The sequence below is a fragment of the Hyphomicrobium sp. DMF-1 genome, from assembly GCF_027886585.1.
GTDB lineage: Bacteria > Pseudomonadota > Alphaproteobacteria > Rhizobiales > Hyphomicrobiaceae > Hyphomicrobium_C > Hyphomicrobium_C zavarzinii.
The window spans coordinates 1,773,405-2,220,989 of the sequence record NZ_CP115706.1; the positions used below are offsets into that span (position 1 = coordinate 1,773,405).

The window sequence follows — 447,585 nt, forward strand, 5'->3', positions numbered from 1 at the left end:
TCGCCGGATGACAAGAACCTGAAGTGGGGACCGTGTCCCGATATCTTCCCGTCCGGCTGCGAGGTGACGGTGTTGAGCGGAGATCCGGCAAAGGGAGCGGCTGACGTCTATCTCAGGGCGGCGCCTGGAACCGAGCTGAAGGGGCACTGGCATCATTCGCCGGAGCATGTGGTTCTGGTGAAGGGGAAATTCAGTGTGACCTTTGACGGCGGCCGTCAGGCTTCGCTCGATCAGGGCGCCTATACGCTCATTCCGGCGGGTATGCCCCACTCCGCAAAGTGCGAGGGACCCGATGCGTGCGTCATCTTCATCGGCTTCGAGAAGCCCGTCGACGCCATTGCCACCAAGGCTGCAGAGGCCAAGTAAGCGGTAAGAGTGAGAGAAGCACATGCTTCAAGCCGCAACACAGCGACGGCGAGCAGCGCTTGACGGGGTTGTCATTGCGCTGGTTATCAGTTGGGCTCTCGTGCCTTTTCTGACTTAGCGCCAGCGGTCAGCAGGTCGCTTCGATCCTGTCGTCGATATTTGCTTTAGGATGCCCTGCGGGGGCGCTGATGCCTTGTGCCAGCGCCCCCGCATTTTTTTCGAACCCTCGAAGGAGGGCGGAGAGGCAGGCTTTGTCCGCGGGGATAAACGCCCTCTGCGCCTGAGTTCTCGGCGAGTGAAATCGCGGAGTTTTTCGACGTGAGGACAATTGCGTACCTACCCCGAAATTCCCACGTGTTGACGGTGCGCCTGACCCCATGCCTACCTCTTCACTATTCTCAATCAAAAAAGGGAGGGAATATGGGAAGGTTCTTTCGTGAGTTCGGCGAAGCACACGAGACGGCTCCGTCGATGACGATCCTGCTGTTGGGGATCGTGATGTTTGGCGGAATGGCATGGCTGGTGGCCTCCGTGTTGAACGGATCGCCGACGGATTCGATCCTGCAATTCATCGCATCTGTCCAACAGATGCTCCAGCGCTGAGCGAGCCGAGGGCCGGGAGCCCGCAACGGGGAATGGGGAGCACACTCCTTTGAAGAGTTCGTGCAATCTCCGTTCCCCTTGCTGCGCCGTTCGCGGCGAGATGCAGGGACAGGTACTCCGGTGCGCCTAGGCGCGTTTTTGGGCGATCGGAGGAGGAAGGCGGAGAATGGACAAGAACAGCGGCGTAATGAGAGAAGCCGTCCAGCGTATCAAGGAGGCAATCTACGATGCGCAGATCGGCGAGGCGGAGATCACTCCGTCCCGCAAACAGTCTGAGGCCTATGTCGTGAAATTCGATACGCGCGCCGGACGAGCGGGGGAAGTCTCGATATCTTCGTCTCTAGGCTACCGCGAGATCGTCGCTCTGTTGAAGAGCGTGCACGAAGAGAAATCCTGAGGTTGGTACTCCTTGTTTCTGCAAGCTTCGATGAGCGTCGATGCCGTTGTGATTATTCCGGTGCGCTCGTCGCGATCCATTTGTTCCCGTGACACGAGGCGAGAATTGGGCTCCCACCTTGGACGGATCCTGCTATGAGCGAGTATGCAGGATGCCGGACGACGGCAATTGGAGTCATTCTCTATGGAAGCGCGCCTATCCGGCAGATCCGTGGTTCTAATGGCGGCGGGGATCGCAACCGCTCTTCTGGTAGGCTTTTTTGCTGTGTATTCGTCCGGTGAGCCTTCCGCGCCTCCGTCAAAGGCTGCGGAGACGCGTCAGAAGCCATCTGAAGACATCCTGTCGCCGTCGCTCGATTGTTCGTTCACGGCCTTTATGCATAACAGCACGGCTATCATCTTCTATTTCGATGCTGCGATTTCGAAGGGCGAGCCGCCCCGCTTTCTCCAACGCGCCTTTGTGTCGGCGGAAGGCACGCGGACTGCGTTCGAAGGCAATGATCGCCCGATCTGGACCTACGGCCTCAACGAAGACGGAGAGGCGACGATCACGTCGCCGGATGGCGCCACACGCATCGTGCTTTATGGCTTGAAGCTCGACTCGCGGGGTGTCCTGCCGGTGGAGGCCGGGATCCGGAGCAACGAGTTCCGAAATCTCGGCGGCCAATGTCGCCAGACCAATCTGGGCGTAACAGCCGCCCCTTGAAAAGGGCCCGCGTTACGCTTCGCTCGCAGGATTTCCTTCTTTCGAGAGATACCAGGCGACTGCGCAGAGCACCATGGTGCCGCCGATCACGGCTTCGACGGCCGGCTGCTCGCTGAAGAAGAGCCAGACCCAGACTGGACCAAGCACGACGTCGAGCATGGCTATGAATCCGGCCTCGCCCGATTTGACGAGGCGGCCGCCGGCCAGGGCGAGCGCGGTTCCGAGCCCATAGGGGATCAGCCCGTACAACGCGCTGCCGGTGAGCTGCATCGGCGTGAGCACCACGTCAGTGTTCATGAACGGAGCGGCGATAATGGCTGTCACACCTGCCGAAATCGCGCTCACCAGAAGGATGTCCATCTTGGGGTAGCGCTTTGCGAAGACGAGCTGGGCGGCAAAGCTCGCGGTCATTACGAAGCCTGCAACGAGCCCGATGATGTCGTCCGTGGTGGCGGCCGCGCCCGCGGTGATGGCGACGCCGGCCATCGCGAACGCACCGGCGATCACGAAGGGCCGGCTCACCCGCTCGCGTAGCCAGAAAAACGCTATGGCCGTGGCGAGAAAGGGAAGGGCCGCGTAGATTGTCATCACGTTGGCAACAGTCGTGTAGCGCAGCGAGATGATGTAGCTGATGCTGCATACAGCGGCGACGGTGACGTAGAGTACGCCGGATATGCCGATCCCGACGATCTCACGCAGAAAGTTGCGCCCCAGGCGGACCGCGCAGACAAGTCCGAGGCCGAGGCACGCGGCGATGGCGGACCAGACGATGAGCGTTGCGGAGTCGAGATCGGCAACGCGCACGAACAGACCGGCGGTGCTCCAACAAACCGCCGACGCCGCAACGAGAGCGACGCCGAGCCGCCGCATGCGCAGATCCTGCTTCGTATTCGCAGGTCTTTCAATCGTGCTGGTGGCCATGTGAGTGGAGCCCCGTACCCCGTCATCGTTCTATCAATATCGTGTCGGCGAAAAACCGACCGCAATAGTGCCGTTTGGCACTATGTGGATGTCGCACGGCACTTGCGGTGCCGCCGGCGCTTTCCCTCCCGCGCTGGCGAACGGCTGTGCCCTGTGAGGTCCATAGGAGCAGAGTTCAGTGAGGGATGCTCTGATTGATGTCAGCGGCGGAGTGTTTTCGATGTGCGTATTGGGTTGCGCGAGATCAGCCAACTAGGCGCGGTTCGCTATTGGGAGCAGCACGGTGAGGTTGAGGTATTTCTGGGCGTGCGCCGTTCCGTGGATGCCGCGGTCATCGTCCCGGAGAGCGTGGAGGCGCGCATCGCGCCGGACCCGGCCGTTGCCCAGTCCTCGCCGATGCTGGTCCGTCTGCTCTCCATCCTGCAGAGCTATTCCGCTTCCGTTCTTGGCTGAAAGGACGGCTCGTTCCTCTGGGACTCGGTGTCGATCATTGAGGGCCGGAAGTCCGCTTCTGCCGGGGCGGCGGGTGCGTCTCGGCGGTGAATACATCGTAAAGGTCGTCGGCCTCTTCGATACGCCGAGCCAGATCAATCGAACAGCGGTCGTTCTGCTGATGCCGGAGTTCTCGGTGGTGAACACGGACGGTGCCGGTGTGAATGGTCGCGCGGATGGACCCGGCAGCCGTGTTGCGGAGCTCATAGGCGCTTAGACGTACAAGTCGGCATCGGGATCCTTTCGTCCTTCGACCCAGGCGGAGACGACATCGGCTGCGATCACGCTGAAGGTGATGCCATTGCCGCCGCAGCCGAGAACGGCGAAGCAATGCGGCAGGTTCGCGAGTGGGGCGATGTGGGGCAAGCCCGTCGGGCTGTCGGCGAAGGCGCCCGCCCATGCGTAGTCTACTTTCAGCCTGCGGCCAGGCAGCAGCTTCTCGATCTTAGCGAGGAGGCGTGCGGCCTTGTTCGGAATGGCGGCATCGCGGCGGTCAGCATCGATCAGTTTCGAATCTTCGCCGCCCGCGAGGATGCGATTGTCGTGCGTCATGCGCATGTAGAGATAGGGGTCGGACGCCTCCCAGATCAGGCAGCGATCCGGCCAGACCTCGTCGGCGTTGAGCGGATTGGTGGCGAGTGCCCATGTCGAGATGATGTCGAAGCGGTCGCGCGGAAGCCCGTGTATGACCTCGTATCCCGTTGCGAACACCACGCGGCGGGCCGAGATACTGGCGCCATCCGCCGTATCGAGGTCGACGCCATCCTTTCGCGTTCTTACGCTTTTGACTTCGCAAGGTGAGTAGAGCCGCGCACCGGACCGTTGAGCGATCCGCAGGCATCCGGCGGCAAGCTGCACCGGGTTCACTTCTGCGGCACCGGACGAGAGGATCGCACCTGTCCGCTCGATTCCGTAGGACGCGAGAAGGGTGTCGTGATCGAGAAACGTCGAAGGCAGCCCTGCCTTGGCGCGGCGCTTCGCCTCCGTTTCGAGGGCGCGCCACCCGTGTTCGTCGCCTGCAAGATAGAGGGCGTCGCGTTCCTTCCATGCACAACTCAGGCCATGCCGCTCGATGAGTGTTCCCAGTTTCTTCACCGCTGCGTAGGAACGCCGGTAGGCTCGCCGCGCTGGGGTCGCCCCAATTTTTTCGGCAAGATCCACGAGTGTCGTGTCCAGCTCGAACTGGATCATGGCGGTGCTGGCCAAGGTGCTGCCGTGGCATGGCGGGCGGCGGTCCAGCACGACCACGTCATGCCCCTTCTCGGCGAGGCTGAGCGCGATGAGGGCGCCGCTGATGCCAGCGCCGACGACAGCGACGTCACAGCTCTCGTTGTCGAGCCGCGACCGGTGGCGAACGGTGATGCGGGGGCTCTCCGCCCAAAGCGGGTCGCCGCCGCGCAGGTCTTTTGGGGAAGTTGGCACGTCGGTGTGTATCTGGGCTGCTGGGCAGCCGGGATAACGTCCGAGATCCAGACGGGTTCCGGACACGCGCTGGGAAGGATCATTCGCGCGGGCACGCCGACCGGCGCATGCGTCGCGTCCAAAAGACGCGAGCCTTCGTCAACGGGCGCGCGTGGCGCGCCTCACGGTCTTGGCCGTCAACATGGCCACGAGCGGCAGGCCGATGGAGGCTGCGAGTGCAGCGAGAAGTCCGCTGCCGGTTTCCGCACTCGATCCGAGCGAAGCATAGGTCGCCGCGACACCGATGTTCGCGAGAGTCGTGATAGCCAGAACGTGTCCGGCAGGCAAACCCGCTACGCCCGCTGCGATGACGGAGGCCTCAGCCAGAACCGGCACGGGACGGCAAAGAACGAGCATGAGCAAGCCATAGCGTTCGAACTGATGTGTCAGGTACTGAAAGTCCTCGCGTCCGATCATGCGCTCGGTGACGTCGTGGCCCAGGCGGTGTCCGAGCCAGTAGCCCAAGGCGCACCCGAGCGTGAGCGCGGCGGTGGCTACGAGTGTTCCGCCCGCGATACCCAAGACAGCGCCAAGAATGGAGATCACGACGGTCGACGGTATGGGCAGGACGACGTCGGCGGCGAGCAGAAGAAATCCCGCGACGGCGGCGAGTGGCCGGGAAAGCGGGCTCATCATCATGTCGCGAGCCAGCCGATCCAGCGTCTCGCCGAACAGCAGGAACGGAACTACGACGATCGCAATCATCACGAGCAGAAGGAGCGCAAGCTTCCGCGCTCGACGGGGCCATGAAGACACTGGAGACTTCTGCGCGTTTTGTTCACGCGCGGCGGCCTCACGGTCCATGTCGAGGCCATCGCCGGGCATCGGCCTGCTCAATCGGCGCCTGATAAGCGGGGCCGCGCAGCCGCGAGCTTCCGGCCCTCGTCGACAAGGCCTGCGATCTCGTTCTCGGAGAACGTGCGCTCGGAGCGATTGGCGACGCCAAGGGCGCCAATGACCGTATCGCCATCGAAGATAGGAACGACGATCGAGCCGGCGAGTCCTGTCGCCTTAGCGCCAGGACGCACGTCGCCGCTCGTGTCCGTCTGAATGTTGCAGGCATCGACCGGCTTGGCGCGTTCGACGGCGAGGCCCGCCATTCCCTTGCCGACGGGGATCGTCTTTATGATCGCGAGGACGTGGTCGGGCATGCCCTGAGAGGCGGCCGCGAGATGCAGCAAGCCGTCATTGCCCAGAAAATGGATCGTGCCGCTGTCAGCCGCATAGTCTCGCACGATGCGGGCCAGTGCGGAGGATGCGTGCTGCGCAGCGCTTCGTTCGGTTTCGATCGTCATGTTTCGCATTCCTCTTGAGAAGCAAGGAAGCCGAGGCTAGCGAGGCGGCATCAGGGCCATGGGCCATTCCTCGGCGATGTAGCGCAGGTACCAGACGCTGAAGCGATCGGGTTCGGCAGCGATGTCGCTGCGGATTTCTTCGATCGAGGACCACCGATAATCCTCGGCCTCGGCAGGATCGGGCTGCAAGGGGCCGTCATATCGGCCGCGAAACACATGCACGATTTCGTGCTCGCTCAAACCGTTGTCGAAGGCGGCATGGTATTGGACGGTGCCGAGCCATTCGAGAGGGCAGGAGAAGCCCATTTCCTCGCCGAGGCGGCGTTGCGCGGCATCGGCGACCGGCTCGTCCGGCCGGGGGTGTCCGCAACAGGCGTTCGTCCAGAGCCCGCCGGAATGATACTTGCTCGCGGCGCGCTTCTGCAGGAGCTGGCGTCCCTCCGAATCCCAAACGATGACCGAGAACGCGCGGTGGAGCAACGCGCGACGATGGGCATCGATCTTCTCGGCCGTTCCGATCTCACGGTCGTCCGCGTCGACGAGGATGAGATGTTCGCTCGTTGGCTGCAGAGAGTGCTCGTTATGGATCGAAGACATGGGAGAGCATCAGCCCTTTCACTTGACGCGCATCGATGGTGCCCTCCGGCACGAGATGCGGCGCCGACGACAGGAAGACCGGTCCGTGAGCCGCCGGGCCGTCCGCTCGTCCATGAGAGCCTTTCACGAGGGACGCATCAAGGGGGATGACGTCCATCAGTGTCCGAAATCCGAACGCCTTCTTGAGGAGACGCCATGCGATAGCGAGCTTCGGCCAGCGAATTCCTGGATCCAGGAACAGCTCTGCGGGGTCATAGCCCGGCTTCTTGTGAATGTCGACCGTCCGGGCGAAGTCCGGCGCGCGGGCGTCGTCGAGCCAATAGTAGTAGGTGAACCAGGAATCGGCGGCGGAAATGGCGACGAGCTCGCCGGAGCGTTCGTGGTCGAGGTTCCACTTCGCCTGCTGCTGGCTGTCGAGAACATGGGCCACGCCGGGCAGCCGTTCGATCGCCTCGCGCGCCTTGGGAATATCGTCCGGATCGCGCACGTAGACATGCGCGACCTGATGATCGGCGAGGGCAAACGCGCGGCAGCGGGGAATATCGAGGATCTCGCCGCCTTCCTCCTCGCGTACGGCCAGGAGACCGGCCTCGCGAAGGGCGCGGTTGATGTGCACGGGACGGTTGACGGGTACGATGCCGTACTCGGACAGCACGATGACGCGCCGGCCTTGGGCTTTCGCGGTATCGATGAGGTCTCCCACGACCGTGTCGATCTCCTCGACATCCTTTGCGATTTCGGGGTGGTCGGGTCCGAGACGCTGCAGGCCGTAATCGAGATGCGGGAGGTAGACGAGGGTGAGGGTCGGATCGTTGGCCGCGAGCACGTGCTTTGCCGAGTCCGCAATCCATCGGCTCGACGCGATCGATGTTGCCGGTCCCCAGAAGTGAAAAAGGGGGAAAGCGCCGAGCTTCCGCGTAAGCTCGTCGCGCAGCTCGGGCGGATCGGAATAGCAATCGGGGAGCTTGCGGCCATCGGCCTTATAGATCGGCCGAGGGGTGACGGCGATATCGGTCGAAGCCGCCATCGCGTACCACCAGAAGAGATTGGCGCAGGTGAAGCTGGGGTCTCGCGCCTTTGCGGCGTCCCACACGCGCTCTCCCGCGACGAGCCGGTTGGACTGGCGCCAAAGCCAGACCTCCATCAGGTCGCGGAACAGCCAGCCGTTGCCGACGATGCCATGCTCGCTCGGCGGAAGGCCGGTCACGAACGTCGCTTGCGCCGAGCAGGTGACGGCCGGCGTGACGGTCCGCAAAGGACGCTGGCAGCCGTTTGCGGCGAGACGCGACAGATTTGGCGTGCGAGGGCCAAGAAGGGCCGGCGTCAATCCAACGACGTTAATGACAACGGTAGGATGCATCGTCTCCCGGCTTAGGCCTACTTCTTGAGAGAATGGATATAGGCGATGACCTTCAGGATCTGGTCCTGCGTCACCCCGCGCTGGGAGAACGATCGCATGGCGCCCGAGGCGCCGGAGTGGATGATCTCGAACATGCCGACGTCCGTGTTCGCGCGCGCGTTCACAAAGACGTTGTCGATCAGGCTCGGTCCCATGCCGCCGCGGCCGTCGTCGAGGTGACAGGCCTGACAGTTGTCCTCGTAGATTGTCTTGCCGGCAGCCAGCGCCTCGGCGTTGCCGTTGTAGGGATTGACGCCATCCTTGCGGAACGACTTCACGGCGTCGGTGATCTCCTCGCCTTTGATCGGGGAGAGATCGAGCGCGGAGTCGTCGAGTGCGTGGCGGAACTCGACGTCGGCGAGAGCCGGCGCAGCCGCCGCGGCAGCAGCGAGTGTCAGGGCAGTCAGGAGTGCTTTCGTCCGAATTTTAGGCAGCATGGCGCTCATCGCATGTTTGATCGAAACTTCGGCTCTTCTCAGGCGGAAGGCCCTCCCACCCATGGGGGGTGCAAGGGCCTTCCTTTTTTGCGTGGCTAAACGTGTTGACTACTTCTTCGTCTTCGCGACTTCCGCTCCAGCCGGAACCTTGTCGGCCGGCAGGATCTTCCAGAGAGCGCCCGGCGGGTTGGCCGCAGCGCCCTTGTCGTCCAGGTAGAAGCAGTTGCAGTTCACTGCGAGCACGGTGCCGTCCTCGTCGGTGTTGCCGGCCGTGAACTGCAGCGCGGTCTGGGCGAGCTCCTGGAGCTGCCACTTGCTGCCATCCCAGCCGGTGCCGAAGATGCGGCCCGAGCACCAGTCGCCGGTCAGGAACACGCCGTTCATGCCGCCGTAGTTCGCGACGCCGAGACCCTGAACCGAGCAGCCCCAGCCGTCCTTCAGCTTCTCGGCGCCAGGATAGGGCTCCTGGTGCGGATACTGTGCAGCCGGGAGCACGCCAACGATCGGGCACTTGTCATCCGGTCCAGTCATCGGATGGCAGTTGGTGCCCATGTTGTGCTTCCAGCCATAGTTCTCGCCGCCCTTGCTCGATGCGGGCTGCCAGTTGATCTCCTCGAGATGGTTCTGGCCGACGTCGGCGATGAAGAGGTCGCCGGTCTTGGCGTTGAAGTGGAACGCGTAGGGATTGCGCAGGCCGTAGGCCCACGATTCACCCCGAGCGCCCATATGGATCTGGGAGAAGCCCTTCTCGGTGATGCCGAAGAGCGTCATCATGCGATCCTGATAGGCGCCGGCCCAGGGGTTGTCCTTGGGGATCGTGTACGCCACGTCATCGGGCGTATCGACGTTGATGCGAAGCATCTTGCCCCAGAGCACGTCCTTGCGCTGGCCAGCGTCGAGCGGATCGCCTTCCCAGCCTGCGTCACCCTTGCCGATGTAGAGGTTGCCGTCGGGTCCGAACTGGATGCCGCCGCCGTAGTGATTGTAGTAAGGCTGCGGGATGTTCATGATGACCTTTACGGTCTTGTTGGCATGCTCGACCGACACGACATCCGGGCTCGCCGGATCAACCGTGTAACGGGCGATGATGTGCGCGCCGTTGAAGGGCAGAGACGCATAGCTCACGAAGAAGTGGCCGTTCTCCTTGAACTTCGGATGGAAGGCAACGGCCCAGAGGCCCTGCTCCACGAAGCCGGTCTGCACTTCGCTGCCGAGCGGGCTGTTCTTCGTCAGGTCGAGGAACGGCTTCTCGTTGATCTTGCCGTCCTTGTTGACGATTTTGATCTTGCCCTGGCGTTCGACCACGAAGATGCGTCCGGTGCCGTCTCGCGCAGAGGCAACACCGACAGGATCAAGGAAGCCTTCGGCGACCTTGACGACGGCAATCTTCGGATCTCCAGGCAGCTTCCCTCCCGGCCGAGCCACTTGGTCCGGCGTCTTGGGAACCTCCTGCGCGACCGCGGTCACAGACCCGGTCCCGAGGAGGCCGGCCGCCAATATCGACGCGGACATTAAGAACCGCATTCGCATTTGGACGTTCTCCCATTTACAGTTTTGTTTCTATACGAAGCGTTTTGCGCGACGGCGGACTATTTTGCGTTGCGCAAAGAAATGCACCTGCAGTGCCGAAACTGCATTTGCATTGTGCGGCATGAATGCGCGCGCCGCCTATAGAACAACTAGTTCTTGATTTAGCGCAATCAAGAAAATTTGAATATCAGGAAATTATATCAAATCGGGAAGTAGTCAAAATAATCAATGGATAGTTATCCGGCGGTGTTGTGGGATTAATTCCCGATTGGCGTCAGGGAGGCTCAATTTTAAGCAAGGGGTGGCTCCTGGATCTCGTCTGGGGTCTGTATTTGGGGAGCGTCTGTGTGTTGCCAGCGCCCGGTAATTGGAGCAGAACTTAGCCGTCCGCTCTGGTCGCAAAGGACACAGCTGTCGCATGGCCGGGAAAAATTCTGGCCTCCGATGTGGCTTTGATCCCGTGGCGCTTCAGGGCTTCTGACTAAGAATAAACGCGCTTTGTGGGGAAACGTCGTGTCGCGAGATTTAGCTTTGGCCATTCCACCATTGCGGGCCGAAAATAATGCAAGGACTTTCTTGCAGCGTTTCTCTGTCTCTTATGAATTTCCCGTTTTTTTTACACGGGACGTTTTTTCAGCCGAGAATAGAACGCTGGCGGATCTGATCGGCCCTAAAAGCGCGGGCGCGGCCAATCTGTTGACGTTCGTCGTCGACGAAGGCGTCGAGCGCGAGATGCCGGACCTCAAGCGGCGGATAGCGGCCTACGTCGATGCCACCCCGAACCTCTCGCTCGCCGGACCTGTCGTGAGCCTCGCCGGGGGCGAAGCTGTGAAGAACGATCCGCGGCGCGTCTCCGAGCTTCAGCAGCGGTTCGTAAGCGACGGGCTCGACCGCCATTCCTATGTCGTCTGTGTCGGTGGCGGCGCGGTGCTCGATCTCGTGGGATATGCGGCCGCGACGACGCACCGGGGCATACGGCACGTTCGCATTCCGACGACGGTGCTCGCCCAGAACGACTCGGGTGTCGGCGTGAAAAACGGCATCAACGCTTTCGGCATGAAGAACATGCTCGGCACATTCGTTCCGCCGAACGCCGTGATCAACGACTCGGCTTTCATCGACGTGCTTCCAGGACGCGACAAGCGCGCGGGAATGGCGGAGGCGGTGAAGGTGGCGCTCATTCGCGACAGGTCTTTCTTCGAGTGGCTCGAGGAGAAGGCGGAAGCGCTTGCGATTTTCGCTTCCGAGCCTCTCGATAAGCTCATCCGTCATTGTGCGCTTCTTCATATGCGCCAGATCGCGCACGGAGGTGACCCTTTCGAGCGCGGCAGCGTCCGTCCGCTCGATTTCGGTCACTGGGCCGCGCACAAGCTCGAAGTGCTGTCCGCTTACGAGCTTCGCCATGGCGAGGCCGTCGCGATCGGAATTGCGCTCGATACGCGCTACTCCGTGCTCGCAGGTCACCTTCCCGCAGGTGAGGAGAAGCGCGTGACCCGCCTTCTCGAGCGTCTCGGGTTTGCGCTCTGGCATGAGGCTGCCGACCGGCGGGACGCCAGTGGCCGCCGGCTTCTGCTCAAGGGCCTCGAGGAGTTTCGCGAGCACCTGGGCGGGGAGCTCACCATTACGCTTCTCAGCGAGCTCGGCACCGGCGTCGAAGTTCACACCATGGATCCCGAGCTGGTTGAAAATGCGCTGGATTGGCTGCGGGCGGAGGCTGGGGCCTGATGCAGCTTGCGCTTCCCGGACGGCCGCATCTTACCTACTGCACGAACATTCATGCCGGAGAGAGCTGGCCGGAGGTGGAGGCAGCGCTCGCGCGCTATCTTCCCGAGGTGAAGCGGCAGGTCTCTCCAGATGCGCCTATGGGTGTCGGTCTGCGGCTCTCGGCGTTGGCTGCCGCAGGTCTATCCCAGTCGTCGGTGCGCTCGCGCTTCAAGCAGTTCCTTTCGGACGGCGACTTCTATGTGTTCACGATCAACGCGTTTCCGTACGGAAGTTTTCATGGCACGCGCGTAAAGGAGATGGTCTACGCGCCCGACTGGCGCACGCACGAGAGGCTGGCCTTCACCAATCTGGTGGCCGATATCCTCTCAGACATCGCTCCGGGCGGGATGACAGCGAGCATCAGTACCGTGCCGGGCGCTTTCAAAGCGGGCGTCACCACCAAGGCCGACGTCGATCGCATTGCCGAGGGGTTCGCACGCGCGGCTTTTCATCTCTACGGCATTTCTCGCGAGATGGGGCGGTTGATCACGCTTGCCATAGAGCCCGAGCCTGCCTGCTTCCTCGAAACCACGTCGGAGGCGCTGAGCTTTCTTCAAGACCATATCTTTTCGGGAACCGGGCGCGCGCTCTTTTCACGGTTGGCCGAGGTGCCGGCAGCCGAAGCGGAAGCCAGCCTGAGACGCCATATCGGCCTCTGCTTCGATGTGTGTCATTCGGCGGTGGCGTTTGAGGAAACCGCGCCGACGCTCGCAGCGGTGCGGGCGGCCGGTATCGCGGTTGCGAAGCTACAACTCAGCGCCGCGCTCAGCGCGACGGGCGATGCCTCGCATTTCGAACGGCTGCTCGGCCGCTTCGACGATGGCATCTACCTCCATCAAACCGTGCAGCGGCGTAACGGAGAGATTACGCGCCACACGGATTTGCCCGAGGCCTTTCTTACGGCGCGGCGGGGTTCGGCCGGGGGAGAGTGGCGTGTTCACTGCCACGTGCCTGTGTTCGTCGACCGTTTCGAGACGCTCGGCTCCACGCAGCAGAACCTCCGCGAGGCTCTGGCTCTGTGCCGGACACAGGAGATCTCGCCGCATCTCGAAGTCGAGACTTATACCTGGAACGTTCTTCCCGAGGCGCTCAAATCGTCCGAGATCGTCGGCGATATCGTGCGGGAGCTTCAGTGGGTGCGGGCGGAGCTCGGCGCGTGAGCACGACCTTGTCGCTACTTCGGCTGGCGCGCATCTCCAACCTGCCGACGGTTTGGAGCAACGTTCTGGCGGCCTCCGTGCTGGCGGGTGGTCTCGGCATGAGCGAGCTCGTGCTTGTCGCGATCGCGATGTCCGCGCTCTATACGGGCGGCATGTTCCTCAACGATGCATTCGATCGTGAGATCGATGCGCGCGTCCGGCCTGAGCGCCCGTTGCCGTCTGGCGAGATTTCCCCTGGCGCGGTGTGGGGCATCGGCGGCGGGCTTCTCGCGTGCGGCGTGGCGGGGCTCTCAATGTTCGGCCTCGGCGCGGCTGCCGCAGGTGGCGCGCTCGCGGCCGCTATTCTCGTTTACGATGCTTGGCACAAAGGTAACCCCATCTCGCCGCTAATCATGGGGCTCTGCCGCGCGCTTGTTTATATCGGCACCGTGCTTGCGGCCGGGGCTGCGCTGTCTGCGCCGATCATCGGCGCAGCGCTGGCGCTGCTGCTCTATGTGGCCGGTTTGACGCTCGTCGCGAAAGGCGTGGCCTTCCGGTCTCTGCCGACCTTCTGGCCTGCCGCCCTTCTCGCAGCCCCGATCGTGCTTGGACTGGCCGATGGGGAGATCACGATGGCTTCGTCGTTGCTGGCTGCGGTTGCGACTGGAGCAATCGGATGGGCGGTGTTTCGATCAAAGTCGGGTTTGGCGAGCGATCGGGAACGTGCTGTCGGTCTTCTGATCGCATCCATCGCGCTCGTGGATGCCGTCGTCGCGAGTGCGCATGGGAACGTGATGCTGGCACTCGTCTGTCTCGCCTTCTTCTGTTTGACGCTGGCGTTGCAGCGCGTTGTTCCAGGCACCTGAGATGGGAAGCACGGGCATGGATATGACACAGGTCGAGAGAGCCAAAGCGCTGCTTCATGGATGGCTCGCCTCGCGTCTCTCCCCGGAGGCGCTCGGCTGGCTCGATCAGCAGATCGCGCTCATCGAAGGGGGAGAGCGGCCCCTTCAACTCGGGATCGCGATCGGGCTTGCGCCGCGCAAGGTGGGCAAGGACGATCTCGCGCTCTCGTTTGCCGAGCAGGAGGCTGGACGGGAAATCCGTCCTGACCTCGATGCGACGGGCTGGAGCGTGGATCAGGCGGCGCGCATTCTCTTTGTTCTCGCGAGCTTCCGGGGCGACGAGGCCGCCTTTGCCGGGGCCTTCGACCGAATACTCGCCGCGGCGGAGATCGGCGAGCAGATCGCGCTTTTGCGGGGCCTGCCGCTCTTTCCCGCGCCCGCTCGCTTGGTTTCTCATGCGGCGGAGGGCGTCCGGTCGGCCATGCAGCCGATTTTCGAGGCTGTCGCTCATCGCAATCCCTATCCGCGCGAGCAGTTCAGCGATGCGCAGTGGAACCAGATGGTGGTGAAGACGCTGTTCATCGGCAGCCGCCTCTGGCCCATCCAGGGGCTGGATGCGCGCCGCAACGCTGATCTTGCGCGCATGTTGATCGATTACGCCGCCGAGCGGCGAGCGGCCGGCCGCACCATCTCGCCGGAGCTGTGGCGCTGCGTTGCGCCCTTCCTGGAGGGGGCGGAGATCGCGATGCTCGCCTCCATCCTGTGCGATGGCTCCGAGGCCGAGCGGGGCGGGGCGGCGCTCGCCCTTTCCGAGTCGCCGCATCCGTCCGCGAAGGCCGCGCTCGAAGCTGCCCCCGATCTCGCCGCCGCTGCCCGCGACGGGCGCCTCACCTGGACCATGATAGCCTGACCTCTCACGACACTCGTTTGGAGACCTCCGATGTACATCGATCCCCACGCTCACATGATCTCGCGCACGACGAACGACTATGAAGCCATGGCGAGCGCGGGGGTTGTCGCCGTCATCGAGCCCGCGTTCTGGATCGGGCAGGCCCGCACCAACGTCGGCAGCTACAAGGATTACCTCTCGCACATTCTGGGCTTCGAGCGCTTTCGCGCCGGGCAGTTCGGGGTGCGCCACTATTGCTGCATCGGTCTCAATTCGAAGGAGGCGAACAACGAGGCGCTCGCAGAAGGCGTGATGGAGATCCTGCCCTCATTCGCGACCAAGGAGGGTGTCGTCGCCATCGGCGAGATCGGCTACGACGAGCAGACCGCGCTCGAGGACAAATATTTCCGCCTGCAGCTGGACCTGGCGCGCGATCTCGATCTTCCCGTGATGATCCACACGCCGCATCGCGACAAGAAGCGTGGCGCGTCGCGCTCGATGGATGTCATCCTGGAGCACAAAGTCGATCCTTCGCGGGTCGTCATCGACCACGTCAACGAGGAGACGATCGGGGAAGTGAAGGATCGCGGCTTCTGGGCCGCCTTCTCCATCTATCCGCATTCGAAGATGACCGCGGAGCGGATGGTCTCGCTGGTCAAGACCTATGGGCCGGAGCGGCTCATCGTGGATTCGGCTTGCGATTGGGGGGTGTCGGATCCGCTTTCGGTGCCGAAGACGGCGCAGCTCATGGCGGATCAAGGTCTCACCGCGGAGGCTATCCGCCTCGTCACCTATGCGAACGCCCTGGCGGTCTATGGCAAGAGCGGCCAGATGAGCGAGGACGACTGGCTCTCGCCGCCGCCGATCGACCAGCGCACCCTCTATCAGGGGAATACGGTGCTGCGCGGAGGACAGGCGCCGCGTGTGGTCACTAAAGACGCCGGGTGAGGCGGCCCCATCGCGCTCGGCTCGCGCCGCCTCTTTACCAAGTTCAGCGCGCTGCTCGCTGTTTACCATCGCGGGTAGTCGAGCGATGGAGCAAAAAATAAATTCTATCCGCAGCCGAGCCCTTGCGTGCGGGAGCCTGTGGCGCAAAGCTTCGCTGTCTTTAGATCTCTGGGGGGCTGTGTGTCGGCGAAGCGGGTGGACTTCGCGCGTCTCGGGCTTGTTGGAGGTCCATCATGTGGTGCCACCGGTCGTCTGCAGTCTGCTTCTGCCTGTTCGCGGCGTTCTCTCTGTCAGCTCCCTTCGCCGTGACGCCTGCGCTATCCGCGCTCTCGAGGACCTACGACTCCGCTACGGACGAGCGCGCCGTCGTGCCTGTCGCGGGGAGGAAAGGTACGCGCAACTACGAGCCGGATGACATGAGCGAGCCGTTACTGCGTGAGCCGCCGCCATCGTCGAACGCCGTTTCGAACGACGAGCTCGAGCACTGCATCAGCACGTGGGATAAAGACACGCATATGACGAAGGAGGCGTGGCGGGAAACCTGCAAGCGCGTCTTGCGCGAGCGCGCCTCGCAGCCCGACATCTAGGCGGCAGGTTCGCCCTCCGCTCACTCTTCGGCCGTGCCCTTTGTGATCGGCACGGCATCGCCGTTGGTGCAGGCGGTCTTTCCGTCGCTCTCGATGATCAGCAGTGCATCATTGGCCCGATAAGGCTGCCTGTAGACAGTGCGATAGGCCGGCACATCGGCGTCAACCTGCGTGCGCATGATTGCCAGGCTGCGGGGTGTTTTTGCAAGCCAACAGGCGATATTCTCTTCCGGTACGATGATGAGGGGCGATTGGAGCCGCGCGAGGAAGCCGAACTCGCCGCGTGTTTTTTGCGCCGCCGCGATCGGTGAACCGGCGTGAGTGGCGAGCACGTCGGCCATCGGCTGGAGGTCGTAGAGCTTTGCGATCGTGCTGCGGCCGATGGCGAGCGCGCTCATCATGGCGATCACGTTTGCAATAGCGATGCCGATCAGAGCGCCACGTATGGACCGGGCGAGAAGATAGATGGCTGCAAATATATCTACGGCGATCAAGATCGCCCATGGGAGACTCAAGTGTTGAACCGCTTCGAGGATGCCTTCTTGCGGCAGGAGGCTGGTCCCAACGATCGACAGCACGACAACCATCGTGGCGGAGACGCCGGCGACGGCGATTAGCTCCGTCCGGTCGCGCGGGCGGAATTCGGTTTTCCGCATCCCGAGCGCGACCAGGATCGCGATGCCCGGAATGAGCGGCAGGAGATAGTGGGGCTGCTTGCCGCTGATGAGGCTCAGCCCGATGACCGGCGGGATGATCCAAGCGAGCAGGAAATTGCGAGCAGGTGAGCTCGCGGCGGCGACTTTGCGCACGCCATCGCGCAGGGGCCGCCAGAGGATCACCGGAAGCAGGAAGATGGTGAGAACGGGTATGTAGAACCAGAAGGGCCGGGCATGGGCGAAAGACGAAGAGATGCGGCCTGCGGACTGCTTCCAGAAGATCATTTCGGCATACTCGGGTCCACCGAGGTATGCCGCGCGCAAGGCCCATCCGAGGACCATGGTGCCTCCGATGGCGACGGCCGTTGCCACCTTGAGGTACCAGCGTGGGCGTTGCTCCGGTGCGATCCAGAGCGGTCCGAGAAGTGCAACGGGGAGCAGCGTCAGCAACGCGACCGGCCCCTTGGCGAGGAGGCCCGCACCCATGCTTATGGCGAACGCGGCCCACGCGCGCCGGTCTCCGTATCGTCCGGCGTGCCAGAGCGCGAGCAGGGCTGCCACGACGCAGGCCGTCAGCAGCATGTCGAACATGATCGAGAAGCCGAAGGCGATGAACACCGGAAATCCCGCCAGCAGGAGAACGCTGGTGGCGGGGCGTTCATCCTCTGCCGTCTCCGTCGCGGCGAGGTCCCCCTCGAGCCGGTGCGCAAGGATCAGAACGGCGATGAAGCTCAACACGCCGACGAGGCGTGCGACCCACACCTGCTCGCCGAGGAGGGACCAGAGGAGATTGATGAGCCAGAAGAGGAGAGGCGGCTTGTGAGAGTAGGGCTCGAAGTTGAGCGTGGGGAGGGCCCAGTTGCCGCTCGCGCGCATTTCCCACGCGACGGTGAGGTAGCGCGTTTCATCCACCGGAAACGCAGGCAGCGTCGTGACGACGACGAGCAGCGCGATCAGCAGGCCGAGCAGGATCGCGAGCGCGGTCCGCTCGATGGACGGCTTGTACTGCAAGGGATGCCTATCTCGCCGTCTGCATGGCGGGCGCGGCGCGGCTCGACGCGCCCGTGACGAAATAGAGGTTGCGGCAGTAGATGAAGAGGCCGGTGGCCTGGCCGATGATGAAGATAGGATCCTGCCGCCAGATCGCGTAAGCCAGAAGTACGGCGCCACCCGACAGGCTGAAATACCAGAATGCGGTCGGGATCACGGATTCGCGCCGCCGCTCGGACGCAATCCATTGAACGAAAAATCGCATGAAGAAAAGTGATTGGCCGACGAGGCCGATGCAGAGCCAGACGTGCTCCGGATTGGAGAAATAACCGATCATAGCATCTCCTCCATCTCGACCTTTGCGATCTGCCTTTTCACGAGCCAGCGCACGCCGATCAGGTCGTGAATGCCGACCCAGAGGCGATCCCACAGGCCATACTTCGACTTGCCTCCGGAACGTGGGCGATGATCGACGTCGACAAGCACGATCTTGACGCCCGACGCTTTCATCATCGCGGGGATGAAGCGGTGGATGTGGTCGAAGAAGGGAAGCTCGAGGAAGTCGTCGCGCCGGAACAGTTTCAGGCTGCATCCGGTGTCGCGCACCTCGTCATGGAGCATCGCGGAACGCACGCCGTTGGCGATGCGAGACGAGATGCGGCGCACGAACGTGTCGCGGCGCTTGCGTCTCTGCCCTGCGATCATCAGGCGCGGCGTTCGCGATTGTGCTTCGATGTAGCGCTGAAAAACGGTGTGAAGGTCCGCGGGGTTGTTCTGGCCGTCGGCGTCGAGCGTGACGATCAGCTCGTTGCTTGCCGCTCGGATGCCGGTAAGCAGGGCGCGGCTCTGGCCTTGCCGGCGGCCGTGTCTCAGCACGCGAAGATTTTCGATGCCGCTCGCTTCCGCGATGGCGCGCTCGGCGGTGGCGTCGTCACTTCCGTCGTCGACGACAACGATCTCGCGGATCGGCAGGTGGTCCATCTCGTCGCGGATCTCGCGAAGCAGACGGCCGATGCACTCCGCCTCATTGTAGGCGGGCAAGACGACGGTCACGAACATGGCTTGACCCCCAAGGTCTCCGCACGTGTGCGGGCTGGGCGTGTTTGTGGCTCGCGAAGCTGACTACAAGCTTACAAACCCGGCGATTATTTGGGCGTCAAAGGGCGGCCGGAAATTTCAGAACGATCTCAAAGCCATCGCTGCGGCCCTGCGCCGGAGACAGCAGCGTTACCGATCCATCCGCCTGTCGCATGATGGTATCGACGATGGCGAGCCCCAATCCGCTGCCGGTATTGACAGGCGCACGTCCGCGCCGAAACCGGTTCTTGAGCTCGGCGAGCGTTTCAGGTGCGACCGGCGGGCATGCGTTGACGATGCGAATGGCATGATCGGTGCCCACGTGAACATCGATCGGCTGGTCTCTATCCCCATGCACGACGGCATTTTCCAGCGCATTCCGCAGCACGATCGCAAGCGCGTCCTGATCCATGGCTACTCTGCACCCGGCGTCGTTGGCGAGGTGAAGGTGGATCCGGCCGTCGACGTCCGGGCGGTGTTTGTACTCGTCCACCAGCAGATGGGCGATCACGTTGAGGTCGCTGCGCTCGCGCGAATGACCAAGTCCGGCCGCCGCCCGAGACATCTCGAGAAGCTTCTCGATCCTGCGGCCGAGCTGTCCCAATTGGGACGCGATGTTCTCGGCGCGCGCTTGCTCGCTCGATCCCACGAGCCTGCTCGCTAGAACCTGAACTTGCGCGCGCGCGGACGCGATGGGATTGCGAAGCTCGTGAGCTGCGTTCGCGGCGAATTCCCGCTCGGATTCGATTGCCCTCTTCAGGCGGGCCATCAGGGTATTGATCGCGTCGACCACGGGCGCGATCTCGCTCGGGAGCCCGGCGTTCTGGATCGGCTCGAGATAGTCGCCGCCTCGGGCTTCGAGCTCGCTCGACACGAGGGATATGGGCGCCGTCGCGCGTCCGATGGTGCGATAGACGGCAAGAGCCGCGAACGGCAACAGGGCAAGCAGAGGGGAGGACAGGCTGATCCAGATGCCTATCGCCGTCTCCCGGCGCTCGAACAGATCCTGGACGACTTCGATCCAGAGGTCCCTGTCCTTGATGTATCGCGTGTAGTAGCGGAATCCTCCGCTGCTCCGGAAGCCTTTTTTGACGGGGAGCACCGGGGAGATGGCCGGTGCGCTCGATTCCGCGAGGATGGTGCCGTCCGCAGCGCGCAGCCGGTAGTGCACATGACCTTTTCCGACGCGCGTGGAAATGGGCCTTCCGGCGGATGATTTCCCGGTGCTCCCAGCCTGCTCCAGCCGGTAGTCCTCGAGCGCCACCGGAATGATCTGCTCGGCGGTTTCGCGGAGTGCACTATCGAACACCTCGTCGATCTCGTGATGCACCACCAGGCCGGCGATCAGAACTCCCGAAATCCAGAACAGACCGACCAGAACGATCAGCGACTTGATCAGACGGCCTTTGATGGACCATTGGGCCATGGCTATCGATCCATCCGATAGCCGAGGCCGCGCAAGGTGCGGATGGAGTTGCTGCCGAGCTTCTTGCGAAGGCGGCTGACGTAGACTTCCACGGCGTTGCTCTCGATCTCGGATCCGAAGCCGTAGAGGACCTCTTCCAGTTTGCTCTTGGAGACGATGGTGCCCAGGCGGTGCATGAACGAGTCGAGGAGCGCCCACTCGCGCGCGGTGAGCTGCAATTCCTCGCCATCACGCCAGACTTTTCGCGCAGCCTGGTCGACCTCGATGGCGCCGATACGCTGGCGCGGGTTCGGCAGCGCGGAGGCGCGCCGCTGAACCGCGAAGATGCGTGCGCTCAGCTCGTCGAGGTCGAACGGCTTCACGACATAGTCGTCGGCGCCGGCGTTGAGACCGTCGATACGGTCGCGGATCTGATCGCGGGCCGTGATGACGATGACGGGAAGCGGGCGCCCCGATTTGCGGATGCTGCGCAGAAAGTTGAGGCCGTGACCGTCCGGAAGGTTCAGATCGAGCAGCATGAGGTCATAGCTCACCGTCTCGATGGCTTGGGCGCCATCGTCGAGCGTCTGCATCCAGTCGACGGCGTGAGTTTTCTTCAAGTGGGTCGCCACGGCTTCGCCCAGCAGCGGCTCGTCTTCGATCAGGAGAATTCGCATGGTCGCCCCCGTTGTCCGGAGATCCTTCCTTGCCCAAACTGACACGAAGCTGAATGGAGCGGCCATATGTTAAAAAGGGGGCGCGGGAGCGCGTCTTCGACGCACTCCCGTTTTATCGTGTTCAGTCAGGGGTATGTGAGCGCGGCGGCGGTGCCTTCAGCCGCATTGGGCGCGGTGGCGCAGCAGGTGATCGGCCAGAACCAGCGCCATCATGGCCTCTCCAACCGGGACCGCGCGGATGCCGACACAGGGATCGTGGCGGCCTTTGGTGACGATTTCCGTCTCGTGACCCTGCGTGTCGATGGTCTGACGCGGGGTCAGGATGGAGGAGGTCGGTTTCACGGCGAACCGGCACACGATCGGCTGGCCGGTGGAGATGCCGCCCAGGATGCCGCCGGCGTGGTTGGACAAGAAGCGCGGCTTGCCGTCGTTGCCGATACGGATCTCGTCGGCGTTGGCCTCGCCTGTCAGCTCCGCGGCCGCCATGCCCGCACCGATCTCGACGCCCTTCACCGCGTTGATGCTCATCATCGCGGAGGCGAGGTCCTGGTCGAGCTTGGCGTAAAGGGGTGCGCCGAGACCGGCGGGTACGCCCTCTGCCACTACCTCCACCACGGCGCCGACGGACGAGCCGTTCTTGCGCACGCTGTCGAGATAGTGTGTCCATTCCGGCACCATGCCGGGGTCGGGGCTGAAGAACGGATTGGTGTCCACCGTTTCCCAGTCCCAGCGGGAGCGGTCGACCTTGTGCTCACCGATCTGGATGAGGGCGCCACGGATCACGACGCCCGCGCCCAGCACCTTGCGCGCGATCGCGCCTGCTGCGACGCGCATGGCCGTCTCGCGCGCCGAGGAGCGCCCGCCGCCACGGAAATCCCGGATGCCGTACTTGGACCAGTAGGTGATGTCGGCATGGCCGGGGCGAAACGCATCCTTGATCTCGCCGTAGTCCTTGCTGCGCTGGTCGGTGTTATGGATCAGCAGGGAGATCGGCGTTCCGGTCGTCACCTGCTCGCCGCTGGCATCGGGGAAGACGCCGGAGAGTATCTCCACCGCGTCGGCTTCACGGCGCTGGGTGGTGAAGCGCGACTGTCCGGGTTTGCGCCGGTTCAGTTGGACTTGGATTTCCTCGGCTGTGATCGGAATGCCCGGCGGGCAGCCATCGACGACGCAGCCGATGGCGGGCCCATGGCTTTCGCCCCAGGTGGTCATGCGGAAAAGATGGCCGAAGGTGTTGTGTGACATGGAAGCCGCTGCTGGAAGGTGGCGGACGGGCGGGATGCACCGATGCTGATGACAGCAGATCGCATCCACAACTCGCGCACCAGTCAATGACATCCTGTCATAAGTGCCGAGCGCGCCTACAGCAAGCGCGCCGCGCCGCGCTCAGTCAGGCTTTGCTAAGAGGCCTCTTCTCAAGCGGGCGAGAATTTCGGCGCGATGGGCCGTGCACGGCCTGACGCGGCTGCCGCGAAGCCGCTCGATGGCTCATAGTTACTTGAAAATATAGTTCTTTTTCCGGTTATGGCATCTACAAGCGGGATCGTGCGCTGTGCCGGCTCGATCCCTGATGGATTCGAAACAATCCCTTTCACTCGTATTTATTTTGCGCTCGGCCGCGACGCAGGTAATCAGGCTGAGTGCCTGAGTGTTGTGCGCCGGTCGAAAGGAGGCTGCATGAGGCGTGTTCAGGCGCGCCCGGCCTAGCCGGGGTATTGTTTTGTGCGTTTGCTTGTGTGCGTTTCTGCGTTCAGCGGACGGTTCCTTCCGGTCTGAGCAACCGGGTCGAGATGTCCGCACCTATGTCTATTGCATAGAAGGGAGCTGGAGCGCCGCTGCTCTGGCTCCCTTTTTCTTTGGGTGGCTCAGAGCCAGCGCATGGTTCCGCCCGTGAGCACGAGGATGCGGTCCTGGGGGCTTTCAAGGCCGGGGATCAGCTCCGGATCCAGTCCCAGGAGATGGGCACGCAGGCAGCGCGAGATGCCGCCATGGGAGACGACCACGCAATCGCGCGTGAGAGTTTCGCTCCAGAGCCTCACGCGGTCGAGCAGATCGGCATAGCTCTCTCCCTGCTCGGGCCGCCATCGGAAGGGGTCCTGGGTACGCTCGGCGAAGCCTGCGGGATCGCGGGCCCGGAGATCGTCCTGCAGGGTGCCTTCCCAGGCGCCGTAAGACAATTCCATGAGGCGCGGGTCGGTTTCGTATCCCTCGGGCGGCAGATCCAGCGCGCTGCGCACGATCTCCATGGTCTCTCGCGCGCGGCTGAGCGGGCTTGCGAGGAAGCCCGCCTCTCTGATCGCAGGCAGGAACGCGCGCAGCGTCTCGCCGTTGCGGCGGGCCTGGGCGCGTCCGGTCTCGTTCAAGGGAATGTCGCGCTGGCCCTGGTAACGCCGGTCACGGTTCCAGTCGGTCTCGCCGTGGCGAATGAAGTAGATCGTCGGGTGATCCGGCATGACGTGATCTGGCGTCCGGTGCTTCGGCGAGATCGGCCTCTGCCGGTCGGCATCAGCCGTCGTTCTTCACAACCGATATGTCGGGCGCATCCTCGTTCTTCATGCCCTGGACGTGGTAGCCGGCGTCCACGTGATGAACCTCGCCGGTGACGCCCTTCGAGAGATCGGACAGAAGATAGACGCCGGCGCCGCCGACATCCTCGATCGTGACTGTGCGGCGGAGCGGGGAATTGTACTCGTTCCAGCGCAGAATGTAGCGGAAGTCCGAGATGCCGGAGGCCGCGAGCGTCTTGATTGGGCCAGCGGAGATGGCGTTCACGCGGATGGCGTTCTTGCCGAGATCGGCCGCGAGGTAGCGCACGGAAGCTTCGAGCGCGGCCTTGGCGACGCCCATGACGTTATAGTGCGGCATCACCTTCTCGGCGCCGTAGTAGGTGAGGGTGATGATGGAGCCGCCGTTGGTCATCAGCTTCTCGGCGCGCTGGGCGAGCGCGGTCAGCGAGAAGCAGGAGACGAGCATGGTCTGGGTAAAGTTTGCTTCGCTCGTGTCGACATAACGGCCGTCGAGCTCGTTCTTGTCGGAGAAGGCGATGGCATGGACGAGGAAGTCCAGGCGGCCCCACACGCGGCTCAGCTCCGCAAACAGCGCGTCGACGGAGGCGGTATCGGAGACATCGCAGGGAAGCACGACCTTCGAGCCGAGCTCGGCGGCCAAAGGCTCGACGCGCTTCTTCAGGGCGTCGCCCTGATAGGTGAGGGCAACCTCGGCGCCTTGCGCGACGGCCGCTTTAGCTATGCCCCAGGCGATCGAGCGGTTGTTTGCAACCCCCATGATGAGGCCGCGCTTACCGGCCATTAGCGTGCCGGCAAGTTGTTCCACATCAGCCGCCTTCTCGGTCATGTGCCCGCGTTCCCTTGGTCTCTGAAATTTGCGCGCATCCTACACAAAAGGAATTGCTGGTCCAGATGGCCGCTTGGCGAAGCCCCCTGCGAACTTTACGGCGTTACCATTTGGACGCGCGCGAGCGGGGCCGTACTGAGAGTTCAGCGCTGGATGTCGTTAAATTTCAGAGTCTTAGGGTTTTAATTCTTTACGAGCCGATGCGACATTGGCGCTCAGCCCTCGAGCACCCAGCGGCGGTTCGGCATGCGGCAGGCGATGCCTTCGGCGGTCCGGGTCTTGTATCCGGTGGTGAGAAGCACCACCACGTGACGGCAGACCGAGCCGTTTGCGTTGCGGAAGGAAACGGTCGGGCGAACGATGCCGGAGAGGCGTCCGTTGGGGCGGCGCCAGACGAAGGGTGTGCCGTCATCCATGCGGGAAAGCCCGACCTGGATGCTCTCCAGCGCCGCGATCTCGTCGGCCTCGTCCAGGGCGCGGTTGAAGTCTGCGAATTTTGGGCGTGTGGCTTTTTGCTGGGCGTCCGGACAGGTGCATCTAGCCTCGTCGGACGGGCGCTCGCCGGCGTGGGCGAAATCGTCCGCGAGAAGGACCGAGGCCGCCAGCATCAAGGCGGTCGCAGCGGTCAGGGCACAAGTCTCCAGCACGGGGGCGTGACGCATGACAGGCCAACTCCACAACACAACAAACACGGCAGGCCACTACGGGGCCAGCCGGTCCATTGTGTGCCGTCATGGTTAAAAGGTGCTAAAGCTGCGTCCCAAAATTTGGGGTGGAGCCGGCATCCGTCAGCGGGTATCGGAAAAAGGCCGGCAACGGCGGGCAACGGACAGGAAGGGAACGGCGTGGCTGAGAATTCGATCGAGGCGGGGGCAGAGGGCGCGAAGGGAGAGGCCGACTTCACCGCCGAGGACGATCCTTTTTCGCTGTTCGAGGCGTGGCTTCAGGATGCGACGCGGACCGAGCCCAACGATCCGAACGCCATGGCACTTGCCACAGTCGATGCGTCCGGCTTGCCGGACGTGCGCATGGTGCTGCTCAAAGGGCTAGATGGTCCGGAGCGGCCGGATCGCGGGTTCGTCTTCTTTACGAACCTCGGCAGCGCGAAGGGCGAGGAGCTCGCGCAAGTTCCGCGCGCCGCCCTGCTGTTTCACTGGAAGACGCTAAGGCGGCAGGTGCGGGTGCGGGGCAGTGTAACGCCCGTTACCGCCGAGGAGGCGGACGAATATTTCGCGTCGCGGCCACGGCTCTCTCGCATTGGCGCATGGGCCTCCGATCAATCGCGCCCGCTCGAAAGCCGGTTCGCGCTGGAGAAAAAGGTGGCACTCTACACGACGCAATTCGGTATCGGAGAAATCCCGCGCCCTCCTCACTGGTCGGGCTTCCGGGTCACGCCGGTGCAAATCGAGCTTTGGCACGACCGCCCGTTCCGCCTGCACGACAGGGTCGTGTTCCGCCGCGCGGGCGCGTCCGAACCGTGGAGCAAGACGCTTCTCTATCCTTGACGCGGCCGCCGGGTCTTCTTTGCAGACTGTTGCAGTTTTGTGTGGCGCAGCGCCGAAATACAGCCGTTCAATTGTCGTGTTTGCGTGCGGTGCATCAATAATGGGCCGCAGACCGCGCTGGGCTATGTCATTTTCTAGACGGCTACAGTGGAATATGCCGCGCCCCACTTGCGGAAGCCGTGGCGTCCTGCAAGTGTGCCCCGACAACTAGTGGGGAGTCGCCTCGGCGGGCGCGCTCGACCGCGAATTCCACGGGGGGATACTTGGCACATACTCTCGCGTCCGGCGCATCTGCGTCCGGTACGTCGGCGCAGCCGCAGAAGGCGCGCGACTGGATCGAGATCCTGCAGCGCTATCGTCATCCGGATCCGGCGCGCAGCACGTTCGAGGTTTTCATCACCCTCGTTCCGTTCATCGCACTTTGGGCAGCGGCCTGGGCCGCGCTCGATATCGGTTATTGGCTCACGCTTCTCATCGCCGTTCCGGCGGCGTTCTTTCTCGTGCGCCTGTTCCTCATTCAGCATGACTGCGGCCACGGCGCGCTCTTCCGCAAGAAGCTGACCAACGACTGGGTCGGCCGGGCGATGGGCGTGCTGACGCTGACGCCCTACGACGCGTGGAAGCGCAGCCACGCCATCCACCATGCGACGCACGGCAGCCTCGACGATCGCGGCACGGGCGACATCGATACGCTCACGGTGCGCGAGTATGCGGCGCTCTCGCCGTTCCGCCGGTTCCTCTATCGCACGTACCGCCACCCGATCGTCCTGTTCGGCATCGGGCCGCCGCTTCTGTTCATGATCCAGCATCGCTTGCCGTTCAGCATGTTGCGCGGCGCGGACTGGCGGAGCTGGGCCAGCGTGATCGGCACCAACGCCGGCCTTCTGGTGCTGGGCGGGCTCGTGATCTGGCTGGTGGGCTGGAAGGCGTTTCTTGCCGTGCAGCTTCCCATCGTGGCGATCGGCTCGTCGATCGGCGTTTGGCTGTTCTACATCCAGCACCAGTTCGAGGACACGATCTGGGCGGAGAAGCCCGAGTGGAACGTGCACGAGGCCGCTCTCCATGGCAGCTCGCACTACGATCTTCCCGGCTTCCTGCCTTGGCTGACGGCGAACATTGGCGTGCATCACGTGCACCACCTCTATAGCCGCATTCCCTATTACAACCTGCCGAAGGTGCTGAAGGACTTTCCGGAGCTCGCGGAAGTGCACCGCATTACGCTGTGGGAGAGCTTCAAGTGCGTGAAGCTGAGGCTCTGGGACGAGAAGGAGCGGCGCCTGGTGCCGCTGTCCGAAGCGGTCCTGGCTTAGATCGCCGGCGTAATTGCCTCAACGCAAAACGGCCGCTCGGAAGAGCGGCCGTTTTCATTTGTTGGTGTGGTCTCTCGATCAGGCGCGCTCGATCGACTTGATCGGACCGCGCGGGCGACCGGAGCGCTCGGCGATCTCGCGGTCCTGCTCCTCGATGGCGGCACGCGCAGGCTCGTCGCCGTCGAGGCCGCCCAGGATATCGCTCGGAACCTTGCGGTTCGAGGTCTGGGATCCGTCCTGATAAAGCACGTTGAAAAGGACGAACTCTGCTTTCGGGTTGGGTTTCTTGCGTGCCATCGGTGGTCCTTTCAGATCAGCAGCCGGCCGAGAACGGAGGAGGGGCTCCTCCGTTTCGGCCGGTTCGGTGTCAAACGTGCGAAGGTGAGCCGCCGCGCCTCGGCGGCGGCTCTCTCACTCAGCCCGCGTCGCGGTTGCGCGGCGCACCCTGGCGCGCCGGCCGGTTGAAGCCGCTCTGACCGCGGCGATCACCGCCTCCGTGCGAGCGGTGCTGGCCGTCGCGATGGCCGTGGGAGGAGGGACGAGCGAGGAAGCCCACATTGTGCAGCGAGCCCGAGCCGGACGCGTCCGATGCGCGGGGCCGGTCCTGGCCGTGGCGCTGGGGACGTTGCCCCTCGTTGCTGCGCACGGGCTCATCCGCGTGGCGTGCATGGTCGCGGCGGCCGCCGCCGTGGCCGTGCCCGCCGTGCGCGTGTTCGGAGCGGCCGTGACCGCGGCCCCGTTCGCCCGCGCCATGATTGCGTCCGCCGCCCTGATGGCGATGTCCGCGATGTCCCCCGCTCGTGCGCTCGCCGTCGTCCCGGCGCGCCGGGGTGCGGTCGGCGACGATGGAGGCGTCGTTGCGGCGGTCCTCGTGGGGGATCTGCTGTCGGGTGAGGCGCTCGATGGCGCGGAGCTGCTCGCGCTCATCGACGTCGCAGAGCGAGATGGCGATGCCCGAAGCACCCGCGCGCGCCGTGCGGCCGATGCGATGAACGTACGCCTCCGGCACTTCCGGAAGCTCGTAGTTGATGACGTGCGTCACGAGGTCGATGTCGATGCCGCGCGCGGCGATGTCGGTCGCCACCAGCACCTTGATGCGGGACGTGCGGAAATCCTCGAGCGCGTTCTCACGCTGGCGCTGGCTTTTGTTGCCGTGGATGGCCGCAACCTTGGTGCCGCCGCCTTCGAGGTGGCGGGCGACGCGGTCCGCCCCGCGCTTGGTGCGGGTGAAGACGAGCGTGCGCTCCATGGCAGGGTCTGCGAGAAGCTCGGCAAGCAGGGCGCGCTTCTTTCCGGCCTCGATATGGATCACGCGCTGGCGGACACGCTCTGCGGTGGTCGCGACCGGTGCCACCGAAACCTTGACCGGGTCCTGCAGCAGCTCGTCGGCGAGACCGGCGATCTCCTTCGGCATGGTGGCCGAGAAGAACAGGTTCTGGCGGCGGTGCGAGAGGTGCGACACGATCCGGCGGATGGGCTTCACGAAGCCGAGGTCCAGCATCTGGTCGGCTTCATCGAGCACGAAGATCTCGGTGCCGGAGATGTCGGCGCAGCGCTGCTCCATCAGATCGAGCAGGCGGCCGGGTGCCGCGACGAGCACGTCGACGCCGCGCGAAAGAGCCTGGATCTGCGGACGATGCGCGACGCCGCCAAACACGACGGCGACGGTGATGCCGAGGTGGCGGCCGTAGGCGCGGAAGCTTTCGCCGATCTGGGTTGCGAGCTCACGCGTGGGCGAGAGCACCAGCACCCGGCAGCCCTTGCGGGGTGCTGCGCGGCGGTCTGCGGCGAGGCGGTTGAGGATGGGCAGCGCGAACGCCGCGGTCTTGCCGGTTCCCGTCTGCGCGATGCCGAGCAGGTTGCGGCCCTCCATCACCGGAGGAATGGCCTTCGCCTGGATCGGCGTCGGCGTGGTGTAGCCTTCTTCGTTCAGAGCCTTGAGGATCGGCTCGGCGAGGCGAAGATCTGAAAACGATGTCAAAGGGTGGTCTTTCTTTTGAAGCCGCGCATGTGCGGCGGAGCAGCCGCGCCGATTCCCGGCGAAGCAGTGCTCGTTTCTCGATGACGCCCCGCGTGGCCTGGGCTGTCGGATGGGGAGTTTTTCAGGGCGCTCAACAGGGGGACGAATTGGGCCTCTTTGGCCCGACACATGTCCCTTCACGCGGCTGGAGCGCCGGAATACGCTCGACTTTTTCAAGCGTTGGAACGGCTTGTCTCATGTTGCGGGTGCGAAGTCAAGGTAATCTCGGGTTCCGCGGAGTCGCAGTGCCGCCGCGGCTGGCCGGCTGCTAACCGTCTGCGTCAGTGCCCTGCGCCCAATTGGAAGGTCGAGCTATGCATCCCGCCGCATCACGGATTGTCGATCTTTACGAGCGTCACGCCGAGGCGTGGGATCGCGATCGGGGGCGCTCCCTGTTCGAGCGGGCCTGGCTCGACAAGTTCCGGGCCGTCTTGCCCGCGGACCGCTCGATTCTCGACATCGGGTGCGGGGCGGGGGAGCCGATCGCCCGCTATTTCGTGGAAGCGGATCATCCGGTGACGGGTGTCGACTCGTCCGCTTCTCTCATTGAGATTTGTCAGGCGCGCTTTCCCGATCACGCCTGGCTCGTCGCAGATATGCGCAGCCTGGATCTCGGCCGCCGCTTCGGCGGGCTTATCGCGTGGGACAGCTTTTTCCATCTGTCCTACGCCGACCAGCGGGCGATGTTTCCGATCTTCGATCGGCATGCGGCGCCGGGTGCAGCCCTCCTGTTCACGAGCGGGCCATACCATGGTGAAGCCATCGGCTCGTTCGAAGGCGAGGCGCTCTATCACGCCAGCCTTGCGCCCGAGGAGTACGAGGCGCTGCTCTCGGCCAACGGCTTCCACGTCGTAGATCACGTGGCCGAGGATGCGTCGTGCGGTGGCCATACCGTTTGGCTCGCGCGCCACGTGTAGAGCGCGATCGGTCCTGATTGAATGAGGATCGCGCTGCAGCGCTTCAGCGAGAGCGATGATCCACGCTTCGGACGGATGGGATCCGAAGCGCTGATGGTCCGGCGCGCAAAAGAAAAGCCGCCGGTTGCTCACCGGCGGCTTCGATCCGATCGGATCTGGAATTCTGGCGCAGCGCCGAATTAGACGAGCTGAACCTGGCCGGCCTGCTTGCCGCGGCCCTTGCGATCGTCCTCGAGGACGAACGAGAGCTTGTCGCCCTCATAGACGCCGTTGATGCCTGCCCGCTCGAGAGCGGAGATGTGGATGAAGACGTCCTTCGAGCCGTCTTCCGGCTGGATGAAGCCGAAGCCCTTGGCGGTGTTGAAAAACTTCACCGTGCCCGTGATGCGATCCATAGTGGTGTTCCTTCACTTTGCGCGCAAAAGATCAGCCAGTCCCGAACGGCGCGCCGTCATTCGGGATCTCAGTCAATGCAGGAATAAGGCAAACGGCCGGTGGCACGCTCTCTCATTCGACCTTGTGAGGGTACGTCCACCTCGGAGCGCACCGGCCCCGGCGTTATGCGGGCTGTCTGTGGCGAAAGCAAGGATCAATTGCGATATCAGATTGCTATCCGAAAACACGCTAAGATACGGAAACTGTGCTCCTTTTGGGCACAAGTTAACCAGTGGTGAAGGCTGCCGGCGTGACGCCGTTTCGTCACACGCTCTCGCCAAAGCGATGAAGTGGCTGTGCGATTGGTGATAGCTCGCCGCCTCGCATTGTCGGTGCGCGGACTGGCTGATACTGATCGTGCCGGTGGGGAGCGGAGCAGGGGCACAGGCAAATGCTGGCGGCTATTCGCATTGCAGGACGCGCGGGACTTTGCGCGCTTGCGTTCGTCGTATCGGGCTGCGCGGAGACCATTCCCGGCGTCGATACCGCTTCCATCAAACCCGCCGCCGATACCGTGACACAGGGGTTCGTCCCGGGGGTGCCCAAGGGCTATCAATGTCCGCTGGTGCCGAACGGGTTCGACCCGGCTGGCTCGATCTACCGCCTCGACAAGGACGGCACCTATTTCCGGGTGAAGGATTTCACCGCAGATCCCGCGATCACGGCGCTCGGTACCTTCAAGCGCGACGTGCCGATCTCGAACTACGTGCTCTCCGACACGCAGCAGGCGAATGCCGGGCTCTCGTTCGATCTCCTGCAAAAGGTGGTTCCCGGCCTCAGGGCCTCGGGTTCGGCCGACTACAAGAAGGCGATGACGGTGGACATCATCGTCGAGGACATGGTGGGCGAGGTCATCGACGATCACGTGGCCGACAAGATCGTCGATCTCTTCAAGGCTTCGATGACGCCGAAACGCGGCAGCAAGTATTTCCTGGTGCGCGAGACGGTTCGCGCCGGAGCTGTCAGCTACAAGCTGAAGCAGACGGATCTGGCGCGGCTCGGCGGCAAGGCCGAGGTGGAGAAGCTTGCGCAGGGGGCAGCCAACGTGACCGTGCGCGACAACGACGGCGTGTTCGAGATCAAGCAGACGTTCAAGCCGGATCGGATGCCGATCTGCATCAAGTCCGCCGAAATCGTCATCGACAACGGTGCGGCGCCGACCGTGGCGCTCAAGAGTGCGGACGACACGCCCGTTCCGCAGATCAAGCGCGTGGGCGGCGAGTAGGTCCCGCGGTTCCTGCGCACATTTTGATTTCGGTCATATTCTTCTTGCTGCGATGCGGCGAGCCTCGGCGCATCAACATCTCGTTCCATGATGCATCGCGAGATGCTCTTCCGATTCCTTGTCGGCGGGACGTGTCCGGATTATCTTCAAACAAGCGAGGAAAATCAGGGTGGGTGTGATGGCCGATACTCTAACCCGCGATATCACCAAGGCCGACGTGGATCGTTTCCTGTTCGGCAAGCACCTCACGAGCTGTGCGGTGTGCGGGCGTTTCCGCTCCCAATGCGATCTCGATGTTCACACGCTGAGCTGCCAGCGCGGCACAACGGCCGACTGCTCCTCCAGCTCGACGCTGAATGTGCTGATGATCGTCTGTCAGAATTGCGGTGCGATCGAGTTTCACGACCGCACCATCATAGCCAAATGGCTGGAAAGCCAGCGCCCCGTTCCGGTGCGCTAAGCGCGCGCAGAACGTGCGGAAGACGAGGAGGCGGCTAGGTGCCGGCCTCCTCGGTGGCCGGGTTGGGAGACAACTCGCCGGCCTTGCCCTTTCGCCCATTCTCGGCATCCGCATCCGGAAGCGGCGGTTTTCTAGCGGTGATGTTCGGCCACATATCGGCGTATCTGTGGTTGATCTCCAGCCAGTAGCGGGTTGCCTGTGGCTCCGTATCGGAGAAAATCGCCTGGGCCGGGCATTCCGGAACGCACACGCCGCAATCGATGCACTCGTCGGGATGGATGACGAGCATGTTCTCGCCCTCGTAGAAGCAGTCCACGGGGCACACCTCTACGCAGTCGGTATATTTACATTTGATGCAGTTTTCGGTGACGACGTAGGTCATTGCATTGTCCCAATTGCATTGAGGTGTGCCGCGCGGCGCTCCTCATTTCGACAGGTGTTCGAGCGAAAACAGGTGCTGCGTGGAGGCCAGTGGCGCGTGGCATTGCCGGCACGTGTTCAGGTCCTTGTTGAGGCGTTTGCCGTCTGGGCTGAAGATGGCGAAATCCCAGTCTCCGTTGCGCAGGTTCTCCGGAATAGTGCTGCCCCAGCCTTCCTCTTTCTGCATGACCGCGACGGCGGCCAGCTTGTCGCGGATGCGTTGACCGAGCGCGCTTTTCATGACCTTGCCGTCCTTGTCCTTCTTGGCGGCATAGATCTCGCCCACCAGCACGGAGCCGTTGGGCAGCTCTTTTCCGGCGGCTGCGGCTTCCAGTGCAACGGGGTTCGCGAAGAGGCGAATGATCTGGTCCTCGTTCTGAACCCGATCGAGGCTCAGGTAGTTAGTGAAACTCGTCTTGTAGTCCGCGGGGAACGAGATGCGCTCGTCGGCTGCGTAGGCCGTGCCGGCCACGAGGCCGAGTATGAGCAGCGTAGCTAGTCGAGACATTTAGTTTCCTCCCAGGTCTTTTGTTCTCTCGGTTCGCGCCGCGACGCGTTGCTTGCGAGACGTGGCGTTGCACGATCACAGGTCTGTGATTAAGATGCATTACTTATACATCTTATGGCTCGCACCCTGCAAAGACAACCGTTGCATACATCTTATCGGAGATTTGATATGCGCGTGACCGCTTCCCCGGATGCTGCCTCAAAGGTCCAAACCAGCCGTGTTCGCCTCAAGCGCGCCTATGCCGAGCCACAGGAGAGCGACGGGGTCAGGGTGCTGGTGGACAGGCTCTGGCCGCGGGGCCTGCAAAAGGAGCGCGCCAAGGTCGACATCTGGCTGAAAGACATTGCCCCGAGCGCCGAACTGAGGCGCTGGTTCGGGCATGATCCGAGGCGCTGGGAGGAGTTCGAGCGCCGGTATCGCGAGGAGCTTCGCGGTAATGCCGAGTTGTTGAACGTGCTCAAGGTCTGGCGCGATCTCGGGGTGGTGACGCTGCTGTTCGCCGCCCGCGACGAGGACCACAACAATGCCGTGGTTCTCAAGGCGGTGCTCGAAAACATGGGCCGCTAGGCTCATTTTTATCCGGCCGCTAGACGGCTTCGGGAACCGAATCCGGATCGTGGCATCCAAGGACGCAGGCGGCTCGTTGCCCCGGAGGTTTCGCCATGGTCCATCTGCAAGTCGAGGACGCTCCCAACTCTCCGGAGTGGGACCTTGTGCAGCGTGCCCTGAGGAAGGACGCGCGTGCGGTGCGTGAGATCATCCAGACGCACAATCGCCGGCTCTATCGAACGGCGCGCAGCATCGTGCGGGACGACGGGGAGGCGGAGGACGTGCTGCAGGAGGCGTACCTGCGCGCGTTCTCGGCGCTCGACCGTTTTCGCGGCGAGTCTACGCTTGCCACCTGGCTCACGCGCATCGTGCTCAACGAGGCGCTTCAGCGCCTTCGCCGGCGCACCGATACGCCGTTGCCGGACGGGAACCTTCCGGAGCTTCGCGAAGCTCAGGTCATTCCTTTTCCGTTATCCGGCGGGCAACCTTCCGATCCGGAGCGCACCATGGCTCAACGTGAACTCTGCCACCTTCTTGAAAAGGCGATCGATGCGTTGCCCGATGATTTCCGGATGGTGCTCGTTGCGCGCGCTATCGAGGATATGAGCGTGGACGAGACGGCGGAGCTGCTGGGCTTGCGGCCTGAGACCGTGAAGACGCGCCTGCATCGGGCGCGGCGTCTTCTCAAGGATATGCTGGCCGATCACTTGGGCGCCATGCTGAGCGACGTGTTTCCGTTCGATGGGGCGCGCTGCGAGAGAATTACCGACGCGGTGATGGCGCGTCTCGAACTCTCGTCGTGAGGGCAGCGGGAACCTCCATCGTCGAGGTGCATCCAAATCTCCGTGTGAACAGGAGCCAGAGGGCTCACAACATGGAGGTCATCAGATGCGTCATCCCAAAGCACTTTATGCAATCGCGGCTGTTTTGCTGACGGTTCCCGGCGGTCTCGCGTTTGCCGCGGGTGCCGGTCCATCGGACGCCCAGATCGCGCATATCGCCTATACGGCGGGCGATCTCGACATCAAGGCGGCCGAACTCGCGCTCGAAAAAAGTCAGAGCAAGACGGTGCGTGCGTTCGCGGACGACATGGTGCGCGACCACAAGGCCGTCAACGACAAGGCGCTGGCGCTCGTGAAGAAGCTCAACGTCTCGCCCGAGGACAACGACACCAGCAAGAGCCTGGTGAAGGACGCGGACGAGAAGCGCGCTCATCTCGCGACGCTTTCCGGCGCGGCGTTCGACAAGGCGTATGTCGAAAACGAGGTTGCCTACCACAAGGCGGTGAACGGGGCGCTCGAGACGACGCTGATCCCGTCTTCCGACAACGGCGAGCTGAAGAGCCTGCTGGAGACGGGCCTGAAGATCTTTCAGGGCCACCTGAAGCACGCCGAGCATCTTGCCGGCTCGTTGAAGTGAGGCCGAGACCATGCGCGCATCCGGTTTCTCCGTTCTTTCATTCGTTCTCGTCGCGCTGGCCCATGTGGCCAGCGCGAAAGCTGGCGAGACTATCGTGGTGAAGATCACGGATCTTGCGTTCGTTCCCGCCGAGGTCAGCGCGCGTGTGGGCGACACGATCGAGTGGGTGAACGCTGATTTCATCGATCACACGGCGACCGCGAGCAACGGCGCCTGGGACTTGGCGCTTCCCGCCGGAGGCCGTGGGCGGCTGGTGGTGAAGCAGGCGGGCGTATTGGGCTACTTCTGCCGAGTTCATCCGAACATGACGGGCACGCTGAACGTTAACGAGAAGTAGCGCAACGCGAGCATTCGAGCGCTCGTTGTCAGTAGGCTGAGGCAGGCCGCCGCAGCCCGTCTTGGTTCCTGCGAAAATGACGCATCGTTGCGCGATCGCTGTTTGCGCCATCGCAAAGAGAATGACGCGAATGCTCCTACAAAAAAAGGAGATCGGGCGCAGTGCGCTCAATCCTTTTGAAAAGGGAGAAAACGATGTCTGAGCAATACAACATGACGCGCCGCACAATGCTGGCGAGCTCGGCGTTTGTCGGCGCTTTGGCGCCTATGCTCACCGCAACGCCCACGTTGGCTGAGAATGCGGCTGCGAATGCGAAAGCGTCTCCCGTCGATATTTCCAAGCTGCCGCGCGAGAAGATCGAGCTGGTGAAGCCGCCGTTCGTTCACAAGCATACGCAGAAGGCCCAGGGCGGCCCGAAGATCATCGAGGTGACGCTCACCATTCAGGAGAAGAAGATCGTCGTCGACGACAATGGCGCTGAGGTCCACGCCATGACATTCGACGGTTCCGTTCCTGGCCCCATGATTGTCGTTCACCAGGACGACTACGTGGAACTCACGCTCGTCAATCCTCCGACCAACACGCTCCAGCACAACATCGACTTCCACTCCGCAACGGGCGCGTTGGGCGGCGGCGGTTTGACCATCGTCAACCCCGGCGAGAAGACGGTGCTCCGCTTCAAGGCCACGAAGGCAGGCGTGTTCGTCTACCATTGCGCTCCTCCGGGCATGGTGCCTTGGCATGTCACGTCCGGCATGAACGGCGCCATCATGGTTCTTCCGCGCGAGGGCCTGACGGACGGCCACGGCAAGGAGCTCACCTACGACCGCGTCTATTATGTCGGCGAGCAGGATTTCTACGTGCCGAAGGACGAGAACGGCGAGTACAAGAAGTACAAGACTGCGGGCGATGCCTATCCGGATGTGCTCGAGGTCATGCGTACCCTCACGCCGAGCCACATCGTGTTCAACGGCGCGGTCGGTGCTCTCACGGGCGAGAATGCACTCAAGGCGGCGGTCGGCGAGCGGGTGTTGATCGTGCACTCGCAGGCCAACCGCGACACGCGTCCGCATCTCATCGGCGGACATGGTGACTATGTCTGGGCAACCGGCAAGTTCCGCAATCCGCCGGATGTCGATCAGGAGACCTGGTTCATTCCCGGCGGAACGGCGGGTGCAGCTTTGTATACCTTCGAGCAGCCTGGCATCTACGCCTACGTGAACCACAACCTGATCGAAGCGTTCGAACTCGGGGCGGCGGCACACTTCACCGTCACCGGAGATTGGAACAGCGATCTCATGACGTCCGTGGTCGCTCCTACCGGCACCTGACGTCAGTTCGGAAGGCGCGCGCCCGATGGGGAACTCGGCTGCGCGCGCCTTCCGCCTCACTACCAAGGCTCCACGGCTTCAATGAGCGCGCTCCGTCGCTAGGTGGCGGCGGTGCGGAGGAGGCTTTATGGCTTCGCTTTCCACCAGGCATGACATCTCGTGGGCTCTCGTCGTAACTTCGTCGCTGATGGTGGCGGTGATGGGGGCGGTTGGCTTCATTGGAGCGAAGAAGGTCTTTACCGGAAGCCCGTCCTACGTCGGGCTGCCTGCCGCGCCCGAGACTGTGGTCATCGAGCCGCGCACCTTCAGCTACCGGGCAGCTGGCGACTACTACAAGAACGGCTTTGCGGTCGATGGACCGATGCGCACCGTTACCATGACGGGTGCGCTCACCATCATGAAGCATCAGGTGTCGAGCGCGGACTATGCGCTCTGCGTGGAGGATGGCGCGTGTGCGCCCGCAGAGCCGGAGTACCCGGCCGCGGCCAGCGTCGATCGTCCGGTAACGGGCGTGAGTCTCGATGACGCAAAGGGCTATGCGGCGTGGCTCAGCGAGCGCACGGGTGATGTGTGGCAGTTGCCGACGGACGAGGAGCTTGCCTTCGCGGCCGGCTCGCGTTTCCCGGATGACGCCCTCGGGGTGGATCCCAACAGCGCAAACCCAGCCGATCGCTGGCTCGCAGATTACTACCGCGAGGCGAAACGCAAGGCTTCACGCGAGCCGATCCCGCAGCCGTTCGGCCGCTTCGGCGAGAACGAGTTCGGCCTTTCCGATTTCGGGGGCAACATCTGGGAGTGGACCACTACCTGCAGCCGCCGCGTGGACGTGGACCGGCTCGGCGTTCCGGATGCGGTCGATGCCAATGCGTGCGGCATCTACCATGCCATTGGAAAGCATCGCGCGCCGATGGTGTTCTTCGTTCGCAATCCCAAGGGTGGCGGTTGCGCGGTGGGCACGCCTCCGGACAATCTCGGGTTCCGGCTTGTGAAGGATACGCGCTGGTATGCTCCGCTTATCGCGCATTTGCGTGCACGAGGGCTGACTTTCTGATCAGGATCAAGCTCGGCCGGAGGAAATCGATGCAGAGCGGTGAGTGTGGGCTCCTTTGAGCGCGCCGGAGCCTTTCTTGACCGCCTGCGTCTTGATAGTCTCTGTCACCTTCTGCGGTGAGGCCGCCCGGCAGTGAAAATCGATCGAACCGCCGTCAGATCGCTCCCCGTTTTCCATAGGATGAGCGATGCCGACCTGGACAATCTCCTCGGATGCGCAGCCGTGCGGCGCGTGCCGCAGGGGGAAGCGGTTTTCGAGCAGGGGCAGGCGGCGACGAGCTTCTATCTGCTGCTGAGCGGACGCTTGAAGGTTACGCAGGTGACCGACGACGGCCAGCAGATCATCGTGCGCATGGTGCATCCCGGGGACCTGTTCGGCTTTGCGAGGGCGCTTCAGCGGGTCGACTATCCCGCGAGGGCGACGGCCGTTGCCGAAAGTCAGGTTCTGTCCTGGCCGAACGAGCTCTGGCCGCAGTTCGTCGAGCAGAACGCGCAGCTAGCCGCCAACGCCATCCAGACCATCGGCAAGCAACTCGAGGAAGCGCATACGCGCATTCGGGAAATGTCGACGGAAGAGGTGGAGCGGCGGATCGCGCACGTCGTGCTGCGCCTTTCCGAGCGCGCGGGGCGAAAGGAGGAGGGGGGAATCCAGATCAATTTTCCCATCTCCCGCCAGGATATCGCCCAGATGACCGGCACGACGCTGCATACGGTATCCCGCATCCTGAGCGCCTGGGAAACGCGCGGGCTCGTAGAAGGCGGCCGTCAGAAGCTCCTCATTCGTGACCTCAAGAAGCTCGCTTTGCTCGCCGAGGGCGAGCGCGATTGAGCGCTTTTCATAAGACCCACGGGCCGATATTGCGCTTGTTTGCGCCATTAGGGGCTTAGTTCGCCGGGCCGGAAGGTTGGTCTTGTCGGCGGGCTCACTTTCTCCCTCAGATTCCGCTGGGAGGAGGGAAGCTAGAGGTGGGTTTCCTTAAGCACGATTATTTATCGCTGTTCCTAACGTGTCGCGCCTATTGAATAGGTAAGTGGCCTTCCGCATCTCCACTCAATAGCGCCTCGGCCTCTTCGCTTCTGTCCAGGCGCTCGAGGGCGCATCGTCTAGTGCGTGCGCCCCAATCTGTTCCTTGGCCATTTGCCGGTCGCATTGTCCGACGCCCGGTCCCCTCGTCGGAATTGCCTCGGCGCAAGCTCGGGAGTTACGGCCATGACCCATTCACGCGAACTGCCTCATTCCGGTGGCGCTCTGCGACAGCTTGGCGTCGATGTCCGCTGGCCGTCATCGGCCATTTGGAGACCGGGTGAGCCCGCGATCCGCAAGATCGGCCTTGCCGATGTCGAGGACGCGCTTGCCAAGGGTATCGAGGATTTCAAGGCGGCGCCCAGTCACGCGCTGTTCCTCTGTCTCATCTATCCCATCGTCGGCGTGATCCTGTTCCGGGTCGCGTTCGGCTATCATCTGCTGCCGATGATCTATCCGTTGATGGCAGGCTTTGCGCTTCTCGGGCCGGTGGCAGCGGTGGGGCTCTACGAGCTCAGCCGGCGGCGCGAGCAGGGGCTCGACGTGTCCGTCTGGCATATCGCCGAGGTCTACCGGTCGCCTTCGCTCGGGGCGATCATCCGGCTCGGCGTGGTGCTGCTGGCGATTTTCGTTCTTTGGATGATGACGGCGCGCGCGCTCTACGTGCAATCCTTCGAAGGAGTTCTGCCCACCTCCCTCTCACATTTCATGCAGCAGCTTTCCACCGCCGAAGGCCGCCAGCTCATCATCTCGGGTAACGTCGTCGGGTTCTTTTTTGCGCTTCTGGTTCTCGTGATCAGCGCGGTCTCGTTTCCGATGCTTGTCGATCGGGACGTGGGCGTGGGAACAGCGGTGCGCACCTCCATCCGCGCGTTTATCGAAAACCCGTTGCCGATGGCGGCGTGGGGCCTCGTCGTGGCGGCATCGCTGGTTGCGGGCGCGATTCCGTTCTTCTTCGGGCTCGCGGTCGTGTTCCCGATTCTCGGCCATGCCACGTGGCATCTCTATCGCCGTGTGGTGAGCCGCACTGAAGTCATTTGATGCCGCCGAAAGATGCGCGAGCCTCAAGCTGTCTCCGGGACGCGGCACCGCGTCCCGGACTGAGCGGCTAGGGCATCTGCTGCAATCCAAAGCCGCCACCCAGGTTCTCCAGCGTTTCGAAGCCCGGCGGCCGGTCCGACGCCGTGGTGGGGGCTGGCTTTACGTTCTTGTCATGCGCGACTGTATCCGGTGGTGCGCTTTTCTCTGGCGGTGCCGCAGGCTCGGTTGCGGATTTCAGAAATCCTTCGAGAAGGGTAGCCGGCGGCTTGGGCGGGGCCTCCATGCTCGCCTGTACGGGAGGCGGCATCGTCTTCATCCTTGGGGTCCGGTATCGGGCCTTCATGACCTTCGCGGGTTTCGTGCGGACGGGTGATGTCGTCTTGACGGGCTTTTCGCGAGGCTCCGGCTGTCTGTTCTCCGATGCGCTGTCATTCGCCTCGGGTAAGGAGATGGCCGGAGCGGCTTCGGCGAGTGGTGGCACGAGCGCGGCAGGATCGGCGGCAGGCGGTGTGGCCTCTTCTTCGGGCGTTTCGCGCTGGATCGTCAGCCCCAGCACGGCAAGCGGCTCGCCGTCACGCTTCTTGATCTCGATGGTGGTGTTGAAGGTTTCTATTTCGCTCGGCACGACCATGCCGATGTCGGTGAGATCGCCGGCCGCAAGTGTCCATTCGGTGTCGGAGGTCTTGTGCCCCACCGAGAGGCGAACCTCGGGAGGCAGACCTTTGATGGTGACAACGTCGAGTGAATCCAGGTTTTTCGGGTCGTCGCCCAGGGTCGCTGAGCTGGTCGCGTAGACGAGCCCGGGACTTGCGGCCTCGGCGGGCTCAATCGGCATGGTGGCGATGGTGCGCACGATGGACGTGGAGAGCGCATCGCACGGCGGCCTCTCGCACGCCTGCTCCCTCACGAAGCTCAGGCGCGTCTCGGGTGACGGAGGCTCGACGGCCGGTGGAAGCTCGGCAGCCGCTTCTTTCGGCTGTGGCGAGGCTGCGTGAAACGATTGGAACGCCAGGAACAACGCCGCGACGCCGAAGATGGATGCGAGGAAAATCCAGGGCGCGTCCTCGTTCTGCCGCAAAGCCGCAAGGCGAGAGGCACCGTAGCGGGGAGGCAACGGAGACAGAGGAGGCAGGGGAGGCAGGGGAGGCAGAGGTGGCGGCAGGGGCGTGCGTGAGGCGGGACGCGGCCGCCGTGCGCCTTCCGGTTCCGGCGCGTCGTCACGCAGAAACTTCGGCATCTCCGCTTCCGGCTCACGACTGTGCTCTGCGCTGTCCAGCGCGGCGGGCAGCGCAGGTATCTGCGGCGCGCGCGGCGGATCGGCGGCATCGGTTCCGGCTATCGGTGCGGCCGCGGCCGTCTCCATGGCGGAGGCCAGCATCTCGTGAAGTGCTGCGAGCTTGGCGGCGATATCCGGATCGTGAGGCGTCTCCGGCGCCGGGTCCATCGCGGGCGTTGGAATGAGAGGAGTGGATGGGGTCGCCATACGCGCGGACACCCAATGCATGGGTTTTCCGCTTGCAGCCGTAGGCATCTGATCACAGGTGAGGGGCGCCCCAACATCGTCCTGGGACGGGGCGCCCTGGCAGTCGTCCGACATAAAATGTGCTCCGCTCGAGTGCGCGATCCGAGTGGTTGGAATTTTCGCATCGCCCCGCGCGATGAAATTTTTGAATGTCCCGCTCGGCGGATATGAGCGTCCGTTGAAAACTTGCACAAGCGTTCGAGCGGCTTTGCGCGTCTCAAACGCGTGTCATAGTTACGGCGTGCAACAAGCCGTGTTTCATTTTGCGCCGTCGCAACGTGAAATCGGCTTTTGCTCTTCGCGGCATAAAGGCAGTAGTGTGGCGCGCATGAAATGCTCAGGCGCGTTCTTTCAAGGAAGCGGCGCCGTCAGGAATAACATCACGCGCAGTCCGCCGTGCGAGACGGGGGCCGTGGGGGGCGCAAACGGCAGCCCGCACGCGGCGGCGAGTGCGGTGTCGGTGGTGATCAAGCCGACACGCCAGCCGGAGAAGCGTGTCGCCAGCGTTTGTCCCAATGCTCGATAGAGCGCGTGCAGGCGCTTCTTGTCGCCAAGTCTGTCGCCGTATGGCGGATTGACAATGACGAGACCGGGAGGTCCGCCGGGTGCGACGAGATCGATAATCTGCTGCTGGTGGAATTCCGTTATGTCAGCGACGCCCGCGCGTTGCGCATTGGCGCGGCTGATGCTTATGGCGCCCGCGTCGCGATCGCTTCCGTAAAAGCGCAGCGCAGGTTTCGCCGGGTTCTCCGTGTCACGGAGTTTGTGCCAGGCTGCTTCGTCGAAGGTTGCGAGTTGCTCGAAGGCGAAACGGCGTGAGCGGCCGGGCTTCAGGCGGGCCGCGATCTCAGCCGCCTCGATGACGAACGTTCCAGATCCGCACATGGGGTCAAGCACGGGCTCGGCGCCGTCATAACCGCATTGGCGCAGGAAGAGGGAGGCCATCGTTTCCCGCATGGGCGCTTTGTTGACGGCTTCCTTGTGTCCGCGCTTGTGCAGCAGCTCGCCCGAGGTGTCGATGCCGATGTTGCAGAAGTCGTCCTCGATGCGCGCGCGGATGCAGACCTCCGCTTCGGGCGAGACCGGTGCACCGAGCTCCTCGTGGATGGCCCGCTCGATGCGCTGGGCGGCGGCTCCGGAATGATAGATGCGAGAGCTTTTGCACGAGGCTTCGACGCGGATGGGTACGTCGGGGCGCAGCACGTGGCTCCAGGCGAGCTTGCGCGCACGCTTGTCGAGTTGCGCGAGGTGCATGGCCCGGAAGCCGCCGATACGGGCGATGACGCGGCCCGCCCCACGGATTTCGAGGTTGGCCCGCCAAACCGCGGACCAGTCTCCCCTGAATGTCACGCCGCCTTTTGCCGCCCGCGCGCCCTTGAAGCCCCTGGCGCGCGCTTCGGCGCAGAGCGTGGGTTCGAGGCCTGGGGCTGCCACGAGGAATATTTCGAAGTCGGTCTCGGTCGTCATGGCGCCTCAATATCGGGAAGCGGCGCGAGTATCGACCTTTTTATGGGAGCCCCGGGGACGGGTGGGCGCAGAGGGCCTTGCCGTGGAGCCCTCCCGTTTTGGGGGGACCGGCCATGTTTTGGGGCCGGGGCATTCGTCAACTCTCCGATGACGGATGTCGTTGACAGCGGGCCGTCGGCGCGATGTGGTGATCTGCAGAGTGGTCCCCTTTTATAACCTGATCCGGTTCGGAGAGGCGCCGCGTGAATCCCGATCTCTCAGACGTTCGCAAGCCGCTCGCTTTCGGGTTCGAGGGCTATCTGTTGAAGCAGGTTCCCTTTGCGGCGGGGATCGCCGCGCTGGGGCTTGTTCTTTTTCTTTGGGTCGACCGTGACCGCGAGAGCATCCTTGCGTCGTGCGTTCTCCTGGCCGCCGGGCTCGGCTTCATAGCCTATGCCTACTATCGGCGTTCGCATCCTGGGAGGCCCGTGATCGAGCTCTCCCCCAGCGGCGTGCGCTATCGAATGGCGAGCCTGAAGGACGTGCTCATCCCGTGGCGTGAAGTTCAGGACGTTGGCGCGGTCGAGATCTCAGGCATCGACTGGCTCAGGTCTGGAGCGGGGCGGTTTCGCGACGCGACGGCTCTGGTGGTTTCGAAGCGGTTCTACACTGCGAACATCGACGTCGGCTCGTGGGTTCGGCGCGGGCGCAGTTGGAACTCCCTGTTCGTGACGAAGGGGGATGCAATCCAGATCGTACTGCATCCCGAGCTGTTGAGTGTTTCACCCGGTGATTTGCGCTTGGCCGTCGAGAGCCGTTGGCGCGCCTTCAGCAATCATCCGAACGCCCAGCGGCCATCGGTGCCGTGGTCTCCGCGAGCGCCGGGTTTGTTTGGCTGGATGCCGTCGCGCGCGCTCAAGATCGCGGGATTGGCGGGCCTCGCCGTGCTGGCGTTGCCGGCGCTCTATTTCTGGCAGTGGCCGCTGGCTTGGAAGTCTCTTTCGTTGTCGCCCGGATCGCGGTCGGCGTATCTCGATGGTCTGCTCGATGGCCGAGGCATCCCGGCCCGGCTCATGGATGGGCGCATGGCCATTCTCGGCCGCGACGATGTTCTGGGCGCCGCTGTGCCCGATTGCGAGCGGGAGATCGTGCGCGATGCCGAGAGCGCGTCTTTTACCCCTGCCTACATCCCGAGCGCCACGTGCACGGCCTTTCTCACTTATAAATCCGGCGCTCCCGCCATTGGCATCTTCAAGCTCGTGGTCGTCGACACGTCGTTCGAGGATTATTCCGGACAACGCCATCCGAGCCGCGCCCTGGTGACGGAGCCGCTCGTTCTTCGCGAGGCGGAGGCCCTGCTCTGCGCTCGCGGCTACTGCGCCCCCGGTGGGCGGGCAGAGACCGCAGATCGGTGATGGCGGAGCCTCGCGGACGCGGATCGCGCAACGCTGGCGCAAGTCTCTGGTGCGCTACTCCCTGGGTCATAGAAATTTCGAGCGCGGGCAGGCCTATGAAAGTCGGTTTTATTACCCCTCCTCTGATGCAGGCGAGTTCGAGCCGCGCCGCTGCGGCCGGCGGCGACGACCGTCCCGGCGCTTTTGCCGACGTCCTAGCCGGGGCTGGCGATTATGATTTCTCCGACATGACCAGGGGAGAGATCGCGGAGGCGGGCAAGGAACTTTTCCGCCAGGGCAAAATCTCGCTGGACGAGCTGTTCCGGTTCGACCATCCCGATGGCCGGCTGCGGATCGGCCTCGATGGATCGACTGCCGCGCTCAACGCCGACGACCGCATCGACTTCATCGGCGAGACGCGGAAAGCCATGTCCAGCATGGAAGAGACGGGTGAGGCCAATCGCGCAGGCTCGGGCTACGAAACTCTGGCCGGTCTGCTCGACAAGCTAACACGTCTCTGAGCGGCGTGATCACCTCCGCATTGCCTAGCGGCGTGTCACGGCAGGCGGCGCACCATCGGTAAAGTTCCGTCGGTATTAAGCTCGCGCCTCTGTTGTGGGATTGTGCTGGGTGCGGGTGAGCGCCGCGTGCCAGCATCTTGCCTTTTCGATCTTCCGCGTCGAGAAATAGGGGGTAAGCGCGGCGGATGCCAGCGGGCGCAATCCGGGTGATGGCCCCCGCCAGGAACCTCCCGGATGGCTTGCGCGTTGGCGTCCCTCGAAGCGCTTTCCTAGCGAGAGGATCTTCCCGATGATGTTGAGACTGACCCTGACGAGTATGCTGGTTGCGCTGGGCTCCGGCGTTGCGCTGGCGGATGCCGATTGCCCTGCGGCTCCGAAAGACAAGTGGCTTTCGGAAGCGGATATGAAAAAGAAGGTCGCCGAGCTCGGTTACACGCATGACGTCTTTAAGGTCTCCGGCAACTGCTACGAGATCTACGGGAAGAACAAGGACGGCAAGGACGTCGAGGTCTACTTCAATCCGGTCGACGGCTCGATCGTGAAGGAAGAGGTGGAGAAGCACTGAGGCATTTGCGAAACGCCTTCGGTCTCGGAAGCCCCGGCGCGCTGCGTCCGGGGCTTTCTTCTGCGCGGCCTCTTGCTCGTGCGGTGCTTTGATCCGGCAAACGTGAATTGACCCTGCTCTTCGAGTTTGCCCAATAGGCGTGGCCGGTTGTGCGCGGAATAGACTAGCCAGCATAAGTGCGGCCGGGAGGAGGGGACAATGAAGCTGCGTTTTTTGCTCGCTGCGCTGAGCGCGATGCTTTGCGGAGCCGCCGCTGCAAGTGATCCCTATCCGTTCGAGGGGTATTTTGCCCTGGAGACGCCGGGCAAGACGCTCGAAGGCTGCGGCTTCGATATCCTGCATCAGTCGCGGGATGGCGCTTTCAGCGGCTACCTGCTCGACAAGCGCCATTGGGACGCTCACAGGCAAGCGCGCTTCGTGCGCTACAAATCCGGCAGGTGCACGTTCGATGCCGCATCGGCCATCGACAATTGCGTGACGCACACTCATCACATCGCGGAAGTCGCGGACGCGAAGCCGGACCGCGCGAAGGTGACGGTGCTTGGCGACGACGCGGTGTCGATGCTCACGCTCGGCGAAGGCGATGATGCGGAGCGCCTGCCGGATCTTCCCGCGTTCGTGTTCCGAAGGTGCCCGTTCGGCGCGGAGCAGATTGCGCCGCGCCTGATGGAGGACGCGGGCGGATACGCGAAGGCGGACCTCGCGGAAATGGCGCGGGCGCGCAACGCCGCGCTTGCCGCGCAGGTTCTCCAGTCGATCAGCGAGACGCCGGCCGCGGTGGATTAGACGTGCGGGTCTCGCGCTTGCCGTTCGCCGGGCGCACGCACACCTCGGTGTCGTGCTCGGAGTGCGGCGTGGGCGCGACGGGGCCGGACTGCTGCCTCATCTCGCCGCCCGGGCATTGCTCGCCGCTGCTCTCGCCCGGCGTGTTACGGTCCTCCTTGGCGTGGGCTTTCGGGATTTGGTTCGGGTTCAATCTGCGCTCGGCCATGCGATCCTCCACTTTGCCTCTTTGAACGGCTGCGGGGCGGACAAGTTCCCTCCGACGCGGGGCGTTGACGGCGCGCACGGCGGGATAGCCGCAATGTGCCGGGATCGCGGACGGGTGTTCGAAGCGGGTCAAAGAGCGGCGCTGAGTCCCCGTTTCCATGCATTCGGCACGGCTCGGGGAGCGGAGCGGCAGGCCGTGGGTAGGGGCCGCGGGTAGAACTCGGGGATGCGGCCTTGTTGTTTGCCCGCCTTCGGCAGGACGCCGCCCGCGCTGCCATCGTTGCGACGATCCAAGCGAGACATGACTCCCGCTCCATAGCAGCGAACCTCCACCGACGCGGAGCCGCGCATGCTGAAAGCATGTCTTCGACATGACCCCGAACATCCACCGTGCATTCGTTCGGCAGCCCAACCCATCCGTCGTGCAGCGCAGCTCCGCACCTTTCCAGCTCCTGCTTGGTGGTCGCATTTTCGAGTGGCGAACCGGTTTCCACTTCGCCGGAAAATGCTCCGGGCTGATGGTACCAGCGTTGAGGGGAGGCGCAGCTCCCGCTCACCATGCTGGAAGCACGCCTCCGGCATGACACGTCCAGCTCACGTCGTGCCGAAGGCACGCACAAACAGAGTGCCCCCGAATGAGTGGGATGCGGTGAGGTGAGAGGCGAGAAGAGGGAGCGGGGATAAGATTTGTGGCGGGGGTGCCACGCAACATTGTGGATTCGCGTGCGGGTAGGTGCACGGATGTCTGTACACGCGCAATGCGCGGGCGCATTGTACTCGCCATTGCCATTTGTATGTCGTGCGGGGTGGGCAATGGAGTGCGGGTCACAGGATCTGGTGTGCCAAGTAATGGCACTCTTCGAAGAAAGTGAAGCGCTGGGCGGTGGTCTAGCTGAGATTATTGGTCGGCTCGGCCAGAACGCCTCTGGCTTCGCAGGCGGAGTGGCGCTTTTTTTTCAGCACTACGGTCAGGCGTTTTTCGGATTGCTCGGTTTCAGTTTCGGCTTCTGGCGGTGGTGGCGATATCGCGAGCGTATTCTTCACGACCGGCTCGCGAAGTACATCAAAGAAAGCGACGGCCGTCTCGACACGGCCCACGCCGATTTGCTTGATGCAATACAACGGCCTGGGCCGTCCTTCGCATTCAATCCTCCCTTGTTTGCTGAAGGCGAACTGCAGAGCGTGTTGCGCGAACGCCGGTGGGATCAGACACCATTCGCACTCACCGTTGCGCGCAGCGCCGACGCGCAGCTTGCGTCCGCTATTGAGCGGATCAGCGGTCGGCTGGAGGCAGCGATGAATGCTGGCGCGTCGCTGCAAAAGCAGCTCGTTGCCGCCCATACACTCCGCGGCGCAATCGCAGCGGCGGAGCAGAAGACGCCAACTCAAGGCGAATTCGCGCTTGGGTGTTTCCGGAACGCTCTGCGGATTCCTCAGCAGAAGCCGTCCGTGTTTGCGAAGGAACTTGAGGCGCACCAGCTGCGCAAGCTCGGTCATTTTGATCGAGCCGCCGAGGCGTACTCCGAGCTACTCGAGCTCACCGGTCACCTCGATGCGCGCCAGCAGGCGATCCTCGACGCTCGGGCAAAACGCTACCTAGCGGAAATCACACAGGCCCAGAAGGTTCTCGGCTATTTCGCAGGGACGGAAAACAGTCCCGCATCGCTCGATGCGATAAAGCTTCTGAACGGCCGTGGTCTAGTCGGATATGCGCCTGGCGCCTTGCTGCTTCGTGAGAACTTCGAGCCGTACCGTGAGTGGGATCTGCTCGAAAGCGGAGATCTCTACTTTTTCGCGTCGTTCGTATACGCATTGCTTGGCGGAAAGGTCAAAGCTGCGGCCTATTTGGAAGACGCAGTCGGTGCATACAAGGGCGTTCTTGACGACCTCGCTCACCACGGATGGTCGTACAGGGGTGCGAGAAAGAAGCTGAGGGCGAGGGCGGAACAGGGCCGCAAGCGCGCCATCGCGGCCCGTGATGGCGACTACGACATCACCGTTTGGCTTCTACCATCCCTAAGGGTTGAGCAAGCGCAGCAGATAACCGCACGCATACGCGCCGCCAGAAGCAAGCAAGCCGTTGCCAAGGCTCCGCAAGACGGTGGCCCGGGTTAGCTCGGTGAGGCCAAGCTCCTGGCCGCGCCGGTAGAGGGCGTGATGCTCGGCGTAGGATGTGGATGCGAGCGCGATCGCGCACGCGGCGATGGCCCAGATGCCGACGCCAGCGAAGCCCGCGACGCTCGCCGCGAAGATGGAGATGAACCCGAGCACGTCTCATGCCCTCTTGGCCGCGACGCGCACGAAGGAGCGACCGTTACTAGATGGCAGATTCGGTTGTCTAGCGTTGCGTCCCCGATGCGGTGGCTGGGGATAAAGTACCTAAATGTTGAAGGAACCCCTTAGAAGGGGCCATGGTGGGCGATCTGGAGGGGCAATGGCTGGTAGAGTGACGCTAGATGCAATGATCAAGAGAGCGGATTTTGCTCACCAGGCAGAGGCGCGAACGATCGAGCTTGGCGAAAAGCTAATAATTGACCAAATATCAAATAAGAGCCCATTTCTGCGACTTCTTCGCAAGCCTGATTTTCAGCGTGAGACTAATCATTGGTCTCCGGAACAAGTTTCTTTGCTTGTAAAGAGTTTTGCGCACGGCGAGCTCATTCCATCGTTAATCCTCTGGAAATCTGATTCATTCGTATTCGTGATTGACGGCGCTCATCGACTAAGTGCCCTCAAAGCGTGGGTTGAGAACGATTATGGTGATGGGGCGGAGTCTTTGAAATTTTTTGGCGGAACAATATCCCCTGAACAAAAGCGACTTGCTGACGCCACTAGGCGGGCGGTTGAGAGGTCGGTTGGTCGTTTTTCTGACTTTAAGGCAGCGATTGGCGAGGACACTGAGCCGGATAACGAAAAAGCTCGCGTTGCCGCAAACATTTTTACTAGATCCCTGCATATTCAGTGGATACAGGGTTCTCAAGAAGTGGCGGAAACTTCGTTTTTCAAGATTAATTCGCAAGGAACCGTTCTGGATCCGATTGAGGAGCTGCTGCTAAAAAATAGGCGAACGTCTTATGCTATCGCCGCTAGGTCGGTCGTCCGCGCAGGCGCCGGACATAAATATTGGTCGAGTTTTAATTCGGAAACTCAGAGAAACATTGAAGAGGAGGCGTCCAAGCTGCACTCTCTGCTTTTTCAGCCCGATATAACGGAGCCAATTAAAACTCTGGATCTTCCGTTGGGCGGGACTTCCTCTTCGCTGGATGCGCTCAAGATGCTCATAGACATCTTCGCAATTGTTGATGGAGAGGCAGATTCCAAAAAAGCTATTGAGGCGTTGGGGGTAGATGACGAAGGTTCTGAAAGTAAGTTGGTGCTGAGGCGGGTTCGAAAGGTTGTGACGCGAATGACGGGAAATGATCCGTCGAGCCTTGGTTTGCATCCAGCTGTTTATTTTTATAACGAGCGAGGGAAACACAGTCGGTTTCTTTTTCTTGGCGTCTTGAAGGCCCTTGCTGATGCCGTTCGTAACAATAACAAAGCGTGGTTTAGTCAATTCACGGATGCGAGGAAGCGGATAGAAAAGGTGCTCGTGGAGAAAAAATCGATCATCAATCAAGGGTTGGCCAATATAAATAGTCGACAAAGGGTCGAGCGAGTGGCTAACCTTATTTCTGAGTTGGTTCGGAAGGGTGCCAATGGGAAGGTAAGTGACCAGGACGTTTTGACGTTCCTTGGCTTGCAGGGTAGGGCAGGAAGTCTCCGTATAATAGATGCCCCGCAAGGGTTTTCGGATGACACAAAGTCAGCAATTTTTCTTCAAGAAGCTCTGAAAAAGGCGATGCAGTGCAATATTTGTGAAGGCTATTTGGATCCCGCGAAAGCGGTTTCCTACGACCACATCACCCCTCGGCGCGAAGGCGGCACCGGTAGGACTGACAATGGGCAGTTGTCTCACCCATACTGCAACACCGCGGTAAAATGCTGAAGAACGCTTCTGGTTTTATTTCTGAAGAAATTTGATCATTACGCTACGTCAATCTGCTCTGCTCCACGGCAGTCGCGACGAAGGTATTAAAGGGCGGATGCGGCTCGTTCCTGCGGTTCCTCGCTCGCAAAGGCGGATGGGTTAGAGCCGCGCGGGTGCGTCAGCTTCCGAGGTGAGACTGATGCAGTTCATCGTCTATGATGGCGCGGGGCAGCCAAAGGACGCGGGGGTCGGGTCGAGGTGCGGGGCCGGATGATCGTGGGCCGTGTATCGAGCCTGCGCGTAATGGCACTGATCTCAAGCTTGCCGCTGTCGCGTTCCCGAATGGTTTGGATGCGTCGCGGGATTGGCGCCCCGCGTGTCCACCGGAGTTCGCTGAGCGTGCCGAGTTTGCTCCCGCTTAAACCAACCGGCTCTGCTCCACGGCTGCCGCGATGAAGCTCTTGAAGAGCGGGTGCGGTTCGAAGGGGCGGCTCTTCAGCTCCGGGTGGAACTGGACGCCGATGAACCAGGGGTGGTCCGGGTATTCCACGGTTTCGGGCAGCAGTCCGTCGGGTGAGAGGCCCGCGAAGCGCAGGCCCGCGCCTTCGAGGCGCTGGCGGTAGTCCGTGTTCACTTCATAGCGGTGGCGGTGGCGCTCCGAGATCTCGTTCGATCCGTAGATGCGCGCGATGTGGCTGTCCTTGCCGAGGGAGGCGGGGAACGCGCCAAGGCGCATGGTGCCGCCGAGGTCGCCGCCCTGGCGCCGCTGCTCCAGCTCGTTGCCCTTCATCCATTCGGTCATGAGGCCGACGACGGGCTCGTCCGTCGCGCCGAACTCGGTCGAGCCCGCGCCCGTGATGCCGCAGAGATTGCGGGCCGCTTCGAGGGTCGCCATCTGCATGCCGAAGCAGATGCCGAAATAGGGAACGCGCCGCTCGCGCGCGAATTTCGCGGCGAGGATCTTGCCCTCCGAGCCGCGCTCGCCGAAGCCGCCGGGCACGAGGATGCCGTGCACGCCGTCGAGATAGGGCGCCGGGTCCTCGCGCTCGAAGATCTCGCTCTCGATCCACTCGAGCTTCACCTTCACGCGGTTGGCGATGCCGCCGTGCACCAGCGCCTCGATCAGCGATTTGTAGGCGTCCTTGAGGCCGGTGTACTTGCCGACGATGGCGATGGTGACCTCGCCCTCGGGCGAGGCGATGCCGCGCGAGATGGTCTCCCAACGCGTGAGGTCGGGCTTCGGCGCGCCGGTGATGCCGAAGGCTTCGAGCACCTGCTCGTCGAGGCCCTCGCGGTGATAGGCGAGCGGCACGTCGTAGATGGAGGCGGCGTCGAGGGCCTGGATGACGGCTTCCTCGCGCACGTTGCAGAAGAGCGCGATCTTCTTGCGCTCGCCCTTCGGCACCTCGCGGTCGGAGCGGCAGAGCAGGATATCGGGCTGGATGCCGATGGAGCGCAGCTCCTTCACCGAGTGCTGCGTGGGCTTGGTCTTGAGCTCGCCCGCGGAGGGGATGAAGGGGAGAAGCGTCAGGTGGATGAAGATGGACGAATGGCGCGGCAGCTCGTTGCCGAGCTGGCGGATGGCCTCGAAGAACGGCAGTCCCTCGATGTCGCCCACCGTGCCGCCGATCTCGACCAGCACGAAGTCTACGTCCTCGTTGCCGGTGGTGACGAACTGCTTGATCGCATCCGTGACGTGGGGAATGACCTGCACCGTGCCGCCCAGGTAGTCGCCGCGGCGCTCGCGGGCGAGGATGTCCTGGTAGATGCGGCCGGTGGTGATGTTGTCGGACTTCTTGGCCGGGACGCCGGTGAAGCGCTCGTAGTGGCCGAGGTCGAGGTCGGTCTCCGCGCCATCGTCGGTGACGAACACCTCGCCGTGCTGGTAGGGGCTCATCGTTCCGGGGTCGACGTTCAAATACGGGTCGAGCTTGCGGAGACGGACGGAATATCCGCGCGCCTGTAGGAGCGCGCCGAGGGCGGCGGAAGCAAGGCCTTTTCCGAGGGAGGAGACCACGCCGCCGGTAATGAAGATGTACCGTTGCATGGGCTTTAACATTACAGCTCTACCTTCGTGATTCGAAGCGGTTTTCTTGTCTCATCCACGATTGCGCGTGGAGCGGGCGGGCCGTTCCATCCGGCGGGACGGCTGGCGTCGCCGCGAGGCGGGCGGGGGTTAGGTCGTGGCGTCTCGGCCGCGTCTTGTTAACTGCACGTCTAGCTGCACGTCTAGCTGCACTGGGCCGAGAGCGCGGGATCGGCGGGCAGAGGCGCCGACAGGTCCTGGTCCAGCTCGGCGCGATACTGCGGGAAGGCCGTCTTGGCTTCCACGTAGCTCGGGTCCGCCGGCTGCTTGGTGTAGGTGACGTTCGCGGTCAAGACGGTGTGCTGCTGCCTGCGCTTTTCCGTGCCGCTACCGCCGCGCTGGCCGCCAACGGTGTATTGCTCGCAGCGGGTGGCGAGCTCCACGCCGTCGATGCGGAAATAGCCGAGGCGGTTTTCAGTGCCGATCTCGGCTGCGCGCGTGGCTGCGATTTTCTCGAGCCGTTCGCGCGGCGTGTTGGCGTTGCCGACGACCTCGATGCGGTACTGGTTGGGCGCGACCTCGGTTTCCTTGAAGCCGGTGGTGACGATGGCGTTCGAGCGTTGATAGGGGAGCGCGCCGGGTGCGAGGCCGGGCATGCCCGCCGAGCAGGCCGACAGCGCAATGGCTGCTCCCATGCTCGCGATCGCTGCTCCGGAGGCGCTGCTCAGTCCGCGACGCCTGGTGCCCCGATGCTCGTGTCCCCGATGCATGGCCGTTCTCCGCTCCCCAACCCGGAAGCACGCTAGCAACACGCCGGGGCTGTGGCCAGTTGCGCACCGGCCACATCCTCAGATCTCGCAAGCGGCTGCTGGCTCTTACTGCAGCTTGTCGAGAATGCCGCCGCGCGGGGCGTTGTCGGCAGGGGCAGGCGTCGGCGTACCAGCCGGCGCGGCCGGTGCGGACGAGGAAGCGGGTGCCGCGTTGTCGAAGGCCGATCCCTTGGGTGCCGAATGCTGGGAGACGAGCGTGAGGAGAATGCTCGTCAGGAAGAAGCAGGCGGCGAGAATGGCCGTGGTGCGCGTGAGCAGGTTGGCGGTTCCGCGGCCGGTGAGGAAGCCGCCGCCACCGCCGCCGATGCCGAGCGCGCCGCCTTCGGAGCGCTGCCAGAGCACGACGGCAACCAGTGCGGCTGCAACCATAAGATGGATGACGAGAAGAACCGTGATCATGTGGTGATGGGCTCCATGCCCTCTCCCGCGAGGGCCATTTGGGGGGATTTTTCTGGGCTTCTACACCAGCCGGGCCGCGAGGGCTAGATGGCGGCGCGTCTTTGGCTCCTCAGGATGCTCGGGTTGTCGCGGCGGCGGGCGCGCGGCGTGGTCCAGGTCAGTTCCTGCTCGAGGTCTTGCCCGCGGCAGAGGCGGCGTCCTTGTTCTTCCGCTTGGGCGGAGGAATGTTGGAAGGCGTTGCGCCATCTAGGGAATCGGCTGCTGCCTTGGCGGTAGCCTTTTTGCCGTCCTTCCCGTCCTTGCCTTCCGCGCCGGCCTCCTGCGGCGGCTTGGGCGGTTCCTTGAGGAGCGGGCGGGCGGTCAGGAACTCGCCGCAGCGGAAGCTCAGCTGCTCCTGAAGGGCGATCAGGCGCTCGATCTTCTGCAGTTTGTCGGGGCTGAGGTTCGTCTTCGCCCATGCCGGGCCGCGGTCCATATCGGCTTTGGCGCCGCCCGAGACGAGGCCGTCGTACTCGGTCTTGAGCGCGGTGCAGGCTGGCGCATCGAGCGGCGCGGCGCTGGCGGCGGCGGGTGCGGCCACAAGAAGGATGGCAGCGAGCAGACGTGAACGGCCGATCCGCATGGTTCCACCTCGCTCGTTTGGGTGTCCCTTCATGGCCGTTGCTCCGCGTGCCTGCAATTCAGGGCTGCTACTTATGCCGTTCGTTTTCGGCCGGCGAGATGAATTTTCAGCCCCGCCGGGTGCCGAGGGGTCTTACGCGTAGGCCCGGATAATGGCGAGGAAATCGGCGGCCTTGAGGCTCGCCCCGCCGACGAGGGCGCCATTCACGTTCGGGAGTGAGAGCAACTCCTTGGCGTTGGAGGGTTTTACGGAGCCGCCGTAAAGAATGCGGATGCGCCGGCCAGCTTCGCCGAAGCGCGCCTCGAGGCTCTTGCGGATGGCGGCATGGACCTCGGCCACATCCCGGGGCTCGGGCGTCAAACCGGTGCCGATGGCCCAGATAGGCTCATAGGCAACCACGGTATTGGTGCCGGATACGGAGTCGGGCAGGGACGCTTTGAGCTGGCGGTCGACCACATCGAGAGTTAGCCCGGTGAGACGCTGACCCTTGGTCTCGCCGATGCAGACGATGGCCGTGAGCCCGGCCCGGTGGGCGGCGGTGGCCTTGGCGCGGACGACCCGGTCCAGCTCGCCGTGGTCGGCGCGGCGCTCGGAATGGCCGACGATGACGGCGGCGGCGCCCGCATCTTTCAGCATTTCGGCTGCAATATCACCAGTGTGGGCCCCCGAAGCCGCTGCGTGGCAGTCCTGTCCGCCGACCTTGAGGTTCGAGCCCTTGGCGGCCGCTGCGAGGGCGGCCAGGAGGGTTGCGGGCGGGCAGATCATGACACTTGGAGCGCCCGTGCCTAGACCCGGGAGGGCGTCGCGCACGGCGGCGGCCTCTCCGAGGGCGGCCGCGAGTCCGTTCATCTTCCAGTTTCCGGCGACCAAGGGGCGGATTGCGCTCTCAGCTTCGCTCATCGGCTCGGATGCTCCGTCATCTTTGTTCGTTTCGCCGGCCTGCCCCGCGGGCCGCGCCTCCCGGCCCCGCTTTTGCCCCTTAAGGGGTTGGCCGGGAAGCCGGAACTTTGTTTAATGTCCGTTGCGCAGCTCGGTCTTGCATTCAGAAGCGGGCTGGGCTTCATATCAGTCCCGTGCGTCCCGTCATGGACGGGATAAACTTTTTCTGCAAGCGGTGCGGCCGAGCCCAAAAGAAGAATGTGCGCTCGTCGGCCCGCATTTAACAGGAAGATCATTTTCTATGCTCGACGCCCTCCGACGCGGCGCCCAAGGCTGGCTGGCCAAGCTCCTGTTCGCGGTCCTGATCGTGAGCTTCGGTATCTTCTGGAACGTTGCCGACGTGTTCCGAGGATTCGGGCGCGGATCGGTGGCGAAGGTGGGTGACACCGACATCACGGTGACCGACTTCCAGCGCGCATTCCAGAGCAAGCTGCGCTCGGTGCAGCTCCAGGACGGCGGACGCCTTACCACCGAGCAGGGCCTGATGCTGCGTCTCGACCGTCAGGCGCTCAACGAGCTGATCGCGCAGGCGGCCGTCAAGAGCCATGCCGAGAAGCTCGGCCTCTCGCTCTCTGACGAGACGCTGGCGGAAGGCGTGCGCAACGATCCGAACTTCCACGGGCCGGACGGCAAGTTCTCGCGACTGGGCTTCGACGGTCTGCTTCGCCAGATGGGCCTCAGCGAGCAGGGCTTCCTCGCAATCCGCCGTGACGACGAGGTGCGCGGGCAGATCTCTGACGCGCTCTCGTCCGCCATCGTGGTGCCGAAGCCGATGATCGAGGACCTCCACAAGTGGCGGGAAGAGACGCGCACCATCGAGCTCGTGAACATCGATGCGTCCAAGATCACCGTGCCCGACCCGGACGAGGCGAAGCTGAACGAGACCTACGAGGCGCAGAAGACGGAGTTCATGACGCCCGAGTATCGCAAGGTGGCGATGCTGGTGCTGTCGTCGGATGCGCTCAAGTCCGAGATCACGCTGACCGACGATGAGCTCAAGACTTATTACACCGATCACAAGGCGACCTACGACAAGCCGGAGCGCCGCCGCATCCAGCAGATCTCCTTCAAGGACAAGGCTGCCGCGGAAGCGGCCCGCAAGGACCTGGCCGAGGGCAAGAAGAACTTCTTCGATGTCGCGAAGGAAGCCGGTGCCACCGAGGCCGATGTCAGTCTTGGCATGGTGACGAAGAGCGCGCTCATCGATCCCAAGATCGCGGATGCGGCTTTCAGCCTGGAGCGCGACAAGATCTCCGACGTGATCGAGGGCCGTTTTGCGACCGTGCTGGTGCGAGCCGTGGAGATCGATCCGGGCAAGGAAAGCACGTTCGAGGAGGTGAAGGACAAGGTGCGCGACAAGCTCGCGGGTGAGCGTGCGCAGGGCCTGATCCAGGAGCGTTTCGATCTCATCGAGGAAGGCCGCAACGCCGGCAAGACTCTCAAGGAGATCGCCGAGGAGCAGAAGCTCAAGTTCTTCGACGTCGACGCCGTGGACCGGGACAACAAGACGCCCGACGGCAAGACCGCGATCGACATTCCGGATGCCGCCATCGTGCTCAAGGACGTGTTTGCGACGGGCGTCGGCACGCAGCCCGACGCCGTTGAGCTTCCCGGCCCTGCATTTGCCTGGTTCGACGTGCTCGGCGTGACGGAGCGCAAGCAGAAGCCGTTCGACGAGGTGAAGGCCGAGGTGAAGACGCTTTACATCGACAAGGAGAAGTCGCGTCTTCTGAACGATCTGGCGCAGAAGCTCGTGGATCGTCTCAAGGCTGGCGAGCCTTTCGAGAAGATCGCCGGGGAAGCGGGCGGCAAGGCCGAGGTGCTTGACATGATCAAGCGCAATCTCTCGCCCCCGGGCCTCACGACGGAGGCGGTGAAGCAGGCGTTCGCCCTGCCCAAGGGCGGCGCGGGCTATGCGGAGACCAGCGACCGGGCGAGCCGCATCATTTTCCAGATCAAGGACATCGTTCCCGCGGGGGCTCCCACGAAGGAACAGAGCGACGCGCTCAACAAGGAGCTCGCCGACCAGCTCGCCAACGATGACCTGATCGCCTACGTCAACGCGCTCAAGGCCGACCTCAAGGTGCACATCAACGAGGCCGAGCTTGCGCGGGCCACGGGTGCGGGGACAGGCACCGAGCAGTAAGAGGAGTCCGTTCTCTTGAGCACGCTCTCGCAGAGAACCTCGGGCATCGAAGCGTTGCCATCGCTCGATGCCTTCACGAAACGCTATCGGGCCGGTGAGCCGCAGGTGGTGTGGACGCGGCTGGTCGCCGATCTCGAGACGCCGGTTTCGGTGTACCTCAAGCTCGCGCGCAGCCGGCCGTTCTCGTTCCTGCTCGAGTCGGTCGAGGGCGGCGCCTCGCGCGGGCGCTACTCGGTGGTCGGGTTCGATCCGGATATCGTCTGGCGGGCGAACGGCGAGGTCGCGGAGATCAATCGCGATCCGGTTCGCAAGCCGGACGCCTTCAAGACGGACGGTAAGCCTGCGCTCGTCTCGCTGCGCGAATTTCTGGGCCAGTCGCGCTTGTCTCTGCCTGCCGAGCTGCCGCCGATGTCGGCTGGCGTGTTCGGCTACATGGGCTACGACACGGTTCGGCTCATCGAGAAGCTGCCGGAGGTGAAGGAGAACGAGCTCGGCGTGCCCGATGCCGTTCTCATGCGCCCGACGGTGATCGTGATCTTCGATTCCGTGAAAGACGAGATCAGCCTGGTGACGCCGGTGCGCCCGGGCGACAAATCCGACGCGGAGAAGGCCTACAAGGCCGCGTTGAAGCGGTTGAAGAGCGCCGTGCAGGCTCTCGACGAGCCGTTGCCTCACAGCGGAGCGCTCACGCCCAAGAAGCTCGCTCAGCCCGAGCCGCGCTCCAACACCACACCGCGCGAATACATGTCCATGGTCGAGAAGGCCAAGGAGTTCATCCGCGCCGGAGACATTTTCCAGGTGGTGCTTTCGCAGCGCTTCTCGGCGCCGTTCGCGCTGCCGCCATTCGCGCTCTATCGCGCTTTACGGCGCACCAATCCGTCGCCCTTCCTGTTCCACCTGGATCTCGGCTCGTTCGCCCTCGTCGGGTCGAGCCCGGAAATCCTGGTGCGGCTGCGCGATGGCGAGGTGACCATCCGTCCGATCGCAGGCACGGCGCCGCGCGGGGCGACGGATGCCGAGGACAAGGCGCTGGGTGAGGCTCTGCTGCGCGATCCCAAGGAGCGCAGCGAGCACCTGATGCTGCTCGATCTCGGCCGCAACGACGTCGGCCGCGTCGCCGAGGTCGGCACCGTCGAGGTGACGGCGAAATTCGTGATCGAGCGCTACAGCCACGTGATGCACATCGTGTCGAACGTGGTGGGCAAGCTGGCCGGAAAGCACGATGCGATCGATGCGCTGATGGCCGGTTTCCCGGCGGGCACAGTGTCGGGTGCGCCGAAAGTGCGTTCGATGGAGATCATCGACGAGTTGGAGAAAGCCAAGCGCGGTCCTTATGCGGGCTGCGTCGGCTACTTCACGGCGGACGGCGAGATGGACACGTGCATCGTGTTGCGCACGGCGCTCGTCAAGGACGGCCGTCTCTACGTGCAGGCTGGGGCGGGTATCGTGTTCGACAGCGTTCCCGAGAAGGAACAGCAGGAGTGCATCAACAAGGCCAAGGCGATCGTTCGCGCGGCCGAGGAAGCGGTGCGCTTCGCGTCGCGCGGCAAGGGGCGCGACAAGGCGGGGCGCTAGGCGCAGGGTGAGCCTGACGTCACCTCGTCGAAGGGCTGGACCGGTTATTTTCGCGACTCATTGCAGCGTGTCTGGATCCCGACCTACGTCGGGATGACGTTTGTTTTGTGAGACGCGATTGCCCAAACACAACGTTATTGCTGCGAGGCGGGAGCCCAGACATGCCTCACGCATGTCGGTCTTGCCCGGGCGCGTTCCAGGTCGCGGTCTCGTCATGCCCTTCAGCAACTCCACGGCCGGGCTTGACCCGGCTATGGAGGGGCGTGGTGTTCGTTCACTCGGACAAGCGGTCTGCACGAGGATGACGTTTGTTTTTTGTCTAAATCGCTTGCTCGCGTCGAGCCATCGTAGGTTGGCGGGGAGACGCGCTGCTGCAAACTCTCGCAGCGCAAGCCTTGCCGCGCTGGGCAGCTAAAAAGCATGTCAGCGAGCCAGGTGGTCCGCGCTCAGCGCGCGAGGAGGGGTGAGAGCGCCTTGGTGATCGCGTTGTTGCCGGCGAGGATGTCGCCGGTTTCGAGGGCCGTGTCGCCGCCGCCGATGCCGGTTGCAATGCCGCCCGCCTCACGCACGAGCACGATGCCTGCCGCGAGATCCCAGGGCTTCAGGTTCCGCTCCCAGTAGCCGTCGTAGCGGCCGGCCGCGATGTATGCGAGATCGAGGGCGGCGGAGCCCGAGCGGCGAATGCCTGCGACCTCCATCATCACCGTCTGCATCTCCGACATGAAGCGGGGATGTCCGGGACGGCCGCGATGGGGAATGCCGGTGACGACGACGGCGTCGGCCAGGGTCTTGCGGGCGGCGACGCGCAGGCGGCGCTTGTCGTTCAGGAACGCGCCCTTGCCCTTCTCGGCGGCGAACAGTTCGTCGGTCGCGGGATTGTAGACGACGCCCGCAACCAGAACGCCGTCGCGCTCAAGGCCGATCGAGATCGCGAAGTGGGGAATGCCGTGCAGGAAATTCGTGGTGCCGTCGAGCGGATCGACGATCCAGCGATGGGTCTTGTCGACGCCTTCGACCTCACCGCGCTCCTCCATCAGGAAGCCGTAGCCCGGACGGGCCTTCGACAGCTCCTTGAAGATGATCTCCTCCGCTTTGTGATCGGCGGCGGAGACGAAGTTCGCGGGCCCCTTCACCGACACCTGCAGGTGCTCAACCTCGCCGAAGTCGCGGGCGAGCGAGCGGCCCGCCTTGCGCGCGGCGGCGACCATCACATTCATCAGGGCTGAAGCGGGCATGATCGGCCAAAGTTGGAGATTGAAGCGGGCTGGAAAGCAGCCTCGCTGGGAAACGGATTGGCGAGGCTCTGACGGGTTCGGGACGGAACGTCAACCTTTTTCGGGGTTGAGCGGGACCACGTCGTTAATGGGCGCGGGTGAGCCCCTCCGTCAAGGCCGTCAGCCCGCTCAGGGCATGATCCGCTTCCTTTCGCGCCATTCGGTCGCGGCGGCTTCGGCTTTCGTTCTATCGGCATCCGGCAAGGCGGCGACGTAGAGGTCGAGCTTGTCGTCGGTCACGCCGGCGGCTTTGGCGATGAAGCGCCACTTGGCGGCTTCAACCGGGTTGGCCTCGACGCCAACGCCTTCGGCGTAGAGGTGACCAAGCCGGTTCTGGGCGCCTGCCACGCCTTTGTCGGCTGCGGCCTGGAGATACGTGACGGCCTTGCCTTCATCCACCTTCAGGCCGCGGCCCTGCAGCAGCATGACGGCATAATCGTATTGGGCGGCGGGGAGACCCTGCTCGGCGGCCTTCGCGCTCCAGCGCGCGGCTTCGAGCGCATCGTTGGGCACGCCGTTGCCTTCGAGGTAGAGGGCGGCGAGGTCGTACTGTGCGGCGGCGATGCCTTTCTCGGCCGCGTAGCGGATGTGCTGGGCGGCGCGGTAGGGGTTCTCGGGCTTGCCGGTTCCGCGCAGGAAGAGGAGGCCGAGATTGTAGTTCGCGAGCGGGTCGCCGGTCGCGGCGGCCTTCTCGAACATCTCGGCGGCGAGGTTCATGTCCTTGGCGACGCCGCGGCCTTCGGCGAGGAAGGTGCCGAGCGCCAGCATGGCCGGGATGTCGCCCAGCTCGGCGGCGCGCGCGTACCAGCGGGCGGCGGTGGTCTCGTCCTTGGCGACGCCGAGGCCGTCGGCATAGATGCGCCCGATGAGAGTATGCGCCTGCGGGTCGTCGCGGCGGGCGGCTTCCTCGGCGAGCTTCAAGGCGGTGAGGTACTGTCCTTGGTCGAAGGCGGCGTAGGCGGAGTCGTCCTGCGGGAGGTTGGCGGGCTCGCTGTTCAGCTCCGGCGTGGCGGTGTGGTGCGTGCTCTGCGGAAGGTACGGGGCGAGCATGCCCGTTGCGGCGAGGCCGCCCAGCACGCCGACGGAAAGGCCGAGAATGCCCAGAACGACAAGGTGGCTCGTTTTCAAGATCGCTGCTCCTTGGGGCTTCTTCGAGGCTTCTAGGCCGCGCTCGCCGGGGCTTTGAGCGCCGCGACGATGCCGGCTGCCCAGGCCTTGCCCGCCTCGCCCGCGATATCGCGGGGAACGGACACGGCGATGAAGTCGGCGCGTGCGTGGACGAGATCGGGGATCTCTCCCGCGGTTTCGATGCCGTAGGCGACGACGGGCACGACGAAGATGTCCGCCCACCAGGCAACGAGATCGAGCTGCGTCTCCTCGGGGTCGGCGTCGCCCCGAGCTGTGCCGAAGGCGACGTAGTCGGCGCCCGCCTCGCCCAATGTCATGGCGTCGTGGCGTGAGGCGCCGGCATCGGCGCCGACGATGAAGTCGGGCCCGAGCTTGGAGCGCGCGTTGTCGTAGGCCTCCTCGATATCGGGGCGTGCGGACAGGTGTACGCCGTCGGCGCCGATGTTCTGGGCCAAGCCGATGTCGTCCGCGACGAGGGCGGCGACTTTCTTTTTCTGGGCCATTTCAACCAGCGCGCGCGCGGCCGACGGATCGATCGCGCCCGCGTCCTTGGGCGTCAGCACCAGCGTGACGGCTCCCGTGGCGTCGATGGCGGCCGCGAGATGGGCGGGCCAGTCCTTGTCGCCCAGAACCTCGGCCACGAGGCAAATCTCCGGTGCTGCTGATTTTTGGGTCATGTCCTTCAGTCTCTTTCCGTCCGGAGCGGAGGCAGGGCTTTGCTTCCGCGAGCGTATCTGGCCCAAATCCGGCGGAAAAGCGACACCCTGTTGAGATGCGGGAGAACTCGCGGAAAGAAGCGCAGGCTGGCCGTTCTGCCCTATCGCCCTCTGGCCCTTTCCGTTATCGTCGCCAGATGCGAATCCAAGCGTAAAGTGCCGACATCTTAACGAGTTGGCTCTGTTTTGAGCAGGTTGGGTCCGGGTTGGACGGCAAACGGCCGCTCACCCGGCGGCGGCGCCGGAAGGCGGTGAAGGGGCCCGGGGCTCTCTTCGATGATCCGTTTCCTGGCGTTCTTGGGCATGAAATCGCCACGCTGATACCTGCTTTTGTCTGGAATTGTTCTGAGGGTGTTTTCACGAGTTTTGGGGTGCCGCGTCTCGCTTGACGGAGCCTGATTGATGTTCACGACTGCTTTTTTGCGCACTGCTGCCGTTACGACCGCGCTCGTGGCGATAACCGTTTCCGTTTCGAGCGCCGAGGCGCAGACAGCGGCCGTGGGCACGACGCCGAGCACGCCAGCGCCGCAGTCGTCATCGTCCTCGTCGCCCCCTGAGACTTCTGCCTTGCCAGCCGCATCGACCGTGGCGCCCGAGAAGCCAGCGTCGGAAACCCCAGCCGCTTCCGGCGCGGTCGCCAACGCGGTGACACCGGCGCCCGCTGCAACGCCTGCGCCTGCGGCCACCACGCCGCCCGCCGCGGATGCAACGCCTTCGGCCACGCCACCGGCTACGGCTGCGCAGGAGACCCCGGCTCCAGCTGCGCCGCCCGCGGCTCCTGCTGCCGCTCCTTCTTCGAGCGCGAGCACTGCCGCGCCCGCGGCTCCCGCAGCGTCCACGCCGCCTGCTGCGGCTTCCGCTCCGGCGGCCGCCACGCCACCCGCCGCAACCGTGCAAGAGGCGGCTCCCACTGCTTCACAGCCCGCCGCCGCCACTGCCACGCCGCCGGCTGCAACTCCGCCCGCGGCCGCAGCAACCGCGACACCTGCAGCCGCTCCCGCGGCTGCGCCTGCTCCCGCAACGGCGGCCGCAACGCCTCCGCCTCAGCCCGTCGTCGATCCGGTGATCGCAGCGGCGCGCACCTGGCTCGGCAGCTCGTCGAACGTTTCCAAGTCCAACAAGGATGACACGGCCGCTGCGGTCGCCTTCTACGGCGCGCGCACGGGCGGGCCGCTGTGGGTCGACAGCGCCGGCTTCAACGCCAAGGCCAAGGCCGCGATGGATGAGGTGCGCAAGGCCGACGACTGGGGCCTTTCGGCTGCTGCCTTCGATCTTCCGGATTTGAGCGGCTCTCACACGCCTGAGACGCTCGCGGCGGCCGAGGGCAAACTCACGCTCGAGCTTCTCAAGTATGCGCGCTTCGCCAAGGGCGGACGCGTCAATCCCACGTCGCTGAGCCGCATTCTGGATCAGACGCCGCCCGTCAAGGATCCCAACGTGGTGCTGACGGAGCTTTCGGCGGCGGCATCTCCGGATGCCTATCTGCGCGATCAGCATCCGCAGCATCCGCAGTTCAAGCTGCTGCACAAGGCGCTTCTGGAAGCGCGCGGAGGCCCCACCAAGACCGAGACCGATGTCGATCCCGCGCTCAAGGTGCGGATCCCGGAAGGCAAACTTCTGAAGGCCGGTGCCGACGACGCGGCGATCGCGCTCTTGCGCCAGCGCCTCAAGGTTCCGGCGGACGCCGGGGCCAAGGACACGCTGTTCGACGAGAAGGTGGAGACGGCGCTCAAGGCCTTCCAGCTCGAGAAGGGTCTCAAGGCGTCGGGTCAGCTCAACAACGCGACGCGCTCTGCGCTCAACCGCGAGTTCGAAGCCAACAGGGCGCCTGATCCCGAGCGCAAGACGCAGATCCTGGTGCTCAACATGGAGCGTTGGCGCTGGATGCCCGAGAACCTGGGCAAGATCTACGTGCAGAACAACATCCCCGAGTACATCACCCGCGTCTACAAGGGCAACGAGGTGATCTTCAAGGAACGGATCATCGTCGGGCTTCCGGCTTGGGCCACTCCGGTGTTCTCAGCGGAGATGGAGTTCGTCGGCTTCAACCCGTCATGGGGCATGCCGGATGGCATCAAGATGCGCGAGCTCGCGCCGCGTCTCAAGGCCATCGGCGGCGGTGATTTCTTCTCGAACCTGTTCGGCGGCGGCAGCAACGGCGCCGCGTCGATCCGTGCCTACGGTCTCAAGGTCTATTACGGCGGACGTGAAGTGTCGCCCGAGAGCGTGAACTGGAGCACCGCGGATCTTCGCAACTACAGCTTCATCCAGCCGCCGGGCGGCAAGAACCCGCTCGGTATCGTGAAGTTCCGCTTCCCGAACAAGCATGACGTCTACATGCACGACACGATCGAGCGGGAGCTCTTCGCGCAATCGAGCCGGGCGCTCTCGCACGGATGCATCCGCGTACAGAACCCGAAGCAGTTCGCGGCGATCATGCTGTCGGAGGGTAATGGCCTCGACGAAGCGGGCGTGCAGCGTGCGATGGCGGGCGGCGGCGAGGTTCATCTCGATCACAGAATTCCCGTGCACATGACCTATTTCACGGCGGTTGCCGACGAGCACGGTAAGGTCTCCACCTTTGCCGACATCTACGGCCACGACAGCAAGCTTTCGGCTGCGCTCACGGGCCGTGCACTCAGGCTCGATCCGGTGATCGAGACGTCGTCCTCGGAGCCGCCATACGCGTCCGAGACCACGGCGACCAGCAACACCAAGGAGCGGAAGGGTAAGAAGAAGAACACCTACGCGCCGCCCGATACGCTGGCTGACGCCATCTCGGGCTTCTGGCTGAACTGAGCCGAACTCGAACGACAAAAAAGGCGCCGGACCTCGTGGTTCGGCGCTTTTTTTGCTCATTCGGGGGAGGCGCAGCGCGCCTCAAATGCAATCAAGGCGCAACGAGGGGGGCTCGTTGCGCCTTGATGCTTTGCCTTCGCTCCAATGGCCCGAAGACCTCGTTGAAACGTGTTCAGCGTGCCTGGGTTCCGTGGCCCGGCAGAAAAATCACGCGGCCTTTTCGAGCTTCGCTTCCCACTTGCCGAGAGCAGCGAGGCTGTTCATGCGGGCGCGGTGGGTGAAGGCGCGCTGGCCGGCCGCGACGTTCTCCGCCTTGCCGCCCCAGGCGGACAGGGCTGCGGCCTGCAAGGCGCGGCCGTAGGAGAAGGTGAGGGCCCAAGGCAGGCCGCCTGCGGCGTTCATGAGGGAGAGGTGCTGCGTTGCCGCCTCGTCGGACTGGCCGCCCGAGAGGAAGGCGATGCCGGGCACGGCGGCCGGAACCGTCGACTTCAGGCAGCGCAGCGTCTTCTCGGCGACTTCCTCGGGCGAGGACTGGCGCGCGGACTTCTGTCCGGCGATCACCATGTTGGGCTTCAGGATCATGCCCTCGAGCGAAACGCGGGCGTCGTAGAGCTCGCGGAATACGGTGCGGAGCGTCCACTCCGTCACGCGGTAGCATTCGTCGATGTCATGGCTCGAGTGCTCGCCGTCCATGAGCACTTCCGGCTCGACGATCGGAACGATGCCGGCTTCCTGGCAAAGGGCGGCGTAGCGGGCTAGTGCGTGCGCGTTGGCCTTGACGCAGTTCCAGGTGGGCAGACCGTCGGCAATGGTGATGACGGCGCGCCATTTGGCGAAGCGGGCGCCGAGCTTGTAGTACTCCGCAAGGCGCTCACGCAGGCCGTCGAGACCTTCGGTGATGGTCTCGACTTTGGCCGTGGGGCCGGCGAGGGGCTTGGCGCCCATGTCGACCTTGATGCCGGGGATCGAGCCAGCGGCCCGCATGACCTCGACCAGCGGGGTGCCGTCCTTGGCCTTCTGGCGGATGGTCTCGTCGTACAGGATGACGCCCGAGACATAGTTCTTCATCGCGTCGTTGGCGCGGAACAGCATCTCGCGATAATCGCGGCGGCTGTCCTCGGTCGAGACGACGGAGATCTTGTCGAAACGCTTCTTGATGGTTCCCGAGCTTTCATCGGCGGCCAGGATGCCTTTTCCGGGGGCCACCATGGCTTGGGCGATGTCTTCCAGCTTCTCGGTCATGTGCCTCTCGTCCAGTTCATTCTCTTAAAGGTTCAATTCCGATGCGGTCCGCTGCTTCTAGGCGGCGGTCAGCTTCTTCAGGATTTCTTCTGAAACTTCGAAGTTGGCGAAAACGTTCTGCACATCGTCGTCGTCCTCGAGGGCCGCGATGAGCTTCATGATGGATTGGGCGTTCTCCTCGTCGACCTCGGTCGAGAGGTTGGGTTTCCAAACGGCTTTCACGCTCTCCGGCTCGCCGAGCTTTTCCTCGAGTGCCGCAGCGACCGTGCCGAGGTTGTCGAACGAGCAGGTGACGAGGTGGCCCGATGCATCGGACACGGCGTCGTCGGCACCGGCTTCGATCGCGGCTTCGAGGACGGAGTCGGGTGAGCCTGCCGCTGGCTTGAAGCGGATTTCGCCGACATGCTGGAACATGTGCGCGACGGCGCCGGTGGCAGCCAGGTTTCCGCCGTACTTGCTGAACACCGCGCGCACTGCGCCGCCGGTGCGGTTGCGGTTGTCGGTTAGGGCTTCGGCGATGACGGCGACGCCGCCGGGCGCGTAGCCTTCGTAACGGATGGTCTCGTAAGCCTCGCTGTCACCGCCCTGGGCCTTCTTGATGGCGCGCTCGATGTTGTCTTTCGGCATGTTCTCGGCGCGGGCGGTCTGGATGGCGAGGCGCAGGCGCGGGTTCATGGTGGGGTCGGGCATGCCGGACTTTGCGGCGACCGTGATTTCACGCGCGAACTTGGCGAACATCTTGGCCTTGGCCGCATCCTTGCGGCCCTTCTTGTGCATAATGTTCTTAAATGCTGAATGGCCGGCCATGTCCGCTTCCGAGGCTGTTTTGGGGGATGGTTCCCGAGGGCGTGTTTTGCGTCCGATTTAATGAGCGGCCGTCTGCCGCCGGTCAACCCCCTCAAGGCCCAAAAAGCCCGGAAATAGCGGAGGGAAGCGTCCTGATGGTTGATCCGGAGCAACGGCTCTGAAACAGGGGTTTTGGGGCGGATTGAGGGCCGGCCGCTTTGGCCGGGCCTCGCGGGGGCGAGTAGAATCAACTAGACTTTCGGATATCCCGCTATTGCCCAATTGCGGACCAGGGTGAGCATGTCTCACCATTGCGCCGAGGGCGGGTTAACCCATCCTCAGCGGTTGCCATAGACGATCTCTCACTCGACCCAAAAGAGCGGCTCGGTAGGCTCCAGAACGCCACCGAGCCGCAAGCTTTTCACGCGGGTCGCGAGGCCGGTCTTGTCGTCGATCTCGACCGCGAGACCCGAGACGGTTGCGGGGCCGAGGGCCGGCTCGAAGCGCTCGCGCGGGAGGCGTGTCAGGAAGCGGTTAAGCGGCTCGTCGATCTCCATGCCGAGCACGGAATTGTAGTCGCCGCACATGCCCGCGTCCGACATGTAGGCCGTGCCGCCGGGCAGCACGCGCTCGTCGCTCGTGGGGGTGTGGGTGTGAGTACCGACCACGACGCTGGCCCTGCCGTCCACGAAATGGCCAAGCGCCTGCTTCTCGCTCGTCGCCTCCGCGTGAAAGTCGATCAGGATGACATCGGCCCCGGTTTTCAAGCCGCAGGCAGTGATCTCGCGGTCGATGGCGCGGAAGGGGCAGTCGGTTTCGGTCATGAACACGCGGCCCATGGCGTTGATGACGAGCACGTCCGCGCCGTTCCTGGACTTGAGCAGGGCAGCGCCGCGTCCCGGCGTGCCGGGCGGAAAGTTGAGAGGGCGGATCAGCCGCTCCTGGCGGCCGATGAAGACGAGGGTGTCTTTCTGGTCGAACGCGTGATTGCCGAGGGTCACGGCATCGGCGCCGGCGTCGATCAGCTCCAGATGGATGGCCTCGGTGATGCCGAAGCCGCCTGCCGCGTTCTCGCCGTTGATCACGACGAAATCGAGCTTGTAGCGCTGGCGCAGGCGCGGAATCGCCTCGACGGCTGCTTTACGGCCCGCACGGCCGACGATGTCTCCGAGAAACAGCAGGCGCATCAGGCGTGCCCTCGCAGTAATGGAGGCGGCCGGTCGTGCGTCGATGCGTGTCTGGATCCCGACCTGCGTAGGGATGACGTTGGAAAATGGGAAAGCTGCAGTCCTCCCCGCTCCATCACCCCGGCGGAGGCCCAGGTCCAGGCACGTGTGGGTTTTCCGCCGCCGTTTGCCTCCGCTATGCGGGACACGGGGAGAGATCGCGCGCGACGCTTGGAATGGGCGATCATCGGCTTGTTCGTCATGCGGACTGGCACTTCAGAGGTCCGGAAGGGGTCAGGATCCAATCGAGGCGTTCGTCATAGTCGACGCGGGGCACGGCGTCGACCCGCTGCTCGTCGAAAGCGAGGCCAATCGAAACGACCGGCTTCAGCGCCCTGAGGCGCGCCAGGGTGCGGTCGTAAAAGCCTCCGCCATAGCCGAGGCGGTATCCGAGGGTATCGAAGGCGAGCAGCGGACCCAGCACGATATCGGGGTCGAGCACGGGCGCCTCGGGCAGGGGCTCGCGGATGCCCCATGTCACTTCGCCCAGCGGATCGCCCGGTGACCAGGCGCGGAACAGAAGAGGTTTGCCCTTCGCCTCCATAACAGGCAGGCAGAGGCGATAGCCTTCGGCCATGAGGCGCAGCATGAGAGGCGTTGGGTCGATCTCCTCGCCGATGGCCAGGAAGCCCGAGACGACGGCAGGGGCCGCGCGTCCCGCGAAGGCGATGCCATGGCGGGCGATGTCCGCGGCGGCGGTTGCGCCGTGGCGGGCGAACGCGTCCTTGCGCGCGGCCTTCGCCTGGCGGCGCATCTCTTTCTTTTGGTCGTCTACCGAGGCTGGCGAAGCGGAATCTTTCACGAGGCGTCCGGCGGAGGTTTTGGGCACGTCCGCAAGACGGGCGCGGTCAACGAGGAAGGGAAAGTGCCGCGGTGGCCGTTGGAACGGTTGATCTCGCCGGGTCCCTACAAATGTAAGGTGGGCGCCATATGTCCGGGGCCACGGCCCCGGCCAGGGACAGCTCCCAGGCAGATCTTATAGGCCCTGGAGATTCATGTGTTCCTGACGAACCCCGCAGCCTTTTCAACATAGGATGCGGCCGGGAAAAAAGCGAGGGCTCAGTCCGTTCTGTCGACAACGCCGCTGAGCGACTCGATGACCCAGTCGATGCGGCTGGCGACGGCGCTGCGGCTTTCTTCGAGCGCGGCGATCCGTGAGCGGGCGATCTCGAGCTCTGCCTTGAGCTTGTCGCGCTCCTGCTCGAGCGCCTTCACGCGTGCCTCGGTGCGATCGGCAGGGGCAGCGGCGGAAGCCGGCTCCTTGGCGCGGCTGGCCGGACGTTTCGCTTTCTCTCTGACCCGCTGCACCATGAGTTAACCCGTGTTTTCCCTCGTAAGCCCCGGTACGCAACAGATCTGCCTACCACCCCGTAACAGCATAAGGAATCTCATCTTGCGGCGCAAGAAATGAGGTTTCCGGAATGATGGTCAACGCGATCAATTTTGCCAGAGGCTCGCGGTGTGGCGGGAGATGGCATTGACAGGGCGGGGGGTCCCAAACTTAATGGCGCCCGCCCGGCGGGATTTTCAGGTGCTTCGCTTCTGTCCGCGCCGTCCCGCCCAACAATTTTTACCACCGGTTTGGAGGACTTTTCATGGCACTCAAGGTCGCGATCAACGGATTTGGCCGCATCGGCCGCAACGTGCTGCGCGCGATCTACGAGTCGGGCCGCACGGATATCGACGTGGTGGCAATCAACGACCTCGGCCCGGTGGAGACGAACGCGCATCTTCTGCGCTTCGACAGCGTGCATGGCCGCTTCCCCGGCGAGGTGGTTGTCAAGGGCGACAGCATCGACCTCGGCCGCGGGCCGATCAAGGTGACGGCGGTCAAGAACCCGGCGGAGCTTCCGCACAAGGACCTCGGCGTCGATATCGCGCTCGAGTGCACCGGTATCTTCACCAGCAAGGAGAAGGCCGCCGCCCATCTCACGGCGGGCGCGAAGCGCGTGCTGGTCTCGGCTCCGGCGGACGGCGCCGACCTCACGGTGGTCTACGGCGTCAACCACGAGAAGCTGACCAAGGATCATCTCGTCGTCTCGAATGCCTCGTGCACGACCAACTGCCTCGCGCCGGTGGCGAAGGTGCTCAACGATCTCGTGGGCATCGAGAAGGGCTTCATGACGACGATCCACAGCTATACGGGTGATCAGCCGACCCTCGACACGCTGCACAAGGATCTCTATCGCGGCCGCGCGGCGGCGCTGTCGATGATCCCGACCTCGACGGGCGCTGCGAAGGCCGTCGGCCTCGTGCTGCCGGAGCTCAACGGCCGTCTCGACGGCACGGCGATCCGCGTTCCGACGCCCAACGTGTCCGTGGTTGATTTCAAGTTCGTCGCCAAGAACGAGACGACCAAGGACGAGATCAACGCTGCGATCAAGGTGGCCGCATCCCAGCACCTCAAGGGCATTCTGGGCGTCACCGATCAGCCGAACGTGTCGATCGACTTCAATCACGACAGCCGTTCGTCGATCTTCCATCTCGACCAGACCAAGGTTCTGGACGGCACGCTCGTACGCGTTCTCTCCTGGTACGACAACGAGTGGGGCTTCTCGAACCGCATGGCCGACACGGCCGTTGCCATGGGCAAGCTGCTTTAAGGCGGGCTTACGCCGATCGCTTCGCGCCCGCTGTCCGGCTGCCGGACAGCGGGCGTTTTTGCGTTCAGCGCATCTCGAACAGCTCCTGGTGGAAGCTCGCGGCGTCGAGACCGTGGGCGATGAAGTCGTTGCGAAGCGCTTCGCCGAATCGCGGCGGGCCGCAGAACCAGAAGCTCGCCGTTCGCCAACCTGGAACGGCCTCGCGGATGCGGTCTGCGTTCAAGAGGCCATCCCTGGCATCGACGAGCACGTGCAGGCGCACATTGGCGGCCTTGGCGTCGGCGGTGAGCTTGTCGATGGCTGCCTGATCGAAATCGGTGGTCGGGTGGAAGAGCACGATCTCCTGGGGTGAGCCGGATCGCGCCAGCTGCTTCATGCGCGCGATGAACGGCGTGATGCCGATCCCGGCGCCGATCCAGATCTGGCACGGCTGCTTATCGCCGAATGTGAAGCAGCCATAGGGGCCTTCGACGCTGACGGGCAATCCGGCTTTCAACGTCTCATGAAGGCGCCCTGTGTGGTCGCCGAGCGCCTTGGTGATGAAGACGATGCGCTGGGTGGCTGGGTCCCAGGCGGATGCGATGGTGTAGGGATGGGCTCCTTCCACCGCATTCGACGTCACGAACGCGAACTGGCCTGCCTCGTGCCCTTTCCAATGGCCATCCTCGATCCTGATGGAGGTTTCGAGAACGCGGAGCTCCGGATAGTAGGTGAGGGTTTCGATGGTGCCTTGCGCCGTGCGCCCCGCGCCGATCCGCTGGAAGAGCGCCATCCCAGCAGCCACCGACCCGGCCAGCATCAAGATTGCGGTGACCCAGCCGACGGGCTCGTTCCAGTACGAGGTCTTCGTGAGCACGACCGCGTGATAGACGAGGATCAGGTAGGCGACCGCGATCCACTTATGCGTTCTCGCGAACCAGTGGTAGGGGAACCGCTTCCACAGCGCGAGGGCGATCAGCACGACGGCGGCATAGAAGGCCCATTCGCCCACGAACTCGGCAAGGCCACGCTGGCTTCTGAGCCAGCCCTCAATGGGACCGAAGACCTGATCGCCTCCGTGCCGGCGCTCCGGCCGCGTCAGCCAGCCCCATCCTACCATCCACTTGGTGCCCTTGGCCCACCACCAATGGAGCAGGCCGGCGACGAGCGCCGTAATGCCGAGCCATTTATGAAGGCGGTACATTTTGTCGAGGCCGCCGAGCAGCGGCTCGGGCCATAGCGGACGGACGGCGAGCAGCGTCGCCGCGCTCATGGCGCCGATGGCGAGGATGCCCGTGTATTGGACGAACACCGACCGAAACGAAAAATAGGTCAGCGGGTCGGGCAGGATCGTATCGGCCAGGAGCCAGAGGGCCGTAAGCATCGCGATGAACGCGATGAGGGCTGTCTTGATGTTTCTCATAGTTCGGGCCCGCGTTTTTTCTTTGTGGATCGAACACTAACGGGCGAAGCGCGGAGCGGTTTGATCGATCACAAATGGGTCCGGGTGCGGATGCCTCAGCGCCAGAAGTAGCCCGCAGCGATGAGCCCACCGCCGGCCAGCAGCATGAGAATGGCGATGAAGTTCGCCACCTTGGCGGCGAAGTGGCCGATGACGGTGCCGGCTGCGCGCTTGGCCTTTCCACCGACGGAGGCTCCCGCATTGATGTCGCGCAGCTTCTGCTCGAGCGCGGTCGGATTCTCCGATGTGCGCTGGCCGGTAGCGACCTGCCAGGCGCTGTCGACGGCGGCGCCCGCAAGGTCGTAGCGGGAAACCCGCCACATGATGAAGAGCGCGAAGAGGGCGATGCCCGCGCCCCAGATCATCATCCATTCGTTGGTGCCGAGCGTCAGCGACTGAAGCATAGGGGTCCCCCGTGTGGCGGCGTTGATTGGAAACTCGGCGGTGGTGAGTGGAGACGTGCGCGCCGTCAATCCAGCTTGCGGCAGGAATATCCGAAGCCCTTGATCTTTTTCATGATCGGCTCGGACGCGGTGACGATGCCCTCGATCTTCTCACGCCCCAAGGCATAGGCCACGCTTTCTTGGTCGTAATCGGGCAGGGGCTCGGCCTTCTGCGCCTCGACGTAGGCACAACCCGACTCGCTGTAGCAGGCAATGGACAGGCCTTCGAGCGAGGCTTTCAAATCCTTGAGGCAGAGGAATTCGGGGGAAGCGCCGCCGGCGCTGGCGGGGCTTGCCGCTGTCATGAGTGCGGCCGCGACGGCAAGTGCTGCGGGGGCGGAAAAGCGCATGGTGTCCTCTGGGGTTCCGTATGCTGAGCCTATCCCCGGGCATAACTTCTGAAAAGCGTTCGTAAGTCTCCGTCGCGCGAATCGCGGTATCGGGAGGGATGCAAAAGGACAGGCTGGTTCGCATCATCGGTATCGATCCCGGGCTTCGGCGCACGGGCTGGGGTGTTATCGAAAGCGATGGCGTGCGGCTCAGCTATGTCTCTTCGGGCCTCATCACGTCGACCTCCGACGAGGACCTGTCCTACCGGCTGCGAGAGCTTTTCGAGGGGCTTCTCGGTGTGCTTTCGTCGTCGAAAGCGGACGAGGCGGCCGTCGAAGAGACGTTCGTCAACGAGAACCCACGCTCGACGCTGAAGCTCGGGCAGGCGCGCGGCATGGCGCTGCTGGCGCCTGCGATGCGGGGCCTCAGGGTCGCCGAGTATCCGCCGAACCTGATCAAGAAGGCCGTCGTCGGCTCGGGTCACGCGGACAAGCGGCAGATCCAGGCGATGGTCGGGTTTTTGCTGCCCAAGGCCAAATTCGAGAGCGCGGACGAGGCGGACGCCTTGGCAATCGCTATTTGTCACGCCAATCATCGCGGGGCGGCGGCGCTCGCGCGGCGCGTGCTGAAGGAGGAGATGCGCGGATGATCGGGCAGCTCAAAGGCAAAGTGGACGCCATCGGGGAAGCCCATGCGATCATCGATGTGCATGGCGTGGGCTACGAGGTGCAGCTTTCGGCGCGCACGCTGCGCAATCTCAAACTCGGCGAGGACGTGACGCTCACCATCGATACGCATGTGCGCGAGGATGCCATTCGCCTCTTCGGGTTCCAGAGCGAGGTGGAGCGGAGCTGGTTCCGCACGCTGCAGAACGTGCAGGGCGTCGGCTCCAAGGTGGCGCTGGGCGTGCTCGGGGTGCTGTCCACGCACGATCTCGCCAATGCCATCGCGCTCGGCAATTGGGCGGCGGTGGAGCAGGCGCCGGGGGTCGGCAAGAAGCTCGCGCAGCGGATCGTGGCGGAGCTCAAGGACAAGGCGCCCGCGCTCTCGGTTGCGGGGCTGCACATTCCGGTGGCGGGGCCGGGGGGGCCTGTTGCCGCCGAGCTGCCGCCGGACGGCCTTGCCACTGCAGAGGCCATTTCCGCGCTGACCAACCTCGGCTACAACCCCGCGCAGGCCTCCGCGGCCGTTGCGGCTGCCGTGAAGGAGCTCGGAATGGACGCGGATACCGCGAAGCTGATCCGGCGCGGGCTCAAGGAGCTGGCGCGGTGAGGGGTAGGCAGTAGGCAGTAGGCAGTAGGCAGTAGGAACTGGCTCGATGTGCAGGCTTTTCTCGTTTCCGGTGTGGCTCGTGCTGTCGCTGATCTGGACTGGGCTCGTCGCCTACTTTGGCTACACGACCGCGCCGCATCTGCCGCTCGACGTTTCGGCCAATGATCCGGGGACCCTCGAGGCGTTCAGGGCGGCGACGAGCAAGCATGCGATCATGTTCGGCCTGCTGGCAGCTGGACCGCCTGCGATTGCGCTGCTTGTCGGCAAGCTGGTGTGCCGGAGGGCCTAGCATCGCTGCTTTTCTGGTGTGAGATCGCCCGTGTGGCCGCCGTGCGCTTGACGGCGTGTGCGAACACGGTCAGGAACAAATCATGACCGACCGCCTTATCAGCGGAGCGAAGCGCGAGGCGGATGCCTACGAGGCGTCGATCCGGCCGCGCTCGCTCGACGACTTCGTGGGCCAGGAGCAGGCGCGCGCAAACCTTCGCGTCTTCATCGCGGCGGCGAGGACGCGCGGCGATGCGCTGGATCACGTGCTGTTTGCCGGCCCGCCCGGCCTTGGCAAGACGACGCTCGCGCAGATCATGGCCAAGGAGATGGGGGTCGGCTTCCGCGCCACCTCGGGGCCGGTGATCTCCAAGGCTGGCGATCTCGCCGCGCTTCTGACCAATCTCGAAGAGCGGGATGTGCTCTTCATCGACGAGATCCATCGCCTCAATCCGGCGATCGAGGAAATCCTCTATCCGGCGATGGAGGACTTCCAGCTCGACCTCATCATCGGCGAGGGGCCGGCGGCGCGCTCGGTGCGCATCGATCTCGCGAAGTTCACGCTCGTCGGCGCGACGACGCGGGCGGGGCTGCTGACGACGCCGCTGCGCGACCGGTTCGGCATTCCGATCCGGCTCAATTTCTACACGGTCGAGGAGTTGGAGAGCGTGGTGACGCGTGGCGCGCGCGTGCTCGGCGCGCCGATCGGTCCGGATGGGGCAACCGAGATCGCGCGGCGCGCGCGGGGTACGCCGCGCATCGCAGGGCGCCTCTTGCGACGTGTCCGTGATTTCGCGGCGGTGGCGGGGGCCGACATCATCGACGCTGCCATTGCCGACAAGGCGCTGCGCGCGCTCGAGGTGGACCACGCCGGTCTCGACGCGCTCGATCACCGCTATCTCACCTGCATCGCGACGACCTACGAGGGCGGTCCCGTCGGCATCGAGACCATCGCGGCGGCGCTTTCCGAGCCGCGGGATGCGCTGGAGGAGATCGTGGAGCCCTATCTGTTGCAGCAGGGGTTTATCGGGCGCACGCCGCGCGGGCGGGTGCTGACGCTCAAGGCCTTCCGCCATCTCGGAGTTTCCGGACCGGCGCGGGCATCGAGCCCGGAGCTGCCGATCTTCGAGGACGACGAAGGAAGCTCGGCTTGACGGGCGTCCTCTGTGTGCGGTCTATGCGTCCTCGGTGCGCTGCCTCAGCAACATTCTGGTCATCATTTGGTGCTGAGCTTGGCGCCGGTCCGGCGCGCTCATTTCGTCGCGATCAATTTCGGCACAATTCAGAGGCCCCGTGTTGATCTCCCGCAGAACGCTGCTCAAGGGGCTCGCGCTTTCCGGCGTGGCGTCCATGAGCTTCGGTGGCTATGCGCTGGCCGAGCCGTTCCGTCTCGGCATCACGCGCTACCGGATCTCGCCTCCGGGCTGGACGCCTGGTCTCTCGCTGCGGATCGCCATCATCACCGATCTTCATATCTGCGAGCCGTGGCTCGGCATCGACCGGCTGCGCCGTATCGTGGCGCGCGCCAACTCGCTGTCCGCCGACATGGTGCTGCTGCTCGGCGACTACGTGGCAGGCTGGCGCATGGGCGTGTTCAGCCGCGCGGTGAAGCACGAGGATTGGGCAGGCGTGCTCGCGGAGCTCAAGGCGCCGCTCGGCGTTCATGCGGTGCTCGGCAATCACGACTGGTGGGAGGACCCCGAGGTGCAGGAGCGGCGCTCGGGTCCCATCAAGTCGCGGGAGGCGCTGGAGGCGGCGGGCATCCCCGTCTACGAGAACGATGCGGTGCGCATCGAAAAGGAGGGGCTGCCGTTCTGGCTCGCCGGTCTCGGAGACCAATGGGCTTATTGGCCGAAAGAGGATACGCGCGGGCTCGCCCACAAGAGCGATGGCTATGTGGGGGTCGACGACCTCGCGGGCACGCTCGCCAAGATCGGCGACGATGCGCCGGTGATCCTGATGGTGCACGAGCCCGATATCTTCCCCGAGGTTCCCGCGCGCGTGTCGCTCACGGTGGCGGGCCATACCCACGGCGGGCAGGTGACGATCGCAGGGTTCGCGCCCATCGTTCCCTCGCGCTACGGCCGGCGCTATGTTTACGGCCATATCGTCGAGGAGGAGCGCAACCTCATCGTGTCGGCGGGGCTCGGCTGCTCCACGCTGCCCATCCGCTTCGGGGCGCCGCCGGAAATCGTGGTCATCGATGCCGTGTCGGGCCACGACTTCGCCTGACGCAGTGCCGTTTCTATTGGATCTCAGACACCCTCATGAGCGAGACGACAAACGCCTGGCCGGACATTGCGGGCCGCATCATCGACGACGAGACGGGGCGGCGGCATATCCTGCCGGTGCGCGTCTATTTCGAGGATACGGACGCGGGCGGCATCGCCTATCACGCCTCCTACATCCGCTGGTGCGAGCGCGGGCGGACGGATTTCCTGCGGCTTCTCGGCACCGATTCCCGCCGTCTGATCGACGGCTCGGCGAGCCATGAGCCCGCCGCGTTCGTGGTCAGGCGGATGACGTGCGATTTCCTGCGGCCCGCGCGCATGGACGATCTTCTGATCGTGGAGACGCGGGTGAAGGAACTGGGCGGCGCGAGCGTCACGCTTCTGCAGGCAGTGGTGAACCAGGGACGGCGCGTGTTCGAAGCCGAGGTGACGGTGGTGCTGGTGGCGGTCTCCGGCAAGCCGGTGCGGCTCTCGACGGCCGTCCGGAGTGCTTTCGAGGGCGCAGATACTGGGAAAGTTGCTCCCCCCGGCGCGTGAGGCGCATAGACAAGTCATGCGCATGCGGGAATGATGCCCGGCGTACAGGGGTTTATGGGGGAGCAGCATGACCACCGCGAAGGATTCACGCGGCGTCGATCTCGACATCAAGGATGCCGTGGAAGGCTATGAGCGCTTCCGGCTCGAGTTCGAGCGCGACAGGGCCTTCTTCAAAGGTCTCGCAAACCGCAAGCAGAAGCCGAAGCTGCTCTGGATTGGCTGCTGCGACAGCCGCGTGGTGCCCTCGCAGATCACCTCGGCGGATCCCGGCGAGCTGTTCGAGGTGCGCAACATTGCCAACTGCGTGCCGCCGTCGTGGGCGGAAGACGACACGGTGGGGGCCGCGATCGAGTATGCTCTGGGGCACCTCGGCGTGGACGACATCGTGGTGTGCGGACATTCGGGATGCGGCGGCATCCAGGCGCTGGCGGAGCCTATTCCGCCCGGCCAGGAGGCGCACCTGGGGCGCTGGGTGGAGTACACGCGGCGGGCCCATCAGCTCGTGGCGGCCGCGCGCGTGCCCGAGGCCGAACGTATGGCGGCGACCATCCGGGCGCACATCCAGTTCCAGCTCGACAACCTGATGACCTACGAGATCGTCGCTCAGGGCGTCGCCGAAGGGCGGATCGGCATTCACGGCTGGCTCTACGACATGGAGCTGGGCGAGATCCTGGCCTACGATCCCAAAACCGGCGCGTGGCGCGGGCTTCAGGACGCCGCGGCGGGGACGGCATGACCTCGATCGCCCTCTTCGTGCTCATCGCGCTGTGCGAAATCGCGGGATGCTTTGCCTTCTGGGCCTGGGCGCGGCAGGGCGCGCCAGCGTTCTGGCTCGTTCCGGGCGTGATGTCGCTCGTCGCTTTCGCCTGGCTCCTGACGCGGGTGGATGCGGAATTCGCCGGGCGGGCCTATGCGGCCTACGGCGGGGTCTACATCGCGGCGTCGCTCGGATGGCTGTGGGCTTACGAAGGCTTCCGTCCGGACCGCTGGGACCTCCTCGGCGGGGCGATCTGCCTCGCCGGAACGGCGCTCATCCTCTATGGACCGCGTTCAGCCTGAGCGTGTCGTTTTTCGCTCGTCCGGAGGCTGTCCGTACCGGTCGCTGGCCCTTGTTTTGTCATATTGCGCGGCAACATGGGTCTTGATGGTCCGTGCGCGCCAGTGCACGTTGCACACGCCAGGGGGCGGAGTGCTGATTCTGCACCAACATGTCGACGGGGCACTCGGCCGCCCGCTCCAGAGCACGTTCGCTCTTCTTCGAAACGGGCCGTGAGGGGGAGCGTGCGCTAAGTTTTGGTTTCGAGTCCGGTTTCGCTCCCGGTGCGCGCTCCGCTCGCATCTCGGCGGCCGGGCTCTCGGTCTCTGACGATGCCGGCGAGTTGCGCTTCGGATGGATAGGATCCGCGGCGATCACGGTCCAAGTCTCGAAAGACGGTTGACGCAATGAATCCCGCAGACGTGACGCAAACCACCCTTGCGCCCCAGGCGCATGGCGTATCCTTCATCGAACTCTTCATGCAGGCCTCGCCGACCGTCCAGTTCGTGATGGGCGGCTTGCTGCTGGCCTCCGTGTGGTCGTGGGCGATCATCATCGAGAAGCTGATCGCGTTCCGGCGCGCGCGGATCGAGGCGGACCGCTTCGAGCAGACCTTCTGGTCGGGCCAGTCGCTGGACGAGCTCTACAATGGGCTCTCGCGCGGGCGCACGATCACCATGGCCGCGCTGTTCGTCGCCGCGATGCGCGAGTGGAAGCGCTCCGTCGAGGGCAACATCCGTGCGCTCGGCGGCATCCAGCTTCGCGTCGAGAAGGTGATGGACGTCACCATCAGCCGCGAGATGGAGCGGCTGGACCGCAGGCTTCTGTTTCTCGCGACGGTCGGCTCCACGGCGCCGTTCGTCGGTCTGTTCGGCACGGTGTGGGGCATCATGACGAGCTTCCAGGCCATCGCCGTCTCGAAGAATACCAACCTCGCCGTCGTCGCGCCGGGCATCGCGGAGGCGCTGTTCGCCACTGCGCTCGGCCTCATGGCGGCCATTCCGGCGGTGGTTTTCTACAACAAGTTCTCAGCCGACTCGGCGCAGATCAGCCAGCGCCTCGAAGCCTTCGCGGACGAGTTCGCCGCGATCGTCTCTCGCCAGATCGACGTGAGGAGCTGACGACCTCGTGGGATGATCGGGAAATTCGCCATATCGAGCGATCAGGTTCAGAGCGCATTTCTCGATCTGAACCACACGAGTAAATCTTTGATTCTAGTGTCCCCTGTGATTCCGAAGTTCGCTCTGGGACCTAGCCGCAAACTCAAGCGAACTTCGGAATCGGGACACTAGATGGGGATGAGCATCAAAGCGGGGGGTGGCGGCAGGCGCCGGGGCCGGCGCGGTCGCGGCCATGCGCCGATGAGCGAGATCAACGTCACGCCGATGGTGGACGTGATGCTCGTGCTGCTCATCATCTTCATGGTGGCGGCGCCGCTTCTCACGGTGGGCGTGCCGATCGAGCTTCCCCAATCGCAGGGCAAGCAGCTCGAAAGCAACAAGGAGCCGCTCACCATCTCGGTTTCGGCCAACGGGGATGTTTTCATCGGTGAGACGAAGGTCGCGCTCGACGAGGTGGCGGAGAAGCTCAAGGCCATCGCGAAGAACGGCGTGGACGAGCAGATCTTCGTGCGCGGCGACAAGGGTATCACCTACGGCACGGTCATGCTCGTGATGGGGCGCATCAGTGCCGGCGGTTTCAAGAAGGTGTCGCTCGTAACAGAGGTGGAGGATGGGGCCAAGGCCCCTTGAGAATCGAGACGGGCTCGCGGATCGGAGACGACGCCCGGCGCCGGGCCCGCACGAGGACAATGGCATGATGCAGCACAGGCGAGCACATGAGGCGCAAGGCGCCGGCCGCCCGACATCATTCCGGGCGAAGCTTCGCGCGCAGTTGAGCGTGCGTGCTTGCGCGCACTCCGGCGGCCTCCTCACGCCACGTAGCGGGGGCTAGCCGTGCAGTTCGGACTGGCCGTTTCCATTCTTCTACACGGCGGCGCCCTGTTATGGGCGTATCTCGCCATGGCCGCGACGCCGCCTTTGGCGCCGCCCGAGCCCGAACCTATTGCGGTTGCGCTCATCACGCCGTCCGAGCTGCTCGCGCTCAAGAAGGGCAGCGAGACGGCGAAGGAGCTCGAAGCGAAAGCCAAGGACGAACCCAAGCCCGAAGTGTCGAAGCTCGAAGCTGAGAAGCCCAAGCCGGTGACGGCGCCCGAGCTTCCGGTCGAGCCTGCGCCGCCGCCTCCGGAGGAGAAGAAAGCGGCCGAGGCCCCCCCGCCTGAGCCTCCCAAGCAAGAGCCTCCTAAGCAGGAACCCCCGAAATCCGATCCGATCGCGGAGAAGCTGGCTGCCATGCCGCCCGATCCGCCGCCGGGGCCGACGCCCGACGAGCTGAAGAAGGCTGAGGAAGAGAAGAAGGCGGAGGAGCAGCGGCAGGCCGAAGAGAAGCGCAAGGCGGAAGAGCAGAAGAAGGCGGAAGAGGAAAAGAAGAAGGCCGAGGAGAAGCGCAAAGCCGAGGAGAAGAAGAAGGCGGAGCAGAAGAAAAAGCTCGCCGAGCAGAAGCGCAAAGAGGAAGAGAAGAAGAAAAAGCAGCAGCAGGCCGACCGCCTCGCGGCGTTGTTGGACAAGGATCCGACACGCAAGGGCGCGCCCAATTCCGCGACACCGCCGACCAATCCGACGGACTATACGGGGCCGACGGCGGGTGCGAGCGAGGGCGACGCACCGCGGCTATCGGCGCGCGAGCAGGACATTCTCAAGAGCCAGATCAGCGCTCAGCTGCGGGGTTGCTGGAAGCTTCCGGGCGGTGGCGGCGGTATCGAGACGACGGTGGTGACGATCCGCTGGCGGCTTCATCCCGACGGCTCGCTCGACGGCGAGCCCACTATCGAGGCGCCGCAGACGGGGCCCGTGTTCCAGATCGCGGCGGAAGCGGCGATCCGCGCCGTGAAGATGTGCTCGCCGTTCAACCTTCCGCCCGATAGCTACTGGGCCTGGAAATCGATCATCTGGGATTTTGATCCGCGCGAAATGCTGTAAGCGTTACGGCTGAAACCTTTCCGGAAGCACTCTGGTGCCACGATTTGTATTGAAGATGAGGACCATGACTGATCCCCGTTCCCCTTCTCACATCGCTCTCCTGGCCCGGACCCTGATGCTCAAGCTCCCTTTGCTCGCCGCGACGCTCGTTCTGTTGGCCATGACGACGTTCGCGCCCGCCTCGTTTGCGCAAGTGGATGACGCCTATCGCCCGCCGGCCGGCGGGGGAGGCGGCGGCGGTGGTTTCGAGGATCAGCTTCGCCAGCAGGGCTATCAGACGCCGCCTCCGGGTGGCGGCGGTGGTGGCGCCGGCGGCGGCGGCGGCGGAGGCGGAGGGGGCGGCTTCTCGGGAGGTGAAGGCGGAGGCCTTCGCGGCACCCAGAGACAGGGCACGGTTGCGCCGATTCCGATCGCGATTCCGGTGTTCGTGGGGGATGATCCGAAGCTCGCCGCAGACGTTGCGCAAGTGCTGATGGCGGACCTCGAGCGGTCGGGCCTGTTTCAGCCTCTGGATCCGGCGTCGTTCCTTGAAAACATTCGTGATGTCAACGCGTTGCCGCGCTTTCCCGATTGGCGCCAGATCGGCGCGGAAGCGCTCGCCGTGGGCCGCGTCACGCGTGGTCCGGACGGACGTCTCACCTCGGAGTTCCGGCTTTGGGACGTGACCAGCGGCAAGCAGCTTGCGGGCCAGCGTTTCACGACCGGCGCGCAGAACTGGCGCCGCGTCGGCCACCTCGTCGCCGACCAGGTCTACGAGCGTCTGACGGGCGAGAAGGGCTACTTCGACACGCGCGTCGTGTTCGTGGACGAGACCGGTCCCAAGGCGAAGCGGGTTAAGCGCCTCGCGATCATGGACCAGGACGGTGCCAACGTGCGGCTGCTCTCGCAGGGACAGGAGCTGGTGCTGACGCCGCGGTTCAATCCGGTCGCGAGCGAGATCGCCTACATGGCCTACACCCGCGATCAACCGCATGTGTTCCTGATGAATCTCGAGACCGGCAAGCGTGAGGCCGTCGGCGAGTTTCCTGGCATGACGTTCGCGCCTCGCTTCTCGCCGGACGGGCAGCGCGTGATCATGAGCCTTCAGAACGGAAGCGATTCCAACATCTTCGAAATGGATCTCAGGACCCGGCAGTCGCGCCAGCTCACCAACTCCGGCGCGCTCGATACGAGTCCCTGCTACTCGCCGGATGGGCGCTCGATCGTGTTCGAGTCGGACCGCGAGGGGACCCAGCAGCTCTACGTGATGGGGGCTGACGGCTCGGGAGCCCGGCGGATCAGCGTGGGCGAGGGGCGCTACTCCACGCCCGTGTGGTCGCCCCGCGGCGATTATATCGCGTTTACCAAGCAGTTAGCTGGCCGCTTCCTGATCGGTGTGATGCGTCCGGATGGGTCCGGAGAGCGAATCCTGACGGAGGGTTACCACAACGAGGGGCCGACCTGGGCTCCGAACGGGCGTGTTTTGATGTTCTTCCGGGAGAGCCAGGGCGAGACCGGCGGAGCGCGAATCTACTCGGTCGATCTCACCGGCTACAACGAGCGAGTCGTGAACACCCCTTCGTTCGGGTCGGACCCTGCTTGGTCCCCCCTCTTAAACTGATACAGTGTTTAACCGGAGCTTAACCGGGCGCGCGTATTCTTGCATCTGCGCCTCTGCGTCAGGGTGAGGCATTAATCTTTGTAAATCAGGGGCTTCCATGCGGCGTGCGGCGGCCGTCCAGAGGCTCGAGGAGCACCAACAACGGCGTGGCATTTTCGCATCAACGAGGGGGGAAAACAGTGTCGCACGACCCTCAGTTCTTGATCAAATCATGCCGGGCCAGTACCCAAATATTCGGCTCGTTGCCGAACAAGCATCAGGAGATAAGACCATGCAGGGTGTAAAGGGGCTGATCGTTCTTTCGGCTGCCGTTGTCGCTGTTGCGCTCGGCGCTTGCCGTCGTGAAGAAGCGGCGCCGTTGAAGCTCGGCGTCGAGGTTCCGACTGCCACGGAAGTGGCTCGCTAACGTCCGAAATTTATTTTGGGACACAACAGGAGATACTACCATGAAGGGCGCTATCGTTCTCGCTGCCGCTATCGTTGCTGTCGCTCTCGGCGCTTGCCGTCGTGAAGAGGCTGCTCCGCTCAAGCTCGGCGTCGACGCTCCGGCTGTTGCCGACGTTCGCTAAAGCGAATTCAAAGTTGGCTTGGGCGTAAGCTCTGGCTGACTTGGAGAAAAAAGAGCTGTCGTAGCGAATGCTGCGACAGCTCTTTTTCTTTTTGGGCACGCTCATACGAGTGCGGGAGAGCTCCGCTCGCGCATGGTGGTTTTCACCTGCGCCGTTTGCTGCAAGGCCATGCGTGGCATTGGTGATCCTTTCCCCAGGGGAATTGATTGGGATCGCATTCGTTGCTTGTCGCCGCGAACCAGATCGCTCATTTTCGCGGCTGAAGCGTGCCCGGGGGCAAATGCCGTGGCGGCTCATGCCGTTCGCGTCCGACTGTCCCTCGACGGTCCAGAGAGACACGGGCGACGCATTCGGGAAACGCTCGGGAGCAGAGGGCGGCAGGCAAGTCTTGCGGATTTCGCATGCGCCGCGGGCCAACGGAGACGGCCACTCCGATGGTCATTTGCCGCACTGGGTAGAGTGGGTGGCCACATTTTCGTACGATCGCTCGGTTATTTCCGTCGGTCGTGGGGATTATTTGGTTCCGGTGTGCATCGCGCTGCGCCGTCGAGCCGATGAAAGGATGATGTTTATGGCGCCTGTTTCTCGGGCCTCGAAGTTCGCTAGCGCTCTGCTGCTTCTCGTTGCGGCCGCGGCCATGGCAGGCTGCGCGAACACTCAGAACGATCCTTCGTCTCAGCTCGGCCCGGACGGCAAGGGTCCGGTCACGCCCGGCACGCAGCGCGATTTCAGCGTGAACGTGGGCGACCTCGTCTATTTCTCGTCCGACAGCAGCGACCTGACGCCGGAAGCTCAGTCGATCCTGCAGAAGCAGTCGCAGTGGCTGCGCCAGTATCCGCAGTTCACGATCACCGTCGAAGGCCACGCCGACGAGCGCGGCACGCGCGAGTACAACATCGCGCTCGGCGCCCGGCGCGCGACGACGGTTCGCAACTATCTCGCTCAGAATGGTGTCGCAGCGAATCGCATTCGCACGATCTCCTACGGCAAGGAACGACCGGTGGCGGTGTGCAACGACATCTCGTGCTGGTCGCAGAATCGCCGCGCGCAAACGGTGCTCAACAACCGCGTCGCGTCGTAAGGGCGTCTCTGCGCGATCCGCTCAAGTCCTCCATAGGATATGATTTAGAGGCCGTGACGGTGCATGGCCTCTGCTCGCACTGTGTTGCAAGCCGGCGGTGTGAGCGATGTGCGTCACACGCCTCCGTCTCTTAACGAGACGCGTTATTTTTCCGCTCAAACCGGCTGTTAGGTGGCAAAGTTTAGCCGCATTGCGAGCGCACAGGTTTTCCCGACTATCTGGGCGTTTGGCTCTATCCGGGCGCTCGCGGAAGGTGAGGATGCCATCCATGCGCAAGCGGGGCGCGGCGGACGTCAGCAAACTTCGGATCACGATCGCCGCAAGCGTCTTGGCGGCCGCGAGTGTGCTCGGCGGCGTGGCGCAGGTCGCGCAAGCTCAAGACAATCAAGAATTTCGCGAGGTTCCGATCGGCACGTTCACGATTGGCAAGCCGCATGACGGCTTCTCGGTCGTCGAGCCGCCGGCGGGCGTGCCGGAAGCCAAGGACGACGAATCCGACAACGGCAGCGGACGCTGGTTTTTCCAGCGATGGGAGAAGACCTCGCCGCCGCAGGATGCGCCCGCAGACCTCTACAGTGACGCGATGAAGGCGCTCGACGCCGGCCATACGGACGAGGCACAGCGCCTGTTCGAACGCCTCGTCGCGGAAGCGCCGGCCAGCACCGAGGCCACCGAGGCGCGCCAGCATCTCGGCCGAATCTATCGCGGCGTCGCCGCCAAGCCCTCGCAGCCCGCCGAGGCCGCTCCTGTTGCCGGCTCTCCGCTCACGAGCCCGGACACAGCAACCGGCGCGCTGCCGTGGTCGACGCAGGGTGCGCCAGCCACGACGGCTTCGGTGAACACCGCTCCGGTGCTCCCGCGCTCCGTGCTCTACCGGGCGCGCGTATCGTCGGCGATCGACGGGCAATTCCTTTCGGATGCGGGTGACCGGGTGTTCTTCAGCGCCGGGAGCGCGAACCTCGGCGTGCGGGCGCGGGCTGTGATCCAGGCGCAGGCGCGATTCCTCATTCGCCATCCCGAGCTTTCGGCGGCCGTGGAAGGCCACGCGGATGACGGCGCGCTGCCGGATGCCGAGACGCAGAGGCTTTCTGACGAGCGGGCGGCCGTCGTGCGCGACCGGCTGATCGCCGAGGGGGTCGAGGCCGACCGGCTCACGGCCTATGGCCGGGGGCGGGAGGATCGTGTTTCCGACTGTCCGGCGCCCGAATGTCTGGCTCAGAACCGGCGTGCGATCACCGTTCTTCTGGATGGGCGGCTGTTGCTGGGCGACGGCGCCATACGCCGCGTCCAGGGAGAAAGCTCGGATTTGGGGTTTTCGCCCACACAGTGAGCCCGCGGCGGGATCGTTCAAGTTGACAAGCGCGTGTGAAGGACTGACAGCAGGGCCGATTGCGAGCACCATGGCGGAGAGGTCCGCGCACGGTGCGGCATCGGGCTCTGCGCCATGGTCTTCGCCGAAGGCGCGACCTAAGGTGGGCCCGAAATTCGCGATTTGAGTTTCGCCGGTGATCCGGCCGTTTCAGGGAAGGAGGGCGTTTCGCCCATGTATTCGGTCAAGTCCTTTTCCATGCGGCGCTCGTTTGGAGCTGCGGCCGGCGTTCTGCTCACGGCGCTGTGGTGCGCTGGCGCAGCCACGGCCCAGACGGTTCAGAGCGAGCAGCTTCCGGATGTGAAGGGCGCGCAAGGAAAGGCGCAGAAGGCGCCTGCCGCGACGGCCCCGGCGGGGGGCGGCGAGTCTGCCGGTTTGCGTCAGCGTGTGGAGCAGCTCGAGGAGCAACTCGTCGATCTGCAGGTGGTGATCGGAACCCTCGAATCCCTCGCGCGCACGGGCGGAGCTGCGCCGGCTCCGGTGCGTTCGGAGGCCAGTGGCGGTGTGGCGGCCGGCGATCGCGCCCGGCTCGATAGCATTGAGACACAGATCCGTGCTCTCACCGCGCAGGTCGAGCAGCTTGCGGGCGAGGTGCGGGCCCAGCAGGCTGCTGGCGGGCAACGCCGCTCGGATGCGGGCGGGGCAGCTCAACCGGGCTTCGACCAGCCGCAAACGAGCCGCTTCGGCTCGACCACTGTGACCTCGGACAACGCCGATCCAATCGGGGCGCTCGCCGACCCGAATTACGCGCCCGGTACACAAGCCGGTGCGCCGCCCGTGCCTCCTTCGACCTACGGCGCCGAAACTCTCCCGCCGCCGGGTGGGGCTGCCACTGGCGGCAATCAACTCGCGGCCGTGGATCCGGCTGCTGCGGGCAATCCGAAGCAGCTCTATGAAACGGCTTACGGGCATCTGCTTCAGCAGGACTATGGTGCGGCCCAAGCCGGGTTTCGCGATTTCCTGAAGTCCTATCCGCAGGATCCGCTGGCGCCGAACGCGCTCTATTGGCTCGGCGAATCTCACTACGTGCAGCGGAACTACGCGGACGCGGCGGAAGCATTCGACCTCGTGATCTCGGCCTATGGCACCAGCGGCAAGGCGGCCGATGCCCAGTTGAAGCGCGGCATGGCGCTGGCGCAGCTCGGCAAGCGTCAGGATGCCTGCACGAGCCTGCGTGCGGTCACCTCGAAGTATCCGAACGCGCCGGCGCATCTCAAGGCGAAGGCGGACAGCGAGCGGCAGAGGATCGGCTGTCCGTGACGGCGCCGGCGGCCCGGTGGGGAGCATGACGGCCGCTCCGGGCGACATCCTCCTGCGTGGACTGCGTCCGGGGAGCAGGAGCGGGCTTTGAACGAGCGCCCCCTTCACGATCATTCATTGGAAACTCTGTTCGCGCCGCTGCTGGCGCCGTTCAAGCGCGTGGTGCTCGCCGTGTCCGGCGGCTCCGACAGCATGGCGCTCATGGTGCTCGCGGCGCGGTGGATTGCGTCCGGCCAGGCGCCGCACGATCTCGTCATCGATGTCGCGACGGTCGATCATCGGCTGCGTGCCGGGTCGTCACGCGAGGCGGACTGGGTCGCGGACCGCGCGAAGGCGCTGGGCTTTCAGCATACGACGCTGGTGTGGAGCGGCGACAAGCCGGACGCGAGCATCCAGGAACGGGCGCGCGAGGCGCGCTATGCCTTGCTGGCCGCGCACGCACGCGGCGGGGCACCTTCGGCCGTCGTGACGGCGCACACGGCCGACGATCAGGCCGAGACCTTGTTGATGCGCCTCGGCAGGGGCAGCGGCCTCGACGGCCTTTCGGGCATGGCGCCGTCCCGCCTGCTGCTGCCGGACGGCTCCGTTCATCTCGTCAGGCCGCTGCTCGGCCTTTCGAAAGAGCAGTTGGCCGGAACTCTCAAGAAGACGGACGGAGCGTGGCTCGACGATCCCTCCAACGAGCGGCTCGATTTCGAGCGGGTCCGGCTGCGGATGGCCCGTGAGCATCTCAGCGCGCTCGGCCTTTCCAACGAGAAGCTTGCGCTCAGCGCGGCGCGTCTGCTGCGAGTGCGCGATGCGCTCGAGCAGATCACGGAAGCGCGGCTCGCGGCCCTCGTCGACCAGCACAACGGCGTCTTCGCATCGGTGGCGCAAGAGGTCTGGCGGGGCGAGCCGGGCGAGGTGAGGGTGCGTATGCTCGCCCGTCTCCTGGCGGCCTTTGGCGGCGATGCCAAGCCCGCCCAGCTCTCCCAGGTGGAGGCGCTCGAGGCTGTGCTCGCGCAGGGCATGCCTTTCGCCCAGACGCTCGGCGGCTGCATCGTCTCGCAAGGGCGCACGACGCTGCGGCTTTATCGGGAGCCCGGGCATCATGCGCTTCCCGAGATGATGCTGTCTCGCGGCGGGGAGGCGCTCTGGGATTGGCGGTTCCGGGTGCGCTACGAGCCGCATCAGCCTCTCGAAGGCGAGGGTGACGGCGAAGGGGAGGCTGGCGGCGCGCCGGCCCCCATCCCGCAGGCGGTGAGTGTGCGACCGCTCGGGCTGGCCGCTTATGCAACCCTAAAGGATGGTCTTTCCCCCTATTCCCGGCCGCCGGCACGGGCCGCGGCGGGCTTGCCGGCTTTTTGGGACGGGGACCGGCTGCTTGCGGTACCCTCGCTGCAAAGCGACAGCCGGTTTACGGCACAATTCCTGGGGCTCAAGCGTGGCACGCGCTGAAAGGGGCCGCAAAGGCAGCTTCGGCGGGCCATTGTTGAACGCGGTGTCGATATCCTTCACCAATCCGCAGCGTTACCTCGTCATAGAGGCAGATGCGACCGGCAATAAACTTGGCAAACAGGATCGCGGCACCTATCTTACCATCCAGTTAGACGCGGATCGTTCCGGCCCCTCGGTATTGGGCCGGTTTTTTGGGAACACAGATGAATCCGAACTTTCAGAAGCTTGCGATCTGGGTAGCCGTGTTCGTGCTGCTCGCCGCGCTCTTCAATCTGTTCAACAATCCGTCACAGAGCCGTCGCGGGAGCGAGATCAGCTACTCTGATTTCCTGAGCGCGGTCGATGCGGGCACCGTTTCCGAGGTGACGCTGGCCGGAAACCGCATCTACGGTACGATGCGGGAGAACGCGACGCCCTTCACCAGCTATGCGCCCGCGGACCCGGGCCTCGTGGAGCGGCTGAAAGCCAAGGACGTCAAGTTCAAGGCTCGCCCGTCGGACGAGGACGTGCCGTCGATCCTGTCCGTCATCCTCAACTGGTTCCCCATGCTGCTGCTGATCGCGGTGTGGGTGTTCTTCATGCGCCAGATGCAGTCCGGCTCCGGCCGGGCCATGGGCTTCGGGAAGAGCCGTGCAAAGCTCCTGACCGAGCGGCAGGGCCGCGTGACGTTCGAGGACGTGGCTGGCGTGGACGAGGCGAAGTCCGATCTCGAGGAGATCGTCGAGTTCCTGCGCGATCCGCAGAAGTTCCAGCGGCTCGGCGGACGCATTCCGCGCGGCGCGCTTCTGGTCGGTCCTCCGGGCACCGGCAAGACGCTGATCGCGCGTGCGGTCGCGGGCGAGGCTAACGTGCCGTTCTTCACGATCTCGGGCTCCGACTTCGTGGAAATGTTCGTGGGCGTCGGCGCAAGCCGCGTGCGCGACATGTTCGAGCAGGCGAAGAAGAACGCGCCCTGTATCATCTTCATCGACGAGATCGACGCGGTGGGCCGCCATCGCGGCGCGGGTCTCGGCGGCGGCAACGACGAGCGTGAGCAGACGCTCAACCAGCTCCTCGTGGAGATGGACGGCTTCGAGGCCAACGAAGGCATCATCATCATCGCGGCCACCAACCGGCCCGACGTGCTCGATCCCGCGTTGCTGCGTCCCGGCCGTTTCGACCGCCAGATCGTAGTTCCGAACCCCGACATCATCGGCCGCGAGAAGATCCTGCGCGTGCATATGCGCAAGAGCCCGATTGCTCCGGATGTCGATGCCAAGACCATCGCACGCGGCACGCCCGGTTTCTCGGGCGCGGACCTCGCGAACCTCGTCAACGAGGCTGCGCTGCTCGCCGCGCGCCGCAACAAGCGGCTCGTGACGCAGGCGGAGTTCGAGGACGCCAAGGACAAGGTCATGATGGGCGCGGAACGGCGCTCCATGGTGATGAGCGAGGAAGAGAAGCGCAACACGGCCTATCACGAGGCGGGACACGCCATCGTGGGTCTGTCGGTGCCTTATGACCCGCTGCACAAGGTGACCATCATTCCGCGTGGCCGCGCTCTCGGCGTGACCATGAACCTGCCGGAAGGCGATCGCTACAGCCGCACGCGCCAGTGGTGCGAGGCGCGGCTTGCGGTGCTGTTCGGCGGCCGCGAGGCGGAGATCCTGCTCGGCGGCTCGGACAACGTCACCAACGGCGCGACCGGCGACATCCAGATGGCGACGCAGCTTGCGCGCGCCATGGTCATGGAGTGGGGCATGTCCGACAGGCTCGGACGCGTGCGCTACAACGGCAACGAGCAGGAGGTCTTCCTCGGTCACTCGGTCACCCAGACCAAGAACATCTCCGACGAGACGGCGAAGCTGATCGACGAGGAGATCCGCAACCTCATCCACGCGGGTGAGGAGAAGGCGAAGAAGATCCTGACCGACAACATCGACAAGCTGCATGCCGTCGCCAAGGCGCTGCTCGATTTCGAGACGATCTCGGGCGAAGAGGTGTCGGCGATCATGCGCGGCGATAAGATCATCCGCCGTGACGACGACTCTTCCAAGGGCTCGGCTGGCCCGGCTGTTCCGACCGCAGGCCGCACGCGCCCGCGCGAGGAGCCCGGCACCGGCGGCATGGAGCCTCAGCCGCAGGCTTGATGCCTCACTGGGTGCTCGCTTAAGAGTTCGAACGGCCGCGAAGGGTTTCGCGGCCGTTCTCTTTTCGGGGTCTCATTATGCAACGCTCCCTCTATATCCGTCCGCTCGGGATCTATGCCGCGAGGCAGGGAGACCAGACGCTCGAGGCCCAGCAGGAGATCTGGGGCGGTCTGCCGCTCGCGGGCGGGCCACTTGCCTTCTCCGCGCTCGAAGTGCTGGAGCGTGGTCCGCGCGGAACGTCGCGCCGGACCATCGGCCTCGGAGACCTGTTCGAGCGCGACTGGGGGCGGAACACGCTGGCCGCGTCCGATCTCCTTGAGCAAATCCGCGCGCCCAGGCCCCGGCTCGCGGGGCTCTCGCTCGATCGTCCGCGCATCATGGGCATCGTGAACGTGACGCCCGACAGTTTCTCCGACGGCGGGCAGCACGATACGGGGGGAGCGGCGGTGGCGCACGGTCTCGCGCTTGCGGAGGCGGGAGCCGACATTCTGGACATCGGCGGCGAGTCGACGCGTCCCGGCTCGGATGCGGTGCCGGTGGAGGAGGAGCTGAGGCGTGTCATACCCGTGATCGAGGGGCTGCGCGCAAAGACCGACGCGTTGATCTCCATCGATACGCGCAAGGCGGAGGTGATGCAGCGGGCGGCGGCGGCGGGAGCCGACATTCTCAATGACGTCTCCGCGCTCACGCACGATCCGGCGGCTCTCGACGTGGCGGCGGAAAGCGGGCTGCCGGTCATGCTGATGCACGCTCAGGGTGATCCCAAGACTATGAACGACAATCCGCAATACAGCGACGTGGTGCTCGACGTGTTCGACTTCCTGGAGCAGCGCATCCGCGCCTGCGTGGAGGCGGGCATTCCCAAGTCGCGGCTCATCGCGGATCCCGGCATCGGCTTCGGCAAGCACCTCCATCACAACGTTGCCGTGCTGAATGCGATGAGCCTCTATCATGGGCTCGGCGTGCCGGTGCTGCTGGGCGCGAGCCGTAAAAAGCTGATCGGGCAGCTTTGCAATGTCGAAGCACCTCGCGACCGCGTGCCGGGGTCGATCGCGGCGGCTCTGCACTCTGTTTCGCAAGGTGTTCAGATCGTGCGCGTGCACGATGTCGCGGAAACGCGCCAGGCGCTCGCGGTTTGGGAAGCGGCGCAGGCGGGCTCGGAGGCGAATCTGGTCTGATGGGACGAGGCGGCGCGTGCATTTTTTTTGCGCCGGACGTGCCGCCCATGCGTGGTCTTCGAATCCGTCAATAATTTCAGTTCAAAACGGCATCGCAAACCGGCTGGGGTTTGTGCGCCAAGGTGTCTTGGCGCTGGGGCGCGGGCGGCTTAAAATCGCAGCCGTAAGATCAGTTGAGCGCACAGCGGCCCGATAGCATCCGGGGCTTGTGACAGGCAAAATTTGGAATCGTTTTTCAGGGCACAAACGTGCTCTAAAGTTCCTTTCCAGAGTCGGGTGTAGCGGGCGGCGGTCGAAACGATCCTCCGGTCAGGCTCTGGTTCAAAGCGTAGACACCGCTTCGCGGCAAGAGGCTGGGGAGCCTTTGCGGGGCGCGGTCACGGGGTTGATCTTCCGTGTGAGGGAACAGATGACACGCCGCTATTTCGGGACCGATGGCATTCGGGGCTTGGCGAACAAGCATCCGATGACGTCCGAGGTCGCTCTCAAGGTCGGCATGGCTGCCGGCAAGCTTTTCCAGAGCGGCACGCACCGCCACAGGGTCGTCATCGGCAAGGATACGCGCCTCTCGGGCTATATGCTGGAGGCGGCATTGATGAGCGGCTTCACGTCCGTCGGCATGGACGTGTTCCTGCTGGGGCCGATGCCGACGCCTGCCGTCGCCATGCTGACGCGCAGCTTGCGCGCCGATCTCGGCGTCATGATCTCCGCGTCCCACAACCGCTACGACGACAACGGTATCAAGCTGTTCGATCCGGACGGCTACAAGCTCTCCGACGAGACGGAGCTCGAGATCGAGCGTCTGATAGATGGGCCGAGCGAGCAATTGCTGGCGCCGGCGGACCGCATCGGCCGGGCCACGCGCGTGGACAGCGCGCAGGAACGCTATATCGAGTTCGCCAAGCGGACGTTGCCGAAGAACCTCAAGCTCAACGGCCTGCGCATCGTGATCGATTGCGCGCACGGAGCCGCCTACAAGGTGGCGCCGGAAGCGCTCTGGGAGCTCGGCGCCGAGGTGATCAAGATCGGCGTCGATCCGAACGGGCGCAACATCAACTACAAGTGCGGCTCCACTTCGCCCGAAGCGCTGATCGACAAGGTGCGCGAGATCCGGGCGGACATCGGCATCGCGCTCGACGGCGACGCGGATCGTGTGGTGATCGTCGACGAGAAGGGCAACATCGTGGATGGCGACCAGCTCATGGCGGTGATCGCCGAAAGCTGGCACCGGCGCGGAAAGCTCAGCGCGGGTGGCATCGTCGCGACGGTGATGAGCAACCTCGGCCTCGAGCGCTATCTCAAGTCGCACGGCCTGTCGCTCGTGCGCACGCCGGTGGGCGATCGTTACGTTGTCGAGCACATGCGCCGTCACGGCTACAACGTGGGCGGCGAGCAGTCCGGCCATATCGTGCTGTCGGACTTCACGACGACGGGCGACGGTCTCGTGTCGTCGCTGCAGGTCCTCGCGTGCGTGGTGGCAACGGGCAAGCCGGTTTCGGAAGTGTGCGCGCGCTTTACGCCGCTGCCGCAGGTTTTGCAGAACGTGCGCTATGCCAACGGCAAGCCGCTCGACGACAATCGTGTCCGCCGCGCCATCGAGGGCGCGAAGGAGCGGCTGGGCGATGCCGGACGTCTCGTCATTCGTCCTTCGGGTACGGAGCCTGTGATCCGCGTGATGGCGGAAGGTGACGACGAGAAGCTCGTCAACACTGTGGTGGGCGACATCGTGGAAGCAGTGAAGGCCGCCGCGCAGGCTGCGTAGGGCTTCAAGTCTTAACGAAATCTTTCATCGACGACTGTGTGACACCCGTGCCGCAAGGTGCGGGTGTCGCCATGTTGTGCGCACTGAAACGGCACACCGCTTAAGTGTATATTAAACGTTCTCCGACAGAGTCCTTCGAAGGAAGTGCTGCGTCTGTTTAAGGCCCGCGTGCCCATGCGCGGCCGCATTCGAAAGGGACAGTCATGAGATTCTCACGCGTTTGCGTCCTCGCGGGCGCAGCGGTCAGCGCAGCTATTCTTTCGTTCTCCGTCGCGCCTGCACAGGCTGCCGATCTTGGATACGGAAGCGTGAAGGACATTCCGCCTCCGCCGCCGTCGGGCCGCGCCTGGTATCTCAAGGGCACCATCGGTATGAAGAACGCCGAGCCGGGTTCGATCTGGACGAGCGGCGGCGGTACGGAAGGCCCTGGCTACCAGAGCGGCAACTTCACCGTCGATCACGCAGACATCAAGAGCACCGCGCTCTACGGCTTCGGTATCGGTGTCGAGCACAGCCGCTGGCTGCGCTTCGATGTGACCGGCGAATATCGCGGCAAGCAGCTCTTCGTCGCGCAAGACCGGTACCATGGACCTGGCGCGCCTTACGTCAACGAATATACGGCTGACATCGAGAGCTGGCTGGGCCTCGCCAACGCTTACATCGATCTCGGCACCTGGCGCGGCATCACGCCCTACATCGGCGGCGGCATCGGTATCGCCTCGCTCGACGTCCAGGGCTTCAAGGACGTCAACGTCGTGAACAGCACCATCTATCTGGGTGACAAGGACAAGACCACGACGAACTTCGCGTGGGCTCTCTATGCCGGCATCAGCTACGACGTGACCCCGCAGTTCACGCTCGACCTCGGCTATCGCTACACCGATCTCGGCAGCGTCGATACTGGGCGTGCAACCGACTACACGGGTACCCGCTGGTACAACGGCCTCGAGATCCGCGACATCGTCTCTCACGATCTCCTGTTCAGCGCGCGCTATCGCCTCGATCAGCCGCAGCCGGTCTACCCGGTGTCGTTCAAATAGGAATAGAAGGCGCGGCCCGACGTATCGTGTCCCGGGCTGCGTCTTCGTTGGTTTTCACCGCTCGAACGGGGCTGGCTGTTGCCGGCCCCGTTTCGTTTTTCGGTACGGTTAACGGATGTGCGCCGGTGCGGACACTGACGTGTCGCACGCTCGTGAGAAAAGGACGCCCCGGCCATAATTTGGTCTCGAAACGGCCGCACACGAGCCATCGGATGGCTGCCGCGCTTCGGAGCATAAACGCCTGAGCAACCGTGGCGACGTATGCCATATGCCTTCATCTCAATCTCACTTCCAGCGGAAAGGTCGCGCCCCGTGAAGCAAGTCCTTGTTGTCACGCTTCTGTCTCTCATGGCGAGCACAGGGCTCGTGCGCGCCGCCGAGGTCGATGCCCAGTCGCGCGTCGATGCGGTGACCGTGTTCCCGATGGGGGCCGAGGTTCTGCGTGTCGCCAAGGTGCAGCTCGAGAAGGGTGAGCACACGCTTCTGTTCAAGGATCTGCCGGCGAGCGCGGTCGAAGGCTCAATCCGCGTCGAAGGCAACGCCACGGGCAAGCTCGAAATCGGCTCCGTCGATACGCGCAAGCTGCTCGTGCCGCGCGCGGATGCGGAAGTCTCCGCCACGGAGCGGCGCAAGATCGAAACGGAGATCGAAGCGCTGCGCGACGATCGCGCCAGGCTCGATGCGCTGGTGCAGAGCGCGGAGACGCAGAAGACGCTCATCTCCAATCTCACACAGCTTCCGACGCGGCCGGCGCCCACGGCGGGTGCGGAGCGCGGCGAGGATTGGTCTGCGATCCTGGCCTTGATCTCGGCAGGCTCGGCGGACGCGCAGCGTACCATCCAGGATGCGCAGGTTCGTATTCGCGAGACCGACCGCAAGATCGAGGATCTCGAGAAGTCGCTCGCGTCGATTGCCCCGGAGAAGACCGAGCGTACAGAAGCAAAGGTGTTCGTGGTGGCGCAGGCCCCGCTCGAAGCGGACATCACGATCCGCTATCAGGTTTCGCATGCGTCCTGGACGCCTCTCTATGATGTGCGTCTCGCCACGGGCGCCAAGACGGTTGCCCCCAAGATCGATCTCGCGCGGCGCGCTTCGATCAATCAGAAGACGGGCGAGAGCTGGGACAACGTCGCGCTCACGCTTTCCACGACGCGCCCCACCGCCGGGGCTGCCGCGCCGGATCTCAAGCCGTTGATCGTCGATTTCGAGCCGGAGGTGCGTCCGGCGCCTCCGCCGCCTGTCGCGATGCCGACGACCGCTCCCGCAGCGGGACGCGCCATGGCGCCGGAGGAGGCCGCCCCGCAGCTCGAGGCGGAAGCCCGCTTCAAGGACAACGACGGCCTTGCTGCTCCGGCCCCCCGCAAGAGGGCGGCCTTGGCGGAGCGTCCGGCGGAGGTCGTGCAGGCGCCGTTCCACGCGCTCTATGCGGTGCCGGGGCGGCTCACCATTCCGGAGACGGGGGAAGCCAAGCGCGTTCAGCTCGGCGCCGAGACCATCGAGCCGCAGCTCGCGATCCGCGCGGTGCCGAAGGTCGATGCCAAGGCCTATCTCTATGCCAAGTTCACGCTGCCGAAGGGGTCGCCGCTACTGCCGGGCTCCGTCGCGCTCTTCCGTGACGGCACGTTCGTCGGCACGGGGCGCTTGCCGCTGCTTTCGCCGGGCGAGGAGCACGAGCTCGGCTTCGGCACGGACGACCTCGTCCGCGTGCGTCATGCCGTTGCGCAGGAGACGCGCGGGGAGACGGGCCTGATCTCGACCTCGCGCACGGACAGCCGCAACTACGTGCTGTCGGTGAAGAGCATGCACGAGCGTGCGATCGCGCTCGCGGTGTTCGATCAGATCCCGGTTTCGGCCAACCAGGACATCAAGGTGGAGCTGACGGGCCGGACGACGCCGAGCAAGCAGAACGTCGACGACAAGCGCGGCGTTCTCGTGTGGGAGGGCAAACTCGAACCGGACCAGGAGCAGACCATCGAGTTTGGTTACCGGGTCTCCTGGCCCTCCGCTAAGTCCATAATTTACCGGCAATAATCGCGCAGGCGCGGTTGCGGCTGCACGACTTTGGTCGGAGTATTTCTGTCCCGGGAAATCCTTCCTGCGGAGCCGTGCGGGCGGTGGCGGATAGTTGTTGGCCAGGGCCGCGACCGACGCTAAATGTAAATCAGATGGTTCCGGCCCCGGCTCGATCAGCCGGGGCCATTTCATGAGAATTGGTGGAAGACATGGCTAACGTCGTGGTCGTCGGCGCGCAGTGGGGCGACGAGGGGAAGGGCAAGATCGTCGATTGGCTCTCCGAGCGGGCCGATGTGGTGGTGCGCTTCCAAGGCGGACACAACGCGGGCCATACGCTGGTGATCGGCGACAAAACCTACAAGCTCTCGCTGCTGCCTTCGGGGGTGGTGCGCGAGGGCAAGCTCGGCATCATCGGCAACGGCGTGGTGGTCGATCCCTGGGCGCTCTCCGCCGAGATCGAGAAGCTCAAGGCGCAGGGCGTTTCCATCACCCGGGACAACCTGCGTATCGCGGAGAACGCGACGCTCATCCTGCCGTTCCACAGCGAGCTCGACGTGATGCGCGAGGACGCGGCCGGAGACGGGAAGATCGGCACCACGGGGCGCGGCATCGGGCCGGCCTACGAGGACAAGGTGGGGCGGCGCGCGATCCGCGTGCAGGATCTCGCCAACGTCGACACGCTCGGCCCCAAGGTCGACCGTCTTCTGCTGCATCACAACGCGCTTCGCCGCGGCCTCGGCAAGCCCGAGATCAGCAAGGACGCGGTGATGGCGGATCTGCAGGAGATCGCGCCCAAGGTGCTCGCTTACGTGGATGTCACGTGGGATCTGCTGGACCAAGAGCGGAAGGCGGGTAAGCGCATCCTGTTCGAAGGCGCACAGGGTGCGCTGCTCGATGTGGATCACGGCACGTATCCGTTCGTCACCTCGTCCAATACGGTAGCGGCGCAGGCCGCGACCGGGTCCGGCATGGGGCCGGGCTCGCTCGGCTTCGTGCTCGGCATCGCCAAGGCTTACACGACGCGCGTGGGCGCGGGGCCGTTCCCCTCAGAGCTCACCGACGAGATCGGCGAGACCATCGGTGTGCGCGGCCACGAGTTTGGCACGGTGACCGGACGCAAGCGGCGTTGCGGCTGGTTCGACGCGGTGCTGGTGCGGCAGGTGGCGAAGGTTTCCGGCATCAACGGCATCGCCTTGACGAAGCTCGACGTGCTCGACGGTTTCTCCGAGATCAAGGTGTGCGTCGGCTACAAGCTCGACGGCAAGAAGCTGCAGCGTCTTCCGGCGTGCGCGCACGCGCAGGGGCGTGTCGAGCCGGTCTACGAGACGTTCGAGGGCTGGTCGCAGTCGACGCGGGGCGCGCGGCGCTGGGCGGACCTTCCGGCGCAGGCGGTCAAGTATGTCCGCCACATTGAGGAGCTGATCGAGTGCCCGGTCACGCTGCTCTCGACGAGCCCCGAGCGCGACGACACCATCCTGATGCGCGATCCGTTTGCGGATTGAGGGCAGTAGGCCTGCGCTGACTGGGTGCCGTCAGCGGCCGGAGATCTGGCCGCTGAAGCTTGCGAGCGCCCCGCTTTCCAGCTCGAGCGCGAGAATGCGCTGCGGGTTCACGGGGCCCGGGAAGGTGATGGTGCCGGGAGCCACGGGCTTGAAGCCGAAGCGACCGTAGTAGGGCTCGTCTCCGACCAACACCATGAGCTTGAGGCCCGCGGCTTTCGCGGCCTCGATCACTTCCGTGACCAAGGCACGGCCGTAGCCCTGGCCTGCATACTCCGGCGCGACGACGAGCGGCCCGAGAAGGATTGCGCCTTTCTTTCCGCCGATGGAGATCTCGGACATGCGGAGAGCCGCGATCAGCCGGTTGTCGTCGGATGCGGCGAGCCGGCAGAAGCGGGAGATTTCGGCGCCGGTGCCCTTCTGCTCGCGCACGCGATAGGCCGTACGCGCGAAACGGCCTGGGCCGAACACGCGGTCGTGCAGGGCGGAGATCAGAGGGATGTCTTCCGGCGTCGCGGGCCGGCTCAAGACTTTCGAGAGCATCGGGGGCAGATCCTGGGCTGAGTGCGGACGGCTATCTTTCAATGCGCATGGCGCGACGAGCGCGCTCGTCGCGGCGGCATCGGTCTCAGGCTCGCGGATAGACTGCTCATGGGCGGGGCTTTAGCACGGGGTCCGGGATGGGTCCAGACCCTTGGTCCGACGTCGTAAATCGTCGCATAACCGTCACGGAGACCAGTTGTGGGAGCGTGGCCGGAGGCCCCTGATTTCGAGCATGCGCTCGCGGGTCGGGCCGTTCACGGCCTCGGGGAGCGCGTCCCAGGGAAACAGCTTCTGCTCGGCGATCTCGGCATTCGGGCGGGGGATCGCGGGCTGGTGCCAGGCCCGCACGAGGAACAGGATGATGTGATCGTTCGGGAACAGGCGGTGATTGGCGTAGATGCCGAACAGCTCCGGCGGGCCTTTGAGATCGACGCCCGCTTCCTCCCTGAGCTCGCGGGTAAGCGCATCCTCCACCGTCTCGTTCTTCTCGACGCCGCCGCCGGGAAAATGCCAGCCGGGGCGGTAAGTGTGGCGGATGAGGAGCACCCGGTTCGCGTCATCGAGCACGACGCCTTGCGCACCCAGCGTCAAGCCGCGAGAGTGGCGCCAGTAGCGTTGCAACACCTTGCTGATCATCTTGTCAGGCGACACGCGCGTTCTCCCGCATCATGATCGCCGTGCGGCGGCGGTCGAAGGACGACGCAAGCCGCCACGGCTCGAGGGCATATGACTGACACTTTTACGCTTGTCCATCTCTCGGACGTCCATCTCTCGCCGATCACGGGCTTTCATGCGCGGCATTGGAATGCCAAGCGTGCGCTTGGATTCCTGAATTGGCAACGCGGACGGCGGCGCGTGCATCTGAGATCAGTCGCGGAGAGGCTTGCGGCGGATGCGCTGGCGCAGGCGCCGGATCATATCGCGGTGACGGGCGATCTCGCGAACCTCGGCCTGCCGGGGGAATACGCCGCCGCGCTCGAGTGGCTTAAGGCCCTGGGCGAGCCGGAGCGTGTCTCGGTGGTGCCGGGCAATCACGACATCTACACGGGCCGCCTCGGCGGCGCCTCGTGTCTCGATAGCTGGGCGCCCTACATGCGCAACAGCGAAAGCTGGAAGCGGGACGAGGCGGTGCGATTTCCTTACGTGCGCACGCAAGGCCCGGTGGCGCTGATCGGTCTCAACTCCGCGGTGCCCACGCCGCCGTTCGTTGCGGCGGGAGAGCTCGGGCGGGCGCAGCTCGAACAGTTTGCGCTTTGTCTCGAACGGCTCGCCGAGGCGAAATTCATTCGTGTCGTGCTGATCCACCATCCGCCACTTCCGGGCCTCGCTCCGCCGCGCCGCGCGCTTCAGGATGCGGCCGCGTTCTCCGACGTGCTCGACAGATACGGCGCGGAGCTGGTTCTGCACGGGCACAACCATCGGGAGATGCTCTCGTGGCGCGCCCATTCCGGCCGTGGCGTACCGGTTCTCGGTGTTTCCTCCGCCTCGAGCGCGCATGCGCATAAGGACGAACCGCTGGCGCGCTATTATCTGTTGCGTATCAAGCGCGACGATGGCGCCGTTCACATTCACTGCGAGACGCGCGGACTTACCTCACCGGATGGCGAGGTGATCAGTCTCGGCCGGCGCGATCTCGTTGCTCCGCCTCGATGAAACGCAGTTTGTGACAGCAATTGTGGCAGGCACGCACCGCTCGTGCGGCTGATTGCGGGGGCAGACACGCGCCGCGATCGTGCTAGGGTTCGCGCTTCTCTGAACGCACTCGAGGAGCCTCGTTTTTTGCCGCGCTTCAGACGTCATCTCAAGATCAACCTCGCTCTCCAGGGTGGCGGCGCACACGGCGCCTTCACGTGGGGCGTGCTCGATCGCCTGCTCGAGGAGGAGAGCCTTTCGTTCGAGTGGGTCTCGGGGACGAGCGCGGGTGCGGTGAACGCGGTTGCGCTGGCTGCGGGTCTTGCCGAGGGTGGACGCGAAGGCGCGCGCGCGAAGCTTCGGCAAGTGTGGGAAGCGGTGCACAAGGCCGGTGTGCCGGATCTCCTGCGTCTCAACCCGTTCCTGTTCGGTCTCAGCAATGCGACCACGCTCGCGCAGGTGGCGAGCATCCTCTCGCCTTATGACTTCAATCCGCTGGGCTTCGATCCTCTGCGCAACCTGCTCGCGGAGACAATCGACTTCAAAGCCATTCGCGAAAAGGCGCCGGTCGGTCTCCTGATCGCGGCGACGGAGGTTGCGACGGGGCGTCCGCGCTTGTTCCGGCGTGAGGAGATCACCGTGGAATCGGTGCTGGCATCGGCGTGCCTGCCGACACTGCACCGGACAGTCGAGATCGACGGCGTCGGCTATTGGGATGGCGGGTTCTCTAAGAACCCTGACATCGTGACGCTCGCGCTCGAAAGTCCGGTCAGGGACACGCTGATCATCGAGATCAATCCGCTGGTGCGCCGCGAGTTGCCGAAGGGGGCGCGGGAGATCGCTGGGACGGCGAACCGGCTGACCTTCAACGCACCGCTGTTGAGGGACGTGGAATTGATCCTGGCCGTGCGTGAAGCGATGCGCGGGCGGTTCGGATCGATCCGGCGCGGGCGGCAGAATCCGCTCGCCGCGCATCGTTTTCACATGATCGAGGCGGGGCGCTACACCTCGTCCCTTTCGGACGACAGCAAGCTCAAGCCCGATCTTGGGCTGCTCACCTATCTGCATTCCGCCGGGCGCACGCAGACCCACAAATGGCTCGCTCAGAACATCAAGTTCATCGGCAAGCAGGAGACGGTGGATCTCGCGCAGCGCTTTCAGGCAGCCGGCAGCCTCACGGCGGCGGAGGATGAGCCGATCGCGAGCAGCGACACCGAGGCCGTCTCGTCGCGCGCTTGAGCGGACGTTTTGCGGCTCGCGTGTCTGGATGCCGGCCGTCCCTGCGAAGCATGGCTCCGCCATGATCGCCGGCATGATGTTTTGGCGGGCGTGCGCGCAAGTGCAAACTGCACGTCACACCGGCGAAGGCCGGTGTCTAGACCGATGAATTATGGGCCTGAACCGGATTTGCGGGCAATGGAGCGGGCGACGGCCGTTCGGTTATGAATGTGCTCTTGCGGACGCTGCGTCCGTGGCTCCCGCATGTGAATGTCGGCGTTGCCCCTCGGTCCGACGAACGCGCGTCCGGCAAACCGGGTGATCAGGGGCCGACGAGGCGGGCGTAGCCTTCTTCCATCGAGGTTTCGAGCAGGCCCTTGTAGATCTTGTAGTCGGGGTTCTTGGGCATGATCTCGCCCAGCGACAGCGATTTGAACTCCTGCCGCTTCAGATAGACGATCGGTGCCGAGACGGGCACGAACATTGCGCGCTGCTTGTTGAGGGTTGTGATGAGGCCGCGCATCTCTCCGCTCTGGTCGATCTGTGAGATCAGCACCATGCGCATGGCGCCTTTGGTCAACGAGACCAGATGAATGTACATGGAGGATGCGGGCACGTAGAGGCGGCCGCGGTGGGAGAATGGCGCGTCCGGGCGCTCGCGCTCCTCGAACAGCAGGCTCGGCCACTCCGGATCCCACACGATGTCGGTGCGATAGGCGACGATGGCATCGGGCTTGGCGAAGGCCGGGCGGATGGTGAGGTAGCTGCCGATATAGTGGTCGACTGCGGCACGGGTGTAGGCGCCCATATAGACGGGAGCGACGACGCCGCCTTCGCCCTTGAGCTCCATGGGCTGGGCTGTCGACATGGAGCCGAACCAGGATTCCTTGAGCCGCTGATAGTCGAGCCCAAGCACCATCGCCACGTCGAACAGGGTCTGCTCGCGCACGGGCTTTCCGTGCAGAAGGTTCTGGATGGTCTTCTCGTGGCAGTCGGCTGCGTCGGCCAGCTCGGCTTGCGTCAGCTTCTTCTCGACCATGGCGGTGCGGATGATCTGAACCGCCGCTGCCCGCTCCTTCGTGTTGGGTGTCGATTTCATCGCGGCGGAGGCCCAAGTCGCAGATAACAACTTTCCGCAATATACCGAATTTTGCCGACACCCCAAGCGCTAAGCGACATGGTGGTGAAGAGCGCGGTACGGCCCGCCTTTTTTGCCCGCTCAGACTGTCAGTTTAAAGAAGAAAGGCGGGCCGTTTTGCGGCCCGCCCTCTGCAACTCGTGCGTTGCTGATCCGGATCAGCCGCGGCCGAGGACCGAGATCGAAACGCGAGCCAGGCCCGCGCCCTGCATGCCGATGGCGCCAGCGGCGGCCTTCGACAGGTCGATGATGCGGCCCTTGATGAAGGGGCCACGGTCGTTGATGGTCACGGTGACCGAGCGGCCGTTCGACTGGTTGGTGACGAGCACGCGGGTGCCGAAGGGCAGCGTGCGGTGGGCGGCCGTCATGGCGCTGGGGTTGAAGCGGGCGCCGGAAGCCGTCATCTGGCCCTGCCAGTAGTAGGAGGCGATGCCGGTCGAGCCGCCGCCGTAAGACGCGCTCGCAGCCTTACGCGCCGCTGCGCGATGGGCAGCCGCACGCTTGGTCGGCGTGGTCTGGACATTGGAGTAGTTCTTCTTGCCGTACTTATAGCTCGTCTTGGCCGCGCGCTCCTTGTGAGCGCGGTGGGCCGACTTCTTGTAGTGAGCCTTCTTGACTGCGTGCTTGCTGCAGACCTGAGCGTTTTCGCAACGGTGTGCCGCGCTCGCAGGGCGAGCGTCCATGAGGCCAACCGCAAATACGGCGAGTGCTGCGAGAGCAATAAATCGCATGATCAATTCTCCATTCTTCCCAGCGACAGTGCCGTGGTTCAAGCAGAGCTCCAGTCCCGACAAATGGTTCCCCAGGGGACCACTCGGGCTGTCCGCCTGTGGCGGATATCGTTCTTCAATAAGAAGATGAGCTTCCGATACGAGATAGAACCTAAGCGCAACGCCAGAACGCGTTCTGCCACTCAAATATTCCGGAGTGTCGTCAGAGCACCCCGTTCTGGTGCGCGCACCTGACCAGCCGAATTGGGCGGAATCAACGCCTATTCTTGAACGCTGTAAGGCACGCGAGAGGGACGTGTTGATTCCATTTCGATTTTCATTTTAACGATGTGCGAAGTGCGACGGCACGTCGCAGAGAAAGCGTCTTACGAGAGTTTCGCAACGCTCTGGAAATGCGGCGAGAATGTGTCGCGCGCTTCGCGGTCTCGCGTGGCGCTCTTCTCACAGCCAGCCGCGATGGCGGAAATAGATGAAGGGGATCACGGCCGAGATGACCATGAGGCCCAACGCGAGCGGATAGCCTTCGATCCACTCCAGCTCGGGCATGTGACGGAAGTTCATACCGTAGATCGAGGCGACGAGCGTGGGCGGCATCATCATCACCGCCATGACCGAGAACAGTTTGATGATCTGGTTCTGCTCGTTCGAGATGAGACCGAGCGTTGCGTTGAGCAGGAAGCCGATGCGATCGGAGAGAAAGCGCATGTGCTCGGCAAGAGAGGTGAGGTCGCGGTCGGCCGTCTCGATGCGCTGAAAGATCTTGCCGTCGCAGTTGCGTTCCTGGGCCGTGTTCTTCAGCACATGCAGCACACGCTCGAGGGAGGTCGCGCTTTCCGTTACGCGGGCGACGATGTCGCCCTGGGCTCCGATGCCCTTGAGCAGCGCGTCGAGCTTGGTGTCGCGCGTGCGCCGCTTCTGAAGCTCGAAAACGCCCTTGGCAAGCTTGTCGACGCGATCCTGGATCTGCTCGATGAGATCGGCCTGCCGCTCGATCAACGTCTCTATGAGGCCGATCATGATGCCGGCGCCTGTGCGGCAGGTGGCATCGCCGCGCTCGACGCGCGAGAGGAAGGCGGGAAAAGCCTTGCTGTCCGAATAGCGCACGGTGACGAGCGCGTTGCCAGTCAGGATGAAGGTGAGGGTGGACGAGCCGAGGGTGTGCTCATCGATGTTGTGGACGATGAAGCCCGTCATGTAGCTCGCGCCGTTCTCCTGATAGAAGCGGCTCGAGGCTTCGATCTCGCGCATCTCGGCGCGCGTCGGCACCGAGATCTTGAGCAGGTCTTCGACGCGGTTGTCCTCTTCCTTGGTCGGGTTGAGAAGGTCGAACCAAACCGTGTCGGCGGTGATGGCGGCGGTATCGTCGTGCTTCAGCAGGCTCGTGCCCGTGGTGTCGTAGATCGTCAGCATGCATGTCCTCAGCCGCCTTGAACTCATCCGGCGGGTTCATACCTTACAGCAAGACAGGTTTGCCGAGGTGTCGCGCGGCGGTCACCTTCGACAGATCTTATGCGTGTTTCTTTAGGAACTGCGTCTCGGTGTCGGGCAAGGCTAGCTCAGTGCCCCATCGAGCCTGACCGTCCGCTGCGGGCGCATCCCGCCGGCCGGACGTCTATTCAAGGAGATATTTCATGCGTTTCACTTCCCGTGGTGGCCGTGCCGGTGCTCTGTTTGCCGCGCTGGCCCTTCCGATGGCCTTCCTCGCCGCCGCGCAGCCGGCCGAGGCTCGCATCAAGTGCGTGAACGGAAACCAGATGGTGAACGGCGTGCCGCTCGCCACCCCGTACTGCCAGGACGAGCTCGTGGCCAAGGTCGCGCGCGAGTACGGCATAAAGGTTTCGGCGAATTCGATCCGTCAGAACCCCAATCTCAAGCGCAACGTGTGCCAGCACGTGGGCCGGGACAATCGCATCTATCTCGCCTGCATCGACGCCAACAGCGTGGGGCGTCGTCCGTTCTAGAGCGCGATCGAGTTTGATTGATCAGGAGAGCGCTTCAGGGCTTTATTGAGATCGATGATTCACGCTTCGGACTGACAAGTGTCCGAGCGATCATGGTCTAGCGCAGCAAAAGAAAAAGCCCTCTTCCGGCAGCCGGAGGAGGGCTTTTAACTCGTAGTTGTCAGCGCCGGTCAGCCGGTCTGCTGTTGGCCAACCGGGTAGCTGTTCACATCCAGGTTCGGCGAGATCTCCGCGAGATCCTTCGCGCGGCGCACGCGGCCGTCGAACTGGGCGCCTTCGGAGATCGACAGCGTCTGATGGAAGATGTCGCCCTCGACCTCAGCGGTCGGATGCAGCATCACGTTCTGTGCCTTGATCGCACCACGCACGCCGCCGCGCACCTCGATCTGCTCGGCGCAGACGGTGCCGATGACAGAGCCGTCCTCACCGATCACGATCTGCTTGCCGGTGACGTCGCCGCGGACGTCGCCGTCGATCTGGAGCTTGTTCTGAGAGATGATGGTGATCTTGTCGCCGAGAATGGTGAGGTCCGTGCCGATCACCGATTGCCCCATGGTGGAGGCGGCGCCGAAGGGAGAGGACCGGCCATTGGCGACAGGGGCTGGAGCGGCCGAGGGCGCGGCGCCCGTCGGAATTGCACTCGGAATGACCGGCGGCTTCGGCAGACCGGAATCGGAATTGGAACCTCGGCTGAACACGCTTACCTCCCCTAAAACCCACGCTACGGTGATCCACTATGGACAGAAACACCGCCTGATGGAGAAAATTTGTCGTTAAAGAGTGAACGGGACGATTTTGTCGCGAGCGCCGGCCGGCTGATGCACGGCGGCCATTCTGCTCCCGGTCTTGATAATGAGGGGAGGCGTCAGCCTTTGGTGCCGAGCTCGCCCGTGAGGAACTGGGCGCGGCCATGGCCGAACGACCAGTCCTCGTCCGTGTTCTCGACGATGGACACGACCACGTCGCTCGGGGCGATGCCGCAGCTTCGTTCCAGCTCCTCGACAAGAAGACGGTAAAAGGCCTCCTTGGGTGCCCGCCCGCGCGGACGGCTCGTCACCTGCAGGAACACGACCTTGTCGGTGCGCGGAATGCCGAGTCCGGTGTCCTCAACGATGAGGCGCGAGGGCTTGTGCTCGTGGACGATCTGATAGCGGTCGCGCTCCGGCACCTTGAAGGCGGCCAGCATGGCGCGATGAGCGGCGTCGAGGAGAGTTTTCAGCTCCTCGTCGGAGCGGCCCTCGATGAGATCGAAGCGGAGCAGGGGCATGGGGTGAGACCGGTTGAGGTAGGGCAGTAGGCAGTAGGCAGTAGGGAGGGGAGATTGGCAATGGATAAATGGTTGTGGGGCAACGGGCGAGGCTCGGCCTGCCGGGGCCATATGGACGGGTGCTTGCCCTGCGTGCGAAGCTCGATGGCTTAGGCGTTATCGAGAGGGATGTCGGATGTCGATCGGTCCATGCCGCCGTGCGGTCTTAACCTTGCTGCTTGCAGGTCTCGCGGGGCTTCCGGGTTTTTCGGAGCGCGTGCGGGCGCAGGAAACGCGGGTGCAGGTCACGGTGGGAGACACCACGACGCTTGAACTCGACGGCAATCCGTCCACCGGGTACGCCTGGGCGATCGACAAGGTTCCCAAGTCCGTCACGGTGGATCTCCTGGGTTATGCCAAGCGGGAGCTGGCGCCGGGCGAGAGACCCGTGCTCGGAGCCCCTCAGAAATTCCAGGTTCTCGTGACGGGCGTGGCGCCGGGCACGGCAACGCTCGTCTTCAAGTATGTGAGGGCCAACGATCCCAAGGTGGCCAAGACGCAAGAGGTTTCCGTCGAGGTCGTCGGCGAGGCGCCCGATGCGTTGCCTGAAGAAGAGGGTAGCGATCCGCCCCAGGATTCCATGGAGAACCCGGGCGAGCAGATGTTCGACGATGGCGCCGACAAGTAGCGCTCGCGCAGCGGCTTACCGCAAAAGCAAAGGGGCTGTCCGATGGACAGCCCCCGTGAGATTCAGGCGGCTTATTCGAGCGATTGTTGCGCCCGGCCGCTTGTCGCTTGGCTTAAGCCGCTACCAGAGGCAGATCCGGCTTGAAACCCAGCGACCGCGACATCGCCGTCCTCAAGATCCCACTCGACATCGGATCACCTCCTTCCAGTTGTTGAACGATGGGGTAAGCGTGCCATGCTTCGCGCGATCTGAAAAGTTACGATTTGGATAGTTGCTGCAACGCGTGGAAATCCGGCGCCAAGGTTCCCACGTAAAGGTGTGCGAGGCCGGCGCGCGTGGTCTACAACTCGTCCAGGTGGCGCGTTTCGCTCGTTTTTCCGGTGTTTTTTCGACGTCTCGTCCCATTCCCTTTCCTGCCGTGGAGGCCATTGATGCCCTCGAAGCTCGCAACGTTTGCCGCCGTACTCGGTCTCACCTCGTCCGTGCTTGCCGCCGATGGGCTCGCGGGCGATGGGGGCGGCGCGGCGCGGACGGCTTGGGATTTCTCCTTCACGTCCATCGACGGCAAGCCGATGCCGCTTTCGGACTTCCGCGGCCAGGTACTTCTGGTCGTGAACACCGCCTCGTTCTGCGGGTTCACGAAGCAGTACAAGGCGCTTCAGGAGCTGCATCAGAAGTATGCTCCGCAAGGCTTTGCGGTGATCGGCGTGCCGTCGAACGATTTCGGCGCGCAGGAGCCGAAGGCGGCGGGCGAGATCAAGGAATTCTGCGAGGGGATGTTCGGCGTCGAGTTTCCGCTGACCGACAAGAATGTGGTTTCAGGCGACGGCGCGCATCCCTTCTACAAGTGGGCGCGCGATGAGCTGGGATGGATGAATGCGCCGAAGTGGAACTTTCACAAGTATCTGGTGGGGCGCGACGGCAAGCTCGTGACGAGCTTCTTTTCCATGACGACGCCGGATGCGGACCGCCTGGTTTCTGCGGTGGAAGCGGAGCTGAAGAAGCCGAAGGTGGCGGCGGCCGCTCAATGAGCCCTGCCGGAATGGAGCAAGGCTAGACGTCTTCAGATCGTGAACAAGATCGAGGACCTTTTTCATGTGCCGCAATATCAAGACGCTCTACAATTTTTCGCCGCCCGCGAGCGAGGAGGAGATCCGCGCTTCGGCCTTACAGTTCGTGCGGAAGATCTCCGGTTTCAACAGGCCGTCGCAGACCAACGAAGAGGCCTTCAACAAAGCCGTCGATCAAGTCGCGGCGGCGGCTCATGAGTTGCTCGGTTCGCTGGTGACGCTCGCACCGCCGCGCGATCGCGAGGCAGAGGCTGCCAAGGCGAAGGCACGCAACGCGCTGAGGTTCGGCGCCTAGCGACGGAGGCGGGCGTCAGGGCTTGTCAGGCGGCGGCTGCTTTTCGGAGAGGCGTTCCACCTTCGCGGCCATGTTGGGGACGAGCTGCACCCGGTAGCTCATGCCCTCGCATCTCAGGATCCAGACCTCGCTATCGGGCTGCGAGGCTTTCTCATCGCGTTCCGCGCTTTCGGGGTTCTCGCATTCGAAACCCTGCTTGCGGATCTGCACGGCGATGATGTCTTTGGACACTTCGAGTTTTTCTGCGCGAGCCGGGGAGGGCTGTGCGAACGCGCCGAGTGTGATGGTTGCCATCACGGAGAGAGCGAGCGCGGGAAGCGGGATTTGCTGCGTCATGGGTCTGCCTCGCGTTGGGGTCGGAGGGAGAGCCAAATCTTACGCCTGTTCCGGCGCGGCCGCGCCTCAGAGGCGGCAATAACCTTTAAATTTTCTGCCGGGAGCAGGCGGGCGGGCGCCTCCGGGGATGGGCGCCCCGGAAGAGGGCTCAGTCCGGCCTGGCCTGCATCTCGATCATGCGGCCGATGCCGGCGAGCAGGCTTCCGAAGGCAAAGAGCGCGATGACGATCACCTCGATATAGCTTTCCACCCGCTCCTTCTCGATCATGAAATCGGAGATGTTGGCGTCGGCGGTCTTGAACTGGCCCAGGATCTCGTCGCGCCGGGCCTCGGCCTTTTTCACCTGCTCGGGCGGCGCGTTCATCAAGGCGAGCACGGAGAGGTGGTTCTCGAACATCGCGCTGGTCTGGACCTGGGCCGACTGCTGTGTGGAGAACGTGGCGAGGCGCCATTCGATCTCGCGCTTCAGGGGCTCGAGGTAGAAAAGCTGCGCGGCGGCCGAAGCCAGCAGGATTGCAATTCCAATCAGCTCGCAGAGCTGCGACGACTTGAGCTTCACGGCCGTTCCCCCAAATTCCCCCAGTGTGCGGGCTACCCTAAAGCACGACGGCTCGGATGAAAACGGATGCGGAGGGCGGCTTCCGCTTGACCTTCCGTGCGTGCCGTCTCATATACCGGCCGCGGGCTCGTTGCGCCCGCAATCCAAAGGAAACGACGTGATGCCAAGCGACAGTAGTCGATTGTGTTTGCCGTCGCGGCTGCTCGTGGATCGACGTTAACTCTACGTCGGGCTCCCACGGTCCTCCGCGAACGGCGGATCGTGAGGTGAGCCATGGAAGAACTCCGCGTTGCGGAAGGGGCACGGCTGGGCGGCGGTTTGCGCCAAGAGCACGTTGCCGACAGCGTTGCCCAAATCAACGAACTTGGGATAGAGACCGCCGCGGCTCAGCTCGCGGATCTGCCTCTCGATCATGTCATCGAGATTTTCGACCGGCCGGAGCTCGCGCGTGCGGGCGAGCTGATGCTCGCGCTGCCGGTGGACATGTCCGGGGCGGTTCTCAAGGGAATGTCGGCCGATCGCGCTACCGACACGCTTCGGGAGCTCGATGGGCACGACAGGATGAAGCTGCTCACGCGGGTCGATTTCGAGACCGCGATGTCGCTCAAGCTGCTGCTGGCGTATCCTGAAGGAACGGCCGGCAGCTTGATGACGACGGAGTTCGTCAGCGTGCCCGACACCTACACGGTCGCGCAGACGCTGGCGCATATCCGGGCCGTGGAATCCTCCCGCGAGACGGTCTACGCCATCCTCGTGCTCGATCCGTCGAGCCGCCAGCTCGTGCGTGTCGTGTCGCTTCGCCAGCTCATCACCAGCGAGCCGGAGCAGCGCATCACGGAGATTGGCGCCGGCCGGGCGCCGATCTGGGTCTCGCCCGATACGGACCGGGAGGAGGTCGCGCGCCTCATCTCGATCCATGACCTGCTGGCCGTGCCGGTGCTCAATGGACGCCATCAGGTGCTCGGCATCGTGACGGTGGACGATATCATCGACGCCATCGTTTCGATCAGCACCGAGGACGTACAGAAATTCGGTGGCGTGGAAGGGCTTCCGAAGCCGTACCTCGAAATCGGCTTCCTCGGCATGATCCACAAGCGGGCCGGCTGGCTGTGCGCGCTCTTCCTTGGCGAGATGCTGACGGCAAGCGCGATGCAGCACTTCGAGGACGAGCTTGCCAAGGCCGTGGTGCTCACCCTCTTCATTCCGCTGATCATGAGCTCGGGAGGAAACTCGGGCTCGCAGTCCACGTCGCTTCTGATCCGAGCGCTCGCGCTCGGTCAATTGCGGCTGCGCGACTGGTGGCGTGTGGCGTTGCGCGAGATTCCGGTGGGCTTGACGCTGGGCGCCATTCTTGGCGTCGTCGGCATGGTTCGGATCGCCGTCTGGCAAAAGGCCGGGATCTACGACTACGGTCCCCATTGGGAGCTGGTGGCGCTCACGGTCGGCCTGGGGCTCGTCGGTATCGTGACCTTCGGGGCGCTGGCGGGGTCAATGTTGCCATTCGTGCTCAAGCGGCTCGGGTTCGATCCGGCGAGCGCGTCGGCGCCGTTCGTGGCGACGCTCGTCGACGTGACGGGGCTCGTCATCTACTTCAGCGTGGCGCTGGTGGTTCTGAGCGGCACGCTGCTTTGAAGGGTTTCAGGCTCGCCTCTCCCGGCCGCGCGGTCTTGCCAAGCGGCCGAGGGGCGGGTTGCGCCGATCGCTGATGCGCAGATAAGCTCGGCGCAGGCTGGCGCGAGCGGGGGAGCCCATGCGCATCGTTGCGAAAGTTCTTGGTGTGGCCGGCACCCTGCTGATGGGGCTGTTCATCGCCGACTACCAGCGTCTCTGCACGCATACCGAGTTCCTGAAGGTGTGGGAGTGCAGAACGAGCGGGACCCGCGCGACGCAAGAGACGGCGGCAGTTCCGGCCGTGCCGGTTCCAGCCACGCCAACACCGCAAGCCGTCGCCTTCGTTGGGCACGGATGGGTCGGTGCGGGGCGCTACGCGGACGGCCGCTGGGCGAGCCGCATGCTCAGCGTTCCTCTCGACGCCGCGCCCGAAGCGCTCGTCGGACAGATCGTGACGCCGATGTACGATCAGGGATCGGCGTTGCGGAAGGAGCCCTCCAAGGAAGAGGGCTCCTTTGGCCTCGATCTCGGGAGCGTATTTCCGGGCGACCGGCTCGAGATCGGCAACGTGTTCACGCGGCCGAGCACGGCCGGTGGCCGGTCGGTCTGGGTGGAGGTGCGGAAGCTCGCCTCGCAGTGAGCCTCTTCTTCCTCAGGTCTTGTCCCGCTCGACGTAGACGTTGTTGCCCAGCTCGCGGAATTTCTGGCTCATCTCGTTCATGCCGCTTTCGATCTCCCGCTCCAGGGCAAGCCCCGACGCTTCCTCTTGCCGCTCCGGGGCAAGCCCCGACGCTTCCTCCTGCCGCTCCAGGGCAAGCCATGACGCGGCTTCAGGATCGATCTGTGTCGTCTCCTCGGCGATCTCGACGGCGGCTTCGTTCAAACGCGAGGCGTAGTCGCGGACCTCGCGTGTGATCTCCATGGAGCAGAACTTGGGTCCGCACATGGAGCAGAAGTGGGCGACCTTGTGCGCCTCCTTCGGCAGCGTCTCGTCGTGGAAGCTCTGGGCCGTATCGGGATCGAGAGACAGGTTGAACTGGTCCTGCCAGCGGAACTCGAAACGGGCGCGCGAGAGCGCGTCGTCGCGGAGCTGGGCTGCGGGGTGGCCCTTGGCGAGATCGGCGGCGTGGGCCGCGATCTTGTAGGTGATGACGCCGGTCTTCACGTCGTCGCGGTTGGGGAGCCCCAGGTGCTCCTTCGGCGTCACGTAGCAGAGCATTGACGTGCCGTACCAGCCGATCATGGCGGCGCCGATGCCGCTCGTGATGTGGTCGTAGCCCGGCGCAATGTCGGTGGTGAGCGGCCCTAGCGTGTAGAAGGGGGCTTCCCCGCATTCGCGGAGCTGCTTTTCCATGTTGACCTTGATCTTGTGCATGGGCACGTGCCCCGGGCCTTCGATCATCGCCTGGCAACCCTTGGCCCAGGCGATCTGCGTCAGCTCGCCGAGCGTCTCGAGCTCGGCGAACTGCGCGCGGTCGTTGGCGTCCGCGATGGAGCCGGGGCGCAGGCCGTCGCCGAGGGAGAACGAGACGTCATAGCGGCGCATCAGGTCGCAGATCTCGTCGAAGCGCTCGTAGAGGAAGCTTTCGCGGTGATGAGCGAGGCACCACTTGGCCATGATGGAGCCGCCGCGCGAGACGATGCCCGTGACGCGGTTGGCGGTCAGCGGCACGTAGCGCAGGCGCACGCCCGCGTGGATGGTGAAATAATCGACGCCCTGCTCGCATTGCTCGATCAGCGTGTCGCGGTAAAGCTCCCAGGTGAGCTTCACGGGATCGCCGCCGCATTTTTCGAGGGCCTGGTAGATCGGTACCGTGCCGATGGGCACGGGCGCATTGCGGATGATCCATTCGCGCGTGGTGTGGATGTTGCGGCCCGTCGAGAGGTCCATGACGGTGTCGGCGCCCCAGCGGATGGCCCACACCATTTTCTCGATCTCCTCCTCGACCGAGGAGGTGACGGCGGAGTTGCCGATGTTGGCGTTGATCTTCACGAGGAAATTGCGGCCGATGATCATCGGCTCCAACTCGGGATGGTTGATGTTGGAGGGTATGATGGCGCGCCCGCGGGCGATCTCCTCGCGCACGAATTCCGGCGTGATGTGGGGCGGGATGGCCGCACCGAAGCTTTCGCCGTCGCGGAGCGCTGCGCTCGCGCGTTCGAGGGCGGCCACGCGTCCGAGGTTCTCACGGTGCGCGACGTAAATCATCTCCTTGGTGACGATGCCGGCGCGGGCGTATTCGAGCTGGGTCACGGGCTCGCGGCCGGGCGAGGTGCCCCGCAGCGGCTGATGGGCGACTGGGAAGGCGCGGGCGGCGTGGCGTCCCGTGACGGAGCCGTTGTCCTCCGGCCGTATGGTGCGTCCTTCGTAGCGCTCGACGCCGCCGCGCTCCGTGACCCACGCTTCGCGGTGGCGGGGCAATCCCTTGTCGACGTCGATCGCTGCCGCCGTGTCTGTGTAGGGGCCCGAAGGATCATAGACGCGAACGGGCGGCTCTCCGCTTTCGGGCGACAGCGTGATCTCGCGAAACGGCACCTTGAGGCCGGGCATTCCTTCGGGTTCCGAATGGATCTTGCGCGATCCAGAGAGCGCGCCGGTCGTGACTTTGAAGACGGTCATTTCGGAGGGGCGTGCGGGCTTGTTCATGATGAGGGGCACTCCGTTTCGGATATCGGATCTGGATGTTTGAGAGAGGTGCGCGGTGTTGTGGCCGCACATGCGAGTTCGGGTCTGGCTCTAGACGAGCGCGTAGCCCTTGGCGGTCAGAAAGGCGCCGAGCAGCAGGGCGACAAGGGCCCATGCGGTGATCGTGTTCTCGCCTTTGATCACGCTGTTGCGCAGGGCTGAGACATGCTCGGGCCAGATGATGCGCAGGATGCCGCCCACAACGCAGAGCCAGCCGAGGACGGTGATGAGCACCGTCCATTCCGCCGACCAGATGTTGTGGACGCGCACGATCGCCAAGCCGGCGAGCAGCGTGAAAATGCCGGAAAAGAAAATGAACTCGGGACTGTTCAGTGTGCCGGTAAGAAGCCCGGCGACGGTGCGCCGGTTGATCAAAAGCGCAGCCGCGACCGCAATCAACAGCGGTCCGGCAAAGCCGGCTATCAGCTCTGCGTTCGTCATATCGTCCATCCCTTCGCCGGTATGAGCCGGATCAGGTTCGAAGGGTTCTCATGGGATCCACCATGATCTCAGCCGGTCTTTCCGGCGCCCCTTGGAACTGGCGAGACCTTCGGCCTTTCCGCAATGCGATGCAAGGGCAAAGAACGCAAAAAAAAAGAGCCCGGCGAGGGACCGGGCTCAGGGGGAGGATATGAGAATCTTGTCGGGTTAGCGCCAAGCGTAGGGGTTGCGATAGTAGCGGTCGTAACCCCAGCCCCACCGCTTGTGCGAAGGCTTGTGCCAGCCGAAGCGGTTGTGATGCTTCTTGTACTTCCAGGCATACGGAGGAGGATTGTCGTAGCGGTTTCCGTAGCTCGGATAGTGCTTGTAGCCGCGATTGGAATGAGCGAGCTCGACCTTCGCGTGGTCGCTCTTGGTCATGACGGCGGGAGCCGCGTGACGGTAGGTGTCGCTGCCGCCAGCGAGCGCCGGAGTTACAGTGACGAGCGCGGCCGCAACGGCGATCGCTCCGCTGATGAGCTTGGTGTTGATCATATGTCGTCTCCCTATTCAGCCGGACGAACCAACCCCACGTCGGCCGTTCAGCATTGAGGCCATGATGCGAGAGGTGCCTTGAACCGGCTCTGAATGCTTCAGTCAGGTGCCGTTCATGTTTGGGAGCGTGCGTCTTTGCGCTCGGCGCGCGCAAAAAAGAAAGAACGGAGCAGTGCGGGGGACTGCTCCGTTCCTCGGGACATCGCGTGGCGAGGGTGCGCCGCGCGTGCGTAGAGCTCTCAGTTAGCGGGCGGCTTAGCGACCGACGCGGGGCAGCAGCCACCAGCGGCGCCAGCTGTCGTTCTTCTCGGCGCGGATGTTGTGGGCCGCCTTGTTCTGCATCTGCGTGAGCTGGCGGCGCTCGGTCTTGGTCAGGTAGCCCTTCTCCTTGAACGTGCTCTCGGTGCGGGCGATGTCGCGCTGCTCCTTGCGCAGCTTGATGCCTTCGCGCCAGGTGATGGAGCCGTCCTTGCGGCCCTGCTCGATCTTCTCGGCCTGCCAGTCACGGCGCTGGTCGATGGTGTGGGCCGATGCGACGGCCGGGATGGCGATCAGGGCGGCGAGGGCGAGGGTGGCGGTGCGGATCATTGGCGTTCTCCAGTTGGTCATCAGGTCCGGTGTGTGCCGGTGTCTCGATGACGCCAGTGATAGGGGAATGCCTTTGAACCGGGTCTGAATGGGGCCTTCAGAATGCGTTCATCTCGCAGCGTCCCTTGCGCATGGGACCGGAGAGGGGCGCATAGGGGTGGAGAGAGCGTGGATGGAAGGGGGGCTGGCTTCCGTTGGCGAAGGTGGCCCGTTCGCGGGCAAGGGATTGGCCGCAGGTCCCTAACGAGAAACGCCCAACCCCGGGGGGCGGGGCTGGGCGTATTAGCGCTCTCGCGCGCAACGCCGGGAGGGAAGCCGGCGTTCCAGACGATTGCCTCGGTTAGACGGGGGGAGCTACCGATGTATATGGCATCGCCTGACTGACAATGACATAAGCGCAACACGCCAGCTTTCAATAGGGGGGACACGTAATTATCACGAAAACGTGATTGACTTATGCCCGTTATCCCCAATTTGCCGCGATTCGGCCGCCGGGGGGCGCCAAAAATGCCTTGGTATTAGACGCTTCCGTCCACTGCATATTTGGTTGGCAGACCTCCGGATGCAAGGGAGGCCGGCCCCAAAACCATAAACTCAGCTATTGCGGATGGAATTTATTGAGGCTGACCGCCTCGATCTTGAACAGCTTGGCGTCCAACTGCTCTTGCTTGGTGAGCTGGGACAACTCGACGCGGGTATCGAGGCCCTGGGCGTCGGTGGTCACCCATTCCTTGAGCTCCATTTCCGGCTTCGTGGAGAGGAACAGCTTGATCTTGCCGGGGGCATCCGGGCTCTTGTCGCGGAGGGCCAGCACAATCAGGTCATCGGATTCCTGAACTTCGACGATTTTGGCGTCGCGGATCAGATCCACGTCCTTGCGGAGCAGGAGACGAAACGGCGTCTGGTCGAGCGAGACGCGGTCCTCGTTATTGAGATCGAGGTCCTGGATGGCGAGGTATTCGCCGTCGGAAATGATGATCTGCTTCGAGGGCAACGAATAGTCGAAGCGGAAGCGGCCGGGCCGCTTGACCATGAACTTGCCCTTCATGCGCTTGTTGTCGGCGGCAGTCTGGACGAAGTTGCCCTTCAAGTCGCCGAGTGCGTTGAAGTAGTCGTTGACCTTTTTGACGAGTGCAGTCTGGGCGTCGTTGAGAACGATGCCGCCGCCCGGTGTGGCGACCTCGGCATTCCAGCCCGAGCCTTGGCCCACGGCAGCGGCGCCGTCGGTTGCGGGGGCGGCTGCATCGGCGGGAGCTTGCGCTGCGGGTGCTGCACCTTCGGGGCGCGCGGCAGGGACGGGAGCGGGAACCGCGGGCGTGGCCGCCTGCCCGCCTGCGGGTGCGGCCGGTGCCGTGCCGCCTGCATGGGCTGCGGCTGTCATCAGCGCGAGGGCAAAGCCGGCGGCGACGACCAGTTCAGATCTCTTCATGTTCCGTCTCATTGAGCCCTGCCTCACCGAATCGCTCGGGGGCACCCGTCGAAGTCCCAAGGTCGCTGTCTGACCGGACATTGCGACCACAAGTTGGCGATTTCCCCGAGCTTGCCCCGTCGTGACCCTGTGTCTGTAGCGACTGAGCACGGCGGGCGCCAGCATCTATCTCATACCGCAAGATGTTTTTCTGCGGCGGAGCAGAAGGGCCGTTTCACGCAATCGAACGGGCGGGGCCATCGCCCGCGAGAATCTCGCGGCGGCCCGTGTGGTTCGGCGCGCTGATCAGCCCTTCCCGCTCCATGCGCTCGATCAGGTCGGCGGCGCGGTTGTAGCCGATGGAGAGGCGGCGCTGGACATAGCTGGTCGAGGCCTTGCGGTCGCGCAGCACCACGGCCACCGCGCGATCGTAGAGGCTTTCGCCTTCATCGGCTCCGCCGCCGGCCGAGCCGGACCCGGCGCTGGAGGATTCCTCCTGCGCGTCGGCGATGCTTTCGATATAGCGGGGCGCGCCCTGGGTGCGCAGGTAGGCGGCGACGGCTTCAACCTCTTCGTCGGACACGAACGGTCCGTGCACGCGCAGCATCTGGCCTGCGCCGGAGGTGTAGAGCATGTCGCCCTGGCCGAGGAGTTGCTCGGCGCCCTGCTCGTTGAGAATGGTGCGGCTGTCGATCTTGGACGCGACCTTGAAGCTGATGCGCGTGGGGAAGTTGGCCTTGATGGTGCCGGTGATGATGTCCACCGACGGGCGCTGGGTCGCCATGATGAGATGGATACCGGCCGCGCGCGCCTTCTGGGCGAGGCGCTGAACGGCGGTCTCGATGTCCTTGCCCGCGGTGATCATGAGATCGGCGAATTCGTCCACCACGACCACGATGTAGGCCATGGGGGCGAGGTCCATTTCCTCGCGTTCGTAGATAGGCTGGCCGGTGGCGGAATCGAAGCCGGTCTGGACCGTGCGGGCAAGCTGCTCGCCGCGCTCGGCCGCGCTTTTCAGGCGGCCGTTGAAGGCCTCGATGTTGCGCACGGAGAGCTTGGCCATGCGCTTGTAGCGCTCCTCCATCTCCGCCACGACCCAGTTCAGCGCGCCGACCGCCTTCTGCGGATCGGTGACGACAGGGGTGAGAAGATGGGGAATGCCGTTGTAGACGCTGAGCTCCAGCATCTTCGGATCGATCATGAGGAAGCGGCACTGGTCCGGCGTGTGGCGGAACAGGATCGACAGGATCATGGCGTTGACGCCGACCGACTTGCCGGAGCCGGTGGTGCCGGCGACGAGCAGGTGGGGCATGCGCGCGAGATCGGCGATGATCGGCTCGCCGCCGATGGAGCGGCCGAGCGCGAGAGGCAGCACGCCGTCGGCGGAGCCGAAGATGGGGCTTTCCAGCAGCTCGCGCAGGCCCACCATCTCGCGGCGGGCATTCGGCAGCTCGATGCCGATGACGTTGCGGCCGGGGATGACGGCGACGCGGGCACTGGTGGCGCTCATGGAGCGGGCGATGTCGTCGGCAAGCGCCATGATGCGCGTGGCCTTGGTGCCGCGTGCGGGCTCGAGCTCATAAAGTGTGACGACGGGGCCGGGCTTGATGTCGCGCACCTCGCCTTTCACGCCGAAATCGGCCAGCACGTCCTCGAGCAGGCGCGCGGTGCCGCGCAGCACGGTTTGCGAGAACTCGCTTCCGGCCTTCGAGGGCGGGCTGCGCTTCAGCATCGAGGGAGCGGGCCGCTTGAACACAGGCTCGGCGCGGCGCGGGGTTACCGCGCGCAGGAGAGAGGATTTCTGCGGGCGGCGCGGTTGCTCGGCGGGCTTTATGACGGACGCGGGAACGGGCGCGCGTGCGGCGGCCGCGTTGCGGACGATGCGCGGCAGGTCGTCGACGCTCAGCGCGGGATCGCGCGGAAGCGGGCGGGCGTTGGCGGGCGCGAAGCGTTCCGCGATGGCGCGGCTCGACATTTCGAGGGCCGGATCGAGCGGATCGGCCTCCATGTGATCGGTTTGCGCATCGTCGTGCTCGAACGCGTCCGGAGCATCGTCTGCGAACTCGGGATGGCTGCCTGGCTGCCGATGCGGGGGTGCATAGTCCCGGTCGTCGTAGGACTGGGGCTGCGGCGTGGCCTCGCCGTAGCGCGGGGCGGCGGCGAAGGCGCCCGGCAGAACCGGTTCTGCGGCAGTGCGGTGGCGCTGGCGCAGCGTTCCTGCGCTTAGAGTGGGGGCGCGATCGGCCCATGCCTTGAGCGTGCCGAGCGCGGCCATGAGGCTGCGGCCCGGACGCGCGCGGACAGGAGCGTGGCGCGGCGCGGAAGGCGGCTCGTTGTTCCAGGCTGCGTGCTGAACGGTCGGGTCGATGGCGCGGACGGCGTGCTGCCGCGCGAGATACGGGGTCTCGTTCGAGAGGCCGAGCGTGCGCATCAAGGCGGAGAGGCCGAGCCCCGCCAGGAGGAGGCCGGCGGCAATGGCGGCGGTATCCGAGCTGATGATGCGCAGCACGGAGGCTACGAAATCGAAGATCACATCGCCCAGGATGCCGCCGTAACCGTGCTCGAGCGGCCAGGATGACGTGCTCGGCAGCGAGGCGACGGCCCCGGACAGTCCCATGAGGGCGAAGGGGTAATAGATGGCCTTGGTGCGGAGTGCTGCGACATGCTCCGAGAGCATCAGCTCGATACCCCACAGCATGAGCGGGAGCAGAGCGACGGCTGCGGCAAGGCCGAGGGTTTGAAGGAGAAGATCGGCGACGACAGCGCCCGGGGCGCCGAGTGCGTTGCGAACCGGGCCACCGGTCGCGTGCATGAGGCTCGGGTCTGCGATGGACCAGGTGACGACGCTGGCCCAGATGGCCGCGAGCACGGCAAGAATCAGCAGCCCGCATCCCCTTCCGAGGGTGCCGATCAGGCGGGCCTCGAGAGCAGGCGGCAATAGGCGCTGACGATCAAGTCCGGAAGCGGACGACGTGGTAACCGAGGGCATGGGGGCGAACGTCTCTTACGCAGAAACATGAACGAACCGTTCGAGCGCCTCCCTGATCGTTCCGGCATCATGGACCAATGCGACGCGAATGTAGGTTTCGCCCGGATTGGTCCCGTCAGCCCCGGTCTGAGCCAGGTAGGCACCGGGTATGACCTTGACTCCGAAACGTTTCCATAAGGTTAGTGCGGCGTGAGCGCCGTTGCCGATTTGGCTCATGTCGAGCCAAAGGAAGAAACCGCCCTCCGGCCGGTGGTAGCCGAAGCGGCTGCCTAGCACCTCGCCGGCGACGTCGTACTTCCGCGAATAGGACAGGCGATTGGCGGTGACGTGCTGCTCCTCGGCCCAGACGGCGGCGGAAGCGTGCTGGATTGGCCCCGGCATCTGGGGGCCGATCAGATTGCGCACCTCGAACAGGGTGGCGAGGAAATCGCCGTCCCCGGCCGAGAAGCCGGAGCGTAGCCCCGGCAGGTTCGAGCGTTTCGAGAGGGAGTTGAACACCACGAGATTCTTGAAGCGCTCCTGCGTTTTGGCTGCAACTTCGAGCGCGCCGGTGGGCGGGGTGCCGCTGTAGATCTCCGAATAGCATTCATCGAAAAAGAGCAGGAAATCGTGGGCGCGGGCGAGTGCGAGCGCGCGGGCGATGTAGGCCGGGCTCGCGACGGCGCCCTGGGGGTTGGCAGGCGAGCACAGGTAGAGCGCTGCCGTGCGGGCGAGAAGCGCGGGGTTAGCTTCGAGGGTGTCGAGATCGGGCAGGTGGCCGGTGGCGGCGGTCGCGTCGAGAAACACCGGCTCGGCGCCTGCCGCGAGCGCGCCGCCGAGATAGGCCTGATAGAACGGATTGCACATCAGGATGGCCGGGCGCTGGCCCGGGAGCCGCTTGCGGCCCACGGCGGGGAAGGCGGCATAGAAGAGCCCTTCGCGCGAGCCGTTGCAGGGAAGAACCTCGCGCGCCGGATCTATGACGCCAGCGAGATTGAAGCGGCGGCCGATCCAGTCGGCGATGGCGCCGCGCAGCTCGTCCGATCCGCGAATTGGGGGATACTTGGCGAAGAGCGCTTCAGCCTCGGCGATCTTGGCGGCGACGAATGGAGGCATGGTCTCGCGCGGCTCGCCGAGCGTGAGGTCGATCGGTTTCTCGTGCCCGGGCTCGACGCCATCGAGAAGCTGACGGAGCCGCGAGAAGGGCGAGAGGATGGTGCCGTCGGCCAATGCCGCGAGGCTCAAGGGATCGGACATCGGGCGGTCTCGGTGTGAGAGAGGGGCAGTGGGCAGTGGGCAGTGGGCAGTGGGCAGTGGGCAGTGGAGTGTCAGGGTGTCGGGTCGCGCTGGGCGCTGTCGAGGTTGGTGGCGGAGGTGAGGCCGATCACCTGATCGAGGCCCTTGGCGTGCCGCAGGTCGGCTTCGTCCAGGTTTGCCCCGGTGACGTCGGCGCCGGTGAGATCGGCTCCCGTGAAGTCGGCGCGCGTGAGGTTGGCCCCGCGCAGATTGGCGCCCGTGAGGTCCGCGTCGATGAAGCGGGCATACTTCAGCGCGGCGCCGGGGAATTTGGTTTCCTTGAGGATCGCCTTGGTGAAGTTGGCGCTGACGAGGGTTGCGGGTGAGAACAGCGACTCCTCCCGGGAGGCGCCGCCGCCGAACACCGCGCCCGTCAAGTCCGCGCCGGAAAAGTCGGCGCGATCGAGCCATCCGTCGGAGCGAATGCGAACCAGCTTGGCGCCGGTGAACTTGGGCGCCTCGGCGGTGACGACCTCGAGGGTGGTGAAAATCGTCGGGCGGAGGATGCGCGCGTCGGTGAGGTCAGCGCCCGAGAAATCGGCGGATGTGATGGTCGCCCGGTCGAGGCGCGCGCCGACCAGCGAGACGCCTGTGAGCTTGGCGCGCGAGAGATCGGCGCCGTACAGATCCGCTCCGTCGAGGCGGGCGTGCTTGAAGTCGAGATCTGCAAGGTCGAGGCGGGTGAGGTTGGTTTCGCGCAGATCCGGGCGCGAGCCGGGGGCGGCCTTGAACAGGCGGGCGGTAACGTCGCGCGCGGAAAGCTTCACGTCGGCCGCGTCGGCTCCGTCCGCAGGAGCCGGCGCGGGATCGGCGGCTGCGACGGGATTTGCGACCGCGAAGGCCAGAATGAGCGCGGCGAGGCCGCTTGCGAGACGCATGTCTGTCCTCTCCTGTCGAGGGGCGTGGCGGGCGAGGGGATGCTCTCCGCCGCCGGCCTTCCTCATCAAGCCGCCGTGGCGCCGTCCTTCAACAGCTTGTAGTTGATGGAATCGAGCAGCGCCTCGAAGCTGGCATCAATGATATTGGGGGAAACGCCAACGGTGAGCCAGCGTTCGCCGGTTGCTGCATCGAGAGTTTCGACGAGAACGCGAGTGACGGCCTCGGTGCCGCCCGTGAGGATGCGCACCTTGTAGTCCACCAGCTCGATCGTATCGATGTGCTTCTGGTAGCGGCCGAGGTCCTTACGGAGCGCGCGATCGAGCGCGTTGACGGGGCCGTTTCCTTCGCCGGCCGACCACAGGGGCTCGTTCTCGCCGTTGACGAACACCTTCACCGTCGCCTCGGAGACGGTGACCAGTTCGCCCAACGCGTTGTGGCGGCGCTCCACCATCACGCGGAAGCTGTCGACGGAGAAATAGCGCGGCACCTCCGCCAGATGGCGGCGGGCCAGAAGCTCGAACGAGGCGTCGGCGGATTCGTAGGCGTAGCCTGCGGATTCGCGGGACTTCACCTCGTCGAGCAGGGCCTGGATGCGCGGATCATCCTTGTCGGCGGCGAGTCCCAGGCGCTCCAGCGAGGCCAGAACGTTGGAGCGGCCGGCCTGTTTCGACACAAGCAGGCGGCGCTCGTTGCCGACAGCTTCGGGGCGCACGTGTTCGTAGGTCTCGGGTTCCTTCAGGATCGCGGAGGCGTGAATGCCCGCCTTGGTGGCGAAAGCGCTCTCGCCCACGTAGGGCGCGTGACGATTGGGGGCCTCGTTCAGAAGCTCATCCAGCACGCGGCTCGCGTGGGTGAGGGTGCGCAGGCGCTCGGGTGTGACGCCGGTTTTGAACCGCTCGGCGAAATCCTTCTTCAGCAGCAGCGTCGGGATGATGGATGTCATGTTGGCGTTGCCGCAGCGCTCGCCGAGTCCGTTCAGCGTGCCCTGGATCTGGCGGCAGCCCTGACGCACGGCGGCCAGCGTGTTGGCGACCGCGTTGTCGGTGTCATTGTGGGTGTGGATGCCAAGGTTGCTGCCGGGAACGTGGGTTGCCACGTCGGCCACGATGCGCTCGACCTCGTGGGGAAGCGTGCCCCCGTTGGTGTCGCACAGCACGACCCAGCGGGCGCCGGCCTCGAGTGCGGTCTTGGCGACGGCCAGGGCGTACTCGCGATTGCCCTTGTAGCCGTCGAAGAAGTGCTCGCAGTCGAGCATCGCCTCGCGGCCGGACGCGACGACGGCCCGGATGCTCTCGGCGATGCCCTGGAGGTTCTCCTCGTTGGAGATGCCGAGGGCGACGCGCACGTGATAGTCCCACGACTTGGCGACGAGGCAGATGCTGTCGGCGGCAGAGTTGAGGAGCGCCTGGAGGCCCGGATCGTTTGAGACGGAGCGGCCCGCGCGCTTGATCATGCCGAAGGCGGTGAAGCGGGCGTGGCTGAACGCGGGCTTCGAGGTGAAGAACTCGGTGTCGGTGTCGTTGGCGCCGGGATAGCCGCCTTCGACATAGTCGAGGCCCAGGTCGTCGAGCAGGGCCGCGATGCGCCGCTTGTCCTCGAGCGAGAAGTCGACGCCGGTCGTCTGCGCGCCGTCTCGCAGCGTGGTGTCAAAGAGGTAGAGGCGTTCTTTGGTCATCGTCCGGGTCTCTCGGCGGCTCAGCCCGCCTTCGCGGGGGCGAGCTGCTTTTTCATGGTGGTGTTGGTGAGCCAGAGGTCGTCGCGCGGCACCATGTTGCGCTGGGTGGCCTGGTAGCCGCGGCCTTCGAAGAACGGCTCTGCCGTGTCGGATGCCTCGACCGTGATCTCGGTTGCGCCGCGGCTGCGGGCCAGCGTTTCGATGGCGTCGGCGAGTGCCTTGCCTACGCCTTCGCCCGCGAAGTAGGGGTGAACGTAGAGCATGTCGAAGGTGTTGTTGTCCTTGAGGGAGGCGAAGCCCGCATATTCGCCGTCTACCTGCACGACGAGGGTGGTCATGGCGCCGAGACGCGCGGCAAATGCTTCCGCGTCGGCCGCCGTGCTCGCCCAGGCGACGCGCTGATCCTCGTCATAGTCGTCCGCCGTCAGCTCCTCGATGCTCTGGGCGAACAGCTCGCGCAGGGCCATCGTGTCGGCCGGCAGGAAGGGACGGAGCGGGTATGCGGTACTCATCGCTGGCTCGTCTAGATGTAGCCGTGGGTGCGGGCGAGGTAGAAGGCGAGCGCAAGGATCGCAATCTTGATCGCCACGTAGACCAGCCAGTGCTTGGGAAACGGTGTGTCTTTCCGCCAGTCGTCGCTCATGCTCATCTCCCGCGGCTCGTGATTAGCGCGCGACCTCCCAGGTGGTGATGATCTCGCCGGACTTGGGGTCCTTGGCGTCCTTCAACGACACGCCGAGGGCCGCCAGCTCGTCACGAATACGATCGCTCTCTTTAAAATCCTTTGCCTTGCGCGCGGCCAAGCGTGCGGCAACGAGGGCTTCGATCTGGGCTGCGTCCACGTTGAGGCTTTCCACGCCGACATTGAGATCGCCGCGCGTCTCGCCGCCGTAGAGCCCCATGAATTCGAGGGTGGCGCGCAGCTCGCCGGCTGCTTCGGGATTGCGGCGGGCGGATTTGGCGAGGCCGTGCACGATCGAGAGCGCGCTCGGCGTGTTGAGATCGTCCGAGAGGGCCGCAATCACGTCGGCATTCGGAGCGGCGGCGGGTTCGGCGCTGGCGATCAGGTCGGCGAAATCCAGAAGCGTCGCGCGGGCCTGGAGCAGGCGCTCCGCGGTCCAATCGATGGGCTGGCGGTAGTGGGTGCCCAGCATGGCAAGGCGCACGACGCGGCCGTGCCAGGGGCTCGCGCCGAATTTCCGGGTCTCCAGGAGCTCGTGGATGGTGATGAAGTTGCCGAGGGACTTCGACATCTTCTCGCCTTCGACCTGAAGGAAGCCGTTGTGCATCCAGACCCTCGCCATAACGGGTGTGCCGTGGGCGCAGCGGGACTGGGCGATCTCGTTCTCATGGTGCGGGAAGACGAGGTCGATGCCGCCGCCGTGGATGTCGAAGATCGGGCCGAGGTGCTTCTCCGACATGGCGGAGCACTCGATGTGCCAACCCGGGCGGCCGGGCTCGGCGATGCCGCAGGGCGAGGGCCAGGCGGGCTCGCCGGGCTTCGACGGCTTCCACAGCACGAAGTCCATGGGGCCTTTCTTGTAAGGGGCGACCTCGACGCGGGCGCCCGCCTCCATCTCCTCGAGCGAGCGGTTGGAGAGGCGGCCGTAGTCGGGCATCGAGGACACGTCGAACAGCACGTGGCCTTGTGCGACGTAGGCATGGCCGCGCGTGACGAGCGCCTCGCACAGCCGCTTCATCTCCTCGATGTGCTCGGTGGCGCGGGGCTCGACCGTGGGCGGCAGGACGCCGAGGGCCGCGATGTCGTCGTGGAACTGCTTCTCGGTGGCGGAGGTGACGCGGCGGATGGCCTCGTTCAGCGGCAGGTCTGGATAGTCCGCCGCGGCGCGCGCGTTGATCTTGTCGTCCACGTCGGTGATGTTGCGGGCATAGGTGACGTGGGCGGCGCCGTAGTGGTGGCGAAGCAGGCGGAACAGAAGATCGAAGACGATGACGGGGCGCGCATTGCCGATGTGGGCATAGTCGTAGACCGTCGGGCCGCAGACGTACATGCGGACGCGGGCCGGGTCGATCGGCTCGAACGTCTCCTTGCGCCGTGTCAGCGTATTATAGAGCGTGAGCGACACGCGTCCTCTCCTCATGCTTCGCCGGGGGCGGCCCCCGGTGGGTCTGGTCCGGTTTCAACGGGCGTGCACAGGCGAACCCCTCCGTCTGGGCGGGGCGTTTCTCTGTCTTGTCATGAGGCAAAGAACGTGGCCGCGCGCCAGCCGGTGGGACTAGCCGGAAATAATAATAGCGCCGCAGCAGATCGTGACGGCGGGTTTGCGCAGCGGTGTTCTCATGGCGGGTGTTATGCTTGCCGGAGCCCATGGCGTCAAGGGCGGAGCCCGTGGCGTCAAGCGCCGCGCCGGTATCGTGGATGAACGGCGCTCGCGGGAGAGGTTTTGCGGGATAACCCCGGTTCGAGGCGAGACGCCGCATTTCTCCCGCATTGACCCCCTATCCGGAGGTTCGCATAAGTAAAGTGAACGACATGACCAGCTTAGGGGCGTTTGGACCCCCGGTGATCGAAGGGGTCGATGGCAGGTTCCACTAACAACGGCTTCGGGCGCCGGATGCTCGGCTTGGCGGCGAGGGCCGACAAGCTGGTGGCGAAGGCCGGCAGGCGTAGAGGCTTTGCCGTGCTGGGCGGCGTGCTGCTTGCCGTGAGCGTCGCCGTGCCCGCGCTGGCGCAAAGCTGGTGGCCGTTCGGTGGAAACCAGCAGCAGCCGCAGCAGCGCCAGGCTCCCGTTCCACGCGAGCCCATTTACCAGGATCCCGCCGGGCAGCCGCCTCCGCCTCCTCCGCAAGGCCAGCAGGGCTGGGCCGGTGGCGGGCGCAGCCCAATCTGCCTTCAGCTGGAGCAGCGCCTCGTGCAGGAGGGGCAGCGTGGAAGCGACTCGCGCAATCTCATTCCGATGGTCGAGAATGAGCTGCGTCAGACGGAACAGGCCTATCGTGGCCACAAACAGCAGCTCGATCGCAGCGATTGCTACGAGTATTTCCTGTTCTCGAAGACGCTGAAGCGGACGCGCAAGTGCGTGGATCTCGCCAGTCAGGCAGATGCAACGCGCCAGCGGATCGAGGATCTGGAGGTTCAGCTCCAGCAGCTCCAGGGCTCATCGGGCCGTTCGTACCAGGACGAGATCGTGCGCGAGCTCGCCCGCAACAACTGCGGCGCCAGCTATCAGCAGCAGGCGCGGCGTCAGAGCGGTGGCGGTCTTTCCGGTTTCTGGGAAGACGAGGAGAGCAACTCGGGCGGCAGCGGATCGAGCTTCGGCGCTCTGCCCTACGCCACCTATCGCACCGTCTGCGTCCGTCTTTGCGACGGCTACTATTTTCCGGTGAGCTTCTCGACGCTGCCGAACCACTTCCAGCGCGACGAGGAAGTGTGCCAGTCGAAGTGCGCGGCGCCCGCCGAGCTCTACTATCACCAGAACCCGGGCGCGGGCATGGAGCAGGCGGTGGCGGCGCGGAGCAACGCGCAGTACACGCAGCTCAAGACGGCGTTCCGCTATCGCAAGGAATATGTGGCGGGGTGCTCGTGCAAGATGGCCGAGTACACGCCGGAGCCCGGCGCCATTCCCCCGGGCGGCGCCCAGCAGGGCGATGCGGGCGGGTGGGTCGCGGAAAGCCCGACGGGTGCCAATCCGCAGGTGCCGCCGCAGCAGCCGACCGGACAACCACCGTCTGGACAGGCGCCGGCTGGACAGGCGCAGAGCGGCGGTGCGCGTGGCGGCGAGACGCTGCCCTGGGCGACCACGCCCTAGAGCACGGCAATTTCCTCACCTCTGAAAGTATAGCGTTCGGGGTCTAGCCCCGGGTGCCGCGCAGGCGTGCTTCGGCGCGCGTGCGGCCGATGAGGGGCAGAAGCGCCTTGAGCTCCGGCCCCGCTTCGCGGCCGGTGAGGGCAAGGCGGAGCGGGTGGAACAGCGCGCGGCCCTTGAGGCCGGCCTCGGAGGAGACCTTGCCCGTCAGTGCGCTCCATGTTCCTGCATCCCACGGCTCGGGCGGGAGCAGCTCCGCAGCCTTGCTGGTGAGCGCGGCGTTCTCGATCACCGGGGCGATCTCGCCCGCGACCACGCTCCACCACTCCTTCGCATCGGACAGCACCGTAATGTTGCCGCGCACCGCTTCCCAGAACGCCGCGCCGCCGGTGATGCCCCACGCGGCGAGCCGGTCCGCGACCTTCTCGTAAGGCGTCTTGTGGAGCAGCTTGGCGTTGAGGGCCTTCAGCTCTTCGAGATCGAAGCGGCCCGGCGCCGTCGAGATCTTGGAGAAGTCGAACAGGGCGGCCAGCTCGGCCAGCTCCGCGTGCGGCTCGATGGCGTCCGAGGTTCCGACGAGGGCGGCATGGCTCAGGATGGCCATGGGCTCGAGCCCGTCGTTGCGGAAGGTCTCGATGGAAAGCGTGCCGAGGCGCTTCGAGAGGGCGTGGCCGTCCGATCCGATGAGCAGGCTGTGATGGGCGAAAGCAGGCGGCTCGGCGCCGAGGGCCTCGAAGATGGAGATCTGCACGCCGGAATTGGTGACGTGATCCTCGCCCCGGACGATGTGGGTGATGGCGAAGTCGATGTCGTCGATGACACTCGTGAAGGTATAGAGCGGCGTGCCGTCCTCGCGGATCAGCACGGGATCGGACAGCGAGCCGATGTCGACCGTCTGATCGCCGCGGATGAGGTCGTTCCAGGAGACTATCGTGGGAAGGGGCTCGAGGCTGCGTCCGTCGGTGTTGTCGAGACGGAACCGCCAATGGGGCTTGCGGCCCTCGGCTTCGAGCTTGGCGCGGTCCTCCTCGGTGAGCTTGAGGCCCGCCCGGTCGTAGAGGGGCGGCATGCCGCGGGCGAGCTGGCGCTTGCGCTTGCGGTCGAGCTCGTCCTCGGTCTCGTAGCAGGGATAGAGGCGGCCTTTCGCCTTCAGCGCTTCGGCGACCTCGGCATAGCGGGCCATCCGGTCCGACTGTCGCTCCTCGCGCTGCCAGGAGAAGCCGAGCCAGGCGAGATCCTTGCGGATGCCCTCGGCGAATTCCTCAGTCGAGCGCTCGCGGTCGGTGTCGTCGAGGCGCAGGATGAATGTGCCCTGCGTCTTGAGGACGAGAAGATAGTTCAGGACCGCTGTCCGGATGTTGCCGATGTGAAGCCGGCCGGTGGGACTCGGTGCGAAGCGGAGTTTGGGTGCCATGCTGGCGGCCTAGCTAATCCCTGTGGATACGTCGGCGACACCTTATAGACGCGCGGGGAGGGAACTCAACGGGCTCCGCGGCAAGGGGCCAATCCACCGCGCGTGCTCGCGCGTGGCGAGCGGCCGCTTCGAAGGGTGCTTCCGCTCATCTGTCAAACCCGGTAATCTTACGTTTCGACTGACGATACAAGGCAAATAAACAAAGCTGGCCGTGGGTTTGGGCCGGAACGCAGGGTTCAGCATGGTTGGCAATCCCGATCTCATCGAGCAGTACCGGCAGATTCACGCGACGAGCGCCTATGGCACGACGTCGGTGAAGAACCTGCGGTTCATCCGGCCAGAGATCCAGCTTCTCGCCCCGCGCTCCATCATCGATTACGGATGCGGGCAGTCGCGCCTCATCCACGCGCTCGATCTTGGCTATCCCGCGAAGCTCGTGCGCTACGATCCGGCCATTCCGGAGGTCTCCGAGAAGCCCACCGAGGTGTTCGACCTCCTCATCAACGTGGATGTGCTGGAGCACATCGAGGAGACGGATCTCGACTCCGTCATCGAGGACATGCGCAGCCTGTGCCGCAACGCCCTCATCATCATCGACACCAAGCTCGCGGTGAAGCTGTTGGCGGATGGGCGGAATGCCCATGTGACCGTGCGGCCCGCCGAGTGGTGGAAGGAACGCCTCGGCCGGCATTTTCCGCACCTCGAGCGCGTCGCCACCGTGCGCCGCTCGCGGGCCGGGTTCCGCACCTGGCCGCGCAAGCCGGGCGAGCTCAAGCGCTACCTCGGCAAGCGCGCGATCGAGAATGCGCGCTATCTCGGAAGCAAATTCAGCGGCCGCGCCAAGTAGGCTTGGCTCCGCTCATTTTACGCGCCATTTGTCGAGGGCAGCCGCGAGCGCCGGATAGATGAACTGTCCGCCCTCGGTGTTGAGGTGGTCGTCGTCGAAGTAGAGCAGCTTGCCGCCGGCTTCGAAGGAGCAGAGCTCGTTCGCGCAGAATACCGTCGCGGGGTCGAAGCGGCCGAAGCGGTGGCTCTGCTCGAGGCTCGTGAACGCTTCCGTGCTGGTGCGGTTCTTCTTGCGATGATCCTTGAGGGTGGCGGCCACGGTGCTCGGGGGCAGGCCGATCCGCTGCATCAGAAGATAGGCGGCCGGTAGCTCCCCGTGCAGCTCCGGCATCTGCTCGATGATCATGACGTTCTTGCCCGCGAGCGCATCGAGGGTGCGCGCGACGCCGTCGCGGAAGACGGTTCTGACCTGACTTTTGACGGCCGTCTTGTGGGCGTCGTCGAGCAGGATCTGCGGCCCTGTGGTGTAGACCTGCCAGCGCGCGGTGATGGCAACGTTCTTCACCTCGTGCTCGTTGATGAAGGCGAGGGCCTCGTCGTTGAACTTGCGGCAGACCTTGTTGGTGTCGTCCTTTGTGCGCCAGACGCCCACGAGGGGCAGGCAGTCGGCACGGGCGGTTGCCGCGAAGGACAGGCCGTTCGCCTCCGCATACTGGCGGAAGGCCGGGATCAGCGAGCCCGCATGGCTGTCGCCCCAGAGCAGGAGATCGACGGGCTCGCCGGGCTTCACGTTGATCTTGCAGAAGTCGTTCGTCTCCTCGGGTGTCTTGAAACAGTTGTCGGGATCGGCCGGGCGCTTTGCGGCGAGCGCTGCGGTGCTCTCGACCTCGGGGCTGAAGCGGCCGGGCCAGCCGCCCGTGCTCCAGCCGTAGGCGCCCACGGCGATGGAGGCAGCGAGGCTTGCTGCCACCAGGCCCGCCATGTCGATCTTGCGCGGCAAGAGCCGGCGCTTGCGGATGGGGTGCTCCAGGTAGTGGTAGGAGAGGGAGGCCGCGCCGATGGACGCGGCGATGCCGAGCACGGCGTGAAGATCGTTGCGATCGAGGAACAAGGTGTTGACCGCGCCGAAGATCGGCCAGTGCCACAGGTAGAGCGAATAGGAGATGCGTCCGAGGTAGGTGACGGGGGACGCTTCCAGAACCTTGACGAAGGGATCGCGGACGGTGGGCGAGGCGGCGAGCAGGAGAAGCGCGCCCGAGACCGGGATCAGGGTTGCGAAGCCCGGCACGCTGGTCGTGGGGCCGAACGTGAATATGGGGGTGATGACCAGGGCGAGGCCCACCGCCCGCATGGGGGTGGAAAAGCGGGCGAGTTTCTCGACATCCTGGGCCTTGAGGGCCAACAGCGCTCCGGCCATCAGCTCCCAGAAACGGGAGAAGAGGCTGTAGAACGCGCGGTCGTGGTTTCCGAGTGCGATTTCGGCCTGGGCGTAGCTTACGCTCAGGACCGCGATCAGGGCGAGCGCGGGCACCACGAGGGCCTTGCGCCTGCTGAGCAGCATCAAGAGAACGGGAAAGACGAAATAGAACTGTTCCTCGACCGCCAGCGACCAAGTGTGGAGCAGCGGGGTGACGTTCGCATCGGTGCCGAAGTAGCCCGTGGTCGCGAGAAAGTACCAGTTGGAGACGTAGGCGGCGAAGGCGACGAGGCTCTTTGCGTAGGCCAGGAAGTTACTCGTCGTGTAGAAGGCCCAAGCGAACAGCGTGGTGAAGATCACCATCGGAATGGTGGCTGCGAGCAGCCTGCGGGCGCGTCGCTCGTAAAAGCTCAGGAACGAGAAGCGCCCCTCCGCCATGTCGCGGGCGATCATCGAGGTGATGAGGTAGCCCGAGATCACGAAGAAGACGTCGACGCCGATATATCCGCCCTTCCAGTCGTCGAAGCCGGCATGAAACATGACCACGGCCCCGATGCAGATTGCCCGCAGGCCGTCGATGTCGTTTCGGTAGCTTTGCATGCCCAATCCGGGTTCCAGGTTGTGTGGCGCTCGCGCTGGCACGTGAAGACGTGGCCCCGGCGTCGGGCGGGGGCGGCCGTCAATCCGTAGGAGCTAATCGGCGCTCACGAAATCCTCCGGCGAGCATCGCAGGCGAGGAGGCGCGGCGCTGCTGCATTTGTGCCACATCCCCTTTCCTGTCCACGGAAACGGGCCGCGGGGGCGTCCCATTCCGAGGCACCGTTAGCCGCTTGGTAAGGTTGGTCACCTAGCTTCGGGGCATCGAGTACTCGGGCGGGGAAGTTTGCATGCGCGTTGTCAAGTCTGTTCCAGTTGAGGATTTCGAGTTCCGCGGCAGTATCAAGGATAGCGACGTCGCCCGGATGATGCGGGCCTTCGCCGAAGATCCCCACATTCACGAGAACGAGGCGGAGACGCTGCTCCGGCTGAACCGGTCGTGCCCCATCCAGGCCCCGTCCTGGAGCGGATTCCTGGTCGATGTGATCGCCGATTACATTCTCAATCAAAGCGGCCCCGAGGGCTATATCACCGCGGAGAAGAGCCGCTGGCTGATCGCCAAGCTTGCGAGCGACGGCTGGATCGCCAACCGGGCGGAGTTCGATCTGCTGGTCGCCATTCTCGGAAAGGCACGCTGGTTCCCGCTCAGCCTCGCGACGTTCGCGCTCGATCAGGTGGCGGGCGCCGTGATCCATGGCTTCGGTCCCTTGCGCGCCGGGCACGGGCAGCAGGGCGCCGTGCCGGGCACCATCGGCGAGGGCGAGATCGCGCTCATCCGCGTCATCGTCAATGCGTTCGGCGGCGACAGCGCGCTGCCGCTGACGCAGCAGGAAACCGAGATCCTGATCGGGGTCAACAAGGCAGTCTCCGGTGCTGGGCGCACGGTTCCGGCTGCGTGGACGGATCTGTTCGCCAAGGCGATGACCAACGTGATCCTGTCGGAGCACGGATACGCCGTGCCTCCGCGTGCGGTGGCGTTGCGTCCCTGGGTGTCCGAAGCGGCCTATACGACATTCGACGAGCAGGTGGCGGCCTCGCTCGGCCTGTTGCGGCAAGACTATCACCGGCAGTCGGTCGAGGAGCGCGCGCTCGCCCGGCTCGAGCGTCAGCGGATCGAGATCGTCACGGGCGAATCGATCCTTCCCGAGGAGGAGGGCTGGCTCACGCAGCGCCTCCTGGAGAGCCGGCGGCGCTCGGCGGTGGAGGCGGCGGTGCTGGACCATCTCGGCCGCGAATGCCTCATCGGGGAAGGCTTCGAGCGTCAGCGGATGGCGCGCGACGGCAAGGCCGCCTGAGTTTACCAATTTCGAGAGGCCGGTATGGCGGGGATTTCGGCCCTGGCCACCCGGAATTGCATGCAAGCCCCCAATGGCGGGGCTTGCCGCTTTCGCGGATTAGAGTTCGGCAGCAGCGGCATTTTTCGTCGCGGTTTACGGCTGCGGCGGGTTTGTTCTAGTGTTTTTTCTGCTTTTCGTTGAAAAGCGCCTGTCCGTTAGCTCTCTGGTTGATCATGCTTCCGGTTGGAAAACCGGTTTCCAGTTTTGCGGAAGCACACTAGAAGTGCCGGATCGAACTACCTCTCCCGACATTCCAGACAGGGCGCCAAGGGATAATGTTCAAGAAAATCCTCATTGCCAATCGCGGTGAAATTGCGTGCCGCGTGATCAAGACCGCACGCAAGATGGGCATCAAGACCGTTGCCGTCTATTCGGACGCGGACCGTGACGCGCTTCACGTCGAAATGGCTGACGAGGCGGTGCATCTCGGGCCTCCCCCCGCCGCACAGTCGTATCTGATCATCGACAAGATCGTCGAAGCCTGCAAACAGACGGGCGCCGAGGCGGTCCATCCGGGCTATGGCTTCCTTTCGGAGCGCGAGGCATTCCCCATCGCGCTCGCCAAGGCCGGCGTGGTGTTCATCGGCCCGAACCCCAAGGCCATCGCGGCCATGGGCGACAAGATCGAGAGCAAGAAGGCGGCCGCCAAGGCCAAGGTGTCCACCGTCCCCGGCTACATGGGCGAGATCGACGACGCCAAGCATGCGGTCAAGATCGCCGAGGAGATCGGCTATCCGGTGATGATGAAGGCCTCGGCGGGCGGCGGCGGCAAGGGCATGCGCATCGCCTTCAACCGCAAAGAGGTCGAGGAAGGCTTCCCGCTGGCGCGCTCTGAGGCCAAGGCCTCGTTCGGCGACGATCGCATGTTCATCGAGAAGTTCATCGTCGATCCGCGCCACATCGAGATCCAGCTCATCGGCGACAAGCACGGCAACGTCGTGTACCTCGGCGAGCGCGAATGCTCGATCCAGCGCCGCAACCAGAAGGTCATCGAGGAAGCGCCCTCGCCGCTGCTCGACGAGAAGACGCGCCGCGCCATGGGCGAGCAGGCGGTCGCGCTTGCCAAGGCCGTGGGCTACGACTCGGCCGGCACGGTGGAGTTCGTCGCGGGACAGGACCGCAGCTTCTACTTCCTCGAGATGAACACGCGCCTCCAGGTGGAGCATCCGGTGACGGAGCTCGTGACGGGCGTCGATCTCGTGGAGCTGATGATCCGCAGCGCGGCCGGGGAAAAGCTCCCGTTCACGCAGTCCGACGTGAAGCTCAACGGCTGGGCCATCGAGAGCCGCGTCTACGCCGAGGATCCTTTCCGCAACTTCCTGCCTTCGATCGGGCGCCTCGTAAAGTACCGCCCGCCGGCCGAGGAGGTCCAGAACGGCATCACGGTGCGTAACGATACCGGCGTCGAGGAGGGCGGCGAGATCTCGATGTACTACGATCCGATGATCGCCAAGCTCGTCACGCACGGGCCGACGCGCATCGCGGCCATCGACGCGCAGGCTGACGCTCTCGACGCGTTCTACATCGACGGCATCCAGCACAACGTGCCCTTCGTTTCGGCGCTGATGCATCATCCGCGCTGGCGCGAGGGCAAGCTCTCGACCGGCTTCATCGCCGAGGAGTATCCCGAGGGCTTCAAGCCGCGGAAGGCGGAGGGCGAAGAGCTCAACGTGCTCGTCGCGGTGGCGGCTTCGATCGATCATATCCACAACTCGCGCCGCCGTCTGATCAGCGATCAGATGGCTAACGGGGCCGTGCAGTTCGCAAAGCGCCGCGTGGTCGACGTCGGCGGCGAGCGCGTCGCCGTCGAGGTGGGGGGCGCCGAGGGCGGTCCCCTCCAGATCAGCTTCCTCGGCGAGAACGGCGTCGTGAAGCAGACGCTCTCCGTGAACTCTCCGTGGGCGGCCGGCGAGCCGGTTTGGCGCGGCGAGGTGAGCGGCAAGACCGTCTCGGTGCAGGTGCGGCCCATTCTGAACGGCGCAACCCTGTCCTACCGGGGCATCCAGAGCCCGGTCTACGTCTACACCGAGCGCGAGGCAGAGCTTGTCAGCCTCATGCCGGTGAAGGCTGCCGCGGACATGTCGAAGTTCCTGCTCTGCCCGATGCCGGGCCTCGTGAAGGCCATCCACACGGCCGAGGGGCAGGAGGTCAAGGCGGGCGACGCGCTGGCCGTGGTCGAGGCCATGAAGATGGAGAACATCCTCCGGGCCGAGCGCGACGGCGTCGTAAAGAAGGTGAACGCCAAGCCGGGCGACAGCTTGGCCGTGGACGCGGTGATCCTCGAGTTCGCGTGAGGCCCGCGCGCCTTTGTCGTCCTCATCTCCGGACGAAATCGTGCCATTTTTTCCCCCTTCCCGCATTCGCGGGGAGGGGAATTCTTTTTAGGGACCACGATGACGACGGACGCCGTACGAACCGCTCATGTTCTGATCGAAGGCCGTGTGCAGGGTGTTGGCTATCGCCTCTGGACACAGCGGACGGCCGCGGAACTCAAGCTCGCCGGGTGGGTGCGTAACCGGCGCGACGGCTCGGTGGAGGCGGTGTTCGAGGGGCCTGATCCGGACATTCGCTCGATGATCGCGGCGTGCCGGCAGGGGCCGCTCAGCGCCCGCGTGAAGTCTGTGACCGTCGGGCCTGCGGACGCCGAGGCGTTCGTGGGCTTCGAGGTGCGCGAGACCGTCTGAGGGCGCTCAAGCGAGCCGGGCGGCTGCGCTGCGCAGGCCGTGGATGATGAGCTCGTAGGTCTCCTCATCGCGGGCTTCCGGATAAACCATATAGACCGGATAGACGAAGCGGCGTGCGCGTTTGGGCTGGCGCAGGCGCCCCCGTGTCACGTGATGCTTGACGATGCGGGACGGGAAGTAGCCCGACGCCTCGTTGGCGAGCAGGTATTCGATGCTGGTCGATCCGAGGTCGAGGTGGAGGCCGGGGTTGGTGAGCTCGGGATAGGCGGCGGCGTGGTCCTGCTGGAAATCCGGCCCCCAGTCCACGAACACATAGTCGCTCGGGCCACGCCTGCTCGTCTGCTTGGCGCTTGTCACCAGCACGAACTCTTCATCAAAGAGATGCTCGACCACGTGGCCCGGGGGCTGGATGGGCCGGTACATGACGGCGAGATCGAGCGTGCCCTCGATCAGGCGCTGGGTGAGGATGGTCGACGGGCTCGATATGGCCGAGACGGCGATGTCGGGGTTGGTCGCGCGCAGGCGTGCCACCCATTTGAGCAGGAAACCCTGCCACAATCCGAGCGTCGCGCCGACGGCGAGGTGGTCTCTGTGCTGGTCAGAGAGGCTCACTTCGAGCTGAGCCCGCTGCCAGACGCGTACGAGAGCCAGTGCATGCTTGCGGAACTGCTCGCCTGCCGCCGTGAGGTCGGCACCGGACTTCGAGCGCTCGAAGAGCGGGCGTCCGAGAAGGTCCTCGAGCACCTTAATGCGCGCAGAAACGGTGGATTGGGTGATGTTGAGCTTCATCGCAGCTTCGATGAAGCTGCCGGTCTCGGTGACCATCAGGAAGGTTCGCGCGAGGTTGATGTCCATGTGCGGCTCGCATCGCGTCCAAGCGCGTAAACGCTATCTATCGAAATCTTCGATAGTAGTCACCGGAAAATTCCGTTTGAAGCGAGGATTGATTCTGACCACATTGAGGATCGGCCCGTCGTGAGTCGGGTCAGATTCGGCTCAGCTCATGCTGGGCGTTCAATGGAAGGACTAACGAAGATGGCTAAAGCTGCTAAGAAGCCCGCCGCGAAGAAAGCTCCTGCGAAGAAGCCCGCTGCGAAGAAGAAGAAGTAACGAGTTTCTGCCACGAGTCTCGGAGTTGACCGTGATAGCCGGTCGCGTAATCCCGGGGTTCCTGATCGCACTGCTTCTCCTCTCCTCGGCCGGTCACTCGGCTTCGATCACAAATCGGGATGACAAGGACCATCTGGTCACGATCATCGAGGGAAGCACCCAGAAAGACCATATTCTTAAACCGAATGCGGTGCTCGATGGGGTCTGTGAGAAGGGGTGCTTGATCCGGCTCGGCGACAGTCGAGAAGACCCGTTCGAGCTTGAGGGCTCGGAGATTACGTCGATCGAGGAAGGTCAGCTCTACGACGACGAGGCAGGGGTGTCGTCAGAAACTGGTTCGGGTACGCTCGATCCAAGGCCTGGCGCCCAGCCTTCTCAGCCTGGCTCTCGTCCGTAGAGAGGCTCGTTGTAGTGAATAGAGACCCGGTTCCGCTCCTCGCGGGACCGGGTTTTCCTTTGGGCGCAGGCGCGCTCAGTCCCGTTTTGGGCCATTTTGATGGGCGGCGAGCGGTGTCTCGACAGGCTCGTGGCTATCGGCCGTGACGCCGAAAGTGCGCTCGAACGTCCTCCTCAACGACATATCCACATCTTTCATCGATGCGGGGTGGCCCAGGTCGTGCAGGCTCGTGACGCCGTGCTCGGCGATCCCGCAGGGGACAATGCCGTCGTAGTGGGTGAGGTCCGGGGCGACGTTCAGGCTGATCCCGTGGAAGCTCACGCCACGCCGGATACGGATGCCGATGGCGGCGATCTTCTTCTCCACGCCGCCCTCGTTCGGAAGGACGACCCACACGCCGACGCGGCCGGGGCGGATCTCGCCCCTGATCCCGAACTCGGCGAGACTATCGATGACCCAGTGCTCGAGAGCGCAGACGAAGGCGCGGACGTCCGATCCGAAGCGGCGCTGCACGTCGAGCATCACGTAGGCAATGCGCTGGCCGGGGCCGTGGTAGGTGTACTGCCCGCCCCGTCCGGCCGTGTAGATCGGGAAGCGATCGGGGTCCTTGAGGTCCGCGATCTGGGCGCTGGTCCCCGCGGTGTAGAGGGCGGGATGCTCCAGCAGCCAGATCAACTCGGGGGCGTCGCCGGCTCTGATCTGGCGCGCCCGCTCTTCCATCGCAGCGAGGGCGAGCGGGTATGCGACGGGCTCTTTACTCGTCGTCCAGGCGACCGCGCTTCTATCGAAATCCATCATGGATGGACACCTATCACCTTCTCTAACCCTTGTGGAATGCGGCTTCTTCCGAAGCGGCATGCAGCGCTTCGCGCGCCTCCAGCCCGAACGCATTCGAATTTTCGATGGTCACGTTTCGAGGCCGGGGCTTAGGCTTTCGTCCACGCGTTTGCCGCCCGGGTGCGAGGTTCTCCCCTGCGGCTCGTTTCCCGCTTGCCTTCCTCACCTGCCTCTGATAGTTCGGCGGGCTCTCAGGTGTCCCTTGTTCAACCGATCCGGTTTGGCTATATGGGGCGCTTCGAGCCATGATGCGGTCGTGGCGGAATTGGTAGACGCACTACCTTGAGGTGGTAGCGGGGCAACCCGTGGAAGTTCGAGTCTTCTCGACCGCACCATTTTTGGCTGATCTTTTTCTCTTACTCATTTGATTCCTATTCTATTTTCCGCGGCGGCCCATGGGGCACGCCGGGGGCTCCGGGGGTTGTCCGGAGCTATGGCCCCGTCGCCACGGGATCCTCTGAACGTCGCGCATATATAGAGTGTAACGGCTACGCCCTTGCCGGGGGCATCGGCGCCCGAAGTAATGCGCTCTTTACCTTCGCAGCGGGCTTAGTCCGCGCGTCAACCTTTCATAGATCGGGACGGCCCTAAATTCGTCCGATGCCCGTATTCCGCGCGTCCGGACCCGTCATGCGTAACAGCAACTCAAGTTCTCCGAGATTTCGAGCCAGGCTCGTGCGTTTCGCGCGGCGCTTCTCCGCGGATACGCGGGGCGTGACGATGGTCGAGTTCGCGCTCGTCTCGATTCCATTCCTGGTGATGATGCTCGGCATCATGACCATCGGGCTCTATTACCTGACCAACCATTCGCTCCAGCGCGGTGTTCTGGATGCCTCGCGCCTCCTCAGAACCGGTGAGGCGCAGAAGGCGGGCATGACGCTCAACGATTTCCGCAATCTCGTTTGCGAGAAGTCGGGTGATCTTATCGCCTGCGACACGCACCTGGTCATTCACGTCGAGAGCAATGCGCTCTTTGCCAATCTCAATCCGCCGACTCCATGCCTGACGGACGGAAAGCTGACGCCGCGACAGGGTAGTGGCTCCGACGGCATCCGCAGCCGGTCGGGAGACGCGAGCATGGCCGTGGTCGTGACCGCTTGCTACGACTGGCAGGGCGGCATGCCGCTCTTTCAGTTCATCTGGAATCTGCTTGCGGAGAGGGGTGAGACCCCACGCGAGCAGAAGATGGTCGTGCTGTCGGCGGCAACGGCCTTTCGATCCGAACCGTTCGAATGAGCCTGGGGGCGAGTGACATGAGCCGAGATCGAGGTGTGCATGGCGCGGGAGAAGTGAGGATGAGCGAGCCCGGCAAGCGGGGAACGATCGCCACGCGTCTCGGCCGGCTGCTCCGGAAATTCCGGCATGACGTCCGCGGACTGGCAGCGGTCGAGTTCGGAATGATCGCGCCGGTGATGATGGTGCTTCTGATCGGCACCGTCGAAATCACGCGCGCGGTTGCGATCCATCAGCGTTTCGGTCTGGTCACCAGCATGGTCGCCGACCTCGTCGCGCGCGAGGAGAAGCTGACGAACGACGACGTCAAGGCCATCTACGCCATCGCCGATCTCGTGATGAGCCCCTACGATACCGAGCAGCTGCAGATCTCGGTCATCCCAGTGATGTCGAGCCCGACCAATGCGAGCAACACGCTCGTCTATCCGGAGATCACGAACCGCTACAATCGCAAACCGGGCGGCGAGTTGGCCAAATGCCAGTCGTATCCCTTGGGAGCGGGCATCGTTGGGAAGAACGAGGCCGTGGTGGTGGTCGAGGCGACCTACACGTTCGTTCCGCTCTTCCTCAACTTCATCATGGGGGAGACGCCGTGGAAGGAGACCGCGATGGCCAAGCCGCGCAAAGGGCTTTGCGTGATCTTCGATACCAAATGTCAGACTTCGTGCTTCTCGTGACGCGGCGAAATTGAACGCTGACCGCCAAAATAAGGCGCCGACAGACCAATACTGCGTTCAGAATATTGCAGTCGCTTTCGATCTTCAGTATGCTGTCACGATGGCTTGCGGGCAGGCACGATTTCGTGGGCTTTTGCGGCGATACCGGAACTGATTGAGCACGTCACCGGTTCGGTGAATCTCGGGGTCCGGTTTCGCCTTGCTTCGTTCCGTCCGTCTTTGACGGCGAATGCGATTCAGAAATTTTGGCGCAGCTTAAGTCGGTGAGTTCGTGAAAGGTTTTCCGGGCGCGTCTGACACATTCGAGCACCCTCAATAGACGCAAATGCAAGTTAGATGCATCTGGCTTTCGCCGCCTCGCTAACGTTGCCTGCGCTTTTTTCAGGATCCACGCTCTTGGGCTGTGACAGCTCTTCGGGTGCTGCGCACGGCTCGGTTGGTAAATGGCCTTACTGACTTGCGGGGTGCTTTGGTTTTCGATGGCACCCTATCGTTCTGGTCTTCATGCGCGAGAGAACCTCCATGGGCCGTCGATCGCTTCACACCGCAGAAGAGCTGAGGGAATTGATCATCGGGGCATCAACCGAGCTGATCCAGCAGTCTGGACTCGGCGGGCTTTCAGCCCGAGAAATTGCCCGGCGCATCAATTACTCGCCGGGCACGCTCTACAATTCCTTCGAGAACCTGGACGATCTCGTTCTCACCATCGAGGGACGCCTGCTCGACGGCTTGCTGCACGCTCTGGCATCGGTGCCGCAGGGCGGTGATCCGCGCGAGCGGGTTCACCAGATCGCCAATTGCTATCTGGCGTTCGCGGCGCGAGATCCCAATCTCTGGAACCTTCTGTTCGAGCACCACATCCCGTCCTCCCGGACCGTGCCGGACTGGTATCGCCAGAAGCTCGAAGCGCTGATGGGGAAGGTGGAGGACGCCTTGCTTCCTCTCTCCGAAGGGCTCAGCCCCGAAGAGGTGCGCCGTGCGGCGCGCGTGCTATGGGCGGGCATGCACGGGATCTCGTCTCTGTCGGCCGCGGACAAGCTCTCGATCATTGCGGCAGACGACGCGAGCGTGCTGATGGACGATCTCGTGCGGAACTATCTCGTAGGGTTCGAGGCGCAGCAGCGTAGTCACCGTGAAGGCGGCGAAGCCCGGCACGCCTAGCGCTTCGCTCGCTCAACTCGCGCGCGTCGATGATCCCGCGTCTCGCTTCTTGGCTGCTACCCAGCGTCACCTCTAGGGCGTCGTCTTGGGGGCTTCCTTCTGCGTGGGCGCGGCCGGAATCGCGCCCGTCGTGATGTCGGACGCTGGCGGCGTGGCGGCGATATAGCTCGGCACCTTCACCAAGCCGAACCAGCTCTCCTTGGGCAGCATGCGCTCGTTGAGCCCCGCCCACATATCGCGCGAGGAGAGGCCCGAGACGAATGCGCTGGGGGAAGGGGCGAGCCAGACGGCGAGCGCCAAGGCCGTGGCCATGCCGGCCGTCGCGTAGGGGTAGCGGCGGTCCACGAACTTGAGAGCCGTTCCGAAGGAGGACTTGATGCGCGTGTCCATCACGTCGACGGAATAGATCTCGTCGAGGGTGAGGTGCACGAGGTAGCCCACGAACATGAAGCCGCCCGCGAGCCAGGCGACGCCGGCATGTCTGTCGAGGACGTGGCCGAAGACGACGGCGGTGGCCGCCGAGCAGAACAGGGCGGCTATGATGGAATGCCAAATGCCGCGATGGACGGCGAGATTATGGAAGGCGGTGTGCAGCCCGTAGCGTATCAGCACCAGGGTGCCGAGCCACAGGATCCAGAGTTCCGCGATCGAGAAGCGGCCCGCAGCCGAAAACAGCACCGCGAACGAGAAGAAGATGCCGAGGCCGGAGAACATCGCACGGCTGGGCCGGCTGTCCTTGAGATCGATGTCGGGCAGCACCGAGCCCAGCACGCCCGCCATCGTGACCGCGATCAGGTTGTCGGGCGCGATGACGTCTGCGGCCAGTGTCAGCGTAGCCAGCGCGCCAGCGACGATGGTTCCTGCCGCGATGTGTGTCGTGAAATTAGCCATGGCGAAGCGCTCCTCGATCCGAAGCCATGCGCCGGCTTGCACCCCGCGGCGCTCATCCCATGCCTTCGGACCAGATTCGCGCACCAGGAGGGAGCTTGGGCGGTGCAATCGGTGTGGATAACACGCGTTCGCGCCGTTCCCCCGGAGAAGGGCGCTGAGACGCCGCAGGACGTGAGGGGTGGCGCTCGGCTTCCAACTCTGGCAGGAGAAGCCTCAGCTGCGCGCAATCGCGCAATCCTATCATAAGCTTGGACGACGGGACTTGCGGTGGCGGACCTGCGCACGACGAAAACAGTTCACCTGATCGGCTTCGCCAGCATTTTCGTGGCTCTGGCCGTCATGGGGCTCAAGTACGCCGCCTACCGGGTGACGGGCAGTGTCGCGCTCTACTCGGATGCGCTCGAGAGCATCGTCAACCTCGTCACTGCGGTCGCGGCGCTGCTCGCGATCAACATAAGCTCGCGTCCCGCCGACAAGAACCACCCGTTCGGCCATCACAAGGCCGAGTATCTCTCGGCGGTGCTCGAAGGGGTTCTCATCGTCGTTGCGGCCATCCTCATCATGCGCGAGGCCTACGACGCGTTCCTGAGGCCGCGCGAGATCTCCGAGTTTGGCTACGGTGCGCTGCTCAGTGTCCTCGCGACGGCCGGGAACGGCGGGTGGTCCGCCTTTCTGATCCGGCGCGGAAGGGCCTTGCGCTCGCCGGCGCTGGTTGCGGACGGGTGGCATCTCCTTACGGACGTGATGACCTCGGCAGGCGTGGTCGCCGGGCTGCTGCTGGCCTGGGCCACGGGTCTCAAGGTGCTCGATCCGCTGCTTGCGGTGGCTGTGGCCGCCTACATTCTCTGGAGCGGATCCAAGATCGCCGTGACCTCCATGAGCGGACTACTGGACGAGGCGGCGGATGGCGATATCGAGGCGCGCATTCGCGCCGCGATCAAGCGGAGCGGGAACGGCGCGCTGGAAGCCCACGACGTGCGTACCCGGCAGGCGGGGCGTGCCATCTTCATCGAGTTCCATCTTGTCGTGCCCGGCAGCATGACGGTGCACGCGGCACACGAGATCTGCGACAGGCTCGAAGCCGAGATCGAGGCGGAGATCGAAGGCTCGGAGGTGGTCATTCACGTCGAGCCTGAGCATAAGGCCAAGGATCATTCCAAGGGTACGATTCCGCTCTGACGCGCGGGATTTTGGCCATCTGCCCTAATTGATCACCCATCGCGGTGCAGTGTAGGGCCCTTTCGAGCGGAGCGCGCCATCTGATATGATGGGATATGCGTCACGCCGCTTCATTCGGGCCGCGCCGATCGGGTCTGCCGCACACCAGACCCATGGAGGCATGAGCCAAAAAGAAAGATGGCCGTCATGACACTCCGCCCATTTGCCGCAAGCCTGTTGCTGCTGTTCTGCTCCGTCTCCATCGTCAACGCCGCGCCTCAGGAACCGATCGGCTCCACCTTGTCGGTAGTCAATCTGGTGACAGCGGCCTTCAATCGCGATACGCGCACGCTGAGCACCGGAGACCGCGTCAACCAGGACGAGACCATCGAGGTGGGCCTCGATGCCTCGAGCGAGCTCAAGCTCGACGACGAGACCAAGCTGGCGCTGGGGCCCGGCTCGCACCTCACGCTCGACAAGTTCGTCTACGATCCCGCGAAGTCGAAAGGCTCCATCGTGCTCGACCTGGTGAAGGGCACGTTCCGCTTCATGACGGGCGTGGCCGAGAAGCCGACCTACGTTATCAAGACGCCCGCGGCCGCGATCACCGTGCGCGGCACCGTGTTCGACGTCTATGTGCAGGACGATGGGCTTTCGTGGCTGCTGCTGCACGAGGGCGCGATCCAGGTTTGCAATCAGCGCGGGCAATGCCGCGAGCTGAACGAGCCCGGCAAGCTTATCCGCATCACCGGAGACGGGGACGTGGGCTCGCCCGTCAAATGGGCGTCGCTCCCGGGGAAGGATACGGTTCCATTCGACACGGCGTTTCCGTTCGTCGCTAAGACGCCAAGCATCGATCCCAATCCCGTCTTCACGCGCGACGTGATCATTCTCGGCAACCTTCCCACGCCCGAGAAGCCCAAGAAGAAGACGGAGACCACGAAACCCACCAAGCGCGTGGAGCGCACGCGGACCACGCCGACCGAGACAAAGACGAAGCCGAAGAAGACCCGCACGGCGAAGAAGAACAGCTCCGATGACGACAGCAACATCGTCAAGGGCATGGACATCGTGATCGGGATTGGCGGCGGGATCGGGCGCGGCGGCTACAAGGGCGGCGGCGGCGGACGCGGCATGGACAGCCCGATGCGGGGCGGCCGGACCGGCGGCAAGTACTAGAGCGTACCGCGATCCGATAGACTCGGATCGCACGCTCCAGCTTTTTTGATTTGTCGTATTTTCTAGCGGCCCACCGCTCCTTGCCGGCAGATGCGCCTTCAAAGGCGTATCTGGATTCCGGCCTTCGCCGGAATGACGTCATCGGGCGGACGCCCACGCGTCGACATCCTCACGGAACCGTCAGCCCGACGCAGGTCGGGCTCCAGCCACGTCTCAGTAAAAACCGACCGCCAGTTTCTGGGACGCTCTGTGCTCGAAGGCTCGGATCGCATGCTTTTGGATTGGCCGGAGTGTCTTGCGACGAACCGGCTGGATTGGCGTCCTCTCAGGACCTAAGCGCGGCCTCGTAGGTGTCGAGCAGAGCGTCGATCGAGACCGGGGATGCGGTTCTCGCGAGCGTCCGGCAGGCCGCGATCTCGCTCGCGGCCGTTGCGGTGTCTCGTCTCTCGAGGGCTGCGCGCAAAGCCGCGTAGCGGGCGGAGAGCGCCTTGAAGTCCGGTGTGGCCGCCAGCGTGTCGTCGCCCACGAGCGCGAACAACCGCTCCGGGCGATCCTTCCCGCGCAGGCGTGCCGCGGTCTCGATCTCGAGGAAGGCAAAGCCCACCGCCTCGCGTGCGGTGCGCTCGCCGGCGATGATGGGAGCGCCGTAGATCTTGGTCGCGTCCTCGATGCGGGAGGCGACATTCACGGCGTCGCCGAGCACGGAATAGTCGAAGCGCTGGGGCGAGCCGACGTTGCCTACGCAGCAGGGGCCGGTGTTGAGGCCGATGCCGATGCGGACCGGATGATGGGGGATGGCGGCTGCGGCGCAACGCGCGGCCTCCTCCCGGTTGAGGCGATCCATGGCTTTCTGCATGGCGAGCGCGGCACGGCAGGCGTTGGCGGCGTGATCGCGATCCGGCACCGGGGCGTTCCAGAAAGCCATCACCGCATCTCCCATGAATTTGTCGATGGTGCCGCGGTGATCGAGGATGATCTCCGAAAGCGGGGTGAAGAGGCGGTTGACGAAGCGGATGAGCGTTTCCGCGTCCATGCCTTCGGAGAGGCGGGAGAAGCCGCGAACGTCGGCGAACAGCAGCGTGACCTCCCGCGTCTCCCCGCCGAGCTTGAGCCGAGTGGGATCGGCGGCCAGTTCCTCGACCAGGGGCGCGGCGACGTAATGCCCGAACGCGCGTTTCACGCGGGCGCGGTCGGTCTCGGTGCGAATGAAGGAGAGGAGAGAACCCGAGAGATAGACGGCGAGCAGGGAGAGGGAGGGATAGACGGGGTCGAACAGGTAGCCGCTTTCGGCGAAGGCCAGCCATGAGCCCAGTGCGACGGCGGCGATGGCGGCGACGCCCGCGAGGGCGGCGGCGAGCGGGCCCAAGCGGCGGATGAGACCCGCGACGAGAGCGCCTGCCGCGAGGAGAAACAGAATCTCGGCGCCCGTGGCGAGCGCAGGGCGCGTGAGGTGTGCGCCGGAGAGCATCTGCTCGATGGCCTGGGCGTGGATTTCCACACCGGGCACCGATGAGGCGAGGGGCGTAGCTCTCAGATCGAGAAGGCCGGTGGCGCTCGCGCCGATCAGGACGTGGCGTCCGGCGAAGTCGTTCGGATCGAAGCTGCCGTCGAGGATTTTATGGGCGGACACGTAGCGGCGCGGATCGGGGCGTGCGTAGTTGAGCCAGAGCTGGCCGTCGCTGGCGGTGGGGAGCACGGTCGCGCCGACACGGACCGTTTCGACGCCGGTCTGCTGGCCGAACGCGAGCACGCCGCTACCGCCGGAGGATCGGACGAACGCCGTGGTCTCGCCCATGCCGGTCCGGAGCGCCTCCAGCGAGAGGGTGGGATAGAGTGTGCCGGAGAGCGTGGCCAGGAGAGGAACCTGGCGAACGATCTGGTCTGCTGCGGGCAGCCAGTTGACGGCACCGATGCCCGCGGCTGGCGCGGCGAGTGCTGCGAGCGGCTCGATGGCGCCCGCGAACGACGGGACGAAGAGTGCGGGGTCGTCGCCGGCAGTCGCGAAGCGTGCCTTGGGCGGCCGGGGTGCGGGTCTGGCCGTCGCGTCTCCCGCGACGCCAAGCACCACGGGGAGGCGGGCCGCCGCGGTGGCCAGAAGCGTGTCGTTGGACGGCAGCGCGGCCAGCTCCGCCACGATGGGGGCGAGCTCGGCGCGGTGCTCGGCCTGGCGGGCGAGGGCTTCGGGCGAGAGGCGATCGGGCTCGGCGAGGATAAGGTCTATCGCGACGGTCTTGGCGCCGGCGTCCGCGAGGCGCTCGACGATGCGGGCAAGCTCGGAGCGTGGCCAGGGCCATTGGCCGATGGCGGCGAGCGACACCTCGTCGATGTCGACGATGCGGACGGGGAAAGCGGGATCGGCTTCGCGCGGCTTGAGGTTGAGGTAGCTGTCGAAGATGGAGAGGCGCAGGCGTGCGACAGGGCTCGGGTCGAGGATCCGCAGTGCAACGGCGAGCCCCAGAACGGCCGCCGTGACGAGGACGTGCAGAGAGGGACGGCGCAGGGTCATCGCCAACTCAACCTTTGCATCAGAGGATGCATGTCCGGACCACGGCTCTCGCGGGGCGACGTCTCATCGTTCGGCAGCGAGCGTATCGTCTCTCTGTTCGGCCGGTCAGATGACGACCGTCGCCTTCGGACCCATGGCTGCCTGCACAGCCTTCAGGGGCCGCGCTGCGCGCCAGACGTTCTCGATGCGGAACTGCTCGTGGCCGCCGCCGAAGATCGAGAGCTTGGCGTCGATGTCGCTGGTGCCGAGCCCCAGGATGCCGAGGCCCAGCAGCTTGTGGGCGATGATGTCGTCGCTGTAGCGGGTCAAGCGGATGTGCATGACGGACCAGCTTTCCGGCGCGCGGCCCAGCACGCTTCCGAACATCTGGACACGCTCCACCTGCGTGCCGCGGACGCGCCAATAGCTCAGCCGGTCGACGATGAAGACGATGACGAACCAGACGATGAACAGCACCGAGGAGACCAGCAGGTAAAATGCGAGGTTCATGTGCACGAGAAGCGCGGGCGGCTCCGACCAGAGGCCGGGCGTGTTCATGACGACGTAGGTCGCGGCCCCGGCGCCGCCCATGAGGAGGAGCAACAGCAGCGCGTTGACGCCGCGTGCGCGCACCGAGGTGGCGACGATCACGAGCAGCAGGAGCAGTGTGAAGGAGAGGCCGACCCACGCGCTCGTATGAATGAAGAGGGGTTTTGCGTTCTGGCCTAAGGTGAGGCGCTCGCCCTGAAAATAGGTGAGGGCTGCGCAGAAGAAGCCATAGGCCCAGACGACCCACCAGTAGATGATGGGAGAGTGGGCGTAGATGCGGATTTCCGGGGCGCCTTGCGGCGCGGGCGCGGGTGCAGTTGCCTGGTCCGGCATTGCCATTGCGAGACGTCCTCCCCGTTTTATCGGGCGAACTGTCGCACCGGCTCCCGCAGCCTGTCAACGCAGGCTGACGGATATGACGATGTGGCAACAGTAGAGTTAACGGAGGCCGTATCAGCCGTTTCGGACGACCGTGCCCCAGAGGTCGTAGTCGTCGGCCTCGTCGATGTGAGCCTGCACGATGTCGCCGGGCTTCAGTTTCTGCTCGCCGTTGAGAAAAACACTGCCGTCGATCTCGGGCGCGTCCCACTTCGAGCGGCCGGTCGCGCCCTCCTCGTCGATCTCGTCGATGATGACGTCGATGGTGGTGCCGACGCGCGTTGCCAGGATTTCTTCCGAGACTTCCCGCTGCGCCGCCATGAAGCGATGCCAGCGCTCCTCCTTCACCTCTTCGGGCACGGCGCCCTGCAGCTCGTTGGCCTTGGCGCCCGAGACCGCCTCGTACTTGAAGCAGCCGACGCGGTTCAGCTTCGCCTCTCGCAGCCAGTCGAGAAGGAATGAGAAGTCCTCCTCCGTCTCGCCGGGGAAGCCGACGATGAAGGTGGAGCGGACGGCGAGATCCGGGCAGACCTTGCGCCAGTTGGCGATGCGTTCGGCCGTCTTCTCCTGATGCGCGGGGCGGCGCATGGCCTTCAGCACGGCCGGAGAGGCGTGCTGGAAGGGGATGTCGAGATAGGGGAGGATCTTGCCCTCCGCCATCAGGGGGATCACCTCGTCCACGTGCGGATAGGGGTAGACGTAGTGCATCCGCGTCCACACGCCGAGCTCGCCGAGCGCGCGGGACAGATCGAGGAACTTCGCCTTGAGCGGCGCGCCCTTCCATTGGCTCTCGGCATACTTGATGTCGAGGCCGTAGGCGCTCGTGTCCTGGCTGATGACGAGCAGCTCCTTCACGCCTGCCTTCACGAGGCGCTCGGCTTCCGCCATCACGTGGCTGGCGGGGCGGCTCGCGAGATCGCCGCGGATGCTCGGGATGATGCAGAAGGAGCAGCGATTGTTGCAGCCCTCGGAAATTTTCAGATAGGCGTAGTGGCGGGGTGTGAGACGAAGGCCCTCGGGCGGCACGAGGTCCACGTAGGGATCGTGCAGCGGCGGTACGGCATCGTGCACGGCCGTGACTACCTGCTCGTACTGGTGTGGGCCGGTGACGGCGAGGACGCCGGGGTGCACCTCGCGGATGCGACCCTCCTCCACGCCCATGCAACCCGTGACGATCACGCGCCCGTTCTCGGCAATAGCCTCGCCGATGGCGTCGAGGCTCTCCTGCTTGGCGCTGTCCAGGAAGCCGCAGGTGTTGACGACGACCACGTCGGCGCCCGCGTAGTCGGGGGCAACCTGATAGCCTTCGGCGCGCAGCTTGGTGATGATGCGTTCGCTGTCCACCAGCGCCTTGGGGCAGCCGAGCGAGACGAAGCCCACCTTCGGGGCCGGTTTCGGCTCGCGCTGGGCAGGTGCAGGGGATGGATTTGCCGGGGCTCGGACGGTCATTCTAGGCCTTGAAGCGCGTGAAAGCGGCCTTCTACCACAGGTTCGGTTTCTGTGGAGCCCTCTGGTGAAGAGGCCGCAGGCGCGGGCGGGTCACCGATCAGCTAAACCCCTGTAACCTTGATTAAAAGTGCCAGCGCCGACGTTGCGAGCAGGACGCCCGGGATATCCCAGCGGCGCTTAAAGATCAGGACTGCCGCGACGGCCGAGAGGGCCACCACGCGCCAGTCGAGCGACGTCCACGCGGGGGTCCAAAGCTTCAAGTAGCCCCATTCCACGAGATCGACCTCGGCGAAGAAGACGTGGAGCGCGAACCAGACCGCGAGATTGAGGATCACCCCCACGACCGCCGCCGTGATGGCGGTGAGCGCGCCCGCGAGGCGTGGCTGGTGTGTGATCCAGTCGATGTAAGGCGCGCCGGCGAAGATCCAGAGGAAGCAGGGGGCGAAGGTGGCCCACACGGCGACGAAGGCGCCGAGCAGCCCCATGACGAGTTGCGGCTCGCCGCCGTTCCGGTAGGCGGCGAGATACCCGACGAACTCGGTCACGAGGATGAGCGGTCCCGGCGTCGTTTCCGCGAGACCCAGCCCGTCGAGCATCGCGCCCGCATCGAGCCAGCCGAAGCGGGTCACGACATCTTGCCCCATGTAGGCGAGCACGGCGTAGGCGCCGCCGAAGGTGACGACGGCGAGCTTGGAAAAGAAGAGGCCGAGCTGTGACAGCACGTGCTCGCGGCCGAAGACGGCGGAGATGATTGCGAGGGGTGCGACCCAGATTGCGCTCCAGAGGGCGATCGTGCGCAACGTCTTCGCCGTGGAGATGAGAGGAGACGCGTATGCGGTTTTGGCTGCCGCGATTGCGCTCGGGACATGGAAGAAGCCGAACAGCGCGGCGGCGAGCACGATGAGCGGGAAGGGGGCGGCGAGGAAGAAGATCGCGAGGAAGGAGAGACCTGCGATGAGCCAATGCACGCTGAGCTTGAGCGCGCGCCGCGCGATGCGCAGGAGAGCTTCGATCACGATGACGAGGACCGCGGCCTTGATGCCGAAGAAGAGGGCTTCCACAAGCGGCACGTTGCCGAACGCGGCGTAGATCATCGAGAGGGCGAGAACGATGAGCGCGCCGGGCAGCACAAACAAAAGGCCGGCCGCGAGCCCGCCCGCAAAGCCGTGGAGCCGCCAGCCGACGTAAGTGGCCAACTGCATCGCCTCGGGGCCGGGCAGCAACATGCAGAAGCTCAAGGCGCTGAGATAGCGGCGCTCGTCGAGCCACTGTTTCTCATCCACGAAAACGCGATGCATCAGGGCGATCTGGGCCGATGGACCGCCGAAGGACAGAATGCCGATGCGCGCGAACGTGGCCAGCGCCTCTCGGAACGACGGCGCAGAGACGGGTTCATGCTGCATCGAATGGGTTCGAGAAGGGATCTCGCTCGACATACGTACTCCTTCAGCCGGACGGCCGATGGAGCGACGCTTGGGCGAATGCCTGACGGGGCGGTCGCAGTGGGAGCCCCATGGTCTGCGGTGCAAGATTATCGCGGCCCGCGGCCGCTCTTCAAGCCGCAAGGAGAGCGGCGCGAGACTTCCGTTCGAGCAGAAATATTGTCGTAGTTCTTTTACACGGATGTGACGGACACCAGCGGAGGCGGCTATTTCCGCAGCCCGTCGAGAAATGGCTTCATGGCGGCGAACCACTTGTCCGCCATCTTCTGCTGGCCTTGCGGATTGGGATGCGCCCAATCGAAGGTGTCGGAGCCGGGCTCGCCCGGTCTTTCATGCCAGTCGATGAAGTGGGGCACGGTGACGACAGGGGAGTCCGCGGTGCTGATCCGCTGGGCCAGTTCATCCAGCAACGGGCGTGAGGCGCGCGCGTTGCGGCCGTTGGCGATCATGTGTCCGATCAGAATGACCACGTGCGGGTTCTTCTCGCGCAGCATGGCGATGATGTCCTCAAGCGGGCGAATGATGGCGCGCCGGTAGCTCCAGGCGTGCTCGTCATTGCTGCCGAGGTGAATGAGGGCGATGTCGGGCGCGGCCGGATAGGTGGTCATCCAGCCTTTGAGGTTGTCGCGCACCTCCGACGTGGTCCAGCCGTAATGGCCTTCATGGTCGAGGTCGAACGGCACGCCGTTCTTGTCGGGCCAGACGGCGTCCGCGTTGAGACCGGCGTGAAGCGAGCCGATGAAGTCTACCGGGTATCCGGCGTCCTTCAGCATGTAATAGAGGGGATAGCGGTAGGTGTATTCGGGCCGGTCGTTTCGGCCGCCCTGAGTGATCGAGTCGCCCAACGGCAGGACGTAGATCGGTCGCGTGCCGGATTGAGGAGCGGTGGCGGACGCGGCGGTATCGGCGAGCGCGTGCGAGGCGAACACGAGGAGGCAGGCGACGGCCCACGCGGCCCCGTGCAGGCAAAACCGCGCAGCGGATGGGGGGATGCGTGCTTGTGTGCGGGTGCGGATGATCATGGCGTGGCCCGGACTCGCCCGCGCCGCGAACCCTGGCAGTGAGACGCGGTCGACAGTCTCCACACGGAGACAAGCACGCGGACACGGTTTTGGCACCTTAAGGCGCGGGCTGGGGTTAATCCCGGCGCCTCACCGGCTCACGATTTGGTTCTGGCAAAGGTGCCGGGCGCGTCCTCGATGACGCCGAGGTTTTCGCCGGGCTCGCGGGGAGCCGTCCAGTCGCCGGAGTACTTGGTCAGCCACTCGACCCAGTACGGCCACCAGGAGCCGGGATGCTCCTTGGCCATGCGGACCCACTCGTCGAGCGTATCGGCCGCCGCCTTGTTGGCGGTCCAGTACTGGTACTTCATCTTGTCGGGCGGATTGACAACACCGGCGATGTGGCCCGAGCCCGCCAGCACGAACTCGACCGGGCCGCCGAGCAGTTTCGAGCCGATGAACACGGACTTGGCGGGTGCGATGTGGTCTTCCTTGGTCGCCAGCTCGAAGACAGGCAGCTTCACCTTCTTGAGGTCGAGCTTTACGCCGGCGAGTGTCATCTCACCCTTGGCAAGCTTGTTCTCGTTGTAAAACTCGCGCAGGTAGAAGGCGTGGTTGGCGGCGGCCATGCGCGTCGAGTCCTGGTTCCAGTAGAGCAGGTCGAACGGGAACGGCTTCTTGCCGAGCAGATAGTTGTTGACGATGTACGGCCAGATGAGGTCGCGCGGCCGCATCATGTTGAAGACGTTGGCCATGCGCGAGCCATCGAGGAAGCCGCGCTCGGCCATCATCTCCTGCAGGCTGGTGAGCTGGCTGTCGTTGGTGAAGAGCAGCAAGTCTCCCGCCTTCGAAAAGTCGAGCTGCGTGGTGAGGAACGTCACCGAGCGGAACGGCTCCTCGCCGCGGGCGGCGAGATAGGCGAGCGTTGAGCCGAGCAGAGTGCCGCCCACGCAGTAGCCCACCACATTGATTTTCTCGACGGCGGTTTCGCGCTTCACGGCATCGGCGGCAGCAAGAATGCCTTCGAGCATGTAGTCCTCGAAGGTCTTGTGCGCGAGGCGCTCGTCCGGATTCACCCAGGACACGACGAAGACCGTGAAGCCCTGATCGACCGCGTACTTCAGAAGGCTCTTCGGCGGCGTGAGATCGAGGATGTAGTATTTGTTGATCCAGGGCGGCACCACGAGCAGCGGAACCTCGCGCACCTTGTCGGTGCTCGGCGCGTACTGGATGAGCTGGAATACGTCGTTCTGGAACACCACCTTGCCGGGCGTGGTGGCCAGGTTCTTGCCGACCTCGAACGCGGTGGTGTCCGTCTGGCTGATCTTGAGCAGATCGCCGGACTTCTCCATGTCGTGCACCAGGTGGGCCATGCCCTGCACGAGGTTCTGCGCGTTGGTGGCAAAAGTCTCGCGGACGACTTCCGGATTGGTCATCGGGAAGTTGGAGGGAGAGAGCGCGCTCGAGAGCTGGCGCAGATAGAACTCGGCCTTGTGGCGCTCCTGCTCGTCCAGCCCCTCGGTCTGCTGAAGCACATCCTCGGCCCAATGGGTCGTGAGCAGATAGGCCTGCTTCCAGAAATCGAAGTAGGGGTTCGAGGACCACTCGGGGTCCTTGAAGCGATTGTCGGATGGCTCCGGCTCGGCCACCGGATCGACCTTCTCGCCCAGGAGGCGGCGGATCGAGTTGTTCCAGAGATCGAGATAAGAGGTGACGAGCGCGGTCTGGGCTTCGGCCAGCTTGCTCGGGTCCGTGAGCCAGAGGCGGGCGATGTCGGCCAGAGTCTTGGTCGCCTCGTTGACCTCGCTCGCCGCCGAGAAAGGGCTGATCTTGGCGTCAGGCCGCTCGAGGAACTCGGCCATTGCGCGCCCGCCCTCCTCGAAAAGGCGCAACATGTTGCGCGCGAACTCCTCGGGGTTTTCGATCCGGTAGGGAGTAGTGGGCGAGGTAGTGTCTTGGGTCATGGCCACCAAGATAAGAGGTCCATGTGACAACGCCTAGTAGGATGAAAGGAGTACGCGCAAAACGGGCGAGATGTGCACAGCTCCAGGGCCTCCCGGCCCCTGCCTCTGGACGTTTATGCCCGGCTCAGCGTAAATACAGGGAGCTGGAGCCCCGCGGTTTCCTGGCCGGATGGCGGGTGACCGTCGTGCGCCCGGATGACCATGTGCTCGGACGACCGCCGCGTGCGATACGCTGCCCCAGGACCGGCTGTCGTGCGCGTGCCGCAACAAGCCAAGAGATGATCTCGTGATCGACGACTTCCACCGCATCAAGCGCTTGCCGCCTTATGTTTTTGCCGAAGTGAACCGCCTCAAGGCGTCGGCGCGAGCGCGCGGGGCGGACATCATCGACCTCGGCATGGGCAACCCCGATCTGCCGACGCCGCAGCACATCGTCGAGAAGCTCGTCGAGACCGTGGCGAAGCCCCGGACCCACCGCTACTCGGCGTCGAAGGGTATTCCTGGTCTGCGCCGCGCTCAGGCCGCCTACTACGAGCGCCGGTTCGGGGTGAAGCTCGATCCGGAGACGCAGGTGGTCGCGACGCTCGGCTCCAAGGAAGGCTTCGCCAACATGGCGCAGGCGATCTCTGCGCCGGGTGACGTGATCATCGTCCCCAATCCCACCTATCCCATTCACGAGTTCGGTTTTCTGATCTCGGGCGCGGTGCTACGGCACGTGCCGGCCGGGAACGGCGACGATTTCCTGCGCGCGGTCGATCATGCCGTGCGCCATTCGATTCCGAAGCCGCTCGCCGTGGTGCTGTCCTATCCGTCTAACCCGACGGCGATGACGGCCGATCTCGCTTTCTACAAGGAGGCGGTTGCGCTCGCGAAGAAGCTCGACCTGATCATCCTCTCCGACCTCGCCTATTCGGAGATCTACTTCGACGACAATCCGCCCCCTTCGGTGCTGGAGGTGCCGGGCGCGATGGACATCACCGTCGAGTTTACGTCGCTCTCCAAGACCTACAACATGCCCGGCTGGCGCATGGGCTTCGCCGTCGGCAACGAGCGGCTGATCGGTGCGCTCGCCCGCGTCAAATCCTATCTCGACTACGGTGCGTTCACGCCCATCCAGGTGGCGGCGGCCGCAGCCCTCAATGGGCCGCAGGACTGCGTCGAGGAGATCCGCAAGACCTACAAGAGCCGCCGGGACTGCCTGGTGGAGAGCTTCGGCCGTGCAGGCTTCCCGGTTCCTCCTCCGCCGGCCACCATGTTCGCCTGGTGCCCCATCCCCGAGCCGTTCCGCGCGCTCGGCTCGGTGGAGTTCGCTAAGCTCTTGATTGAAAAGGCGGATGTTGCCGTTTCGCCCGGCCTCGGCTTCGGCGAGTACGGCGAGGGGTATGTGCGCATCGCCCTGGTCGAGAACGAGCACCGTATCCGGCAGGCGGCCCGCTCCATCAAGAAGTTCCTGGCTCAAACACCTGAAACACTGCATAACGTCATCCCAATTCAGCAAAAAGCCAGCCGCTAGTCGTTTCAGATTAACCAGCCATGTCAGAGCCTTTGACCCTCGGCGTTGCCGGACTCGGCACCGTCGGAATGGGCCTCATTCAACTGCTTTCGGCCCATGCGCCGCGCCTCGAGAAGATGCTGGGCCGCCGGATCACGGTGGCCGGCGTTTCGGCGCGCTCGCGCAGCAAGGAGCGGGGCGAGGGACTGGGGGATGCCCGCTGGTTCGACGATCCGGTGGCGCTGGCGAAGGACCCGTCGATCGCGGTGTTCGTCGAGCTGATCGGCGGCGAGGACGGTGTGGCAAAGGCGGCTGTCGAGGCCGCGCTCAAAGCCAAGAAGCACGTGGTGACGGCCAACAAGGCGCTGCTCGCCAAGCATGGCGTCGCGCTGGCCCGCCTTGCCGAAGAGAACGGCGTCGCCCTCAATTTCGAGGCGGCTGTCGCTGGCGGCATTCCGATCATCAAGATGCTGCGCGAGGCGCTTGCGGCCAACGAGGTGCGGCGCGTCTACGGCATCCTGAACGGCACCTGCAATTTCATTCTCTCGAAGATGACGGACGAGAAGCGGGCCTTCGCCGATGCGCTCAAGGAAGCGCAGGAGCGCGGCTACGCGGAGGCCGATCCGTCGTTCGACATCGGCGGTTTCGATGCCGCGCACAAGCTCTCGCTTCTCACCTGCCTCGCCTTCGGCACGACACTCGCTTTCGACCAGATCCACGTGGAAGGCATCCAGCACATCACCTCCGCCGACATCGAGGCGGCGACGGAGCTCGGCTACTGCATCAAGCTACTCGGCGTCGCAGTCGAGACTGCGCATGGGATCGAGGCGCGCGTGACGCCGGTGCTGGTGGCGGAAGAATCCGCGCTCGCGGAAGTCTCGGGCGTTACCAACTGCGTCGGCATCGACGGCGACTTCGCGGGTAACCTTCTGCTCGTCGGTCCCGGGGCGGGCGCGAAGCCCACGGCCTCCGCGGTCGCGAGCGACATCGTGGACATCGCGCGCGGTCTCGTGATGCCGCCGTTCATCCGGCCCACGGCCGCGCTGGAATCCGCCAGGAAGCTCAATCTCAAAGCGCACCAGGGCAACTATTACGTGCGCCTTTCGGTTTATGACCGGCCGGGTGCCATGGCGGCCATCACCAAGCGCATGAGCGACGAGAACGTGTCGCTTGAGAGCATCGTTCAGAGGCGGCCCGGCGCGGTGCATCCGGGCCAGGCCTGGGAGCCGCCGCCCGGCGCGGCGGAGCCGGCCGTCAATGTTATACTCATCACGCACGACACAACCGAGGATGCAATGCGCAAGGCGCTCCGAGCCATCGAGAAGGATGGTAAGGTGACGGAGCGTCCGCAGATGATCCGCATCGAAGATCTTTGAGAGCTGACTTGGGTCAAGGGAACTCCATGGCGAAGGACAATGGCGACGTCGGGCTGGACCGCATGCTGGTGCTTGAGGTCGCCCGTGTGACGGAGGCGGCGGCCATCGCGGCGGCGCGTCTCTCCGGCAGGGGCAACGAGAAGGCGGCGGACAAGGCCGCGGTGGACGCCATGCGCCACGAGCTGGGGCGCGTCTCTCTGCGCGGCACCGTCGTCATCGGCGAAGGCGAGATGGACGAAGCGCCGATGCTCTATATCGGCGAGGAGGTCGGCAACGGTACGGGGCCGGAGGTCGACATCGCGGTCGATCCGCTCGAGGGTACCACGATCTGCGCCAAGCTGATGCCGAACGCGCTTGCCGTGCTTGCCATCTCGGAGCGGGGCGGCCTGCTGCACGCCCCGGACATGTACATGAACAAGATCGCCGTCGGGCCGGGCTATCCCGAGGGCGTCGTCGATCTCGATGCGCCGGTGCCGCAAAACCTCGCGGCGCTCGCCAAGGCGAAGGGCGTGCCGGTGAGCGGTATCACCGCCTGCATTCTCGACCGCCCCCGTCACGCGGAGCTGATCAAGGCCGTGCGTGAGGCCGGGGCTGCGGTGCAGCTCATCCCCGACGGAGACATCGCGGGCGTGATCTGGACCACCGATCCGGAAGAGACCGGCATCGACATCTACATGGGCTCGGGCGGCGCCCCCGAAGGCGTGCTGGCCGCCGCGGCGCTGCGCTGCATCGGTGGGCAGATACAGGGCCGGCTGATGCCCTCGAACGATGGCGAGCGCGAGCGCGCGCACAAGATGGGCATCACCGACATCCGCAAGAAGTTCACGCTCGCGGACATGGCCTCGTCGGACGTGATTTTCGCGGCGACGGGGGTGACCAGCGGCTCGCTGCTCGATGGCGTGAAATTCCGCGGCCAGACCGCCGAGACCGAGACGCTGATCATGCGCTCGAAGACCGGCACGGTGCGCCGCATCCGCAGCAAGTTCCGCGACTACGGGCAGCGCCTGCCCGCAAGCCGCGACTAGGGGCGTCCGCCTACTTTGCTTCGAGTTTGAAGCCCGGTACGTCGATGCGGACGGCCGTGCGCTGGCTGTCGTAATAGAGATAGCCGAGCACGCCGATGCCGACGAGCAGCAGCGCGATGATCAGGTTTTTCGGGTCGCTCATGGCGGGGCCTTTTCGCTGTGACGGTTCTGCACCTCTGCCATAAGCCCGGCGAGGGAACAAGCGCGGCCGCTGTGGACGATACATCCTTAGGGAATCGCCTTCCTGGGCCGGGCGTGGGAGCCTTGCCTATTGCGAATCGGGCGGGGGCATCTCGGATATGACGGCACTTCGGAAAGCGCGCGTCTCTCAGCAGGTAGAGCCTGCGGAGGCGGCATTCCTGGGGGTGGTTCAATCGGCGCGGGGCTACCGGTGGAGCGAGACGCTGGAGCCCGCCCGCGCCAAGGATGCCATCGCCATCAGCCAGCAGCACAACCTGCCCGAGCTGCTGGGGCGGGTGCTGGCCGCGCGCGGGGTCGGTCTCGACGACGTGCCGGTGTTTCTCGACCCCACGATCCGGGTGCTGATGCCCGATCCATCCTCGCTTACCGACATGGATAAGGCGGCGCGCCGTCTGGCGGACGCGATCACCAAGCGGGAGCCGGTTGCCATTTTTGGCGACTACGACGTGGACGGGGCCTGCTCCTCCGCGCTCATGGCGCGCTTCCTCGCCCACCATGACACGCCGAGCCGCATCTATATTCCGGACCGCCTCACGGAAGGCTACGGCCCCAACGCGTCGGCGTTCGAGCAATTGATCGGCGAAGGCGCGAAGCTGATCGTCACGGTCGACTGCGGCACGACCAGCGTCGACGTGCTCGCTGGCGCGGGCAAGCGGGGCGTGGACGTGGTGGTGATCGACCACCATCAGGCGGACGAGGTGCTGCCCGCGGTGCACGCGCTCGTCAATCCGAACCGGCTCGACGACATCTCCGGGCAGGGACATCTCTGCGCGGCGGGCGTTGTGTTCCTGGTGCTGGTGGCAACGGTGCGCGAGCTTCGCAAGCGCGGCTACTATGCGAACGTTCGCGAGCCGCAGCTCATCGGCGATCTCGACCTCGTGGCGCTGGCGACGGTGGCGGACGTGGTGCCGCTCAAGGGGCTGAACCGTGCCTACGTCACCAAAGGGCTCGCGGTGATGGCGGGCCGCGACAACGTGGGGCTGCGGGCCTTGTCGGATGCGGCGGGGCTCGGCGAGGCGCCGAACGCCTATCATCTCGGGTTCATCCTGGGGCCGCGCATCAACGCGGGCGGGCGCATCGGCGACGCGGCGCTGGGGGCGAAGCTGCTTTCGACCGAGAACGAGGGAGAGGCCGTGCGCATCGCCGCGGTGCTCGACCGCCTCAACAAGGAGCGCAAGGAGATCGAGCAGGCCGCACTCGAGGAAGCCACCGCGGCGGCCGACCGTATGCTCGAGGAGACGCCCGATCTCGGTGTTCTCCTGGTCGGATCGCCCGACTGGCATCGGGGCGTCGTCGGCCTGATCGCGAGCCGCCTCACGGAACGCTTCAAGCGGCCATCCTGCGTGATCTCGTGGGACAAGGACGGCGCAACAGGCGCGATGACGGGGACGGGCTCGCTTCGCTCCGTCTCCGGCATCGACATCGGCGCCGCGGTCCGTCACGCGGTTGCGGCAGGGCATCTGCTCAAGGGCGGCGGGCACGCCATGGCGGCGGGCCTGACTGTGGACCACGCCAAGCTCGACGCTCTCAAGGCTTTCTTCGCGGCGGAGCTCGCGGGGTCGGCGGCGCGTCTCGCCGAGCGCGCGTCCCTTGCCATCGACGGCGCGCTGACGCCTTCGGCGGCAACGGACGCGCTCGTGGATCTCCTCGGCAGGGCCGGTCCCTACGGCCAGGGCAATCCGCAGCCGCGCTTTGCGTTTCCGGCGCATCGGGTGAAGTTCGCGAAGCCGGTCGGGACAGCCCACATCCGCTGTGTGCTGGAAGCGGGCGACGGTTCGCGTCTCGATGCTGTGGCCTTCCGGGCCGCGGGACAGCCGCTCGGTGACCTTCTCATGGAGGCGGCGGGCGGGCTCCCCGTTCATGTGGCAGGACAACTCAGGCGCGATACCTGGGGCGGGCGGAACCGCATCGAGCTGCAGATCGAGGATGCGGCCGATCCGCGGAAGCAAAAGCCTTAATTTCCAGGCGGCTGTGCGCGAAAATGGCGCGCCGGAGCGGAGCGACAGGGCAGCGCTTGCGTCTTGCGGCAAACCTCCCTATACCACCGGCTGCCGTTGGCTGACGCTGTCCGCCGCGAGAACGGTCCCTTCGTCTATCGGTTAGGACGTCAGATTTTCAATCTGAAAAGACGGGTTCGACTCCCGTAGGGACCGCCAGTCTCAACCTAACGTGTTGAGATCGCAGTAATCCGGCAAAATCAGTGGCTTGCAGTCGCCCAGGTGGTATCAATGGGTGGTATCAATCATGCGAGCAATCATGGGTGTGGTGAAGAACCGCAACGGCACCTACGTCGTGCGGAAGAAGGTGCCAGCTGGGCATGAAGAAGCGGTAGCGAGGGTGCTCGCGGATGGTCGCGAGCGCGTGTCATGGCTGCAGCGTTCTCTAGGCACGAAAGACCTGCGCATAGCCAACACGGCAGCTAAGCCGATCATGATGGAGTTCGACGCTTTGCTTGGGAGGGCGTCGGCGCTTGTGAGCCCCATCCCGAAGCGCGAAAGCCTCAGCGCCAGTGAAATCGCGGTGATGGCGGACTACCACTACGCGTCCTTGTTGGCCGAGGATGACGAACTCCGCCGCAGCGGGACCGGCTCGGAGCAGGTCTATCAGGATGTTGCCACACAGCTCGCTGACCTCGGCATTCAGGCGACGACGATGTTTAAGCCCGAGCCACTGCCCGCCTTCGGAATGAGCGAGCGTGAGCTTAAGAAGCATCAGGATACCGTGGATTACGTGGTCCCCGAGGCAAGAGCCGCCTTGGCGCGAGGAGACATCACGTTCGTCGAGGAAGACCTAAACGAACTCATGGAGATCTTCCGGTGTGCCCTAGATCCGAGATCGGAGGCATACAAGGCGCTGGGGATGGCCGTGCTCAAGCGCTACGTTCAGCACCTTGAGGCAATAGGCAAGCGCAATGCTGGCGAGGTCGTAGAAACCCCAAGGATCGTAGAGCCTCCCCAAGATATCGAGGCCGCGGTGCGCCCTTCGGGCACGGACACGTTGGGCGCGGCGTACGAAGGATGGAAGAAGGCGAAGAACCCAACGCAAAGTACCGACCGTGAATTTCGGAATGCCGTTCGACGATTCATCGAGCAGCATGGTGATCTTCGGATCGAAGACATCCGGCGTAGCCACGTCCGCGCGTACCGCGAAGCGCTGCAAATGATTCCGGTAAGGCGATCTGGCCCGCTGAGGACTGCTGATCTTCCAGCCCTAGTGGATTGGTCATCGAAGCACCCAGACGCACCTCGTCTTCAACCCACGTCCATCAACAAGATGCTGGGTGGGGTACAAGCTATCGCTGTATGGTCGCATGACAACGGCTTCACGTCGGATGACCGACCGTGGGCGGACCCGTTCGCGAGGATGCGCTTAGAAGAGCCGGAACCCGACCGCGAGCCTTGGAAGGTCGGCGAACTCAAACTTCTATTCGGGTCGCCTGTGTTTACTGAGAGCTATCGACCTGAGGCAGGGTGCGGCGAGGCGGCGTACTGGCTGCCCTTGCTTGCGCTTTTTACAGGTGCTCGGCAGGGCGAGCTTGCACCGTTGACGGCCGACGATGTGCAAAAGGATGAGCGCACCGGTATCGACTATATCGAGATCAAAGAAGACCGAGAGCGGGGCGCTCGTCTCAAGACCAAATCGTCACGACGCATTGTGCCCGTTCACCCTGAGTTGGTTAGCCTCGGGTTTCTTGATGTAGTCGCCAGCCGACGTAAGGACGGTCTGCGGGCTCCGATCTTCCCGCTGCTAGAGAAGGGAGCGCGGGATGGGTTTGCAGACAATTGGTCGAAGTGGTTCGGCCGCTACCTGACTAGGATCGGCATATCTGACTCCGGTCCCGTGTTTCATTCCTTCCGGCACAACTTCAAAGACGCTCTTCGGTCTAACGGGGAGAGCGAAGACATCAATGACGTTCTGACGGGACATGCGGGAGGTGGCGTTGGGCGGGGATATGGCACCAAGGACAAGGCGTCGCGCTTTGGTATGGTGCGGCTTGCCGATGCCGTGGCGAAGGTGGAGTACCCAGGGTTCTCTCTAATCCACCTTTATTCATCCGAGCACTTGCAATGATGTTGCGTCACTTCGGCTGGCTGCGGAGAGCGAGTTTGGATGGCTCGGCGCGGGCCTTGGAGGGGCAATGCACGGCGGTTTGAGATTGCCAACCCACACAGCCGCTCAGGCGCGACGGGCCTGTACGACTCAATATGGGGCCTGTGACCGGCTGCGACAGGCTGACTCAGTCAGGGCTCGATCGGAGAGGTGTCTGCTAGCAGACCGAGCTGCCCGATCATGCCGCATCTGCCATACGGGACCGATAAGGAGGGGCGTCGACCACGCTCTTACCGGTCCTGTTAGTGGAGGGAAGGAGTGGAAGTATGATTAGTGAAGGAGCTAAGATAGGTGCCACCCCACGACCATGGCTCCTAAGAAGGACCGCCAGCTAGGTTGCCTTTTAGGGTGCCTGAGGAGCCCCCTACCGGGTTCTATTGTGCTCCTCAGGCTGTTTAAGGTGTGTCGATTGTACCTGGGGCTACGTCTTGTCGGCGACGGGGAACACAGCACCGGTCAACTCAAGGGCGCATTTGGACATGATGTGTGTTGCTAGCTCGCAGCCAGAGATCGGCACAATCAGGCCGTCGTGTAGGCAAAGCGCAGGGACATTCTGAGCCGCCAGTTCAGCAAGGACTCTCATCATAATCTCGCTTTCCCTGAACATCAGTCGGTAGCCGAGGCGGCGGTCCCACGCCCTTCCCAAAATCGGATGGACGCTGAGTATTGCCTCCTTGGTCGATCCCACGGTCGCTCCTGCAGGTAGTCGGGCTTCGTACTTGGTTTCCTCGCCGTCACTGTTCCTTGCGGCGGTTAGGTCGTCTTCCAAGCCAATGGCCAACTCGTCTGGCCATGCTCTTCGCGGGCCTCCGTCGAAGAGGAAGCAGTTCATCGCGAACTTAATCCCGCTTCGATAGCTCTCAAAGCCAGGTATGACGTAGAGATCGCCGGGAGGAGGGACGCTACCTAGCTCGGCATAGGCAAGTCGAGTGAACATCGAGCTGTAGTCGAGAATGGCAATGGGCTCGCCGCATATCCTGATGTTCCGCCTCCGCTCTGATTTCAGGTTCTGCCAGAAGCCGCCGAACATTCTGCCGCCCTGATCGAAGCGTTCCTTCTGATTGGAGAAGATCACGAAGCGCCGCCGCAGTGTCCGGTCGAAAGGGTCAATGCGCGGCTCTAGGCCGTCATCAAGGAAGGCAATTTCCGCGGTATTCAGGAAGGCGTTCAGGCCCTTCAAGTCGTCGCGATGCTTTTTGGTCTCCGACGTGTCGGTATAGTCAATCGGGGCTCGATAAACGACGTGGTCGCGACCCGTCGAACGACGTGTGTGGCGGCTGAGGATAATGACCTCCTCATCCTCTCGCCGGCCGAAGTCAGCAAGGCTGACCCCAGCCTCCTTCACCTTGCCGGTGAACCAGTCAGACACTCCAATCGAGGAGGCTTCACCGCGCACGACGCTCGGGTTCCGTACGTCGAGGAAATCCAGATCCCACAGGAGCGAGAGCGTCGGAGACAATAGCTTGCCCGCAACGGGACTATCGTACCTTGAGCGTCCCTTGCCGCCATGTCCCAAGGGGGCCGCGATGCGCCCTCCAGGCGGAGGTAGCAAGACAGCGTGGGCGAGATTGCAGACGATGGTCTCGATGCGTTGCAAGTGTTGTTGGTGGTCTTGCTCGCGCCTTGCCCGCTTACGTGCACCTATGTGGCGCTCGTGGTGATCGAGGAAACGGATGGTGTTCTCCACCAGCACCTTCAGCGGGCCTGGCTTTGCGATTAGATGTTGGTCGAACCATTGGTAGCGCAGGGGCTCCCGTGGCTTTCGACGGCCTGCAGCGCGGCTCGTGTGGTCGGGGGTGATCGCTTGGATGCTGTTCATTCGTCTCCTTAGGAAAGGCTGGAAAGCGCGTTGTGGAGGTCGCGGCGTTCGGCGACTTGTCGTTCGTGGTCGGCTTGCTCAAGGCGAGCGAGGTGCAGACCTCCCACCCCGAGGGTCTCAGCAAGCCAGCGTCCGAGAACGATCCCCGCCTGAGGAGATAGTTCTCGATAGCAGCGTTTCACCTTCCCGGTTGCGTGGACGTATCGCTCGCCGAAATTAAGGTCGGTAAGTCCCCTTACGCGGCGACCGAGCTGGACCCAGAAAGCGCGGTCCGAACGGAAGAGGTGCGGGGTCATCTCGCGCATCATCACCATTGCCATCGTCATCTCGACGACTGCGCGAGGTTCGGCTGTCTTGCCCACCTTGATGACTTCGTAAGCCGCAAGTCTCTGGGGACGCGGTCCAGGTCGGCCGCGCTCGCAATCGGCCACGATGCCTTCAGCAACGTCCACCAATGCTCGCCAGCGGGCCTCAAGGGTGATCCAAGCGGGGCTGTGAGGGTTCTTGTCGATCCTCGCTCTTACGAGGGTCAGGTAGGGTTTCACGTGTGTCTTGTTGATGGCCTTCTGATCCGTTGCGCCATGGCGTCGGAAATTGGCGCGGTGTGCTGAGCAGTGGGGAGAGAAGCCCGAGGCCGCAGGGGAACTGCAGCCGGGAACTTGGCAAGTTCCGTTCATTGATCCTCGAAAAATTGCAGCCGTAGAGAGAAAGGCAGAGGCGGAAAGGTTTTCGCTCAGTCTTCGTCTTCCCCGCCGTCCTTCGCCATGTGAGCGAGATATGCCTCGACGGGGACCTCGATTGCCGCGACGGCAGTGAGGTTCATGCAGTGGTAGTTGCCGTCCTCTGCCGATACCGTGAGGAAGGAGTTGGGCTTGATTTCGCGCCGGCCTTCAAGAATGAAGACGCTCGTTGCAAGGTCGTCAGACAGGAATTGCCTGACAGACTTGCCGTCGCCGCGAATGACCTCCAGCGAATTGAGCTGCTCCTGGACTTCGTCCAAATCGGTTTCACCCGGTGGGCTCCTCATGTTCAGGTGCGTCAGTAAGCTTGTGCACTCCTCCTGGAGCAGCGGACCGGCGTCTGTCAGGGGGCTGTCCTTGCTCAGCGCCTGATACGCCTCTGGCGATGCGAAGAAAGGCATTGCCTCCTGGTCATCGGTCACTGCCTCGATTTCAAGGACGAAAGCCGGATTGAGGAAGACGAGACGATTGTCGAGCGCCGTGAACTGCACCCAGCCGCTTGGTCTCGCGATCTCAACAGCCGAATGAAATTCATCGATAAGGTCGGCGTACTCGTGATCGTCGATTGGGTACTCGCGCTCGCCAAAGGCGAACGTGACCTTCAGAGTGCCCCAAGGGGTTTCGTGTCGAGCGCGGGCAAACCCCTCCGTGCGCCGCTTAGCTTTGGCATCCACACCGAGGAGTTCGTCAATGCTGCACCCAAACAGCACTGACAGGTCCTTGAGGTGGCTGGCGGGGATCTCGGTCTGTCCGCTTTCCCATCTTTGAACGGTCTGCTGGGTCGTCTGGAGGTGCTCTGCCACCTGCTTTTGCGTGAAACCAAATCGGGTCCGAAGGTCTTTGAGCTTGTTCATGGTCACCTATTTGATGTGTTTTGGTACACACAAACTAGGTGACCCATCTAAACACGTCAAGTGTGTGCTCTACACATTTCTCGGGTTTTCGAGTAGGCGGTAGACGGAAGCCCGCCCGATGCCCAGCCGCCTTGCGATGTCCGTCGCTCCCAAGCCCTCACCAGCCAGCCGGCGCACTTCCTGCGGATCAATGCAGGGCTTTCGCCCCTCGTAGACCCCGCGAGCCTTGGCCTTGGCTATCCCCTCCATCTGCCGCTCACGGCGCAGATTGGTCTCGAACTCTGCGAACACGCCGAGCATGTCCAAGAAGCATTTCCCGGCCGCTGTACCTGTGTCGATGGGCTGGTCCGTTGCCTTCAGCGCGGCGCCCTTAGCTTTGATTATTTTGACGATTTCCTGCAGGTCGCCGACCGACCGAGCCAGACGATCCACCTTGGTGACCATTAGGACATCGCCGGATCGGAGGAACTGCAGCAGGGTTTCTAGCTCTGCTCTGCCCTCGCGGGTCGTACCGCTCATTTTCTCTTCGCGAACGATGGTGCAGCCGGCGCCGGTCAGCTTTTCCACCTGGGTTTCCAGGTCCTGATCCGTCGTGCTGACCCTCGCATAGCCGTAGGTCGCCATGTGGTTGTCTCCAGAGTGTCTTGTATGGGTCTAGACCATAACTGGGTTCCGTCTCATAAGTCAACCCTATACCCTAATAAGACGCTCTGGGTGTCTCGTGGCGATGTCTCGGCGGGGTATACCGAAAAGGGACGTATTCCGTCCGATGGTGTCCGAAGGATGTCGACAGACCGACTTGAGGACGTTTGCTGATGACGGGCAAAGATGACGTTCACAGACAACGATTGGTTTTCTTTCACGCTTCCGAACAGCGGTACGCGGTCGACGACTTCATTCGGTATCCTCGGCGAGAGATGGTGCGAAGTGAGCCGCGACGGATCGTCGATAGACTTTTTGAGCGTGGACGTCGCTTTAGCGAAGTGTGCCGCAACAGTGCGGTCTTTCTAATCGGCTTGCCAGAGGACGTCGCCGTGTCACACGCGCACTTCCGACTTTCGGGAGCCCGTGCCCCTAAGGGCCATGTCTTTAGGGTTCAACCTCAACTGCAACCGACGCGCCACGATCGCAAGTGGGTCGACGAACTCCAGGCAAGACATCGGCCGTCTGTGAGAGGAGCGGTTCAACCAAGTATCGGGGCAAATCCGGAGCACAAAGGCCTTACGGATGCAGAGGTGGTAGAGAGTTACTGGCTGGGTCTGCCAACCCCGACCCCTGAGTGGGAGTTCATGACCGATCAAGTTCGGGTGCTAGAGCATGTAATTGAGCGCGTGTTAACGATCTTCGATCCAGAAGCCTTTCAGCTTGGACCAACGCCTAAACAAGGGTGAGGCCTGGAAATGGAAGGGGGCCAAGGGGGGATTTGTGCTTGTAGCGTAGTTTGAATGCCCGTTCGGACTGCTGGGCCAAAACATCGGCGCTCGGTGGCGAGCGGCACGTTTTTGTCTAGAGTGAAGCAAATCGATTATCCAGTAGGGGAAATAGTGACAGCCGATCTTCGGGACTTCTCGCGGACACTCTTCGCCGCTGCCGATCAGCTCTGGACCAATAGCAACCTGAGGCCGGACCAGTACGCCCAACCGGTGCTGGCGCTCATCGGGCTCAGGCAGATGGAAGCCAAGTTCGAGGCCGTCCATACGCAACTAGCTCCGAAGTATAAGGGGCGGCTCAAGCCGGCTCCGGCCGACTATCAGGCTCAGGGTGCGATCTTCCTGCCAGACCACGCCCGCTTCTCCCGGCTCTTGTCGCTGCCCGGAAATGCCGATCTCGGGGGCGAGTTGAACGCTGCCATGAAAGGCATAGCGGACGCGAACCCCGACCTCGCCGGCGTCCTGCCACAAGGCTATCAGGGCCTGCCCAACGATGTTCTGCAGGAGCTACTGCGCTTGCTGGCGCCCCTCAAGATCGAGGGCGATGCTTACGGCCTCATTTTCGAGTACTTCATGGGCCAGTTCGCCTCAAGCTACATGACGAAAGGTGGCGAGTTTTTTACGCCGGCTTCCATCGTCAAGCTCATAGTCGAAGTGATTGAACCGTACCACGGCACGATCCTCGACCCTGCTTGCGGGTCCGGCGGGATGTTCGTTCATTCGGCCGAGTTCGTGCGTCGGCATCATAAGACACCGTCCAAAGAGATCAGCCTCTATGGCGTCGAGAAGATGTCCGACACGTTGAAGCTCTGCCGCATGAGCCTCGCGGTTCACGGGCTGTCAGGCGACATCCGCGAGGCCAACAGCTACTACGACGACCCGCACAAGCTCATCGGCCGCTTCGACTTCGTCATGGCCAATCCACCCTTCAACCAGTCTGAGGTGGATCGGTCCAAGCTAGTCAGTGCGACGGGCAAAGTAGACGCGCGACTTCCACTCGGGCTGCCGACCGTAAACAACGCGAACTATATCTGGATCAACCTCTTCTATGCCGCCCTGAAAGACACGGGACGTGCCGGCTTCGTAATGGCCAACAGTGCCTCCGATGCCGGCGGAAGCGAGCGCGAGCTGCGGAAAACGCTGATCGAGACGGGAGCCGTGGATTGCATCGTGGCGGTTGGGCCAAACATGTTCATCACAGTGACTTTGCCGGTGACACTCTGGTTTTTCGACAAAGGCAAGGCGAAGGGCCCGCGCAAGGACAAGGTGTTGTTCGTGGATGTGCGGCATCTCTATCGGCAGGTGACGCGGGCCAACCGCACTTTTGACCCAGACCACATCGAGTTCATCGCGAACATTGTGCGATTGTGGCGTGGGGAAGAAATCGAGACAGAGGCGGGTAGTGCGGCGCGGATCAGGCAGGCGTTTCCAAAGAGGCGCTATAGCGATGTGCCGGGCCTCTGCAAGGTCGCGAGCTGGAAGGACATCGAGGATCAGGACTGGAGCCTTAATCCGGGGCGCTACGTCGGCGTGGCCCCTGGTGAGAAAAAGGACGACGGAGAGTTCCGCGAGTGCCTAGAAGCGCTACAGGAGAAACTGGAGGCACTCAGCGTGGAAGCGCGGACGCTCGAAGAGGCGATTGGAAGAAACACTGCCGAGCTATTGGGGTGACGCTAATGGTATCGCGAAGGCATCCCTTATTCGGAACACCGCTGCCTGCTGACTGGCAACTCCTGACGGTCGATGATATCAAGTCTACCGAAAAATGGTCGTGTGTTGCTGGTCCGTTCGGATCGAGCATTAGTTCAAAGTTCTTCACGGAGACTGGCGTACCGGTGATCCGCGGGGCTAACTTGAGAGACGATCTTACGCGGTTCGTTCCTAAAGGTTTCGTCTTTGTAAGTGAGGAGCAGGCCGAAAAGTATCGGCCGCAGCACGTACGTGGTGGGGATCTCGTATTTACGTGCTGGGGTACCCTGGGGCAGGTCGGCTTGATCCCGCGTGACGGGCCTTTCCCTGTTTACATCATCTCGAATAAGCAGCTCAAGCTTCGCCTGAACCTTGTGATCGCTGACCCTCTGTACGCGTTCTATTATTTTGCCAGCCCCCCGATGGTCCAACACATCTTAGGCAAGGCGGTCGGAGCTGCTGTTCCTGGCATCAACCTCGGCATCCTGAAGGGTTTGCCCGTTGTGGTACCTCCACTTCCCATCCAGCGGCGCATAGCCTCCATTCTCGGGGCCTACGACGATCTGATCGAGGTGAACCGGCGCCGGGTTGCCCTGATGGAGGAGATGGCGCGGCGTCTGTTTAACGAAAAGATTGCCCGGGCTGTTGGTGGGCTTCCAGAGCCGAGCGGCGCCTGCGTTCAATCCCGCGAGCTACCTTCCGGCTGGACCGTCAAGCCGCTCGCGGCCGTTGCCCAGATAACGATGGGTCAGGCTCCGCCATCTGCGGAGCTTAATGTCGAAGGAGCAGGCTTGGTTTTTCACCAAGGCGTTTCTGACTTCGGCGAGCTGTTTCCCGGACGACGGGTGTTCAGTGAACACCTCACGGGCAAGCGCATCGCTGACGAAGGCGACATCCTTTTCAGCGTTCGCGCTCCTGTAGGGCGCATCAACTGCGCGTTGGAGCGGACAGTATTGGGCAGAGGGTTGGCCGCTGTTCAGTGTCGCGGAGGTGAGCGTGCCTACCTACTCGCTCACCTTAGAGCAACGTTCCATACCACTGACCTGATCGGAAACGGAGCGATTTACCGCGCTGTCAATCGTTCCGACTTGGAGCGAGTACCGATCGTATGCGCACCGCCAGAGATTAGAGCGGTGATCAACAAACAGTTGGAGGATATATTAGCAGCGGTTCGGACCGCTTACTCAACGAACCGCGCCCTCGCCGCTTCGCGCGATCTACTCCTCCCACGCTTGATCTCTGGCGAGCTTTCCCTCATCTCCGCAGAACGCGAGCTTGAGGCGGTCGTATAATGTCTCCTTCGGCTCCTCAGAAGTCGCTTCCGGCGGTCATAACCAGCGAATACGGGCTGGTGGAAACACCGGGGATCGAGTTGCTGGAGGAGTTGGGGTGGGCTCATGCCGACCTGATGGAGGAACAGCCAGGCGAGGCGACCCCCACTGGTCGTGTTTCGTTCCGCGAGCTGGTGCTTCCCGCTCGCCTTCGCGTCGCGCTTCGCAAGCTCAACCCATCACTGGCGGACGAGGCGCTACAACAGGCCGAGATTGTCCTTACCAAAGACCGCTCGGCGATGCTTCCGGTGGCGGCGAACCGCGAGGTATACAGTCTTTTGCGCGACGGCATCGCCGTGCAGGTGCGCCGACCAGACGGTTCGCTGCAAGACGAGCGCGTTGCAGTAATTGACTGGACGGCGCCCGCGGCGAACGACTTCTTCCTCGGATCGCAGGTCTGGGTTGAGAGCAATCTCTACTCGCGCCGGCCGGACGCTATCGGGTTTGTCAACGGTATCCCTCTCCTTCTCATCGAGTGGAAAGACATCACGAAGCCCGTCCAAGAAGCCTACGACGCAAACCTGAGGGACTATCGCGATACCATCCCGCGTTTGTTCGACTTCAATGCCGTTACCATTCTGTCGAACGGGCTGGACGCCTTGATAGGTGCGAGCCACTCCCCGTTCGACACGTTCGCGCCATGGAAGCGTCTTGAGGAGGACGGCCCTGAGAGTGTGGCGCTGGAGACGATGCTGCGGGCGACCTGCGAGCCATCACGGTTCCTCGACCTTGTTGAGAGCTTCCTGCTGTTCGACGATGCGCGGGGCGGCCTGCGTAAGGTCCTCGGCAAGTACCACCAAGTGCTCGGCGTCAACCGCGCCATCGCGGCCGTGGAGCAGATAGGGGAGAACCGGGGTAAGCTCGGCGTGTTCTGGCACACGCAGGGCAGCGGCAAGAGCTTCTCCATGGTGATGTTTGCCGAGAAGGTGCTGCGCCGACTGGGAGGCAACTGGACCTTCGTCATCATCACCGACCGTCAGGAGCTGGACGTGCAGATTGCCACGACTTTTGCCTCTGTTGGCGCACTCACCAAGCTGGTGAAGGACTGTCAGGCCCAGAGCCGCGCGCATCTTCGCGAGCTGCTAGCGGGTCAGGAACGCTACATCTTCACGCTCATCCACAAGTTCTCGACGGGACGCGGCGAGCCGATGCCTGTCCTGTCGAAGCGCAGCGACATCATCGTCATCACCGACGAGGCCCACCGCAGCCAATACGACCAACTCGCGGCCAACATGCGCCGGGCGCTTCCGAACGCAGCCTTCATCGGTTTCACTGGGACGCCGCTGATCGCCGGACAGGAAGAGCGGACACGCGAGGTCTTCGGCGATTACGTATCCGTCTACAACTTTGCGCAGTCTATCGCGGACGGGGCGACGGTGCCGCTCTACTACGAGGCACGGAAGCCTGAGCTACAGCTTGCTGTTGACGAGCTGAAAGACGAGCTGGATGCGCTGCTGGACGAAGCGGCATTGGACGAGGAGCAGGAGAGCAAGCTCCAGCAGACCTTTGGCAAGCAGTATCATTTGATCACGCGCAACGACCGGCTGGACGAGATCGCGGCAGATCTTGTGCGACACTTCTCGGCGCGGGGCTATCTCGGCAAGGCAATGTTCGTCGCCATCGACAAGGCAACCGCCGTTCGGATGTACGACAAGGTGCAGGCGGCGTGGGGCGCAGAGCTGGCAGCGCGGGAGGAGCAATACGCCACCGCTTCGGAGGAAGCACGGCTTGGCCTCACAGAGCGCCTGATGTGGATGCGTTCAGTGGACATGGCCGTCGTGGTGAGCCAGTCGCAGAACGAGATTGACGACCTCAAGCAGAAGGATCTCGACATCCTGTCGCATCGCGCTCGGATGCAGAAGGAGGACCTTGAGGCCAAATTCAAGGACGATGCTGACCCTCTGCGGCTCGTCTTCGTCTGCGCGATGTGGATTACTGGCTTCGACGTGCCGACATGCAGCACGGTCTACCTCGACAAACCGATGAAGAACCACACACTAATGCAGACGATTGCGCGAGCCAATCGCCGGGCGCCGGGCAAGAGTGCGGGTGTCATCGTGGACTACGTTGGCGTGTTTCAGAACCTGCAGAAGGCACTCTCTGTCTACGCCGCCAAAGGAAGCGACGACAAGCCGATCAAGGATAAGGATGAGCTAGTTAGGGCACTAGAGAAAGCGCTCGGTGAGGCTCAAACTTTCTGCAACGGCGTCGGCGTGAACGTGGAGGCGATCTTTACTGCCCAGAAGCTTGCGCGTCTCTCGCTCATCAGCCAAGGGGTGGAAGCTCTGGTGGCGCCGGATGACCGCCGACGCGGCTTTTTCCGTGTCGCTGGAGTGGCGGCGCGAGCCTACAAGGCGCTACTGCCAGACGAACGAGCTGCGCCTTATCTAAAACCCGTCGCGACGCTTCATGTGCTTGCGGAGGCTATTCGCGGCAAGCTGGGTCCAGTGGACATCTCTGCCGTCTCGGCGAAGATCGAGGCGTTGCTGGACGAGAAGATTGAGGGTGTGGCGATCACGGCGCCGATCATCGAGGGAGACGATGCGGGAGGTCGCGTTGACCTCTCGGCAATTGACTTCGAGAAGCTCGCCAAGCTGTTCGCGACCCGACCGCGGACTGCTGCGGAGAAGTTGCGAACCGACGCCGAGGCCAAAGCTCAAGATATGGCCGCTCGCAACCCCACGCGCGTACATCTAGTCGAGAAGTTGGAGAAGCTCGTTGAAGCCTACAACCTTGGCACCGTGGATGTGGACGCTTTCTTCGCCGCGCTGAAAGCGCTCATCGCAGAAATGGAGGAGGAGGAGCGTCGCGCAGCTCGGGAGAACCTAACAGAGGACGAGCTGGCCATCTTCGACCTCCTTACCCGCCCGGAGCCAAAACTTACTAAGGCGGAGGAGGTAGCAGTTAAGAAGGTGGCGCGAGATCTGCTGGAGAAGCTGCAGGAGCAGCTCGCAGTATTCGACTGGAAGGCGAGGCAGCAGACGCGGGCCGCTGTGGAGACCACTATCCGTTTTACCCTCGACGAACTACCGCAAGACCCGTACCCCGAGCCTCTCTGGAAGGAGAAGGTGAATGCGGTGTGGTCCTTCATCTTCGCGCGGCAATATTCCCGAGCGGGCGGAGACGCGTCGAGAGGTTCTTAGACTTGACGAGGGGGGCAACACGCACATGACCGAATGTACCGTTTGGATCGCTTACAACACAGCTGATGAGTGTTACGCGAGCCATGAAGGCGTTCAAGATGCTGTCGATGGCCTGTTTGAGACCTTTGGCCACGGCGAAGGGATGCGTGTTTCGAACTGAAACTATCGCTGCCCAGCGTGAAGCCACTGACGGCGCAAGCAACCGTGCCTGATCGCAACGGACCGGTGTTCGTCAGCTGGCCTCACCTCAAGCCCATGCGCACAAAACGGTCAATAAGCGAGCGTCAAAGGCTTCTCCTCTTCATGGCAGACGGCTTTCGATGCCGGTACACCGGCGACCTGCTGTTCTTCTCGGGTTACCTCACCGCCCTCTCTGCGCTCTGGCCAGAGACCTTTCCTGCTCATCCCCATGGGAAGTCAGATGAGGCACATGAGGCTTACTGGACCCACTTTGCGAGCGTCGAGCATCTGGACCCGGTCTCGACAGGCGGGACAGAGACGGAAGATAACTGATCACGACAAGCATGGCGAGAAATCAGGTGCGTAGCCGGTACAGCCTCGAAGCCCTTGGATGGCAAGTTCAGCCGCGCGATCCACTCCCCGAGTGGGATGGCGGGGTCCAGGGATTTCTTGCGCTTTTAGAGGCATACCCTTCATTGCTTGACGGCCGACACGGGCACTATCTCCGGCGCTGGGGTAATCTCGTAAGGAGTTCCTCTGGGCACGGTGCCTGACCGCCTGGTCTCAATTCGCGCGGTCGATCAATGGGCTCGACGAACCTTGTGGGTGGTATCACCAGGTGGTATCAATCGAACCGAAGCGGCGCTGTAAGTGATTGAATTTGCACGTTATCGCGACGGAACTCGGCCTTCCCGTAGGGACCGCCATGAATTTCTCCATTTAATTCAGTCTATTGAAGTGCTCCGCGCAGGAGGCGGCCGAAGTTGCGCGCCCACATCGCGCACACGTCGTGGATTCAATCCACGCCTCCGCGTGGGAGGCGACCACGCTCCGCTCTCTGCGCCGCCTGCTGTTCCTGGTTTCAATCCACGCCTCCGCGTGGGAGGCGACGACAAGCTCAAACCCAGGGGGCAACGGTGGCGGAGTTTCAATCCACGCCTCCGCGTGGGAGGCGACGTTCCTCCGCGAAGCTGCGCCGCGCGATCCTCATTGTTTCAATCCACGCCTCCGCGTGGGAGGCGACACGAACAGGATCGGATACGCGTTCGAGGACGACGTTTCAATCCACGCCTCCGCGTGGGAGGCGACTCGCCGTCGATCTTGTAGGGGACGGCTTTGCTCAGTTTCAATCCACGCCTCCGCGTGGGAGGCGACCTGATGGACACGGACGGCGCCGAGGAGAGCACCGTGTTTCAATCCACGCCTCCGCGTGGGAGGCGACGGCTGTATGCGACAGCATCGCAAGCGGCGGAACGTTTCAATCCACGCCTCCGCGTGGGAGGCGACATCGTGGAACGCGCCGGATCGGCTGCAACGCCTAGTTTCAATCCACGCCTCCGCGTGGGAGGCGACGAGGCCCGCCTTAATGGCAGACGACACTCTTATTGTTTCAATCCACGCCTCCGCGTGGGAGGCGACGACCGTGACCGGCACCACGCGAGTAGGCGTCACCGGGTTTCAATCCACGCCTCCGCGTGGGAGGCGACTGGGGGTGCGTAACCTATTTGGCGGGCGCGTGAAACAGCGAGTATCGCGCGAACCCGACCAGGGTCGTCACGCCGCTTGAGCCCTTTGAGGGTAGGTGGCGAATTTCTCTTGTTTGTCCAGTGCCTTGGGCGGGCGCGAACCTCCCAGGAGACGCGGGCCTGCTTCACGTTCGCGAGCGCGTGCATGGCTTGAACGACGCCGTCATTCCTCTTGGATGGGGCCGCACCAGCCGGGGAGATAGTTGGTGTCGTGCGTCTTGGATGCGTCCAGCGCCAGTGCGAGCGCGTGCTCGAAGTTCTTCTCCACGGTGGACCGCTTGATGTGGCGGCGCAGATAGTCAGCCCAAAGGAACTCGCTGAACGGCGTCGAATCCTTGGAGAAGCCGCCAGCGCGCCGCAGGGCGCCGGCAAGCGAGCGGAATGGGTCGTCCGTCAAGTGGACTACGGATTTCGGGATCTCCGAATAGCCGCACCGCGAGCCGGTATCGTCGAACGGGTGCATCCAGCTCCGGTTGTCGAGAACGACCCAGAACGCATCCTTTTCTAGATGGCTGAGATCGCTCACGACGGTGGTGAGCACCAGCTCCACCCCCTCCTCGTGGAGCGCGCGCGCGAGATGATGGTGATCGATGAGGTAGGGCCGCGCTTTCGGGCCCATCACCACCGGGATCATGTGCCGGGCCAGGAAATCGCGACCCTCGTGGGCGCTCTTCTCGCGCCATTGCTGACGTTTCTCTGCCACCTCGCGCATGCCGATGGTGATCTGCGTGGGCCTCAAGTCGCGGATCGCGGTGGGCTTCAGCAGGGGCTCGCGAATGGGTGTCATGGGCTGGTCCTGTTACGCTGACATCATGCTCGGTCGCGGGCTTGCGATCTTTGCTCCGGCGCAAGCGCCTGCACGGCATCCTCGACGCGGTGAAAGAGGCGATCCGGCCCGAGGGCGTCGAGTGTTCCGAAGCGGTCGAGGGCGTCCTGGGCCCGGATCGATTCCAGGCGGGCGATGGCGAAGGCGATGCCGGTGCGGCGGCAGTGGCGGATTACCTCGCTCAGCGCTTCGGCCGCGGTGTAATCGATGTCGGCAATGCTGCTCGCCTCCAGGACGACTACGGCGGGGCGCGTGTCGTAGCCGTCGATCCGTTCGATCATGGCGCGCTTGAAGGTCTCGGCGTTGGCAAAGAGCAAGGGGGCCTGGAAGGCGATGACGGCCACGCCGCCCACGCATTCGCCGCGATCTGTCTTGCTGGGTGGCCACCATACCGTGGTGCCGGGAAGCCTTCTCATCTCGACCGGCCGGGTCTGCGTCGTCATCCAGACGCCGTGAAGGAGGGAAAGCCCGATGCCGAATGTCACGCCGATCTGGATGGGAAGCACGACGATCGCGGCTGTCGTGGCGAGCCCGAGCAAGCCTTCGATTGGTGCCTCGCGGGCTATCCTGGCAATGGTGTCCGTGTGGATCAGCCGCTGGGCCACGAACATCAGGATCCCGGCAAGGGCGGCTTGAGGGATGTGGGCGAGCAGCGTGCCGCCGAACACGACGAGCAGGAGCACCGCGCCTGCGGCAAGGAGCGCGCTCATCTGCGAGCTGCCGCCCGCCGCGGCGACGACTGCGGTGCGCGGCGGGCTGGCATCCACCGGCAAGGCGCCGAGGACGCCGGCGGCCAGATTTCCGGCTCCCACGCCGATGTAATCCTGATCGATTGCCGGGGAGCGTCCGTCCGGGTCCGGGAAGGACTGGCTGACGGCCGCCGTCTGGATCATGACCACGAGCGAGACGATCAGCGCCAGGGGCAGGAGCTGCCACATGTCATCGAGCGAGGGGAGCGCGAAATGTGGCAGGCCGCCCGGCAGCGGGCCGAGCACGGCGACGCCACGGCTTTCGAGATCGAAGACCTGCACGATGATGGTTGCGAGCATCACACCGATCAAGGCGCCGGGGATCCGTCCGTTGATGCGCTCGGATGCGATCATGATGGCAAGAACGCCAAGCCCGATGGCAGCCGAGAACGGATTGAGCGAGGGCAGGTTGCGGGCGATGGCCTCGATGCGCCGGTAGAAATCGCTTCCGTCGCCGTCGATGCCAAGCAGCGCCGGGAGCTGCGACACCGCGATGTGGACGGCGATGCCGACCAGAAATCCGGTGACGACCGGTATCGAGAGAAGATTGGCGATCCAGCCGAGCCGCAGGAGGCCTGCCACGATCAGCATGGCGCCCACCAGGAAGGCCAAGGCCACGGCGGCGGCACCGAGCGATCCCGATCCGCTCGCCGCCATGGCAGCGAGCGCGCCCGCGAAAATCGGCGTGATGGTGGAGTCCGCGCCCGCCGTCAGCAGGCGGCTTGCGCCCAGGGCCGCAAATCCCAGGGTGGCGCCGATGAAGGCATAGAAGCCGATCTGCGGTTCGAGACCCGCCAGGCGGGCGGTGGCCATCTGCTCCGGGATGGTGATGGCGGCCAGCGTCACGCCCGCGGCAAGGTCGCGCCAGGCGTTGGCCGTCGTCCATCCTCGCAACGAGCCGAAGAGCGCAGGAACTCGGAACTGCATCGCTCCGCATCCACCTGGTTGGGGCAGTACGCCGCCAGAACCTACAATGAGACGCAGCGAAGAGGAATGGTGTCGATCAGCCGGGTTGCCCCGCGCCGTCAGGCGGGGGCATCGGGCGTCGAGGAGCCCAGCATTCGCTCGAGGGCGGCGAAGGAGCCATCAAGGTCCGCGAGCGCAAGAAGAATGCCGCGGGCGGTCTGGTAGTCGCCATGGCGGGGGCTCGCAGCCGTGGACCTCGCGGCCAGCATGCGCAGGAGCGCGGTCAGGTCCGAGACGAGCGTCTTGACGAGGCGTTGCGCCGCCGCGCCGTTCGCGGGCCAATGGAGCGGCGCGGTCAATGCGCGGGCCGTGGTGATGGGAATGCTGTCGCCGAGAATGACGCCGGGGCTCAGCAGCTCGGCGAACCCGGCGTAGGCCTGCAGAAGCTCTTCGATTGCCGAGGGGACGGTTCTGGTTCCGGCGGTGAGCTGCTCCACGATGAGGCCGGAGCGGCTTTCCCAGTCTGTCAGCAAGGTCGCGATTTCAGGGCGCAGGCGCGCGCTCGAGAGATGGTGGAAGGTGAGGCGGCCGAGCCTGCGGACGATCTTCTCCGCTTTGTGGGTTCGCCGGTCGGCGATCTCGCCTGCAAGCGATGCGACGGCGTTGCGAAGGGTTGCCGCGCCGGTGTCCGTTGCGCCCGCGTGTCCGGCTGCGCCGTCGTCGCGTCCGCCTTCTGCCGCGACCAGCACGATATCGCGGAAGAGGCCGGTGGTCATGGCGCGCAGGCGTTCGGTTACGCTCGTCACTTCCTCCGCGAGGTGGAGGCTGTCCTTATGCGTTGCGACCAGGAGCGCGTTGCGGCAGCAGCGCGGAGGGAGCGAGGCCCAGAGCGCGCGCTCGCTTTCGGTCCAGGCGCGTGTCGCGACGGTGCACCAGATGACGATGTCGGCATCCTCGATGAACGCGGCCGGACTGGCGGCGGAGGGGGTATCGAGGATCTGGAGCCTGCGCAGGTGCTCCAGAGGCAACGCCACCTGAATAGCGCGGAAGGCGATGTCGGTCAGCGGGTCGTTCTCGTCGCCATCGACGCGGATGCGGGTGCCTGCTTCCGTGACGCCGAACATGGACGCGGTTTCGGCGTAAGTCATGAGCACGGGCACCTGCGTGTTCGCCACGACGCTGGTGGGCAGCAGGCCCGCGCCGATCAAAAGGTCGGCGACGGAGGTCTTGCCGGAATTGTACTCGCCGAGAATGACCACGCGCACCGGCCGGCGAAGCGCCTCCTCGATGCGCGAGAGACCGGCGATGCAATAGGTCAGCGCCGTATCGGTGAGGCGGGTCTCGATCAGGCGTTCGCGGGCGTCGCGGATCTCCGCGAGGAACTGCTCGGATGCTCTACTCATGGGCGCGGAGCCTCTTCATGCAGGACTTTGTCCATGTACTGGATGAGGTGCTCGAGATGGCGGGTGAGGGTTTGATTGTCCTTCACGCGCTGGTCCTGAGCGCGAAGCCGCTCGGCTGTTTCGGTTGCGCGCTGGGCGCTCTCGGGCGAGACCGCGGCGCGCCGGGTCTCCTCGTACTCGGCCCGTAGAAATTCCAGGCGGCGGCGGAGGGCGTGCTGGATGTTGCGGCATGCGCCGAACGACCATGTGATGGTGGTGGCGCTGAACTCGTGAAAGGCGTTTTCCGCAAGTTGCACCAATTCGTCGGCGACAGGCGAGAACTCGGCGCGGATGAGGGCCTCGATCCTGGCGCCGGACGCCTCCGGCGACGGCTGCCGGCTCCAGAACAGGCGCCAGCGGGACGTGTCGAGATCAAGGGCGACAAGGCGGCTCAAGGGCGCGATGGTGGGCTCCGCGATGGAGAGCGTGGGCCCATGGGGATCGGAGAGGGCGGAGTCCGGCATCAGGGACGCTGTGAGTTTGTGCAACTCGGGTGCAACGCGGGCGTGGAACGACGTGAGGCGCTCGGCGGCGTTGCGGAACCCTTCATGGAAGGCGCCTGCCAGTGCGCGCCTCAGCTCCACGCCTTCATGCGTCCAGACCTGTGGTGCGCGCCCGCGCGAGAGGGTGTCTATGAGGACGTCGCGCTCGCGGGCGGCGTGGAGATCGATCGTCGCCATGAGGTGACGGCGCAATGCCTCCCGCTCCTCGTGAATGATGCGGGCAAGCTGCGTCTCGATGCCTGTCGCAGAGGCGTCGATGTTGGCGGTGACGCGGGCAAGCTGCTCGCTTTCGGCTGAAATGCGGGCAAATCGCTCTTCGGCGTCCTGCGGGAGATCGCTGGATCTCTTGGCTGCGTCGGACAGGGCCTCGAGCTCGCTTCTCGCGCTTCCTTCGCACACGCGGGCCATTTCCGCGAAGGCGTGGGTGATCTGGCGCAGCGCGAATGCGGGGCGGGCAGCGCCCATCGCCATGTCGATCGCTTTGTAAACCGACGGGAGGCCGGACATCGCCCAAAGAGAGTGGCGGATGCGTTCGCGGCAATCGGGGTTCGAGAGGGCGGCTGGTGTCAGCTCGCTCGGGTGGAGGAGACCGGCGCGCAAAAGGTGGCTCGCCGAGCGTCGCGCCAGGATGCGGGCGACGGCCTCGGCCTCGAATGCGATGGCCTGATTGCCCCACCAGGCGCTGCCATGGACGACGGGGATGCCGGTTCCGGGAAACTCGGCGTCCAGCCTCTGGCGCACGTAGGCGATGACCTTCGGCAGCTCCGTCTCGACGTCGGCGAGATCGTCGATGCGGTTGATGAGGACGACGATGCGGTCGTTGTTGAGGCCGCGCATGATGCGAAGCAGGCTGACGTCCGTATCGGAAAGCGGCTGGCGGGCAGTGAGCACCACGAGGTGCACATCGGCCGAGCCCAGGCTGCGCCGCGTTATCTCGTCGCGAATGAGGAACGGATCGTTGGTGCCCGGCGTGTCGATGACGGTGACCGGGAACGCGAAGGGCCCGTGATCGCAATAGAGGTCGGCGCTCTTGGTGAGATCGGAGTACTTGCCGATAGCGGCAGCTCCCGCATGGCCGGCGAAATCTCCGGAGCAGAGATATTGCAGCAGGATGCTGGCATCGAAGCTCTCGAAGGCGTGTGCCTGGCCGAGCAGAAGCTCGAACTCGACGCCGAGGCGTTGCTGGGCGCGCTCTCTCAGTTGATCCGCCTGGCGCTGGAGAAGCTGGGGCTCGAAGCCGGGTACGAGGCGTTCCGTCAACTCCCGCACGCGTCCGCCGCTTTCGGCGAGGCTGCTCCATTCATTCTGCTGGAGGAATGTGAAGATCGCCGCGTGTGCGCCCGGCGGCGTTTGGCGGAAGTGCAAATTCGTGACGGCCGTCGTCCAGGGCGTGACGCTGGTCGGCAGGAAGCCAGGGTCCTGCACGAAGGCGTTGATGAAGGAACTCTTGCCTGACTTGATCTGGCCGACGATTGCGACGCGGCAGGTGAGCTGCTTCAGCTTGCGCAGCGCATCGGTGACAAGCGGACGCTCGGCGGGCTCGACGAGATTGGACAGCACATCGCCGCAGCCGAGAAGCTGCGCGCGCAGGCCTTCCAGCCTGCTGCCGATGAGTCCCGAGCGGGTCTCCTCACCCGACATGCTCGCGTTCAAGCGCCCTACGCCTCCAAAAACTCCAACGCTCAAGCGATCATGCCGGAAGGTCGAGAGTATGACCCTTTGGGACGCCGCGTCAGCTTGTTGCGGACGCGGGATAGGGCTATTTGCCGCTCGCGCTCGGCAAATAGCTGGCCGCTTCCTGTGTTCCGAGGGCGAGTGCGCGCTCGTACCAGGCTTTTGCGAGTGCCGGATTTGTCCGGCTATCGGCGAAACTTACCGGTGTTTTTTGAGAGGGATCGTAGCTGAAGCCGAGTTTGAGTGCAGCCGGACCGGAACCAAGCTCGGCCGCTCGCTGCAGCAATGCGCGGGCCGCTTCGATCTCGCCGCTTGCGAGCAACGCATCCGCGCGGCGAACAAGTCCGCTCGCCGTATCTATCTGTTGCGGATCGATGCTGCGTGCGCCTGCGGCGGGCTGGTTCAGCTCGAACGTTCCGGGACTCGTCTTCAGATTTCCCATGCCGCCCAATCTTCCTTGCCACGACATGAGGAGGAAGACGGTGAGGGCGGAGACAGCTGCCGCCATGACGGCGGCGACGTAGACGTTCGTGCCGGATTTCTTCGCTGAGGCGGCAGCGGGACTTCGGCCTTCCTCCGAGCCGGGGGCAGGCGCGCCGCGCAATGCGCCGATGTAGCCGCGCTGCTCGGTCTCCTGCGGGGTCTTGCCCAGGCTCTTGTCGCCGTCGAGCCCGTCGAGGCGGCGAAGCAGTTTCTTGAGCTCGTCCAGCTTGGGTTCATCGTGGCGTGCCATCAGCGTCTATCCTACCCATGCGCCCACTCGCTATTGCGTCGTAGATCCCCGCAGAGGTTTGGCCGCGCCGCACGCAGCAGCCGTCTTATTATGTCGTAGTTCAGCGCTTCGATCGCGACAAGAGCGTTGCGTGACAGACATTTGAGCAGATCGCTCATTCGGCTGGCAGCGATGCGCCGGGCGATGTGCAAGCGAGCTTGCGTTCGCGCGCGTAAGCGCTGTTCGCGCAGAGGGAAGATGCGCGCGCCTCGTTCGGCACATGGATTGCTGTGTGAGATTTCACGTCATGCCGAAGGTGGCGAGATGCCATCCGGCGCGACGTGGCTCAGATGTGCGCGAGGGGGATTGCGAGATGCGCGTTCAATCGAGAAGTCCGCTACGGCCCATCGGGCTCGCGTTTCTCATGACGGCCCTGTCGTGTCCGGCGGCCATCGCCGCACCCGATAAGGGCGATACGGCATTTCTGATGGTCTCGACGGTGCTCGTTCTTCTCATGACGGTGCCGGGGCTCGCGCTCTTCTACTGCGGTCTTGTCAGAACCAAGAACGTGCTTGCCACGCTGATGCACGTGTTTGCGACGGTCGCGCTCGTGTGTCTCGTGTGGATGCTCTACGGCTACAGTCTGGCATTCACGGCGGATAGCCACACTGCGCCATTCGTCGGCGGGCTCTCCAAGGCATTTCTTGCCGGCATCACGCCGGACTCTGTCGTGTCGACGTTCTCTCCGGGCGTCTACGTTCCGGAATACGCCTATGTCTGGTTTCAGATGACGTTTGCGGCGATCACGCCTGCCTTGATCGTGGGCGCCTTTGCGGAGCGCATGCGGTTCGCGGCGTTGCTGGTGTTCATGGTGCTCTGGGTCACGATCGTCTACTGCCCGATCGCCCACATGGTCTGGTATTGGGCTGGCCCGGATGCGCTGATCGATGCAGCCCGCGCCGTTTCGGTCGCCAGTGGCGAGACGCGCACGGCAGCGGAAGCGCACCTTCAGGGCCTATTGTCGAGCGCGGGGCTTGCCGCGCAATGGGGCGCCATCGATTTCGCCGGCGGAACAGTGGTGCACATCAACGCGGGCATCGCGGGCCTCGTCGGCGCGTGGATGCTGGGACCGCGCTCCGGCTATGGGCGCGAGCCGATGCCGCCGCATTCGCTCACGCTCAGCATGGTGGGGGCGGCGCTGCTGTGGGTCGGCTGGTTCGGCTTCAATTGCGGCTCGAACCTCGAAGCGAACGGCACGGCGGCGCTGGCGATGGGCAATACGTTCGGGGCGACGGCGGCAGCGGCCCTCGCCTGGATCTTCGTGGAGTGGGCGGTCAAGGGGAAGCCGACGACGCTGGGCCTCGTCTCAGGCATGGTGGTCGGTCTGGTGGCGGTCACGCCCGCCTCGGGCTTCGCGGGGCCGATGGGCAGTATCGTGCTTGGCCTCGTAAGCGGCGTTTGCGGCTTCCTGGCCTGCACGTCGCTCAAGAGCGCGCTCGGCTACGACGACAGTCTGGATGTGTTCGGCGTGCATTGCGTCGGCGGCATTGTCGGCGCGATCGGAACGGGACTGCTGGTCGATCCGCAGCTCGGCGGAACCGGCATTGCCGACTACATCGCGAAGCCGGGGCAGATCACGGTCGTCTACGACATGGCGAGCCAGATGAAGGCGCAGCTCAAGGCCGTGGCGCTCACTCTGCTCTGGTCCGGGCTGGTCTCGATGGCGCTCTACAAGATCGTCGATCTCGTCATCGGCCTCAGGCCGCCGCGCGAGAAAGAGCGTGCCGGGCTCGATCTCTCGGAGCACGGGGAGCGGGGATACAATTTCTGAGAGGGCGGGGAGTGCAGGCTGTTGCCTGGGGGTATCCCGCCCGAAGGCCGATAACTCGGGGAGTGTCGCCTTCGGGCGGGCTATCGCGGCGCCGACGATCGGATCAGCGCCGCGATGAAGCGATGTGGCGTAGTTAGGCCGCCTTGGCGACGGCGCCGGCCGGCACGCCCGAGATCGTCTTCAGAACCTGCGAAGCGATCTGGTAGGGGTCGCCCTGGGAGTTCGGACGGCGATCCTCGAGGTAACCCTTGTAGCCGTTATTGACGAAGCTGTGCGGCACGCGGATGGAGGCGCCGCGGTCAGCCACGCCGTAGCTGAACTTGTTCCACGGAGCGGTCTCGTGCTTGCCGGTGAGGCGCATGTGGTTGTCGGGGCCGTAGACCGAGATGTGATCGTCGAGGTTCTTCTCGAACTCCTTCATGAGGGCCTCGAAGTACTCCTTGCCGCCGACCTCGCGCATGTAGGCGGTCGAGAAGTTGCAATGCATGCCCGAGCCGTTCCAGTCGGTGTCGCCGAGCGGCTTGCAGTGGAACTCGATGTCGATGCCGTATTTCTCCGTGAGGCGGAGCAGCAGGTAGCGGGCGAGCCACATCTCGTCAGCGGCCTTGCGCGAGCCCTTGCCGAAGATCTGGAATTCCCACTGGCCCTTCGCCACCTCGGCGTTGATGCCCTCGTGGTTGATGCCGGCCGCGAGGCAGAGATCGAGATGCTCCTCGACGATCTGGCGCGCGATGTCGCCGACGTTCTTGTAGCCGATGCCGGTGTAGTAGGGGCCCTGCGGGGCGGGATAGCCGTGCTCCGGGAAGCCGAGCGGGCGGCCGTCCTTGTAGAAGAAGTACTCCTGCTCGAAGCCGAACCAGGCACCGTCGTCGTCGAGAATGGTCGCGCGCTTGTTGGAGGGATGGGGGGTCTTGCCGTCGGGCATCATGACTTCGCACATCACGAGCGCGCCGTTGACGCGAGCGGGATCGGGATAGACTGCGACCGGCTTCAGCACGCAATCGGAGCTGTGACCCTCGGCCTGGAGCGTGGAGCTTCCGTCGAAGCCCCAAAGCGGAAGCTCGGCAAGGCTCGGGAAGGCGCTGTATTCCTTGATCTGCGTCTTGCCGCGCAGATTGGGGACCGGTGTATAGCCGTCGAGCCAGATGTACTCGAGCTTGTACTTCGTCATGGTGAGCTCCTAGTTTGATGCCTTGACGCGTGAGAGGTCGTGACGCGCTCGCTGTTCATTGTGATGCGATGCGCTCAGTGTGCGGTGCCAGGGTGCCGTGACCGGCGGAACGTTCGGATCGCGCCGTGCGTTGGCGTGATGTCTGTGGGAAATGCCGAGACGCCGGTGCGCGTGAGCGCTCCAACTCTTTGCGCGGATGTCACGCCGCTCAGCATTCGTCCCCCAACGTTCGGAAGAAAGGTGCCTGGTTCGGTAGCAAGTCCGTCGTGTGCCTCGTGAGTGGGCGAAAAACGCGCGCTAAAGCCGCCTCGCCGTCACCAAAATGCTAGCCAAACAAGCAAAAACATTCATGCCTATAATATGAGCAATTCCCGATATTTAACGAGCATTCTGTGCGAACATCAGGCAAAATACGTCTTATTGACGCGGTGTTTTGCGCACTTTGGCGAAACACGAATGGAGAGACGAACGATGACTGCGAAGACTCATCGGGAGAGCGCGGAGATTTTCATGTTCCCGGCTGGCGGCCGTCGCGCCGCCGCGAGCGCGCCATTCAAGTCCGTGAAGAACGTCGAGGAGCTGGCTGCTCAGCGGCTGCCCAAGGTCGTTTTCGGAAGCGGCTGGTATCACGATGCTGCCATCGAGGCCGAGGACAGCCACAAGCGGTGAGCCTTTCGCCGCGCGTGAGAACTGTCGCGCGGCCAAGAGAAGTACGACCGGCTCAAGCGCCGAAGATCGACCAGCCTAGCCTTCTCGTGAGCGCTTCGAGCGCGATGCGGCCGAGGTGAGAGTTTCCGGCCGCATCGAGGCCAGGCGCCCAGACCGCGATGGAGGCCTTGCCCGGCGCGATGGCCATGATGCCGCCTCCCACGCCGCTCTTTCCGGGCAGACCCACCCGGTACGCGAACTCGCCAGAACCGTCATAGTGGCCGCACGTAAGCATGATCGCGTTGATGCGGCGTGCACGCTCGGGATGGACGACGGTGAGGCCAGTCGAGGGGTTGCGTCCGGAATGGGCGAGAAAGCGGCCTGCCATGGCAAGCTGCCTGCACGACATGGCGATGGCGCAGTGGTGGAAGTAGACGCCGAGCGTGTAGTCAACCGGGTTGTCCAGCACGCCGAAGGATTTCATGTAGTTTGCGAGTGCGCTGTTACGGAATCCGGTTCGCTGCTCGGAGGCCGCAACTTTGTCGTCGATCGCTATCGAGGGATCGTCGGCGAGGTAGCGCATGAAGCGCAGGATCTCGCCCAGTGCCTCGCGCGGCTGGTGGCCTGAGAGAATGAGGTCGGTGACGGCGATCGCCCCTGCGTTGATGAACGGATTGCGCGGGATGCCGCACTCGCGCTCGAGCTGGACGATTGAGTTGAACGGGCTGCCGGATGGCTCGCGGCCGACGCGCCGCCAAAGCCGATCGCCAACCTTTCCGAGGGCGAGCGTCAGCGTGAACACCTTCGAGATGCTCTGGATGGAAAAGGGCGTGTCGGCGTCGCCGCCGGCCGCGGTGTTTCCATCGGCATCGATGACCACGAGGCCGAAGGCGTTGGCGTCGACGCGAGCGAGCTCGGGGATGTAGGTCGCGACCTCGCCCCGATCGGTTCGCTGCCGCATCTCGTCCGAGATCTCTCGCACGACGCTTTCAATTTGGGAGATGGTGGTGCTCATGGCCGCAAAATAGCGGCCTTGCGGCGCCACTCAATGGCTCGTATTCGCGATCTCGCGCGGTTGCTCAAAAAGCGATCAAGGTGCCGTGCGTCTGGGCGGACGCGCCTTCATTGCCAGCCGGGCACGGACGCCATGTCCGGGAGCTTGTGGGCGATGCCCTTATGGCAGTCGATGCACGTCTTCTGGCCGGTGAACAGGTAGCGTTCGTGGGCGGAGGCGGCACGCGGGCTTTGCCGCGCCACGTCCATGGATTGGGCGGAATGGCAATTGCGGCATTCGAGCGAGTCGTTCGATTTGAGCCGCAACCATTCGTGCGCGGCGAGCTCCAGGCGTTTGTCGAGAAACTTCTCGCGGGTGTCGATGGTGCCGAAGATCTTGCCCCACACTTCCTTGGAGGCCTGCATCTTGCGGGCGATCTTGTCGGTCCAGTTGTGGGGGACGTGGCAATCGGGGCAGGTGGCGCGCACGCCGGAGCGGTTTGAATAGTGGATGGTCGATTTCAGCTCCGCGAACACGTTGTCGCGCATCTCGTGGCAGCTCGTGCAGAACTTCTCGGTGTTGGTGGCTTCGAGCGCGGTGTTGAATCCGCCCCAGAACAGAATGCCTGCGAGGAATCCCGCGATGATGAGGAAGCCCAGGCTGTAAGCCGTGCTGGGCGTGGTCAGCACGTTCCAATATTCGAGCGCACGCTCGCGCCAGGGGAATGCCGCGAGGCGAACGCGTGCTCGCGCGATCCGGCCCTTGATGGCCGCAGGGGAGAAGCGTGTGCCAGAGTTCATCATTCCGGCGCCTTCCCCGTCGCGTTACGCAGGACCGTATCCACGTCGACGAAGGTGTTCCCTACGGGAGCTTTGACGGCGTGCTGCGGCACGTGGCACTGCGTGCAGAAGTAGCGGCGCGGCGATACGGTCGCCAGGAACTGGCCGTCACGGTCCATGAAGTGGGTGATGGACAGCATCGGCGCCTGGCTCTCGCCGGTGCGCGAGCGCGCATGGCATGAGAGGCACTTGTTGACGTTGCGGTCGAGCTGATAGCCGTCCACGCGATGGGGAACGAGCGGCGGCTGCTCGGGGTAGTTCCTGATCTCACGATCGGCGGTGTTGACCTCGGGCGTCATGCGATGCGCGGGGCCTTCCTCGTTCAAGGGAACCGGGCCGCGCAGGTTCGAGTGCAGGGGCTCCGGGCTTTCCGACAGCGAAGGCGACTGTGGGATCGCGAGCGCGACGATGAGGAGAGCGAGCGCGGCAGCGCATCCGCCGAGACCGAGCTTGGCGCGCGATGTCATATGCTGCCCTCCTCGGATCTTTCGATGCGGACGGCGCACTTCTTGTAGTCCGTCTGCAGCGAGATGGGATCGGTCGCGTCGAGCGTCACCTTGTTGATGAGCTTGCTCTCGTCGAACCACGGCACGAAGATCACGCCGCGCGGCGGCTTGTTGCGGCCTGAGACCTCGATGCGCGCGCGTATGTAGCCGCGGCGCGAGGTGACGCGGATCTCCTGGCCGCGCCGCAGGTTCATCTCCGCCGCGTCGTCAGGGTTCATGTAGCAGAGGGCTTCGGGAACGGCGCGATACAACTCGGGCACGCGGCGCGTCATTGAGCCGGAATGCCAGTGCTCGAGCACGCGGCCGGTGGTGAGCCAGAACGGGAAATCCGTATCCGGGCTTTCCGCGGCGGGCTCGTAAGGCAGGGCGTAGATCCACGCCTTGCCATCGGCGTGTCCGTAGAAGTCGACGCCGGTGCCGGGCTTCGCGTAGGGGTCGAGGCCCTCGCGGAAGCGCCAGCGCGTTTCCTTGCCGTCGACCACCGGCCAGCGCAGGCCGCGAACCTGATGATAGGTGTCGAAGGGCGCGAGGTCATGGCCATGGCCGCGGCCGAACTCGGCATACTCCTCGAACAGGCCCTTCTGCAGATAGAAGCCGAAGTGGGCGGCCTCGTCGTTGTCGTAGCCGGCCTCGACCTCGGTAGGCGCGAACTTGTCGACCTTGCCGTTGCGGAAGAGAACCTCGTACAGCGTCTTGCCGGCGGTGTCGGGCTTCTTCTCGATGAGGTCCGCGGGCCACACGTCCTCGATCTTGAAGCGTTTGGAGAACTCCACGAGCTGCCAGACGTCGGAGCGGGCTTCGCCGGGCGGCTTCACGAGCTGGTGCCAGAAGTGCGTGCGCCGCTCGGCGTTGCCGTAAGCGCCTTCTTTCTCGACCCACATGGCCGTCGGCAGGATGAGATCGGCGGCGAGCGCCGTCACGGTGGGATAGACGTCCGATACGACGACGAAGTTGTCGGGGTTGCGATAGCCGGGCAGCGTCTCCTCGTTGCAGTTCGCGGCCGCCTGCATGTTGTTGTTCACCTGCACCCAATAGGCGTTGAGCTTGCCGTCCTTGAGCATCCGGTTCTGCAGAACGGCGTGATAGCCCGGCTTGTCGGGGATGGTGCCTTCGGGAAGGTTCCAGATCTTCTCCGTCTTGGCGCGATGCTCCTTGTTGGTCACGACCATGTCCGCGGGCAGGCGGTGGGAGAAGGTGCCGACCTCGCGAGCCGTTCCGCATGCGGAGGGCTGGCCGGTGAGCGAGAACGGGCTGTTGCCGGGCTCGGAGATCTTTCCGGTCAGGAGATGGATGTTGTAGACGAGGTTATTGGCCCACACGCCGCGCGTGTGCTGGTTGAAGCCCATGGTCCAGAAGCTCACGACCTTGGTCTTGGGGTCGGCGTAGAGCTCGGCAAGCTGCTCGATGTGGCGCGCTTCGACACCCGAGATTTCGGCCGCCTTCTCGAAGGTGTACTCGGAGACGAACTGTGCGAAGTCGTCGAAGGACATGTCGGTCGCATCGTTCGGCTTGTCCTTGCCGCTGGCGCGTTGCTGCAAGGGATGTTCCGGGCGCAGGCCATAGCCGATATCGGCCTGTCCGCGCTTGAACAGCGTGTGCCTGTCGACGAAATCCTTGTTCACGCGCCCGGTCTGGATGATGTGGTTTGCGATCGCGTTGAGGAGCGCCAAGTCCGACTGGGGCTTGAAGACGATGGGAAGATCGGCCAAGTCGAACGAGCGATGCTCGAAGGTGGAGAGCACAGCGACCTTGACGTGAGGTGCCGAGAGACGGCGGTCTGCCACCCGGGTCCAGAGGATCGGGTGCATCTCGGCCATGTTCGAGCCCCACAGGACGAATGCGTCGGTGGCCTCGATGTCGTCGTAGCATCCCATCGGCTCGTCGATGCCGAAGGTGCGCATGAAGCCCGCGGCCGCAGAAGCCATGCAATGGCGCGCATTGGGGTCGATGTTGTTCGAACGGAAACCGCCCTTGAAGAGCTTGGAGGCCGCGTAGCCTTCCCAGATGGTCCATTGGCCGGACCCGAAGATGCCGACGCCGGACGGCCCGTGCTTCTGGAGGGCGGCCTTGAACTTCTCCTCCATGATGTCGAAAGCCTCGTCCCACGAGACGGGCGTGAAGTCGCCGTTCTTGTCGAACTTTCCGTTCTTCTTTCTCAACAGCGGCTGCGTGAGGCGATCCTCGCCGTACATGATCTTGGAGAGGAAATAGCCCTTCACGCAATTGAGGCCGCGGTTCACCTCGGCCTTGGCATCGCCATGGGTGGCGACGACGCGCCCGGATTTCGTGGCGACCATCACGCCACAGCCCGTGCCGCAGAAACGGCAGGGCGCCTTGCTCCAGGTGAGCTGGGTGGCGTCGACCCCGGTCGGAAGGTTGGTGGCGCTTGCTGGGAGCTGAAGCCCCGCTGCTGCGGCGGCGGTGGCCGCTGCCTGAAGCTTCAGAATGGTCCGCCGGTCGAGTGTCGCCTCGGTCATGATCACACCTTCAGGTCGTCTGGGTCGGGCTTATGTTGCGTTCAGGCCAACGCATCGGAGTGCGTGGCCTGGAACACCATCGCTACGGAAACGACGTTCGGGAGCCTGTCGATTTCGATCATGCGATCGCCGGCGAGGCGCTGGGTCTCGGCTTCCACCACGACGACGATCTTTCCGGCCGGGTCGTGGCCGTGGACCTCCACGCCTTCGAGAGCGGAAATGGCTCTGATCAGATCGGGCAGATGCTCGGGTCTGGCCTGAACGATCAGGCTCATGATCTCCGTTTCCGGAGGGCGCTCGGAGGCCGCTTCCGGATAGCTGGCGTTCCACTGTCCGTGAATGAAAGCGCGGCGTGAGGCATCCATGGGCGCTCCTTACGGTTTTTCGATGTGAGATGTCGGGTTGACGATGGGCTCCGTCGGCGAGACGGGCGTGGCGCGTGGGGCTTTCGGGGGGCCTGCCACCATCTGATAGAGCCAGACCGAGAGGCCGTAGCTTCCCACTGTCGCGATGGCGAGCGCGGGGGCGAGCACAAGGGTGAGGGCCACGAGAACGTGGAGCTCAAGCCGGCGTCGGCGTGCGAGTTTGTCCATGGTCGTGGTCTCGGCCGGTTGCGACAATACTCATAGCATCTGTGTAAGACGCATCGGTGATCGAAAAAATGAAAAACTGTCGGCTAGGTCCCTTCGCAAATGCGAAGTTCAGATCGTCATTTAAATTTCCCTGCTCTCTCCCTAAGCCGTGTCGCGCGAGCTGGAGTTGTTCTCCGTCAATTGGAGCCAATTTTTAGAAATCCACAGAAGATTTGGCACCGTCAACGTGTACGGATAGTTTGGTGAGCTGACGGTTCGGCGCAGCATGTGGCGTGCGCGTCCGGCATTCTCGCACCAGACGGCATCTCAGAGCCCGCCATGATAGCCGGGCGCTGTCGCGCGGGAAGCCGGCTGCTGATACGTCAGTGTTTGTTGAGGGTCTTGTCGAGGTCGGTGTCGGTTCCGGCGGCGTGCTTGTCTTCCTCGGGGAGCACGTCGGCCACGGCGCCGAGGCGTTTCCACGAGGGGATGCGCTCCTCGCCGTCCTCTTTCGGCACGAAGTACGATTCCTCGACGAGCTGCATCTTGTGGATGTAGCGCGGGCAGTTCGAGAAGAGGGAGTCGATTACGACGCGGACAATGAGCTTCGCGCCGGGATAGCGCTCCATCAGCGGGTCGCGTTCGGACACCTGCGCCTTGCCGAGGATGCGCAAGCGTGACTGGCGCTCGAAATCGATGAAGAGCAGCCCCACCTTGTTGGTTTCATCAATGTTGCCGACGGAGAGATGCATACCGTTGCCGTCGTAATCCGGGAAGGCCAGCGTCTTGTCGTCGACGATGGTCACGAATCCGCGGGCTCCGCCTTTGTAGGAGCAGTTCGGCTGGCCGTAGGCGTCGGTCGTGGCGAGGAAGAACATGTTCTGGCGGGTGATGAAAGACGCATCGACCGCGCTCAAGTGGTCGTGGACGAGAACGGCTTCCAGCCGGTCGGCCAAGCGACGCGTATCGAAGCGATCCTGGAAATCCCGCTGGCTGTCGGAGAAGAAGTCGGACGCGTCCCGTTCGCCGCTCGGGTCCCTGTCTTTCGTGCAGAGACAGGTAACGTCTGCGAGCTTTTCCATGCACTCGGTCCAGCTCACACGGTAGACCTCGGCTGCGTCGCGCTCGGAGAGCTTCTCGTGGGTGAGGGTCAGCTCCGTCACGTCCGGCTCGAGGGAGCGGATATCGGCGATGACGACCGAAGCGCCGCCCTTGAGGGACGTAATGGGGCCGTCATAGCTCCACGACATGGCGACGCGGCGATCCTCGGCAAGCTCAAGATAGGTTCCGGAGAAGGAATAGGGCTTGCCGTCTCCGCCTACGCCTTCGAGGCGGTATCGCCCGCCTTTTCTGAGGTCGACCATCACCGAGGTGACGACGTGGGCGCCCGGCGCCAGCCATTTCGCGAGAAGGCCCGGCTCTGTCCAGGCGGCAAAGACCGAGCGCGCGGGCGAGCTCAGCTTTCGCACCAGGACGACGGAAACGTTCTTATTTTTGTTTCGAGCGGCCACGGGTCTTCCCGTTCGCTTGTGCGAGAACGCGTTCGAGGGCGTCGAGGCGATCCTGCCAGAAATGCTCGTAGGCACTCAACCACTGAAAGGCTTCGCCTAGAGCCTCGGGCTTGAGGCTGCAGATGTGATTGCGGCCGCTCACCTCCCGGTTGATGAGGCCGGCGCGCTCGAGCGATTTGACATGCTTGGAAACCGCGGCGAGCGACATGTCGAACCGGGGGGCCAGTTCGCCGACGTTGTGGGGGCGCGCGGCAAGAAGGCTCACAATCTCGCGACGGGTGCCGTTCGCGAGGGCGTGAAAGAGATTGTCCAGGTGCTCGTTGCGATCTTCAACCATTCGATTGAGAGTTCCATGAACGGATCGGGTTGTCAAACCGATCTCTGCCCGGACGAGCGGGGCGTGTCCATGGCGGGGCGGCAAGTGAGCAGTGTTTTTCGCAGAGTTGGTTTTGGAGCGTGCTCAACCGCCTTGGGGCTCGGCCTTGAGGAGCACCGAGCGCAGCATGGCGTCGGTCTCATCCCGCGTGGCTAGTCTGCGGGGAGGCATGTCCGGCTGCGGCAGGAACTCCGGATCCTCACAAAGGTCGGCGAGGGCAGCAACTTTCTCCCAACTGATCGGGCATTTACCTTCGTGTGCTGCGAACAGCATGGTCGCGGAGATCAGGATCGCGTTGTCGGAGAGCTTCCAGGTCGCACGATCGTGGACGTGCTGGGCGGGATCACGCGGGTCGAAGCAGAGATAGGCGCCGGGTCGATCAGGGTTCATGTCACGCGAACGGGTCAGGGCCATTTACTGGATCGTAGGCATCTTCATATCGGGGGGAAGCTGACAGCAGACTGACGAGGGGCGATGGATAGGCCTGCCCTCCCCCCTTAGGGAAAGGCACTTGAGGCGGCGCAATTGACTGGCAATGCACCCTCATTACTCTCCCGTCATGGACACGCTCGACCTGTTTCAACGCCTTTCGGTCTCCCTCGCCATCGGTCTCGTGATCGGGCTCGAAAGGGGCTGGCACGCGCGTCTCGAAGCCGAGGGCGAGCGTGCCGCCGGCTTCCGGACGCATGCGCTTGCCGGCGTGCTCGGCGGCGTGTGGGGCGCGATCGCGCGCGGGGGCGGGGACATCGGTCTCGTCGCGCTCGCTGTGGCCTTCGCCACGTTCACGGGGGTTATCGCCTTCTATCGCTACCGGGAGACGGGACACGACGGGACGTTCGGCGCGACGACAGTGGTCGCGGCGATGCTCGCGTTCGCACTCGGGGCTTTCGCGGTGGTCGGTGACGTTCAGGTGGCCGCGGCAGGCGGGGTCGTGGTGGCGGCGCTGCTCGCGCTCAAGGGCGTGCTGCACGCGTGGGTCCAGCGGCTGTCCTGGGCGGAGCTGCGGTCGGGGCTCATGCTGCTCGCAATGACGTTCGTGATGCTTCCGCTGCTTCCCAACCGTCCCATCGATCCGTGGGGCGCGCTCAATCCGTTCTCGCTGTGGCTCATGACGATCATGATCGCCGTGCTGTCGTTTGCTGGCTATGCGGCCATCAAGATCGTCGGTGCTCGCCGGGGCGTGCTGCTCACTGGCGTCGGCGGCGGTCTCGTCTCGTCGACGGCGGTGACGCTCAACATGGCGCGGATGGCGCGGGAGCATCCCGAGGAACGCAACAGGCTGGTCGCGAGCGCGCTGGTGGCGTCGGCGACCATGATGGCGCGTATTCTCGTAGTGGTCGGCGTCATCAACGCGGCGCTTCTGTCTCAGCTTGCGGGGCCGGTCGGTGCGGCGGGGCTTGCGCTTGCGCTCGTCGCGCTGTTCCTGCTCAAGAGCGGCGGCCCTGAAGGCGACGACGACGGCCAGATCGTGCTCAGAAATCCGTTCGAGCTTGCGACCGTGCTGCAGTTCGGCGCGCTCCTCACCGTGATTTCCGTGCTCGCCAAGGCCGTCACGGTGTACGCGGGAGACATCGGCGTTTATGCCCTTGCGGCGATCTCGGGGATTGCGGACGTGGATGCCATCACGCTGTCGATGGCTCAGCTCGGCGGCGCAGGGTCTCTCGGACTCGAGGTGGCCGCGCGTGCGATCGCCATCGTGGTGGCCGTCAACACGGTATCCAAAACGGTGATGGGCTGGATCGCAGGGGGATCTGAGGTTGGATGGCGGCTTGCTATCGCGAGCGGGCTCGCGATCCTCGCGGGCGCGCTGGGCCTTCTGCTCTCGCCGGCGGCGTCGGCTGGGGTGTGATGCCCGGATAGCTCGTGCGCGAGAGCTGTCCGCCTCAGCGCTGCACGAACGCCTTCTCGATCACAAAGTCGCCCGGCTCGCCGCTGTTGCCTTCCTCGAAGCCGCGGCTCGCGAAAAGCTGGGTAAGGTCGGCCAGCATGGCGGGGTTGCCGCAGATCATCACGCGGTCCGTTGCGAGGTCGAGGGCCGTGAGGCCGAGATCGTCGAAGAGTTTGCCCGAGGTGATGAGATCCGGAATGCGGCCCTGGCGATGGTAGGGTTCCTGGGTGACGGTGTCGTAGTAGTAGAGTTTGTCGGCGGCCAGCTCACCCAGCAGCTCGTGGTTTTTCACGCCTTCGACGACAGATGCAGCAAAAGCCAGCTCGCCCACCGTGCGGCAGCCTTCGGCCACGATCACGGTGTCGAAGCGCTCGTAGGTCTCCGGATCGCGGAGCACGCTCGCGAACGGGGCGAAGCCGGTGCCGGTGCCTAGCAGGAGCAGACGCGTGCCGGGGCGAAGGTTGCCGAGCAGAAGCGTGCCTGTGGGCTTGGGGCCGATCAGGATCTGATCTCCCGGCTTGATGTGCTGGAGGCGCGAGGTGAGGGGGCCGTCCGGCACCTTGATGCTGAAGAACTCGAGCCAGTCGTCGTAGTAGGCGCTCGCGACGCTGTAGGCGCGGAGCAGCGGGCGGCCTTCGTTCATGAGGCCGATCATCGTGAACTGGCCGCTCTGGAAGCGGAACGACGAGGTGCGGGTGGTGCGGAAGCTGAAAAGATTGTCCGTGTAGTGCGTTACGTCGAGCACTTCCTCAGACAGCATATTGCCCGCAGTCCGGGCGGGCACGGGCTTCTCACGCACGGATGCGCCTTCCGGATCGTCCAGCATGATGGAAGCTCCCTCGTCAGTCCGTAAAGCTCGGTCGTCCTCCGAGCCGCCAGGCTGCGAAGGACGCGTACAATAGTTTGATGTCGCGGAATCCAGCAACCCGCTTGATCCGGATCAAAACCGGCGGATTGTGCGGTTATCGGCCGCGCGCGAGAGGTAGCGGCCGTTTTTGCATATTATATCAGGCGGCGTCGGCAAGCTTCTGCAGCGTCTCGGTGTTGAGGATGCGCAAGCCTGCGGGCGTTTCCTTGACCGCCCCCTGCTTCTTGAGGCTCAAAAGCGCAGCCCCGAGCTTCTCGATGCTCAAGTCCAGCTTTTCAGCCACGAAACCGGCGGTGATGTCGTCGGAAATCAGCGTGCGATCACGCCCTTCCGGACCGTTGAGGCTCGAAATGGCGAGAAGGAAGTTGGCGACGCGGGCCGCGGCGGGCTGCTCCTCGGCAGACAACGCGCGATCGCGAAGATGATCGAACTCACGCTCGACGGCTGCAGCCAGCCGGAACGACAGGCGGTCGTCGGTTTCAAGCGCGGACGCGAATTCCTCTTCGGAAACGAGGCTTACCACCGTGTCGACCATGGCCTGAGCCGTGCTCACGTGATGGCGCAAATGGCCGAGACCGATGATGTCGCCGGGGAATGCGAATTCGATGACGTCGTGACGTCCGTCTGCCCAAAGCATGTAGTGGCAGATGGCCCCGCGCTCGACGCGGTAGAGCGCACGCTCTTCGCCAGCCTGAAAAAGAATTTCGCTGGTTTCGACGTTCTGAAGCACGGATCCGGATGCCAGCGAGGCGGGATTCAATTTCCCAATTCCCTCACAGGGCAGCTCAATATTTCCAGACCGGCAAACGCTCTCCATAACACTTTACTCCCGTACGCACGGTGGATGTAGGTCTGTCATCCGTCACAATCAAGTCATATTTGGCTTCCCTACCAATCAGTAAGGCTAGCGACCTCACGTTAAATCTCCGTGCAAGTCCGTCAGTTCCCTGGGAAACATCGCTCCTGGCGCGTGCGACGTTTTTGATCAGAAGACACGTCCGAAAACGAGCCGTTTCATACCCTTCCGTGCGCTGATTTAACCATAGAAAGCGCGATTGCGGGAAGAGGGGCTGTGCTTTTTCAGGCCTTGCGCTCGTAGATACGGCTCTCGGTCACGATGCGTTTCATCGGAATATCGTGATCCCGGGGTGTGAAATGGGAAACTTCGGTAAAATCAAATCCGATGCCAATTGCGGCGGGGCGCGGCGTGCGCGCCGCCAAAGTGCGGTCGAAATATCCCCCTCCGTAACCGAGCCGCCAGCAATCGTGAAACCCCACAAGGGGGGCAATCACGACGTCGGGATCGATTGGTTTCTTTTCGACGGGCACGGGAATGTTCCAGAACCCGCGGGTCATGCGTGCGCCGGGTTGCCAAAGCCAATATTCGAGCGGGCTCCGGGGGATGGAAACGACGGGGAGAGCCAGCGCAATGCCGCGGGTCTCGCTCAGGGAGGCGGCCCACTTGAGCAGGTCGATCTCGCGTTTGATCGGCCAATAGAGGCCGAGCACCCTGCAGGGCAGATCCGCAACGGCCTTGTCGAGATTGGCGATCACCTGCCGCGCCATGCCCTGACGGTTCGAAAGGGGGAGGGCGTTGCGCGCTTCGAGCAGGTCCGCGCGCTGGGCTCTCCGCAATGCTTTCCAGTCGTCAGGGGCGGGATCGGGCATGGCGGGATCGGGCATGGCGCGATCGCGAGGCTCTGCTGTCAGGATGCGGGCGCGGTGAATTTGGCTGCTGCGAAGCCCGGGCCTTCACCGCGATGCAGGCAGATGCCGAGGAAGAGGGATTCCGCGATGCGTTCTGCCCGATCAATGAACAAGTCCGCCGCGGCCCCGGGGCATACGCGCCGGGCGGTGGCGCGGAACAGGCCGAGCCAGCGCTCGAAATGGGCCTGCTCGATCTCACTGATAGCGATATGAACGGGCATCGGGCGGCCCTTGAACCGGCCCGTCATCAGCACGACGGACGACCAGAATGCGCAGAGCTTGTCGAGATGCTCGGTCCAGTCGTGCACGCGGGTGTTGAATATGGGGCCGAGGACGGGGTCACGCCGCACTTCGGCGTAGAAACTATGGACGAGATCGTGGATCATGGGTTCCGTGATGCCGACTGGGAGCCCCGGAGCCTTCGGATGAGGTTCGCGCATCATGACGGAGACCACTCTCGTCTTGCATTATAAGATATATTTGTAATACATCTTATTTTCGCTCCGGGTCAAGCCGGTCCCCTTGTGGCATTTCGGCGGGTAACCACCATGAGACTGACAGCTCTCTCCGACTATTCGCTGCGCGTGCTGATGTATCTCGGCACCCGGCCGGATCGCCTTGCCACCATACAAGAGATCGCGGAGGCCTACGACATCTCCGAGAACCACCTCATGAAGGTCGTGCACCGGCTGGCTCAGCACGGCTTCGTGCAGACCGTGCGCGGGCGCGGCGGCGGGCTCAGGCTCAACGGCCCGGCGGAGAAGATCCGCCTCGGCGACGTGGTGCGGGCGGTGGAAGAGGACTTCAGAATCGTGGAGTGCTTCGGGACCGACAACGTCTGCCGTATCACGGACGTATGCCGCCTGAAGATGGTGCTCAACAAGGCGCTGGGGGCTTTTCTCGAGTCGCTCGATGCGTGGACGCTCGCCGATCTCGTCGCCAAGCCCAAGGCGCTCGCCAACGCGCTTTCCATCGACGTGCGTTGAGCCGTCACCGGGTTTCTCTTTCACCTCCCGTCCTGCTCGCGTTTCCGCGATTTCTTCGAGACCGCAATCATGGCCCTCACGACCCGCCTTACCGAACGCCTCAACCTGCTGCATCCGATCATTTGCGCGCCGATGGCGTTCGCGGCCGGCGGCCGTCTCGCCTCGGCCGTCTCGGCGGCGGGCGGTCTCGGGATGATCGGCGGCGGATACGGGGATGCGGCCTGGCTCGAAGAGCAGCTGAATCTGGTCGAGGGCGAGACGTTCGGATGCGGTTTCATCACCTGGTCGCTGGGCCGCCAGCCGCAGCTTCTGGATCTCGTGCTGGCGCGAAAGCCCAGGGCGATCTTCCTGTCGTTCAGCGATCCGGCGCCGTTCGTCGCCCGGATCAAGAACGCGGGCGCGCTGCTCTTCTGCCAGGTGCAGACGCGGCGTGACGCGGAACGCGCGATCGATTGCGGGGCGGATGTGGTCGTGGCGCAAGGGTCGGAGGCGGGAGGTCACGGCGAAAAGCGCGCGACGTTTACCCTAGTCCCGGAGGTCGCCGATCTCATCGCGCGGCGGGCGCCGGACACGCTGTTGTGCGCCGCTGGCGGCGTGGGTGACGGCCGCGGGCTTGCGGCTGCGCTGATGCTCGGGGCGGACGGCGTTCTCGTTGGCTCGCGGCTTTGGGCTTCGCAGGAGGCCAACGTGGGCCCCAGGATGCACGCCGCCGCACTCGCAGCGACGGGCGACGACACGATCCGCTCGCAGGTCATGGACCTCGCGCGGAAGCTCGACTGGCCGCCCCGCTACACGGCCCGCGTGCTCAAGAACGCCTATACGGATCGCTGGCATGGGCGCGAGCCGGAGCTCATGCAGGTGGCCGACGAGGAGGCCGCGAAGTACCGCAAGGCCTGGGTCGAGGGCGATCCGGACGGCGCCAACACCTTCGTCGGCGAGGCCGTGGGGCTGATCGACGGCATCGCGCCTGCGGGCGACATCATCCGGCGCCTCGTGAAAGAAGCCGAGGAACGGCTCGGGCGCTTCTGCCCCTGACACGCTCGCCCCATCTTGCCCGCTGCCCGGCAATCGGGTTGATAGAAGCGGGGGCAATCATGATGTCATTAGATGCGATCATGATCTGCGTTTTGGGGACGGGCGATGGAGCCTCTGAAGCAATATGGCGTGCTGCCTTTCGTCGAGGGCCCGGCGGGTAAGCTGGTTCTGCTCGTTTCCAGCCGTGGCACCGGCCGCTGGGTGATCCCGAAAGGCTGGCCGAAATCCCATCTTTCCGGGCGCGAGCTTGCGGCGCGCGAGGGCTTCGAGGAGGCCGGCATCGGCGGCAAGGTCGCGGCCGAGCCCATCGGTACGTTCGACTATACGAAGAGGCTGCATTTTCTCGCTTGGGCGCGCTGCCGGGTCGAGGTCTATCTGATGGAAGTAACTCATCAATTCGCGCAGTGGCCGGAGCAGGGAACGCGGCGGCAGACGTGGATCGGCCCTGAGCAGGCGGCTGACATGGTCAAGGAGCGCGGGCTGGCGCAGATTCTGCTCGGGCTTGGCCGCAAGCACGCCGTGAGCGCGCCGCACGCGCTGTAAAAGAGCACTCCACTTTGTGCCGCCCTGGGCTTGCCCATTTTCAGGGCGGTTCGGGACGATCTTCCTGTCGTGCCGCGCGCTTGGCTGCAACGCTTCTCCGAAGAACTGTCGTCGTAAGCGGTTCGTGGTTTGTCTTTCCGTGGGCACTCCCTTATGACCGCGCGCATGACGCGATGGATTTCTTCATGACACCGCAGAACCAGGCGCCGGCGCGAGCCAGGCCAGGCCGGCTGCGTAAGTCGACCCTAGACAAGGATCTCGGGAAGATCGGACGTGTGGAGGACGCCACGCGGCTGGTCACGTTGCCGCTCGTCGCGCCGGGTCTCGCGCTGCTTTTCCTCGTTCTCGCCGGAAGCCTCGCCGTTTTTCATATCGGCGCGCAGTCGAACGCCACTTTCATCGTCGCGGCCGCCGTCATCGGCGGCTACATGGCGCTCACCGTGGGCGCCAACGACGTGGCCAACAACGTGAGCCCGGCCGTGGGGGCGCGCGCCCTGACGATGACCGGGGCTCTGATTCTCGCGGCGATCTTCGAAAGTGCGGGCGCATTGCTCGCGGGCGGAGACGTGGTCGAGACCATCTCGGAGGAGCTCATCCGCGCTTCCGATGTGCCCGACCGCTACACCTTCGTCTGGATCATGATGTCGGGCCTGCTGTCGGCTGCGCTGTGGGTCCATCTCGCGACCCTGGTCGGCGCGCCGATCTCGACCACGCACTCGATTGTCGGCGGCGTTGCGGGCGCGGCCCTGGCGGCGGTCGGTTCCGGGCCTATCAACTGGGCTGTGCTCGGCTCCATCGCAGCGAGCTGGGTCGTCTCGCCGCTTCTCGGCGGCTTTATCGCGGCCCTGTTGCTCGCCCTCATCAAGCTCACGATCATCTACCGGCCGGACAAGATCGCGGCCGCCAGGCGCTGGGTGCCGCTGCTGATCGCGCTGATGGCGGGCTCATTCACCGCCTATCTGATGGTGAAGGGTCTCGAGCGCGTCTGGACACCGGGCTGGCTCGAGGTCGCGGGTGTCTCAGTGCCGGTGTTTCTGCTCGTCTATGCAGTCGTGAAGCCCTTCATCCGCCGCCAATCCGAAGGGATGGAGAACCGCAACCAGTCGCTGAGGCGCCTGTTCCGCCTGCCCCTCATTTTTTCGGCGGCCCTTCTGTCGTTCGCTCATGGCGCCAACGACGTCGCGAATGCCGTGGGGCCGCTCGCCGCGATCCTGCGCAGCGTCGATCCCGAAGTCGCCAACAGCGGCACTGCGCCGGTCTGGGTGATGATGATCGGTGCGTTCGGCATCAGTGTCGGCATCCTGCTGTTCGGCCCGCGCCTCGTGCGGCTGGTGGGCGACCAGATCACCAAGATGAACCCCATGCGTGGCTATTGCGTTGCGCTGTCGACGGCTCTCACGGTGCTCGTCGCGTCGGGCTTCGGCCTGCCCGTCAGCTCCACGCACATCGCGATCGGCTCCATATTCGGCGTGGGGTTCTTCCGTGAGTACTGGGTGGCGGTCAGCCGGCGCAGGCGCCGTCTCGTTCACATCCACCGGATGCGAATCTCGCAGTCGCCGCATCAGCTCACGTTTTCGGATCAGCAGGAGCTGCGGCGGCGGAAGCTGGTCCGCAGGTCGCATTTCACGACCATCCTCGCCGCATGGGTGATCACCGTGCCCCTGGCCGCAGGCCTTGCGGCGCTGTTGTACACGCTGATCGACTTCGTCCGCTGAAATTGAACTGCGTTCGGGCTAGTGGCGGGGCCTTGCCGGTGGCTTGGATCGGACTTTTGTTGTTCGTTTTCAAAGGCGATTTTTATGCTGCGCTGCACCCATTCAATTCGCTCGGTAGGTGTGCGGATATTTTAATCACCCACGGTCAATAATCTGGATGTTCAAGGGCTAATTACCCGTCGGTTGAGTATCTGGATTACGCACAAAGATGTGGGGTGGCGTTGGAAATGCTGTGTCGCAGCGTGTGGGCACGGTGGGAGAGGCCACCCGTGTGCACGCGGCGCCCGGTCTCGTCGTCGCGCTCGCCGCGTTGCTCGCCCTGACGCTCTCCGTACTCGTTGTTTGGGATCTCGATGCGCCGTCCATGCTGCTCGGGGCATGTGCGCTTCTCTCGCTCGCTCTTTCGGCCGGGGCGCTCGCGCTTGTAAACGCAGGCAAGGAGTCCGCGGTCCGGTTTCGCAATCAGGCGCAATCGTATGAGCAGATCCTTGGCGACAACTTTTTCGTGCTGAGGTCCGGTCCTGACGGACAGGTGCGCGAGGCCAACGACAATTTTCTCAACCGGACCGGATACACGCTCGAGGAGCTCAGGAGCCAGCCGATCGGCGGATTGAGCGCGGGGCTCTATAGCGCCGAATACCTCGCGCACATGTGGGTGACGGTCCAGGCAGGCCAGACGTGGTCGGGCGAATTCTGTGACCGCGCGAAGAACGGTTCCCTGATCTGGTTCAAGGCCATCGTCATTCCCTGGAAGGACAGGCACGGCGACATCGAAAGCTTCACGACCATTGCGGTGGATGTGACGGACCAGAAGAGCGCGGAGGTCGAGCTCAAGCGCGCTCACGCGCGGCTAGAGGCGTTCGTGAAACATGCGCCGGCGGCAGTGGCGATGTTCGACAACGACATGCGCTATGTCGCCCATACCGAGCGCTGGCTCAACGACTACGCCCTCAAGCAGAAATCGCTGGTGGGTCTCAATCACTACGACGTGTTTCCCGAGGTTCCGGTTCATTGGCGCGAGAAGCATCAGCGGCTGCTTCGCGGCGGCGCGGCGGAGCGCAGCGACGAGGAGCGGTTCCGGAGGGCGGACGGCTCGGAGAACATCATCCGCTGGGAGGTTCGCTCTTGGTACATGCCCGACGGCACCGTCGGCGGCATCATCATGCTCACCGAGGAGATCACCGAGCGCAAGAAAATCCAGGACAAGCTCTGGAAGCTCGCGAAGCTCGATCCTCTGACGGAGCTTCCGAACCGGCTCCTGTTCAACGAAACGCTGCGGGATGCCATCGCGGCGGCGAGCGACACCGGCTCCCTGATTGCCGTGGCCTTGATCGATCTCGATCATTTCAAGGAGATCAACGACACGCTCGGCCATGATGCGGGCGACGATCTCCTCAAGGTGGTGGCGGCGCGGTTGCGCAATGTGCTCGACGGGGCCGGCACCATCGCGCGTCTCGGGGGCGACGAGTTCGCCGTGCTCATTCCCGGCCAGGAGAACGACGAGAGCATTCACACGCACGTGGCGGCGATCGAGAGCACGTTCGAAGATCCGATCAACCTGTCCGGGACGCTGCGGTCGTGCAGCGCGAGCATCGGCGTGACGCTGTTTCCGCGCGATGCATCGCAGCCGAGCGACCTGCTCAAGAACGCCGATCTCGCGCTCTACCGTGCCAAGAGCCTGGGGCGCGGCCGGGCGCAGATTTTCACGCCCGACCTGCGAGAAGCCATCGACCGCAGAGTGGAGCTGCAGGAGAACGTTCTGGATGCCATCCAGCGCGACGAATTCGTGCTGTACTTCCAGCCGATCATGCCATCGGACCGGACGGAGCCGCCCTCGTTCGAGGCGCTCTTGCGCTGGCGCCATCCGATGCACGGGCTGCTGTCGCCGGGAAGTTTCGAGGAGGTGCTCGAGGATCCGAAGGTGGCGCTTGCCATCGGTAACCGCGTCATCGATCTCGCGCTCGAGCAGGCGGCGTCGTGGCAGCGCGATGGGTTCCAGTTCGGCCGCGTCGCGGTCAATGTCACGTCGGCGGATTTCGCGTTCGGCTGCTTCGCCACGCGGCTCAAGCGGAAGCTCGGCTATTTCAAGGTGGAGCCGAGCAGGCTCTGCATCGAGGTGACCGAGCGCGTGTTTCTGGGAAGCGGTGCTTTGCACGTGAGCGAGGCGCTGGAGCAACTGCACGAGCTTGGCGTGGAGATCGCGCTCGACGATTTCGGCACCGGCTATGCGTCTCTCTCGCACATCAAGGCCTATCCGATCGGACGGCTCAAGATCGATCGCTCGTTCGTCAAGGACATGCAGTCCAACAAGGACAGTCTTTCGATCGTGCAGACGATCGTGCAGCTGGGGCGCGGTCTCGGCCTGTGCACCACGGCGGAAGGCGTCGAGACGGAGGAGCAGGTGATGCTGTTGAGCAGCATGGGTTGCGGCAGCCTGCAGGGCTACTATTTCGCGCGGCCGCTGGCTGCGATGGATGTGCCGCAGTTTCTTCTCGACAAGAGCAAGTTCGGTGCGCTTGTCGCATGAACGGAGCCGCGCCGGGATGCCGCTTCCCGGGTCGATGCTATCAGTTTGATGATCAACTGAAGCCCGCCTTGTCCCCGATCGGGCCGCCCTCGCCATTTGATCCATTGTGCTGATCCGCGGGGCCGTGGCACCTTGCATCCATCAGGGGTGTCAACACGGGGCTCAACGGCCATGCTTCCACGATGTGCGGGTCAGCGGACTGCATTCATGCTCGTTCTCGGCGGTTCGCTGCTCGGGCTCGCCGGCTGCCGCGAGGCGGCGGCGCCGGCGCCGGAGATTCGCCCCGTGCGCACGGTGGTGGTGATGCCGAAGCCGATCGACGATGACCGGCAGGCGGTGGGCGAGATCCGCCCGAGGCAGGAGAGCGACATCGGCTTTCGTGTGGGCGGAAAGGTGATCTCGCGCGCGGTCGACGTGGGCGTCTCGGTGAAGTCAGGTGACCTGCTGGCGCGGCTCGATACGCAGGATTTCGACAACAGGCTGAGATCGGCGGAGGCGGACGTCACATCCGCGGATGCCGTTCTGGTGGAGGCGCGGGCCACGGAGCAGCGGCAGAGCGAGTTGCTCGAGAAGGGCGTCACCACGCATTCGAACTACGATGCTGCCGTGAAGAACCGGCGCTCGTCGGAAGCGAAGCTCGAATCGGCCAAGGCTGCCCTGGACCTCGCCAAGGACCAGCTCGCCTACACCGAGCTGAGGGCCGACTTCGACGGCATCGTGACGGCCGTAGCCGCAGAGCCGGGACAGGTGGTGAATGCCGGGCAGATGGTGGTGCGGCTCGCCAAGCCCGACCAGATCGATGCAGTCTTCAACGTGGCGGAGGCCGCGTTCCGGGATCGCCCCGCAGGCGACCGCCCGGCTGTCCTCGTGAACCTTCTGAGCAGCCCGAGCATCGTGGCCGAAGGGACTGTGCGAGAGGTCTCGCCCGTCGCCGATCCGGTGACGCGCACCTATCAAGTGAAGGTGTCGCTCGAGAATCCGCCGGCCGCCATGCGGTTCGGGGCGAGCGTTCTCGGCCGCCTCAAGGCGACGACGGCGCCCGTCATCGTGCTCCCGGGGAGCGCTCTCTACGACCAGGGCGGGAAGCCTGCCGTGTGGATCTATGACAGCGCCTCTTCCACCGTGAAGCTGAGGCCCGTGCAGGTGTCGCGGTTCGAGACCGATCGCGTCATCGTCAGCGAGGGTGTGAGCCAGGGCGAGGTCGTCGTGACGGCCGGTGTCAACCGTCTGCGCGAAGGCCAGCATGTCCGCCTTCTGGATGGTGCCGGCTCATGAGCAGCACTGATCATTCCGGCGGCTTCAATCTTTCGGATTGGGCGCTCCGCCACAAGAGCCTCGTCGTCTACCTGATGCTGGTCTCCGCGATCGCCGGGTTCTACGCCTATCAGAAGCTCGGACGCGAGGAGGATCCGCCTTTCACCATCAAGACGATGGTGGTGCGGGCGCTGTGGCCGGGCGCGACCACCAGCGACACGCTTCAGCAGGTGACGGACCGCATCGAGAAAAAGCTCGAGGAGCTGCCGCATCTCGATTTCGTGCGCAGCTACACCAAGCCCGGCGACACGCTCGTCTACGTCAATCTTCTGGACAGCACGCCCGCGAGCCTGGTGCCCGATCTCTGGTACCAGGTGCGCAAGAAGATCGGCGACATCAAGAGCCAGCTTCCGGAAGGAATCCAAGGGCCGTTCTTCAACGACGAGTTCGGCGACACCTACAGCATCGTCTACGCCTTCACGTCCGACGGCTTCTCGCCGCGCGAGGTGCGCGATCAGCTCGAGATCGTGCGCACGGAGTTGTTGCGGGTGCCGGACGTCGCGAAAGTCGATTTTATCGGGACGCAGGACGAGAAGATCTATCTCGAATTCTCGACGCAGCAGATGGCGGCGCTCGGGATCGACGCGGCGAGCCTGATGGACAGCCTCGAATCCCAGAATGCCATCGTGCCGAGCGGCACGTTGGATGCGGGTGCGGAGCGGATCTCCGTTCGCGTTTCGGGCAGCTTCGATTCCGAGGAGAACCTCAAGGCGATCAATTTCCGCTCCGGGGATCGCGCCTACAAGCTTTCCGACATCGCCACGGTGCGCCGGGGCTACGTGGACCCGCCGCAGCCGATGTTCCGCTACAACGGCGAGCCGGCCATCGGACTTGCGGTCTCCATGTCCCAGGGCGGCGACGTGCTTGCGCTCGGCGAAGCGATCAAGGAGAGGATGGCGGAAATAGAGGCCAACCTTCCCATCGGTCTCGAGCCACACCTCGTCTCCAACCAGCCGCATGTGGTGGAGGAGGCGGTCGGCGAGTTCACCAAGACGCTGTGGGAAGCCATTGCCATAGTGCTCGGCGTAAGCTTCCTGGCACTCGGCTGGCGGCCGGGCATCGTGGTGGCAGTCGCCATTCCCCTGGTGCTTGCCGTCACGTTCGCGGCCATGATGTACTTCGGCATCTCGCTGCAGCGCATCTCACTCGGCGCCCTGATCATCGCGCTCGGGCTGCTCGTCGACGACGCCATGATCGCGGTCGAGATGATGATCTCGAAATTGGAGGAGGGGGCGGACAAGATATCCGCCGCGACCTATGCCTATACGTCTACCGCCTTCCCGATGCTCACGGGAACGCTGGTGACGATCGCGGGCTTCGTGCCGGTGGGGTTCGCAAAGAGCAGCGCGGGCGAATACTGCTTCACGCTCTTCGCCGTGGTCGGTATCGCGCTCATCGTGTCGTGGGTGGTGGCCGTGCTGTTCACGCCGCTGACGGGTGTATTCATCCTGCCGGACAAGATGAAGTCTCATAATGCCCACGGAGGTCCGAGCCGCTTCTCGCGATTGCTGGACCGACTGCTGCGGGCCAAATACGCGGTGCTGGCCGGTACGGTCGCTGCGTTCCTGCTTGCGCTCGTGGGCATGCGTTTCGTGCAGCAGCAGTTCTTCCCGGCCTCCGACCGGCCCGAGCTGTTGATCAACGTCACGCTTCCACAGGGAGCCTCGCTCAACGCGACGCAGGATACGGTCAAGCGCATGGAGAGCGTGCTCAAGGCCGATCCCGACATCGACTTCTGGACGTTCTATGTGGGGCAGGGAGCCGTGCGCTTCTATCTGCCGCTCGACGCGCAGCTCGCCAACAGCTTCTTCGCGCAGGCGGTGGTCGTGACGAAGGGCTTCAAGGAGCGCCCCGGCGTGCAGCAGCGCCTCGAGCAGGCCTTCGCGACCGGATTCGAGGACGCGATGATCCGCGTGAGCCCGCTCGAGCTCGGGCCGCCGGTCGGCTGGCCTCTCAAGTTCCGCGTGAGCGGGAACGACCCCGAGAAGGTCCGCGATTGCGCGCTGGCGTTCGCGGGGGTGATCGGCGCCAACTCGAATGTCGCGAACATCAATTTCGACTGGGGTGAGATGGCCAAGGCGGTCAAGGTCGAGATCGACCAGGACCGGGCGCGCGCCGTCGGGCTCACGTCGCGTCAGATCGCGAGCAACATCAATTCCGTGCTCTCGGGCACCACGATCACGCAAGTGCGCGACCATACCTACCTCGTTGACGTGGTGGCGCGGGCGATCGAGGGCGAGCGGGCCAAGCTCGATACGCTGCGGAGCCTGCGGCTCGCGACGCCGCAGGGCGGAAACGTGCCGCTGGCGCAGGTGGCCTCGCTCTCCTACACGCTGGAACCGCCGCTGATCTGGCGCCGCCAGCGCCAGCCGACCGTCACGGTGCAGGCGGACGTCGCGCCCGGCCTCGAGGCTATGACCGTGGTGCGCCAGCTCGACAAGGACATCGCGGCCTTCCGCGCCACGCTGCCGCCGGGTTACGCGGTGACCGTCGGCGGAACGGTGGAGGACAGCGGCAAGGCGCAGGCCAGCATCTTCGCGGTGTTCCCGCTGATGCTGCTTCTGATGATCACGATCCTCATGGTGCAGCTCCGCAGCTTCCAGAAGCTCGTCATGGTGCTGCTCACGGCGCCTCTCGCCGTGATCGGCGTTGCGGCGTCTCTCCTGCTGTTCAACGTTCCGATGGGATTCGTCGCAATCCTCGGCGTCATCTCGCTCGCGGGCATGGTGATCCGCAACTCGGTGATCCTGATCGAGCAGATCGATCAGCACATCGCGGCGGGTGAGCCTCAGTGGGAGGCTGTGATCAGCGCCACGCAGCATCGTCTGCGGCCGATCCTGCTCACGGCCGCGGCAGCCATCCTGGGCATGATCCCGATCGCGCCCACGGTGTTCTGGGGGCCGATGGCGTTCGCGGTGATCGGAGGCCTGATGGTGGCGACGCTGCTGACGCTGATCTTCCTGCCAGCGCTCTACGTGACGTGGTTCGGGATCGTGCCGCCGGACGGGGCGGCGCCGTCAGGTGCCGCTTCGCGCGGAGAGAGCGGCGTGCTCGCCGGTGCGGCGTGATGGGTCAACGCTCGTACACGTAGGTGCCGGGAGCCGGTTCGAGACGGGTCGGGTTTGCGCCGCTCAACCCCATGCGCGGCGGCGCGACCTTGCGGCCGGAGGATCTTTCCTCGAGCCAGGCGATCCAGGCAGGCCACCAGGATCCCTGCTGGCGCGGCGTTTCCGCGAACCAGTGGTCGGGATCCACGTAAGCGTCGGTCGCCTGGCGGGTGGCGATGCGGAAGGCGCGTTTGGAATTGGCCGGCGGGGAGACGACGCCTGCGTTGTGGCCGCCTGTCGTCAAAGCAAACGTCACGGGTGCGTCCGTAAACAGGTTGAGCTTGTAGACGCTCTTCCACGGCGCGACGTGGTCGGTCTCGGTGCCGATCACGAAGAACGGCGTGCGGATGTTGGTGAGCGCGATGGGCCGGCCTTCGACCTTGTAGTGGCCGCCGCTCAGCTCGTTGTCGAGGTAGAGGTGGCGCAAGTACTCGCCGTGCATGCGCGCCGGCATGCGTGTCGCGTCGGAGTTCCACGCCATCAGGTCCGACATGGGCATACGTTCGCCCATCAGATAGTCGCGCACGATGCGTGACCAGATGAGATCGTTCGAGCGCAGGAGCTGAAAGGTGCCTGCCATCTGGAAGCCTTCGAGATACCCCTGCTCGTGCATGGTGTCCTCGAGGAAGGCGATCTGGCTCTCGCTGATGAAGAGCGTAAGCTCGCCCGCATCCACGAAATCCACCTGCGCCGCGAAGAGGCTAAGGCTCTTGAAGCGCTTGCTCTCCGCGCCCATCGCAGCGGCCGCGATGGTGAGCAACGTGCCGCCGAGACAATAGCCGACGCCGTGCACCTGCTCGCCGGGGACGATGCGCTCAACTGTTTCAAGCGCGGCCATGACGCCGTGCCTGCGGTAGTCGTCCATGCCGTAGTCGCGCTCGCGTGCGGTCGGGTTCTTCCACGAGATCATGAAGACGGTGAAGCCCTGGTCGCAGAGGTATTTGACGAGCGAGTTCTCGGGCGACAGGTCGAGGATGTAGTATTTCATGATCCAGGCCGGCACGATGAGGACCGGCTCGGCATGGACCTTCGCCGTCGTCGGCTCGTACTGGATCAGCTCGATGAGGTCATTGCGGAAGACCACCTTGCCGGGCGTGATGGCGATGTTCTCGCCGACCTTGAAGTTCTCGGCGCCGACCGGCGGCTGTCCGGTCCAGACGCGATCCAGATCCTCGAAAAGGTTCTTGGTGCCGCGGACGAGATTGCCGCCCATCTGGGACACGGTCTCGTTCAGCACGACCGGATTGGTCGCGATGAAGTTGCTGGGTGCGGCCATATCGAGGAGCTGACGGGCGACGAAGCTGGCCACGCGCATATGCGGCTCCGTCATGCCATGGACGTCGTTGGTTGCGGTGTCCCACCAGGATTGCTCGAGCAGGAAGGCGTCGCGGATCAGGTTGAAGGGCCAGATGTTCCACTCGGGAGCACGGAAGCGCTTGTCGGTCGCCTCGGTAGTTTCCGCTTGCGGCTTTTCCTGCGTGTAGGCGGCCGTCATCACCTCTCGCAGCAGATGAGTGGATTTGACGAATGCCTGCTGGGCGAGCTCGGTCTGTTTGCCTGGGGAAGCGGTGAGATGAACCAGCCAGTCGAAATAGACCTCGGCAAGGGCTGCAGGGGCGAGGCCGAGTGTGAAGCGCGAGATCAGAAAGTTGAGAGAGCGGTCGATTGCGCGGCCGCAGCCGGGGACGAACATTCCAGGGATGCAGGGTATCGGCAAGCTCGCGTGCACGTGCGGAGCATGGTGAGGCTTTTCATGCGGTGCACGGGCTGACGGGGCGTGCGGCATCTCGCGGTGCACCGGCTCGCCGGCTGGCGCGGCAGCAGGACTTGCTTCGGGCGATGCGATTTCGTCTTTGCGACGGGCGGAGGTGCCGTTTGTCATCGATGAGCCTCGCGCTATCTGGCTTTGGGATGCGAATGGTATTCATCCCTCAAATAGTGAATACAAGCTCTCGTCCGTAGGGCAGATTGCTCATATCTCCGATGAAGATGCCTCGAAGCTCGCTTCGAGGCTGTGAGCGGCTCACCGGCAGACCAGGACCGGGATGGTGCTGTTGGTCAGGACCTTGATCGCCTGGCTGCCGAGGAGGAAGCGCATCAGGCCTCGCCGTCCGTGTGAGGCCATCACAATCACGTCGCAGCCGCGCTGACCGGCGGTTTCGATGATGCCTTCGGCGGGGAACTGGTCTTTCACGTGCAGCGTCGCGCAGGTAACGCCTTGCGCTTTGGCCTGGGTGTCGACCGCCGAGAGAATGCGGGCGGCGTTGGTGGCGACGCTTTCCTCGTATTCGTGAATGGGGAAAGCCATGGCGACCTCGCCCGGAGCCACGGCGGCCCATGGCTCCGTCACGTTGATCACCGTCACCTGTGCTCCGAGCCCTTTGGCGAGTTCCAGCCCCTGGGTCACCGCCTTCTGGGCAAGCTCCGAGCCGTCCGTTGCAATCAATATGTGCTTGAACATGTGCTTTGGCTCCTGGCTTTAGCGGCAATCGCTATCGATGCAGGCATCATAGCCGGGCGCGCCTGCTCGAATTGTTGACCGCAATCAACGTTTGGGGCGTCCGATTTGCTCCCCGTTTCGTGAGACAGCCTTTGAGGGGCCTGCGGAAAATCGGGGTTCGTCAGAGAGGCACCCTAGGTCGTGACAGCACGATGGCGCCTAGTGCGCACGCCGGGCGGCTCCTGGGGCCTGCCTCCGCTACCCAGCGGAAGACCTCCGGTGCGGCGCGACAACGGGATGCGGGATCATTGCATTTTTTGCGGTGGCAGTGGTTGCTCTTAAGGGCCGGCTCGGGTAGATGATCGCAGCGCGCGGTTCGGGTCGCTTCGCCCGCGCGTGTCTCTGCCGTTCCCCAAGGTGAGCGGTCTCGGTCGGTCCGAGGGCGGGCTTCCGCTTAAGGCGCTGAAAATAAAGCGATATATCGGGTCGCTGCCGTAGCTCAGTGGTAGAGCACTCCCTTGGTAAGGGAGAGGTCGCAAGTTCAATCCTCGCCGGCAGCACCAGCTTTTCCCCAAACGAGTCAACGCACTGCGTTGGACAGTTGACGTTCTCCACCCGCCGAACGGCCTGTGAACATCACAGCAACCGGCTGCAGGAAGTGGCAAACTTCTGTCAAACTGCGTTTCTGGATCTATCCGGCGGGGCTCCCATGGAAACAGCAATCAAGACCGTAAAGGTCATTCTTGCACTGGTTGCACTTTTATCCGTTAGTCTACTGATGGCCGGGCCGGACTGCACAAGCGGCGGCGGGGGCTATCTCTCGGACGACTGGTGCGAGAGGTAGAAAGCACATGCCTCAGATCACTAAACTTGAAGACCTCGGGAAGCCTGCCAACGAGGTGATGGACGCCGGGCTGGCGGTCGGACTCCGAGAAATCCTCAATTCAGGCAAAGAATTGTCAGAGAAAGTGTCAAACAATTGTCAAAGCTATTGAACTTATTAGCTTATCTTTCTCTTGGTAAGGGAGAGGTCGCAAGTTCAATCCTCGCCGGCAGCACCAGCTTTTCCTCTTAAATTCAGATGCTTGTCGTGACTCGGTGTTCGAGAGCGCGCCGTGGCGCGCGACGGGCTTTGCCAAAATCGCCCCTGGGGAAACAATAGGCCCGAACCGGACGGCGGATCAGGGGCAGCTTCGCTTGTGCTGCGACAGGTCGGTGGCTGCCTGCAGGCCGATACGGAACAGCTCACCGCCGATGTAGTTCATCAGGTAGGGATGGGCGGCCAAGGGCGCCTTTTTGTCGGTCACGACCGGACCGAGGTACAGGGCGAGAGCATTTTCCGGCAGCGGTTGGCTTGCGCGCTGGGCCTGGTAGGCAGCGGATACGGACTCGCCGAGCAGAGACCACCAGCCCGTGTTGAAGGAGTTGCTCATGGCGTAAGGGCCGTAGCCTCCGGCTTTTCCGACTGTCCCGTAAGAATATCTGTACACGCCGTTGTCGCCGGTCATATAATTCTTGAGCCTCACAGCCTTGAAGTCGCTGCTGGGGGCGACATACACGTCGGTCATGAAGCTTGCGGCGATGCCGTCCAGAATGCGATCGAGCTCCGATCTCGCTGCACTGCCTTCTTCGGAGGCGCACATCAGGCTTTTTACGAACGACGGCACGCGCGAGAAATGTCCGCTGTCCCAGCCGATTCCCCTCACCGTTATCTTTTTTAGATCGGGACCGAGGTTGGGGTTTCCGGCATAGGCAAAGTCAGGATGGTCGTGCCATACGCCCGGCTGAAGTTGCCATTTCTTACCGTCGTATTTTCCTTCGCTCAGAAATACCTGCTGGCCGAGCGCCACAGCTCGCAGTGTCGTTCTAGACGGCGCGGATCCGCACATTTGCATGACGATCTTCAAGTCCGCGGCCACGGCAAACGAGAACAGCTCTTCGTCGAAGAAGGCTCTCATATAGGCCGGAGTAATGGTCTTGTTGGCGAGCTTCCACTCGGCTCTTGCGAACATGTTCGGGAAATCCGGCATCGACCAGAGCCAGGCCGGCGACATGAGCCCGCGCTCGAGCCGCTTTTCGATATGGGAAGCAAGCGATCTCGTTCGCTTCGTGCAGCCTGATTTCGCGGCACTCAGAACGAGGTATCGGGATACGAAATAATTGTACTGCGCCTCGACGGGGAATTTGACGTCTGCATCGATGCCTTGCTTGGCAAATCGCCGGAAGTAGGCGGCATATCGCCGGATGAGATCCGTGTCGTCGCGTTTGAAGGCGTCGATCATCGGGACTGTGAGATAATACGCAGCGTTGTAGGCATCTCGCTTCGTCCAGAGCTTCTGGCGCAGCATATCCTGCAAAGAGTTCAGATCGCTCGTGGCGTTTGGATAGAAAAGCGCGAGGCACAGGATCGTCCCTCGAACGAACGGAAAGCCGCGCATCTAACCCCTTCGTACAACTCTAAACGAGGCGCGGGGCGGTTTCCGTCCTCCATTCTTCTCGCGCTCATCGCTTGAACAGAGCCCCAATCGCCGATTGGGCTCTCTGGTCGATGGTAGCGTTGAATCAATTTGAGGCGGGACAGCAGCTTTGCCGTATAGTTAATCCGGCGCGGGGACGGCTGCCAGGGGCATTTCCTCGGCAGTTTCCGTCGTGTTTACCACTTGGTCTTGAGCGACATGGCTATGATGTCGGCGGACTGGTCGGCATAGCCGACGAAGCGCCGGACCGGGGCAGTGGGGCCTGCGGGTGTCGTCGTCAGGCTATCGATGGGGGCGTCGTCGAAGAAGATGTGGGTGTAGGCAAAGTCGAAGGCCGTGGTTGCGCTGAAGGCATAGGTCGCCCCCAAGCTCAGCCAGACGCGGTCGCTGTCGGCGACGTTGATCTTTCTCTGATCGGCGTCGCGGATCGGCGAGATTTCATAAGCCGCTCCCGCGCGGAGCGTGAGTTCCTTCGTGTAGTCCCATTCACCGCCGAGCGCGAAGAACCAGCCGTCGTTCCAGTGGAAATCGAGAACGTTGAGGGTGTGGCCGGGCGTTACTGGCTGGGCCGCGATCCCGCCGGTCGACTGCGCTATGAAGTCGACCTGATCCAGGCGGCTCCAATTGGACCATTCCACAGAGCCGAGCAGCCGCGTGTCCTGGCCCATTGCCTGGCGCAGGCTGAGCGTTGCGATCTCCGGTGTCTGAAGCTTGGCCTTGAAATCCACCGACTTGAAGGGAACCGTGCCGAGCATGGTTCCGGTCGTCAGGTACCCACTGGCTAGTCTCGCCTCTCCGTCTACCTCATGGGAGACGGCCGAGCGAAACCCGACGCCGATATCGGTGCCGCTTACCGGCTGCCACATCATACCGGCGGTGAAGCCGACGCCGATGTCGTCGCCATCGAGCGCGGACGTCGATTGCGGCGGGGCGAGGCCACCCGACGGGTTAGCCTTGATGGTCAGCGACAAGTACTGGATCTGTGGGCCGGCGCCGAAGGAAAGATGCGGGGTGAGCTGATACGAGGCGATCGGGTTGACGTTGATCGTGAAGAGCTCGGAGCTGCGGTAGTGATATTGGCCCGCCCACGTGGCGTTATCGGCCTTGTTCTTCGATCCGAACGGCGAGGTGATCGACAGGCCGAGCACCAGCCTGTCGTTGGCGCGCCATGCCGCATAGGAGGAGCCGACGAGGGCAAGCGGATCGATCTGGATACGGTCATCGACCAGGGTGGTTGAGGCCGGGAGCGCGGATCCGGTAAGCACACTTACGCTTTCAGCCTGGACGTCGAAATCCGCGTGAATGAGGGCGTAGTGGCTTTCGGACGTCAATCCATAGCCGGCGGACGACATCGCGGCTGGGTTCCAGAAGCTCGCGCTGAGATCGCCACCGGCGGCAGCGCCTGCAAAGGAGGCGCCCTGGGCGGAGGCCGATTGCTCGCGAATGGCCAAGCCGCCCGCCATCGCCTCGCCAGAGATCGCGACGGCGGACCACACGGCGATTGCGCCCTTCACGACCGCCTCACTCCGCCGCCGCGATGCGGATTCGGTGTCCCTGCCGCGTTTCATTGACCTTCTCCCCGCCAAGTGTGTTTTTTATTTCAGCCGTTCTCGTGCTGAATCGATTTTTGCTGCGTGCTTCGTGCAGGAACAAAGTTTTGTTATTCTGATTACGAATATATTAATTCTCTAAAGGACTGCGGTGCAGCATTTTTCGGAAAGTCCGGTTTTTGCCGGATTTGGCGGAATGGCACGGTTCATTGTCGCTGCAAGCTATGAATCTTGCGCGCGCAGTCTCAAACTCGGCGTGGTTGCCGGTGGTGCCGATGCGGCCTTGCGAATGTGCGGGGGGTAGTCCGAGTGGGTTCGCCGTTGCGCACTATTACCCGGCGGAAGCGGCTTCGGCCGGAGTGTTCCAGCGCGCGATGAGATTTGCGATTTCGCTGGCCGGGAGGGGCGGGGAGTAGAGATAGCCCTGGGCCATGACGCCGCCCAGCTTCTTGAGGGTCGCCAATTCGGCTTTGGTCTCGACGCCTTCGATGACGCAATCGAGTCCCATGTCGCGGCTCAGGGCCAGCAGGGATTTCACGATCTTGTAGCTTGCAGGGCGCTCGTGCAGGCCAATGACGAAGCTGCGGTCGATCTTGATCTTCGTCAGTGGCAGCGCGTGGAGTTGCGTCAGGCTCGAGTAGCCCGTTCCGAAGTCGTCGAGCGTGATCCCGCATCCGAGCAGGCGGAGCATGTCGATGGACTTCTGCACCTGGTCGAAATCGTGGGCGAAGGCGGTTTCCGTGATCTCGAGGTCGAGGCGGCTCGAGTCGAAGCCGCTTTTCTGGATGATGCCGACCAAGGCGAGGATGCTGTCAGAGGTGTTGAGGTCGTGGGCTGAGAGGTTGAACGAAAGCCGCAAGTCGTCCGGCCATTCGCACGCGATGGAGAGCGCCTTGCGCAAGAGCGGGCGTGTCAGGCTGCTGACAATGCCCGCGCGCTCGGCGACAGGAATGAAGTGGCCCGGCGAGACTTGTCCGAGCACCGGGCTCGTCCAGCGTGCAAGCGCCTCGAAGCTGATCGCGCGCTGGGTGCGAATGTCGACGATCGGCTGGAATACGACCGCCAGCTCCCCGTCGAGATCGGCCTGCTTCAGCGTCTGCTCGATGCGCGCATCGCGATGAATCTGGGCGTGGTGGGTCGTGGTGAAGAGCGTGCTGCAGCCACGTTTCGCGCGCTTGCCGTGATAGAGAGCGTAGTCGGCCCGGTCGAAGAGCTGCTCGAAGGTGGAGGCTGTCTGCGGAAATACCGAGATGCCGATGGAGCCCGAAATGAAGACGGTGCCTTCCGATAGCTCGAACGGCGTTTGGAGGGCGGCGCAGATCTCGTCTGCCTTCGCGACGATGCCCTGGTCGTCGGGCGCGCCGGACAGCACGAACGCAAACTCGTCCCCGCCGAGACGGGAGAAGAACATGCTTCCCGTCATGCAGAAGGCGGATAGCCGCTCGCCAACGGCGGTCAGCAGCCTGTCGCCCGTCGAATGGCCGTAGAGGTCGTTCACGGGCTTGAACCCATCGAGATCGATGATGCCGACCGCGAGGCGCTTGCCCTTTTCTCTCGCCTCTTCGAGCTCTGTGTTGAGATGGGTGAAGAAGGCGCGCCGGTTCGGCAGGCCGGTCAGGCTGTCCAGGTTCGCCAAGCGCAGATTTTCGTTGCTCAGCGCCTGGGTTTCCTCCTGGGCGCCGATCATGCGGGCGAAGTTTTGGTAGTTGATCAGCAGGATCGCCAACATGCCCGCGCAAACGAGCACGATGTTGATGGCGATGGCGATGAACGTCGGCTGGCCGGTGGAGACGAAGAAGGCGATGAAGGCGCCGTTGACGATCGCGGTCACGGCGAAGGCGGCCGATCGCAGATACATCAGGCAGAAGATGCAGGCGATGACGGTGATCGCCATGTAGAAGGCAACGTGCGATTTCGTATAGGCATCGCCGTAGGGGAAGAGGGTGAACGACCAGGCCGTGAACACGATGGCGATGACCGCCGCGAGGCGATTGGTGCGGTTCAGCTCGTGCCAGGCCGTCTCGGGATCGGGGGCGATCTTATGGGATTTCACCCAATGGGCAGCACGAACGGCGCACACCACGGTGAAGACGCTCGGAATGACAGCCGTCAGCCAGAACGGCGCGAAAGACATATGCGTGACGGCGACGGCCCACGTGTTCGCCATGAGGATGAAATACATCATGGGCATCTGGCGCGAGATCGCCCGATGCTGCGCTTTCAGCAGCGCAGGATTGTCCGTGGGCACGGACATGAACTGCACTGCACTCGTTAAAACGGAATTCACGAGAGACGCTCCGTCTCGGCTGGCCCGAGGGTGCGTACTTATAGCCAATACCTTCTAATATTTTTCTAGTATTGCTCCGATTGATAATTCCCCATGCAACTGTAAACGCCCTGCAAATGGAAAGGCCGGAGCGTGGAGAGACGCCCCGGCCTTTTCTCATCCGATCGTGCGACCGGGAAAGACGCTGATTTTTGCGAAAGCGGCCACGCTTACTTGGAGGCGACCTTCTTTTCGACGACCGACTTGGAAACCTCGCCGGCGGCGACGAGCGCGTTGATGCAACGCGAGGAGAGGTTCTTGCCGACGGCGCGCATGCACTGGCGGACGCCGGAGCTGTCCGGATCGTGCTGGCTGCAGTGGGCGTAGTAGTCGGAGGCGCAGGCCATCTTCACGGCGAGGCTGGTGGCATTGGCGTGGCCGGAGGCGGCGAGGCTGCCGAGTGCGAGAGCGGCTGCGAGGGCTGCGCGGGCCGTCAGGATGGTGGTGATCGGGGTCATGGCTCTCTCCATCGCCAGGGGTTGATGGGAGAAATTTCGCTCAAAACCGCCCCGCACGCTGTTCCCGGCGGAACGAGATGAAAACATTTCGAATTTCGCGTCGGGATCCTGCGCCATGCGGTCGGGATCGACTAGTCTCGAACGTCCTTGGTGAGCACGACGGCAAGGGAAGGACCGGTATGAAGTACGCAGTTCTTTGTTATCATTCGGAAAATGTGGTTTGCGCCTGGAGCAAGGAGCACGACGACGAGGTGATGGCCAAACTCGCGGTGGTGCAGGAGCGGTGGGCCAAGGCGGGCAAGCTCGGGCCGGTCGCCCGCCTGATGCCGACGACGGCGGCCACGACTTTGCGGAAAGACCACGAGCCCTCCGTGGTGCTCGACGGTCCCTTCGCGGAAACGAAGGAGCAACTGCTCGGGTTCTTCGTCATCGAAGCGTCCGGGCTCGAGGAGGCGCTGGCGTTCACAAAGGAGCTTGCCGAGGTCAACCCAGGCGGGGCCTACGAAGTGCGTCCCATCGGCTACTTCGTGGATTGGAGCGCCAACTCGTGACCGATCTCGCCTGGCTCGATGCGGCTGTGACCGGAGCGCGTCCTCAGGTGATGGCGGCGCTGCTCCGCTACTTCCGCGATCTCGACCGCGCTGAGGAGGCGTTTCAGGAAGCCTCTCTCCGTGCGCTCAAGTCGTGGCCGCAGAACGGACCTCCGCGCGATCCGGTGGCTTGGCTGATCATGGTCGGGCGAAACGTTGCGATCGACGCCCTGAGGCGGGAGCAGAAGTCGGAGACGCTGCCGGACGAGGCGTCGCTGTCGGATCTCGACGATGCGGAAGGGGCGCTGGTCGAGCGCTTGGACGACGGGCATTACCGCGACGACATCCTGCGGCTGCTCTTCATCTGCTGTCATCCCGATCTTCCATCCACACAGCAGATCGCGCTCGCGCTGCGCGTCGTCTCCGGTCTCACGGTCGGTGAGATCGCGCGGGCGTTTCTCGTCAGCGAAGCCGCCATGGAGCAGCGCATCACCCGCGCGAAGCGCCGCGTGGCGGAGGCGCAGGTTCCCTTCGAGACGCCGGGGCCTATCGAGCGGAGCGAACGGCTCGGCACCGTCGCGGCGATGATCTACCTGATCTTCAACGAGGGTTACTCGGCGAGCGGGGGCGACGTGCACGTGCGGCTTCCGCTTTGCGAGGAGGCCATCCGTCTGGCGCGGCTTCTGTTGCGGCTGTTTCCCTCGGAGCCCGAAATCCTGGGGCTCGCGTCGCTGCTTCTCTTTCAACATGCGCGGTGCGCGGCCCGGCTCGATGGCGATGGAGCGATCGTGCTGCTCGAGAACCAGGATCGGGGTCTCTGGAACAAGGCCCTGATCGCGGAGGGCAGCGCGCTCATCGACAAGGCAATGCGCCACCGGCAGCCGGGGCCCTATCAGATCCAGGCGGCCATAGCCTCGCTCCACTCGACGGCGGAGCGCTTCGAGGACACGGACTGGACGCAGATCGATCTTCTCTACAGCACGCTCGAGCGCTTGCAGCCGTCGCCGGTGGTGACGCTCAATCGCGCGGTGGCCGTCAGCAAGGTGCGGGGTGCGAAGGCCGCGCTCGCCATGATCGAGCCGCTGGCGCCCAAGCTTTCCGGCTACTTCCACTTTTTCGGGCTCAAGGGCGCGTTACTTTCGGAGATCGGGCGGGCGGACGAAGCCCGCGAGGCTTTCGACCGGGCCATCGCGCTCGCGCGGACCGCACAGGAGGCGCAGCACATTCGCGGTCATCTCGACCGGCTCGCCCGCGACAGCCGGAAGGAGGGGGCGTCGCCGCCGCGCTAAGACGGCGGCATTCCCGGGCTACATGGCTTCTGAGGATTATTTCGGCCGGACTGTCGGATCGAAAGACCCAGTTCCGTCCTAGTCTCGATTTATGCAGCTTCCGTCGCGTACGGGTGACGGCAACATCGGAAGGCAGGAGGACGCCATGGCGAAGGTGCTCGTTCTCATCGGAACGAAAAAGGGGACGTTCATCCTCGAAAGCGATGCAGGGCGCCGTTCGTGGTCGTTACGCGGCCCCTTTTGCAACACGTGGCCGATCCAGCACGTGATCGGCGACCCCGGCACGGGCAACATCTATGCGGCGGGCGGCAATGCGTGGTTCGGCCCGGCGGTGTGGAAATCGACCGATCTCGGAGAGACCTGGACCCATTCGAGCGCCGGCCTTTCCTACGCGGAGGGCGAGACCCCGATCGCGGCGGCATGGAGCCTCGCTCAAGGGACGGACGCGCTTTATGCGGGCGTCGAGCCGGCGGGACTCTTCAAGAGCGCAGACGGCGGCGAGACATGGTCACACGTCGGCGGCCTGCGCGACCACCCTTCGCGCCCGCACTGGCAGCCGGGTGGCGGCGGGCTCATTCTGCACGTGATCGTGCAGCATCCGAAAGACGAGAGGAAGCTCTGGGTCGGAATCTCTTCCGCCGGCGTGTTTCATTCGGCGGATGGAGGGGAGACGTGGGAGCCTCGCAACAAGGGTACCCGGGCCGACTACATGCCGGAAGACCAGCGCTATCCCGAATATGGCCAGTGCGTGCATAGTCTCGCGCTGGCTCCCGATGGATCGGACAGGCTCTACCAGCAGAACCACTGCGGCATGTATCGCAGCGACGACGGCGGCAAGGTGTGGAAGAGCATCGAGGCGGGGCTTCCCTCGACATTCGGATTCCCGGCCGCCGTGCATCCGCGCGATCCGGATACGCTGTTCCTGCTTCCGCTCAACGGCGATGTAAATGGCCGCTATATGCCGGACGCGAGGGCTGCCGTCTGGCGCACGCGCGACGGGGGTTCGTCGTGGACGGCGCTTCGCAATGGGCTGCCGCAACAAGACGCTTATTTCGGCGTGTTGCGCCAGGCGCTCGCGACAGACAAGCTGGAGCCTGCGGGCGTCTACTTCGGAACGGGCGGCGGCTGTCTGTACGCCAGTGCCGACGAGGGCGAGAGCTGGGCCTGCCTTGCGCAGCATCTGCCGGCCATCTCGTCCGTAGAAACGCTGGTCGTCGACTGAAGCGGGAGCCATGAAGGGTGAGGCGGTGACGGAAATCGAGCAAGGCGACGGCGTAGGGGCCGCGGACGCAACGTGCCGCGTCTCGGTTCTGTTGCCGCGTGCGTTGCTGGATCTCTATCCGGAGGCGCAGCGCGAGGTTGAGGTTTCGGCAGAGACCGTGCGCGAGATGATTGCCGCGCTCGAACGCCGCTGGCCGGGCATGGGCGACCGGCTTTGTGATTCCACGCCGCGCGTTCGCCGTCACATCAATATCTTCGTCGAAGGGCAGCGCGCATCGCTCGATACGGCGCTTCGCGATGGCGGCAAGGTGTATGTGTTGACGGCGATCTCGGGCGGCTAGCTTGCCGGGTCACGGAGACCATCCGAGGATTCCCAGCATGGCGAGGAAGCCCGCGACGTAGGCGAGCGGGATGTACCAGCCGGCCTGGAGCCAGGCGGCGACTGAGCGGGCCTCGGGAAAAAGGTTGGTCAACGCCACGCCCGCGGAGGAGCCGAACCAGATCATCGATCCGCCGAAGCCTACCGCGTAAGCGAGATAGCCCCAATCGTAGCCTCCCTGCTTGATGGCGAGAGCCGTGAGGGGAATGTTGTCGAAAACGGCGGATACGAAACCCAGCATGAGGGCGGTCGGCACGGACGCGGCGGGCAGGGCCTCGATCGGCATCAGTGACGCGGCGCTCACGAGGGCGAGCAGGAAGACCGTGCCCTTCACGGCGTCCGGCAGGATGCTCCAGTCCGGCCGGTGCAGGGGAGCCGCGAGCCCGATCGCCGCCCAGACGGCGAGGCCGACGAGGGGGACGCGATCCAGGATTTCGGGTGCATAGAGCGTGGCGAGCACGTTGGCCGCGATCGCGCTCACGAGGATGAAGACCACGATGGCGATGCGCCCCGGCACGATGGCCGTTCCGAGTGGGGCGTCCTTCATGATGGGCTGGAACCGGTGCTGGCTGAGCGCGGCCGGGATGGCGAACACGGCGAAGGCGAGGCCTGCGGCCACATAAGCTTCCAGCACCGACATAGGGCTCACGCCCGAGATCCAGAGCATGGTCGTCGTGGTGTCGCCGACGACGCTGCCCGAGCCGCCCGCGTTGGAGGCGGCGACGATGGCGGCCAGATATCCGATGTGCACGCGTCCTTGGAAAACGGTGCGCGCGACGGTGCCGCCGATGATGGCGGCCGCGATGTTGTCGAGGAATGCGGAGATTACGAAGATGAGCCCAAGCAGCACCACGCCGCCCATCCAGGTATCCGGCAGCAGGTTGGGCATGATGGCGGGCACCTGCGACTCCTCGAAATGGCGTGCGAGGATCGCGAAGCCGGTGAGCAGCATGAACAAATTGGCGAGCAGCACCGCTTCGTGGGCGAAGTGGATGCCGAGGCCCGCGAGGCCAGGGCCCGCCTTGAAGCCCGTGACCGCGAGCTTGTAGGCCACGATGCTGGCGAGGCCCGCGAGAGAGACCACGAGCGTAAAGCGATGAAACAGGGCGATCGCAGCGAGAATCGCCGCGAACATCCAGAGCTCGACCGGAATGGAGGGGAACGAGAGCGTCATGCGGCGGGCGGGTGAAAGTCTGCCTCGATACTAGAGCGCGGCGGGCCCGGGAAGTCCATCGCCGTGTGCTGGCCTGGCGCAGGGCGGGGCCGTCATATCCGCGATGGCAAAAAAACCTCGAGGCCTCAAGCCGAGGTGGTCTCGGGGCCTCGAGTACGCCTCCGCCGGCCAGGGTGCTCGGCCAGCCGGCGGAAACCTGTCCGTGTGTATTAGTGCGTCACTCGGCTGGGCTTGCGGTGAAGCTGCCGATGATCGCCTTGTGGTGCTTGGCCTCCATCACGAACTGCCATCCGAGGAAGACGACGAAGAAGCCCAGGGTGGCGATGGCGAACGGGACCTCCATTCCGGCGAACGGATAGACGGTGGTGACTTCGCTGAGCTTGTTGAGAGATGAGATGCCGGTCGACATGGTGTGCTCTCCTTTCAAGTTGGGTGGTGAGATCCAGGGCGCCTCGGCGCAGTCCGCGTACGCGGCGCCCTAGAATTCTGCTTCGGCCGATAGTGCGGAACGGCGCGCGGCCATTCCGAGAGCTTTTCAGGCCTTCGCTTCCTTGCGCTGAAGCGCTTCGAAAGCGGCTTCCGCGCCCGAGAGGTTCGGGTAGGTGGTGGACTTGCTGTCGCCGTCGAGGCCGGTCAGCTCGACTTTCGGATCGACGCGGAGCATGCCGAACGACTTCAGCACCTTGGCGATGACGTAGGTCGGGATGAAGCCGAAGCCGATCGCGAACACGAGCGTGCCGATGGTATTGCCGATCGGCGTGATGATCGGGATGCCTTCGGCGTTGGTGCCGAACCAGCCCGCGCCCTCGGACAGCGCCACGAGCGTGCCTGCGCTGGGGTTGATGGCGGGATAGCCCCACAGCAGGAAGCCGGCCGCGATGCCGCCGAACACGCCGCAGTAGCCGTGGACGGCAACCGCGCCAACCGCGTCGTCGAGCTTGTACTTCTTCTCGACCCAGTTGTGCATGTAGTAGCCGAAGGCGGTGCCGACGACGGCGAGCGTGGCCGCGACAACGGGATGGTAGAGGTCGTTGCCGGAGCTCGCGCTGATGAGGCCGGTGAGGCCGCCGGAGAAGGTCCAGAACGCGTTGCCGCCCGAGACCATGTAGGCCGTCATCATGCCCGCGAGCAGCGCCAGCAGGAAGTTCATGGTGACGCCCGAGAGCGTGATCGGGAAGCCGTAGATGTTGGTGGCCGTCCAGTACTCGGGCTGGCCTTCGGCCGCGATGTTGACGATCGGGATGTGGCAGGCGGCGTAGAAGCCGAAGAAGCCCACGTAGATCATGAAGAGGCCGAGCGTGACCATCCAGGGGTTGTGGGCCGGGATCTCGCGAGGCTCGCCGTTGGCGTCGAACTTGCCGATGCGCGGTCCGAGGTTCAGAAGCACGGCCAGCGCACCGAAGCCGGCGACGCTGTGCAGGATCGCCGAGCAGTACTGGTCGTGATATCCGAGGTACTGGACCATCCAGCCGTTGCCTGCCCAGGCCCATGCGGCCGGCACGACCCAGGCGATCGCGCCGATGTAGACGGCGATGATGAGGAAGCCGATGGTCTTCGAGCGCTCGATGATGGAGCCCGAGACGATCGAGCCTGCCGTCATTCCGAACAGCATGAAAGCGCCGAGGAAGACGCCCGAGATGCGGTCGGCGAGGTTCGGCGCAAGGGTCTTGGACCAGGGCTCGAAGCCGGTGGAGAAGCTCACCTCGGACGAGCCGATCGGCCAGCTCTGAAGCGCGATGTAGATCCACATTCCGAAAAGATAAAACGCGATGCCGATCGTCGGGATCGCCATCGCGTTCTTGAGCAGCGTGTGTTGGACGTTCTTGGTGCGCGCCACGCCGACTTCGTACATGCAGAAGCCGATGTGGATGAAGAACATCAGGACGATACATAGAAAGAAGTAGAACTCTGTGAACAGCGTCGTCATCGCTGTCGCTTGGTCAGCCATTTGAATCTCCCCTGCTACCAGCAGTGCCAGCCCCAGCTCCGCAGGCGCACGCCACGCCCGATCCCGTGACCGCCTGGTGCCTCGTTTTCCCTTGAGGCAACTCTTGTGCCAGACATGAAAGTGTCCCCGGCCATCGCAGGCGATGGCCGCGCAAGCAGCGGTGAAACCTGGGTTTTCTGAATTTCTGCGCTGACCTGCGGGACGGTCAGGAGGGGTGTTTTGCCCGCTCGCTTCGATGCTCAATCGGTGTGCGTCCGGCCCGGTGCGTAGGCAGCGCCACGACTGGCGGGAGGTTTGAGATCGAGGGGTAGTTGCGGTTGCCGCGTGTTCGCCAGGCAGTTCCGGGAATCTCCGGTGGCCGCCCAAACGCGGCCCGGAGGCGCCAACTCTTTAGTCTATGGAACAAAAAATTGCGGTCTAATTCATCCTCATGTATTTTCCTATGAGGCAACTATTGTGCCAGCGGTGAAAGTGCGGTTAGGTAGGCGACGTGCCGCCTACGTTAATGTCCGTGCCGGTTGAGGGTTCGCTTTGCGGCCGTGGAGAGACAACCGGTCTCTCTCAAAACTAAGCGAAAGTGCGCACCACGCAAAGCGCGGGCGTTCGGTTCAAGGGGTAGGCAAACGGCTTTTCCTGCGGGGTTTTTCCAGTCGCGGGCGGGTCGAGGAGGGTGGCACCTATGAAGGTCCTGGTCCTGCAACATCTCGCGGTGGAGCATCCCGGCGTGTTCCGCGACTTTCTCCGTGAGGATGGGGTTGCGTGGCACACGGTGGAGCTCGATCAGGGCGAGGCCATTCCCGATCTCGAGCCCTTCGACGTGATGATGGTGATGGGGGGGCCTCAGGACGTCTGGCAGGAGGACACCTTCCCTTGGCTCAAGGCCGAGAAGGCCGCGATCCGCCGTTTTGTCGCCGATCTCGGCCGGCCTTATCTCGGCATCTGCCTCGGTCATCAGCTCCTTGCGGATGCGCTGGGCGGGCGCGTGGGGCCGGGACGCCGTGCGGAGGTCGGTACGCTTACTATCCGGCAGACCGAGGAGGGGCGGCGCGATCCCTTATTCGCCGGTGTGCCCGATCCCATCGAGGTTCTGCAGTGGCACGGAGCGGAAGTGCAGAGCCTTCCCGACGGCGCGGTGCAGCTCGCGCGGTCGGACGTCTGTGAGATGCAGGCGTTCCGCTACGGAAAGTATGCCTACGGTTTGCAGTGTCACGTGGAAGTGACCGACGAGACGGTGGCGGACTGGGCGGCCATTCCGGAGTACGCGCGGGCGCTCGAAGCCACGCTCGGCGCCGGCATCGTGGACCGGCTGGCTGGCGATGTCGCCCAGCGGCTGCCCGCCTATACGTCGGTCGCCCGTACGCTCTACTCGAATTTCAAAACATTGCTCTGAGGCACGCCGCTATGGCCCGGTCTCCGACCTGCGGGGGGTAATCAACGAGCGCGATGGACAAGCTGGATGCAATGAACGTGCTCGCCAAAGTGGTGGCGAGCGGGAGCTTCTCGGAGGCGGCACGCCGTCTCGGGGTCACGCGGTCTGCGATCAGCAAGGCCATTACGCAGCTCGAGCACGCACTCGGGGCCAGACTTCTGGACAGAACCACGCGGCGGGTGACGCCGACGGAAGCGGGCCTCGCCTACTACGAGCGCTGTCTCGCCATCCTCGCTCAGATCTCCGAGACAGAAGCGCAGGTTTCGCGGCTGCATGACGAGCCCAAGGGCGTGCTGAAGGTGAACGGCCCGATGTCGTTCGGCACGCTTTATCTCGGCACGGCGGTTGCTGATTTCATGAAGCGCTACGCGGAGCTCAAGGTGGAGCTGACGCTGACGGACCGTATGATCGACCCGCTGGAGGAGGGCGTGGATCTGACCGTGCGCATCGGAGCCATGGTCGATTCGAGCCTGATCGCCCGGCGCATCTCGAGCGCGCGGGTGGTTCTGGTGGCGAGCCCCGACTACATCGCACGGCATGGGATGCCCGAGATCCCCCAGGATCTGATCAGTCATCGCTGCCTGCACTATGGCCACTCGACGACGGTTCCGCGCTGGCATCTCACCGACAACGAGGTGCCGCTCACGGTGCCGATCTCGGCCTGCCTCAGCTCCAACAACGGCGATACGTTGCGCGACGCGGCGCTCAAGGGTGTCGGGATCGCGCGGCTGCCGAGCTTCCTCGTGGGCTCGGATATCTCGGCAGGCCGCCTGGTGGTGATCCTGCCAAGCTATCCGCCGCAGAACGTAACCATCCACGCCCTCTATGCGCCCAACAGGTTCCTGGCCACGAAGACGCGGCTCTTCATCGACTTCCTGGTGGAGCGGTTCGGAAAGCCGGTGTGGGAGCAGTTCGACGTCATGAAGGCGGAGACCGTGAAGTCCTGACGAACGGGCTTCCTGCGCGCCCGCACATCAGGATGCGGCGTCCTCCAGGAGATCGTCGCGGCGCTTCAGCATGGTGTCGGCCTTGGAGGGCAGGATCTCGAACTCCCAGCCTTTGGCCTTGAGCGCGATGTCGTCCGCCGCCTTCTTCGCGTTGCCTTCGCCGGCCGCCTCGATCGTGGCCCAGGCTCCATCCTTCTCGCGGCGCACCTTGAGAGCGATCTTGAGCCCGTCGTCGGTTTCGAATTTCACAGTGCCGGCATCTCCTCCCGTGGCGCCCGTTGCCTTGCGCACGTTTTCGAGATCGAGGAAGGAGGCCGCCTCGATGATGTTGTCGATCATGTTCACGTACTTGATCTTCTTGCCGGGCGGGACGGCGTCGAGTTCGTGCGTTCCGTCGGCTGCGCGCTTGATGTCGTAGGCGGCCTCGCCGGGGATCTCGACGGTGAGCGTTTTCACCTTCTCGGTCGCGGTCTCGAACACCCGCGCGTTCGCCCAGTCCTTGAGGCCGGTGCCGCCAGCGATGCCGGTGCTGGCGAGCCAGCTCTGGGGGTCGCCCGGGCGGCGCACATAGGTTCCCCCGCTCGCCTGACGATTGCCGGTGGGGGATGGCTTCACCTTTCCGGCGATGACCTTGGCGAGGCTTTTGCCGCTCGCGTCCTCGAGCTCGATCAGGCGGGAGCTGGCATTCTTTCCGTCAGGCTCCTCGACCTCCAGCACGGAGTAGCGTTCGGGGTTCTTTGTCTTCGCATCGATCAGCGTTGCATCGGAGAGTGCGATGAGGAGCGCGCGCACCTTCTCGTCGCTCGCGGGGTATCCATCGCGGCTCTTTATGAGCCAGTGATCGCCCGCCTTCTCGATCGCGACGGTCTTGTCTCCCTGGGTGACCGATATGCGAGAGACCTTCTCGGCGTCCGCCTTGAGGCCGGGGAAGAGAAGCCCTGTCCCCGCCGCATCGGATGCCCAATCAGTGCGGGATCCATAAACGAGGATGGCGGCGAGCAAGGAGAGAGCTGCCGCGGCGGCGAGGCCTGCGAACTGTTTCGGTGTCATTGCTCAACACTCCAGCATCATTTCTGTCGGGGTCAGGATTTCGAGGCCGATTTCCGGCGGGTGCGCCAGAACGACCAGCCCACGCCGCCGGCAATGATCAGCAGCGGCACCAGCGCGATGTTCGCGAACTGGAGCAGGCCGTCGAGAGTCTTGATGTTGCGGCCCAGCTCCAGCTTGACCTGACGAAGCTCGCGGCGGGTTTCGAGCATCTGGGTCTTGAAGCTCTCGATGGCCGCGTTCTCCTTCTCGGAGACGATCATGGTGCCGCGGGCGGCGGGGCTCTGCAGCTTCTCCAGCTCTTGCTCCACCGACTTCAGCTTTGCCGTGAGGGCTTCCTCCTTCTCGCGAAACTTGCGCTCGGCGTCGCGGCGCAGATCCTCGACGAGGGTGAAAGTGCGCTCGCGGACGCCGCGGCCACGCAGTGCGATCAGTGCGTCGCTGCCGGTCAGGTTCTCGAGCGCGCTGACGATGAAGGCGGCGTTGTGGGCGGAGGGCACAACCAGCTCCTGTCCGAGCATCTGGCGGTTCTCGACCCAGAACTGATCGGCGAGAAGGTCGGTGTCGGCGATGACGATGGCGTTGACGTGTCCGCTCGCGACATGGCCGGGCCCGGGTTTCTTCGCAACGGCGGGCTTCGTCTCGGCTGGTTTCTCCTCGGGCTTCGCCGCGGCGGTGCCATCAGGCTTGTTCTCGACTTCCTTCTTGGCGTCCGCGTTCTCGTCGCCGGGCTCTGGCACGCCGTCGGGGAACGAGGTCGCCGCGTCGCCGGAGATGCGCGCCGCGAGCGTCAAGGGCTTCCCGCCCGGTTTGTAGGCGCGGATCAGGCCGACGGGGTCTGCGGCCATGCCGACCTTGCTGCTCGCGATCTCCATGCCGTCCGGCGAGGTCGAGACGATGGGCGTGACCTTGGTCTTCGCCCCTGCGACCGGGGTCAGGACGCCAGCGGATGCGAGGTTCAAAACCTTGATGCCGCTCGAGAGTACGTCGTTCTGGTCGATGTTGGATTGATCGAGCCCGAGCCAGGCGACGTACTCCGTCACCATGCCTTGCTCGCTGCGGCCGAACTGAACGCGGCGCGCGTGCTTGATGTCGGCTGCGACCTTGTTCGGGTCGAACTCGACGCCCCAGGTCTTGAGCAGCTTGGCGAGCTCCGCGCGCCCTTTACCCTGCTTCTGCAGCAACTCCAATTGCGCGGCCTCCGCCACGGGATCGATGAGCACCAGTAGCTTGCCGCCCTTCAGCGCATACTGGTCGACCGCATAGGCCGCCTGGGGCGTGAGCTGGGTGGGCTGCGCGACGAGCAGGACGTCGATGCGGGACGGGATCTCCTTGACGGTCTGCTCGATGTTCTCGACGTCAAAGAACTCGCGGATCTGGCCCATGATGAGCCACGGCGGAGTTGGCTGATTGCCCATCGGAGACTGGCCGCCTTCGAGGGGCAGCGACGTCATGATGCCTACACGGCGCTTCTTCGGATTGGAGAGCGTGTGGATCAGCTTGGTGATGTCGTACTCGACGAAGCTTTCGCGATCCGGCGAGAGGAAGCCGATCACCTCCTGGTCGTCGGTGGAGTTGGTGGCGGCAAGCCCGAAGTAGCCGAGCTCGCCTTCCGCGTTGATGCGCTTTCCGATCAGGCCGGCCGCGACGGCGCGCTCCTCGGCGTCGGAGAAGGGCTCGGGATCGAGAACCTCGAGCTGCAGCTTGCCGCCCGAGATGCGCCCGAACTCATCGAGGAGCGTGCGGACACGATCGAAATAGCGGGTGATGGAGGAGCCTCGCTCGCCGAGCTTCTTCGAGAAGTAGAGACGCACTTTCACCGGCTCATCCATGGACTGGAGCACGGCGACCGAGCCCGGTGCGATAGTGTAGAGTTTGTCCTCGGTGAGATCGGCTTTCCAGGCGCCCAGGGTTTGCGAGGCGATCAGGTTGACCGACAGCAGCGTCACGGCAGCAAGCGCGAGGCCGCCCCAGGCGAGGCGGGAGGTGCTGAGTTTCGAGGCGTAGGCCACGAGGCCGTTGAAGGCGGAGGCGAGAAAATCTTTCATGGAGCGAGCCCTCAGGCGGATTTCTTCTGGCTGACGGCGATCGCGTTGGCGAACAACGCGAAGACGATGAGGGAGGCAAAGAAGACGATCGAGTCGAGCCCGATCACGCCGCGCGTGATCTCCTCGTAGTGGGAGAGAAAGCTCATGCTCGCCACGGCGTCGGAGACGATGCGTGGTGTCCAGCTCCGCAAGACGTTCTGCACCAGCTCCATGCCGCTGGTGAGGAACAGGAAGCAGATGGTGGCGGAGAGAATGAAGGCGATCACCTGGTTCTTGGTGAGGGCCGAGATGAACGAACCGATGGCGAGGAACGCACCCGCGACCAGGAAGCTTCCGATGTAGCTCGTGAGGATCACGCCGTTGTCCGGGTTGCCCAGAATGTTCACGGTGATCCACATCGGGAAGGTGAGGATCAGGGCGAGGCCGATGAAGGCCCAGGCGGCGGCGAACTTGCCGAGGATCGCTTCAGTCGGAGAGACGGGGAGGGTCATCAGCAACTCGATGGTGCCGCTCTTGCGCTCCTCCGCCCACAGCCGCATGGCGACGGCCGGCACGAGCAGAAGGTAAAGCCAGGGGTGGTAAGCGAAGAAGGCGAAGAGGTTTGCCTGCCCGCGCTCGAAGAAGCCGCCGATGTAGAAGGCGAAGGCGCCCGTCGCGGCGACGAAGATGGTGAGGAACACGGCTGCCAGCGGTGTCGCGAAATAGGCCGCGAACTCACGCCTGGCAATGATGTAGGCGGTTTTCAGGGTATCGCGCATGTTTCAAGCCTGCGTGGACGTTGTGATCTCGCGGAAGACGTCGTCGAGCTTGCCGCGCTCGACGTAGATTTCCTCGAAGGACAAGGATTCGCGGCGAAGCAGGTCGCCGATGGCTTTGGCGGGCGCGGCATCGGCCTTGGGCAGCGCGCGGATGAGGCTGCGCCCGTCCGGCTCGGCCGTGGTCTCGACCCGCGCGACGGAGGCGAGATCGGCAAGCGTCTTGGCGATGCGCTCGGCATCTGCTTGCAGCACGCGTAGGGTGACAGCGCCGTGGGTGGGTGCGCGGCGCAGCAGATCCTCGGCCGTTCCGTCAGCGACGATGCGGCCTTTTGCGATAACCACCGCGCGTGTGCAGACTGCTTCCACCTCCTCCAGGATGTGCGTCGAGACGATGATGGCCTTATGCGGTGCCATCTCGCGGATCAACTCGCGGACGTGATGCTTCTGATTGGGATCGAGGCCGTCGGTGGGCTCGTCCATGATGAGGACGGGGGGATCGTGCAGAATGGCCTGCGCGATGCCGACGCGGCGCTTGTAGCCTTTGGAGAGGGTTTCGATGCGCTGGTCGACGACGGAGTCGAGGCCGGCGCGGGAGATGGCCGCGATCACGCGGCTCTTGATGTCGTTGCCTTCGAAGCCCCGAATCTCGGCGATGAAGCGCAGGAATGTGGCGGGCGTCATGTCGCCGTAGGCGGGAGCGCCTTCCGGCAGATAGCCGAGCTTGGCCTTAGCGGCCTTCGGCTCTTCGAGCACGTCGTGCCCGCAGATGCGGGCTGAGCCCGCGTCGGGCTCCAGGAAGCCCGTGATCATCTTCATGGTGGTCGATTTGCCGGCGCCGTTGGGACCCAGAAAACCCAGCACCTCGCCTTTCTGCACGCTCAGCGAGATTCCGTCGACTGCGGTGATCGCGCCAAATGTCTTTCTGAGAGCCGTCGCTTCTATGAGCGCTGCCATGTCTGCAAGCCTCCCCGAAGGCATGTCCAAAGCCGACCGAGATCAGGTCGTGTCTGTTCGTTTTTGTCGTCCGGCCGTCTTCGATTGCGGCCTGCACTTAGCATGCTCGCGCGCCAAGGCCGCGCTCCGCGGTCACGGGCGGGCCGTCCCCTAGGGCAGCGGTGTGCGGCCCTCTGGTCACGCTGTCACATGCGAGCGCGAAATTAATTTGCCGCTCGCTCGATTCAAGAGGGAAGACGCTGAAAATGCTCGCCTTAAGAAAAGTTCATTTTCGTAAGGTTGGGTCGCGCCGATGCGGCTTCGGTGCGGCTTGCGCCGTGCGAAAGACGCGCGTGTTGCCGGCCTGCGCCGATCCTGTGCGGAATGCGTGGAAGGGGCGAAAGCAGGCTTGTTCCCCTGTCACAAATTTGCCATCCCATGCAATGCGTTCGGGGTGCGTTTCCATCCCGGCTTTTCATTGGATCGAGCCATGGCCGCTGCTTCTTCCGCGGGTGTCCTCACGCCGCCCCTGAACGTGATCCCTGCTCGCTCGTGGGCGCCGGATCGCTTGGACGCGTGGTGGTCGACCTACCTTCCGATTACGCTCGTCGTGGCGGTGGTGGCGATCTGGGCGGTGGCGCCAGAGTTCTACGTGAACCACGTGCTGCCGGAGGGCTTCGGCTTTCTCGAGTTGTCTCAATTCGTGCTGGCTGCCGCGGCGTCGGTGTTGTGCGCGCTCGCGTTGCGGTTCGATGTCGTGAAGGGCAGCCGGCTTCTTTGGATCGCGGTATTTTTCTTCGCGCTCGCGGCTTTCTACATCGCGGGTGAGGAGCACAGCTGGGGCCAGCACTTCTTCAACTGGAACACGCCCGCATACTGGTCGGAGATCAACCGGCAGCAGGAGACCAATCTCCACAACACCTCGCCCTGGTTCAACCAGCGGCCGAAGCTGCTGTTCGACAACGCCATGTTCATCGGCGGTCTTCTCATTCCTTTCGTTCAGCAGTGGACGGGCACTTTCCGCCAGCCGCTGCTCGCACTTCTGACGCCGCCGCTCGCCATTGCGCCCGCAGCTCTCATCGCGCTTTCCTTCAAGGTCGTGGACGATCTCGGCAAGGATGTTCTCGGCACGCCGCTGTTCACGCGGCCGAGCGAGGTGGTGGAGACGTTCCAGTATCTCTACATGTTCTACTACGTCCTCGTGCTCAGGCGGCGCCTCCTCGCGCTCGATGCGGCGGGCGTGAAGCGCGTGACGCTTTAATCGAGCCTGGAGCGGGGCTAAGCTCGCGGAACGGAACCGGGCACGGGACGTTGTTCCGCCGGCCGCATCACGCCGCGCGAGGGCTCCATGACGTTCGATTTCTCATCCCTGATCTGGGTGGCCATCATCGTCATGGCGCTCCAGCCTCTGTTTATGGGGCGCTGGTTCGCGGTGCGCCGCGCGCAGGCCATCGCCGCCATCGAGAAGGCGCACGGCACGCGCGTCATTACGATGATACATCGCCAGGAGCAGCGGCGTTTGTTCGGCTTCTCCGTTGCGCGCCATATCGATCTCGAGGACGCGCAGACCATCATCGCGGCTATCAAGGAAACGCCGGATACGGTGCCGATCGACCTTGTGCTCCATACGCCGGGCGGTCTGGTGCTCGCGGCGATGCAGATCGCGCGGGCGGTCGAAGCCCATCCCGCGAAGGTCACGGTTTACGTTCCGGTCTATGCGATGTCGGGCGGCACGCTGATCGCGCTCGCGGCGGACGAGATCGTGCTGGGGGAATTTTCCGTGCTGGGGCCGATCGATCCGCAGATCCTGGGACTTCCGGCGGCGAGCATCGTCAAGGCACGGGATTCGAAGCCGGTCTCGGACGTGATGGACCTCACGCTCGTGCTCGCGGACGTGAGCGAGAAGGCTCTCGCGCAGGTGAAGCGTGGCGCGGTGGAGATCTTGACGCCGCGCCTCGACCAGGCGGCGGCGGAAGCCATCGCCGACAAGCTGGCAGGCGGGCATTGGACGCACGACTATGCGCTGACGGCTACAGAGGCGCAGTCTCTCGGCCTGCCGGTCAAGGTCGCCATGCCGACCGTGGTGATGGATCTGATGAAGCTCTACCCGCAGCCCATCCAGCAGTCGGGCGTCGAGTTCCTGCCGATCGAGCTTCCGCGGCGGCCGCGGGTGTGATGCGGGCTGGCCGGAGCCTTCGATCGGATTTTCGGATGAAGTTGGTAGCGGGAGGCGGACTTGAACCGCCGACCTACGGATTATGAGACCGTCGCTCTAACCACCTGAGCTATCCCGCCGGACATGCGCGCCTCCGTTCGGGGAGGGCGATGCGTTCCGCTTCGGACCCGAGGAGCCGAAGCGATGCTGGTCTATAGGAATCGGCGGGCTCGGCGTCAAGCGCCACCCGCGCCGTATCATTATTTCTTGGGTCTTTGGGCCGTCGAGAGGCGGATTTTTACTCCGCCGCGACCGGCTGAAGGCTGTGCTCGGCCTTTTTCTTGAAGCGCATCATCGTGAAGATGCCCCACGGACGCAGCGCCTTGCGCTCGCTCAGGACCAAGTCGTCGCAAACCATGACGCGCGACTGATCGAAGACGGAGCGCCAGCCGATGATCTCTGCGAAGGGTGCCATGCGGCGCTCGACCCAGCCGCGCACGCCTTCGGTCTGGCTGAAGTGGTTGACGATCAGCACCTCGCCGCCCGGCTTGGTGACGCGCGCCAGCTCCCGCATGACTTTCTCGGGCTCGGGCACGACCGTCATCACGAACATGGCTGTGACGATGTCGAAGGAGTTGTCGGGGAATTTGAGGTCGCCGGCGTCCATTTCATGAAGGCCGGTGACGTGATCGAGGCGCTCGCTGGCGACGCGCTCGCGCGCCTTGTCGAGCATATCAGGAGAGAGGTCGATGCCGACGATCTCGAGGTGGCGGCCGTAGTCCGCGAGGGCGAGGCCGGTGCCCACGCCGACCTCGAGAACACGGCCCTGATCGAGGCTGGAGTTGATCACCTCGGCGGCGTGCTTGCGTCCTTCGGTGGAGACGCGGCCGAACGTATGGTCGTAGATCGGTGCCCATCTGCGATAGGCCACCTTGACGACGTCTTCCTCGATGCGCCCAATGCCGACAATGCGGCCATTGCTGCGCTCGAGGTCTTCTACACGCAAACGGGGCTTTGCCTCGGTCTTCATCTTCTGCACGCGGTTCTCTCCCCCGAAAGTCATATCCAAGATAACGACTTCGGAAACTTCAGTCGCCCGCCTTAGGCAGACGATTCCAGCCAATCCATATTATCGGCCTTCACGGCCTCTGCAATCCATCCGCCGCCCAATACACGGGCTTCGGTCGATCCATCGGCATAAAGCACACAGGCCTGACCGGCCGCTGCTCCATGCTCTCCGTCGCGCAACGTGACTTTCACAGCCCCGTCAGCGCCTTTGGAGACCGTTGCCGGCTGGGGCGCCTGAGACGAGCGGATCCGCGCATAGACTTCCGCTCCCTGACCGGAGACGGCTTCATCCAAGGTGCCGTCGCCGAGCCAGTTGACGTTTCTAAGAATAAGAGTGCGCGTATGCAAGAAGGCACGTGGTCCCACCACCACCTCGTTGCGTTTGGCATTCAGGCTCAAGACGTAAAGCGGCTCGGCGGAGGCGATCTTCAAGCCGCGCCGCTGGCCGATTGTGTAGTTCACGATGCCTTCGTGGCGGCCGAGGCGGCGGCCGTCGATGTGAACGATGTCGCCCGCGTGCAGCGCGCCCGGCTTCAGCTTCTCGATGACGTCGCTGTAGCGGCCCTTCGGCACGAAGCAGATGTCCTGGCTGTCCGACTTGTCGGCGACCAGGAGTCCGAGATCGTGCGCGATCGCGCGCACGTCGTTTTTCACCATTCCGCCCAAGGGGAACCACAGGCTCGCGAGTTGCTCGCGGGTGGTCGCGAAAAGGAAGTAGCTCTGATCGCGGTCGGTGTCGGCTGCGCGGAAGAGGGCGGGCCCGTCGCGGCCCTGGCCGCGCTGGACGTAGTGGCCGGTGGCAAGCAGGTCCGCGCCGAGATCACGTGCAGTATCCAGGAGATCGTTGAACTTGATCTTCTGATTGCAGGTGACGCAGGGGATCGGCGTTTCGCCCGCGATATAGCTTTCGGCGAACGATTTCATCACGGCGTCCGAGAAGCGCTTCTCGTAGTCCAGCACATAATGGGGAATGCCGAGCTTCTGCGCGACGCGGCGCGCGTCCTCCACGTCCTGGCCCGCGCAGCAGGAGCCCTTGCGGCCGACCGCTTCTCCATGATCGTACAATTGAAGTGTGATGCCGATCACATCGTGTCCGGACTGGGCGAGGAGGCCCGCGACCACAGAGGAATCCACGCCGCCCGACATGGCGACGACCACGCGCTTGCGCTTGCCGTCTCCGATTGGCGTTTCAAGGGATGGCGCTGGCACGTCGGTATGTCTCGTCAAATGGGCGGCTCTCGGGGGCCAAACAACAAAATCGGCGCTTCGCGGTCTTCCGCGGCGCCTCCATACCGGCGGCATGATAACGGGCAGTCCGTGCCCTATGCAAGCCGGCTTCCGGAGGGGTGTTCGCCGTCAACCATAAAGTTGGCGTTTGCGTGATTTCGTACAGTGTTTTATGGTATGTTTACTCAATGGCTTAGGCCATGTTTAACAGAAATAGGTTAGCTTCAAGGCTGGTCAGTAGCAGTATTGAGTATCATGACCGAACATCAGATGAGAGCGCGTGTGCGCTATGTTATCGGCCCCGATGGGAGTCCGTTGACCGTTGCCGATCTCCCCCCGCGGGACACGAAGCGCTGGGTCATCCGCCGTAAGGCGGAGGTCGTGGCGGCCGTGCGTGGCGGTCTCCTCAGTATCGAGGAGGCTTGCGAGCGGTACAAACTGACCGTGGACGAGTTCCTGTCCTGGCAGCGTTCGATCGACAAGCACGGGCTTCCCGGGCTGCGGGCGACCCGTATTCAGGACTACCGGAGCTAAAAGCGCGCCCGGTACTGGCCAGTTTGCGTTCGCCGGCGGGAGCCGGCGCGCGCTACATGGCGCTAGTGCGCATCGAGCAACGATGGAAATGCTCAAGCCGTGGTAGGGCTTTAGAGGCCTGATCCTACGGCTTTTTGCTTTTTTCCTTCTTCTTGCCATCGGCTTTTGTGTCGACGACCTGCTCGGCGGACCACCCCGCCGTGACGGGAGGTGTGCCGCATCCGGCTTCGTCTGCCGACCAGCGCTCTACGTCCTCTTTAAGGCGCAGAGCGAGGGGCTCGGAAAGCCGCACGTTCTCGATCTCGACCTTGGTCTTGCCGTCAGACGGGTAAATCCCGATCCGGTAGGCGCGGATGGATCGCGGATCCTCGGCTGCTGCGTCGCGGGTCAGGATCTTGATCTCCGAGCTGCCGCCCTTGGAGGCTGGCTCGGCGTCTGCGTGGTAAATGTAGCCGCCTTTCAGGGGCCCGGCGGCGCCGAACCAGCATGTGAGCACGCCCCGGGCGATGCGGGTGTAGACCTCGGTCGGCGTTCCGACGACCAGGTCCTTAGGCATCAGGAAGGCCTTAAGTTTCGAGGTGGCGCTGTCCTGTTCCGGGATAGCCTCGGCCGTCGCGCTTGTTTCAGCGGGTGGGCTCGTCTCACCGGGGGACGGCAGGCTGAGGACCGGGGCGGTGCCCGAGCAGCCCCCGGTTAGCCCTGCCAGCATCAGCGCGACGACCGCGTGGACTCGGTGCTTCCGCTGCATTGGTTCGTCCGGCGCACACCATTCGCGGGCCGACCGGCGCGAGTGTGCTGCTGCTCCCTGGCATCAAGCGACGTGGGCAGATTCTCAGCCCTTCGCGGAGCGATTGACACGGGAAAAGGGCGAACGCAAGTCGGCGACGCGCTGGGTTGCGGCGACGGTGTGGATGGAAGCGGCGGCCACGGCGCGCAGCCGGGCTGCCGGAAAGCCGGGCGCGCGCCGGCTGAAGCGCGCCTCGCAAACGGGTGTGGTGCAAGCGCGACTGGGTCCGTCGCGGGGAGATCGCGCTCCATCCAAGGCTTTGATCAAGCCTGAATTTTCACCTCGGGCACATGGGTCCGAGGTGTGTTGGGCGTCAGCGGAGGGCAATCCCCGCGGAGCGCTCGTGGCGACGGCGGGAGCGGCCCACCTCGCGCGGCTCATCCGCACTTACGCGGGCAAGCTGCTGTTTTGTCTCGTCAAAATCCTGCTGTGCCGCATCGAGCTTCTGGCGCAGACCTGCAATCGAGGCGCGCAGATTATCGCGTCTCTGGCTCGCGGATTTGGCGAAGGTCGAATAGGCGAAATGCTTGGCGTCCTTGACGCCGGTGCGGTCCTCCTCGGCCTGGATCTGCCGGTCCAGGTCGGAGGCGATATTTTCGAACTCGCGGATCATCTGCTCGAGATCGGCGACCTTACGGGCCCTTTCATCCATCTCGAAGCGCTTCAGCCTGAGCGCCGTTTCGCGTGCCTTCATCGTCCGTTACCCCTACTCAAGAACACCTGGGGCTCGCTTCTCAAGAAGCATGCCATCCGGCTTGCCCCTCTGAAAACGGCCCTCGTGTCCCTTACAACCTGCCCGTCCCGACGGTGGACGAAGCCTTAAATTACCGGGGGCCCGCATCCCCGGATGGTTTACCGTGCCACACTCTAATTAAGTTGCGGTAAAGCAACGCCCTACCGTTCTTTATTAAGTCTTTGGGTTGCGCTGCGACTGTAGTTGTTTTCGGGCTCTAGGGCTAGTCGGCGAATTCTGTTACCTCTTGATTCGTGTCATTCGGGTGCAGTTTTCCGGCCAACGCTCTCCACCCCTCCGGGGGTGGCGGTCTCACGGTCCCGGACCCGGGACACCCAGGGGGGGATCTAGTTCTGCAATTTCTGGTTTAGTGGCGCGCCGAAGGTGTTCGGAGCGAGCGGATGCTTGTTGTCTCAAATGGGTTAAAATGAGCCACCTGCTCGCTATCGTGTTTCGAAACGGAAATTAGGATTTGTTAACCTGTCATTGTTACTTTTGTAATGAAAGTTAGCGTTAGGTTGTTCGGATCGCGGTAGCGTTCTTTTAAGATTGGCGGCGCGCCTTGTGATGGGGCAAGGAAGAGGGAATTGGCATGCGGGTCCTTCTGATCGAGGACGATAGCGCGACTGCGCAGAGCATCGAACTGATGCTTCAGTCCGAAGGTTTTAATATTTATACGACCGATCTCGGCGAAGAGGGCGTCGATCTCGGCAAGCTCTACGACTACGACATCATCCTTCTCGATCTCAACTTGCCGGACATGAGCGGCTATGAGGTCTTGAAGATGCTCCGTGTCGCGAAGGTGCAGACGCCGATCCTCATTCTCTCTGGCCTGGCACAGATCGAGGATAAGGTTCGCGGTCTCGGCTTCGGTGCTGACGACTACATGACGAAGCCGTTCCACAAGGACGAACTCGTCGCACGCATTCACGCCATCGTGCGTCGTTCGAAAGGACACGCACAGTCGGTCATCGAGACGGGCGACCTACGGGTCAATCTCGATACCAAGACGGTCGAGGTCAACGGGCAGCGGGTGCACCTCACCGGCAAGGAATACCAGATGCTCGAGCTGCTCTCGCTGCGCAAGGGCACCACGCTCACCAAGGAGATGTTCCTCAATCATCTCTACGGCGGCATGGACGAGCCGGAGCTCAAGATCATCGACGTGTTCATCTGCAAGCTGCGCAAGAAGCTGCAGGTGGCGACCGGCGGACAGCACTACATCGAGACGGTCTGGGGACGCGGCTACGTGCTGCGCAACCCGGGCGACGAGATTGCCGCCGCCTGATTTGAAGAGGCGTATGCCTCCTCGCCGAAAGATTTTCGAAAATTTTAAAGATGGGGCCTTTGTGGGGCCCCATTTTTGTTTTCATACTTTCGTTCTATCGGCTCCGCAAAGCGTGTGTCCGTTTGAAATCATCCCCCGGGTCTTTGCGTCTCGTGATAGCGCCATTTGGTATGCGTGCGCGCGTTCGCATGTTACCGCTCATCGGTGCTTCGCACTTTTCACACGTTGGAGCATAGCGCGCGCCTCCAACTTCCTGCGGTTGTGAACGTGGTGAGCCTGCGTTTTCGGGCTTTTGTTCGAGCCGCGATTCATGCAGTTAAATTTTTATGTTTTTCGGGTGTGGCCGCATGGGCGTCGTTTTTAGCGGCGAACGTTTGAGGGGCAGTTAGATGTGGACAACCCATGATGACCTTCTTTTCTGCTTTGAGGTCTCCCGCCACACTCCCTGATGGGGGCGTGTGCGTCGGGATCTGTTCAAGATGACAATTTTCGCGTTCGCTTGGCGGGCATCCGTGGCTGCGGTTCGGAGGCACCCTCTTCCGATCGCGCGCCGGGGAGGCGTGCGTCTGATCGCGCTCTGCGCCGTCGTGACGGCGATGCTGTTCAGTCCCGGCGTTATCGCCAAGAGCCGTGACAACTCTTGGCAGCGTGACAATTCCTGGCAAGCCGATTTCGAGCGCCAGCGCAAGGAGTACGAGCGCGCGCAGCAGGCTGCGATCAAGGCCGCACAGGAAGCACAGAAGGCTGCCGAACGCGCCGCGCAAAAGATGCAGGCGGAACTCGAGCGCCAGCAGCGCATTGCGCAGGAGCGCGCCATGCGGGAGGCCGAGAAGGCGCGCCAGGCCGCGATCAAGGAAGCCGAGCGCGCTGCGCAGCAGGCGGCGCGGGAAGCGAAGCAGCAGCAGCAACAGCAACTGGCCATTCAGAAAGCCAACGCGCTCGCCGCGCAGAAGGCCGCTGCATCTCAGAGCAGCAGCGCCTCGATCAGAGCCACGCAGCCGCAACAACAGCAGCAGCAAGGTGACAGCGGCTCGGGTAGCAACGTGCCCAGCAGGAACAAAGCCGTGCGCGAGGCCGACATCGATGACGGGATGGATAACGGCGACAGCGACCTCGACGACTTCGACCCCGATCTGAACGATGCGCAGCGTCACGTTCGCGAGATGGAAAAGGCCCATCAGCGCGAGTTGATGCGCGCAGCACAGCAACAGCAGGCGCGTCTGCGTCGCGAAGCCGAGCGTGCGCAGCGCATTCGGGAACGATCCATCAATCGTCCGGACTTGAAGCCGCCCCCGCCCGCGCCGCCGCCCATTCCCGTGAAGGCGCTCCCGAAGCCGGACAGCGCTCCGCCGCCGCCACCGGTCACAGCCGGTAACGATAAGCCGGCGAAGCCTGTGCCGGTTGCTTTGCCGGGTGATGGCGTCAAGACGGAAGACCTTTCTTCTCGCGTGGCGCGCCACCGGGACAAATGGCTCGACGAATATCAGCGCCGGTCGTCTGGTCTCGGCATGGGGCCGGGCGCGATCAAGGGGACGCTCGATCCGAAGGGTGGAGCCAATAAAGCCGACGGTGCGACCGTCGTACCGGACCCCGGCGGTCATGGCCCGGCCAAGCCGGCAACGGACCGCGGCCCGGGCCGGCGGGATGCCGACAAGGCTACAGGTGCGAATGACGTTGCCATGCCGTCGCCGGGCGGTACGTTCGCCGGCAAGGATCGCGGCGCTGAAATGCCCCCTGAGGTGTTCGAGAAGGCGCGTGAGGAGGAGTTGCTCGTCACCGAGATCTCGCCCGCCGACGTGGAGAAGGCGAAGGAGCACGGCTTCGTGCTCGATACGCCGACGGTGCTCAACGGAACGGGCACCAAGGTGCAGCGTCTCAGAGGTCCCACGGGTTTCAATCGCGACGAGGCGGAGCGCGAGCTTCACAAGGTTTTGCCGTTTGTCTCGGTTACTCCGAACTTTGCCTACAACATCTTCGTTGGCTCGCTGGGTGAGACCGACAGCGCGGCTGGGCTTGGCCCCGGCATCGACAGGCGCAAGGTGGCTCCGGCGTCGCCGCAGCCGTGCCCGCACAACACCTGCTTCGGAAGCGATCTCATCAAGTGGAAGAGCACGCTCGGCTCATGCGCGAAGGGTGTGAGGATCGGCGTCATCGACACGTCGTTCGATCTCAGCCATCCCGCATTGAAGAACATCAAGGCAGAGCAAGGGGAGTTCCTGGACGGTCAGCAGCCGTCGCCCTACGACTGGCACGGAACGGCAGTGCTCTCTCTGCTCGCAGGCGATCCGGGTAGCGGAACGCCGGGACTGGTGCCGGATGCCACGTTCCTGCTTGCGACTGCGTTCCGCAGCGATGCCGCCGGCAATGCTTCGACGGACACCGTGCGCCTGCTCGCTGCGCTCTCTTGGCTCGAGCAGCTCGACGTGGACATTGTCAACATGAGCTTCTCCGGTCCGCAGGATCCGGCCTTCTCGCGCGCTATCGAGCGGATGAGCAAGAAGGGTGTGGTGTTCATCGCGGCCGCAGGCAACATGGGCCCAACGGCTGCGCCGAGCTATCCCGCTGCTTATCCGAGCGTGGTTGCGGTGACGGCGGTCAACCGCAACGGGGACAACTACCGCAGCGCCAATCGCGGCAACTACATCGATGTCTCGGCGCCTGGAGTCGACATTCTGACGGCGTTGCCGGAGGCGAAGCAGGGCTACCGCACGGGCACGTCGTTCGCTGTGCCGTTCGTGACGGCGATCTTCGCGACGCGTGGTGGCGATGCGACGGCGGCTGGGGCGAAGGCGCAGCTTCTGCAGCAGGTTTCGACACGCGATCTCGGGCCGCCTGGACGCGATCCCATCTACGGCTCGGGTCTCGCGCTCGCGCCTCAGCGCTGCGAGGGCGGCGCCGGTGCGGTCGCGCGCAACGTTCCGGCCGTTCCCTCTCACGATAGCTGGTCGACGACGTTCGTGCGCGCGGGCGCGGGCCCGTGAGGGCGTGGGCTAGGCTTTTCCGATCTTCGACGCGATGGCAAGCAGTGGCGCGCGCCGGCCAGTGAGGTCCGAAAGGCGCGGGGGCCCATCTGGCCTAGGGTGAGGGAGCCTATGGTGCGCCCGTGCTCGACACGTGCCAGCCGTTCTTGAGAAGCTTGCTCTCCTCGTCCGAACCAAAGGCGTCGCCCGCAATCAGCGTTTCGACCAGCGCATCCACGGCCGGGACATTTCCGGCGGTTGCCGTCTGGTACGAGCCGGACGTCGTCGTGCCGGTCTGCTTCGGCGTCTCCACATGGATCGCGACGCGCCACGTGCCGTCGACAGTGCGGCAGGCGAGGCCCGCGAAGTCCGGCCCCGACGTGGCGCCCGCGATGCGATATTCCCGGCACACGCCGTTGTTTTGCGTGCGGAACGACAGCACCGGCACGATGGAAGCGCCGGATGCGCTGGTTTGCGAGACGGTTCCGCTCGCGCTCGTCTCGAGGGCGTGGGCCAGCGCGCCGGAAGCGTCGAGGCCGAGCCCTTTGTCAGAGGCTGCAACCAGCGAGGAGGACGGTTTGCCGGTGTGTCCCGCGAGCCATCCTGCCGTGGCGCCAGCCGTGAGCAAGAGAGCGGCACTCATGGCCGTCGCGTAGGAAAATCCGTGCGGGAATAGGGCGGCCGCAGCCGTATCCATGGCGCTGCGGATGCGATCTCCGAGCGACACGGCCCGTGGCTGCGCCTTGGGAATGGGGGCGCGCGCAATGGCTGCGATCAGCCGATCTGGAACCGGCTCGTGCAGCGTATGCTGGAATGCGGTCGCGAGGCGCGTGCGGGTCTGCACGAACGGCTCCAGCCGCGAGCGCAGCTCCCCATCCTGATTGATGAGATTTTCGAGGGCCTTCGTCTCCTCCGGCGTCAACTCGCCGTCGGCGTAGGCCATCAGCATTTCGTCGGGTACCGGGATCATGTCAGCGCTCCCGGGTTGTTGCGGGAATGGGAACTGGGGCCGGCATCGGCCCCTCGGTGAGTGCGGCATAGAGAGCCTGCCGCGCGCGAGAGAGGCGGCTCATGACGGTGCCGATGGGAATATCCAAGATTCCAGCGGCCTCCTTGTAGGAAATTCCCTCGACGCAGACCATGGCGACCAAAACCTGCTGATCGGCTGGAAGGCGTGAGATTCCCTCTGAGACGGCTCTGAGCGTGAGCCGGCTTTCGGTGACGTTGCGGCCGTCTTCGCCGACTACGTTCTCGACCTCATCCAGCTGGTGCTGCTCGCCCCTGCTCTTGCGGCTGCGATGATGGTCTACCCAAATGTTCTGTGCGATACGGTACATCCAACTATCGAGACTCGTTCCGGGTTTCCATTGATCCAGGTGCGCGAGGGCGCGCTCGCACGTGTCCTGTACGAGGTCATCAGCCTTGTCTTTGTCGCCTGTCAGCGCGAGTGCAAACCGGCGCAGACGCGGCAGAAGTTCGATCATCCGCGACTGGATCTCATCCATCACGGCCCCCCTTCCGCGACTGTTGGATACAACGCAACCTCCCATAGGTTATTCCTGACAGAGGTGATTTTGGGGCGAGTGTTGCCCTGGGAGCGCGCTCTCCCCTGTTTCACCCTAAAAGCCGCCCTTCGAGCTGGATGATGCAGCTTTCGATATTGTGAAGAATTTCGTCGGCTTTTTCGACTTCACGCTCGAGCGCGTCGACGTCGGGCAGGGTTTCCCGCTTGCTGAACGCGCGGGAGACACGCCTCAGGGTGGCGAAAAGGCCGCGCTTTCTGGCTTCGCGCTCCGCGGCGGCTTCAGCCCGCTCGATGGTGCGGCGGGCACTGGCTTCCTGCTTGAGGATCCTGCGCTTCAGGAGCGCCAGCTCCTTCTTCTTGTGTCGGAGCTCCTTGATGGCGGCTTTGGCCTCCGCCTCGGACTTCACCTCGACCAGCACTTCGGTCCCGTCGATACGGGCGAAACGCATCTCTCTCAATTGCATGGGATTGCCTGGTGTCCCCCTCAGATACCATGCGGCGGACCCTACACGTTGCCGGTTGGCACGTCAGCATTCCTGCATTGCAGCCCCGGACGAGGCGACCGAAAACCGGTTCCCACTTTTCCGGAAGCGCTCTAAAGGTTCTACGGATGTTCGATCCCAACTCGCAAGGCGGCCTATTTCCACATGACGCAGTCCACCGGTGAAACAAAGACGCTTCGAGCGGCGATCCTGCCGGTGACGGCGTTCCAGCAGAATTGCACGCTGTTGTGGGACGACGTCACCAAGGTGGGAGCGGTGGTCGATCCGGGCGGTGATCTGGACGATGTGCAGAAGGCTATCGCCGAGCTCGGCATCAAGATCGAGAAAATCGTTCTTACCCACGGGCACATCGATCATGCCGGCGGCGCGAAGGCGCTTCGCGAGGCGCTCGGTGTCGAGATCGAGGGGCCGCACGTGGCCGACCGCTTCCTGCTCGACAATCTTGCGAAACAGGGAGCGGCCTACGGTATTCCCGCCGATCCCGTCACGCCCGATCGCTGGCTCGAGGAGGGCGAGACCGTCACCATCGCGGGGCATACGTTCGAGGTGCTGCATTGCCCCGGCCATTCGCCGGGCTCAGTCGTGTTCGTCAATCGCCCGCACCGGCTGATCCTGATGGGAGACGTGCTCTTCCGCGGCTCCATCGGGCGGACCGATTTTCCGTATGGCGATCACGCCGCGCTGATCAACGCGATCACGACCAAGCTTCTGCCGCTCGGCGACGAGTTCGCGTTCATCTGCGGGCACGGACCGACCAGCACGATCGGCGAGGAGCGCCGCAGTAATCCGTTTCTGACGTGACGATCAGCGAACGTTAGGCAGGCGGCGGCTCAGCGCGGATAGCGCAGCTCGAGGCAGCCGAAGATGCCGCATTCGTTGAGCGCGGTGCCGTAGCCGGTCAAGCGCCCGTCGTTCTCGGTGAGATCGACGGTCTCGACGCGCAGCGTCTCCGAGCAGCTTGCGCGGCAAGCGACCCAAGTGCCGCCGGGCAGACGAACTTCGTAGCCCGTGCGCGTGGTGCGGACGGGGCCGGTGACGGTGCCGTTTCCGTATCTGCTGACCGCCACGGCGACGTCACGCTCGGGCGGCGAACGCCAGCGTCCGGCTTCGGCCGGAAGCGTGGAGACCAGGACCGCCGGTGCCGCGCCGACGAGGGCCAGCGCGATGGCGGCGAAGGTGGATCTCTGCGTCATGATCTCGTGCTCCTCAAGCGTTGTGACGGGCGTGTCGCGCCGCCGCGGCCTCAGCCGTTTTTCGCGAACTGCAGGTTGACGCCCGTGAAGCCGGGGCCGCCCGTCGAAATGGATACCGTCTGGTTGCTGCCGGTCATGGAGACGGACATGGAGCCCGAAAGCGCGCCGGTAAATTTCAGATTGAAGCCGCTCGCCGTCTGCGTGCCGGATACGTTGCCCGTCTGGTTGAACTCGCGCTCCTCCCAGGTGCCGCTGATGCGGCCGCCGCTGGCCTTCAGGTTGGCGCGCATGTTGATCTTGAACGAGGCGTTGCCGCAGTTGATGGCCATGCCGAGGGCGTTGCCCGCCTTGGCATTGTAATAGCCCTTGCACTTCAGGCGCTCGGTTTTGCCGTTCTCCAGGCGCACACTGCCCGAGCCGCCCCAGGCGCCATCGAGTGCCGAGAAGGTCGCGTCGGCGGCATGGCCTTGAGCGACGGTCGCGGCCATTGCGATGGCGGCAGCAGAAACGGCGGCAAAACGAAAGCGAGTGAACACGTAGGCCTCCCCTGGGCATCTCCAGCACGGGGCGGGAGTGTCCGCTTAGCTTGTCAAAACAGTCTTATCATCGCTGATAAATTTTACGATGGCGCCGCTGCAACACATGGAATGCGTTGCAAACGGATTGATCGCGCTGATGCGAAACGCTTTCCCCGGCGAAATCGGGGCTGCGGCGCCTGCGCGCAAGGTCCGGCTTCCGGGAGCTTCGGGTATTTATCTGATTTTCATTGTTTTTTCTGCTCGACTAGGCCGGCGAGCGCGCTGCCCTCCGGGCCGATCTCGCGCAGGGCCGCACGGCAATTCCATTCATGCACGAGACGGCACTGGTTTGGCCCGCCCGGCTGGCGGCAGGCGTCGCGCCAAGCGTTGAAGATCTTGTCGGCCTCATCTTTGAATGCTTTGCGGTCGGCGCCGGAATATTTTTCGGCGAGGCGCGCGACCGCATCCGTGGTGCGCAGCAATCCGAAGCAGATGTGCTCAGCGCCTAGGGCCTGGCCATAGCGTGCCCCGGCCTCGCGAGGCGTGAGGCTCTGTTGCGTCCGGGCGGGTGAGGGCTTTTGCACTTCTGCGCCGGCTAAAGCCGGTGCTCCCATCGCGATCCATACCGTGACCAAGCCGACGGCTGGTGAGGCTCTCATTTTCCCTCTCCTTTGTTCTGCTTCGCTTCTCTACGCAGGGGAGGCGGTGCTGGATCGGGAAAATATGGACGTCTGTTGCGGGGTGATACTTCCCGTGACTTGGCAGTTCTTCCGATATTTGAGGGACAATCTCCAACTCTTTACTTGCACAGCGCCTGCCGGCGGCTATGGTCCGCGAAAAGAAACACTATAACGTTTTGGGAGGATGAGACGATGCGGTTGGCCTGGGTGCGCCTGGTGTTTGCGAGTGCAGGCGGATTGAGCGTCCTGTGTGGGGCGGCGGTCGCGGACGAGGTGCGGTTGCCCGAGCGCAAGGCCGGTCTGTGGGAGCTGACCACGACGATGGACGAGGGGTTGGGCCCCAAGGATCAGACCATGCAGCTTTGCGTCGATGCCGACATGGAGCGCGCCACCGTGGAGGCCAGTCTGCACGAGCACGACAAGCAGTGCTCGAAGTACGAGATCAAGAAAGAGGGCGACAAGACGATTGTCGACATGTCCTGCCAGTTCGCGAGCCGCCACGTGACGAGCCGCACAGAAATGGGCGGCGATTTCCAGTCTTCGCTCACGGTCAAGATCGAGAGCACCACCTCGGGCGATCAAAACGGGCAGACGGTGGCCGTGAAGCGCACCATCACGCAAAATGGCAAGTATCTCGGCGCCAGCTGCGGAGATCTGACGGGCGGCGAGGCGAAGGGACCGGATGGCACCAAGGTGATGGTGCAGTAAGTCAGTAAGGCAGAAGGTGGATATGAAAACAGCCGCGGGGTGCCGCGGCTGTTTCCTTGAGTGCGATTGCGCGCCGGGCTTCTACCAGCGGGCGCATCCGTGACGCATTACGCAGCGGCGGAAGCGCCACGAGCCCCAGCCAAAGCGGTCGGCGCACTCATGACGCACGATGCGGCAGCGGTTGGCGTGATGCCAACGGCGGTGGCCTACGTCTTGAAGCAGGCCGCCATCGGCGATGCGCGACTGCTGCGCGGCCGGCGCAGGCAACGAGGCGGCAGAGGCCGGATGGGGCGCGAAGGTGGCTGCCGCTGCCAGAACCGACGCGACGGCAAGAGCTTTCAGTTTCATTTCATTCTCCCTGGTGGTCGTCTTTGAGCCCCCGGCATGTGGGAGTTTTTTACGGTATTCAGGATGACAAAAAGACGGCACCCAGATGAATAAATACTCATCTGGCCTTGGAGTTGGCTGATCTCGACCGGCGGGGCGCGGTTTCGCCGTGCACTGGTCATGAGGCGCGTGCGCCGCGGCTCATCGAGGCTTCAATGTGCTCGACGAGGTCTTTTGCCTCGGTGAGGCCGATGCCGAGGGCGTGACGCACGTCGCGGATCGCCTCGATCTTCCGACCGCTGCCGAGCAGAAGGCGCACGTTGGCCTGCGTGTCAGCAGGCAGTGCGTCCAGAAGATCGGCCGAGGATTTCGCAGGCGCGGGCGAAGTCTCGATGTCCCGGCTCTGACGCGCGGCGCGCGCCGGCGCCGTCGCGCGGCCGACAATGAAGCCTGCGACGAAGAGCATGAGCATGGGGAGCAGCGTGTAGGCGGGGCTCAGTTCCGACATAAGCGACAATCCACGGGAGTGGCGAAGAGGGCGCATCTCAGCACCCGCGAGGGCGGGGCTGCATCGCCGTGTAATGGCTCAATCTTCGGGCACCATGGTGGCGTACTCGTTCTTTACCCGTGCGATTTTTCCGGATGGGCCGCGCGCGATCTCCGGCACGATCTCGATCTTGAGGTCGAAGGCGTTCTCCAGCCCCTCGGCCTTGACCTGCTCCATCACGACCTGGCGAATGCGATCGGCCGAGAGCTGCTGGCCGGATACCGGGACGGCCCGGATCTCGAAGTTTCTCGGGCCGGTTTGAACGACCTGGTGCTCGGCCAGCTCGAGCACGTGATGGAGGCCGGAGAGAAAGACATAGTAGGGCACCTCGCGCCGCTTGCCGCCGGTCTCGATCCAGAGACGATCCTTGGTGCGGCCGCTGACTTTCTCGATACGCGGCAGCGGGCTGCCGCACCGGCACGGCGACGCGCTCATCGTGACGCGGTCGTCGATCTCGTAGCGAATGATGGGCTGCACGCGATTGTAGAGGTTCGTGAGCAGCACTTTGCTTCCCTCCGTGCCGGGAGGAACAGGCTGTCCCTGGTCGTCCACCACCTCGAGGATCGCGAGATCCGCATTGAGGTGCGAGCCGCGCCCGGCGACGCATCCCGATGAGAGAACGAGGCACTCGCCCATGGCGTATTCGTCGGTGACGCGCGCCGCGAACACGCGCTCCAGGAAATCGCCCGCCTCGTTGGACAGCGGCTCGGCGACGTTGGTGATCTGCTGCAGACATCCGATCTCGCGCAGCCGCATGCGGCCCTCCGCCTCCTCGCGGCCGAAGGCTTCGAGCGCGCTCGCGTATCCGGTGATGAACTCGGGGCGGAAGCGCTCCAGCTTGCGGATGTTCCGCGCCATCGGGTCGGAGACGGTGAGGTGCAGGACCTTGAAGACGGGCGTCAGAAACTTCGGGAAGTAGGCGAACGCCGATGCGCTTGGATAGAAGCCCGGCTGCACGGTGAGGACGGCCATGCGCGCCGGGTTCAGGATGCGGCCGAGGTGGGGGAGGAAGCGGCGCTTGAGCTTGGTGCCGCGGGCGAACTGGACCGCGAACACCAGGTTGAGGGCATCGCGATCCTGCACGATGAGGGCGGGTTGGCCCTGGCTTCCCGAGGTGTGGCTCACGCCGTAGCGGCCGAGATAGAGCCGGCCGAGATTGCGCGGGTCGTCGACGAAGGCGGAGAGGTCCGCTTTCTTGATCCGGCGATCGGTGACCACGTCGTCGTAGTGCGCCATCATCTCCGATTTGGTCAGCGTCGGAAGGTCGGTCAGCGTGCAACGGGCAAGATCGAGGCCGGCGAACCGCCGCCGGTAGAAGGGGGAGTGCCGGGCCGCATAGGCGAGAAGCGCGCGAAGCCTCTCCTCGCGCTTGGCTTCGATCTGGGAGGCGTCCTTCCAGAATGGGTAGAGCGACTGCAGCGTGACGACGAAGCGAACGAGATCCAGCATCAGCGGGCTCCTCAGTGGCTCCCTCTCTGGTTAAAGCTCAATCGAGCATTCTGGTTGCATCGTGGCGATTGTTTGCCACAGCGAGGAGCGGGCGTGCGTGAAGGGCGGCGCCAAAGACCGAATGTGTCCGGCGGCTGAAACTTCCGGCTTCGCGGTCCGTATGCCTGCATGACAGGCGGACTACGGACCGCCTGTCATGCAACGCAAACGCGGACTGGAGGCTCCCATGCGGACGATTGTCGAATGGCTGATCGATATGCCGGAAAGGCTGTCGTCCGTGTTCCACTGGTTGCCACCTCTGTTCGCGCGCCTCGTCGTCGGCTGGGTGTTCATGTGGACGGGTTGGGCAAAGCTGAACAATCTTCCGCAGATGATCCAGAACTTCACCGAGTGGGGTATTCCCTATCCGGAGATCATGACGCCGTTCGTCTCCGGCGTCGAGTTCATCGGCGGACTTTTGCTTCTGCTCGGGCTTTTCACGCGCCTCGCCGCGACGCCCTTGGTGATCGTGATGGTCGTCGCCATCATCAGCGCGAAGCTCGATCAGATCGACTCGCTCGAGACGCTGCTCGGCTTCGAGGAGGTGGCGTACATGGCGCTTTTCGGCTGGCTGGCGGTGGCAGGGCCGGGCGCGGTGTCGCTTGACGCGCTGCTCCAACGCAGTGTGCCGCGCGGTAAACTGGTTCCTCACGCGTGATCACGATCCGCGTGTTTCCCCGCACCGTCCTGTGAATGGGAGTGATTGGTCCTCGGCGGGAAAGTTTCCTACATATCAGTCATCGAAGTGACGGCGACGCAAGCGATCCGCCGTCCAGGATATGAAGGAGAACCCAATGAAGATCTGGACCGCTCCCGAAGTGCGCGAGCAGAACGTCGGCCTCGAAGTCACGAGCTACCTGCCCGCAGACATCGACATCATCTAAGCGAGCCTCTCTCTGGCGACCGGCCGTGTCTCCCTGGCCGGCGCCGTTTCTCGCGCAACCGCAAAGTCCCCAAGAGGTAATCCAATGATCCGCACTCTTTCGTTGGCCGCGGCACTCGCCGCCGGCCTGAGCTTTCCTGCGCTTGCCGCTGAGACCTCCGGTCCCGTGGCGCACAACCTCTTCACCGAGGTTCAGGCTCGTCAGCATCTGATCCATCTCGGCTACACCAACGTTTCCGAGCTGACCAAAGACCAGGGCGGCAAGTGGGTGGGTACGGCCACCAAGGACGGGCAGGTGCGCGGCATTGCCGTGGACATCAAAGGGCCCGCCGCCCCGGCCAAGGCCGTGACCAACTAACTTCGCTCCCTTCCCTCGCGTTTTCCTCTCGGTGTCCGTTTCCCAACGGGCACCTTTTTTTGTCCCGCTTGTATGGGTGCGGTGCGCTGCCTAGATCAGGCCGGCGGGGTGGCGCCGTATTTGGTTGCGTCCATGGGGCCGCCGGCCCGCCATCATGAGCAATGGGGCACTTTCATCATGAGCACACCTTCCGCGGACCTTTCCGGCCGCTTCTCGATTGGCGGCGATCTTCCTGTGCGCCGTCTCGGCTTCGGCGCCATGCGCATCACGGGCGATGGCGTGTGGGGAGAGCCGGCCGATCCCGCGGAAGCGATGCGCACTCTAAAACGGCTTCCCGAGCTCGATGTCGATTTCATCGACACGGCGGACAGCTATGGCCCGGAGGTGAGCGAGCGGTTGATCCGGGAGGCGCTGCATCCCTACCCGCGCATCGTCGTCGCGACGAAGGGCGGGCTCGTGCGCCCCGCGCCGGGTCAATGGATTCCCGTGGGGCGCCCCGAGTATCTGCGCCAGCAGGTTCATCTGAGCCTGCGCCGCCTCGGCGTGGAGCGTATCGATCTCTGGCAGCTTCATCGCATCGATCCCAAGGTGCCGCGCGAGGAGCAGTTCGAGGTGATCCGCGACATGCAGAAGGAGGGGCTGATCCGGCACGTGGGGCTCAGCCAGGTGAGCGTCGGGGATATCGCGGCGGCGCAGAAAGTGCTGAAGATCGCGACCGTTCAGAACCTCTACAACCTCGCCGACCGCAGCAGCGAGGACGTGCTCGACTATTGCGAGGCGCAGGGGATCGGATTCATTCCGTGGTTTCCGCTGGCGTCCGGCTCGCTCGCCAAGTCGTCGGCACTTGCGCGCATTTCTGAGCGGCATGGCGCGGCGCCGAGCCAGATCGCGCTCGCGTGGCTTCTGCGGCGCAGCCGGGTGATGCTGCCCATTCCGGGCACGAGCAAGGTCAAGCACCTCGAGGAGAATGTCGCGGCGGCCGCCATCAAGCTCGGCGATACGGATTTCGCCGAGCTCAATGCACTCGGTAAGAAGAGCGCGCAGGTCTAGGCAGGTGCCGCCGCGCCGGGGTGCGGGTCACGATGCCCGTGCTGCCGCAACGGCGATGGCCGTGTACGAGGCGTTCGGCGGAAGATCCGCCGGCATGTCCGAATAGTCGATGCGGATGCGCTGCTGCGGCGCGCCGGATTGAGGTTGCGGCGCGTGCGCGGAGGCGGCGGCGATGGCTGCGTAGGACGTGGCAGCCTCGGGTTTTCTCTCGTTGACGCTACCGGCGGCGCACGGCGTGAACGGCTCACCCGCGAGCCCTTGCGCCGCGCGTGCGGCCGTTGCGACGGCGATGGCTGCATAGGAGGCGCCCGGCGAAACGCTCGTCGCTTCGCTGGAATAGTCGATGCGCTGCTGTTCTGCGGTTGCGGGCGGTGCAGGGCGTGGCCCGGCCTTCGCCGCTTCGACGGCGGCAATGAGCGTGTAAGAGGGTTGCGAGGCGGCCTGCGAAGACACGGCGGGTGCCGGAGCGGGCTGGGTGCGAGGCGGCTGGACGGATTGAGGCGCTGGGGCTGCAACCGGTGCCGGTGCCGATGATGGCGCGGGCGCGGCAGGTTTCGGTGCGGATGGCTGCGTTTGGGCGGTGAAAGCGGGCTGGTGTGGGGCGGCGGCTGTCGGCTGTTTTGCTGGCGTAAGACGCCGGATAACTATGGCCGCGAACGCAATGGCCGCGACCACCGCAATGAGAAAGGCGAGTGTCTGCTCCGGGCTGTACTGTCCCATAACCTTGGTTCCCCTTTTTGTGTCTCGGCTTGTCCTGGCAGCCTCGTGAACTGCTCCGCGCCGTGACTTTTCGGGGATCAGACTGCAATTGCGGTCTGGCCGGTATTGAACTTTTGGCCAGCGGATGCTCCCGGCCTACTCGCCGCGCGGGTTTGGAATGGCAGGCGCGAGCGGTCCCGGCGGGCTTCCGGGCGGCTTGTGAAGGAACGTCATGGTGAGGAAGGCGCCCGCCCAGGAGCCGATGGCGGCGAAGGCGATGTAGACCCAGTTGCTGGTGTAGGAGATGACGGCGAACGAGGAGAGCAGATACCAGAGGCTGCTCCAGTTTGCGGCCCATATGCGTCGCCGGGCAATGACAGAGGATGTGAACAGCACGTAGACCGCGTCGGTTGCGGCTGTGGCGATCGTGACGCCGATTGCCAGGAGAGGGTCGACTTCGGGGATCATAGCCTGCCTCGTTTCCCATCGTTTCGCGACGGGAGTGAGCGTGCTTCCGCGCCGAATTCTGATCAAGGTCTGACGATGGGGAGGGCTAATCGGGACCGCCGCGCGGTTTCCCCGGTGACAGGATCGGCTCCGGGAGTGTGGCAGTGTCGATCGCCAGCCTGCCTTCAGCGGGCGGCGACCAGGATTTGCCATGCCCCTCCGTCAGATCGTCAGGATTGCCGCCTCGCTGCATGTCGCGCTCGCTCTCGCGGGGCTCTATTACGCGCTCCGCATTCACAATTTCACGCCGGTTTCGGATCTGCCGAATACCGATTTCCTGGTGTTCTCCGCATTGGCGGCGCCGCCCGCGGTCGCGGCGTGGCTCGGTTTGCGTCTCGCGCGCGGGGCGGTGGCAGAGCGGCTGCTAGCCTTTGGCCAGGCGCTCGCGGCAACCATTTTTGCGGTGGCGTTCGCGCTGGTTCTCGGAAGCGACGAGCCCTTGGCGCCGCTGCTGCTGGTGCTCGCTACGTTGTGGCTCGCGGGCGGCTTCGCGCTTTTGCTGATTGCCGTTTGGTTGGCCGGACGATACGGCAGCAAGTCGGCTCGCGAGGTTAGTTCGTGATTTCTCAACGCCTTCGATGGTGCGAAAAGAAGGAAGCCGGAGGCAGTGCTCCGGCTTTTTTGCGCTCGTTCGATGTGCAGGGCGATCAGGCGGCCAAGGGCGCGCGATCGTGCTTTCCTTCCTCGACCTCCTCAATGATCTTGGCGACGAACGCATCGAGGTCGCCGGGATTGCGGCTTGTGATCAGGCCTTGATCGGTGACGACGGGCTCGTCGCGCCAATCGGCGCCGGCATTCATGAGATCGGTCTTGATGGACTTGTAGGACGTGGCTTTGCGTCCGCGCACGGCGTTCGCTTCGACCAGCAGCCACGGCGCGTGGCAGATGGCGGCGACGGGTTTGCCGGAATTGACGAACGCCTTGATCAGCGCCATCGCCTCCGCGTTTGCGCGCAGGCTGTCCGGGTTCATCTGTCCGCCGGGCAGCACGAGGGCGTCGTAGAAGCTTTCGGATGCGTCGGCGAGCTCGCGGTCAACTGGGACGCCGTTGCCCCAGTCCTTGTCCTTCCAGCCCCGGATTTCCTTCTTGTCCTTGCGCTCCTTCGGTGCGGCCACGTGAACGAGGGCGCCCGCTTCCTTGAGCTTGGTGAGCGGCACCTCCAGCTCCGACTGCTCGAAGCCGTCGGTGGCGAGGATCAGGATTTTTGCTTTCGATATCTTAGGCATAGGGCCTCCTGTCATTGCCTTTGGGGGACAGGAGGGAAACGGTTGCGATGCGGCAGAGGTTCCGCTGCCGTGCCGCGTGCGATCGCCGCGACCAGACGGGCGTTCAGCCCGCCTTTGCGCTGATCTCCTTGCGCGTGCCGGGGGTCGGCGGCGTGATACCCATGGACACGTATACGCTCATGAGATCGTCGATCCCGCAGTCCGCAGGCTCGATCCATGACGCGGGGACGTAGATCAGCGCGCCGCCGACGGGAACCGGCGCGGAGGGAACGAGCACTGCGATGTAGTCCTCGGTGCCGAGGCGGAGCGGTGTTTTGGACGGCAGCAGCGCCAGAACGGCGGCGCCCGGTTTGCCGCCGAAAAAGCACCAGACGGGGCTCATGCTCTTGATGCTGTCACCGTTGCCGGAGTCGACGATCGAAACGAAGCGGCTCGAGATATCGTAGACGTTAGAGATCAGCGGCACGCGGCGGATGAGCCTGTCGAACAGCGTCGAGACCAGCGATCCGAAGCGCGAGTGGACAACCAGGCCGAGCGCATAGATGCCTGCGATAATGATGGCGAGGCCGATGAGATAAGGCGCGAGCTCGGATGCGTCTGCTCCGAATCCGAGAGATCGCAGGAAACGGCCGAAGCCGCTGCTCGGCCCGAGATACTGATTGATCAGCGACAGCAGCCAGCCGGTGATGAAGATCGTGAGCATCAGCGGCAGCGCAGCCAAGAGGCCCGCCAGAAAGACGCGTCCGATTCTGCTCATGTGGAGTGCTCCATTGGCCGGTCTCGATTCATCGCATACGGAGGGGAGCGTCTGCGACTGGCTGTGTGCCGTCAAGGCGCGGCGATGCGATCTCAGGGAGCGCCGTCCATTTGGCAGGGGCGCGACGCGATGAGCGTCCAGGCCGTGGTGCGAGGGCCACGCCGGGCCGGTATTCGCACTTTCGCTGCAGGTCTCAGGGGATGGAAAACTCCCACCGGGGCGCATATGCGCTAGATTGCGCGACCTAGGTACAAATACGGAGGGCTTTCCATGGGCGTTTTTCGCTTGTCTTTACTTGCGGTTGCCGCGCTGGCCGTGAGCGGTGTCGGGGCTCACGCAGGCTGCCGCACGGTGGTCGGCTCGGCCGATATGGTCACGACCGACCTCGCCAAGTTCATGGCCAATGCGGCGCTCAAGAATGCCATCGCGGCGCACGGTCTCAAGCCCTCGGGTGAGATCAAGCTGACGTGCCGCGAAGACACCTTCACGACTTATTGCAAGGCGTCGCGCCCGGCCTGCAGTTGATCTCGCATCGGTAACGGAGCGGGCGGACAGTCCGCTCCGGCCTGCGTTCGGACATCACGGAAAAGGATGGTAGGCTCGTGACGGCGCCACGGGAGGGCGCAATCGCATGGGCCCTGCTCGGATCGCCACGACAGCGGCGGGCCTTCACGTTCTGCTGGTCGGGGCGGCCGTCTACTATACGACGCGCGTGAACAACGACGTCGCGTTGTCCGAGATCTCTGCCAGGGAGCTGGCCGTGATGTGCGGGATGGCGCTGCTGCCCGTGATGTCGGCCTGGATGGGATTGCGGCTCGCGCGCTCTGGCGTGGCGCTTTGGCTGCTGGCGATTGGCCAGACCGTTGCGCTCGTATTGTTTGCGGCGACGTTCGTGTCGGTGCTTCGGAGCGCAGAGGGGATGGCTCCGCTCCTGTTTTTGCTCGTATCGATGTGGCTCGCCGCGGGGCTGGCGGTGCTTCTGATCGTCGTGTGGCTCGCCGGGAGGCGGGGACGGTAACGTCGCCGCGTTCGCGGGGCTATTCGTTGTCAGCGAGCATCGAGAAGGCGGCGCGGCGATCGGACGGCTTCAGCTTTAGGAATGCTGCGCGCGCGGCCTTGATGTCCTTCTCGGTGCCGCTTTCGGACGCTTTGCGCAGCGCGACGGTCGTCGGATGATCTGGGCTGCAGATGAAGGCGAGGGCCTTGGCGAGCCGCCCCATCGCCGCGCGGTCGATCACAGGTTCTGACATTCGAGTGTTTCTTTTCTGAATGGTTTGGCGGGGCTGGTCAGCTGCGCAGCCACCGGGCGATATCGGTGACACCCCGAATGATGCCAGCCATGGCCAGGACAAACCAGACCATCGCGGTGGCGATCACGAGGGTTATCCAAATCCCAAGCTGGTTGTCGATCGTCCCAGTGTTGAGGAAATTGAGGGTTATTCCGAAGAGCAGGAGCGGGGCGTAGAAAACAACCAGAAACGGGATGTTGAGTAGAAACTCCAGCACCCAGGCGCTTGCGCCCCCGCGGCACGAGAACGCGACGACGACGAAAGAACAGTTGTCCAGCAAGCCGAGTTTATACTTGTAATCAAGAAACCCGATGCCTTGTGTAACAACGAAAACCACCGCCACTCCCGACCAACTGATGGCGGCCCAGCGACAGATTTGCCAGAAGATTTTCATCGACGATTATGCGCCCGGCCTTCCGGTTTTCTTCGCGCGGCCGCGGCGGGCTTTTTTCTCGGTGTCGGTTTCGATGTCGCGCGTGATCGTCGGTTTGGGCGGCGCGGCGAGATCCGGTTTTTTGGGGAGCGGACCCGATGCCTTCTTCACGGCCAGCGAGGCGTGTGGCCCCATCTCGTCGAGCGTGGGCTTGTGCGGACCGCGCACGCCTTCACCGAATGCACCGGCCTTGGTGCGCGGGTCGACCTCGGTCATTCGCGACGGAGGCGGCGTGTCGCGTCGCGGAATGGCGCGGTCGGTGCCTGGGCCCATGTCGTCGAGCGAGGGCTTGCGGACGCGCGATCCCGATGCGGGCCGCGATGCGGATTGCGCATGGGTGGGCTGAACGGGCTCGTACTCGGTCGAGATGCGAGAGCCGCCTTTGCCGCCTTTCTTGGACTCGGTGAGCATGTTGGCGTTGCCGGCAAACTTGCGGTCGCCCTTGTAGCTGCCGGCTTGATCCTCGACCGATGACTGGCGAGCCAGCGGATCGTCGGCGATGGCGAGCTCCGTCTCGCGCAGGCGCTTGATCTCGTCGCGCAACCGCGCTGCCGTTTCGAACTCGAGGTCGGCGGCGGCTTCCTTCATGCGCCGCTCCATGTCCTCGATGACGGCCGCCAGGTTGTGGCCCACGGCTGGGCTGTCTGCGAGGCCCGAGTCCACCGTCACGTGATCCTGCTCGTAGACCGAGGAGAGAACGTCGGCGATGTTCTTCTTGACGCTCTCGGGCGTGATACCGTGCTCGACATTGTAGGCGAGCTGCTTCTCGCGGCGGCGCTCGGTCTCCGCCATGGCGCGCTCCATCGAGCCCGTCACCGTATCGGCGTAGAGGATCACCCGGCCGTCCACGTTGCGCGCGGCGCGGCCGATGGTCTGCACCAGCGAGGTCTCGCTACGCAGGAAGCCCTCCTTGTCGGCGTCGAGGATCGCGACGAGCGCGCACTCCGGAATGTCAAGGCCCTCTCTGAGCAAGTTGATGCCGATCAGCACGTCGAAGGCGCCGAGGCGCAGGTCGCGGATGATCTCGATGCGCTCCAGCGTCTCGATGTCGGAGTGCATATAGCGCACGCGGATACCCGCTTCGTGCATGTACTCGGTGAGGTCCTCGGCCATGCGCTTGGTGAGCGTGGTGACGAGCGAGCGATAGCCGCGCTTGGCCACCTGGCGCACTTCGTCCAGGAGGTCGTCGACCTGGTTCTTGGCGGGGCGAACGAGGACCGGCGGATCAATGAGACCGGTGGGGCGGATGACCTGCTCGGCGAAGCTGCCGCCGGTCTCGTTGAGCTCCCATTCGCCGGGCGTCGCGGAGACAGCGACGGTCTGCGGACGCATGGCATTCCACTCCTCGAAGCGGAGCGGGCGGTTGTCCATGCAGGAGGGGAGGCGGAAGCCGTATTCGGCGAGCGTTGCCTTGCGCCGGTAGTCGCCCCGGAACATGCCGCCGATCTGCGGTATGGTGACGTGGCTCTCGTCGACGAACACGAGCGCGTTGTCCGGCAGATACTCGAACAGCGTCGGCGGCGGATCTCCCGGATTGCGGCCGGTGAGATAGCGCGAGTAGTTCTCGATGCCGGCGCAGGAGCCGGTGGCTTCCATCATCTCCATGTCGAACACGGTGCGCTGCTCCAGCCGTTGGGCTTCGAGCAGCTTGCCGGTGTCGTAGAGCTCGTTGAGGCGCTGCTTCAGCTCGGCCTTGATGCTCTTGATGGCCTGCTGCAGCGTCGGCTTCGGCGTGACGTAGTGCGAGTTTGCGTAGAGCTTGATGAGCGCGAGATCGTCGGTCTTCTGGCCGGTGAGAGGATCGAACTCCGTAATGCTCTCCACCTCGTCACCGAACAGCGAGATGCGCCAGGCACGGTCCTCGTAGTGAGCGGGGAACACCTCCACGGTGTCGCCACGCACCCGGAAATTGCCGCGCGTGAAGGCGGCATCGTTACGCCGGTAGTGCAGCGCCACGAGGTCGGCGAGAAGCTGATCGCGCGAGAGCCGCTCGCCGACCTTCACCGCGAACGTCATGGCGGTATAGGTCTCGACCGATCCGATACCGTAGATGCACGAGACCGAGGCGACGATGATGACGTCGTCGCGCTCGAGCAGGGCACGCGTGGCCGCGTGGCGCATGCGGTCGATCTGCTCGTTGATGTCGGCTTCCTTCTCAATATAGGTGTCCGTGCGGGGTACGTAGGCCTCCGGCTGGTAGTAGTCGTAGTAGGAGACGAAGTATTCGACCGCGTTCTCCGGAAAGAAGCTTTTCATCTCGCCGTAGAGCTGGGCGGCAAGAGTCTTATTGGGCGCCAGGATCAGCGCGGGGCGCTGGGTCGCCTGGATCACCTGCGCCATGGTGAACGTCTTGCCGGAGCCGGTGACGCCGAGCAGCACCTGCGTTTGCTCGTTCTCGTTGATGCCTGCGACGAGGTCCGCGATGGCGGTCGGCTGGTCGCCCCTGGGCTCGAACTCCGAGACGATCTCGAAAGGCCGTCCGCCTTCGCTCTTCTCCGGGCGCTCGGGCCGGTGCGGCATGAACATCGGCATCGCGCCCGATACCAGCGGGTGCTGCGCGATCATCGGCTGGCGCGCCAGGATTTCCTTAGCGCGATCGGTGCGCTCATGCGGCCGGGTGAGGATGGCGGTCAGGCTGTCGCCGAGGCTTTCCCCGACTGCGCCGCGCGGAGGCAGGGGCCCCTGCTGGCGGAGCGCAGGAAGCTGCTTCTTCGACGACGTCTCGGCTTCAATCCTCGCCTGCTCGGCAAAGTAGGCGGGTGCGAACTCGCCGAGCGGCCCAGACGCGGTGAAGGCCGACTGAGGCGCCTCCCCAAAACCCGGCGTTCCCGCCGATGTCTCGACAGGGGGGGCCGTGGGCTTGCCGGAGCGGCCGCGCGACGGGCGCGGCGGCTTGGCAGCGCCTGGAGTTTTCGGGGACTTGGCCATGGGCGGAATATGGCGTGCCCGGCGGTTCGAGGGAAGAGGGGCCGGGAGATGGCCGGCGAGCATACAAATTCGTAGGCCGGCTTGCAGATGCTTGCGGCGCGGCCCACGTGGAAAGGCGGGAAAGGGGTCGGATTTCGAGGAGAGACGACATGCGCAACGCAGTTATCATCGCACTTTCCGCTTGCGGTCTGACGGCAGCGGGGCTCGCGCTTTCAGCACCTGCCGCGGAGGCCGCTATCGTATGCCGGGATGGTTTCCAGTACTCGGGCGGCAACTGGATTTCGACGCCTTACTGCAACGACGCCGATCTCGCGCGGATTGCGCGGGAGCACGGCGTGCGGGTTTCCGCCGCTGAGGTGCGCAACAACCCGGCAAAGAAGTACGAGGTTTGCCGTTTCATCGGCAGCAGTCCGGCGGCTTCCAGCTATTGCCCGGACGAGGATATAGGCGACAGCGGCCGTTGAGGCGGCTCGCCCCGGCGGCGTTGAGCGAGGCTGGGTCTGGCTAACGTAGCGTTGCGCGAGGGTCACAGTCTCGGATTTTGCACCGCTCCAGCCCCAAAAAGCTCCTTCGCCGCCCTTTGATTGCCTCGATTCCTGTACCATCTTCGCCCAAAGGCTTGATGACTCTGGATGGATTGGCAATGAGATCATTGATTTCCGCTGTCGCGCTCTGCGCCGCGACGCTTCTTGGCACGCAGGCGGCGTTGGCGTTCTCGTTCGAAAACCAGGGAACCACCCAGCCGTCGGCGAATGCGCCGCAGGGCAAGGCTGGTTTTCTCGACACCGATCCGGGCTCGCTGATGCCGCCGATCGGCCAGTCGATTCCGAACTCCGGTTACGATTTCGGCCCCGGCGCGTTCAACAACGGCTTGGCCTCGCAGCCGACCCGTAACGACTCTGTCGGCCCGAGCTGGCTCTACCCGCCCCGCTGACCGCGTCCGAATACAGAGCAAGATATTAGAAAGCGCGCCCTACCGGCGCGCTTTTTTCGTTTTTCGTCCGTTCTCGTTCGATGTGTGCATCCGCAACTGTCTGGCCGGTGCGGCGAAGCGGGCTAAAGCGGGACTTTTTCCGCGCGTTGGGCGTTTCCTGTCGCACAAGAGGCGCTACACTCACGGCCGGACTCACGGCAGCGCGCAGAGGCTCGGAGCATCATGACCGCCACACGGACCGCACTCGTCTCAGGGGCGAACAGAGGGATCGGCTTCGAGATCGTGCGCCAGCTCGCGCGGCTGGGGGTGCTGGCCGTCATCGGCTCTCGCGATCCCAAGGACGGCCTTTCGGCGGCCGAAAAGCTGCAATCCGAAGGGCTCGATGTGCCGGTCGTGGCGCTCGATGTGGACCGGGAAGGCAGCGCGGCCGAGGCCGTGGCTGAGGTCAAGCGGCTCTATGGGCGCCTCGATGTGCTCGTGAACAACGCGGCGGTCCTGATCGACAATCCCGGCGGCTTCAAGGCGAGCCTGTTCGATCTCACGGGTGACATTGCGCGCCAGACGTTCGAGACCAATTTGCTCGGCCCGTTACGTTTGATCCAGGCCGCAGCGCCGCTGATGCGGGAGCAGGGATACGGGCGGATCGTGAACGTGTCGTCCAGCGCGGGACAGCTCGCGGAGATGGGGCGCGGCTATCCGGCTTATCGTATGTCGAAGACGGCGCTCAACGCGCTGACGCGCATCGCGGCGGCGGAGCTCAGCGAAGGCAACATCAAGGTCAACGCGATGTGCCCCGGCTGGGTGCGGACCGAGATGGGCGGGGCCAACGCCGATAGGTCGCCGGAACAGGGGGCGGATACGGCGGTCTGGCTCGCCACGCTGCCGGACGAGGGGCCGACCGGCGGCTTCTTCAGGGATCGCAAGCCGATCGCCTGGTAGGCGGATCGGCCAGTTCCGGGTGTTCGCCGGTCAGAGGCCGCGCACGAGGTTGCCCACCATCAGCGTCAGATAGGCGGTGATCGACAGCCAGAATTCCTGATGGGGCAAGTAGCGCGGCACCGGGATGAACCCGAGCTTGGTGATCAGCGCCAGAGTCGCGAGCACAAACGAGATCAGAAAGATCACGATTGTCGGGGGATTGAGCCTCATGCCGCGAACTCCCTTGGCTGTCCGGTGGCCGCATAATAGGGAGACAGGCGGCGCGTGCAACGGGGGGAAGCACGGGACGCGGGAAGTGTGGAGCGCGGTGAGATCATCCGGCCACAACAGGACCAGGCAGAGTCTCCCGCCCGGCGTTCAACCTATAACCTGATAGCCGACGGCTTAGAGTGCGCGGGCGGACTTTTGGGCGTGACCCGTGTCAGCCGGGGCCAGGAATGTCGTCAGCTTGCCATCGGGCGCGCCAAGCTCGCGGCAGGTGACCGCGACGTGACGCGTTCCGCCGGCGGTGGCGCTCGCGGGCATGGTGCCCGGCTCCACGTCGGAGATGGCGACCACCTGAAGGACGCGCTCCGATTTTCCGGTCGAGATGGTGATGCGGTCGCCGATGGCCAAGCCAGCGGCGAGCGGCGGCGACCAGGCCGCAGGTTCGAGGGCGGCGCCGTCGGTCTCGTGGCGGCGCTTCTCGGCCAGCCAGAAGGCCTCGCTGCCGGAGACCAGGGTGTGGTTGGCCGCCTCGGCCGTCGCAATCTGCTGGGGTGCGGCCTCGAGGGCGGCGGTGAAGCGTTCGGCGACCACTGCGTCGGTGTTTGCAGAGCCAATCCCCACGCCGGTGAGCGCAAGCAGCGCGAGCACCGCGCCGGTGCGGGCGGATGGTTTCGAGGCGAGAGCGAAGCGGCGGAGCGTCATGATTGCAGCCCTTTGGCGAACCCTAACTCACGGTACCTTACAACGCTTATAGCGTGGACATAGTTCGTGTGCGAGCCCGGCTAAAGCGTTAATTCCCCGTTTGGTTGAGCTTACGTGCGGGGAGGCTGGCCGGATCTCAAGGCCCGGCGGGCGGCAGCCTTTCGGGGGGTGGCATAGGCCCGGCAGAGGTGGCGGAAGAAGGCCATATTGAACACCGCCATGGCGGCGAAGGCGCCGGCCAGGAGGAGGGCGGAGGCGTTGCGGTCGAGGCTCGCGGCCGCGCCCCCATCGGACGCCACGGCGATTCCGATGTGCCAGCCAGTCAGGCCGATCATCAGAGCGAACACGGCGAGGCCGGCCACGAGATCGGGCAAGTGCTTGCGATAAATCGGGGATTTCTTGAAGCGCGTCATCCTTGCGACACTCCTTTCCGGCGAATCCATCACCAGCGTGATCCGAGGGAATGACAACCCTGCGCTGTGGCGGGGGTTTGCCCGGAATGTGGCAAAGGCAAGCTATTCCATGGGCGGTAAAATTTTATATTTCCTTTGTGCCTGTCGCGACACGTTGGCCACCCCTGTGGCGGGCTCGCGGGCCGGGGCGACAAATGATCCGCACTAGACGTTGGGCATATTGACTTCGCAGACGCGAAGCGTAGCGTCCGCGCCGCTCGCACGCCTTAGCGAGCGCCGCGCCGAATGTGTGCCAGGTGCGCCGCGCCGCGCCCCGGAGATCCCCTCTCCGAAGCACTTCAGGTCAACCGAGGAACGAGAGATCGCCGATATGGGCTTTTTTGCCGACAGCCTGAACCGTATTCAACCGTCCGCGACCATTGCCGTCTCCATGAAGGCCCGCCAGCTCAAAGCGCAGGGCCGGGACATCATCTCGCTCTCGGCAGGCGAGCCGGATTTCGACACGCCGGAGAACATCAAGCTCGCGGCGATCAAGGCTCTTAAGGACGGGCGGACCAAGTACACGGACGTGGACGGCATCCCCGAGCTCAAGGCTGCCATCGTCGCCAAGTTCAAGCGGGACAACGATCTGACCTACACCCCCGCGCAGGTGTCGGTCGGCACCGGCGGTAAGCAGGTGCTCTACAACGCGCTGCTGGCGACGCTCAACCCGGGTGACGAGGTGGTGATTCCGGCGCCGTGCTGGGTTTCCTATGCCGATATCGTGCTGCTTGGCGGCGGCAAGCCGGTGTTCGTCGAGACGAAGCTCGAGGACGGCTACCGGCTCAAGGCCGAAGCGCTCGACCGTGCGATCACCCCGCAGACCAAGTGGCTCATTCTCAATTCGCCGTCGAACCCGACGGGCGCGGCCTACTCGCATGCCGATCTCAAGGCGCTGACGGACGTGCTGCTGCTGCCCAAGAACCGGCACGTGTGGGTTCTGACCGACGATATGTACGAGCACCTGCTCTACGACGGCCTCAAGTTCTTCACGGCCGCGCAGGTCGAGCCCCAGCTTTTCGATCGCACGTTGACCATGAACGGCCTCTCCAAGGCCTACTGCATGACGGGCTGGCGTCTCGGGTATGCCGCAGGCCCCGAGCCGCTGATCAACGCCATGCGCAAGCTGCAGTCGCAGTCCACCTCGAACCCCACCTCGATCACACAGTGGGCGGGCGTCGAGGCGCTCAACGGGCCGCAGGATTTCATCGCGCGCAACAACCAGGTGTTCGTGGGGCGGCGCGATCTCGTGGTCAGCATGCTGAACCAGGCCAACGGCCTCATGTGTCCGAAGCCGGAAGGCGCATTCTACGTCTATCCGAGTTGCGCGGGTGCGATCGGCAAGACCACGCCCAAGGGTGTCACGATCAAGAACGACGAGGATTTTGTCACCGCGCTGCTCGAGGACGAGGGCGTCGCGGTGGTGCATGGCGCGGCGTTCGAAGGCTCTCCGGCGTTCCGCATCTCGTATGCGACCTCCACCGAGGCGCTGAAGGAAGCCTGCACGCGCATCCAGCGCTTCTGCGGGAACCTCAAGTAGCGACATCCGCGTGAGACGTGGCAGGCGCGTGGTGGTCCCGGCTGTCATGCGAGGCATGGCGCCGGGAGGCCGCGCCCGTGGAAGCGGATCGCCTCCTCCACGGTGGCTGGACCCCGACCTCCGTCGGGGTGACGTTGTTTTTGTCTGCGCCGTATGCCTTCCTTCGACGTCATCCCGGCGCAGGCCGGGATCCAGACACCTCTCACACAGGGCACGTTTCACGTTGCGCGCCCCCCCCCCAAATCCATGGCCGGGCTTGACCCGGCCATCCAGGGCCATGCGCTCTGCCGTTCAGGCAAGCTGCCCCGCCTCAAGGGCGGTCTGCTGCGGTTGGGGGAACGCCGATGGAGGTCGGGGTGCGGATGCGCTTGACGTTAAGGTGCGCAGGGCAAGAGGGCGGCTGGTCTGCACGGCGTTGAGGCCGGCGCGAAGCCGTGTTCACTCGGGGCCGTTTTCAATAGAGCGCGAGGCGGCCGCCAGCGGCGAGGATGCCGCCCAGCACGATCGCGGCGGCGAGCACCAGAGAGATCGCGGCGCGTGCGAGCGGGTTCGTCACGACCGCCGCTTCTGAGGCGTCCGCATAGGGCGCGGCCGGCTTCTTTCCGGTTACCATCGCTTGGATCAACGGGTCCTTCTTCACGAACGTGTAGAGCACGTTCACGGCGATGTGGAGCGCCGCCAGCGGAAGCAGAACGAAGTTGAAGATCTGGTCGTGCAGGCGCGCGGCCCGCACGTTCTGGCTTTCGCTGACCAGGCGATAGAGCGGCCCTCCGACGAGATCGTTGTCGTCGGTGGCGAACAGTCCGAAGCCGCCAATGGCCGCGAGGGTGGCGAGCAGGGTGAGCACCATCAGCGCACCGAGGGGGTTATGCCCGAGATAGCGCATACTGCGGCCGCCGGGCAGCGAGGCGGCGTAGGCGAGGACGGCGGTTGGGGATCGCACGAAGGCCGAGAAGCGCGAGGTGGACGAGCCCCATGCGCCCCATATCAGCCGCCACACGATGAGCGTCAGGATGGCGAGCCCGTTGGCACGGTGCCAGACCAGCGTCTCGTCGCCGATGGCTTCGGCGAATTCGTAGCTCACCCACGCGCTGACGATGAGCACGACGAGCGTCCAGTGAAACAGTCGCGTGGGCAGGTCCCAGACGTGTACGGTGCGCGGTTCACTGGACGTCTCTGGCATCGTGGCTCGGCGTTCCCCGGATGGTGTCAGGCGAAGCGTGCGGCTCAGGATTTCGGCTTGCGGAATTCCTTATGGCAGCCGCTGCAATTGCCCATTACGCTTTTCCAGGTGTCGGCGAAGGTGATCTCGTCCGTGATCGCCGCTTCAGCCGCTTTCGCGCTCTCGCCGAGCTTCTTGAAGCGCGCTTCGAAGTCCGCCTTCTTCTCCCAGATCACGGGAAGAGCTTCCGTCTCTCCTCCGGTCTTTGCGTCGTCGGGGAACAGGGTCGGCAGGATCGCTGCCTTCTCCTGCATGACCTTGAGGGCGGCTTGGACGGCTGCGAGATCGAAATCCGCCTCACCCTTGAACATGGCGTTAGCCGGCTTGGCCGTGTCGCCCATCTTCTTGAAGTGCTCTTTCCGCTCCTTGATGATCGTTGTGTTCTGAGCCGCGGCAATGGTCGTACCCAGGGTGACGGCAAGAACCGCACAAAGAACTCGGCGCATCGGCAATCTCTCCTCCTATCCAACCCGTCGACAGTGAACGGCGCGGGTTCGCACTTTCCGTCGTGGAGGCTTGCATCAGGCCCCGGGGGTGTCAACAAACGCGCGGACCAGATCAATACGGGGACGTCCACGTAAAAAGCCCCGCCTCGTTTGGAGGCAGGGCTCGTGATGTCGACATGCGGGTAGAGTTTGGGGGTAGAGTCCAGTGCTCAGCGGCTCGGGAGCAGAGCGCGCGGAGTGTGCGCCCGGAATTCCGGGAACGACAGCATGTGTGCGATCCAGTGCTCGAAGCGGGCAAACGGCAACGACATGCGGCGCGCGGCGTTGGCCGCAGCGGCGTGTCCGTTGCGAAGAGCGACTTCCGGCTGGCGCAGGGTCCAGTCCGTCAGATCCTCTTCTCTCGATGCCATGGCATAGCCCGCCGCATCGGCGGCCTTCACCAGCGATCTGTTCAGAGATTCTCTACTCATGAGGCACGTCCTTCCTTGAAGGGTAAGCGTCACATGTAGGCATTTGGTTCCATGAACCTTGCCCGCGCCTTGTCGCCTAGCCTTTGCCTCTCCCGGGCGGTTTCTTGTTGCCTGCCAGCACCGTTCGAACCGTCATCTTGAAGCATTTACGCGCCCAAGCTGACACTTTCATGATGCGGCGAGGATCGCCTTAATTCAAGTAATTTTTGGAAACATTCTTCACGAAACCCCATTGCGCATCTGCGAATACTTATTGCGACGCAACAACTTGAGGCTCTCGTGTGCTTCCCCTCCTCACGACTCATGCCTTCGAGTTTGGATGGCAATGATTAGAGCAAGATTAAGCAGGAAGCCTCTTGCGTCTTTCCTTCGCCGGCGCGACCATCAGCTCGTCGCGCTCCTTCGAGAGGCGCGGGAGGTGCGCGACGTGCGCATCCCTCTGCGCCTCGTAGCGCTCAACCCGGGCTCAAAATCCGGGGAGCGGGAAGGAGGACACCATGGGGCAATCCGACGGCCCAAGGGGCACATCACCAACGGGTGCCGGCTCTGGGCAATCTTCGGGCCGCAGCACCCGCTGCATCGCACTGATCGGCCCATTTCTCTCAGGTAAGACATCTCTCCTCGAATCCATCATTGCCCGGACGGGCGGCGTCGTGCGGCCGGGGTCGGTCGCCGAGAAGACGTCCGTGGGTGACGCTTCCCCCGAAGCGCGCGCACACGGCATGAGCGTTGCGCTCAACATCGCCGACGTGAGCTTCCTCGGCGACACGTTCACCTTCATCGACTGCCCGGGCTCCATCGAATTCCAGTACGAGGGAGCGGAGGCGCTGACGGCTTGCGATGCCGCGGTGGTGGTTTCCGAGCCCGATCCCAAACGTGTCCCTGCGCTGCAGGTGATCCTGAAGCAGCTCGAGGACCGGGGCATTCCGCACCTTCTGTTCCTCAACAAGATCGACGCCTGCGAGACGCCGATCCGCGAAATCATTCCGGCCTTGCAGCCCGCCTCCACCAAACCGCTCGTGCTGCGGCAGATCCCGATCTGGGAAAACGGCGTCGCGACCGGCTTCATCGATCTCGCGCTCGAACGGGCCTTCCTGTTCCGCAAGAACGCGCCTTCGGAGATGGTCGAGATCCGGGCGTCCGATCTCGATCACGAGAAGGAAGCGCGCTTCCACATGCTGGAGCAACTCGCCGACTACGACGACGCGCTGATGGAGAAGCTGCTCTCCGATCTCGCGCCCGAGAAGGAGCTCGTGTTCTCCGATCTCTCGCGGGAGTTCGAGGACGGGCTCATCTGCCCCGTGCTGCTCGGCAGCGCGCAGAACGGCAACGGGATCCTGCGGCTTCTGAAAGCGCTGCGTCACGAGGCGCCGTTCGTGACCGCCACGGCCAAGCGCCTCAAGGTGGAGAACGCGAAGAGCGCCGCTTACGTGATGAAGACGCTCTACACGGGGCACGGCGGCAAGCTCTCGATCGCGCGCATTCTCACCGGCGACCTCGCGGATGGCGCGAGCGTGACCGGTGGAGATGCCAACGAGGAGCGCGTGGCGGGCGTGTTCTCGCTCAAGGGCGAGGAGACGCAGAAGCGGCAAATGGCGCATGCGGGCGATACCGTGGCGCTGGGCCGCCTCGATCACGTGCGCACAGGAGACACGATCACGACCGAGAAGGCCGGTATCGTGCAGATCGGCGGCGCCGACATTCCGGAGCCCGTGCTCGCTTCCGGCATCGGCCTCAAGGACCGCAAGGACGAGGTGAAACTTTCGTCGGCGCTGGCGAAGCTGATCGAGGAAGATCCCTCGCTCGTCATCGAGCACAACGCCGAGACGCATCAGGTTCTGCTCAAAGGGCAGGGCGAGATGCATCTTCGCGTGTCGTTCGAGCGGCTGCAGCGCAAATACGGCGTTGTGGTCGAGAGGCAGAAGCGGCACGTTCCCTACAAGGAGACGATCCGCAAGCCGACGGAGATCCGCGGCCGTCACAAGAAGCAGTCGGGCGGACACGGCCAGTTCGGCGACGTGGTGCTGTCGATCCGGCCTCAGACGCGCGGGGCGGGCTTCGCGTTCAACGACACCATCACGGGAGGCGTCGTGCCGAAGCAGTTCATCCCGTCGGTCGAGATCGGCGTGTCGGACTACATGAAGCACGGTCCGCTCGGGTTCCCGGTGGTCGATATCGCGGTGACGCTGACGGACGGCTCGTTCCACACCGTCGACAGCTCGGACATGGCGTTCCGGCAGGCCGGGCGCCTCGCCATGAGCGAGGGGATGCCGAAGTGTCAGCCGGTGCTGCTGGAGCCGGTGATGGCGGTCGAGATCTCCGTTCCCTCGGAGGCGACGGCGCGCGTGAACGGCATGATCCCGCAACGGCGCGGGCAGATCCTGGGCTTCGACAGCCGCAAGGGCTGGCCGGGCTGGGATGTCGTCTCGGCCCACATTCCGGAAGCGGAGATCGAGGACCTGATCGTGGAGCTGCGTTCGGCGACGTCGGGTGTCGGCACCTACACGGCGCGCTTCGATCACCTTGCCGAGCTGACCGGACGCCTCGCGGACCAGGTTCTCGTCAGCCATGGTGAGGCGGCGGAGTGAGGCGCGGCGCGCCGTCTTGATAGCAAAAACGAAGAGCGGGCCCACGAAGGCCCGCTCTTTTTTATGGTCGTTGCGATCAGCGGCGGCCGCGATCGTCGAAGCGGTTGGGCGGCGGCGGGCCGCCGGGGCCGCCCGGACGGTCTGGACGTTTCCAGCCGTGCTCCGGCGGCGGCTTCATCCCGCCGTAGGGCTGATAGCCGGAGCGCCACCAGCCGGGCTGACGCTTGCCCGGCGGCGGGGCGTGCCAATTCTGGCGCGGACGCGGCTTATATCCGTACCAGCGGGTCCGCTCTCCGTACCAGGGGCGCCCCACGTAGTGCCGGCCCCAATAGTCGTTGGCGGCGAAGCGAACCACGGGGATGCGGAGCGCGGAGAGGCCCACGTCGGGCAGAAGCACGTAGTCGCCGCGCCGCTGAAAGGCGAGGTATTCGCTGATCACCCAGCCGCGGTTGCCGGCCCAGATCACGTCACACCAGGACTCGTCTCTGAGGCAGCCCCTGATCTCGAGGGGAGAGCCTTCGGGAATGAGATCGACTCTCGGGAAGTCGATATCCGGGCCGGCGCGCATGTTGACGTTGGCGGTCGAATAACCGGGCGCTGCGTGCGCGGTGGCCGCCCCCATCAATGTAGCGCCGAGGACGGCGCCCATCAGTTTCAGTTTTCTCATCGGAACCCTCAGTGCGGTTGGTGCGCAGTCGGTGGACCAGAGCATTGCCCACACATGCACAACGGCACTAACGCACGAAATCCGGCGCTGGTTTGTTTACAAATGCCGCAAGGTTTGTGGCGAGAAATGGCGCTGAAAGCGGCGCTCAGCGGGCGGGTGCGGGCACGAAGGTAAGCGCCACGCCGTTCATGCAATAGCGCTTCCCCGTGGGGGCTGGACCATCGTCGAACACGTGCCCCAGATGTCCGCCGCAGCGGCGGCAGTGGATCTCGGTGCGCGGATAGACGAGCTTGAAATCGGTTGAGCTGCCGATGGCATTTTCGAGCGGCTCGTAGAAGCTCGGCCAGCCGGTTCCGGAGTTGAACTTGGTGGCCGATGAAAAGAGCGGCTGGCCGCAGCCGGCGCACCGGTACTCACCTTCGGTGTAGGTCTTGTCGAGCGGGCTCGATCGCGGACGCTCGGTTCCGTGCTTCCGCAGCACGTCGAATTGCTGAGGCGTGAGGTCCCGCTGCCATTGTGCTTCGGATTTCACAACCTCGAAGGTTTGCGGGCCGGATTGCGCGGCTTGACCCTTGCGGGCGGATAGGCCCGAAAAGATGAAGCCGAGAGCGGAGATCGCGACGTTTCGTCGGCTCAGCATTGTACGCACCCTCCTGCGCCCTGCGGCGCAGACTTCGCATTTCCATCCCGGCGGCCGGTTGATCCCGTCCGCATCTCTCTATTGTTTGTACGCGCCACGCGGATGAGAGTTTCGCGCGGCGTTCGATGTTCGCAGTATGGCCCGTTTCAGGCCTCGATGGGAATACGTCGCGTAACGGTGATCTCCTCGGGGGTCAGGCGGCAGGCGTATGCGATGGCCTCGACGCCGGCTGCGTGTGCGGTGCGGAAGGCTTCGGCGTAGCGGGGATCGATGTCGCCCGCGAACGTGAAGCGCTCGGCATCTGCGCGCTGGACGAGATAGAGCATCACCGCGCGATGGCCAGCGGCAACCATGGCGCTGAGCTCGGCGAGATGCTTCACGCCGCGCTCGGTGACCGAGTCCGGAAACTCGGCGAGACCCGCAGTGCGCGAGAGGTGCACGTTCTTGATCTCGACATAGGCGAGGCCCTTGGCGGGATCCTCCAGCAGGATGTCGATACGGCTCGCGACGCCGTACTTCACCTCGCGTCGCAGAGCTGCGTAACCGGCAAGCTCCGGGATCGTCCCGGCTGGGATGGCTTCCGAAACGAGGCGGTTCGGGTGGTTGGTGTTGATGCCAACCAGCTCGGGTCCGCGTCCGAGATCGGCTTCGACCATTTCCCAGGTGTGAGGATACTTGCGCGTCGCGCTCGTGCTTTCGGAAAGCCAGACGGTCGCTCCGGGAGTGGCGAGGCCTAGCATGGAGCCCGTGTTCGGGCAGGTCGCGGTCACGGCCGTTCCGTCGTCGAGGAGGACGTCGGCGAGGAAGCGCTTGTAGCGCTTTACAAGGCGCCCGCGGAGGAGGGGGGATGGAAATTTCATGGCGGGCGAGCTTTAGGGAGGTTGGCGGCGGCCTGCAAGCCAAACCGAGGCAGAGGGCTTCCGTCCTGCTATGATCGCGATAAGAACAAGCGAGCGGACGTACCAGGGAGATAGACTCGTGACCGGCAGCGACATCATCACGGCAGCGGTGCTCGTGATCGGCGACGAGATCCTTTCGGGGCGGACCAAGGACCGCAACATCGGCACTATCGCCGAGCACCTCACGGACATCGGCATCGCGCTCAAGGAGGTGCGGATCGTCGGAGACGACGCGGCCGATATCATTGCCGGAGTGAATGCGCTGAGGGCGCGCTACACTTATGTTTTCACGACCGGCGGCATCGGGCCGACCCACGACGACATCACCGCCGACAGCATCGGGGCTGCGTTCGGGGTCACCGTGGATGTGGACCCGCGCGCGGTGGCGCTCATGCAACCCGTCTATGCGGCGCGGGGGATCGAACTCACCTCGGCGCGGCTACGCATGGCGCGGATTCCGGCTGGGGCCGACCTCGTCGTCAACAGCGTCTCGGCCGCGCCGGGGTTCAAAATCGGCAATGTGATCGTGATGGCGGGCGTGCCGGACATCATGAAAGCGATGCTTCTTGCTGCGACACAGCAACTCAGGACCGGGCCGATAGTGAACGCTGTTTCGATTGTTGTCCGGAAGCCTGAGGGCGACATAGCCGATCTTTTTGCCGCCCATCAGCGGCTTTATCCAGACGTGGTGATGGGCAGCTATCCCTCTTTCGTGGAGGGGGATTATCGGACCGAGCTGGTCCTCCGCAGCCCCCATCCGATCCGCCTCGAGGAGGCGCGTGCAGGGCTCGAGCGCGCACTCGTGGAACGCGCATTTCTCTGAACAGCCTTAATTTGAACGGCGTGCAAAATTAACTATGCGGCAACTTTGCCGCTCGCCCTGCTGCGTTGCAGCTGCTCTTTTCGCGGCGCCACAGAGTTAACGGCAGGGGGGGCTGCCGTCTCTGGCCAATCCCGAACAGAAACAGACATGGAGCTGATCGATGAGAACCCTCACGCGCAGATTTGCGACTTTGGGTGCACACAAGATCGGACGGGTAGGACTTTCATCCCTTTCAACGGCTTTCGGCGCCTTGCTTCTGACCACCGCGCTGGGTGGCGGCGAGGCGGAGGCCAAGACGCCGGGCAAGACCTATTGCTTTCACGGCAAATGCCACCGGGTGAAGACCATTGCCGAGACGGAGGCCATGATCGGCCAGGAAGAGACCGTCTCCGCCTCGTTCTACGATTCCTGCAAGCGTGATCGCTACAATCCCTGCGGCCTCACATCTTCGGGGGAAGTGTTCCGGGCCGATGCTGCCGACAATGCGGCGAGCCCTACCTATCCGGATGGAACGACGTTGCTCGTCTGGTCTCCGGTCACGCAGGCGTCGGTCGTGCTCAGGGTCAACAACGCCGGTCCCTATTGGGGCGGGCGGAAGCTGGACGTGTCGCGCGGGGCAGCCGACAAGCTCGGCTTTTCGGGCCAGGGCGTCGCGACGCTCAAGATCCGGGTTCTGGATGCGCCGACCGCGGCTGAGGCGGCCTACAAGAAGGGCCGCAAGTACGATCCGCTGCCCGGCTATATCGGTAAGTTCGCGAGCCTCGATGAGGCCCATGCGGGTGTGGCGGCCGGCTTCGCCGTCGCCGGGCTCACGCTTCCGCCGGATCTGGCAGGCACGAGCGGCACGGCCGTCGCGCAAGCAGGCATAACGGCCGACGGCGCCGTCCAGCTCGCATCGCTCGCGGCTTCTGATGTCGTTCAGGCCGTATCCGCGCCCGCAGAGATCGCACCGGTCAAGGTTTCGGTGGCTGTGGCGGCAATGGAGCAGCCCGGTGCGGAGACGGCCGTCGAACGGCAGCCCGTGCGCCGCGCCGTGGCCGAGACCCAGAGCCGCGCCGAGCGGACGGCCTCTCGCAATTCTCGCTCGTATCGCGTGGCAGCCAAGCAGCAGAAGCGCGAGGCTGTGCGCACCAAGCCTGTCGAGGTGGCCACTCTCGAGCGTGAGCCGCAGCGCAAGTCGCGCATCGTGACGCTCGACGGCACGAACGACATGTCGGTTTTCGCGCGCCATACGCATGCCGGCATGGACCGTATTGCGCCGCAGGAGCCGATGGGCCGCCGCGCGTATTCGGCGCTGGGCCGCAGCCCGCGTGACGGCAACGACGGCTGATCGCGCCGCCGCCTAAATGAAATTCGCCCGCTCCGAGCCTCGGAGCGGGCGATTTCTTTTATCTCTTTATCTCTTTGCGCGGTTGCGGCGCCGTCTGCTCAAACTACCGCGCCCGTGGTGGGAGATGCCGGCTGGGCGGAGCCCGTCTGGCCTGCGCGCGCGGGCTGCTCGTAAAGCTCGTAGTGCGTCTCGAGCGTATCGAGGAACATCGCGACGAGATCGAGCAGTGCGCCGAGGTTCATGCGGCCCGCAACGAGGAACTGCTCCGTCACGGTGAGGCTCGCGGCCTCGAGCGGGGCGGCCGCGTCCTCGGCGATCAAGCCGCGCGAGCGGAGGTAAGCGGTCATGCCGTCACCGGTCTCGAAGGCGTTGGCGGTCTCGTCGGAGAGCTCGCTCGCGGCTTCGGCGACGATGTCGGTGCCGCTCGTGTAAAGGCGGGCGACCAGCCTGAACTCGGGCTCGGTCTTGGCGAGCTGGTGGGCGGTCTCGCGCGATTTCAGCACGCGGGCCAGCAGCACCATTTCCAGCGCGCGCGCGGCGTCGAGGGCTTCGCGCTCCTCGCGGCGCTGATCGGTGAGCCCCTCGGGCGAGCGGGCATCGCCGGCGTTCCAGCTCAGCGTGGATTTCAGAAGGTCCTCGCCGGCGGCGAGGGCAGCATCGAGATGGTCGGCCAGAAGATAGACGACGGCAGGGGCCGCGAGGCCAGCGGACGACATGAAAAGCTCCGTATCGCTTTTTGAGGCCGGGCCAAGAACTTACCTCTTTGGAACGCGATACGAGGCAGGCGGGTCTTGAAGGGCGTCTCAGTGTAGTTGAATTCAGTAACTTGCACGTCCGGGCCGATACTGAACCGATTCGGGCCGGTTGGGTGTCGCGCGCTTTCCATACTCACATGCGGAAAGCGCACTCTGGTCTAAGGTTTCGGCAACATGGACAGGAGCGTAACCAGGGCGCGCTCGACGTCCGTGCCGGTACTCGCGAGATACTGAGCGAGCGTGGAGGCTTCCGCCGCGTGCCACCGTTCCTCATGCGAGGGATGGCGCGCGATGGAGACGATGCTCGCCAGGAGCGCGTCGTCCGAGAACGCCGTGCCTATGCCGAGCTGCGTGCGGATCCGAGGGGTGAGACGCGCGAGGGTGCGAAGTATGACCGGGTCGTTGGGCCTCTCCTCGAAGACTTGGCCGTCTTCGGGGTGCGGCGGGCGCTTCCTTCCCGCGCCTGTTCCGGATGTGATCCGTGCGAGCCTGGGAATGTATGTGGTCACGGTCGACCTCGTTTGCGTCTTCCTGCTTCTTCTCCGGCTTTCTCCTCAACGTAACGCTTGAACGCCCAGGACGGCTTTGCGTTTCGACAAACCGTCTGTGCGCTGCACAGTGAGTTTCTACGTCTGCAGTACGGCCGATGATCGACGCTTCAGGCTGATGGGGTCCGAAGCGGTGGTCATGACCGTCAGCGTATTCGGAGCCTTCCTGCGCAGGCCGCCGTCACGAAGACATGCGGTCGGACGCCTGACGCGCCCCGCACGCCTTTGGCCATCTTGCGCTTTTTGCCGTCACTGTCTGTTGCGCGATGGCCCGATCCACAGGCGCGGGCGTCTGCCGGTTGTGGATTATGTGGGGAACGGGGAATAGCGGCGCAATTGGCTATGCACCTTTATTTGCTGCCAAAAGTCAGCCTTTCAATCGCGACACATCCATTGCGCGAAGGGAGCGAGCGGGCCGCCGGGTGCTGGCGCGGAGCGGACGATGGCGCGCTCTGCCTCGTCTCTGGAGGCGTAGACGCCCACGGGATCGGCGTAAGGCTGCGCTGGCGCTGATGTGTCCTCTCCCGCTGTCTCCAATCTGGCGAACGAGCCTGCGACGAGGGTCATGCCGGCCATCGCGGCGGGCCGGGCCACGTACCAGCGGCCATCGGGGAGCTCGAGAAGCTCGAAAGGAGTGGCAGGCGTCAAGGCAGGCCTCTCGGTGTTCGTGTTGCGATGTCCTCTGTGTTCCTTCCCTCGGCCGGCTTTTCTTCTTGAAACGAAAAAGGGCGGGACCTTTCGGACCCGCCCTCGTCATTCGTCACGAGCAGCCGCTCGTCGAGCCGCAGGTGTCACATTTCAGGCAGGTGCCGTTTCGCACCATCGTGAAGTTCGCGCACTCGGGGCACGAGACGCCCTCGTAGCCTCTGAGGCGCGCCTCGGCGACGCGATCGGATGTGGTGCGGGCCTTCACGACCTTCGTCTCGGAAACCGTCGTGCGGTGGAACATCACCTCCGTGTCGGACTTGAGCGCCGTGGCGCCCTCCGAGGCATAGAGCGCGGTCGCACCTTCCGAGATCGGATAGGAGGGGGCGAGATCACGCTGGAGCGACGAGAGCGACGTCTCGGTCTCGTGGTGATGGCCGCGTCCGCCCGAGGCGAGGCGCAAGTTGCCGCGCATGAAGCCCTTCGACACGACCTTGGTCACGCTCTCCGGCAGGTCGAGGTCGAGCTGCTCGTCGGTCTCCTCGTCGGAGGAGCCGAGGCCGGTCTCGCCCACGATCTCGCGCGGATCGACGTGTGCGAGGTCGTTGCGTCCCAGATAGGAGACCGCAAGCTCGCGGAAGATGTAGTCGAGGATGGAGGTGGCGTTCTTGATGGTCTCGTTGCCCTGCACGAGGCCCGCGGGCTCGAAGCGCGTGAAGGTGAAGGCCTCCACATACTCCTCAAGCGGCACGCCGTACTGCAGACCGAGCGAGATGGCGATGGCGAAGTTGTTCATCAACGAGCGGAAGGCGGCGCCCTCCTTGTGCATGTCGATGAAAATCTCGCCGAGCGCGCCGTCATCGTACTCGCCGGTGCGCAGGTACACCTTGTGGCCGCCGACGGAGGCCTTCTGGGTGTAGCCCTTGCGGCGGCCCGGCATCTTGGCCCGCTCGCGGACGTTCGCGCGGTCGTTCGCGAACTTCAGCTCGCTCTCGAGCTCGGTGACGCGCTTCGCGAGCTTCTCGGCCGCGGCCATGATGCGCTGAACCTGCGGCTTGTCCGCGGTCATCTGCTCGGCAGCGTCGTCCTGCTCGTCGACATCGTCGCCCAGCACCTGCGCGTTGAGAGGCTGCGAGAGCTTGGAGCCGTCGCGATAGAGCGCGTTGGCCTTGAGCGCGAGACGCCAGGAGAGCTGGTAGCTCGCCTTGCAGTCCTCAACCGTCGCCTCGTTCGGCATGTTGATGGTCTTCGAGATCGCACCCGAGATGAAGGGCTGCGAGGCCGCCATCATGTGGATGTGGCTGTCGACCGAGAGGTAGCGTTTGCCCTTGCGGCCGCAGGGGCTAGCGCAATCGAACACCGGGAGGTGCTCGGGCTTGACGTACGGAGCGCCTTCCAGGGTCATCGCGCCGCAGACGTGCTCGTTCGCCGCCTCGATGTCCTTCTTGGAGAACCCAAGGTAGGCCAGGAGATCGAAGGACGGCTCGTCGAGCTTCGCCGCCGGAACGTTCAGCGTGCCGGTGAGGAAGTCGTCGCCGAGCGTCCAGCGGTTGAACACGAACTTGATGTCGAAGGCGGTGCCGAGGCCCGCCTCGATCTTCTTGATGGCCTCCGGCGTGAAGCCGCGGGCCGCGAGCGAGCCATGGTTGATGGCAGGCGCCTGCGCCAGCGAGCCGTGGCCGACCGCGTAGGCTGCGATCTCCGCGATCTCGCTCTCACGGTAGCCGAGGGCACGCAGGGCCTCGGGAACCGCGCGGTTGATGATCTTGAAGTATCCGCCGCCTGCGAGCTTCTTGAACTTCACAAGAGCGAAGTCCGGCTCGATGCCCGTGGTGTCGCAGTCCATGACCAGGCCGATGGTGCCGGTTGGCGCGATCACCGTTGCCTGCGCGTTGCGGTAGCCCCACTTCTCGCCAAGGTCGATGGCGAGATCCCAAGCGTTGCGGGCAGCTTCGACGAGCGGCTGCTCGGGGCAGTTGCCGGCATCGAGCGGCACCGGTGCGATGGAGAGCTGCTCGTAGCCTTCGCTATGGCCGTAAGCCGCGCGGCGATGGTTGCGCATCACGCGCAGCATGTCGGTGCGGTTCGGCTCGAAGCCTGGGAACGGACCCAGCTCGCCCGCCATCTCGGCCGAGGTGGCGTAGGAGATGCCGGTCATCAGCGCCGAGATGGCGCCGCAGATCGCGCGGCCGGCCGCCGAGTCGTAGGGGATGCCGGAGGCCATGAGCAGGCCGCCGATGTTGGCGAAGCCGAGACCCAGCGTGCGGTAGCGATAGGAGAGCTCCGCGATTTGGCGCGAGGGGAACTGCGCCATCAGCACCGAGACCTCGAGCACGATGGTCCAGAGGCGGCAGGCGTGCTCGAAGGCTTCGATGTCGAAGCTCTTGTCGGCCTTGCGGTAGGTGAGCAGGTTCAGCGACGCCAGGTTGCAGGCCGTGTCGTCGAGGAACATGTACTCGGAGCACGGGTTCGACGCGCGGATCGGTCCCGACTGCGGGCAGGTGTGCCAGTCGTTGATGGTGGTGTGGAACTGAATGCCCGGATCGGCGGAGGCCCAGGCGGCGTGGCCAATCTGCTCCCAGAGATCGCGGGCGCGGATCGTCTTCACCGTTTTGTTGGTGGTGCGTGAGGTCAGGTTCCAGGTGCCGTCACCCTCGACGGCGCGCAGGAACTCGTCGGTGACGCGCACCGAGTTGTTGGAGTTCTGGCCGGAGACGGTGAGGTAGGCCTCGCTGTCCCAATCGGTATCGTAGATGTCGAACTCGATGTCCTTGTAGCCCTGGCGCGCGAACTGGATGACGCGCAGGACGTAGTTCATCGGCACGTCGTCGCGGCGTGCTTCCTTGATGGCGCGCTTCAAGGCCGGGTTCTTGGCGGGGTCGAAGCAACGCTCATCGTGGCTGCCGTCCACCGCGCCGCTCTCGCGCTCGCAGTTGACGCACGCCTTCATGATTGCCTTGAGGCGTTTCTGGCAGATGCGCGAGCCGGTGACGAGGGCGGCGACCTTCTGCTCCTCGCGCACCTTCCAGCCGATGTACTCCTCAATGTCCGGATGATCGACGTCGACCACAACCATCTTGGCGGCGCGGCGCGTGGTGCCGCCCGACTTGATGGCGCCGGCGGCGCGATCGCCGATCTTGAGGAAGCTCATGAGGCCCGACGAGCGACCGCCACCCGACAGCTTCTCGTTCGCGCCGCGCAGGCTCGAGAAGTTGGAGCCGGTGCCCGAGCCATACTTGAAGAGGCGCGCCTCGCGCACCCAAAGGTCCATGATGCCGTTCTCGTTCACGAGATCGTCGTTCACGGACTGGATGAAGCAGGCGTGCGGCTGGGGGTGCTCATAAGAAGAGGCTGAGACGGTGAGCTTGCCGGTCTCGAAGTCCACGTAGAAGTGACCCTGGCTCGGGCCGTCGATGCCATAAGCCCAGTGCAGGCCGGTGTTGAACCACTGCGGCGAGTTCGGCGCGCCCATCTGGCGGGCGAGCATGTAGCGGTGCTCGTCGTAGAAGGCGCGGGCGTCGTCCTCGGTGGTGAAGTAGCCGCCCTTCCAGCCCCAGTAGGTCCAGGTGCCGGCGAGACGATCGAAAACCTGGCGGGCGTCGGTCTCGCCGCCGAAGCGCTCCTTCTCGGGGAGGACAGCGAGCGCGCGCTCGTCGGGCACAGAGCGCCAGAGCCAGGACGGGATTTGCGTCTCTTCGACCTTCTTCAGGCGGCGGGGCACGCCGGCCTTGCGGAAATACTTCTGAGCGAGGATGTCGGCGGCGACCTGGCTCCAATCCTCGGGCACCTCGAAGCCTTCGAGACGGAAGACGACGGAGCCGTCGGGGTTCTTGATCTCGGATGTGGCGCGGCGGAATTCGATCGTCTCGTAGGGAGACTTTCCAGCCTGAGTGAAGCGCCGCGTAATTTTCATAGTTCCCCCTTGTGCCGTCGGCCCTTGAACCTCGTCGTGTGTCCTCATCCACACGTCTCGGCGTCCTCAGAAGCCGGCACACACTTCCCCCGCGGCCGCTGCGACACATGAAGCGCGACGGCCGAGAATGGGTGCTCGGATTGTGGGGAACGCCAAGAAACGAAACGTGGAGAGCGACTGCCGCGGCCGAGTGAAACGTGGCGGCGGCATGGCAAGACCGTATGCGATTCGGGGCGCGGGAAACAAATGGAGAGAACTAGATTTTGTGGTCGCAGCGGCAACTGCGACTATATCTAGTGGCTGTTGGCAAGTTGGGGATTGACAGCCGAGATGGCCGGAAAATGCGGGCTTGGAGCCGGATGCCTGAAAAACAGGCGTGTGTAAAAGCCCAAAAACCTGGCATCGCCGAACGCTGATCAAACGATAATCCGAGTCGGGTTCAGACGGGTATCAGGGAGTCTGTTGTAAATCTGCCGCAAAAGCTGTGTCAGCAACTTATGCGGGACGATCTTCGTCAAGAGACCCGGTCGCGGGAGGTGATAGTGGCTTTTTCGGCGGGCAGCGTTCAGGGCCGGCGGGTGGTGCGAGAGAGAATGCGCACTGGCGCTCCCGCGGCTCACGCGCTAATCCGGTGACATACAGCGCGGAGGCGATTTGGAATGGGGATTTTCAGCGAGATCTTCAGCTGGTGGGGCGGCAATACCTGGGGCACGCGGCTGACGATCGCCCGGCAGGGCAGGTATGTGGGCAGCGACTCGTTCGGCAACCGCTATTATGAGCAGCTCAAGGGCGTGGGGCCCGAAGGCCCGCTCGGCCGGCTGCGGCGCTGGGTGACGTACACCAAGCTCGCCGACCCGTCGAAGGTGCCGCCGGAGTGGCATGGCTGGCTCCATTATACCGTCGATACCCCTCCTACCGAGGAGCGCTATACGCCGAAGCCCTGGGAGAAGCCGCATCAACCCAACATGACCGGGACGCCTGGGGCCTATCGGCCGGCCGGTTCGATTCTCGGCACGGGGCATCGAGCCCGTGCTACCGGCGACTACAAGCCCTGGCGCCCCGAGTGAGGCGATCTGCGCTCGCGCCCGCCATCCAATGCGGGCGGTAAGCCTTGTGCGCGCCATCGTTGCGTCGCAGATGAGTGGAGGCGCGGGATTGCGCGCCCCAGAGCGGACCAGTCCGCGCCAGACACGAAACAGGACGAAGCTCGCATGACCGGCCGGCGGCCAGATTCCAGCCTCAGCACGACGGGAGCAGTTCGCGCAGGCGCGTGCGCTCTCTCGGCGCTGCTCGCGATCGGGGCGGGCGGCATCGCGGCCGGGGCGGCCGAACGGCTCGATAATCGCCTTGCCGTGTTTTCGGCCCTCGACAAAGTGACGGCGACCATCAAGACGCTGGAAGTGCCGATCAACGAGACGGTGCAGTTTGGCGCGCTCAAGGTGACGCCGCGGGTCTGCTACTCGCGCCCGGCCACGGAGCAGCCGAAGACCACCTCGTTCGTCGAGGTCGACGAGGTGCAGCTCGACGGGAAGGAGAAGCGGATCTTCTCGGGCTGGATGTTCGCGCAGAGCCCGGGGCTCAACGCCGTCGAGCATCCGGTGTTCGACGTGTGGCTGACCGATTGCCAGAAGCCGCGCAACGCGGTTGCGCAGCAGGCGCCGCCTGCGGTGGGAGCCGACATTCCACAAGGCGAGATCGACTCGCTCGGCCCCGAGGAAGAGCCCGCCGACATGCAGCGCCGTCGCGTGCGGCGCTAGCTTCAGCCGTATCTGGAGCACGGCTTCGCCGCGACGCCGGCGAGACGTTAGTTATGTGGACACGAACCACCGAAACCTCGGTGTCATTCCAATTGATAGCCTGAGGATTGGGTTCAACCCGGATCCGCCAAACCTAACGTCATCCCGACGCAGGTCGGGATCCACGCGAGCCTCCGCGGGTTCAACGAACCGGAAGCGCATCCCGTTCGAAACGTGTCGTGGGTGCCGGCCTTCGCCGGCATGACGTTACTGCAGCGGATTTTGCCGACCCCAAAACTCAGCCATCCGAGGCAGCTTGCCGGAACGCGGAGGACGCGCCCCCTGGATGTCCGGGTCGAGCCCGGCCATGGGGTTGGTGGAAGATGGGACACGCGGCCAGGGCTGAAACGTGCCCTGCTGGAGACATGTCTGGACCCCGATCTTCATCGGGGTGACGTTGTTTTTTGATTGCGCCGTACGCCGTTCTTCGACGTCATCCCGACGCAGGTCGGGATCCACGCGAGCCTCCGCGGGTTCAACGAACCGGAAGCGCATCCCGTTCGAAACGTGTCGTGGGTGCCGGCCTTCGCCGGCATGACGTTACTGCAGCGGATTTTGCCGACCCCAAAACTCAGCCATCCGAGGCAGCTTGCCGGAACGCGGAGGACGCGCCCCCTGGATGTCCGGGTCGAGCCCGGCCATGGAGTTGGTGGAGGATGAGACACGCGGCCCTGGGATGAAACGTGCCCTGCTCGAGACATGTCTGGGCCCCGATCTTCATCGGGGTGACGTTTTTTTTTGACTGCGGCGTGCGCCTTTCTTCTCTCGATCTGCTCCCAGAGACGCGAGCTGTGTCGATCATGACTCACATGCGCCGTTAAGTGCAGCGCCAGCGCGGTTCAATTGCGGTTTGGGGTATCGCGAATCTTTGTCCTACATCATTCTTTGTGCAATCAAATTCGCTGCGAGCGACGTGGATTTTGCACATCTGTTCCTGGTGGAACGGCAGAATCCGCGGAGGCTCGTTAGCGTGGGCGCCGATGCTGCGCTTCTGATTTCGCGGTGCTCCGTTCTGCGGATGCACTCAGGTTGTCATTCGAGACATCGGAGCCTCCAATGACCGATAACCGTTCGATCGCCTACGACGCGACGTTCATGGTTCTCTACATCGGACTTTCGGCCGCTATGGCCGTTCTGTCCGTTCTGCTGCTGGCCTTGCTGGCGCTCGAAGCGGAGTTCGGTCCGCTGCAGGTCGGCGCGGCGGTGGCCAATCTCGTCGGCTGGGCCGTGCTGCCGTTGGCGCCGTGGCTCTATCGCAAGATAGTCGGGCACCCGTTCTCCTGGCGCGCGAACGGCGCGCTCGGCGGAGACGTGGATTTCTAAAGTGTGCAATCCAATTCTCTCGGCTCGCACGCTCTAGGTATTTGGCTGGTCGCATTTTCTTACGACGGACCGGCCTCCACTTCGTCGGAAAACGCTCCGGAGCTTGTGCTTAGCCTGCGCGCGCCTGCAGAAGCTTCGCGACGCGCGGGGCAAAATAGGTGAACACGCCTGATGCGCCCGCGCGCTTGAAGGCCATGAGGCTCTCCAGGATGGCCTTCTCCTCGTCGAGATAGCCTTTCTCCGCCGCGGCCATGATCATCGCGTACTCGCCCGACACCTGATAGGCGAAGGTCGGCACCTTGAACGTCTCGGACACGCGCCTCACGATGTCGAGGTAGGGCATACCAGGCTTCACCATCACCATATCCGCGCCTTCGGAGAGATCGAGCGCGACCTCGCGGATGGCTTCGTCGCTGTTGGCGGCGTCCATCTGGTAGGTGCGCTTGTCGCCCTTGAGGAGACCTCCTGAGCCGACGGCATCGCGGAAGGGGCCGTAAAAGGCGCTCGCATACTTCGCGGCATACGACATGATCTGCGTGTTGCGGTGGCCGTTGCTTTCGAGCGCCTGGCGGATGGCGCCGATGCGGCCGTCCATCATGTCGGACGGAGCGAGGATGTCGGCGCCCGCCTCGACCTGAATCAGGGACTGACGGATGAGCGCTTCCACAGTCTCGTCGTTGGCGATCTCGCTGCCGATCAGGAGACCATCGTGGCCGTGGATCGTATAGGGATCGAGGGCCACGTCGAGAATGATGCCGATGTCGATGCCGGCATTCTTCACGGCCCGCGTCGCGCGGCAGACGAGGTTATCGGCGTTGAAGGCTTCGCGTGCGTCGTCGGTGCGCAGCTTCACATCGGTGTTGGGAAAAAGCGCGATGGCGGGAATGCCGAGCCCGGCGGCTGTCCGGGCGGCTTCCACCACGAGATCGACGGAGAGGCGTTCGACGCCGGGCATCGAGGCGACTGGCTCGCGCCTGGCTTCGCCTTCGATCACGAACAAGGGCCAGATGAGATCGGCCGGGCTCAGCGTGCTCTCGGCGACGAGGCGGCGTGACCAGCCAGACCGGCGGTTGCGCCGCATCCGGACGGCCGGATAGCTGGCGGCGGGAAGCGATTGAGTAGAAGTTGCGGTCGGCTCGGAAGGTGCTTTGGAACGGGTCACGCGGAAGCCTCGGAGATTGGAGCCGTTACGCGGGCGCGCTTCGGCAGTGTGGCGCGACCATCCCGCCTTGCGGGGCGGCGCGCAAGGGGGCGAAATGGCGATCAGTAAACCGGCGCGCCCGGGAGACCGTCGGTTAAGGACGGGCACCCGCTAATCGCAGATCTTGCGGACTTTGCGTTCGGCCATGTCCACGTGGAAATGGTTGCGGTGCGCTTCGTTGGCCTCGGGACCGAGAGTGGTGCCGAAGATGCGGCAGCCGGCGGCGTGAGCTTCGTGCAGGAACTTGCTGGTGGGCGTCTTGGGGGCCGGGGCGACTGCCGGTTGGTCCTCGGCGCCGGGCGGCGGGAGCGATGCGGTGGTCTCCGGCTCGGCGTTCCCTTGCTTTTTCTTGGCCGCGTCCTTCTTGGCGCCCTTCTGTTTCTTATCCTCGATGGGCCTGATCTCGACCTTGGTCTCGACCGCGTTCTTCGGGCCGCCCAGACGCGTCGGGGCCATGCCGAAGCCTTCCTTCGAGACGGAGGCGGGGAGCGCGAGCGAGGGATCGAGGTGCTTGGTGGGCAAGCCTTCGATAAGCGTCTTTCTCGGAAGCGGCGAGTTGGTGGTCTCGGACTTGGCCGCGACCTCGGCCGCTTCGGCGCGCTCCTTGCTCGCCTTCTCGGCGGCGAGCTTCACGGCTTCCGCCTTGGCTGCGGCCGCCTTCGCCGCGGCGATCTGCTTCTCCACGTCGCGCTTGGTCTGGCCCCAGTCGGCCAGCACGACGGCGTGATCGCCTTTGCGCGTGGTGAAGCCGCGAATGTCGAGCGCGTTGGCTTTGCCATGCTCGGAGAGCTTGTTGCCGATGCGGCCGTAGGCCATGCGGCAGGAATAGTCGCTCATCGATTCCATGCGGATCACTTCCGATCCGAGATGGCGGCGGGCGAGGGGCTGGACCTCGTCCTTCATCCATTTGGTGAGTGCCACGACCATGTCGCAGGTGACGACGGCTGGAGGTGAAAGCGAGACCTCCGGGTTCTTGCCGATGGAGATGAGGCGCACGGGAGCCATAGTTCCGCAGTCGCCCTTGCGGAAGGGCGCTTCGGGGACGGTGACTGCATCGACGCCCTTGAGGAGCTGGGTGCAGCGGGCGCGGGCCAGCTCGACATCGACGGCGGGCCATTCGGTGGCGATCAGAGGTTTCTTGGGCGCGGTCTCGGCTGCTTTTCCGGCAGGCTGCTCGCCCGCCTTGATGCCATTGGCCGTTGTCGCGGCGCCCTTGCCGTCGGTTGCGGCTTTGTTGGCGTCCGCGGGCGTACCGTCCTGCTTCGCCGGTTCCGCTGCCTGCTTGGTGTCGTCGTTGGTGGCGTTTTTCTTGCCGGCGGACTTCGAGGATTTGCCGTCCGCTCCGGCGGTGTCCGTCTTCTCGCCGTCCTTGCGTGCCTTTTTGCTACGCGTGGTTTTGTCCGGCGCGAGCGCGTCTTTTGCGGCCGACGTCGCTTTCGCAGCCGCGGTCTTGGCGTCGATGACGATCGTCTCGAAGGCGTTGGTCACAGTGCCCGAAATAGAGCGATCGGCCGCGTTCGCCACGGCCGCGCCAGCGCTACACAGAGAGAAGATCGCAACGGCGTGCCGAAACCGCATCATAGGCGCGTCCTTGAGGCTCTTCGGATGCCTGCGGGCGAGCTTTAACACCTGCAGGCGTGCGGGAAATTTCCAGACTCCGCATCGAGCCGCGAAGTCGCGCTGCGAATCATGCAGCCAGTTTCATCTCAACGAGGAAGCCTGTATAGCCGCAAATTGTGGCTCAACAAGGCGACTGTCCCCACTTATCACATTGGCAGACCAGGGACGTTTTGGTAGGGCGCAGAGCGCATTTTTTGGGTTTGTGCTGCTTGGGTGCGGCAACGGGTGCTTCACTGCGGGGCGAGGGAATGGCCGAGACGGCAGACGAGACGCTGAAAGTCGAAATCACGGGCTCGCTTGCGCTCGTGACCTTGGCACGTCCCAAGGCGCTCAACGCGCTGACACAGCATATGCGGACCAAGCTATCAGAACGGCTGTGGGCGGCAGCGCGCGATCCGCAAGTCTATGCGGTGGCGATTCAGTCGGAAAGCCCGCGTGCGTTCTCGTCCGGCTCCGACGTGCGCGAGGTGATCGGGCTTGCACGCGCGGAGATGGAGGCAGGGCTCAAGACGTTCGCCGACGAATACTCGCTCAACTGGCAGTGCGAGTGCTTTTCGAAGCCCACGGTGCCCTTGATCAACGGAATGGTGATGGGCGGCGGCGTGGGGATCTCGCAGTACGGCACCCACCGCGTCGCGGGGGAGGGCTATTCCTTCGCCATGCCGGAGACGCTGATCGGGCTCTTTCCGGACGTGGGCGTGTGCCATGTGTTCGCGCGCCTGCCGGATCATGTGGGCATCTATCTCGGCCTCACGGGCCGCAGCATCGGGCGGGCGGACGCCTATGCGCTGGGCCTCGTAACGCACTGCATCGATCAGGCGGAGTTCGAGGCGATCAAGGCGGCGCTCGCGGATACCTGGCCGGTCGATACGGTGCTGGACGAGCGGCACAAGGATCCTGGTGAGGGCGCGCTTTTGCCCTATCGCGAGTTGATCGACCGTTGCTTCTCGGCGCCGAGCGTCGAGGAGATCGTGGCGCGCCTCGAAGCCGTGCAGGGCGTTCATCGCGATTGGGCGGGAGAGCTTGTCGCCAATCTCCGCCATCGCTCGCCGCTCGCGCTCAAGGTCACGCACCGGCATATCCGCGACAGCAAGGCGCGCGATCTCAGGGAGACGCTCCGGGCCGACTATCGGATCGCGACGCGTTTTCTCGAAGCCAACGGCGATTTCTACGAGGGCGTGCGTGCAGCGCTGATCGACAAGGACGGAGCGCCGCGCTGGACTCCGGCGCGGCTCGAGGACGTAACGGATGCCATGGTGGCGGCGTACTTCGCGCCGCTCGGTGCGCGGGATCTTGCATTGCCGACGCGCGAGGACATGCAGAAGGCGCGCGCGTGAAAGCGCGTTTTGTAGATTCAGCCCCTTGACGCCGGCTATGCGCCCACCTGTCTCGACCCCGACCTCCGTCGGGGTGACGGCGAAGCTTGTCGCTGTGATCCGCATAGACGTCGCCTCGTGTTGAGGCTGAGATTTACCTGCTATTTACCGCATCAATTGAGCTAATTTTTATCGGTCTCGCTTAGCCTGCACTGAGAACCGGAAAACCGGTCGCGTCAAACAGGTTAGTAAGGCAGGGTAATATGAGCACCGCACTCAACGCGGGGCGCCAGCGAGCGCCCGTGGATCAGGATCCTACTCTTCGTTCGGAGTACGTTCAGAGCCTCCATCTCATCGAGAGACTGCATCGCTTGCTGCTCGATGTCATCAAGGACGAGTTTGACCGCAACGGCAGCTCGGACCTCAACGCCGTGCAGGCGCTCCTTCTGTACAATATGGGCGATAACGAGCTGACAGCCGGCGAGCTCAAGAGCCGCGGCTACTACATGGGCTCGAACGTCTCGTACAATCTCAAGAAGCTCGTCGAGATGGGCTACATCGACTACGAGCGCAGCGAGAGCGACAAGCGCAGCGTGCGCGTCTCGCTTTCGGCCAAGGGCCGCCAGGCCTCGGAAGTGGTTCATCGCCTCTATCAGCGCCAGCTCGGCTCGGTCGAGACGGTGGCGCAGGTTTCGGGCGAGGAGCTCAAGGGCCTCAACAAGGCGCTGGGCCGCCTCGAGAGGTTCTGGACGGATCAGATCCGTTTCCGCCTCTAGTCTCACGACGCGTGCCTTGGGGGCGGGCACGTGCTGGATCGGTGGCAAGGGGGTGCGCGGGGGCGTGCCCCTTTGTCGTTTGCGGAGGGGCGCGCAACCGAATCGCGGGGCGATGATGGACCGGGCGGCGTGGCGCAGCCCGATCGGATCACAGCTGGATCCGGGGCGATGTCCACATTCCAGAGGTGTTCGTGCGGATGTAGAGGTGCCCGGGCTCGACCCGCAGAAAATGGGTGGGCGCTTGTGCGGGCGGCTCCGCGGTGCGCGGCCCTCCGTGGGGATTTATCAAGGATAAGAGCCCCCTGCATCGTGACCTGGGGGTGAGGGACTCTGGGGACGGCTGGATTTCCGGCCTAGCACTCAGACGGCGGACGTCCCGGGCGGGTAGGGGTTCCTACTTGTGGCAGGCCCGCACCACGTCGAATGCAGCCCGGCGCCGGGGGCTTTTTGTCCGGTCCGGATCATGTAATTGTCCCGGCAAAACGGCGTTATCCTGTTTCCGTATCAAAGCATGCGCAGGTCGGGGTCGATGGCGCGTGCTTTCCGGCACAGGCAGGTTTGCGCACGGTCGAGTCGATGTGCTGAAGGCGGCGCCCACGCAACAGGAGATGGGCGATTTCTGGCGGGGGGCTCCATGGCGATATCGTTCAAGCTCGGCACGGGATTGATGCTCGGAGCTTTGGCGGCCGCATCTTTGACCGCACCTGCTCGTGCCAACGACAACTGGCTCTCGTTCGGACCCGTGAGCGGAAGCGGGAGCAGTGCGAGCGATCCGACGACGGAGCGTGAAGCGCTGAAGGAGTTCGAGCGCAATCCGCCCGCGGGCCTTCCCACTCTCTCCCCAGCCAACATCGAGGCCACCAAAGCCGCTATCGCGCGCTACAAGGAGATCGTTGCGGCAGGCGGGTGGAAGCCTGTGCCCGATGCCGTGGTCAAGCCGGACGAGCAGCATTTTGCGATCGTGGAGCTGCGTGACCGCCTGATCGTCTCAGGCGAGTTGCCCGCGGATCAGGCTGGCGGCGAGACGCTCGACGGAAAGCTGGTGGAGGCGCTCAAGGCCTATCAGGCAACGAACGGACTTACGCCAAACGGCCGGCTCGACAAGCCGACGATCGCCGCGCTCAACGTTTCGGCCGAGGACAGGCTCAAGCAGCTCGAGACCAACCTCAAGCGGCTCGCGGAGCTGACCCAGGTGGTCAAGCCGCAGCGCAAGTATGTCGTGGTCAACATTCCGGCCGCGCAGGTGGAAGCCGTTGCGCTCAATCGCGTGATCACGCGCCACACTGGCGTCGTCGGCAAGGTGGACCGGCCGACGCCGCTCCTGCGCTCGACGATCACGGAGATGAATTTCAATCCGATCTGGCGCCTTCCGCCGACGGTGATCCAGAAGGATCTCATTCCCCAGGGCCGCGAGATGCAGGCCGAGGGCAAGAACGTGCTCGTCAAAACGGGCATCGAGGCCTACGACGGGAACGGCAAGAAGGTCGATCCGGAGAAGATCGACTGGAACTCGTCGGCACCGAAGTCGTACTCGTACCGGCAGCCGCCCGGAAAGGACAACCCGCTCGGGTTCGTGAAGATCAACTTCGCCTCAGGCGAGTCGGTCTACATGCACGACAGTCCGTCGGAGGGTCTGTTCGGCCGCAATTTCCGAGCAGCAAGCTCGGGATGCATTCGCGTCCACAACATCGAGCGGCTCGCTTACTGGCTGCTCGGGCAGAACGACGGCTGGGACGAGGACAAGATCGCTGCGATGAAGCAGACCGGCGAGCGCAAGGATGTGCGGCTCGCTACTCCCGTGCCGCTGCATTTCGTGTACATCACCGCCTGGGCGACCGAGGACGGGGTCATCCAGTTCCGCCGCGATCTCTATAGCCGGGACGGCGTGGCGGAGATCGCGACTTCCTATTGAGAAGCGGGCTCTCACCGCGCGGGTGCGACCTGTTCGCCGCGAGGCCGATGGGGCTGAGCAACTTGACCGATGTCAATGCGATCGAGCCTGCCATGCCTCAATCAGGATGCACGGCACGCTTATGGTTTCCCAGGGGGGCGACGGGGCTCCAAATCCCGGCCCATTGTTTCCCCGAACAGCCGAAAAAGCTGGGGTTGCCGCGACATTAGAACGGTTGCAATGTAACACTATCCGAGGGATGCTAGCCTAAAAGGCAGTCTGCCGTTACATACAGCGGCAGTTCTGACGAACAAAGGTTCGAGGAAACGTCGATGGTGGACTATGCGAGGCACTTCAAGGCATCACTCGATGCGATCAGGCGGGAAGGTCGCTACCGGGTTTTCGCCGATGTGAAGCGCCGCCGAGGTGCGTTTCCTGCTGCTGAACATGTGACGAGCGCGGGCACCAAGCCGATCGTCGTGTGGTGCTCCAACGACTATCTCGGCATGGGCCAGCACCCCAAGGTGGTGGCGGCCATGCACGAGGCGATCGACTCGGTTGGCGCCGGTTCGGGCGGCACACGCAACATCTCCGGTACCACCCATTATCACGTCGAGCTCGAGCATGAGATCGCCGATCTCCATGGCAAGGAGCAGGCGCTGCTGTTCACCTCGGCCTACGTCGCCAACGAGGCCGCGCTCTCGACGCTGGCCAAGCTGCTGCCGGGCTGCGTGATCTTCTCCGACGAAAAGAATCACGCTTCGATGATCGAAGGCATCCGTCACGGCGGCAGCGAGAAGCGCATCTTCCGCCACAACGACGTGGCCGATCTCGAAGCAAAGCTGAAACAGGTTCCGGCCGGCACGCCGAAGATCATCGCCTTCGAGAGCGTGTATTCGATGGACGGACACATCGCTCCGATCGGTGCGATCTGCGATCTCGCCGAGAAATACGGCGCGCTGACCTATCTCGACGAGGTGCACGCCGTCGGCATGTACGGCCCGCGCGGCGGCGGCATCGCGGAGCGTGACAACGTCATGCACCGCGTCGACATCGTCAACGGCACGCTGGCCAAGGGCTTCGGCGTGATGGGCGGCTATATCGCCGGCACGCGGGATCTCTGCGATGCGATCCGCTCGTTCGCACCCGGCTTCATCTTCACCACTTCGCTGGCTCCGGCCATCGCGGCCGGCGCACTCGCCAGCATCCGGCATCTCAAGAGCAGCTCGCTCGAGCGGGCCCGTCACCAGGAGCGCGCGAAGGCGCTCAAGACCCGCCTTCTGGCCGCGGGGCTCCCGGTGTTCCAGAACCAGAGCCATATCGTGCCCGTGCTTATCGGCGACCCGGTTCACTGCAAAGAGGTGACCGACCGTCTTCTCGAGACGCATGGCATCTACGTGCAGCCGATCAACTATCCGACCGTTCCGCGCGGAACGGAGCGCATTCGCCTTACGCCCGGCCCGCATCACACCGATGCGCAGATGGACGAGCTTACGGAAGCCCTGCGCATGCTTTGGGCCGCGTGCCCTGCAGCCGTGGGCAAGACGGGCAAGCTTGCTGCCGAGTAAATATTTTTTCATGGCTTGCGGGCGGTGGCAGCTTTGTCGCCGCCCGTTTGCTTTTGCCTATCTTGCGAAGATCTTCACAGAAATCCCTGTTGCGCTGCACATCGCCGGTGGGTGCGACGGAGACTTCCTTGTTGCTTTCGCTTGACGCATGGTAAGGGCATTCGCGAGCGTTTGCCGTGGCACCATTGTACTTTCGTCATACAAGGAGCTGGCTGCAACGGTTCTCCGATTTCGTAAATGAATTCAGTGCTATCGCCACCCTCCCCATCAAAATCTCAGCCGACACCACGAGGAAACGTCATGTCGAACACCGCCCGCTTCTTCAAATCTCATCTTGCCGAGACCGATCCGGAAGTCGCGTCGGCGATCGACAAGGAGCTGGGGCGCCAGCAGCACGAGATCGAGCTCATCGCCTCCGAGAACATCGTCTCCAAGGCGGTGCTCGAGGCCGCGGGCAGCGTGCTGACCAACAAGTACGCCGAAGGCTATCCGGGCAAGCGCTACTATGGCGGCTGCCAGTACGTGGACATCGTCGAGGACCTGGCGATCGAGCGCGCCAAGAAGATCTTCGGCTGCGGCTTCGCGAACGTGCAGCCGAACTCCGGCTCGCAGGCCAACCAGGGCGTGTTCAACGCGCTCGCCAAGCCGGGTGACACCATCCTCGGCCTCAACCTGGCTCACGGCGGCCACCTCACGCACGGCGCGACGGTCAACCAGTCGGGCAAGTGGTTCAAGGCGGTGCACTATCAGGTCGAGCCCGAAACGCACCGCATCGACATGAACAAGGTGCGCGAGATCGCCAAGGCCGAGAAGCCGCGCATCATCATCGCGGGCGGCTCCGCCTATCCGCGCCAGTTCGACTTCGCCGCGTTCCGCTCGATCGCGGACGAGGTCGGCGCGCACCTCATGGTGGACATGGCGCACTTCGCGGGCCTCGTCGCTGCCGGTGAGCATCCCTCGCCGTTCCCGCACGCTCACGTCGTCACCACGACCACCCACAAGACGCTGCGCGGTCCGCGCGGTGGCATGATCCTCACCAACGACGAGGACATCGCGAAGAAGGTCAACTCGGCCATCTTCCCCGGCATCCAGGGCGGTCCGCTGATGCATGTCATCGCCGGCAAGGCTGTGGCGTTCGGCGAGATCCTGACGCCGGAGTTCAAGGCCTATGCGAAGCAGGTGATCGTCAACGCTAAGGCGATGGGCGAGGTTCTCGTCAACGCCGGCTTCGCGCTCGTCTCGGGCGGCACCGATACGCACCTCATCCTCGTCGACCTGCGTCCGAAGAAGCTCACGGGCAACATCTCGGAGAAGTCGATGGGCCGCGCGCACATCACCTGCAACAAGAACGGTGTTCCGTTCGATCCCGAGAAGCCGATGGTCACCTCGGGCATCCGTCTCGGCGCACCGGCCGGCACGACCCGCGGCTTCGGCGAAGCGGAGTTCCGCGACATCGGCCGCATGATTGCCGAGGTCCTGGAGGGGCTCGCCAAGAACGGCGAAGCCGGCAACGGCGCCGTCGAGGAGAAGATCAAGGCCGAGGCCACGGCGCTCTGCAAGCGCTTCCCGATCTACTGATCTCCGCCTTTCGTCTCTCTCAGCGGGAGATGTGAAGGAGCCGTTTCAATGCGGCGGGACTTGCACTAGAAGAAGGCGCCGGAGCGGTTCGCTCCGGCGCCTTTCATTTCAGGAGACCGCCAGACATGCGTTGTCCGTATTGCTCCTGCGAGGAGACGCAGGTGAAGGACAGCCGGCCGACGGAGGAGAACGCCGCCATCCGCCGCCGCCGCGTGTGCCCGGATTGCGGCGGCCGCTTCACCACGTTCGAGCGCGTGCAGCTTCGCGAGCTGACCGTCGTCAAGCGGTCGGGACGCAAGGTTCCGTTCGATCGCGACAAGCTGTTGAAGTCGGTCGAGGTGGCACTGAGGAAGCGGCCGATCGAGAGCGAGCGCATCGACCGCATGGTGTCGGGAATCGTGCGCCAGCTCGAAAGCACCGGTGAGACGGAGATTCCGTCCTCGACCATCGGCACGTTCGTCATGGACGGTCTTCGCGCGCTCGATCCCGTGGCCTACGTGCGTTTCGCTTCCGTCTATCGCGATTTCCGTGAGGCCGCCGATTTCCAGGAAGTGCTCGGCGAGATCGCGCGCGACGATGGCCCCGATGATGCGCATCGGGCGGCGAAGAAGCACTAGTGGGCAGTTAGGCAGCAGGCAGTCGCCGTGGATTTTTCGCCGTTCGATCAGCACATGATGGACATCGCGCTCACGCTCGCGCGGCGGGGGCTCGGCACGACTGCGCCCAACCCTTCGGTGGGCGCGGTGATCGCGGATGAGAGCACGGGTGAGCTGATTGCACGCGGCGTCACGCAGCCAGGCGGGCGGCCACACGCGGAGACGGAAGCGTTGCGCCGCGCGGGAGCGCGTGCCCGCGATGCCACGCTCTACGTGACGCTCGAGCCGTGCGCGCACCACGGAAAGACGCCACCCTGCGCGGATGCCGTGGTTGCGGGCGGCATCCGTCGCGTCGTCATCGGCGTCGGCGATCCGGACCCGCGCACGAAAGGACACGGCATCCAGCGTCTCAGGGATGCCGGCATTGCGGTTGAAACCGGTTTGAGGGGCGAGGAGGCGCGCTGGGCGACGCTGGGGCATATTCTCCGCATCACGGAGCGGCGCCCCTTCGTGCAGCTCAAGATGGCCTTGTCGGCCGCGGGTGCTGTGCCACGCGGCGCCGATGGGAAGGCCCTGTTCGTCACGGGACCGGAGGCGCGGGCGCAGGGGCATTATTTACGCGCGGCTTGCGATGCCATTCTGGTCGGCGGCCAGACGGTTCGCGATGACGATCCCGACCTTACATGCCGTCTGCCGGGGCTTGCGGAGCGCTCACCGGTCCGCGTGGTGCTCTCGCGCTCGCTCGGCTTGTCTGCCGGCGCCAAGCTCGTGCGTACGGCGCGAAGCGTGCCGCTGTGGATCGTCGCGGGTGAGGATGCCGATCCGGCACGCGCGGGAGAGCTCGAAGCGGCGGGTGCGAGGATTTTCCGTCTTCCTGTCTCAGGTCATGGGATCGCGCCGCGCGATGTGCTGGGATTGCTGTCGGACGAGGGGATCACACGGCTGCTCGTCGAAGGTGGAGCTGCAATCTGGAAGGCATTTTCGCAGGAAAAGCTCGCGGACGAGGTCGTTCTGTTTCAAGCGGGATCAGGCGAGGCCGAGGTGCCGGCCGTGGAGCTTGCCGCGCGTCTCGCTCCGGGGCTAGATCTCGATCTCGCGCGGCGGCGCCGGGTGGGGGCCGACACGATGTCGGTCCTCCGGGTGCGGACGCCGCGCTCATGAGCGGGGAGCGTTAGAGTGTTTACGGGAATTATCACGGACGTCGGCGAGCTGATCGGCCGGGAAGGCGGACGCTTCGCGATCCGCTCGCGGTATGCGGCCGACGGCATCGCGCTCGGCGCATCGATCGCCTGCGACGGCTGCTGCCTTTCGGTGGTGACGCTGCGGGCCGATGGCGCGGGCTCGGCCTTCACGGTCGACGTCTCCAACGAGACGCTGTCCAAGACCACGCTCGGGAGCTGGCAAGTGGGCCGGCGGATCAATCTGGAGCGTGCCCTCAAGGCGGGCGACGAACTCGGCGGACATATCGTCTCGGGTCACGTGGACGGCGTGGGCCAGATTATCGACATGCGGGCCGATGGAGAGAGCATTCGCGTGCTCATCGAGCTGCCCCAGGCGCTTGCGCCCTATGCGGCGCCGAAAGGCTCGATTGCACTTGACGGGACCTCCCTCACCGTTAACGAGGTGAGCGGAAACCGCTTCGGCGTCAATCTGATCCCCGTGACCTTGACCGAGACGACGTGGGGGCGCAAAAAGCCCGGCGACGAGGTCAACGTGGAGATCGACCTCTTTGCGCGCTATGTGGCGCGGATCATGGAGTTTCGGGTGTGAGCACCGGTCTCGGTAAAATTACGCAGTCGGAAATTGCCGGCTTCCTGTCGTCCACCGCGGAGATCGTGGAGGACATGCTGAACGGGCGCATGGTCATCCTCGTTGACGCGGAGCATCGCGAGAACGAGGGCGATCTCGTGATCCCCGCGCAGATGGCGACGCCGGATGCCGTCAACTTCATGGCCAAGCACGGCCGCGGCCTCATCTGCCTCACGCTGATGCAGACCAGGGCGCAGGAGCTCGGGCTCGAGTTCATGGTGCGGACCAAGGCGGCGCGCGAGCGCACGGCCTTCACGCAATCGATCGAAGCACGCGAAGGCGTTTCGACGGGCATCTCGGCGCATGATCGCGCGCGTACGATCGCGACGGCGATCGATGCCACCAAGGGCGCCAACGATCTCGTTTCGCCAGGGCATGTGTTTCCGCTCGTCGCGCGCGAGGGCGGCGTGCTGATCCGCGCGGGTCATACGGAAGCATCCGTCGATCTCGCACGTCTCGCCGGTCTCTATCCGGCGGCGGTGATCTGCGAGATCATGAACGAAGACGGCACCATGGCGCGGATGCCGGATCTCATTCCGTTCGCACAGCGGCACGGTCTCAAGATCGGCACCATCGAGGATCTCATCGCCTACCGGCTGAAGCACGACCGGCTGGTGAAGCAGGTCGCGCGCACGCAGGTGGACACGTCACTTGGCGGCACGTTCGATCTCCGCGTGTTCACGACGACGGTCGAGCCGGTCGAGCATCTGGCGCTGGTGAAGGGCGACATCAGTCCCTCTGGCGGGCCTGTGCTCGTGCGTGTTCATGCCGTGAACGTGCTCGGCGATCTTCTGGGCATCGCGGGGGATCATGGCGCCGTCGCGAAGTCCATCCGCGCCATCGAGCGCGAGGGGCGCGGCGTGATCGTGCTGATCCGCGATCTCGGTCCGAAGAGCGTTTCGGAATGGGTTGGCCGCCGGTCCAAGGCCGATGCGGGAGAGAAGGCTGCACGCGGACGCCGGCAGGTAGAGATCGGCGTCGGCTCGCAGATTTTGAGGGAGCTCGGCGTTGCCGACATGGTGCTGCTCACCAATGCGCCGGACGACGTGTACGTCGGCCTCGAGGCCTATGGGCTGCGCATCGTCGGCACGCGGGCAATCGAGTAGTTGAAATGGTCAAAGACGATAATCGCAAACGTATCGAGATGGAGCTGCATTCCGGTGGCTCCGCGCGCATCCTCATCATCGAGGCGCCCTACTATCAGGAAGTGACGAACGAGCTGGTTGCCGGCGCGCGGGCGGTGCTCGATGCGGCGGGCGTTGGCTACGACCGTGTTCCGGTGCCGGGTGCGCTCGAAATTCCGCAGGCATTCCGCCAGGCTGTTTCGGCGGGTCTGTTCACGGGCGGGGCGAAGCCCGTCTATGCAGGCGCCATCGTGCTCGGCTGCGTGATCCGCGGAGAGACGTCGCACTACGACATCGTGTGCAACAACACCAATCATTGGCTGATGGAAACGGCGATCCAGCACGACATTCCCGTCGGCAACGGCGTGCTGACCGTCGACACGGAAGCGCAGGCACTTGCGCGCGCGCGTGGCGGTGCGGAGGGCAAGGGCGGCGATGCGGCGCGGGCGTGCCTCCGGCTCATCTGGCTCGCGCAGACATTCAGGCAGCGCGCATCATGAGCAGCGCTCCCCGCAGAAAGAAATCTACCGGCGATGGTCCGAAACCGCGCACGGTTTCGCGCATGGCTGCCGTGCAGGCGCTCTACCAGATGGATCTGGCGGGCACCGATGCCGGCGAGGTGATCGAGCAGTTCAACTCGCCGCCGCCTTCGCCGCCGGAAGGCGCGCCCGAGCCAGAGCCTGATGCCGACAGCATGACGAGCCTCGAGGGCGCGGACGCGACGTTCTTCGCGGACGTCGTGAAGGGCGTGGTGCGTAGACAGCGCGAGATCGATCCGCTGGTGGACCAGCAGCTTCGGACCGGCTGGCGGCTGGTGCGCGTCGACTCGATCCTGCGTGCGATCCTCCGCGCGGGCGTATTCGAGACGCTCGAGCGCAGCGACGTGCCCGCACGCGTGATCATCAACGAGTACATCAACATCGCGAAGGCGTTCTTCGAGGGCGACGAGCCGAAGGTCGTCAATGGCGTGCTCGACAGGATCGCGCACAAGCTGCGTGCGAAAGAATTTACGACGCCGGGCGACGGGGAGTAGACCGCTTCCAGATTCGGAGAGTGCGCGGTGGGCGAGGACGAGCTGATCCAGACGACGTTCGCGCCGCTGGCCTCGGGCTTTGCCGGTGCGCTGGGCCTCACGGACGATTGCGCGTTTCTTACGCCGCCGCCTGGTGAGGATCTCGTTCTCACCACCGATGCAGTTGCGGCGGGCGTCCATTTCTTTCCCGAGGATGCGCCGGCCGACATCGCGTGGAAGGCGCTCGCGGTCAACGTATCGGACCTTGCAGCGAAGGGCGCGCGCCCGATCGCCTATCTCCTATCGATCGCTTTTCCGGAGTTGCCGGAGCGCGCGTGGCTCGCGGAGTTCGCGCGCGGGCTCGGCGAAGCACAGGCCGCGTTCGGGATCGCCCTCGCCGGAGGGGACACCGATCGCAGGCCTGGCCCGCTCACCGCGACCGTGACCGCCATCGGCAGTGTGCCAAGCGGGCGGATGGTGCGGCGCGGGTCAGCCAAGGCGGGCGACCTGCTTTTTCTCTCGGGTACGCTCGGGGACAGTGCGGTCGGCCTCTTGCTGCGGCAGGACCCCGACAGGCGCGTCTCGCTCGGTCTCGATACGCGCGAGGCAGCGATGCTGGTTGGCCGCTATCTTCGTCCGGAGCCGCGCGTGGCGCTCGCCCCACATCTCCTCGCCCATGCGTCGGCGGCCATGGACGTGTCGGACGGACTGGTCAAGGATTGTGCACGTCTCGCGCGCGCCTCCGGGCTCGCCGCTTCGCTCGATTGTGTGCGCCTGCCGCTCTCGCAACCGCTTTTGAGCGCACTTGCGCGCCAGCCGGATCTCATCGCGACCGCGCTCACGGGGGGCGACGACTACGAGGTGCTTGCGGCCGTTTCGCCTGGAGAGGCATCCGCGTTCCAGGCCGCAGCTCAAGCGTGTGGGGTGCCCGTCTCGGAAATCGGACGGCTTTCCGCCGGAACGGGCATTTCCGTGCTGGGTGCGGACGGGCAACCGATGTCGTTCACTAGGCCTGGATGGGATCATTTCCCGCATTGACGGAAGCCCGAATGGGACGCTTCAGTGCGTCCGGCGGGACCCGCTGAATTTCCAAGGGTTTGGCGATAGTTTGATTGATAATGGGTCTTTGTTTGGCCATATCGTTTTCGTTTAACGGCCCTGGAATCGCTCGCGTTGACGCCTGATCGTCCGTCGCCAGGGCTGGCCTTCAGCAAACAGGGAATGACCTCGCTCATGACGTTCTGCCGTAGCCTACGCGTGTCGTTCGTCCGCCGCAGAACGGAAGCGACGCGAGCTTTCATCCGGCGCTGCTCCGTGCCGGTGATGGCGGGGGCGCTGTTCGCCGTGGCTTCGAGCTGGTCCGGAACGTCGGCCGCGGCGCAGGACGGCAATTGGTGGGAAGGAATCACGAGCTTCGGCACGCCGGACTATTCTGGCCGGCGCGCGGAAATGGAGCGCACGCCGCCGCGCCAGGACGTGCTCAACGATCTCCGCCCTACCGACGTGCCGTGGCGCAGCGATGAAATGCTGGTGGCCATGGAGAAGGCCATCGCCCAGTACCAGGACATCGTGAGCCGGGGCGGCTGGCCGATGATTCCCGGAAACCGCATGCTGCGCGTCGGTGAAGACGACGAGCGCGTGGCGGCGCTCCGGCGCAGGCTGATGGCGACGGGTGAGCTGCCGCGTTCGGCGAGCTACAACGACTACTCGTTCGATTCAGGGGTCGAGCAGGCGGTCGTGCGTTTCCAGGAGCGCAATGGCCTGCGCGCCACGGGGCGTGTCGACCAGCCGACGCTCGCCGCACTCAACATCACCGCGGAAGAGCGTCTCGCCCAGCTCAAGCTCAATCACGGCCGCATCCTGGAGCTCGTGCAGACGCCGCCCGAGGAGCGTTATGTGCTGGTCAACGTGCCGGCCTTTCAGCTCGAAGCCGTCGAACGCTATCAGACTGTGCTGCGCCATCGCGTGATCGTGGGCCGCAACGGCCGCGAGACGCCGTCGCTCAAGGCGATGATCCGCAATTTGAACTTCTTTCCCTACTGGCGCGTGCCGGACAGCGTGGCGCAACTCGATGTGTTTCCGCGCCTCGTGAAGGAGCCGGACTATTTGACGAAGGAGCACATCCGCGTCATTTCCGGGGATTTCAACGGGCCCGAGCTCGATCCCACCTCCATCGACTGGTCGCAGGCGGACGCGCGCCGCGTCAAGCTCAAGCAGGACCCGGGCCCGCAGAACGCGCTCGGCCTCGTTCGCATCGATATGCAGAACGAGCACGGCGTCTATATGCATGACACGCCGATGAAGCCGCTCTTCCAGCAGCGCGCTCGTGCGTTCAGCGCAGGGTGCGTGCGCGTGCAGGACGTGTTCCAGCTCGTCGAATGGCTGGCGCGTTTCGAAGCCGGATGGGAGCAGCCGGGGCGCGTGCAGGCCGTCCTCGACCAGGGGCAGGCGCTCGACGTGGCGCTGTCGCGTCCCGTTCCGGTTTATTTCACCTACATCACGGCGTGGGCTGAGCCCAACGGAGTGATCGAGTTCCGTCCCGATATCTACCGGCGCGACGGCGCCATGGCGATGGCGGATGTCTACGATCCGGATGCGCCCCCGCCGCCAGCCCAGGGCCTCGCGCCGTAAGGTCCAGGGTTCATGACAGGCCCGCTGGAGAGACTTGTCTTCAGAGCCCGCCAGTGGGATTCTCCCGCGGCCATGCTGTCGTACTTGACCCGCCACGTGATCGAGACGCTGGAGTTTCTCCGGCGGCATTGGCTCGCCGTTGTGCTCCTCGCGCTTGCGGGCAGCGTGGTCGCCTTCGCGGTGCAGCTCTCGGACGAGCAGGGCCGGATGGACCTCCCGCTCGCTTATTCGATCCGCATGACCTGCGAGGACGATATCGAGGCCTCGCTCTGGCGGGGCGGCTGCAATCGCATCGCACCGGATATCGCGAAAACAGGGCGGCCGTCGTTCGGCGAGCTCTATCAGGCCTTCGTCACGGTTCATCATGCCCCGAGTCCGCGTGAGGCGAACGCGCCGCGTTTTTCAGGCGAGGCGCCCGAGGCGAACTTCGATCTCAAGTCGATCGTGGCGGGCCAGCGCTACAGCCTCGCCTCCGTGATGCCCGAGTTCGAGGGCGTGCGCAGCCGCGTGCACGCAGAGGCCGTGATGGAAGGCATCGACCAGCGCGATCGTGCGCTGCTGACGATAGGACGTGCGGGGCTCGGACACGATGCGCTCTTTGCCGGGGCGCTTGCCAATCTCGCGCATCCCGGCGCGCTCGTGAGCGGGGCATCTCAGTATGCTGCCATTCTGATGGGAACCGCCAAGCGCAGCGACTTCACCGCTACGGGCATGTCCGGGCAGCGATAGCGCTCTCGCCGGGCGCGGCGATCACGCCTTGATGCGATAGCCGGTCTTGAAGATCCACCAGATAACCACGAGGCAGACCGTGAGGAAGCCGAGCGTCATGGCGAAGCTCACGCCTACGTTGACGTCCGAGATCTCGTAGAAGCTCCAGCGGAAGCCGCTGATCAGGTAGACGATCGGATTGAAGAGCGTCACCGTGTGCCATGGCTGCGGCAGCATGTTGATGGAGTAGAAGGTGCCGCCGAGGAAGGTGAGCGGCGTCAGCACGAGCAGCGGTATGATCTGCAGCTTCTCGAAGCCGTCCGCCCAGATGCCGATGATGAAGCCGAACAGGCTGAAGGTTATGGCCGTGAGGACGAGGAAGCCGATCATCCAGAACGGATGCGCGATGCGCAGGGGAACGAAGAGGCTCGCCGTCGCGAGGATGATGAGGCCGAGAATCACGGATTTCGTGGCGGCCGCGCCGACGTAGCCGAGTGCGATCTCGAAGGGCGATATGGGCGCGGAGAGCAATTCGTAGATGGTGCCCGTGAAACGCGGAAAGTAGATGCCGAAGGCCGCGTTCGACGTGCTTTCGGTGAGCAGCATCAGCATGACGAGGCCGGGCACGATGAAGGCGCCGTAGGGCACGCCGTCGATCTGGGCAATGCGCGAGCCGATGGCCGCGCCGAACACCACGAAATAGAGCGAGGTGGAGAGCACGGGCGAGACGATGCTCTGCATGAGGGTGCGCCCCCAGCGGTGCATCTCGAAGGCATAGATGGCGTGTACGGCCCGGATGTTCATTGCGATTGCCTCACCAGGTCGACGAAGATGTCCTCGAGCGAGCTTTGGCTGGTTGCCAGATCCTTGAAGCCGATGCCGGCTTCGCGCATGTCGCTCAGCAGTGCGGTGATGCCGGTGCGCTCGGCCTGCGTGTCGTAGGTGAAGACGAGGGTGCTGCCGCCGGGGCGCAGCTCGAGCTGATAGCGGGAGAGACTTGGGGGAAGCGCATCGAGAGGCTTCTGAAGCTCCAAGGTCAACTGCTTTTTGCCGAGCTTGCGCATCAGCTCGACCTTGTCCTGCACGAGGATCAACTCACCCTTGGTGATGACGCCGATGCGATCGGCCATCTCCTCGGCTTCCTCGATGTAGTGCGTGGTGAGGATGACGGTGACGCCGCTGTCGCGCAGGCCACGAACGATTTGCCACATGTCCTTGCGCAGCTCCACGTCCACGCCGGCGGTTGGCTCGTCCAGGAAAAGGATGCGTGGCTCATGGGCGAGCGCCTTGGCGATGAGCAGGCGACGCTTCATGCCGCCCGAAAGCGTCATGATGCGGCTGTCCTTCTTGTCCCAGAGGGAGAGATCGCGCAGCACCTTCTCGACGTAGGCGGGGTTCGAAGGCTTGCCGAACAGGCCGCGGCTGAACGAGACCGTCGCCCATACGGTCTCGAACATGTCGGTCGAGAGCTCCTGGGGCACGAGGCCGATCAGGGCGCGGACGGCGCGATAGTCGCGCGCGATGTCCATGCCGTCGACTAGGATCTCGCCGCCGCTCGGATTGACGATGCCGCAGATAATGCTGATCAGCGTGGTCTTGCCGGCGCCGTTCGGGCCCAGAAGCGCGAAGATCTCACGCTCGCGGATATCGAGGTTGACAGTCTTGAGGGCGACGTGACCCGACGCATAGGTCTTGTTCACGCCCTTGATCGAGATGATGGCCTTCATGCGTACCGCCGCGGCAGGAGAGCGTGAACTTCTGTTGCGGAGCACCACATAGGTGCATTTCGCGGAGGCCGCAAGGCGGGGGCCCCTCCGCAGGGTGCGGGTGCTACTGCCGGCCCAGGGGGAGCGGCTTGATCCAGCAGCCCGTGAGGCCCGCTGCTTTCAGGCTTCGGCACAGGTCTTTGGCGTCCGCGCGCGAGTGCGGCGGAATGAGAGACAGGCGGTACCATGTCTCGCGGTCCTGCCCCTGCACGCGGTCCACGCGCGCCTTGGCGTCACCCAAAATCTGCGGGTAGGCGGATTTGAAACCCCGGTAATCCTGCTGCAACTCTTCCGTGCTGCGGCGCGTGGAGAGCACGACGAGGTAGGGCTGCTCCATGTTCGGCGACACGACGATCGGTCCTTGCGTCTCGTTGCCGACCGACGGGGATAGGACCGCAGCTTCGGCACTCATGGCGCCGGAGGCTCGCGGCGCGGGCGCCTCTTCCGTGCTCGTTTCCCCGGCGGTGGCGAGGCGGCCGTCGAGCTTCTTTCCGGGTTCCAGCGTTGCTGCGGCGTGGCGGCGCGTGCCGTCGCCGATACCGGGCGAGACGATGCTCAGGATGGCGATGGAGAGGCCGGCGACGACAGTGAGAGCCGCGAGTGCGGCGGCGGATGTGGGGTTCTTGTCGACGAGCGCCCGCATGGCGGCGACGCTCGAGGCGGCGACAGCGCCGGCGCTTCGCGCTTTATCCGCCTTTTTGGCGCGGCTATTGGGCGGCATGGGTGCGCGCTGAGCGGACGGCGGGGGCCGCTGCCCTACCGGCTGTGCCCATTGGGGTGCGGGCGGAATGGGGGCGTGCTGCTGCGGATACGGTGCTGTGGCAGGCGCGGGCAAATAGGCGACCGGGCCGCGTGGCGCGGCCAAGCCCGGCATCTCCTGGCGAAACGCGCTCTGCTCGATCTCGCGCGATGTGGCGAGCAGAGCGGCGTGCGCCTGGGCGGCATCAGGCGCGGCGTCCATGCGGGGCAGCAGGCCCGATGCTTTCTGCTCAACCACTTCCAGCAGATCCAGCGCGCGGCGGTGGCTGCCGAGGATGTGCGTCAGCACTGCGATGTCCATCAGCTCGCGCGGCGGCAAGGCCGCCATGAGCTGGTCGATCTCTCGCTGGATGTCGGCGATCAGGCGGGCGGACGCTTCGATGTCGGCGCCAATGTGCGGAGGCGCCGCGCGTGACCGCTCCAGCACCTTGAGCAGCCTGCGGGCGACGTTGAGCGAGATCTCATGGATCTGCTGGCGCTCAAGCGCGGCATCGCGATTGAAGGCGGCCATGGCGTCGGATCTCGTCCCTACCCCGTTAATTCCAAAGTCTTATCGGAAAGCGGGCCATTCGGCCTGCTGTCCCTGCGTCGCATCCACCGCCGCTTCGGGGCCGATGCAACCTCTCCTCAGCCCGCGTGACATTCGGGAAACATGGTGCGCAACACGTCGATCGAGCATCCCGGTGCTCCTTCGATGCACTGATAGTTGATGTAGGGGACGGCGCCCTGGCTCGCGATGGAGATCTGGCTCCGGATCTTCTTGGTGAAGCAGCGGGCCAGCGTACCTTCGTCCGCGAGCTCGATGGAGGCCAGCACGCTCGCCTCCGGGCAGCTCTTGTTCTCGATCATGTAGGTGGCGGAGGAGGATTGGCTGATGGTCAGGCATTCGGGATCGTCGGCCACAGGCGCGGCGGCCAAAGGCGCGGCGGCCGGGGCCTCCTTTTTCTTCTGCTGTGCTTCGGCGGAAGGAATGGCGCAGACAAAGCCAAGCGCGATGAGTGCGGCGGCGATCCCCTTGGGCACGCGCCGCGCAGCGGAACGGCAGATGGCAGCAAGACACGCTGAATACACGCTTGAACTCCGACGGGGCGGACCTGGCCTGTTGCGTTGTCGCATTTTCTTCTTGAACGGGCCGAAGCCCATTTCGCCCAGAAAGCACGAAAGACGTTTCGAACTTGAATGTGGACCCGCCACTCCCCCCGGACCGGCCGCTTTACAAACCACATCGGCTCGCCTGCGTCGAGTACGCGAGCGAGATGGCTGATGTGTGGTGACGACGCTCGCGCGGCCGGCTTATGAAAATTCTGGGGATAACCCGCAGGCGTTGCGGGCAGGCTCTTGCACGGCGGCGGCGATGATGAGCCGTGAGCTGATCAATGCGCTCCCGCTCAGCGGGTTTCGCCGTCACCGCGATTGTAGATATCGTCGCTGCGGATGATGTCGTCCTCGCCGAGATAAGTGCCGATCTGGACCTCGATGAGCTCCAGAGGAACTTTTCCCGGATTTTCGAGCCGGTGCCACTGGGTGGCGACGATGTAGACGCTTTCGTTCTCGCGGACGAGCTTCTCGGTGCCGTCCACGGTCACGCGGGCGGTGCCCTGCACCACGACCCAGTGCTCGGAGCGATGATGGTGCATTTGCATGGAGAGGATGCCGCCCGGCTTCACGTGCAAGAGCTTCACCTGGAAGCGCGGGCCCATGTTGAGCGTCTCGAAGAACCCCCACGGCCGATAGCTTCTGAGGTGCTGCTCCTGCTCCTTGCGGTTCGCGGCCTTGAGGCGGGTGACGAAGCGGGCAACATCCTGTGAGCGGGATTTGTCGGCCACCAGCACGGTGTCCGGCGTCTCCACGATCACCAGATCCTTCACGCCGATGGTGGAGATGAGGGCCTTCTCGCTGCGGATGTAGCAGTCGGTGGTGTCCTCGGTCAGCGCGTCGCCCTGGATGAAGTTGCCCTCCGCATTGCGCGGGGCGGCATCCCAGAGCGAGGCCCATGATCCGAGATCGCTCCAGCCGATGGAGAGAGGCAGCACGGCGGCCTTGTCGGTCTTCTCCATCACGGCGTAGTCGACGGAGATGCTCGGCGCCTTGGCGAAGGCTGTGGCATCGAGGCGGAGAAAGCCCAAGTCCTCGCTCGCATGTTCGAGCGCTTCGCGTGCCGCGGCCAGCACGGCGCGGTTATGGCGGGCCAGCTCGTCCAGATAGGTGTCGGCCCGGAAGACGAAGATACCGCTGTTCCAGAGGTAGCGCCCATCATCGAGGTAGGTTTGCGCGGTTTCCGCGTTCGGCTTCTCGAAGAAGCTGTCGACCTCGAAGGCGCCCTCGGTGCCCTCCGCGAGGGCGTTGCCCTTGCGGATGTAGCCGTAGCCGGTGTGCGGCTCGGTGGGCGCGATACCGAAGAGGACAATACGCCCGCGGCTCGCGACCTCCGCTGCGCGGCGCACGGCGTCCGCGAAGCCCGCCGCATCCGCGATCACGTGATCGGACGGCATGATGGCGAGGATGGCAGCGGGATCGCGCCGGGCGGCGAGGAGCGCGGCGACGGCGATGGCAGGGGCCGTGTTACGGGCGCTGGGCTCCAGCACCACGCTCTCCGGCTCCACGCCCGCCTCGGCCGCGTGCTCGCGCACCAGAAAGCGGTGCGCGTTGTTGCAGACGACGATGGGGGCAGCGAAGCCATTCTGCGGCGCGAGGCGCGCGAGGGTGGCGGAGAGCAGGCTCGCCTTCTCTCCGTTCAAACCGCTGACGAACTGCTTCGGATACATGGCCCGCGAGAGGGGCCAGAGCCGGGTTCCCGAGCCGCCTGACAGGATGACCGGGACAATCTTATGCATGTGCTGACCTCTGGACGTGAGGCGCACGGTATCGTCCGATGTCTGGACTTACAAGATTTCAAGACATTGAATCGGCGGGCTTTTATCTCATACGGTTACCGAAAGCCACGCCTGCGTGCGGCGGGCCGGCGAGGATTGCGGCAGGCGGCCTGCCGCAATCCTCGCCCAAGTGCCCGTTCTCGTTCAGGATCAGTCGTTTTCGTAGATGTCCGGTACGTACAATTCGTCCGGCACCGGGGTACGGGAGTAGTCCGGGTTATGGACACGCTCCGGCAGCGTGACGTCCGCGCGGGGGACCTCCTGGTAGGGGATCTGGGCCAGGAAGTGGCTGATGCAGTTGAGGCGTGCGCGCTTCTTGTTGTCCGCTTCCACGATCCACCACGGTGCCTCGGGGATGTGGGTTCGTTCCAGCATCGCTTCCTTGGCTTTCGTGTACGCCTCCCAGCGGCGCCGGGATTCGAGGTCCATGGGCGAGAGTTTCCACTGCTTCAGGGGATCGTTGATACGCATGCTGAAGCGGAAGTTCTGCTCGTCGTCGCTGATGGAGAACCAATACTTGATGAGCTTGATGCCCGAGCGGACGAGCATCCGCTCGAACTCGGGAGCGGAGCGGAAGAACTCCTCGACATCCGGTTCGGAGCAGAAACCCATGACGCGCTCGACGCCCGCGCGATTGTACCAGCTGCGGTCGAACAGCACGATCTCGCCCCCCGCCGGAAGGTGGGCGACGTAACGCTGGAAATACCATTGACTGCGCTCGCGCTCGCTGGGTGCGGGAAGGGCCGCCACGCGACAGACGCGCGGGTTGAGCCGCTGGGTGATGCGCTTGATGACGCCACCTTTGCCGGCCGCGTCGCGGCCTTCGAAAATGACGACGACCTTGAGCTTCTCGCGTACCACCCAGTCCTGCAGCTTCACCAACTCGCGCTGCAGCCTGAACAGCTCCTTGAAGTAAGCCCTGCGGGGAAGGCCGCCTTCCTCGGCTTGCTCGCTGTCGATATCTTGCGGGCCGGTCAGGCGCTCGTCGTCCAGCTCCAGCTCGAGCTCTTCGTCGAAGCTGTCCAGCATTTCCGCCTTCACTCTGGCGGAGATCGCGTCTTCCTTTTTCATCGCTTTCACCTGGCTGCGCGGCTCGATCTACGGTTCGAGACGTCCGCGGTTGTGCTTCGCCCTCGCATGTTTCGGCGAGATCTGTGACGGGTGAATGACAGTGCGTCGCCGGACTATCTGCCCGCAGGCGCGGGAGCGGGTGACGCCCCCTCCATCTTTTCCTTGCGGATGAAGAAAAGATTTCGGGCGTAGATGAGCACGCCGAACTGGCCGAGAATGATCACCGGATCGAGGCGGTGCAGGCCGTAGGCGAACACCAGAAGGCCCCCAAGGAGGCTCAGGTACCAGAACGTCTCGGGCATGGTGGAGCGGCGCGACTTCTCCGTGACGAACCATTGGATCAGCCAGCGGGCGGAGAAGAGCACTTGCCCGACGAGGCCCACCGAGAGCCATAGAAACTCTGCGGGTGTGAGTGCGTTCCACCACGCGATCAGTTTTGCAGCCACAGCCGTTCCTCTCCTGGCGACGAGCTTTTCGATAGGGGAAGGGGAGACGCGAGCGCTGTTTGGCCGTTGGCCTGCGGTGCGCGCGGCGAAAGGGGAGCGCCGGGCAACATGGTGCGCTTGATGAGCCAGCGAACGCCGACGAGGTCGTAAATGCCGATCAGGGCGCGTCCGAAGTTCGTGTACTTCGAGGTGCCGGCGCGGCGCGGGCGGTCGTTCACCGGATGATAGACGGCGGCGTGTCCGTAAGCCTGGAAGAGCGCTGGCAGATAGCGATGCATGCCGGAGAAATAGGGCAGGTCTAGAAACACCTCGCGGTGGAACACCTTTATTCCGCATCCGGTATCGGGGCAGCGGTCGGCGAGGAGGGTGTCGCGCAGCCAGTTGGCGAACTTGGAGGCAAAGCGCTTCGAGGAGTCCGCCCGGCGGTTTACGCGGACGCCGCCTGCAAGCGATACGTTCGTCGGCCCGGTGCCTTGAATGAGCGCTGCGAGGCTTGCGATGTCGCGCGGATCGTTCTGGCCGTCTCCGTCCATGGTGGCGATGAGGGCGGCAGTCGCTGCGCGCACGCCTGTTCGAACGGCGGCGCTCTGTCCGGCGCGGTGCGTGTGGCGGATGAACCGAAGTTGCGGGACGGAAGCCAGCAGCGCTTGCACCTCGCGCGGGGTGTCGTCGTCGCTGCCGTCGTCTACCACGATGATCTCGCGGAGCATGTCGGCCGGAACCGAGGCTAGGGTTTCGCGGATAAGCGCGCCGATGTTGCCTGCTTCATTGAGAGCCGGGATGACGACCGAGATCCCGTAGCGTGGGGTCTCGCTCATCCGCGCACCTTTGCGAGCGTATCCGTGCCTGCGCGAAGGAGCGGAATGAGCGGGGCTGTGATCAGGGTCCAGGTTCGCCGCGGATCGCGCCAAAGGCCGATGAAGGCGATGTGGAGGAGACTCACGGTGATGGCCATGAAGACGCCGGCGAAGACGACATCACTCAGGAAGTGTGCGCCTTGAATGATGCGGACGGCTCCCGCCAATGTGCCGGCGGCGATGCCCCCGGCAAGCAGGGCCATCCGGTATTGCGGCAACAGGAGCGCGAGCGCGAAGAAGGCCGCGTAGATGGACGAAGCCTCGCCGCTCACGAACGAGCAGTTTCTCGGGCATTCGCGGGACGGCACGAGGGGCGGCGTGAACGCCTTGCTGCCGCCGAACTCGATGACGTCGCGCGGACGTGCGCGACCCAGGTTGTCCTTGAAGATCAGATTGGCGACGACGCCGGGGCCGACGAACAGAACCGCGATCATGAACCAGCAACGCGCCTGCTCGGACCCGAACCACTTGCGACGGGTGATGATTACGCGCGCGGTGACGGCCAGGGTGGCGAGAGCGACGAGCGCGAAGAGAACCATGAACAGCTGGCGGGCCAGGGTGACAGCCCAGGTGGCGCACCAGGGTTTTCCGGCGGCTGCGGCCGGGCAGGCCTCCCAGGCTGCGCCAGAGATGGACAGATCGATCTCGGGAGCGGAGATCAGCACCGCGCCGAGCGGTATGGCGAGCATGGCTGCGCCGATCAGGAACTCGCGCCGGAACTTCGTCTCTTCGGGTGTGTAAGGGTCGACGGATGCCATGCGTCACCTGTGTTGATAACCATCGAGGGTCGAAAAGTGGACGGTTCGTGTGGTGTGCCGGCCCGCGGGTATCTCGCGCATAGTGACCGGCGTCGCGGAGGCGAAGCGTCTCGTCACGGGAGAGGCCAGCCGCGGCGTGACGAGCAGAACGGGCGCCGGGGCCGCGGCGGTGAAGGGGCTCTTGATCTCGAAGTGGCTGCGGGGCGATGCGCCGTCGCGCCAGGAGAGGATGGGCACCGTGATGCCGCGCCCGTAGTAGGCGAGGGCCGCCGCATACTCGCGATCATCCGTCAGCACCGATCCGATCGGCTTGCCTTCATTCGCGGCTCTAGCGAGTTCGGCCTCCACCGCCGTGGCCAGCTCGCGATTTCCGAGGGTGCGGGCGAAGGGATCGCCGACGATGGGGAGAGCGAGGTGGCCGGCTTGCCATGTGGCGAGGGCCAGAAAAAGTGCGACAGCGCCGTTGATCGCGAACGAGGCGCGCATCCACGTCCATTCGCGGTCGCGGATCATCACAGCGGTGACAAGCACGATGGCGGCGATGTAGGCGGGGGCCGCCCAATTGGCGTGGGCGCGCGAGATCAATGCCTGCAGTGTAACGGCCGCGAGGATCGGGACCGAGAAGGCAAGCAGGAGCTTGTCCGAGGGGCCGGCCACGCTGGGCTTTCTTACCGCGCGCCAGACGATGACGAGGAACGCGCCGAACAAGACAGGTCCGAACACCCCAAACTGGGCGAGCAGGAATTCCGCAGCCTTGCCGGGATGGAACGGGATGCCGCGCCAGTTCGCGTTGTCGGCGGTGTGGGCGAAGGTGACGAAACCGTTCGTGGCGTTCCAGAGAACGTTCGGCGCGATGAGCGCTAGACCGCCTGCAAGCGCCAGCCAGAGATGAGGGCTGCGCAGCAGTCCGCGGCTTTCCGGCGCGATCACAAGGTAGAGCGCGGCGGAGGCGGCGAAGTAGGCCATTGCGTATTTGGCATTGAGCCCGAGGCCCAATGCGAGCGCGAGCAGCAGGGCGTTTGCCAGGCTCGGTCCATTCAACATGCCAGCGAATGCGAACAGGGCGAGTGCCCAGGCCGCGAGTAGCGGCACGTCGGTCGAGATGATGCCGCTCGAAAGGGAGACCGCGGGGAGAAGCGCGTATCCGAGGCCAGCCCAGAAGGCGACCGTCTTGTCGTACAGGCGCCAGCCGATGGCGTAGACGAGGAGCGCCGTGAGAAGGTGGAGGGCGATCGCGGGAAGGCGGACGCAGGCTTCCGTCTCTCCGCAGACCGTGGTCGCGCCATGAATGATCCAGGCGATGAGCGGCGGCTTCGAGAAGTAGCCGAGCGCCGGTTCGAGAGACCACGCCCAGTACTGGGCCTCGTCCATGTAGAGGTCTGTGCGATTGAACGCGAGGGCGAGCAGGCGAAGCGCAGCGATCACGCCGACAACGGCGAGAAAAGCGGTGGTGGATCGCTTGCTCAAGCTTCGGGACGCTCGCTTCCGCATGCCGAGCACGACAGTGTCCGGTGAAGCGTTCGCGTATCCCTGCTGACCGTTCATGCCTCGCGCCCCCCGGCGCACGCTCGCGGCACTCGAGACGCCGCACATCAGCATTTGGCTATCAGCGGTGTGCGACGGCCCGGCTACCGTTCGGCGACAGCCACATGACAACGCGACGTGTGATGCGCGGGCATCACGGCCAAGTGCGGCGAGGTTCTTTGATTAACGCCTTGAAGCGCGTGCGCTATGCGCATGCATTGGTGCGCGATCGTCTGGCGCAATTTTCTTGCGGGATCCACGCGGGCTGCTGCGCCCTGTTGTGGATAGGTGGGCTGCTTCGCGTGCGTCTCAAGCTCAGATCGGTGATCGCAATCGCGGGGCGCGTTGCGATCACGATCTCATCGCGCCAGCTTCTTCGCGCTCGCCTTAATGTCCGCGCTCTGAGCTTTGCTCGAATGGTGAGCTTTTACGTTATCCTGTTTCAGTTCGGTGATTCTTTTGCCGTTTAGGGATGAAACCTGTGCAGACGCGTTCCAGGAAAAAGAGAGATCATGCCGTCGACTTCTCACGCCTCCGAGGCGGCCGAGAGCAAGGTTTTGCGTAAGGCTTCGCGCCGTCCGATCTATTACTTCGATGTCGTTCACGACTATCCGGCAATCGGCGGCGTCGTCGAATTCTCCGAGCTTCTCTTCCGTCAGTTGAAGAAGCGCTACGGCAAGCGGCTCATTTCCGCACGGGAGGCAGCGCAGCGCTTCGGCGCCCCCGATGCGACGATGCCCTATCTCGATCGCGAGCGGCGTGTTGCCGAAATTCTGGCGCGGGTCGATCCTCATTCCACGTTCTTCTTCCCGAATTTCCATTCGCCGATTGCGCGGCGCGCCGATGGGCATGGTCCCACGATCATCAACGTCATTCACGACGTCCAGTTTGCATTCCTTCCCGAGCTCTACAGTGAAGCGAGGCTGCGCTGGCTCGAGCGCGCCTTTGCCCGGACGCGGGAGAATGCCGATCACGTCGTCTTCATCAGCCATGCTGCCGAGCAGCAGTACACGCAGCGTTTCGGGGTCCCGCGCCGTCATACTGTGATCTACAATCCGATCGAGATCGATCGCGCCGCCTCGACCACTCTGGATGACGGCGCGCCGTTCCTGCTGGCGTCGATCCATAATCATCCGCATAAGAATTTCTCGGGCCTGCTGGCGCTGTTCGCCAAGCTCGCGGAAAGATCGCCCGAGTTGAACCTGGTGGTCACCGGCCACGGCGGGGAGGCCTTCGCCTCGCACCTCGCTCATCTTCCGGCGAGCGTGGCGGCACGCGTCCGCCATCTCGGCTATGTGCCTCGTAAGGAGCTGGACGGGCTCTACCGGCGCGCGCGTGCTTTCGTCACGCTGTCGCGCTTCGAAGGCTTCAACATGTCGGCGGCGGAGGCCGCGAGCCACGGCACGCCGTTGATCCTCTCCGACCTACCCGTGCATCGTGAGCTGTTCTCGGAGCAAGCCTGCTTCGTCGATCCGATGACGCCTTCGGTGGACGCGGTCGAAGATTATCTCGCTGCGGATGCTGGACGTTCGGTCGCCTGGCCGCTGCACAAGGTGTGCGCGCCATCTGCGGTTGGGTCTGCCTACGCAGACGTGATCGACAGGTGCGCGCGCGCCTGTGAGACGTCGCCTGAGCAGGATACGGGGCGGGGCGTCCTCGGCGGAATGGTACGGGACGCTGTATCTCGCGCATCGGGTGCCGCGATGGCGCGCGCCCTTCTTTGCACCACAATGCTGGTCGGCGCTGCGAGTGCAGCGCTCGCAGCTCCGCCCGCGCCGGTTTCCGGCCTTTCGGATGGCGGCAAGGGCGGTGGCTATGCCGGCTTCGGCGGCCATCAAGAGGGCGTCGACGGCGGTACGGGCTATATGGGCGACGCCGGCGAGGATGGGAGCGCGGGATCTCCCTACTTCGGCGGCGGCGGCGGTGGTGCTGGCGGTGGCGTCGGCGGACTTGGCGACATCTTTACCTGCGCGCCGATGTTGTGCTCGGTTCCTGGCTTGGGCGGTGCCGGCGGCACGGCGGTCAGCCCGGACGGCGAGGACGGCGTCAGTCCCAACTATGCAGGTGGCGGCGGCGGCGGCGGTGGCGGCTTCCATGGGAACGGCTTCACCGGCGTCCTGGGCACGGTCGATCTCGTCGGCGGCCGCGGCGGCAATGGCGGCGATAGTCTCAATGCGTCCGCTCCAGGCAGTGGCGGCGGCGGTGGCGCGGGTGGATACGGCGCCGTGCTGACGGGGACGCCGACACTCGACAGCGCGATAAACCTCACAGGCGGCCGGGGAGGCGACGGCGGAAGCTCGGCGTTCTTCTCATTCTCCGGCGGCAGCGGCGGCGATGGCGGCGTGGGATTGTTCTTCGCCGATCCGGGTGCGGTGTTCACCGGCTCGGGCTCCATTACGGGCGGCGAAGGCGGGACCGGTGGCGTTGCCAATGGCTCGAGCCCGAGCGTGCATGGCGGGCGCGGCGGCGACGGCGGCGCGGGTGTCGCGGGCAGTGGCGTGACCGTTCGCGTCGAGGGGCAGGTGACGGGTGGCACCGGCGGCTTGGGGGGCGCCAGCGTCAACGGCATTGAGGGCGAAAACGGCAATGGCGGCGCCGGCATCTCGGGCTCCGATCTCACGATCATCAATGCCGGGACGATCTCGGGCGGTCTTTCGGGCAGCGGCGTTCGTGCGAACGCCATCACGTTCACCGGGGGCGCGAACGCGCTCACTTTCGAGGCCGCAACTACGGGACTGGTGGGTGACATCGCGATCAACGGCGCGGGAAGCCTGACGTTCGATCAGGCGGACGGCGTGGACGTGACCGTCGACACGGTGATCATGGGCGACGGCTCGGTGATCAAGGACGGCGACGGCACGGTGATCCTGACCGGCACCAACACCTATACGGGCGGCACCTCGATCACGGGGGGCGTGCTCTCGGTCAACGGATCGATTGTGGGCGATACGAGTGTCGGCAACGGCGGCACGCTCAAGGGCACGGGCTTGCTCGAGAGCGTGACGGTGGGCTCCGGCGGCGTTCACGCGCCAGGAAACTCTATCGGAACACAGACGGTGACGGGCGCCTACACGTTGCAGGCAGGCTCGATCCTCGAGATCGAGGCCAACGCAGCGGGGCAGAGCGATCAGGTCGTCGTCAACGGGACTGTCGATCTCACGGGGTCGATCCTGCGCGTGCTGGCGGAAGCCGGAACCTATGCGCCCTCCACCGGCTATGTGATCATCGCCAACGATGGCGTGGATGCCGTCACGGGAACCTTTTCGACGACGACGACCAACCTCGCCTTCCTGACCGCAAGCGTGAATTACGCGGCAGGCGACGGCAATGACGTGGAGCTGACGCTCCTGCGCAACGACACCGGCATCGACGAGGTGGCGCTGACGCCCAATCAGAGCGCGGTCGCGGCTTTCCTGAACGGTCTGAGCCCGGGACACCCGCTTTACGATGCGATCGTGGCGCTCTCCGAGAACGAGGCGCGCGTGGCGTTCGATGCGTTTTCGGGTGAGGTGCACGCCAGCGTTCTCGGTGTGCTGTTGCAGGATAGCAAGCAGCTTCGCGACGTGCTTTTCTCGCGTCTCTGGCAGGCCGTGCGGGGAAGTGGGGCGGGATCCGGCGCGGGCTCTGGGCAGCCGACGACGGTTGCCGCGCGTGACGATGCGCTGCCCGGGCGCATGGCGCTCGGCGCGGGCCGCCGTGGCGAAGAAGCTCCCGCTCTCGCGCGCTCGAGCACTCTCGCGTTCTGGGCGCAGGCTTACGGCTCGTGGGGTGAGTTCGACGGCGACCGCAACGCGGCTGGCGTGGATCGCTCGGTCGGCGGTTTCGTCTCGGGAATGGATGCGGCGTTGGGCGGCGGCTGGCGCGCCGGTTTCGCGACGGGCTATGGGCAGTCGAACGTGGATGTCGCCGCGCGGCTCAGCTCGGCGGATATCGAGAGCTATCATCTCGCGGCCTACGCGGGCGGCAAGCTCGGCGGCTTCGCGCTCCGCACGGGAGCGTCGTGGACTTGGCACGACGTCGAAACGGAACGTGCCATCGTCTTCCCGGGCTTCGCCAACCGGGTCGAGGCGTCCTACGACGCCGATACCGGGCAGATATTCGCGGAGGTGGCTCTGCCGCTTCAAGTCCGCTCCGTTGCGTTCGAGCCCTTCGCTGGCCTCGCGTGGGTGCATGTCGACAGCGATGGGTTTGCCGAGACGGGCGGGCTCGGGGCGCTCACGGCGGCTTCCAGCAACGAGGACACCGGGTATTCGACCCTGGGTGTGCGGGCGGAGACGCAGATCCGCACCAACGGGCTGCTTTTGCTGCCGCGGATCTCGGTTGCTTGGCAGCACGCCTTCGATGACGTGACGCCTGTGACGGCGCTGGCGTTCGCCTCCGGAGGGCCGGGCTTCACTATCGCGGGGACGCCCATCGCGCAGGATAGCGCGCTGCTCGACGCCGGGCTTGGTATCGTGCTCGGACCCGACGCGACGCTCGGTGTCTCCTACCATGGAGAGTTCGCCGACGAGACGCAGGATCACGGTGTAAGCGTCCGGCTGGACTGGCGCTTCTAGGCCGCATCCGGCCCGAAGCAGCTTGGCTTTCGCAGCCGGGCTGCTTCGGCTTTCTGCCGCCTCTTTCCCGCGCCGGGTGAGCCTGCTGGCCTGCGTCAGGCGCGCTCATCCTGCCTCCGCTTCCACGCGCCATAGAGATCCGGACACGAGTCCAGGCGAACCGGGACGTAAGAGATCTTCATCGATTGCTCTGAGAAGGGCTTGGCCATCTCGGCGTAGATCGCCGTCGTCGAGAGGCCGTGAGGCGCGCCGTCTTCGTTGGAGTAGGCGTAGGCCACTGCGCCGATGCCGGCCATGCGCATCGCCGCCATGCACATCGGGCAGGGATGGCCGCTGGCATAGACAACGCATCCGGCGAGGTTTGGGGAGCCGAGCTTCTGGCTGGCGGAGCGGATGGCGTTGAGCTCCGCGTGTGAGGTCGGGTCGTTGGTGCTCAGGATCTCGTTTACGCCGGTCGCGATGATGTTGCCGTCCTTGACGACGACCGCGCCAAAGGGGCGGCCGCCGTTCGCGCTGTTTTCGTGCGCGAGCTCGATCGCGCGGCGCAGAAAGTTTTCCTCTTCGCTCATGTGCAGAGTCCTTTTTTCGAGGGCGCGCAGCCGAGAAGTTTTCGCATGCACGTGCGCCTTTCGAAAGCTATTTCGCAGGTGCAAAAATTATTGGGAGATCCCTCGGTGGTGATGTGAAAACCCTTATTTTATCGGCAGTTTTTCGACTTTTGAGACGCCAGCTACTCCTTTGGAGGTAGCCCGTAGGGAGAATTGTGAGAGCCACGCCAAATGTTGAGATTTCGGAAGCGCGAAATGCTGCTGACGGACGGAGAATAAGATGGCCCGCGATCCCAAACACGACATTCTATTTCAGCCGATTCAGATCGGTCCCAAGACGTTGCGTAACCGCTTCTACCAGGTGCCTCACTGTATCGGTGCGGGATCGGACAAGCCGGGCTTCCAGGCGGCACACCGCTCGCTCAAGGGCGAGGGCGGCTGGGCTGCGATGAATACGGAATACTGCTCCATCCATCCGGAGTCCGACGACACGATGCGTTTGTCGGCCCGCATCTGGGACGAGGGTGACGTGCGCAATCTGCGCGCCATGACGGACGAGATTCACAAGTACGGCGCGCTGGCCGGCATTGAGATGTGGTACGGCGGCGCGCATGCGCCGTGCCTGGAGAGCCGCTGCACGCCGCGCGGCCCGAGCCAGTACGCCTCAGAGTTCGAGACGCTGAGCTACTGCAAGGAGATGGATCTCGCGGAAATCGCGATGGTTCAGCAGTACTACGTGGATGCCGCGTATCGTGCGCGCGATGCAGGTTTCGATATCGTCTACGTGTACGGCGCGCACTCCTATCTGCCGCTGCAGTTCCTCAATCCTTACTACAACAAGCGCACCGACAAGTACGGCGGCTCTCTCGAGAACCGCGCACGCTTCTGGATCGAGACGCTCGAGAAGGTGCGCAAGGCCGTCGGCAGCGATTGCGCGATCGCCACCCGCTTCGCGGTCGACACCATCTACGGCCCCGACCAGATCGAGATCGAGGTCGACGGCATGAAGTTCGTCGAGATGGCCGATCCGCTGGTTGATCTCTGGGATGTCGACGTCGGCGACATCGCCGAATGGGGCGAGGACGCTGGACCGTCGCGCTTCTACCAGCAAGGCCATCAGGTTCCCTGGACGCGCTTCGTCAAGCAGGTCTCGAAGAAGCCGGTGCTGGGCGTCGGGCGCTACACCGATCCCGAGAAGATGACCGAGATCGTCACCAAGGGCTTTGCCGATATCATCGGCGCTGCGCGCCCGTCTATCGCCGATCCCTTCCTGCCGAAAAAGATCGAGGAAGGCCGTTACGACGACATCCGCGTGTGCATCGGCTGCAACGTCTGCATTTCGCGCTGGGAGATCGGCGGACCGCCCATGATCTGCACGCAGAATGCGACCGCGGGCGAAGAGTACCGCCGCGGCTGGCATCCGGAGAAGTTCCCCAAGGCGCAGACGAAGGATTCGGTGCTGGTGGTGGGCGCAGGCCCGTCGGGTGCAGAAGCCGCGCGCGTGCTGATGGAGCGTGGCTATACCGTCCACCTCTACGACAAGGCAGAGAAGATCGGCGGTCATCTCAACAGCGTGGTGACGCTGCCGGGGCTCGGTGAGTGGGGCTACCACCGCGACTATCGCGAGACCCAGATCGCAAAGCTGATCAAGAAGAACAAGGACTGCGTGCTGGCGCTGGGCCAGAAGCCCATGACGGCGGATGCGGTTCTGCAGTACGGCGCGGAGAAGGTGATCATCGCCACTGGCTCCTCGTGGAACACCGATGGCACCAACTGCCTCACGCATGCGCCCATTCCCGGCGTGGACGCGTCCCTGCCCGACCAGCTCACGCCGGAGCAGGTGCTCGAAGGCAAGAAGCCGATCGGCAAGCGCGTGGTGATCCTCACGGCGGATACGTACTTCATGGCGCCGAGTCTCGCGGAGAAGCTGGCGACGGCCGGTCACGAGGTCACCATCGTCTCCGGTACGCATCTCGCCAACTACATGCACTTCACGCTCGAATATCCCAACATGATGCGGCGTCTGCATGAGCTGGGGGTCAAGGAGATCGGGCATCACTTCTGCTCGCGTGTCGAGCGCGGCCGCCTCGAGGTCTACAACATCTGGGGCGACGGCTCGAAGCGCAGCTACCGGGGGCCGGGCGTTTCTCCGCGCGACGCCAACAAGTCTCATCGCTGGGTGGAGTTCGACTCGCTCGTCCTGGTCACGGGCCGCCATTCCGAGAACGCGCTCTACAACGAGCTGAAGTCCCGGGAAGCGGAGTGGGCACAGAACGGCGTCAAGGGCGTCTATGTGATTGGTGACGCCGAGATCCCGCGCCTGATCGCCGACGCGACGTTCAGCGGACACCGCATCGCACGCGAGATCGATGCCGCCACGCCGCAGTATCCGCTGCCGTACAAGCGTGAGGTCGCGGTTTGGGGTGCTGCGCACATGCCGGGCGGCGAGTTCAAGATCGAATACAAAGTCTAAGCACCGAGCAGAAGCTCAAGCAGCGCGAGATCGCCGCCATGCGCAGGCATGGCGGCGATCCGGGCTCGCGCGATTTTTCATTGCCTAACGTGACGAAGTGGGTGCTGCCGTGGATCCAAGAGACATAACCCGAATACTCTTCGAGGATTTTCGACCGCAGACCATCTATCTGTTCTACGCCGTTGGTTATGCGGCGATCGCCGTGTTCCTCTACGGAACCTACACGCAGATCCGCAAGTATCGCCGCGGAAAGCCCGATGCGGCGTGGGGCGAGCTTTGGGCGCGTTTCCTGGACATGGCGAAGACCATGTTCACCCATCGCACCCTGAAGCGGCGCGATCCCGCAGCCGGAAGAATGCATTCCGTCATTTTCTTCGGCTTCGTGCTGCTGTTCATCGGCACTTCTACCATCACGCTCGAATACGACATTCTCGCGCCGCTTCTCGGCGTTCGCTTCTGGTATGGCGATTTCTACCTGCTGTTCTCGCTGGTGATGGATGTTGCCGGCGTGGGGCTGATCGTCGGCCTCATCTACATGATGTACCGGCGCAAGTGGCTCAAGCTGCCGAAGCTCAACTACGCGCGCCCCGACCGGAAGCCCGGAGATCCCGACTACGACCGCACCTTCTATCGCCGCGAGGACTGGGCGTTTCTGTGGACGCTCATCCTGATCGGAGTAACCGGCTTCGTTCTGGAAGCGGTACGCCTGGTCTGGCTCGCCGATCGTCCTGCCGTGTGGGATTTCCGGTGGTGGTCTCCGGTCGGTGCCGTGCTCGCGCACATTATGCAGGTCGCGGGTCTCACAGCGGAGGGCGCGGGTGCGCTGCGCCCGGCACTCTGGTGGTTCCACGGCATCCTGGCGCTGACTTTCATCGCGTTCATTCCCTTCACCAAGGTCAAGCACATCTTCACGGCCGCCGCGTCGCTGATGTTCCGCAATCCCATGGCGGGGCGCGTGCTTCCGCGGATACCTGAAGAGCAGGAGAGCGCGGGCTTCAAGACGATCACCGACTTCACCTGGAAGCAGTTGCTGAATCTCGACGCGTGCACGAAGTGCGGCCGCTGTCATGAGGCTTGCCCGGCCAATGCAATCGGCGCCCCGCTTTCGCCGCGTGACGTGATCCTGTCCCTGCGCGAATTCGCCAACAAGACGCTAAATGCGTCGGAGCTGCCGTCAGAGGCGGAGCTCGATGTGCACGGCAAGGGTCCGGATCAGATCCTGCAGGAGACGCTGTGGTCGTGCCGGACGTGCCTCGCCTGCGTCGAGATCTGCCCGGTCGCGGTGGAGCATGTGCCGATCATCGTGCAGATGCGCCGCAAGCTGGTGGAGGAGGGCGAGATGGAGCCCATTCTCCAGAAGACGCTGCAGACCATCCACAAGAGCGGCAACTCTTTCGGTGAATCGAAGCGCAAACGCGCCGCCTGGACCAAGGCGCTGCCGTTCCAGATCAAGGACGCGCGCAAGGAGCCGGTGGATATCGTCTGGTTCGTCGGCGACTACGCCTCCTTCGATCCGCGAAACCAGAAAGTAACGCAGGCGTTCGCGCGACTGATGAACAAGGCCGGGGTTGATTTCGGACTGCTGTTCGAAGCGGAGATGAACGCGGGCAACGATGTCCGGCGTGTGGGCGAGGAAGGCCTCTACGAGGTTCTCGCGACATCGAACATCAACACGCTGAAGGCGTGCGAGTTCAAGTCCATCGTGACCACGGACCCCCATTCGTTCAACACCATTCGCAACGAGTATAGGCACTTCGACGGCGACTTCGAGATTCAGCACTACACCACGCTGGTGAAGAAGCTGATCGAGGACGGGCGGCTCAAGATCAAGAAGAAGGTCAATTACCGTGTGACCTTCCATGATCCCTGCCATCTCGGCCGCTACAACAAAGGTTACGACGCGCCGCGTGACATCCTGAATCTCCTGGGCTGCGAGCTGGTGGAGATGGCGCGCAATCGAGATAACTCGTTCTGCTGCGGCGCCGGCGGCGGCCGTATCTGGATCCCGGATACGCCTGGTCTCGAAAAGCCTTCGCAGAACCGTATGCGGGAAGCGGGCGCGATCGAGGGACTGCAGGTGTTCGTGGTCTCCTGTCCCAAGGATCTGACGATGTTCGAGGACGCGCTCAAGACCAGCGGGTTCGAGGGCAAGTTCGTTGTGCGCGAGCTGATTGAGCTGATCAATGAATGTGTTGAGGATGGCGATCCGGAAGCCTGCGCGCCTGCGGCGTGAAAAAGCGCCGGCGAGCGCCGGTGCCCTTGTGCGCGAAGCGCTATCGGGAGGCGATGTCTACGCGGCCGCTGCCGTTCACGCGATCGCAGAGGGCGAGGATCGCGAGCAGATCGAAGCGCTGATGTGCGGGGACCGCCGCACTGTTCTGACGCTGGCCCGCTGGGAGCATACCCCGGCTAACGTGCTGCAGGTTCTCTCGGGGCTCGAGGATGAGGCTGTTCATCTGCGGCTCGAGAAGAATCCCGCGACGGCGGCTCAGACGCTGAGCCGGCTGTTTCAGAACGAGCGGGATGCGACGCTCGTTGCGCTCATCGCGTGGCATCGCCATACGCCACCCGCCGTGCTCGAACGGATCGCCGAGCAGGAGCATGATCGCGCGGTGCTGCGTGCCGTGTGCAAGCATCCGGCGACGCCGCGGCGTGTTCTTGCCGTCGTGGAAAGGCGCTTTCCCGGTGCGTTCGACAGCGAGATGGCCACCCATCCCGCGACCTCGCCCCGGATGCTGGAAACTCTCTACCGGCGAGGGGATGCGTTCGTGCGGGCGGCCGTGGTCTCGCATTCGAGCTGCTCGCCCGAGGTGCTCGGTCTGGCCGAGGGAGACAGCGATCCCGTCGTGCTGCGTCATCTCGCCGGGAACGAGCGGGTCTCCGCCGATGCCTTGGAGCGGATGAGCCGGGATGCAGATGGCGCGATCCGGCGCGCGGTTGCGGGCAATCCGCTTCTGCCGCTGGGCTGTATCGATCATCTGGCTCGGGACAAGACAGACGCGGTCCGGCGTGCGCTTGCGATGCGCAAGGATCTTTCGGCGTCGGTTCTGGACATGCTGGCAGACGATGCGGACCATTGGGTCCGCCAGTGGGTGGCGCGGAGCCGCGTGCTGCCGCTCTCCCGCCTCGAGATGCTCGCGCGGGACGCAAATCCCGAGGTCCGGCGCGCGGCCGCGCGCAACCCCAATTGTTCGCAAGAGCTGCTCGAGGAGCTTGCGCACGACGCGAATGCATGGGTGCGTGCTGCCGTGGCGTATCAAGAGAATGTGAAGGCGTCTCTTCTCACGTTCCTTGCGGACGATGACGACATCGACGTTCAGAGCGGCGTCGCGGCCAATCCGCGGACGCCCCAGCGATTGTTGAGGCAGATGGCGGCGTCCGTGAATGCCGATGTGCGCCGCGGCGTCATTCTCAATCCGCGCGCTGCGCGCCGCACGCTGCTGCCGCTGCTCAGAGATCCGTACTACCTGCACCGGCTGCTCCTGGTGGACAGCAAAGTGCTGGAGGATGCGGACAAGTGGCACCTGCACGAGGACCCGGACCCGTCGGTTCGATTTTCCCTCTTCAGGTGGTTCGCAGGAAAGCTCATGCAGCCTGCTTCACGCCTCGCGTGCCGCAACCCACTAAAATTTGTCAAGGAGAGGAGAGCGCCATGAAAATAATGGTCGCGGTGAAACAGGTCGCCGCGCTGGATGAGGATTTCAAGATCCGCGACGACGGTCTCGACGTGGAGGAGGACTTCCTGCTGTACGACCTCAACGAGTGGGATGATTTCTCGCTCGAGGAGGCGATGAAGATCAAGGAATCGTCGGACAGCCCGGTCGAGGTGGTCGTGGTCTCGGTTGGTCCGGACCGCGTCGACGAAAGCCTGCGCAAATGTCTCGCCAAGGGGGCCGACCGCGCCATCCGGGTGTGGGACGATGCGATGGAGGGCTCTGATTCCATAACCGTTGGCCGCATTCTGGCCGCCGTCGCCAAGAAGGAAGACGCGGGCATGGTGTTTGCGGGTGTGCAGTCTTCAGACGACGCAAACGCTTCCACCGGCATCTCGACCGCCGCCCATCTGGACTGGCCGCACGCGGCCGTCGTAGCGGGGCTCACCTATTCGCCCGGCAGCGCGAAGGCGGTGCTGAGCCGCGAATTGGAGGGCGGCTTGCAGCAGAACGTCGAGATTGCGTGCCCGTCCGTGCTCACCATCCAGCTCGGTATCAACAAGCCACGCTATGCGTCGCTGCGGGGCATCAAGCAGGCGGCTGCCAAGCCGATCGAGAGCCTCGCGCTTTCGGATTTGGGACTGACGGCTGCCGATGTTGGCGCCGGCCGCGCCCTCTCGCGCGTGCGCCGGATGTACGTGCCGGCCAAGGGCCGGGCGGAGATGATCGAAGGCACGCCGGCCGCACAGGTCGCGAAGCTGGTGGAGATCATCAAGGAATTCAGGGGAGCGTGAGCATGAAGACGATTTTGGTTGTGGCAGAGCATCGGCGTGGCGAGTTGCGTCCGATATCGCTCGAGGTGATCTCGGCCGCGCAGGAGCTGCGCCAGGCTAACGACAAGGTGGTGGTCGCGCTCATCGGCAACAAGGCCGAGGCGCTTGCGCCAGCCGTTTCGGTGGCAGGCGTGGACGAGGTCGTTACGGTGAAGGTTGCGAGCGACGAGTTCGATCCCGACCTGTTCGAAGCCGCCGTCTCGCAGTTGATCGAAACGAGGACGCCGGCCGTCGTGCTTCTCGCGCATTCGGTCGATTCGCTCGGTTATGCGGCTACGCTGGCCAGAAAGGGTGACTTCGGCTTCTCGACGGACGTCTTCAAGGTCGAGTATGACGGGGCGGATCTGGTGGCCACGCGCGCGGGATACAATCAGAAGGTCAACGTCGAGGTCGATTTCCCCGGCAAGGCCTGCGTGGTGCTGACGCTCCGCGGTAGCGTGTTCAAGCCGGCGGAAGGCACGAGCTCTCCGGTTCTTGGCGCCATCGATCTCGCTGGCCAGGCCTCGCGCAGCAAGGCGCTCGAATACGTAGAGGCTGGCGGGGCGGAGGACGTCGATATCACGGGCGTCGAGTTCATTGTCTCCATCGGGCGCGGCATTGCGGAAGAAGACAACGTCGAGCGGTTCCGCGAGCTCGCCGATACGCTGGGCGCAACGCTCTGCTGCTCGCGTCCGATCGCGGACGCCGGCTGGCTGCCGAAGTCCAGGCAGGTGGGCCAGTCGGGCAAGGTTGTCAGCAGCTGCAAGCTCTACGTGGCCATGGGCATCTCGGGCTCCATCCAGCACATGGCCGGAATGAAGCACGTTCCGACCATCATTGCGGTCAACACCGATCCGGGCGCCTCGATCTTCACCATCGCCAAGTACGGCATCGTTGGCGACATCTTCGAGATCGAGGAAGAGCTGCGCAGCCAGCTGGCGGCCTGAGGCCGGTTCAGAAGTTCTCAAGCGGGGTAAAAAACGAAGAGCGGCGAGGATTTCCTCGCCGCTCTTTTTGTTGCTCTCGGTACTCGTGACTTCTGTGATCAGGCCGCGATCACGAGACCAGGCTGTGGGTGAAGTAGACCACGAAGGCACCTGCGGCCAGCGTGAGGTAGGGCAGGATGCCGGCGCGAGATGATACGCCCGCTTCGGAGCCCGCGAGATGCATGTCGTCCAGCATCGCCTGGGGGAACACGCCTTTGTCCTGGATGAAGTGACGATACAGGAACACCGGGATGATCAGCGACGCGAACAGCAGGCCGGTGATCAAGGTTCCCGAACCCCAGATGTTGGCACCCAGACCCATGAACGTGAGGTTGAGATAGCCAAGGATGGCGCCGAGCGCGAGCAGGATCGTCGGGGCCTTGTAGGGGCGGCTCCAATTCGGACGGTCCATGCGATGGATCCAGCCCGAGTTGAGGTTGAGGAAGTTGAACATGATGTAGCCGACGTTCGAGGCCGCAAGCACGAACACGTAGTCGGACATCAGGAGCAAGATCAGGTTGAAGCAGAGATCGGTCCACATGGCGCTGGTGGGTGCGCCGTGCTCGTTCACGTGAGACAGGTAGCGCGGCAGCCAACCGTCGACGGAGCCCTGATAGAGCGTGCGCGACGAGCCGGCCATCGACGTCATGATGGAGAGCATCAGAGCGAGAACGAGCATCACCACCAGAATGTTGGTGACGAACGCGCTGCCGCCGAGGATGCCCGCGAGCGCATTGGCAACGCCCATGCCGCTGTAGATTTCCGGCGCCAGCATGCCGTCGTACACGGCAGGCGTGGTGACGGTTCCGTTGGCGTCGGTCACGGCCGGCGTCACGAGCTGGCCGAGGCCCAGGTGTCCCTGGAAGGCCAGAGGCACGAGCGTGAAGACGGCGATGCACAGCAGACCCGAGTAAAAGATGGCCCGAACCGTGTCTCTCTTCGGATCCTTGAACTCGCGCGTATAGCAGACGGCGGTTTCGAAGCCGTAGGTCGACCAGGCGGCAATGAAGAGACCGCCCGCCATCAGGGCCCATCCATCGATGTTCCACTGGCCTTCCACGACGTTGCCGACGGAATCGTAGGCAAGCGGCGCGAGAGGGAAGAAGTTCGAGGCGACCATGTCGCCGGTGAGCAGCGGCACCACGCCGATCAGCATCAGAGGCAGGAGGCCCGTGAGGCCGAGGATCAGGGTCGTTCGTGCCGAGCGCAGAATTCCGCCATGCTGAATGGCGAAAACCGTGAGCAGCAAGGCGGCTCCGATGATGAAGGTCGCGTTGATGCGGAGCTGCAATCCGGATTTCAGCGCACTGAGATCAAGAAGCGTGATCTGCCACGTGTTGATCACAGCGTCCGGCGGGAAGAGCACGCTCAGGATGTAGCCAGCCGCTAGTCCCGATCCGATCGCGAGAACAGGCGACCAGGCGAACCAGTTGCACCACACGGAGACGGGGGCCACGAATTTGCTGTAGCGCACCCATGCCACGGCACCATAGACCGACGCGCCGCCGGATTTGTGAGGAAACAATCCTGCGATTTCGGCGTAAGTAAATGCCTGAATGAAGCCGAATGTGATGGAAAGGATCCACACAAGCCAGGCGGGCTTGCCGACTGTTGCCGAGATCGCGCCCATCGAGAAGAGCACCAGCGCCGGAACGCCGCTGGCCACCCAGAAGGCGCCTGTCCAACTGATCTTTCGATGCAGGGTGGCGTTCTGTATGACCACGTTCTCGGATAAGTCGGCACTGATTGCGTCTACGTTCGTAGACTCCTTGTTCATTCCTACCTCCCCTTTGATCGGGGCAAACCCTCGCTCCGCTGCCCGGCGTCGAATTTCCGAGGCGATTGGCGGGCCAGACTTTGCTTTTTGATTGTTGACTTAAATCACTGCGGGAAAACCCATTAGTCGCGGCGCTGCTCCGATACGCCGCATTTATTTCGCCCTGGGTTCGCGCTATTCCAATAACAAGCCGATGCGATGGCTCTGCACAGAGCGGTGCTTTGGCCGGGATGTGTTTCGTTTCGGTCTGCTTTTGGGAGCGTCGCATTTCCAGCCCCTGTCCGGGCATGAAAATGGAAAATCGCCCACGAAACGCTATCCGAATGCAATTCCGGAATGAATTGCGCCGAAGAGGTACTACCATGGTAGTAGCCTTGACTTTTATCAAGTAAGCGGCGATAGATGCTGTGGTGCACAGCTCGCGCTTGCGAAGCTTCGCTCCTTCTCTCCAATAAAAAAACTCCGAACCCTGCGGCTGGTCTTTCGCGTGCGCGAAATGTACCTCGAAGGTAGTAACCGCTTGTGGTGATGGACGCTTCCTTCGGCGGCGTTACGATTTGGGAATAGGATTTCAAATCCTCAAAAACAAGTCGTTTCACAACCGTCTTTTCGGAGGACGCAGCACATGGCGAGAAACCCGCGGTTCGATATTCTTTTCACCCCGTTGAAAATAGGGTCGAAAACAATCCGCAACCGTTTCTATCAGGTTCCCCACTGCAACGGTGCCGGTACCAATCATCCTGGCATGAACATGGCCCACCGCGGAATCAAGGCCGAGGGCGGCTGGGGCGCCGTCAACACCGAGCAATGCTCGATCCATCCGGAATGCGACGACACCCTGAGAATTACCGCCCGTATCTGGGACCAGGGAGACATGCGCAACCTGCGGGCGATGGTCGATCACGTCCATAGCCACGGTTCGCTCGCGGGATGCGAGCTGTTCTACGGCGGCCCTCATGCGCCGGGCCTCGAGACGCGCACCATCTCGCGCGGACCCAGCCAGTACAATTCCGACTTTGCGACCGTGCCGGGCTGCCCGGGCTTCACCTACAATCACGAGGCGGACAAGGATGAGCTGCTGCGGCTTCAGCAGCAGTACGTCGACGCGGCCCTGCGCGCGCGCGATACGGGCTTCGATCTCGTCAACGTGTACGGTGCACACGCCTACGGGCCGATGCAGTGGCTCAATCCGTATTACAACCGCCGCACGGACGAGTACGGCGGCAGCTTCCAGAACCGGGCCCGGTTCTGGATCGAGACCCTCGAGAAGATCCGCAAGGCCGTGAACGACGACGTGGCGCTGGTCACGCGCTGCGCCGTCGATACTCTCTACGGCAACAAGGGCGTCGAGATCGGCGAGGACGGTCTGAAATTCATCGAGCTGGCATCGCCCTATCTCGACCTCTGGGATGTCAACATCGGCGACATCACGGAGTGGGGCGAGGATGCGGGCCCTTCGCGCTTCTACCAGATCGGGCACGAGAACGATTGGATCCGCTACATCAAGCAGGCGACCAGCAAGCCGGTGGTCGGCGTGGGCCGCTACTATGATCCCGAAAAGATGCTGCAGGTGGTGACGGGCGGCATCGTGGACATCATCGGCGCGGCGCGTCCTTCGATCGCCGATCCGTGGCTTCCGAGGAAGATCGACGAGGGCCGGATCGACGACATCCGCACCTGCATCGGCTGCAACGTGTGCATCTCGCGGTGGGAGATGGGCGGCGTTCCGTTCATTTGCACACAGAACGCCACCGCAGGCGAGGAGTACCGGCGCGGCTGGCATCCTGAGAAGTTCGAACCTGCCAAGTCAGACAAGGACGTGCTGATCGTGGGCGCGGGTCCGGCCGGCTCGGAGTGCGCGCGTGTTCTCATGGAGCGCGGCTACACGGTCCACCTCGTCGACAGCCGCGAGAAGATCGGTGGCTACGTGAACGAGGTCGCGACGCTTCCCGGCCTCGCCGAGTGGAGCTTCCACCGCGACTATCGCGAAACGCAGCTCACCAAGCTCGTCAAGAAGAACAAGAAGTGCCAGTTGGTGCTGGGGCGGAAGCCGATCACGGCCGACGAGATCCTGACGTATGGCGCTTCGCGCGTGATCATCGCCACGGGCTCGAAGTGGAGCACCACGGGCGTGAACCACCGCACGCACGAGCCGATCCCCGGCGCGGATGCCAGCCTGCCCCACGTTCTCACCCCCGAGCAGGTGTTCGAGGGCAAGAAGCCGATCGGCAAGCGGGTCATGATCATCAACTACGACCCGTACTACATGGCACCGAGCCTCGCCGAGAAGTTCGCGCGTGCGGGTCACGAGGTGACCGTGGCCACCGTGTGCGGACTTGGCGCCTACATGGAGTACACGCTGGAAGGGGCGAATATGCAGCGCCTCATCCATGGGCTCGGCATCACCGTGCTGGGGGAAATGGCGTGCTCGCGGGTCGAGAAGGGCAGAGTCGAGCTCTTCAACATCTGGGGCGACGGCCACAAGCGCGAGTTCAAGGGATCGGGCCAGCTGCCTCGCACTGAGAACAGCAGCCATTCCTGGCACGAGTGCGACACCGTCATTCTTGTGACGGCCCGCCGGTCCGAGGACACCCTTTATCGCGAGCTGAAAGCGCGGAAGGGCGAGTGGGAGAAGAACGGCATCTCGGACGTGTTCGTCATCGGCGACGCGGAGGCACCCCGGATCATCGCGGATGCGACGTTCGACGGGCATCGTCTCGCACGTGAGATCGAGGACGAGGATCCGCAGCACCAGAAGCCCTTCAAGCGCGAGCAGAGGGCGTGGGGCACCGCGTACAATCCGAACGAGAATCCCGATCTGGAATGGAGGCTCTAAGCGTTGAAGCGTCTCTCAGAGGGTGCCAGGATCGCAGTGGGGAGGGCGCGCCGCTCTCCCCACGGCCACGGCCTCCTCAGGAATTCGCTACGTCGGCTGGAAAGGCATGAGCGGGTAACAACAGCAGTTATGCGCTCGCAATAACAGGATATAGGCAATGTCATCGATTTCATCTTTCGGCACCTACAAAGCTCCTAAGTCCGCTCCTATCACCGCCGATCTGGAAGGGTGGAAGCCTGTCGAAGGCTCTCCGACCATGAAGACCTGGATCGAGAACAAGACGGATGACGGGAAATTTCTGACCGGCTTCTGGGAGGCGACTCCGGGCAGCTATCACGTGACCTACAAGGCGGATGAGCTCATCCATCTGTTCGAGGGCAAGGTCACGCTGACCGAGGACGGCAGCGGCGAGCAGAAGACGTTCTCGGCTGGAGACAGCTTGCACATCGCGGCCGGGTTTACCGGAATCTGGAAGACCGAAGAGCGCATCCGCAAGATCTTCGCGATCAGAATTAAATGATCGTGGACGTGCGCCACCTTTCCCTCAGAGCGGCGCACAGTACGAAAAAAGCCATGCGGTAAGCATGGCTTTTTTTGTTTCTGGAGGGAGAGTAGCGCGCGCGGCGGCAATAGCCTTCGAATGGCGATCTAACGGCGCGCTATTCCGTCTCCTTTGGAGGGCACGGCGCTTTGCGGCGCCGACTGTTGCGAGGGCGCGTTCGGCTTGCCGGGGGCGCCGGGCGGGTTGTTGAAATTCCAGTCCTCCCGGTCCGGTCCGAACGGACAGCAGCCGGAAAGCTCGCAGCGCGGCTTGCTCTGGTGTTTCCAGACCGCCGCTTCCAGGCGGCTCGTCAGGTTCAATTTGCGCAGCAGGTTCTTGATGTGAACCTTCACTGTCGTGCTGCTGATCCCGAGATTGCGCGCGATCGTCTTGTTGTTCAGCCCGTCAGCCAGGCACTGGAGAATCTCATGCTCGCGGTCGGTGAGGCCGCTGTCGCTTGTGTTCTTCTTGGTAGCGGGCTCCAGAAGCGCGTTCTTCAGCACCTCCGTCAGCCGATCCTGCAATACGGTTGTGCCGGTTGAGGCCTTGAGCAGGTTCGTGCAGAGGTCCTCCGGCTCCATGTCCTTCAGCAGGTAACCATCGGCGCCGGCGCGAAGGGCTTCCAGCAGGTCTTCCTCGGCATCGGACACGGTGAGCACGATGTAGCGCGCGTCGAGATCGGTAGCCTTGAAGCGGCGGAGCGTTTCCAGCCCGTCCATGCCCTTCATGTTGAGATCGATAAGAACCATGTCGGGCTGGAGTTTTTGGGCGCAGTCCAGGCCTTCCTGGCCGGATGCGGCTTCTCCGACGATCTCAAAGTTTTCGTTGTCCGAAATGATCTGCCCCACTCCCTTGCGGAACAGGGCATGATCGTCGATGAGCATGACTTTGATCATTCGCAATTGCCTTCAATAGTCATTCTACCTACTGCGCCAAACTCGGCGTGAATGTCAGCCTCACCCGCGTGCCGCCCTGCCGTCTGGTCATCACCTCGATGTGTCCGCCGAGGCTGTAGGCGCGCTCCTTCATGATGGCCTGTCCGTGATGCCCCTGGCCATCGGTCGGCGGGCTATATCCCACTCCGTCGTCGTCTATTGTAACCAATACGGAACCATTCCCCTGCATGGAGAGCCCGATGAATGCGTTGTTGGCACCGGCGTGATGGACGATGTTGGACAAGGCCTCGCGCACGACATGCAGGATATGAAATTCTTCGTTGACGGTCAGCCGGCAATTCACAAGACGGTTGTCGAGCGTGATGGAAAGTGTCGAACGCTGCGAGAATTCGTCGATTGCCGATTGCACAGCATAGCCCAGCCCGCGCACGTCCATGTGCACGCGGAAGGTGGCTAGCAGCTCGCGCAGCTCGCGGTAAGCATTATCCAGTCCTCTTCGCAGCTCCTTGATCACAACGGGGCTGTTGTTGCCATTGCTCGTATTGGCGCTGCTCGATTGCAGCCGCGCGAGCTGGATTTTCATGAAGGAGAGGGATTGGGCGAGGGAGTCGTGCAGCTCGCGCGCAATGGCTGCCCGTTCCTCGAGAACGGCGATGCGCCGGCCTTCCTGGTCGTGGTTCTGGAATTTTGCGGTCATGGAGAGAAGCCCCGCCGTGATCTCCAGCACGCGGATTTCGGTTTCGTCGAGAAAACGGCCTTTTTCCATCTCCACCAGGAGCGCACCGCGCTCGCCGGACGGCTCTGCAAAGGCCACCGCCATGCACCGCACCTCCTCGTTTTCCGCGTATTTCTGCATGAAGGTCGAGACTTTCGCCACGCGAAGCTCGCTGACGATGGCGTCGCTCAGGGGGCAAGGCTCGTGGTGCGAGTAGACGGCTCGGCCGGTAGGTGCGCTGGCCTCGTCCTCGGTGTAGAGAATGGCCGCATTGTTGACGTCCAGAGAACGTTCCAGCGAATAGAGCATCTTGCGGAGCGTGGCATCGATCAGCGGCTGATCGTTAATCAGCTCGACGAACCTGGCGAGAAATTCCTGCGCGCCGATCATGCGCCGCAAATGCTCGCTGGTCTTGTTGGCCCACGTCGCCTCTGCAACGTAGCCTTCCATGCGCGCCGTCATGCCCGACACCCTCTGCTCGAGGCGCAGCAACTCATCTGCTTCGGGGCGGGCGGTATCGTAAACGAATTTTTCCGGGATGAATTCGATCAGCCGGTCGATGCGGTCAACGAGCACGCGCCGCGTTCCCAGTGCAATTCGTGCAACGCACAAAATGACGAACAGCAGGCCCATCAACTGCAGCGTCGCGATAACCGATTGCTTGGTTTCGACGTCGCGCTGCAACGCGACACCCAGCGATGCGTAGGACGCAAGGACTTCGTCCGCCAGCAGCAGGCGTGTCGCGATCGGCGCATCCTCCTCGCGCGCGCGGCGAAGGCGCTCCTCGGCCGCGGTGATGTTTCCGACCTCCGTGCTCAGGTTGGGGCGATCCCGCCTGATGAGCCAGACAACCTCTCGATCACGGGCGTCGAGCGGCTTTTCGCTCAAGTGGTTGAGAATGGTTTCGGCGTCGCGCGCGGAGCTCGCTCTCGCTAGCTCGAGCTGACCCTTCCAGTGCAGTTGCTGCTCGTGAATCTTGTTGGTGACGGAGTGGCTGACGGGAATATAATCGATCAGAAATAGCGATCCGGCCTGGATCAGGATCGATGTCAAAGCGATGCAGAGCAGCAGGGTCAGGATTCTCACATAGATCGTGTGTTGCCCGAGCTTTCGCAGCTCGGCGCACGCCCGCCGGAAGCGTGATGGCGAATCGCTCGAAAATTTATCCGCGAGACTGCGCAGAACCTCATGGGCCGTCGTCATGAGCCTCGAGGTTTTCTGCATGGCGGTGCTGAGCATCGTCTTCCTGATCGTTTTCGGTATGTGGTGGGATGGTAGCGCTCCGCTCAAGATCCATCTAGCTGCTCTTACCGTCACCATGGTGGTGGTGGTGACCGGCGTGTTGATGATCTCTCTTTATCCGTTCGTCGCTGCGCGGCGGCCCTCGCGGGTCAAGGAAAGCAATCTCGATACCATCGAGTGGGCGAGCGACGTCTCGCGCAAGCTGTCGACGCCAGCGGCCATTCTCGATGCCCAGTCGACGGTCGTCGTCGCCAACAAGAACTTTCTGGCCGAGCTCGGCATGCACGGCATGAGTGACCAGATCGTCGGGATGCCGATCTCCAACCTGGTTCATCCGAGCGATCACAACACGCTCGCGAAGTTCATCGCGGCGGCGGTGCGAAACGATCTCAGCAACGATACGGTCGCGCTCAGGATGCTTTGCGCCGATGGCACCATTCTCAGGGTGCACATGTCGCTTTCTCCGTTGCACGAGGAGGGGAACTCCGGGCTCAACCTGCTGCAGTTCTCCGTGCTGTCGTCTCAGCGCACGGCTGCCAGCGATCCCATCGGGGAGTACGACTATCATCTGCTGATCGACCGCATCGAGCAGATCGTCTTCCAGATCAATGCCGATCGGGACCTGATTTTTCTGAACCCCTCCTGGGCGGCCTTGCTGGATCACACTGTTCAAGAGAGCCTGAACAAGCCGTTCGTCTCCTTCGTGCATCCCGAGGACAGGCTGCTCGTCGAGGCTCACGTCAAGGCGCTCACCCGCGGAAAGCGCAACAGTTGCCATATCGAAACCCGCATGATCGCAAAGAACGGCACCTCATACTGGGTGCAGTTGCGCGCGAAATCCATGTCTTCGCTCAAGGGGGAGAAGACAAGCGTCATCGGAACGCTTACTGACGTAAGTCAGATGAAGCGCACGGAAGCGAGCCTGCGCGCGAACCGGCGCTCGCTCAGCATGTTGCTGAGCAACATTCCGGGGATGGTCTACCGCTGCAAGAACGACCGCAACTGGAGCTTCGAGTTCGCGAGCGACGGGTGTCTGGATGTCACCGGCTACGAGCCCTACGAAATCGTGGGGGACCCGAACTTTTCCTACGTCGAGATCATCCATCCGGAGGACCGCGCCGTGGTGTGGGAGCATGTCCGTCAGCAGGTGGCCATGCGGCGGAAATTCCAGATGATCTACCGGATCATCAACCGGACGGGGAACGTCAAATGGGTTTGGGAGCAGGGGAAGGGCGTGTTCTCGAGCACGGGAGAGCTGTTGGCCCTGGAAGGGTTCATCACCGATATCGCCAGCGCTGACGAGAGCGATAGCGCGATCCTCAAGGGCTTTCAAAAGCTCTTCGCGGGGCAGACACTCGTCAGTCCGTGATGCCGCTCTGAGCTATGCCCGGGAGAGGTGGGGAGCGCTTCGCCGAACTGCGGATGCAAGGACGCAGAGACCCGCGATCGCGAGCGCCGCGCTAACCCAATAATGGACGGGATCCGTTGCGCGGCCATACCACGTGAGGGCGTGTAAGCCGACTGCCGCAAGAATGGTCAGGCCGGCGAGGACGCGCAAAAGGTGCGTCAGGCGCACCGCGTCGGGCGCGAGGGGCGCTGAGGAAATCGCCAGTGCCGTTACGGCGGCGTAGATGGGAACTGCGTAAGCCTCTCCGATAACGAAGATCGTGAGCGCTGCGGCGGCGATGGCGAGCGGCTGCCCCCAGGTGACAGCGCTCCAGATCTTCTCCCAAAGCGGCAAGGGGCGGCCCTGCTCACGGCGGCGCGCGAGCCAGATGGCGATGCCGCTATGAGTGACGACGGTGAGTGCGAAGCCGAGAAGTCCGTACGCGATTTTGACGACGAGGCCGCCGAACCATCCGAAGTGCAGCGGCTGAAGTGCGCCCAGGATCTGCTGGCCGACGGTGCCGGTCTCGAGCCCGCCGTCGCCGAGCGGCTTTCCCGTGCCATCGAAGTAGTAGCTGTTGGCCATGGCGAGATGACCGGGGGTGCGCATGCCGAGATGGACGACCTGCCCTGCCTTGGCGATGTGCTGCATGTTGACACTTACAAACATGGCGTCCGGCTGCCCGGCTTGAACGTGGCGCATCATGGCTGCGACGTCAGGAACGGGAGCGGCGGTCTCGTTCTCGGTCGCGCGGGGACCGAGGATCGTTGCGAAGGCTTTCTCGGTGTCTCCGTCATAGGCGGCAAGCGCCAGCACGCCGACGATCAACGTGGAGAGGCCAAGCAGTGCTCCGGTGGTGGAGACGACGACGTGGAACGGAAGCCCCCAGACACCGAGGCGGTTGTGCAAGTCTGCCTGCTCGAGACGGCGGGAGCCGCCCCACCTCAGCGCGAACGCATCTTTGAATAGGCGCGGATGGGAAAGAAGCCCGGAGATCAGGGAGGAGAGCAGCGTTACGCCGGTGAGGCCGACCAGGAACAGGCCCCAGGTGCGCGGCAGGTGAAGATGGATATGGAGCGCTCCGACGAACTCCGACCAAGGCGCGTGATGAGCAACGGCGAGATTTCCGGCCGCGTCGCCGATCCAGTTGCCTTCGGTGCCGGTCGCGTCGTCGTGAAAGTTGACCAGCACCCGGCTCTGCACCGGGCCGGGACCCATGACGAAGAGGTCGTGGGCGGCTCCGGCTGCGAGCGCTTTCTCGTAGCCCGCTCGGACGAGTGCCGAGACGGCCTCGGATGAGAGCGGCGAGTTCACCACGGGCGCGTCGGGCTGCTCCCAGCGATGCAACTCGTGCAAGAAAACGGCGAGCGTGCCCGTGAGGCAGACAATGTAGATGAGGGCCGCGAAGGCGATGCCGAGGGCAGAGTGTCCGGCCAGCATGGCGCGCACGAACTGCGGCGGAAGGAGCGGTCGCTTCTTGGGCTTTTCCGGAATGCTGGTCGCCTGCGGCGCGGTCATGAGAAAGCCTTTGGTAGGAACGCCACGCCGTATCCGAGGGCGGAGATCGCGACAAGGATGATGGTTGCGCGTGTAAGGCGGGGGTCGCACAAGGTCCACGCCATGCCTGCGCCCCAGAGCGCGGGGACGAGCAGGCCGCCGAGGACGGCGCGGTCCTGCGGCGGGAGCGGCAGATGGATCGCGGCGACAACTCCGACGCCGATGGATGCGATGCCCGCGAGGACGATGGCGAGAAGCGCCTTGCCTATCCCGCGCCGCCAGTTGGTCGGCCGCTCCTCGGGATCGACGGTTCCTTCGCGGGTGCGGGCCTTGTTCGTCCGCCTCTCGAAGGTAGCGGCGATGACGGCGTAGGATGCGAGCGAGAGTATGCCCAACGCGTATGTGGTGCCGAGCTCCGCGCCCCAGGCTTCCGCGAAAGCCAGCAGAGAGCCTGCAATCGCGATCCAGCCGCCGATGAGGAACGCCCTGCCGGCCTTGCCTCGCTCCAGCCAGCGCTTTCGCAACATGACGACGCCGGCGGCCAGAAGCAGGCCACCGGCGATCGATAGGAGAATTGAGAATTCAATCGAGCCGACCGTCAATGCCGGGCTTTCCTCTCTGTGTCGGGATCAGAATTTGTAGGTGAAGCCCGTGATGATGGTGCGCGCTTGACCGATGAAGCAGTCTCCGCGGTAGGCGGCGCAGGAGGTCACGGTGTACTCGTCCTCCAAGTTCTGCGCCGTTAGCTGCCATCGCCAGTCCGGCGTTTCGTAGGCGACCATGGCGTCGAACAACGTGAACGAGGGCGTCTCGATGAGAATTTCCTGCTGAGTGACGATATCGCGGCCGTGGCTTTCGCTTCCGCCCACGTAACGCACGCCGCCTCCGAACGATAAGCCCCTCAGAGGGCCATCCAGCACGCTGTAGATCGCCCACAACGAAGCAAGATGCTGGGGAATGCCGTCGACCCGCTTACCCTCCATGAACTCCGGAATGCCGGAGGCAAACGGATAAAGCTCAGGATACTTGTCGAAGGTGGCGTCGGTGTAGGAATACGAACCGATGACCTTGAGCTCCTTCGTGACTTTGCCGACGGCCTCGATCTCGAAGCCGCGCACCTTGACGTCGGCGCCCTGCACGGCAGCGAAAAGAACGTCAGGCTGCACGATCTGGTTTTTCTCGGTCAGCTCATATGCGGCGGCATTGATCGCGAATGGCGCGCCGTTCGGCTGATACTTGAAGCCGATTTCGACCTGCTCGCCTTCGATCGCGCGCGCGGGCTTCCACGTTGCGAACGGCGCCAGAATATTGGTGCCAACGGGTTGTCCAGGCAGCGGGGAGAATGAGGTCGAGTAGCTCACGTAGGGCGTCAGGCCGAAATCGAAATTGTACATGAGGGCCGCGCGGCCTGTGGTTGCCTTGTCGTTCTCGTCCGCCGCGCCATCCTCCTCGATCTTGAGCCAGTCCTGTCGCAGGCCGAGCACTGCGCTCCAGGGGCCCATCTTGAGCTGATCCTGGATGTAGAGTCCGGTCTGGGTCTGCGTTTCAGTCGGGCGGTTCGTGAACGGAAGCGCGTCGGGCGAGACGAGGCCGTCACTGAACGAGATGAGATAGGTCGATTTCCCGTATTGGGGATTGTACAGGTTGAACCTCGGCTGCAGTCCGAACCAAGGCGGCGGCAAAATGGGGTTGGTCGAGGCTTCGGTCAGCAGGTTGTCGACGAGCGTGCCGGCATTGGATTGGTCCGTCTCGTAACGCATGTAGTCGAAGCCGCCGGTCACCTTATGACCCACCCATCCCGTGGCGAAGGTCGCGGTGAGATTGGTGTCGGAGTTGAAGACGTCGGTGTCCTGGTATGTGGCCGTGCGGGCGCGGGCGACATCGGTGTGTGTGGCGTTCAGGAACGGCGCGTTGTCTCCTACAAGCGTGCCGGCCGGCACGCCGAACAAGCTCAATGCTCCGCTTATCACGCCCATGCGTGCCGGCGTCAGAATGGCCGCGTAGGTGGAGTCGTAGTCGTTCTCCGTGTGCGCGTAGCGGGACGCATGATGAAGCTTCAGGTCGTCGCTGAACTTGTGATCGACGAAGACCGATGCCGATTGTGCTTCGGTGTCGTAGTGATCGGTCGGCTCGCCCGTGAACGTACCGCGCCTTAGCCGCTGTCCAGTTACGGTGTTGGGATAGAGCGTTCCCTCGGCCGGCATGAACTGCTGGGTCGAGCCGCTTTGATCGTCGCGGAAGTTGCCGAGGACCGTGATGCTCGTGTCGTTGGTCGGGCGATAGGTGAGGGACGGAGCGAGTATGAGGCGGTCATTCTCGACGAAGTCCACCTGGGTATCCGCGTCGCGCGCGAGGCCCACGATGCGGTAGAGCCATTTACCGTCGTTGGTGAGCGGCCCGGTCATGTCGAGCTTCACTTGCTTGAAATCGAAGGAGCCGTACTCGACACCGATCTCGCGATAGGGGATCTCGCTCGGAAGCTTGGATGCGGCGTTGACGATGCCGCCGGTCGGTGCCTGTCCGTAGAGCATGGAGGCCGGGCCGCGGAGCACCTCGAAGCGTTCCATCGCGTATGGCTCGATTGGAACCGTCGTCTGGCTGTAGCCATAAGTCGTGCGCAGGCCGTCGACGAAATAGGAGCCCGCAATGCCGCGAATGATGGAGGAATCGCCGCGGCTGTCGAACCCGTACGGATCGGCGAAGACACCCGGAACGTAGCGCGTCGCTTCCTGCAGGGTCTGGGCACCCTGATCGCGAATTTGCTCTTTGCCGACGACGGAGATGGATTGCGGCGTTTCTCTCAAGGGCGTGTCGGTCTTGGTGCCGACGGACGAGTCCGTCGCGACGTAGTCCTTCACGGGAGACGCACCGTTCGTCACTCCGGCCGGACGGGCCTCGGGTGCGGCTGCTGCTTCAGCGGCCTGCGGTTGCGCGGCGGCCTTGGGCGCAGCCTTGGCCTGGACCTTCTTTGCGGGAGCTTTCTGTTTTGCCGTTTTGGCTGTGACCTCGATTGGCGGAAGCTCGGCGGGCTGAGCGGGCTTGGCCGCTTCCTGTGCGGAGGCTGCTGCCGGCAGCGTGGCGAGCGCCAAAGTGGCGAAGACGTGCCGATAGGCACGCGGTGTCGTGGATCGTGTCATGAGTCCCCAGCCCCAATTCAATCGCGCAGACGTCGAACTATTTTGGCTGGCGATACCGGGAGAAATCCGGCCTGGGCTGGCTATCGACTACTCTGACATGAAACAGTCTACCCAGTCCGGCCTCTTTGTCTACCGTCCGGGTATAGATTCTGCTCGCGCGTGACAAAGTTGCTCGCTCGGGGGCTCCCGGCTGCGGGTGAGAGCTCGCGCTTCCCCGTCGGTGGAGGGATCGCTGGCGGTGTTCGATCCTGCGCGCAGTGGGCTATCTCTCGATTTTGATCGCAATCAACGTAGTGGGCGCTACGCGGCTATTGGTGTGTGAGGCCGGGCCGATTGCGCGCGCTTTCCAGGGGCGCCCGGTCGCGCTCCTCGCGGGCTCCTCACCGAACCGAGGCCGCGCTAAGATCGATCCGCCGCAGGAGGGAATGCAGGATGCGCATTGCCACGTTCAACGTCGACAGTCTGGACATGGGGCCGGATGCGCGCATTCCTTTGAGCGACCGCATTCCGATCCTGCGGCCGCAACTTGAGCGCATGCGTGCCGACATTGTCTGCCTGCAGGAGATCAACGGCCAGCATGGATCTCAGCACGGATCCGGCCAGGGTCCGCGGATGCTGCTGGCGCTCGATGCCCTGCTCGAGGGCACGCCGTACCAGACTTACGCCCGCGCGATGACGACTGCGCCTGGCCGCGCAGGGGCGGCCGATGTGCACAATCTGGTGACGCTCTCGCGCTGGCCGATCAAAGAGAGCCGGTCGATCCGCAACGATCTCGTGCCGCCGTTGCATCATCGCGCTCTGACGGCCATACCGCCTGATCCCCAGCCCCATGACGTCGCGTTCGAACGGCCCATTCTTCTCACTGAGATCGAGATAGCGCCCCACGAGGTTCTCTCGGTCATCAACGTGCATTTTCGCGCGCCCCTCGCGGCCCCCGTCGCAGGCCAGAAGGAAAGCGCGTTCGTCTGGAAAACGGTGTCGGGGTGGGCGGAAGGATATGCCCTGGCCGCTTGGAAGCGCACGGCCCAGGCGCTCGAGGCGCGGCTTCTGGTCGATAGCCTGATGGATGCCGATCCGACGCGCCTCATCGCCGTGGCGGGAGACTTCAATGCCGAAGATCACGAAACGCCGCTCAAGATCCTGATCGGCGCGGAGGAGGACACGGGGAACGGACTTCTGGCGCAGCGCGCGCTGGTGGTTCTCGACCGGGGTCTTGCGGGCGACCGGCGATTCAGCACGCTGCATCACGGCCGCGCGCTTATGCTCGACCATATCCTGGCGAGCCACGCGCTGCTGGCGCGGCTCAAGGGCATCGAGATCCACAACGAGGCGCTGGGCGACGAGATCGTAAGCTTCGGAAAGTTGCGGCAGGAGGTCGGCTCGTTTCACGCGCCGCTTGTGGCCGAATTCGACATCGGGTGAGGCGGCGCGCCGTGCCGTCGCGCTCCACTAGACGCCGAACGGATAGGTGTCGGGAAGGCCCTGCAAAACGGCGGTGTCGAACGGCGTGATCGCGCTCGTCCTGTCTATCCAGATGAACTCGTCGAACTGCCGGGGCAGCACGGCCTCGAAATAGTGGCTCGCGAGCTCGCTTTCCGGGCGATAGACGACGCCGATGGCGCGCTCCAGCCGCGGCGCCGTGAGACGATCACGCAACTCCGCGCGGGCGCCGCCGGAAAGGGGCACAAACAGGCCCGGGGCGTTCGTCAGATGGAACAGACGTTCGTAGCTCTGGGGATGGGCGGCCCGCACCTGCATGATCTGCATCGGGGCCTCCCACGAGGACGCCGCGGCGACGGTTCCGTCGTTGGTGCCGAAACCGATGTGGTAGGTCTCGCCCGGCAGATGCTGGCGGCAGAGTTGTCCGATGTTGTGCTCGCCGCGCTGGGCCATCTCGGTCGCCAAGGCGTCTCCGATGTGCGAGTTGTGCGCCCAGACGACGGCCTTCGACTCCGGACCGCGGTGGTCGAGAAGGTTCCGCAGGGTCTCGAACATGTGGCTGTCGCGCAGGTTCCAGGAGGCGCGCGATCCGTAGTACATGGTCCGGTAGTAGCGCTCGGCGTTGGCGACGAGGCGGGCATTCTGCGCGGCATCGAAAAAGCGGTCGCCATCCTTCAGAACATAGCTCTGCTGGTTCTCGAACAGCGTGGTCAGCATATGCGCCACGTCGCGTTCGCAAGCCCTGAAGCCTTCAGACAGCACGGCGTGGCCATAAGCAGCCGGATCGGCCTCCCAGGGGCTGAGGCAGCCGTAACGCTCGCGGGCGACGGTGGCGAGTTTGGGGTCGATCTTATCGAGATAGTGAACGACGGACCGAATGGAGCCGTAAAGACTGTAGAGATCCAGGCCGTAAACGCTTGCGCGGCTTTGCGGGGCAAGCGGCTCGTTGTGGCCGTGCAGCCAGTCCACAAACGCCCGCGTCTCCTCGTTCCGCCACATCCAGGTTGGGAAGCGTGCGAACGCAGTCCAGTCGGCGCGTTCCAGATGACGGTGGCGAACGTAGTTGTCGATCCGGGCGCCATCGGGCCAATCGGCCTCCAGAGCGACGATGTCGAAGCCCTTCTGCTCGATGAGGCGCTGGGTAATTCTGGCCCGCATCCGATAGAACTCGGAGGTACCGTGCGTCGACTCGCCGATCAATACGATCCTTGCGTTTCCGATGCGCCGGAGCAGCGGATCGAGATTGGCCTTATCGGGGTCTGTGAAGCTCTCGGCATGTTTGGCGATGATGCCAGGCGTCGAGATGCTGACGGCGGGGCGGGTTTGGATCACGCGCGGGGCGCGCGTTTCCCACTCGCTGTCCTTGCTTTCCCATCCCTCCTTGCCAATGAGGGGCACGAAGCGGACGTCGGCGATGTCCTCGCGCTGGTACTCGTCGTCGTCCAGGCGTGTGACGCGGACGAGCTCCTGAGCGCGCGGATCGCGTCCGACCGGAATGACCATGCAGGCGCCGATCTTTAGCTGATGCAGCAGGGATTTTGGAATATCCGGTGCGCCTGCCGAAACGAGGATCGCATCGAAGGGAGCGTGGTCCGCCCAGCCCTCGGTCCCATCGGCATGGCGAACGTGGACATTCGTATAACCTGCGCTCTCGAGATTGCTCGCCGCTTTCTCGGCGAGCTGGCCGATGCGCTCGACGGTGAAGACCTCGCCGGCGATCTCCGCCAGAACGGCCGCCGCATAGCCGGAGCCGGCGCCGATCTCCAGAACCTTCTCTCCGCCCTCGAGCCCGAGAGCCTCGACCATGAAGGCGACGATGTAAGGCTGGGAGATGGTCTGCTCCCCTCCGATGGGGAGCGGGCTATCGGCATAGGCTTCCTGCTTCAAGTGCTCGGGAACGAACTGCTCGCGAGGCACCTTGCGCATGGCGGCGAGCACGAGGGCATCGCGCACGCCGCGCGCCTCGATCTGCCCGGAGACGAAGTGCTCGCGGCTTTCGCTGGTCTCCGCTGGTCGCGTGGTACGCTTTGCCATGGCTTTGCTCATGTCATCAGAGGCGCTGCCGGTATGTTCTCGCGGTTTCCGGCCATAGCCTCTTGACGTCTTGGGGGAGCTGATCGATCACCTGCGAAATCTCGCCCGCATCGCAATGGTGCGCGAGGAGGGCGAAGACATCCTGCACGGCACGCTCGACGTCGCGCCGCCGCGGTAGAAGCTTTATGGTAATCTCGTCGAGGAAGACTTCTTTCGAGCGGATGCGCTCAGGCGTGCGCGAGGGCTGCCACGCCTCGTAGTAGATGCCGCGGAGGAGCATCGGAAGCTGAGCGCCGAGCTCGACGGCTTCTTCGGGAGTTAGGCGATCGCGAAGCTGGTGCATCACGGCGCGCAGCACGCCGAGGGCTTCTTCCTCATCATCCAGCCCTGCGTTGTCGCGCAATTCTTTGAGCCAGACTTGAGTCTGCTGCACCGTGTGGGCGATCGAGGCGGGAATGGTCATTTGGCGCCTCCTTGGAGTGTGCGGGGCCGGGGTTCTGCTGGTGCCCGGCCCCAGGACCGTTACGCGGCTTTCTTGCTCTCGATGGGCGGTCTCTCCCCTTTCACCTCGATCTTCCGTGCCTTCTTCTGAACTTCCGTAGGCTTGGGAACGGTGAGGGTGAGGACGCCGTTCTTGAAGCTCGCCTGCACCTTGTCGGGATCGATCTCGAACGGCAGCGCCATGCAGCGCTGGAACGATCCGAAGGAGCGTTCGACGCGACGGAAGGTGCGGCCCTTCTCCTCCTTCTTCTCGTCGATCTCGGATTTCTTCTCGCCTTTGATGATGAGTTGGTCGCCCGAGACCGTCACATCGATGTTTTTCTCTTCGACGCCCGGGAGCTCGGCTGTCACCGAGATCTCCTTCTCGGTCTCGCTGACATTCACGCGCGGAAGGAACTCGGTGCGGGTCCAGGGCATCTCGGCGGACGAAAGGTCGCCGACCCAACCCGAGAAGAGATCGTCGATGTCCCGTTTTAAGGATTGGAGCGGGCTCGAGTCCTGGCTCCAAAGGGATGGAAGTGACGAGCGGAGTCTCATGGTGGCCTCCTGATTTTTGGGGGTGATACAAGTCGACACAAAAATAGAAAGGTGTGTGCGGGCCGTCAGCCGTGATGAGCGGAGACAGCCGCCATCACCTCTCCGGTGAGGGAGCGAGAGCCGGCGTGGGAGACGTCGCCGAGGCTCAACATGCCCACCATCCGCTTGGCTTCGTTGAGAACAGGAAGACGGCGGATCTGCTTCTGCTCCATAACGCGCACAGCGTCGGCGAGATCTTCGCTTTCGTTGCAGTAGACGATGCCTTTCGTCATCACGTCGCGCGCGGTGAGCTTGCTGCAATCCTTCGCTGCCGCGACGCCGCGGCACGTGATGTCACGGTCCGTGACGATGCCGATCAGGCGGTCATTCTCTCCAACAGGAATCGCGCCGACGTCATGCGTTTTCATCAACTCGGCGACTTTCGCGACTGAGGTGTCGGGGGCCACCCATTGTACGCCAGGGTGCATGGCGTTCTTGACTTTCATAACCGTGCCTCCTTCGAATTGGCTCCTTCGAAAATGCGCTACGATTGGTCAAAGTGCATCTCGGCGGCGGCTTCGCCGCGCACCGGGTCTTTACCGGCAGATGAGCACCGGAATCTTGCTGTGAGTGAGCACTTCCTGGGCCTGGCTGCCGAGAAAGAGCCGTTGCAGGCCGCGCCGGCCGTGCGACGACATCACGATCACGTCGCATCCGGTCTTCTCGGCGGCCGAGAGAATGCCATCAGCGGGATACTGATCGGGTTCGTGGATCGTCGTACACGCGATGCCGATCCGCTTGGCCATGTCAGAAACAGACGAGAGGATGTCCGCAGCATTTTCCTTGGCCGCCCGCATGTATTCCTCGATCGGAAATCCGATCTCGGTTTCTCCGGGCGCCACGGATGCGAGCGTCGGTGTGACCGTCACCGCGGTGGCTTTTGCGCCGAGTGCTTTGGCGAGCTCCAACCCGGTTTCAACAGCGATCCGCGCAAGATCCGAGCCGTCGGTGGCGATGAGAACATGCTTGAACATGCCATTACTCCGGCACTAGTGCCTCGCAGCTTCCGGATGCGGATTGGTCCAGCTGACGAGCGCGTGGGTGCCGATGCGCGCAAGCTTGGCGTATTCGTCCTGGTAATCCTGCGACGCCTTCAGCAAGAAGGTTTGGTAGGTCTGTGCGAAGTCGGTCGGGCAGGTGCAGGAGCCCAATTTCGAGAGCAGGCCCATATCCTCGGCGCTACGCCGTTGCAGGAAATTGACGTACTCCTTGCTCCAATCGGCAAACGCGGCGCCGATTTCCGCGTTGAGCGTTGCGGCGCGCTGCATGAATGGTGCCCAGTTCCAAGCGGATTTGAATAGGTCGCTGGTCTGGCGTGCCGTGAGCGGTGTCTCAGAGATGGTGAGCATGGTGAACCTCACACATAACGCAGGACAAAGTGGTGTGCTCGTGGAGCCTACAGGTAGGTAGGCGGATGTGTTTGATGGCGATCAATAGAAGAATGGCGCTGGGTTCATCAAAATCAATGCCCGGAGACGGCGGATTAAGTGGCGACGTCATCCGGGATCGTTCGAGGCACTTGCTCGCTCTCGAAACGTAGCAATTGAAACGCAGCGTTCAGGAAACGCGCGCAGTCTGCGCGTAGATCGCTCGCTTCACGAACTCCACGGATGCCAGATAAACAGCGACGGTTGCGACGAGAAGCGCATAGAAGAGCGGTGGAAGGGGCACGAGACCGAACAGCGTTCCGAGCGGCGTAAAGGGGATCAGCACGCCTGCCAGCGCAACGCCGATCGAGAGAGACGCGAGCAGGATGTGCGGGCGGCTTTTCCAGGGGCGGCGATGGGTGCGGATGACCAGCACAACGAGCGTCTGCGTGGCGAGCGACTCGACGAACCAACCCGACTGGAAAATCTGCTCGTTGCCGCCAAAGAGTGTCAGCAGCGCCCAGAACGTGAAAAAGTCGAATAGCGAGCTCAAGGGGCCGAGGATCAGCATCACGCGCTTGATGAGGCCGAGGTCCCAGCGGATCGGCCGCGAGACGGTTTCCGGATCGACCCGGTCGAACGGCACGCCGACCTCGGACAGGTCGTAGAGCAGGTTATTGAGGAGAACCTGCGTCGGAAGCATCGGCAGGAACGGCAGGAACAAAGCGGCTCCCGCCATCGACACCATGTTACCCAGGTTCGAGCTCGAGCCCATCAGAATATACTTGGTGACGTTCTCGACCGTGCGGCGCCCCTCGCGTACTCCCTCCAGAACCACATCAAGGTTGCGGTCGAGCAGAACCATGTCGGCCGCTTCTTTTGCTACATCGGCGGCAGTATCGACGGAAATGCCGACATCGGCGACGTTGAGCGCGGAGGCATCGTTGATGCCGTCTCCGAGAAACCCCGCGACGTGTCCCGCGTGCTTGAGGGCGGCGAGAATGCGCGCTTTCTGTTGCGGCAGAACCCGGCAGAAGATGGTTGTGGACGGGAGACGGGCGCGGAGAGCTTCGTCGCTCAGGCCGTCTATCTCTGTGCCGGTGAGGAGGCCCGTCACCTCGATGTCGAGCTCCCGGCAGATGTGCTGGGTGATCCGCTCGTTGTCACCCGTCAAGATTTTCACGGTGACGCCGGCTTTTTTCAACTCGCGGATGGCGTTGGCGGCGTCGGGCTTTGGCGGGTCGACGAAGGCGAGGAAACCCGCGAATGTCAGATCCCGCTCGGCGGCGCGTGCGTCGCGCTCGCTTGGTCCGAGATTTCGAACCGCGACCGCCAGCACGCGATAGCCGTCCTCGCCCAGGCGCTCGAACTCTCCGGTCAGGCGGCGGGCCCAGGCTTCGTCCATGGGACCTGTCGCGCCATTCGCCTGCTCGAGCCGCGTGGACAGGGACAGGATGTCCTCGGGCGCGCCTTTGACCACCAGCAGGCGGTCTCCGTTCTTTTCGAGCAGGACGGATACGCGGCGGCGCTCGAAGTCGAACGGGCATTCGTCCACCTTGCTCCATCCCGAGTCGGGCAAGTTTTCGTGGGCGACGACGGCGCGATCGAGCGGGCTCGCAATGCCGCTTGCCAAGGTGCTGTTGAGATAGGCCAGCTCGAACACGCGCGCGCTTGGCGTGCCTTCGGCGTCGACGTGGTGCGCAACTGCGACGTCTGCCTGGGTGAGAGTGCCCGTCTTGTCCGTGCAGAGCACGTCCATCGCGCCCAGATCGTGGATGGATGCGAGCCGTTTCACGATCACGCGACGCTCCGCCAGACGGCGGGCGCCGTTGGCGAGGGTGACGGTGAACACCATCGGGAGAAGCTCGGGCGTGAGGCCGACGGCGAGGGCGAGGGCGAAGATGAGGGATTCGAGCCACGGCCTGTCGAAGAGAGTGTTGGCTGCAAGCACGAATAGAACGAGGAAGATCGTGAGCCGCATCATGAGCAGGCCGAAATCCTGGATGCCTCGCTCGAAGGCATCGCGCGGGCGCCGCGCGGTCAGCGATCGCGCCACGGCGCCAAGCTCGGTTCGCCGTCCCGTCTCGCAGACGAGGGCGGTCGCGCTGCCGCTGATCACGGAGGTGCCCGCGAATACGGCGTTCAGCGCTTCGGCAGGGCTACCGGATGTGGCCGTGGCCGCCGCATCCTTCGCGACGGGGTAAGGCTCGCCCGTCAGCAGGCTTTGGTTGACGTAGAGGCTCGCGGCTTCGAGCAGGCGGCAATCGGCGGGCACGATGTCGCCTGCGGAGAGACGGACGACATCGCCCGGAACCAGACGCTCGACAGGAAGCTCCGCCTCCGTTCCGTCCCGCACCACAGTCGCCTTCAACCCCACGCTCCGGCGCAAGGCGTCGACCGCGTTTTCCGCGCGCCGCTGCTGGACGACATCCAGGACGACGCTCAGGAGGACGATGGCAACGATGATTGCGAAGCTCAGGACGTCGCCGGTCCACGCGGACAAGGCGCTCGCGAACAGAAGGATCAGAATGAGAGGGTTCGAGAAGCGGTCGACGACGGCTCGCCACAGCGGGCGGGCGCGTTCTGCGAGCACGTCGTTCGGGCCGAATTTTTCGTACCGCTCGCTAGCCTCAGCCTGGGTCAACCCCCGGGACCACGGCTGTGGTCCCGGCAGGGTTTCGATCGGGGACTGCCAGAAGCGGGGCGGTGGCGTGCCGGGCATCCATCATTCCTTGCCTTTGCCTGGACGGTAAGCGGGAACGGCTTCGGGATGCTGATCGAGAAAGTGCTTCAGGCAGGCGAGAAGCTCGTGCACGTGCTTGTAGTCGCCACGATCGTGAGCTGCTTTTACGTCCTCGACGATCATGTGGCGGATGACCTCGGCTCCGTGTTTCTGCTGGAGAAGGGTGTTGGCGAGCGCAGCGGCGACGATATCGGGCACGTGCTCGTGCTCGGCGATGGCGCGGATCTCCTCATCGCTGAAGCCGCACAGCGCAACACAGTCCTCGAACGTGATCATGACGTCCACCACCCTGACAGCAGCGCGGGCTATGCGGGTCTTGCCTCCGCAAGGCGTTTCGCGATCTCCGAGATTGGCGCGCTCGCGAGATCGAGGAGAAGCTCTTGCTTGAGGTGGCTGCGGACGGCGTCGGACAGTTCCGGGCGCAGGTCTCCGATCATCTGGGGCGGGGCGATGATGATGAGGTGATCATACGCCTTCTTGGAAAGGCCGACATCCAGGGTGTGCGCCAGTTCCTTGGCAAAGTTCTTTTTCTCGGCGCGATGGGGATCGTGTTTGGGCGCGATTGCATGGCGCCCTGGGCCGACCGAGTCGAACGTTCGCGGCAGGGAGTCGCGAACCATGTCGCTCGATTTCGGTAGCTGGTGTTCCAGTCCCTCGACGAGGGTGAGGCCTTCCTTGGGGCTCGATTGCTCCAGGACGCGCGCACTTCCGGCGTCGGCGACCAGAACCCATGTTTTCGTGTGTTTCATCTGAACCTCCACATGGGAAAGTCCAACTGAAACGCTCAAACGGGATGATCGCCTTGCGCAAGATCAAATTGTTCCAGGCATCGGGGCCGGCGCGCGAGCCTGGGGCATGTTTATGGCCGTGGCCCCAACGGGTTGAGCTGCCTGCCGTCGTCGTGCGCGCGGAACGCGTTGTGCTCGATGTTCGCGATGGCGGGTCGTTTGGGCCGCGTGCGGGCCTTCGGTCGCTCACTCCACGAGCGAGGCGACGAGGCCCTGACGCATGCAGAGATAGACCAGCTCGATGTCGGAGCGCACCGCGAGCTTGGATTTGATCTCGCTGTGATAGTTGGCCACGGTCTTGGGGCTGAGGTTGAACGAGGTCGCGATTTCGTCGGTTGATTTCGCATCCAGGATCATGCGCAGGATTTCGAACTCCCGGGGCGAGAGCTGGTTCACGACGGAGGCGTCGTCGTAGAGCCTGCTCGTTGCGATGGCCTCGTTGATCTCGGCGCATAGTGCCGGGCGCCCGACGAAGACATCGCGGATGGCGCTCACCAGGATTTCAGGCGGGCTGCTTTTGGTGACGTAGCCGCGCGCGCCAGCGCGGAAAGCCTGTTGGGCATAGGTCGCGCTCGCGTGCATCGTGAAAATCAGGACGCGGGCATGCGCATCGAGCTGGCGGATCTGGCGGACGAGATCGATGCCCCCGCGCCCCGGCATCGATATGTCGATCACAACCACATCGGGCTTCGCCTTCTTGAAAGCTTCGTAGCCAGAGGCGGCGTCTCCAGCCTCGGCGACGACCTCGATTCCGGCATGTTTTTCGATCAGCCTGCGATAGCCTTCGCGGACGACAGCGTGATCGTCGACCAGCAGCACGCGGATGCTCATGCGGTCAGGCTCCCTGCTGCGAGGTTGGGAATTCGACCTGAAGGCCGAAGCCGCCGCTCGGAAGGGGACCCGCCGCAAGCTTTCCGCTGAGAGCGGCGACCCGTTCGCGCATGCCGACGAGACCGACGCCGGCGAGCGGAGCGGAGCTACCTGTGACGGCCGATCCCGCTCCGTCGTCGACGACGGAGAGCTTGATGCGCTCTTCTGTGCTCTCGGCATCGCGTGTCAGCGAGACGGCTACGCGGCGCGCGTTGGCGTGCTTGGACGCATTGGTGAGAGCTTCCTGGACGATCCGGTAGACATGCGCGCTCGTCTCGGAGCGGAGCTGCTCGATTTCGCCGGCGGTCTCGATGGAGTACGTCGTGCGTCCGCGGGCGGCTCTGTTGTGCTGCTCGACGAGCGCCTTCAGGCTTTGCACCAATCCCAGATCGTCGATTTCCTGCGGGCGGAGATAGGTGAGCGTCCGGCGTAGCGAGATCATCAAGTCGGACGCCATCCTTTCGAGATCCTTTGCTTCATTCACGAGGGGAGGTGCCTCGGTCTGCGCGCTTTTGCGGATGGAAGCCGCAAGCGCGTTCAGGGCGGCGAGCCTCTGGGCGACATCGTCATGCAGCTCGCGAGCGATGTGGCGGCGCTCCTGCTCCTGCATATCGACCAGGCGCCGGGCGAGATCGGCCCGCTCCGACGTGGCCTTTTGAAGCTCTGCCGAGACCGCATTGAAAACTTCGCTGATACGCTGCAGCTCCGCCAGCCGAAACGCCGGAAGGCGGTATGAGAGATCGCCCCTCGCCAAGCGGTTGAGGCCGGTCAGGATGTCTCGCGCGGGCAGCAGCGCGCGGTCGACGACGAGATACGTCACGAGGCACAGGGCCGCGACCAGCACGGCCGATAGACCAAGGAGTGGCGCGATGGTCGCCCAGGCCCGCCCGGCGGTCGCGGCGGGATCGAAGGTGGCGACGATGCTGCCTCGAGGCGCGCCCCGATAGACGAGGGGCTTCGCGGCTGAAAGGTGGCTATTCACGAGCAGGCGATAGGCCGCGGAAAACCAACTCGGCGCGGTCATCGACGTCGCGTCGAAGCCCGCGCAGCTCGAACGGTTGCGCGACAACTCCTCCGCGCTGAACTCAACGCATTGGCCGGGCTGCAAGGCATAATTCGAAACGAGATCCCAATCCGGGAAGCGGGCCGGGATGTCCGTCGACCTCGCGATGCGGGAGAGCTGCAAGTCGAGCTGGCGGCTTGCGAGCTCGACCAGATCCATGTTTTGCCGCTTGGCATCGCGGGCGGACATGTAGAGCGCGAGGCCTGATCCGGCGAGGAAGCAGGCGAGCGCCACCAGCGTAATTCTTCTCACCAGAAGCCATTTCAGATCCATGAGGAGACCTCGCCGTTCTCATTTGGGGGCAGGCTAGAGGGCGCCGGTAGGGCTGTGAAGGGCTCGGCGCCATCTTCGGGAAAATTTCACAAGCCTCCTCGGGCGATCCGCACTGTTCGTTGGGCCCGGCCATTTCTAGCTTCGGGCCGGCGGCTGGGTGTCGAGGAGGCCGGCGAACATGGAGTGGCTCGGAACAAGCCCCCTTCGGCACTGGTTGAGGTGGCTTTGCGGTGAGGGAGGTCCTCGCCGGAGGGAGGTGGCGATCCTTGTCTCTCTCTCGATCGCGGTCGCGGTGTCCGTTGCCTCGGCGGGCGTCTACCTCGGCAATCTGACCAAGACGGCGCGTGCTCAGGATCGCGCGAGTGCCGACACCGCACTGCCGGATGTCATGGGGAGCCGCTGCCAGGATCAATCTGCAAGATCAGCGTCGCGGTCCCCGGCCGTGGGTCTTGCAGATCATTTCAACGATGGAGGAGGAGAAGTTTTCCGATGAGAAAAAGTTTGATTGCGGCCGCGATGCTGGTGCTATCCGGCGCGGCTTTCGCGGCCGATCCCAATCAGCATGCCCGCGAGCTGACGCCCGCTGACATCAAGTTCGAGGACAATCCTGCGTTTCCCAAGGGCGCGCAGTCCATGCTCATTCATGGCGATCCGTCGAAGGCCGAATTCTTCATCATCCGCCTCAAGTTTCCGCCGAATTACATCGTGCCCGCGCATACGCATCCCGCGCTCGAGTCCGTGACCGTGCTCACGGGATCGATGGGAAGCGGAATGGGCGAGAAAGTGGATACGTCCAAGGGCAAGATGTTGGGTGCGGGATCGCTGCTCATTCTTCCCGCGAACCATGCGCACTATGTCTGGACGGAGAAGGAGGAGACGATCATCCAGGTGGCGGCCACCGGTCCGTTCGACATCATCTACGTCAATCCGGAAGAAGATCCGCGAAAGAAGAAGTAGGACAGCCTCATCTTATCGGGTGGCGCCACGGGCGCCTCCGACTTTGGTCAAGCAGGGCATTGTCCTGCTTGACATTGAGGAGGCTTCGGGGCGCCATCGCATCAATGCCGCTCCGCGCGTCCTGCCAACCTCTCATCGGTCCTCCTCATGCTCAAGCCGCCGAAGCTAAGCCGCATCCTTTCCGCGCTCGCCATGCTGGCGTGTGCGACGTCCGCTTCGGTGTCCGCGGACGTGGACGACCAGCGTTTGACGACGGCGGGTGAAAATCGCGGCGAGTGGCTTCTCTACGGACGCGACTACGGGCAGCAGCGCTTCTCGCCGCTCGATCAGGTCAACGCCGGAACCGTGAAGCGGCTTGTGCCGAAGTGGATCTATCAAACCGGAAGCGCGGCGACGTTCCAGACGTCGCCCCTGATTGCCGACGGCGTCATGTATCTCACCGCGCCGTTCTCGCACGTCGTCGCGGTGGATGCGAAGACAGGGCGCGAGATCTGGCGTTACGAGCACAAGCGGCAGGCCGAAAAGATCTGTTGCGGGCCTGCCAATCGTGGCGCGGCGCTCGGCTATGGGAAGGTCTACGTCGCGACCGTCGATGCCCGGCTGGTTGCGCTCGATCAGAAGACCGGGAAGCCGGTCTGGGATATCGGGCTCGCCGAGCAGGGGACAAGCGCGACCGAGGACAAGGGCGTGCTGGCGGCGGGCGATCCGTTGCATGGCCGGAACATCACGGGCTCGACCGGCGCGGGTGCAGTCATCGCGCCGCTCGTCTACGACGGGAAGGTGATCGTCGGCATCACCGGCGTCGGCTACGGATTACATCTCGACAGCCCGAGACCCGGAGCGCCGCTCGGCGCGGTGGTCGGCGTGTCCGGGCGCTACGGCCGCCCCGGCTTCCTCGCGGCTTACGATGCGGACACGGGAAAACAGATCTGGAAATTCGAGACCACGCAGAAGGGGTGGGAGGGAGAGTTCGTGAGCGCAACTCCCGACGGCATGCCGCTTCCTCGTGACATCCCCGCCGAGAAGGCGAGCATGAGCAAGTTCGGGGACGCTTGGCGCTACGGCGGCGGCTCGATCTGGCATACGCCCACGGTCGATACCGCGACGGGCCTTCTCTATTTCGGTATCGGCAACCCTTCGCCGCAAGCGGCAGACGGCACGCGGCCCGGTGACAACCTTTATACCGTCGCGCTGGTCGCGCTCGAAGCCAAGACCGGCAAGCTCGTCTGGCACTATCAGCAGGTGCCGCACGATTTGTGGGGCTACGACGTCGCCAGTCCGCCGACCCTGCTCGACGTGGACGTGGACGGCAAGGCGGTTCCCGCATTGGGGCAGGCGAGCAAGCTCGGCTGGTATTACGTGCACGACCGGCGCGACGGCAAGCTGCTGTTCAAATCCGAAGCCTTCGTGCCGCAAGACAATCTGTTCGCGCGGCCAACGCCCGAGGGCGTTCGCGTTACGCCGGGTCCGGCGGGCGGGTCCAACTGGTCGCCGGCCTCGCTCGACGCGGGACGGGGGCTCGTCTATGTGGCCGGGATGCATATCCCGATGATCTACCGCACGGATGAACTGCCGACGGACGGCGACAAGCCGCCTGTGCCGTATTTCATCATTGAGCCCTCGCATGAAGAAAATTGGGGCACGCTGACCGCGCTCGATCTTCGGAACAAGGGGCGCATCGCGTGGCAGCACAAGACCGATCAGCCGCTCGTCGGGGGCGTGCTGGCGACGGCCGGAGGGCTGGTGTTCACAGGCGAAGGCGGCGGCGATTTCTCGGCGTTCGATGCGAAGACGGGGGCGAAGCTCTGGAGCTTCAACTGTGGCGCCGGGGTCAACGCGCCGCCCGTCAGCTACGAGCTCGACGGCGAGCAGTATATCGCGGTAGCGGCAGGCGGCAGCCAGATCTGGGGCTTCCGGCAGGGTGGCGCCGTTGTCGTGTTCGGGCTCGCGAAGGAGTAGCGGTCGGCACGCGGGCGAGGCCTCGGTTGGCGGCCGCGAAAAGGCTTGTGGCGCCTTTATTCGTTCATGGCCCCATCCAGAGCCTCATAAATATCAGCCGGCGGACCTTGCCCGCAAGACCGGCTCTCGCCGCCTTTGCTGCATTGCGATACGGGCCTCACGGCGCTGGGGCCGTTTTTTCGTCTGCGCCCCGGGGAGACTGCGGGATTTGTTCCCAATTTCGCCTTTACGCACGTACAGATTGGGTCTGTTCATTTTGTCATAAAGCCGTCATCCTTGGCGGCGGTCGTGCCTCCGGAGACGGGCCCCAAAACAACAACATGTCTACTGATCTGCCCGAACCGAAGAGGCAAGCGGCAACCGATCTTGCGCTTGCAGTCGCCCGAGAGCGGCTCTACAGCCGCGCAGGCCTCGCGTGTGCCCTCTCATGCGGCCTCGTCATCGCGATGTGGATGTACTTCGTCCGGCACGAGTGGCCATGGACGAACATCGCCTTCACGCTCGGTGTGACGGCCTCGCTCATTTCCATCCTGCTCATCGCGTCGCGGCGCATTCTCTTCTCGACCGCGCTCGTGACGGCCCTCGTCGTCATGACGATCGCGGCCTCGGAGGTGAAGCGGCATTACCTCGGCATGGGGCTGCACGCCTACGATCTCGTCTTCTACCTGTTGTCGCCGGATACGCTCTCGTTCCTCTGGACCGATTTCAAACTCGAGCTTGTCGGACTCACGGCTGCGAGCTTCGCCTTCCTTGGCCTCGCTTGGCTGCTCTACAGGTTCGATCCGACGCGGATTTCGCGCGGGCTCGGCGCGAGCGCTGTTATCGTGTGCGTCATAGCTACGGGCTGGGCTGCGGAGCTACGGGGCGGGCGCCATCACACCCTTTTCTATTGGGGCCATCACTACGTCTCGTCGTTCTACCTCTCGTGGGCGGAGACCATCGAGACGCTGTGGCGCGGCCAGCTCATCGAGGCTGCGCCCGCGGGCGGGAACACCGCTCCGTTCGCGCTCGCCCGTACCTGCCGGATCGGGGCGCGTTCTCCGAACATCATCCTCATTCATCAGGAGAGCGTTTTCCCGCCGAGCCTGTTCCCCGGCATCTCCTATGACCGCGGGCTCGATCCCTTCTTCCGGTCGCACGACGGGAAGCTGCACAAGCTGCGCGTGGAGACCTACGGCGGCGCCTCGTGGCTGACGGAATTCTCGGTGCTGGCGGGCGTCTCGACGTTTTCGTTTGGCGGCATGCGGCCGTTCGTTCAGTCTCTGATGCAAGGCAAGGTGCACGATACCGTTCCCGAGACGCTTGCGCGATGCGGCTATCACAACGCGCTCTACTATCCGATGAACAAGGATTTCGTTTCGAGCGGGAAATTCTACGAGAGCATCGGGTTCGACACGATCCTCGATCGCAAGGCGCAGGGCGCCAAGCGTTACAACGAGCGCGATCGTTTCTACTACGACAACGTGCTTGCGGGGCTCGCCGCGCACTTCAAGGAGAAGCGGACGCCGGTGTTCAACTTCGTGATCACGGCAGCCACGCACCTTCCCTATGCGCCAGCGTTCATGCCCGAGATCAAGGTTCCGGGCGGCGGGCCGTCACCAGAGATGCACGAGTATCTGCGCCGGGTCGGGCTGGCGAAGATCGATTACGATTACTTCCGCGCGGAGCTCGCGCGCCGCTTCCCGGACGAAGCATTCGTCATCGTGCAGTACGGCGATCATCAGCCGATCGTGACGCGCCCGTTCCTCGGCTTCGACGCGAACGTGGCGACCGAGGACATGTCGATGGCGACCGACTCTCAGGGTTATCTCACTTACTATACGATCGACGGTGTCAACTACGATCCCGGTCCCGCGCCCGATGTCGAGGTTCTCGACGTGCCCTATCTCGGCGCGCTTCTGCTCAATGCGGCCCGCGTCCCGCTTTCGGAGGTTCACCGCGAGCGCCTCCGGTTGCTCGATGTCTGCAAGGGGCGCTACTTCACCTGTACCAGGCGCGACGAGATCCTGTCGTTCCACCGCAGGCTAATCGATTCCGGTCTCATGATGGCGCGTTGAGCGCGAGCGGAGAGGCGGCGGGTACGATGATGGTCAGCCGATCGTCGCTGAGCGTCAGCTCGCGGGGGGACGGCGCGAAGCGCTCTCCGTCGAGCTGAACTGCGATTGCGGGAGAGCCGGGAAGCCGCACGTGCGTGCAGGGGATGATGCTCACGTCGCGCCGGGCGGCGTGATGGCCGCGCGCGATCGCGATCAGGACGGCGGCGAATGCCTGCCGGCTTTCCGCCGTCGTGACGATGGCCTGGAAGCCGTCGTCGGAGAGCTGCTGGTCTTTGGCGATGACGAACGATCCGCCGTAGTGGGCGACGCGGGTCACGACGAGCCATGTCGCGCGAACCGTGCGATTGTCGATCGCAACCTCGAACGGCTTCGGTTTTTGAACGATCTGGCGAATGATCGGCCAGGAGTAGGCCATCTTTCCAACCTGGCGCTTCCAAGGGAGGTTGAGATGCTCGACGACGTGCGCATCGAAGCCCGCGCCTGCCATCATGAGAAAGGGTGTGCCATCGGCCCTGCCATAGCGCACAGGGACGCCCGGTCCAGCGAGGAGGGTTGCCGCGAGAGCCGCCGGGTCCCGCCCAAGAGCGATCTCTTCGGCGAGCACATTGCCGGTCCCGACCGGAATGATGCCAAGGGGCATTGCGCTGCCGATCAGGCCACAGGCGACGCCGCGTATGGTGCTGTCGCCACCCGCCGCGATCACGGCGTCGAAGGCGCCGCTTTCGGCGGCCGATCGGGCGAGATCGCGGTCCTGCTCGAGTGTCTGTGCGTCCTCGATGCGCACGGCCGCCCCAGCGTTCTCGAGATGCCGGCGCACCTCTCCCAGGAGCTGGCGCTGCCTTAAGCCCGCGTGGGCATTGTGAATGATCAGCAGCCGGCTGCGCATGGAGATATGAACGATCGCTGGAGAGGGACGCCCCTACAATCTCTTGCACCGAGACACCTCCGGCGGAGGCATCCCCAGTAATTCATTGATTTAGAGTAAAATATTGGCTCCGTGGGTAGGATTCGAACCTACGACCGTCCGATTAACAGTCGGATGCTCTACCACTGAGCTACCACGGAATGGCCTTATCGCCTTGGCGAGCCGCGCTCATAGCAGATGGTTGCTGCCAGGGCCAGAGGCTAAGCGAAAATTCTCACCAAATAGCGACGTCTTATTTGGTGCGTGCTTCGCAGGCGGCGAAGCACCGTCTCCCTAGCTGTCTCGCGGCGGTCTGACAAGGGGGGTGTTCGCCGCGGCTGCGTCGGGCCTGCGGTGCTGAGGCGGTCAGGCGGCTCAGTGTGCCACCGCCGATCCCGCGCCCACCCCTGTCTCCGAACGCACGAACTGGGCCCGGAAGGCCCTGCGCTCGGCTTCGGCTGCCGGGCTCCGGTCTAGCTTCGAGACGAGGTAGATACCCCCAAACGCCAGCGTCATGGAGAAGAGCGCCGGGCTGTCATAGGGGAAGAGTGCGACGGGGAAGCCGAACGTCTTCACCCACACGGCCGGGCTCAGCACCACCATGGTGATGGCGGAGACGAGCCCCAGGAAGCCGCCGACCACGGCGCCGCGCGTCGTCGTCCCGCTCCAGAAGATGCTCATCAGCAGAACCGGGAAATTGCAGCTCGCGGCGACGGCGAATGCGAGGCCCACCATGAAGGCCACGTTCTGCTTCTCGAAGATGTATCCGAGCATGATCGCAACGATGCCGATCACCACGGCGCTGATCTTCGAGAGGCGAACCTCGGTCGTCTCCGAGGCGCGGCCTTTCGCGAACACGCTGGCGTAGAGATCGTGGCTCACGGCCGACGCGCCGGCGAGCGTCAAGCCGGCGACAACGGCGAGGATGGTGGCGAACGCGACGGCCGAGATGAAGCCGAGGAAGAGCGAGCCGCCGACCGCTTTCGACAGGTGGACGGCGGCCATGTTGGTGCCGCCGATCAGGCCGTTGATCTTGTCGTAGGTGCCGCCGTCCCCAGCCTTGAAATAGCTCGGGTCGTTCATCAGCAGCGTGATGGCGCCGAAGCCGATGATGAAGGTGAGGATGTAGAAGTAGCCGATGAAGCCGGTGGCGTAGAACACCGATTTGCGCGCGGCCTTGGCATCGCGAACGGTGAAGAAGCGCATCAGGATGTGGGGCAGGCCCGCGGTTCCGAACATGAGCGCAAGTCCGAGGGACACCGCCGAGACGGGATCGCTGACGAGCTTGCCGGGGGCGAGAATGGAAAGCCCGCCGGGATGTGTTTCCGTGGCCGCGCGGAACATGGCGTCGGGCGAGAAATTGAAGTTCACGAGCACCATGATGGCCATGAACGTGGCGCCGCCGAGCAGCAGGCAGGCTTTGATGATCTGCACCCAGGTGGTCGCCACCATGCCGCCGCTTGCGACGTAGGTGACCATGAGCACGCCCACGATGATCTCGGCATAGAGGTATGGCAGGCCGAACAGGAGCTCGATGAGCTTTCCGGCGCCGACCATCTGGGCGATCAGATAAAGCGCGACGACGGCCAGCGTGCCGACGGCGGAGAGCGTGCGGATAGGTGTTGATCGCAGCCGGAAGGCGGCGACGTCCGCGAATGTGTAGCGGCCGAGGTTCCTCAGCCGCTCGGCGATCAGGAACAGTACGATGGGCCAGCCGACCAGCCAGCCCACGGAATAGATGAGGCCGTCGAAGCCCGAGGAGAAGACGAGCGCGGAGATGCCGAGGAAAGAGGCCGCAGACATGTAGTCTCCGGCGATGGCGAGCCCGTTCTGGAAGCCGGTGATCCCGCCGCCCGCGGCGTAGAAATCCGCGGCGGTGCGGGTGCGGTTCGAAGCCCATCTCGTGATGACAAGCGTCGTTGCCACGAAGATGAGAAACATCACGACGGCTTCGATGTTCACGAGATCCTCTCCAGGATGCGCTGGGTTGTGACGTCGAAGTCGGTGTTGGCGCGCCTTACGTAGAGGCCCGTCAGGACGAAGGCGGCGAGGATCACGCCCACGCCGAGGGGAATGCCGACGGTCAGCGTCTCCTTGCCGAGAGGCATCGCGAGGAAGCCCGGCGCGAAGGCGACCGTGAGGATGAAACCGAAATAGATGGCGGCCATCGCCGAGGAGAGCCCCCAGGCGAAGCGAGAGCGTCTTCGCACAAGGGCCTGGAACTCGGCGTCATGCTCGATACGCTCGAGCCGCGCGTCAGTGTCGGACGACATTCTGGTGCTTCCCCCAATTCGCGACCTTGTCCGGCATACCGGCGGCGCATCTCGTTGCGGGGCAGCTTAAACGATTGAGAGCAGAGCGGTAGCCTGTCGTTAGACGAAAATTTCGGGCGGGATTCCGCTTTGGCTGGAGGTTTGGCCGCGATATGCGCCGATCAAGGGACGCGGCGCGGACGGCTCATGCGACGGTATGATAGCCGTTGTCGGCATAGACGACCGAGCCCGACAGAGGTGCGGCGGCGCCACTCACCAGAAACGCAGCCACACGTCCGATCTCGTCGATGCCGACGAGACGTCCGGCGGGGGTGCGTTTTTGCACTTCCTCGAGCAACTCGTCGAAGCGGTCGATGCCGGAGGCAGCGCGTGTTTTCACCGGGCCGGTGGAGATGGCGTGGGCGCGAATTCTTTTTTCCGCGAGATCAGCCGCGATGTAGCGCACGCTCGCTTCGAGCGCGGCTTTCACCGGTCCCATCAGATTGTAGTTCTCGACCACGCGGTCTGCGCCATAGAAGCTGACGGTCAGGAGACATCCGCCGTTCTTCATCAACGGCGCGGCGAGCTTCGCCATGCGGATGAACGAGTGACAGGAGACATCCATCGCCAGGGCGAAGCCTTCGGGCGAGCAGTTGACCACGCTCGTATGCAGGTCCTCGCGCGGCGCGAAGGCGATCGAATGGAGCAGGAAATCGAGCGTGCCCCAGTCAGCCTCTATTCTCTCGAATACGGCGTCGAGCTGTCCGGGAATTCGCACATCGCAGGGAACCAGGATGGAAGCCCCTAGCGTCTTGGCGACGGGCTCCACGAAGGGCATGGCCTTGTCGTTGAGGTAAGTGATGGCGAGTTCGGCGCCTGCTTCCGCGAAGGCCGCCGCGCATCCCGCGGCGATGCTGTGTTGGTTGGCGATGCCGACGACGAGACCACGCTTTCCGGCAAGATCGACAATTGCGGACAAAAGCTCGCTCCTGTTTGCGCACTAACGGGATGAATTGTCTGCTCCACGTCAGCGAGTTAGAGCATGGTTCAGCGCGTGAGCCACGGGGCGCTGCGTGCGACTCATGGTCTATCCGGCGCGCATGTCGCCTGGATGTCGGTCTCCAAGGTGAAAAGGTGGGGACAGGAGAAGGTGGGAGTGATTTGGAGGCCACGCCCGGAATTGAACCGGGGTACGCGGATTTGCAGATCGCGAACCATGCCTGAATGTATCTGATTTGACTTGCATTTTCAGCCTAAGATTCGTTTTGTCCCTTATTCTGTCCCTTCGGGTTTAAGTAAACGATGTTCGACGGACGCTTTAGGGCACGGTGGAGCTGATCAACGCGCAGGAAGGCATAGCGCTGCTGCGTGATCCTCACGTCCCCGTGGCCGAGCCATGCCGATACCTCCTGCAGACTCATGCCGTGCGCCTGTAGCAGCCGACAGCCGCACGTGCGCCTGAGGTCGTGCCATGAGCACCGGGCCACGCCCGCGCGCCGGCACGCCTTCTGCAGCGCCTCGTACATCGTCGGGCTGTTCGGGCTGTAGCGCTCCCCGTCCTTGGTCACGAACAGCGGCACCCTCCCCACACGGTCTGCGGACAGTTTGATCGCGATGGCAAGCGCCCGGTCCAGCAACGGAACCTTCCGTTCAACGCCGGTCTTGGCGACCTCGGCGCGCACCGTGATCTCGCGCGCCTCTAGGTCCAGATCCGTCAACTCAAGCGAAAACTGTTCTTCCTTGCGCAGCCCGGTGTCGATGGCGAAGGAAATCGCGTCCCACGCCTTGGGCGCGCACACTGGCTCTATGGCGCTTTCCTCTCCCTCCGACAGATACCTCGTGCGCGCCTGGCCTTCCTTGAGGCCAGCCTTAGCCCTGCCGCGCTTGTAGGGCTTTACCGGGTTGCTCGTGACCCATTCCCATTCCTCGGCGCGCGAGAAGAGCGACGACAGGCATCCGAGGTCACGGCGCACCGTGGTCGTGGTGACGCCTTCCGCCAAACGTGCTCGCTCGAAATCCCCCATACGTGCCGATCCGATCTCGTCCAGATACACGCCCTGGAAGTGGTCCACCATCACGCGCAGGCTTACCGAGTAGCGCAGCCGGCTCTTGGGCTTCAGCGCCGGGAAGTGCTCGCGCTTGAACCTCAGCGCCGCCTCATCGAACGTGCGGCGCGGCTTCTCGCCATACCGCGTTGCCGTCAGCTCTCGGCGGATACCTTCAAGTCGCTCTTTAGCGACTCCGAGGTTGCCGGTTTGAAGCGACCCTTCGAAGGTCTGGCCGGATTTGGTGATGCGATACCACCAGACGCCTCCGCGCCTCCGGAGATTTTTCGGCATGGCTTGACCTCGACCTGCTGCTTCTCCCACCAGCGGCGGAACTCATCGGCCCGGATGAGAAAGGTCTGCCGCTTGCCGAGCTTTACCACACGAGTCTCGGGGATCTCGCCAGCCGCCGCCCTGCGCTGCCAGTAGCGCATGGAAAATCCGGTCATTTCAGCGATGTCCGCAATGCGCAGGTCGCTCATAGGACTAGGCCTCCTGTTTCCCAAGGGCTCGGATGGACTCGGCGATGTCTGATGCAGCCGTGAAAGGCGTGGCGCCGTACCCAGTCAAACACCTGCCATCTGGACCATAGCCGTTGTATTGTTCCGCTACCTTCGCCGCTCGCTCATAAGCTGCTTGCTCTGCTTCACGCCGGATCCTGTCGAACTCGATGACGATCAGGTCGCGCAAAACAAACGTCGGCTCTGTCGCTTTGAAATTGTCCCAGCACAGTCGAAGCAGGTTGTCCGCAATATCGAGATCGCTGCGGATCTCACGGCGTTCCTCTGGCGTCATGTCTCAGTCCTTCTGTTCTGGAACCTGGGATGAGGCGAGCCGTTCATAGAGGTTTCTGTTTTCGCGCGTGAGAATGTTGATCTCTCGCGTCTTCACGTCGTCCTTTTCATAGGCTCGCTCTAGATCCGCGCGTGCCCTCTCCAGCTCGGAGCGCTGCGCCTCGAATGCTTTCGCGAACTCTCCGACTTTGCCGTGCCACATTGTCAGCTCAGAGCGGAGACGGGTGATCTCGGCCTTGGCGAGTTGCAGCGTGGCGATGATGTCTTGCTCCATCTGTTCGCATTCGGCGTCTGCGATGGCAGCGTCTATCTCTTCAAGCGCATCTATTTCCTGCGTGTCACCCATGGTCACGACCCTCCGCAACTTTTATCCCAGCTAAGGCGGCGTGGAGCACGTTGGCCGTGGTTTCCTCGCTTCGGCGCAGTTGCTGTTTGAGATCCATGGAGTAGCCGCCTCGAATGTCCTTGGAGGCGGCTTCGAGAGCATCCGCGATTTCCGCTAACTCATCTGCAAGGCTGGTCATTCCGACCCGGTGCAGGCACTTGGCGATGTTCCGCAGGTCTAGGCTCGCGTGCGTGACGACGTGCGTCCCATCGTGGATCATATCGAGAGGCTCGCGCGTATCAGTCGGGGCGGGTGTCTCAGCCATGGTCACGACCTCTCGGCTTGAATCTCAGATAGGCGCGTTCATCCCTCAGTGCATCAGCCTGCGAAAGGCGCGGCTCGCATCCTCGAATGCGGACGAACGCGCACATAGCGGCTCGTCTGTATTCGCGCCAATGGTTCTCGCGGATTGGAAAGCGCGGGTATTTGAGTGCGCCGTAGCGGAACGAGGCGGGTGTCTCAGGCATGGTCAGTACCTCCAGGGATATTGCAGCTTAAGTGCTCGCCGCGCGTTCGCCTGAGACCGGCGTTGCTCCGCTTTCGTCTCTCCACCAGCGCCGAGGTAGAAGCGGACGGGGAATGCACCTTCGTCGCGAGCGCGCATCATGTCCCCGCCGCAGCGGCAGATGCGGTTCTTTGCGTCTACGCAGAGAGCGTTCTCACCGCCGATCCACGACGTTGCCTTGTGTACCCACGTCGTGAACGAAGAGAATTCGCCGTCTGGCTCTCGATCCGGGATCGGAACGTCGTAGCGTAGGTGGACGGGTGCCTTAGCCATCTGCGTTCGCACGGGTGTTCCAGCGCCTGATCGCATTGACCTCGTTGACGTCCCACACCGAAGGCTCGACCGGACATCCGCCGTTCGGACACATGATGTCGACCGCCGTAGAGTGATTGGGGTCGGCGATGATGGAAGGGTTTCCGCCACAGAACGGGCACGGAAGCAGCCTCTTACTCTGCATCTGCGGTGCCCTCCGGTGAGAGGGGACGCGATGCTTCAACGTTTTCCCAATCATCAGCGAAGATGTCGCCTGCCCTCGGCAGCCACTCGCCCTTGGGGAGCCAGCCTTCAACGCCGCATTTCCACAGGGTCTTGTGGTGTGCGTGCTCAAGATGAGCGATGGCGATACCCTGATTGCGGGAGAACCAAGGCCAGCAGCGCCGAGAGACGACGCGGCCTTTTTCCATCTGATCGAGTGCTTCCCCGAATGTCATCACAGTCCCCCTTCCTGAGTGTTCACCGGTGAGAGGGCACGCGACTTCGTGATCCCAATGAAGCCAGCACCGCCGCATAGCGGGCACTCGGGAGCATCAGTCTCTAGACAGCAACACGTGTCATCGCCGCACGTGCACGAGCCATCGTCGATCCATCCTTCGCCACCGCACTGCGGGCACTCATTTTCGACGCCGACCTTTTCAAGCTGGGCTATGCGGTGGCGTTCAATGTCTGCGTCTGTTGGCCAGCCCATCACAGTCCCCCTTCCTGAGTAGAGAGACGGTCGGCTTCAATGGCCATGACAACGTAGCCGGGCTCGATGCCGAATTGACCGCCCGTGAGCACCCACAGAACTTTGCAGCGCACGGAGCGGCCGGTGTACTGATTGAGCTCGCGTTCGTATTGCGTGAGCCCTGGCGGGAACCGCAGGAATTCGCGAAGGACCAGCGTGTCGCCTTTCTGAAACCCTCGGTCGTCGCGCCGCACTTCGAACGTCTTCTCGCCCCGAGCCACGGGTTCGTAGTAGGCGGGAAGCGTTTTCAGTTCGTGTTCCATCACCCCTGTCCTCCTTCAGTGCGGGCGAGGTGTGCCGTGCGACCGGCATTTGTGATGTGCCACTCCCCGTTGGAATATTTGGCCCATCCGAGGTATTTGGCCAGCTGACGGACCCGATCCTGCGCGTTGCTTGAGCGCGGCAAAAACTTACGTGACGCGTGTCCGCCGCTGCGCACCAGTGCGCCGAGAAATCTCTGCATCTCGTCAATGTCGTTCTTAGACATTCCCGCCTCCGTCTTGCTGGTCACGGGCGGGTAAAGCGTTCGTCGCGGCTTCTGTGCGGGCGGGCTTTACGCACCAAAATTCCGCAAACTGTTCGATTGTCTTCTCGCCCCTGACGACTGCGCTTATGTCGTCGCGCAATCCCTCAAGGATGTAGGCGAAGCTCGCGCCATGGCTGTCACGGCTGCACTTCAGCGCAGAGCACGTGCTTGAGACAAACCCATCGAGGGAAACTCGCATTAGGCAACCCCCTCCTTAGATCCGTTGGATAAAGCGCGGAGGAGGGCTAGGAGCGTCGCGTGCGTTTCGCGGTTGTGATCGCCCCGCGCGCTCTCCGTGCGCTCAGCGATGTCGCCTGATGGGAACAGTTCGACGCAAATGCCCAGCTCCGGTGCCGTAGCGTCGACTAAGCGGGTCCACCCCGGCAATTGCTCCTCTACGAGAGCCAGAGCTGCGTCGAGGGAGGAGGTGTAAGCGGGGGCTTCCGATGCTTGCGGTAAGTACGGGTCGAATTCCGTGACCTTTGCCCACTCCTCGACGCTATGTTTTTCTGGATGCCAGAGCGTAGTTGCTTCGGTAGATCCGTTGATGTTGGTGAACCAGAACTTGCTCTCGCGCCAGCCACCGATAGCCTTCGCGATTTCTCTTTCGAGAAGGAAGTCCGGTTTCGAACATTTCTCCACGCGCTCGATCAATGCTGAGAGGTCACCCTGCATCGCGCCCTCCGTCGTTGCGGGCGCGCAGCTCGGCGCGGACCTCCATCCAGAGCTTTCCGAGCATGTTCTGCCCGTCGCGGTTCGGCCCCCAGCCCCAGAAGTCGTCGCGCCAGCTATCCTCGATCAGCTCGCGGTCGCCGGTCGCGAGCAGCTTCCGTCGGACGTATTCGTGCTGAGATGCCTTCGCGCGAAGGATGTCGCGCATGATGTCGACTTTGATGGAATCCCAGCCTGGCCGACGAAGCGACTTCCAGCCTTCTGCCAGTTTGAACGCCGCATGGGCTGAGGGCGCGTTCCGAATCGCGTCCCGGACGAACACGCGGTTCTCATCGCGGGTCTCCGGGATAAACTTCTCCCAATGGTAAGCGTGCTCGCTCGTCGGGAAGGTGCGCCGCTGCCAAAACAGGTTGAACGCGCTGAAGTTGCTCAGGACGTAGAAGTCCTGCTCGTAGAAAAACACCTGCTTGTCGGTATCGAGTTTATGATGCTCAGCCACGATCGCCTGTCCGCCATCCTTGTGTGTCACCGCTTGCCCTCCAGCTTGTCTACTCTCGTTTCCAGGACGTTCACGCGACGCAACACACACTCGTCTCCGCACGTCTCGACCGTGCCCGCTGAGACCGGCGCCTGTGGCCGCAGATGCGGATAGGCCACGTAGTACATTTCCCGGAGCAACACGCCGACACCGATTGCCGTGACGACCATGATGATGCTCAGGATGAGGATCAGGCGCCTGTTGGCGTTGTCATCGATCATTGGGGAGTCTCGTCTTTGGAGGTATGGGAAAGTGCGGCCATGACTTCGAGGGCAAAATTCTTGGCTCTAATTGTTCGCTCTGCTCGAAGAGTTCCGCTGATCGCATGGCTCTCCCCGATGTCAGACGCTAGAAGGTCAAATCGCACTGCCGCAGTTACCAACGCCTCTCTCATCCTCTTGTTCTGGGAACGGAGGGAGGTGATCTCGTCCGCCATGTCCTTCATCGCCTCATCCAAATGAGCCACCTTCGAGCGGGCACGCTCGATCACGTCTTCCTGTGTATCTGTCATGGCGTGGCCTCGACAGCCGTAGCTTCCGCTTCGGCCAAGCGCTTCATGTCTTCGAGTGCGTCGTCGTTCCCGCAATAGAAAGCCGGGACCTTCTCAAGCGTCGGATCGCTGGCCATGTAGATGACGGCCGCTGCCGCAGGAGTGCCCATGACGTACTCAAGTGCGCGCCCGCCATCACCCGCCAAATGAATGACCCAGCCTGCTCGGCAATGCGTCGTACCGCAGGAGTCTGTGGCATGCCACGAGCCCATGTCTAGAGCATTAGGGAGTGATGCAGCGGCGTAGACCTTCTGGTGAATATTCGCGATCTTTACCGGGCAATCGCTCAGGTCCGCACCGCGCAGGACCGCACCGCGCAGGACCGCATCGCGCAGGACCGCACCGCGCAGGTCCGCATCGCGCAGGACCGCATCGCTCAGGACCGCACCGCGCAGGTCCGCATCGCGCAGGTCCGCATCGCTCAGGACCGCACCGCGCAGGTCCGCACCGCGCAGGACCGCATCGCGCAGGACCGCATCGCGCAGGACCGCACCGCGCAGGTCCGCATCGCGCAGGACCGCATCGCTCAGGACCGCACCGCGCAGGTCCGCACCGCGCAGGTCCGCATCGCGCAGGACCGCATCGCGCAGGTCCGCATCGCGCAGGACCGCATCGCGCAGGTCCGCACCGCTCAGGTCCGCACCGCTCAGGACCGCACCGCTCTTAATGGCTGCCCTTATCGCGAGGCCACGCTTGACACCTTCATAGGTATCGGCGCTGCATTCGATCTCGGTCTCAAAAATGACCTTGCTGCTATCCCAGCGTGATTTGATCTGAAACTTCATCCCCGTCGTTCTCCTGTAAGAGCTGATGCGCTCTAGTCGTTACGCGGCGGTCTTCTCAGCGAACGTTGGGCACGCGCTCTCAACGTCGGATCGAACCTGTTCCTTGTCACTGTAGCAGTCGGACCAGACCCAAAACGGCGCGTGTGCAAACGGACGTTTTGGGTCGCGCCCCTCGCTTGTGCTGAGGAATGCGCATTTCCCATTCCGAACGAAGTGTTTGCAGTTGCCGCATTTCACGCCCATGTTCTTCCCCTATTCCTTCGTCCTCGACGCCTCAGCGCGGTACTACTGTTCCGTCGAATTTCCGCTTCCACTTCGTGTTCCGGCTACCTGGAACCGGGCGCGCGCTCGGTGGCTTCGTGCCGAGGTGCCGTGCTCTCATCCGCTTGCCTTTCGCTATCCGCGCCACGTCGTCTGAGGTCTTCTTCAGGTGGCACTTCTCGTGAACCGGATGCAGGTTGTCGTCGTCGTCCTTGCCGCCGGCAGCCAATGCGATCACGTGATCCAGGTGCCAGCGCTGCCGAACCGGATCGATCGTCAATTCGCAGATGTGGCAGGTCCAGTTGCGGGCCTTGCAGATGACCTCGCGATGTTCTGCCGTGCGGCGCTTGCGGGTCACACTCCCCTCCCGAACACGTACCGCCTCGCCTCATCAGGCGAGAGCTTGAACTTCACGATGAGATCCTCGAACCCCAAGCCGTGTTTCGCCGCGTACCGGATGAGTGCCACTCGGGTTTCGCGCTCCAAGGTCGCCTGCTGCCGCTCGCGCCGTGTGGACAGCCGGACGTGCGTCGTCGTTTCCATTTGAACCCCCGCAGAATGGACAGCAGTCGTGAAAGTCCGTATCGAAGGAAAAGCCACAGCAACGAAGCAGGCTCATGGTCAGTCCTCGAATTCGTAGTCGTTGATGGCCTTGGCGCGCTCGTTGAGAAGCTTCACCGCGTGCTCAAGGACGCGGCTCTGGGCGTCGGACGAGAGCGGCATCAGGGCCTCGTAGACAATGTCGAGCGCGATGATCTCCGCCTTGCCGTCAGGAATGATGATCCGCTTCTTCCTCATGAAGCGCGGGGCCCATCCGCCTTTGACGACGTTGTTGGCGCGTTCGGTGCTGCTCATTGGCGAAGCTCCGCGGCGCGATCCTCGTAGGTGTGTTGGATCAGCTCGTTCCAGTGCCGGGGCAGTGTCGCGATCTCGTCGGCGTAGAGGTCGGGAAGCTGTTCGAGCATGTCGAGGCTTTCGGCCGTCTCGATCTTCTGCTTGATCTCGTTGAACAGCTTGTCCGTGCCGTCACGCTTTGCAGCAGCAGACGATTTGCGCTTTCCCCCGTTGCCGTTCAGCGCGGCCTGCCCCTCCTCGGTCTCGGCCTGGGGCATGCTGTCGAGGTCCATGTCGCCGGTAGGCGTCTTGAAGAGGGAGCGCATGTAGCTCTTCTCGGCGTAGGACTGCGCCGCCTGGAATGTCTGAGGCCCGGTGACCTGAATGTAGAGGGTGCGCTTGGCGCGCTCGTCGCTCCACGTGTCTTCATCGGTGGCCAGCACGAATGAGAATTCGAAGTGCGCCCACTGTACGGTCTTCCCGTCCTTCTCGACCTTGACGATCTCGCATTTGTCCTCGAGCGCCATGATCACGAGGCCGACCTGACCCATCTTGCGCGTGAGCGCTGCGTAGATGTCGTCGGTCGAGGCGAACATGTATCCGCCGTGACTGTTCTTCTGCGTCTTGGAAACGGCCTCGAGCGATTTCTTGATCTCGCAGATTGCTTTGACGATGGACTTCGGTAACTTCTCGACCATGGCTCACACGCCTCCGATCACGGCGACGACGACGCCCACAGCCGCAAACAAAACCGCATACGGAATGGTGATTTCGAACAGGTCTCTCATTTGAAAACTCCGATCAGAAGCAGAACGACGCCGAGGAGAAGGAAGAGGTCGGTGATAATCATGTGCACCTCTCGAAAAACCCCGCGCGGCGATCCGGTTCGATTTCCGGACGGTTTTGGGAGGGCTGCCTAGCCGCGCGGGGAACTGAACTAACTGGCCGTTGCAGCGACGACCGCGAACAGCGCGATCCCCATTCCGACGGCAAACGCCGAACTCAACCCCGCGATGATCGCGGCCTCTTTCACGTGCTCCATATGAGCCCCCCGGCTCTCAGCTGGTGTCTACGCTGACGCCACAAACGCTACGGATAGGTGCGGTGCTCGTCGCGGTCGGGCCGCACCCGAGATACCGGGTGGTCTTCGAGGTAGCGGTCCCAAAGCTCGGCGAGCTTGTCCTCGCGATTATCGAGCGCGAATTCCTTGATCTTGTCGAAGAGGGGATTGCGCTCCGCGATCTCGAACCAGCGGAGCCGCCCGCGTCCGCGCACCGTGCCCTGGATGTAGACGCGAGCGACGTACCAGCTCGTTCCCGCCATCATGTCGTCGGGCTCGATCTCGACGGCGCATTCGAACTCGTGCGTCTCAATCGAGAGGTCACCGATCACGGTGAAGCCCGGCATGGAAAACTCATCCCTCATTGTGACCCCCGGCAAATTGGCCAAACAGTTCCGCCGCTGCCCGTTGATAAGCCGCGCTTGCTTCCTCTTTTGTTCTGAAGAGTCCGATGTGTTTGCTCTTGCGAGCGACTTTCATCTCAGCGCGCCATCTGCCGCTTTGCGGATGCCAATGCACGCCTCGGCAGCCGGACTTGTTGTTCAAGTTGGCGCCTCTGTTCGCGCCATTTTGCTGGCGTGTCGCTAGGCGCAGATTGGCGATACGGTTGTCGCGCTTGTTTCCGTTTATGTGGTCGACTTCCAATAGTGGCCATTCGCCATGCACGTAGAGCCATGCGAGGCGGTGGGCCAAGTATCTCTCGCCCCCGATGCCTATATGCCAGTAGCCTGCGTTGTGATGAGAACCAGCGCGTCTGCCGACAGAGACTCCGCGGCCACCCCATACCTTCCAGGTGAAAACACCCGTTTCCCCATCGTAATGGAGAGCCTGCCTGAGTTGATCGGCCGTGAGCTTCTCGTTCTTCATCGCTTGCTCCTGTCGGCTTGGGGGCGAGCACGTCCCGTATCCCTCTGTGTGCTCGCCCCACCCCCACGACCCCGCACCGGGGAGCTGGGAAATCCCGCGTGCCCGGCGAGGCCCCTGGGAGGAAGGGGAGAGGCCCCGCCGGGATCACCGATGCGCCGTTTGGAGTGTGCTGTGGTTGGCCGGCGCCCCCGGGTGATGGACGTAAATCTACTTTACGAGAAGTGATGAGGTCAAGGGGTTGCGTAAATTATTTTTACGCGACTGTGGACGAACTAAAGAACGACGTTAGTTGACGCCGACAAAAAGCGGGTGTGGATTAGCGTTGTGTAATGGGGGCGAACGATGGATGACGAAAGGTTTGTGGGGCCGCCACCTGTTCCTGGAAACAGTAGCGTTGACCAGCGGTTGGCTGCGCTAGAGGCGGAGGTAGCTCTGATGCGCCGCCAGATGTTAACCGTAGATCAAGCGTCAGCCGCCGCCGAGTGGGCTACCAATAGCGCGACGACTACCAGGAATAAGCTGGATCAACTTCTAGAGCATTTGGAAAACATACGGGACGAGACCGGCCTGCGTGTCGACAAGCTAGCGATCAAGGGCGTCTCCTACATGAAAAAAATTGATAAGATTGAGGAGAGACAGGCTAGGTTTTGGGACCGAGTTCAGACGGTTGTAGCCGTGTTTTTTTTCTTATTCATTTTCCTCTACTGGCTATCTACCAGATAGGATAAGATCATGTTCAGTCATTTGCCCTGGAAAGCCGGATCAAGGCCCAGTTATAATTAATCCTAACGGCAACAATTAGGTGAACGACCCTTAGGCAACAGCACGAGGGTCCGAGCCCCCGTCTGATGCGTCGCCCTTCTTGGGCTTCTTCCGCTTGATCGCCAGCGGCAGAAGGTCGTTTGGCTCAACGTCGAGCAACTGGCAGATGCGCGTCAGGTTGGTCAAATCGGGCTTCGCCGTACCTCGCTCCCAATATCGGTAGCGTGCGCCCCTTACCCCAAGCGCATTTGCAAAATCCTCTGCCTCTTCAAAGCCAGCGGCGATGCGCGCCGCCTTTAGGCGTTCACTGAACGTCTTCATGACCTTGATGTCGAACTCGCTGTTCATGGCGGCGGATAATGCCCGCCGCAGCTTCCTTGTGCACGTCTTTCGCCTTCACCCGTAAAGCTCCTTGACGTTACACCCATTGGGCACGTAAAGTCAATTTACGTAGCGGCCATTTATGTGGGGATTTCTCGGAGCCGACCGCGAACGCTTTGCGAACGCGAAGAGGCCACGGTCAGCAGCACACGCATAAGGAGATCCAATGCAGTTTGGATGGTGGAGACCAACGTTCGTGATGGGCGACTGCCGCGTCGAGGAGACGCCTCTAGGCAGGACCAGGATCATTATTGCCTTCGACGATGGCGCGCACCTGTCCGAAGGTCGTTCGAACCGCGCCGTGACCGAACAGCCAAACTCGCGCTTCGGTCGCTTCATCGGCCTTCAACGGCACCGTGTTCTTCACCTCCTGCATTATCTCGGCTTCAAGCTGCGCAAGCCGTTCAAGCCCTTTCGAACGATCCACCTCGGCGAACGCGACGAGGGCCATTCGCAGAGCCGTTTGCAGGCACGAGATCGTGGCAACGCCGGCCGCAGGATCGGCCTGGACGTCCAGGAAAAAGGTCATGGGCATTCTCCGCAGGAAGCTTCGATCGAGAGACCTACCACGGGTTCAGCAGCACACGCATAGGGGCTCTGGCCTCCAGTACCGCGTATCTCCTCAGTTCCACGCCAATTCCGCGAGGATACGCGCATGCACCAACGTGAAACCGCCAAGGACTTCCTCCGCACGCGCTTCGCTAAGCGCCTCGACCGTATTCGCGGCGTGGAACCCGGAGGGAACTGGGTTGGAATCCAGGCCTTCGGGCTGACCTTCAACGAGTCTCTGCCGGACATTTGGAGCCTCCAATGCAACGCGCCTGTGTCCGGCAGCGCGGCGGAGGGCCCGTTCCCCTCCGCCGCAAGCCATCAACATTAAACGGAGTGACCGACCATGAAATACCAATGGACCGACTGGATTATGCACGTGCCGGGGCAACGTCTTCTAAGCGGGATGCACATACTGGTTGAGGAAATCGGCTACATCGGCACGTCCGGTAAGCCCCGCACGATCGAGGGCACCTTGAGCGCCAAGAGTGTGAAGGCGCCCAATTGGGACATGGTGGACCAGTATGGCACGCACACGATGATCACTCGCTACAAGCTCCGCTCCATCGCCGACGAAACGGAAGTGGTGAACGAGCGCGAGTTGGATCTCGTGGAGTGATCCCCCACCGACTGAGTCCTGTTGCGTCCCCGCGTTTCCCCTCTCACCCGCACAGGAGATTTCCATGCATCCGCAATCTTTCGATGACCTCATCCCGCACATGCGGCGAGCGGGCTTCATCGCCACCACGCTGGCCGCCGTCATCACCGCCATGTTCGGCTGGCAGCTCGGCGAGAACACCGTCGCGAGCATCTGCCTCGCGGGCCTTCTCGCGCTCTGCACCTTCATCGTCGGCTATTCGCTGGTCGCCGCCTATCACGCCTGGAAGCGCGACATGAAGGGCGTCTCGGCCGCCGCGACGGCACTGTTCGCTGTTGCGGTCTGTGTCGAGTTTCTGAGCCACACCGGCTTCACCGCGGCGAACCGCGACGCGACGATCCAGCAGGCGTCCATGCAGACCCAGACCTACGAGGACACGCGCGGCAATGTGCGCGACCTCGAGGCGAAGGTCGCGCGCCTCACCGACGAGCGCAACGTGATGAAGCCCACGCAGAGCGTGGCGGCCGCCCGCGCCGTCATCCAGACCTCCGAGGCCCACAAGTGGTTCACCGGCCTCACCCAGGGCTGCAAGGTGACCAAGGGCCCGCAGTCGCTCGCGTTCTGCGAGCGCTACTTCGCGGCCACCGCCGACATTGCGCTCTGGGACCAGATCGCCGCTCAGGAGGTCAAGCTGGCCTCGGCGGAGAGCGATCTCAAGGCCGCCCGTGACACGTCGGGGCAGCGCCACGCCGGCCATGCGGCGGGCGCGTCTCAGGGGCTCATCCTCGCGGCTGCGGTGACGCAGACCGAGCGTCCCTCGGAATCCGCTCAGTTCTGGACGGGTGTCGGCATCTCGGCGCTGCTCGCGCTGTTCGCGATCTGCGCCGGCGGGCTGCTCAACTTCATCGCGTTCGCGTTCGAGCCGGTGAAGGAGGTGAGCAAGGCCGCGGCCGCGACGATCCAGTCCGTGAAGGACGACGCGGTGAAGCTCCGCAGCGTGACGCTCGCCCAGCTCTCCCACGAGCAGGGCCTCAAGGGCGTCGCATAAAAAAATGGAGGGCGGCTCGTAAGGGAACCGCCCTCTGACCTCACCCGGGGGAATGAGGAATCCGAACTCGTTACTCCCAAGACATCCACAGCGAATGGAGTGCGTCTTGACAACGATGAATCTAGAAGCGGTGCGTGACGAAATCAAGGCCGCCGCGGCAACCTGCGAAGGAACGCCCACAGCCAAGTTCGTTGCTGTTCTCATCGCCGCCGGCATCACCGACACGAAGGAAATCGCCGCCATCATGGGCGTCGGAGAGAGGGCCGTTCAGAAGGCCAGAAAAGCGAACCACAGTTCGCCGAACTCAGAGACGCCGAACCAGGGTTCGCGAACTGTGGTTCGTTCCGAACTGTGGTTCGCGAACCACAGTTCGGCACCGAACCACAGTTCGCCAAAAACCGAACCACAGTTCGTTTCCGAGCCTCGCGTATACGCGCGTATAGAAACCCCTTCGGGGTTACTTTCTCAGGTAGAAGATAAATTAGATTCCCCCCTTCGGGGCCCCCCAAGCCGAAAGCCGAACCGAAACGCGGCAAGCGCCTCGCCGCTGACTGGCAGCTCCCGGACGAATGGCGGGACTGGACGAAGATCAACTTCGTCCACGCGTCGGATGCCCAGATTTTGCTCGAGGCCGATAAGTTCCGCGACTTCTGGCACGCCAAGGCCGGGCAGGGGGCGGCGAAGCTCGATTGGCAGGCCACGTGGCGAAACTGGTGTCGCACGGCGTTTGCCGTCCGTCCGTCCGCCCAGCCGATCAACACCGGCAGGGCTTCCTGGGATGAGCAGCGTGCCAAGCGCCAAGCCGACACCAGGGCGCTCATGGAGCGGATGGGCCTGACATCGGGGGCGATGCAATGAGCAACCGTCTCCTCGCGCGTCTCTGCGTCGTTTACGGACAGCCGGATAGTCCGGATCCCGTCGCGTATCTGCACGAGATCAGCAATCTCATTGGCCGGTACAGCGACACGGAATTGGAGAAAGCAGGCGATGCGATCCTGCGCAATCATCGCGGCAGATCCTTTCCAACACCGTCCGAGATTGCGGCAGCCTGTGCGGATGCAAGAGCGAGCAACACTCGTGAGGTTACGCCAGAGTCCAAAGTCGATCCGGCTTGGTCGAATGCGCGCGTTGCGTTGGCCGACAAACTAATCAGGACCCCCATCGGAAGAACCGCTGCGGATGAGGGCTGGATACTATCGCTGCACGACTTCATTCGCGTGAACGGGCGCCTCCCTGAGAAAGGCGAGGTCGGCGCGCTCAGATCCAAGGCGCGCAGCTTCGACGATGCCTATGCTTCCGTCCTGCGAGGAGAGGCTGGCTCATTGAGCGCATCGCTCCGTAGGCTTGGAGAAACGTTTCTTGCGAAGCGGGACAAATATTCACGCATGACCGGAGATCGGGGGTAAGCATGTTCGGTGCACAATCAGGCTGGACGGAAGAACGCACGGAGAGAGCCAGGCGGCTTTGGTTCACGGGGCATTCGGCGCAGCAGGTCGCCAATAGCCTGGGTGGAGGCATCACCCGCAACGCCGTCATCGGAAAGATGAACCGCATCGGCGCCATCAAGCTCAAGAAGGAGCGCAAGCCGTACAAGCCGAAGGTGGTCAGGATCCCGGCCGAAGTGCGCGAGGTGGTGGAACTGGAGCCCCGCGCGCCGCGCCCGCCCCGCGAGGCCCTGCCGCCTGAGCCGCAGCGGCCCGACAAGCTCGTATCGTTCGAAGACCTTACCGAAAAGACCTGCCGGTTCATTTACGGCGATGTGCGCGACCCCGATCACGGTTTCTGCCCGTGCGAGCGGGTGGCAGGATCGAGCTATTGCGCCGGCCATCATGGGAAGTGCTTCACAGCACCGGCGGTGCGAACGCGGTCAAAAGAGCCGGGCGCCGTCTTCAACAGGTTCGGCCGCGGCCGCCTTCGTGATGAGGTTCTCGCATGACCCGCCCCCTCACGCTCAAAGGCTACCGCATCAAGAACGGCAAGGTGGAGAAGGTCCACGGATACGGGATGAACGCCTCCCAGAAGATCAGGCAGAGGACGAGCAAGAAGGTGAAGGCAACACGGAGGGCGCCGGGGTGAGCAACGTTGTTGATCTGAAGTTGGTCGAGGTTGGATCAAGCTACCGCTTCCAAGCCGAGACTATTCTCGAAGCGGCTAAGGCGAGCGAGTTTAGAAGGCTCGCTGTCATCGGCGAGTTGGAAAACGGCGAGCTGTACGTCGCCGGAACGGCCAACGCGGGTGAGACCCTGGTTTTGATGGAGATGGCCAAGCACTCGATCGTTTTCGGGAGGCCTCCCGGATGACCTACGCCGAGAAAGAGCTGCGCCAGGCCCTTCGTTTCGCGAACGAGCTCGGCCGCACCAAAATTCCCATCTCAATCGAGTCCGCGCGTTACATTCTGGAGAAGCTGAAACATGACCGCGTGGTTTGCGCTCCGCACGTCTCCGATGAAAGAGTTCGCCGTCGAGGCGATCTTGCGCCGCCGGGGCCTTTCTGCCTTCTGCCCGGTGGAGACCAAGTGGAAGAGGACGGGCCGGAACCGCCGCGTGCAGCGTGATTACGCGCTGCTGCCGAGATACGTGTTTGCGGCGGGCGCGGACCCTTGGGATGTCGTGAGGGCGTTCGCGGGGCGCGGTGTGACCGGTGTTGTGACGGTGGACGGGCGCCCCGGTCTCATCCGGGACGAGGCGGTCCAGAAGCTCGCCCGCATGTCCGGCGGGCTGGTTCCAACCAGTACCGCACGGGTACACCGGTCGTTCCGCGTCGGCGACCTCGTCGAGCTGCCCGGCAGTGCATGGGCGCATCTCTGCGTGCCGATCCTCTCGATCAAGGGGGAGACTGCGAGGGTTCTGGTTCCGATGTTTGGCGGGAAGCAGGAAGTCGAGGTGTCTGTGAGCCAGCTTGAGGCGGCGTGAAATCCGGGTGGAACTGGCTTGGAAAACGTGAGTTTCGACGCTAGGAGACATACAATGGCAACCGCGCATGACGCCGTGCTCGCTCAAGCGATCTACGACGCCTTTCTTAAGGCTGCGCATGCTATGAGCGACGAACAACTCAAATCTATGTCGTGGTTCGGTCGAAACGTAACCGCTCTCAAGGCCGCGGCTTAGTCTTTCCCACGCTGCCAGTATCCCTTCCAATTCCGCGACACTGGATGCGCCATCGCAAGGCTGACAATGCGCTTTGCGAGCGCTCCGTTGTCGAGACGGCGGTGATCCTCCATCCAAGCCGCATGGGCTCCGAAACGTCGGCTATCGGGAGTTAGCCGATAAGCTGACGGCAATGGGCGTGCCTGAGAGTGAGCGGAACATAGCCAATAAAATCAGTAGGGGCGGCTTTACGGCCGCGTTCTTCCTGCAATGCCTGTCCGCAATAGGATGCTCCGTCGTCCGGTTGGACGATTTGCAATAACTGTGGAATCCGGCAGCGAAGGGGGACGCGCGGACTATACAGAATCTGTATAATCCGCGCGTTGCTAATCCCTCATCAGAGGGGAGCCGGTAATCTCCGGGTGTGTTGCCAAAACACGCAGATCTCCTTTCTGTTGACGCTTCCGGGCTAAGGACGCGGGGTTAGTGAACTGGCGGGAGGATCGAGCAACGCTACACCAGCGCCCGATCCCCCCTAGGCTAGACCGGGTACGAGCCGACGCATCGATGGATGAGATGAAATAAGAAACCCCGGAGGCTCAGGCTTCCGGGGTTCTGTTATTCGGGCCAGTCGGGTGGCCTGTAGCCCGCGAGATATGCCTCCACGAGGCGGCGCTGCGGCTCTCTGATGTCTCTTCGGCCGCTCTCCAAATCATACTGCATTTGCCGGCGCTGCGTGCCCGCATAGCCGAGCATTGTCGCCATCTGCTCAAGAGTGAGGCCCAGCTCTCGCCGGGCCTCTGAGAGTTGTTTGGGCGTCACCTTACCGGCCCAAGATCTTTGCCGCGTCTGCCGCCAGCTCTTCGGCGGTTTCCTGCTCGTTCCAGGCATTGTTGATCGCGTCGTTGACGGTGCTCTCGCAGGCGCCGTCCGTGTCCATCAGGCGAATTGCCTTGTTGATGATGTCGAGCTGGGCCTGAGAAAAGCCGGTCGTGTTGTCCATCGTCCACATTGGTGTCTTCCTTTCGGGTTGGCTCATTGCCGTGCTAACAACATCAATATAGCACGCTCGCTCTGTATGTCAAGCGCCATACACAAGAATATTCGGGCTGTGGAAAAGAAAAGCCCCGGAGCGGCGAAGCCCCGGGGTCCTAGGTTACGCCGCCTTCAACCGGCGATAGGCGGTGGTCCGTGCCACTTCCGGGAACGCAGCTTGGACTTCATCCAGCCTCGGCGCCCGGCCGTGCTCCGACCGAAACGCCTGAGCCCAGGGCACGATATTCGATCCGGTGACGTCCGGCACGATGGCTTTGGTCGGGGGCAGCGGATCGGTATCGTTCGAGATCACCTTCTTGAGCTCCTTGATCTCCTCGTCGGTGATCTTGCCCGGGGCCGTTTCAGTGATCGCACGCAGGCGACGTCCGAAGAACCACATCAGGCCGAAGATCCCAGCCTCAAGTCCGAGTGCGTAGGCGAGAATGCTGCCATTCCGAACCGTTTCCTCGTCGGTGCGCAGGACACTAGCCCAAAGGCTGGAGCCAAGATCACCGGGCGGTGCGGCCTGAAACCCCTCGAGCTGCTTCGCGAGCTTCTCGAGAGACGCCTGCCGCTGGTTCAGAATGAACGTCGCGGACTTGCAGTCTTTGCCAACGCCACCGGCGCAGGCTTTGGGCTGCCACTTGTTCGACTCGTCAACGAGCTTCTTGGTGGCGTCGTAGTCGGCCTGGACACGAGCTTTATCCTCGAGCGCCTTGCCGGCAGTGTTGGCCTTGGCTTCCTTTGCTTCACCCGTGCGCCCGGTGGTTGCTGGGAGCGAGTAGGCGAGGAAGGCAACGAGAGCGACGGACATAGCGGCAGCAGCTCCCTTAGCTTTGTGATGCCACGCCCACTCGATCATGAGGGGCATAACAGCGACTGCGACCATTGCGGCGATCATGGAGGCTTGTGTGTAGAGCGTGCCGCCAGCGGTGTATTCAAGGCCCCCGACAACCTGGAGACCCAGGAGACCGAGAGCGCAGACAAGAGCGGTGAATGGTGCTACGTATTTCATGTCGATAAATCCTTCTGCCAAGTTGGTTTTGGAGACATCGGGCCCGGGCTGTTCGCGCAGCTTCGGGCCTTTTTCGTTTAGGGCCGGGGTGTTGACCGGCTCTGATCATAAAGTACGTGAGAATAGACATAATGTCCATGTTAATCTGGGACGAGCTTGACAATTAGTGCATATTGCAGGTAGAACGTTGCCCATGAGCAACGCTTTGACCCGTCTTCGCCGCCTAGTTGGTTCGCAAGCGCGGCTTGCTCGAGCGCTTTCCCTCACTGAAAAGCAGGTCTCTCGCATCTCGACGGGAAAAAGCCCGGTCCCTCCGTACATGGAAGCGATAGCGGAATTGCTTGAGGCGCTCCCTCCCAAGGATTGGCCAGAGAGGTGGAAAACCTGATGGGTAGCTTCATTGACATGACCGGGCAGCGGTTCGGCCGGCTGCTAGTATTGAAGAGGGCCGAAAACAAAGGCGCGCAGACTCAATGGATGTGTAGATGCGACTGCGGAACCACTAGGCCGGTGCGTGCCATCTTGCTTCGCAAGGGGCTGACAACGTCGTGCGGCTGCTTCATGCGCGAGATCGCAGGAGGGATGAACCGCACGCACGGTGGTAGCAAAACGCGAACCCACAAAATTTGGAAAGGAATGCGCGGCCGCTGCTTAACGCCGACCAACACTAGGTGGGAATACTATGGCGGACGCGGGATTACCGTCGATCCTCGCTGGGATTCCTACGAGGCATTTCTAGAAGACATGGGCGAGTGCCCGGAGGGAATGAGCTTGGAGCGGATAGACAACTCCAAGGGGTACGGCCCGGCCAATTGCCGGTGGGCGACACTGAAAGAACAGGCAAGAAATCAGCGCACAAACCGCATCATAGAATACAGAGGCGAGAGGAAATGCTTGGCGGAGTGGTGTGAGATCACGGGCCTTCACCACACCATTATTCGCAGCCGCTTGAGACTAGGGTGGTCGGTCGAGGACGCTCTATTCAAGCCCAAGCGCGTTTGGCCGTCCAAGTCCGCGTAGCATCGAGAAGCACACAGGTGTGAAGGTGAGGCGGAAATGACGACAGTGATTTTATGGGTCTTGAAGGGAAAGCCCTCTTGACTGCGCCCCCCGAACACGCATAGGGCTGAATCTGGGTGGACCCTAGTGGGCCTCGAGTATGAGCCAGACGATACCCACCATCGGGCAAGGCGGATCGAAAACGCTGAGACCCTGACCGGGTGCACTGCGCCCAAAGCACCGCGACATTCCAGATACAATGACGCCCCCGAAACGCTGCACAAGCTGGGGCGATTTCCGTTGAGGGGCATACGCTACGCGTCCAACGGTGAGAGCAATCTACGGCACTCCTCCTGAATCGGAGATGAACATCATGGATCCCGAGCAGTGGAATATTCTGCAGCAGGTGCTTGCAGCAAGACAGGCAGCGCATATGCGAGATCCGTCGTTGCGGCGGAACACGGTCCCCGGCATGGGGAGCGCTGCAAATCACACCGGAAATGTCCGAGGCGGCATGGGCGCACAAAGCGGCGCTTCCAGTCCGTGGGATGAGGTCGCTGGCGGCGGGTCCACGGCTAACGCGCTTCCGCCGGCAAACCCGATGGTCGAGGACCGCCGATACTACGGTGACATGGCTGACAACGGCTTCGCCAGTTCGATGCTCGGATATGGCACGGCGCTCGGAACGCTAGCCTTTGCCCCGCCCAACCCGCTCACGCTTGCGCTCGGACTAGGCGGTATTGGCCTGGGAACGCTCGGCTCGGCCATGAAGACGCGCGGCGAAACAGAAGCCCGCCGTCTCGGCTACCAGGGCAACTGACAATGAACACCTCGCAGCTCAAGTCTCAGATCGTCCCGATCCTCCACCTTGTCGGCCTAGCCCTTGTCGTTGTGGCCGCCCTCAAGTTCGGAGGTGTCCGCATCAGCTTCGGCGGCAGAAGGGAAGACCTAGAACGTCCGGGTGTTCGAAAACTCGTAGAGATGTGGAAGGCGCTGGAAGCCAGAGAGATGGCCGAAGCGTGACGTTTCACGTGCAACACGGAGTGCCCATTTTTTAATTGGGCGAAATTGGGAAAATGGGAAAGAAAACGGGCAACCCTCGCGGCAGGCCGAAAGGCGCCAAGAGCCAGTACACCGTCGAGCGTGAGCGCAAGGTCGAAGAGACCGCAAGGGCGCTTGAGGACGTGTTGCCGGCAGCCTTCAAAGGTGATGCGCACGCGTTCCTCATGGCCGTCTACAAGGACACGGCTAACCCGATCAAGGACCGCCTCGCCGCTGCGACTGCCGCCATCGGATATGAGAAGCCCAAGCTCGCTGCGATCGAACACTCGGGTGAGATGACGCTGACCCACGAGCAGGCACTTGCTGAACTCGAAGAGGCCGAAGCATCAATGAACGGGCATGAGCCGGCTCACTGAGCGCGAAGCAGAGCTCAGGGCTCGCTATCGCAGCGACTTCGTCCCTTACGCGGGGGTCTGCCTCAAGATCAGGCCTAAGGACCCGCGCGCCGGCAATCAGCCGTTGGTTCTGAACACGTCGCAGCGTTACGTCCACTCGAAGCTCGAAGAACAGAAGGCAAATACTGGGAAGGTCCGGGCGCTCGTCCTCAAGGGTCGGCAGCAGGGCATGTCGACGTACATCGGCGGCCGCTTCTACTGGCGCGTCACTCACGGCCGCGGCATCCGTTGCTTCATCCTCACCCATGAGCAGGAAGCGACAAACAACCTGTTCGCCATGGTCGAGCGCTACCATGAGCACTGCCCGGCGCTGATGAAGCCTCAGACAGGAGCCTCGAACGCTAAGGAACTGTACTTCGATAAGCTTGAGAGCGGTTACGCCGTCGGCACGGCCGGCACCAAAGCAGTAGGGCGCTCTCAGACCATCCAGCTCTTCCACGGCTCTGAGGTCGCGTTCTGGCCGAATGCACCAACCCACTTTGCCGGTGTCGTTCAGGCCGTACCGGATCTGCCAGGAACGGAGATCATTCTGGAAAGCACGGCGAACGGCGTCGGCGGCGAGTTTCACGAGCGCTGGCAGAACGCAGAGGCAGGGATTGGCGACTATATCGCGATCTTCGTGCCCTGGTTCTGGCAGGAGGAATACCGCCGCGCTGTTCCGGAAGGCTTCGAGCTCGACGACGAGGAACGCGAGTACATGCTCGCGCACAGCCTCGACATGGAGCAGATGGCCTGGCGCCGGAACAAGATCGCGGAACTGAAAGACCCGCTGCTGTTCAAGCAGGAATACCCGGCCACCGCGGCCGAAGCCTTCCAGATGTCGGGGCACGACTCGTTCATCCCGACCGAGCTGGTGCTGAAGGCCCGGAAAGCGACCTGCGAGCCGTCTGGCCCCCTCGTCATCGGCTACGACCCGAACTGGAAGGGCAAAGACAGGGCGGCTATGGCCCGCCGACGCGGCCGCAAGGTGTTGAGGGTCGAAAGCCGTCAAGGCCTCGACACGATGGCCCAGGTGGGCTGGTGCAAGCAGGTCATCGATACCGAGAAGCCCGCGCGGTTCTTTGTCGACGTCGGCGGTGTCGGTGCGGGTGTCTACGACCGTCTCGTGGAGATGGGTTACGGAAAGATCGTGCGCGCGATCAACTTCGGTTCCGCGCCGCTTGAGCCGCAGCCCCTAGACGAGAACGGCAGGCCCAAGGGCGGTTATGTGAACCGTCGGGCCGAGATGTGGGGCAAGTCCCGTGACTGGCTCTCTGATCCGGGCGGCGCGGACATCCCGGACGACGACGCAATCCACGCTGACGCGGTTGTGCCTGGCTACAAGTACGACAGCCTCACGCGCATCCTGCTCGAAAGCAAAGAAGACATCCGCAAGCGCGGGCTGCGCTCCCCGGACGAGTGGGACGCCGTTGTATTGACGTTCGCTGAACCCGTGGTCGAGATTCAGGCCACGAACCTTAAGCGCAAGATTTCGAGGGTCGCCTAATTGGCCAAGCCTGAAAAGATGACCGAGGACGACCTGCGCCGCATTCTTCGCCAAGAGGAATCGGACGCAGCGGCGTATCACGACTCGGAGCTGGCCAAGGCCCAGGAAGACGGCATCAAGCGGTACTTCGGTGAGCCGTATGGTACGGAGAAGGAAGGCCGCTCGAAGGTCGTCACGCAGGACATTGCCGACGACGTGCACGCCATCATGCCGGATCTCATGCGCTGCTTTACGAGCGCGAACGATCTGATCAGCATCGAGGCGCTGTCAGCCAAGGACGACCAGCCTTATCAGCTCGGTGTCGATCCTCAGAGCGGGCAGCCGATCCTGTCGAAGAAGAGCAAGGTCGATATCATTGCCGCCTATCTCGCCCACATCTTCTTCAAGGACAACAACGGCCGGGAGAACATCTACGACATTGGCTTCGACGGCTTGGTGCAGCGCACCGGCATCATGCAGGTGTCGTGGGAGCCGGCCCAGCCAAAGCCGCCTAAGGAACTTGCTGGTGTGACACCCCAGATCCTGGCGGAATACCTGAACGACCCGGAATACGAAGTCCTCGAGCAGAGCGAAGAAGAGGGGCCACAGGGCCCCGTTTTCAATTTGCGCGTTCGCCAGACGCCAGCAACGGGCCGTGTCTACATCTCCCCGGTTCCGCCTGAAGAGTTCGCTATCGATAAGCTGGCGCGCAACATCCGCGAGGCAAAGTACCACCGCAGGAAATGCACGCGGTATCTCGCGGAACTGATGCGGGAGTTCCCAGACTCGGCAGACGAGCTTGATGAACTCAAGAACTCGGTGAGTGGCGATAGCTCGTTGTGGGACGACGGACGCAAGGCAGCGCGGTTCCCAGACGACGACGTTGACCCGGAGCCGAAGTACGCAAACGAGGGCCGGCGCGAGGTTATCCTGCATCACGAGTTCATCCGCATCGACTTCGACGGGGATGGGATTGTCGAGCTCCGCCAGGTTAAGCGTGTCGGCAACGTGATCTTGGAGAACATCGAGGTTGATGCGTCGGATTATGTGATCTGGTCGCCGTACCGCGTGTCGCACCGGGCGATTGGCCGGTCTGTGCCGGATCTGATGGATTCGACGCAGCGCATCCGTACCGAGTTGACCCGGAGCATGCTCGACGGTCTCTCCCAGACCCTCAACCCTCGGACAGTCGTCAACACGGTGATTGTCGATCAAGACGGCATCGACGCTCTGGTTGACAACGAAGAGGGCGCGATCATCCCAGCCCGCGGCGACGTGAACGCCGCGATGAAGGAATCCGTCACCCCGGATATCTCCGGCCCGGCTCTCCAAGCTCTCGAATACTTCGACCAACGCGGCCAGGAAGCATCTGGCGTCACACAGCACAGCCAGGGCATGGATCCGACCGCGCTCAATAAGACCGCAACGGGTATTGACCTGTTGCAGGCTGCCGGCAAGACCCGTGTCGAGATGGTGGCTGGCTGGCTCGGCCTCGCTCTTGAAGAAATCCTAAAACGCGTCCTGCAGCTTCTGTGCGCGCACCAGGACAAGCCCCGTCAGGTCAAGCTGTTCGGGGAATGGGTCGACATCGATCCGCGCCGCTGGTCGGACGAAGCGGCCATCACGGTCAGTGTCGGCAAGGCTGGCGTCTCTCGCCATCAACGCTTGAACAACCTGATGGTGATCGCAGCCAAGCAGGAACAGATCCTGATGCAGGCTGGTCCCGGCAACCCGCTTGTCACGCTCCAGCACTACCGCAACACGCTTGCAGCTATTGCGGAATGCATGGGCGAGCGCGACGCCTCGCTGTTCTTCGGTGAGGTGCCGGAGGACTTCAAACCCGAGCCGCAGCCGGACCCGAAGGTCGTTGAAGCGCAGATGAAGAACCAGTTGGAGACGGCCAAGGCGCAGAACGACGCCCAACTGGCTCAGCAGAGGATGCAGTTCGACCAGCACGCCCAGGCGCAGAAGCTCGCCTCGGAGCGTGAGCTCGCAGCGTTCAAGGCCCAATCTGAACAGCAAATCGCTCAGATCCGCATCGCCATGGAAGAGCGCATCGCCATGCTGCGGATGGACATGGAAATGCGGCTTGAAGAGCGTCGGCTCGACTTGGAATCCGCCCAGGCCGAACGCGATAGCCAGCGCCAGGCTGGGGTTGGTGTGATCGCGGCCAAGGCGAAGGCCAAGGCGAACGGGTCTAAGTCTCAGATGAGGAAGGCTCGTCCGGGGGGCGATCTGTCGAAATGAGGGTCTCGTCCTTCATGCCGCGCAAGAACTCTGCGGGGTCAATGAACTTCAGCTTGCCGAAGCGCCGCTCTGCCTCCTCGGCAGAAATCTCGACGTCGTTGACTAAGAAACGCTTGGGCTTGTTTTCCACGGCTCTCGCCTCGTCCGTTGATGGTGGACCACCAATAGCATGAAGCCATCTAGGCCGAAAGAGGAGCGCGCGGCAGACCAGATCGACCGCGGGCTCGCCGCTGCCCGATTGATTGAAGACCCCGTGGTGATCGCGTTCTTTGCCGCTGAACGCGATCGTCATGTAGACGCGATGATTTCCGCTGGCGTCCTCGAAGACGACAAGCGCCGCGCCGCCGCCCTGAAGTTGCAGGCGCTGAACGACCTGAAATCACATCTGACCTCAGAGGCCGCGCTCGGCCGCAAGCAGCAAGAGAAGGCTAAGGCACATGGATAACGAGACCCAGACGAACGAGGAGCCCGCATTCGACTTCGCAGCACCCACAGAAGCGCTCTCTCTCGACCGCGGCGCGCAGATCATCGGCGATAGCCTGAAGAACGAGAGCCGCGAGCGGGAGTCGAATGGGCGCTTCAAGGGCCCAGATAAGACTGGGGCCGAGGCCGACAAGGTCATAGACCTCAAGACCGGCAAGCCGCCGGAGAAGGCCGAAGAGCAGGCCAAGCCTGATGTGGATGACGAAGACCCGGAGTTCGAGTTCGAGCCCGAAGCCGACGGCAAGGAGCCGACGCGCCGGAAGCTGTCCGATCTGGTCGCCGGGTTCGAGAAGGCGGCGACGCTCGAGAAGGAAGTAGAGACGCTTCGCAGTAAGGCGACGCAAGTTCCTGCCGAATACGCCACGGGACTGCAACAGATCGTGGAAGATCGTGGCCGCTACATGCAGGCGCTGGAGTATACGGCCAAGCTTTTCAAGCCGGTTGAGCCGGACCCGAACCTCGCGAACCCCAACCATCCGAACTACGATCCAAACGCCTATTGGGCGGCGAAGGAAGCGTTTGACCGCAGCAAGATGGCGATTGAAGCGATCCGCAAGGAATACGAGGCCGAGGCCGCAAAGCAGACCGAGCAGCAGAAGCTGCTCCTCAATGCGCATCTCGCCCGCGAGCGTGAAGCGCTCTTCAAGGCATGGCCGGAGGTCAAGAACCAGGATACGGCCAAGAAGGTGAGCGAGGCGCTCAAATCCGCCTACGGCTTTACCGCCCAGGAAATCGAAAACACGACGGATCACAGGATGTTCCTGGTGATCCGTGATGCAATGGAATTTCGCGCGTCGAAGGCGAAAGAGGCAGAGGCGGTCAAGGTCGTCCGCAAACTGCCAAAGCTTGTGAAGGGTGCAGCGCGTTCAACGACCGACTCGAAGGCGGCAGGGCGCTCCCAGGCCATGGCTAAGCTAAGCCAGACTGGGAGCATCCACGATGCCGTAGCGGCCATCAAAGGCCTCATCTAGCACCCTCAGACAAGGAATATTACCATGACCGTCCCCTCTCAGACGGTGCAGACCTTCGCCATGGTCGGCATCCGTGAAGACATCTCCGACACGATCACCATGATCGACCCCACTGAGGTTCCGTTCTATTCCGGCATCTCCAAGGGGAGCGCCAAGAACCGCACCCCCGAATGGCAGAGCGATGCCCTCGCAGCTCCTAACCCCGCCAACATGACGGTGGAAGGTGACGAGGCTACGAACGATGCCGGCACCCAGCCCGTTCGGCTCAAGAATGTCGTGCAGCTCTTCGACAAGGTCGTAGAGGTGTCGAGCACGGCACAGGCCGTGGAAACGGCTGGCCGCGACAACGAGCTTGCCTATCAGGTTCTCAAGCGCGGCAAGGAGCTGAAGCGCGATTTCGAGGCCCGCTGCACCGGCAACTACGCCTCTGTGGTCGGCAACGCTTCGACGGCTGGCCAGATGGGCGGCGCGGAAGCGTATATCAAGACGAACGTATCGCGCGGCGGTGGCGGCGCTTCTGGCGGCTACAATTCTGGTACCGGCCTCATAGTGGCCGCGACCGACGGTGCCTTGCGCGAAGCCACGGAAGCCCTCCTCAAAAGCGTGATCCAGCAGGCGTGGACACGTGGCGGCAACCCGTCGACCATCATGGTCAACGGCGCCATGAAGCAGAAGTTCTCGGGCTTCCAGGGCATCGCCACGCAGTATCGCGACAATCCCGGTACCAAGGCCGCCGTGATCATCGCTGCGGCTGACGTCTACAAGTCCGATTTCGGGCTGCATTCAATCGTTCCGAACCGGTTCATGTGCCATGGCGCCTCGCCGCGAGACTCAACGTGGACGAACCAGGCCAGAACGGACGCGGAAGACGCCAACCGCACGGCCCTGGTTCTCGACATGAGCTCGTGGAAGGCGAAGTTCCTGCAGCCGATGAAGACGACGCCGCTCGCCAAGACCGGCCACTCGGACCGCAAGATGCTCTACGCCGAGTGGACGCTCGAATGCGATGACGAGAAGAAGAACGGCGTGCTCGCCGACATCGACACCGACAACGTGGACGCCACCTAACGTGAGCGGCCGTCGTCTTTTCGAATACGACCCGCATCGCGGTCTTCGTATCGATTTCGAGCCTTTGGAGGGCGGCAAGTTCGCCCTTCATTATTCCCAGGACGTCGAGCCCCTGCTCGATCACAACAAGGCGTGCCAGGGTGAGAGCCTCAACCGAAAGAGCGAGTTCCGACACTACGCCTCGGTGCCGGTCACGGTCCAATATCAGTGGATCAAGGACTATGGGGTGGACCCACTCGCGCCAGAGCATCAGGACTTGCTGACCCGGCTGCTCAACTCCAACGAATGGCGCTACCTCAAGACGCAAGAGGTGATCATTTGACCAGGAAGAACAGGGTCGTGAAAGATCCCATCGACCAGACGCCGATCGAGACAGATGAGCCGGCATTCGTGCCGCCAAAACCTGAAAGGAAGGCTAGACCGGCACGCCGCCACGTCGAGATTACGCCCGCCGGGGCCGACGCGCAGTGCTGGAGCGAGCATGGGATGCATGAAACCGCTGGCGTGATCATCGAGACCACGTATGCCGACATCTTCGTCGAGCGCGGTTGGGCTAAAGAGGTCGACTAATGGCGCTTGGTAACCTCGCCGAACTCAGGACAGCGGCGCTCGGCCTTCGCACCGACATGGCGTCCAAGTTCTCGAGTGAAATCCTGCCGCTCGCGGAACAGCGCATCTTCTATGGAGACGGGCCGCTTCAGCCCTTGCGCGTGCTCCCGATGGAGACGAGCCAGAACCTGAGCTTCACGTCGGGGTCGGCAACGCTACCAACAGACTTCCTCGACAAGCGTGCGCTCTATTGGGAAGGAGCTGCCGGGCAGATCGTATCTCTCTCATACGAACCCCCGGCCGTGTTCTACCAGGAGAGCTACAATCGACGCGGGGGATCGTTCCCGATGGCGTACACAGTAGAAGGCAACACGGCCAAGATTTCACCTGCGCTGACCGGCACAGCCAGGCTCCTCTACTACCAACGCCCAGCGGCCATGTCTGGCGATACAGACACCAACGTGATCCTTGCCAAATGGCCGGGCGTCTACCTGTTCTCGTGCCAGATAGACCTTTATCGGTTGCTGCGAAACGACGATGAGCTCACCAAGGTGCGCCAGTTCTATGCTGACGCGGTCGCAGCAGCAAACAGACAGGCTCTCGTCGCGCGCACGTTCGGAGGAACGCTCAAGAAGCGGGTAGGGTTCGGCGTCTGATGCGCCAAAAGAAGCCCATCCCCTTCGGGCAGTTCGCCCCGGATCAGTCGAAGATCAGCGGACAGAGCCCCTTGATCAAAGGGGTTCTTCCACTGTCTGGCCGCTATGCTCCTCTGCCGGATCTCGCTCAGGTGCGGGCTGGGTCCATGATCAACGATCCGTGTCTCGGCGGGCGCTGCTTCTACGACGGGGACGGATTTCCCGTCGCGTTTCTGGCGGACCAGGGCCGCCTCTATCGTGTCGTCGGCAAAGTGCCGGCGGATGTGTCGAAGTTAGGCGGCTATTCGTTTTCCTACGATTGGGGGGTGACCTTCGAGCAGTTCGGCAACAACGTCGTTGCAGTCGGCCGCGGCGTCACGCCTCAACGCTACGTCATGGGATCGTCGTCACAGTTTGCCGATCTCGCGAACGCGCCGCTCGGCGACACCGTGTTCCGCATTCGCCAGCACCTCTTCATCTGCGATGGCAAGACCGTAAACGTGTCGGCCTTCAACAACATCACGTTGTGGGAGCCCGATTTCGAGACGCAGGCGTTCCAGGCCGAGGTCAACCAGGCCAACGGCCTCATCGTCGCTGGATGGGGCGGGGAGCAGGGTGCCATCTTCCAGGAGCGCGGCATCGTCCGCGTCACCTATACCGGAGCCCAGGCGCCTTTCATTCTGGACGAGGTGGAGGGAGGCCGCGGCGTCTGTGGCCCGCACGCGTGGAGCCCTTGGGGAAAGATCGCATTCTGCGCGGCGGAGGACGGGTTTTACCGGTTCGACGGACTGTCGGCCACGCCGATCGGGGAAGGTCGCGTGGATCGGTACTTCGCCAACCGCCTGAACTATGGGTATCGGCACCGGGTGTGGGCGGCTGTCGACGCCCGGCGCAAATGCTGGATGGTGGCCTATCCGACGGATGGCTACATCATGCCGAATGAGGTGCTGATCTACTCGTGGGCCGACGACAAATGGACCCTCGACGAGTTCGACTCTCAGTTCGGTTTCGAGATCCACCGGGAGCCCGTCAACGCCGACGACGAAGCCGGACTGATCGAGATGTTCGGCACCGCCAATGCCGATGATCCCGTGTTTGCCAACGTGAGCGCGGATAGCCCACAGTTCCGAGAGAGCCGGAAGGAATGGGCGGTCGTCGACGGCGACCGGAGGCTGTGCCAGTTCACGGGCGCGAACCGCGCCGCATCGCTCTCGACGGCAACCTATGACGTGGCAGGACGGAAAACGTTCGTCTCGGAAGTCTGGCCGATCGTCGACGCTGCCCCGGAGCATGTCACGGCCCAGGTTGCGACGAGACTGCGACGGCTGGATGAGGTCGAAACGGTTTCAACCGAGTCCCCGATGAATTCCGAAGGGTTCTGCCCAGTTTACGCCGAGGGGCGCTATCAGCGCGGCATCGTGAACATTGCCGAGGGTGCGTCTTGGACGGAGGCGACGGGCATCCACACCGACGCAGGAGAGAGCGGTGAGCGCTGACGGCGGCGGCTCCCGGTTCCTTTATCCAACCGGAAAAACGGTCGAGCACCTGTACCAGACCCTTCGGGTCCTGATCGATACGCTGAACCGAGAGCAGAAAAGCGACGAGGTCGATCTCACCGCCCTCCAGGAGGCGATCGAGGCGGCGCAGAACACGCTGAACGAGATCGATCTTAACGGAGCGCTGACGCCTCAACAGGAGTTCGAGCTGTCGCTCGTGACGGCGGTGGACACGATGCTAGGATCAGTGTCGAGCATGGTGCTCGATACGATCAAGCGCAGCCAGGACGCGGCTGCCGCAACAATCCGGGCGCTGCTCGAGGGGCAAAAGAACAAGGTTGCGATCCGCGTCGAGCAAAAAGCACGGCTCACCGAGCAGGAAGCGTTCGTATCGCAGCTGACGACTTTCGAGGCGCAACTCCTCAACGCCTTGGCATCCATTACGCAGGAGACAACGGCCCGCACCAACGCCGACAATGCTCTGGCGCAGGTAGACCAGACTATTACGACGGCCCTCAACGGCAATATTGCGCAGGTGCAGATCCTCGCCCAGTCCGTCGACGGTATCGAGCAGAAATTCGCGGTGACGCTCAACCAGAACGGTCAGGTGACCGGCCTTGTCCAGCTCGACGGAACAGCTGCGGGAAGCACGTTCACCGTGGTTGCGAACAAGTTCCAGATCGCCCAGCCAGACCAGACAGGCGGCGCCCCGAAGACTGTTTATTCGATTGGGAACGTCAACGGGGTGCCGACGCTCGTGTTCTCGGGGAACATGTTCGGAGACGGGACGATCACGGCGCAGAAGCTCATCGTCGCGTCGATCGACTCGATCAGCTCGAACTTTGGGTCAGGTACCTATCAGGGCGTTCTCAAGTCGGCCGCTGGTTCCAATGGAGAGCTGAGGCTGAACTTCAACACGCCAGAAATAAGGCTGACGACCGCATGAGGGTGACCCTCCTCGGAAAGGGCTCAAACGGTGTCGTATCAATATTCACGGGTGACGACGATCTGCCCTTCAGCGACCCTCTTAGCCACCTCGACCGTATCAAGTTTCACTCTTCCCTGGCGTATCCCAAGGTCATCCGAACCGAGACGAAAAATCAGGTTTTCGATGCCTATGCGACCTCTCTCATGGGGACGTTCACAAAGACCTATGACCTCTTTGCGCACGGTAGGCCTGGACAGCCATGGGTTCTCGCTTCGGCCACGATCGGTGGAAACAAGATCGCGTTTACCGGAAGCCTACCGGTGCAAATGGGGTTCTCAGGGAGCACGCAGACGCAGTGGGCTCGATGGGTGACTATCGGTGCGGACGCGACGCACGTGAGAGCGTTTGAGTACGTCGTGAAAACAAACAGCACCTCGATGCCGGCAATTACCATCCCGATCACCGTGTGGGTTACGGACGAGCTGCTATGACCGATACGATCATCATCACGCCCACGCGTTGCGTTTTTAATGGAGGTCAGTTCGACAGCGACCATCGCTACTTGCGATCGACGGATGCGAACCCGGTTACCGTGATCTTGGCAGGTCCGAGCATCGGCATAACCGCGGACTCCAAATACAATGTCGTTGCGTGGCGATTTGAGTGTGCCGGATATGTGATCAATGCGCCGGCGTACCGATCAGGATCGGTTCTCGGCTTTAACATCCAGCCACCGTCTTCCGTTCCGAACACGCCGACGCCGGTTGCTCTGTGACGTTTACAGCATCGGCAGGGCGCATCATCGCGACGGATGCGAACGGAGAGGTGAAGCTCGACACGGATGAGGATCTGTTCCACGTAGTCACGACGCTTCCGCAGAAGTCAGTCGATATCGCAATCGTCAACACGTCAACAGCCTTCACGAACCTCACGACTGAATACGGTATTGGCGCGTGCGATCCGTCATGCACGCATGTGATCGGTGCGGTCAGATTTTCCGGCTCTGGAGCGTGGGGTGTCGCCTTCGACAGATGGACGACCTATCTCGGAGGAACGATCATCTGGGCCATGACGGCTCCCGGTCTTACGTCGCAGACGTCAGGTGATATCTACGGGCACGTTCACACCTTTTGTGGGTATCGGTTCTTCGTAAGAAACGGTGGCGTCGTAATGGAGAGAAGGCTCGTTCTTCCGAGCAATCCTCCGTCAGTGGGGCTTGCCATCAAGGCTCACACGATCACATGCAAGCTCAAAGCGGGTCGCTTTACCTAGGAATCTCTGAATGACCGCATGGTATCGCGCGGGCACCGTCACAGCCACAAACGGCTCGACGACGGTGACCGGTGCGCTCACAGCATGGCTCGCTAACGCGAAGGCGGGGGACGTGTGGTGCCCCGACGCGGATGGGCGCGGCTATGAGATCACCGCAGTCGGCTCGAACACGTCGATCACCATCTATCCCGCCTACGCGGGGACCACGGGCAGTGGGAAGGCGTATGGCATCGCCCGCTTCTCGACGAACTGGAACTCGGTTTCTGATATCGGCGTCTCGCTCGCGGAGATCCTTGCGGCGCAGACGAACATTCTGGCCGGCAACGGCGTGCCCTCTGATTCCCTCGGACAGGACGGAGACGTCTACTTCCGGCAGGATGTCGCCGAGTACTACACCAAGGGCTCCGGCACGTGGACCCTCGTAACCGCTTTGATCGGTCCTCAGGGTCCGGCCGGCCCGAGCTATCAGGCGACCAGCACATCGTCTGTTGCGATCGGGACGGGCGCGAAGACGTTCACGGTGCAGTCCGGCCGCGGCTATTCCGCTGGGCAATGGTTGCGGGTTTCGAACAGCTCCAGCAACTACATGGAAGGAACGGTCACCTCCTACAGCAGCACGACGCTGATCATCAACGTGCCGGCGGGCCGCGCGATTGGGTCTGGAACGTTCACGTCCTGGAACGTCAATATTGCTGGAGATATTGGCCCAGCGAACAGCCTGGCTATCGGGTCTGTAACGACTGGCGCAGCCGGCTCAAGCGCGAGCGCGACGATTACAGGGACCGCGCCGAGCCAAACGCTCAACCTCGTAATCCCGCGTGGCAACACGGGCGTTGCTGGAGACACGGGCCCTCAGGGCTCCACCGGAGCCGCCGCCACCATTACGGTCGGAACGGTCGATACCGTCGATCCTGACGATCCAGCAACCGTCACGAACTCTGGGACGTCGGGTGCAGCGGTTTTCGACTTCGAGATCCCGAAGGGCGACCCCGGCACTCCGATCAACCACCGCGGCGATTACAACGGCGCGACGACTTACGCGCTGAACGATGCGGTGCGGGTGCTTGGTTCCACATGGGTTTACATCAATGCCACACCCGGTTCAGGCAATGCCCCGCCAACGCTGCCTACGGAATCGAACTCCTACTGGCAGCTCATGGCGCAGGCCGGGTCCAACGGAACCGGCGCTGTCGATCTCGTAAACGGTCAATCCGGCGTCGTGGTTCTCGACGGCTCCGACATCGAGGCTAATCACACAGCCACGAACTACACTCCAGCAGGCAGCTCGGTCGCCGACCATCTGGCCGCCGTGGACACCGAGCTTGGAAACGTCTTCGCGCCCGGCTCGGCGCCGAACGGCACCATGGCGAGCGCGGCCACGGTCGATATCGGCGCATCGTCCGACCTCTATCTGACCATCACCGGAACTACCACGATCACGTCGTTCGGCACTGTGCCAAACCAATGGCGCGTGCTGACGTTCTCGGGCGCGCTCACGCTGACGCACAATACGACGACGCTCAAGCTGCCGGGCAACGACCTCATCAGAACCGAGGCCGGTGACGTTGCGGTCTTTGCCTCCGACGCATCCGGCAACTGGACCTGCCTCAGCTATACGCGCAGACGTCAGAGGCCTCGCGGGAACCTTCTTTCCGACTTCGCCATCAGTCTATTCGCGGACAACGGACGGTTCGCGGGCAATGTGTCAACCACTGAGGTGAGCGCATTCACGTTTCCAAATTACATTCAGTTCGTCAACGGAGGGACCGCATCGAACTACGGAAAGTTCATCACGAATAACAATGATTACGGCGGAAGCGCCGGGTCTCTTGCCACTGAGGTCAAGACCCTCATCGATAAAGTGAAGGATTCCGGCTACCGCAGATACGGGGTGGAGTTTTTTGTGGCCCAGATCACGGCGGGCAGCGGGACAGCGAACGCTCCCGTCGTCATAGGAGGCACTACCTTTTATTACAACGCGCTGCTGTCGTTTGGTCCACGACCGCCGGCAATGACGTTCCGCGCCCACATCCGAGCGTTGGACGCCGCAATTGCGTATATCGTGCAGCCGGGGCAAACGGCCTACAAGAACGGGGTCCGCCAATCTGGAAATTTCCGCATCGAGGTCGCGGACGGATGGGTGCACGTCCTGATCTTCGATGAGCAAACGCCCAGAACCTCGTTCGACTATAACCCGACTCCCTACTCAATTTATTGCGCGTCTTCTGGTCATCGCTATCTGATCGCGTGCCCGGCCCTGATGGGTGGATTGGTCGAGGTCGATAGCAACGTTCTTGTCGTCCCGAGTGTCAACCGCTGGCTGGTGTAGGGAGGCTGATATGTGGGAAGTCGATTTTGGAGGCGGCGCGACCAACATCTACACGGAGGAGGCGTACCGGGGCCTCGTGGCCGCAGGCTTGCTCGGAGGAACGACGGCCCGCCGTCTCGTGACCGGAGATATGATCCGCGCGGAAGCCCAACGGCGCATCATCGCGCTCACGGGCGCCTCTGACCTCCAGTCCTGCCTCATCAAGCAGCTCAATGCGCAGATGCGGGCAACGGAACTCGTGAACAAGCGGGCATTCGGCGTTGCGCTCACGACCGACGAGGAAAACGAGGCGGTGTCTCTGCAGGCCCTTGCTGACGGGATCAAGTCGATCCGTGCGCGCTCGAACGAGCTCGAAGCCGATCCGCCTGCCGACTATACCGATAACAGCCACTGGGCTGCGGCATGACGCACCTCGTCCCGGTGCCGGGAGATCTCATCTCGGCCAACTGGCATTTCGCGGAGCCGTGGGTGCGGAGCGCGGTCGAGCGCGCGGCACTGATCGAGACCGTCGAGAGCTACCGGGCGCGCTGTCTCGAGGGATCGGCCCAGCTCTGGCTCATCCGGGACGACTGCGTGATCGGGGCGGCGATCACCGAGGTCTACGACAGCCCGAAGGGGTTGACCTGCGCGGTGCCGGTCGTCGGGGCCGTCAGTCTCGATGACATCGGCCCGGCCTTCGAGGAAATCGAGGCGTGGGCGCGGGCAGAAGGGTGCGTGCGTTTGGAAGGGTGCGGCCGGCCGGGTTGGCCGCGGGCGCTCAAATCGCGCGGATGGCGCCTGTTGTCCGTCGTGGTCGAGAAGGAAATCTGAGCATGGGCAAGAGCAAGCAGACATCGACGCAGACGCAGACGCGCAGTCCGTATTCCCCGGCGACGGGGATGATCGATCAATCGATCTCCGGCGCGCAGGACTGGCTGAGCAATCCGGCAAGCTCGGCGGCCTACGACTACACACCGTCTGACATGACCACGCAGGGGATTGGCAAGCTCGGGGCGGCGGCGGGCGCAAACGCGTCATCGGGCTACCTGACCAACGTGCTGAACGGCAGCTACCTCAATGCCGGGAATCCCTATCAGTCCGATCTCGACGCCGGCATCCGGGCTTCTGTCGCGCCGAGCATCAACGCCACGTTCTCGAATGCGGGCATGGCGGGCAGCACCATGCATCAGGGGATGCTCATGAAGGGCCTGACGCAGGCGCTCGCGGCGCCGCGGTATCAGAACTACCAGGCCGAGCGCGCGAACCAGCAGGCGGCGGCCGGCCTGCTCCCGCAGGTGGACGCGCAGGCCGCTCAGCAGGCCATCACCGCGGGCCAGATGAAAGAGGGCTACGACAAGGCGCAGTGGGACGAGAACCGCACGGCGGGGCTGCGGCCGTATCTGGAGACGCAGGGTCTGCTCGGCACCTACGGCAACATGGGCGGGACCTCGACGGGGTCGAGCACGACGAGTGCCAAGACGCCGTTGGGAGAGCAGATCCTCGGTGGCGTGATGGGGATTGGCGGACTGATGTCTGGCAATCCGCTTGGCATGATCGGCCAGGGAATTGGCGGCCAGAACTGGGGGTACAACGCTCCCGCCGGCACGCTCCCGTGGCAAAAGAACTACAGCCTTATCAACGCACTAAACTCGGGAAACTAAGGAGGCGTCATGGCGGGGCTGCTGGGAAATTTCTCTGAGCCTAAGGGGGGCCTTCTCGGGGGTGATTGGTCCAGCTTTGGGCAGGGGCTTCAGAATGCGTTCATGAATCCGATGACGCTAGGCGGCCTGGCCCTGCTTTCGGGTGAGGGCATGGGAGGCGCGCTGCGCGGGATGCAGGTGGGTGGATCGTTCCAGGACCAGCGCCGCCAGCTCGCAGAGCAGGAGCAGAAGAAGCAGCAGTTCGCTGGCTTGCTGGCGGACCCGTCCGTCACGAGCGCTATTCCGGCGCCGATGCTCCGGATTGCGGAGATGGCAGGCCCGAGCGCGGGTGCCGAGCATCTCGCTAAGTTCCTTGATCCAGCGCGGGATGCTGATCTCGCCTACAAGAAGGCGCTCACTCAGAAGGCGCAGCGTGACAATGCGCTCGCGAGCGAGGCGGCGGCCCGCCAGAAGGCTCTTTACAATGCCTTTATGACACCCCCTTCCGGTCCTGCGCCAGCACCGGTTCCGCCTAGTTCCAACCCGCCTACATCAGGCGCCGCGCGCTTTTCTGCACCTGGCTTGGCGGCTCCGCCGTCTGCCAATCCGCAGACAGCCCAGGATATTTTCAACGCGTTGCCGCCAAACAAGAGGGCGCAGGCGCAGATGGCGCTCGCAAGCGGAGATATGGAGGAGTTCCGCAAGATCATCGGCGAGGGGCCGCCGCAACTGGCTGACAACCTCACGCCCGGCGAGAAGCGCGTCGATCAGACGTTTGCCAAGACCTACGAGGATTTTGTCCTGAGCGGCGGCGCTGCGGACGTGAGCAAAAACCTCTCCCAGCTTCGCGGGGTTCACAAAGACCTTACGAGCAAGGACGGTCCTAATCTGACGGGGCCGTTGCTCGGCTCGATGCCGGATTTTGTGACATCCATCACACATCCGCAAGCAGTCAACACGCGAGAGCAGGTCGAGGAGGTTGTGCAGCGCAATTTGCGCGTCATTCTTGGCGCGCAATTCACACAGAAGGAAGGCGATCGACTGATCGCGCGCGCTTATAACCCGCGCCTGTCAGAGGCAGAGAACGCAAAACGGCTCGGCCGCTTAATCGTTTCGATGGATCGTGCCGCAAAGGCCAAGCTCGCCGCAGCTGACTACTTCGAGCGCAACGGAACAATGAAGGGATATCGAGGTAGCACGTCTTTCAGTTTGGCGGATATTGAAGCCGATATCGATGGCGGTACAGATCTCCCTGCTAACGGTAGCGATTGGTCAATCAAGAGGATCGACTGATGGCGAAATATCGCATCACCGGTCCGGACGGGGCCAACTACGAGATCACCGCTCCGGACGGAGCGTCCGAAAGCGATGTGCTCAACTTCGTGAAGAAGCAGACCAGCGACGGCGAGAAGACAGGCGCGTTGTCGGCCGCTACGCAAGGCGTCGGACAGGGGCTCTCCTTTGGGTTCGCGGACGAGCTCGAAGGCGCTGCACGTGGCGCATACGATGCGTTTACCAGCGATCAGTCGTTTTCTGACGCCTATGCCTCACGGGTCGCAAATGCCCGCCGTCGCTTGGAGAAGGCACGAGAAGATCAGCCTCTTGCATTCTACACGGGCGAGATAGGCTCTGCCCTCGCTGTCCCCGGCGGCCTTGCTCGCGCTGGCGTGCGCGGAGCGCTGGCGAAAGCCGCGGAGAAGGGGTTGGGAGCGCGCTCGGTGGCTGCAGCCAAGGAAGGCGCAGTTTATGGTAGCGCCTATGGTCTCGGCTCTGGCGAAGGAGTTGAAGGAAAGCTCACCAATGCCGTGACCGGAGCGGGCGTCGGTGGCTTTCTTGGTGCTGCCGCTCCTGCCATCGTCGACACGGCGTCTGCTGTTGCGCGCGGGCTCACGAATCCGCTCAGAGGATACGCACAGCCCCAAGCTGTCGCTGCCGAGAAGATGGGCGAGGCGTTCGCGCGAGATGCCGGCGCAAGCGGGACGCCGAACGACGTAGCGCGCGCTATGCTGAAGGTTCAGCAGTCCGGGCGCGTCGCTGCGGCGAGCGACCCACAAATGATGCTGGCAGACATCGGCGGTGATAACGTGCGCCGACTGTCTCGCCAAGCGTTCAACATGCCCAATGATAGGGCGGAACGGTTCCGCACGGTTCTTGACCGTCGTCAGGTGACGGCTCCTCGTCGCATAGAGGATGCACTTCGTTCCACGCTCGCGGACGGAAATGAGTTTTTCGACGTGACAGGAAACCTTGTCCAGTCACGGGCAAAGGACGCCACTCCGGCGTTCACGAAAGGGTATGCCCATCCGCTGAGTGCGGAGGCAATTCGAGACTTTCAAGACTTTGCCGCTTCGCGCGGCTACGTGCAGCGCATCTTCGAGAAGACGACCGAAAGTGTCCACGGCATGACCGGTAAGACGGTCGACCAAATGGCACCGTGGGAGATGCTGCATCGCGCCAAGATGGAGATCAACCGAGAGATAGGACGATTGAAACGCGGCACCCCGGACAGCAAGGCAAACTGGGACATTCGCGACCTGACGCAGATCAACAGGGAGCTAGGAGCACTGATCGGGAAGCACAACAAGCCTCTCGCTCACGCTCTGTCAAAGTTCGCCGACGAGAGCACGATGATCCGGGCGGTTGAGGATGGCCTTGACGACTTCAAAACCCTCCAACCCGAGGAACTGGCCAAAAAGATTGGCCGCATGCCAAAAGCGGAAGCCGACTTGTACAGGATCGGCGCAGCACGCTCTCTCGTCCAGGACATCCGCCGGGGCAGCGCGTGGAACGATAGGACAAAGAGCCTGTTCGCATCGCCCGAAATGAACCTGAAGCTGAAGGCGGTGTTTCCGCAGGCGGGGGAACGATCGCGCTTCATGCGCGTGCTCGACAACGAGCGGAGGAAGGCGCGGCTGCGCGGTAAGGTTCAGGGTGGATCTCAAACGGATCAGAACCTAGTTAATGCGGACGAGGCGGGTGCGCCAATGAAGGCGATCCTTACGGCCGCTCAGGCCACGACAGGGCGCATTCAGCCCCTTCTCGACATGCTAAGCCGGGCCGGAAATCGTTTCTCGGGACTTACGCCGGCATCTGCAAACGCAATGCTCGACATTGCTATGACCCCGGCCGGGCAGGGCTTGCATCCTCTTGTCCTTAAGGGTGCTCAACGGGCGGCTTCGTTGCCGGGTCAGCGGGCGCGTACGGCGGAAGGTCTACTCGCTGGATTTTCCAGCGGCCTTCCGGGTTCTTGGGACTGATGGCGGAAGCAATAGGCCCGCCAACAAAATAAGCCAGCAACAGCCCGATTGCGGCACCGAAAGCGTACAGCCCGTAGCGTTCGAACGGCGTCATTCCTCCCACATAACATGCTTCGCTGAGGCCGACCAATGGCTGAAATCGCCGATCTCAATGTCAACGACGCCAACAATGTTGCGCGGTTTCCCGAGGGGCAAAACATCCCGACCATCAACAATGGTGCGCGGGCCCTCGAAGGGATCATCGCTCGAGCAGACCGGGACCGGTCGGGCGTCACGCTCACCACTGGCTCCGGAACAGCCTATGCCATCCTGACCAATGCCGCCTATCCCGCCCACGCGGCCGGCATGTGGTTCATGATCCGGGCACATGTTGCCAACACGGGTGCGGCAACCCTCACGGTCAACGCGCTCGCCGCCAAGCCCCTCCGCCGGCAGGGTGGAGACGCGCTCGTCGCGGGGGACATCGCCGTCAACCAGATCATCCTCGCCATCTACAACACCGCTGGCGACTACTACGAGTGCGTCGGAATCGGAGAAAGCGTCGCGATCACCGGATGGGACACCGCCACGGGAACGGCAACCCGCACGACCTTCGCGACGGGCAGCGTCACGCTTCCCCAGCTCGCGGAGCGTGTGAAGGCCCTGATCGACGATCTCACCACCAAGGGGGCAATCGGACCATGACCCGTCTCGATCGTTTGGAGCTCGTCGTGCGCAGCCTCGCCGACCGCGTGCTCGGGGAAGAATACACGTTCGACGCCATCGCAGAGCAGGAAGCCGCGGAGCAGGGCGTGTCGTTCTCGCCGCCCGCCGTCGACAAGGAGGGGATCGTCGCGGATGTGCTGGCGCGACTGCCGGCGCCTCAGGCGTTCGATGCAACCGCCATCCTCGCCGAGATCTCGGCGGTCCAGCAGCGGCTTTCGGCGCTGAGCAAGCTCGTCATGGACCATGAGAAAGACCTGCAAGCGATCCTGCAAACCGAAGTGGTGGTGGAGGACAAAGGCCGTGCTGTCGCTGCTTGATCATCTGAACCGCCGCTCGGAGCCCACCGGAGGCCTCCTTGGCGGCTACACGCCGTCACGCGAGATCATCGACCGGGCGACGCTCCTCCCCATAGGACAGTATGAAGACGGGAGCCTGACGTTTGCGTGGCCTGGGTTCCTCAAGGATGCCTATGACGGCGCTGTGAGATCAGCCGTCGCTCAGGAAGGCGCTCCTCTCTACGACGACGGCGGGCAGTACGTCTCAGGAGCGCAAATGCAGCCGCTGGATGCGTTCAATGCAGCGAGCTTGGGGCCTGTGTCGGGTGTTGTCGGGCGTGCAGCCGGTGCCATTCCCAGAGGGGCGCTTGGTTCAGGCGGAAGCGATATGCTGTCGGGTGCGAAAGGCATCCGCGCCTATCACGGTAGCCCGCATGACTTCGACAAGTTCGATATAAGCAAGATCGGAACGGGAGAGGGCGCGCAGGCTTATGGCCATGGGCTGTATTTTGCTGAAAACGAAGGGGTTGCTAGATCCTATCGGGATGCGCTCGGAAGTCCGGTTAGGCAAATGAAGCCTGCCCGCTCGTCCGATGAGGAGCAGGTGCAGCAGGCACTATCCCAATATGTGAGAGATTTGGGAGATGGTGGATGGGACGATCTTGTTAATCTGCGTCACGCCGTGGTCAATGACATAGAGAAGGATCGACTACCACCATCTGCACTCGATACGTTCGATAAAATGGTCCAGGATGGCTGGTTGCCGGACACGCTTAACAATGGACGCATGTACGAAGTAAACATCAACGCCCAGCCAGAGCAGTTCCTAGATTGGGACGCGCCTCTCTACGATCAGGGCGAACCCGTACGAAACGCAATGGAACAGTTCCGAACTGTACCGGGGGCACAGGACCTGTGGAGCATTCGTGGGCACCTGAGAACAGATCTGCCAGGTTCATCCGCGGTCAACCACCTTGCCAAGCTCCTGGGAGGGCCAGAACACGTCTCTTCTAAGCTTAAGGATGCGGGAGTTCCCGGTGTCCGTTATCGCGACGCAGGCTCTCGCTGGAATGGGCAAACTAGATATGACGATCCAACGCGCAACTACGTCGTGTTCGACGACTCTCTCATCGACATCATGCGGAAGTACGCCAACCCACCTGAAGCCGGTCTCCCCTCTCTCTTGGGCCAATCTCAGCAGGACACCCAGCTCGCAAGCGCAGACCCACAATATGATGCGTACGATTTACTGCAACAGATGCGGCGGCCGCCGCCATCCCCGTTCTGGATCGATTTCCAGGCGCTCGACCAGCAGCAAATGATGGACCCGCCGCAGATGGCCATCCCGCCGGAGCGGCAGTCTCCGGAGCGTCTCATCCCACTTCGAGACAAGTGGTGATCAGGGCCGCAAGGCAGGGTCTAGAGTATCGATGTGAAAAGCGCCTCCCCCGAGCCATTTCGGGGCGTAATCACGTCGCGTCAAACACACCGCATTCGTGATCGTGTAGCGCGGGTCAGACATGCGCTCCGCGAGCTTTTCCTCACACACAGCCTTGCTCGGAAACTGGCCGGAGTGCCGGTGCTCTGTTCCGTCGGCCATCTTGTACAGCAGATAGAGCGTTGCGGGTTCCATGGTGTGCGTCCGTACCCGTTCAAAACGGCGAGAGAATGACACATGATCCTGAACGAGAGAAGCCTGCGAAACCTCGAAGGTGTGCGCCCCGAGCTCGTCGGCGTCGTCAAGCGCGCTGCGGAACTCTGCCCCGTCCCCATCGTGGTCACCGAGGGGTTGCGCAGCATGAAGCGCCAGCGCGAGCTCAAGGCGGCCGGGAAGTCGTGGACGCTCGACAGTAGGCATTTGACGGGGCACGCCGTCGACCTCGTGGATGCCGACGACTTCAAATACGACATCCCCGACATGGACCGGATCGCGAAGGCGATGAAGGAGGCCGCGGCGGAGCTCGGCGTCGCCATCGTCTGGGGCGGGGACTGGAAGCAACGGGATACGCCGCACTTCGAGCTCGACCGCAAAGCCTACCCGGCCAGCGGCGTGAGCGTCGCGACGAAGGCGAAAGAGGTGGCAACCAACGTTGCGGCCTCGAAGACGGTGCAGATCGGAACCGGCCTTGCTGCCGGCGGCACCGCAGTTTCAACGGATTCCATCCCGAGCCCACCCGATCTCACCGCAGTTTCAGCGTGGAAGTCCTTCGGACAAACGCTGGCGGATCTTGGAACTTGGGCTTCGAGCCATCCTGCTCTGACCTTCGGGCTCGGGGCCTGGCTGGTCGGGACGATCTTCTGGAATCAGATCAAGGCCGCCTGGGCCGAATGGAGGGCGTCATGATCATGGCGTGGTTTGCGGCGCGTCTCGTCCCCATCGGGGCGGGGCTCGTCGTCGTGTTGGCGTTGTTCGCGTGGGATCGAGTGCGGATTTGGAACGCAGAGGGCCGCGGTGAGGATCGGGCGCTCGTAAAGGTGGAACGCAACAATGCACAGCTCTCGGAAAAGGCTGGCTCTGCCGGCCGCAAGTCTCTTGATCCTTCCTCTGGCGGGGTGTTCAACCCCCACTACCGCGACTAGCGCTGCGGCGGTGGCGACGAGCATCGGTCATGTCGCACCCTCGAGACGCGATACCTGCGAAACGCAGCGCAAGCTCGCCGCGCAGTCCTCTCGCATCGACACGATCATCATCGGCAAGGAGACGGTCTACAAGCCGGCACCGTGCCGCGATCAGACACCAGCGACACCTGAGCCTAAAACCTCTTGAGGTAGGACCATGGCCGATGCACTCGACACCGCCACACTGGAAAGGCTGGCCGCTCACTTCCCAGCCCGAGCACACGACCAAAGAGCTGGAGAACCGGCTGACGCACCTCGAGATCAACTCAGAGGAGCACACACAAAAGCTCAGCCTGCACGAGCGGGCGATCCTGGGAATCCTGGGGGCGCTCTACGTTCTCGCCCAGGACAGGTTTCCGGTGATCGCGGAGGTCATCAGGGGAGTGCTGCAGTGAGCGAACGGTTCAAAGGGTATCTGTGGGCGATGCTCGGTCTCACGCTCGGCAGCATCGCCTACTACGTGGTGTTCCCTCCTGTGTGAGGGGGCGTTACCGAAATTCTGGATCTGTGAGCGCCGCTTCAATCATGCCGACTGCGACGATGCGGTTTCGGTGCTGCGATCGACAAAAACCGACAGTAGCGGTGATGCCTGTTGGGATGTGTGTGACCTTCACGTCGCACGGGTCAACGCCGACATGCTGTCCGCCCATGGAAGGCTTTCTCAGCGTCTCAACCTTGAGATCTTCTTCTCGGAGCAAAGCTGGCATCCCCTTCCTTCCTCTCCTTAGAGACGCTCACTCAGAGAATACGCAAGATTGCACGACGAATTTCTGGCCGACCAAGATCTCCATCAAACTTGGGTGGCACCGCTGGCTCAGTACGGAAGTAGATCATCCCGGGTGTGATCTGCTCTCGCAGCCTCTCAACGGCTTCTGCCTTGAAGTCTAGACCTTCCGGGAACGGAGCCGCCCGGTTCCACGAGAGCGGTATCCGCGCCTCGTCTTTATGGCGGACGACGTACCCGCGCGCCTCCAATACGCGAATGAGTTCTGTATCGTGAAACGCATCGAATCCGTTTGTCATCGTCCTCACTCCTTAGAGGTGGGGGTGTCAGTTGGTAGAGGCTCGTTCTCGTCGAAAGTCAGGACAGCTCGATACGTTTTGTCGCCAGTGAAGCGATCCTGAGTGACGATCAGCCGGTAATTTCCGATCTCCACCATGTCCTTATCCCGGACGATGATCTCGCCTCCCGCCGCTACGGTGAGTGAAAGAACGGTCATAACCAGCACGCGGTCGCTCTCGCCGAATGCTGTTTCGGGAATCCTCACGCTCGCTTCGTCCGTCATGTCTTCCCACCTCTCCTAGAGAACAGGACACATACGGGTGTCCCAAGAATTGTCCCAACGCGAACCGCGCGCAGGACGCGAATGGCGCGTCTCGCTTCTGGTCAAGTCGTTGATCTGCTTAGAAAGTGATGGAGGCCACGCCCGGAATTGAACCGGGGTACGCGGATTTGCAGTCCGCTGCGTCACCACTCCGCCACGTGGCCTCTGGATCGTGTATCCCGGACAGGGGCGCCCTGTTGCCGGGGCTCGGGCCGAATCAGGCTGGCCGAGCAGCGCCCGTTTCCGGCGCGAGCGACGCATCTATCATAGAGAGGAAGCTTAGCACAAGCATATGGATGTCGATCTCGGCGACGGCGGTAAGGGTGTGCAGGTGACCGGACGGGTGCGGAACGCGGTTAAGCGATGGTTTCGGCGGCTGGAGGAGCTGGCCCGGCGGGCAAAGCGCGACGGCCTCGCGCTCTATCTCGCCACCCGGGACCCGCGCGTGCCCTGGACGGTGAAGGCCTTCGCCGTGCTGGTGGCCGCGTATGTGCTCTCGCCCATCGACCTCATCCCGGATTTCATTCCGGTGATCGGCTTTCTCGACGAGCTCATTCTGCTGCCGCTCGTGGTCGGGCTCATCGTGCGGTCCGTCGACCCGGCCGTGATGGCGGAACTCCGGGCCGAGGCCGCACGATTGGCCGAGCGCCCCCGGAGCCGCCTTGGCGCTGCGCTGATCCTCGTCATCTGGGCCACGCTGGCGGGCCTCGCCGTGTGGATGCTGTGGCCGCGAAGCGACTGAGCGCGCGGACGTTCAATTCCGAGCTGAAAAGAGGGGTTTCGGTCTGCTCTGCAATGTCGCGGGGATGTGGCCGCGGGGCGCGACATTGAGTATGGTCGGCGCAACGCACGGCCGTTATTGCTCAAGTCATGGTTCGGATTTTCGTGCTTCGTAGGGGGCTCGATTCTCACGGTCCCGAGGTGCAGCGCGCGCGAGAGCGGTCGCGCTTGCCATCGGGATCTGGGCTCGCTTTCGCGGACGCACTCGGGAGGACGCAGTGGACTACGCCATTCAGCGCAAGAACATGGTCGAATCGCAGGTCCGGCCAAGCGACGTGACGGACCGGCGGATCATCCGCGCGATGCTGGACCTTCCGCGCGAAGAGTTCGTGCCGGACCGCGTGCGCGGCCTCGCCTACATGGATGGTCCTGCGCAACTCGTGGAGGCGGGCGGCAAGACGCGGCGTTCGCTGCTGGCTGCCCGTATCTTTGCCAAGCTAGTGCAAGCCGCACAGATCGATCCGACGGCGACTGTGCTCGATGTCGGCGCGGGAACGGGCTACTCGTCGGCGGTGCTCGCTCAACTCGCCGGCCGCGTGATCGCGCTCGAAAGCGACGCCGGCCTTTTGAAGACCGCGCGCGCGAAGCTTCCCGCGGTGGACAGCGGGAAGGTGACCTTGGTCGAGGGCGAACTGCCGACGGGCTGGGCAGCCGAGGGGCCCTACGATGCCATCGTGGTGGAGGGTGCCATCGAGACGGTGCCGTCCGATCTCCTGGATCAGCTCAAGGACGGCGGGCGGCTGGTCGCGATCGTGGGCGACGGCCGGACTGGACGCGCAACGGTCTGGCTGCGGGATGGCGGGGCATTCGGGGCCACCGAAGTGTTCGACGCCAATGCCGAAATCCTGCCGGGCTTTCACAAGGCGCGGGCTTTCGCCTTCTGAAAATTGTTGCTCAGGCATCTTGCATCTTGCGGAGGCCCACTTATCCACCGGATTGGCGGCGGGCAGAGGCTCCGTGGGCGGCTTTGCAAATTTGTTTCGTCAAATCATGACGTTGACTTGTCTTTTCCGCTCAACCCCAAGGAGATGCGCCGAAGGCGTTCCTGGGGGTTGTGTGTGAATGCGGCCACTCTTTTTCCGGCTTGTCGCTTTGAAGGGGGCTCTCGGTCTTCTGCGAATCGGGCCGCTGTTCTAATACGTTAGCTAAGGCACTGGTGTTTCCTTCCAGGGCCTCTGGGTGCGCGCCGGTTTTTAGGTGTTGCCCGGAGGAACCTCGGGGCAGGTCTTGGAGTCGAATTTGGTCGAGCTCAAACACACTTTGCGGTCTGCTGTCTTTGCTGTGGTCGCCACGGCAAGCGGCGCCGCTATTTTTGCGCCGACGGCTGCTCGCGCGGAAACACTCATGCAGGCGCTCGCGTCTGCTTACCAATACAACCCTCAGCTCGATGCCGAGCGTGCACGCCTGCGTGCCACGGATGAGGAAGTGACGCGCGCCCGGTCCGGCTTCCGGCCTGTGATCACGGGTAACGCCGACGTCAACTACCAGAACACCAAGACGCGGACGACGCTCGGGACGACCGAAGCCGAGACGAAGCCCAAGGGCTACTCGGTGGATGTCGTACAGCCGATCTTCAGCGGTTTTCGCACCATCAATGCCGTGAACGAGCAGGAAGCGAACGTACGCGCCGCGCGCGAGACGCTGCGTTCCGTCGAGCAAACCGTTCTTCTCGACGCGGTCACGGCCTTCATGGACGTGGTGCGCGATCAGGCGATCGTGAAGCTCCGCGAAAACAACGTCAACGTGCTGTCGCGCGAGTTGAAGGCCACGCAGGATCGCTTCGCGGTGGGCGAGGTGACGCGGACCGACGTCGCGCAGGCGCAGGCTCGCCGCGCAGGTGCCGTTTCGGCGCTAGATCTTGCTCGCGCCAATCTCAAGACGAGCCGCGCAAGCTACGAGCGCGTGATCGGTCATGCGCCGGACAACCTGGTGGAGCCCGGTGGCCTCGAGCGCTATCTTCCGCGCTCGCTTGACGAAGCCAAGAGCATCGGCACGCAGGAAAATCCTGCGGTCGTCGGCTCGCTCTACCTCGAGCAGGCCGCCCGTTTCGGCGTCGATCGTATTCGCGGTGAGCTTTTGCCTCAAGTGCAGCTCGAGGCGTCCTACTCGGACCGCTACGACACGACAACCACGATCGAGCAGTCCGAGGCGGCAATCGTGACCGGCCGTCTTACGGTTCCGATCTACGAGGGCGGCGAGGTCTATGCCCGCGTTCGCCAGCAGAAGCATATTCATGTGAGCCGGCTGCAGGAAATCGAGCAGGCACGCAGCGAATCCGAGGCGCAGGTGGTTGGAACCTGGTCGCAGTTGCTCGCGGCTCGTGCTCAGGTCGAATCCGATCAGTCGCAGGTGAGTGCCAACACGACCGCCCTCACGGGTGTGCGTGAGGAAGAGCGCGTTGGCCAGCGTACGCTGCTCGACGTGTTGAACGCAGAAGTGGAATTGCTCAACTCTCAGGTGCAGCTCGTCTCCACGCGTCGCAACGTGGTGGTGTCGAGCTACGCAGTGATGGCTGCGATCGGTCGGCTCGATGCGGTGAATCTCGGGTTCACCTCGATCGCCTATGATCCTGAAGCACATTATCAGGAAGTGCGCCGTAAGCCCTGGGGCACTTCGATAACTCATTCGGACGGCCGTATCGAACAGCTTCCGGCTACTGAATCCGTAAAATAAATTCCTTGAGCAGGCCGGGTGCGGCGGGTTAGCTGACGGCTGACCGCCTGCCGATTTGTGTTGTCATGTGGCTTTGCCACATCGTTGCCCACTATGGCGCTTAGCTTGGAGCGCGGTGGGAGTCCCACACACAACTTTGCATATGCGGGTATGCAGCTCTGTCAGGGCGCGGGTGGTCCTTGGCAGATGCAGCTCTACGAACGCCTCGTTGCGCGGGTACGCACCGAGGCCGGGGAGGCCGTTTCTGCGGGCTCCTCAGTCGGGGACGGCGTCCATGCGGGTCGGATGCTGGAAGTGCTTGTCGTGGTGTGCGTAGGGAGTGGCGTAATGAACATGACAGAGAAGAACGGCCAGCCGAGTATGGAGGAGATCCTGGCGTCGATCCGCCGGATCATCGCCGAGGAACCGGCAGGGCCGCATCCGAACAGTGAGCTTCGTGGCACGCCGATCATGCTCAAGGGCGATGGGGTGCTCGAGGATGCCGGCGATTTCGATCTGCCCGCAATTTTCAGGTCTTCCCCGCCCGCGCAGACGGAGCGTCCGACTCCGTTGCTTGGCCGTCTGACCGACGCCATCCGCGGTGCGACCGCGGCACAGCCGGAGCCGCGCGGCACATTCAATGGCGAAGAACTCGTCCACGCGGATGCCGTCGAGGGGGGAGCGCTTTCGTCCGAGCCGGCCTACACTTATTCGGGGCTGAGCTCGCTCAAGCCCGTGCGGCCCGCCGATGCCGGGCCCGCCAATCCTGCGCATTATATGGACGGCGCGCCGTTCACGCCGGAATCACCACCTGTCGCGCATCAGGCGGCGGCTGTTCAGCCGACCGCGTCGGCCGGGCCTTCGGGACCGGAGCCGAAACGGCAGATGGCCGCTTTCAAAGACACGCACTTCCTGCGTATGAGCGCGCCGACGGCCGCTGTGCCAGCTCCCGCTGCTATTCCGGCTCCGGCTGTTCCGCCGGTGGTTGAAGCAGCGCCGCTTCCGGCACCGGAGCCTGTGACGCCGGTTGATTTCAGCGCGATTATTCCGGGCCAGTTCGACCGGTCTGCGCTCGCGGCTGGGCAGACCCCGCCGCCGATCGCCGATCCGGCATCGGCACCGCCGCCAGTCGCGGCGGCACCCACGGTCGTCGCCATGCCGCCCCCTCCGCCGCTGCCGGGCGAACCCGTGCACAACGCGCTGGTGGTGGCCGGAGCCCAGGGTCACGAGGAAACGGGCTCGATCGAGGACACGACTGCCGATCTGCTCCGGCCGATGCTCCGTCAGTGGCTTGCCGACAACATGCCGCGCATGGTGGAAAAAGCCCTTCACATCGAGATCGCGGAGAGCGTGAAGCTACCGAAGAAGCCGTAAGCCGGGATCGGGCCGCTTGGTGCGAAATACCGCTTTTCTGCCTCTAAAACGTCGCATGCACCGGTGAGCATAAGGCGTTGAAGAGTGCGGATAGGGTGGTGGAGACGCATTGAAGCCGGCCCATTGCCGGGGTACGTCTTCCCTTTGAGGCGAAATTCATAATGCGCACTTCCGATCGCCGTCGGCCATGTGGCGTGGGGCAGGACGGCGCGGGCGCTCATCGGGCGGTAGGTAGGGCATGAACAGACCGGACAAAGCCGGCGAGCCGAGCATGGAAGAGATTCTGGCGTCGATCCGCCAGATCATTGCCGACGAGCCGTCGACCGATCGGCCGGCATCCGCCGCTGAGGTTGCCGGGGGCGCTGGGCTCGCTTCCTCTCCGGATCGCGGCCCGGCTGGGGCTTCCTTGACGGACGACAACCGGCCGCCGCTGCTCGACCGCTTGAGCGGCGTGCTGAGGAGCGGGTCGCTGCCGCCCACCAAGCCACTCGGGTCGAAGCGGCCGCTGTCGTTCGATCAGGATCTCGCCGACATGTTCGACGAGGACGAGGCGAATGCCGTCGCCGCGCCGAAGCCCGACATCCGCGTGCCTCCGGAGCTCTCCGTTTCCGCTCAGCCCAAGGCGGCGGAGACGAGCGCTGCCAGTGCCGCTAAGCCCGAGGTCGACGGAGCCTCCGCGCTTCCGCCTCAGCTCGCACCCTCGAAGCCTTTCGTTCCGCCGCTTCCGTTCGGTGGTTCCGATCCGCAGGAGAAGGAGCCCGCTGCGCCGCTCGCGCCGCGCAGCTTCGGTTTTCCGCCGCTTAGAAAGCAGGGCTTCATTCCGCAAACGACGCCGGTGCTTCCGCCGCTTCCGCCGACCGACACCAAGGCCGAGCTTGCGGTTGGGGCGTCCGCATCGGCGGGCACCGGGCCTTCGGCCGAGGATGCGTTGAAGCGCTTGTCGGGATTCGGCGCTGTCGTGCCTGGAGAGATCGCTGCGACGCCCAGCTCGCCTCAGCCCTCCACGGGCCTGTTCGGCGCTCCGGCGCTGGGCTCTGCCGATGCGGGTTCGGGCAGTGCGGGTGTGCGCGCGCCTGAGCTTTCCCTCAATGCCGACCGGGCTCCGGCCAGCGATCCGGTTTCCTCCCCCCCATCGCCCGCGCCGCCGCTCGCAACACCGGCTCCGTTGCGTGCGGGCTTTATCGACAGCATCGCCGATCGTCCGCTGCCCGAGGTCACGCCTGCCGTGGCGGATGTGAAGCCTGCGGAAGAGCCCAAGCTGCCGCCTTTGTCGCCGACGCCGCTCGCCACCGACAAGATCTTCGACGAGCGTCCGCTGCCGTCGTTCTCGGGCGTCACTGCCCCGGCCACTGCCACGCTGCCTCAGGCGAGCGTCAGTCCGTCCGCCGAGCTGCCGCGCTATGCGGCCAGCGCCGATACGGCGGCCGTCGCGGCCCAGGCGCTCGATGCGCTGGCGCAAGGACTTGCTGCCTCGGCGGCGGCCTCGGCCGTTTCGTCTGCGGCGGCAGGGTCTGCCATCCCGCTGACGCCGGTCGTCGAGCCGTCCGCTCCCGTCGTGCACCCTGCGCCATTGGCGTCCGCCAACGCGCTTCAGCCCGCGGCTCCGGTGAACGCCGCGCCGCCGCGCACCCTCGAAGACGCGGTCGCCGACATGCTGAGACCCATGCTGCAGCAATGGGTTGCCGACAATATGCCGCGCATCATCGAGAAGGCGCTCAGGGTCGAGATGGCCAAATCGATGAAGCCGGGCTCCAAGCCACCGGGAACCTGACCTTCAGCCATATCCGCCACCGCCCAGGCTCTCTGCGGCTTCGCCGCCGGACGCAAAGGGCGTGTCCGCCCTTTGCGCTCACGATTGACAGGCGGCAAGCGGGTTCGTAGGACGCCACAACCCTATTTGTCGTGCTCGCCCCGGGAAATCCGATTTCCCGTGCCGGCCAGCACTCTGTTTCATTGCGAAAAGGCTCGCGCGACCCATGCTCGAAAAGACTTATCAGCCCGCTGAGATCGAGCCGCGCATCAACGAGGAGTGGAACAAGGCAGATGCCTTCCGCTGCGGACGAGCGGATCGCAAAGATGCCGCCGCCTACTCGATCGTCATTCCGCCGCCGAACGTCACCGGCTCGCTCCACATGGGGCACGCCCTCAACAACACGCTGCAGGACGTGCTCGTGCGCTTCGAGCGTATGCGCGGGAAGGACGTGCTCTGGCAGCCGGGCATGGATCATGCCGGTATCGCTACGCAGATGGTCGTCGAACGTCAGTTGATGGAGCGCCAGCAGCCGAGCCGCCGGGAGCTCGGCCGCGAGGAGTTCGTGCGGCGCGTCTGGGACTGGAAAGAGCAGTCGGGCGGAATGATCGTCAACCAGCTCAAGCGGCTCGGCGCGTCCTGCGACTGGTCCAGAGAGCGCTTCACGATGGACGAGGGGCTTTCGCGCGCTGTCGTGAAGGTGTTCGTCGAGCTTTACCGCAAGGGGCTCATCTACAAGGACAAGCGTCTCGTCAACTGGGACCCGAAGTTCCAGACCGCGATCTCGGATCTCGAGGTTGTGCAGGTCGAGAAGAAGGGCTCGTTCGCGTGGGTGGATGGAGATCCCGAGAAGCCGTTCGACGGTGACGCGCTGGCGAAGGTTCTGAAGAAGGATCCTTCCGGGCACATGTATCATTTCCGCTATCCGCTGGCGGAGAAGGTCGCGGGCTACGACAAGGATTACATCATCGTCGCGACGACGCGGCCCGAGACCATGCTCGGCGATACGGGCGTGGCCGTGCATCCCGAGGACGAGCGCTACGAGGCGCTGATCAAGGCGGGCGCCAAGGTGCGCCTGCCGCTCGTCGGGCGCGAAATTCCGATCGTCGCCGACACGTACTCCGATCCCGAGAAAGGGACGGGCGCGGTGAAGATCACGCCTGCGCACGACTTCAACGACTTCGAGGTTGGCAAGCGGCACAACCTCGAGAAGATCAACGTGCTCGATGCGTTCGGCAAGCTGACGGACGATGTGCCGGAGGCCTACCGCGGGCTCGACCGTTTCGAGGCGAGGAAGCGCGTCGTCGCCGATCTCGCGGCGCTGGGCCTGCTCGCCAAGATCGAGCCGACCACGCACACGGTGCCGCACGGCGACCGCTCGAACGACATCATCGAGCCGTGGCTGACGGACCAGTGGTACGTGAACGCGGGCGAGCTTGCGAAGCCCGCCATCGCCGCCGTCGAGACCGGCAAGACGCAGTTCGTGCCGAAGAACTGGGAGAAGACCTACTTCGAGTGGATGCGCAACATCCAGCCTTGGTGCATCTCGCGCCAGCTCTGGTGGGGACATCAGATACCGGCCTGGTACGGGCCGGACGGCCATGTGTTCGTCGGGTCCGACGAGGCGGATGCCAAGGCTCAGGCCGCCAAGCACTACGGAAAGGATGAGGCCCTGACGCGCGACGAGGACGTGCTCGACACGTGGTTCTCCTCGGCGCTGTGGCCGTTCTCGACGCTCGGCTGGCCTGACGCGACGCCGGAGCTCGCGCGCTACTATCCGACGAGCGTGCTCGTCACCGGCTTCGACATCATCTTCTTCTGGGTCGCCCGTATGATGATGATGGGCGAGCACTTCATGAAAGAGGTGCCGTTCCACGACATCTACATCCATGCCCTCGTGCGCGACGAGAAGGGGCAGAAGATGTCGAAGTCGAAGGGGAACGTGATCGATCCCCTGCAGCTCATCGACAAGTATGGCGCGGATGCGTTGCGCTTCACGCTTGCGGCCATGGCTGCGCAGGGGCGCGACATCAAGCTCGCGCCGCAGCGCGTCGAGGGTTATCGCAACTTTGCGACCAAGCTCTGGAACGCGGCGCGCTTCGGCGAGATGAACGAGTGTGTGCGCCAGTTCGATTTCGATCCGCACGCCGTCAAGCACACGCTCAACCGCTGGATCGTGGGGGAGACCGAGCGCGCGGCGAATGCCGTGACCTCCGGTCTCGAAGCCTACAAATTCAACGAGGCGGCAGGGGCCATCTACGAGTTCGTCTGGGGTGTCTACTGCGACTGGTACCTGGAGCTGATCAAGCCGATCCTCGCCGGTGACGACGAGGAGGCGATCGTGGAGACGCGCGCCTGCACGGCGTGGGTGCTCGACCAGTGCCTCAAGCTCCTCCATCCGTTCATGCCCTTCATCACGGAGGAGCTGTGGGCGCACATGGTGGAGCACGGTGAGCGCCGCCTGACGCTGCTCTGCCTCTCCGAGTGGCCGCGCCTCTCGGGGCTCTCCAGCGCGGAGGCCGACGAGGAGATCGGCTGGGTCGTGAAGCTGGTGTCGGACGTGCGTTCGGTGCGCACCGAGATGAATATTCCGGCAGGTGCGAAGATCCCGCTCGTCATCACGGGCGCGAGCGAGGCGACGATCGCGCGGGCGCGCCGTCACGACGAGACGATCCGCAGGCTCGCGCGCCTCGACGGTATCGCGTTCGCGGAGGCTGCGCCGAAGGGGGCTGCTCTCATCGTGATCGGGGAGGCGACGGTGGCCCTGCCGCTCGATGGCGTGATCGACATGAGCGCTGAGCGCAAGCGTCTCCAGAAGGAGATCGAGAAAGCCGAGGGCGATCGCAACAAGGCGGCGACCTGGCTCGCGAACGAAGCGAATGTCGCCAAGTCGCCGGAGCACGTGGTCGAGCTCAATCGCGAGCGCGTCGCGGAAGCGGGCGACCGGATCCAGCGCCTCACGGCGGCGCTGAAGCGGATCGAGGGCTAGAGGCTGATCCGGCACTCTGCATGAGCCACTCTCCCCGCGAAGACGGGGAGAGTGGACATGGCAAGTTTACCGCTGCGTATCGGGCTCGGGGATGCGGAACGAGGCGCGGAGCCATTTCATCATGGCGGGCTCGCGTGCATCCGGGCTCACGGCGGCCCGCGCACGATATTGCTCGAGCTCGCTGCCGGTCAGGGCGGCCGCGGGGCCGCGCAATTCGTGCGAGCCGGTCTCTGCTGGCGCGAACGATGCCTTGTGGATCAGCGATGGTGTTTCCGCGCGGCGTTGCTTGCCGACATTGAGGACGGTGCCGGCGCCGGCATACGCATAGCTCTCGCCGAACGTCTCGATCAAAGCCGCGAAGGTCGGCTCGCCGGTGCAGTGGCCCGGCGCGATGTTGGCGATCTTCCATTTGTCGCGCAGGGAAGCCGCGATCGTGGCGATGCTCTCCTCGGGGGCGTTGACGAGGTGGAAGCCGCCGAGCACGTAGTGGATCTTCGGATTGATGGCGCTCGCGGCCTCGACGATCTTCTCGATGCCGGGGTGCGAGCAGCCGACCACGAGCACGATGCCCTCGGGCGTGTCGACGGCGAGCGAGATTTCCTTGAGCTCCAGCGTGCCCTTCTGATCGGAGACGAGTGCGATCAGCCAGATGCCGGGCGCGATCTCGGTGGTCTTGTCGATGGCCTCGATATTGGCACCGTCCCAGGCTGTGCCAAACTTCAATGTCTCGTCCGGCTTGCCGTCGTAATAGCGCTGCTCGGGCGGGAGCTTGTCGTTCTTGCGATAGAAGCTCGACGGCAGCGATGAGCCATAAACGCCGAAGCCTTCCTTGGGTCCGTAGATCTTGACCTTCGGATTGACCTTCAGAATTTCGGCCAGCCCCGCGAAATGATCCGAGTGGCGATGCGACTGGACGATGAAATCCAGGGTCGAGAAATCGACGCCCTTTGCTTTGGCATTGGCGAGAAACACCGCGGCATTGTTGCCGGTGTCAAACAGGATCTTCTTGCCCGCAATCTCGACGAGGGCCGAAAAGCCCCAGTCCTTGCGGACGCTCGCGTCCTTGCCGAATGCGTCGTAGAGCACCGTCACGCGGGCGGGGGAGGTCTCAGATTGGGCAAGTGCCGGAGCAGCCGGCACTGCTAGCAGCGCGGCGAGCGACAGGCCGCGCGCGAATTTCGATGGGGTCATCGTCAAAAGCTCCGAGGCGATCGCCGACCTCGCGGATCGGCGTTCCCGCGTAGCATTTAGGAGAGGGGCCGCTAACGAACTAATCCTGGAATGTAATTCAGGACGTGCTCGTGCGCCGAGGAGACCTCATACCGGATCTGCCGCGACCGGAACGGCGGCGTTCTGGACCGTGCGGAGGCGCAGCTCCGTGAGCTTCCATTCGAGGCCCCGGAGCTGCAACAGTCCGATGTAATGGCGGGTCGGATCGTTGCGGTCGGCCATCTCGATCTCGAACTCGGTCGGTGAGTGGAATTCGGCGCGCTTGATGCGCGACCAGAAGCCCTTGAGGCGCTCATGCCAGGGGAGCGCCGCCACCGCCGCTGCGTCGCCCGAGATGTTTTCGCGGTAGAACTGGCGCGCTCCGAAGAGCTGCGGCAGGCCTTCGGGCGTCACGTAGCTCCGGATCATGCTGTCGATGGCGCTGCGGCTCAGGCTGTTCTTTATGCGCGCCCAGAGGCCAGGCTTGGCGGGCTCCGTGCCGGACGTGGCGACGGCCGTGGGTCCGATGGCGTATTCGGTGAGGGATGCCCGCAGCGTTTCGCGCACCGTCGGCCATTCGATCTTGGCTTCGAGATAGGCGGCATCGCCGGTTCGCATGGCCTCACGGATGCTCCAGGCCGTCACGAACGGCGAGGCGACGTAGGCGAGTGCCGGGAGGAGAAGGGCGAGGGCTGCGATCAGGAGCTTCTTCATCGGGCGTCCCAAGGGCCGTTGTCGATTCCCGCGACGGAGCGGCCGAATACCGTTCACCATATAGACCGACGATTGGGGCCGCGTTCGGGCCCGGTTGCGTCATTTCCAGGTGGGAAGTGTGCCGTTTCCCCCTCCGTTTCAAGGATGATGCCTGTCTCAGCCCTTTGAAAGGGATTGCTTTTCACGAATTGCGGCAAGGTTGTCAAAGAGTGGCGGATTGTTCCGCACTCAGTCGCGAGACGGCCCAAGTCGGGTCAATGAACGGCCAATGAACGGCCGGGATCGGGTGCTAGACCAAAAGCTGCCGATGGTTAGGAACGGCGTTAACTGTGATCCGAATGACACGCCTGACGTATAGTCCTGAAATTGGAGGTCTCCATAGGGCGCTGTTGCCGCAACGCAACGAAATACGAGGGGACGTGCCTCGTTTGGGCCACAAATAAGAGCGACCACTTGCAGCAGAGAACGGGAGCTGCGGGGGCTTCAGGTTCGGAAGTGGCGGGGCGTCCAATTTCGCGGACGCGGATACCGTCCCCTTTTTCCGAAGCGGCCTTTTGGAAGATCAACAGTTCCTACTCTCGGCTGGCGACAGCGCGCGTGCGTTGCGCTCGTGGGAGTTTCAGAGCGATTGGACTTGAGTTGATGGACGCGAGGACGTTCGACAAGTCGAAGTTGCCGAGCAGGCATGTAGCGGATGGGCCGTCGCGGGTTCCGTACCGTTCGCACTCCTATGCCCCGGGTCTCGCCGAGACCGAGATCAGCCAGCCGTTCGCCGGCATCGTGTCGCGCGGGCAGGCAGCGGCGCCCTGCGACATCGCTCTCAAGCGCCAGTGGCAGCCGGCCAAGGCCAAGCGGCGGATTAACACGTGGAAGGCTTCGCCGAACTCATACCAGAGCGGAGCCATCAAAAAATTTGCAGTTCAGGTGGGGCAGGCTCCTGACGGGGCCGAGACCCACGCAGGCGGGAAAGCGGAAATTGTTTGCTATGCGGACATCTAGGCTGGTTCTCGGGTTTTTGTTGATCGCGTTCGCGCCCGCCTGGGCGCTGGCGCAGGCGCCGACGTTCAGCTCGCCGCGCGAAGCGCTGCGACAGGGTGTGAGCGCCTACCAGGGCGGCTATTACGAGCTTGCCATGCCTCCGCTCGAGTACGCGGCGGCGCAGGGTGAGTTCATGGCGAGCTACTACCTGGCCAAGATCTATCAGGACAATACCGGACCGCACACCGATCATGCCAAGGCCTACGCACTTTTCGAGAAAATCGCCGACGAGCATCTCGACGCCGATCCCGACGATCCGCGCGCGCAGTATGTGGGCAAGGCGCTGACCGCGCTTGCCGGATATGTGCTGCGCGGGCTGCCTGAGATCGGGCTCGCGCCCGATCCCGAGCGCGCGGTGTTCTATCTCAAGAACGCCTCCACCACCTTCAATGACGAGGATGCGCAGTTCGAGCTCGCCAAGCTCCAGCTCAAGGGCGAGGGCGTCGAGACCAACGTGCCGCTCGGGCGTCACTGGCTTTCGGTGCTGAGTCAGAATGGGCATGCGGGCGCGCAGGCGTTCTTCGCGGACCTTTTGTGGCGCGGCAAGCATATGGAGCCCGATCCGGCACGCGCGCTCGCGCTGATCGCGGTGGCCGTCGACAACGCGTCGCCGCAGGATGCGATGTGGATCGAGGATATCTATCAGAACATCTTCTGCGGCGCGGCCGAGGGCACGCGGCGGCAGGCAACCGGCATCGTGGCCCAGTGGGGCAACCGCTATGGCCGCAAGCCGACGGAGCAGCGTGATCGCAGCGGGCTCGCGCAGCTCGCGGTGGGGCCCGTCCGCACCTGCAAGAACGGCGAGCCCGTCGACGTGATAGCCCCGCGTGCGGAATTGGCCACCACGCCGCGGCTGCCTGCGGCGCGCACGTTCAACTATGGCACCATGAGCGGCGAGCCGCCGAAGCTGCAGGATGTGACTACGCCTCTGGCCACTAATCCGGCTCCGGCCGCTCCGGCGGGCTACACGCGCTAATTTTCAGGATCTTCCAGGATGCGAGCCGATGCTGCTCGCATCTTTCTCGTTTCTCGCGATCCCTGCAGGTGTCAGCTTAAGCGAAGGTGGACCAGACCGGCGCGTGATCGGAAGGTTTTTCCCAGCCGCGCGTGAAACGATCGATACCGCACGAGACCAGCCGATCGGCAGCCTGCGGCGAGAGCAGATGATGGTCGATGCGGATGCCGTCGTCCTTCTGCCAGGCGCCCGCCTGATAATCCCAGAACGTATAGAGGCCTGGCTCGGGGTGGCAGGCGCGGATGGCGTCCAGGAAGCCGAGGTTCTCGAGCCGTCTGAAGGCGCTTCTGCTTTCGGGCTGGAACAGGGCATCGTTGACCCAGGCTGAGGGACGTTTGGCGTCCATCGGCTCCGGGATCACGTTGTAGTCTCCGGTGAGCACCACGGGCATCTCGGATTCGAGAAGCGTGCGGGCGTGGGCTTCGAGGCGGGCCATCCAGGCGAGCTTGTAGGAGAACTTTTCTGTGCCGATGGGATTGCCATTCGGCAGATAGATCGAAGCCACGCGCACCGAGAGGGAGCCCGCCGTGACGGTGGCCTCGATGAAGCGGGATTGGGCGTCCGCCTCATCGCCGGGCAGCCCGCGGCTCACGTCCTCCAGCGGATGGAGCGAGAGAATCGCCACGCCGTTGAAGCCCTTCTGGCCATGGGTGGCCACCTGATAGCCCGCGTCCGTGAAGGCTTCGAGCGGGAAGCCTTCGTCCACGGATTTGATTTCCTGCAGACACAACACATCCGGCTTCGTTTCGCGGATATACGTCAGCGCATTGTCGATGCGCGCCTTGATGCCGTTGATGTTCCAGGTGGTGATTTTCATTGGCTCGGCGGGCAGGAGTGGGGAGTAGACAGGCAGTAGGGCTCAGAGGGAGAAGCTCGTGCCGCAGCCGCACGAGGCGGTGGCGTTCGGGTTCTGGATCTTGAAGGAGGCGCCGATCAGATCGTCCACGAAGTCGATCTCGGCGCCCGCCAGATACTCCAGCGACACGGGATCGATCAGCACCTTGGCGGTGCTCTTCTCGACCACCACATCGTCGCTCGCCGCGGTGTCCACCAGGTCGAACTTGTACTGGAAGCCCGAGCAGCCGCCGCCTTCCACCGAAATGCGGAGCATGGTGTTGGCTGGCTCTTCGGCCACGATTTCCTCGATGCGGCGCGCGGCGCGGTCTGTCAGTGTCACGGTGTGCGTCATTCTCGCCATCCTCGGAGGCGCATGCGCGGGCTTTTCCAGCGGGTGCCCTCGCGTGTAAATCCATGAGAAAGATAGTAATCGACCGATGTAAGTCAAATGGCTTGCACGGGCCCCAAGCGCTATTAACGGGCCTCTGGTGTTTCTGGATCAGCATGGGCAAGGCGATACAAGACGCAGCAGCGAGCAAATCCGGGTACGGCGAGGCGCTGCGGCCGGGCGAGCGCTCTCCTGCTTGCTATGCGGCGGGTGCGATTCCCTCCCGGGGCAGAAGATTCCCGGAGCCGGAATGTCCGACGCGCAGTCCGTTTCAGCGCGACCGCGACCGCATTCTTCATTCGACCGCGTTCCGGCGGCTCATCCATAAGACGCAGGTGTTCGTCTATCACGAGGGCGATCACTACCGGACCCGCCTCACCCACAGCCTCGAAGTGGCGCAGATCGCGCGCACCATGTCGCGGCAACTCAGGCTCGACGAGGACCTGGCCGAGGCTCTGGCGCTGGCGCACGACCTCGGGCATCCGCCGTTCGGACATGCGGGGGAACGGGCGCTGGACGAGGTGATGGAGGCCTACGGCGGCTTCGACCACAACGCGCAGAGCCTGCGTGTGGTGATGGCGCTGGAGCGGAAGTATCTCGCGTTCGACGGCCTCAATCTCACGTGGGAATCGCTCGAAGGGCTCGCCAAGCACAATGGGCCCATCACGGGCGACGATCATGGTCCGGTGCGTAAGGTGATCCGCGATCTCGAAGCGTGGCAGAGCCTCGAGCCCGAGCGCTGGGCCTCCGGTGAGGCGCAGGCGGCGGCGCTGTCGGACGACATCGCCTACGTGAGCCATGACATCGACGATGGGCTCCGGGCCGGGCTCATCACGCTCGAAGACCTTGCGGGGGCGCCGCTTGCCGGCGAGATCGTCGCGGGGCTTCCGGCGCCGGTGCGTCCGGGGGACCGGGGGCGCCTCACCTACGAGGTGACGCGGCGGATGATCACGCGCCTCATCCAGGACGTGGTGCAGGAGAGCCGGGTGCGGCTGGCCGCCCTCGATCCTCAGTCTCCGGCGGACCTGCGCGGCGCGCCGGCGGCGACCGTCTCCTTCTCGGCCGGGATGACGGCGGACATCAGGAAGCTCAAGGACTTCCTGATGCAGCGCGTCTATCGCAGCCAGCGCGTGATGCACGTGATGGACGAGGCGGAAGCGGTGGTGGCGGCGCTGTTCGGCCGCTATTTCGAGGATGCCTCCACCCTTCCGGACTCCTGGCGGGCGGCGCAACAGGGCCTGTCCGAGCGTGCGCGGGCGCGCGTGATTGCCGATTTCGTGGCCGGAATGACTGACCGCTATGCCATAGACCAGCACCGGCACCTGTTTGACGCGACGCCGGAATTGCGATAGCGGGGCCGGTAATTCCGCGCATTAGGCGATGCAGAGGCGCTCTATCCCAAAGGGGTAGCGGGGCAGCCGCCACTTCCAGGGACTGAGCTTCATGAACGTGTTCGCAGAGGTCGAGGGCAAGGTTCTCGATGCACTGGCAGGCCTCCAGAAGGCGGGGGCGCTGCCCGAGGGTCTGGATTTCAGCGCCGTCGCCGTGGAGCAGCCGCGCGATCCTTCGCATGGCGATCTCGCCTGCAATGCCGCGATGGTGCTCGCTAAGGCCGCCAAGGCGAAGCCGCGCGACATTGCCGACAAGCTGGCCGCCGCGCTCACGGCCGATCCGGATGTCGCGTCTGCCGAGGTAGCGGGGCCGGGCTTCCTCAATCTCAGACTGCACCCGCAATTCTGGCATGGCGTGGTGAAGGCCATCATCGACCAGGGAGCCCGCTTCGGCGCCTCCAACGTGGGGCAGGGGGCGAAGACCAACGTCGAATATGTCTCGGCCAATCCCACAGGCCCCATGCACGTCGGCCATTGCCGCGGCGCGGTGTTTGGGGATGCGCTTGCAAACCTCCTCGCGTTCGCCGGCTACGACGTGACGCGGGAGTATTACATCAACGATGCGGGCGGGCAGGTGGACGTGCTCGCGCGGTCGGTGTTTCTGCGCTACCGCGAGGCGTTGGGCGAGGAGATCGGCGAGATCCCCGCGGGCCTCTATCCGGGCGAGTATCTGAAGCCCGTCGGCGCGGCTCTGGCGAAGGAGCATGGTTCTTCGCTTGTCAACATGCCCGAGGAACGGTGGCTGCCGCTCGTGCGCACGTTCGCGATCGAGCAGATCATGCCGATGATCAAGGACGATCTCGCGGCCCTCAACATCAAGCACGACATCTTCTTCTCCGAAGCCTCCCTCACCAAGGGCAGCGAGGACAAGGTGCAGGCGGCCGTCGCGGAGCTGCGCAAGAAGGGGCTCATCTACGAAGGGCGGCTGGAGAAACCGAAGGGGCACGACGACGAGGAGTGGGAGGATCGCGAGCAGACGCTGTTCCGCTCCACCGCGTTCGGGGATGAAGCCGATCGCGCGCTGATGAAGGCGGACGGCACGTATACGTACTTCGCCGGAGACGTCGCCTATCACTACGACAAGCTCACGCGCGGCTTCCGTCATCTGATCAACGTGTTCGGCGCCGATCACATCGGCTACATCCCGCGCATGCTGGCGACCGTCGCCGCGTTTGCGGACGGGACCGTCGAGCGGGACGCCAAGGGTAAGCTCAAGCACTGGCACACCACGGGCGGCACGGCCGATCTCGACATCAAGGTCGTGAACCTCGTGAAGCTGTTCAAGAACGGCGAGCCCTACAAGATGTCGAAGCGGGCCGGCACGTTCGTGACGCTGCGCGACGTGGTGGACGAGGTGGGGCGCGATCCGGTGCGCTTCATGATGCTCTACCGGAAAGAGCTCGAGCAGCTCGACTTCGACTTCGCGAAGGTGACCGAGCAGTCCAAGGACAATCCGGTCTTCTACGTGCAGTATGCTCATGCGCGTGCGGCTTCCGTTCTCCGGAATGCGCGGGAAGCGTTCCCGGATCTCGTGTTTGCCGACTCCGGATCGGTGGTGGCGAACCTCGATCTTCTGACGGATGCCGGAGAGCTGGATCTGATCAGGAAAGCCGCCTTCTATCCGAGCCTCATCGCGGGGGCGGCCAAGGCCCATGAGCCGCATCGAGTCGCCTTCTATCTCTATGATTTGGCTTCCGCTTTTCACGCTCATTGGACGCGAGGCAATGATTTGCCACAATTGCGCGTTATTCAGGCCGGTGATCGCGCGCTGACAGCGGCCCGGTGCGCGCTCGTTGCGTCGCTGCAGCACGTGTTATCCTCTGGTCTCTCGGTGCTCGGTGTCGGAGCTCCAGAGGCGATGCGCTAGAGTCCTGATTCGAAGGCTCTATCCGGCGCAGCGGTCAGACGAGGCCGACCCGGGGTTCCCAGATCAAGCCTGTGGGGCTTGTGGGGATTACGGGCAAGGGGGACCATCTTGCGGCGAGTGGGGTACGGAATTGCGTTGGCTGGGGTGCTCAGCCGACGGTACAGTTCCGCCGACAGGACATTGGCCCAGGGCGCGGCGAAAGCGTGCTCGGGGTGTGCGACGAGGGGTTCCGAGAGATGACACGGTATAGCAATCCTCTGCCGCATAATCCGGTGCCACCCAACCAGGTGCCGCATTCGCAGGGACGTCCCGCAGGTCAGGGCCAGCAGCCCGCTCACGCTCACATGTCGCATCTGGAACCCGAGCAGCCCGCCTGGCCGTCCCAGGGCGTGCCGCGCACGGGCCGCCCGGCCGCCCAGCAGCCCTACGCCGATCACGGCTACCAGCCGGAATATCAGACCCCCGCGCCGCAGGACCCTTACGCGGCTCTTCGGCCGGATGGCTATGGCTATTCTCAGTCGGCTCCCGCAGCGGACCCTTACGGTCTTGCCGGGTATTCGGCCCCGCAGCCGTCGGCCCCTTCGCAAGGCTACGGAGCCCGCCCGCCGCAGCAGCAGGCCCCTTCGCCGATGCCGCAGCCGTCCTATGAGCCCTATTCAGCCGCCGCCGATCCCTATGGCGCGAACGGCGGATATGGCTACGCCGGTCAGTCCAATCTGCAGGCTCCGCCGCCGTTCGGGGCTGCCCAGCCGCACGCGCAGCCCGCGCCTTCCGCGCCCGCCTTCGGCTCGTCTGCGCACAGCTATGCCCAGCCTGCCGCGCCGCAGCCTCAGACCTCTCCCTACGGCGGGGGTTATGCGGCACCACAAACCAATTCCTATGCGCCGCCTCGCGCGGAAGCACCGCTCAATCCGCTGGCCGACCAGTGGGGCGCGCAGAGCCTCGCGCTCGATGCGCGGGATTATGATGGCCACGCCTACAGCGCTGGGGGCCTGAACAACGCGTTGCAGCAGGGTGCGGCAGGGCAGTGGGGCGGCGATCCCTACGGCGAGCCGCAGATGGAGCCGGATCTCGGCGGCCAGGTCTATCAGAACAACGCCCAGCAGCCGCACGCTTCGTTCGACCAGAGCTACGCCGAGGACGACGCGCAGTACGAAGAGGAGCCGCGCCGCTCGAGCTGGAAGAAAGTCGTCGCGCTGGTAGCGTGCACGGTGGCCGTGGGCGGTGTGCTAACGTTCGCCTACAGCAGCATCATGGGGCCGAGCAACAACGGGCCGACGCCGCTCGTGAAAGGCGCGACGGGACCGACCAAGGTCAAGCCGTCGGAGCCGGGCGGCAAGCAGTTCGCCCATACGGACAGCAAGATCATGGGCCGCCTCGGGGAAGGCGCCGAGCCGGAAGCCGATGGCGCGGGTGTGCGCAAGGTTCCGGTGGTGGTGGTCGGACGCGATGGATCTATCCAGCCGCCGCCCGCAGCTCAACCCGCCGCCCCCCAGGACGAGCAGACACGCGCCGTGGTGGCCGTGCCCGGCCTCACGGTCATCGATGGTCTCGGCGGTGCGCCCGCGGGAGGACCTTCGCCGAACCGCCCTGTTACGCCACGCACGCAGCCGCAGCAGCAGGCTTCGCCGCCGGTGCAGATGGTGACGGCCTCGGACACCGATCAGCCGGTGGTGGTCGCGCCATCGCAGCAGGCTCCTAAAAAGGCCGCCAACCTGATCGCCAACGCCGCGCCGTCCGAAACGGGCGCCGTGCAGACCAAGGCGGTCGCGACGCCCAAGGCCGAGCAGGCGGCGCCTGCGCCGAAGAAGGAGAAGGTCGCCGCGGTGGCCGCACCGGCTGCCGTCAGTCCGCAGCCGACGGGAGCGGGCTACGTGGCCGTGCTCGCGTCCGTTCCCGCCTCGGGCAGCAGCCGCATCGACGCGCTGAAGCAGTTCGCCGACATGCAGCAGAAGTACGGCACCATTCTCTCCAACAAGACGCCCGACGTTCAGGAGGCCAACCTCGGAACCAAGGGAACGTACCACCGCCTGCTCGTCGGGCCGCCTGGATCGCGCGATTCCGCCAACTCGGTGTGCGCGCAGCTCAAGGCCGAAGGCTACAGCGGGTGCTGGGTCACCGCGTACTAGGCACGTGGACCTTTCGCTCCGTGACGAGCGGCCTGTGATCCGCTTCTGCAAGGCGGGACGGCGGATGCCGGAGACGGTCTCTCGTTATGGATGGCCGTTGGGCGAGGCCGGTGATCCTCCGTCCGCGAGATCCGGTCTCCGAGCCTCACATCCCTTTGCGAGGGCGAAACCTCAAACATGACATCAGCCTTCATCACCGGCGTTTCCGGCGCGACGCTTTCGGCCGACGAGGCGCGCTTTCTCAAGTCCGCCGCACCGGCCGGTCTCATCCTCTTTGCGCGCAATTGCGTGAGCCACGATCAGATCCGCCGTCTCGTCGGGGATGCGCGAGGCGCAGTCGGCAGCGACGATTTTCTTGTGCTGATCGACCAGGAGGGCGGGCGCGTGCAGCGTCTGCGTCCTCCGCTCGGGCGCGCGCTTCCTCCGGCGGATGCCTACGCGTGCCTCTACGAGGACGATCCGGCGTGCGCTTGCGATGCCGCTTTCCTCGCGGCGCGATTGCTGGCCGACGATCTCAGGAGCCTCGGGATCAACACCGATTGTGCGCCTGTCGTGGACGTACCTGTGCCCGGCGCCCATGACATCATCGGAGACCGCGCCTACGGGCGGGAGCCGCGGCAAGTCGCGGCGCTGGCGCGGGCGGTCGCGGAGGGCTTCATGGCGGGTGGCTTGCTGCCCGTGATCAAGCACATTCCGGGGCATGGGCGGGCCATGGCGGACAGCCATATCGAGCTTCCCGTCGTCACCGAAGCGCGTGCGGTGCTGTCTGCTACCGATTTCGCGGCTTTCAAGGCGGTTGCCGACATGCCGGCGGCGATGACGGCGCACGTCGTGTTCACGGCCATCGATGGCGCCCAGCCGGCGAGCACGTCGCGGACGGTGACGCAGGACGTGATCCGCGGCGAGATCGGCTTCGATGGGCTCCTGATGAGCGACGATCTCAGCATGAAGGCGCTTTCGGGCACGTTCCGGGAGCGCGCGGAGGGGGTGCTGAGCGCGGGCTCGGATCTGGCGTTGCACTGCAATGGGGTGCTCGCGGAGATGGAGGAAGTTGCGTCGGCCGTGCCAGTGCTGGCAGGCGATGCGCTGCGGCGGTTCGAGGCGGCTTTGGCCGTATTCCGGCGCAGGGAACCCTATGATTCGGGGCGCGCAGAGCAACAACTTGCGGTCGCACTGGGAACCGCAAGACGGCGCACTGAATCAGTGTAATCTGGCGAAAAGATTCCTATTTTGCGCTTGGACCTTGCGCGAAGCAGGACAGATCGCAGGGATTGGCGAGTGCTGGATCGATGATCGACGACGCTGGGCAGATGGGCGAAGGCGAGCAGGGCTGGGAAGCGCCCGATCGCGATCTCGCGCCCGCGGCGTCGGAAGCGCTCATCGTGGACGTGGCCGGTTTCGAGGGTCCGCTCGATCTGCTGCTCGCGTTGGCGCGCACGCACAAAGTCGACATCTCGAAGATCTCGATCCTGGCGCTCGTCGACCAGTATCTCGCCTACATCCACGAGGCGCAGCGGCTCAAGATCGAGATCGCGGCCGACTATCTGGTGATGGCAGCGTGGCTGACGTTCCTGAAGTCGCGGCTGATCCTGCCGCGCGAGGAGAAGGCGGGCGACGAGCTTTCGGCGGAGGAGATGGCGCAGAAGCTGTCGTTCCGCCTGATGCGCCTCGAGGCGATGCGCCGCGCGATCGGCGAGTTGATGACGCGCAAGCGTCTCGATCGCGACGTGTTCCAGCGCGGCATGCCCGAGCAGACGCAGACGGTGAGTGAAGTGAAGTGGACGGCGGAGATCTACGATCTCCTCAAGTCCTATGCGGATCTGCGCCGGCGCACCATCAAGGTCACGCATGTGGTCAAGGCACGCCGCGTGTGGTCCATCAAGCAGGCGCGCACGAAGCTCGAAACCCTCGTCGGGCAGGCGATCACCGATTGGGTGGAGCTCGATAGCTGTCTCAAGACGTATCTCGCTACCGTCGAGGAGGACAAGACGGTGCTCGCAAGCTCCTTCGGCGCGACGCTGGAAATGGCGCGCGAGGGCATGATCGATCTGCGCCAGGACGAGCCGTTTGCTCCGATCTACATGCGCAAGCGCGAAGCGGGCGCCGAGTGGCAGCGTCTCGAGGTGGTTTACGGCGGATCTCAGCCCTCCGGCGCATGAGGCGCGGCGAGGATGCGAGAGGTTCGCTCCGCGTGATGAGCAAGGGTGGTTGCGGTTTTTCGAGTGGTGGTTCCAACGGCGATCTCACCCGGACATAAGGATGGCGACATGGTTCCGCCGAAACTGAGACTGGTGACCCGCGACGGGATCGAGGACGATCTTGCAGGCGATGAGCCCGAAGCGCAGGAGGCGATCGAGCTTGCGCGCGCTCTCTCCGAGGCGGACGCGGTGGAGGCCGGACGCGCGCCCAGGGCGGAGGATCGTCTCGCGGATCTGCGTATCGTGGAGGCGCTGCTGTTCGCCTCCTCGACGCCGCTCGACGAGGAGTGGCTCGCAAAGCATCTGCGCCACGGCAGCGACATCGGCGCGCTGCTCTCCGACATCAAGGCGCTCTATGCGCCGCGCGGCGTGAACCTCGTGCGCGTGGCCGGCAAGTGGGTGTTCCGCACGGCCGAGGACCTCGGCTATCTGCTGGAACGGGAGACGGTCGAGGAGCGGCGGCTTTCGCGGGCTGCACTCGAGACGCTGGCGATCATCGCCTATCACCAGCCGGTGACGCGCGCCGAGATCGAGGAGATCCGCGGCGTCACGACGTCGGCCGGTACGCTCGACATCCTGATGGAAGCGGGCTGGATCCGTCCGCGTGGACGGCGCCGCGCGCCGGGCAAGCCGCTCACCTACGGAACGACGGACAGCTTCCTCGCGCACTTCGGTCTCGACAGCGTGAAGGACCTCCCGGGGCTCGCCGATCTCAAGGCGCAGGGGCTGCTCGACGGACATCTCCCGCCGGGCTTCACGGTACCCGACCCGTCTATGGTCGCGTCCCTCATGCCGGACGAGCTTCCGCTCGAAGAGCCTGCCGAAGAGGAGCAGTCGCCTGAGGAGGATGAGGGCGAGGAGGCCGGCGCCGATCAGGAGACCGGCGGCGAGGACGATGAGGCGGGCGCGCCATCCGCATCCGCGGATGGTCCGCCGGAGCCGCAAGACTAGTTTCAGGCTCTTTGGTGGGGGGTGGGCGGCTCCAATCGCCGGAACGGTGGCTATCCTTGCCCCGTGTCAATTCCAGCCCTTGATGTTAACGATCAAAGTCGGGAATGTTGCCTGCAGGTGATTGCCGGGGCATGGTCCGCTGCGAGGGTGGGGCGCTCCGGTGCACGCCTGGTCCGATCCGGCGCATCAAGCCGGCCATGAAGGTTTGCTCCCCGGTGGTACGCTGGTTGTTCAAGAGATCTCCGAAACCTCCGACGGAGCCCGCGCTGGCAGGGTCTCCGCGCGTGCGCGCAGGGGCGACGTTCGCAGCCCGCCTCTCGTTCGACGCCGTCACCAAGCGCTACGGTGAGCGGCTGGCGCTCGACGGGCTTTCGCTCGACGTAGAGCCGGGCGAGGTGGTGTGCCTGCTGGGGCCATCGGGATGCGGCAAGACCACGCTGTTGCGGGTGGCGGCCGGTATCGAGCGGCCGACCTCCGGGCGCATCCTCATCAGCGATATCGAGGTTGCCGGCCCCGCGCGCTTCGTGCAGCCCGAGGATCGCGGCGTCGGGCTGATGTTTCAGGACTTCGCGCTGTTTCCCCATCTCACCATCGTCGAGAACGTCGCGTTCGGCCTCAAGGCGCTGCCGCGAGAGGATGCGCGCCGGGAAGCCCTCCTGATGCTCTCGCGCGTGGGGCTCGAGCGCTACGCGGATCAATATCCGCACATCCTTTCGGGCGGACAGCAGCAGCGCGTTGCGCTGGCGCGCGCCATTGTTCCGCGGCCGGCCGTGATGCTCATGGACGAGCCGTTCTCGGGGCTCGACGTGCAGTTGCGCGACGTCATGCAGGAGGAGACGCTGGAGCTCCTCAACGAGACACGGGCGACCACGATGATCGTCACGCACGATCCGGAAGAGGCCATGCGCATCGGCGACCGCATCGCGGTGATGCGCGCGGGACGTCTCATCCAGACGGGCCGGGCGCAGGATCTCTATCATCGTCCCGCCGCTCTGTTCGTCGCGCGATTGTTCTCTGAGATCAACGAGATCACCTATCGGGTTGCGGGCGGGCGCATCTCGACGCCGATCGGCTCGCTGCCGGCTGAAAGCGTCGCGGAGGGGGCGCTTGCGACCCTCTGCGTCCGTGAGCGGGGCGTGGGGATCGTCGCGGCTGGGAGCGGCTCCGTGCCGGGGCTCGCGGCACGGGTGCGGAGTGCCAAGTTCCTGGGGGATGCCGTGCGCTACGAGGTGGTCGCGGAGGGCTTCGATGAGCCCATCAACGTGCGGGCAAATGTGGGCTCGCCGTTCGAGAAGGGCAGCGAGGTGCGACTTCATATCGACCCCGGGCAGGTGCTCATCTTCCCGCCCTGTGCCGACAAAGTAGTTTAAATATCAGTATATTAATTCGCGGGCTTCTGCCCCGCCCTACGCTTGCGAGGGGGGTGGGTTTCTGCAATAGTGGGCCTGAGCCTATGCGACGCGTCGTGTGACGACGCGGGAGCGGGACGCTTGAGAAAGGTCAACCTCACAAGCGTACCAAGCTCTAAACAATTTAAGTCAGACCATCGCCTTAGCGCGGATCGTCAGGATCGCGCAGGCTCGTGGTCGAGAGGAGGCGTTTCATGGGGTTGAGTGCGACCCATCTGTTGTTGCTCTTGGTCATCGTCGTGCTGTTGTTCGGCCGTAACAAGATTTCGGACCTGATGGGCGACGTGGCACGGGGCATCAAGAGCTTCAAGAAAGGGTTGTCCGAGGACGAGCCTTCCGTGGCGGATCCCAAGGTGATCGACAACCCGGCACAGCACGCCGCCGAGCGCGACAAGTCGAAGGCGGGTTGACCGCGAGCAGGGGTTTCGTTCCTCTCGCGCAGTCTTTTTGCGAGACATGGGGCGTGAGCGGCCGCGGGTAAGCCGGACGGGTTCCGGCACCGCAGCTGCTCGAGCTTTCTCGCTTTTATCTGGACGTTCCGATGTTCGATGTCAGTTGGAGCGAGCTTCTCATCCTCGGCCTCGTCACGCTGATCTTCGTGGGGCCGAAGGAGCTGCCGCGCTTTCTCGGCACGCTCGGCAAGTATGCGGGCGTCGTCCGCCGCCAGGCCAACGAGTTCCGCAGCGTGTTCGAGCAGGCGATGCGGGAAGCCGAGATGGACCAGATCCAGAAGGAAATGCGGGATGTGCGCGACGGCGTGAAAGCCTCTCTCGACGAGGCGACGCGGTCGGTGGATGCCGTAAAGTCGGCCGCGCGGGTCGATAGCGGGACGCCTGCAGCCGCTTCCAAGCCGGTGAGCGCGCCGGAAGGCGAGCGCTCCATCGCGCCTCCGTCCTCGTCGCAAGAGACCGTACACGCGGCGGATCAGCCGGAGGCAGACGTTAAGTCCTCTCCGGAGAAGCCCGCCTCCGAGACCACGGCGGGGCAAGCCTGATGCAGGAGAGCCTTCCGCGTCCCGGACAAGACGATATCGACGCCTCGAAAGCGCCGCTGCTCGACCATCTGATCGAGCTGCGCCAGCGGCTCATCTACGCCGCCGTCGCCTTCTTCGCGATGTTCATCCTCTGCTTCACGATCGCACGGCACATCTACGACGTGCTGGTGTGGCCGTACGTCTGGGCGTCGGGCAGCGACCATGTCCGCCTCATTGCCACGCATTTCCTCGAGCAGATCTTCACGCACCTGAAGCTTGCGATGTTCGGCGCGGCGTTCCTGTCGTTCCCGGTGATCGCGGCGCAGGTCTACAAATTCGTGGCGCCGGGTCTCTACAAGAACGAGCGCAACGCGTTTCTGCCGTATCTGATCGCGACGCCGGTGTTCTTCGTGCTCGGCGCGATGGTCGTCTACTTCATGGCGATGCCCATCCTGATCAAGTTCTCGATGGGGCTCGCCCATACGGCGAGCGAGGGCCCGGCAACGATCGAGCTGATGCCGAAGGTGTCGGAATACCTCTCGTTGATCATGACGCTGATCTTCGGGTTCGGGCTCTGCTTCCAGCTTCCGGTTGTGCTGACGCTCTTGGCGCGGGCCGGGATTGTCACGGCCGCTACGCTGCGGAGCGGGCGCCGGTTCGCCATTGTCGGCATTTTCGCCGTGGCGGCGGTGCTGACGCCGCCGGACGCGCTCAGCATGGTCATCATGGCGCTTCCGACCACGCTGCTCTACGAGCTTTCGATCCTGGCGGTTGCTTGGGTCGAGAAGAAGCAGGCGGCGGCCGAGGCCGGGCGCGACGTGGCTTCCAGCTAGCCTCCGGTCTTCGGACCGGCGGCCACCCCAACGCGACCTCTCCGGAAGCGCGCAGACGTGTCGCCTGGTCGTCTGGACCTCGGGCGCGCCCCGCCCTATAGGTCTCTCAGTTCACAACCGACTCTCGCCCGAGGCATTCCCGTGTTCGACATCAAGTGGATCAGAGACAACGCCGAGGCCTTCGATGCCGGGCTCAAAAGCCGTGGGCTCGAGCCGCTTTCGCCCAAGCTGATCGAGCTGGACGAGGCGCGCCGCCGCCACCTCGCCAAGCTCCAGGATGCCCAGAGCCGCCGGAATGCCGTTTCGAAAGAGATCGGCAAGGCGAAAGCCGCCAAGGATGAGGCCCTCGCGACCAAGCTCATGGCGGAGGTGGCCGAGCTCAAGGAGGTCATCCAGCAGGGCGAGGAGGAGGAGCGCGCGCTCACCAAGGCGGTGGACGATGCGTTGTCCGTCATCCCCAATCTTCCGCGTGAGGATGTTCCGCTCGGCAAGGACGAGACCGGCAACGTCGAGGTGCGCCGCGTCGGCACGCCGCGCGCGTTCGACTTCAAGCCCAAGCAGCATTTCGAGATCGGCGAGGCGCTGGGCCTCATGGATTTCGAGACGGCGGGCAAGGTGTCGGGGGCACGCTTCGTGTTTCTGAAGGGCGCTCTCTCGCGTCTCGACCGGGCCATCGGCTCGTTCATGCTCGACCTGCACACGACCACGTTCGGCTACACCGAGACCAACCCGCCGCTGCTCGTGCGGGACGACGCGGCCTACGGGACCGGCAACCTGCCGAAGTTTGCGGAAGATCTGTTCCAGACGACCAACGGCTACTGGCTGATCCCGACGGCGGAGATCTCGCTCACCAACGTGGTCCGCGACCAGATTCTGGACGAGGCGCAGCTCCCGATCCGCATGACGGCGTGGACGCCGTGCTTCCGCTCGGAAGCGGGCGCGGCGGGGCGCGATACGCGCGGCATGATCCGCCAGCATCAATTCTCCAAGGTGGAGCTGGTCTCGATCACGACGCCGGAGGAGAGCCTCGCCGAGCACGAGCGCATGACCAATTGCGCCGAAGAGGTGCTGAAGCGGCTCGGGCTTCCCTATCGCACCATGCTTCTGTGCACGGGCGACATGGGCTTCGCCTCGCGCAAGACCTATGACCTTGAGGTGTGGCTGCCAGGGCAGGATGCCTATCGCGAGATCTCGTCGTGCTCGGTGTGCGGCGATTTCCAGGCGCGCCGCATGGGTGCGCGCTATCGCGCGAAGGGCGGCAAGGACGTGCGTTTCGTGCACACCTTGAACGGCTCGGGCCTTGCCGTCGGGCGCACGCTCGTCGCGGTGCTCGAAAACTATCAGCAGGCCGATGGCTCCGTCACAATTCCCGAGGCGTTGCAGCCGTACATGGGCGGGGCGACGAAGATCGAGAAGGCAAACTGAGGCGTTCCGCTTTCATCAGCAGAGCGGGACCGATTTGGAGATGGTACGTCAGATGCGCATTCTGATCACGAACGACGACGGAGCGGGCGCGCACGGTCTTTCGGTGCTGCATCAGATCGCGAAGTCGATTTCTGACGACGTTTGGATCGTGGCGCCGGAGACGAACCAGAGCGGGGCCTCTCACGCTCTCACGCTGCAGGTGCCGCTGCGCTACCGCGAAATCGGCGATCACGCGTTCGCGGTTCGCGGCACGCCCGCCGATTGCGTGATCATGGGCGTGAAGCATGTGCTGAAGGACAAGGCGCCGGATCTCGTGCTGTCTGGAGTGAACCACGGTTCGAACCTCGCGGAGGACGTGACCTACTCGGGCACCATCGCGGGCGCGATGGAGGGCACGCTGCTCGGCATCCGCTCGATCGCCATGAGCCTCACCATCGGCTTCGATCCGGAAGGCAGGCAGCACTGGAAGTCGCCGCTGGAGCACGGCCCGCGGCTGGTCGAGCAACTGCTCTCGGTCGATTGGCCGGAGAGCACGCTCATGAACATCAACTATCCGGATCTTGCTCCGGGCGATGTGAAGGGCGTGGCCGCAACCCGGCAGGGGCGCCGCGACCAGGGCGGGCTGCACATCCAGGAGCGCAGCGACACGTGGGGCGATCCCTATTTCTGGGTCGGCTTCGAGCGCCGCAGGGCCGATCCGCCGAAGGATTCGGATCTGCGCGCCATCGCCGACGGCTTCATTTCCGTAACGCCGCTGCATCTCAATCTCACGCACGAGCGTGCGCGGGATACCCTCGGCGGTGTGCTCTCGCTGGGCGGCGATAGGAACCGCCTCAAGGACGCGGGCTAGCGCGTCCTTCGCCGACCAATCGACGCTCATTTCTGTTTTGCCGAAGCCGGTGCGGGCGGCATCGAACGCGAGACCGCATCTGCAACTTGCGCGATAAGGCCGCCAAGTCGCCGAGATTTCTCCGTCATCGCAGCACAATCGAAGCGTATGTGGGTGTGCGTGCGGGGTCCGATTTACGGCATGCAGCCGGGCAGCCATCTCTCGATCCCTGTTCGTCTCTCAGGCGCGCCGTGGCGCGTGCGCCGGAGTGCATTTTAAGGGTTTGATTTACGTTCACGATGCGCGCGGGACCCGCTCACATCTCCGACGAATCAAGCCCAGAACGGGTTTGTGCCCCTCCGTTAAGGTTCTCTTAACTGGTTAAGGGTTACCTGGAGAGTGGGTATTCAGGGTGTGTGGCATGTTAAGTTCTTTGCGTAAATGTCATCAATCCTCCGGCGTTCAGGGATTGAGGATCGGTCTGATCTTCTCCGCCGCCGCGGCATTGGCGGGCTGCAGCGCCGACATTTCTCGTTTCGATCTTGGCAATCCCGAAGGGGCGCGCGCCCACTCCGATTACGCGCCCTCGGGCGGGGCCACGGGCCGCTCGGCTTCCTCCGAATTCGGCTCTGCCGGCTACGACCGCCCCAGCTATCGCGGCAACACCGTCGCGCGCTCCGAGCTTCCGCCCACGCCTCAGGCTCCTCTCACCACGAGCGCCATTCCGCCTCAGCAGCAGCAGGCTCCCTACGGGGGCTATGGGCAGCAGCAGCGCCAGCCGAGCTATGGCTCGGATCAGCGCGCGCCGCAGTACAATGCGCAGCCGAGCCCGTCCTATTCGGGCGGATCGCAGTATGGCGGTGCAGCACCGTCGGGGCAGGTCGCGCCGATTGCCTCTCGCGATGCGGGCGGCGCCAAGGGCGACATGATCGAGGTGCGCCCGGGTGATACGCTTTACGGCATCTCGCGCCGTCACAAGGTCTCGCTCAACGAGCTGATGACCACGAACGGCCTGACCTCTCCCAACCTGAAGCCGGGCCAGCAGCTTTATCTGCCGGCCGGCACACGCGCGGCTGCGAGCGAGACGGCGCGTCCTGCGCGTGAGGATCGCTATCACACGTCCGCCGCTGCGGAACCGGCTCAGTCTGCGCCCACCGCCGAGGCGCCGTCCGACTGGAACGGCAGCTACACGGTGCGTTCCGGCGACTCCCTCTATGCCATCGCGCGCCAGAACAACGTGAAGCTCGCGGAGCTCGAGCGCTACAACGGCATCCAGGATTCGCGGAAGGTGAAGCCGGGTACTGTTCTCAAGATTCCGGGTGGGGCCGCGCCTGCGGCTTCGCAGGTTGCGGACGCCGCGCCTGCCGCAGAGGCCCAGCCTTACCGCGAGCAGGCCCAGACGCCTGCGCCCGCGCCGGGAGCTGTGCGCCTGGGCGAGGCGACGAGCCCGCCGCCGACCTCGTCGTCGCAGCAGCCGATGCTGCTCAACGGGTCCAATACGCCTGCGCCGCCTGCTGCCGCGCCGAACGTCGAGCGGGTCGCGAAAGCGGAAACGCCGGGCGCTGCAAGCGATGCCGTCACTCCGGCTGCGTCGCAGAACGCAGGCTCGGTGGCCGGGTCACGGCTGCGTTGGCCGGTGGCCGGTAAAGTCATCAGCGGCTTCGGTCCGCGCCCCGACGGTACGCATAACGACGGCGTCAATCTCGCTGCGCCGATGGGGACCGACATTCATGCAGCGGAGAACGGCGTGGTGGCCTACTCGGGCGACGAGCTCAAGGGCTACGGCAACCTCGTGCTGATCCGCCACGACAACGGCTGGGTGACGGCCTACGCGCATGCCGACGAAATTCTCGTCAAGCGTGGCGACCGCATCAAGCGCGGCCAGGTGATCGCGAAAGCTGGCCGTACCGGCCAGGTGGATCAGCCGCAGGTGCACTTCGAGCTGCGCCAGGGGCAGAAGCCTGTCGATCCGACTCCGTTCATGGAGAGGCTGTAGATGAGGGCAGTGGGCAGCAGGGTGCTGCCCTGTCCTGCCCATCCCGCTCGCTGCTGCCTGTTGCCGGCTGCCCCTATAGCGGCAGCGTCTTGCCCAAGCGGCCCGCCAAATCCTGCGTGAACTGCCAGGCGACGCGGCCGGAGCGGCCGCCACGGGTGACGCTCCATTCGAGCGCCTCGCGCACGAGTTCCTCACGCGTGATCGGCAGACCGAAGTGCTCGGCATAGCCCGACACCATGGCGAGATAGTCGTCCTGGCTGCAGTTGTGGAAGCCGAGCCAGAGCCCGAAGCGATCCGACAGAGACACCTTCTCCTCGACCGCCTCGGACGGGTTGATCGCCGTGGAGCGCTCGTTGTCGACCATGTCCCGCGGCATCAGATGGCGGCGGTTGGAGGTCGCATAGAACAGCACGTTGGGCGGGCGCCCTTCGATGCCGCCGTCCAGGACTGCTTTCAGCGATTTGTAGCTCGTGTCGTCGCGGTCGAACGAGAGGTCGTCGCAGAAGACGATGAAGCGGTGCGGAGAGGCGCGTAGCGCGCCGAGGCAGGCGGGGAGCGTCGCGATGTCCTCACGATGGATCTCGACCAGCTTCAAGCCCGCAGCGCTGGCCCGATCCGCGAGGGAGGCCTCGACCTCGGCATGGATCGCCTTGACGAGGCTCGATTTGCCCATGCCGCGGGCACCCCAGAGAAGCGCGTTGTTCGCGGGAAGGCCTTCGGCGAAGCGGCGCGTATTGTCGAGGAGCTGGCGTGCCGAGCCGTCGATGCCTTTGAGAAGCGTTCGGGGAACGCGGTTCACATGGGGGACCGGCTGAAACGAAAGATTGGACGCTTGCCAGACGAAGGCGTCGGCCGCGCCGAAATCCGGGAGCGCGGGCGGAGGCGGCGCCAGCCGCTCCAGTGCGGCAGCGATGCGGTCCAGGTGGGCCGTAAGGTCGGCTTCTTCACTCATGATCAGTTTTGGCCTTGAATTCCGGGCATATTCTTGCTGTCCGGGATGGGACGTGCCCCTACTGGCTGATCCCGGCCGTCCTCTATACTCCTGTCGGCTTTACCCAGGCCAGTGGGCGTGCTGACCCGGGCCACGTCCGGTGCTGCAAGGGTTGCAAAGCGGGCTCCGCCCACTATAGTCGCGGCCGATCTCAGGCGGACAGGCTTGCGGAGTTGATCCTCCGTCGAGGCTGGCCGCGATTCGCTTGTACGATCCGATATAGACGATCCCGACGAGGACCAGTCCCCTATGTTCATCTCTCCGGCCTATGCCCAGAGCGGCCCGATGTCAGACCCCTTCAGCGGTCTCCTCATTCCCATGCTGCTGATGGTGCTCATTTTCTATTTTCTCGTCATCCGGCCGCAAAGCCAGCGCCAGAAGCAGCACCGCGAGATGATCGAGCGCGTGCGGCGGGGCGATACGGTGGTGACCTCGGGCGGGTTCATCGGCAAGGTCTCGCGCGTGCCGGACAACTCCGACGAGATCGACGTCGATCTCAGCGATACGCTCAAGGTGCGGGTGCTCAAGAGCACGCTCCTCGACGTGCGCTCGAAGGGTGAGCCGGTCAAGGACGGCGGCACGGTCACGAAGTAATACGCTATGCGCACGGAGGCGGGGCCGCGCGTGGTGCCCGTCTCGACGCGACAACGCTTACGGGAGAGGTTCGCTCCGTTATGCTGCACTTCGAGCGCTGGAAGATTTTCGCAATCGTCGCGACGTGTCTCCTCGGCCTGCTGTTCGCCTTGCCGAACTTCTTCTCGAAGGAGACGGTGGCTTCCTGGCCGAGCTTCATCCCGAAGCGGCAGATGCCGCTCGGTCTCGATCTTCGCGGCGGCGCTCATCTGCTGCTCGCGCTCGACCAGAACGAGATCCGCAAGGACTGGCTCGCGAACCTGCGCGAGGATTCGCGCAAGACGCTTCGCGAGGCGAAGATCGGCTTCTCGGCGATCGGTGTCTCCGGCGATGCGGTGCAGATTCGTCTCGTCAAGCCCGAGGACACGGAGACCGCGCTCAAGGAGCTGAAGAAGCTCGTGCAGCCGATCGGCAACGCCATTCTCGGCACCAGCGGAAACGACGTCGAGGTTGAGAAGGGGGCGGAACCGGGCCTGATCCTGCTGAAGCCCACTCAGTTCGGCATGCAGGAGCGTCTCTCGAATGCGGCCTCGGCCTCGATCGAGACCGTCAACCGCCGCGTGAACGCGCTCGGCACGGCGGAATCGACCGTGGTGCGCCAGGGGCGCGACCGCATCCTCGTGCAGTATCCGGGCCTCACCGACACCAAGCAGCTCAAGGATCTGATCGGCAAGACGGCGAAGCTGTCGTTCCACGCCGTGCATCCGACCATCACGGCCGAAGAGGCCAAGACGACGCGTCCGCCGATGGGCTATCGCGTCTATCCCGCCGCGGAGCGGGAAGCCGGTTTCGAGCAGGGCTACGTGCTCGCCGAGACGCCGGTGGTGCAGGGCGACGACCTCGTGGATTCGCAGCCCGGCTTCGACAGCCAGACCAACGCCCCGATCATCAGCTTCCGGTTCAATCAGTCGGGCGCTCGCAAGTTCGGCAACTTCTCGAAGGATCACGTGGGCGAGCCGTTCGCCATCGTGCTCGACGACACGGTGATCTCTGCGCCTGTGATCCGCGAGGCGATCCTCGGCGGCTCGGGTCAGATCTCGGGCAACTTCACCGTCGAGAGTGCCAACAACCTCGCCATTCAGCTTCGCTCGGGCGCGCTGCCCGCCAAGCTCACCATCGTCGAGGAGCGCACCGTCGGGCCTTCGCTCGGCGCCGACAGCATCGAGGCGGGCAAGCTCGCGGGCATTGTCGGCCTGATCGCGACGGCCATTCTCACCATCCTGGCCTACGGCACGTTCGGCGTTTACGCAGTCATCGGCCTGCTCGTGCACGGCGTTCTCATTCTCGCTCTGATGTCGGTGATCGGCACGACGCTGACGCTGCCCGGCATCGCGGGCTTCGTGCTCACCATCGCCATGGCCGTGGACGCCAACGTGCTGATCTATGAGCGTATGCGAGAGGAGCTTCGCGCCGGCCGCACACCTATCGCGGCGATCGAATCGGGGTTCCAGCGCGCGTTCGTCACCATCCTCGACAGCCAGCTCACGACGCTGGCGGCGGCGGTGATCATGTTCTGGCTCGGCTCCGGTCCGATCCGCGGCTTCGCCGTCACGCTCACGCTCGGCATCATCACATCGGTGTTCGCGGCCGTGACCATCACGCGTCTGCTGGTTGCCATGTGGCTCAAGAATGCGAAGGCCAAGGGCCGCTCGCTCGTCGTTCCGATCTAAGGAAGGTCTCCCACAATGTTCCTTGTGCCCGACTTCAAGGGTAATGACTTCTTTCCCCACGGAACGCGTCTGCCGTTCATGGACTACAAGGGGCTGTGCGTCGGGCTCTCCATCATCGCGATGGTGCTCTCGTTCGGAGTCATCCTGATCAAAGGCTTCAACTACGGCGTCGATTTCAAGGGCGGCTCGCTGATCGAGGTGCGGGCGAAGTCCGGCAAGGCCGACATCGGCGTGATGCGCGACAAGCTTGCGACGCTCGGTCTCGGCGACGTGCAGATCCAGAGCTTCGGCTCGGAAGCCGACGCGCTGATCCGAATCGAGCAGCAGCCGGGCGAGGAGGAAGCTCAGCAGGCAGCCGCAAACAAGGTGCTCGATACGCTCGGCTCCGACTATGAGCAGCGGCGCATCGAGGTGGTGGGTCCTGCGGTTTCGAGCGAGCTTCGCACAACAGGCCTGATTGCGGTGCTCGCGTCGATCGCGGCCATCGTGACCTACGTGTGGTTCCGTTTCGAGTGGCAGTTCTCGGTCGGCGTGGTGCTCGGCCTCTTCCACGACGTGCTGGTGACGGCCGGCATTTTTTCGCTCTTCCAGCTCGCGTTCGATCTCTCGATCGTCGCGGCTCTGCTCACCATTCTCGGCTACTCGGTGAACGATTCCGTCGTGGTCGCGGACCGAATTCGAGAGAACTTGCGCAAGTACAAAAAGATGCCGCTGACGGAGCTGCTCAACCTCTCGATCAACGAGACGCTGTCGCGCACCATTCTCACGGGCGTGACGACGATCGCGGTGCTGTTCGCGCTGTTCTTCCTGGGCGGCGAGGTGATGCAGAACTTCACGTTCGCGATGCTGTTTGGCGTGATCATCGGCACCTACTCGTCGATCTTCATCTCGGCGCCGGTCATCGACTATCTCGGCATCAAGCGCGACTGGAGCGACGAAACGCAGAAGGCGGCCGCCGGAACGCCCGCGCGGCCCTAGCTGGCTCGGTTCTGGGGTAGGCGGCCCAAATGGGTTATCAGGCGCATCTGCCCCGGCAGGTTCCGATCGAGGCTTACGGCAACGGCGGCTTCCGCTTCGGCGGCATGAGCCACAAAGGGTCTCTCCTGTGCCTGCCCTCCGGCATCTGGGGCTGGCAGGCGACGTCGGTCGAGGGGCTCGATCAGGAGGCGCTGGCGCCGGTGCTCGGGCTTGGGGGCGGGCTGTCGTTTCTTCTGCTCGGGACCGGGCGGGCGCTCGTGCGGCCGAGCCGTGAAATCCGCAAGCTGTTCGAGGATGCTGGGCTCTGGCTCGAGGTCATGGATACGGGGGCCGCGGCGCGAACCTACAACGTGCTGCTCGCCGAGGGGCGCGTGATCGCGGCGGCGCTGATCGCCGTCGAATAGGAAAGCATCGTCCATGAGCGCGGCCAATCCGCTCGCAGATGCCGAGGCGCCCGTTCTTTCCGTTCGCGACGCGGCGCGCGAGCACGAGCAGGACCGTTATCTTTCAGCGCTGCTTGCACCGCCTCGCGCGCGCGACGACCTCGTGGTGATTGCCGCTTATCTCGGAGAGCTGCGCCGTATTCCGCTCATCACGCGGGACGCGGCGATCGGAGAGATCCGGCTTCAGTGGTGGCGCGATACGCTGGCCCAGGCGGGCGCCGTGAGCGGGCATCCCGTGGCGGATGCGATGAACGCGCTCGCCAGTCGCCGCTCGCTTCGCCGTGAGTTGGTGCTGGCGCCGCTCGAAGGTGTTTCGCGGGAGCTCTACGAGGACGGCATTCCCGATGCGCGCGAATTCGATCTCTACGCCGAGGAGACGGAGGGTGCGGCAATTCGGCTCGCGCTTTCCGTGCTGGGCGAGGGAGGCGCGCAGAATTCGGAACGGGCGGTCGATTCTGCGGGGCGGGCGCTGGCTTTGACGCGGCTTGCCCTCACCTTGCCACAGCATGTTGCGCATGGTCGTCTGCCGCTTCCCGAGACGGTTTTGAATGGGGTCCGCGATCCGCGGGGAGCCCCGCAAAACGAGGCGCGGGAGGCCATGGGAACGTTATCGGTGCGGCTTGCAGACGAGGCGCAGGCCTCGCTCAAACAGTTCAGGGACGTGAGGGGACGCGTCAGCGCAGCAGCGATGGCCGCGTATCTGCCGCTCTCGCTGATCGAGCCGTACCTGCAGGCGCTCCGTAGACCGAAACGGGACGCTTTGCTGGAAGTCGCGGATATTTCTCCGCTTTCGCGTGTCACCAGACTGTGGTTCGCTCATTGGAGGGGCCGCGTTTAGCCTGCCGGTGTCGTTGGCGGGCGAGATCATCGGGATCGTTGACGGGCATGCTTCGTTTCATCGCTTCATCAGCCATCGGTTTCGCTCTCGCGGCCGGTCTCGCCATTTCTGAGCCTCGTGCGGCCGGAGATGACGCGGGGGCCGTCACCATCGCTCAGTGGGGCCAGAGCGCTCCCGTGGAAAGCGAAGGACGCGCGGACCCGCGAGCATTGCCCGATGCGCAGGTGTCTCCCGATCCGCAAGTATCGCCCGATCCTGGAGTGCCGAACGATCCGGCGGCGCCGGGAGGCCCGTCCGTCGGCCAGGCGGTGGATCCTTACGTCGTGCCCGCGCCGTCCGGGGCCACTCCAAACGCCTTGCCTCTGCCGGCCGATCCGGCGACGCCCGGCATCGACGAGCTGATGCAGCTTGCTTCGGTCGAGATCGAATGGCGGGTCGAGAATCCGTTCCGCTTCTTCGCCGATCCCAAGGACACCGAGGTTCATCGCGCGACCTATCTCGCGCTTTCGCCCGAGCAGCGCGACGCGGCACCAGTCCTCGCGGCCGAGCATGCACTGAGCCGGCGGCATGACGACGGCTGGGCGGAGAGCATGTTCCGCAAGACGTGCTGGGCGGGACCGCGCAACAGGCACGTCTGCCCAGACAAGAGCGATTACGTCAATCCGGATCGCCATCGCGTGGTGGTCTCGCTCAAGGGCATGCCGGAGCCGACCGTCGATTGCCGCTGGTTCTCGTCGGCCCTCGGCGGCGGCGACGGTGGCGAGAACGTGATCACGCAGGCTTGCGGTGAGCCGCTCACGCTGACAGCACCCTATCCGCATGGGCTTTCCGTGCGCGTGGAGGTGGGCGGCATCACGGTGGCATCGACCGAGATCAAGGTGCGAGACATCTTCGTGGTGGGCATCGGCGACAGCTTCGGCTCGGGTGAAGGCAATCCGGATGTGCCCGTGCGCTTCTCGCCCGAGCGGACCATCGCCTATGGCAAGGGCGAAGGAACAGGCGACCTCACCGGATATCCAGCGCGCGTAGGCGCGTGGAAGCAGGTGGGCGACGACGAGTTCGTGAAGGAGAACGCGCGCTGGCTGGATCAGGCGTGCCATCGCTCGCTCTATTCGTATCAGCTCCGCGCGGCGCTCGAGCTTGCGGTGGAGGATCCGCATCGGGCTGTGACGTACACGGGGTTCGCCTGCTCGGGCGCCGAGGTCACGTGGGGACTGTTCCTGCGCTACAAGGGCAACGAGTGGGTGCCGCGTCCGCCGGACCTTTCGCAGATCTCGGCCGTGGCGGATGCGCAGTGCGGAAAGCGTGAAGCTCCGTTGCAGGACATGCCGGAGGCGTTCCACATGAAGGGCACGATCTCCGAGCTGCAAGGCGGCCTCGTGCTCAACAAGTGCCCGGTGGATCAATCGCGCAAGATCGATCTTCTGATGATGTCCATCGGCGGCAACGACGTGGGCTTTGCGCGTCTCGTCGCGAACGCGGTGCTGTCGGACTCCTCGCTGGTGCGCAGCCTGGGCGGCTGGTTCGGCCAGGTGCACGGAAACCAGGAGAGCGAGGCGCTGCTCGACCGGCTCGACGAGCGCTACAAGGCCATGAACCGCGCGGTGCACGGCATTCTGCACATCCCCTGGGACGAGAGCGACCGCGTCATTCTCACGGCCTATCCTCCGTTCGCGCTTCTCGACGATGCGGGCGCCATGTGCCCGGACGGAACGGCGGGCATGGAGGTGTTCAACGAGTTCGCGATCACGCAGAAGGCGGCGCTATCGAGCGCGTGGCTCGCCGACAAGCTCGACCAGGTGATGGAGAAGAGCGCGCACACGCACGGCTGGACGTTCGTCGAGGGCCATCGCAAGACGTTCGTGGGACGGGGGCTGTGCGCGGGGCATACGAACGGGCTCGGCTCGATTGCGGATGACCTGCGGCTGCCACGCCGCCATGGGGACGTCTGGGTGCCTTACAACCCCGCGCATTACGAGGCTTACGCGGCGCGCCAGCGCTGGTTCCGCACACCGAACGATGCGTTTTTGACCGGCAACTTCCACGTCGCCGGGTCGGTGATGCAGAAGGTGCTCAAGCTGCAGAGCTTCTCATGGTTCCAGGTGCTACTGGCCTCCACCTACTCGGGTGCGTTCCATCCCACGGCCGAAGGACATGCGGCGATCGCGGATTCGGTGGTGCAGAAGGCGCGTGAGGTTCTGAAGCGTCACGGGCAGCAATCGGCCGCCGCTTTCGGGGCGACGGCGCAATAGCGTCTCCGTTCCGGCGATAGAGCTTGCTATTCGGCTGCTTCGCTGCCGAACTGCAATTCGGAAAGGCGCGCGTAGAGGCCGCTCCGCTGCACAAGCTCACGATGGGTTCCGCTTTCGACGATGTGGCCGTTGTCGAGCACCAGGATGCGATCGGCGTTCTGCACCGTGGAAAGCCGGTGAGCGACGACGATGGTGGTGCGACCCTTGGTTAGGGCGTCGAGCGCGCGCTGCACGGCCAGCTCGTTCTCGGTGTCGAGGGCGCTGGTCGCCTCGTCCAAAAGCAGGATCGGCGCGTTCTTGAGAATGGCGCGGGCGATGGCGATGCGCTGGCGCTGGCCGCCCGAAAGCGAGACCCCGCGCTCGCCGAGGCGGGTTTCGTATCCTTGCGGAAGCGCGCGAATGAAGGCGTCGGCCTGGGCGGCAACGGCGGCGCGGACCACGTCCGTCTCGGCCGCATTGGGTGTGCCGTAGCGGATGTTTTCGATCACCGTATCGGCGAACAGAGCCACCTCCTGCGGGACGAGGGCGGTGGTGCCGCGCAGCGCATCGAGTGCGAGGTGGGAGATGTCGATGCCGTCGATCAGGATCTGCCCGCTCGCCGGATCGTAGAAGCGCAGGATCAGGTTGAGGACGGTCGATTTGCCGGCGCCGGAGGGACCGACGAGTGCCACGCGCTCGCCCGGCGCGACGCGGAACGACACGCCGTCGAGGGCCGGGGCATTCGTGCGTCCGGTGTAGGCGAAGCGCACGTTGCGGAACTCGATCTCGCCTTTCACCGGCAGAGGCAGCGGCACCGGATTTGCCGGCGACTTGATCTCGGGCTCTATGGTGAGGAACTCGGTGATGCGCTCAGCGGCGCCTGCGGCCTGCGTGGTCTCACCCCACACCTCCGACAGCTCTCCGAGGGCGCCGGCCGCGAACAGCGCGTAGATTACGAACTGGCTGAGGCGTCCGCCGCTGATCTCTCCGCTGATGACGGAGGACGCGCCGTACCAAAGTACGCCGACGATGCTCGAGACGACGAGCAGGATGACGAGGCCGGTGAGGCCGGCGCGCGCCATCATGCGCTCGCGCGCGGCGGTGAACGAGCGCTCGACGGAGGCGGCGAAGCGGCCGGCGACGGCGCCTTCATGACCGAACGCCTGCATGGTGCGGACGGCGGCGAGGTTCTCCGCCGCGTAGGCCGAAGCTTCCGCCAGGGTATCCTGGGCGCGGCGCGACAGGCGGCGGACGACGCGTCCGTAGCCGATGAGAGGAAGCACGATGACGGGGATGGCGATCAGCACGAGCAGCGACAGGCTCGGGCTCGTGATGATCATCATCACGAGCGCGCCGATCAGCATGATGGCGTTGCGGAGCGCCTGGGAGATAGAGGAGCCCGCTACCGCCTTAACCTGGGTGGTGTCAGCGGTCAGGCGGCTCATCACCTCGCCGGAATGCGTGCGCTCGTAGAAGTCCGGTCCAAGGCGGGCGAGGTGGGCGAACACGTCGGCGCGCAGATCGGCCACCACGCGCTCGCCGATCCAGTTGACGAGATAGAAGCGGGAGGCGCTGGCGATCGCGAGCACGAGGCCGATCGCGATCATCATCATGAAATACTGGTCGATCATCCCGCCGTCGCGGGCGCCGAAGCCATTGTCGATCATCCGGCGGACGGCCATCGGCACGGCGAGCATGGCGCCAGCCGAGAGGACGAGGGCAACGGCTGCGCCGGCCAGTCGGCCGGGGTGGCGGAGCAGATAGGGCTTGAGAGCGAGGAGGGGCCGCAGGGACGCGCGCCCGGAGGCCGGCGTTTCGTCGGTGGATGTGGTATTGGCGGGCAGGGGAGTTCCACCCCGCGCATTTTCACTTGAGCTCAAATCTCGGTCTTTCGCGTTGGGCGTTTCCCGTCGCACCTCTTTGGGTGTCTTTCGTTAAGCGGGACCATGCGGGACGCAGGCCCCTGGCGTCAACGCCATCCGGTTGCCTGAAACGGAATGCCGCGTTTCTCAGGCCGATGGCGAACGTTAAGGGAGAAAACGGTTGGGAACCCTTGATTTTGAGCAAGTTAGAACCCCTCAGTAGGGCGCTTTTTCGATGCTTGTGCGGGCCGGGCATCTCGACTATAGAAGCGCATCCAGAAATTCGGGGTCGTGCCGTGTCGGGCATTCCGCCGCTTTTGGGCGTTGCTGCGCGCATATCTGCGCAGTTCCCTGCCCTCCGGCCCCATTTTGCAGCGAGCTACGGTCATGAAGAAAGACGCCGATCTGCATCCCGATTATCACCAGATCACGGTCAAGATGACCGATGGGACGCAATTCGTTACCTACTCCACCTACGGCAAGGAGGGCGATGAGCTGCATCTCGACATCGATCCCACCTCGCATCCGGCTTGGACGGGTGGCGATCAGCGCCTGATGGACCGCGGTGGCCGTCTGTCGCGCTTCAAGAAGAAGTTCGAAGGCATTTTCTAAGCCTCGGAGCGCGCGGGGCAGGGGCGAAGGCGCCCCTCGCTTCCTGTGGCGCGTTGCCGCGGGCTAGGTTTCAAGTCCGAAAAAACAAAAGGCCCGGTTTTCGCCGGGCCTTTTTGCATTTGGGTTACCGGCCTCGAGCCTCAGCGAGCCGAGGCCGTGCGCAAGCCGCTCGCGAAGGCGCGCTCCAGCGTGTTGAGCTGGGAGGCGACGGGGTTCACGGGCGCTTCGGCTTCCGTTCCTGTCTGCTGCTGCGGCAGCATCGCGCGATCGAGCTGCACGATGCGATCGTGGAGCATGAAGCTCGCGTCGATCAGGTCGCGAAGCCCCTGCGGCAGGTCTGCGAAGCCCTTGGTGTGCGCGGGACGGCCGAGCGTCTGCAGCTTGACGCGTGCGCGCTTGGCTTCTGCTTCCTCTCTCGTGATCTCGCCTTCCTTGAGGGCGCGGCGGATCAAGAGCCAGGATGCGAGTTCCAGCAGGCGCGTCGTGAGGCGCATGCTCTCGGTCGCATAGAGGACGGTGATCTGGCTGGGGAGACCCTTGGACTCGCGGCGTCCTTCGCCATCGAGATAGGCGGCCGATCGCTCGACCAGGGCCATGCCTTCGGAGAAGACTTTGTCGAACTGCTCGGAGGCCTGGAAACGCTCTCCGAAGGAGACCGTCTCGCCCTTGCTCGCGAACAGGCTTTCTACGCGGGAACCGTTGTTCATCATACGCTTCGATACAAACGCCTACACATTGGTCACCATAGCATCGATAGATCCTAAGAGGCCAGGGTTAACAACTTGGCCAAGAAGGAGACAACGCGATGCGCGCGATCCATGTCCGGATCCTTGCAAGAGCCGCGCCGGAAAAAAATGAGCCGCCTCACGGCGGCTCAGAAGTCAACAGGGAGGCGTCAAACAGGGTGGCTAGGCACCACCCAGGATCCAGATATCTGGATGACGAGGACGATACGCCCCGTTCCCTAACGAAGGCTTAATGATTGACGAGTTCCGAATCGTTTTTGCATTCACGTTTGCGGGGCACCTGTGGGTAAACGTTTTGCTTCAATGTGAGACAACGACGGCACTGCGTGTCTCTCGCACGGCAGCCCGTGCCGAATGCCTGCACAATCGAGCATAAGGCTCGCCACGTCTCACGGCGGATGTCAGACGGTTTCGGGCACCATGCGGGAAGCCAGCACCTTGTCGATGCGCCGCCCGTCGAGATCCACGACCTCGAACAGCCAGTTTCCGGACCGGATCTTCTCACCCGTCTTGGGAATGTGCTGCAGCTCGGCGAGCACCAGTCCGGCAACCGTCGCGTAGGGGCGCCGTTCCGGCAGAGGGAAGCCCAACAGATCCGCCATCTCGTCGGCAGGCATGGAGCCAGAAAGCAGCCAGGAGCCGTCGTCGCGCTGGGTGGCGTTCGGCTCTTCGGAATCGGATTTGAACACGCCCACGATCGCCTCGAGGACGTCTGCGGGTGTCACCAGCCCCTCGAAATGTCCGTACTCGTCGTGAATCAGCGCGATGGGCACGTCGGCCTCGCGGAGCACATTCAACGCGTCGAGCGCATCCATGGTCTCTGGGATTATCGGCACCTTGCGCAGGTGGCTGCGGATGTCGAGCGGCTTGCCTGCCAGGATGGCGGCCAAGAGCTCGCGCGTGCGCACGATGCCGACGAGCTGATCGACCGAGCCTTCGCCGACGGGGATCAGCGAATGAGGCGTCTCGATCAGTTGTTCGCGGATCTCGTGAGTTGACAGCGAGATGTCGATCCAGTCCACATCCGTGCGCGGCGTCATGAGGCCCACGACGGTGCGGTCGCCGAGACGCATCACGCCGGAGATCATCTCGCGCTCATGGGATTCGAGCACGCCTGCGGCTTCCGCCTCGGCGATCACGATCGAAATTTCCTCGTCGGATACCTGGCTTTCGCTCGCTTCTTTCTGTCCGAAGACGCGGAACACGAGGCGTGTCGATGTGTCGAGCAGCCATACGGCCGGTCTCGCCAGGCTCGAGAAGGCGGCCATAGCTGGGGCGACGGCGCAGGCAATGCGCTCGGCATTGCGCAGCGCGATGTTCTTCGGAACAAGCTCGCCGATGATTACGGAGAGATATGTGATGACGGCAATGACGGTGCCGTAGCCGAGAGGCGCGGCCACAGCATCCGGGAGGCCGGCTTCGCGTAGCGCGGTGTAGGCATATTCACCGAAGGTTTCGCCCGAGTAGGCGCCGTTGATGATGCCGATCAGCGTAATGCCGATCTGCACGGCAGAGAGGAAGCGGCCGGGATCTGCAGACAAAGCCAGGGCGCGTTTGGCGCCCGGATGGCCGGATGCGGCCAAAGCCTTCAGTCGGGGTTGGCGGCTCGATACAACCGCAAGTTCAGAAAGAGCAAAGAGGCCGTTGAGTAGGATCAGGGCCGTAACAATCAGAAGTTCGGTCACTTTGTTTGCGGCCGTCGATGTGCATCGAGGCCACTCCATGTTGCGAAGGGGGCGGATGCTATCGGCCTGGCGCGCCCCGGTCAATGCGGGTCAGTGCGGATGCTTCGGGGCGTCCGAGCCCGATTTTTGTCAGCTTCCTGGTTTTTTGAACAGTGCGGCGGCCGCGTTCTCGTGGGCACGCTTGCGCGCAAGCTCGGCCTTCACGCGCTCGATTTCCGCCTCCAGCGCCGCGATACGGCTCTCCAGCTCGGACACGGAGAATGTCTCCAGATTGTCGCCAATACTTGCGGATTTCGGCGGTGCGGGCCTTGCGTCGTCCCAGTCCATGTCGGTCGCTCCCGGTCGCACTTTCTCTCACTTTGGGTCGAACGTGTCATTTTCGCCGTCCCGTCTCAAGCACCTCTGCTTGTAACCCTGCGCGCGCTCGGGCAGGTATGGCGCATCATCGACGTTCTTCTGCCGGAGTTTCCAAGACATGAGCGCACTGCCCGAAACCATGACCGTCATCGCCATCGCGGGCAAAGGTGGACCCGAGGTGCTGACCGCGGAGCAGCGCCCTGTTCCTTCGCCCGGCGCGGGACAGGTGCTGATCAAGGTGGAAGCGGCGGGCGTGAACCGTCCGGACGTGCTTCAGCGCAAGGGGCTCTATCCGGCGCCCAAAGGACATTCGGAGCTGCCGGGGCTCGAGGTTGCGGGAACTATCGCGGCGCTGGGAGAGGGTGCGTCGCGCTTCAAGATCGGCGACCGCGTCATGGCGCTGCTGAACGGCGGCGGCTATGCGGAGTACGCTCTCGCGGAGGAGCCTGCGACACTTGCCGTTCCCAAGGGCGTCTCCATGGTCGAGGCCGCAGCCATTCCGGAAACGTTCTTCACGGTCTGGCACAACGTGTTCGAGCGCGGCGGGCTCAAGAGCGGAGAGTGGCTCCTGGTGCATGGCGGATCGAGCGGCATCGGCGTGACGGCGATCCAGCTTGCGGCGGCGCTCGGTGCCAAGGTGATCACGACGGCGGGCTCCGCAAAAAAGTGCGAGGCGTGCGTTGCGCTCGGCGCAGAGCGCGCGGTTGACTACACGCAGGAAGATTTCACCGAGGTGGTGAAGGCGGAGACGCAGGGGCGCGGTGTCGATGTCATCCTCGACATGGTGGGCGGCGATTACGTGGACCGCAACATCCGCTCGCTCGCCGACGACGGGCGTCTCGTCAACATCGGCTATCAATCGGGCTCGAAAGTCACCGTCGACATGATGCGCGTGATGCTGAAGCGTCTGACGCTGACCGGCTCGACGCTGCGCATCCGTCCGACGGAGATCAAGGGTGCGATCGCGCGCGGTGTCGAGACACATGCTCTGCCGCTCGTGGAAAGCGGCAAGGTGCGTGTGATCGTGGACAGCACGTTTCCGCTTTCCAAGGCAGCCGATGCGCATGCGCGGATGGAGACGAGCCAGCACATCGGCAAGATCGTGCTTACGGTGGCGGGCGCCTAGGCCGTCGAACGTTTGGCGCTCACCAGTGGAGCACGGACATGGCCGCGATGGGGCTGATGTCCGGATCGGGGAAGAGAGTGCTCAGCGTGTCGCTGGACAGCCCCGACGAGACGTGAACGCCGCTTGCGATGAACACGCTGTCGATGCCGGCTGCCGCCGCGCCTTTGATGTCGGTGCGGATGCCGTCGCCGATGGCGAGAATGCGCTCACGCGGCACGGCCTTCCCCTTGAGCCTTTCCACCTCGGCAAGCGCCAGGTCGTAGACGGGCAAATAGGGCTTGCCGGCGTAGGACACGCTTCCGCCGAGCGCTTCGTAGGCGGATGCCAGCGCGCCCGCGCAATAAATGATGTTCGAGCCGCGCTCGACGGTGAGATCCGGGTTCGCGCACACCATCGGCAGCTTGCGCGCGGCAAAGTCTGCGAGCATGGGGGCGTAATCGTCCGGGGTTTCGATCTCGTCGTCGAAGAGGCCGGTGCAGGAGACGGCGTCGGCATCGCCGGGGTCGGAAAGCGTGACGCCGAGGCCATCGTAGAGTGCGAGATCGCGCTCGGGGCCGAGGTGAAACACGTTCTTGCCCGCGAATGCGCCGACGAAGGCACGGGCTGCGTCGCCGGATGTCACGATGGTATCCCAGGCAAAGCGCGGTACGCCGATGCGGTCGAGCTGCACGGCGATGTTTGCGGC

At 63.9% G+C, this 447,585-nt stretch carries 436 protein-coding genes, 6 tRNA genes, 1 other RNA gene, 2 pseudogenes, 1 CRISPR repeat array and 1 riboswitch (2 of these 447 running past the window's edge); of the genes and pseudogenes, 225 read left to right on the forward strand and 220 right to left on the reverse strand.

What is annotated here, in order from left to right; translation table 11 throughout:
* The 4 genes from PE058_RS07940 to PE058_RS07955 all read left to right on the forward strand — a co-directional run.
* On the forward strand, positions 1–366 hold the 3' portion of the coding sequence (locus tag PE058_RS07940) for a cupin domain-containing protein (RefSeq protein ID WP_020086963.1). Its footprint begins 153 nt before the window's first position; only the last 366 of its 519 coding nucleotides appear in the window; its start codon lies off the left edge, out of view; it ends in the stop codon at positions 364–366.
* 471 nt (positions 367–837) lie between these two features.
* The gene (locus PE058_RS07945; RefSeq protein ID WP_271030286.1) at positions 838–969 is read left to right on the forward strand and encodes a hypothetical protein; all 132 of its coding nucleotides are present in this window, start codon (positions 838–840) and stop codon (positions 967–969) included.
* A 166-nt stretch (positions 970–1,135) separates the two neighbouring features.
* Positions 1,136–1,366 carry a hypothetical protein gene (locus PE058_RS07950; protein ID WP_271030287.1) on the forward strand — a complete coding sequence of 77 codons (231 nt, stop codon included), beginning with the start codon at positions 1,136–1,138 and terminating at the stop codon, positions 1,364–1,366.
* A gap of 144 nt (positions 1,367–1,510) precedes the next feature.
* Complete coding sequence (locus tag PE058_RS07955; RefSeq protein ID WP_271030288.1) at positions 1,511–2,071, forward strand: hypothetical protein; 561 nt, start codon at positions 1,511–1,513, stop codon at positions 2,069–2,071.
* A gap of 12 nt (positions 2,072–2,083) precedes the next feature.
* Here the strand turns inward: PE058_RS07955 and PE058_RS07960 are convergent, their stop codons facing one another.
* Positions 2,084–2,992, reverse strand: a complete 909-nt coding sequence (locus tag PE058_RS07960; protein WP_020086959.1) for a DMT family transporter — start codon at positions 2,990–2,992, stop codon at positions 2,084–2,086.
* Positions 2,993–3,214: 222 nt separating this feature from the next.
* On the opposite strand from PE058_RS07960, the gene PE058_RS07965 reads away from it, so the two are divergent.
* On the forward strand, positions 3,215–3,445 hold the full coding sequence (locus PE058_RS07965; RefSeq protein WP_271030289.1) for a hypothetical protein: 231 nt from the start codon (positions 3,215–3,217) through the stop codon (positions 3,443–3,445).
* Between the two features lie 37 nt (positions 3,446–3,482).
* Positions 3,483–3,701, forward strand: coding sequence for a hypothetical protein (locus PE058_RS07970; protein ID WP_271030290.1), 219 nt, complete (start codon positions 3,483–3,485; stop codon positions 3,699–3,701).
* Here PE058_RS07970 and PE058_RS07975 read toward each other — a convergent pair.
* The 7 genes from PE058_RS07975 to PE058_RS08005 all read right to left on the reverse strand — a co-directional run bounded on the left by PE058_RS07975 (position 3,698) and on the right by PE058_RS08005 (position 10,140).
* Entirely contained in the window at positions 3,698–4,906 is a 1,209-nt protein-coding gene (locus PE058_RS07975; protein ID WP_271030291.1) for an NAD(P)/FAD-dependent oxidoreductase, read from the reverse strand. The two genes, PE058_RS07970 and PE058_RS07975, sit on opposite strands and share 4 nt — an antisense overlap.
* Before the next feature lie 138 nt (positions 4,907–5,044).
* Positions 5,045–5,770 (reverse strand): TVP38/TMEM64 family protein, encoded by a 726-nt coding sequence (locus PE058_RS07980; RefSeq protein WP_271030292.1) that lies wholly within the window; start codon positions 5,768–5,770, stop codon positions 5,045–5,047.
* An 8-nt stretch (positions 5,771–5,778) separates the two neighbouring features.
* Complete coding sequence (locus tag PE058_RS07985; RefSeq protein WP_020086954.1) at positions 5,779–6,240, reverse strand: GAF domain-containing protein; 462 nt, start codon at positions 6,238–6,240, stop codon at positions 5,779–5,781.
* A 36-nt stretch (positions 6,241–6,276) separates the two neighbouring features.
* A complete protein-coding gene (gene idi / locus PE058_RS07990; RefSeq protein WP_271030293.1) occupies positions 6,277–6,837 on the reverse strand; it encodes an isopentenyl-diphosphate Delta-isomerase in 561 nt (186 codons plus the stop codon).
* A complete protein-coding gene (locus PE058_RS07995; protein WP_271030294.1) occupies positions 6,821–8,197 on the reverse strand; it encodes a nucleotide pyrophosphatase/phosphodiesterase family protein in 1,377 nt (458 codons plus the stop codon). Before PE058_RS07995 ends, idi begins: the two co-directional genes overlap by 17 nt.
* Positions 8,198–8,214: 17 nt before the next feature.
* Positions 8,215–8,673 carry a c-type cytochrome gene (locus PE058_RS08000; RefSeq protein WP_271030295.1) on the reverse strand — a complete coding sequence of 153 codons (459 nt, stop codon included), beginning with the start codon at positions 8,671–8,673 and terminating at the stop codon, positions 8,215–8,217.
* Between the two features lie 108 nt (positions 8,674–8,781).
* Positions 8,782–10,140: a PQQ-dependent sugar dehydrogenase gene (locus PE058_RS08005; RefSeq protein ID WP_245257690.1), complete on the reverse strand. Its 1,359-nt coding sequence runs from the start codon at positions 10,138–10,140 to the stop codon at positions 8,782–8,784.
* 576 nt (positions 10,141–10,716) lie between these two features.
* Here PE058_RS08005 and PE058_RS08010 point away from each other — a divergent pair.
* From PE058_RS08010 to PE058_RS08035, 6 genes are all read left to right on the forward strand, one after another.
* Positions 10,717–11,928, forward strand: a complete 1,212-nt coding sequence (locus PE058_RS08010) for a 3-dehydroquinate synthase (protein ID WP_271030296.1) — start codon at positions 10,717–10,719, stop codon at positions 11,926–11,928.
* Complete coding sequence (eboE, locus tag PE058_RS08015; RefSeq protein ID WP_271030297.1) at positions 11,928–13,127, forward strand: metabolite traffic protein EboE; 1,200 nt, start codon at positions 11,928–11,930, stop codon at positions 13,125–13,127. Before PE058_RS08010 ends, eboE begins: the two co-directional genes overlap by 1 nt.
* Complete coding sequence (locus PE058_RS08020) at positions 13,124–13,972, forward strand: UbiA family prenyltransferase (RefSeq protein ID WP_040498639.1); 849 nt, start codon at positions 13,124–13,126, stop codon at positions 13,970–13,972. Before eboE ends, PE058_RS08020 begins: the two co-directional genes overlap by 4 nt.
* Positions 13,973–13,988: 16 nt before the next feature.
* Positions 13,989–14,861, forward strand: a complete 873-nt coding sequence (locus tag PE058_RS08025) for an EboA domain-containing protein (protein WP_271030298.1) — start codon at positions 13,989–13,991, stop codon at positions 14,859–14,861.
* Positions 14,862–14,891: 30 nt separating this feature from the next.
* A complete protein-coding gene (locus tag PE058_RS08030) occupies positions 14,892–15,788 on the forward strand; it encodes a TatD family hydrolase (RefSeq protein ID WP_020086945.1) in 897 nt (298 codons plus the stop codon).
* A 233-nt stretch (positions 15,789–16,021) separates the two neighbouring features.
* Positions 16,022–16,375: a hypothetical protein gene (locus PE058_RS08035; protein WP_271030299.1), complete on the forward strand. Its 354-nt coding sequence runs from the start codon at positions 16,022–16,024 to the stop codon at positions 16,373–16,375.
* A 20-nt stretch (positions 16,376–16,395) separates the two neighbouring features.
* Here PE058_RS08035 and PE058_RS08040 read toward each other — a convergent pair whose 3' ends face one another.
* From PE058_RS08040 to PE058_RS08080, 9 genes are all read right to left on the reverse strand, one after another.
* Positions 16,396–18,042: an ArnT family glycosyltransferase gene (locus PE058_RS08040; RefSeq protein WP_271030300.1), complete on the reverse strand. Its 1,647-nt coding sequence runs from the start codon at positions 18,040–18,042 to the stop codon at positions 16,396–16,398.
* Between the two features lie 7 nt (positions 18,043–18,049).
* Entirely contained in the window at positions 18,050–18,358 is a 309-nt protein-coding gene (locus PE058_RS08045) for a lipid-A-disaccharide synthase N-terminal domain-containing protein (protein WP_020086942.1), read from the reverse strand.
* On the reverse strand, positions 18,355–19,080 hold the full coding sequence (locus tag PE058_RS08050; protein WP_020086941.1) for a glycosyltransferase family 2 protein: 726 nt from the start codon (positions 19,078–19,080) through the stop codon (positions 18,355–18,357). The genes PE058_RS08045 and PE058_RS08050 overlap by 4 nt, the downstream gene beginning before the upstream one ends.
* A gap of 97 nt (positions 19,081–19,177) precedes the next feature.
* Entirely contained in the window at positions 19,178–20,524 is a 1,347-nt protein-coding gene (locus PE058_RS08055) for a sensor histidine kinase (protein ID WP_020086940.1), read from the reverse strand.
* 2 nt (positions 20,525–20,526) lie between these two features.
* Positions 20,527–21,180, reverse strand: a complete 654-nt coding sequence (locus PE058_RS08060) for a response regulator transcription factor (protein WP_020086939.1) — start codon at positions 21,178–21,180, stop codon at positions 20,527–20,529.
* A gap of 156 nt (positions 21,181–21,336) precedes the next feature.
* Positions 21,337–22,425 carry a chorismate synthase gene (aroC, locus tag PE058_RS08065; RefSeq protein WP_020086938.1) on the reverse strand — a complete coding sequence of 363 codons (1,089 nt, stop codon included), beginning with the start codon at positions 22,423–22,425 and terminating at the stop codon, positions 21,337–21,339.
* A 620-nt stretch (positions 22,426–23,045) separates the two neighbouring features.
* Positions 23,046–23,633 carry a histidine phosphatase family protein gene (locus tag PE058_RS08070; protein WP_271030301.1) on the reverse strand — a complete coding sequence of 196 codons (588 nt, stop codon included), beginning with the start codon at positions 23,631–23,633 and terminating at the stop codon, positions 23,046–23,048.
* A gap of 52 nt (positions 23,634–23,685) precedes the next feature.
* The gene (fabI, locus tag PE058_RS08075) at positions 23,686–24,534 is read right to left on the reverse strand and encodes an enoyl-ACP reductase FabI (protein WP_020665384.1); all 849 of its coding nucleotides are present in this window, start codon (positions 24,532–24,534) and stop codon (positions 23,686–23,688) included.
* A 215-nt stretch (positions 24,535–24,749) separates the two neighbouring features.
* Entirely contained in the window at positions 24,750–25,196 is a 447-nt protein-coding gene (locus PE058_RS08080) for a hypothetical protein (protein WP_245257688.1), read from the reverse strand.
* A 183-nt stretch (positions 25,197–25,379) separates the two neighbouring features.
* Between PE058_RS08080 and pdxH the strand changes: the two genes are divergently transcribed.
* Together pdxH and PE058_RS08090 are read left to right on the forward strand one after the other, a co-directional pair.
* Positions 25,380–26,039, forward strand: a complete 660-nt coding sequence (gene pdxH / locus PE058_RS08085; protein WP_271030302.1) for a pyridoxamine 5'-phosphate oxidase — start codon at positions 25,380–25,382, stop codon at positions 26,037–26,039.
* A 263-nt stretch (positions 26,040–26,302) separates the two neighbouring features.
* Positions 26,303–27,349, forward strand: coding sequence for a fatty acid desaturase (locus tag PE058_RS08090; RefSeq protein ID WP_020086933.1), 1,047 nt, complete (start codon positions 26,303–26,305; stop codon positions 27,347–27,349).
* A 78-nt stretch (positions 27,350–27,427) separates the two neighbouring features.
* Here PE058_RS08090 and PE058_RS08095 read toward each other — a convergent pair whose 3' ends face one another.
* Entirely contained in the window at positions 27,428–27,646 is a 219-nt protein-coding gene (locus tag PE058_RS08095) for a hypothetical protein (RefSeq protein WP_020086932.1), read from the reverse strand.
* Between the two features lie 118 nt (positions 27,647–27,764).
* Positions 27,765–29,330 (reverse strand): DEAD/DEAH box helicase, encoded by a 1,566-nt coding sequence (locus PE058_RS08100; protein ID WP_271030303.1) that lies wholly within the window; start codon positions 29,328–29,330, stop codon positions 27,765–27,767.
* Between the two features lie 353 nt (positions 29,331–29,683).
* On the opposite strand from PE058_RS08100, the gene PE058_RS08105 reads away from it, so the two are divergent.
* Positions 29,684–30,286 (forward strand): class I SAM-dependent DNA methyltransferase, encoded by a 603-nt coding sequence (locus tag PE058_RS08105; RefSeq protein ID WP_020086930.1) that lies wholly within the window; start codon positions 29,684–29,686, stop codon positions 30,284–30,286.
* A gap of 179 nt (positions 30,287–30,465) precedes the next feature.
* Here the strand turns inward: PE058_RS08105 and PE058_RS08110 are convergent, their stop codons facing one another.
* Complete coding sequence (locus tag PE058_RS08110; protein ID WP_020086928.1) at positions 30,466–30,681, reverse strand: cold-shock protein; 216 nt, start codon at positions 30,679–30,681, stop codon at positions 30,466–30,468.
* Between the two features lie 431 nt (positions 30,682–31,112).
* On the opposite strand from PE058_RS08110, the gene PE058_RS08115 reads away from it, so the two are divergent.
* On the forward strand, positions 31,113–31,946 hold the full coding sequence (locus tag PE058_RS08115; protein WP_020086927.1) for a hypothetical protein: 834 nt from the start codon (positions 31,113–31,115) through the stop codon (positions 31,944–31,946).
* A gap of 178 nt (positions 31,947–32,124) precedes the next feature.
* Positions 32,125–32,406 (forward strand): hypothetical protein, encoded by a 282-nt coding sequence (locus PE058_RS08120; RefSeq protein ID WP_020086926.1) that lies wholly within the window; start codon positions 32,125–32,127, stop codon positions 32,404–32,406.
* 34 nt (positions 32,407–32,440) lie between these two features.
* On the opposite strand, the gene fdxA is transcribed toward PE058_RS08120, so the two are convergent.
* The gene (fdxA, locus tag PE058_RS08125) at positions 32,441–32,788 is read right to left on the reverse strand and encodes a ferredoxin FdxA (protein WP_020086925.1); all 348 of its coding nucleotides are present in this window, start codon (positions 32,786–32,788) and stop codon (positions 32,441–32,443) included.
* Between the two features lie 42 nt (positions 32,789–32,830).
* A complete protein-coding gene (locus PE058_RS08130; protein ID WP_020086924.1) occupies positions 32,831–33,334 on the reverse strand; it encodes a cytochrome P460 family protein in 504 nt (167 codons plus the stop codon).
* 168 nt (positions 33,335–33,502) lie between these two features.
* Here PE058_RS08130 and PE058_RS08135 point away from each other — a divergent pair, with 168 nt between their 5' ends.
* The 8 genes from PE058_RS08135 (at position 33,503) to PE058_RS08170 (ending at position 40,085) form a co-directional block, all read left to right on the forward strand.
* Positions 33,503–33,901, forward strand: a complete 399-nt coding sequence (locus PE058_RS08135) for a DUF488 domain-containing protein (protein ID WP_020086923.1) — start codon at positions 33,503–33,505, stop codon at positions 33,899–33,901.
* A 95-nt stretch (positions 33,902–33,996) separates the two neighbouring features.
* Positions 33,997–34,686: an RNA polymerase sigma factor gene (locus tag PE058_RS08140; RefSeq protein ID WP_020086922.1), complete on the forward strand. Its 690-nt coding sequence runs from the start codon at positions 33,997–33,999 to the stop codon at positions 34,684–34,686.
* Positions 34,687–34,771: 85 nt separating this feature from the next.
* Positions 34,772–35,302, forward strand: a complete 531-nt coding sequence (locus PE058_RS08145; RefSeq protein WP_020086921.1) for a DUF4142 domain-containing protein — start codon at positions 34,772–34,774, stop codon at positions 35,300–35,302.
* 10 nt (positions 35,303–35,312) lie between these two features.
* Positions 35,313–35,639 (forward strand): cupredoxin domain-containing protein, encoded by a 327-nt coding sequence (locus tag PE058_RS08150; protein WP_271030304.1) that lies wholly within the window; start codon positions 35,313–35,315, stop codon positions 35,637–35,639.
* Positions 35,640–35,833: 194 nt separating this feature from the next.
* Positions 35,834–36,970: a copper-containing nitrite reductase gene (nirK, locus tag PE058_RS08155; RefSeq protein ID WP_020086919.1), complete on the forward strand. Its 1,137-nt coding sequence runs from the start codon at positions 35,834–35,836 to the stop codon at positions 36,968–36,970.
* A 127-nt stretch (positions 36,971–37,097) separates the two neighbouring features.
* A complete protein-coding gene (locus PE058_RS08160; RefSeq protein ID WP_271030305.1) occupies positions 37,098–38,021 on the forward strand; it encodes a formylglycine-generating enzyme family protein in 924 nt (307 codons plus the stop codon).
* 132 nt (positions 38,022–38,153) lie between these two features.
* Positions 38,154–38,849: a Crp/Fnr family transcriptional regulator gene (locus PE058_RS08165; RefSeq protein ID WP_040498530.1), complete on the forward strand. Its 696-nt coding sequence runs from the start codon at positions 38,154–38,156 to the stop codon at positions 38,847–38,849.
* 381 nt (positions 38,850–39,230) lie between these two features.
* A complete protein-coding gene (locus PE058_RS08170) occupies positions 39,231–40,085 on the forward strand; it encodes a DUF2189 domain-containing protein (protein ID WP_271030306.1) in 855 nt (284 codons plus the stop codon).
* A 67-nt stretch (positions 40,086–40,152) separates the two neighbouring features.
* Here the strand turns inward: PE058_RS08170 and PE058_RS08175 are convergent, their stop codons facing one another.
* Positions 40,153–41,589 (reverse strand): hypothetical protein, encoded by a 1,437-nt coding sequence (locus tag PE058_RS08175; RefSeq protein ID WP_271030307.1) that lies wholly within the window; start codon positions 41,587–41,589, stop codon positions 40,153–40,155.
* 369 nt (positions 41,590–41,958) lie between these two features.
* Complete coding sequence (locus PE058_RS08180) at positions 41,959–43,074, reverse strand: THUMP domain-containing class I SAM-dependent RNA methyltransferase (RefSeq protein ID WP_271030308.1); 1,116 nt, start codon at positions 43,072–43,074, stop codon at positions 41,959–41,961.
* 242 nt (positions 43,075–43,316) lie between these two features.
* Between PE058_RS08180 and PE058_RS08185 the strand changes: the two genes are divergently transcribed.
* From PE058_RS08185 to PE058_RS08200, 4 genes are all read left to right on the forward strand, one after another.
* Complete coding sequence (locus PE058_RS08185) at positions 43,317–44,468, forward strand: hypothetical protein (RefSeq protein ID WP_271030309.1); 1,152 nt, start codon at positions 43,317–43,319, stop codon at positions 44,466–44,468.
* Between the two features lie 95 nt (positions 44,469–44,563).
* Entirely contained in the window at positions 44,564–44,968 is a 405-nt protein-coding gene (locus PE058_RS08190; RefSeq protein WP_156827456.1) for a hypothetical protein, read from the forward strand.
* 289 nt (positions 44,969–45,257) lie between these two features.
* Complete coding sequence (locus tag PE058_RS08195) at positions 45,258–45,533, forward strand: PepSY domain-containing protein (RefSeq protein ID WP_333780418.1); 276 nt, start codon at positions 45,258–45,260, stop codon at positions 45,531–45,533.
* Between the two features lie 198 nt (positions 45,534–45,731).
* Positions 45,732–46,319 (forward strand): hypothetical protein, encoded by a 588-nt coding sequence (locus PE058_RS08200; protein ID WP_271030310.1) that lies wholly within the window; start codon positions 45,732–45,734, stop codon positions 46,317–46,319.
* On the opposite strand, the gene PE058_RS08205 is transcribed toward PE058_RS08200, so the two are convergent.
* Positions 46,291–46,524 carry a hypothetical protein gene (locus tag PE058_RS08205; protein ID WP_020086909.1) on the reverse strand — a complete coding sequence of 78 codons (234 nt, stop codon included), beginning with the start codon at positions 46,522–46,524 and terminating at the stop codon, positions 46,291–46,293. The two genes, PE058_RS08200 and PE058_RS08205, sit on opposite strands and share 29 nt — an antisense overlap.
* 848 nt (positions 46,525–47,372) lie before the next feature.
* Here PE058_RS08205 and PE058_RS08210 point away from each other — a divergent pair.
* Both PE058_RS08210 and PE058_RS08215 read left to right on the forward strand, forming a co-directional pair.
* Positions 47,373–48,638, forward strand: coding sequence for a hypothetical protein (locus PE058_RS08210; RefSeq protein WP_271030311.1), 1,266 nt, complete (start codon positions 47,373–47,375; stop codon positions 48,636–48,638).
* 319 nt (positions 48,639–48,957) lie between these two features.
* Positions 48,958–50,511, forward strand: coding sequence for an HNH endonuclease family protein (locus tag PE058_RS08215; protein WP_271030312.1), 1,554 nt, complete (start codon positions 48,958–48,960; stop codon positions 50,509–50,511).
* Between the two features lie 400 nt (positions 50,512–50,911).
* Here PE058_RS08215 and PE058_RS08220 read toward each other — a convergent pair whose 3' ends face one another.
* The 5 genes from PE058_RS08220 to tpiA all read right to left on the reverse strand — a co-directional run bounded on the left by PE058_RS08220 (position 50,912) and on the right by tpiA (position 55,270).
* Positions 50,912–52,540, reverse strand: coding sequence for a CTP synthase (locus PE058_RS08220; protein ID WP_271030313.1), 1,629 nt, complete (start codon positions 52,538–52,540; stop codon positions 50,912–50,914).
* Positions 52,541–52,722: 182 nt separating this feature from the next.
* On the reverse strand, positions 52,723–53,214 hold the full coding sequence (locus tag PE058_RS08225) for a CC0125/CC1285 family lipoprotein (RefSeq protein ID WP_040498527.1): 492 nt from the start codon (positions 53,212–53,214) through the stop codon (positions 52,723–52,725).
* Between the two features lie 180 nt (positions 53,215–53,394).
* The gene (gene secG, locus PE058_RS08230; RefSeq protein WP_020086905.1) at positions 53,395–53,748 is read right to left on the reverse strand and encodes a preprotein translocase subunit SecG; all 354 of its coding nucleotides are present in this window, start codon (positions 53,746–53,748) and stop codon (positions 53,395–53,397) included.
* A 157-nt stretch (positions 53,749–53,905) separates the two neighbouring features.
* Complete coding sequence (locus tag PE058_RS08235) at positions 53,906–54,403, reverse strand: hypothetical protein (protein ID WP_271030314.1); 498 nt, start codon at positions 54,401–54,403, stop codon at positions 53,906–53,908.
* A 99-nt stretch (positions 54,404–54,502) separates the two neighbouring features.
* The gene (gene tpiA / locus PE058_RS08240; protein WP_271030315.1) at positions 54,503–55,270 is read right to left on the reverse strand and encodes a triose-phosphate isomerase; all 768 of its coding nucleotides are present in this window, start codon (positions 55,268–55,270) and stop codon (positions 54,503–54,505) included.
* Between the two features lie 280 nt (positions 55,271–55,550).
* Between tpiA and PE058_RS08245 the strand changes: the two genes are divergently transcribed.
* Positions 55,551–57,455 (forward strand): SurA N-terminal domain-containing protein, encoded by a 1,905-nt coding sequence (locus PE058_RS08245; protein ID WP_271030316.1) that lies wholly within the window; start codon positions 55,551–55,553, stop codon positions 57,453–57,455.
* Between the two features lie 15 nt (positions 57,456–57,470).
* Positions 57,471–59,030 carry an anthranilate synthase component I gene (gene trpE / locus PE058_RS08250; RefSeq protein ID WP_020086901.1) on the forward strand — a complete coding sequence of 520 codons (1,560 nt, stop codon included), beginning with the start codon at positions 57,471–57,473 and terminating at the stop codon, positions 59,028–59,030.
* Between the two features lie 446 nt (positions 59,031–59,476).
* On the opposite strand, the gene PE058_RS08255 is transcribed toward trpE, so the two are convergent.
* From PE058_RS08255 to PE058_RS08270, 4 genes are all read right to left on the reverse strand, one after another.
* Positions 59,477–60,265 (reverse strand): inositol monophosphatase family protein, encoded by a 789-nt coding sequence (locus tag PE058_RS08255; RefSeq protein WP_156827452.1) that lies wholly within the window; start codon positions 60,263–60,265, stop codon positions 59,477–59,479.
* Between the two features lie 168 nt (positions 60,266–60,433).
* The gene (locus PE058_RS08260) at positions 60,434–61,432 is read right to left on the reverse strand and encodes a tetratricopeptide repeat protein (protein WP_271030317.1); all 999 of its coding nucleotides are present in this window, start codon (positions 61,430–61,432) and stop codon (positions 60,434–60,436) included.
* Between the two features lie 32 nt (positions 61,433–61,464).
* Positions 61,465–62,109, reverse strand: a complete 645-nt coding sequence (locus tag PE058_RS08265) for a thiamine phosphate synthase (RefSeq protein WP_020086898.1) — start codon at positions 62,107–62,109, stop codon at positions 61,465–61,467.
* 206 nt (positions 62,110–62,315) lie between these two features.
* Complete coding sequence (locus PE058_RS08270) at positions 62,316–63,059, reverse strand: hypothetical protein (RefSeq protein WP_271030318.1); 744 nt, start codon at positions 63,057–63,059, stop codon at positions 62,316–62,318.
* On the opposite strand from PE058_RS08270, the gene PE058_RS08275 reads away from it, so the two are divergent.
* A complete protein-coding gene (locus tag PE058_RS08275) occupies positions 63,040–64,947 on the forward strand; it encodes a L,D-transpeptidase family protein (RefSeq protein WP_271030319.1) in 1,908 nt (635 codons plus the stop codon). The genes PE058_RS08270 and PE058_RS08275 overlap by 20 nt on opposite strands.
* A gap of 207 nt (positions 64,948–65,154) precedes the next feature.
* On the opposite strand, the gene PE058_RS08280 is transcribed toward PE058_RS08275, so the two are convergent.
* The 6 genes from PE058_RS08280 to PE058_RS08305 form a co-directional block, all read right to left on the reverse strand.
* Entirely contained in the window at positions 65,155–66,189 is a 1,035-nt protein-coding gene (locus PE058_RS08280; protein WP_020086895.1) for a class I fructose-bisphosphate aldolase, read from the reverse strand.
* Between the two features lie 57 nt (positions 66,190–66,246).
* The gene (locus tag PE058_RS08285) at positions 66,247–66,996 is read right to left on the reverse strand and encodes a YebC/PmpR family DNA-binding transcriptional regulator (protein WP_020086894.1); all 750 of its coding nucleotides are present in this window, start codon (positions 66,994–66,996) and stop codon (positions 66,247–66,249) included.
* Between the two features lie 341 nt (positions 66,997–67,337).
* Positions 67,338–68,162, reverse strand: coding sequence for a TIGR00282 family metallophosphoesterase (locus PE058_RS08290; RefSeq protein WP_271030320.1), 825 nt, complete (start codon positions 68,160–68,162; stop codon positions 67,338–67,340).
* Positions 68,163–68,400: 238 nt separating this feature from the next.
* Entirely contained in the window at positions 68,401–68,955 is a 555-nt protein-coding gene (locus PE058_RS08295) for a 5-formyltetrahydrofolate cyclo-ligase (protein ID WP_271030321.1), read from the reverse strand.
* 107 nt (positions 68,956–69,062) lie between these two features.
* Positions 69,063–69,226: non-coding RNA, 6S RNA (gene ssrS, locus PE058_RS08300), on the reverse strand.
* A gap of 34 nt (positions 69,227–69,260) precedes the next feature.
* Positions 69,261–69,512: a DUF4164 family protein gene (locus PE058_RS08305; protein ID WP_020086891.1), complete on the reverse strand. Its 252-nt coding sequence runs from the start codon at positions 69,510–69,512 to the stop codon at positions 69,261–69,263.
* Between the two features lie 284 nt (positions 69,513–69,796).
* Here PE058_RS08305 and gap point away from each other — a divergent pair, with 284 nt between their 5' ends.
* Positions 69,797–70,804 (forward strand): type I glyceraldehyde-3-phosphate dehydrogenase, encoded by a 1,008-nt coding sequence (gap, locus tag PE058_RS08310; protein WP_020086890.1) that lies wholly within the window; start codon positions 69,797–69,799, stop codon positions 70,802–70,804.
* Positions 70,805–70,868: 64 nt separating this feature from the next.
* Here gap and PE058_RS08315 read toward each other — a convergent pair whose 3' ends face one another.
* The 3 genes from PE058_RS08315 to PE058_RS08325 form a co-directional block, all read right to left on the reverse strand.
* Complete coding sequence (locus PE058_RS08315) at positions 70,869–72,206, reverse strand: ferredoxin reductase family protein (RefSeq protein WP_271030322.1); 1,338 nt, start codon at positions 72,204–72,206, stop codon at positions 70,869–70,871.
* A gap of 95 nt (positions 72,207–72,301) precedes the next feature.
* On the reverse strand, positions 72,302–72,649 hold the full coding sequence (locus PE058_RS08320) for a hypothetical protein (protein ID WP_020086888.1): 348 nt from the start codon (positions 72,647–72,649) through the stop codon (positions 72,302–72,304).
* A gap of 65 nt (positions 72,650–72,714) precedes the next feature.
* Entirely contained in the window at positions 72,715–73,038 is a 324-nt protein-coding gene (locus PE058_RS08325) for a hypothetical protein (protein ID WP_020086887.1), read from the reverse strand.
* 98 nt (positions 73,039–73,136) lie between these two features.
* Between PE058_RS08325 and ruvC the strand changes: the two genes are divergently transcribed.
* From ruvC to PE058_RS08445, 24 genes are all read left to right on the forward strand, one after another.
* The gene (gene ruvC / locus PE058_RS08330; RefSeq protein WP_271030323.1) at positions 73,137–73,667 is read left to right on the forward strand and encodes a crossover junction endodeoxyribonuclease RuvC; all 531 of its coding nucleotides are present in this window, start codon (positions 73,137–73,139) and stop codon (positions 73,665–73,667) included.
* The gene (gene ruvA, locus PE058_RS08335) at positions 73,664–74,290 is read left to right on the forward strand and encodes a Holliday junction branch migration protein RuvA (RefSeq protein ID WP_271030324.1); all 627 of its coding nucleotides are present in this window, start codon (positions 73,664–73,666) and stop codon (positions 74,288–74,290) included. The genes ruvC and ruvA overlap by 4 nt, the downstream gene beginning before the upstream one ends.
* Positions 74,291–74,336: 46 nt before the next feature.
* Entirely contained in the window at positions 74,337–74,579 is a 243-nt protein-coding gene (locus tag PE058_RS08340) for a hypothetical protein (protein WP_020086884.1), read from the forward strand.
* Positions 74,580–74,661: 82 nt separating this feature from the next.
* On the forward strand, positions 74,662–75,711 hold the full coding sequence (gene ruvB, locus PE058_RS08345) for a Holliday junction branch migration DNA helicase RuvB (RefSeq protein WP_020086883.1): 1,050 nt from the start codon (positions 74,662–74,664) through the stop codon (positions 75,709–75,711).
* Between the two features lie 142 nt (positions 75,712–75,853).
* Positions 75,854–76,789, forward strand: a complete 936-nt coding sequence (locus PE058_RS08350; protein ID WP_020086882.1) for a metallophosphoesterase — start codon at positions 75,854–75,856, stop codon at positions 76,787–76,789.
* 35 nt (positions 76,790–76,824) lie between these two features.
* Complete coding sequence (locus PE058_RS08355) at positions 76,825–77,325, forward strand: YbgC/FadM family acyl-CoA thioesterase (RefSeq protein ID WP_020086881.1); 501 nt, start codon at positions 76,825–76,827, stop codon at positions 77,323–77,325.
* A 67-nt stretch (positions 77,326–77,392) separates the two neighbouring features.
* Positions 77,393–78,061 carry a carbonic anhydrase gene (locus PE058_RS08360; protein WP_020086880.1) on the forward strand — a complete coding sequence of 223 codons (669 nt, stop codon included), beginning with the start codon at positions 77,393–77,395 and terminating at the stop codon, positions 78,059–78,061.
* A complete protein-coding gene (locus tag PE058_RS08365; RefSeq protein WP_271030325.1) occupies positions 78,058–78,384 on the forward strand; it encodes a YnfA family protein in 327 nt (108 codons plus the stop codon). Before PE058_RS08360 ends, PE058_RS08365 begins: the two co-directional genes overlap by 4 nt.
* A gap of 384 nt (positions 78,385–78,768) precedes the next feature.
* The gene (gene tolQ / locus PE058_RS08370; RefSeq protein WP_020086877.1) at positions 78,769–79,482 is read left to right on the forward strand and encodes a protein TolQ; all 714 of its coding nucleotides are present in this window, start codon (positions 78,769–78,771) and stop codon (positions 79,480–79,482) included.
* Positions 79,483–79,653: 171 nt separating this feature from the next.
* Entirely contained in the window at positions 79,654–80,112 is a 459-nt protein-coding gene (tolR, locus tag PE058_RS08375) for a protein TolR (RefSeq protein WP_020086876.1), read from the forward strand.
* 204 nt (positions 80,113–80,316) lie between these two features.
* Complete coding sequence (gene tolA, locus PE058_RS08380) at positions 80,317–81,399, forward strand: cell envelope integrity protein TolA (protein WP_271030326.1); 1,083 nt, start codon at positions 80,317–80,319, stop codon at positions 81,397–81,399.
* Between the two features lie 64 nt (positions 81,400–81,463).
* Positions 81,464–82,999: a Tol-Pal system beta propeller repeat protein TolB gene (gene tolB, locus PE058_RS08385; RefSeq protein WP_271030327.1), complete on the forward strand. Its 1,536-nt coding sequence runs from the start codon at positions 81,464–81,466 to the stop codon at positions 82,997–82,999.
* A 271-nt stretch (positions 83,000–83,270) separates the two neighbouring features.
* Positions 83,271–83,405, forward strand: coding sequence for a hypothetical protein (locus PE058_RS08390; RefSeq protein WP_020086874.1), 135 nt, complete (start codon positions 83,271–83,273; stop codon positions 83,403–83,405).
* Positions 83,406–83,445: 40 nt separating this feature from the next.
* On the forward strand, positions 83,446–83,568 hold the full coding sequence (locus PE058_RS08395; RefSeq protein WP_020086873.1) for a hypothetical protein: 123 nt from the start codon (positions 83,446–83,448) through the stop codon (positions 83,566–83,568).
* 571 nt (positions 83,569–84,139) lie between these two features.
* Complete coding sequence (gene pal, locus PE058_RS08400; protein WP_020086872.1) at positions 84,140–84,649, forward strand: peptidoglycan-associated lipoprotein Pal; 510 nt, start codon at positions 84,140–84,142, stop codon at positions 84,647–84,649.
* A gap of 268 nt (positions 84,650–84,917) precedes the next feature.
* Positions 84,918–85,979: an OmpA family protein gene (locus PE058_RS08405; protein ID WP_020086871.1), complete on the forward strand. Its 1,062-nt coding sequence runs from the start codon at positions 84,918–84,920 to the stop codon at positions 85,977–85,979.
* 213 nt (positions 85,980–86,192) lie between these two features.
* Positions 86,193–87,278 carry a tol-pal system protein YbgF gene (gene ybgF / locus PE058_RS08410; RefSeq protein WP_020086870.1) on the forward strand — a complete coding sequence of 362 codons (1,086 nt, stop codon included), beginning with the start codon at positions 86,193–86,195 and terminating at the stop codon, positions 87,276–87,278.
* Between the two features lie 87 nt (positions 87,279–87,365).
* Entirely contained in the window at positions 87,366–88,715 is a 1,350-nt protein-coding gene (gene tilS / locus PE058_RS08415) for a tRNA lysidine(34) synthetase TilS (protein ID WP_271030328.1), read from the forward strand.
* A 203-nt stretch (positions 88,716–88,918) separates the two neighbouring features.
* On the forward strand, positions 88,919–90,844 hold the full coding sequence (ftsH, locus tag PE058_RS08420) for an ATP-dependent zinc metalloprotease FtsH (protein ID WP_020086868.1): 1,926 nt from the start codon (positions 88,919–88,921) through the stop codon (positions 90,842–90,844).
* A gap of 77 nt (positions 90,845–90,921) precedes the next feature.
* Positions 90,922–92,022, forward strand: coding sequence for a dihydropteroate synthase (gene folP / locus PE058_RS08425; protein WP_271030329.1), 1,101 nt, complete (start codon positions 90,922–90,924; stop codon positions 92,020–92,022).
* 409 nt (positions 92,023–92,431) lie between these two features.
* Complete coding sequence (gene glmM / locus PE058_RS08430; protein ID WP_020086866.1) at positions 92,432–93,784, forward strand: phosphoglucosamine mutase; 1,353 nt, start codon at positions 92,432–92,434, stop codon at positions 93,782–93,784.
* 203 nt (positions 93,785–93,987) lie between these two features.
* Positions 93,988–94,824, forward strand: a complete 837-nt coding sequence (locus PE058_RS08435) for an outer membrane protein (RefSeq protein ID WP_271030330.1) — start codon at positions 93,988–93,990, stop codon at positions 94,822–94,824.
* Between the two features lie 312 nt (positions 94,825–95,136).
* Positions 95,137–96,855: a mucoidy inhibitor MuiA family protein gene (locus PE058_RS08440; protein ID WP_271030331.1), complete on the forward strand. Its 1,719-nt coding sequence runs from the start codon at positions 95,137–95,139 to the stop codon at positions 96,853–96,855.
* Positions 96,856–97,046: 191 nt separating this feature from the next.
* Entirely contained in the window at positions 97,047–98,339 is a 1,293-nt protein-coding gene (locus PE058_RS08445) for an adenylosuccinate synthase (RefSeq protein ID WP_020086863.1), read from the forward strand.
* A 30-nt stretch (positions 98,340–98,369) separates the two neighbouring features.
* Here PE058_RS08445 and PE058_RS08450 read toward each other — a convergent pair whose 3' ends face one another.
* Both PE058_RS08450 and PE058_RS08455 read right to left on the reverse strand, forming a co-directional pair.
* Positions 98,370–98,879, reverse strand: a complete 510-nt coding sequence (locus PE058_RS08450) for a GNAT family N-acetyltransferase (RefSeq protein WP_020086862.1) — start codon at positions 98,877–98,879, stop codon at positions 98,370–98,372.
* Between the two features lie 183 nt (positions 98,880–99,062).
* Positions 99,063–99,530: an NUDIX domain-containing protein gene (locus PE058_RS08455; RefSeq protein WP_271030332.1), complete on the reverse strand. Its 468-nt coding sequence runs from the start codon at positions 99,528–99,530 to the stop codon at positions 99,063–99,065.
* A gap of 75 nt (positions 99,531–99,605) precedes the next feature.
* Here PE058_RS08455 and PE058_RS08460 point away from each other — a divergent pair, with 75 nt between their 5' ends.
* Positions 99,606–100,532 (forward strand): metallophosphoesterase family protein, encoded by a 927-nt coding sequence (locus PE058_RS08460; RefSeq protein ID WP_271030333.1) that lies wholly within the window; start codon positions 99,606–99,608, stop codon positions 100,530–100,532.
* 126 nt (positions 100,533–100,658) lie between these two features.
* The gene (locus PE058_RS08465; RefSeq protein WP_271030334.1) at positions 100,659–101,750 is read left to right on the forward strand and encodes a patatin-like phospholipase family protein; all 1,092 of its coding nucleotides are present in this window, start codon (positions 100,659–100,661) and stop codon (positions 101,748–101,750) included.
* A 301-nt stretch (positions 101,751–102,051) separates the two neighbouring features.
* On the opposite strand, the gene PE058_RS08470 is transcribed toward PE058_RS08465, so the two are convergent.
* The 3 genes from PE058_RS08470 to PE058_RS08480 all read right to left on the reverse strand — a co-directional run bounded on the left by PE058_RS08470 (position 102,052) and on the right by PE058_RS08480 (position 105,008).
* The gene (locus PE058_RS08470; protein WP_020086858.1) at positions 102,052–102,828 is read right to left on the reverse strand and encodes a helix-turn-helix domain-containing protein; all 777 of its coding nucleotides are present in this window, start codon (positions 102,826–102,828) and stop codon (positions 102,052–102,054) included.
* Positions 102,829–103,025: 197 nt separating this feature from the next.
* Positions 103,026–103,598, reverse strand: coding sequence for a septal ring lytic transglycosylase RlpA family protein (locus tag PE058_RS08475; RefSeq protein WP_020086857.1), 573 nt, complete (start codon positions 103,596–103,598; stop codon positions 103,026–103,028).
* A 441-nt stretch (positions 103,599–104,039) separates the two neighbouring features.
* The gene (locus PE058_RS08480) at positions 104,040–105,008 is read right to left on the reverse strand and encodes a magnesium transporter CorA family protein (RefSeq protein ID WP_271030335.1); all 969 of its coding nucleotides are present in this window, start codon (positions 105,006–105,008) and stop codon (positions 104,040–104,042) included.
* A 221-nt stretch (positions 105,009–105,229) separates the two neighbouring features.
* Between PE058_RS08480 and PE058_RS08485 the strand changes: the two genes are divergently transcribed.
* Entirely contained in the window at positions 105,230–105,559 is a 330-nt protein-coding gene (locus tag PE058_RS08485; RefSeq protein WP_271030336.1) for a hypothetical protein, read from the forward strand.
* Between the two features lie 170 nt (positions 105,560–105,729).
* Here PE058_RS08485 and PE058_RS08490 read toward each other — a convergent pair whose 3' ends face one another.
* Together PE058_RS08490 and PE058_RS08495 are read right to left on the reverse strand one after the other, a co-directional pair.
* A complete protein-coding gene (locus PE058_RS08490) occupies positions 105,730–106,257 on the reverse strand; it encodes a bactofilin family protein (RefSeq protein WP_156827448.1) in 528 nt (175 codons plus the stop codon).
* A gap of 167 nt (positions 106,258–106,424) precedes the next feature.
* Positions 106,425–106,826 carry a tautomerase family protein gene (locus tag PE058_RS08495; RefSeq protein ID WP_271030337.1) on the reverse strand — a complete coding sequence of 134 codons (402 nt, stop codon included), beginning with the start codon at positions 106,824–106,826 and terminating at the stop codon, positions 106,425–106,427.
* A 175-nt stretch (positions 106,827–107,001) separates the two neighbouring features.
* Here PE058_RS08495 and PE058_RS08500 point away from each other — a divergent pair, with 175 nt between their 5' ends.
* The 3 genes from PE058_RS08500 (at position 107,002) to PE058_RS08510 (ending at position 108,858) form a co-directional block, all read left to right on the forward strand.
* A complete protein-coding gene (locus tag PE058_RS08500; protein WP_271030338.1) occupies positions 107,002–107,493 on the forward strand; it encodes a protease inhibitor I42 family protein in 492 nt (163 codons plus the stop codon).
* A 431-nt stretch (positions 107,494–107,924) separates the two neighbouring features.
* Positions 107,925–108,524: a glutathione peroxidase gene (locus PE058_RS08505; RefSeq protein WP_020086850.1), complete on the forward strand. Its 600-nt coding sequence runs from the start codon at positions 107,925–107,927 to the stop codon at positions 108,522–108,524.
* Positions 108,525–108,588: 64 nt separating this feature from the next.
* On the forward strand, positions 108,589–108,858 hold the full coding sequence (locus PE058_RS08510; protein WP_271030339.1) for a DUF2277 domain-containing protein: 270 nt from the start codon (positions 108,589–108,591) through the stop codon (positions 108,856–108,858).
* A 15-nt stretch (positions 108,859–108,873) separates the two neighbouring features.
* Here the strand turns inward: PE058_RS08510 and PE058_RS08515 are convergent, their stop codons facing one another.
* A complete protein-coding gene (locus tag PE058_RS08515; protein ID WP_020086848.1) occupies positions 108,874–109,194 on the reverse strand; it encodes a hypothetical protein in 321 nt (106 codons plus the stop codon).
* A 148-nt stretch (positions 109,195–109,342) separates the two neighbouring features.
* Positions 109,343–109,753, reverse strand: coding sequence for a hypothetical protein (locus PE058_RS08520; protein ID WP_020086847.1), 411 nt, complete (start codon positions 109,751–109,753; stop codon positions 109,343–109,345).
* A gap of 273 nt (positions 109,754–110,026) precedes the next feature.
* Between PE058_RS08520 and mgtE the strand changes: the two genes are divergently transcribed.
* Together mgtE and PE058_RS08530 are read left to right on the forward strand one after the other, a co-directional pair.
* Positions 110,027–111,385: a magnesium transporter gene (gene mgtE / locus PE058_RS08525; RefSeq protein WP_020086846.1), complete on the forward strand. Its 1,359-nt coding sequence runs from the start codon at positions 110,027–110,029 to the stop codon at positions 111,383–111,385.
* Positions 111,386–111,503: 118 nt separating this feature from the next.
* Positions 111,504–112,004 carry a hypothetical protein gene (locus PE058_RS08530; RefSeq protein ID WP_020086845.1) on the forward strand — a complete coding sequence of 167 codons (501 nt, stop codon included), beginning with the start codon at positions 111,504–111,506 and terminating at the stop codon, positions 112,002–112,004.
* A 12-nt stretch (positions 112,005–112,016) separates the two neighbouring features.
* On the opposite strand, the gene thiC is transcribed toward PE058_RS08530, so the two are convergent.
* The 11 genes from thiC to cysS form a co-directional block, all read right to left on the reverse strand.
* Complete coding sequence (thiC, locus tag PE058_RS08535; protein ID WP_271030340.1) at positions 112,017–114,011, reverse strand: phosphomethylpyrimidine synthase ThiC; 1,995 nt, start codon at positions 114,009–114,011, stop codon at positions 112,017–112,019.
* A gap of 90 nt (positions 114,012–114,101) precedes the next feature.
* The gene (locus PE058_RS08540; RefSeq protein WP_156827447.1) at positions 114,102–114,491 is read right to left on the reverse strand and encodes a hypothetical protein; all 390 of its coding nucleotides are present in this window, start codon (positions 114,489–114,491) and stop codon (positions 114,102–114,104) included.
* A riboswitch (TPP riboswitch) is annotated at positions 114,483–114,593 on the reverse strand. (Overlaps the previous gene by 9 nt.)
* A gap of 105 nt (positions 114,594–114,698) precedes the next feature.
* A complete protein-coding gene (locus tag PE058_RS08545) occupies positions 114,699–115,025 on the reverse strand; it encodes a hypothetical protein (RefSeq protein ID WP_020086842.1) in 327 nt (108 codons plus the stop codon).
* A 255-nt stretch (positions 115,026–115,280) separates the two neighbouring features.
* Positions 115,281–115,613 carry a hypothetical protein gene (locus PE058_RS08550; protein ID WP_271030341.1) on the reverse strand — a complete coding sequence of 111 codons (333 nt, stop codon included), beginning with the start codon at positions 115,611–115,613 and terminating at the stop codon, positions 115,281–115,283.
* 598 nt (positions 115,614–116,211) lie between these two features.
* Positions 116,212–117,042 (reverse strand): LolA family protein, encoded by an 831-nt coding sequence (locus PE058_RS08555; RefSeq protein WP_020086840.1) that lies wholly within the window; start codon positions 117,040–117,042, stop codon positions 116,212–116,214.
* 214 nt (positions 117,043–117,256) lie between these two features.
* Positions 117,257–120,010, reverse strand: coding sequence for a DNA translocase FtsK 4TM domain-containing protein (locus PE058_RS08560; RefSeq protein WP_271030342.1), 2,754 nt, complete (start codon positions 120,008–120,010; stop codon positions 117,257–117,259).
* 15 nt (positions 120,011–120,025) lie between these two features.
* Positions 120,026–121,246 carry an aminotransferase class I/II-fold pyridoxal phosphate-dependent enzyme gene (locus PE058_RS08565; protein ID WP_271030343.1) on the reverse strand — a complete coding sequence of 407 codons (1,221 nt, stop codon included), beginning with the start codon at positions 121,244–121,246 and terminating at the stop codon, positions 120,026–120,028.
* A 71-nt stretch (positions 121,247–121,317) separates the two neighbouring features.
* Positions 121,318–122,163 (reverse strand): pentapeptide repeat-containing protein, encoded by an 846-nt coding sequence (locus tag PE058_RS08570; protein ID WP_020086837.1) that lies wholly within the window; start codon positions 122,161–122,163, stop codon positions 121,318–121,320.
* Positions 122,164–122,228: 65 nt separating this feature from the next.
* A complete protein-coding gene (gene cimA / locus PE058_RS08575; protein ID WP_020086836.1) occupies positions 122,229–123,839 on the reverse strand; it encodes a citramalate synthase in 1,611 nt (536 codons plus the stop codon).
* A 20-nt stretch (positions 123,840–123,859) separates the two neighbouring features.
* A complete protein-coding gene (locus PE058_RS08580; protein WP_271030344.1) occupies positions 123,860–124,351 on the reverse strand; it encodes a GNAT family N-acetyltransferase in 492 nt (163 codons plus the stop codon).
* Between the two features lie 153 nt (positions 124,352–124,504).
* Positions 124,505–125,926: a cysteine--tRNA ligase gene (gene cysS / locus PE058_RS08585; protein WP_271030345.1), complete on the reverse strand. Its 1,422-nt coding sequence runs from the start codon at positions 125,924–125,926 to the stop codon at positions 124,505–124,507.
* 453 nt (positions 125,927–126,379) lie between these two features.
* Here cysS and PE058_RS08590 point away from each other — a divergent pair, with 453 nt between their 5' ends.
* Positions 126,380–127,609: a DUF2865 domain-containing protein gene (locus tag PE058_RS08590; protein WP_020086832.1), complete on the forward strand. Its 1,230-nt coding sequence runs from the start codon at positions 126,380–126,382 to the stop codon at positions 127,607–127,609.
* Between the two features lie 43 nt (positions 127,610–127,652).
* Here the strand turns inward: PE058_RS08590 and gltX are convergent, their stop codons facing one another.
* On the reverse strand, positions 127,653–129,020 hold the full coding sequence (gene gltX / locus PE058_RS08595; protein WP_271030346.1) for a glutamate--tRNA ligase: 1,368 nt from the start codon (positions 129,018–129,020) through the stop codon (positions 127,653–127,655).
* A 241-nt stretch (positions 129,021–129,261) separates the two neighbouring features.
* Here gltX and PE058_RS08600 point away from each other — a divergent pair, with 241 nt between their 5' ends.
* The gene (locus PE058_RS08600) at positions 129,262–129,867 is read left to right on the forward strand and encodes a hypothetical protein (RefSeq protein ID WP_020086830.1); all 606 of its coding nucleotides are present in this window, start codon (positions 129,262–129,264) and stop codon (positions 129,865–129,867) included.
* Positions 129,868–129,879: 12 nt separating this feature from the next.
* Here the strand turns inward: PE058_RS08600 and PE058_RS08605 are convergent, their stop codons facing one another.
* A complete protein-coding gene (locus PE058_RS08605; RefSeq protein WP_271030347.1) occupies positions 129,880–131,823 on the reverse strand; it encodes an acyltransferase family protein in 1,944 nt (647 codons plus the stop codon).
* Positions 131,824–132,110: 287 nt separating this feature from the next.
* Between PE058_RS08605 and PE058_RS08610 the strand changes: the two genes are divergently transcribed.
* The 3 genes from PE058_RS08610 (at position 132,111) to PE058_RS08620 (ending at position 135,841) form a co-directional block, all read left to right on the forward strand.
* A complete protein-coding gene (locus tag PE058_RS08610) occupies positions 132,111–133,115 on the forward strand; it encodes a hypothetical protein (protein ID WP_020086828.1) in 1,005 nt (334 codons plus the stop codon).
* Between the two features lie 317 nt (positions 133,116–133,432).
* The gene (locus tag PE058_RS08615) at positions 133,433–135,451 is read left to right on the forward strand and encodes an acetyl-CoA carboxylase biotin carboxylase subunit (protein WP_020086827.1); all 2,019 of its coding nucleotides are present in this window, start codon (positions 133,433–133,435) and stop codon (positions 135,449–135,451) included.
* Between the two features lie 99 nt (positions 135,452–135,550).
* On the forward strand, positions 135,551–135,841 hold the full coding sequence (locus PE058_RS08620; RefSeq protein ID WP_020086826.1) for an acylphosphatase: 291 nt from the start codon (positions 135,551–135,553) through the stop codon (positions 135,839–135,841).
* Positions 135,842–135,847: 6 nt separating this feature from the next.
* Here PE058_RS08620 and PE058_RS08625 read toward each other — a convergent pair whose 3' ends face one another.
* Entirely contained in the window at positions 135,848–136,696 is an 849-nt protein-coding gene (locus PE058_RS08625) for a LysR family transcriptional regulator (RefSeq protein WP_020086825.1), read from the reverse strand.
* A gap of 286 nt (positions 136,697–136,982) precedes the next feature.
* On the opposite strand from PE058_RS08625, the gene PE058_RS08630 reads away from it, so the two are divergent.
* Positions 136,983–137,348 (forward strand): hypothetical protein, encoded by a 366-nt coding sequence (locus PE058_RS08630; RefSeq protein ID WP_271030348.1) that lies wholly within the window; start codon positions 136,983–136,985, stop codon positions 137,346–137,348.
* A 75-nt stretch (positions 137,349–137,423) separates the two neighbouring features.
* Here PE058_RS08630 and lipB read toward each other — a convergent pair whose 3' ends face one another.
* A complete protein-coding gene (gene lipB, locus PE058_RS08635; protein WP_271030349.1) occupies positions 137,424–138,146 on the reverse strand; it encodes a lipoyl(octanoyl) transferase LipB in 723 nt (240 codons plus the stop codon).
* Positions 138,147–138,435: 289 nt separating this feature from the next.
* Here lipB and PE058_RS08640 point away from each other — a divergent pair.
* From PE058_RS08640 to PE058_RS08655, 4 genes are all read left to right on the forward strand, one after another.
* A tRNA-Leu gene (locus tag PE058_RS08640) sits at positions 138,436–138,520 on the forward strand.
* A gap of 340 nt (positions 138,521–138,860) precedes the next feature.
* On the forward strand, positions 138,861–139,421 hold the full coding sequence (locus PE058_RS08645) for a TadE/TadG family type IV pilus assembly protein (RefSeq protein ID WP_271030350.1): 561 nt from the start codon (positions 138,861–138,863) through the stop codon (positions 139,419–139,421).
* A 59-nt stretch (positions 139,422–139,480) separates the two neighbouring features.
* A complete protein-coding gene (locus tag PE058_RS08650) occupies positions 139,481–140,095 on the forward strand; it encodes a TadE/TadG family type IV pilus assembly protein (protein ID WP_020086820.1) in 615 nt (204 codons plus the stop codon).
* A 522-nt stretch (positions 140,096–140,617) separates the two neighbouring features.
* Positions 140,618–141,256 carry a TetR/AcrR family transcriptional regulator gene (locus tag PE058_RS08655; protein ID WP_020086819.1) on the forward strand — a complete coding sequence of 213 codons (639 nt, stop codon included), beginning with the start codon at positions 140,618–140,620 and terminating at the stop codon, positions 141,254–141,256.
* Positions 141,257–141,328: 72 nt separating this feature from the next.
* Here the strand turns inward: PE058_RS08655 and PE058_RS08660 are convergent, their stop codons facing one another.
* Complete coding sequence (locus PE058_RS08660) at positions 141,329–142,147, reverse strand: metal-dependent hydrolase (RefSeq protein ID WP_051113852.1); 819 nt, start codon at positions 142,145–142,147, stop codon at positions 141,329–141,331.
* Between the two features lie 267 nt (positions 142,148–142,414).
* Between PE058_RS08660 and PE058_RS08665 the strand changes: the two genes are divergently transcribed.
* Together PE058_RS08665 and PE058_RS08670 are read left to right on the forward strand one after the other, a co-directional pair.
* The gene (locus tag PE058_RS08665) at positions 142,415–143,326 is read left to right on the forward strand and encodes a cation diffusion facilitator family transporter (protein WP_020086817.1); all 912 of its coding nucleotides are present in this window, start codon (positions 142,415–142,417) and stop codon (positions 143,324–143,326) included.
* Between the two features lie 186 nt (positions 143,327–143,512).
* Entirely contained in the window at positions 143,513–144,484 is a 972-nt protein-coding gene (locus PE058_RS08670) for a FecR family protein (RefSeq protein WP_271030351.1), read from the forward strand.
* Between the two features lie 325 nt (positions 144,485–144,809).
* Here PE058_RS08670 and PE058_RS08675 read toward each other — a convergent pair whose 3' ends face one another.
* From PE058_RS08675 to PE058_RS08700, 6 genes are all read right to left on the reverse strand, one after another.
* On the reverse strand, positions 144,810–146,990 hold the full coding sequence (locus PE058_RS08675) for a CHASE2 domain-containing protein (protein WP_271030352.1): 2,181 nt from the start codon (positions 146,988–146,990) through the stop codon (positions 144,810–144,812).
* Between the two features lie 105 nt (positions 146,991–147,095).
* Complete coding sequence (locus PE058_RS08680) at positions 147,096–147,857, reverse strand: hypothetical protein (protein WP_020086814.1); 762 nt, start codon at positions 147,855–147,857, stop codon at positions 147,096–147,098.
* A gap of 114 nt (positions 147,858–147,971) precedes the next feature.
* On the reverse strand, positions 147,972–149,345 hold the full coding sequence (gene rimO / locus PE058_RS08685; protein WP_271030353.1) for a 30S ribosomal protein S12 methylthiotransferase RimO: 1,374 nt from the start codon (positions 149,343–149,345) through the stop codon (positions 147,972–147,974).
* Positions 149,346–149,446: 101 nt separating this feature from the next.
* A complete protein-coding gene (gene chrA, locus PE058_RS08690) occupies positions 149,447–150,748 on the reverse strand; it encodes a chromate efflux transporter (RefSeq protein WP_271030354.1) in 1,302 nt (433 codons plus the stop codon).
* A 245-nt stretch (positions 150,749–150,993) separates the two neighbouring features.
* Positions 150,994–151,809, reverse strand: a complete 816-nt coding sequence (locus PE058_RS08695; protein ID WP_271030355.1) for a GDSL-type esterase/lipase family protein — start codon at positions 151,807–151,809, stop codon at positions 150,994–150,996.
* 137 nt (positions 151,810–151,946) lie between these two features.
* Positions 151,947–153,752: a PHA/PHB synthase family protein gene (locus tag PE058_RS08700; protein ID WP_026868159.1), complete on the reverse strand. Its 1,806-nt coding sequence runs from the start codon at positions 153,750–153,752 to the stop codon at positions 151,947–151,949.
* Between the two features lie 286 nt (positions 153,753–154,038).
* Here PE058_RS08700 and PE058_RS08705 point away from each other — a divergent pair, with 286 nt between their 5' ends.
* From PE058_RS08705 to glpX, 3 genes are read left to right on the forward strand one after another with little or no spacing between them, the layout of a single operon-like run.
* Complete coding sequence (locus PE058_RS08705; RefSeq protein WP_020086809.1) at positions 154,039–155,265, forward strand: LL-diaminopimelate aminotransferase; 1,227 nt, start codon at positions 154,039–154,041, stop codon at positions 155,263–155,265.
* A 20-nt stretch (positions 155,266–155,285) separates the two neighbouring features.
* Positions 155,286–156,620: a homoserine dehydrogenase gene (locus tag PE058_RS08710; RefSeq protein WP_271030356.1), complete on the forward strand. Its 1,335-nt coding sequence runs from the start codon at positions 155,286–155,288 to the stop codon at positions 156,618–156,620.
* 26 nt (positions 156,621–156,646) lie between these two features.
* Positions 156,647–157,645, forward strand: a complete 999-nt coding sequence (glpX, locus tag PE058_RS08715; RefSeq protein ID WP_020086807.1) for a class II fructose-bisphosphatase — start codon at positions 156,647–156,649, stop codon at positions 157,643–157,645.
* Positions 157,646–157,655: 10 nt separating this feature from the next.
* On the opposite strand, the gene PE058_RS08720 is transcribed toward glpX, so the two are convergent.
* On the reverse strand, positions 157,656–157,787 hold the full coding sequence (locus PE058_RS08720) for a hypothetical protein (protein WP_020086806.1): 132 nt from the start codon (positions 157,785–157,787) through the stop codon (positions 157,656–157,658).
* Between the two features lie 157 nt (positions 157,788–157,944).
* Here PE058_RS08720 and recJ point away from each other — a divergent pair, with 157 nt between their 5' ends.
* The 3 genes from recJ to PE058_RS08735 all read left to right on the forward strand — a co-directional run bounded on the left by recJ (position 157,945) and on the right by PE058_RS08735 (position 161,917).
* The gene (gene recJ, locus PE058_RS08725) at positions 157,945–159,804 is read left to right on the forward strand and encodes a single-stranded-DNA-specific exonuclease RecJ (RefSeq protein WP_271030357.1); all 1,860 of its coding nucleotides are present in this window, start codon (positions 157,945–157,947) and stop codon (positions 159,802–159,804) included.
* 123 nt (positions 159,805–159,927) lie between these two features.
* Positions 159,928–160,002: transfer RNA gene (locus PE058_RS08730), tRNA-Glu, on the forward strand.
* A 100-nt stretch (positions 160,003–160,102) separates the two neighbouring features.
* Entirely contained in the window at positions 160,103–161,917 is a 1,815-nt protein-coding gene (locus PE058_RS08735; protein WP_271030358.1) for a site-specific integrase, read from the forward strand.
* 460 nt (positions 161,918–162,377) lie between these two features.
* Here PE058_RS08735 and PE058_RS08740 read toward each other — a convergent pair whose 3' ends face one another.
* From PE058_RS08740 to PE058_RS08755, 4 genes are all read right to left on the reverse strand, one after another.
* Complete coding sequence (locus tag PE058_RS08740) at positions 162,378–163,775, reverse strand: hypothetical protein (protein WP_271030359.1); 1,398 nt, start codon at positions 163,773–163,775, stop codon at positions 162,378–162,380.
* Positions 163,776–163,783: 8 nt separating this feature from the next.
* A complete protein-coding gene (locus PE058_RS08745) occupies positions 163,784–164,320 on the reverse strand; it encodes a hypothetical protein (protein ID WP_271030360.1) in 537 nt (178 codons plus the stop codon).
* A gap of 188 nt (positions 164,321–164,508) precedes the next feature.
* Positions 164,509–165,369 (reverse strand): helix-turn-helix domain-containing protein, encoded by an 861-nt coding sequence (locus PE058_RS08750; protein ID WP_271030361.1) that lies wholly within the window; start codon positions 165,367–165,369, stop codon positions 164,509–164,511.
* Between the two features lie 69 nt (positions 165,370–165,438).
* Positions 165,439–165,993 carry a recombinase family protein gene (locus PE058_RS08755; protein WP_271030362.1) on the reverse strand — a complete coding sequence of 185 codons (555 nt, stop codon included), beginning with the start codon at positions 165,991–165,993 and terminating at the stop codon, positions 165,439–165,441.
* Between the two features lie 887 nt (positions 165,994–166,880).
* Here PE058_RS08755 and PE058_RS08760 point away from each other — a divergent pair.
* Genes PE058_RS08760 through PE058_RS08770 form a run of 3 tightly spaced genes read left to right on the forward strand, consistent with a single transcriptional unit; the run spans position 166,881 to position 172,962 of the window.
* A complete protein-coding gene (locus tag PE058_RS08760) occupies positions 166,881–168,470 on the forward strand; it encodes a type I restriction-modification system subunit M (RefSeq protein ID WP_271030363.1) in 1,590 nt (529 codons plus the stop codon).
* 5 nt (positions 168,471–168,475) lie between these two features.
* Positions 168,476–169,780, forward strand: coding sequence for a restriction endonuclease subunit S (locus PE058_RS08765; protein WP_271030364.1), 1,305 nt, complete (start codon positions 168,476–168,478; stop codon positions 169,778–169,780).
* On the forward strand, positions 169,780–172,962 hold the full coding sequence (locus PE058_RS08770; RefSeq protein WP_271030365.1) for a type I restriction endonuclease subunit R: 3,183 nt from the start codon (positions 169,780–169,782) through the stop codon (positions 172,960–172,962). The genes PE058_RS08765 and PE058_RS08770 overlap by 1 nt, the downstream gene beginning before the upstream one ends.
* Before the next feature lie 973 nt (positions 172,963–173,935).
* A CRISPR array of direct repeats spans positions 173,936–174,629; the repeat unit is 32 nt; unit sequence GTTTCAATCCACGCCTCCGCGTGGGAGGCGAC.
* Between the two features lie 202 nt (positions 174,630–174,831).
* Here the strand turns inward: PE058_RS08770 and PE058_RS08775 are convergent.
* From PE058_RS08775 to PE058_RS08795, 5 genes are all read right to left on the reverse strand, one after another.
* On the reverse strand, positions 174,832–175,455 hold the full coding sequence (locus PE058_RS08775) for a ParB-like protein (RefSeq protein ID WP_020086804.1): 624 nt from the start codon (positions 175,453–175,455) through the stop codon (positions 174,832–174,834).
* Between the two features lie 23 nt (positions 175,456–175,478).
* Positions 175,479–177,170 (reverse strand): SulP family inorganic anion transporter, encoded by a 1,692-nt coding sequence (locus PE058_RS08780; RefSeq protein WP_271030366.1) that lies wholly within the window; start codon positions 177,168–177,170, stop codon positions 175,479–175,481.
* Positions 177,171–177,268: 98 nt separating this feature from the next.
* On the reverse strand, positions 177,269–178,552 hold the full coding sequence (locus PE058_RS08785; protein ID WP_271030367.1) for a hypothetical protein: 1,284 nt from the start codon (positions 178,550–178,552) through the stop codon (positions 177,269–177,271).
* The gene (locus PE058_RS08790) at positions 178,549–180,747 is read right to left on the reverse strand and encodes a dynamin family protein (RefSeq protein WP_271030368.1); all 2,199 of its coding nucleotides are present in this window, start codon (positions 180,745–180,747) and stop codon (positions 178,549–178,551) included. The genes PE058_RS08785 and PE058_RS08790 overlap by 4 nt, the downstream gene beginning before the upstream one ends.
* 106 nt (positions 180,748–180,853) lie before the next feature.
* Positions 180,854–181,501: a hypothetical protein gene (locus PE058_RS08795; RefSeq protein WP_271030369.1), complete on the reverse strand. Its 648-nt coding sequence runs from the start codon at positions 181,499–181,501 to the stop codon at positions 180,854–180,856.
* Between the two features lie 403 nt (positions 181,502–181,904).
* Here PE058_RS08795 and PE058_RS08800 point away from each other — a divergent pair, with 403 nt between their 5' ends.
* The gene (locus PE058_RS08800) at positions 181,905–183,311 is read left to right on the forward strand and encodes an ammonium transporter (RefSeq protein ID WP_271030606.1); all 1,407 of its coding nucleotides are present in this window, start codon (positions 181,905–181,907) and stop codon (positions 183,309–183,311) included.
* 133 nt (positions 183,312–183,444) lie between these two features.
* Here PE058_RS08800 and PE058_RS08805 read toward each other — a convergent pair whose 3' ends face one another.
* Entirely contained in the window at positions 183,445–184,482 is a 1,038-nt protein-coding gene (locus tag PE058_RS08805) for a glutamine synthetase beta-grasp domain-containing protein (RefSeq protein ID WP_020086800.1), read from the reverse strand.
* Positions 184,483–184,953: 471 nt separating this feature from the next.
* Between PE058_RS08805 and PE058_RS08810 the strand changes: the two genes are divergently transcribed.
* Positions 184,954–185,151 (forward strand): DUF2735 domain-containing protein, encoded by a 198-nt coding sequence (locus PE058_RS08810; protein ID WP_271030370.1) that lies wholly within the window; start codon positions 184,954–184,956, stop codon positions 185,149–185,151.
* A gap of 52 nt (positions 185,152–185,203) precedes the next feature.
* Here the strand turns inward: PE058_RS08810 and PE058_RS08815 are convergent, their stop codons facing one another.
* From PE058_RS08815 to PE058_RS08855, 9 genes are all read right to left on the reverse strand, one after another.
* The gene (locus tag PE058_RS08815) at positions 185,204–186,145 is read right to left on the reverse strand and encodes a glutaminase (protein ID WP_026868155.1); all 942 of its coding nucleotides are present in this window, start codon (positions 186,143–186,145) and stop codon (positions 185,204–185,206) included.
* Between the two features lie 107 nt (positions 186,146–186,252).
* Positions 186,253–186,927 carry a NapC/NirT family cytochrome c gene (locus PE058_RS08820; protein WP_020086797.1) on the reverse strand — a complete coding sequence of 225 codons (675 nt, stop codon included), beginning with the start codon at positions 186,925–186,927 and terminating at the stop codon, positions 186,253–186,255.
* A complete protein-coding gene (locus tag PE058_RS08825; protein WP_020086796.1) occupies positions 186,924–187,430 on the reverse strand; it encodes a nitrate reductase cytochrome c-type subunit in 507 nt (168 codons plus the stop codon). Before PE058_RS08825 ends, PE058_RS08820 begins: the two co-directional genes overlap by 4 nt.
* Positions 187,427–189,946, reverse strand: a complete 2,520-nt coding sequence (gene napA / locus PE058_RS08830; RefSeq protein ID WP_271030371.1) for a periplasmic nitrate reductase subunit alpha — start codon at positions 189,944–189,946, stop codon at positions 187,427–187,429. The genes PE058_RS08825 and napA overlap by 4 nt, the downstream gene beginning before the upstream one ends.
* A 41-nt stretch (positions 189,947–189,987) precedes the next feature.
* Positions 189,988–190,311: a chaperone NapD gene (locus tag PE058_RS08835; protein ID WP_020086794.1), complete on the reverse strand. Its 324-nt coding sequence runs from the start codon at positions 190,309–190,311 to the stop codon at positions 189,988–189,990.
* 9 nt (positions 190,312–190,320) lie between these two features.
* Positions 190,321–190,539, reverse strand: a complete 219-nt coding sequence (locus PE058_RS08840; protein ID WP_020086793.1) for a periplasmic nitrate reductase, NapE protein — start codon at positions 190,537–190,539, stop codon at positions 190,321–190,323.
* A 362-nt stretch (positions 190,540–190,901) separates the two neighbouring features.
* A complete protein-coding gene (locus tag PE058_RS08845; protein WP_198011208.1) occupies positions 190,902–192,029 on the reverse strand; it encodes an SRPBCC domain-containing protein in 1,128 nt (375 codons plus the stop codon).
* Positions 192,007–192,366 (reverse strand): ArsR/SmtB family transcription factor, encoded by a 360-nt coding sequence (locus tag PE058_RS08850; protein ID WP_271030372.1) that lies wholly within the window; start codon positions 192,364–192,366, stop codon positions 192,007–192,009. The genes PE058_RS08845 and PE058_RS08850 overlap by 23 nt, the downstream gene beginning before the upstream one ends.
* Positions 192,367–192,489: 123 nt before the next feature.
* A complete protein-coding gene (locus PE058_RS08855; protein ID WP_020086790.1) occupies positions 192,490–192,819 on the reverse strand; it encodes a hypothetical protein in 330 nt (109 codons plus the stop codon).
* A 121-nt stretch (positions 192,820–192,940) separates the two neighbouring features.
* Between PE058_RS08855 and PE058_RS08860 the strand changes: the two genes are divergently transcribed.
* Positions 192,941–194,254 (forward strand): MgtC/SapB family protein, encoded by a 1,314-nt coding sequence (locus PE058_RS08860; protein WP_271030373.1) that lies wholly within the window; start codon positions 192,941–192,943, stop codon positions 194,252–194,254.
* Between the two features lie 34 nt (positions 194,255–194,288).
* On the opposite strand, the gene PE058_RS08865 is transcribed toward PE058_RS08860, so the two are convergent.
* From PE058_RS08865 to PE058_RS08880, 4 genes are all read right to left on the reverse strand, one after another.
* Positions 194,289–195,053 carry a ferredoxin--NADP reductase gene (locus PE058_RS08865; RefSeq protein WP_026868153.1) on the reverse strand — a complete coding sequence of 255 codons (765 nt, stop codon included), beginning with the start codon at positions 195,051–195,053 and terminating at the stop codon, positions 194,289–194,291.
* 247 nt (positions 195,054–195,300) lie between these two features.
* Positions 195,301–195,921: a Crp/Fnr family transcriptional regulator gene (locus tag PE058_RS08870; protein ID WP_020086787.1), complete on the reverse strand. Its 621-nt coding sequence runs from the start codon at positions 195,919–195,921 to the stop codon at positions 195,301–195,303.
* A gap of 320 nt (positions 195,922–196,241) precedes the next feature.
* Positions 196,242–196,844 carry a 5-formyltetrahydrofolate cyclo-ligase gene (locus tag PE058_RS08875; RefSeq protein WP_020086786.1) on the reverse strand — a complete coding sequence of 201 codons (603 nt, stop codon included), beginning with the start codon at positions 196,842–196,844 and terminating at the stop codon, positions 196,242–196,244.
* A 23-nt stretch (positions 196,845–196,867) separates the two neighbouring features.
* Positions 196,868–197,254, reverse strand: coding sequence for a group III truncated hemoglobin (locus PE058_RS08880; protein WP_271030374.1), 387 nt, complete (start codon positions 197,252–197,254; stop codon positions 196,868–196,870).
* A gap of 162 nt (positions 197,255–197,416) precedes the next feature.
* Between PE058_RS08880 and PE058_RS08885 the strand changes: the two genes are divergently transcribed.
* The 7 genes from PE058_RS08885 to PE058_RS08915 all read left to right on the forward strand — a co-directional run bounded on the left by PE058_RS08885 (position 197,417) and on the right by PE058_RS08915 (position 208,056).
* Positions 197,417–197,854: an RrF2 family transcriptional regulator gene (locus PE058_RS08885; RefSeq protein ID WP_020086784.1), complete on the forward strand. Its 438-nt coding sequence runs from the start codon at positions 197,417–197,419 to the stop codon at positions 197,852–197,854.
* Between the two features lie 69 nt (positions 197,855–197,923).
* Positions 197,924–198,889: an NAD(P)H-dependent flavin oxidoreductase gene (locus PE058_RS08890; RefSeq protein ID WP_271030375.1), complete on the forward strand. Its 966-nt coding sequence runs from the start codon at positions 197,924–197,926 to the stop codon at positions 198,887–198,889.
* 105 nt (positions 198,890–198,994) lie between these two features.
* Positions 198,995–199,432 (forward strand): NUDIX hydrolase, encoded by a 438-nt coding sequence (locus tag PE058_RS08895; RefSeq protein WP_020086782.1) that lies wholly within the window; start codon positions 198,995–198,997, stop codon positions 199,430–199,432.
* Between the two features lie 185 nt (positions 199,433–199,617).
* The gene (locus tag PE058_RS08900) at positions 199,618–201,147 is read left to right on the forward strand and encodes an inorganic phosphate transporter (protein WP_198011207.1); all 1,530 of its coding nucleotides are present in this window, start codon (positions 199,618–199,620) and stop codon (positions 201,145–201,147) included.
* 232 nt (positions 201,148–201,379) lie between these two features.
* A complete protein-coding gene (locus PE058_RS08905; protein ID WP_020086780.1) occupies positions 201,380–203,674 on the forward strand; it encodes a putative bifunctional diguanylate cyclase/phosphodiesterase in 2,295 nt (764 codons plus the stop codon).
* Positions 203,675–203,881: 207 nt separating this feature from the next.
* Positions 203,882–204,949 carry an efflux RND transporter periplasmic adaptor subunit gene (locus PE058_RS08910; RefSeq protein WP_271030376.1) on the forward strand — a complete coding sequence of 356 codons (1,068 nt, stop codon included), beginning with the start codon at positions 203,882–203,884 and terminating at the stop codon, positions 204,947–204,949.
* Positions 204,946–208,056 carry an efflux RND transporter permease subunit gene (locus PE058_RS08915; protein ID WP_271030377.1) on the forward strand — a complete coding sequence of 1,037 codons (3,111 nt, stop codon included), beginning with the start codon at positions 204,946–204,948 and terminating at the stop codon, positions 208,054–208,056. Before PE058_RS08910 ends, PE058_RS08915 begins: the two co-directional genes overlap by 4 nt.
* A gap of 4 nt (positions 208,057–208,060) precedes the next feature.
* On the opposite strand, the gene PE058_RS08920 is transcribed toward PE058_RS08915, so the two are convergent.
* Both PE058_RS08920 and PE058_RS08925 read right to left on the reverse strand, forming a co-directional pair.
* Positions 208,061–209,977 carry a PHA/PHB synthase family protein gene (locus tag PE058_RS08920; protein ID WP_051113843.1) on the reverse strand — a complete coding sequence of 639 codons (1,917 nt, stop codon included), beginning with the start codon at positions 209,975–209,977 and terminating at the stop codon, positions 208,061–208,063.
* A gap of 141 nt (positions 209,978–210,118) precedes the next feature.
* Positions 210,119–210,556: a universal stress protein gene (locus PE058_RS08925; protein ID WP_020086775.1), complete on the reverse strand. Its 438-nt coding sequence runs from the start codon at positions 210,554–210,556 to the stop codon at positions 210,119–210,121.
* A 467-nt stretch (positions 210,557–211,023) separates the two neighbouring features.
* Here PE058_RS08925 and PE058_RS08930 point away from each other — a divergent pair.
* A tRNA-Thr gene (locus PE058_RS08930) sits at positions 211,024–211,098 on the forward strand.
* Between the two features lie 618 nt (positions 211,099–211,716).
* On the opposite strand, the gene PE058_RS08935 is transcribed toward PE058_RS08930, so the two are convergent.
* From PE058_RS08935 to PE058_RS08950, 4 genes are all read right to left on the reverse strand, one after another.
* Positions 211,717–212,973 carry a hypothetical protein gene (locus PE058_RS08935; protein ID WP_271030378.1) on the reverse strand — a complete coding sequence of 419 codons (1,257 nt, stop codon included), beginning with the start codon at positions 212,971–212,973 and terminating at the stop codon, positions 211,717–211,719.
* Between the two features lie 215 nt (positions 212,974–213,188).
* Complete coding sequence (locus tag PE058_RS08940) at positions 213,189–214,580, reverse strand: OmpP1/FadL family transporter (RefSeq protein WP_271030379.1); 1,392 nt, start codon at positions 214,578–214,580, stop codon at positions 213,189–213,191.
* Between the two features lie 313 nt (positions 214,581–214,893).
* Positions 214,894–216,816 (reverse strand): putative bifunctional diguanylate cyclase/phosphodiesterase, encoded by a 1,923-nt coding sequence (locus PE058_RS08945; protein WP_271030380.1) that lies wholly within the window; start codon positions 216,814–216,816, stop codon positions 214,894–214,896.
* A 242-nt stretch (positions 216,817–217,058) separates the two neighbouring features.
* Positions 217,059–217,346, reverse strand: coding sequence for a hypothetical protein (locus tag PE058_RS08950; RefSeq protein ID WP_020086554.1), 288 nt, complete (start codon positions 217,344–217,346; stop codon positions 217,059–217,061).
* 179 nt (positions 217,347–217,525) lie between these two features.
* Between PE058_RS08950 and PE058_RS08955 the strand changes: the two genes are divergently transcribed.
* The 4 genes from PE058_RS08955 to PE058_RS08970 all read left to right on the forward strand — a co-directional run bounded on the left by PE058_RS08955 (position 217,526) and on the right by PE058_RS08970 (position 220,727).
* A complete protein-coding gene (locus PE058_RS08955) occupies positions 217,526–217,897 on the forward strand; it encodes a YciI family protein (RefSeq protein ID WP_271030381.1) in 372 nt (123 codons plus the stop codon).
* A complete protein-coding gene (locus PE058_RS08960; RefSeq protein ID WP_271030382.1) occupies positions 217,894–219,165 on the forward strand; it encodes an RNA polymerase sigma factor in 1,272 nt (423 codons plus the stop codon). The genes PE058_RS08955 and PE058_RS08960 overlap by 4 nt, the downstream gene beginning before the upstream one ends.
* Positions 219,166–219,310: 145 nt before the next feature.
* On the forward strand, positions 219,311–220,387 hold the full coding sequence (locus PE058_RS08965) for a WD40/YVTN/BNR-like repeat-containing protein (protein WP_026868150.1): 1,077 nt from the start codon (positions 219,311–219,313) through the stop codon (positions 220,385–220,387).
* Positions 220,388–220,397: 10 nt separating this feature from the next.
* On the forward strand, positions 220,398–220,727 hold the full coding sequence (locus PE058_RS08970) for a MoaD/ThiS family protein (RefSeq protein ID WP_271030383.1): 330 nt from the start codon (positions 220,398–220,400) through the stop codon (positions 220,725–220,727).
* A gap of 9 nt (positions 220,728–220,736) precedes the next feature.
* Here PE058_RS08970 and PE058_RS08975 read toward each other — a convergent pair whose 3' ends face one another.
* From PE058_RS08975 to PE058_RS08985, 3 genes are all read right to left on the reverse strand, one after another.
* Positions 220,737–221,939 (reverse strand): citrate transporter, encoded by a 1,203-nt coding sequence (locus PE058_RS08975; protein WP_271030384.1) that lies wholly within the window; start codon positions 221,937–221,939, stop codon positions 220,737–220,739.
* Between the two features lie 217 nt (positions 221,940–222,156).
* A complete protein-coding gene (locus PE058_RS08980; protein ID WP_020086766.1) occupies positions 222,157–222,348 on the reverse strand; it encodes a hypothetical protein in 192 nt (63 codons plus the stop codon).
* 126 nt (positions 222,349–222,474) lie between these two features.
* A complete protein-coding gene (locus PE058_RS08985; protein ID WP_020086765.1) occupies positions 222,475–223,887 on the reverse strand; it encodes an ammonium transporter in 1,413 nt (470 codons plus the stop codon).
* A 679-nt stretch (positions 223,888–224,566) separates the two neighbouring features.
* On the opposite strand from PE058_RS08985, the gene PE058_RS08990 reads away from it, so the two are divergent.
* On the forward strand, positions 224,567–225,277 hold the full coding sequence (locus tag PE058_RS08990; RefSeq protein ID WP_020086764.1) for a type 1 glutamine amidotransferase: 711 nt from the start codon (positions 224,567–224,569) through the stop codon (positions 225,275–225,277).
* A gap of 53 nt (positions 225,278–225,330) precedes the next feature.
* Positions 225,331–226,263 (forward strand): LysR family transcriptional regulator, encoded by a 933-nt coding sequence (locus tag PE058_RS08995; RefSeq protein ID WP_020086763.1) that lies wholly within the window; start codon positions 225,331–225,333, stop codon positions 226,261–226,263.
* Positions 226,264–226,290: 27 nt separating this feature from the next.
* Here PE058_RS08995 and PE058_RS09000 read toward each other — a convergent pair whose 3' ends face one another.
* Genes PE058_RS09000 through PE058_RS09015 form a run of 4 tightly spaced genes read right to left on the reverse strand, consistent with a single transcriptional unit; the run spans position 226,291 to position 231,070 of the window.
* Positions 226,291–227,313 (reverse strand): DUF4340 domain-containing protein, encoded by a 1,023-nt coding sequence (locus PE058_RS09000; RefSeq protein WP_020086762.1) that lies wholly within the window; start codon positions 227,311–227,313, stop codon positions 226,291–226,293.
* A 32-nt stretch (positions 227,314–227,345) separates the two neighbouring features.
* Positions 227,346–229,358, reverse strand: a complete 2,013-nt coding sequence (locus PE058_RS09005; RefSeq protein WP_271030385.1) for a GldG family protein — start codon at positions 229,356–229,358, stop codon at positions 227,346–227,348.
* 11 nt (positions 229,359–229,369) lie between these two features.
* Positions 229,370–230,116 carry an ABC transporter permease gene (locus PE058_RS09010; RefSeq protein ID WP_020086760.1) on the reverse strand — a complete coding sequence of 249 codons (747 nt, stop codon included), beginning with the start codon at positions 230,114–230,116 and terminating at the stop codon, positions 229,370–229,372.
* A 3-nt stretch (positions 230,117–230,119) separates the two neighbouring features.
* Complete coding sequence (locus PE058_RS09015; protein ID WP_271030386.1) at positions 230,120–231,070, reverse strand: ABC transporter ATP-binding protein; 951 nt, start codon at positions 231,068–231,070, stop codon at positions 230,120–230,122.
* Between the two features lie 469 nt (positions 231,071–231,539).
* Here PE058_RS09015 and PE058_RS09020 point away from each other — a divergent pair, with 469 nt between their 5' ends.
* Positions 231,540–232,310: a hypothetical protein gene (locus PE058_RS09020; protein ID WP_271030387.1), complete on the forward strand. Its 771-nt coding sequence runs from the start codon at positions 231,540–231,542 to the stop codon at positions 232,308–232,310.
* An 87-nt stretch (positions 232,311–232,397) separates the two neighbouring features.
* Positions 232,398–233,225: an SDH family Clp fold serine proteinase gene (locus PE058_RS09025; RefSeq protein ID WP_020086757.1), complete on the forward strand. Its 828-nt coding sequence runs from the start codon at positions 232,398–232,400 to the stop codon at positions 233,223–233,225.
* 42 nt (positions 233,226–233,267) lie between these two features.
* Here the strand turns inward: PE058_RS09025 and PE058_RS09030 are convergent.
* The 3 genes from PE058_RS09030 to mnmA form a co-directional block, all read right to left on the reverse strand.
* Positions 233,268–233,344 (reverse strand) — tRNA-Met (locus PE058_RS09030).
* A 158-nt stretch (positions 233,345–233,502) separates the two neighbouring features.
* Positions 233,503–234,234, reverse strand: coding sequence for a class I SAM-dependent methyltransferase (locus tag PE058_RS09035; protein ID WP_156827473.1), 732 nt, complete (start codon positions 234,232–234,234; stop codon positions 233,503–233,505).
* 71 nt (positions 234,235–234,305) lie between these two features.
* Positions 234,306–235,481: a tRNA 2-thiouridine(34) synthase MnmA gene (gene mnmA, locus PE058_RS09040; RefSeq protein ID WP_020086755.1), complete on the reverse strand. Its 1,176-nt coding sequence runs from the start codon at positions 235,479–235,481 to the stop codon at positions 234,306–234,308.
* A 273-nt stretch (positions 235,482–235,754) separates the two neighbouring features.
* Here mnmA and sciP point away from each other — a divergent pair, with 273 nt between their 5' ends.
* Positions 235,755–236,033, forward strand: a complete 279-nt coding sequence (gene sciP / locus PE058_RS09045) for a CtrA inhibitor SciP (RefSeq protein WP_026868147.1) — start codon at positions 235,755–235,757, stop codon at positions 236,031–236,033.
* 124 nt (positions 236,034–236,157) lie between these two features.
* On the opposite strand, the gene PE058_RS09050 is transcribed toward sciP, so the two are convergent.
* Both PE058_RS09050 and PE058_RS09055 read right to left on the reverse strand, forming a co-directional pair.
* Entirely contained in the window at positions 236,158–236,781 is a 624-nt protein-coding gene (locus PE058_RS09050; protein ID WP_271030388.1) for a hypothetical protein, read from the reverse strand.
* A gap of 352 nt (positions 236,782–237,133) precedes the next feature.
* Positions 237,134–237,514, reverse strand: coding sequence for a hypothetical protein (locus tag PE058_RS09055; protein WP_020086751.1), 381 nt, complete (start codon positions 237,512–237,514; stop codon positions 237,134–237,136).
* Between the two features lie 631 nt (positions 237,515–238,145).
* Between PE058_RS09055 and ctrA the strand changes: the two genes are divergently transcribed.
* Together ctrA and PE058_RS09065 are read left to right on the forward strand one after the other, a co-directional pair.
* Positions 238,146–238,841, forward strand: a complete 696-nt coding sequence (gene ctrA, locus PE058_RS09060) for a response regulator transcription factor CtrA (protein ID WP_020086750.1) — start codon at positions 238,146–238,148, stop codon at positions 238,839–238,841.
* 479 nt (positions 238,842–239,320) lie between these two features.
* Positions 239,321–241,822 (forward strand): S8 family serine peptidase, encoded by a 2,502-nt coding sequence (locus tag PE058_RS09065; RefSeq protein ID WP_271030389.1) that lies wholly within the window; start codon positions 239,321–239,323, stop codon positions 241,820–241,822.
* A 109-nt stretch (positions 241,823–241,931) separates the two neighbouring features.
* On the opposite strand, the gene PE058_RS09070 is transcribed toward PE058_RS09065, so the two are convergent.
* From PE058_RS09070 to PE058_RS09080, 3 genes are all read right to left on the reverse strand, one after another.
* Positions 241,932–242,771 (reverse strand): hypothetical protein, encoded by an 840-nt coding sequence (locus PE058_RS09070; protein WP_020086748.1) that lies wholly within the window; start codon positions 242,769–242,771, stop codon positions 241,932–241,934.
* A gap of 1 nt (position 242,772) precedes the next feature.
* On the reverse strand, positions 242,773–243,306 hold the full coding sequence (locus PE058_RS09075; RefSeq protein ID WP_020086747.1) for an RNA polymerase sigma factor: 534 nt from the start codon (positions 243,304–243,306) through the stop codon (positions 242,773–242,775).
* Between the two features lie 109 nt (positions 243,307–243,415).
* Complete coding sequence (locus PE058_RS09080; protein WP_156827442.1) at positions 243,416–243,790, reverse strand: hypothetical protein; 375 nt, start codon at positions 243,788–243,790, stop codon at positions 243,416–243,418.
* A gap of 183 nt (positions 243,791–243,973) precedes the next feature.
* On the opposite strand from PE058_RS09080, the gene PE058_RS09085 reads away from it, so the two are divergent.
* Positions 243,974–244,630 carry an MBL fold metallo-hydrolase gene (locus PE058_RS09085; protein ID WP_020086745.1) on the forward strand — a complete coding sequence of 219 codons (657 nt, stop codon included), beginning with the start codon at positions 243,974–243,976 and terminating at the stop codon, positions 244,628–244,630.
* A gap of 29 nt (positions 244,631–244,659) precedes the next feature.
* Here PE058_RS09085 and PE058_RS09090 read toward each other — a convergent pair whose 3' ends face one another.
* The 3 genes from PE058_RS09090 to PE058_RS09100 form a co-directional block, all read right to left on the reverse strand.
* A complete protein-coding gene (locus PE058_RS09090) occupies positions 244,660–245,022 on the reverse strand; it encodes a hypothetical protein (RefSeq protein WP_020086744.1) in 363 nt (120 codons plus the stop codon).
* A 50-nt stretch (positions 245,023–245,072) separates the two neighbouring features.
* The gene (locus tag PE058_RS09095) at positions 245,073–245,558 is read right to left on the reverse strand and encodes a hypothetical protein (RefSeq protein WP_020086743.1); all 486 of its coding nucleotides are present in this window, start codon (positions 245,556–245,558) and stop codon (positions 245,073–245,075) included.
* Positions 245,559–245,785: 227 nt separating this feature from the next.
* The gene (locus PE058_RS09100; protein ID WP_271030390.1) at positions 245,786–246,175 is read right to left on the reverse strand and encodes a hypothetical protein; all 390 of its coding nucleotides are present in this window, start codon (positions 246,173–246,175) and stop codon (positions 245,786–245,788) included.
* Between the two features lie 237 nt (positions 246,176–246,412).
* Here PE058_RS09100 and PE058_RS09105 point away from each other — a divergent pair, with 237 nt between their 5' ends.
* A complete protein-coding gene (locus tag PE058_RS09105; RefSeq protein ID WP_020086741.1) occupies positions 246,413–246,928 on the forward strand; it encodes a DUF3617 domain-containing protein in 516 nt (171 codons plus the stop codon).
* Between the two features lie 81 nt (positions 246,929–247,009).
* On the opposite strand, the gene PE058_RS09110 is transcribed toward PE058_RS09105, so the two are convergent.
* From PE058_RS09110 to PE058_RS09120, 3 genes are all read right to left on the reverse strand, one after another.
* Positions 247,010–247,276, reverse strand: coding sequence for a glycosyl hydrolase family 5 (locus PE058_RS09110; RefSeq protein ID WP_271030391.1), 267 nt, complete (start codon positions 247,274–247,276; stop codon positions 247,010–247,012).
* A 157-nt stretch (positions 247,277–247,433) separates the two neighbouring features.
* Positions 247,434–247,763: a ribosomal protein L7/L12 gene (locus PE058_RS09115; protein WP_271030392.1), complete on the reverse strand. Its 330-nt coding sequence runs from the start codon at positions 247,761–247,763 to the stop codon at positions 247,434–247,436.
* 78 nt (positions 247,764–247,841) lie between these two features.
* On the reverse strand, positions 247,842–249,251 hold the full coding sequence (locus PE058_RS09120; protein WP_020086738.1) for a phenylacetate--CoA ligase family protein: 1,410 nt from the start codon (positions 249,249–249,251) through the stop codon (positions 247,842–247,844).
* 226 nt (positions 249,252–249,477) lie between these two features.
* Here PE058_RS09120 and PE058_RS09125 point away from each other — a divergent pair, with 226 nt between their 5' ends.
* The 4 genes from PE058_RS09125 to PE058_RS09140 all read left to right on the forward strand — a co-directional run bounded on the left by PE058_RS09125 (position 249,478) and on the right by PE058_RS09140 (position 251,581).
* The gene (locus PE058_RS09125; protein WP_020086737.1) at positions 249,478–249,948 is read left to right on the forward strand and encodes a DoxX family protein; all 471 of its coding nucleotides are present in this window, start codon (positions 249,478–249,480) and stop codon (positions 249,946–249,948) included.
* Positions 249,949–250,084: 136 nt separating this feature from the next.
* Positions 250,085–250,174, forward strand: a complete 90-nt coding sequence (gene pqqA, locus PE058_RS09130; RefSeq protein WP_020086736.1) for a pyrroloquinoline quinone precursor peptide PqqA — start codon at positions 250,085–250,087, stop codon at positions 250,172–250,174.
* Between the two features lie 84 nt (positions 250,175–250,258).
* The gene (locus PE058_RS09135; RefSeq protein WP_271030393.1) at positions 250,259–250,531 is read left to right on the forward strand and encodes a PepSY domain-containing protein; all 273 of its coding nucleotides are present in this window, start codon (positions 250,259–250,261) and stop codon (positions 250,529–250,531) included.
* A gap of 177 nt (positions 250,532–250,708) precedes the next feature.
* Complete coding sequence (locus tag PE058_RS09140; RefSeq protein WP_020086734.1) at positions 250,709–251,581, forward strand: aldo/keto reductase; 873 nt, start codon at positions 250,709–250,711, stop codon at positions 251,579–251,581.
* 27 nt (positions 251,582–251,608) lie between these two features.
* Here PE058_RS09140 and PE058_RS09145 read toward each other — a convergent pair whose 3' ends face one another.
* A complete protein-coding gene (locus PE058_RS09145) occupies positions 251,609–252,301 on the reverse strand; it encodes a hypothetical protein (RefSeq protein WP_271030394.1) in 693 nt (230 codons plus the stop codon).
* Positions 252,302–252,436: 135 nt separating this feature from the next.
* Complete coding sequence (locus PE058_RS09150) at positions 252,437–252,745, reverse strand: hypothetical protein (RefSeq protein WP_026868146.1); 309 nt, start codon at positions 252,743–252,745, stop codon at positions 252,437–252,439.
* A 193-nt stretch (positions 252,746–252,938) separates the two neighbouring features.
* Between PE058_RS09150 and PE058_RS09155 the strand changes: the two genes are divergently transcribed.
* Complete coding sequence (locus PE058_RS09155) at positions 252,939–253,349, forward strand: hypothetical protein (protein ID WP_271030395.1); 411 nt, start codon at positions 252,939–252,941, stop codon at positions 253,347–253,349.
* Positions 253,350–253,434: 85 nt separating this feature from the next.
* Here PE058_RS09155 and PE058_RS09160 read toward each other — a convergent pair whose 3' ends face one another.
* Both PE058_RS09160 and PE058_RS09165 read right to left on the reverse strand, forming a co-directional pair.
* Complete coding sequence (locus tag PE058_RS09160) at positions 253,435–254,013, reverse strand: type 1 glutamine amidotransferase domain-containing protein (RefSeq protein WP_020086730.1); 579 nt, start codon at positions 254,011–254,013, stop codon at positions 253,435–253,437.
* A 103-nt stretch (positions 254,014–254,116) separates the two neighbouring features.
* On the reverse strand, positions 254,117–254,770 hold the full coding sequence (locus PE058_RS09165) for a DUF502 domain-containing protein (protein ID WP_020086729.1): 654 nt from the start codon (positions 254,768–254,770) through the stop codon (positions 254,117–254,119).
* 270 nt (positions 254,771–255,040) lie between these two features.
* On the opposite strand from PE058_RS09165, the gene PE058_RS09170 reads away from it, so the two are divergent.
* Both PE058_RS09170 and PE058_RS09175 read left to right on the forward strand, forming a co-directional pair.
* Positions 255,041–255,295, forward strand: coding sequence for a hypothetical protein (locus PE058_RS09170; protein ID WP_271030396.1), 255 nt, complete (start codon positions 255,041–255,043; stop codon positions 255,293–255,295).
* A gap of 106 nt (positions 255,296–255,401) precedes the next feature.
* A complete protein-coding gene (locus PE058_RS09175) occupies positions 255,402–255,788 on the forward strand; it encodes a hypothetical protein (protein ID WP_271030397.1) in 387 nt (128 codons plus the stop codon).
* A 19-nt stretch (positions 255,789–255,807) separates the two neighbouring features.
* On the opposite strand, the gene PE058_RS09180 is transcribed toward PE058_RS09175, so the two are convergent.
* Genes PE058_RS09180 through uvrB form a run of 3 tightly spaced genes read right to left on the reverse strand, consistent with a single transcriptional unit; the run spans position 255,808 to position 259,420 of the window.
* Complete coding sequence (locus PE058_RS09180; RefSeq protein WP_026868145.1) at positions 255,808–256,020, reverse strand: hypothetical protein; 213 nt, start codon at positions 256,018–256,020, stop codon at positions 255,808–255,810.
* 37 nt (positions 256,021–256,057) lie between these two features.
* Positions 256,058–256,453, reverse strand: coding sequence for a hypothetical protein (locus PE058_RS09185; RefSeq protein ID WP_271030398.1), 396 nt, complete (start codon positions 256,451–256,453; stop codon positions 256,058–256,060).
* A 6-nt stretch (positions 256,454–256,459) separates the two neighbouring features.
* Positions 256,460–259,420 (reverse strand): excinuclease ABC subunit UvrB, encoded by a 2,961-nt coding sequence (gene uvrB, locus PE058_RS09190; protein ID WP_271030399.1) that lies wholly within the window; start codon positions 259,418–259,420, stop codon positions 256,460–256,462.
* A 149-nt stretch (positions 259,421–259,569) separates the two neighbouring features.
* On the opposite strand from uvrB, the gene PE058_RS09195 reads away from it, so the two are divergent.
* From PE058_RS09195 to PE058_RS09205, 3 genes are all read left to right on the forward strand, one after another.
* Positions 259,570–259,884 carry a hypothetical protein gene (locus tag PE058_RS09195; RefSeq protein ID WP_020086722.1) on the forward strand — a complete coding sequence of 105 codons (315 nt, stop codon included), beginning with the start codon at positions 259,570–259,572 and terminating at the stop codon, positions 259,882–259,884.
* Positions 259,885–260,063: 179 nt separating this feature from the next.
* A complete protein-coding gene (locus PE058_RS09200; protein WP_271030400.1) occupies positions 260,064–260,354 on the forward strand; it encodes a hypothetical protein in 291 nt (96 codons plus the stop codon).
* 222 nt (positions 260,355–260,576) lie between these two features.
* Positions 260,577–261,293 (forward strand): SDR family oxidoreductase, encoded by a 717-nt coding sequence (locus PE058_RS09205; protein ID WP_271030401.1) that lies wholly within the window; start codon positions 260,577–260,579, stop codon positions 261,291–261,293.
* Between the two features lie 30 nt (positions 261,294–261,323).
* On the opposite strand, the gene PE058_RS09210 is transcribed toward PE058_RS09205, so the two are convergent.
* The 3 genes from PE058_RS09210 to PE058_RS09220 form a co-directional block, all read right to left on the reverse strand.
* A complete protein-coding gene (locus tag PE058_RS09210) occupies positions 261,324–261,503 on the reverse strand; it encodes a hypothetical protein (protein WP_020086719.1) in 180 nt (59 codons plus the stop codon).
* Positions 261,504–261,677: 174 nt separating this feature from the next.
* Positions 261,678–262,202, reverse strand: a complete 525-nt coding sequence (locus PE058_RS09215) for a hypothetical protein (protein ID WP_020086718.1) — start codon at positions 262,200–262,202, stop codon at positions 261,678–261,680.
* A gap of 110 nt (positions 262,203–262,312) precedes the next feature.
* Positions 262,313–262,615, reverse strand: coding sequence for a hypothetical protein (locus PE058_RS09220; RefSeq protein WP_020086717.1), 303 nt, complete (start codon positions 262,613–262,615; stop codon positions 262,313–262,315).
* Between the two features lie 370 nt (positions 262,616–262,985).
* Here PE058_RS09220 and PE058_RS09225 point away from each other — a divergent pair, with 370 nt between their 5' ends.
* Complete coding sequence (locus PE058_RS09225) at positions 262,986–264,194, forward strand: pyridoxal phosphate-dependent aminotransferase (protein ID WP_271030402.1); 1,209 nt, start codon at positions 262,986–262,988, stop codon at positions 264,192–264,194.
* A 454-nt stretch (positions 264,195–264,648) separates the two neighbouring features.
* Here PE058_RS09225 and PE058_RS09230 read toward each other — a convergent pair whose 3' ends face one another.
* The 3 genes from PE058_RS09230 to PE058_RS09240 all read right to left on the reverse strand — a co-directional run bounded on the left by PE058_RS09230 (position 264,649) and on the right by PE058_RS09240 (position 266,332).
* Positions 264,649–265,377 carry a cytochrome b/b6 domain-containing protein gene (locus PE058_RS09230; protein ID WP_271030403.1) on the reverse strand — a complete coding sequence of 243 codons (729 nt, stop codon included), beginning with the start codon at positions 265,375–265,377 and terminating at the stop codon, positions 264,649–264,651.
* A gap of 44 nt (positions 265,378–265,421) precedes the next feature.
* Entirely contained in the window at positions 265,422–265,862 is a 441-nt protein-coding gene (locus PE058_RS09235; protein WP_271030404.1) for a c-type cytochrome, read from the reverse strand.
* 209 nt (positions 265,863–266,071) lie between these two features.
* A complete protein-coding gene (locus tag PE058_RS09240; RefSeq protein WP_156827437.1) occupies positions 266,072–266,332 on the reverse strand; it encodes a hypothetical protein in 261 nt (86 codons plus the stop codon).
* A 497-nt stretch (positions 266,333–266,829) separates the two neighbouring features.
* Here PE058_RS09240 and PE058_RS09245 point away from each other — a divergent pair, with 497 nt between their 5' ends.
* A complete protein-coding gene (locus PE058_RS09245) occupies positions 266,830–268,920 on the forward strand; it encodes an elongation factor G (RefSeq protein WP_026868143.1) in 2,091 nt (696 codons plus the stop codon).
* 76 nt (positions 268,921–268,996) lie between these two features.
* On the opposite strand, the gene PE058_RS09250 is transcribed toward PE058_RS09245, so the two are convergent.
* The 3 genes from PE058_RS09250 to sfsA form a co-directional block, all read right to left on the reverse strand.
* Positions 268,997–269,587: an SH3 domain-containing protein gene (locus PE058_RS09250; RefSeq protein WP_271030405.1), complete on the reverse strand. Its 591-nt coding sequence runs from the start codon at positions 269,585–269,587 to the stop codon at positions 268,997–268,999.
* A gap of 145 nt (positions 269,588–269,732) precedes the next feature.
* The gene (gene msrB / locus PE058_RS09255; protein ID WP_020086710.1) at positions 269,733–270,227 is read right to left on the reverse strand and encodes a peptide-methionine (R)-S-oxide reductase MsrB; all 495 of its coding nucleotides are present in this window, start codon (positions 270,225–270,227) and stop codon (positions 269,733–269,735) included.
* 146 nt (positions 270,228–270,373) lie between these two features.
* Entirely contained in the window at positions 270,374–271,087 is a 714-nt protein-coding gene (sfsA, locus tag PE058_RS09260) for a DNA/RNA nuclease SfsA (RefSeq protein ID WP_271030406.1), read from the reverse strand.
* A gap of 118 nt (positions 271,088–271,205) precedes the next feature.
* On the opposite strand from sfsA, the gene PE058_RS09265 reads away from it, so the two are divergent.
* Entirely contained in the window at positions 271,206–271,949 is a 744-nt protein-coding gene (locus tag PE058_RS09265) for a competence/damage-inducible protein A (RefSeq protein ID WP_271030407.1), read from the forward strand.
* A gap of 160 nt (positions 271,950–272,109) precedes the next feature.
* Positions 272,110–273,279 (forward strand): septal ring lytic transglycosylase RlpA family protein, encoded by a 1,170-nt coding sequence (locus PE058_RS09270; RefSeq protein ID WP_271030408.1) that lies wholly within the window; start codon positions 272,110–272,112, stop codon positions 273,277–273,279.
* A 98-nt stretch (positions 273,280–273,377) separates the two neighbouring features.
* On the opposite strand, the gene PE058_RS09275 is transcribed toward PE058_RS09270, so the two are convergent.
* The 4 genes from PE058_RS09275 to PE058_RS09290 all read right to left on the reverse strand — a co-directional run bounded on the left by PE058_RS09275 (position 273,378) and on the right by PE058_RS09290 (position 279,140).
* Complete coding sequence (locus PE058_RS09275; protein ID WP_020086707.1) at positions 273,378–273,995, reverse strand: hypothetical protein; 618 nt, start codon at positions 273,993–273,995, stop codon at positions 273,378–273,380.
* A 197-nt stretch (positions 273,996–274,192) separates the two neighbouring features.
* Positions 274,193–274,543 (reverse strand): hypothetical protein, encoded by a 351-nt coding sequence (locus PE058_RS09280; protein WP_020086706.1) that lies wholly within the window; start codon positions 274,541–274,543, stop codon positions 274,193–274,195.
* Between the two features lie 414 nt (positions 274,544–274,957).
* Positions 274,958–275,230, reverse strand: a complete 273-nt coding sequence (locus PE058_RS09285) for a hypothetical protein (RefSeq protein WP_020086705.1) — start codon at positions 275,228–275,230, stop codon at positions 274,958–274,960.
* Positions 275,231–275,342: 112 nt separating this feature from the next.
* Entirely contained in the window at positions 275,343–279,140 is a 3,798-nt protein-coding gene (locus PE058_RS09290) for a vitamin B12-dependent ribonucleotide reductase (protein WP_020086704.1), read from the reverse strand.
* Between the two features lie 659 nt (positions 279,141–279,799).
* On the opposite strand from PE058_RS09290, the gene PE058_RS09295 reads away from it, so the two are divergent.
* Entirely contained in the window at positions 279,800–280,207 is a 408-nt protein-coding gene (locus tag PE058_RS09295) for an NADH:ubiquinone oxidoreductase subunit NDUFA12 (protein WP_020086703.1), read from the forward strand.
* 144 nt (positions 280,208–280,351) lie between these two features.
* A complete protein-coding gene (locus tag PE058_RS09300; RefSeq protein ID WP_020086702.1) occupies positions 280,352–280,897 on the forward strand; it encodes a DUF2155 domain-containing protein in 546 nt (181 codons plus the stop codon).
* Positions 280,898–281,143: 246 nt separating this feature from the next.
* On the opposite strand, the gene PE058_RS09305 is transcribed toward PE058_RS09300, so the two are convergent.
* Positions 281,144–281,395 (reverse strand): hypothetical protein, encoded by a 252-nt coding sequence (locus tag PE058_RS09305; RefSeq protein ID WP_271030409.1) that lies wholly within the window; start codon positions 281,393–281,395, stop codon positions 281,144–281,146.
* A 597-nt stretch (positions 281,396–281,992) separates the two neighbouring features.
* Between PE058_RS09305 and PE058_RS09310 the strand changes: the two genes are divergently transcribed.
* Positions 281,993–282,259 (forward strand): hypothetical protein, encoded by a 267-nt coding sequence (locus PE058_RS09310; RefSeq protein ID WP_020086700.1) that lies wholly within the window; start codon positions 281,993–281,995, stop codon positions 282,257–282,259.
* Positions 282,260–282,368: 109 nt separating this feature from the next.
* Here PE058_RS09310 and hemB read toward each other — a convergent pair whose 3' ends face one another.
* Positions 282,369–283,421, reverse strand: a complete 1,053-nt coding sequence (gene hemB, locus PE058_RS09315; protein WP_271030410.1) for a porphobilinogen synthase — start codon at positions 283,419–283,421, stop codon at positions 282,369–282,371.
* A 150-nt stretch (positions 283,422–283,571) separates the two neighbouring features.
* A complete protein-coding gene (locus tag PE058_RS09320) occupies positions 283,572–285,041 on the reverse strand; it encodes an extensin-like domain-containing protein (protein ID WP_271030411.1) in 1,470 nt (489 codons plus the stop codon).
* A gap of 287 nt (positions 285,042–285,328) precedes the next feature.
* Here PE058_RS09320 and PE058_RS09325 point away from each other — a divergent pair, with 287 nt between their 5' ends.
* From PE058_RS09325 to PE058_RS09390, 14 genes are all read left to right on the forward strand, one after another.
* Entirely contained in the window at positions 285,329–286,417 is a 1,089-nt protein-coding gene (locus PE058_RS09325) for an enoyl-CoA hydratase/isomerase family protein (RefSeq protein ID WP_271030412.1), read from the forward strand.
* Between the two features lie 242 nt (positions 286,418–286,659).
* Positions 286,660–287,172 (forward strand): transcriptional regulator LdtR, encoded by a 513-nt coding sequence (ldtR, locus tag PE058_RS09330; RefSeq protein ID WP_020086696.1) that lies wholly within the window; start codon positions 286,660–286,662, stop codon positions 287,170–287,172.
* A 634-nt stretch (positions 287,173–287,806) separates the two neighbouring features.
* Positions 287,807–289,084 carry a L,D-transpeptidase family protein gene (locus PE058_RS09335; RefSeq protein WP_020086695.1) on the forward strand — a complete coding sequence of 426 codons (1,278 nt, stop codon included), beginning with the start codon at positions 287,807–287,809 and terminating at the stop codon, positions 289,082–289,084.
* A gap of 311 nt (positions 289,085–289,395) precedes the next feature.
* Positions 289,396–290,631 (forward strand): 5-aminolevulinate synthase, encoded by a 1,236-nt coding sequence (gene hemA, locus PE058_RS09340; RefSeq protein WP_020086694.1) that lies wholly within the window; start codon positions 289,396–289,398, stop codon positions 290,629–290,631.
* 300 nt (positions 290,632–290,931) lie between these two features.
* Entirely contained in the window at positions 290,932–292,209 is a 1,278-nt protein-coding gene (gene glyA / locus PE058_RS09345; protein WP_020086693.1) for a serine hydroxymethyltransferase, read from the forward strand.
* 125 nt (positions 292,210–292,334) lie between these two features.
* A complete protein-coding gene (gene nrdR / locus PE058_RS09350; RefSeq protein WP_020086692.1) occupies positions 292,335–292,826 on the forward strand; it encodes a transcriptional regulator NrdR in 492 nt (163 codons plus the stop codon).
* Positions 292,827–292,853: 27 nt separating this feature from the next.
* On the forward strand, positions 292,854–293,966 hold the full coding sequence (ribD, locus tag PE058_RS09355; RefSeq protein ID WP_271030413.1) for a bifunctional diaminohydroxyphosphoribosylaminopyrimidine deaminase/5-amino-6-(5-phosphoribosylamino)uracil reductase RibD: 1,113 nt from the start codon (positions 292,854–292,856) through the stop codon (positions 293,964–293,966).
* Between the two features lie 15 nt (positions 293,967–293,981).
* Complete coding sequence (locus tag PE058_RS09360; RefSeq protein ID WP_271030414.1) at positions 293,982–294,575, forward strand: riboflavin synthase; 594 nt, start codon at positions 293,982–293,984, stop codon at positions 294,573–294,575.
* Positions 294,572–295,720: a 3,4-dihydroxy-2-butanone-4-phosphate synthase gene (ribB, locus tag PE058_RS09365; RefSeq protein WP_020086689.1), complete on the forward strand. Its 1,149-nt coding sequence runs from the start codon at positions 294,572–294,574 to the stop codon at positions 295,718–295,720. Before PE058_RS09360 ends, ribB begins: the two co-directional genes overlap by 4 nt.
* 5 nt (positions 295,721–295,725) lie before the next feature.
* Entirely contained in the window at positions 295,726–296,238 is a 513-nt protein-coding gene (ribH, locus tag PE058_RS09370) for a 6,7-dimethyl-8-ribityllumazine synthase (RefSeq protein ID WP_020086688.1), read from the forward strand.
* Positions 296,235–296,771 (forward strand): transcription antitermination factor NusB, encoded by a 537-nt coding sequence (nusB, locus tag PE058_RS09375; protein WP_040498516.1) that lies wholly within the window; start codon positions 296,235–296,237, stop codon positions 296,769–296,771. Before ribH ends, nusB begins: the two co-directional genes overlap by 4 nt.
* Before the next feature lie 27 nt (positions 296,772–296,798).
* Entirely contained in the window at positions 296,799–297,788 is a 990-nt protein-coding gene (gene thiL / locus PE058_RS09380) for a thiamine-phosphate kinase (protein ID WP_271030415.1), read from the forward strand.
* 183 nt (positions 297,789–297,971) lie between these two features.
* Positions 297,972–299,381, forward strand: coding sequence for a L,D-transpeptidase family protein (locus tag PE058_RS09385; protein WP_020086685.1), 1,410 nt, complete (start codon positions 297,972–297,974; stop codon positions 299,379–299,381).
* A 72-nt stretch (positions 299,382–299,453) separates the two neighbouring features.
* Complete coding sequence (locus PE058_RS09390; RefSeq protein WP_020086684.1) at positions 299,454–300,110, forward strand: hypothetical protein; 657 nt, start codon at positions 299,454–299,456, stop codon at positions 300,108–300,110.
* Between the two features lie 21 nt (positions 300,111–300,131).
* Here the strand turns inward: PE058_RS09390 and PE058_RS09395 are convergent, their stop codons facing one another.
* The 10 genes from PE058_RS09395 to PE058_RS09440 form a co-directional block, all read right to left on the reverse strand.
* Positions 300,132–300,893, reverse strand: coding sequence for an ABC transporter permease (locus PE058_RS09395; RefSeq protein ID WP_020086683.1), 762 nt, complete (start codon positions 300,891–300,893; stop codon positions 300,132–300,134).
* Positions 300,890–301,816, reverse strand: coding sequence for an ABC transporter ATP-binding protein (locus tag PE058_RS09400; protein ID WP_020086682.1), 927 nt, complete (start codon positions 301,814–301,816; stop codon positions 300,890–300,892). Before PE058_RS09400 ends, PE058_RS09395 begins: the two co-directional genes overlap by 4 nt.
* Positions 301,817–301,919: 103 nt before the next feature.
* Positions 301,920–303,125, reverse strand: a complete 1,206-nt coding sequence (locus PE058_RS09405) for an SPOR domain-containing protein (RefSeq protein ID WP_271030416.1) — start codon at positions 303,123–303,125, stop codon at positions 301,920–301,922.
* A 116-nt stretch (positions 303,126–303,241) separates the two neighbouring features.
* The gene (locus PE058_RS09410; RefSeq protein WP_271030417.1) at positions 303,242–303,685 is read right to left on the reverse strand and encodes a hypothetical protein; all 444 of its coding nucleotides are present in this window, start codon (positions 303,683–303,685) and stop codon (positions 303,242–303,244) included.
* Between the two features lie 317 nt (positions 303,686–304,002).
* Positions 304,003–305,448, reverse strand: coding sequence for a mannose-1-phosphate guanylyltransferase/mannose-6-phosphate isomerase (locus tag PE058_RS09415; protein WP_271030418.1), 1,446 nt, complete (start codon positions 305,446–305,448; stop codon positions 304,003–304,005).
* Between the two features lie 189 nt (positions 305,449–305,637).
* Positions 305,638–306,558 (reverse strand): polyphosphate kinase 2, encoded by a 921-nt coding sequence (gene ppk2 / locus PE058_RS09420; protein WP_020087098.1) that lies wholly within the window; start codon positions 306,556–306,558, stop codon positions 305,638–305,640.
* 113 nt (positions 306,559–306,671) lie between these two features.
* Positions 306,672–307,004, reverse strand: coding sequence for a lipid-A-disaccharide synthase N-terminal domain-containing protein (locus tag PE058_RS09425; protein WP_020087099.1), 333 nt, complete (start codon positions 307,002–307,004; stop codon positions 306,672–306,674).
* Positions 306,989–307,822 carry a glycosyltransferase family 2 protein gene (locus PE058_RS09430; RefSeq protein ID WP_271030419.1) on the reverse strand — a complete coding sequence of 278 codons (834 nt, stop codon included), beginning with the start codon at positions 307,820–307,822 and terminating at the stop codon, positions 306,989–306,991. The genes PE058_RS09425 and PE058_RS09430 overlap by 16 nt, the downstream gene beginning before the upstream one ends.
* Positions 307,819–308,619: a phosphatase PAP2 family protein gene (locus PE058_RS09435; RefSeq protein WP_020087101.1), complete on the reverse strand. Its 801-nt coding sequence runs from the start codon at positions 308,617–308,619 to the stop codon at positions 307,819–307,821. Before PE058_RS09435 ends, PE058_RS09430 begins: the two co-directional genes overlap by 4 nt.
* Positions 308,620–308,622: 3 nt before the next feature.
* A complete protein-coding gene (locus tag PE058_RS09440; protein ID WP_271030420.1) occupies positions 308,623–310,086 on the reverse strand; it encodes an ArnT family glycosyltransferase in 1,464 nt (487 codons plus the stop codon).
* 182 nt (positions 310,087–310,268) lie between these two features.
* Between PE058_RS09440 and PE058_RS09445 the strand changes: the two genes are divergently transcribed.
* Together PE058_RS09445 and PE058_RS09450 are read left to right on the forward strand one after the other, a co-directional pair.
* The gene (locus PE058_RS09445; RefSeq protein WP_271030421.1) at positions 310,269–310,613 is read left to right on the forward strand and encodes a hypothetical protein; all 345 of its coding nucleotides are present in this window, start codon (positions 310,269–310,271) and stop codon (positions 310,611–310,613) included.
* A 42-nt stretch (positions 310,614–310,655) separates the two neighbouring features.
* Entirely contained in the window at positions 310,656–314,699 is a 4,044-nt protein-coding gene (locus PE058_RS09450; protein ID WP_271030422.1) for an autotransporter domain-containing protein, read from the forward strand.
* A gap of 95 nt (positions 314,700–314,794) precedes the next feature.
* Here the strand turns inward: PE058_RS09450 and PE058_RS09455 are convergent, their stop codons facing one another.
* Positions 314,795–315,268, reverse strand: a complete 474-nt coding sequence (locus PE058_RS09455) for a nucleoside deaminase (RefSeq protein ID WP_271030423.1) — start codon at positions 315,266–315,268, stop codon at positions 314,795–314,797.
* Between the two features lie 259 nt (positions 315,269–315,527).
* Here PE058_RS09455 and PE058_RS09460 point away from each other — a divergent pair, with 259 nt between their 5' ends.
* From PE058_RS09460 to PE058_RS09480, 5 genes are all read left to right on the forward strand, one after another.
* Positions 315,528–317,720: an oxidoreductase gene (locus tag PE058_RS09460; protein ID WP_271030424.1), complete on the forward strand. Its 2,193-nt coding sequence runs from the start codon at positions 315,528–315,530 to the stop codon at positions 317,718–317,720.
* A 109-nt stretch (positions 317,721–317,829) separates the two neighbouring features.
* The gene (locus PE058_RS09465) at positions 317,830–319,953 is read left to right on the forward strand and encodes a heterodisulfide reductase-related iron-sulfur binding cluster (protein WP_271030425.1); all 2,124 of its coding nucleotides are present in this window, start codon (positions 317,830–317,832) and stop codon (positions 319,951–319,953) included.
* Positions 319,904–321,376: a hypothetical protein gene (locus PE058_RS09470; protein WP_271030426.1), complete on the forward strand. Its 1,473-nt coding sequence runs from the start codon at positions 319,904–319,906 to the stop codon at positions 321,374–321,376. The genes PE058_RS09465 and PE058_RS09470 overlap by 50 nt, the downstream gene beginning before the upstream one ends.
* Entirely contained in the window at positions 321,373–322,167 is a 795-nt protein-coding gene (locus PE058_RS09475) for an electron transfer flavoprotein subunit beta/FixA family protein (protein WP_026868208.1), read from the forward strand. The genes PE058_RS09470 and PE058_RS09475 overlap by 4 nt, the downstream gene beginning before the upstream one ends.
* 2 nt (positions 322,168–322,169) lie before the next feature.
* A complete protein-coding gene (locus PE058_RS09480; protein WP_271030427.1) occupies positions 322,170–323,132 on the forward strand; it encodes an electron transfer flavoprotein subunit alpha/FixB family protein in 963 nt (320 codons plus the stop codon).
* A 109-nt stretch (positions 323,133–323,241) separates the two neighbouring features.
* Here the strand turns inward: PE058_RS09480 and PE058_RS09485 are convergent, their stop codons facing one another.
* Complete coding sequence (locus PE058_RS09485) at positions 323,242–324,948, reverse strand: APC family permease (protein ID WP_271030428.1); 1,707 nt, start codon at positions 324,946–324,948, stop codon at positions 323,242–323,244.
* Positions 324,949–325,573: 625 nt separating this feature from the next.
* Here PE058_RS09485 and PE058_RS09490 point away from each other — a divergent pair.
* Together PE058_RS09490 and PE058_RS09495 are read left to right on the forward strand one after the other, a co-directional pair.
* Positions 325,574–327,784 (forward strand): oxidoreductase, encoded by a 2,211-nt coding sequence (locus tag PE058_RS09490; RefSeq protein WP_020087111.1) that lies wholly within the window; start codon positions 325,574–325,576, stop codon positions 327,782–327,784.
* Positions 327,785–327,941: 157 nt separating this feature from the next.
* Complete coding sequence (locus tag PE058_RS09495) at positions 327,942–328,304, forward strand: cupin domain-containing protein (RefSeq protein WP_271030429.1); 363 nt, start codon at positions 327,942–327,944, stop codon at positions 328,302–328,304.
* Positions 328,305–328,432: 128 nt separating this feature from the next.
* On the opposite strand, the gene narL is transcribed toward PE058_RS09495, so the two are convergent.
* Positions 328,433–329,221, reverse strand: a complete 789-nt coding sequence (narL, locus tag PE058_RS09500; protein WP_020087113.1) for a two-component system response regulator NarL — start codon at positions 329,219–329,221, stop codon at positions 328,433–328,435.
* Between the two features lie 28 nt (positions 329,222–329,249).
* Positions 329,250–331,139, reverse strand: coding sequence for a histidine kinase (locus tag PE058_RS09505; RefSeq protein WP_271030430.1), 1,890 nt, complete (start codon positions 331,137–331,139; stop codon positions 329,250–329,252).
* Here PE058_RS09505 and PE058_RS09510 point away from each other — a divergent pair.
* Complete coding sequence (locus PE058_RS09510) at positions 331,138–332,547, forward strand: PAS domain-containing protein (protein ID WP_020087115.1); 1,410 nt, start codon at positions 331,138–331,140, stop codon at positions 332,545–332,547. The genes PE058_RS09505 and PE058_RS09510 overlap by 2 nt on opposite strands.
* A gap of 12 nt (positions 332,548–332,559) precedes the next feature.
* On the opposite strand, the gene PE058_RS09515 is transcribed toward PE058_RS09510, so the two are convergent.
* The 3 genes from PE058_RS09515 to PE058_RS09525 are packed head-to-tail and all read right to left on the reverse strand — an operon-like array spanning position 332,560 to position 337,199.
* Positions 332,560–334,083, reverse strand: coding sequence for a PepSY-associated TM helix domain-containing protein (locus PE058_RS09515; RefSeq protein ID WP_271030431.1), 1,524 nt, complete (start codon positions 334,081–334,083; stop codon positions 332,560–332,562).
* Positions 334,080–334,664 (reverse strand): hypothetical protein, encoded by a 585-nt coding sequence (locus PE058_RS09520; protein ID WP_020087117.1) that lies wholly within the window; start codon positions 334,662–334,664, stop codon positions 334,080–334,082. Before PE058_RS09520 ends, PE058_RS09515 begins: the two co-directional genes overlap by 4 nt.
* A 27-nt stretch (positions 334,665–334,691) precedes the next feature.
* Positions 334,692–337,199, reverse strand: a complete 2,508-nt coding sequence (locus PE058_RS09525; RefSeq protein WP_271030432.1) for a TonB-dependent siderophore receptor — start codon at positions 337,197–337,199, stop codon at positions 334,692–334,694.
* 432 nt (positions 337,200–337,631) lie between these two features.
* Between PE058_RS09525 and PE058_RS09530 the strand changes: the two genes are divergently transcribed.
* A complete protein-coding gene (locus PE058_RS09530) occupies positions 337,632–338,621 on the forward strand; it encodes an endonuclease/exonuclease/phosphatase family protein (RefSeq protein ID WP_271030433.1) in 990 nt (329 codons plus the stop codon).
* Between the two features lie 27 nt (positions 338,622–338,648).
* On the opposite strand, the gene PE058_RS09535 is transcribed toward PE058_RS09530, so the two are convergent.
* The 11 genes from PE058_RS09535 to PE058_RS09585 all read right to left on the reverse strand — a co-directional run bounded on the left by PE058_RS09535 (position 338,649) and on the right by PE058_RS09585 (position 348,854).
* Positions 338,649–340,673 (reverse strand): protein-L-isoaspartate(D-aspartate) O-methyltransferase, encoded by a 2,025-nt coding sequence (locus tag PE058_RS09535; protein ID WP_271030434.1) that lies wholly within the window; start codon positions 340,671–340,673, stop codon positions 338,649–338,651.
* Positions 340,674–340,689: 16 nt separating this feature from the next.
* Positions 340,690–341,136, reverse strand: coding sequence for a DUF2267 domain-containing protein (locus PE058_RS09540; RefSeq protein WP_020087121.1), 447 nt, complete (start codon positions 341,134–341,136; stop codon positions 340,690–340,692).
* A gap of 59 nt (positions 341,137–341,195) precedes the next feature.
* The gene (locus tag PE058_RS09545) at positions 341,196–341,711 is read right to left on the reverse strand and encodes an Hsp20/alpha crystallin family protein (RefSeq protein ID WP_271030435.1); all 516 of its coding nucleotides are present in this window, start codon (positions 341,709–341,711) and stop codon (positions 341,196–341,198) included.
* Between the two features lie 65 nt (positions 341,712–341,776).
* Complete coding sequence (locus tag PE058_RS09550) at positions 341,777–342,196, reverse strand: CBS domain-containing protein (RefSeq protein WP_020087123.1); 420 nt, start codon at positions 342,194–342,196, stop codon at positions 341,777–341,779.
* A gap of 90 nt (positions 342,197–342,286) precedes the next feature.
* A complete protein-coding gene (locus tag PE058_RS09555; RefSeq protein ID WP_020087124.1) occupies positions 342,287–342,724 on the reverse strand; it encodes a universal stress protein in 438 nt (145 codons plus the stop codon).
* 15 nt (positions 342,725–342,739) lie between these two features.
* On the reverse strand, positions 342,740–343,099 hold the full coding sequence (locus PE058_RS09560; RefSeq protein WP_020087125.1) for a hypothetical protein: 360 nt from the start codon (positions 343,097–343,099) through the stop codon (positions 342,740–342,742).
* A gap of 208 nt (positions 343,100–343,307) precedes the next feature.
* A complete protein-coding gene (gene mgtA, locus PE058_RS09565) occupies positions 343,308–345,839 on the reverse strand; it encodes a magnesium-translocating P-type ATPase (RefSeq protein WP_271030436.1) in 2,532 nt (843 codons plus the stop codon).
* Between the two features lie 3 nt (positions 345,840–345,842).
* Complete coding sequence (locus tag PE058_RS09570) at positions 345,843–346,136, reverse strand: hypothetical protein (RefSeq protein WP_040498729.1); 294 nt, start codon at positions 346,134–346,136, stop codon at positions 345,843–345,845.
* Between the two features lie 29 nt (positions 346,137–346,165).
* Entirely contained in the window at positions 346,166–346,609 is a 444-nt protein-coding gene (locus PE058_RS09575; protein WP_020087128.1) for a host attachment protein, read from the reverse strand.
* 225 nt (positions 346,610–346,834) lie between these two features.
* Complete coding sequence (locus PE058_RS09580; RefSeq protein WP_020087129.1) at positions 346,835–347,479, reverse strand: response regulator; 645 nt, start codon at positions 347,477–347,479, stop codon at positions 346,835–346,837.
* Between the two features lie 4 nt (positions 347,480–347,483).
* Complete coding sequence (locus tag PE058_RS09585) at positions 347,484–348,854, reverse strand: sensor histidine kinase (RefSeq protein ID WP_271030437.1); 1,371 nt, start codon at positions 348,852–348,854, stop codon at positions 347,484–347,486.
* 489 nt (positions 348,855–349,343) lie between these two features.
* Here PE058_RS09585 and PE058_RS09590 point away from each other — a divergent pair, with 489 nt between their 5' ends.
* The 3 genes from PE058_RS09590 (at position 349,344) to PE058_RS09600 (ending at position 353,827) form a co-directional block, all read left to right on the forward strand.
* Complete coding sequence (locus PE058_RS09590; protein WP_020087132.1) at positions 349,344–349,811, forward strand: cupin domain-containing protein; 468 nt, start codon at positions 349,344–349,346, stop codon at positions 349,809–349,811.
* Between the two features lie 147 nt (positions 349,812–349,958).
* Entirely contained in the window at positions 349,959–351,770 is a 1,812-nt protein-coding gene (locus tag PE058_RS09595; RefSeq protein WP_271030438.1) for a pyrroloquinoline quinone-dependent dehydrogenase, read from the forward strand.
* A 320-nt stretch (positions 351,771–352,090) separates the two neighbouring features.
* Positions 352,091–353,827, forward strand: a complete 1,737-nt coding sequence (locus PE058_RS09600; RefSeq protein WP_271030439.1) for a sulfatase-like hydrolase/transferase — start codon at positions 352,091–352,093, stop codon at positions 353,825–353,827.
* Here PE058_RS09600 and PE058_RS09605 read toward each other — a convergent pair.
* From PE058_RS09605 to PE058_RS09725, 25 genes and pseudogenes are all read right to left on the reverse strand, one after another.
* A complete protein-coding gene (locus tag PE058_RS09605) occupies positions 353,811–354,713 on the reverse strand; it encodes a diacylglycerol/lipid kinase family protein (protein ID WP_271030440.1) in 903 nt (300 codons plus the stop codon). The genes PE058_RS09600 and PE058_RS09605 overlap by 17 nt on opposite strands.
* 104 nt (positions 354,714–354,817) lie before the next feature.
* Positions 354,818–354,892 (reverse strand) — tRNA-Asn (locus tag PE058_RS09610).
* Positions 354,893–355,106: 214 nt separating this feature from the next.
* A pseudogene (locus PE058_RS09615) lies at positions 355,107–356,681 on the reverse strand (cation acetate symporter); the annotation flags it as partial.
* An 8-nt stretch (positions 356,682–356,689) separates the two neighbouring features.
* Entirely contained in the window at positions 356,690–357,004 is a 315-nt protein-coding gene (locus PE058_RS09620) for a DUF485 domain-containing protein (protein ID WP_020087137.1), read from the reverse strand.
* 184 nt (positions 357,005–357,188) lie between these two features.
* Complete coding sequence (gene fabI, locus PE058_RS09625; protein ID WP_020087138.1) at positions 357,189–357,962, reverse strand: enoyl-ACP reductase FabI; 774 nt, start codon at positions 357,960–357,962, stop codon at positions 357,189–357,191.
* A 274-nt stretch (positions 357,963–358,236) separates the two neighbouring features.
* A complete protein-coding gene (locus tag PE058_RS09630; RefSeq protein WP_333780424.1) occupies positions 358,237–359,058 on the reverse strand; it encodes a tyrosine-type recombinase/integrase in 822 nt (273 codons plus the stop codon).
* 125 nt (positions 359,059–359,183) lie between these two features.
* Positions 359,184–359,510 (reverse strand): helix-turn-helix transcriptional regulator, encoded by a 327-nt coding sequence (locus PE058_RS09635; RefSeq protein WP_271030441.1) that lies wholly within the window; start codon positions 359,508–359,510, stop codon positions 359,184–359,186.
* Positions 359,511–359,514: 4 nt separating this feature from the next.
* Complete coding sequence (locus PE058_RS09640; RefSeq protein WP_271030442.1) at positions 359,515–359,823, reverse strand: hypothetical protein; 309 nt, start codon at positions 359,821–359,823, stop codon at positions 359,515–359,517.
* A gap of 3 nt (positions 359,824–359,826) precedes the next feature.
* Positions 359,827–360,168, reverse strand: a complete 342-nt coding sequence (locus PE058_RS09645) for a hypothetical protein (protein ID WP_271030443.1) — start codon at positions 360,166–360,168, stop codon at positions 359,827–359,829.
* On the reverse strand, positions 360,161–360,472 hold the full coding sequence (locus PE058_RS09650; protein WP_271030444.1) for a hypothetical protein: 312 nt from the start codon (positions 360,470–360,472) through the stop codon (positions 360,161–360,163). The genes PE058_RS09645 and PE058_RS09650 overlap by 8 nt, the downstream gene beginning before the upstream one ends.
* A gap of 505 nt (positions 360,473–360,977) precedes the next feature.
* Positions 360,978–361,169 (reverse strand): Lar family restriction alleviation protein, encoded by a 192-nt coding sequence (locus tag PE058_RS09655; protein ID WP_271030445.1) that lies wholly within the window; start codon positions 361,167–361,169, stop codon positions 360,978–360,980.
* Positions 361,159–361,422, reverse strand: coding sequence for a Thoeris anti-defense Tad2 family protein (locus PE058_RS09660; RefSeq protein ID WP_271030446.1), 264 nt, complete (start codon positions 361,420–361,422; stop codon positions 361,159–361,161). Before PE058_RS09660 ends, PE058_RS09655 begins: the two co-directional genes overlap by 11 nt.
* Positions 361,423–361,675: 253 nt before the next feature.
* On the reverse strand, positions 361,676–361,978 hold the full coding sequence (locus PE058_RS09665) for a DUF3850 domain-containing protein (RefSeq protein ID WP_271030447.1): 303 nt from the start codon (positions 361,976–361,978) through the stop codon (positions 361,676–361,678).
* A complete protein-coding gene (locus PE058_RS09670) occupies positions 361,978–362,202 on the reverse strand; it encodes a hypothetical protein (protein ID WP_271030448.1) in 225 nt (74 codons plus the stop codon). Before PE058_RS09670 ends, PE058_RS09665 begins: the two co-directional genes overlap by 1 nt.
* A 237-nt stretch (positions 362,203–362,439) precedes the next feature.
* On the reverse strand, positions 362,440–362,916 hold the full coding sequence (locus PE058_RS09675; RefSeq protein ID WP_271030449.1) for a hypothetical protein: 477 nt from the start codon (positions 362,914–362,916) through the stop codon (positions 362,440–362,442).
* The gene (locus PE058_RS09680) at positions 362,906–363,442 is read right to left on the reverse strand and encodes an NADAR family protein (RefSeq protein WP_271030450.1); all 537 of its coding nucleotides are present in this window, start codon (positions 363,440–363,442) and stop codon (positions 362,906–362,908) included. Before PE058_RS09680 ends, PE058_RS09675 begins: the two co-directional genes overlap by 11 nt.
* Positions 363,439–363,672 (reverse strand): hypothetical protein, encoded by a 234-nt coding sequence (locus PE058_RS09685; protein WP_271030451.1) that lies wholly within the window; start codon positions 363,670–363,672, stop codon positions 363,439–363,441. Before PE058_RS09685 ends, PE058_RS09680 begins: the two co-directional genes overlap by 4 nt.
* Positions 363,669–363,962: a hypothetical protein gene (locus PE058_RS09690; protein WP_271030452.1), complete on the reverse strand. Its 294-nt coding sequence runs from the start codon at positions 363,960–363,962 to the stop codon at positions 363,669–363,671. The genes PE058_RS09685 and PE058_RS09690 overlap by 4 nt, the downstream gene beginning before the upstream one ends.
* Positions 363,959–364,786 carry a pentapeptide repeat-containing protein gene (locus PE058_RS09695; protein WP_271030453.1) on the reverse strand — a complete coding sequence of 276 codons (828 nt, stop codon included), beginning with the start codon at positions 364,784–364,786 and terminating at the stop codon, positions 363,959–363,961. The genes PE058_RS09690 and PE058_RS09695 overlap by 4 nt, the downstream gene beginning before the upstream one ends.
* A gap of 274 nt (positions 364,787–365,060) precedes the next feature.
* Complete coding sequence (locus PE058_RS09700; protein WP_271030454.1) at positions 365,061–365,405, reverse strand: HNH endonuclease; 345 nt, start codon at positions 365,403–365,405, stop codon at positions 365,061–365,063.
* Positions 365,402–365,590, reverse strand: a complete 189-nt coding sequence (locus tag PE058_RS09705; RefSeq protein WP_271030455.1) for a hypothetical protein — start codon at positions 365,588–365,590, stop codon at positions 365,402–365,404. The genes PE058_RS09700 and PE058_RS09705 overlap by 4 nt, the downstream gene beginning before the upstream one ends.
* A gap of 78 nt (positions 365,591–365,668) precedes the next feature.
* On the reverse strand, positions 365,669–365,902 hold the full coding sequence (locus tag PE058_RS09710) for a hypothetical protein (RefSeq protein WP_271030456.1): 234 nt from the start codon (positions 365,900–365,902) through the stop codon (positions 365,669–365,671).
* Positions 365,899–366,579: an ERF family protein gene (locus tag PE058_RS09715; RefSeq protein ID WP_271030457.1), complete on the reverse strand. Its 681-nt coding sequence runs from the start codon at positions 366,577–366,579 to the stop codon at positions 365,899–365,901. The genes PE058_RS09710 and PE058_RS09715 overlap by 4 nt, the downstream gene beginning before the upstream one ends.
* Positions 366,580–366,970: 391 nt before the next feature.
* Complete coding sequence (locus PE058_RS09720) at positions 366,971–367,306, reverse strand: hypothetical protein (protein WP_271030458.1); 336 nt, start codon at positions 367,304–367,306, stop codon at positions 366,971–366,973.
* Positions 367,296–367,808: an HNH endonuclease signature motif containing protein gene (locus PE058_RS09725; RefSeq protein ID WP_271030459.1), complete on the reverse strand. Its 513-nt coding sequence runs from the start codon at positions 367,806–367,808 to the stop codon at positions 367,296–367,298. Before PE058_RS09725 ends, PE058_RS09720 begins: the two co-directional genes overlap by 11 nt.
* Positions 367,809–368,150: 342 nt before the next feature.
* Between PE058_RS09725 and PE058_RS09730 the strand changes: the two genes are divergently transcribed.
* Entirely contained in the window at positions 368,151–368,531 is a 381-nt protein-coding gene (locus tag PE058_RS09730) for a hypothetical protein (RefSeq protein ID WP_271030460.1), read from the forward strand.
* 90 nt (positions 368,532–368,621) lie between these two features.
* Here the strand turns inward: PE058_RS09730 and PE058_RS09735 are convergent, their stop codons facing one another.
* A complete protein-coding gene (locus PE058_RS09735) occupies positions 368,622–368,918 on the reverse strand; it encodes a helix-turn-helix domain-containing protein (RefSeq protein WP_271030461.1) in 297 nt (98 codons plus the stop codon).
* Positions 368,919–369,180: 262 nt separating this feature from the next.
* Positions 369,181–369,480: a hypothetical protein gene (locus PE058_RS09740; protein WP_271030462.1), complete on the reverse strand. Its 300-nt coding sequence runs from the start codon at positions 369,478–369,480 to the stop codon at positions 369,181–369,183.
* 126 nt (positions 369,481–369,606) lie between these two features.
* Between PE058_RS09740 and PE058_RS09745 the strand changes: the two genes are divergently transcribed.
* The 9 genes from PE058_RS09745 to nusG all read left to right on the forward strand — a co-directional run bounded on the left by PE058_RS09745 (position 369,607) and on the right by nusG (position 374,058).
* On the forward strand, positions 369,607–369,831 hold the full coding sequence (locus PE058_RS09745; protein ID WP_271030463.1) for a hypothetical protein: 225 nt from the start codon (positions 369,607–369,609) through the stop codon (positions 369,829–369,831).
* 75 nt (positions 369,832–369,906) lie between these two features.
* Positions 369,907–370,119, forward strand: a complete 213-nt coding sequence (locus PE058_RS09750; protein WP_271030464.1) for a hypothetical protein — start codon at positions 369,907–369,909, stop codon at positions 370,117–370,119.
* 64 nt (positions 370,120–370,183) lie between these two features.
* Entirely contained in the window at positions 370,184–371,146 is a 963-nt protein-coding gene (locus PE058_RS09755) for a hypothetical protein (RefSeq protein ID WP_271030465.1), read from the forward strand.
* A 621-nt stretch (positions 371,147–371,767) separates the two neighbouring features.
* Positions 371,768–372,004: a hypothetical protein gene (locus tag PE058_RS09760; protein ID WP_271030647.1), complete on the forward strand. Its 237-nt coding sequence runs from the start codon at positions 371,768–371,770 to the stop codon at positions 372,002–372,004.
* Positions 372,001–372,552 carry a hypothetical protein gene (locus PE058_RS09765; protein ID WP_271030466.1) on the forward strand — a complete coding sequence of 184 codons (552 nt, stop codon included), beginning with the start codon at positions 372,001–372,003 and terminating at the stop codon, positions 372,550–372,552. The genes PE058_RS09760 and PE058_RS09765 overlap by 4 nt, the downstream gene beginning before the upstream one ends.
* 2 nt (positions 372,553–372,554) lie before the next feature.
* Positions 372,555–373,082: a GcrA family cell cycle regulator gene (locus PE058_RS09770; RefSeq protein WP_271030467.1), complete on the forward strand. Its 528-nt coding sequence runs from the start codon at positions 372,555–372,557 to the stop codon at positions 373,080–373,082.
* A complete protein-coding gene (locus tag PE058_RS09775; protein ID WP_271030468.1) occupies positions 373,079–373,222 on the forward strand; it encodes a hypothetical protein in 144 nt (47 codons plus the stop codon). Before PE058_RS09770 ends, PE058_RS09775 begins: the two co-directional genes overlap by 4 nt.
* Positions 373,219–373,446 (forward strand): hypothetical protein, encoded by a 228-nt coding sequence (locus PE058_RS09780; protein ID WP_271030469.1) that lies wholly within the window; start codon positions 373,219–373,221, stop codon positions 373,444–373,446. The genes PE058_RS09775 and PE058_RS09780 overlap by 4 nt, the downstream gene beginning before the upstream one ends.
* Before the next feature lie 111 nt (positions 373,447–373,557).
* Positions 373,558–374,058 (forward strand): transcription termination/antitermination protein NusG, encoded by a 501-nt coding sequence (nusG, locus tag PE058_RS09785; protein ID WP_271030470.1) that lies wholly within the window; start codon positions 373,558–373,560, stop codon positions 374,056–374,058.
* Positions 374,059–374,249: 191 nt separating this feature from the next.
* On the opposite strand, the pseudogene PE058_RS09790 reads toward nusG, so the two are convergent.
* Positions 374,250–374,390, reverse strand: a pseudogene (locus PE058_RS09790) (IS1595 family transposase); the annotation flags it as partial.
* Between the two features lie 35 nt (positions 374,391–374,425).
* Between PE058_RS09790 and PE058_RS09795 the strand changes: the two are divergent.
* Entirely contained in the window at positions 374,426–374,554 is a 129-nt protein-coding gene (locus PE058_RS09795) for a DUF6471 domain-containing protein (protein WP_271030471.1), read from the forward strand.
* Between the two features lie 501 nt (positions 374,555–375,055).
* On the opposite strand, the gene PE058_RS09800 is transcribed toward PE058_RS09795, so the two are convergent.
* The gene (locus PE058_RS09800) at positions 375,056–375,244 is read right to left on the reverse strand and encodes a hypothetical protein (protein ID WP_271030472.1); all 189 of its coding nucleotides are present in this window, start codon (positions 375,242–375,244) and stop codon (positions 375,056–375,058) included.
* A gap of 144 nt (positions 375,245–375,388) precedes the next feature.
* Positions 375,389–376,282: a hypothetical protein gene (locus PE058_RS09805; RefSeq protein WP_271030473.1), complete on the reverse strand. Its 894-nt coding sequence runs from the start codon at positions 376,280–376,282 to the stop codon at positions 375,389–375,391.
* 1,513 nt (positions 376,283–377,795) lie between these two features.
* Between PE058_RS09805 and PE058_RS09810 the strand changes: the two genes are divergently transcribed.
* From PE058_RS09810 to PE058_RS09945, 28 genes are all read left to right on the forward strand, one after another.
* Positions 377,796–378,101 (forward strand): hypothetical protein, encoded by a 306-nt coding sequence (locus PE058_RS09810; protein ID WP_271030474.1) that lies wholly within the window; start codon positions 377,796–377,798, stop codon positions 378,099–378,101.
* Positions 378,102–378,103: 2 nt separating this feature from the next.
* Positions 378,104–378,304: a hypothetical protein gene (locus PE058_RS09815; RefSeq protein WP_271030475.1), complete on the forward strand. Its 201-nt coding sequence runs from the start codon at positions 378,104–378,106 to the stop codon at positions 378,302–378,304.
* 53 nt (positions 378,305–378,357) lie between these two features.
* Entirely contained in the window at positions 378,358–378,699 is a 342-nt protein-coding gene (locus tag PE058_RS09820) for a hypothetical protein (RefSeq protein WP_271030476.1), read from the forward strand.
* Positions 378,683–380,224, forward strand: coding sequence for a hypothetical protein (locus PE058_RS09825; RefSeq protein WP_271030477.1), 1,542 nt, complete (start codon positions 378,683–378,685; stop codon positions 380,222–380,224). The genes PE058_RS09820 and PE058_RS09825 overlap by 17 nt, the downstream gene beginning before the upstream one ends.
* Entirely contained in the window at positions 380,225–382,450 is a 2,226-nt protein-coding gene (locus PE058_RS09830) for a portal protein (protein ID WP_271030478.1), read from the forward strand. It abuts the gene before it with no gap.
* Positions 382,451–382,703: 253 nt separating this feature from the next.
* Entirely contained in the window at positions 382,704–382,895 is a 192-nt protein-coding gene (locus PE058_RS09835; RefSeq protein ID WP_271030479.1) for a hypothetical protein, read from the forward strand.
* A complete protein-coding gene (locus PE058_RS09840) occupies positions 382,888–383,904 on the forward strand; it encodes a hypothetical protein (RefSeq protein WP_271030480.1) in 1,017 nt (338 codons plus the stop codon). The genes PE058_RS09835 and PE058_RS09840 overlap by 8 nt, the downstream gene beginning before the upstream one ends.
* 24 nt (positions 383,905–383,928) lie before the next feature.
* Positions 383,929–384,972: an SU10 major capsid protein gene (locus PE058_RS09845; protein ID WP_271030481.1), complete on the forward strand. Its 1,044-nt coding sequence runs from the start codon at positions 383,929–383,931 to the stop codon at positions 384,970–384,972.
* A 1-nt stretch (position 384,973) separates the two neighbouring features.
* Positions 384,974–385,294: a hypothetical protein gene (locus PE058_RS09850; protein WP_271030482.1), complete on the forward strand. Its 321-nt coding sequence runs from the start codon at positions 384,974–384,976 to the stop codon at positions 385,292–385,294.
* A 17-nt stretch (positions 385,295–385,311) separates the two neighbouring features.
* The gene (locus PE058_RS09855; protein ID WP_271030483.1) at positions 385,312–385,542 is read left to right on the forward strand and encodes a hypothetical protein; all 231 of its coding nucleotides are present in this window, start codon (positions 385,312–385,314) and stop codon (positions 385,540–385,542) included.
* Positions 385,542–386,177 (forward strand): phage adaptor protein, encoded by a 636-nt coding sequence (locus tag PE058_RS09860; protein ID WP_271030484.1) that lies wholly within the window; start codon positions 385,542–385,544, stop codon positions 386,175–386,177. Before PE058_RS09855 ends, PE058_RS09860 begins: the two co-directional genes overlap by 1 nt.
* The gene (locus PE058_RS09865; RefSeq protein ID WP_271030485.1) at positions 386,177–387,652 is read left to right on the forward strand and encodes a hypothetical protein; all 1,476 of its coding nucleotides are present in this window, start codon (positions 386,177–386,179) and stop codon (positions 387,650–387,652) included. The genes PE058_RS09860 and PE058_RS09865 overlap by 1 nt, the downstream gene beginning before the upstream one ends.
* Complete coding sequence (locus PE058_RS09870) at positions 387,642–388,598, forward strand: hypothetical protein (protein ID WP_271030486.1); 957 nt, start codon at positions 387,642–387,644, stop codon at positions 388,596–388,598. Before PE058_RS09865 ends, PE058_RS09870 begins: the two co-directional genes overlap by 11 nt.
* Positions 388,595–389,071, forward strand: a complete 477-nt coding sequence (locus PE058_RS09875; RefSeq protein WP_271030487.1) for a hypothetical protein — start codon at positions 388,595–388,597, stop codon at positions 389,069–389,071. The genes PE058_RS09870 and PE058_RS09875 overlap by 4 nt, the downstream gene beginning before the upstream one ends.
* Positions 389,068–389,355, forward strand: a complete 288-nt coding sequence (locus tag PE058_RS09880) for a hypothetical protein (RefSeq protein ID WP_271030488.1) — start codon at positions 389,068–389,070, stop codon at positions 389,353–389,355. Before PE058_RS09875 ends, PE058_RS09880 begins: the two co-directional genes overlap by 4 nt.
* Complete coding sequence (locus tag PE058_RS09885) at positions 389,352–389,852, forward strand: hypothetical protein (protein WP_271030489.1); 501 nt, start codon at positions 389,352–389,354, stop codon at positions 389,850–389,852. The genes PE058_RS09880 and PE058_RS09885 overlap by 4 nt, the downstream gene beginning before the upstream one ends.
* A 10-nt stretch (positions 389,853–389,862) precedes the next feature.
* Positions 389,863–392,181: a hypothetical protein gene (locus tag PE058_RS09890; RefSeq protein ID WP_271030490.1), complete on the forward strand. Its 2,319-nt coding sequence runs from the start codon at positions 389,863–389,865 to the stop codon at positions 392,179–392,181.
* A gap of 10 nt (positions 392,182–392,191) precedes the next feature.
* Positions 392,192–392,587: a hypothetical protein gene (locus tag PE058_RS09895; RefSeq protein WP_271030491.1), complete on the forward strand. Its 396-nt coding sequence runs from the start codon at positions 392,192–392,194 to the stop codon at positions 392,585–392,587.
* Positions 392,584–392,991: a hypothetical protein gene (locus PE058_RS09900; RefSeq protein WP_271030492.1), complete on the forward strand. Its 408-nt coding sequence runs from the start codon at positions 392,584–392,586 to the stop codon at positions 392,989–392,991. Before PE058_RS09895 ends, PE058_RS09900 begins: the two co-directional genes overlap by 4 nt.
* 2 nt (positions 392,992–392,993) lie before the next feature.
* The gene (locus PE058_RS09905) at positions 392,994–393,821 is read left to right on the forward strand and encodes a hypothetical protein (protein WP_271030493.1); all 828 of its coding nucleotides are present in this window, start codon (positions 392,994–392,996) and stop codon (positions 393,819–393,821) included.
* A gap of 102 nt (positions 393,822–393,923) precedes the next feature.
* Entirely contained in the window at positions 393,924–395,093 is a 1,170-nt protein-coding gene (locus PE058_RS09910) for a hypothetical protein (protein WP_271030494.1), read from the forward strand.
* Positions 395,094–395,518: 425 nt separating this feature from the next.
* Positions 395,519–397,057, forward strand: a complete 1,539-nt coding sequence (locus tag PE058_RS09915; RefSeq protein WP_271030495.1) for a hypothetical protein — start codon at positions 395,519–395,521, stop codon at positions 397,055–397,057.
* Positions 397,058–397,186: 129 nt separating this feature from the next.
* A complete protein-coding gene (locus PE058_RS09920) occupies positions 397,187–397,741 on the forward strand; it encodes a hypothetical protein (RefSeq protein WP_271030496.1) in 555 nt (184 codons plus the stop codon).
* Positions 397,738–398,079, forward strand: coding sequence for a hypothetical protein (locus tag PE058_RS09925; RefSeq protein ID WP_271030497.1), 342 nt, complete (start codon positions 397,738–397,740; stop codon positions 398,077–398,079). Before PE058_RS09920 ends, PE058_RS09925 begins: the two co-directional genes overlap by 4 nt.
* Positions 398,063–399,436, forward strand: coding sequence for a hypothetical protein (locus PE058_RS09930; protein WP_271030498.1), 1,374 nt, complete (start codon positions 398,063–398,065; stop codon positions 399,434–399,436). The genes PE058_RS09925 and PE058_RS09930 overlap by 17 nt, the downstream gene beginning before the upstream one ends.
* A gap of 276 nt (positions 399,437–399,712) precedes the next feature.
* The gene (locus PE058_RS09935) at positions 399,713–400,381 is read left to right on the forward strand and encodes a M15 family metallopeptidase (RefSeq protein WP_271030499.1); all 669 of its coding nucleotides are present in this window, start codon (positions 399,713–399,715) and stop codon (positions 400,379–400,381) included.
* Complete coding sequence (locus PE058_RS09940; RefSeq protein ID WP_271030500.1) at positions 400,378–400,617, forward strand: hypothetical protein; 240 nt, start codon at positions 400,378–400,380, stop codon at positions 400,615–400,617. The genes PE058_RS09935 and PE058_RS09940 overlap by 4 nt, the downstream gene beginning before the upstream one ends.
* A gap of 203 nt (positions 400,618–400,820) precedes the next feature.
* Entirely contained in the window at positions 400,821–401,051 is a 231-nt protein-coding gene (locus PE058_RS09945; RefSeq protein ID WP_271030501.1) for a hypothetical protein, read from the forward strand.
* A 93-nt stretch (positions 401,052–401,144) separates the two neighbouring features.
* Here the strand turns inward: PE058_RS09945 and PE058_RS09950 are convergent, their stop codons facing one another.
* The 4 genes from PE058_RS09950 to PE058_RS09965 all read right to left on the reverse strand — a co-directional run bounded on the left by PE058_RS09950 (position 401,145) and on the right by PE058_RS09965 (position 402,145).
* On the reverse strand, positions 401,145–401,363 hold the full coding sequence (locus PE058_RS09950; protein WP_271030502.1) for a peptide chain release factor-like protein: 219 nt from the start codon (positions 401,361–401,363) through the stop codon (positions 401,145–401,147).
* 31 nt (positions 401,364–401,394) lie between these two features.
* A complete protein-coding gene (locus tag PE058_RS09955) occupies positions 401,395–401,679 on the reverse strand; it encodes a hypothetical protein (RefSeq protein ID WP_271030503.1) in 285 nt (94 codons plus the stop codon).
* 5 nt (positions 401,680–401,684) lie between these two features.
* Entirely contained in the window at positions 401,685–401,942 is a 258-nt protein-coding gene (locus PE058_RS09960) for a hypothetical protein (protein WP_271030504.1), read from the reverse strand.
* Positions 401,943–402,071: 129 nt separating this feature from the next.
* Positions 402,072–402,145: transfer RNA gene (locus PE058_RS09965), tRNA-Cys, on the reverse strand.
* A gap of 128 nt (positions 402,146–402,273) precedes the next feature.
* Here PE058_RS09965 and PE058_RS09970 point away from each other — a divergent pair.
* The 6 genes from PE058_RS09970 (at position 402,274) to PE058_RS09995 (ending at position 411,526) form a co-directional block, all read left to right on the forward strand.
* Positions 402,274–402,723, forward strand: coding sequence for a YkvA family protein (locus PE058_RS09970; protein ID WP_271030505.1), 450 nt, complete (start codon positions 402,274–402,276; stop codon positions 402,721–402,723).
* A gap of 256 nt (positions 402,724–402,979) precedes the next feature.
* Entirely contained in the window at positions 402,980–403,645 is a 666-nt protein-coding gene (locus PE058_RS09975; protein ID WP_271030506.1) for a protein-L-isoaspartate O-methyltransferase family protein, read from the forward strand.
* A 460-nt stretch (positions 403,646–404,105) separates the two neighbouring features.
* Entirely contained in the window at positions 404,106–405,434 is a 1,329-nt protein-coding gene (locus tag PE058_RS09980; RefSeq protein WP_020087141.1) for a TolC family outer membrane protein, read from the forward strand.
* 327 nt (positions 405,435–405,761) lie between these two features.
* Positions 405,762–406,787, forward strand: coding sequence for a DUF2497 domain-containing protein (locus PE058_RS09985; protein ID WP_271030507.1), 1,026 nt, complete (start codon positions 405,762–405,764; stop codon positions 406,785–406,787).
* A gap of 271 nt (positions 406,788–407,058) precedes the next feature.
* On the forward strand, positions 407,059–408,558 hold the full coding sequence (locus PE058_RS09990; protein ID WP_271030508.1) for a DUF2497 domain-containing protein: 1,500 nt from the start codon (positions 407,059–407,061) through the stop codon (positions 408,556–408,558).
* Positions 408,559–408,763: 205 nt separating this feature from the next.
* On the forward strand, positions 408,764–411,526 hold the full coding sequence (locus tag PE058_RS09995) for a valine--tRNA ligase (protein ID WP_271030509.1): 2,763 nt from the start codon (positions 408,764–408,766) through the stop codon (positions 411,524–411,526).
* A gap of 66 nt (positions 411,527–411,592) precedes the next feature.
* On the opposite strand, the gene PE058_RS10000 is transcribed toward PE058_RS09995, so the two are convergent.
* Positions 411,593–412,717, reverse strand: coding sequence for an MBL fold metallo-hydrolase (locus tag PE058_RS10000; RefSeq protein ID WP_271030510.1), 1,125 nt, complete (start codon positions 412,715–412,717; stop codon positions 411,593–411,595).
* Between the two features lie 126 nt (positions 412,718–412,843).
* A complete protein-coding gene (locus PE058_RS10005; protein ID WP_020087146.1) occupies positions 412,844–413,449 on the reverse strand; it encodes a DUF2939 domain-containing protein in 606 nt (201 codons plus the stop codon).
* 642 nt (positions 413,450–414,091) lie between these two features.
* Between PE058_RS10005 and PE058_RS10010 the strand changes: the two genes are divergently transcribed.
* A complete protein-coding gene (locus PE058_RS10010) occupies positions 414,092–414,448 on the forward strand; it encodes a hypothetical protein (protein WP_271030511.1) in 357 nt (118 codons plus the stop codon).
* Entirely contained in the window at positions 414,435–415,463 is a 1,029-nt protein-coding gene (locus tag PE058_RS10015; RefSeq protein ID WP_271030512.1) for a tetratricopeptide repeat protein, read from the forward strand. Before PE058_RS10010 ends, PE058_RS10015 begins: the two co-directional genes overlap by 14 nt.
* A 76-nt stretch (positions 415,464–415,539) precedes the next feature.
* Here the strand turns inward: PE058_RS10015 and xth are convergent, their stop codons facing one another.
* Together xth and erpA are read right to left on the reverse strand one after the other, a co-directional pair.
* Positions 415,540–416,319 carry an exodeoxyribonuclease III gene (gene xth / locus PE058_RS10020; protein ID WP_020087149.1) on the reverse strand — a complete coding sequence of 260 codons (780 nt, stop codon included), beginning with the start codon at positions 416,317–416,319 and terminating at the stop codon, positions 415,540–415,542.
* A 42-nt stretch (positions 416,320–416,361) separates the two neighbouring features.
* Positions 416,362–416,691, reverse strand: coding sequence for an iron-sulfur cluster insertion protein ErpA (erpA, locus tag PE058_RS10025; protein WP_020087150.1), 330 nt, complete (start codon positions 416,689–416,691; stop codon positions 416,362–416,364).
* A 152-nt stretch (positions 416,692–416,843) separates the two neighbouring features.
* Between erpA and PE058_RS10030 the strand changes: the two genes are divergently transcribed.
* The 13 genes from PE058_RS10030 to PE058_RS10090 all read left to right on the forward strand — a co-directional run bounded on the left by PE058_RS10030 (position 416,844) and on the right by PE058_RS10090 (position 432,728).
* Positions 416,844–418,079: a deoxyguanosinetriphosphate triphosphohydrolase gene (locus PE058_RS10030; RefSeq protein WP_271030513.1), complete on the forward strand. Its 1,236-nt coding sequence runs from the start codon at positions 416,844–416,846 to the stop codon at positions 418,077–418,079.
* Positions 418,080–418,170: 91 nt separating this feature from the next.
* Positions 418,171–419,985 carry an arginine--tRNA ligase gene (argS, locus tag PE058_RS10035; RefSeq protein WP_271030514.1) on the forward strand — a complete coding sequence of 605 codons (1,815 nt, stop codon included), beginning with the start codon at positions 418,171–418,173 and terminating at the stop codon, positions 419,983–419,985.
* A 236-nt stretch (positions 419,986–420,221) separates the two neighbouring features.
* Positions 420,222–422,114 carry an SPOR domain-containing protein gene (locus PE058_RS10040; protein WP_271030515.1) on the forward strand — a complete coding sequence of 631 codons (1,893 nt, stop codon included), beginning with the start codon at positions 420,222–420,224 and terminating at the stop codon, positions 422,112–422,114.
* 177 nt (positions 422,115–422,291) lie between these two features.
* Positions 422,292–423,323, forward strand: a complete 1,032-nt coding sequence (gene nagZ / locus PE058_RS10045) for a beta-N-acetylhexosaminidase (RefSeq protein ID WP_271030516.1) — start codon at positions 422,292–422,294, stop codon at positions 423,321–423,323.
* Positions 423,324–423,403: 80 nt separating this feature from the next.
* Positions 423,404–424,273 carry a segregation and condensation protein A gene (locus tag PE058_RS10050; RefSeq protein ID WP_271030517.1) on the forward strand — a complete coding sequence of 290 codons (870 nt, stop codon included), beginning with the start codon at positions 423,404–423,406 and terminating at the stop codon, positions 424,271–424,273.
* Between the two features lie 108 nt (positions 424,274–424,381).
* On the forward strand, positions 424,382–425,263 hold the full coding sequence (gene scpB / locus PE058_RS10055; RefSeq protein ID WP_271030518.1) for an SMC-Scp complex subunit ScpB: 882 nt from the start codon (positions 424,382–424,384) through the stop codon (positions 425,261–425,263).
* 131 nt (positions 425,264–425,394) lie between these two features.
* Entirely contained in the window at positions 425,395–426,633 is a 1,239-nt protein-coding gene (locus PE058_RS10060) for an ABC transporter ATP-binding protein (protein ID WP_271030519.1), read from the forward strand.
* Positions 426,634–426,866: 233 nt separating this feature from the next.
* Entirely contained in the window at positions 426,867–427,082 is a 216-nt protein-coding gene (tatA, locus tag PE058_RS10065) for a twin-arginine translocase TatA/TatE family subunit (protein WP_026868213.1), read from the forward strand.
* A 131-nt stretch (positions 427,083–427,213) separates the two neighbouring features.
* Positions 427,214–427,666 carry a Sec-independent protein translocase protein TatB gene (gene tatB, locus PE058_RS10070; RefSeq protein WP_271030520.1) on the forward strand — a complete coding sequence of 151 codons (453 nt, stop codon included), beginning with the start codon at positions 427,214–427,216 and terminating at the stop codon, positions 427,664–427,666.
* Positions 427,666–428,478, forward strand: a complete 813-nt coding sequence (gene tatC / locus PE058_RS10075) for a twin-arginine translocase subunit TatC (protein WP_020087161.1) — start codon at positions 427,666–427,668, stop codon at positions 428,476–428,478. Before tatB ends, tatC begins: the two co-directional genes overlap by 1 nt.
* 141 nt (positions 428,479–428,619) lie before the next feature.
* A complete protein-coding gene (gene serS, locus PE058_RS10080) occupies positions 428,620–429,903 on the forward strand; it encodes a serine--tRNA ligase (protein ID WP_271030521.1) in 1,284 nt (427 codons plus the stop codon).
* Positions 429,904–429,955: 52 nt separating this feature from the next.
* Positions 429,956–430,753, forward strand: a complete 798-nt coding sequence (gene surE, locus PE058_RS10085; RefSeq protein ID WP_020087163.1) for a 5'/3'-nucleotidase SurE — start codon at positions 429,956–429,958, stop codon at positions 430,751–430,753.
* A 448-nt stretch (positions 430,754–431,201) separates the two neighbouring features.
* Positions 431,202–432,728 (forward strand): peptidoglycan DD-metalloendopeptidase family protein, encoded by a 1,527-nt coding sequence (locus tag PE058_RS10090; protein ID WP_271030522.1) that lies wholly within the window; start codon positions 431,202–431,204, stop codon positions 432,726–432,728.
* Positions 432,729–432,801: 73 nt separating this feature from the next.
* On the opposite strand, the gene PE058_RS10095 is transcribed toward PE058_RS10090, so the two are convergent.
* Positions 432,802–433,680 (reverse strand): ATP-binding protein, encoded by an 879-nt coding sequence (locus PE058_RS10095; protein ID WP_271030523.1) that lies wholly within the window; start codon positions 433,678–433,680, stop codon positions 432,802–432,804.
* A gap of 288 nt (positions 433,681–433,968) precedes the next feature.
* Here PE058_RS10095 and yajC point away from each other — a divergent pair, with 288 nt between their 5' ends.
* From yajC to PE058_RS10125, 6 genes are all read left to right on the forward strand, one after another.
* Positions 433,969–434,313 carry a preprotein translocase subunit YajC gene (yajC, locus tag PE058_RS10100; RefSeq protein WP_020087166.1) on the forward strand — a complete coding sequence of 115 codons (345 nt, stop codon included), beginning with the start codon at positions 433,969–433,971 and terminating at the stop codon, positions 434,311–434,313.
* Between the two features lie 80 nt (positions 434,314–434,393).
* Positions 434,394–436,022, forward strand: a complete 1,629-nt coding sequence (gene secD, locus PE058_RS10105; RefSeq protein ID WP_020087167.1) for a protein translocase subunit SecD — start codon at positions 434,394–434,396, stop codon at positions 436,020–436,022.
* A gap of 15 nt (positions 436,023–436,037) precedes the next feature.
* Positions 436,038–437,000: a protein translocase subunit SecF gene (secF, locus tag PE058_RS10110; protein ID WP_271030524.1), complete on the forward strand. Its 963-nt coding sequence runs from the start codon at positions 436,038–436,040 to the stop codon at positions 436,998–437,000.
* 29 nt (positions 437,001–437,029) lie between these two features.
* Positions 437,030–437,404 carry an Mth938-like domain-containing protein gene (locus PE058_RS10115; protein ID WP_020087169.1) on the forward strand — a complete coding sequence of 125 codons (375 nt, stop codon included), beginning with the start codon at positions 437,030–437,032 and terminating at the stop codon, positions 437,402–437,404.
* A gap of 13 nt (positions 437,405–437,417) precedes the next feature.
* A complete protein-coding gene (locus PE058_RS10120) occupies positions 437,418–438,281 on the forward strand; it encodes a squalene/phytoene synthase family protein (protein WP_020087170.1) in 864 nt (287 codons plus the stop codon).
* 47 nt (positions 438,282–438,328) lie between these two features.
* Positions 438,329–440,533, forward strand: a complete 2,205-nt coding sequence (locus tag PE058_RS10125; RefSeq protein ID WP_271030525.1) for a hypothetical protein — start codon at positions 438,329–438,331, stop codon at positions 440,531–440,533.
* 26 nt (positions 440,534–440,559) lie between these two features.
* On the opposite strand, the gene PE058_RS10130 is transcribed toward PE058_RS10125, so the two are convergent.
* Complete coding sequence (locus PE058_RS10130) at positions 440,560–442,392, reverse strand: ABC transporter transmembrane domain-containing protein (protein WP_020087172.1); 1,833 nt, start codon at positions 442,390–442,392, stop codon at positions 440,560–440,562.
* 369 nt (positions 442,393–442,761) lie between these two features.
* Here PE058_RS10130 and rpmE point away from each other — a divergent pair, with 369 nt between their 5' ends.
* On the forward strand, positions 442,762–442,986 hold the full coding sequence (gene rpmE, locus PE058_RS10135; RefSeq protein WP_020087173.1) for a 50S ribosomal protein L31: 225 nt from the start codon (positions 442,762–442,764) through the stop codon (positions 442,984–442,986).
* 140 nt (positions 442,987–443,126) lie between these two features.
* Here the strand turns inward: rpmE and rcdA are convergent, their stop codons facing one another.
* The 3 genes from rcdA to PE058_RS10150 all read right to left on the reverse strand — a co-directional run bounded on the left by rcdA (position 443,127) and on the right by PE058_RS10150 (position 445,744).
* Entirely contained in the window at positions 443,127–443,693 is a 567-nt protein-coding gene (gene rcdA / locus PE058_RS10140) for a protease adaptor protein RcdA (RefSeq protein WP_020665387.1), read from the reverse strand.
* A gap of 440 nt (positions 443,694–444,133) precedes the next feature.
* The gene (locus PE058_RS10145) at positions 444,134–445,417 is read right to left on the reverse strand and encodes a hemolysin family protein (RefSeq protein WP_271030526.1); all 1,284 of its coding nucleotides are present in this window, start codon (positions 445,415–445,417) and stop codon (positions 444,134–444,136) included.
* A 129-nt stretch (positions 445,418–445,546) separates the two neighbouring features.
* The gene (locus PE058_RS10150) at positions 445,547–445,744 is read right to left on the reverse strand and encodes a DUF1192 domain-containing protein (protein WP_271030527.1); all 198 of its coding nucleotides are present in this window, start codon (positions 445,742–445,744) and stop codon (positions 445,547–445,549) included.
* 148 nt (positions 445,745–445,892) lie between these two features.
* Here PE058_RS10150 and PE058_RS10155 point away from each other — a divergent pair, with 148 nt between their 5' ends.
* Positions 445,893–446,900: an NAD(P)H-quinone oxidoreductase gene (locus PE058_RS10155; protein WP_271030528.1), complete on the forward strand. Its 1,008-nt coding sequence runs from the start codon at positions 445,893–445,895 to the stop codon at positions 446,898–446,900.
* A 19-nt stretch (positions 446,901–446,919) separates the two neighbouring features.
* On the opposite strand, the gene PE058_RS10160 is transcribed toward PE058_RS10155, so the two are convergent.
* Positions 446,920–447,585, reverse strand: partial view of a TIGR01459 family HAD-type hydrolase gene (locus PE058_RS10160; RefSeq protein ID WP_271030529.1) — the 3' portion only. It continues 207 nt past the right edge of the window; 666 of the gene's 873 nt are visible here — the last part of the coding sequence; the start codon falls outside the window, past its right edge; it ends in the stop codon at positions 446,920–446,922.

What these genes read in the sequence shown, in the direction of transcription:
- PE058_RS09090 (WP_020086744.1), bottom strand. Translation starts at nt 245,022, where the DNA reads ATGACGCAGAGATCCACCTTCGCCGCCATCGCGCTGGCCCTCGTCGGC.
- PE058_RS09295 (WP_020086703.1), top strand. Translation starts at nt 279,800, where the DNA reads ATGGGGATTTTCAGCGAGATCTTCAGCTGGTGGGGCGGCAATACCTGG.
- PE058_RS07945 (WP_271030286.1), top strand. Translation starts at nt 838, where the DNA reads ATGACGATCCTGCTGTTGGGGATCGTGATGTTTGGCGGAATGGCATGG.
- PE058_RS08950 (WP_020086554.1), bottom strand. Translation starts at nt 217,346, where the DNA reads ATGACCCCGATCACCACCATCCTGACGGCCCGCGCAGCCCTCGCAGCC.
- PE058_RS09540 (WP_020087121.1), bottom strand. Translation starts at nt 341,136, where the DNA reads ATGACCATTCCCGCCTCGATCGCCCACACGGTGCAGCAGACTCAAGTC.
- PE058_RS09200 (WP_271030400.1), top strand. Translation starts at nt 260,064, where the DNA reads ATGAGATCATTGATTTCCGCTGTCGCGCTCTGCGCCGCGACGCTTCTT.
- PE058_RS09070 (WP_020086748.1), bottom strand. Translation starts at nt 242,771, where the DNA reads ATGATCCCGGTACCCGACGAAATGCTGATGGCCTACGCCGACGGCGAG.
- PE058_RS08530 (WP_020086845.1), top strand. Translation starts at nt 111,504, where the DNA reads ATGCGCATCGTTGCGAAAGTTCTTGGTGTGGCCGGCACCCTGCTGATG.
- PE058_RS09970 (WP_271030505.1), top strand. Translation starts at nt 402,274, where the DNA reads ATGGATGTCGATCTCGGCGACGGCGGTAAGGGTGTGCAGGTGACCGGA.
- PE058_RS08815 (WP_026868155.1), bottom strand. Translation starts at nt 186,145, where the DNA reads ATGAGCACCACCATCTCCCAAATTGAAAGCGTCGTGCGAGAGATCTCG.
- PE058_RS09940 (WP_271030500.1), top strand. Translation starts at nt 400,378, where the DNA reads ATGATCATGGCGTGGTTTGCGGCGCGTCTCGTCCCCATCGGGGCGGGG.
- PE058_RS09325 (WP_271030412.1), top strand. Translation starts at nt 285,329, where the DNA reads ATGGCCGAGACGGCAGACGAGACGCTGAAAGTCGAAATCACGGGCTCG.
- rcdA (WP_020665387.1), bottom strand. Translation starts at nt 443,693, where the DNA reads ATGAACAACGGTTCCCGCGTAGAAAGCCTGTTCGCGAGCAAGGGCGAG.
- PE058_RS09515 (WP_271030431.1), bottom strand. Translation starts at nt 334,083, where the DNA reads ATGACCGCGCCGCAGGCGACCAGCATTCCGGAAAAGCCCAAGAAGCGA.
- PE058_RS09160 (WP_020086730.1), bottom strand. Translation starts at nt 254,013, where the DNA reads ATGCCTAAGATATCGAAAGCAAAAATCCTGATCCTCGCCACCGACGGC.
- PE058_RS08800 (WP_271030606.1), top strand. Translation starts at nt 181,905, where the DNA reads ATGACGGCCCTGTCGTGTCCGGCGGCCATCGCCGCACCCGATAAGGGC.
- PE058_RS10060 (WP_271030519.1), top strand. Translation starts at nt 425,395, where the DNA reads ATGGTCCGCTGCGAGGGTGGGGCGCTCCGGTGCACGCCTGGTCCGATC.
- PE058_RS08570 (WP_020086837.1), bottom strand. Translation starts at nt 122,163, where the DNA reads ATGCGTCTCGCAAGCGGCCTCGCCGCGCTCATTCTGGCCTTCGCGGTC.
- PE058_RS09730 (WP_271030460.1), top strand. Translation starts at nt 368,151, where the DNA reads ATGGATGACGAAAGGTTTGTGGGGCCGCCACCTGTTCCTGGAAACAGT.
- PE058_RS08475 (WP_020086857.1), bottom strand. Translation starts at nt 103,598, where the DNA reads ATGCGATTTATTGCTCTCGCAGCACTCGCCGTATTTGCGGTTGGCCTC.
- PE058_RS08750 (WP_271030361.1), bottom strand. Translation starts at nt 165,369, where the DNA reads ATGAACAAGCTCAAAGACCTTCGGACCCGATTTGGTTTCACGCAAAAG.
- PE058_RS09995 (WP_271030509.1), top strand. Translation starts at nt 408,764, where the DNA reads ATGCTCGAAAAGACTTATCAGCCCGCTGAGATCGAGCCGCGCATCAAC.
- PE058_RS09710 (WP_271030456.1), bottom strand. Translation starts at nt 365,902, where the DNA reads ATGAGCAGCACCGAACGCGCCAACAACGTCGTCAAAGGCGGATGGGCC.
- PE058_RS09125 (WP_020086737.1), top strand. Translation starts at nt 249,478, where the DNA reads ATGCGGACGATTGTCGAATGGCTGATCGATATGCCGGAAAGGCTGTCG.
- PE058_RS08540 (WP_156827447.1), bottom strand. Translation starts at nt 114,491, where the DNA reads ATGACGAACGCAGAGCTGATAGCCGGCTTTGCCGGACCGCTGTTGATT.
- eboE (WP_271030297.1), top strand. Translation starts at nt 11,928, where the DNA reads ATGCAGCTTGCGCTTCCCGGACGGCCGCATCTTACCTACTGCACGAAC.
- narL (WP_020087113.1), bottom strand. Translation starts at nt 329,221, where the DNA reads ATGATCAAAGTCATGCTCATCGACGATCATGCCCTGTTCCGCAAGGGA.
- nirK (WP_020086919.1), top strand. Translation starts at nt 35,834, where the DNA reads ATGTCTGAGCAATACAACATGACGCGCCGCACAATGCTGGCGAGCTCG.
- PE058_RS09490 (WP_020087111.1), top strand. Translation starts at nt 325,574, where the DNA reads ATGGCGAGAAACCCGCGGTTCGATATTCTTTTCACCCCGTTGAAAATA.
- PE058_RS08365 (WP_271030325.1), top strand. Translation starts at nt 78,058, where the DNA reads ATGACCTCGATCGCCCTCTTCGTGCTCATCGCGCTGTGCGAAATCGCG.
- PE058_RS08285 (WP_020086894.1), bottom strand. Translation starts at nt 66,996, where the DNA reads ATGGCCGGCCATTCAGCATTTAAGAACATTATGCACAAGAAGGGCCGC.
- PE058_RS09165 (WP_020086729.1), bottom strand. Translation starts at nt 254,770, where the DNA reads ATGAGCAGAATCGGACGCGTCTTTCTGGCGGGCCTCTTGGCTGCGCTG.
- PE058_RS07985 (WP_020086954.1), bottom strand. Translation starts at nt 6,240, where the DNA reads ATGACGATCGAAACCGAACGAAGCGCTGCGCAGCACGCATCCTCCGCA.
- PE058_RS10155 (WP_271030528.1), top strand. Translation starts at nt 445,893, where the DNA reads ATGAGCGCACTGCCCGAAACCATGACCGTCATCGCCATCGCGGGCAAA.
- ybgF (WP_020086870.1), top strand. Translation starts at nt 86,193, where the DNA reads ATGTATTCGGTCAAGTCCTTTTCCATGCGGCGCTCGTTTGGAGCTGCG.
- PE058_RS09175 (WP_271030397.1), top strand. Translation starts at nt 255,402, where the DNA reads ATGGGCCCTGCTCGGATCGCCACGACAGCGGCGGGCCTTCACGTTCTG.
- ldtR (WP_020086696.1), top strand. Translation starts at nt 286,660, where the DNA reads ATGAGCACCGCACTCAACGCGGGGCGCCAGCGAGCGCCCGTGGATCAG.
- PE058_RS08150 (WP_271030304.1), top strand. Translation starts at nt 35,313, where the DNA reads ATGCGCGCATCCGGTTTCTCCGTTCTTTCATTCGTTCTCGTCGCGCTG.
- PE058_RS09875 (WP_271030487.1), top strand. Translation starts at nt 388,595, where the DNA reads ATGAGGGTGACCCTCCTCGGAAAGGGCTCAAACGGTGTCGTATCAATA.
- PE058_RS08915 (WP_271030377.1), top strand. Translation starts at nt 204,946, where the DNA reads ATGAGCAGCACTGATCATTCCGGCGGCTTCAATCTTTCGGATTGGGCG.
- PE058_RS08850 (WP_271030372.1), bottom strand. Translation starts at nt 192,366, where the DNA reads ATGGTTGAAGATCGCAACGAGCACCTGGACAATCTCTTTCACGCCCTC.
- PE058_RS09545 (WP_271030435.1), bottom strand. Translation starts at nt 341,711, where the DNA reads ATGAGACTCCGCTCGTCACTTCCATCCCTTTGGAGCCAGGACTCGAGC.
- PE058_RS09230 (WP_271030403.1), bottom strand. Translation starts at nt 265,377, where the DNA reads ATGCCAGAGACGTCCAGTGAACCGCGCACCGTACACGTCTGGGACCTG.
- ruvB (WP_020086883.1), top strand. Translation starts at nt 74,662, where the DNA reads ATGACCGACCGCCTTATCAGCGGAGCGAAGCGCGAGGCGGATGCCTAC.
- PE058_RS08785 (WP_271030367.1), bottom strand. Translation starts at nt 178,552, where the DNA reads ATGAGTAGAGCATCCGAGCAGTTCCTCGCGGAGATCCGCGACGCCCGC.
- PE058_RS08600 (WP_020086830.1), top strand. Translation starts at nt 129,262, where the DNA reads ATGGTTGGCAATCCCGATCTCATCGAGCAGTACCGGCAGATTCACGCG.
- ruvA (WP_271030324.1), top strand. Translation starts at nt 73,664, where the DNA reads ATGATCGGGCAGCTCAAAGGCAAAGTGGACGCCATCGGGGAAGCCCAT.
- PE058_RS08955 (WP_271030381.1), top strand. Translation starts at nt 217,526, where the DNA reads ATGAAGTACGCAGTTCTTTGTTATCATTCGGAAAATGTGGTTTGCGCC.
- PE058_RS09195 (WP_020086722.1), top strand. Translation starts at nt 259,570, where the DNA reads ATGCGCAACGCAGTTATCATCGCACTTTCCGCTTGCGGTCTGACGGCA.
- secG (WP_020086905.1), bottom strand. Translation starts at nt 53,748, where the DNA reads ATGATCACGGTTCTTCTCGTCATCCATCTTATGGTTGCAGCCGCACTG.
- PE058_RS08480 (WP_271030335.1), bottom strand. Translation starts at nt 105,008, where the DNA reads ATGCTGACGATCTACGACACCACGGGCACGAGCCTGCTGAAGCACGAC.
- PE058_RS09385 (WP_020086685.1), top strand. Translation starts at nt 297,972, where the DNA reads ATGACCTCGCTCATGACGTTCTGCCGTAGCCTACGCGTGTCGTTCGTC.
- PE058_RS09925 (WP_271030497.1), top strand. Translation starts at nt 397,738, where the DNA reads ATGACCCGTCTCGATCGTTTGGAGCTCGTCGTGCGCAGCCTCGCCGAC.
- PE058_RS09665 (WP_271030447.1), bottom strand. Translation starts at nt 361,978, where the DNA reads ATGGAACACGAACTGAAAACGCTTCCCGCCTACTACGAACCCGTGGCT.
- PE058_RS09505 (WP_271030430.1), bottom strand. Translation starts at nt 331,139, where the DNA reads ATGACGACGGCCCATGAGGTTCTGCGCAGTCTCGCGGATAAATTTTCG.
- PE058_RS08550 (WP_271030341.1), bottom strand. Translation starts at nt 115,613, where the DNA reads ATGATCCGCACCGCCACCCTCGCCCTCGCCGCCCTGATCGCCATCCCG.
- PE058_RS09630 (WP_333780424.1), bottom strand. Translation starts at nt 359,058, where the DNA reads ATGGTGGACCACTTCCAGGGCGTGTATCTGGACGAGATCGGATCGGCA.
- folP (WP_271030329.1), top strand. Translation starts at nt 90,922, where the DNA reads ATGCAACGCTCCCTCTATATCCGTCCGCTCGGGATCTATGCCGCGAGG.
- PE058_RS09985 (WP_271030507.1), top strand. Translation starts at nt 405,762, where the DNA reads ATGAACATGACAGAGAAGAACGGCCAGCCGAGTATGGAGGAGATCCTG.
- PE058_RS08200 (WP_271030310.1), top strand. Translation starts at nt 45,732, where the DNA reads ATGAAGCTGCGTTTTTTGCTCGCTGCGCTGAGCGCGATGCTTTGCGGA.
- PE058_RS08095 (WP_020086932.1), bottom strand. Translation starts at nt 27,646, where the DNA reads ATGGCACGCAAGAAACCCAACCCGAAAGCAGAGTTCGTCCTTTTCAAC.
- PE058_RS08055 (WP_020086940.1), bottom strand. Translation starts at nt 20,524, where the DNA reads ATGGCCCAATGGTCCATCAAAGGCCGTCTGATCAAGTCGCTGATCGTT.
- PE058_RS08115 (WP_020086927.1), top strand. Translation starts at nt 31,113, where the DNA reads ATGCTGGCGGCTATTCGCATTGCAGGACGCGCGGGACTTTGCGCGCTT.
- PE058_RS09655 (WP_271030445.1), bottom strand. Translation starts at nt 361,169, where the DNA reads ATGCAGAGTAAGAGGCTGCTTCCGTGCCCGTTCTGTGGCGGAAACCCT.
- tatA (WP_026868213.1), top strand. Translation starts at nt 426,867, where the DNA reads ATGGGGTTGAGTGCGACCCATCTGTTGTTGCTCTTGGTCATCGTCGTG.
- PE058_RS09725 (WP_271030459.1), bottom strand. Translation starts at nt 367,808, where the DNA reads ATGAAGAACGAGAAGCTCACGGCCGATCAACTCAGGCAGGCTCTCCAT.
- hemA (WP_020086694.1), top strand. Translation starts at nt 289,396, where the DNA reads ATGGTGGACTATGCGAGGCACTTCAAGGCATCACTCGATGCGATCAGG.
- PE058_RS09405 (WP_271030416.1), bottom strand. Translation starts at nt 303,125, where the DNA reads ATGGCCGCCTTCAATCGCGATGCCGCGCTTGAGCGCCAGCAGATCCAT.
- PE058_RS09010 (WP_020086760.1), bottom strand. Translation starts at nt 230,116, where the DNA reads ATGCGCGATACCCTGAAAACCGCCTACATCATTGCCAGGCGTGAGTTC.
- PE058_RS08325 (WP_020086887.1), bottom strand. Translation starts at nt 73,038, where the DNA reads ATGCGCTTTTCCGCCCCCGCAGCACTTGCCGTCGCGGCCGCACTCATG.
- PE058_RS08295 (WP_271030321.1), bottom strand. Translation starts at nt 68,955, where the DNA reads ATGCGCCGCCAGGCGAAGGCCGCGCGCAAGGACGCGTTCGCCCGCCAC.
- PE058_RS08770 (WP_271030365.1), top strand. Translation starts at nt 169,780, where the DNA reads ATGTCTCCTTCGGCTCCTCAGAAGTCGCTTCCGGCGGTCATAACCAGC.
- PE058_RS09145 (WP_271030394.1), bottom strand. Translation starts at nt 252,301, where the DNA reads ATGGGACAGTACAGCCCGGAGCAGACACTCGCCTTTCTCATTGCGGTG.
- PE058_RS09745 (WP_271030463.1), top strand. Translation starts at nt 369,607, where the DNA reads ATGCACCAACGTGAAACCGCCAAGGACTTCCTCCGCACGCGCTTCGCT.
- PE058_RS09250 (WP_271030405.1), bottom strand. Translation starts at nt 269,587, where the DNA reads ATGAGAAAACTGAAACTGATGGGCGCCGTCCTCGGCGCTACATTGATG.
- PE058_RS08255 (WP_156827452.1), bottom strand. Translation starts at nt 60,265, where the DNA reads ATGCCCGCTTCAGCCCTGATGAATGTGATGGTCGCCGCCGCGCGCAAG.
- PE058_RS08280 (WP_020086895.1), bottom strand. Translation starts at nt 66,189, where the DNA reads ATGACCGAGAAGCTGGAAGACATCGCCCAAGCCATGGTGGCCCCCGGA.
- PE058_RS09180 (WP_026868145.1), bottom strand. Translation starts at nt 256,020, where the DNA reads ATGTCAGAACCTGTGATCGACCGCGCGGCGATGGGGCGGCTCGCCAAG.
- PE058_RS10000 (WP_271030510.1), bottom strand. Translation starts at nt 412,717, where the DNA reads ATGACCCCATCGAAATTCGCGCGCGGCCTGTCGCTCGCCGCGCTGCTA.
- uvrB (WP_271030399.1), bottom strand. Translation starts at nt 259,420, where the DNA reads ATGGCCAAGTCCCCGAAAACTCCAGGCGCTGCCAAGCCGCCGCGCCCG.
- tatC (WP_020087161.1), top strand. Translation starts at nt 427,666, where the DNA reads ATGCAGGAGAGCCTTCCGCGTCCCGGACAAGACGATATCGACGCCTCG.
- PE058_RS09575 (WP_020087128.1), bottom strand. Translation starts at nt 346,609, where the DNA reads ATGAAACACACGAAAACATGGGTTCTGGTCGCCGACGCCGGAAGTGCG.
- PE058_RS09120 (WP_020086738.1), bottom strand. Translation starts at nt 249,251, where the DNA reads ATGCTGGATCTCGTTCGCTTCGTCGTCACGCTGCAGTCGCTCTACCCA.
- PE058_RS09415 (WP_271030418.1), bottom strand. Translation starts at nt 305,448, where the DNA reads ATGCATAAGATTGTCCCGGTCATCCTGTCAGGCGGCTCGGGAACCCGG.
- PE058_RS08105 (WP_020086930.1), top strand. Translation starts at nt 29,684, where the DNA reads ATGCATCCCGCCGCATCACGGATTGTCGATCTTTACGAGCGTCACGCC.
- PE058_RS09155 (WP_271030395.1), top strand. Translation starts at nt 252,939, where the DNA reads ATGCCCCTCCGTCAGATCGTCAGGATTGCCGCCTCGCTGCATGTCGCG.
- PE058_RS09275 (WP_020086707.1), bottom strand. Translation starts at nt 273,995, where the DNA reads ATGTCGTCCGCTGGCCTCGCGGCCCCTGCCGTCGTCTATCTTCTGGCC.
- PE058_RS09135 (WP_271030393.1), top strand. Translation starts at nt 250,259, where the DNA reads ATGATCCGCACTCTTTCGTTGGCCGCGGCACTCGCCGCCGGCCTGAGC.
- PE058_RS08720 (WP_020086806.1), bottom strand. Translation starts at nt 157,787, where the DNA reads ATGAGCGACCCGAAAAACCTGATCATCGCGCTGCTGCTCGTCGGCATC.
- PE058_RS08920 (WP_051113843.1), bottom strand. Translation starts at nt 209,977, where the DNA reads ATGACAAACGGCACCTCCGCCCGTCGCAAAGACGAAATCGCATCGCCC.
- PE058_RS10115 (WP_020087169.1), top strand. Translation starts at nt 437,030, where the DNA reads ATGGGTTATCAGGCGCATCTGCCCCGGCAGGTTCCGATCGAGGCTTAC.
- PE058_RS09005 (WP_271030385.1), bottom strand. Translation starts at nt 229,358, where the DNA reads ATGAAAGATTTTCTCGCCTCCGCCTTCAACGGCCTCGTGGCCTACGCC.
- PE058_RS08765 (WP_271030364.1), top strand. Translation starts at nt 168,476, where the DNA reads ATGGTATCGCGAAGGCATCCCTTATTCGGAACACCGCTGCCTGCTGAC.
- napA (WP_271030371.1), bottom strand. Translation starts at nt 189,946, where the DNA reads ATGACCGAGGCGACACTCGACCGGCGGACCATTCTGAAGCTTCAGGCA.
- PE058_RS08580 (WP_271030344.1), bottom strand. Translation starts at nt 124,351, where the DNA reads ATGAGTACCGCATACCCGCTCCGTCCCTTCCTGCCGGCCGACACGATG.
- PE058_RS08565 (WP_271030343.1), bottom strand. Translation starts at nt 121,246, where the DNA reads ATGTCCGATCCCTTGAGCCTCGCGGCATTGGCCGACGGCACCATCCTC.
- PE058_RS08360 (WP_020086880.1), top strand. Translation starts at nt 77,393, where the DNA reads ATGACCACCGCGAAGGATTCACGCGGCGTCGATCTCGACATCAAGGAT.
- ftsH (WP_020086868.1), top strand. Translation starts at nt 88,919, where the DNA reads ATGAATCCGAACTTTCAGAAGCTTGCGATCTGGGTAGCCGTGTTCGTG.
- sciP (WP_026868147.1), top strand. Translation starts at nt 235,755, where the DNA reads ATGACCGAACATCAGATGAGAGCGCGTGTGCGCTATGTTATCGGCCCC.
- PE058_RS09820 (WP_271030476.1), top strand. Translation starts at nt 378,358, where the DNA reads ATGGGAAAGAAAACGGGCAACCCTCGCGGCAGGCCGAAAGGCGCCAAG.
- PE058_RS09740 (WP_271030462.1), bottom strand. Translation starts at nt 369,480, where the DNA reads ATGACCTTTTTCCTGGACGTCCAGGCCGATCCTGCGGCCGGCGTTGCC.
- fdxA (WP_020086925.1), bottom strand. Translation starts at nt 32,788, where the DNA reads ATGACCTACGTCGTCACCGAAAACTGCATCAAATGTAAATATACCGAC.
- PE058_RS09085 (WP_020086745.1), top strand. Translation starts at nt 243,974, where the DNA reads ATGACGCAGTCCACCGGTGAAACAAAGACGCTTCGAGCGGCGATCCTG.
- PE058_RS08215 (WP_271030312.1), top strand. Translation starts at nt 48,958, where the DNA reads ATGGCTGGTAGAGTGACGCTAGATGCAATGATCAAGAGAGCGGATTTT.
- tatB (WP_271030520.1), top strand. Translation starts at nt 427,214, where the DNA reads ATGTTCGATGTCAGTTGGAGCGAGCTTCTCATCCTCGGCCTCGTCACG.
- PE058_RS09950 (WP_271030502.1), bottom strand. Translation starts at nt 401,363, where the DNA reads ATGCCAGCTTTGCTCCGAGAAGAAGATCTCAAGGTTGAGACGCTGAGA.
- PE058_RS09110 (WP_271030391.1), bottom strand. Translation starts at nt 247,276, where the DNA reads ATGAAACTGAAAGCTCTTGCCGTCGCGTCGGTTCTGGCAGCGGCAGCC.
- PE058_RS08145 (WP_020086921.1), top strand. Translation starts at nt 34,772, where the DNA reads ATGCGTCATCCCAAAGCACTTTATGCAATCGCGGCTGTTTTGCTGACG.
- PE058_RS09395 (WP_020086683.1), bottom strand. Translation starts at nt 300,893, where the DNA reads ATGAACATCCGGGCCGTACACGCCATCTATGCCTTCGAGATGCACCGC.
- fabI (WP_020665384.1), bottom strand. Translation starts at nt 24,534, where the DNA reads ATGACCGAGAAGGCGGCTGATGTGGAACAACTTGCCGGCACGCTAATG.
- PE058_RS09075 (WP_020086747.1), bottom strand. Translation starts at nt 243,306, where the DNA reads ATGGATGAGATCCAGTCGCGGATGATCGAACTTCTGCCGCGTCTGCGC.
- PE058_RS07980 (WP_271030292.1), bottom strand. Translation starts at nt 5,770, where the DNA reads ATGCCCGGCGATGGCCTCGACATGGACCGTGAGGCCGCCGCGCGTGAA.
- PE058_RS09570 (WP_040498729.1), bottom strand. Translation starts at nt 346,136, where the DNA reads ATGATCACGTTCGAGGACTGTGTTGCGCTGTGCGGCTTCAGCGATGAG.
- PE058_RS08405 (WP_020086871.1), top strand. Translation starts at nt 84,918, where the DNA reads ATGCGCAAGCGGGGCGCGGCGGACGTCAGCAAACTTCGGATCACGATC.
- PE058_RS09595 (WP_271030438.1), top strand. Translation starts at nt 349,959, where the DNA reads ATGCTCAAGCCGCCGAAGCTAAGCCGCATCCTTTCCGCGCTCGCCATG.
- ribH (WP_020086688.1), top strand. Translation starts at nt 295,726, where the DNA reads ATGGTCAAAGACGATAATCGCAAACGTATCGAGATGGAGCTGCATTCC.
- PE058_RS08700 (WP_026868159.1), bottom strand. Translation starts at nt 153,752, where the DNA reads ATGACCCAAGACACTACCTCGCCCACTACTCCCTACCGGATCGAAAAC.
- PE058_RS08995 (WP_020086763.1), top strand. Translation starts at nt 225,331, where the DNA reads ATGGACAAGCTGGATGCAATGAACGTGCTCGCCAAAGTGGTGGCGAGC.
- PE058_RS08670 (WP_271030351.1), top strand. Translation starts at nt 143,513, where the DNA reads ATGACACTCCGCCCATTTGCCGCAAGCCTGTTGCTGCTGTTCTGCTCC.
- glyA (WP_020086693.1), top strand. Translation starts at nt 290,932, where the DNA reads ATGTCGAACACCGCCCGCTTCTTCAAATCTCATCTTGCCGAGACCGAT.
- PE058_RS07995 (WP_271030294.1), bottom strand. Translation starts at nt 8,197, where the DNA reads ATGCATCCTACCGTTGTCATTAACGTCGTTGGATTGACGCCGGCCCTT.
- PE058_RS09220 (WP_020086717.1), bottom strand. Translation starts at nt 262,615, where the DNA reads ATGACGCGCTTCAAGAAATCCCCGATTTATCGCAAGCACTTGCCCGAT.
- PE058_RS08515 (WP_020086848.1), bottom strand. Translation starts at nt 109,194, where the DNA reads ATGACGCAGCAAATCCCGCTTCCCGCGCTCGCTCTCTCCGTGATGGCA.
- PE058_RS08110 (WP_020086928.1), bottom strand. Translation starts at nt 30,681, where the DNA reads ATGGATCGCATCACGGGCACGGTGAAGTTTTTCAACACCGCCAAGGGC.
- ctrA (WP_020086750.1), top strand. Translation starts at nt 238,146, where the DNA reads ATGCGGGTCCTTCTGATCGAGGACGATAGCGCGACTGCGCAGAGCATC.
- nrdR (WP_020086692.1), top strand. Translation starts at nt 292,335, where the DNA reads ATGCGTTGTCCGTATTGCTCCTGCGAGGAGACGCAGGTGAAGGACAGC.
- PE058_RS09015 (WP_271030386.1), bottom strand. Translation starts at nt 231,070, where the DNA reads ATGGCAGCGCTCATAGAAGCGACGGCTCTCAGAAAGACATTTGGCGCG.
- PE058_RS09525 (WP_271030432.1), bottom strand. Translation starts at nt 337,199, where the DNA reads ATGACACGATCCACGACACCGCGTGCCTATCGGCACGTCTTCGCCACT.
- mgtA (WP_271030436.1), bottom strand. Translation starts at nt 345,839, where the DNA reads ATGCCCGGCACGCCACCGCCCCGCTTCTGGCAGTCCCCGATCGAAACC.
- rimO (WP_271030353.1), bottom strand. Translation starts at nt 149,345, where the DNA reads ATGACCGTCCGAGCCCCGGCAAATCCATCCCCTGCACCTGCCCAGCGC.
- PE058_RS09765 (WP_271030466.1), top strand. Translation starts at nt 372,001, where the DNA reads ATGAGCAACCGTCTCCTCGCGCGTCTCTGCGTCGTTTACGGACAGCCG.
- argS (WP_271030514.1), top strand. Translation starts at nt 418,171, where the DNA reads ATGAACGTGTTCGCAGAGGTCGAGGGCAAGGTTCTCGATGCACTGGCA.
- PE058_RS10120 (WP_020087170.1), top strand. Translation starts at nt 437,418, where the DNA reads ATGAGCGCGGCCAATCCGCTCGCAGATGCCGAGGCGCCCGTTCTTTCC.
- PE058_RS09705 (WP_271030455.1), bottom strand. Translation starts at nt 365,590, where the DNA reads ATGGAAACGACGACGCACGTCCGGCTGTCCACACGGCGCGAGCGGCAG.
- gap (WP_020086890.1), top strand. Translation starts at nt 69,797, where the DNA reads ATGGCACTCAAGGTCGCGATCAACGGATTTGGCCGCATCGGCCGCAAC.
- PE058_RS09890 (WP_271030490.1), top strand. Translation starts at nt 389,863, where the DNA reads ATGACCGCATGGTATCGCGCGGGCACCGTCACAGCCACAAACGGCTCG.
- PE058_RS08935 (WP_271030378.1), bottom strand. Translation starts at nt 212,973, where the DNA reads ATGCGCGGCTTTCCGTTCGTTCGAGGGACGATCCTGTGCCTCGCGCTT.
- PE058_RS09235 (WP_271030404.1), bottom strand. Translation starts at nt 265,862, where the DNA reads ATGCGCCGAGTTCTTTGTGCGGTTCTTGCCGTCACCCTGGGTACGACC.
- PE058_RS09555 (WP_020087124.1), bottom strand. Translation starts at nt 342,724, where the DNA reads ATGTTCAAGCATGTTCTCATCGCCACCGACGGCTCGGATCTTGCGCGG.
- PE058_RS09035 (WP_156827473.1), bottom strand. Translation starts at nt 234,234, where the DNA reads ATGAAGACCGAGGCAAAGCCCCGTTTGCGTGTAGAAGACCTCGAGCGC.
- xth (WP_020087149.1), bottom strand. Translation starts at nt 416,319, where the DNA reads ATGAAAATCACCACCTGGAACATCAACGGCATCAAGGCGCGCATCGAC.
- PE058_RS08210 (WP_271030311.1), top strand. Translation starts at nt 47,373, where the DNA reads ATGGCACTCTTCGAAGAAAGTGAAGCGCTGGGCGGTGGTCTAGCTGAG.
- PE058_RS08740 (WP_271030359.1), bottom strand. Translation starts at nt 163,775, where the DNA reads ATGAACAGCATCCAAGCGATCACCCCCGACCACACGAGCCGCGCTGCA.
- PE058_RS09960 (WP_271030504.1), bottom strand. Translation starts at nt 401,942, where the DNA reads ATGACGGACGAAGCGAGCGTGAGGATTCCCGAAACAGCATTCGGCGAG.
- scpB (WP_271030518.1), top strand. Translation starts at nt 424,382, where the DNA reads ATGGTTCCGCCGAAACTGAGACTGGTGACCCGCGACGGGATCGAGGAC.
- PE058_RS09695 (WP_271030453.1), bottom strand. Translation starts at nt 364,786, where the DNA reads ATGAAGTTTCAGATCAAATCACGCTGGGATAGCAGCAAGGTCATTTTT.
- PE058_RS09620 (WP_020087137.1), bottom strand. Translation starts at nt 357,004, where the DNA reads ATGTCGTCCGACACTGACGCGCGGCTCGAGCGTATCGAGCATGACGCC.
- PE058_RS09640 (WP_271030442.1), bottom strand. Translation starts at nt 359,823, where the DNA reads ATGACGCCAGAGGAACGCCGTGAGATCCGCAGCGATCTCGATATTGCG.
- PE058_RS08820 (WP_020086797.1), bottom strand. Translation starts at nt 186,927, where the DNA reads ATGATGAACTCTGGCACACGCTTCTCCCCTGCGGCCATCAAGGGCCGG.
- PE058_RS08825 (WP_020086796.1), bottom strand. Translation starts at nt 187,430, where the DNA reads ATGACATCGCGCGCCAAGCTCGGTCTCGGCGGATGCGCTGCCGCGCTC.
- ruvC (WP_271030323.1), top strand. Translation starts at nt 73,137, where the DNA reads ATGCAAAAGGACAGGCTGGTTCGCATCATCGGTATCGATCCCGGGCTT.
- PE058_RS09735 (WP_271030461.1), bottom strand. Translation starts at nt 368,918, where the DNA reads ATGAACAGCGAGTTCGACATCAAGGTCATGAAGACGTTCAGTGAACGC.
- PE058_RS08880 (WP_271030374.1), bottom strand. Translation starts at nt 197,254, where the DNA reads ATGATCCACGATCTCGTCCATAGTTTCTACGCCGAAGTGCGGCGTGAC.
- PE058_RS08555 (WP_020086840.1), bottom strand. Translation starts at nt 117,042, where the DNA reads ATGAAGAGATCTGAACTGGTCGTCGCCGCCGGCTTTGCCCTCGCGCTG.
- secD (WP_020087167.1), top strand. Translation starts at nt 434,394, where the DNA reads ATGCTGCACTTCGAGCGCTGGAAGATTTTCGCAATCGTCGCGACGTGT.
- PE058_RS08610 (WP_020086828.1), top strand. Translation starts at nt 132,111, where the DNA reads ATGCGCGTTGTCAAGTCTGTTCCAGTTGAGGATTTCGAGTTCCGCGGC.
- PE058_RS08080 (WP_245257688.1), bottom strand. Translation starts at nt 25,196, where the DNA reads ATGCGTCACGCCCCCGTGCTGGAGACTTGTGCCCTGACCGCTGCGACC.
- PE058_RS09935 (WP_271030499.1), top strand. Translation starts at nt 399,713, where the DNA reads ATGATCCTGAACGAGAGAAGCCTGCGAAACCTCGAAGGTGTGCGCCCC.
- PE058_RS08840 (WP_020086793.1), bottom strand. Translation starts at nt 190,539, where the DNA reads ATGGACAAACTCGCACGCCGACGCCGGCTTGAGCTCCACGTTCTCGTG.
- gltX (WP_271030346.1), bottom strand. Translation starts at nt 129,020, where the DNA reads ATGGCACCCAAACTCCGCTTCGCACCGAGTCCCACCGGCCGGCTTCAC.
- PE058_RS08560 (WP_271030342.1), bottom strand. Translation starts at nt 120,010, where the DNA reads ATGCCCTCGGTTACCACGTCGTCCGCTTCCGGACTTGATCGTCAGCGC.
- PE058_RS08170 (WP_271030306.1), top strand. Translation starts at nt 39,231, where the DNA reads ATGACCCATTCACGCGAACTGCCTCATTCCGGTGGCGCTCTGCGACAG.
- PE058_RS08735 (WP_271030358.1), top strand. Translation starts at nt 160,103, where the DNA reads ATGGGTGTGGTGAAGAACCGCAACGGCACCTACGTCGTGCGGAAGAAG.
- PE058_RS08885 (WP_020086784.1), top strand. Translation starts at nt 197,417, where the DNA reads ATGAGACTGACAGCTCTCTCCGACTATTCGCTGCGCGTGCTGATGTAT.
- PE058_RS08615 (WP_020086827.1), top strand. Translation starts at nt 133,433, where the DNA reads ATGTTCAAGAAAATCCTCATTGCCAATCGCGGTGAAATTGCGTGCCGC.
- PE058_RS09080 (WP_156827442.1), bottom strand. Translation starts at nt 243,790, where the DNA reads ATGCAATTGAGAGAGATGCGTTTCGCCCGTATCGACGGGACCGAAGTG.
- PE058_RS08675 (WP_271030352.1), bottom strand. Translation starts at nt 146,990, where the DNA reads ATGACCCTGCGCCGTCCCTCTCTGCACGTCCTCGTCACGGCGGCCGTT.
- PE058_RS08775 (WP_020086804.1), bottom strand. Translation starts at nt 175,455, where the DNA reads ATGACACCCATTCGCGAGCCCCTGCTGAAGCCCACCGCGATCCGCGAC.
- PE058_RS08590 (WP_020086832.1), top strand. Translation starts at nt 126,380, where the DNA reads ATGGCAGGTTCCACTAACAACGGCTTCGGGCGCCGGATGCTCGGCTTG.
- PE058_RS10030 (WP_271030513.1), top strand. Translation starts at nt 416,844, where the DNA reads ATGGGCAAGGCGATACAAGACGCAGCAGCGAGCAAATCCGGGTACGGC.
- PE058_RS09770 (WP_271030467.1), top strand. Translation starts at nt 372,555, where the DNA reads ATGTTCGGTGCACAATCAGGCTGGACGGAAGAACGCACGGAGAGAGCC.
- PE058_RS08780 (WP_271030366.1), bottom strand. Translation starts at nt 177,170, where the DNA reads ATGCAGTTCCGAGTTCCTGCGCTCTTCGGCTCGTTGCGAGGATGGACG.
- PE058_RS08390 (WP_020086874.1), top strand. Translation starts at nt 83,271, where the DNA reads ATGCAGGGTGTAAAGGGGCTGATCGTTCTTTCGGCTGCCGTTGTCGCT.
- PE058_RS09055 (WP_020086751.1), bottom strand. Translation starts at nt 237,514, where the DNA reads ATGAAGGCACGCGAAACGGCGCTCAGGCTGAAGCGCTTCGAGATGGAT.
- tolQ (WP_020086877.1), top strand. Translation starts at nt 78,769, where the DNA reads ATGAATCCCGCAGACGTGACGCAAACCACCCTTGCGCCCCAGGCGCAT.
- PE058_RS08265 (WP_020086898.1), bottom strand. Translation starts at nt 62,109, where the DNA reads ATGACCCAAAAATCAGCAGCACCGGAGATTTGCCTCGTGGCCGAGGTT.
- PE058_RS07960 (WP_020086959.1), bottom strand. Translation starts at nt 2,992, where the DNA reads ATGGCCACCAGCACGATTGAAAGACCTGCGAATACGAAGCAGGATCTG.
- PE058_RS08030 (WP_020086945.1), top strand. Translation starts at nt 14,892, where the DNA reads ATGTACATCGATCCCCACGCTCACATGATCTCGCGCACGACGAACGAC.
- PE058_RS09495 (WP_271030429.1), top strand. Translation starts at nt 327,942, where the DNA reads ATGTCATCGATTTCATCTTTCGGCACCTACAAAGCTCCTAAGTCCGCT.
- PE058_RS08965 (WP_026868150.1), top strand. Translation starts at nt 219,311, where the DNA reads ATGGCGAAGGTGCTCGTTCTCATCGGAACGAAAAAGGGGACGTTCATC.
- PE058_RS08990 (WP_020086764.1), top strand. Translation starts at nt 224,567, where the DNA reads ATGAAGGTCCTGGTCCTGCAACATCTCGCGGTGGAGCATCCCGGCGTG.
- PE058_RS09825 (WP_271030477.1), top strand. Translation starts at nt 378,683, where the DNA reads ATGAGCCGGCTCACTGAGCGCGAAGCAGAGCTCAGGGCTCGCTATCGC.
- mgtE (WP_020086846.1), top strand. Translation starts at nt 110,027, where the DNA reads ATGGAAGAACTCCGCGTTGCGGAAGGGGCACGGCTGGGCGGCGGTTTG.
- PE058_RS10005 (WP_020087146.1), bottom strand. Translation starts at nt 413,449, where the DNA reads ATGAAGAAGCTCCTGATCGCAGCCCTCGCCCTTCTCCTCCCGGCACTC.
- PE058_RS09170 (WP_271030396.1), top strand. Translation starts at nt 255,041, where the DNA reads ATGGGCGTTTTTCGCTTGTCTTTACTTGCGGTTGCCGCGCTGGCCGTG.
- PE058_RS09115 (WP_271030392.1), bottom strand. Translation starts at nt 247,763, where the DNA reads ATGTCGGAACTGAGCCCCGCCTACACGCTGCTCCCCATGCTCATGCTC.
- PE058_RS08135 (WP_020086923.1), top strand. Translation starts at nt 33,503, where the DNA reads ATGCGCGTGACCGCTTCCCCGGATGCTGCCTCAAAGGTCCAAACCAGC.
- PE058_RS08925 (WP_020086775.1), bottom strand. Translation starts at nt 210,556, where the DNA reads ATGTTCAAGCACATATTGATTGCAACGGACGGCTCGGAGCTTGCCCAG.
- tpiA (WP_271030315.1), bottom strand. Translation starts at nt 55,270, where the DNA reads ATGAGCGAAGCTGAGAGCGCAATCCGCCCCTTGGTCGCCGGAAACTGG.
- PE058_RS09270 (WP_271030408.1), top strand. Translation starts at nt 272,110, where the DNA reads ATGAGAACCCTCACGCGCAGATTTGCGACTTTGGGTGCACACAAGATC.
- PE058_RS09470 (WP_271030426.1), top strand. Translation starts at nt 319,904, where the DNA reads ATGAATGTGTTGAGGATGGCGATCCGGAAGCCTGCGCGCCTGCGGCGT.
- PE058_RS08900 (WP_198011207.1), top strand. Translation starts at nt 199,618, where the DNA reads ATGACACCGCAGAACCAGGCGCCGGCGCGAGCCAGGCCAGGCCGGCTG.
- PE058_RS09105 (WP_020086741.1), top strand. Translation starts at nt 246,413, where the DNA reads ATGCGGTTGGCCTGGGTGCGCCTGGTGTTTGCGAGTGCAGGCGGATTG.
- PE058_RS08290 (WP_271030320.1), bottom strand. Translation starts at nt 68,162, where the DNA reads ATGCGCCTGCTGTTTCTCGGAGACATCGTCGGCCGTGCGGGCCGTAAA.
- PE058_RS09245 (WP_026868143.1), top strand. Translation starts at nt 266,830, where the DNA reads ATGGGGCAATCCGACGGCCCAAGGGGCACATCACCAACGGGTGCCGGC.
- PE058_RS08035 (WP_271030299.1), top strand. Translation starts at nt 16,022, where the DNA reads ATGTGGTGCCACCGGTCGTCTGCAGTCTGCTTCTGCCTGTTCGCGGCG.
- PE058_RS09215 (WP_020086718.1), bottom strand. Translation starts at nt 262,202, where the DNA reads ATGACGCTCCGCCGCTTCGCTCTCGCCTCGAAACCATCCGCCCGCACC.
- PE058_RS07950 (WP_271030287.1), top strand. Translation starts at nt 1,136, where the DNA reads ATGGACAAGAACAGCGGCGTAATGAGAGAAGCCGTCCAGCGTATCAAG.
- sfsA (WP_271030406.1), bottom strand. Translation starts at nt 271,087, where the DNA reads ATGAAATTTCCATCCCCCCTCCTCCGCGGGCGCCTTGTAAAGCGCTAC.
- PE058_RS08945 (WP_271030380.1), bottom strand. Translation starts at nt 216,816, where the DNA reads ATGTCCGTGCCCACGGACAATCCTGCGCTGCTGAAAGCGCAGCATCGG.
- PE058_RS09140 (WP_020086734.1), top strand. Translation starts at nt 250,709, where the DNA reads ATGAGCACACCTTCCGCGGACCTTTCCGGCCGCTTCTCGATTGGCGGC.
- PE058_RS08315 (WP_271030322.1), bottom strand. Translation starts at nt 72,206, where the DNA reads ATGAGAAACATCAAGACAGCCCTCATCGCGTTCATCGCGATGCTTACG.
- PE058_RS08860 (WP_271030373.1), top strand. Translation starts at nt 192,941, where the DNA reads ATGCACCCTCATTACTCTCCCGTCATGGACACGCTCGACCTGTTTCAA.
- glpX (WP_020086807.1), top strand. Translation starts at nt 156,647, where the DNA reads ATGGCGAAGGACAATGGCGACGTCGGGCTGGACCGCATGCTGGTGCTT.
- PE058_RS08050 (WP_020086941.1), bottom strand. Translation starts at nt 19,080, where the DNA reads ATGTTCGTGACCGTCGTCTTGCCCGCCTACAATGAGGCGGAGTGCATC.
- pal (WP_020086872.1), top strand. Translation starts at nt 84,140, where the DNA reads ATGGCGCCTGTTTCTCGGGCCTCGAAGTTCGCTAGCGCTCTGCTGCTT.
- PE058_RS08680 (WP_020086814.1), bottom strand. Translation starts at nt 147,857, where the DNA reads ATGGCAATGCCGGACCAGGCAACTGCACCCGCGCCCGCGCCGCAAGGC.
- PE058_RS08495 (WP_271030337.1), bottom strand. Translation starts at nt 106,826, where the DNA reads ATGCCCCTGCTCCGCTTCGATCTCATCGAGGGCCGCTCCGACGAGGAG.
- PE058_RS10050 (WP_271030517.1), top strand. Translation starts at nt 423,404, where the DNA reads ATGATCGACGACGCTGGGCAGATGGGCGAAGGCGAGCAGGGCTGGGAA.
- PE058_RS09290 (WP_020086704.1), bottom strand. Translation starts at nt 279,140, where the DNA reads ATGAAAATTACGCGGCGCTTCACTCAGGCTGGAAAGTCTCCCTACGAG.
- PE058_RS08445 (WP_020086863.1), top strand. Translation starts at nt 97,047, where the DNA reads ATGGCTAACGTCGTGGTCGTCGGCGCGCAGTGGGGCGACGAGGGGAAG.
- nagZ (WP_271030516.1), top strand. Translation starts at nt 422,292, where the DNA reads ATGACATCAGCCTTCATCACCGGCGTTTCCGGCGCGACGCTTTCGGCC.
- PE058_RS09000 (WP_020086762.1), bottom strand. Translation starts at nt 227,313, where the DNA reads ATGACACCGAAACAGTTCGCAGGCCTCGCCGCCGCGGCAGCTCTCTCC.
- PE058_RS08545 (WP_020086842.1), bottom strand. Translation starts at nt 115,025, where the DNA reads ATGATCAACACCAAGCTCATCAGCGGAGCGATCGCCGTTGCGGCCGCG.
- PE058_RS09510 (WP_020087115.1), top strand. Translation starts at nt 331,138, where the DNA reads ATGAGCCTCGAGGTTTTCTGCATGGCGGTGCTGAGCATCGTCTTCCTG.
- erpA (WP_020087150.1), bottom strand. Translation starts at nt 416,691, where the DNA reads ATGACGCACACCGTGACACTGACAGACCGCGCCGCGCGCCGCATCGAG.
- PE058_RS09050 (WP_271030388.1), bottom strand. Translation starts at nt 236,781, where the DNA reads ATGCAGCGGAAGCACCGAGTCCACGCGGTCGTCGCGCTGATGCTGGCA.
- PE058_RS09980 (WP_020087141.1), top strand. Translation starts at nt 404,106, where the DNA reads ATGCAGGCGCTCGCGTCTGCTTACCAATACAACCCTCAGCTCGATGCC.
- PE058_RS09535 (WP_271030434.1), bottom strand. Translation starts at nt 340,673, where the DNA reads ATGGCAAAGCGTACCACGCGACCAGCGGAGACCAGCGAAAGCCGCGAG.
- PE058_RS09580 (WP_020087129.1), bottom strand. Translation starts at nt 347,479, where the DNA reads ATGAGCATCCGCGTGCTGCTGGTCGACGATCACGCTGTCGTCCGCGAA.
- PE058_RS09590 (WP_020087132.1), top strand. Translation starts at nt 349,344, where the DNA reads ATGAGAAAAAGTTTGATTGCGGCCGCGATGCTGGTGCTATCCGGCGCG.
- PE058_RS08980 (WP_020086766.1), bottom strand. Translation starts at nt 222,348, where the DNA reads ATGTCGACCGGCATCTCATCTCTCAACAAGCTCAGCGAAGTCACCACC.
- PE058_RS08235 (WP_271030314.1), bottom strand. Translation starts at nt 54,403, where the DNA reads ATGAAGGGACACCCAAACGAGCGAGGTGGAACCATGCGGATCGGCCGT.
- PE058_RS08470 (WP_020086858.1), bottom strand. Translation starts at nt 102,828, where the DNA reads ATGAAATCGACACCCAACACGAAGGAGCGGGCAGCGGCGGTTCAGATC.
- PE058_RS08320 (WP_020086888.1), bottom strand. Translation starts at nt 72,649, where the DNA reads ATGCTTCAGTCGCTGACGCTCGGCACCAACGAATGGATGATGATCTGG.
- recJ (WP_271030357.1), top strand. Translation starts at nt 157,945, where the DNA reads ATGACGGCACTTCGGAAAGCGCGCGTCTCTCAGCAGGTAGAGCCTGCG.
- PE058_RS08865 (WP_026868153.1), bottom strand. Translation starts at nt 195,053, where the DNA reads ATGCTGTCTGAGGAAGTGCTCGACGTAACGCACTACACGGACAATCTT.
- PE058_RS09205 (WP_271030401.1), top strand. Translation starts at nt 260,577, where the DNA reads ATGACCGCCACACGGACCGCACTCGTCTCAGGGGCGAACAGAGGGATC.
- PE058_RS08660 (WP_051113852.1), bottom strand. Translation starts at nt 142,147, where the DNA reads ATGGCTAATTTCACGACACACATCGCGGCAGGAACCATCGTCGCTGGC.
- PE058_RS09990 (WP_271030508.1), top strand. Translation starts at nt 407,059, where the DNA reads ATGGAAGAGATTCTGGCGTCGATCCGCCAGATCATTGCCGACGAGCCG.
- PE058_RS08910 (WP_271030376.1), top strand. Translation starts at nt 203,882, where the DNA reads ATGCTCGTTCTCGGCGGTTCGCTGCTCGGGCTCGCCGGCTGCCGCGAG.
- PE058_RS09445 (WP_271030421.1), top strand. Translation starts at nt 310,269, where the DNA reads ATGACAACGCGACGTGTGATGCGCGGGCATCACGGCCAAGTGCGGCGA.
- PE058_RS08695 (WP_271030355.1), bottom strand. Translation starts at nt 151,809, where the DNA reads ATGATCATCCGCACCCGCACACAAGCACGCATCCCCCCATCCGCTGCG.
- PE058_RS09225 (WP_271030402.1), top strand. Translation starts at nt 262,986, where the DNA reads ATGGGCTTTTTTGCCGACAGCCTGAACCGTATTCAACCGTCCGCGACC.
- PE058_RS08025 (WP_271030298.1), top strand. Translation starts at nt 13,989, where the DNA reads ATGGATATGACACAGGTCGAGAGAGCCAAAGCGCTGCTTCATGGATGG.
- PE058_RS08060 (WP_020086939.1), bottom strand. Translation starts at nt 21,180, where the DNA reads ATGCGAATTCTCCTGATCGAAGACGAGCCGCTGCTGGGCGAAGCCGTG.
- PE058_RS09810 (WP_271030474.1), top strand. Translation starts at nt 377,796, where the DNA reads ATGGGCGCACAAAGCGGCGCTTCCAGTCCGTGGGATGAGGTCGCTGGC.
- PE058_RS10125 (WP_271030525.1), top strand. Translation starts at nt 438,329, where the DNA reads ATGCTTCGTTTCATCGCTTCATCAGCCATCGGTTTCGCTCTCGCGGCC.
- PE058_RS08305 (WP_020086891.1), bottom strand. Translation starts at nt 69,512, where the DNA reads ATGGTGCAGCGGGTCAGAGAGAAAGCGAAACGTCCGGCCAGCCGCGCC.
- PE058_RS08625 (WP_020086825.1), bottom strand. Translation starts at nt 136,696, where the DNA reads ATGGACATCAACCTCGCGCGAACCTTCCTGATGGTCACCGAGACCGGC.
- nusG (WP_271030470.1), top strand. Translation starts at nt 373,558, where the DNA reads ATGACCGCGTGGTTTGCGCTCCGCACGTCTCCGATGAAAGAGTTCGCC.
- cimA (WP_020086836.1), bottom strand. Translation starts at nt 123,839, where the DNA reads ATGACCAAAGAACGCCTCTACCTCTTTGACACCACGCTGCGAGACGGC.
- PE058_RS09210 (WP_020086719.1), bottom strand. Translation starts at nt 261,503, where the DNA reads ATGAGGCTCAATCCCCCGACAATCGTGATCTTTCTGATCTCGTTTGTG.
- yajC (WP_020087166.1), top strand. Translation starts at nt 433,969, where the DNA reads ATGTTCATCTCTCCGGCCTATGCCCAGAGCGGCCCGATGTCAGACCCC.
- PE058_RS09450 (WP_271030422.1), top strand. Translation starts at nt 310,656, where the DNA reads ATGCCGTCGACTTCTCACGCCTCCGAGGCGGCCGAGAGCAAGGTTTTG.
- PE058_RS08485 (WP_271030336.1), top strand. Translation starts at nt 105,230, where the DNA reads ATGCGTTTCACTTCCCGTGGTGGCCGTGCCGGTGCTCTGTTTGCCGCG.
- PE058_RS09480 (WP_271030427.1), top strand. Translation starts at nt 322,170, where the DNA reads ATGAAGACGATTTTGGTTGTGGCAGAGCATCGGCGTGGCGAGTTGCGT.
- PE058_RS09685 (WP_271030451.1), bottom strand. Translation starts at nt 363,672, where the DNA reads ATGATCGATGACAACGCCAACAGGCGCCTGATCCTCATCCTGAGCATC.
- PE058_RS09795 (WP_271030471.1), top strand. Translation starts at nt 374,426, where the DNA reads ATGGGCGTGCCTGAGAGTGAGCGGAACATAGCCAATAAAATCAGTAGG.
- PE058_RS08650 (WP_020086820.1), top strand. Translation starts at nt 139,481, where the DNA reads ATGAGCGAGCCCGGCAAGCGGGGAACGATCGCCACGCGTCTCGGCCGG.
- PE058_RS09905 (WP_271030493.1), top strand. Translation starts at nt 392,994, where the DNA reads ATGGGCAAGAGCAAGCAGACATCGACGCAGACGCAGACGCGCAGTCCG.
- PE058_RS08505 (WP_020086850.1), top strand. Translation starts at nt 107,925, where the DNA reads ATGCCCTCGAAGCTCGCAACGTTTGCCGCCGTACTCGGTCTCACCTCG.
- PE058_RS09320 (WP_271030411.1), bottom strand. Translation starts at nt 285,041, where the DNA reads ATGATGCGGTTTCGGCACGCCGTTGCGATCTTCTCTCTGTGTAGCGCT.
- PE058_RS09865 (WP_271030485.1), top strand. Translation starts at nt 386,177, where the DNA reads ATGCGCCAAAAGAAGCCCATCCCCTTCGGGCAGTTCGCCCCGGATCAG.
- PE058_RS08875 (WP_020086786.1), bottom strand. Translation starts at nt 196,844, where the DNA reads ATGCCCGATCCCGCCATGCCCGATCCCGCCCCTGACGACTGGAAAGCA.
- PE058_RS08710 (WP_271030356.1), top strand. Translation starts at nt 155,286, where the DNA reads ATGTCAGAGCCTTTGACCCTCGGCGTTGCCGGACTCGGCACCGTCGGA.
- PE058_RS08755 (WP_271030362.1), bottom strand. Translation starts at nt 165,993, where the DNA reads ATGGCGACCTACGGCTATGCGAGGGTCAGCACGACGGATCAGGACCTG.
- PE058_RS09860 (WP_271030484.1), top strand. Translation starts at nt 385,542, where the DNA reads ATGGCGCTTGGTAACCTCGCCGAACTCAGGACAGCGGCGCTCGGCCTT.
- nusB (WP_040498516.1), top strand. Translation starts at nt 296,235, where the DNA reads ATGAGCAGCGCTCCCCGCAGAAAGAAATCTACCGGCGATGGTCCGAAA.
- PE058_RS08190 (WP_156827456.1), top strand. Translation starts at nt 44,564, where the DNA reads ATGAAAGTCGGTTTTATTACCCCTCCTCTGATGCAGGCGAGTTCGAGC.
- PE058_RS09815 (WP_271030475.1), top strand. Translation starts at nt 378,104, where the DNA reads ATGAACACCTCGCAGCTCAAGTCTCAGATCGTCCCGATCCTCCACCTT.
- PE058_RS09485 (WP_271030428.1), bottom strand. Translation starts at nt 324,948, where the DNA reads ATGAACAAGGAGTCTACGAACGTAGACGCAATCAGTGCCGACTTATCC.
- PE058_RS09600 (WP_271030439.1), top strand. Translation starts at nt 352,091, where the DNA reads ATGTCTACTGATCTGCCCGAACCGAAGAGGCAAGCGGCAACCGATCTT.
- PE058_RS08655 (WP_020086819.1), top strand. Translation starts at nt 140,618, where the DNA reads ATGGGCCGTCGATCGCTTCACACCGCAGAAGAGCTGAGGGAATTGATC.
- PE058_RS08835 (WP_020086794.1), bottom strand. Translation starts at nt 190,311, where the DNA reads ATGGATGCCTCACGCCGCGCTTTCATTCACGGACAGTGGAACGCCAGC.
- PE058_RS09310 (WP_020086700.1), top strand. Translation starts at nt 281,993, where the DNA reads ATGACCGATAACCGTTCGATCGCCTACGACGCGACGTTCATGGTTCTC.
- PE058_RS08130 (WP_020086924.1), bottom strand. Translation starts at nt 33,334, where the DNA reads ATGTCTCGACTAGCTACGCTGCTCATACTCGGCCTCGTGGCCGGCACG.
- PE058_RS08245 (WP_271030316.1), top strand. Translation starts at nt 55,551, where the DNA reads ATGCTCGACGCCCTCCGACGCGGCGCCCAAGGCTGGCTGGCCAAGCTC.
- PE058_RS08460 (WP_271030333.1), top strand. Translation starts at nt 99,606, where the DNA reads ATGACTGACACTTTTACGCTTGTCCATCTCTCGGACGTCCATCTCTCG.
- PE058_RS09750 (WP_271030464.1), top strand. Translation starts at nt 369,907, where the DNA reads ATGCACATACTGGTTGAGGAAATCGGCTACATCGGCACGTCCGGTAAG.
- PE058_RS09430 (WP_271030419.1), bottom strand. Translation starts at nt 307,822, where the DNA reads ATGAGCGAGACCCCACGCTACGGGATCTCGGTCGTCATCCCGGCTCTC.
- PE058_RS09645 (WP_271030443.1), bottom strand. Translation starts at nt 360,168, where the DNA reads ATGGGTGACACGCAGGAAATAGATGCGCTTGAAGAGATAGACGCTGCC.
- PE058_RS09435 (WP_020087101.1), bottom strand. Translation starts at nt 308,619, where the DNA reads ATGGCATCCGTCGACCCTTACACACCCGAAGAGACGAAGTTCCGGCGC.
- PE058_RS08160 (WP_271030305.1), top strand. Translation starts at nt 37,098, where the DNA reads ATGGCTTCGCTTTCCACCAGGCATGACATCTCGTGGGCTCTCGTCGTA.
- PE058_RS10040 (WP_271030515.1), top strand. Translation starts at nt 420,222, where the DNA reads ATGACACGGTATAGCAATCCTCTGCCGCATAATCCGGTGCCACCCAAC.
- PE058_RS08355 (WP_020086881.1), top strand. Translation starts at nt 76,825, where the DNA reads ATGAGCGAGACGACAAACGCCTGGCCGGACATTGCGGGCCGCATCATC.
- PE058_RS09720 (WP_271030458.1), bottom strand. Translation starts at nt 367,306, where the DNA reads ATGAGGGATGAGTTTTCCATGCCGGGCTTCACCGTGATCGGTGACCTC.
- PE058_RS09650 (WP_271030444.1), bottom strand. Translation starts at nt 360,472, where the DNA reads ATGGCTGAGACACCCGCCCCGACTGATACGCGCGAGCCTCTCGATATG.
- msrB (WP_020086710.1), bottom strand. Translation starts at nt 270,227, where the DNA reads ATGCTGAGCCGACGAAACGTCGCGATCTCCGCTCTCGGCTTCATCTTT.
- PE058_RS08195 (WP_333780418.1), top strand. Translation starts at nt 45,258, where the DNA reads ATGATGTTGAGACTGACCCTGACGAGTATGCTGGTTGCGCTGGGCTCC.
- PE058_RS08895 (WP_020086782.1), top strand. Translation starts at nt 198,995, where the DNA reads ATGGAGCCTCTGAAGCAATATGGCGTGCTGCCTTTCGTCGAGGGCCCG.
- PE058_RS09955 (WP_271030503.1), bottom strand. Translation starts at nt 401,679, where the DNA reads ATGACAAACGGATTCGATGCGTTTCACGATACAGAACTCATTCGCGTA.
- PE058_RS09300 (WP_020086702.1), top strand. Translation starts at nt 280,352, where the DNA reads ATGACCGGCCGGCGGCCAGATTCCAGCCTCAGCACGACGGGAGCAGTT.
- PE058_RS09335 (WP_020086695.1), top strand. Translation starts at nt 287,807, where the DNA reads ATGGCGATATCGTTCAAGCTCGGCACGGGATTGATGCTCGGAGCTTTG.
- PE058_RS08605 (WP_271030347.1), bottom strand. Translation starts at nt 131,823, where the DNA reads ATGCAAAGCTACCGAAACGACATCGACGGCCTGCGGGCAATCTGCATC.
- PE058_RS09800 (WP_271030472.1), bottom strand. Translation starts at nt 375,244, where the DNA reads ATGTGGACGATGGACAACACGACCGGCTTTTCTCAGGCCCAGCTCGAC.
- PE058_RS09845 (WP_271030481.1), top strand. Translation starts at nt 383,929, where the DNA reads ATGACCGTCCCCTCTCAGACGGTGCAGACCTTCGCCATGGTCGGCATC.
- PE058_RS09670 (WP_271030448.1), bottom strand. Translation starts at nt 362,202, where the DNA reads ATGTCTAAGAACGACATTGACGAGATGCAGAGATTTCTCGGCGCACTG.
- PE058_RS08890 (WP_271030375.1), top strand. Translation starts at nt 197,924, where the DNA reads ATGGCCCTCACGACCCGCCTTACCGAACGCCTCAACCTGCTGCATCCG.
- PE058_RS08500 (WP_271030338.1), top strand. Translation starts at nt 107,002, where the DNA reads ATGTCGATCGGTCCATGCCGCCGTGCGGTCTTAACCTTGCTGCTTGCA.
- idi (WP_271030293.1), bottom strand. Translation starts at nt 6,837, where the DNA reads ATGTCTTCGATCCATAACGAGCACTCTCTGCAGCCAACGAGCGAACAT.
- PE058_RS08000 (WP_271030295.1), bottom strand. Translation starts at nt 8,673, where the DNA reads ATGCTGCCTAAAATTCGGACGAAAGCACTCCTGACTGCCCTGACACTC.
- PE058_RS09675 (WP_271030449.1), bottom strand. Translation starts at nt 362,916, where the DNA reads ATGCAGGGTGACCTCTCAGCATTGATCGAGCGCGTGGAGAAATGTTCG.
- PE058_RS08340 (WP_020086884.1), top strand. Translation starts at nt 74,337, where the DNA reads ATGTGCAGGCTTTTCTCGTTTCCGGTGTGGCTCGTGCTGTCGCTGATC.
- PE058_RS08805 (WP_020086800.1), bottom strand. Translation starts at nt 184,482, where the DNA reads ATGACGAAGTACAAGCTCGAGTACATCTGGCTCGACGGCTATACACCG.
- PE058_RS08985 (WP_020086765.1), bottom strand. Translation starts at nt 223,887, where the DNA reads ATGGCTGACCAAGCGACAGCGATGACGACGCTGTTCACAGAGTTCTAC.
- PE058_RS09025 (WP_020086757.1), top strand. Translation starts at nt 232,398, where the DNA reads ATGACGTTCGATTTCTCATCCCTGATCTGGGTGGCCATCATCGTCATG.
- thiC (WP_271030340.1), bottom strand. Translation starts at nt 114,011, where the DNA reads ATGAACAAGCCCGCACGCCCCTCCGAAATGACCGTCTTCAAAGTCACG.
- PE058_RS09185 (WP_271030398.1), bottom strand. Translation starts at nt 256,453, where the DNA reads ATGAAAATCTTCTGGCAAATCTGTCGCTGGGCCGCCATCAGTTGGTCG.
- ppk2 (WP_020087098.1), bottom strand. Translation starts at nt 306,558, where the DNA reads ATGAAAAAGGAAGACGCGATCTCCGCCAGAGTGAAGGCGGAAATGCTG.
- PE058_RS09945 (WP_271030501.1), top strand. Translation starts at nt 400,821, where the DNA reads ATGCACTCGACACCGCCACACTGGAAAGGCTGGCCGCTCACTTCCCAG.
- PE058_RS08180 (WP_271030308.1), bottom strand. Translation starts at nt 43,074, where the DNA reads ATGACGACCGAGACCGACTTCGAAATATTCCTCGTGGCAGCCCCAGGC.
- PE058_RS08940 (WP_271030379.1), bottom strand. Translation starts at nt 214,580, where the DNA reads ATGAAACGCGGCAGGGACACCGAATCCGCATCGCGGCGGCGGAGTGAG.
- PE058_RS09550 (WP_020087123.1), bottom strand. Translation starts at nt 342,196, where the DNA reads ATGAAAGTCAAGAACGCCATGCACCCTGGCGTACAATGGGTGGCCCCC.
- PE058_RS08510 (WP_271030339.1), top strand. Translation starts at nt 108,589, where the DNA reads ATGTGCCGCAATATCAAGACGCTCTACAATTTTTCGCCGCCCGCGAGC.
- PE058_RS08620 (WP_020086826.1), top strand. Translation starts at nt 135,551, where the DNA reads ATGACGACGGACGCCGTACGAACCGCTCATGTTCTGATCGAAGGCCGT.
- PE058_RS08205 (WP_020086909.1), bottom strand. Translation starts at nt 46,524, where the DNA reads ATGGCCGAGCGCAGATTGAACCCGAACCAAATCCCGAAAGCCCACGCC.
- PE058_RS10010 (WP_271030511.1), top strand. Translation starts at nt 414,092, where the DNA reads ATGGACGCGAGGACGTTCGACAAGTCGAAGTTGCCGAGCAGGCATGTA.
- PE058_RS08795 (WP_271030369.1), bottom strand. Translation starts at nt 181,501, where the DNA reads ATGGCACGCCACGATGAACCCAAGCTGGACGAGCTCAAGAAACTGCTT.
- PE058_RS09585 (WP_271030437.1), bottom strand. Translation starts at nt 348,854, where the DNA reads ATGGATCTGAAATGGCTTCTGGTGAGAAGAATTACGCTGGTGGCGCTC.
- PE058_RS08810 (WP_271030370.1), top strand. Translation starts at nt 184,954, where the DNA reads ATGACTGCGAAGACTCATCGGGAGAGCGCGGAGATTTTCATGTTCCCG.
- glmM (WP_020086866.1), top strand. Translation starts at nt 92,432, where the DNA reads ATGACACGCCGCTATTTCGGGACCGATGGCATTCGGGGCTTGGCGAAC.
- lipB (WP_271030349.1), bottom strand. Translation starts at nt 138,146, where the DNA reads ATGATGGATTTCGATAGAAGCGCGGTCGCCTGGACGACGAGTAAAGAG.
- PE058_RS09635 (WP_271030441.1), bottom strand. Translation starts at nt 359,510, where the DNA reads ATGAGCGACCTGCGCATTGCGGACATCGCTGAAATGACCGGATTTTCC.
- PE058_RS08970 (WP_271030383.1), top strand. Translation starts at nt 220,398, where the DNA reads ATGAAGGGTGAGGCGGTGACGGAAATCGAGCAAGGCGACGGCGTAGGG.
- PE058_RS08975 (WP_271030384.1), bottom strand. Translation starts at nt 221,939, where the DNA reads ATGACGCTCTCGTTCCCCTCCATTCCGGTCGAGCTCTGGATGTTCGCG.
- PE058_RS09880 (WP_271030488.1), top strand. Translation starts at nt 389,068, where the DNA reads ATGACCGATACGATCATCATCACGCCCACGCGTTGCGTTTTTAATGGA.
- PE058_RS09530 (WP_271030433.1), top strand. Translation starts at nt 337,632, where the DNA reads ATGCGCATTGCCACGTTCAACGTCGACAGTCTGGACATGGGGCCGGAT.
- rpmE (WP_020087173.1), top strand. Translation starts at nt 442,762, where the DNA reads ATGAAGAAAGACGCCGATCTGCATCCCGATTATCACCAGATCACGGTC.
- PE058_RS09900 (WP_271030492.1), top strand. Translation starts at nt 392,584, where the DNA reads ATGACGCACCTCGTCCCGGTGCCGGGAGATCTCATCTCGGCCAACTGG.
- PE058_RS10095 (WP_271030523.1), bottom strand. Translation starts at nt 433,680, where the DNA reads ATGAGTGAAGAAGCCGACCTTACGGCCCACCTGGACCGCATCGCTGCC.
- PE058_RS08220 (WP_271030313.1), bottom strand. Translation starts at nt 52,540, where the DNA reads ATGCAACGGTACATCTTCATTACCGGCGGCGTGGTCTCCTCCCTCGGA.
- PE058_RS10015 (WP_271030512.1), top strand. Translation starts at nt 414,435, where the DNA reads ATGCGGACATCTAGGCTGGTTCTCGGGTTTTTGTTGATCGCGTTCGCG.
- PE058_RS09460 (WP_271030424.1), top strand. Translation starts at nt 315,528, where the DNA reads ATGGCCCGCGATCCCAAACACGACATTCTATTTCAGCCGATTCAGATC.
- PE058_RS09920 (WP_271030496.1), top strand. Translation starts at nt 397,187, where the DNA reads ATGGCTGAAATCGCCGATCTCAATGTCAACGACGCCAACAATGTTGCG.
- PE058_RS09455 (WP_271030423.1), bottom strand. Translation starts at nt 315,268, where the DNA reads ATGAGCGAAGAGGAAAACTTTCTGCGCCGCGCGATCGAGCTCGCGCAC.
- PE058_RS09475 (WP_026868208.1), top strand. Translation starts at nt 321,373, where the DNA reads ATGAAAATAATGGTCGCGGTGAAACAGGTCGCCGCGCTGGATGAGGAT.
- secF (WP_271030524.1), top strand. Translation starts at nt 436,038, where the DNA reads ATGTTCCTTGTGCCCGACTTCAAGGGTAATGACTTCTTTCCCCACGGA.
- PE058_RS09690 (WP_271030452.1), bottom strand. Translation starts at nt 363,962, where the DNA reads ATGACAGATACACAGGAAGACGTGATCGAGCGTGCCCGCTCGAAGGTG.
- PE058_RS09660 (WP_271030446.1), bottom strand. Translation starts at nt 361,422, where the DNA reads ATGACATTCGGGGAAGCACTCGATCAGATGGAAAAAGGCCGCGTCGTC.
- PE058_RS09605 (WP_271030440.1), bottom strand. Translation starts at nt 354,713, where the DNA reads ATGCGCAGCCGGCTGCTGATCATTCACAATGCCCACGCGGGCTTAAGG.
- PE058_RS08140 (WP_020086922.1), top strand. Translation starts at nt 33,997, where the DNA reads ATGGTCCATCTGCAAGTCGAGGACGCTCCCAACTCTCCGGAGTGGGAC.
- tolR (WP_020086876.1), top strand. Translation starts at nt 79,654, where the DNA reads ATGGGGATGAGCATCAAAGCGGGGGGTGGCGGCAGGCGCCGGGGCCGG.
- pqqA (WP_020086736.1), top strand. Translation starts at nt 250,085, where the DNA reads ATGAAGATCTGGACCGCTCCCGAAGTGCGCGAGCAGAACGTCGGCCTC.
- tolB (WP_271030327.1), top strand. Translation starts at nt 81,464, where the DNA reads ATGACTGATCCCCGTTCCCCTTCTCACATCGCTCTCCTGGCCCGGACC.
- chrA (WP_271030354.1), bottom strand. Translation starts at nt 150,748, where the DNA reads ATGCAGCATGAACCCGTCTCTGCGCCGTCGTTCCGAGAGGCGCTGGCC.
- PE058_RS08045 (WP_020086942.1), bottom strand. Translation starts at nt 18,358, where the DNA reads ATGATCGGTTATTTCTCCAATCCGGAGCACGTCTGGCTCTGCATCGGC.
- PE058_RS09715 (WP_271030457.1), bottom strand. Translation starts at nt 366,579, where the DNA reads ATGGTCGAGAAGTTACCGAAGTCCATCGTCAAAGCAATCTGCGAGATC.
- PE058_RS07955 (WP_271030288.1), top strand. Translation starts at nt 1,511, where the DNA reads ATGCAGGATGCCGGACGACGGCAATTGGAGTCATTCTCTATGGAAGCG.
- PE058_RS08435 (WP_271030330.1), top strand. Translation starts at nt 93,988, where the DNA reads ATGAGATTCTCACGCGTTTGCGTCCTCGCGGGCGCAGCGGTCAGCGCA.
- PE058_RS09560 (WP_020087125.1), bottom strand. Translation starts at nt 343,099, where the DNA reads ATGCTCACCATCTCTGAGACACCGCTCACGGCACGCCAGACCAGCGAC.
- PE058_RS09240 (WP_156827437.1), bottom strand. Translation starts at nt 266,332, where the DNA reads ATGAGTAGAGAATCTCTGAACAGATCGCTGGTGAAGGCCGCCGATGCG.
- PE058_RS08120 (WP_020086926.1), top strand. Translation starts at nt 32,125, where the DNA reads ATGGCCGATACTCTAACCCGCGATATCACCAAGGCCGACGTGGATCGT.
- PE058_RS08450 (WP_020086862.1), bottom strand. Translation starts at nt 98,879, where the DNA reads ATGCTCTCGAAAGTCTTGAGCCGGCCCGCGACGCCGGAAGACATCCCT.
- PE058_RS09805 (WP_271030473.1), bottom strand. Translation starts at nt 376,282, where the DNA reads ATGAAATACGTAGCACCATTCACCGCTCTTGTCTGCGCTCTCGGTCTC.
- PE058_RS08855 (WP_020086790.1), bottom strand. Translation starts at nt 192,819, where the DNA reads ATGGCCCTGACCCGTTCGCGTGACATGAACCCTGATCGACCCGGCGCC.
- PE058_RS09400 (WP_020086682.1), bottom strand. Translation starts at nt 301,816, where the DNA reads ATGAAGGCCATCATCTCGATCAAGGGCGTGAACAAGACCTATGCGTCG.
- aroC (WP_020086938.1), bottom strand. Translation starts at nt 22,425, where the DNA reads ATGTCACACAACACCTTCGGCCATCTTTTCCGCATGACCACCTGGGGC.
- PE058_RS10150 (WP_271030527.1), bottom strand. Translation starts at nt 445,744, where the DNA reads ATGGACTGGGACGACGCAAGGCCCGCACCGCCGAAATCCGCAAGTATT.
- PE058_RS08395 (WP_020086873.1), top strand. Translation starts at nt 83,446, where the DNA reads ATGAAGGGCGCTATCGTTCTCGCTGCCGCTATCGTTGCTGTCGCTCTC.
- PE058_RS09910 (WP_271030494.1), top strand. Translation starts at nt 393,924, where the DNA reads ATGAATCCGATGACGCTAGGCGGCCTGGCCCTGCTTTCGGGTGAGGGC.
- PE058_RS09065 (WP_271030389.1), top strand. Translation starts at nt 239,321, where the DNA reads ATGACAATTTTCGCGTTCGCTTGGCGGGCATCCGTGGCTGCGGTTCGG.
- PE058_RS09755 (WP_271030465.1), top strand. Translation starts at nt 370,184, where the DNA reads ATGCATCCGCAATCTTTCGATGACCTCATCCCGCACATGCGGCGAGCG.
- PE058_RS09840 (WP_271030480.1), top strand. Translation starts at nt 382,888, where the DNA reads ATGGATAACGAGACCCAGACGAACGAGGAGCCCGCATTCGACTTCGCA.
- PE058_RS09775 (WP_271030468.1), top strand. Translation starts at nt 373,079, where the DNA reads ATGACCCGCCCCCTCACGCTCAAAGGCTACCGCATCAAGAACGGCAAG.
- PE058_RS08225 (WP_040498527.1), bottom strand. Translation starts at nt 53,214, where the DNA reads ATGGGAGCAGCCATTGCGCTGTCGGCCTGCTCGGCGGGCATGCCCGGC.
- PE058_RS09020 (WP_271030387.1), top strand. Translation starts at nt 231,540, where the DNA reads ATGGCCGCTGCTTCTTCCGCGGGTGTCCTCACGCCGCCCCTGAACGTG.
- surE (WP_020087163.1), top strand. Translation starts at nt 429,956, where the DNA reads ATGCGCATTCTGATCACGAACGACGACGGAGCGGGCGCGCACGGTCTT.
- PE058_RS09390 (WP_020086684.1), top strand. Translation starts at nt 299,454, where the DNA reads ATGCTGTCGTACTTGACCCGCCACGTGATCGAGACGCTGGAGTTTCTC.
- PE058_RS08175 (WP_271030307.1), bottom strand. Translation starts at nt 41,589, where the DNA reads ATGCATTGGGTGTCCGCGCGTATGGCGACCCCATCCACTCCTCTCATT.
- PE058_RS08070 (WP_271030301.1), bottom strand. Translation starts at nt 23,633, where the DNA reads ATGCCGGATCACCCGACGATCTACTTCATTCGCCACGGCGAGACCGAC.
- PE058_RS09895 (WP_271030491.1), top strand. Translation starts at nt 392,192, where the DNA reads ATGTGGGAAGTCGATTTTGGAGGCGGCGCGACCAACATCTACACGGAG.